At 33.9% G+C, this 365,166-nt stretch carries 325 protein-coding genes, 5 pseudogenes and 2 other annotated features; of the genes and pseudogenes, 72 read left to right on the top strand and 258 right to left on the bottom strand.

Translation table 11 applies throughout. The features are described from left to right. Window positions 1–342: 342 nt before the first annotated feature. The 3 genes from BN38_RS02155 to hcp all read right to left on the bottom strand — a co-directional run bounded on the left by BN38_RS02155 (window position 343) and on the right by hcp (window position 4,602). Window positions 343–1,554 carry a dicarboxylate/amino acid:cation symporter gene (locus BN38_RS02155; RefSeq protein ID WP_044565271.1) on the bottom strand — a complete coding sequence of 404 codons (1,212 nt, stop codon included), beginning with the start codon at window positions 1,552–1,554 and terminating at the stop codon, window positions 343–345. A 13-nt stretch (window positions 1,555–1,567) separates the two neighbouring features. Continuing rightward, entirely contained in the window at window positions 1,568–2,848 is a 1,281-nt protein-coding gene (locus BN38_RS02150) for an L-cysteine desulfidase family protein (RefSeq protein ID WP_195890872.1), read from the bottom strand. Between the two features lie 134 nt (window positions 2,849–2,982). Next, a complete protein-coding gene (gene hcp / locus BN38_RS02145; RefSeq protein ID WP_044565269.1) occupies window positions 2,983–4,602 on the bottom strand; it encodes a hydroxylamine reductase in 1,620 nt (539 codons plus the stop codon). Window positions 4,603–4,751: 149 nt separating this feature from the next. Here hcp and BN38_RS02140 point away from each other — a divergent pair, with 149 nt between their 5' ends. Genes BN38_RS02140 through BN38_RS02125 form a run of 4 tightly spaced genes read left to right on the top strand, consistent with a single transcriptional unit; the run spans window position 4,752 to window position 7,994 of the window. Continuing rightward, window positions 4,752–5,264 (top strand): PTS sugar transporter subunit IIA, encoded by a 513-nt coding sequence (locus BN38_RS02140; RefSeq protein ID WP_084593730.1) that lies wholly within the window; start codon window positions 4,752–4,754, stop codon window positions 5,262–5,264. A gap of 3 nt (window positions 5,265–5,267) precedes the next feature. Beyond that, window positions 5,268–6,059: a Cof-type HAD-IIB family hydrolase gene (locus BN38_RS02135; protein ID WP_044565268.1), complete on the top strand. Its 792-nt coding sequence runs from the start codon at window positions 5,268–5,270 to the stop codon at window positions 6,057–6,059. 25 nt (window positions 6,060–6,084) lie between these two features. Next, on the top strand, window positions 6,085–7,047 hold the full coding sequence (locus BN38_RS02130; protein ID WP_154649911.1) for an alpha/beta hydrolase: 963 nt from the start codon (window positions 6,085–6,087) through the stop codon (window positions 7,045–7,047). After that, a complete protein-coding gene (locus BN38_RS02125; RefSeq protein ID WP_049944420.1) occupies window positions 7,044–7,994 on the top strand; it encodes an alpha/beta hydrolase in 951 nt (316 codons plus the stop codon). Before BN38_RS02130 ends, BN38_RS02125 begins: the two co-directional genes overlap by 4 nt. 52 nt (window positions 7,995–8,046) lie before the next feature. Here the strand turns inward: BN38_RS02125 and BN38_RS02120 are convergent, their stop codons facing one another. The 22 genes from BN38_RS02120 to BN38_RS02015 form a co-directional block, all read right to left on the bottom strand. Beyond that, a complete protein-coding gene (locus tag BN38_RS02120) occupies window positions 8,047–9,084 on the bottom strand; it encodes a discoidin domain-containing protein (protein WP_044565267.1) in 1,038 nt (345 codons plus the stop codon). Between the two features lie 37 nt (window positions 9,085–9,121). Further along, window positions 9,122–9,574 carry an HTH domain-containing protein gene (locus BN38_RS02115; protein WP_044565266.1) on the bottom strand — a complete coding sequence of 151 codons (453 nt, stop codon included), beginning with the start codon at window positions 9,572–9,574 and terminating at the stop codon, window positions 9,122–9,124. A 185-nt stretch (window positions 9,575–9,759) separates the two neighbouring features. Then, window positions 9,760–11,094, bottom strand: a complete 1,335-nt coding sequence (locus BN38_RS02110) for an acetyl-CoA hydrolase/transferase family protein (RefSeq protein ID WP_044565265.1) — start codon at window positions 11,092–11,094, stop codon at window positions 9,760–9,762. A 14-nt stretch (window positions 11,095–11,108) separates the two neighbouring features. Beyond that, entirely contained in the window at window positions 11,109–12,308 is a 1,200-nt protein-coding gene (locus BN38_RS02105; RefSeq protein WP_044565264.1) for an MFS transporter, read from the bottom strand. Window positions 12,309–12,499: 191 nt separating this feature from the next. Further along, window positions 12,500–13,372, bottom strand: a complete 873-nt coding sequence (locus BN38_RS02100) for a LysR family transcriptional regulator (RefSeq protein WP_044565263.1) — start codon at window positions 13,370–13,372, stop codon at window positions 12,500–12,502. Next, entirely contained in the window at window positions 13,362–14,243 is an 882-nt protein-coding gene (locus BN38_RS02095; RefSeq protein WP_044565262.1) for an alpha/beta fold hydrolase, read from the bottom strand. The genes BN38_RS02100 and BN38_RS02095 overlap by 11 nt, the downstream gene beginning before the upstream one ends. A gap of 140 nt (window positions 14,244–14,383) precedes the next feature. Next, entirely contained in the window at window positions 14,384–15,556 is a 1,173-nt protein-coding gene (nagA, locus tag BN38_RS02090; protein WP_044565261.1) for an N-acetylglucosamine-6-phosphate deacetylase, read from the bottom strand. Continuing rightward, a complete protein-coding gene (locus BN38_RS02085; RefSeq protein WP_044565260.1) occupies window positions 15,525–17,006 on the bottom strand; it encodes a PTS transporter subunit EIIC in 1,482 nt (493 codons plus the stop codon). Before BN38_RS02085 ends, nagA (BN38_RS02090) begins: the two co-directional genes overlap by 32 nt. A gap of 120 nt (window positions 17,007–17,126) precedes the next feature. Continuing rightward, entirely contained in the window at window positions 17,127–20,618 is a 3,492-nt protein-coding gene (locus BN38_RS02080) for a glycoside hydrolase family 2 TIM barrel-domain containing protein (RefSeq protein WP_044565258.1), read from the bottom strand. Between the two features lie 46 nt (window positions 20,619–20,664). After that, window positions 20,665–22,785, bottom strand: a complete 2,121-nt coding sequence (locus BN38_RS02075) for a GH92 family glycosyl hydrolase (protein WP_044565257.1) — start codon at window positions 22,783–22,785, stop codon at window positions 20,665–20,667. Window positions 22,786–22,793: 8 nt separating this feature from the next. Further along, window positions 22,794–23,669: a metallophosphoesterase family protein gene (locus BN38_RS02070; protein ID WP_044565256.1), complete on the bottom strand. Its 876-nt coding sequence runs from the start codon at window positions 23,667–23,669 to the stop codon at window positions 22,794–22,796. A 1-nt stretch (window position 23,670) separates the two neighbouring features. Beyond that, entirely contained in the window at window positions 23,671–24,579 is a 909-nt protein-coding gene (locus BN38_RS02065; protein ID WP_084593729.1) for a carbohydrate ABC transporter permease, read from the bottom strand. 10 nt (window positions 24,580–24,589) lie between these two features. Continuing rightward, window positions 24,590–26,311, bottom strand: a complete 1,722-nt coding sequence (locus tag BN38_RS02060) for an extracellular solute-binding protein (protein WP_044565255.1) — start codon at window positions 26,309–26,311, stop codon at window positions 24,590–24,592. 22 nt (window positions 26,312–26,333) lie between these two features. Further along, window positions 26,334–27,386, bottom strand: coding sequence for an ABC transporter permease (locus BN38_RS02055; protein WP_230197709.1), 1,053 nt, complete (start codon window positions 27,384–27,386; stop codon window positions 26,334–26,336). A gap of 28 nt (window positions 27,387–27,414) precedes the next feature. Continuing rightward, window positions 27,415–28,548, bottom strand: a complete 1,134-nt coding sequence (locus BN38_RS02050; protein ID WP_044565254.1) for an ABC transporter ATP-binding protein — start codon at window positions 28,546–28,548, stop codon at window positions 27,415–27,417. Window positions 28,549–28,558: 10 nt separating this feature from the next. Further along, the gene (locus BN38_RS02045) at window positions 28,559–28,876 is read right to left on the bottom strand and encodes a PTS cellobiose transporter subunit IIB (protein ID WP_044565253.1); all 318 of its coding nucleotides are present in this window, start codon (window positions 28,874–28,876) and stop codon (window positions 28,559–28,561) included. Further along, the gene (locus tag BN38_RS02040) at window positions 28,873–29,205 is read right to left on the bottom strand and encodes a PTS lactose/cellobiose transporter subunit IIA (RefSeq protein WP_044565252.1); all 333 of its coding nucleotides are present in this window, start codon (window positions 29,203–29,205) and stop codon (window positions 28,873–28,875) included. Before BN38_RS02040 ends, BN38_RS02045 begins: the two co-directional genes overlap by 4 nt. Window positions 29,206–29,218: 13 nt before the next feature. Then, window positions 29,219–30,403, bottom strand: coding sequence for a PTS transporter subunit EIIC (locus BN38_RS02035; protein WP_044565251.1), 1,185 nt, complete (start codon window positions 30,401–30,403; stop codon window positions 29,219–29,221). Next, a complete protein-coding gene (locus BN38_RS02030; RefSeq protein WP_044565250.1) occupies window positions 30,403–31,713 on the bottom strand; it encodes a family 4 glycosyl hydrolase in 1,311 nt (436 codons plus the stop codon). The genes BN38_RS02035 and BN38_RS02030 overlap by 1 nt, the downstream gene beginning before the upstream one ends. A gap of 2 nt (window positions 31,714–31,715) precedes the next feature. Then, window positions 31,716–33,596: a BglG family transcription antiterminator gene (locus BN38_RS02025; RefSeq protein ID WP_044565249.1), complete on the bottom strand. Its 1,881-nt coding sequence runs from the start codon at window positions 33,594–33,596 to the stop codon at window positions 31,716–31,718. After that, window positions 33,593–35,284: a DUF4091 domain-containing protein gene (locus tag BN38_RS02020; protein ID WP_044565248.1), complete on the bottom strand. Its 1,692-nt coding sequence runs from the start codon at window positions 35,282–35,284 to the stop codon at window positions 33,593–33,595. Before BN38_RS02020 ends, BN38_RS02025 begins: the two co-directional genes overlap by 4 nt. A gap of 1 nt (window position 35,285) precedes the next feature. Further along, window positions 35,286–35,948, bottom strand: coding sequence for a hypothetical protein (locus BN38_RS02015; RefSeq protein WP_044565247.1), 663 nt, complete (start codon window positions 35,946–35,948; stop codon window positions 35,286–35,288). 256 nt (window positions 35,949–36,204) lie between these two features. Here BN38_RS02015 and BN38_RS02010 point away from each other — a divergent pair, with 256 nt between their 5' ends. Continuing rightward, complete coding sequence (locus BN38_RS02010; RefSeq protein WP_044565246.1) at window positions 36,205–37,026, top strand: Cof-type HAD-IIB family hydrolase; 822 nt, start codon at window positions 36,205–36,207, stop codon at window positions 37,024–37,026. After that, window positions 37,026–38,246, top strand: coding sequence for a diphosphate--fructose-6-phosphate 1-phosphotransferase (locus BN38_RS02005; RefSeq protein ID WP_044565244.1), 1,221 nt, complete (start codon window positions 37,026–37,028; stop codon window positions 38,244–38,246). Before BN38_RS02010 ends, BN38_RS02005 begins: the two co-directional genes overlap by 1 nt. Window positions 38,247–39,158: 912 nt before the next feature. On the opposite strand, the gene BN38_RS11295 is transcribed toward BN38_RS02005, so the two are convergent. The 8 genes from BN38_RS11295 to BN38_RS01975 form a co-directional block, all read right to left on the bottom strand. Next, entirely contained in the window at window positions 39,159–39,377 is a 219-nt protein-coding gene (locus tag BN38_RS11295; protein WP_456059067.1) for an EamA family transporter, read from the bottom strand. Window positions 39,378–39,575: 198 nt separating this feature from the next. Further along, complete coding sequence (locus BN38_RS11290) at window positions 39,576–39,788, bottom strand: hypothetical protein (RefSeq protein ID WP_230197713.1); 213 nt, start codon at window positions 39,786–39,788, stop codon at window positions 39,576–39,578. 55 nt (window positions 39,789–39,843) lie between these two features. After that, window positions 39,844–40,065: a hypothetical protein gene (locus BN38_RS11285; RefSeq protein ID WP_230197707.1), complete on the bottom strand. Its 222-nt coding sequence runs from the start codon at window positions 40,063–40,065 to the stop codon at window positions 39,844–39,846. A 12-nt stretch (window positions 40,066–40,077) separates the two neighbouring features. Next, window positions 40,078–40,635 (bottom strand): chromate transporter, encoded by a 558-nt coding sequence (locus BN38_RS01995; RefSeq protein WP_044565243.1) that lies wholly within the window; start codon window positions 40,633–40,635, stop codon window positions 40,078–40,080. Beyond that, window positions 40,625–41,185 carry a chromate transporter gene (locus tag BN38_RS01990; RefSeq protein ID WP_044565241.1) on the bottom strand — a complete coding sequence of 187 codons (561 nt, stop codon included), beginning with the start codon at window positions 41,183–41,185 and terminating at the stop codon, window positions 40,625–40,627. The genes BN38_RS01995 and BN38_RS01990 overlap by 11 nt, the downstream gene beginning before the upstream one ends. A 180-nt stretch (window positions 41,186–41,365) precedes the next feature. Continuing rightward, window positions 41,366–42,046 carry an RraA family protein gene (locus tag BN38_RS01985; RefSeq protein ID WP_044565240.1) on the bottom strand — a complete coding sequence of 227 codons (681 nt, stop codon included), beginning with the start codon at window positions 42,044–42,046 and terminating at the stop codon, window positions 41,366–41,368. A gap of 12 nt (window positions 42,047–42,058) precedes the next feature. Further along, window positions 42,059–42,994 (bottom strand): phosphoglycerate dehydrogenase, encoded by a 936-nt coding sequence (locus BN38_RS01980; RefSeq protein WP_044565239.1) that lies wholly within the window; start codon window positions 42,992–42,994, stop codon window positions 42,059–42,061. Window positions 42,995–43,003: 9 nt separating this feature from the next. Next, window positions 43,004–44,215 (bottom strand): sodium/glutamate symporter, encoded by a 1,212-nt coding sequence (locus BN38_RS01975; protein WP_044565238.1) that lies wholly within the window; start codon window positions 44,213–44,215, stop codon window positions 43,004–43,006. Between the two features lie 163 nt (window positions 44,216–44,378). On the opposite strand from BN38_RS01975, the gene BN38_RS01970 reads away from it, so the two are divergent. Beyond that, window positions 44,379–45,233: a LysR family transcriptional regulator gene (locus BN38_RS01970; protein ID WP_044565237.1), complete on the top strand. Its 855-nt coding sequence runs from the start codon at window positions 44,379–44,381 to the stop codon at window positions 45,231–45,233. 98 nt (window positions 45,234–45,331) lie between these two features. On the opposite strand, the gene tkt is transcribed toward BN38_RS01970, so the two are convergent. Further along, window positions 45,332–47,320: a transketolase gene (gene tkt, locus BN38_RS01965; RefSeq protein WP_044565236.1), complete on the bottom strand. Its 1,989-nt coding sequence runs from the start codon at window positions 47,318–47,320 to the stop codon at window positions 45,332–45,334. Between the two features lie 125 nt (window positions 47,321–47,445). On the opposite strand from tkt, the gene BN38_RS01960 reads away from it, so the two are divergent. Then, on the top strand, window positions 47,446–48,093 hold the full coding sequence (locus tag BN38_RS01960) for a YczE/YyaS/YitT family protein (protein ID WP_044565235.1): 648 nt from the start codon (window positions 47,446–47,448) through the stop codon (window positions 48,091–48,093). 31 nt (window positions 48,094–48,124) lie between these two features. On the opposite strand, the gene fsa (BN38_RS01955) is transcribed toward BN38_RS01960, so the two are convergent. The 12 genes from fsa (BN38_RS01955) to BN38_RS01900 all read right to left on the bottom strand — a co-directional run bounded on the left by fsa (BN38_RS01955) (window position 48,125) and on the right by BN38_RS01900 (window position 61,130). Beyond that, complete coding sequence (gene fsa, locus BN38_RS01955; RefSeq protein WP_044565234.1) at window positions 48,125–48,778, bottom strand: fructose-6-phosphate aldolase; 654 nt, start codon at window positions 48,776–48,778, stop codon at window positions 48,125–48,127. A 94-nt stretch (window positions 48,779–48,872) separates the two neighbouring features. After that, complete coding sequence (locus BN38_RS01950) at window positions 48,873–49,922, bottom strand: PTS fructose transporter subunit IIC (RefSeq protein ID WP_044565233.1); 1,050 nt, start codon at window positions 49,920–49,922, stop codon at window positions 48,873–48,875. Window positions 49,923–49,925: 3 nt separating this feature from the next. After that, window positions 49,926–50,237 carry a PTS fructose transporter subunit IIB gene (locus BN38_RS01945; protein WP_044565232.1) on the bottom strand — a complete coding sequence of 104 codons (312 nt, stop codon included), beginning with the start codon at window positions 50,235–50,237 and terminating at the stop codon, window positions 49,926–49,928. Continuing rightward, the gene (locus tag BN38_RS01940; RefSeq protein WP_044565230.1) at window positions 50,234–50,878 is read right to left on the bottom strand and encodes a bifunctional 4-hydroxy-2-oxoglutarate aldolase/2-dehydro-3-deoxy-phosphogluconate aldolase; all 645 of its coding nucleotides are present in this window, start codon (window positions 50,876–50,878) and stop codon (window positions 50,234–50,236) included. The genes BN38_RS01945 and BN38_RS01940 overlap by 4 nt, the downstream gene beginning before the upstream one ends. Before the next feature lie 17 nt (window positions 50,879–50,895). Further along, window positions 50,896–51,330 carry a PTS sugar transporter subunit IIA gene (locus BN38_RS01935; protein ID WP_044565229.1) on the bottom strand — a complete coding sequence of 145 codons (435 nt, stop codon included), beginning with the start codon at window positions 51,328–51,330 and terminating at the stop codon, window positions 50,896–50,898. Further along, window positions 51,323–53,251 carry a BglG family transcription antiterminator gene (locus BN38_RS01930; RefSeq protein ID WP_044565228.1) on the bottom strand — a complete coding sequence of 643 codons (1,929 nt, stop codon included), beginning with the start codon at window positions 53,249–53,251 and terminating at the stop codon, window positions 51,323–51,325. The genes BN38_RS01935 and BN38_RS01930 overlap by 8 nt, the downstream gene beginning before the upstream one ends. Window positions 53,252–54,013: 762 nt before the next feature. Next, the gene (locus tag BN38_RS01925; protein ID WP_044565226.1) at window positions 54,014–55,372 is read right to left on the bottom strand and encodes an FAD-dependent oxidoreductase; all 1,359 of its coding nucleotides are present in this window, start codon (window positions 55,370–55,372) and stop codon (window positions 54,014–54,016) included. Next, window positions 55,369–55,908: a hypothetical protein gene (locus BN38_RS01920; protein WP_044565225.1), complete on the bottom strand. Its 540-nt coding sequence runs from the start codon at window positions 55,906–55,908 to the stop codon at window positions 55,369–55,371. The genes BN38_RS01925 and BN38_RS01920 overlap by 4 nt, the downstream gene beginning before the upstream one ends. Before the next feature lies 1 nt (window position 55,909). Then, window positions 55,910–58,060 (bottom strand): hydantoinase/oxoprolinase family protein, encoded by a 2,151-nt coding sequence (locus BN38_RS01915; protein WP_044565224.1) that lies wholly within the window; start codon window positions 58,058–58,060, stop codon window positions 55,910–55,912. 13 nt (window positions 58,061–58,073) lie between these two features. After that, a complete protein-coding gene (locus tag BN38_RS01910) occupies window positions 58,074–59,378 on the bottom strand; it encodes a hypothetical protein (protein ID WP_044565223.1) in 1,305 nt (434 codons plus the stop codon). A gap of 10 nt (window positions 59,379–59,388) precedes the next feature. Then, complete coding sequence (locus BN38_RS01905) at window positions 59,389–60,081, bottom strand: hypothetical protein (RefSeq protein WP_044565222.1); 693 nt, start codon at window positions 60,079–60,081, stop codon at window positions 59,389–59,391. A gap of 2 nt (window positions 60,082–60,083) precedes the next feature. Then, complete coding sequence (locus BN38_RS01900; protein ID WP_044565221.1) at window positions 60,084–61,130, bottom strand: winged helix-turn-helix domain-containing protein; 1,047 nt, start codon at window positions 61,128–61,130, stop codon at window positions 60,084–60,086. Between the two features lie 258 nt (window positions 61,131–61,388). Between BN38_RS01900 and BN38_RS11645 the strand changes: the two are divergent. Then, window positions 61,389–61,742 (top strand): annotated as a pseudogene (locus BN38_RS11645) (transposase); the annotation flags it as partial. A gap of 460 nt (window positions 61,743–62,202) precedes the next feature. Here the strand turns inward: BN38_RS11645 and fsa (BN38_RS01895) are convergent. The 9 genes from fsa (BN38_RS01895) to BN38_RS01855 form a co-directional block, all read right to left on the bottom strand. Next, window positions 62,203–62,856 carry a fructose-6-phosphate aldolase gene (fsa, locus tag BN38_RS01895; RefSeq protein ID WP_044565220.1) on the bottom strand — a complete coding sequence of 218 codons (654 nt, stop codon included), beginning with the start codon at window positions 62,854–62,856 and terminating at the stop codon, window positions 62,203–62,205. Then, window positions 62,853–63,896 carry an aldose epimerase family protein gene (locus BN38_RS01890; RefSeq protein WP_049944419.1) on the bottom strand — a complete coding sequence of 348 codons (1,044 nt, stop codon included), beginning with the start codon at window positions 63,894–63,896 and terminating at the stop codon, window positions 62,853–62,855. The genes fsa (BN38_RS01895) and BN38_RS01890 overlap by 4 nt, the downstream gene beginning before the upstream one ends. Window position 63,897: 1 nt before the next feature. After that, complete coding sequence (gene xylB / locus BN38_RS01885; RefSeq protein ID WP_044565218.1) at window positions 63,898–65,391, bottom strand: xylulokinase; 1,494 nt, start codon at window positions 65,389–65,391, stop codon at window positions 63,898–63,900. Between the two features lie 164 nt (window positions 65,392–65,555). Next, entirely contained in the window at window positions 65,556–66,863 is a 1,308-nt protein-coding gene (gene xylA / locus BN38_RS01880) for a xylose isomerase (RefSeq protein WP_044565217.1), read from the bottom strand. Between the two features lie 18 nt (window positions 66,864–66,881). Then, window positions 66,882–68,018, bottom strand: coding sequence for a multiple monosaccharide ABC transporter permease (gene mmsB, locus BN38_RS01875; protein ID WP_044565216.1), 1,137 nt, complete (start codon window positions 68,016–68,018; stop codon window positions 66,882–66,884). Window positions 68,019–68,052: 34 nt separating this feature from the next. Further along, entirely contained in the window at window positions 68,053–69,606 is a 1,554-nt protein-coding gene (locus BN38_RS01870) for a sugar ABC transporter ATP-binding protein (protein WP_044565215.1), read from the bottom strand. Window positions 69,607–69,611: 5 nt separating this feature from the next. Next, entirely contained in the window at window positions 69,612–70,691 is a 1,080-nt protein-coding gene (gene chvE, locus BN38_RS01865; protein ID WP_044565400.1) for a multiple monosaccharide ABC transporter substrate-binding protein, read from the bottom strand. 94 nt (window positions 70,692–70,785) lie between these two features. After that, window positions 70,786–72,207 (bottom strand): Na+/H+ antiporter NhaC, encoded by a 1,422-nt coding sequence (nhaC, locus tag BN38_RS01860; protein WP_044565214.1) that lies wholly within the window; start codon window positions 72,205–72,207, stop codon window positions 70,786–70,788. Next, entirely contained in the window at window positions 72,197–73,363 is a 1,167-nt protein-coding gene (locus BN38_RS01855; protein WP_044565213.1) for a MalY/PatB family protein, read from the bottom strand. The genes nhaC and BN38_RS01855 overlap by 11 nt, the downstream gene beginning before the upstream one ends. Before the next feature lie 152 nt (window positions 73,364–73,515). Between BN38_RS01855 and BN38_RS01850 the strand changes: the two genes are divergently transcribed. Then, on the top strand, window positions 73,516–74,628 hold the full coding sequence (locus BN38_RS01850) for an ROK family protein (protein WP_044565212.1): 1,113 nt from the start codon (window positions 73,516–73,518) through the stop codon (window positions 74,626–74,628). Window positions 74,629–74,678: 50 nt separating this feature from the next. Here the strand turns inward: BN38_RS01850 and BN38_RS01845 are convergent, their stop codons facing one another. The 16 genes from BN38_RS01845 to BN38_RS01770 form a co-directional block, all read right to left on the bottom strand. Beyond that, window positions 74,679–75,665 carry a tagatose 1,6-diphosphate aldolase gene (locus BN38_RS01845; protein WP_044565211.1) on the bottom strand — a complete coding sequence of 329 codons (987 nt, stop codon included), beginning with the start codon at window positions 75,663–75,665 and terminating at the stop codon, window positions 74,679–74,681. Beyond that, the gene (locus tag BN38_RS01840; RefSeq protein ID WP_044565398.1) at window positions 75,662–76,591 is read right to left on the bottom strand and encodes a hexose kinase; all 930 of its coding nucleotides are present in this window, start codon (window positions 76,589–76,591) and stop codon (window positions 75,662–75,664) included. The genes BN38_RS01845 and BN38_RS01840 overlap by 4 nt, the downstream gene beginning before the upstream one ends. Further along, complete coding sequence (gene nagA / locus BN38_RS01835; protein ID WP_044565210.1) at window positions 76,588–77,715, bottom strand: N-acetylglucosamine-6-phosphate deacetylase; 1,128 nt, start codon at window positions 77,713–77,715, stop codon at window positions 76,588–76,590. Before nagA (BN38_RS01835) ends, BN38_RS01840 begins: the two co-directional genes overlap by 4 nt. A 20-nt stretch (window positions 77,716–77,735) precedes the next feature. Then, the gene (locus BN38_RS01830) at window positions 77,736–78,869 is read right to left on the bottom strand and encodes an SIS domain-containing protein (protein ID WP_044565209.1); all 1,134 of its coding nucleotides are present in this window, start codon (window positions 78,867–78,869) and stop codon (window positions 77,736–77,738) included. 86 nt (window positions 78,870–78,955) lie between these two features. Then, window positions 78,956–80,215: a Gfo/Idh/MocA family oxidoreductase gene (locus tag BN38_RS01825; protein WP_044565208.1), complete on the bottom strand. Its 1,260-nt coding sequence runs from the start codon at window positions 80,213–80,215 to the stop codon at window positions 78,956–78,958. Between the two features lie 31 nt (window positions 80,216–80,246). Further along, entirely contained in the window at window positions 80,247–80,996 is a 750-nt protein-coding gene (locus tag BN38_RS01820; RefSeq protein ID WP_044565207.1) for a DeoR/GlpR family DNA-binding transcription regulator, read from the bottom strand. Between the two features lie 52 nt (window positions 80,997–81,048). Then, the gene (gene lacG / locus BN38_RS01815) at window positions 81,049–82,452 is read right to left on the bottom strand and encodes a 6-phospho-beta-galactosidase (protein WP_044565206.1); all 1,404 of its coding nucleotides are present in this window, start codon (window positions 82,450–82,452) and stop codon (window positions 81,049–81,051) included. Beyond that, the gene (locus tag BN38_RS01810; protein ID WP_044565205.1) at window positions 82,452–84,194 is read right to left on the bottom strand and encodes a lactose-specific PTS transporter subunit EIIC; all 1,743 of its coding nucleotides are present in this window, start codon (window positions 84,192–84,194) and stop codon (window positions 82,452–82,454) included. Before BN38_RS01810 ends, lacG begins: the two co-directional genes overlap by 1 nt. A 1-nt stretch (window position 84,195) precedes the next feature. Continuing rightward, window positions 84,196–84,507: a PTS lactose/cellobiose transporter subunit IIA gene (locus BN38_RS01805; RefSeq protein WP_044565204.1), complete on the bottom strand. Its 312-nt coding sequence runs from the start codon at window positions 84,505–84,507 to the stop codon at window positions 84,196–84,198. A 27-nt stretch (window positions 84,508–84,534) separates the two neighbouring features. Beyond that, window positions 84,535–85,065: a galactose-6-phosphate isomerase subunit LacB gene (gene lacB, locus BN38_RS01800; RefSeq protein WP_044565203.1), complete on the bottom strand. Its 531-nt coding sequence runs from the start codon at window positions 85,063–85,065 to the stop codon at window positions 84,535–84,537. Between the two features lie 10 nt (window positions 85,066–85,075). Continuing rightward, complete coding sequence (gene lacA / locus BN38_RS01795) at window positions 85,076–85,528, bottom strand: galactose-6-phosphate isomerase subunit LacA (RefSeq protein WP_044565202.1); 453 nt, start codon at window positions 85,526–85,528, stop codon at window positions 85,076–85,078. Between the two features lie 146 nt (window positions 85,529–85,674). After that, window positions 85,675–86,595 carry an N-acetylglucosamine kinase gene (locus BN38_RS01790; protein WP_044565201.1) on the bottom strand — a complete coding sequence of 307 codons (921 nt, stop codon included), beginning with the start codon at window positions 86,593–86,595 and terminating at the stop codon, window positions 85,675–85,677. 16 nt (window positions 86,596–86,611) lie between these two features. After that, window positions 86,612–87,934 carry an alpha-L-fucosidase gene (locus BN38_RS01785; RefSeq protein WP_044565200.1) on the bottom strand — a complete coding sequence of 441 codons (1,323 nt, stop codon included), beginning with the start codon at window positions 87,932–87,934 and terminating at the stop codon, window positions 86,612–86,614. Between the two features lie 72 nt (window positions 87,935–88,006). Further along, window positions 88,007–89,038: an ABC transporter permease subunit gene (locus BN38_RS01780; protein WP_044565199.1), complete on the bottom strand. Its 1,032-nt coding sequence runs from the start codon at window positions 89,036–89,038 to the stop codon at window positions 88,007–88,009. An 8-nt stretch (window positions 89,039–89,046) separates the two neighbouring features. Beyond that, window positions 89,047–90,543: a sugar ABC transporter ATP-binding protein gene (locus BN38_RS01775; protein WP_044565198.1), complete on the bottom strand. Its 1,497-nt coding sequence runs from the start codon at window positions 90,541–90,543 to the stop codon at window positions 89,047–89,049. 63 nt (window positions 90,544–90,606) lie between these two features. After that, window positions 90,607–91,743: a galactose ABC transporter substrate-binding protein gene (locus tag BN38_RS01770; protein ID WP_044565196.1), complete on the bottom strand. Its 1,137-nt coding sequence runs from the start codon at window positions 91,741–91,743 to the stop codon at window positions 90,607–90,609. A 189-nt stretch (window positions 91,744–91,932) separates the two neighbouring features. Between BN38_RS01770 and BN38_RS01765 the strand changes: the two genes are divergently transcribed. The 3 genes from BN38_RS01765 to BN38_RS01755 are packed head-to-tail and all read left to right on the top strand — an operon-like array spanning window position 91,933 to window position 93,171. Continuing rightward, window positions 91,933–92,406, top strand: coding sequence for a dihydrofolate reductase (locus BN38_RS01765; RefSeq protein ID WP_044565195.1), 474 nt, complete (start codon window positions 91,933–91,935; stop codon window positions 92,404–92,406). Beyond that, window positions 92,406–92,891, top strand: a complete 486-nt coding sequence (locus BN38_RS01760) for a prolyl-tRNA synthetase associated domain-containing protein (RefSeq protein WP_044565194.1) — start codon at window positions 92,406–92,408, stop codon at window positions 92,889–92,891. Before BN38_RS01765 ends, BN38_RS01760 begins: the two co-directional genes overlap by 1 nt. Before the next feature lie 10 nt (window positions 92,892–92,901). Continuing rightward, the gene (locus BN38_RS01755; RefSeq protein WP_044565193.1) at window positions 92,902–93,171 is read left to right on the top strand and encodes a hypothetical protein; all 270 of its coding nucleotides are present in this window, start codon (window positions 92,902–92,904) and stop codon (window positions 93,169–93,171) included. A 314-nt stretch (window positions 93,172–93,485) separates the two neighbouring features. Here BN38_RS01755 and BN38_RS01750 read toward each other — a convergent pair whose 3' ends face one another. From BN38_RS01750 to BN38_RS01710, 9 genes are all read right to left on the bottom strand, one after another. After that, window positions 93,486–93,671 (bottom strand): hypothetical protein, encoded by a 186-nt coding sequence (locus tag BN38_RS01750; protein WP_044565192.1) that lies wholly within the window; start codon window positions 93,669–93,671, stop codon window positions 93,486–93,488. A 1-nt stretch (window position 93,672) separates the two neighbouring features. Then, complete coding sequence (sufU, locus tag BN38_RS01745) at window positions 93,673–94,092, bottom strand: Fe-S cluster assembly sulfur transfer protein SufU (protein ID WP_044565191.1); 420 nt, start codon at window positions 94,090–94,092, stop codon at window positions 93,673–93,675. A gap of 1 nt (window position 94,093) precedes the next feature. After that, window positions 94,094–95,314 (bottom strand): aminotransferase class V-fold PLP-dependent enzyme, encoded by a 1,221-nt coding sequence (locus tag BN38_RS01740; RefSeq protein WP_044565190.1) that lies wholly within the window; start codon window positions 95,312–95,314, stop codon window positions 94,094–94,096. A 1-nt stretch (window position 95,315) separates the two neighbouring features. After that, window positions 95,316–96,356, bottom strand: a complete 1,041-nt coding sequence (locus tag BN38_RS01735) for a SufD family Fe-S cluster assembly protein (RefSeq protein ID WP_044565189.1) — start codon at window positions 96,354–96,356, stop codon at window positions 95,316–95,318. Further along, window positions 96,356–97,768 (bottom strand): Fe-S cluster assembly protein SufB, encoded by a 1,413-nt coding sequence (gene sufB / locus BN38_RS01730; RefSeq protein WP_044565188.1) that lies wholly within the window; start codon window positions 97,766–97,768, stop codon window positions 96,356–96,358. The genes BN38_RS01735 and sufB overlap by 1 nt, the downstream gene beginning before the upstream one ends. A gap of 3 nt (window positions 97,769–97,771) precedes the next feature. Beyond that, complete coding sequence (sufC, locus tag BN38_RS01725) at window positions 97,772–98,503, bottom strand: Fe-S cluster assembly ATPase SufC (RefSeq protein WP_044565187.1); 732 nt, start codon at window positions 98,501–98,503, stop codon at window positions 97,772–97,774. Between the two features lie 133 nt (window positions 98,504–98,636). Then, a complete protein-coding gene (locus BN38_RS01720; protein ID WP_044565186.1) occupies window positions 98,637–98,906 on the bottom strand; it encodes an HPr family phosphocarrier protein in 270 nt (89 codons plus the stop codon). A gap of 121 nt (window positions 98,907–99,027) precedes the next feature. After that, window positions 99,028–100,440 (bottom strand): aminoacyl-histidine dipeptidase, encoded by a 1,413-nt coding sequence (locus BN38_RS01715; protein WP_044565185.1) that lies wholly within the window; start codon window positions 100,438–100,440, stop codon window positions 99,028–99,030. 33 nt (window positions 100,441–100,473) lie between these two features. Beyond that, a complete protein-coding gene (locus BN38_RS01710; RefSeq protein ID WP_049944418.1) occupies window positions 100,474–101,397 on the bottom strand; it encodes a glycosyltransferase family 2 protein in 924 nt (307 codons plus the stop codon). A gap of 174 nt (window positions 101,398–101,571) precedes the next feature. On the opposite strand from BN38_RS01710, the gene BN38_RS01705 reads away from it, so the two are divergent. Then, a complete protein-coding gene (locus tag BN38_RS01705; RefSeq protein ID WP_044565184.1) occupies window positions 101,572–102,432 on the top strand; it encodes a C39 family peptidase in 861 nt (286 codons plus the stop codon). A 20-nt stretch (window positions 102,433–102,452) separates the two neighbouring features. On the opposite strand, the gene hemZ is transcribed toward BN38_RS01705, so the two are convergent. Continuing rightward, window positions 102,453–103,739: a coproporphyrinogen dehydrogenase HemZ gene (gene hemZ / locus BN38_RS01700; RefSeq protein ID WP_044565182.1), complete on the bottom strand. Its 1,287-nt coding sequence runs from the start codon at window positions 103,737–103,739 to the stop codon at window positions 102,453–102,455. A gap of 98 nt (window positions 103,740–103,837) precedes the next feature. On the opposite strand from hemZ, the gene BN38_RS01695 reads away from it, so the two are divergent. Further along, the gene (locus BN38_RS01695) at window positions 103,838–104,278 is read left to right on the top strand and encodes a LytTR family DNA-binding domain-containing protein (RefSeq protein ID WP_044565181.1); all 441 of its coding nucleotides are present in this window, start codon (window positions 103,838–103,840) and stop codon (window positions 104,276–104,278) included. 8 nt (window positions 104,279–104,286) lie between these two features. Further along, window positions 104,287–104,787, top strand: a complete 501-nt coding sequence (locus BN38_RS01690) for a hypothetical protein (RefSeq protein ID WP_044565180.1) — start codon at window positions 104,287–104,289, stop codon at window positions 104,785–104,787. A gap of 27 nt (window positions 104,788–104,814) precedes the next feature. Here the strand turns inward: BN38_RS01690 and BN38_RS01685 are convergent, their stop codons facing one another. Genes BN38_RS01685 through BN38_RS01675 form a run of 3 tightly spaced genes read right to left on the bottom strand, consistent with a single transcriptional unit; the run spans window position 104,815 to window position 106,461 of the window. Then, window positions 104,815–105,444: a CpXC domain-containing protein gene (locus tag BN38_RS01685; RefSeq protein ID WP_044565179.1), complete on the bottom strand. Its 630-nt coding sequence runs from the start codon at window positions 105,442–105,444 to the stop codon at window positions 104,815–104,817. Between the two features lie 10 nt (window positions 105,445–105,454). Further along, entirely contained in the window at window positions 105,455–105,874 is a 420-nt protein-coding gene (locus tag BN38_RS01680) for a PPC domain-containing DNA-binding protein (RefSeq protein ID WP_044565178.1), read from the bottom strand. Between the two features lie 41 nt (window positions 105,875–105,915). After that, a complete protein-coding gene (locus BN38_RS01675) occupies window positions 105,916–106,461 on the bottom strand; it encodes an ECF transporter S component (RefSeq protein ID WP_044565177.1) in 546 nt (181 codons plus the stop codon). 67 nt (window positions 106,462–106,528) lie between these two features. Here BN38_RS01675 and BN38_RS01670 point away from each other — a divergent pair, with 67 nt between their 5' ends. Further along, window positions 106,529–107,200, top strand: coding sequence for a hypothetical protein (locus tag BN38_RS01670; RefSeq protein ID WP_044565176.1), 672 nt, complete (start codon window positions 106,529–106,531; stop codon window positions 107,198–107,200). A gap of 177 nt (window positions 107,201–107,377) precedes the next feature. On the opposite strand, the gene BN38_RS11090 is transcribed toward BN38_RS01670, so the two are convergent. The 7 genes from BN38_RS11090 to BN38_RS01645 form a co-directional block, all read right to left on the bottom strand. After that, on the bottom strand, window positions 107,378–107,548 hold the full coding sequence (locus BN38_RS11090; RefSeq protein WP_154649910.1) for a hypothetical protein: 171 nt from the start codon (window positions 107,546–107,548) through the stop codon (window positions 107,378–107,380). After that, complete coding sequence (locus BN38_RS11085; RefSeq protein ID WP_154649909.1) at window positions 107,533–107,670, bottom strand: hypothetical protein; 138 nt, start codon at window positions 107,668–107,670, stop codon at window positions 107,533–107,535. Before BN38_RS11085 ends, BN38_RS11090 begins: the two co-directional genes overlap by 16 nt. A 192-nt stretch (window positions 107,671–107,862) precedes the next feature. Beyond that, on the bottom strand, window positions 107,863–108,369 hold the full coding sequence (locus BN38_RS11080) for a CAP domain-containing protein (RefSeq protein WP_268257888.1): 507 nt from the start codon (window positions 108,367–108,369) through the stop codon (window positions 107,863–107,865). A 455-nt stretch (window positions 108,370–108,824) separates the two neighbouring features. Further along, the gene (locus tag BN38_RS01660) at window positions 108,825–109,478 is read right to left on the bottom strand and encodes a hypothetical protein (protein ID WP_044565174.1); all 654 of its coding nucleotides are present in this window, start codon (window positions 109,476–109,478) and stop codon (window positions 108,825–108,827) included. 202 nt (window positions 109,479–109,680) lie between these two features. After that, a complete protein-coding gene (locus BN38_RS01655; protein WP_044565173.1) occupies window positions 109,681–110,670 on the bottom strand; it encodes a hypothetical protein in 990 nt (329 codons plus the stop codon). 81 nt (window positions 110,671–110,751) lie between these two features. Then, window positions 110,752–112,410 carry a hypothetical protein gene (locus BN38_RS01650; RefSeq protein WP_044565172.1) on the bottom strand — a complete coding sequence of 553 codons (1,659 nt, stop codon included), beginning with the start codon at window positions 112,408–112,410 and terminating at the stop codon, window positions 110,752–110,754. After that, window positions 112,403–113,125: an ABC transporter ATP-binding protein gene (locus tag BN38_RS01645; RefSeq protein WP_044565171.1), complete on the bottom strand. Its 723-nt coding sequence runs from the start codon at window positions 113,123–113,125 to the stop codon at window positions 112,403–112,405. Before BN38_RS01645 ends, BN38_RS01650 begins: the two co-directional genes overlap by 8 nt. Before the next feature lie 133 nt (window positions 113,126–113,258). Between BN38_RS01645 and BN38_RS01640 the strand changes: the two genes are divergently transcribed. Then, window positions 113,259–114,785, top strand: a complete 1,527-nt coding sequence (locus BN38_RS01640; protein ID WP_044565170.1) for a ClC family H(+)/Cl(-) exchange transporter — start codon at window positions 113,259–113,261, stop codon at window positions 114,783–114,785. Window positions 114,786–114,838: 53 nt separating this feature from the next. Here the strand turns inward: BN38_RS01640 and BN38_RS01635 are convergent, their stop codons facing one another. The 13 genes and pseudogenes from BN38_RS01635 to pepF form a co-directional block, all read right to left on the bottom strand. After that, window positions 114,839–115,342: an FUSC family protein gene (locus BN38_RS01635; RefSeq protein ID WP_044565169.1), complete on the bottom strand. Its 504-nt coding sequence runs from the start codon at window positions 115,340–115,342 to the stop codon at window positions 114,839–114,841. Continuing rightward, on the bottom strand, window positions 115,339–116,169 hold the full coding sequence (locus tag BN38_RS01630) for a nucleoside hydrolase (RefSeq protein ID WP_044565168.1): 831 nt from the start codon (window positions 116,167–116,169) through the stop codon (window positions 115,339–115,341). Before BN38_RS01630 ends, BN38_RS01635 begins: the two co-directional genes overlap by 4 nt. 83 nt (window positions 116,170–116,252) lie before the next feature. After that, window positions 116,253–116,882 (bottom strand): ABC-2 transporter permease, encoded by a 630-nt coding sequence (locus BN38_RS01625; RefSeq protein ID WP_044565166.1) that lies wholly within the window; start codon window positions 116,880–116,882, stop codon window positions 116,253–116,255. Continuing rightward, window positions 116,863–117,729 (bottom strand): ABC transporter ATP-binding protein, encoded by an 867-nt coding sequence (locus BN38_RS01620; RefSeq protein WP_084593727.1) that lies wholly within the window; start codon window positions 117,727–117,729, stop codon window positions 116,863–116,865. The genes BN38_RS01625 and BN38_RS01620 overlap by 20 nt, the downstream gene beginning before the upstream one ends. Beyond that, entirely contained in the window at window positions 117,722–118,099 is a 378-nt protein-coding gene (locus BN38_RS01615; protein ID WP_044565164.1) for a GntR family transcriptional regulator, read from the bottom strand. Before BN38_RS01615 ends, BN38_RS01620 begins: the two co-directional genes overlap by 8 nt. A gap of 111 nt (window positions 118,100–118,210) precedes the next feature. Further along, entirely contained in the window at window positions 118,211–120,160 is a 1,950-nt protein-coding gene (locus tag BN38_RS01610) for an NAD(P)/FAD-dependent oxidoreductase (protein ID WP_044565163.1), read from the bottom strand. A 131-nt stretch (window positions 120,161–120,291) separates the two neighbouring features. Beyond that, window positions 120,292–121,364: pseudogene (locus BN38_RS11280) on the bottom strand (sigma-70 family RNA polymerase sigma factor). A 37-nt stretch (window positions 121,365–121,401) separates the two neighbouring features. Continuing rightward, a complete protein-coding gene (locus BN38_RS01600) occupies window positions 121,402–121,929 on the bottom strand; it encodes an NYN domain-containing protein (RefSeq protein ID WP_044565162.1) in 528 nt (175 codons plus the stop codon). Then, complete coding sequence (gene rlmB, locus BN38_RS01595; RefSeq protein ID WP_044565161.1) at window positions 121,916–122,620, bottom strand: 23S rRNA (guanosine(2251)-2'-O)-methyltransferase RlmB; 705 nt, start codon at window positions 122,618–122,620, stop codon at window positions 121,916–121,918. The genes BN38_RS01600 and rlmB overlap by 14 nt, the downstream gene beginning before the upstream one ends. Then, on the bottom strand, window positions 122,620–124,041 hold the full coding sequence (cysS, locus tag BN38_RS01590) for a cysteine--tRNA ligase (protein ID WP_044565160.1): 1,422 nt from the start codon (window positions 124,039–124,041) through the stop codon (window positions 122,620–122,622). Before cysS ends, rlmB begins: the two co-directional genes overlap by 1 nt. Window positions 124,042–124,043: 2 nt before the next feature. Further along, on the bottom strand, window positions 124,044–125,525 hold the full coding sequence (gltX, locus tag BN38_RS01585) for a glutamate--tRNA ligase (protein WP_044565159.1): 1,482 nt from the start codon (window positions 125,523–125,525) through the stop codon (window positions 124,044–124,046). Window positions 125,526–125,742: 217 nt separating this feature from the next. Further along, complete coding sequence (locus BN38_RS01580) at window positions 125,743–126,408, bottom strand: formate/nitrite transporter family protein (RefSeq protein ID WP_230197704.1); 666 nt, start codon at window positions 126,406–126,408, stop codon at window positions 125,743–125,745. A gap of 32 nt (window positions 126,409–126,440) precedes the next feature. Then, the gene (pepF, locus tag BN38_RS01575; RefSeq protein WP_044565158.1) at window positions 126,441–128,240 is read right to left on the bottom strand and encodes an oligoendopeptidase F; all 1,800 of its coding nucleotides are present in this window, start codon (window positions 128,238–128,240) and stop codon (window positions 126,441–126,443) included. A gap of 221 nt (window positions 128,241–128,461) precedes the next feature. On the opposite strand from pepF, the gene BN38_RS01570 reads away from it, so the two are divergent. The 3 genes from BN38_RS01570 to BN38_RS01560 are packed head-to-tail and all read left to right on the top strand — an operon-like array spanning window position 128,462 to window position 131,251. After that, complete coding sequence (locus BN38_RS01570) at window positions 128,462–129,385, top strand: 1-phosphofructokinase family hexose kinase (protein WP_044565157.1); 924 nt, start codon at window positions 128,462–128,464, stop codon at window positions 129,383–129,385. After that, on the top strand, window positions 129,373–130,821 hold the full coding sequence (locus tag BN38_RS01565; RefSeq protein WP_044565156.1) for a PTS fructose transporter subunit IIC: 1,449 nt from the start codon (window positions 129,373–129,375) through the stop codon (window positions 130,819–130,821). The genes BN38_RS01570 and BN38_RS01565 overlap by 13 nt, the downstream gene beginning before the upstream one ends. Next, window positions 130,805–131,251 (top strand): PTS sugar transporter subunit IIA, encoded by a 447-nt coding sequence (locus BN38_RS01560; protein WP_044565155.1) that lies wholly within the window; start codon window positions 130,805–130,807, stop codon window positions 131,249–131,251. Before BN38_RS01565 ends, BN38_RS01560 begins: the two co-directional genes overlap by 17 nt. Here BN38_RS01560 and BN38_RS01555 read toward each other — a convergent pair. The 4 genes from BN38_RS01555 to BN38_RS01540 all read right to left on the bottom strand — a co-directional run bounded on the left by BN38_RS01555 (window position 131,248) and on the right by BN38_RS01540 (window position 134,792). Beyond that, window positions 131,248–131,988, bottom strand: coding sequence for a MurR/RpiR family transcriptional regulator (locus tag BN38_RS01555; RefSeq protein ID WP_044565154.1), 741 nt, complete (start codon window positions 131,986–131,988; stop codon window positions 131,248–131,250). The genes BN38_RS01560 and BN38_RS01555 overlap by 4 nt on opposite strands. A gap of 101 nt (window positions 131,989–132,089) precedes the next feature. Then, window positions 132,090–132,722, bottom strand: a complete 633-nt coding sequence (locus BN38_RS01550) for an ATP-binding cassette domain-containing protein (protein WP_044565153.1) — start codon at window positions 132,720–132,722, stop codon at window positions 132,090–132,092. 1 nt (window position 132,723) lies between these two features. Then, window positions 132,724–133,368 carry a hypothetical protein gene (locus BN38_RS01545; RefSeq protein ID WP_044565152.1) on the bottom strand — a complete coding sequence of 215 codons (645 nt, stop codon included), beginning with the start codon at window positions 133,366–133,368 and terminating at the stop codon, window positions 132,724–132,726. 23 nt (window positions 133,369–133,391) lie between these two features. Continuing rightward, window positions 133,392–134,792, bottom strand: a complete 1,401-nt coding sequence (locus BN38_RS01540) for an FtsX-like permease family protein (RefSeq protein WP_044565151.1) — start codon at window positions 134,790–134,792, stop codon at window positions 133,392–133,394. A 204-nt stretch (window positions 134,793–134,996) separates the two neighbouring features. On the opposite strand from BN38_RS01540, the gene BN38_RS01535 reads away from it, so the two are divergent. The 8 genes from BN38_RS01535 to brnQ all read left to right on the top strand — a co-directional run bounded on the left by BN38_RS01535 (window position 134,997) and on the right by brnQ (window position 144,195). After that, window positions 134,997–136,229 carry an aminopeptidase gene (locus BN38_RS01535; protein ID WP_044565150.1) on the top strand — a complete coding sequence of 411 codons (1,233 nt, stop codon included), beginning with the start codon at window positions 134,997–134,999 and terminating at the stop codon, window positions 136,227–136,229. 217 nt (window positions 136,230–136,446) lie between these two features. Further along, window positions 136,447–138,465: a BglG family transcription antiterminator gene (locus tag BN38_RS01530; protein ID WP_326544520.1), complete on the top strand. Its 2,019-nt coding sequence runs from the start codon at window positions 136,447–136,449 to the stop codon at window positions 138,463–138,465. A gap of 14 nt (window positions 138,466–138,479) precedes the next feature. After that, window positions 138,480–139,097, top strand: coding sequence for a bifunctional 4-hydroxy-2-oxoglutarate aldolase/2-dehydro-3-deoxy-phosphogluconate aldolase (locus BN38_RS01525; RefSeq protein ID WP_044565148.1), 618 nt, complete (start codon window positions 138,480–138,482; stop codon window positions 139,095–139,097). Continuing rightward, entirely contained in the window at window positions 139,098–139,562 is a 465-nt protein-coding gene (locus BN38_RS01520) for a PTS sugar transporter subunit IIA (RefSeq protein ID WP_044565147.1), read from the top strand. 1 nt (window position 139,563) lies between these two features. After that, a complete protein-coding gene (locus BN38_RS01515; RefSeq protein ID WP_044565146.1) occupies window positions 139,564–139,845 on the top strand; it encodes a PTS sugar transporter subunit IIB in 282 nt (93 codons plus the stop codon). 11 nt (window positions 139,846–139,856) lie between these two features. Next, window positions 139,857–141,221, top strand: a complete 1,365-nt coding sequence (locus BN38_RS01510) for a PTS galactitol transporter subunit IIC (protein WP_044565145.1) — start codon at window positions 139,857–139,859, stop codon at window positions 141,219–141,221. 16 nt (window positions 141,222–141,237) lie between these two features. Next, a complete protein-coding gene (gene dgoD, locus BN38_RS01505; RefSeq protein WP_044565144.1) occupies window positions 141,238–142,386 on the top strand; it encodes a galactonate dehydratase in 1,149 nt (382 codons plus the stop codon). A 172-nt stretch (window positions 142,387–142,558) separates the two neighbouring features. Continuing rightward, window positions 142,559–142,786: a binding site (T-box leader), on the top strand. Window positions 142,787–142,851: 65 nt separating this feature from the next. Next, window positions 142,852–144,195, top strand: coding sequence for a branched-chain amino acid transport system II carrier protein (gene brnQ, locus BN38_RS01500; protein WP_044565143.1), 1,344 nt, complete (start codon window positions 142,852–142,854; stop codon window positions 144,193–144,195). Between the two features lie 66 nt (window positions 144,196–144,261). Here brnQ and BN38_RS01495 read toward each other — a convergent pair whose 3' ends face one another. The 22 genes from BN38_RS01495 to BN38_RS01390 all read right to left on the bottom strand — a co-directional run bounded on the left by BN38_RS01495 (window position 144,262) and on the right by BN38_RS01390 (window position 167,895). Continuing rightward, the gene (locus BN38_RS01495; RefSeq protein ID WP_044565141.1) at window positions 144,262–144,960 is read right to left on the bottom strand and encodes a DUF3169 family protein; all 699 of its coding nucleotides are present in this window, start codon (window positions 144,958–144,960) and stop codon (window positions 144,262–144,264) included. Beyond that, window positions 144,953–145,162, bottom strand: a complete 210-nt coding sequence (locus BN38_RS01490) for a helix-turn-helix transcriptional regulator (RefSeq protein ID WP_044565140.1) — start codon at window positions 145,160–145,162, stop codon at window positions 144,953–144,955. The genes BN38_RS01495 and BN38_RS01490 overlap by 8 nt, the downstream gene beginning before the upstream one ends. Before the next feature lie 113 nt (window positions 145,163–145,275). After that, a complete protein-coding gene (locus BN38_RS01485; protein WP_044565139.1) occupies window positions 145,276–145,998 on the bottom strand; it encodes a glucosamine-6-phosphate deaminase in 723 nt (240 codons plus the stop codon). A gap of 136 nt (window positions 145,999–146,134) precedes the next feature. Next, entirely contained in the window at window positions 146,135–146,728 is a 594-nt protein-coding gene (rbr, locus tag BN38_RS01480; protein WP_044565138.1) for a rubrerythrin, read from the bottom strand. 193 nt (window positions 146,729–146,921) lie between these two features. After that, on the bottom strand, window positions 146,922–148,337 hold the full coding sequence (locus tag BN38_RS01475; protein ID WP_044565137.1) for an APC family permease: 1,416 nt from the start codon (window positions 148,335–148,337) through the stop codon (window positions 146,922–146,924). A gap of 14 nt (window positions 148,338–148,351) precedes the next feature. After that, entirely contained in the window at window positions 148,352–149,596 is a 1,245-nt protein-coding gene (locus BN38_RS01470) for a MalY/PatB family protein (RefSeq protein ID WP_044565136.1), read from the bottom strand. Between the two features lie 147 nt (window positions 149,597–149,743). Next, the gene (locus tag BN38_RS01465; protein ID WP_044565135.1) at window positions 149,744–150,277 is read right to left on the bottom strand and encodes a MarR family winged helix-turn-helix transcriptional regulator; all 534 of its coding nucleotides are present in this window, start codon (window positions 150,275–150,277) and stop codon (window positions 149,744–149,746) included. A gap of 132 nt (window positions 150,278–150,409) precedes the next feature. Beyond that, window positions 150,410–150,835, bottom strand: a complete 426-nt coding sequence (locus BN38_RS01460; RefSeq protein ID WP_044565134.1) for a PTS sugar transporter subunit IIA — start codon at window positions 150,833–150,835, stop codon at window positions 150,410–150,412. Beyond that, complete coding sequence (locus BN38_RS01455; RefSeq protein ID WP_044565133.1) at window positions 150,835–151,842, bottom strand: PTS system mannose/fructose/sorbose family transporter subunit IID; 1,008 nt, start codon at window positions 151,840–151,842, stop codon at window positions 150,835–150,837. Before BN38_RS01455 ends, BN38_RS01460 begins: the two co-directional genes overlap by 1 nt. Next, entirely contained in the window at window positions 151,832–152,638 is an 807-nt protein-coding gene (locus tag BN38_RS01450; protein ID WP_044565132.1) for a PTS mannose/fructose/sorbose/N-acetylgalactosamine transporter subunit IIC, read from the bottom strand. The genes BN38_RS01455 and BN38_RS01450 overlap by 11 nt, the downstream gene beginning before the upstream one ends. Before the next feature lie 17 nt (window positions 152,639–152,655). Next, window positions 152,656–153,132 carry a PTS N-acetylgalactosamine transporter subunit IIB gene (gene agaV, locus BN38_RS01445; protein WP_044565131.1) on the bottom strand — a complete coding sequence of 159 codons (477 nt, stop codon included), beginning with the start codon at window positions 153,130–153,132 and terminating at the stop codon, window positions 152,656–152,658. Window positions 153,133–153,150: 18 nt separating this feature from the next. Then, window positions 153,151–153,426: a preprotein translocase subunit YajC gene (gene yajC / locus BN38_RS01440; protein ID WP_044565130.1), complete on the bottom strand. Its 276-nt coding sequence runs from the start codon at window positions 153,424–153,426 to the stop codon at window positions 153,151–153,153. 152 nt (window positions 153,427–153,578) lie between these two features. Then, window positions 153,579–157,589 (bottom strand): endo-alpha-N-acetylgalactosaminidase family protein, encoded by a 4,011-nt coding sequence (locus tag BN38_RS01435; RefSeq protein ID WP_049944417.1) that lies wholly within the window; start codon window positions 157,587–157,589, stop codon window positions 153,579–153,581. 162 nt (window positions 157,590–157,751) lie between these two features. Next, window positions 157,752–159,179, bottom strand: a complete 1,428-nt coding sequence (locus tag BN38_RS01430; protein ID WP_044565393.1) for an arylsulfatase — start codon at window positions 159,177–159,179, stop codon at window positions 157,752–157,754. 1 nt (window position 159,180) lies between these two features. Next, complete coding sequence (locus tag BN38_RS01425; protein WP_044565129.1) at window positions 159,181–160,101, bottom strand: nucleotidyltransferase family protein; 921 nt, start codon at window positions 160,099–160,101, stop codon at window positions 159,181–159,183. After that, window positions 160,098–161,126, bottom strand: a complete 1,029-nt coding sequence (galE, locus tag BN38_RS01420; protein WP_044565128.1) for a UDP-glucose 4-epimerase GalE — start codon at window positions 161,124–161,126, stop codon at window positions 160,098–160,100. The genes BN38_RS01425 and galE overlap by 4 nt, the downstream gene beginning before the upstream one ends. 10 nt (window positions 161,127–161,136) lie before the next feature. Continuing rightward, the gene (locus tag BN38_RS01415; protein ID WP_044565127.1) at window positions 161,137–162,246 is read right to left on the bottom strand and encodes an ABC transporter ATP-binding protein; all 1,110 of its coding nucleotides are present in this window, start codon (window positions 162,244–162,246) and stop codon (window positions 161,137–161,139) included. 9 nt (window positions 162,247–162,255) lie between these two features. Next, complete coding sequence (locus BN38_RS01410; protein WP_044565126.1) at window positions 162,256–162,435, bottom strand: DUF6903 family protein; 180 nt, start codon at window positions 162,433–162,435, stop codon at window positions 162,256–162,258. 2 nt (window positions 162,436–162,437) lie between these two features. Further along, window positions 162,438–164,597 carry a 1,3-beta-galactosyl-N-acetylhexosamine phosphorylase gene (gene gnpA, locus BN38_RS01405; RefSeq protein ID WP_044565125.1) on the bottom strand — a complete coding sequence of 720 codons (2,160 nt, stop codon included), beginning with the start codon at window positions 164,595–164,597 and terminating at the stop codon, window positions 162,438–162,440. Further along, on the bottom strand, window positions 164,594–165,466 hold the full coding sequence (locus BN38_RS01400; RefSeq protein WP_044565124.1) for a carbohydrate ABC transporter permease: 873 nt from the start codon (window positions 165,464–165,466) through the stop codon (window positions 164,594–164,596). Before BN38_RS01400 ends, gnpA begins: the two co-directional genes overlap by 4 nt. 9 nt (window positions 165,467–165,475) lie before the next feature. Next, a complete protein-coding gene (locus BN38_RS01395) occupies window positions 165,476–166,369 on the bottom strand; it encodes a carbohydrate ABC transporter permease (RefSeq protein ID WP_044565123.1) in 894 nt (297 codons plus the stop codon). 62 nt (window positions 166,370–166,431) lie between these two features. Further along, complete coding sequence (locus BN38_RS01390) at window positions 166,432–167,895, bottom strand: carbohydrate ABC transporter substrate-binding protein (protein ID WP_044565392.1); 1,464 nt, start codon at window positions 167,893–167,895, stop codon at window positions 166,432–166,434. 242 nt (window positions 167,896–168,137) lie between these two features. Here BN38_RS01390 and BN38_RS01385 point away from each other — a divergent pair, with 242 nt between their 5' ends. Beyond that, window positions 168,138–169,409, top strand: a complete 1,272-nt coding sequence (locus BN38_RS01385) for a glucose-6-phosphate isomerase (RefSeq protein WP_044565122.1) — start codon at window positions 168,138–168,140, stop codon at window positions 169,407–169,409. A gap of 89 nt (window positions 169,410–169,498) precedes the next feature. Beyond that, window positions 169,499–170,404 (top strand): lactate/malate family dehydrogenase, encoded by a 906-nt coding sequence (locus BN38_RS01380; RefSeq protein WP_044565121.1) that lies wholly within the window; start codon window positions 169,499–169,501, stop codon window positions 170,402–170,404. Between the two features lie 55 nt (window positions 170,405–170,459). On the opposite strand, the gene BN38_RS01375 is transcribed toward BN38_RS01380, so the two are convergent. Next, entirely contained in the window at window positions 170,460–171,689 is a 1,230-nt protein-coding gene (locus BN38_RS01375; protein WP_044565120.1) for a dicarboxylate/amino acid:cation symporter, read from the bottom strand. A 136-nt stretch (window positions 171,690–171,825) separates the two neighbouring features. Between BN38_RS01375 and uraA the strand changes: the two genes are divergently transcribed. Continuing rightward, window positions 171,826–173,091, top strand: coding sequence for a uracil permease (gene uraA, locus BN38_RS01370; RefSeq protein WP_044565119.1), 1,266 nt, complete (start codon window positions 171,826–171,828; stop codon window positions 173,089–173,091). 76 nt (window positions 173,092–173,167) lie between these two features. Here the strand turns inward: uraA and BN38_RS01365 are convergent, their stop codons facing one another. The 3 genes from BN38_RS01365 to BN38_RS01355 all read right to left on the bottom strand — a co-directional run bounded on the left by BN38_RS01365 (window position 173,168) and on the right by BN38_RS01355 (window position 176,171). Then, window positions 173,168–174,142 carry a CPBP family intramembrane glutamic endopeptidase gene (locus BN38_RS01365; protein ID WP_049944416.1) on the bottom strand — a complete coding sequence of 325 codons (975 nt, stop codon included), beginning with the start codon at window positions 174,140–174,142 and terminating at the stop codon, window positions 173,168–173,170. A 79-nt stretch (window positions 174,143–174,221) separates the two neighbouring features. Then, window positions 174,222–174,422 carry a hypothetical protein gene (locus BN38_RS01360; protein WP_044565118.1) on the bottom strand — a complete coding sequence of 67 codons (201 nt, stop codon included), beginning with the start codon at window positions 174,420–174,422 and terminating at the stop codon, window positions 174,222–174,224. Window positions 174,423–174,581: 159 nt separating this feature from the next. After that, window positions 174,582–176,171: an ATP-binding cassette domain-containing protein gene (locus BN38_RS01355; protein WP_044565117.1), complete on the bottom strand. Its 1,590-nt coding sequence runs from the start codon at window positions 176,169–176,171 to the stop codon at window positions 174,582–174,584. A 424-nt stretch (window positions 176,172–176,595) separates the two neighbouring features. On the opposite strand from BN38_RS01355, the gene BN38_RS01345 reads away from it, so the two are divergent. Continuing rightward, window positions 176,596–177,489, top strand: coding sequence for a helix-turn-helix domain-containing protein (locus BN38_RS01345; RefSeq protein ID WP_044565115.1), 894 nt, complete (start codon window positions 176,596–176,598; stop codon window positions 177,487–177,489). A 67-nt stretch (window positions 177,490–177,556) separates the two neighbouring features. Here the strand turns inward: BN38_RS01345 and BN38_RS01340 are convergent, their stop codons facing one another. Together BN38_RS01340 and BN38_RS01335 are read right to left on the bottom strand one after the other, a co-directional pair. Further along, window positions 177,557–178,441, bottom strand: coding sequence for a CPBP family intramembrane glutamic endopeptidase (locus tag BN38_RS01340; RefSeq protein ID WP_044565114.1), 885 nt, complete (start codon window positions 178,439–178,441; stop codon window positions 177,557–177,559). A 26-nt stretch (window positions 178,442–178,467) separates the two neighbouring features. Next, window positions 178,468–179,112 carry a hypothetical protein gene (locus BN38_RS01335; RefSeq protein ID WP_154649906.1) on the bottom strand — a complete coding sequence of 215 codons (645 nt, stop codon included), beginning with the start codon at window positions 179,110–179,112 and terminating at the stop codon, window positions 178,468–178,470. 70 nt (window positions 179,113–179,182) lie between these two features. Between BN38_RS01335 and BN38_RS01330 the strand changes: the two genes are divergently transcribed. The 5 genes from BN38_RS01330 to BN38_RS11495 all read left to right on the top strand — a co-directional run bounded on the left by BN38_RS01330 (window position 179,183) and on the right by BN38_RS11495 (window position 185,061). After that, a complete protein-coding gene (locus tag BN38_RS01330; RefSeq protein ID WP_044565112.1) occupies window positions 179,183–180,046 on the top strand; it encodes a hypothetical protein in 864 nt (287 codons plus the stop codon). Between the two features lie 98 nt (window positions 180,047–180,144). Beyond that, on the top strand, window positions 180,145–181,668 hold the full coding sequence (nagE, locus tag BN38_RS01325; RefSeq protein ID WP_044565111.1) for an N-acetylglucosamine-specific PTS transporter subunit IIBC: 1,524 nt from the start codon (window positions 180,145–180,147) through the stop codon (window positions 181,666–181,668). 61 nt (window positions 181,669–181,729) lie between these two features. Further along, the gene (locus tag BN38_RS01320; RefSeq protein WP_044565110.1) at window positions 181,730–182,659 is read left to right on the top strand and encodes a DUF7916 family protein; all 930 of its coding nucleotides are present in this window, start codon (window positions 181,730–181,732) and stop codon (window positions 182,657–182,659) included. 493 nt (window positions 182,660–183,152) lie between these two features. After that, the gene (locus tag BN38_RS11500; protein WP_195890871.1) at window positions 183,153–183,296 is read left to right on the top strand and encodes a GmrSD restriction endonuclease domain-containing protein; all 144 of its coding nucleotides are present in this window, start codon (window positions 183,153–183,155) and stop codon (window positions 183,294–183,296) included. A gap of 19 nt (window positions 183,297–183,315) precedes the next feature. Continuing rightward, the gene (locus tag BN38_RS11495; protein WP_049944415.1) at window positions 183,316–185,061 is read left to right on the top strand and encodes a DUF262 domain-containing protein; all 1,746 of its coding nucleotides are present in this window, start codon (window positions 183,316–183,318) and stop codon (window positions 185,059–185,061) included. Between the two features lie 17 nt (window positions 185,062–185,078). Here BN38_RS11495 and BN38_RS01310 read toward each other — a convergent pair whose 3' ends face one another. The 10 genes from BN38_RS01310 to BN38_RS01270 form a co-directional block, all read right to left on the bottom strand. Then, window positions 185,079–186,449, bottom strand: a complete 1,371-nt coding sequence (locus tag BN38_RS01310; protein ID WP_044565109.1) for an MATE family efflux transporter — start codon at window positions 186,447–186,449, stop codon at window positions 185,079–185,081. A 124-nt stretch (window positions 186,450–186,573) separates the two neighbouring features. Continuing rightward, window positions 186,574–188,496, bottom strand: coding sequence for a threonine--tRNA ligase (gene thrS, locus BN38_RS01305; protein WP_044565108.1), 1,923 nt, complete (start codon window positions 188,494–188,496; stop codon window positions 186,574–186,576). Between the two features lie 53 nt (window positions 188,497–188,549). Beyond that, window positions 188,550–188,736 (bottom strand) — a binding site (T-box leader). A 140-nt stretch (window positions 188,737–188,876) separates the two neighbouring features. Further along, window positions 188,877–191,489 (bottom strand): hypothetical protein, encoded by a 2,613-nt coding sequence (locus BN38_RS01300; RefSeq protein WP_044565107.1) that lies wholly within the window; start codon window positions 191,487–191,489, stop codon window positions 188,877–188,879. Then, entirely contained in the window at window positions 191,479–192,438 is a 960-nt protein-coding gene (locus tag BN38_RS01295; RefSeq protein ID WP_044565106.1) for an AraC family transcriptional regulator, read from the bottom strand. Before BN38_RS01295 ends, BN38_RS01300 begins: the two co-directional genes overlap by 11 nt. After that, a complete protein-coding gene (locus BN38_RS01290; protein WP_044565105.1) occupies window positions 192,428–193,834 on the bottom strand; it encodes an ATP-binding cassette domain-containing protein in 1,407 nt (468 codons plus the stop codon). Before BN38_RS01290 ends, BN38_RS01295 begins: the two co-directional genes overlap by 11 nt. Continuing rightward, a complete protein-coding gene (locus tag BN38_RS11260) occupies window positions 193,828–194,076 on the bottom strand; it encodes an energy-coupling factor transporter transmembrane protein EcfT (RefSeq protein WP_230197703.1) in 249 nt (82 codons plus the stop codon). The genes BN38_RS01290 and BN38_RS11260 overlap by 7 nt, the downstream gene beginning before the upstream one ends. A 14-nt stretch (window positions 194,077–194,090) precedes the next feature. After that, entirely contained in the window at window positions 194,091–194,522 is a 432-nt protein-coding gene (locus BN38_RS11255; RefSeq protein ID WP_230197702.1) for an energy-coupling factor transporter transmembrane component T, read from the bottom strand. Next, the gene (locus BN38_RS01280; RefSeq protein ID WP_044565104.1) at window positions 194,523–195,104 is read right to left on the bottom strand and encodes an MptD family putative ECF transporter S component; all 582 of its coding nucleotides are present in this window, start codon (window positions 195,102–195,104) and stop codon (window positions 194,523–194,525) included. A gap of 16 nt (window positions 195,105–195,120) precedes the next feature. Beyond that, a complete protein-coding gene (locus BN38_RS01275; RefSeq protein WP_044565103.1) occupies window positions 195,121–196,842 on the bottom strand; it encodes an ABC transporter ATP-binding protein in 1,722 nt (573 codons plus the stop codon). After that, window positions 196,842–198,590 (bottom strand): ABC transporter ATP-binding protein, encoded by a 1,749-nt coding sequence (locus BN38_RS01270; RefSeq protein WP_044565102.1) that lies wholly within the window; start codon window positions 198,588–198,590, stop codon window positions 196,842–196,844. Before BN38_RS01270 ends, BN38_RS01275 begins: the two co-directional genes overlap by 1 nt. 261 nt (window positions 198,591–198,851) lie before the next feature. On the opposite strand from BN38_RS01270, the gene BN38_RS01265 reads away from it, so the two are divergent. Both BN38_RS01265 and BN38_RS01260 read left to right on the top strand, forming a co-directional pair. Then, window positions 198,852–199,325, top strand: a complete 474-nt coding sequence (locus tag BN38_RS01265) for a PTS system mannose/fructose/N-acetylgalactosamine-transporter subunit IIB (RefSeq protein ID WP_044565101.1) — start codon at window positions 198,852–198,854, stop codon at window positions 199,323–199,325. 141 nt (window positions 199,326–199,466) lie between these two features. After that, window positions 199,467–201,125, top strand: coding sequence for an FAD-dependent oxidoreductase (locus BN38_RS01260; protein WP_044565100.1), 1,659 nt, complete (start codon window positions 199,467–199,469; stop codon window positions 201,123–201,125). 209 nt (window positions 201,126–201,334) lie between these two features. On the opposite strand, the gene BN38_RS01255 is transcribed toward BN38_RS01260, so the two are convergent. Continuing rightward, a complete protein-coding gene (locus tag BN38_RS01255) occupies window positions 201,335–201,613 on the bottom strand; it encodes a type II toxin-antitoxin system YafQ family toxin (protein WP_044565099.1) in 279 nt (92 codons plus the stop codon). Further along, window positions 201,585–201,803: a type II toxin-antitoxin system RelB/DinJ family antitoxin gene (locus BN38_RS01250; RefSeq protein WP_084593724.1), complete on the bottom strand. Its 219-nt coding sequence runs from the start codon at window positions 201,801–201,803 to the stop codon at window positions 201,585–201,587. The genes BN38_RS01255 and BN38_RS01250 overlap by 29 nt, the downstream gene beginning before the upstream one ends. 210 nt (window positions 201,804–202,013) lie before the next feature. On the opposite strand from BN38_RS01250, the gene BN38_RS01245 reads away from it, so the two are divergent. Next, window positions 202,014–203,333, top strand: coding sequence for a sialidase family protein (locus BN38_RS01245; RefSeq protein WP_044565098.1), 1,320 nt, complete (start codon window positions 202,014–202,016; stop codon window positions 203,331–203,333). Between the two features lie 58 nt (window positions 203,334–203,391). Here the strand turns inward: BN38_RS01245 and BN38_RS01240 are convergent, their stop codons facing one another. The 18 genes from BN38_RS01240 to BN38_RS01155 form a co-directional block, all read right to left on the bottom strand. Continuing rightward, complete coding sequence (locus tag BN38_RS01240) at window positions 203,392–204,714, bottom strand: hemolysin family protein (protein WP_044565097.1); 1,323 nt, start codon at window positions 204,712–204,714, stop codon at window positions 203,392–203,394. Window positions 204,715–204,730: 16 nt separating this feature from the next. Further along, complete coding sequence (locus BN38_RS01235; protein WP_084593723.1) at window positions 204,731–205,423, bottom strand: V-type ATP synthase subunit D; 693 nt, start codon at window positions 205,421–205,423, stop codon at window positions 204,731–204,733. Between the two features lie 9 nt (window positions 205,424–205,432). After that, a complete protein-coding gene (locus BN38_RS01230; RefSeq protein ID WP_044565096.1) occupies window positions 205,433–206,800 on the bottom strand; it encodes a V-type ATP synthase subunit B in 1,368 nt (455 codons plus the stop codon). Then, the gene (locus BN38_RS01225; protein ID WP_044565094.1) at window positions 206,800–208,557 is read right to left on the bottom strand and encodes a V-type ATP synthase subunit A; all 1,758 of its coding nucleotides are present in this window, start codon (window positions 208,555–208,557) and stop codon (window positions 206,800–206,802) included. The genes BN38_RS01230 and BN38_RS01225 overlap by 1 nt, the downstream gene beginning before the upstream one ends. 11 nt (window positions 208,558–208,568) lie before the next feature. Next, entirely contained in the window at window positions 208,569–208,880 is a 312-nt protein-coding gene (locus BN38_RS01220; RefSeq protein ID WP_044565092.1) for a V-type ATP synthase subunit F, read from the bottom strand. Then, window positions 208,873–209,937, bottom strand: coding sequence for a V-type ATP synthase subunit C (locus BN38_RS01215; RefSeq protein ID WP_044565091.1), 1,065 nt, complete (start codon window positions 209,935–209,937; stop codon window positions 208,873–208,875). Before BN38_RS01215 ends, BN38_RS01220 begins: the two co-directional genes overlap by 8 nt. 10 nt (window positions 209,938–209,947) lie before the next feature. Further along, on the bottom strand, window positions 209,948–210,499 hold the full coding sequence (locus tag BN38_RS01210; RefSeq protein ID WP_044565090.1) for a V-type ATP synthase subunit E: 552 nt from the start codon (window positions 210,497–210,499) through the stop codon (window positions 209,948–209,950). 15 nt (window positions 210,500–210,514) lie between these two features. Further along, window positions 210,515–210,985 carry a V-type ATP synthase subunit K gene (locus BN38_RS01205; RefSeq protein ID WP_044565089.1) on the bottom strand — a complete coding sequence of 157 codons (471 nt, stop codon included), beginning with the start codon at window positions 210,983–210,985 and terminating at the stop codon, window positions 210,515–210,517. After that, entirely contained in the window at window positions 210,985–212,919 is a 1,935-nt protein-coding gene (locus tag BN38_RS01200) for a V-type ATP synthase subunit I (protein WP_044565088.1), read from the bottom strand. Before BN38_RS01200 ends, BN38_RS01205 begins: the two co-directional genes overlap by 1 nt. After that, a complete protein-coding gene (locus BN38_RS01195; RefSeq protein ID WP_044565087.1) occupies window positions 212,906–213,229 on the bottom strand; it encodes a hypothetical protein in 324 nt (107 codons plus the stop codon). Before BN38_RS01195 ends, BN38_RS01200 begins: the two co-directional genes overlap by 14 nt. Before the next feature lie 195 nt (window positions 213,230–213,424). Then, on the bottom strand, window positions 213,425–215,731 hold the full coding sequence (locus BN38_RS01190) for a membrane protein (RefSeq protein ID WP_044565086.1): 2,307 nt from the start codon (window positions 215,729–215,731) through the stop codon (window positions 213,425–213,427). Between the two features lie 10 nt (window positions 215,732–215,741). Then, the gene (locus BN38_RS01185; RefSeq protein WP_044565084.1) at window positions 215,742–217,796 is read right to left on the bottom strand and encodes an efflux RND transporter permease subunit; all 2,055 of its coding nucleotides are present in this window, start codon (window positions 217,794–217,796) and stop codon (window positions 215,742–215,744) included. A 14-nt stretch (window positions 217,797–217,810) separates the two neighbouring features. Continuing rightward, a complete protein-coding gene (locus BN38_RS01180) occupies window positions 217,811–218,353 on the bottom strand; it encodes a TetR/AcrR family transcriptional regulator (protein ID WP_044565388.1) in 543 nt (180 codons plus the stop codon). Between the two features lie 277 nt (window positions 218,354–218,630). Then, on the bottom strand, window positions 218,631–219,689 hold the full coding sequence (locus tag BN38_RS01175; RefSeq protein WP_044565082.1) for a ribonucleotide-diphosphate reductase subunit beta: 1,059 nt from the start codon (window positions 219,687–219,689) through the stop codon (window positions 218,631–218,633). A 114-nt stretch (window positions 219,690–219,803) separates the two neighbouring features. Further along, the gene (locus tag BN38_RS01170) at window positions 219,804–227,684 is read right to left on the bottom strand and encodes an MG2 domain-containing protein (protein ID WP_044565081.1); all 7,881 of its coding nucleotides are present in this window, start codon (window positions 227,682–227,684) and stop codon (window positions 219,804–219,806) included. Window positions 227,685–227,748: 64 nt separating this feature from the next. Beyond that, window positions 227,749–229,122: a CAMP factor family pore-forming toxin gene (locus tag BN38_RS01165; protein WP_044565080.1), complete on the bottom strand. Its 1,374-nt coding sequence runs from the start codon at window positions 229,120–229,122 to the stop codon at window positions 227,749–227,751. Window positions 229,123–229,162: 40 nt separating this feature from the next. Next, window positions 229,163–230,542 carry a CAMP factor family pore-forming toxin gene (locus BN38_RS01160; RefSeq protein WP_044565079.1) on the bottom strand — a complete coding sequence of 460 codons (1,380 nt, stop codon included), beginning with the start codon at window positions 230,540–230,542 and terminating at the stop codon, window positions 229,163–229,165. Window positions 230,543–230,557: 15 nt separating this feature from the next. Continuing rightward, entirely contained in the window at window positions 230,558–233,557 is a 3,000-nt protein-coding gene (locus BN38_RS01155) for a C1 family peptidase (RefSeq protein ID WP_049944413.1), read from the bottom strand. 451 nt (window positions 233,558–234,008) lie between these two features. Here BN38_RS01155 and BN38_RS01150 point away from each other — a divergent pair. The 10 genes and pseudogenes from BN38_RS01150 to BN38_RS01120 all read left to right on the top strand — a co-directional run. After that, window positions 234,009–234,410, top strand: a pseudogene (locus BN38_RS01150) (TraM recognition domain-containing protein); the annotation flags it as partial. A 237-nt stretch (window positions 234,411–234,647) separates the two neighbouring features. Beyond that, window positions 234,648–235,346 (top strand): response regulator transcription factor, encoded by a 699-nt coding sequence (locus tag BN38_RS01145; RefSeq protein ID WP_230197701.1) that lies wholly within the window; start codon window positions 234,648–234,650, stop codon window positions 235,344–235,346. After that, on the top strand, window positions 235,339–236,079 hold the full coding sequence (locus BN38_RS01140; protein ID WP_230197700.1) for a sensor histidine kinase: 741 nt from the start codon (window positions 235,339–235,341) through the stop codon (window positions 236,077–236,079). The genes BN38_RS01145 and BN38_RS01140 overlap by 8 nt, the downstream gene beginning before the upstream one ends. Window positions 236,080–236,108: 29 nt before the next feature. Then, complete coding sequence (locus BN38_RS11250; protein WP_230197699.1) at window positions 236,109–236,420, top strand: ATP-binding protein; 312 nt, start codon at window positions 236,109–236,111, stop codon at window positions 236,418–236,420. 279 nt (window positions 236,421–236,699) lie between these two features. Beyond that, a complete protein-coding gene (locus tag BN38_RS11245; RefSeq protein ID WP_230197698.1) occupies window positions 236,700–236,885 on the top strand; it encodes a hypothetical protein in 186 nt (61 codons plus the stop codon). A 15-nt stretch (window positions 236,886–236,900) separates the two neighbouring features. Further along, window positions 236,901–237,167, top strand: coding sequence for a lactococcin 972 family bacteriocin (locus BN38_RS11240; protein WP_268257884.1), 267 nt, complete (start codon window positions 236,901–236,903; stop codon window positions 237,165–237,167). A 76-nt stretch (window positions 237,168–237,243) separates the two neighbouring features. Continuing rightward, window positions 237,244–238,767 (top strand): hypothetical protein, encoded by a 1,524-nt coding sequence (locus tag BN38_RS01130; RefSeq protein ID WP_049944412.1) that lies wholly within the window; start codon window positions 237,244–237,246, stop codon window positions 238,765–238,767. A 32-nt stretch (window positions 238,768–238,799) separates the two neighbouring features. Then, window positions 238,800–239,402 carry a hypothetical protein gene (locus tag BN38_RS10705; RefSeq protein ID WP_049944411.1) on the top strand — a complete coding sequence of 201 codons (603 nt, stop codon included), beginning with the start codon at window positions 238,800–238,802 and terminating at the stop codon, window positions 239,400–239,402. Then, window positions 239,403–240,071 (top strand): ATP-binding cassette domain-containing protein, encoded by a 669-nt coding sequence (locus BN38_RS01125; protein WP_044565078.1) that lies wholly within the window; start codon window positions 239,403–239,405, stop codon window positions 240,069–240,071. A 1-nt stretch (window position 240,072) separates the two neighbouring features. Beyond that, on the top strand, window positions 240,073–240,663 hold the full coding sequence (locus BN38_RS01120) for a hypothetical protein (RefSeq protein WP_044565077.1): 591 nt from the start codon (window positions 240,073–240,075) through the stop codon (window positions 240,661–240,663). Between the two features lie 253 nt (window positions 240,664–240,916). Here the strand turns inward: BN38_RS01120 and BN38_RS01115 are convergent, their stop codons facing one another. The 4 genes from BN38_RS01115 to BN38_RS01100 all read right to left on the bottom strand — a co-directional run bounded on the left by BN38_RS01115 (window position 240,917) and on the right by BN38_RS01100 (window position 245,032). Next, a complete protein-coding gene (locus BN38_RS01115; RefSeq protein WP_044565076.1) occupies window positions 240,917–241,813 on the bottom strand; it encodes a hypothetical protein in 897 nt (298 codons plus the stop codon). A 265-nt stretch (window positions 241,814–242,078) separates the two neighbouring features. Beyond that, entirely contained in the window at window positions 242,079–242,600 is a 522-nt protein-coding gene (locus BN38_RS01110; protein ID WP_044565075.1) for a cysteine hydrolase family protein, read from the bottom strand. Between the two features lie 208 nt (window positions 242,601–242,808). Further along, the gene (locus BN38_RS01105; RefSeq protein WP_044565074.1) at window positions 242,809–244,158 is read right to left on the bottom strand and encodes an MATE family efflux transporter; all 1,350 of its coding nucleotides are present in this window, start codon (window positions 244,156–244,158) and stop codon (window positions 242,809–242,811) included. Between the two features lie 505 nt (window positions 244,159–244,663). Continuing rightward, the gene (locus BN38_RS01100; protein ID WP_268257883.1) at window positions 244,664–245,032 is read right to left on the bottom strand and encodes an ATP-binding cassette domain-containing protein; all 369 of its coding nucleotides are present in this window, start codon (window positions 245,030–245,032) and stop codon (window positions 244,664–244,666) included. Between the two features lie 126 nt (window positions 245,033–245,158). Here BN38_RS01100 and BN38_RS01095 point away from each other — a divergent pair, with 126 nt between their 5' ends. Beyond that, window positions 245,159–246,373, top strand: coding sequence for an IS256 family transposase (locus BN38_RS01095; RefSeq protein ID WP_044565071.1), 1,215 nt, complete (start codon window positions 245,159–245,161; stop codon window positions 246,371–246,373). 208 nt (window positions 246,374–246,581) lie between these two features. On the opposite strand, the gene BN38_RS10700 is transcribed toward BN38_RS01095, so the two are convergent. Genes BN38_RS10700 through BN38_RS01065 form a run of 6 tightly spaced genes read right to left on the bottom strand, consistent with a single transcriptional unit; the run spans window position 246,582 to window position 251,768 of the window. Continuing rightward, window positions 246,582–247,142 (bottom strand): hypothetical protein, encoded by a 561-nt coding sequence (locus BN38_RS10700; RefSeq protein WP_049944410.1) that lies wholly within the window; start codon window positions 247,140–247,142, stop codon window positions 246,582–246,584. A 27-nt stretch (window positions 247,143–247,169) separates the two neighbouring features. Next, on the bottom strand, window positions 247,170–247,952 hold the full coding sequence (locus BN38_RS01085; RefSeq protein ID WP_044565070.1) for an ABC transporter ATP-binding protein: 783 nt from the start codon (window positions 247,950–247,952) through the stop codon (window positions 247,170–247,172). Next, window positions 247,949–248,944: a FecCD family ABC transporter permease gene (locus BN38_RS01080; protein ID WP_044565068.1), complete on the bottom strand. Its 996-nt coding sequence runs from the start codon at window positions 248,942–248,944 to the stop codon at window positions 247,949–247,951. The genes BN38_RS01085 and BN38_RS01080 overlap by 4 nt, the downstream gene beginning before the upstream one ends. Further along, on the bottom strand, window positions 248,937–250,016 hold the full coding sequence (locus BN38_RS01075) for an ABC transporter substrate-binding protein (protein WP_049944409.1): 1,080 nt from the start codon (window positions 250,014–250,016) through the stop codon (window positions 248,937–248,939). The genes BN38_RS01080 and BN38_RS01075 overlap by 8 nt, the downstream gene beginning before the upstream one ends. Next, complete coding sequence (locus BN38_RS01070) at window positions 250,006–251,256, bottom strand: coproporphyrinogen-III oxidase family protein (protein WP_044565067.1); 1,251 nt, start codon at window positions 251,254–251,256, stop codon at window positions 250,006–250,008. Before BN38_RS01070 ends, BN38_RS01075 begins: the two co-directional genes overlap by 11 nt. Further along, window positions 251,256–251,768 (bottom strand): flavodoxin family protein, encoded by a 513-nt coding sequence (locus BN38_RS01065; RefSeq protein WP_044565066.1) that lies wholly within the window; start codon window positions 251,766–251,768, stop codon window positions 251,256–251,258. The genes BN38_RS01070 and BN38_RS01065 overlap by 1 nt, the downstream gene beginning before the upstream one ends. A 274-nt stretch (window positions 251,769–252,042) precedes the next feature. Between BN38_RS01065 and BN38_RS01060 the strand changes: the two genes are divergently transcribed. After that, window positions 252,043–252,945 (top strand): IS110 family RNA-guided transposase, encoded by a 903-nt coding sequence (locus tag BN38_RS01060; RefSeq protein WP_044565065.1) that lies wholly within the window; start codon window positions 252,043–252,045, stop codon window positions 252,943–252,945. An 838-nt stretch (window positions 252,946–253,783) separates the two neighbouring features. On the opposite strand, the gene BN38_RS01055 is transcribed toward BN38_RS01060, so the two are convergent. The 11 genes from BN38_RS01055 to BN38_RS01005 all read right to left on the bottom strand — a co-directional run bounded on the left by BN38_RS01055 (window position 253,784) and on the right by BN38_RS01005 (window position 267,100). Continuing rightward, window positions 253,784–256,312, bottom strand: coding sequence for a ribonucleoside-diphosphate reductase subunit alpha (locus tag BN38_RS01055; RefSeq protein ID WP_044565064.1), 2,529 nt, complete (start codon window positions 256,310–256,312; stop codon window positions 253,784–253,786). A 147-nt stretch (window positions 256,313–256,459) separates the two neighbouring features. After that, window positions 256,460–256,960, bottom strand: a complete 501-nt coding sequence (gene tnpA, locus BN38_RS01050; protein WP_084593708.1) for an IS200/IS605 family transposase — start codon at window positions 256,958–256,960, stop codon at window positions 256,460–256,462. Window positions 256,961–257,235: 275 nt separating this feature from the next. Beyond that, window positions 257,236–257,706, bottom strand: a complete 471-nt coding sequence (locus tag BN38_RS01045) for an RDD family protein (RefSeq protein ID WP_044565063.1) — start codon at window positions 257,704–257,706, stop codon at window positions 257,236–257,238. Continuing rightward, window positions 257,699–258,664 carry a signal peptide peptidase SppA gene (sppA, locus tag BN38_RS01040; protein WP_044565062.1) on the bottom strand — a complete coding sequence of 322 codons (966 nt, stop codon included), beginning with the start codon at window positions 258,662–258,664 and terminating at the stop codon, window positions 257,699–257,701. Before sppA ends, BN38_RS01045 begins: the two co-directional genes overlap by 8 nt. Continuing rightward, the gene (locus BN38_RS01035; RefSeq protein WP_230197696.1) at window positions 258,657–259,637 is read right to left on the bottom strand and encodes an Ldh family oxidoreductase; all 981 of its coding nucleotides are present in this window, start codon (window positions 259,635–259,637) and stop codon (window positions 258,657–258,659) included. Before BN38_RS01035 ends, sppA begins: the two co-directional genes overlap by 8 nt. A gap of 250 nt (window positions 259,638–259,887) precedes the next feature. Continuing rightward, window positions 259,888–261,039 carry a glycerate kinase family protein gene (locus BN38_RS01030; RefSeq protein WP_044565060.1) on the bottom strand — a complete coding sequence of 384 codons (1,152 nt, stop codon included), beginning with the start codon at window positions 261,037–261,039 and terminating at the stop codon, window positions 259,888–259,890. Beyond that, window positions 261,039–261,944: a dihydrodipicolinate synthase family protein gene (locus tag BN38_RS01025; protein WP_044565059.1), complete on the bottom strand. Its 906-nt coding sequence runs from the start codon at window positions 261,942–261,944 to the stop codon at window positions 261,039–261,041. Before BN38_RS01025 ends, BN38_RS01030 begins: the two co-directional genes overlap by 1 nt. A gap of 9 nt (window positions 261,945–261,953) precedes the next feature. Continuing rightward, window positions 261,954–263,282, bottom strand: coding sequence for an enolase C-terminal domain-like protein (locus tag BN38_RS01020; RefSeq protein WP_044565058.1), 1,329 nt, complete (start codon window positions 263,280–263,282; stop codon window positions 261,954–261,956). Continuing rightward, window positions 263,260–264,168 carry a 2-hydroxy-3-oxopropionate reductase gene (gene garR / locus BN38_RS01015; RefSeq protein WP_044565057.1) on the bottom strand — a complete coding sequence of 303 codons (909 nt, stop codon included), beginning with the start codon at window positions 264,166–264,168 and terminating at the stop codon, window positions 263,260–263,262. The genes BN38_RS01020 and garR overlap by 23 nt, the downstream gene beginning before the upstream one ends. Window positions 264,169–264,198: 30 nt before the next feature. Then, window positions 264,199–265,710, bottom strand: coding sequence for a UxaA family hydrolase (locus tag BN38_RS01010; protein WP_044565056.1), 1,512 nt, complete (start codon window positions 265,708–265,710; stop codon window positions 264,199–264,201). A gap of 13 nt (window positions 265,711–265,723) precedes the next feature. After that, the gene (locus tag BN38_RS01005) at window positions 265,724–267,100 is read right to left on the bottom strand and encodes a GntP family permease (protein WP_044565055.1); all 1,377 of its coding nucleotides are present in this window, start codon (window positions 267,098–267,100) and stop codon (window positions 265,724–265,726) included. A 135-nt stretch (window positions 267,101–267,235) separates the two neighbouring features. Here BN38_RS01005 and BN38_RS01000 point away from each other — a divergent pair, with 135 nt between their 5' ends. Continuing rightward, window positions 267,236–268,318 carry a CdaR family transcriptional regulator gene (locus tag BN38_RS01000; RefSeq protein WP_044565053.1) on the top strand — a complete coding sequence of 361 codons (1,083 nt, stop codon included), beginning with the start codon at window positions 267,236–267,238 and terminating at the stop codon, window positions 268,316–268,318. A gap of 53 nt (window positions 268,319–268,371) precedes the next feature. On the opposite strand, the gene ftsH is transcribed toward BN38_RS01000, so the two are convergent. The 12 genes from ftsH to BN38_RS00940 form a co-directional block, all read right to left on the bottom strand. Continuing rightward, a complete protein-coding gene (gene ftsH, locus BN38_RS00995) occupies window positions 268,372–270,345 on the bottom strand; it encodes an ATP-dependent zinc metalloprotease FtsH (protein WP_044565052.1) in 1,974 nt (657 codons plus the stop codon). After that, window positions 270,346–270,816, bottom strand: coding sequence for a MarR family winged helix-turn-helix transcriptional regulator (locus tag BN38_RS00990; protein WP_044565051.1), 471 nt, complete (start codon window positions 270,814–270,816; stop codon window positions 270,346–270,348). A gap of 113 nt (window positions 270,817–270,929) precedes the next feature. Next, entirely contained in the window at window positions 270,930–271,814 is an 885-nt protein-coding gene (locus tag BN38_RS00985; protein WP_044565050.1) for an NAD(P)/FAD-dependent oxidoreductase, read from the bottom strand. Next, window positions 271,814–272,122 carry a thioredoxin gene (gene trxA / locus BN38_RS00980; RefSeq protein ID WP_044565049.1) on the bottom strand — a complete coding sequence of 103 codons (309 nt, stop codon included), beginning with the start codon at window positions 272,120–272,122 and terminating at the stop codon, window positions 271,814–271,816. Before trxA ends, BN38_RS00985 begins: the two co-directional genes overlap by 1 nt. Window positions 272,123–272,146: 24 nt before the next feature. After that, a complete protein-coding gene (locus BN38_RS00975; protein ID WP_044565048.1) occupies window positions 272,147–272,752 on the bottom strand; it encodes a P-II family nitrogen regulator in 606 nt (201 codons plus the stop codon). After that, window positions 272,752–274,095, bottom strand: a complete 1,344-nt coding sequence (locus BN38_RS00970; protein WP_230197695.1) for a DUF1538 domain-containing protein — start codon at window positions 274,093–274,095, stop codon at window positions 272,752–272,754. Before BN38_RS00970 ends, BN38_RS00975 begins: the two co-directional genes overlap by 1 nt. A gap of 107 nt (window positions 274,096–274,202) precedes the next feature. Next, window positions 274,203–275,201 carry a phosphate acetyltransferase gene (gene pta, locus BN38_RS00965; RefSeq protein WP_044565046.1) on the bottom strand — a complete coding sequence of 333 codons (999 nt, stop codon included), beginning with the start codon at window positions 275,199–275,201 and terminating at the stop codon, window positions 274,203–274,205. Between the two features lie 105 nt (window positions 275,202–275,306). After that, complete coding sequence (locus BN38_RS00960; RefSeq protein WP_044565045.1) at window positions 275,307–275,783, bottom strand: DUF4446 family protein; 477 nt, start codon at window positions 275,781–275,783, stop codon at window positions 275,307–275,309. Then, window positions 275,780–276,343, bottom strand: a complete 564-nt coding sequence (locus tag BN38_RS00955; RefSeq protein ID WP_044565044.1) for a cyclodeaminase/cyclohydrolase family protein — start codon at window positions 276,341–276,343, stop codon at window positions 275,780–275,782. Before BN38_RS00955 ends, BN38_RS00960 begins: the two co-directional genes overlap by 4 nt. Before the next feature lie 18 nt (window positions 276,344–276,361). After that, complete coding sequence (locus BN38_RS00950) at window positions 276,362–277,222, bottom strand: ParB/RepB/Spo0J family partition protein (RefSeq protein ID WP_230197694.1); 861 nt, start codon at window positions 277,220–277,222, stop codon at window positions 276,362–276,364. Beyond that, window positions 277,215–278,174 carry a ParA family protein gene (locus BN38_RS00945; protein ID WP_044565043.1) on the bottom strand — a complete coding sequence of 320 codons (960 nt, stop codon included), beginning with the start codon at window positions 278,172–278,174 and terminating at the stop codon, window positions 277,215–277,217. Before BN38_RS00945 ends, BN38_RS00950 begins: the two co-directional genes overlap by 8 nt. Continuing rightward, entirely contained in the window at window positions 278,152–279,366 is a 1,215-nt protein-coding gene (locus BN38_RS00940) for a CinA family nicotinamide mononucleotide deamidase-related protein (RefSeq protein WP_044565042.1), read from the bottom strand. Before BN38_RS00940 ends, BN38_RS00945 begins: the two co-directional genes overlap by 23 nt. 85 nt (window positions 279,367–279,451) lie before the next feature. Between BN38_RS00940 and BN38_RS00935 the strand changes: the two genes are divergently transcribed. Then, window positions 279,452–280,399 carry an NAD(P)H-dependent flavin oxidoreductase gene (locus BN38_RS00935; protein WP_044565041.1) on the top strand — a complete coding sequence of 316 codons (948 nt, stop codon included), beginning with the start codon at window positions 279,452–279,454 and terminating at the stop codon, window positions 280,397–280,399. 18 nt (window positions 280,400–280,417) lie between these two features. On the opposite strand, the gene BN38_RS00930 is transcribed toward BN38_RS00935, so the two are convergent. The 8 genes from BN38_RS00930 to lepB all read right to left on the bottom strand — a co-directional run bounded on the left by BN38_RS00930 (window position 280,418) and on the right by lepB (window position 289,592). Next, the gene (locus BN38_RS00930) at window positions 280,418–281,176 is read right to left on the bottom strand and encodes a CPBP family intramembrane glutamic endopeptidase (protein WP_049944408.1); all 759 of its coding nucleotides are present in this window, start codon (window positions 281,174–281,176) and stop codon (window positions 280,418–280,420) included. A 69-nt stretch (window positions 281,177–281,245) separates the two neighbouring features. Then, window positions 281,246–281,869, bottom strand: a complete 624-nt coding sequence (gene rsmG, locus BN38_RS00925; RefSeq protein WP_094777093.1) for a 16S rRNA (guanine(527)-N(7))-methyltransferase RsmG — start codon at window positions 281,867–281,869, stop codon at window positions 281,246–281,248. A 7-nt stretch (window positions 281,870–281,876) separates the two neighbouring features. Beyond that, the gene (gene mnmG / locus BN38_RS00920) at window positions 281,877–283,769 is read right to left on the bottom strand and encodes a tRNA uridine-5-carboxymethylaminomethyl(34) synthesis enzyme MnmG (protein WP_044565039.1); all 1,893 of its coding nucleotides are present in this window, start codon (window positions 283,767–283,769) and stop codon (window positions 281,877–281,879) included. Then, a complete protein-coding gene (gene mnmE / locus BN38_RS00915; protein ID WP_044565038.1) occupies window positions 283,759–285,123 on the bottom strand; it encodes a tRNA uridine-5-carboxymethylaminomethyl(34) synthesis GTPase MnmE in 1,365 nt (454 codons plus the stop codon). Before mnmE ends, mnmG begins: the two co-directional genes overlap by 11 nt. Window positions 285,124–285,441: 318 nt before the next feature. Continuing rightward, window positions 285,442–285,942 (bottom strand): IS200/IS605 family transposase, encoded by a 501-nt coding sequence (gene tnpA, locus BN38_RS00910; protein WP_084593721.1) that lies wholly within the window; start codon window positions 285,940–285,942, stop codon window positions 285,442–285,444. A 173-nt stretch (window positions 285,943–286,115) separates the two neighbouring features. Continuing rightward, window positions 286,116–287,069, bottom strand: a complete 954-nt coding sequence (locus BN38_RS00905) for a 3-hydroxyacyl-CoA dehydrogenase (RefSeq protein ID WP_044565036.1) — start codon at window positions 287,067–287,069, stop codon at window positions 286,116–286,118. 90 nt (window positions 287,070–287,159) lie between these two features. Continuing rightward, window positions 287,160–288,977, bottom strand: coding sequence for a translation elongation factor 4 (gene lepA, locus BN38_RS00900; RefSeq protein WP_044565035.1), 1,818 nt, complete (start codon window positions 288,975–288,977; stop codon window positions 287,160–287,162). Continuing rightward, window positions 288,978–289,592 (bottom strand): signal peptidase I, encoded by a 615-nt coding sequence (gene lepB / locus BN38_RS00895; RefSeq protein WP_084593720.1) that lies wholly within the window; start codon window positions 289,590–289,592, stop codon window positions 288,978–288,980. Between the two features lie 154 nt (window positions 289,593–289,746). Here lepB and rpsT point away from each other — a divergent pair, with 154 nt between their 5' ends. Beyond that, window positions 289,747–290,010 carry a 30S ribosomal protein S20 gene (gene rpsT, locus BN38_RS00890; protein ID WP_044565034.1) on the top strand — a complete coding sequence of 88 codons (264 nt, stop codon included), beginning with the start codon at window positions 289,747–289,749 and terminating at the stop codon, window positions 290,008–290,010. A gap of 60 nt (window positions 290,011–290,070) precedes the next feature. Here the strand turns inward: rpsT and holA are convergent, their stop codons facing one another. Further along, window positions 290,071–291,084, bottom strand: a complete 1,014-nt coding sequence (gene holA, locus BN38_RS00885) for a DNA polymerase III subunit delta (RefSeq protein WP_044565033.1) — start codon at window positions 291,082–291,084, stop codon at window positions 290,071–290,073. Further along, window positions 291,081–293,255, bottom strand: a complete 2,175-nt coding sequence (locus BN38_RS00880; RefSeq protein WP_044565032.1) for a DNA internalization-related competence protein ComEC/Rec2 — start codon at window positions 293,253–293,255, stop codon at window positions 291,081–291,083. Before BN38_RS00880 ends, holA begins: the two co-directional genes overlap by 4 nt. 66 nt (window positions 293,256–293,321) lie before the next feature. Between BN38_RS00880 and BN38_RS00875 the strand changes: the two genes are divergently transcribed. From BN38_RS00875 to BN38_RS00865, 3 genes are all read left to right on the top strand, one after another. After that, window positions 293,322–293,951, top strand: a complete 630-nt coding sequence (locus BN38_RS00875; protein ID WP_049944407.1) for an alanyl-tRNA editing protein — start codon at window positions 293,322–293,324, stop codon at window positions 293,949–293,951. 221 nt (window positions 293,952–294,172) lie between these two features. Next, the gene (locus BN38_RS00870; protein WP_044565031.1) at window positions 294,173–295,918 is read left to right on the top strand and encodes an ATP-binding cassette domain-containing protein; all 1,746 of its coding nucleotides are present in this window, start codon (window positions 294,173–294,175) and stop codon (window positions 295,916–295,918) included. Further along, window positions 295,911–297,671: an ABC transporter ATP-binding protein gene (locus BN38_RS00865; protein ID WP_044565030.1), complete on the top strand. Its 1,761-nt coding sequence runs from the start codon at window positions 295,911–295,913 to the stop codon at window positions 297,669–297,671. Before BN38_RS00870 ends, BN38_RS00865 begins: the two co-directional genes overlap by 8 nt. Window positions 297,672–297,704: 33 nt before the next feature. Here the strand turns inward: BN38_RS00865 and BN38_RS00860 are convergent, their stop codons facing one another. From BN38_RS00860 to hflX, 18 genes are all read right to left on the bottom strand, one after another. After that, window positions 297,705–298,295, bottom strand: a complete 591-nt coding sequence (locus BN38_RS00860; protein WP_044565029.1) for a TVP38/TMEM64 family protein — start codon at window positions 298,293–298,295, stop codon at window positions 297,705–297,707. A gap of 70 nt (window positions 298,296–298,365) precedes the next feature. Next, a complete protein-coding gene (locus tag BN38_RS00855) occupies window positions 298,366–298,959 on the bottom strand; it encodes a TVP38/TMEM64 family protein (protein ID WP_044565028.1) in 594 nt (197 codons plus the stop codon). 356 nt (window positions 298,960–299,315) lie between these two features. Continuing rightward, the gene (gene leuS, locus BN38_RS00850; RefSeq protein ID WP_044565027.1) at window positions 299,316–301,742 is read right to left on the bottom strand and encodes a leucine--tRNA ligase; all 2,427 of its coding nucleotides are present in this window, start codon (window positions 301,740–301,742) and stop codon (window positions 299,316–299,318) included. Between the two features lie 7 nt (window positions 301,743–301,749). Continuing rightward, complete coding sequence (gene asnS / locus BN38_RS00845) at window positions 301,750–303,138, bottom strand: asparagine--tRNA ligase (protein ID WP_044565026.1); 1,389 nt, start codon at window positions 303,136–303,138, stop codon at window positions 301,750–301,752. Beyond that, entirely contained in the window at window positions 303,128–304,447 is a 1,320-nt protein-coding gene (locus BN38_RS00840; protein WP_044565025.1) for a replication-associated recombination protein A, read from the bottom strand. Before BN38_RS00840 ends, asnS begins: the two co-directional genes overlap by 11 nt. Before the next feature lie 58 nt (window positions 304,448–304,505). Then, window positions 304,506–304,955 carry a transcriptional regulator NrdR gene (nrdR, locus tag BN38_RS00835; RefSeq protein WP_044565024.1) on the bottom strand — a complete coding sequence of 150 codons (450 nt, stop codon included), beginning with the start codon at window positions 304,953–304,955 and terminating at the stop codon, window positions 304,506–304,508. 1 nt (window position 304,956) lies between these two features. Further along, complete coding sequence (gene ftsZ, locus BN38_RS00830) at window positions 304,957–306,057, bottom strand: cell division protein FtsZ (RefSeq protein ID WP_044565023.1); 1,101 nt, start codon at window positions 306,055–306,057, stop codon at window positions 304,957–304,959. A 25-nt stretch (window positions 306,058–306,082) separates the two neighbouring features. Then, on the bottom strand, window positions 306,083–306,913 hold the full coding sequence (locus BN38_RS00825; protein WP_049944406.1) for a cell division protein FtsQ/DivIB: 831 nt from the start codon (window positions 306,911–306,913) through the stop codon (window positions 306,083–306,085). Further along, window positions 306,903–307,997 (bottom strand): undecaprenyldiphospho-muramoylpentapeptide beta-N-acetylglucosaminyltransferase, encoded by a 1,095-nt coding sequence (murG, locus tag BN38_RS00820; protein WP_044565022.1) that lies wholly within the window; start codon window positions 307,995–307,997, stop codon window positions 306,903–306,905. Before murG ends, BN38_RS00825 begins: the two co-directional genes overlap by 11 nt. Further along, window positions 307,994–309,319, bottom strand: a complete 1,326-nt coding sequence (murD, locus tag BN38_RS00815; RefSeq protein WP_044565021.1) for a UDP-N-acetylmuramoyl-L-alanine--D-glutamate ligase — start codon at window positions 309,317–309,319, stop codon at window positions 307,994–307,996. Before murD ends, murG begins: the two co-directional genes overlap by 4 nt. After that, on the bottom strand, window positions 309,316–310,266 hold the full coding sequence (gene mraY / locus BN38_RS00810) for a phospho-N-acetylmuramoyl-pentapeptide-transferase (protein WP_044565020.1): 951 nt from the start codon (window positions 310,264–310,266) through the stop codon (window positions 309,316–309,318). The genes murD and mraY overlap by 4 nt, the downstream gene beginning before the upstream one ends. Before the next feature lies 1 nt (window position 310,267). Then, window positions 310,268–310,669, bottom strand: coding sequence for a hypothetical protein (locus BN38_RS00805; protein ID WP_044565019.1), 402 nt, complete (start codon window positions 310,667–310,669; stop codon window positions 310,268–310,270). Between the two features lie 2 nt (window positions 310,670–310,671). Next, window positions 310,672–311,592 carry a 16S rRNA (cytosine(1402)-N(4))-methyltransferase RsmH gene (gene rsmH, locus BN38_RS00800; RefSeq protein WP_044565018.1) on the bottom strand — a complete coding sequence of 307 codons (921 nt, stop codon included), beginning with the start codon at window positions 311,590–311,592 and terminating at the stop codon, window positions 310,672–310,674. 2 nt (window positions 311,593–311,594) lie between these two features. Next, entirely contained in the window at window positions 311,595–312,008 is a 414-nt protein-coding gene (gene mraZ / locus BN38_RS00795; RefSeq protein ID WP_044565017.1) for a division/cell wall cluster transcriptional repressor MraZ, read from the bottom strand. A gap of 135 nt (window positions 312,009–312,143) precedes the next feature. After that, the gene (gene lgt / locus BN38_RS00790) at window positions 312,144–312,944 is read right to left on the bottom strand and encodes a prolipoprotein diacylglyceryl transferase (protein ID WP_049944405.1); all 801 of its coding nucleotides are present in this window, start codon (window positions 312,942–312,944) and stop codon (window positions 312,144–312,146) included. Beyond that, window positions 312,944–313,678 (bottom strand): YebC/PmpR family DNA-binding transcriptional regulator, encoded by a 735-nt coding sequence (locus BN38_RS00785; protein ID WP_044565016.1) that lies wholly within the window; start codon window positions 313,676–313,678, stop codon window positions 312,944–312,946. Before BN38_RS00785 ends, lgt begins: the two co-directional genes overlap by 1 nt. 8 nt (window positions 313,679–313,686) lie before the next feature. Next, window positions 313,687–314,325 (bottom strand): YigZ family protein, encoded by a 639-nt coding sequence (locus BN38_RS00780; protein ID WP_044565015.1) that lies wholly within the window; start codon window positions 314,323–314,325, stop codon window positions 313,687–313,689. Continuing rightward, window positions 314,303–315,538 carry a GTPase HflX gene (hflX, locus tag BN38_RS00775; protein ID WP_044565014.1) on the bottom strand — a complete coding sequence of 412 codons (1,236 nt, stop codon included), beginning with the start codon at window positions 315,536–315,538 and terminating at the stop codon, window positions 314,303–314,305. The genes BN38_RS00780 and hflX overlap by 23 nt, the downstream gene beginning before the upstream one ends. A gap of 139 nt (window positions 315,539–315,677) precedes the next feature. Between hflX and BN38_RS00770 the strand changes: the two genes are divergently transcribed. Continuing rightward, entirely contained in the window at window positions 315,678–318,605 is a 2,928-nt protein-coding gene (locus BN38_RS00770) for a transglycosylase domain-containing protein (RefSeq protein WP_044565013.1), read from the top strand. 106 nt (window positions 318,606–318,711) lie between these two features. Here the strand turns inward: BN38_RS00770 and BN38_RS00765 are convergent, their stop codons facing one another. Further along, window positions 318,712–319,005, bottom strand: a complete 294-nt coding sequence (locus tag BN38_RS00765) for a GlsB/YeaQ/YmgE family stress response membrane protein (protein ID WP_195890870.1) — start codon at window positions 319,003–319,005, stop codon at window positions 318,712–318,714. A gap of 201 nt (window positions 319,006–319,206) precedes the next feature. On the opposite strand from BN38_RS00765, the gene BN38_RS00760 reads away from it, so the two are divergent. Genes BN38_RS00760 through BN38_RS00750 form a run of 3 tightly spaced genes read left to right on the top strand, consistent with a single transcriptional unit; the run spans window position 319,207 to window position 322,613 of the window. Further along, window positions 319,207–319,920, top strand: a complete 714-nt coding sequence (locus tag BN38_RS00760) for a response regulator transcription factor (protein ID WP_044565012.1) — start codon at window positions 319,207–319,209, stop codon at window positions 319,918–319,920. Further along, window positions 319,901–321,223, top strand: a complete 1,323-nt coding sequence (locus BN38_RS00755; protein WP_044565011.1) for a sensor histidine kinase — start codon at window positions 319,901–319,903, stop codon at window positions 321,221–321,223. The genes BN38_RS00760 and BN38_RS00755 overlap by 20 nt, the downstream gene beginning before the upstream one ends. A 10-nt stretch (window positions 321,224–321,233) precedes the next feature. Beyond that, window positions 321,234–322,613, top strand: a complete 1,380-nt coding sequence (locus tag BN38_RS00750) for a S41 family peptidase (RefSeq protein ID WP_044565010.1) — start codon at window positions 321,234–321,236, stop codon at window positions 322,611–322,613. Window positions 322,614–322,641: 28 nt separating this feature from the next. Here BN38_RS00750 and thyX read toward each other — a convergent pair whose 3' ends face one another. The 6 genes from thyX to BN38_RS00720 form a co-directional block, all read right to left on the bottom strand. Further along, window positions 322,642–323,400: an FAD-dependent thymidylate synthase gene (gene thyX / locus BN38_RS00745; RefSeq protein ID WP_044565009.1), complete on the bottom strand. Its 759-nt coding sequence runs from the start codon at window positions 323,398–323,400 to the stop codon at window positions 322,642–322,644. A 69-nt stretch (window positions 323,401–323,469) separates the two neighbouring features. Then, window positions 323,470–324,663, bottom strand: coding sequence for a YrzE family protein (locus tag BN38_RS00740; protein ID WP_230197693.1), 1,194 nt, complete (start codon window positions 324,661–324,663; stop codon window positions 323,470–323,472). A gap of 108 nt (window positions 324,664–324,771) precedes the next feature. Further along, entirely contained in the window at window positions 324,772–325,695 is a 924-nt protein-coding gene (locus BN38_RS00735; RefSeq protein WP_044565008.1) for a hypothetical protein, read from the bottom strand. Next, window positions 325,679–326,182, bottom strand: coding sequence for a macro domain-containing protein (locus BN38_RS00730; RefSeq protein WP_044565007.1), 504 nt, complete (start codon window positions 326,180–326,182; stop codon window positions 325,679–325,681). Before BN38_RS00730 ends, BN38_RS00735 begins: the two co-directional genes overlap by 17 nt. Continuing rightward, the gene (locus tag BN38_RS00725; RefSeq protein ID WP_044565006.1) at window positions 326,183–326,605 is read right to left on the bottom strand and encodes a hypothetical protein; all 423 of its coding nucleotides are present in this window, start codon (window positions 326,603–326,605) and stop codon (window positions 326,183–326,185) included. After that, entirely contained in the window at window positions 326,602–327,618 is a 1,017-nt protein-coding gene (locus BN38_RS00720; protein WP_084593717.1) for a transglutaminase domain-containing protein, read from the bottom strand. Before BN38_RS00720 ends, BN38_RS00725 begins: the two co-directional genes overlap by 4 nt. A gap of 134 nt (window positions 327,619–327,752) precedes the next feature. Here BN38_RS00720 and BN38_RS00715 point away from each other — a divergent pair, with 134 nt between their 5' ends. Together BN38_RS00715 and BN38_RS00710 are read left to right on the top strand one after the other, a co-directional pair. Then, window positions 327,753–328,892 carry a glycerate kinase gene (locus tag BN38_RS00715; protein WP_044565004.1) on the top strand — a complete coding sequence of 380 codons (1,140 nt, stop codon included), beginning with the start codon at window positions 327,753–327,755 and terminating at the stop codon, window positions 328,890–328,892. Between the two features lie 9 nt (window positions 328,893–328,901). Next, complete coding sequence (locus BN38_RS00710; protein ID WP_044565003.1) at window positions 328,902–330,284, top strand: GntP family permease; 1,383 nt, start codon at window positions 328,902–328,904, stop codon at window positions 330,282–330,284. A gap of 74 nt (window positions 330,285–330,358) precedes the next feature. Here BN38_RS00710 and BN38_RS00705 read toward each other — a convergent pair whose 3' ends face one another. The 8 genes from BN38_RS00705 to BN38_RS00670 form a co-directional block, all read right to left on the bottom strand. Further along, window positions 330,359–331,357 carry a sensor histidine kinase gene (locus BN38_RS00705; RefSeq protein ID WP_044565002.1) on the bottom strand — a complete coding sequence of 333 codons (999 nt, stop codon included), beginning with the start codon at window positions 331,355–331,357 and terminating at the stop codon, window positions 330,359–330,361. Further along, window positions 331,354–332,031: a response regulator transcription factor gene (locus tag BN38_RS00700; RefSeq protein ID WP_044565001.1), complete on the bottom strand. Its 678-nt coding sequence runs from the start codon at window positions 332,029–332,031 to the stop codon at window positions 331,354–331,356. The genes BN38_RS00705 and BN38_RS00700 overlap by 4 nt, the downstream gene beginning before the upstream one ends. Next, complete coding sequence (locus BN38_RS00695) at window positions 332,024–333,895, bottom strand: FtsX-like permease family protein (protein WP_044565000.1); 1,872 nt, start codon at window positions 333,893–333,895, stop codon at window positions 332,024–332,026. The genes BN38_RS00700 and BN38_RS00695 overlap by 8 nt, the downstream gene beginning before the upstream one ends. Before the next feature lie 6 nt (window positions 333,896–333,901). Then, window positions 333,902–334,654, bottom strand: coding sequence for an ABC transporter ATP-binding protein (locus BN38_RS00690; RefSeq protein WP_044564999.1), 753 nt, complete (start codon window positions 334,652–334,654; stop codon window positions 333,902–333,904). 43 nt (window positions 334,655–334,697) lie between these two features. After that, window positions 334,698–335,414, bottom strand: coding sequence for a hypothetical protein (locus tag BN38_RS00685; protein WP_044564998.1), 717 nt, complete (start codon window positions 335,412–335,414; stop codon window positions 334,698–334,700). A gap of 74 nt (window positions 335,415–335,488) precedes the next feature. Beyond that, window positions 335,489–337,591, bottom strand: a complete 2,103-nt coding sequence (locus BN38_RS00680; protein ID WP_044564997.1) for a DEAD/DEAH box helicase — start codon at window positions 337,589–337,591, stop codon at window positions 335,489–335,491. After that, entirely contained in the window at window positions 337,588–338,913 is a 1,326-nt protein-coding gene (locus BN38_RS00675; RefSeq protein ID WP_044564996.1) for an ATP-binding protein, read from the bottom strand. The genes BN38_RS00680 and BN38_RS00675 overlap by 4 nt, the downstream gene beginning before the upstream one ends. Next, window positions 338,897–340,648: a tellurite resistance TerB C-terminal domain-containing protein gene (locus BN38_RS00670; protein WP_044564995.1), complete on the bottom strand. Its 1,752-nt coding sequence runs from the start codon at window positions 340,646–340,648 to the stop codon at window positions 338,897–338,899. Before BN38_RS00670 ends, BN38_RS00675 begins: the two co-directional genes overlap by 17 nt. Before the next feature lie 182 nt (window positions 340,649–340,830). Between BN38_RS00670 and BN38_RS00665 the strand changes: the two genes are divergently transcribed. Together BN38_RS00665 and BN38_RS00660 are read left to right on the top strand one after the other, a co-directional pair. Then, complete coding sequence (locus BN38_RS00665) at window positions 340,831–342,765, top strand: bifunctional metallophosphatase/5'-nucleotidase (protein ID WP_049944404.1); 1,935 nt, start codon at window positions 340,831–340,833, stop codon at window positions 342,763–342,765. 122 nt (window positions 342,766–342,887) lie between these two features. Then, window positions 342,888–343,160: a hypothetical protein gene (locus BN38_RS00660; protein WP_044564994.1), complete on the top strand. Its 273-nt coding sequence runs from the start codon at window positions 342,888–342,890 to the stop codon at window positions 343,158–343,160. Window positions 343,161–343,384: 224 nt separating this feature from the next. On the opposite strand, the pseudogene BN38_RS00655 reads toward BN38_RS00660, so the two are convergent. From BN38_RS00655 to BN38_RS00615, 8 genes and pseudogenes are all read right to left on the bottom strand, one after another. Next, window positions 343,385–344,553, bottom strand: a pseudogene (locus BN38_RS00655) (IS256 family transposase). Between the two features lie 362 nt (window positions 344,554–344,915). Continuing rightward, window positions 344,916–346,085, bottom strand: a complete 1,170-nt coding sequence (locus BN38_RS00645; protein ID WP_195890876.1) for an IS256 family transposase — start codon at window positions 346,083–346,085, stop codon at window positions 344,916–344,918. A 117-nt stretch (window positions 346,086–346,202) separates the two neighbouring features. Next, a complete protein-coding gene (gene ltrA, locus BN38_RS00640) occupies window positions 346,203–347,456 on the bottom strand; it encodes a group II intron reverse transcriptase/maturase (RefSeq protein WP_044564990.1) in 1,254 nt (417 codons plus the stop codon). A 554-nt stretch (window positions 347,457–348,010) separates the two neighbouring features. After that, window positions 348,011–349,159, bottom strand: coding sequence for a CapA family protein (locus BN38_RS00635; protein WP_049944403.1), 1,149 nt, complete (start codon window positions 349,157–349,159; stop codon window positions 348,011–348,013). A 118-nt stretch (window positions 349,160–349,277) separates the two neighbouring features. Continuing rightward, a complete protein-coding gene (locus BN38_RS00630; protein WP_044564989.1) occupies window positions 349,278–349,466 on the bottom strand; it encodes a hypothetical protein in 189 nt (62 codons plus the stop codon). Between the two features lie 96 nt (window positions 349,467–349,562). Further along, window positions 349,563–350,207 carry a pyroglutamyl-peptidase I gene (pcp, locus tag BN38_RS00625; protein WP_044564988.1) on the bottom strand — a complete coding sequence of 215 codons (645 nt, stop codon included), beginning with the start codon at window positions 350,205–350,207 and terminating at the stop codon, window positions 349,563–349,565. Window positions 350,208–350,216: 9 nt separating this feature from the next. Then, complete coding sequence (locus BN38_RS00620; protein WP_230197692.1) at window positions 350,217–351,161, bottom strand: 5-oxoproline transporter, DUF979 family subunit; 945 nt, start codon at window positions 351,159–351,161, stop codon at window positions 350,217–350,219. Then, window positions 351,161–351,826: a DUF969 domain-containing protein gene (locus BN38_RS00615; protein ID WP_044564987.1), complete on the bottom strand. Its 666-nt coding sequence runs from the start codon at window positions 351,824–351,826 to the stop codon at window positions 351,161–351,163. The genes BN38_RS00620 and BN38_RS00615 overlap by 1 nt, the downstream gene beginning before the upstream one ends. Window positions 351,827–352,062: 236 nt before the next feature. Here BN38_RS00615 and BN38_RS00610 point away from each other — a divergent pair, with 236 nt between their 5' ends. After that, window positions 352,063–352,362: a rhodanese-like domain-containing protein gene (locus BN38_RS00610; protein WP_044564986.1), complete on the top strand. Its 300-nt coding sequence runs from the start codon at window positions 352,063–352,065 to the stop codon at window positions 352,360–352,362. Window positions 352,363–352,390: 28 nt separating this feature from the next. Here BN38_RS00610 and BN38_RS00605 read toward each other — a convergent pair whose 3' ends face one another. Genes BN38_RS00605 through BN38_RS00590 form a run of 4 tightly spaced genes read right to left on the bottom strand, consistent with a single transcriptional unit; the run spans window position 352,391 to window position 356,982 of the window. Next, complete coding sequence (locus tag BN38_RS00605) at window positions 352,391–353,401, bottom strand: alpha/beta fold hydrolase (RefSeq protein WP_044564985.1); 1,011 nt, start codon at window positions 353,399–353,401, stop codon at window positions 352,391–352,393. Then, window positions 353,398–353,613, bottom strand: coding sequence for a cold-shock protein (locus BN38_RS00600; protein ID WP_044564984.1), 216 nt, complete (start codon window positions 353,611–353,613; stop codon window positions 353,398–353,400). The genes BN38_RS00605 and BN38_RS00600 overlap by 4 nt, the downstream gene beginning before the upstream one ends. 1 nt (window position 353,614) lies before the next feature. Beyond that, complete coding sequence (locus BN38_RS00595; protein WP_044564983.1) at window positions 353,615–354,343, bottom strand: class I SAM-dependent DNA methyltransferase; 729 nt, start codon at window positions 354,341–354,343, stop codon at window positions 353,615–353,617. Then, the gene (locus tag BN38_RS00590) at window positions 354,343–356,982 is read right to left on the bottom strand and encodes a valine--tRNA ligase (RefSeq protein ID WP_044564982.1); all 2,640 of its coding nucleotides are present in this window, start codon (window positions 356,980–356,982) and stop codon (window positions 354,343–354,345) included. The genes BN38_RS00595 and BN38_RS00590 overlap by 1 nt, the downstream gene beginning before the upstream one ends. Window positions 356,983–357,397: 415 nt before the next feature. Between BN38_RS00590 and BN38_RS00585 the strand changes: the two genes are divergently transcribed. Next, window positions 357,398–358,207 carry a pyruvate, water dikinase regulatory protein gene (locus tag BN38_RS00585; protein WP_044564981.1) on the top strand — a complete coding sequence of 270 codons (810 nt, stop codon included), beginning with the start codon at window positions 357,398–357,400 and terminating at the stop codon, window positions 358,205–358,207. Window positions 358,208–358,218: 11 nt separating this feature from the next. Then, entirely contained in the window at window positions 358,219–360,846 is a 2,628-nt protein-coding gene (ppdK, locus tag BN38_RS00580; protein WP_044564980.1) for a pyruvate, phosphate dikinase, read from the top strand. 64 nt (window positions 360,847–360,910) lie between these two features. On the opposite strand, the gene BN38_RS00575 is transcribed toward ppdK, so the two are convergent. The 3 genes from BN38_RS00575 to BN38_RS00565 are packed head-to-tail and all read right to left on the bottom strand — an operon-like array spanning window position 360,911 to window position 363,453. Then, window positions 360,911–361,252 (bottom strand): hypothetical protein, encoded by a 342-nt coding sequence (locus BN38_RS00575; protein WP_044564979.1) that lies wholly within the window; start codon window positions 361,250–361,252, stop codon window positions 360,911–360,913. Then, the gene (locus BN38_RS00570) at window positions 361,245–362,489 is read right to left on the bottom strand and encodes a DUF1576 domain-containing protein (RefSeq protein ID WP_044564978.1); all 1,245 of its coding nucleotides are present in this window, start codon (window positions 362,487–362,489) and stop codon (window positions 361,245–361,247) included. The genes BN38_RS00575 and BN38_RS00570 overlap by 8 nt, the downstream gene beginning before the upstream one ends. Continuing rightward, complete coding sequence (locus BN38_RS00565) at window positions 362,473–363,453, bottom strand: alpha/beta hydrolase (protein WP_044564977.1); 981 nt, start codon at window positions 363,451–363,453, stop codon at window positions 362,473–362,475. Before BN38_RS00565 ends, BN38_RS00570 begins: the two co-directional genes overlap by 17 nt. 149 nt (window positions 363,454–363,602) lie before the next feature. On the opposite strand from BN38_RS00565, the gene BN38_RS00560 reads away from it, so the two are divergent. Both BN38_RS00560 and BN38_RS00555 read left to right on the top strand, forming a co-directional pair. Next, window positions 363,603–364,061 (top strand): helix-turn-helix domain-containing protein, encoded by a 459-nt coding sequence (locus tag BN38_RS00560; protein ID WP_044564976.1) that lies wholly within the window; start codon window positions 363,603–363,605, stop codon window positions 364,059–364,061. Further along, a complete protein-coding gene (locus tag BN38_RS00555) occupies window positions 364,048–364,920 on the top strand; it encodes a DUF6544 family protein (protein ID WP_049944402.1) in 873 nt (290 codons plus the stop codon). The genes BN38_RS00560 and BN38_RS00555 overlap by 14 nt, the downstream gene beginning before the upstream one ends. Window positions 364,921–365,027: 107 nt before the next feature. Here BN38_RS00555 and BN38_RS11640 read toward each other — a convergent pair. Next, window positions 365,028–365,166: pseudogene (locus BN38_RS11640) on the bottom strand (IS200/IS605 family transposase); the annotation flags it as partial.

Genomic DNA, 365,166 nt, shown 5'->3' with positions numbered 1-365,166 from the left:
GCTACTACTTATTCGCTAGTGAGACCTCACGGGATAAGCCATCAATCTTTCCTTGTCTACCTGCCTAATCTACTTGCATGGTTTACGGTTGCCTTTTGGACTTCACGACTTTTGGTTCGCTTGTCCACCGTGCAAGCCTTAGTATTAGGTTTCTGTTCGTCAGGCTACAATTTTGCTATCCCTTCTTCTCGCCTGTACCTCACGGTACAAGCCTTGGGAATTGCTATGAGGTTCGCTGGCAACTACGCCCTTCGTGGACTTTCACCACAGATTGATGACATGCCCGTCATACCAAAAAGCTCGGACCTAACTTCCTAGGTCTGAGCTTTATTCATTTACTTGTTAAATCTCTTCTTCCTCATAAACATAGGCTGGGTTGTTGCCTCTGCCTGGAACTCTTTTTAACAAACCTGTAACCATAAGTGCTATTGCCCCATCTCCGGTAACATTGCAAGCTGTTCCAAATGAATCTTGTAGGGCAAATATTGAAAGCATAAGTGCTGTACCTGTATCATCAAAACCTAATACAGAAATAATTAGTCCAAGAGAAGCCATTACTGTACCACCTGGCACACCTGGTGCTCCTATAGCAAATATGCCCAAAAGGATAATAAATAAGATCATTGAGCTTAATTCTGGAAGTTTACCATAAAGAATTTGTGATACAACCATTACAAAGAATGTTTCTGTAAGTACTGATCCACATAAGTGGGTATTTGAACAAAGTGGTATAACAAAGTCTCTTATCTTAGGATCTAGGGTCTTAGCCTTTGCTGCTGATTTTAGGGCAACTGATAGGGTTGCAGCTGATGACATTGTTCCGAGTGCTGTCAAATATGCCGGTCCGTAGTTTCTGAGTACTTCCATTGGATTTGTCTTTGAAATAGCTCCACCTATTAGGTATAGCAAGGCAAGCCATATGTAATGCATGATTATAACTATAAATATAATCTTTATAAATACTGGTAATTGCTTATTGATCACTCCTGTGTATGAAAGTTCAGCAAAGGTTGTAAATATGTATAGAGGTAAGATTTTGATTATTATTCTATTTACTACTTCTAAAGTAATGTTGTTGGTTTCTTTTAATAATTTATTCCAAGTTTCTGACTTTGACCATACAACGCCAAGGCCTAGAATAACTGATGTTACTAGGGCTGTCATTACTGGCATTAGTGGATCAATGCTAAGTTCAAAAATTGACTCTGGGATTTGTTTTTGCTCTGCCAACTCTGATGCTATATGTAAGTTTGGTATCACAGATCTTCCAACAACTAGTGAGAATAAGGCTGCACCAACAGAAGATATGTAGCAAATAATTAGGGTTATAGTTAACACCTTGCCTGCCTCTTCACTCAGTGAGACTATGGCCGGTGTTATGAAGCCCAAAATTATGATTGGTACTGCATAAAAGATCAATTGACCCAAAACAGCTTTTATAGTATTTATTACGATTATAACTGACTCGTTACTTATATTTCCAACAATTATTCCTAGTATAATACCAAGAACTAGTTTAAAAATTAAACTATCAAATATTTTTTTCTTTTCCATAAATTTACCTCTTTTATTTATCTATTATATCTAGCATCACTTTATCAGTTTGGGCAAAACCTAGGTGAGATAGCTTACCTATATTGATTATGGTTTCTTCTATACTATCTCCTACTATGCCTACATTGGCATCAGTCACCACTCCATTTAGGGCAAGATAGGCTGCTATTACCGATTCTTCTGCACTGGTTGATAGTTTCATAGAACAAGACTCCTTTGCTCCATCACATACTATGCCAGTAAGGTTGGCAAAAACATTGGTACAAGCACCTTCTATCTCCTCTTCGCTACCATCAAGCATAAAGGCAATTCCTGCACTAGCACCGATTGCTGCTCCTATAGCACATCCACACAAGCCAGAAAGTTTACCAGAATATTCCTTAACATAGCGGTTAATAATATGTGCAAAAAATAATCCTCTTGCAAGACTTTCATCATCCAGATTTTCTCTTTTTGCTACGAGATATATAGGTAAAACTACACCGACTCCTTGGTTGCCACTGCCCCCAGATGTCATTATAGGAAGTGATCCTCCGCCCATTCTCATGTCAGCAGCAGCTGCAGTTAGAATCCTAGTATCTGTAACAAAATTATCTGGCAAGATTTTGGCATCTTTTAGCTCTTTTAGTTTCTTACCAAGTTCAAGACCATAGCCTTCTAATCCCTCATTGGCCGCATTGAGGTTAACCTCAACTCCTTCTAAAACAAAGGCAATATCATCATAGTCCATGTCCCTTACAATTTGTCCAAGCTCCTCAAAGGACATATCTTTGATAGAAGCCTTATCTCCTTTGCCATCATCAGCTGGATTATCGTATATAACTTCCTCATTTTTGATGATTTTTACAATATTTGAGTGGGAATGCGATAAAACCACCTTGACCTCATCTTCTGCCGAATATATTGTAAGTTCAACATATACATCAGGTACATTGTCAATGTAGTTTACTGTAACATTTCCATCTTTGACAAAGTCCTTGGCTTTCTTAATAGTAACATCTGTCAGCTTTGAAAAAACTAAAAGTGGACTAGTTGTTTTCTCAGTAAAAACACCTAGGCTTGCCGCTAAGTCCAAACCATGATCTCCAGTGTTTGGGATTTTGACAGCCTTGCCATTTTTAAATATGTTTTTACTGCAAAGCACTTCTATTTTTTCGATATTAGACTTATCAAGATATTCTGCTCCTACATTGGCAGCATAGGCAACTGCAACGGGTTCCGTACATCCCACTGCCTTAGTCGAGTCCTCTTTTACAATATCGATAAGTTCTTTGTTTATCAGATTTTTATCCATACTCATTGTCCTCCAAAGAAATTATAATATACTTTTTTTAATTTTACAAACGATTTCATAGTTATTATAAATATAGTTGGGAGGTCAATTTTTTATAAAAAAAATCAGCCTCCTTATTAAGGAGACCGATAGTTTTATGCTGTCATTGTTTTTAAATCTTCTTCTACTGTTGTGTTTGGAGCAATGTTGAAGTTTTCTACCAAGAAATCTACTACTGTTGGTGAAAGGAAAGCTGGTAATGTTGGTCCTAGGTGGATGTTTTTCACTCCAAGACTTAATAGAGCAAGTAGTACTATTACAGCCTTTTGTTCATACCAAGCAATGTTATATTCTATTGGCAAATCGTTGATGTCATCAAGGCCAAAGGCATCTTTTAGTGCTAGAGCGATTTGAACTAGTGAATATGAGTCGTTACATTGGCCAGCATCTAGAACTCTTGGGATTCCATTTATTTCTCCTAGACCAAGTTTGTTGTAACGATATTTTGCACAGCCTGCTGTAAGAATTACATAGTCTTCTGGAAGTCCTTGAGCAAATTCTGAATAGTAGTTTCTTTCTTTAAATCTACCATCACACCCACCCATTACTACGAATTTTTTGATGTTTCCAGCTTTAACTTCTTCCACAACCTTATCTGCTAATTGGATAACTTGATTGTGAGCAAATCCACCTACTACCTTTAAATCCTCAAGATTAGTTGGAGCTTCACATGTTTTTGCTAATTCAATGATTTCTGAGAAGTCTTTGTTGCCATTTTCATCTGCTTCAATATGTTTACATCCTGGATATCCTGCTTGTCCTGTTGTAAACATTTTATCTTGGTAAGTATTGTTCTTCTTCATTGGCACTATACAGTTAGTTGTCATAAGTATTGGACCATTAAAGGATTCGAATTCTTCATTTTGGTGCCACCAAGATGAACCATAGTTACCGTGGAAGTGGTCATATTGTTTAAATTCTGGATAGTAATTTGCAGGTAGCATTTCTGAGTGAGTATAAATTTCTACTCCGCTATCCTTTGTTTGTTCAAGTAGCATTTTCATATCGTGAAGGTCGTGGCCAGAGATTAAAATTCCTGGTTTATCTCCTGCAGAATAATCTACTTCTGTAATTTCTGGATGGCCATAGCTTTCTGTATTTGCCTTATCCAAAAGGGCCATTGCCTTTACTCCGTGTTCACCTGTAGCCATTACAAGGTCAATTAGGCTAGGAATTTCCTTGTCGTCTTTTGTGGTCTCTTCAAGAGCGTGAGCTATAAATCTGTCTACTTCCACATCTCTATATCCAAGTACATTTGCATGGTGGTTGTATGCAGCCATTCCTTTTAGGCCATATGTAGTAAGTTCTACTAGAGATCTTTCATCTTCATTAAGAATATTTAAAACACCAACTTCAATTGCTTTTTTAGATAATTCTTCATCATCCATTGATGTATAAAGAGCAAAATCAGATAATTCTTCTTTATTTTCAATTTTTTCTAAAAGTTCATCTTTCATTTTGATAGTTTCTTTAACAACTTTCATAATTGCATCTGTATCAAAGTTTGCATTTGTAATTGTTATAAATAAGTTGTTTGAAATCCTATCATAAACTTTATCATTGTCCTCGCCAATTTTATTAGCAACTTCAGCAAGTCCTTTTGTAACATATATTAGTAAATCTTGGCTATTTGCAGTATCTTCTTTCTTACCACATACGCCTTGAACTGTACATCCTTCATTTTTAGCTGTTTCTTGACATTGGTAACAAAACATATTAACCTTCCTTTGTGTTTTCTTATCTTTCTTACTATGTCTATATTATAAAAGCTAATTTTAAAAAATTCAGTAACATATGTTACTAATTCTTAAAAAAATCGACTTAAGGGTATAATTATAGCAAATTAAAAAAATTAGGAGGCAATATGTCATTATTTGGAAATCTATTTAAAAAAGATAAAGAAAATGAAAATACAAACACAAATGCTAGTAACAAAGTTTTAGTACCTATAACAGGTATAGTTTCAAGCGTCAAAGAATGCCAAGACCCTGTTTTCGCAGGAGAAATGGTTGGCAAGGGAAGCTTGATCTTACCAAGCGAAGGTAAGGTTTATAGCCCTGCTGATGGTGAAATCTCAATGGTAGCCGACTCAAAACACGCCCTAGGAATCACCTCAAATACAGGTCTTGAAATCCTAATCCACATTGGCCTAGACACAGTTGAACTAAATGGCGAACCATACACTTCTCACGTAAGCCAAGGACAAAAGGTAAAAGCTGGAGACTTGTTGATGGAATTTGATATTGAAAAAATCAAAGCAGGTGGCAAAGCAGTAGAATCACCAGTTATTATAACCAATGCCGACGATAAAGAGATCAATCTTCTAGCAAATGGTCAAACAAACCACGGCCAAGAATTAATGGAAGTAATCGGCTAATATATGAAACTCATTGGAGTTGACGTCGATGGAACGCTATTAAATAGCGAAAATAAAATCACTCCCAAGACACGTCAAGCCCTCATAAGGGCTGGCGAAATGGGACATAAGATTGTTATAGTTTCTGGCAGGCCAACAAGCGCAGTTAAAGATCTAGCAAAAGAGCTTAAATTTGACAAATTTGATGGCCTGCTATCAAACTATAATGGTGGAACAATCACAAATTACTCTAGTGGCAAAGTTTTAGTAAATCATAACTTAGATAGAAACTTGGCTCTAGAAATCCTAGACAAAACCAGGTTTCTAAATATCATAATCCCTTATAAAAATATGATATTATCTGACAAAGACCATAAATTTCTAGAGGCAGAAAAAAAGCTACTAGGACTTGAAGCAAAAATTGTAAGTGATATCAGAGATAAGCTAGATTTTGATCCAAACAAAATCCTCTTTGCAGCAGAGCCAGAAAATCTCGAAGAAAACATACCATTTCTAAAAGAAAACTTTGGTCATAAAACAAGCCAAGTAAGAAGCCATAGGAATTATTATGAGATTATGCCCAAGGGCCTTTCAAAGGGCAATAGTCTCCTAGAAATTGCAAAGATATACGGCATAGACCAAGCTGACATCATAGCCTTTGGCGATGAAATGAACGATGCCAGCATGATAGAAATAGCGGGGACGGGAGTTGCCATGGCCAACGCCGTAGAGCCAATCAAAAATATGGCAGATTACCTGACACTTTCTAACGATGAAGATGGCATAGGGGTTTATTTGGAGAAATTTGTCCTATGAAGACCCATTAAGTGAGGCGATATAATTGTATATTTTAAGAATAGCATCTCTTATAATCATACTTCTAGCAATTCTCGTCATGGCAAGCCACTTTGCCCATCTAATTACTTGGATAAATAAGATTTTGGGCAATATGGACTACAATCCTGATATCAAAGAAAATATCAGTGAACACGCTGGGGAAAATCTCTTTGCTGATAGAGATGAAGTTTTTGCAACAGTAAACCACTATGCAGAGATCATGAATGAAGTTACTATAAAATCTTTCGATGGGACTAGGCTATCCGGGTCCTATCTTTTTGGTACAAATAAGGATTTGTGGGTGATTCTAATCCATGGCTACACTGCAAGAAATCTCACAATGTTTACCATAGCCGATAGGTATTACAAAAAGGGCTATTCCGTACTTGCACCAGACTTGCGAGGCCACGGCAAAAGTTCCGGCATCTTTACTACATATGGTATAAAGGAAAGCAGGGATATAATCTGCTGGATAGATTGGATAAGAAAGAAAAATCCCAATGCAAAAATAGTCATCCAAGGAGAATCCATGGGAGCAGCTACAGCCATGTATGTGGCAGGCGAAAATCCTATAAATGTCATAGCTTTAATTGAAGACTGTGGCTACACAACATACTACGGTATGTACGAACACCAGGTCCACAAGAGATTAAGATTCCTATATAAGCCTGCTGCTCTAGTAGCAAACTTATTCATAAAACCTCTCATAGGAGCAGACCTCTTCAAATCAACAGAAGATGCTATGATAAAAACAAAAATTCCAACCCTCTTCATCAACGGAGGAAAAGATGACATAGTCCCAGTATCTATGTGTCAAAAACTCTACCAGGCTCATAGAGGGCCAAAGGAAATTTACATAGCAGAAGGCGCAGACCATGCTGAGTGCAAACTCTATGACGAGGAGATTTACTATAAAAAAATCTTTGACTTCATAGACTTCAATAAAGAACATAGAGATATAATATGATAGGGAAAATAATACTTATAATCTTATTTATAATTCTAATAACATTAATAATAGGGGCAAATCACCTAGTAAACAAAGCTTGCCTTAGAAAATTCTATATGACTGATGACCCCATCAAAATAAGCAAGGAAGAAAATAAACAGGCTAAGCAAGAAATAAACGCAAATAAGGCAAAACTTATAGAAATAGAAGATCACTACATGACAATAATGTCAGATTACACCATTAAAAGTTTTGACGGCCTAAAACTATATGGCAAGTACATAAAAAATGATACTTCCAACAATTGGGTCATATTGGTTCACGGCTACACAGCAAACGCCAAATCCATGCTAAGCCTAGCAGATAAATACTACAAAAAGGGATTTTCAATACTAGCTCCTGACCAAAGAGCCCACGGCCAAAGTGAAGGTACTTATACCACATTTGGCATCAAAGAAAAAGAAGATATGAAAGCACGGATTTCTTGGATTAAAGATATGGACAAAGATGCAAAAATCATAGTCCACGGCGAATCAATGGGAGCAGCGACAACTATGTTTCTAGCAGCTGACAACCCAGATAATCTATTAGCTTTCATAGAAGATTGTGGCTACACAAGTTTTTATGCCATGCAAATCGACCAACTAAAAGGCGATTTAGGATTCTTGGTATATCCTATTACTTTTATAGCAAATATAATAGGTAAAATCAGATTTTCAAGCGATTTTTATAAATCCAACATAGACTCCATGAAAAACACGAAAATTCCAGGCCTCTTCATCCACAGCAAATCCGACAGACTCGTCCCAGTAAAAATGTGCTATAACCTCTACAAGGCCCATAAAGGCAAAAAATCTCTATACACCCCAACTCCAGCCGACCACGCCGAATGCAAATTCTATGACCAAGACGAATACTTTAGGCAAATATTTGAGTTTTTGGGAGGTTTGGGAATAATAAAATAAAAACCCAAGACCATGATAATTAATGATCTTGGTTTTTTTAATTACGTATATTTTATCTTAAGGCAAACATAGCTTTCAATAATTTATTGTATGCCATGTCCACTTCTTCTTGACTAGCTTTCTTATCAACTATAACTTTTTCTGCATTAGCTAGACTTTCTTTAAAGCTTTCTACAGATTTCTTACTGTATTTTTCGAGTTCATATTTTTTTGCTTTAGCCACTAGAGATTTTATTTTGTTTTTGTTGGCTATAGTTTTGGCTTCTAGCTTGTTATAGGCATTTGTCAAATTTATTAAACTATTGTCAACTTCTTCTTGACTAACACTTTGATTATCATAAATTTCTTTGGCTTTTTCTAATGCTTGTGTTAAAACTTTTGATGATTGTTCAGAATATAGACCTAAGTTTAAGGAATTACTTTTATCTATCATGGATTTCAGACTAGTCTTATTGATTCTTTCTAAGTTAAATATTACCTTGACTAGTTCCTTTTCTGCCTGGTCTATATCTTCTTGACTTATATTTGGAGAATCCATCGCTTCTTGTGCTTTTATGATGGCTTCGTTAAGATCTTTTAATGATTTCTCTGTCAAATTATCAGTTTTAAGAGTTTTCGCAAATAATATCTTGCTATTTAACTTATTCTTATTTACATTATTAAATAAGTTTTTATAAGCTTTATTTAATTCATCAGCTAAGGTAAAATCTGATTCAGTTATTTCATTAGCATCTAAGATAGCTTTTGCCCTATCTTGTAGATTTTTGTATTCATCATATTTACCTTTATCTATTTTTGATACTTCCTTATCTGTAAGTTTTGTATCATAGTAGGTCTGTCTTAGTTTTGAAAGTTCATTGGCGCTTTTGACGACTTCTTCAAATTCACCATCAAAACCAAAAACTCTAAACTCGTATATACGAGCTACATTGCCATTTTGTTCAGCCTTATCCAAAACTAGTCTTACAAAACGAGCTTTTGCTATAGTTTGGTGTTTGGTTAAATCTTCTATATTATCCTTAACCTCAACTACTCTGTCGTAGTTTTCCCCATCAACACTTGTTTCAATATAAAAGTCTCTAGAATTCATAGATTTAGATTCACCACCTCTTTGAGCATGAGCTAGCTCAAAGGCTGTAATTGTATAGGCTTAGATTGTACTTGCTCAAAATGACCTTAATTTGCGCAATATCTTTTTGGGCTTGAGATAGACTAATGTAAAATGTATCTGCTATTTCTTGTTGTTTAATATATGAGTTGGAATACAAGAATAAGCGTGTGATACTTTCAATCCTTGCTTCCTTGTCTACACTATCTTGAACAAAGTAGGCGTGCTTGTACCGGTCGTCTTTCAAGAATTTTTTAAATTTTTCTTCATCATTGATTTCAAATCTATAACCACAACCTGTACATGATTCTATAAATGCTCCACTATCTTTTATGTGGGTGTTTAATATAGAAATCTCTTTTTGTATGGTCTTGCTGCTTAGTTGAAGCTTATCAGCAATTTCTTCAGATGTGTGGTAGTCATAATCTTTTGTCAAAAAATCAAATATTTGCTTTAGTCTAGTCTCAATCATTTCATCACCTATCTATATTATATAAGGAAAACGATAACACTTCTACATACTAAATTTCCTTAGCTAGTTTTATCTATGTGTGAGGAGTTTATAATACTAATTATAACGGCAAATTTAATCGAAATAAAAAACGAGGACATATAGCTTTATTTATAAAGCTAATCCTCGCTTAGTATATTTATTTTTTACCAAATTTGTAGTTCTTCTGCCTTTTTAGTCAATTCTTCCCTAAAGTCTGGATGGGCTATGGCAATTAGAGCTTTTGCTCTTTCTCCTATGGTTAGCCCTGTCAAATCAGCCACTCCATATTCTGTTACTACATAGTTGGTGTCGTTTCTAGATGTTGTAACTGCTTGGTTTATTGCTAGATGTGGTACTATCTTTGAGTAAGTCTTTTCATTTCCATTTTCATCCTTTTTTCTATATGTTGAATGCATAGCCAAGAAGGACTTGCCACCATTTGATCTTTGGGCTCCATTTACAGTCTCTGATTGACCACCTGTACCAGAAAATGGTAATCCGTTCACAGTCTCTGAGGCTGCTTGACCATATAGGTCTATTTCAAGAGCTGCGTTTATAGATACAAACTTGTTGTTTAGCCCAATTGTGTATGGGTCGTTGGTAAATGTAGATGATTTAAATAACACAGCTGGGTTGTTGTCTATATAATCGTAGAGTCTTTGGCTACCTAGGGTGAATGATGCTACAGAATATCCATTCAACAATCCCTTTTGTGAGTTGTCCACAGCCCCACATTCTATCAAATCTATCATAGTTTCTGTAAACATCTCCGTGTGTATACCCAAGTGTTTCTTGCTTTTTAGCTCATGGGCTACAGCATTTGGGATATTGCCCACACCTAGTTGGATTGTTGATCCATCTTCTATATATTCTGCAATGTATTTACCAATTTTTGCATCTATTTCTCCATAAGGAGCTATTTTCGCAATTGGAATCGGATGATTTGCTTCAACTATAGCATCAACTCTAGAAACGTGAACATGGTTATCTCCAAATGTCCTTGGGAAATTTGGATTTACTTCAACAAGGGTCAATGCACCTTCGTTAATCAGATCCATCTCGTAGACATTTGAGACAGATGTTGAGAAATATCCGTGTTCATCCATTGGAGATACAGTTAGAATAACTACTGGTCTTCTATTTTCTTTTTCTATTCTCTTTAGAGTCTTACCAAGTATAGTTGTAGATCTTTGTGGAACTGGACTTACTAGTTTCTCTTGGTAAGATTTTCTAAGACCAGCTGACATAAACCAAGCGTGGTGGTCAAGGATACCTTTCATCTCTTGGTCATGAAAACAATCATAATCTCTAAGTGGTAAGCAAGTTATCAAAACACAATCCTTAACCCCTGTCTCCTTTAAGTGTTGGAGATTGGACATAATTTCAACTGGTTCTGCTGTAGCTTGCGCTGAGAATATATAGTCGCCATCTTTAATTAAATCAAGAGCCTCTGCCGCTGTCTTTATCTTTTGATCATAAATCGTTTTGTTATCTGTCATTTCCATCTCCTTTATTATTTATCTTTGCCTGTTTCTGGTAGTAAAAATCCACCTATTACAAAAGTTAGTGAAAGTATTACCGCTATATATACTGAAAGTTCGTTGGAACCAGTTCTATCTTGTAAGATTCCAAAAATATAAAACACTATGGTTTCGATTATATATGATAGCGCCCAAAATATACCCATTATAGTAGTAAGTCTTGCCGGCGTCATATTTGGTAGTTCTTGTGGAATCATCATTAGTGATGTCATAGGCAAGAACATGAATATTCCTACAAGTAGGGCAGCTATAACTGCAAGTGTTGGACTTGTTGTCTTTACCATAAGAAATGCACTTAAAGTCATTATTAATCCACACACGATTATTACTGGTTTTCTTTTTCCATAAACTTTGGATAGCCATATTGCAAGCAAGGTTCCAATTATGCCACCTATACCTGAAAGAGCACTTAGTTTCGCTGAAGATATAGCTGCAGTTTCAGTTTGTGGAAATAGTTGCAAGAGTGATAGATATAAAATCAACACCCCTGAGTAAGAAAGTGGTAAAAGTAGAGTTATCTTATCCTTAAAAGCTTCAGAAAAAGAAACTTTCTTTTTTTCTCCTCCACTATTTTCGTTGATATCAAAATCATCTCCAAATATCAACCAAAGTACAAACAAAATTGCACTAATTGATAGAAAAAATGTCATTGATTTTTGCCATGTCCCAAATTTTTCTATTACTGGAGCAACTATTAATAAAGCAAGAACTGCCCCAAAGTTATAGGCAACGCTGTTTAAAGCATTGACAGTTGGTCTTTTTTCTGCTGAAAAATAATGTATAACCACAGGTGAAAAGTATATTACAAATACTGCTCCACCAAATCCCATTATGAATCTACCAAGTAAAAACATTTGATAGTTCTTTGCCAAAACAGCTAGTAAAGATCCTCCAAATATGAAGAAAGAACCTAAAGCTATTGATTTTTTAGGATAAAGTTTATTTAATATAGCTGCTGCTGAAAAATTACCTATGATTTTTGCGATTGTTACCGCGTTAGAAACAAAGGATGCACTTGCTCCACTATCGACACCAAAGTATTTTGCAATATCAGGAGTCAAAGTAGAACCTGCTATCCAATTGACTGCAAAGAATGCATATGTAAAAAATAAAATAGTTTCGATTACATAAGATCTCTTGGAATCTTTATTTACCTTAGAGATTTCACTCATAAAACCCTCCATAGTCCTGATAACGTTTTTCTAGATGATGGTTAGCTAACTTCTATCTACTTACATTATAAGCATGGAGGGCAAAATATACAATACACTTGGTATATCAATATTTCATAAGCTATGAATTGTATTCATAGTCTAATATTTTAATCTGTTATATTTTTTATAACTTATATTTAAAATCGTTTTTAATGCGAACAAATCCTTATGAATTTTTCCATCTCTTTAGTAATATAAGATCCTTTTGGATATATTAGAGTAAGAGCCCAAGGAAATGCTGGATTTTTAAGGCTTACAAGTTTTACTCTTGATGAGAAATATTTAATCACTAGGGGTTTTGGCATGATAGTAATGCCAATATTGGCCGCTACCATTTCCAATACCATATCCCAATCGTAATTATTAAAGATGACATTTGGTTCAAAATTAGCTTTCTTACAATAATCCTTGAAAACCCAATAGTATTGATAGTCTTCTGATATCTGAAGAAAGTTCTCATCTTTTAATAATGAAAAATCAATCTCTTCCATTTGACTAAATCTGTGGCTTTCGCTCACTACAAGGACAGCTTCTGACTCATAAACTATATTTTTGATGAATCTATCATCATCAAAAGGCTCTATAACAACTCCCAAGTCTAGACTATGGTCTAATAACATTTCTGGTAAATACTTGGACGTTTCATTTTTGATTTCTAAATCTATATCCGGATATTTGTTTTTGAATTCAGAAATTTTCTCAAAAAAATATATAGAACCAGCAGTAGGAGGAAGTCCTAATGACAGATTTCCTCCTAAGTTTTGGATTTTTACTAATAATTCTTCTTCTCTTATGTCGTAGTATTTAGTCACATCAAGGGCAAATTGGTAAAGTAATTCCCCTTCTTTTGTAAGGGTAAATTCTCCCTTATCCATTCTAATAAGTTTTACACTAAGTTCCTTTTCAAGATTTGACACAGCTTTGCTTACAGTGGATTGGCTTACATATAAATTCTCACTAGCTCTAGTATAGTTCTTGTGTTTAACCAGCTCTATAAAATATCTTAGGTGCTTATCTAGCATACTTTTCTACAATCTCGTCAATATGACCGTAAAATTCTTCTGGACAGTCATTAAAGACCATGTGGCCAGCCTGGTCTAGGGCTATGAAGTCTAGTTTGTTAAGGAAATATATTGCAGAGTTTTGGCCAATCACAAATGGGACAACTTGGTCTTTTTTGCCGTGGATCCATGTTGTTGGACAGGTGATTTTTTCTATAGATCCGTCTCCTTCTTCATTTGTTATATTAAATTGGCAAAGGGCTACGCTTATGTCTGTAAAGCATCTTTCCTTGAAAAATTCGTCCATGTATATTTGATACAAATCCTCGTTTGGTGCTTTTAGGTTATAAAGGCTTGCATCCCACATTTGTTTAGTTGCAACTTTGTCCTTGTTTTTGATGAGATTTTCTACAAATATCATTGACGGGTGTCCTGCTACTTCTTCATAGGTTCGTGCATATTTTCCTTCTATTGGGAGGAAATTCTCATCTACCATTGGCAAATAGAATCCTTTGACTCCAACAGATGCTATGAGGACAAGTTCTCCTACTTTATCTGGATAGTCTGTAGCAAGTTTCAGTCCAACCCCACCTCCTGCAGAATGGCCTACTACTATGGCATTTTCTAATTCTAATTCATCCATAAATTCCTTGACATCCTTGGCCCAATCCACCATTTTTTTGTGAGGATTATTGTATGTAGACTCTCCAAAACCAGCAAGGTCTACGGCATATACACTAGCCTTATCCTCATACCTTCCCATAAATTCATTATAAATTGTAGATGAACATTGGTTGCCGTGGATTAGCAAAATTACCTTATCTCCACTTCCACAATTCCTATATGCTATAGTTTCTCCTGATGGTATTGTTACTTTCTTTAAATCGTACAAATTTTCCTCCTTTTTTTACTATATTATCTTGATAAAATATTTAATCATCTTCTTATCTTGATACCCTTATAAGAGATTAATTAATGATAATTTTTATAGCAAAAAGGGTCTGCCACAAAATTTGTAACAAACCCATTTCCTTAAAATTTATATTTTTCGTAATCTTCTCTATTACTCTTACCTGCTATAATAGTGTCTAATATATCAAAATCTTTGTTTATGATATTAAAATCGGCATCAAAACCCACTTTAATCTTGCCTTTCTTTTGGTCAAGACCCAATCTTTTGGCTGGATTTACAGCGCTCATGGTCACTATATCTTCCATGCTTGCACCAGTAAATGCCATAATGTTTTTAATTGATCCTGGGAAAGTCATTGGTTTTCCAGGTAGTCTATTTTCTCCATGGTAATTGGTATAGGCAAAGCCATCTTCAAATCTAATCTTTTTGCCCATCCATTCGTACTCACCATTTGGAAGCCCCTTTAGGATTAGAGCATCTGTGGCCATGACCATTTTTTCCGGACCCTTCATAGAAAAGGCTAGTTTCCAAGCCTTTGGATTGATGGATAGGCCATCACAGCCAACCATTTCCGCATATATATAATCATTTGTAAGAGTTTCTCCTACAATTCCTATATCCCTATGGTGAAAACCCCTCATGGCATTGAATAGATGAGTCACTTGGCGTAGGCCATGATCATAGGCCTCGACCATGTCTGCTTCCTTGGCATCGGTATGGCCAGCAGCTGGAATGATATTTTTATCAAGCAGATATTCTATCAACTCCATGGCCCCATCAAGCTCTGGTGCTAGGGTCACAATAGAAATATTATCTGCAGATTTTTCTATAAATTCACCCATCAAATCAAGATCAGGGTCTATGGCGAGACTCTCATCCATAGCCCCTCCTTTTTCTTTGCTTACAAATGGCCCTTCTAGGTGGATGCCAAGAATTTTGGCACCCTTATCGTTTTGATTTTCTATATAGGATCTAAGCTTATCAATTCCAGCAAAGGTCTTTTCCTTGTTACTTAAGCCAAGGGTTGCAACGAGCGATGTTATGCCCTCGCTAGCCTGCAAGACTTGTAGTCTCTGGTATTTTTCCTTGTCATCTTCAAGGTAATCAATACCGTAGCCACCGTGGTTATGGATATCTATAAATCCCGGAATCATAATATCGTCGTTATCAACATCTTCTAGTGTTTTTATAGATTTGATTATTCCATTTTCTATAGATATTTCTTGGTTTTCGAGGATTTCTTCGCCAGTATAGAGTTTCTTAACCTTGTAGGTCTGACATTTGGCTAGCATCTGTTGTTCCTTTCGGTACTATTTTTTCTTCTTTTAGTAGTGGTGCAATTTCATTGGCCAATTGTTCAACCTCAAGACCAACTACAAGGTGAACGTTGTTGTTTGACATCTTCATAACTTCAATGATGCCGATTTCTTTTAGTTTTTCTACATTTACCTTTGATGGATCTTTTAATTTTAATCTAAGTCTTGTTATACAATTCTCAAATTCTACAATATTTTCTGCTCCGCCTATATATTCTAGGACGAGTCTTGCTTTTTCAGATAGTTTTATTTCAGTATTTACATTTTGTATGGTCTTATCTTCCCTACCAGGTGTCTTTATATTTCTTTTTTCTATGACATATTTGAAGGTGAAATAGTATAGGGCAAAGATAAGCAATCCAACTGGTATCACTAAAAGTGGTTTGGTCCCCTTGTTAAATTGCAAGATGTAGTCGATGATACCAGATCCTCCAACACCTACCATTTTTGAACCAATAATATTCATAATAACTGTTCCAAGTCCTGTGTATAGGGCGTGCATTACAAATAGTAGTGGGGATACAAACATAAATGAGAACTCAACTGGTTCTGTAATTCCTGTTAAAAATGCTGTAAAGCCTGCTCCTAAAAGTAGACCCTTAACTCTGTTTTTATTCTCTGGATAAGCTGTCTTATACATAGCCAAAGCTGCCCCTGGAAGACCAAACATCATCATAGGGAACATTCCGCTTACAAAAGTACCAGCACTTGGGTCTCCAGCGAAAAATCTTGGGATTTCGCCTGTAACACTTGCAAATTCTGCAAGGCTTGATGGCAATTGCATTTGGATGTAGATATTTATGATGTGGTGCAAACCTGTTGGTATCAAAAGTCTATTCAAAAATGCAAATAAGAATGGACCGGCTTTCATATTGCCCAAGGCTTGGCCTAAAGATAGGATAGCCTTATCTAAAGCTGGGAATATAAATGAGAAAATCAATGCTGTTATAATTGCAAAAAACGAACTCATTATAATAACAAGTCTACGACCTGAGAAGAATTCTAGTCCCTTTGGTAGGGTCTTGTCCTTAAATTTCTCATAAGAAATTCCAGCTATAAGACCTGCCACAATACCTACAAAAATATTGGATTCTATGGTAGGAATAGCCGCTCTGCCAAAGGAGTTAAGGTCTGTATCTCCCATTGGTCTTAATGTCCTAACCAAGATATTAAAAGCAATAACAGCACCAATACCGCTTGCTATGTGCTTATCTTTGGTGATTCCTCCTGCTACTGATACTGCAAATATTAGTGGCAATATAGCAAATATTGTCCATGCAGCTTCTTTCAAAAATGGAATATTTAACAAGTCACCATCAGCTAACCTATTGAGGATAGCAGCTGCTGGTAGAGCAGAAATACCCAGTAGCATCGATCTACCAAAAATCTGTAGCTTATCGCTAAATTTGTTCAATGATTTGTTCATAGTACTCTCCTTATTTAATTTGTGCTTTGATATTTTATCAAAGCCTACTTTTTGCAAAATTCCTTTACTAGGATTTATACCCTTTTTGCAAAGTATTTTAATAAAGTCCCTTAGTATAAATCATAAGGATTTTATAGTAAGGCTTCTTATATTTTTATTATCTTCAGAAACTAGTATCAAAGTCCCACTTTCCTTAATAAAATTATAGGAAATGTTGTCCTTTGCTACTAAATCTAATGATTTTATTTCGCCATCAAATTTTATATCATCCTCATATAAACAGGCCTTGCCGTTTATAATAATCTTATCTATCTCTAGGGAAGGGCTGATTACAGAGATATATTTTAGGGATAAAATTTTTATTTTCTCATCTTCTAAATTATCTCCAAGAATCTTAACATAGGTTGCCAGCAAGTGATCAAATTTGTAGACTATGGAATTATCTCTTTTTTCTATCTCATAGTCTCTTACTTCTTCCCACTTATCTTCGGTTCCATATTCGGATACATAAATGGCTCCCTCAAATCCTCCTATAAATTCAATCTCCCCAATAGTTTGCTGAGAATCGAAGGCATAGTATATGAAACCATCGCCTACTTCCTTTTCCATGGTGAAGTTTTCTATATAGGTATCTGGAAAATAATCTTCTTTCCTTATCCTAATATTGGACTTTCCTACAAGTGTTTTATCTTTCCATTTTAGATAATAATTCTTTGACAGATATCCTTCCCTTTCAATCTCATCTCCCCTAATATCTTCCCAAGTAACTTCTAAGCCGCAAGCGATGACTTTACCATCTTTGCTAATTAGTGGAACTTGCTTTGGTAGCTTTGGCAATTCATTTGGGAAAATTGCTGTATTGATATTTAAGATGTCAATTATGTCATCTATATAGTTTACATAAACTGTGATAGGATCATTATTTTCTAAAGTTCCATTTACTATAAGTCCATCAGAAGTGCTAATCTCATTATCCCAAGCTACCTTTATATTCTTAGCATCTTTATAGCTATAGATAGTATCTTTTAACTCTAGCTCATCCTTGCAACTTATATTGTAATATTTTTGATAGTTGTAAGTAGTCTTATATGATTTTTTTTGCAAATCAATTTCAGTCTCATCGCCGACAAGTCCTTCTGCTGATACTTTAACGGAAAGTTTATCTGGACTTGCTTTGCTTGCTTTTGTTATGGCAAGAAGCTTACCCCCATAGGCCTTTTTCTTATTTGTAAAAAAGCTTGTCATATCATAAGGACAGCCATTATCAAGTCGCAAGGTCGCTTCCGGATCTGAAAGCTCTACTGTAATCTCATTATCTGCATTAGTAATTAGATTGCCATCTTGGTCAAGAACGGAGATCATAAAGTAATTTAGGTATTGCTTTTCAATGGTTTTATTATCTAGATTTATTTTTAATTTATAAGGTTTTTTTGTGGTAGATAGGCAAGATCTGCCTATAGTATTTTCAATAATATTTCCATCTTCATCATAGGCTTTGGCAAAGACTGTGCCCTCTTCATATGGGATTAGCCATGTCATATAAAGTGACCTATGTCCACTTTCTCCAGCAACTTTCTGATATGTGTGACCTGCCTTGGTCGTGTGCTTTTCAAAAGTTTTACCACCCAATGATTTTATCTCTCCATTTTCGTTTTTGAAGAAAAGTTCTACAGTCTTAGTGTTGGAGTAAAGGTCAACCCTAACTTTTCCATCTATGATTTTTACTTGGTCTCTATTCCATGATGAGACTAGGTGGAGGACATTTTCTTTTGACCACTGGGACATATAGAAATAATATCTGTCTTTGGGAATACCAGCTGTATCAACGATGCCAAAGTATGAAGATTTTGGAGCTGGCCAGCCAAAGATATCTCCCCTTATCATCCCATTCCAAGGAGTTGGCTCGCCCAAGTAGTCAAAGCCTGTCCAAATAGCCTCACCTATGACAAAGTCACGAATAATAGTCCTGTACCAGGATTCACTTGACAAGGACCCCCAACCTACTTTTGACTCATCATAAGAAGTGAGCTCAAAACCCTTGGTCTCATTATTTTCAGTAATGTCATAGACTGACCTTGAGTTGATTGCTGATGATGACTCAGATACCCACAAGCACCAATCCTTGTGGTCCTCATGCATTTGTTCAAGCCTTTCATCTTCCCCATAATTGATGCCGACTAAGCCATTGTTTGCTGTGATATTATCTTCGATAGCAACAAAAATAGGATTGTCCCAATCTCTAAGGACATTATCGCCTATAGTAATTAGTCTTTTTTGATCTATTTCCCTTAGGGTTTTGATAAGCATATTTCCAATTTCCGGATAATTCTTTGCTCCAATCCATGATGTCCCTCCCAAGACTTCATTGGCCAGAGAATACATAATGACAGAAGGGTCATTGTAATCCCTGTGGATAGTCATCCTTAGGTCGTATTGAGCCCAAGTCATATTTTTATGGGACAAATACAAGGAATCACTTGATATTTCCTTGTCAAAATATAGGGAATAGTCATTGTAGTTATTGTTTTTTGGCAAAAGCCAACCATCAAATATTTCCTCAATGACCATAAGGCCCATTTTGTTGCAAAAATCTATTATTTTTCTAGAGCCTGGATTGTGGGTAATCCTTATTGCATTGGCCCCCATCTTCTTAAGTAGGCTTAGTTGCCTAAATATAGCCTCCTCATAATCACAAGCACCCAAGGCACCATGGTCGTGGTGAAGGCAAATTGCCTTTAGTTTAGTAGGATTGCCATTTAGAAAAAATCCTAGGTCAGGATCCTTATCAATATATGAAAATCCATAGTCGATAGTTTTTTCATATAGGCACTTATCAGAAGCAAGTATTTGTAGGTTAATCTCATACAAGTTTGGATCATCGACATCCCAAAGTTTGGGATAATCTATAGGAAAGCTCTCTTTGATATCCAGGCTTTTATCAATGACTATGTTTTTTTCATCAAGGGCAAGGATGTCCTTGCTTATCTTATCTTTGACGCTAACTATGGTCTTAAGCTTCATTTGCCTATTGGTCGTATTTCTAAGCTTAAAGCTATAAGATAGATTTACCTTATCTTGGCGCAGATTAGAGTTGTCCACTTTAAAAGTAAAAGGCTCTACAAAAACGTCATCATAATTTAATATATATACCGACCTATATATACCAGAACCAGAATACCAACGACTATTAGGTATGTGGTTTTCTACCCTGATAGCCAATAAGTTCTCCCTATCTTCGTAAAGGTATGTGCTAATGTCAATGATAAAAGGAGCATAGCCATAGTGATGTTCTCCGATAAACTCACCGTTTATATAGATATAGGCATCAGAATATATGCCGTCAAAATAAATGAAAGTATTTTTGATATCTTCTATCCTAAAAAACTTCCTATACCAGCCTATGCCGCCAAGCTTATAGGCTGACTGGGCTTCTCCTGCCTTGGAATAGGCCTGGTCAATAGAAAAATCATGGGGTAAGTCTATTTCTTGCCAAGAAGAATGATTAAAGTTTGGCTTTTCTGCTCCAATAATAGGGCCGATAGCAAACTTCCAATCATCATCAAATTTTATAAGTCCTTTATTATCAATATATTGTGTTCTTTCTTTGCGCATATTTATATCCTATACAAATAAAATCTCGGCAAAACCGAGATCTTATTTATTTTCCTATTATATTTAGCCTATAGACAATTTCTTTGGCATTTATAAAGTCATCGTGGGAGATTCTCCTCTCTTCTATGACTTTGCCATCTATTTTTATAGTGTCGACAAATTTCTTGTGGTGGTAGTTCTCATCTACAAGTATTTGTAATGTATTGCCATTGGCAAGCTTAATGCTGACCTTATCAAATAGCCCAATTCCTAGCATATATTCATTTGTACCAGGACAAACTGGATAGATGCCTAAGGCTGAAAGAATGTACCAAGCACTCATTGATCCATTGTCCTCATCACCTGGATAGCCCTTAAAGTCATATCTGAAATAATTTAGTAGGAGATTTTTCACCAGATATTGACTTAAATCAGGTCTATCTACAAAGTGGTAGAGGTATGGCAAGTGAAAACTTGGTTGGTTGGATATGCCGACTTGGCCAAAGTGTGCTGTCTCCACTTCTAACATTTCGTGAATAACGCAATCGTAATGGCCTATGTTAAAATTAGAATCAGCATTTACCAGTTCATCTAGTCTTTCCTTGAAAGCTTCTTTTGATCCAAACAATTCTATTAGTTTGTCAAAATCGTGGTACATATTATAAGAATTTTGATAAGCTCCACCCTCGGTGTAAGGTGAGCCCCAATCGTAGGGATCGAAATTTTCTTTGAAATGGCCATCATTATCTTTTTCTACTAAGAACTTAGTCTCTGGATCAAAAAGATTGGTCCAATTGTGGGAATAATTTAGATACTTTTCTGCCAAATCATCGTAGCCAAGTTTTTTTGCAGCTACTCCTATGGAAAAATCAGATAAGCAGTTGTCTAGGGTTTGGTTTACTGATTCGTGTTTGTCAGATGAAATATATCCCTTTTCTCTAAATTCATAAGCACCATATCTGCCATAATGAGGGTCATCAGATTCTTTTTCTGACGAATCTATCATAGCTTTTAGTAAATCATCGGCCAAGTCACTTCCAATGTCCTTTGTTATAGCATCAGCTATGACACTATCAACTAGGGTTCCTGGCATTAGCCCTCTCTCATCTGGAGATAGCCACTTAGGAAGAAATCCTGTTTCCTTATAGGAGTTATAAACTCCCTCCAAGATATCTTCGTAGTCTTTTGTGGCAACTAGACTTAAAAGTGGGAATAGGGTCTTTTGACCATCCCAGAAACCAATATTGGTGTATAGTTTCCCATTTCTTACTTCTTTTGCTAGAGTGTTGTAGTGGACTTCATTGCCATCTCTATCAACTTCATAAAATTTTGTAGGAAATAGGAAAGACCTGTAGACACAATGATAGAACATAGATACTTGATCTTTTCTATCATAGACCTCGTATTGGTCATATTGGCTTGGCTTTCTAGTAAGTTCTACATCAAATATATCAAGGTATTCTTGCCACTTACCAGCAGCAGAAGCTAGCATATCTGAGATTTCATCACAAGCTTTCTCATAGTTATAGGTCGCTTGGTCTTTTGATATGAAAGATGTTGCAAGTTTCAAATTTGCTTCTTTGGCTTTGGTTTTGATATAAAAATAACCCTCAATATTTTCTAGTTCAAAGTCACAGTCTAGACGAATTTCCACATACATGGTAAAGTCTTCATCTTCGCAACCGGAATAGTTGATAACTTGGCCTAGAATCTTTCCATCTTCTTTTCTAAAATCTATGCCAGGCCCTGTTATTTTAAAAGAAACTTCGCTATCTGCATTAAAGTTTATGATAGCTGCTTCTTCATCAGCTGTTATTATAGCTTCGTCCCCTGAATCATAGATTATCTTGTTAACTATTGGTCTAAAGATAGATTTATCAGTATCGTAATAGACCTTTTGATACTCAGTATCGAGTTCCTTTGAAAATGGCAAGATTGTCATATAAGAGAAGTCTTCCATCCAAGGGCTTGGTTGGTGAGTTAATCTGAATCCTTGGAATTCTTTTTCATTTGGATTGAAAAACCAAGAACTCCTGCCATCTGTTTGGACTGAAAAATAGTTTAGGCCATGAGGGGTGCCTAACAATGGAAGAGTGTTACCGTTAGAAAATTCTCTAAGACTATCAGTTCCAATTCTAGTATCTGTAAATTTCTTATTTGCTAAAATTTCATTAATTATTGAATTCATTAGTTCCCCTATATATCACTATAAGTAACATTTGTCTTTGTAATCTCATAAGGATCGAGATTTATCTCAATGATGCTTCCGCCCTTTGGCAGATCGCCATATGTTTGGTAGCCACTTGAGTTGGCATAGGATAGGTGGATGCCATATTTTACTGCATCAAAGTTGTTGTCATGGTCGTGGCCAACGACAATGCCCCATGTTTCTCCATTTAAGAGCATATTGGCAAATAGGCCTGTATTTATAAATGGTGCTGATATAGTTTTGTCTTCTTCAGCACAATACCCATCCAATAGATCATCAACAACATCCCTATATTCTGGAAGTGGTATGTGTTGGAAGATGATATTTCTTTTTATACCGTCATTTTTCTTATACTTATCTGAAACTTTCTTAAACCAGTCTACTTGTTCAGGCAATACCCAGTCGTATTTGCCATAGCCAAATCTGTCAAATTCGCCAGAGTCTATCATATATAGGACAGTGACAAGCTCTCCATCCTTCTCTAAGTTTATGGTGTAAGATTCTCTATCTCCAGTGAGAAAAACATCCGATTTTTTCGGTTTGTTTCGGATGTTTTTTTCATAAATATTTCTCAAATCCTCGCGACTTACTATCTCCTCTGTGTCATGGTTGCCAAAGGTTAGAGCAAAGGGGATATCAAATTGGTCTATAAATTTCATGACATTAGTGAAAACTATGTCGGCGTTTTTGACACCATCAGACCACATCACATCTCCTGTGTGGATGATAAGGTCAGGCTTGGTATCTACGATTATTTTTTCTAATAATTTATAGGTTCTGATATCATCATCTGCTTCTGGCAAGTTGCCAAAGTGAGTATCAGTAAGTTGAAGTATTCTAAATTTATTTTCTTTTATTTCCATATTATTCCTTTACAGATCCGATAGTTATACCCTTTACAAAATATTTTTGTATGAATGGATAGAAGATAACTATAGGGAGAATTACTACGATTATTGTAGCCATTTGTAAAGATTCTCCAGTGATTTTGACATTTTCTAGGGCACGGTAACCTGCAGCTCCAGAGTTTTTTTGGAGGATATTTGACAGACCTTGTTGACGGGTCAACATATCCTGTAAGATTGTTGCAAGTGGTTTTAACTTTGCATTTCTCACATAAAATGATCCTGAGAACCAGTCATTCCAATGGCCTACTGCGGTAAACAAGGTTACTGTAGCAAGGGTTGGTTTGCTCATTGGAAGCACCATGTCAGTAAATATCCTAAATTCACTCATCCCATCAATACGTGCTGCTTCAACCAAGCTCATAGGAACCTGCATAAAGGCTGACCTTAAGAGCAAAATGTTGGTAACACTGTATAAGGACGGGAAGATGTAGACCCAAATAGTATTAGTAAGGCCAAGCTCACTTAATACTAGGTAGTATGGTATAGTTCCTCCACCAAATAACATAGTGAAAAATATAAAAAATGTTATCTTAGACCTACCTGGTAGTCCTGGAATTGTAAGTGCCCAAGCAGCCATAGACATCAAAAACACGCCAAGAGCTGTTCCTAGAACTGTCCTAAATACAGATATAAAAAATGCATTTATTAGGTTGTCTTGCTTGAATACTTGAGCAATATTTTCAGTGGTGAATTCCCTAGGGAAGAATGTTATTCCTCCCTGAGCAGAATCCGTTCCGGCATTGAATGATAGTGCCAATATATGGAGAAATGGTAATATGATAGCTAGCGATAGGGCTATACAGACTATATAAAATATTACTTGGGCCCAAGTGCTAGATTGCATATATTTTTTTGCCTTATCCATCATTTACTCCTTAATAGAATATTGTGTCTCCCTCATCTTCTTTTTCTTTTAAGAATTTGCAGAAGTCCTCAATACCCGCATCTTTTAGTTTTCTTCTTGATTCTTCTATGATTGCATTAGCTTCTTCTTCGCTTGTTGCATAGTAAGCTTTTACTATATCTTCATCCCATTCTTGCATAGCTTGAGCAAGTCCGCCATCGTCGCCTTCAAATTCATATAGGTATGCAGCTGGGTTCAAGCCGTCTATTACTGTTTTTTCTTCGTATTTTTTGTCGAAGTCATACATTTCGATGTATTTTACAGCAGCGTTGTTTTCGTTATCGCTAGATTCGTCTCCCCAAGATGTTTCGCCAAAGTCTTCAAGGTTAGCCATATCTGTGTAAGCAAAGTGTTCGCCCCAGTAAGCGCCAACGCCTCTAAATCCTTCTTTTTTAGCTGCATCTGGATCTTTAGCCATCAACTCAATTAATTCTTTCTTAGGAACTGGTTTGCCATCTACTAGGTCGTAGTGTTTGCCTTCAAGACCGTAGAAGTATAGAAGTTTACCTTCTGGGCCTGCTAGCCAATCAGCAAATTTAACAATTTCTTCTGGATTTTCTGTTGTTGATGGTATAGCCCATCCTGAATAACCAGATTTATATGGAACCACCATGTTGCTTGTTCCATCAGCTCTGTCTAGGTCGCCAAGTGGGATATATGCCATATTTTGCATTTCTACCATTCTAGAGTGAGTATCTGCTATGATACCGTAAGCTTGATTTAGGATTCCTTCACGAGCTCTGTTTTCTTCTATTGTGTAATATTCTGGGTGCATTAGTCCATCTTTTAACCAACGACGTACAAGTTCAACACGTTTTTCTGCATAATCTGTCATACATTCGTGTTTGATATTGCCATCTTTGTCTTTTAGGATTTTTTGTGCGCCTTGACCTTCCCAGATTAGGTTTCTGTATGGCCATGGTCTATCTGAACCACCCCAGATTGTTGGACCAAGTGGAACTACAGGGTTGCCGTTTACATCTTTGAAGTCGCCTTCTTGGATTTTTCTTAGTACTTCTTCAAGTTGGTCTGCTGTGTGGATAGAATCCATCTCTACGCCAAGTTTATCAGCTATATCTTTTCTGATGTATAGACCACCTATATATTTAGGGTCTGGGTCAGCAGGATTTCTTGGAATAGACATGTGAACTAGGTATGTTGCTCCATCCCAATCATCTCTCATCATGATATTTCTTTTTGTATCGCTTGGTAGATATCCATCTTCAAAGTATTTGCCATAGATTTTACCCTCTTTTAGATATGGAGCTATATCATGGAACATACCTTCATTGGCAGCTTTCAATAGGATTGGGAATTCTGGTCTACCTGAGTTGTTTAGGTAATAAGCTATAGCATCTGGCAAGTCACCTGAAGCAAGACCTGCTGCTAGAGCTTCGTAAGAGTCTTCTGATGTAACTGATTGAATATTTAGTGTAATACCTGTTCTCTCTTTGATGTAGTCGGCGATTTCTGGACTCATTGTTCCCTCACCAACGTCTGAACCTGATTCGAAAACTAAAAGATTGATTTCTCTATCAGCTATCCATGTATCTGGCTTATCTGTTTGTTCACTAGTTTCTGTGCTTGTTTCAGCGCTTTCTTTTTTTGCTGAATTATCTTTGTTTCCACAAGATGAAAGCAGCATTGTAAGTGACAATGCTAGTATTGATAATTTTTTAAATGTGAAATTCATTTTTTCTCCTTGATTTCAATTTTTACCATAGGGCGTTATCGCCAATTTTATCTGCAACTTTGTTTACTACTGCTGTCAGTATTAGTCCTGCCAGACCTTGCACCAAGCCTACTGCTGTTGCAGGGCCATATCTTGCTTTCTCTAGACCAGTTTTTACTATGTAGGTATCAATTATTTCTGATACTTGATAGTTACCTGGATTTTGCATCAAATAAATTTGGTCAAATCCTGCTGCGAGTATGCCACCTAGGGATATTATAAATAATAAAACTATGGTTCTGGTTATACCCGGCAAGGTTACATACCTTGTTTGTTTCAGACGGTTAGCCCCATCTATGGCGGCCGCTTCATATAGTGACGGTGATATGCCCATGATGGCTGCATAATAAATTATTGAGTCCCAGCCAATATTCTTCCATGTGTGGCTCCACAAGACTGCCGGATAGAAGAATGACTGTTCCATCATGAAAAATCTCGATCCATCTGATATGCCCGTTTGCTTTAAGAATATGTTTATCAGCCCTGTGTTTGGAGCAAAGAGCTTGTTTAACATACCAACTACAACAACCCATGATATGAAATATGGCAAGTAAGATATACTTTGGAAAGCAGATCTTGTTCTCTTATTGCCGATTTCATTGAAAATCATGGCCATTATTATTGGGAATGGTAGGTATACAAACATCTTTAGAGCTGATATTATCAAAGTGTTTTTGATATACATTGGGGTTTCACGAGCAGTGAAGAATTCTCTAAAGTACTTTAGTCCTACCCAGCCCTTGCCATACATGCCTGAGTTAAAGGAAAATTCTCTAAAAGCTAGTAAGTTTCCTGTCATTGGCCAATAGGAGAATATCAAAAAGAAGAGTATAGCAGGTACTAGCATAAAGTAAAATGTTTTGTACCTATTAAATTCTTGTTTAAAACTTCTCTTATTAGGATGAAAGTTAGGATCATGATCTGGATTACTATTAGCATTAGCTTTGTTTTTGATCTCATCTCCAGCTTCACTCATGGCCAAAGCTCCCTCAGGATTGACAGTGCCTCCTAAATTATTAGTATTGCTACTATCCATCTTTACCTCCTTTCTTTACAAAATTTATCTATATTATCTTTCTGTAAGCTCCGTGGTTTGGTATATCAATTCTTTCTTCGCTGTCAATGTCAAAGAAATGTGCAAAATCAAAATCTATTGCAAGTTTGATATGTTGCCCTCTTTTAAAGTTTTCAAGGCTTATGATTTTTGCAATGATTGGCTTATCTTCTAGGTCAAAGTGTAGTAATGTTTCAGAACCAAGTAGCTCTGCAACTTTTACTTCTATATCTATTGGTGAGTATCTATCAGAAGTGTGGTCAATTTCCTTATCCAAGAATATGTTTTCTGGTCTGATACCTAGGGTGATGTTTTTACCAGCGTAGTCTGTACTCATGAGATAGTCTATGACTTCTCTTGGCGCCTTTATCAAGGTCTTACCGTGAACTAGGCCTTCATTTGTAACTTTTACATCAAAAAAGTTCATGGCAGGAGATCCCATAAAACCAGCTACGAATTTGTTTACTGGATATAAGTAAATCTCACGTGGAGAACTTACTTGTTGGATTACTCCATCTCTTAATAAGACAATCCTATCTGCCATAGTCATGGCCTCTACTTGGTCGTGGGTTACATAAATTGTTGTATTGTCCAATTGTTTGGATATATTTGATATCTCAGACCTTGTTTGAACCCTTAGTTTAGCATCAAGGTTACTTAGTGGCTCATCCATGAGGAAGACCTTTGGATTTCTAGAAATAGCACGGCCTAGGGCAACCCTTTGTCTTTGTCCACCAGATAGTTCTTTTGGAAGTCTATCAAGGTAATCTTCTAGTCCAATGACCTTGGAAGTTTTTTCTACCCTTTCGTCAATTTCCTTTTGTGGAACTTTTTGCATCTTTAGACCAAAACCCATATTTTCTGCTACTGTCATCTGTGGATATAGGGCATAGTTTTGAAATACCATGGCTATATCCCTATCCTTAGGATGGACATCATTCATAAGTTCGCCATCAAAATAAAGTTTACCAGCTGTGATATCCTCAAGTCCTGCTATCATACGAAGAAGAGTGGACTTGCCACAACCTGATGGTCCAACTAATACTATGAATTCTCCCTCATTGATAGTAAGGTTGAAGTCTTTAACAACATGAGTTCCTGGAATATAATCTTTGTAAATATGTTCTAATCGTATCTCTTTCATAGCATCCTTCCTATCCGATTGCCTCTTCTATCAAATCAGCTAGTTTTTCAATTCCTGTTTTAATAGGAGTATAGCAATCAGCTGGAATTTGTAAAATATCTCTATTGTTCTTTTCGGCTAAATCTTTTAGTTTATCGAAATGAAGTTTCATCTGTGGGCTGACTAGGTAGAGGTCATATGATCCATCCTCTATAGAATTATCAGCCTTCATCACTGTTGTGGCATCGACTTCTATATCCTTGTTATTGTCCTTAAAATAAGCACTAGTCTTATCAGCCATGAGTGATGAGCTCATTCCTGCATTGCAAATTATCAAAGCTTTTTTCAAATATTTTCACCTCCTTGGATTTTTTTATAGACTCTAATAAGTTTTTCAGCAAATTCAATGGCCATGCTTGCCATAGAAAAATGGTCTTGGGCATGGACTAAAAATATATTTATATCTGTGCCTTCTCCGCTAGCCTCCTTATTCATAAATGATGTTTGAATATTGTGGGCTTCTACGAGTTTTTCGCGAGCTTGTTTTAGTTTTTCTTCAGCAGACTTAAAATCATAGTCATCAGCTAGATTTGATGCTTCGCTTGCATAAGCTCTGGCATCTCCAGCCAAAATAATCATGCTAAAGATATCTTCATATTGTTTTTCATCTAAAGCCATAATGGCTACTCCTTTAATTATTATTTTCTTTGATTAGCTTAAGGGCAAAAGGACTGTATATCAAAGTAGCAAGACCTATAATTATTACTTGGGTAAGTATGGATTTTAGGGATAAATTCATCAAAAATCCTTGGACGAAAAATGGCAAACCTCCAACTGGCTGTATTATCGCCTTCCCTATGTATCCATATTTGAAGGCTAGACTTACGAGTATTGCCACAAGGGATGGACCTATTACAAAGGGTAGGAAAAAATCTTTGTTTTTTGTAAGTGGTATGCCAAAGACTATATTTTCGTTAATCCCTAGAAGAGCTGGTTTTATGCTCATTTGCCCAAGTTCATAGAAAGGATTCCCTTTTTTTAGTAAAAGTATAATTATAAGTCCAATAGTTAAGCCTGACCCTGATAGTAACAAGAAGTTACTTAGAAAGGTCTCTGTAAATATATGGTCAAGTTCAAGACCTCTGGACCAATTTATTATGTTTTCGTTGATATTTCTTATGGCTAGGGGAAGTATAAAAGGATCTACTATAGAATCTCCATGAACTCCCAAGTACCAATATAATTGTATAATAAAAACCAAAATCCCAAGTACTAGCGGTTGGTCAAAGATATTTAATACTGGATTTACTATGAAAAATATGGCAGATGCCAGGGACATAGCAAATATTTTTACCGATAAATATGCGAGCATTGTATGAATAAGGCCAATAATTATCAGGGCCAATACTTCTACGAGCTTTTCTTTTGCCCCAAAAGGGATTTTCTCTCCAAGAATTTGATCGAGAATATTTTCGAGTTTTCTTGCAAACTTTATATTGATAGGCACAAATATTAGGCTTAAAATTATTCCCATTGTCCCCAGCTTACTTAAGTCAAATTCACTTTTGCCAAATAGGAGGGCTATTATGGCAAGTAAATTTATTAGTAGGTATTTGTTTGCTTCAATTCCCAAAATTTTATTTATCTCGGCATTCAAATTTATGATAAAGACAATCCCTATTAGACCAACACTTATACCGGTTAAATCAACCAAGTAATTCTTAGCTACTAAGGCTAGGATGGATCCAACTACAGTAAGGGCAAGAAGGTTTTTTGCCACTCCTTTGATAGCCTGCAAGTAAGGATTCATCTCCACTTTGCCAGCAAGCTCTAGGAGTTTGCCTTCTGTCTTTGGGCTAATAATCTCCCTTTTCATTATTTTAGCTCTGGCCAGTAGCCTTCGTTTGCTATGATTAGCTCATCCAAAACTTTCTTGGCAGCATCAGCATTTGGAACTGATTGGTTTAGAGCAAAGGCTTGGAGGGCTTTGTAGTATGAATGTTCAAAGAATGCATCTACCAAGAGTTTTTCTGCTGCTACTTGGGCCTCCATAAGTCCCTTATGGAAATCTGGTATATCTTCTCTTAGGCTGATTGGCTCTGCTCCCCTAGCATTGACATAGCAAGGAACTTCTACAACTGCATCGTCTCTAAGATTTGGAATAGCCCCCTTGTTTGGAACTATTAGCATAAATCTATCATTTTTGTCATGGAGGATACTTGCAGCAATGTCTACTATATATTGGCCGTGGGAGGTCGCATCATAGTCAATCTCTTCTAGGTCTGGATTATTTCTTATAGCATTTGATACTTCTTTGATTTTTTTGTATCTACCATCCATTATTTGATTGGCACGAGTGTAGTTAATATCTGCAGCTTCCACAATCATATTTGGGAACAAGTAATATTCTAGGTAGTTATTTGGCAATCTATCAGGGAACATTTCTACAAGATGGCTGTAGGATATCCATGTCTTTGCCCAATCTGGGTCTTCTTCAGATACGTCGAATCCTTCACTAATAATCTTTTCGATTATCTCTGGCATCACATCTCTTTTAAGCTTTGTATCATAGATTTCCTTATACCAGCCAAAGTGATTGAGCCCATAATATGTTTGAATAAAGTTTTTCCTATCATAGCCAAAGGACTTGCAAATCATCTCTTCTATTCCTATTGTCATATCGCAAGCATTGATGATCTTTGCATGAGGGAATTTTCTTCTTACAGATTCTGATATGACAGATTCTGGATTAGTGTAATTTAGTATCCATGCGTCAGGAGCGTACTCTTGGATATATCCAACAAGCTCTAAGAATCCACCCATAGACCTTAAGGCATAGGCAAAACCACCTAGGCCACAAGTTTCTTGACCAACTAGACCGTATTTAAGTGGGATTTTTTCATCCTTTTCACGCATATCGATTTTACCAACTCTGATTTGGCTAAATACGAAGTCGATGCCAGTAAAGGCTTCTTTTGGATCTTCAGTTTTTATAATCTTTACATCATAGCCTCGTTTTTTGATTACAAAATCTATGATAAGGGCCATATCGTCGTTGCGAACTTGGTCGTTGTCATAAAGTCTGATTTCAGAAACGTCCAAATCATCGTGGTTTAGTATCGATAAGATTATGCCAGGTGTGTAACCACTACCTGCACCAGCTATAGCAATTTTAAGTTTGTCCATAATTATCCTTTCATAAATATTTCGCAAAATTCCAGCATATTTTTACTTTTTATAGCTTCTTCAACTAACTTTTCTTCTCCCAAAAACCTCCCCAATTTTTTATAGTATAATTTCAAGTCTTCTTCACTATTGCCAACTATCAAGGAATACATTATTTGAATTTTCTCCCCATTTTTCCACTTAATTGGCTTATCGCTTATAATAAGTACAGAAAAAGTATGGCTATCAGCTTGTTCCATCATATGGGGTATGGCAATTTTCCCTATGCCAGTCGAGTTGAGTTCTTCTCTTTTTATCAATTGATCTTTGATATAAGATGGACTGGCTCCTATCTTTTGGCTTATAGTTTTGGCCAAGAAATCCATGGCACTTTCAAAATCATCTATCTGATCTGTGCGGATGTGTATAGAGTTTTCAAAAATACTGTAAATTTCTGCTAATTCCTCCTGGTCAAAGGCCTTGTTGATGTTCATATAATCTCTTTGTTTTAAAAGTATATCAACATAGACAATTGGTATTTCTGTTTCGATATTAAGGTCAACTGAAGAAATTATGATGTCATAGCCTTCTATAGAATCATTCTTTAATCTTGTAATATCCAAGGTATCTAACTTGTTGTAGGCTCCCTTAAACTTATCTTCAATCTGAGCTCTAAGAAGTCTTGCACTGGCGTTGCCAGATCCACAAACTATCAAAATGTTCTTCTTTGGAGATGATTTATCTTCCATTGATGCTAAAAGATGGAGGGCAATATAGCCAATCTCATCTTCTTTGATTATGGTATTGTATTTGTTATTTATGACACTTATGCCAATAGTTGCCAGATGGTAGGCAAGGCCACGAGATTTGATATCATCAAGTATAGGGTTTTTCATCTCGAAACCATATTTCATACGCTCAAGCAAGGCCGCCAAGTGCTGGCTTAGGGATAGATATAGGTCAATATCTCCTCTAAAGTCATATTTGCTGACCCTATATATTTCTTCTAGCATCTCTTCGGTAAGCTCTGTTATCTCAAGGGAAATCTTTTCTATATCACCAATCCTATTTTTGCTTATAAGGTGCATGGCGATGTAGTGGATTTCATCTTGAGGAATCATTATATCTAGTCTTTGATTTAGCTCTTCTACAATCTTTTTGGCAAATTCAAATTCATCGTAGAGGATCACTTTGTTTTCTAGGGTAATGGGAAGATTTATAGTAATGCCCTGATTAATCCTAAGAATAGCAATGTATATGTGGATGATGAGGTTTTTGACCTCGACATAGGGCATATTAAATACTGGGTTGAAGTTTAGCTCTTCTACCACTTCTTCTATAGTATTTAAAATCTTCCTATCCTTGTCTATATCAAAGATATATGATTCTTCACCCATTTCATTTTTTATGGCAATTCTTATATCTTTCTCATCTCCGATGATCTTCATACCATAGTGGGGTTTGCTTGCTAGAGACAAGTTGTATTTTTCTAGTATCTTTTTTGTTTTCTTTATATCTTTGTTTACTTGAGATAGGCTTAGGTGAAATTTCTCTGCTATATCCTGTTGCCTGATGTAAGTATCCGAGAAGAGAAATAGCTTGATGATATTTTCTATCCTAAAATCTACCGAGCTATTGATTGAATGATAGTAGGCGTATCTTCGCCAATCATTTTTCAAAAACTCTGTGAATGATTTCTCATCTACAACTTTAAATTTGTAGCCCTTGCCCTTGGTCGACTTGATTTTTGCACCATTTTCTTTAATCAAACTGTTGAGATAGGCTATTTCTTTTTTGACTGTACTAGGAGAAATCTCTAGGGCCGATCCTATTTCTTCAGATGTATGATAGGAGTCATCAGCACTCAAGTAATCAAATATTTCTTTTTGTCTAGTTTCAATCATTGTTCTAATTTCTTGCTATATTCATAAATAGTATTGTAAATATTTATGACTTCATCATATAGGTCATCTCTGACCTTTTCGTCAGCTTCTTTTGTCCCCATAGAAGTAGTGATATAGGCCTTTGGGTTCATAGCTTTGACTTTTGAAATAAATTCATTTTTATAATCTTCATTCAAGTTTTCTACTAGGTAATTGATCTTGCCTACCATGGACCTTGCATATCTTAGATGTTCAAATCTTGGCGATGTGCGTGGCTGTTTCTTAGTCGAATTCTTATCTGCTGGATAGATCAAAGATGTATCTCCTGCTTCCCACCACCAATGGCTGGTATCTTCTAGAGGTTCTTTGACCCAAGCATCGAGGGCCCATCTCAAATATCCATTTGCATTTATAGAATTTGCATAAAGAATGATCCAATCACTTTCTATTGGCATAGATCTGGCAAATGAATTTGGATACATGCCTGTGCAAGTATAGATTGTCGTAAGTTTGTCCCCACGTTTGTCTATATAAGCCTTATTTTCATCGTTGATATCTACAAAACCAAAGGATATGTCATCCAGCCTATCGTATATATCTACGTATCCTTTCTTATATCCCAATTGACTGGCGATTTTTAGAGTCTTGCCGTCCTTATTTTTATGTTTGGATAAAACTTTTAGCACAGCTTCTAATATGTCTGGGCTTCTCTCGTCTACTGCTATATAGGCGATGTCAAAGTATCCCTTGGAATCCAAATGATTTATAAAAATATCCAAGAAAGAATCCCAATATTCTTCCCATTCTTTACTTCCTGGCTTAAGCCCTAAAACCAAGCCCTCGTCCTTTCTGTCATTTTCATACCAATCAGCCAAGGAAAAGGCCATAATCTGTTCATCTATTCCTTCACGAAGGGCCAAGTCTACGTAAGTATCAAAGTAGGAAAAGTCATAAGTAACTTCCCCGTCTTTGGTGATTTCTCTTACCATGGATGGATATTTGTCATAGGTCTGCTGGTACCAAGGGTCATCTACAATGGTCGTAGTAATGGAGTTGCCACCAATGGACTTATAAACTCTTAGGTGTTCTCTTAGTATATCTAGATGTTTATCTTTAAAAAGTTCCTCATCGGAAATGCCATAGTATCTAGCTACTGTAAAAGGATACTGCCAGAGATTGATGCTAAAGTCATTTTTATCCGCTTCTAGGTCTATTACTTCAACTTCTATTGGAAGACTTAGGTCCCTTCCTTTAATACTTATTTCGCCCTTATATATTCCTGGACTTGCATCTGATTTTATAAATATATAAAATCCACGCAAATTATTTTCTTCAAGGTCTGTTTTATTAGTGTAGTCCAAAATATCCGGGATATTTTCCTTTGGGAAATCTGGCAAAACTCCCCATTCATAGCCAACACCTACAGAACATAGGGTGTCCTTGGTAAATCTAATCTCTATATTTTCTTTTTTTATAATATTTGATCCACAAATCAAATCACTTACTTCAATTTCAATAGCAATAGACTTATCTGACTTGTTTAATACTACATATTGGCCCATGTAGTAGTCGTTTTTATAAAGGAATTTTTTCCTATCTTCAAAGTCAAATTCTTTATGTCTGTACTTGTAGAAGTCTCTTTTCAAATAATGCTTGCCAAAGTTTCCTTCAAAAAATAGTAAATTGTCATTTTCTATATAGTTAGTCATATTATTCTGACCTTCTTTCTACGTTAAAAATCATATTTGTAATAGATCTCTTAGCTAAAATGTTTTTGTAATAATAGTAGGTAAATTCCAAGACTATGCCCGGAAATAATATCAAAATAAGGATAAATGCAAATTTGTATAGGGCATATCCAATAATGCCTATGACTATAGTCATTAATAGGAAGTCTACAATATTTACAATAATTATTGAAACGGAATTTTTAATAAGTTCTTTTTTGGACAAATCATACTTGGTATCCAAAAATGAAGACAGTATTAGTGTGTGAATATAAATAAAATATAAAATAATACCGATGTAAAAAGCACCAGTATGAATAGGAGTGTCAATCATATAAAAATATATAAGATCGACAAAGCCAATAAAAATAAGGGCAGTCGTGCCTATAGAGCGGAGATAGGTCCTTTTAAAATTAACTTTGAAATTAGAAAGGTAAGTTTTGAAAATTCTTACTTTTTCCCTGTATGTAGCTTGGTACATCTTATCAATCACTTGGTAGGAAGTTTCCAAAGACCCTATATGGCTTAAGAAAAACAAACCAATAACAAGGCTTATAAGGTGCATGATTGATATTGCCATAAAATAATATAATCTTTCAATAAATACACTGACTTTAACTCGTCTTTTAAATCTTTGAGCAAGCACTATAAGACCACCTTTCAAAATACAGTATCTTTAGTTCTTAGTTTGCAAATTTTAGGTATTTTTCTAAATTTGATTATAATATATAAGAATAAAAAGTTCCACCTACTATTTTCTACTTGCTAAGTTTATAAGGCGGGTATAACGTTTCCACTTTATAATTTTTACCAAAATTTTACCAAAATTTTACAATTTTATAGATATTTGAAAATCTACTAATATTTTGTATATTATCTATTGAAAGATAAAAGGAGGGATTATGGCAAAAATTATTGCACTTGACATTGACGGAACGCTTCTAAATAGCCAAGGAGAGATTACAGATAGAACTAAAAAAGCTCTGGAAGATGCTCTAAAAGAAGGAAATATAGTAGTTATTGCTTCCGGCAGAGACCCAAAGGGTGTTTTTCAATATGCAAAAATGCTTAAATTAGATGAATACGACGGTTTGCTTTCAAACTACAATGGCGCTAGAATCACAAATTATGAAAGTATGGAAATTATCATAAATCATACTTTGGACCTAGATGATATGAAAGAGCTTTTAGAATTTTCTGAAGACCTTGATGATATGAATTACACCATATACTATGATGGGAAATGTTACACCAATTCTATGGATACCTACCGCTTGGAAGACACTCAAAGCAAGAACGATATGGAATTAATCTATGATCCAGACCTTAGCTATAATGTAGACTTTACGCCAAATAATGTTTTATTTGCCTGCCATCCTGACAAAATATCTGAGCCACTAAATAAAATCCATGATAAATTTTCTGACAAATTCACCCTGGTAAAGTCAACTCCATACTATTATGAAGTTATGCCAAAGGGTGTCAGTAAGGGCGAGAGTCTAAAGGAAATAGCCAAATACTACGACATTGCTATGGAAGATGTCATAGCCTTCGGTGATGAGGACAATGATTTGTCCATGATTGAAGCTGCAGGAACTGGAGTTGTCATGGCAAATGGTTCAAAATCTATGCTTGAAGCAGCTGATTATGTGACCTTATCCAATGATGAAGATGGAATAGCTGATTACTTAGAAAAATTTGTCTTAAAGAAAGAGGAAAATTAATGAATGCCATAATAGCCCAATCCGGTGGACCAACAAGCGTTATAAATTCGTCCCTTGCTGGAGCCATTTCTGCCTATATTGAAAACGGCTTTGACCACATCTACCTTTCCTTAAATGGTATAGAAGGTATTATATCTGGAAATTACAGGGAAGTTGATAAGGATAGTTTTATAAGAAATAAAATAAGCGAGAAACTCATGGCCCGCCCTTCATCAATCCTTGGGTCTTGTAGGTTCAAGCTTTCAGATGATATGGAAGATGAGAATTACAAACAAATATTTCAAACCCTAGAAGAACTTGAAATCACAAGCCTTGTTTACATAGGCGGCAACGACTCTATGGATACAGTTATGAAGCTAAATTCATACATGGACTGTAACAATATTTCTGGCATAAATGTGATTGGTTGCCCAAAGACTATAGACAACGACCTATGTCAGATGGACCATTCTCCTGGATTTGGATCTGCTGCAAAGTTCATTAACCAAAGTATCTTAACCTTAAGGACTGATGTGGATATTTACAATCTTAAGTCCGTAACCTTTGTGGAGATTATGGGAAGAAATGCTGGTTGGCTTGCAGCTTCATCTCTGCTTTCCAACCACCAAGCAGGAAAAGATGTTGTCAACCTATTGTATCTTCCTGAAGATAATAAGTCTTTAGATGAAATAATAGAAGAAATCAAAAAAGCTCTAAAAAGTGAAAATAACCTCATAGTTGCTCTTGCAGAAGGCTTCAGGGATAGGGAAAGACTTCTCGATAAGCCTATGTTTTCAAATACCGATGATGGTTTTAACCACAAAATAGTAGCAGGTGTTGGCCAAAGACTCGCCGATATCATAAGAAGTGACCTTCAAATCAAATCTCGTGCAGTAGAATTATCCATTCTTCAAAGGACAAATACCACAATAAGTAAAACCGATGCCAAAGAAGCCTACGAGCTTGGATACAAGGCAGCAAAGCTATCAAAAGACAAAACAAATCTCATTCCAATACTAATAAGGGAAGACGCTGACCAATACAAGGTCACATATACAGAAGTTAGGCCAGAAAAAATAGCAAATCTAGAAAAGAAGATTCCAGAAGAATGGATTAAGGATAAAAATACCCTTCAGGAAAAAATAGTGAACTACGCCTTGCCATTAATTGAAGGCGAAGTAAATCAAAAATACAAAAACGGATTGCCAGTTTTTGTAAGGCTCGATGATTTTATACTATAATAAAAAATGTTGCAGAACTTTCTAAGAAATGACCTCCTTTGGTTATTTTTTTGGTCTAACTTTTGGAGGTCACTTTAAATAATATTCTTCTTATTTTAAAATAATAAATGTCTTATATTTTATCTATAATTTAGGTCTGTACCGTTGTACTAAGGGGGAAAACCCAGGGGAGTTAATAAGCCCGTCCGGCTGGTTGAGGACTCTCCCCCAACCGGTTACGAAAACTCGCTTCTTCGAAGCTCTCTCGTGCTCCCGCACTATGTTTTCGGGGTAAAAGCCCAAAATTAATGGACTTTTACCTCCCCCTTAAATCCCCATTTCCGCTACCCCCTCGAAACGGCAACTGCGTGGTGCTGAAACTTGCAAGAATTTGCTATGCAAATTCTAGTGATTTGATTGAGTGAAACCATCTTATAAACTACAAAAATTGGTGTTTCCTAAATCTTGAATTTCTAAAATCGCAAACTCGCTACGCTCAAACAGTGCGATTTCTTAACGAAATTCTACGATTTGAAAACAAAGCAATTTCCCCACCGCTAAGCCTATGGATTTTATACTTGTAGGCTTAGTGGTGCAGTAAATATTATATTAACAGTCAAAACAAAAGAATTTGCGAAGCAAACTTCTACTAACCATTGCCCCACGCAGTGGCGGTGGGGTGTAAAAGATTTTGGGGGATCGGGGGAGTTAAACAACCGTTGATTTCGGTTGTTTAACCCGGAAACTAAGTGCGGATGCACGAATTAGCTTTTTAAAAGCGAGTTTCCGTAGGAAAAAGGGGTCTGTCCGAGATCGGCCGGACTGGCAATCGCTACCCCTAATTCCTATCCCTCGAGGTGCAACGGTACATCCTAATACTATAAAAGAATAAAAGATATTTATTCACTTCTAATACTAAAGAAACATCTTTTTTTAATTATTCCTATATTTTCTAATATCTACATTCAAAACCAAAAATCCTAAAATTACTAATACCAAGCCAAAAAATAAATTCTTTGTAAAAGATTCGCCAAGAATTATTACTGAAAGTACCGATCCAAATATTGGGATAAATAGCTTGTACATACCCATTTCATTAGCAGAGTGATATTTAAGGACTGTATTCCAAATCACATATGCCGTTGCCGAAATAAAGGCTCCGTATACTAATAAGAAAGCTGCTCTGGGGGGTAAAGTCCAAGCCTTGAGGATAGAGAATTTTACCTATGATAATTAGGGGTATTGATCCAATTATAAATTGAGATGCTGTAACCAAGAACTCATTTTGATTCTTACCATTTTTCCTGACATAAACCGAAGAAAGGGCATTGAAAAATGTCGATAAGAGGATTAGTCCCTCACCCATAGGATTAAATTTGTACTCATCCCTCTTATTCCACCATTTACAACTATTATCCCTAAAGTACCAAGAACTATGGCAAAAATAGTTTTGGGGTGAACTTTTTCACTGGGCAAAATCACCAAAGAAATCAAAACCACCATAAAGGCGTTAGTTGATTGGATTATTGCCGCCTTGACCCCAGCTGTGTTGGATAGGGCAATATAATATATGAGGTATTGTACAAAGGTCTGGGTTAAGGAAAGAGTTAAAATATACTTATAGCTTATCTATTTTTTCTTTATTAAAAGCCTTCAAATAAACAAAGCCCAATACTCCAGCCAGGAAAAATCTAATTCCTGCAATGAAGATTTGAGCTCCAGTATCTGCTCTACCAACTCCAAGTTCAAAGTAGGTTGTCTTTATTGTAGGAATAGCCGACCCCCACAAAAGCATGGCTATGAGAGTTGCTGTTATCGCGATTTTCTTATTTTTTAACATTTTCTTCCATTTCTAAAAAATTAATACCGATACCAAAAGATATAATCCACCACTAGCTAGCATTAGCTTGATGGGATCTATCTTTGTCTTTAGCATAAGGGCAAAAGCAAGGATGAAAATTCCCAGCATCAAGTAATCCATATTTGCAAATGCTACAAGCTCTTCACCAAAAAATGCCGTCTTAAGTATTTGCACACCTGCTATTAGAATCATAGAAACGATGGCAGGTCTCAAAAAGTATAGAATATTTGACATCACATCGATGTTTTTATATTTCTTGTAAAAATAGGATATAGTCCCTCCAATTATAGCAGAGGGCAATACACAACCAAAAGTCGCAGCCAAGGCTCCTGGAAATCCTGCAATTCTCGTTCCTACAAAGGTTGCAGAATTTATAGCAATAGGTCCTGGCGTCATCTGACTAATTGTGATCAAATCGTTGAATTCACCAAGGCTTAACCATTGGTTTAACTCAACCACTTCTTCTTGGATTACAGGCAAGGCTGCATATCCACCACCAAAAGAGAAGAGACCAATCTTTAAAAAGCTTATAAATAATTTAAGAAGCATGATTCCTCCTAGCTAGAGTATAAATTACCCCAATTACTATAAGGCTTCCTATGATATAAATGACATTTACATCAAAGAAATATCCCAAGATAAAACTAGTTAGCATAATTCCTATAACAAGGGGAGACTTCTCCTTTAGAAGGTCACGACCCATATCGATTACAACCTTGATAATCAAGGCTCCAACCCCTGCCTGCATGCCCTTAAGGAAAAGCGCTATATATTTATTAGTAATAAAAGCCTGGTAGGCCAGTGAAAACAAACTTATTATTATAAGGGGAGGAATAATAGTACCAAGGATTGCCACAATCATACCAGCAAGTCCCAAGGTCTCATATCCCACGACTACTGCCGCATTTACAGCAACAGCCCCAGGCGCAGATTGGGCAATAGCAGTCATATCTAACATCTCATCTTTGGAAATCCAACCCAGTTTTTCTACAAACGTCTCTTTCATAAGAGATAAAATAACATAACCTCCACCAAAAGTGAAAGCTGAAAGATAGAGGGTGGATTTAAATAATTCCCATAATTTATTTTTTTCTTTCATAACTCCTCATTTCTACTAAATCCTACACAAATATGATACCATAAAACTTAGTAGATATAATATTATAGTATGATCTAGATATGATTATCAAACATTTTTCTATTATTAATATCATCTTTTTTCTAACTTAAACGGAAAAAATAAGACCTCTGGTTCCTACCCCAGAGATCTTATTTCTTTCTATTTAATTATTTCTGCTCCAAGCTTATTTAAAGTTTCATCAACCCATGGTCTGATGTATGTTCCCTCTTTATTCATGGTCTCTATGATACTTGATTCTTTTTTATGAATTTCTTCAACTTTATTAGCTAATTCTTCTGCTTCTTCTGGCTTTATAACAACAATGCCGTCCTTATCACCAACAATTATATCTCCAGGTCTAACCACTTGACCACCAAATGATATTACAGTTCCTATTTCACCAGGACCATTTTTATATGGACCGTTAGGTACTACTCCATTGGCATAAACTGCCATATCATCGTATGTAGATATATCATCATAGTCTCTGATAGGTCCGTCAGTTATAATTCCTTTTATTCCTCTTAGTCTACAATATCCAGCCATTAATTCTCCAAATATAGCACGATCCTTGCTTCCCATAGAATCTATAACAATAACATCTCCTGGCTGAGCTAAATCCAATGCTTTATGAAAATATAAGTTATCGCCTTGTGCCACTTTTACAGTAAATGCTGTTCCTAAAAGCTTTACATCATTCATTGGTCTTATTTCTTGATTTACAGCTGACATTCTACCGAGTGCATCATCTATATTTGCTACTGGAAGATCTTTAAATAAATCAACTAATCGTTGTTCTGGTCTATCAAATTTTAAATTAATAACGTTACCTGTTTTCATTTATTACTCCTTTTAAATTACTATGTGGAGATTTTCTTCTCCATTTTTTGTTCTTATTATTTCGTCAATTGCTCCAGTACCCATTCTAATCAAAGAATCTACTGTATTCGCACCATTATGTGGGGTAGCTATAAAGTTGCTACATTCTAATAAAGGATTATTTTTATTAATTGGCTCTACTTCAAAAGCATCCATAGACGCTCCAAATATTGACTTTTCCTTTAGGGCATTATATAAGTCACTTTCATTGACAATCTTGCCTCTGGCAGTATTTATTAATATTGCGGTTTTCTTCATTAAATCAAACTCATTTTTGGAAATCATATTCTCTGTAGAATCAGTTAATGGTACTGATATATTTATAATATCAGATTCTTTTAGTAAATCTTCGAGTTTTTCTACCTTGGTTAATCCTAATTCATCGCATCGGCTCTCGCTTATATAAGGATCATAAACCAATACTTTCATTGCAAACCCATTTATAAATATTTTTGATGCTATACTCCCAATATTTCCAAGACCAATTGTCCCAAAAGTTTTGCCTGTCAACTCAAAACCAGTAAGTTCTGGTGGAGCAATCCTATCAACACCATTAATAACCGTTTTATGACTACCAACTATTTTTCTAGAAACAGCCATAGTTAATCCAACAATTAATTCTGCAACTGAGTTAGAATTAGCAGCTGGAGTATTAGTTACTCTTATGCCTTTGATTTTTGCATAATCTAAGTCAATACTATCTGTACCTACTCCATGTTTAGCAATTATTTTTAGATTAGGCATTTTGTCAATCATACCTTTATCAAGTTTAAAAACTCTAATTATACAAGAATCGCAATCTAATAAATCTTCGTCTTTTACATCATCCCATTTAATAACTTCATCCAAGTGTTTATAAGCATAATCTAATGCTTCATCTGATATTGGATCAAATATTATCGTCTTCAAATTTGCCTCCTAAGAAAGTACATGAATAGCCATGGTAATAAAAACTGGATTTACTACACTTAGAGCAATGGACACTACTGGTGGTAAAATCGCCATTGGAATTGGTGCAGGACCATTATCAACAATTACAGAATCCATGTTAGCTACAGCATTTGGTGTAGATCCTATTGCAACACCGCACATACCAGCAGACATTACTGATGCATCATAGTTCTTACCAAGAATTTTAAATACTACAGAATAAGCAATTAAAATTACAAATATAGTTTGAACTAGCAGTAGAGCTAATAGAGGCAATGCCAAATCTAATAATAACCATATTTCTGTAGACATCACTGTTAAAGTTAAGAATATGTTAAGTGCAGTATTACCGACATCTTCTATTATCTTGTTTTCTATTCTAGTTCCTTTAGCTTCTAAAACATTTGTAATAATAGCGGCTACAAATAACCCACCAACATAGTCTGGCCATTTAAAACCTGTAATATTATTTAAGAATTGAACCACAAAGCCACCTAATCCTATTGATATGAGTATGAATATTACTGAATCCAGTAAATTTTTAGCTAATAGTTTATTGTCTTTATGTATTGTTTTATCAGCATGAATATCAGTTTCTATATTAACCGTATTTTCAGCAGTTCCTTCATAATGCAAGTTATATTTTGTAATAAGCTTTCTTGCGACTGGCCCACCTATAATTGAGCCTATAACAAGTCCTGCTGTGGCTGCTGCAATAGCCGCTACTTCAGCACCCTTAATTCCCAATTCTTCAATTGTAGGTCCAAAAGCCGCTGCATTACCAGGACCTCCTGACATAGACATTGATCCTACTGTCAATCCAAGTAAAGAATCAACCCCTACAAGTGGTGCAACTGCCGCAGCAATTATATTTTGTATAAAAGCAATTCCTAAAATAATAGCTGCTAATTTTAAACCTATAACTCCAGATTTTTTCAAACTTTTAATTGAGAATGTAAATCCAGTTGCAGTAAAAAACATTTGTAATAATAATGGATTTAATGTTTTGTCAAAAACAATTTTGTATGATCCGCTTGTATGACCTATAGTTACAATAATTGCTGCAATCAATCCACCTATAACCGGAGCTGGAATAAAATATTTTTGGAACAACGTCACATGTCTCTTAATAAAACTACCCAGTAGCGAAATTGCCGCTGCTAAAGCTAGAGACTGAATCAAACTTAGTTCAATCGCCATATAAAATATCTCCCTTCTATTTTTAAATCATTTGTAAAACGATTTCTTAAATATATGTTAGCAGAGTATTAAGGTAAAGTAAAACTAAATAAATTGATATATATTATTTATTTTTTTGATAATATCTAAAAATTATATTAAACTATAGAGTAAGGAGATTAACATGCACGAATCACGGATAGAAACTTTTTTAGCTATAGCTGAAACTAGAAATCTAACAGACGCTTCCTCAAAACTCTATTTATCACAATCAACAGTTAGTACCAGGCTAAAACAACTAGAAGATTATTTAGGTTACAAACTTTTTTTCAGGAATAAAGGTTTAACAAAAATAGAACTTACCGAGCGAGGCGAAGCATTCTTACCTTTAGCAAACGAATTCATTAAATTAACAAATAAAATGAAAGAAAACGAATTTATTTCTAGTAAAATTAAGGTAAGCATTGCTGCTACCAATAGTATTATGCAATCTATTATATTTAAATATATAAATTATGTACAAAATCAATCTCACAATATTTTATTTGAAAGCAAGACAATGCACTCAGCTGAAATTTATGATAATGTGTATGAAAATAAAATAGACGTCGGATTATCATTAAAGCAATTTAAATATGCCGGTATTGAAACTTTAGAGATTGTAAATATACCATTTTATATTTATAGATTAAGTGGAGAGACAAATTCAAATTTAGATATAAAGAACTATATTTATATTCCACGGGGATTTGAAGTAGACAATTTTATACTAAAAAATTTTAATAGAAATGATGTATATAATAAATATGCTGACTCTGTTATAACCGCTTTCCTAACATTAAAAGAAAATGAGTGGTTGATAGCACCCAAATCGTTTGTTGATTGTATACCAACAGGTTTATCATTAGATTATATTAGAGATGATAAATTCCCAAATTATAAAATATATCTAGTTTACAAACTTTCTAACTATAACAATAATGACTTTTTCAAATTAGTTATTGATAGCATTGTAAAGTTTTTTGAAAATAATGATTAATAAAACACCTTCAGAGAATATGGTATCTCTGAAGGTGTTTTGCTTATCAGATTTCAATAATCATTACAAATCTTAGCGATTAAATCTATTTTTTAAAATTAATAAAATTTTTGATTGATTTTTTCGGCAACTTTTTCAGGGGTAAATCCAAATTCAGCTGTTACTTCTTCGCCTTTGCCTGATATACCAAAGCTATCTATGCCTATGTTTAGGCCGTCAGTGCCTGTCCATTCTGCCCAGCCGAAGGTTGATCCCATTTCTATGGATACTTTCTTAGCTTCTTTTGGTAGGACTTCTTCTTTGTAAGCATCATCTTGTTCTCTGAATAGTTCCATTGATGGCATTGATACTACTCTGATGTTTTTGCCATCGCTTTCAAGTTTTTCTTTTACTTTTAGGGCAAGGTCTACTTCTGATCCAGTTGCTATTAGTACTAGCTCTGGGGCTTCAGAAGAGTCGTTAATGATATAAGCTCCCTTTTCAATGCTTTCTATGTTTTCTGTTTCTTTTAGATTTGTAAGGTTTTGGCGGGTTAGAGCCATTACTACTGGTCTTTCTTTGGATTCAAGGGCTATCTTCCAAGCAAGTCTTGTTTCGTTTCCATCTGCTGGTCTTAGTGTGATGGTGTTTGGTATTGATCTAATCATCGCCAATTGTTCGATTGGTTGGTGGGTTGGACCATCTTCACCAACTGCTACAGAGTCGTGAGTCATGACATAGGTTAGTGGCAATTTTGATAATGCTGATAGTCTGATTGCTGGTTTCAAGTAGTCTGTAAATACGAAAAATGTTGAAACATGGTGCCATGTTCCACCGTGAGCAATGATACCATTTCCTATGGCTGCCATAGCAAATTCACGTACTCCGTACCAAATGTTGCGTCCTTCTGGACTTTGGTCTGTGAATGCTACTGTGTCTTTGATATTTGTCTTGTTTGATGAGAATAGGTCAGCTGAACCACCCCAGAAGTTTGGTGTGATTTTCGCCAAATCTTGGATGATTTCACCATTTGATGCACGGCTTGCAAGGGCTTTGTCGTCTGCTGTGTATTTTTTGACATCATCAATGAAGTTTTCTGGCAATTCTCTGTTGATACCAGCCATTAGATTCTTATAATCTTCTGGATATTTTTCTTGGTATTTCTTTAATAGCTCACCCCATTTTTGGTTTGCTTCTTGGCCAGTTTTTTCTATGCCATCTGCAAAAGTTTGGTAGATTTCCTCTGGTACTGTAAAGTCATCTTCTGCCCACTCGTAAATTTCTTTGGCCTTAATGAAATCTTCTTCGCCAATTGGAGCACCATGAACTTTGTTTGTGCCTTGATTTGCTGAGCCGTAGCCAATAACTGTTTTTATTTCAATAATTGTTGGTCCGTTAGTATTTGCTTTGGCACTAGCAATAGCCTTATAGATTTCTTCTAAATCTCTACCATTTTCTACACGTAGATAGTTCCAATTTAAGGCTTCGGCACGTTTTTTCATATCATCAGAGAAAGATGTGCTTGTTGCCCCGTCTAGGCAAACATCATTTGAATCATATAGAAGTATTAATTTTGATAGATTCAAGTGTCCTGCCAAACTCATTGCTTCGTAGGAGATACCTTCCATTAGATCCCCATCTCCACATAGTGCATAGGTGTAGTGATCTATGATTTGGGCATCTTCCTTATTATATAGGGCTGCCATGTGTTTTTCTGCAATAGCAAGGCCAACAGCTTGGGCTATACCTTGGCCAAGAGGACCTGTTGTAACTTCAACCCCCTCTATGTTACCACGTTCTGGGTGGCCAGCTGTTTTTGCATTAAGTTGCCTAAAATCCTTGAGATCATCTAGGCTTACATCGTATCCTGCAAGGTGAAGCATGGAATAAAGCATAGCTGATCCATGTCCAGCTGATAAGACAAATCTATCGCGATCAAACCATGTAGAATTCTTTGGGTTGGCTTTCAAAAATTTGTTCCATAAAACATAGGCCATTGGCGCTGCTCCCATAGGAAGACCAGGGTGACCACTGCTTGCTTTTTCAATTTGTGCAATGGAAAGTGCACGAATAGCACTTACCGCTCTATCATCATTTTTATTAAACATGTAAACTCCTTAAAAAACTAAAAGTGTAACTAATATAATCATACCATAAATATTTTGTTTTTGATAAGAGCAAATCTATAGCTTTTGTGATATACTAATAACATCTGACAAAAAAGGAGATTGTTATGCCACCTAAAACAAAAGATTTGCTCAAAAGAATCATAATATCTATTATTGGCACATTTATGATTGCCGTAACTATTGGGATTATGCGAATCCTTGCCCTTGGGGTTGACCCATTTACATCATTTATCCTTGGTATATGCAATATGACCAATACACCATTTAGAATAATCTATCCGATTATAAATGGCCTAATACTCATTTTTATATTTTTCTTAAATAGGTCTATGATTGGTTGGGGAACTCTCATCAATTTGATCCTAATAGGACCTGTAGCAGATTACTCTGCCAATGTTTTTGAAAATATGTACACCAATCCTACGTTCGCATCAAAAATTGTCATACTAATCCTTGCTACCATGGTAATGGCAATGAATGTTTCCCTCTATGCCAGCACAGATATAGGTGTATCAGCATATGATTCCCTATTTATTACCATCAATAAAAGAAAACCAAATATGAGCCTAGGCAAAGCAAGAATACTCACAGATACAATCAGTGTTATAGTTGGATTCATAGGCAAGGCTGCTCTTGGCATCGGAACCATACTAAATGTACTAATCATGGGACCTTTGGTAGAATTTTTCACAAAAACTACAACCAAATCAATCCTAAAAGCCTTTGGTGTAAAGGCTGCCAATATAGAATAAGGATGAGAGCAAGTCTCATCCTCTTTTGTTTCTATTTATTTCTAGCTTCAAATTTTTCCCAGTCTTTGACAAAGGCATCAATTCCTGCTGTGGTCAATGGATGAGTCCACAATTTCTCAAATAAAGAACCTGGAATAGTTGCTATGTGTGCACCTGCTAGGGCAGCTTCTTCTAGATGGTTGATGCGTCTGATGCTTGCTGCGATTATCTCTGATTCGTAACCATATATATCGATTACATCACGAAGTGACGCTACAAGCTCTGCTCCGTTTTCTCCCATATCATCGATTCTTCCCATAAATGGAGAAATATAAGTTGCTCCAGCCTTCATAGCCATAATTCCTTGGGAAAGGGAAAATATCAATGTACAATTTGTCTTAATACCTTCCTTTGATAGGGTGTGTATAGCCTTAAGACCGTCCTCTGTCATAGGAATCTTTACAACTATATTCTCAGACCATTTTGCCAAATCACGAGCTTGGTCAACCATCCCTTCATAGTCATAGCAAGTAACCTCAGCAGAAACAGGTCCATCGACAATTTGAGAAATCTCGCTAACAACTTCCTTAAAATCTCTACCCTCTTTGTTAATCAAAGAAGGATTAGTAGTAACCCCATCACAAAGCCCCAGATCGTTAACTCTTTTGATTTCATCTACATTTGCAGTATCCAAAAAAAACTTCATTTTGCCTCCTACAATTATGGTTATCTGTACTATTTAACAATAAAATCATATATAAGTAAAATATTTTATTATAAAATGCTAATATTTATAATTTTTAAACCTCTTCTACATAGTCTTTCTTAAGTATTTTTAAAAGTAATGCTGTTGTTAGTGACCCTACTATTATTGCTATTACAAATGCTAACTTATTACCAACAACAGGTAATACTATAAACCCACCGTGAGGAACTGGACAAGTAACACCTGTAAATGCAGCTATTAGTGCACCAACAATACACCCACCTATAGTTGAAGGGAATACCGCTTTTGGATCTTTTATAGCATATGGTATTGCTCCTTCTGTGATGCCAAGCATACCCATGATTCCAACAGCTTTAGCTCCATCTCTTTCTGATTCACTGAATTTTTCCTTTGCTATAATAGTAGCTAAAAATATTCCAATTGGTGGGACCGCTACAAGCACACGGAATATACCATTTGGCTCAAGTATACCTTCGTTTAATAGTGTAAGTGTAAACATAGAAACCGCTTTTGTTATTGGCCCTCCAAAGTCGATTTCAGAAAATACTCCCATTGCTACAGCAAAAATAGCCTTACTTCCACCTTGAAGATTTGTCATAAATTTTGTAAAAGAATTTACAACAAATGAAATAGGATATCCTATTATAAAGTAATAAATCAAACCTAGAGATAATACTGATATTATAGGTATTATTAATATTGGCGTAACTGATCGGAAAAGTTTGTGTTTTGCAACCCTCCAAGATTTCATCCACTGTACAAAATATCCTGCAGCAAGCCCCATAATTAAAGCGCCAATGAAACCACTCTTGATCTCTGTTCCATTGAATGTTATAGTGCTATTTGCTATAAAACCTAATATGAACCCTGGAGTAAGTGCTGGTTTTCCAGCTACAGAATATGCTATATACGCCGCAAATACTGGAATCATCATCGTCATACCAGCTTTACCTAGCTGATTTATAAACGTCATTAACTCCCCTTGAGGAACCATTCCTGTTGAGGTTTGTTCAGCTCCTAGTAATGATATGGCAAGTATAACACCACCAGCAACTACTATTGGCATCATAAAAGAAACACCACTAAGTAAATGTTTCTGAATATCTTTTAGTATTTTTTTCATAATCTATACCTCTGCGATTTCTACTGCTTCATCAACAAGATTTTTCACATCTTTAATTGCTCTATCAACATCTGCCCTTAATACCTTTTTGCCTTCAAATCTTTCCTCCCCTTCGATAACGATACTTACCGCAAGTATAATAACATCAGCATCATGTATATCCTCTTTTGTAAGTTCATTTTCAATACCAAGTCCACCTTGTGTTTCGACCTTGTAATCAAAGCCTCTTTTTTTTAACTCATTTTCTAGAGATTCTTGAGCCATGTAGGTATGTGCAATACCTGTTGGACAAGCTGTAATTCCTAATACTTTCATTTTATTTCCCTCAATTTTTGATAATAAGCTTCTAGTTTCTCTTCAAATCCTTGTAAATCTTCCGCTAATTTTTCAATATTTTGATCCAATATATTCTTTTTAGCAAAAATACCCCCTGCGCTTCCAACGTAATCATATCCACCTCTAAAAGCTTCTCCAACGTTATCTTTATTTATTCCACCAACTGCCATAAGATTTATTTCGTCCCCCAATGGCTCTTTTACTTTCTTAGCATAACTTAAAGATAATTCATTTGAAGGAAATACCTTTATGATATTCGCTCCCAAATCATGCATCTCTTTTATTTCGCTTGGGCTGTATGCCCCTGGTATGGATATAATGTTATTATCTTTACAATAATTTAGCATATCTGTAGACATTTTTATTGGAGATAGGGCAAATTTTGCTCCTGATTTGTGCGCCTTTCTCAACTGATCAAATGTTATTACGGTACCAGCCCCAATATTCAATTCATCTGAATATTTTTTGCTGATTTTGTCAATTACCGTATAAGGATCGTCTGAATTTAATGTGATTTCCAGATTTTTTATATACTTACCACTTAATAAAACTTCACAAATGTTTTTAATTTGTTTATAGTTATAGCCTCTTAAAATTAGTGTTACTTTACCAAATTCCATAAAACCTCCCTTATAGGTTATATTTGATTGAATAAATCATACGCAGCTTGTACACTATCTAAATTTTCAAGTTTTCTCCTAAAATCATCATTTATAATTTTCTTACTTAAATTAGCTATATATCTTAGATGTCTATCACTCCCCTCAGATGTTACCGCTATTAAAAATATTTTATCCGTAGAATCATTATCGTTTTCATTCCGTATTATTGGACGTTTGAGTTTTAAAAATGCTATGAAATCATTATTTATAGCATTACTTTTAGCATGAGGTATAGCTATATTAAAGTCAAAAGATGTTGGCATGACTTCTTCTCTATCATATAAACTTTTTAAAAAAAACTCTTTTGAATTAATATAATTTTTTTCCAAGACTTTATCTGCTACAAAATTAAAAATATCATCTTTTGTATCAAACGTTGAATCAATAAATATTAAGTCTTCCTCAATCATTATTTTTTCCTTTCAATTGTAAAATCAGATTAATAAAATCATCATAAGTTTTCACCTTCAGTAAGTGTTGAACAAGTCCCCTTGTATTAGAAATCCTTAGTATAATATTAAATAAATTTTTTAAATCATTCATATCATTTCTAGAAACGTTGACTAAAAATACAATTTGAACTTTGTTTTCAGTCCAAATAAAAGGAGTTTTATTTACAATAGTCAATACACAATTATCTTTAACATAGTTGGGATTACCATGTGGAATTGATATAAAATTATTAATCTCAGTACTACCTTTAGTTTCTCTTACCAAAACAGATTCTAAATAATCTTTAGTCACAATATTATTTTCTATTAGCATCTCATTAGAGAATTCTAATAGTTGTTCTTTATTTTTAAAATTTTTTTCTAAAAAGGTAGTTTCTTTTTTAAAATATTTTGTTACTACACTCTTCAAAACATCATCAGTTGTAATATCCATATAGCTTTTATTTTTAAAAATTGTATTAGTAAAAAGGTTTGCTATATTTTTTAAATCCGTATCTGAAACAACAGGCGAAATATTTACAGTTGGTATATTTTCAAATTGTTTGTCACCAGTATTTATTATAAAATCAAAATGTCCTTGATTGATGATTGAATAACCTACGTTTTCAAAAACTTCTATTTCGTCAGTAGTGAGAACATTACTTATCCTGTTCAATATAAAATCTGAACTCATCATTTTGTTAGAGTTTATCAACGCTATCCTTCTAGCAACTTTATTTCTGTCAAGCGCTGATTGTACATATATAGTTATTAGACCAATCTCGTTGTCGTTTATTGAATATTCAAATTTTTCTTGGTTGTACATAACAACCATCCAAACAGCATTAAACAGAGTCAGATACTCTTTTTTTATATCTACTATAAATGGGTTGTTGATTTGAATGTCATTTGACATTCGATACATTAGTGGCGGAAAATGATTTCGAAGTTGTTCAAGTAATATTGTGTCGTTGTTAAGATTAACATCTAAAATTTCAGATAATTGACTTATTAAAGTTAATATAATTGAGTCGTAATTTCCATCAATTGTTTGTACAAATTTATTCCCTTTTAACAAATCAGCTATAAATAATTTTTCTTTATCATCAAATTTAACATCATACTTTTTCTCCATTTTTTCTATTAGAGATAAAGCTTTAAACGAAATATTTTCTGAATAAATATAACTTATTTGATTTAGATTATTTCCCTTTAGTTTTATATATACTAGAACAATTAAGTTACTAACAATATTATCTAAGTAGTATCCAGCAATTGTTTGATAATTCCCCTTTATAAAGTTATAAATAATTTTTTTCATACTATATACAAGCTCTGCACCATACGTTTCATTTAGCACTTCGTAATAGATATTGTAAATAAGTTCTTGCTGAATAATAGATTGAGAGATAGTATTATAAATTATTTCGTTAAATTTAACATAGATCCTCTGCATATTTTTATAATCTGATAATATCAATAGGTTATTCTTAATTATTAACTTGCATTGCTCTCCGTTTAAATACACTTCATTGATAACTCCAATGTCATTAATTAATGTTGATGTGCTAATATAAAGCATATCGGCAAATGAGTCTATATTGTATGCTTCTTCACAAAATATTACATTTTTCAATATCTGTAATCTTCTGTCATTATTAAATATGACATTTGTATCAAAACTATTTGTAGGAGATTTATTAGACTTAATTATAGATAGACCCTTTCCATCGTTCCTAATTAACTCATATACAGTGCTTTTCAAAAATAGCTCAATAGTATTTAAATCAGAGAAAACCGTCCTTCTTGAAACATCAAACTTTTCTGATATATCTTTTGTGGAAATGTTTTCTGTGTTGTTCTTCAAATATTCAATTATCTTCTTTTGTCTATCATTCATTCTCTTTCACCTATCCTTATAGTAGCAAATACGAATAATTTAGTAAAATAAAGTATTTTCATATCATATATGAAAAAGTTTTCTTTTGTTCCTGGGTTTAATACATTTTTAATTCTAATAGAGATGGCAATACAAGATATTTAACATTAATCATTAATCAGAATGCCAATATAAAGTTTATATTTTTTCATGCATAGTTTTTAATGGTTTAAAACACTAGAAGTTGATTCAATTATTTTATTCAATCATATGTTTTTAATATTAATAACATATATACATATTGTTTATAAACATTTTATATTTGTTGATTTTTCCAATTAGATATTGTATCTGTGAAATAATATTGAATCACTAGAAGTAATAATGATTTTATGAAATAAATATTGTTATCTTTATCAAAATGCATTTTATATTTATATAGGTCAGATAAATATTATTTACGTCTATAAAATAAGTTAAATAGTATGGTAAATAAAATTCATAAATATAAGAAATCTTATAAAAACATAAATTAATACATTGAAATTTAATATATAATAGAAAAAAATCTGTAAAAGGAAAATTTTAAAGTTTTATAGAGTATGCCAAAAAACTAATTTTATATAGAATAATAAATACTTATGAGGTTTAATAAAACACCTATAAATGTATTATCAAACCCCATTTTTATTTAAAATATATAGTTTCTAATTTTTTTGATTCAACATTATTATTTGTGATATTTAACGTAAAAATTTGATAATTAGGAGACCGTTATTTAAATTACTCGTAATTTTTCAAAAACTGATTGCCTTTTTTTAGCCTCAATTGTAATTCTTCTATATTTACTTTTTTAACATCAATATCGTTTAGTGCCGCTATAGCTGCGGCTGTACCTCCACCTTGCGCTATTGCACTTACAATGGCTGTAACTCTAATAGCTGCTAAAGCTTTATGAGTTGCACTTACGCATCTACCCACAACAATTAAATTATCACTTTCATTAGTAATAAGTATCCTATATGGGATTGAATACCAGCTTCCTGGTTTTAAGAATTTATGCAAGGTTTCTTCCTTACCTTCTGGTGAGTGGATATCTATTGGGTACCCACCCATAGCTATCGCATCATCAAACATGACATTATTGACCAAATCTTCATCAGTTAAAGTATATAACCCAAAAATTTTATTGGATTCTCTTATTCCTATATTAGGGCCAGTGTAGGCTAAAATACATTTTTCAAATCCAGGGATATTTTCCCTTAAATAACTCAATACTTCTTGAACCTGTTTTCTACCTATAATTTCGGCTTCTGTTAAGTCAAACGGATCCGTCGCTTTTAATTTTGATACCCTAGACATATTTACAATGAACTCGCCTGGGTTATTTGTCTCAAAGGCTAATACAACTTCTCTATTAAAACTTAGTTTTTTATTCTTAATAGCAAATTTCAATGAATCTAATTCAGCATTAATACCAATTCTTGAGGATCCATCTATAACTTGGTGACTTTTAGCATAGGTTTTTTCTACATTTTCGTGTAGAAATTTCTTTAATCTTTCACGATCAACATTATATACCTTCGCATTCATTGTCATAGGTTGAGCAAGCTGATCCTCTTTTCTTCCATAAAGAACCGATACCCCTGTTCTTATTGCTAAATCAGCATCTGCAGTAGCATCAATAAATACCTTGGATTTAACGAAAAATTCACCACACTTAGAAAATAACTTTAATTTTTCAATATGCCCATTTTCATGAAATAAATCTATACATTGAGTATGGTACAGAATATCTGCACCCGAATCTATTACGATCTCCTCCATAGCTATTTTCATACCTTCAGCATCAAACGGCGTAGCACTTGATGTGTACCCAACAAAATCATCCATGTGCCCTGGAGAAAGATTTCTAGACTTTAACTTTTCTATTATTTCATCCGCTATTCCTGTAACTACTTGTGTATCACCTGCGTGGAATGTCATCATAGGTCCTGTACCAGCATTCGTTAGCATTCCTCCGAGGTACCCAAACCTCTCAACTAAAAGTGTTTTTGCACCATTTCGTGCTGATGCTGTTGCTGCACATACACCTGCTGGTCCACCCCCAATGACAACAACATCATAATTTAGCTCTTTCATACTACACCTCTTTCTATTAATGTATTCACAAATGAATATGCTCCGACCTCAGATAAGATATTAAACTTTAATTTTCCGAATTTATAGTTTCCAATTTTTAAGTATGGTATATTAGTCATTTCACTTAAAAATCCTATAGATGAGTATTCTATATAGTGAAAGTATTCATGAGCAAGTACTAAATTCTTCGATCTTTCATAATTCAAATCAAATTGGTCAGACCATTTTTTGATTGATAAAGAGTATAGCTTTATAATTTTGTTTTCAGGAAAAATATCAGCATAATAACGAATATTGCCAATTTTATTATCTATGTGATATTCATAAATCCTATAGTTTCGAGATATAAACTCTTCTTCAAAATTCGCAACTGTGTCATTCGATATTAATTGCTCAGCTTGATATTTACCACATTTCCAAGATTGATCAAAATATTTTAAAGCGCACTTTTGGGTAGTTTTTTTTGATAAATTACTATTTAAAACCTCATCTTTAGATAAATTATAATCAGGAAAAGGCAATCTTATTTCTGCCATGTTAGTCAGCTCTACTTGTAGAAATTATAATAAGAGTCTCATCTTCTGGAGTAGATGCCAATTCAATGTCTGCTAAAGCAATTACCTGAGATGATGTTTGTAATCCTGAAACATCTATTATTTTAAGATCATTAACTATATATATATTAGGTAATTGAGCACCACCATCATTATATTCTGTATATTCATCAAGAACATAATTTAACGTCTGCAAATAATTATCTTTAGTTGTTTGAAATACATTAGCATTATTCTTTTGGAGTCTTATCACGCCTTCATTATCGATTAGCCTTAAGTTATTACTTATTTTTTTAAAAATCCCAAACTTTCTGGATACATTTTTATATACAACAGCTATCATTTTTTTGTTTTGGGCCACGATACTTAGTTCAGAAATGCTAACACCTAGATTATCAGCTACTATAGCCAATAAATCCTTAGTTTCTAAGTTTGATTGTGATAAATCTTTAGTTCTTAATTCTGTAGTTCCTATTGCAGTACCCCTAATTAAGTTCCTTTGGTTATCTACTTCTACTGATATTTCTACAGTTGATGAGTTAGCTCCTGAATTAATTATTGCTCTTTCAACTTCTCTCCTAATCTCTAGAATTTCCTCCTCAGTTGGATTGGCAACAGTTCTTTCAACCACTTCTCTTACCATTGCTAAAGCAACACCAATAGTTGATATTACCGGAGCATTTTTAGCTACTTTATACTTATAATTCATATACTCACCTAAATGAGGAACTACTACACTTGCTCCGCCTCCTCCGCCTACAAAAATTGTGCTTCTTGGATTTAAATCATAGTCTCCAATTATCTTATTTACAACTTCTGAGTTCTTTTTAGCAGCAAAATCCATCACTGCTTTTGCAGCTTCTTCAATTGTTAAGCCACATTTGGTAGCTAATGGCTCCCAAGCTTTTCTTGCTGATTCTACATTCCCTCTTGCATAATCTCCTTCATTGATATATCCAAGAATATTTGCAGCTCCTGATAATGTTAGACAATATTTTTTATTATTTAAGCACTCAATATAACAATAATCTGGATCGCCATTTATTGGGCTAATAACTTTTAATACCGGATTAACTATTTCAGACGGATCCGCATAAACCTCATAATCGAGTCCTGCGATGTGAGCAGACCTAGGTCCAGTTCCAACTATTTTGTTGTTTTCGAATTGGACCATGGATCCTCCACCTATACCTACTGTTCTGACATCTAGGGAATTTATATATGTCTTGTGATCTCCTACCTCTGCGTATTTTATCATTACTTTTCCATCTTTAACACACGAAATATCTGTGGATGTGCCTCCAACCTCTAAAAATATACCATCAGTAAGTTTTTCATACATCAGTGCTCCAGCAACTCCAGCAGAAGGACCTGATAAAATAGTTAAAATAGGTCTTTTTCTCACCTCTTCAATGCTCATTACTCCACCATCACATCTCATAACCATTAACTGAGATTTAATATTTGATTCTTTAATACTTGATTCTGTCATATTAGCTGTTTCAAGCATTTTAGGCATTATACTGGCATTTATTATAGCTGTCTTAGTTCTAACCTTAAGACCATATAATTTTGATATTTCGTTTGTTGCTGTAGCAGCAAGTCCATTTTTTTCACTTACCTCTACTATGTAATTCTCATTGTTAGGATTATTAACACTAAAGGCTTCTGCAGCAACTAAGGATTCACACCCTTCATTTTTAAGATTTAAAATTGCATTTTCTGCAATTTCTTGATTAACTCCATCGTATTCCTTTAAATCTATATATTGATTTTCTGTACTTAAATATTTATTATTTGTAAGCTTTATATCTCCAAAAGATGTGTCTCTTTTAGATTTTAACCCTTCAACACCTTGTCCTACAGTAATAACTCCTACTTTAGAAACATCACCCTCCAGAAGAGCATTTGTGGCTTGTGTTGTACCATGTGCTATAAACACTACATCTGAAGGATCAATTCTGTATTTTTTTAATACATCGTTTAAAACTTGTATAATACCTTCAGCTACCCCTAGAGTAGAATTATGTGTAGTGGGAACTTTAGAAGATCCCACCAATTCATAAGTCTCATTATTTATTACTGCAGCATCAGTAAATGTACCACCTACATCTATACCAATTCTTACTTTCATAATCTCTCCCTATCTAAAAATATTTAAAGGCAGCTATTAGAACTCCAATAGTAGTTAGTGCCCATAAATATGGTAGCAATTTTTTCGTAATTGTATTTACTTCTACTCCAACAAAATTTGCACACCAAACGTTTTGTGTGTTTGTAGGGTCTCCAACAGCTTGGATTCGTTCAACAGATAGGAAAGCTCCCATAACAGCTAATGTAGGAAGAACGCCTAAACTAATCATTAAAGCTGCTATACCAGATCCCAAGCCAAACAAATTTAAAGGTCCCCTATATAATGCTAACGGAGCAAACACTACAAAAAATAGAATAAACATAATTCTAGTTTTTGGAGTAACTACTGACATTAAAGGATTTAATACATCCATTACTATAGGATTCGTTACAGATAGATATAACATCCCAATTCCGACCATTAGTATTACAGCTGGCGCTGCATCGGATATCCCATCATAGCATGATTTTGTTATAAGTCCCATCGTTTTATTCCAATTTTTAAATGTAGCTATTGCAATCCATATTATTCCCACCATAAAGGATGGAACTATCGGAAATTTTAAAAATACAACTAATATAATTGGAATTATAGGTGTAATCATAGCTAGGAAACCTCTTACTCCTTTAAGTTCGTTCTTGTTATTAAGTTCGTTATTCAATTGGTTTGAAAAAGATAACTTAATTCCATTGATTTTGAACTCTCTAATAATTAAAACTAAAGTAGCTATAGTAGTTGCTATCATTAGGTAAATCGAAAATGATTTTATTTGTTGCACTTCTACGCCAAAAATACTACTGTATGTTTGCCAATTGGCAATATTAAAACTAAGACCAGTTGCAAAAGCCATTAAAAAAATAGATACAGCAGAAAGTGCTGGTATACCAATAGATACCATTATTGGTAATACAATAGTACCTACCATAATAATTGAACCTAGTCCCGCTAAAGTCGTAAACAAAAGTGCAACAACTATAGAAAGAACTATAGTTATAACCAACGGCCTATCTCCTCCTAACTCCGCAGCTTTTTTTATCAAATTTTCAGTTACCCCAGATTTATTCATCATCTGGCCAAGCCAAGCTCCAAAAATAACTGCTATATAGGCACTTGCCATACGTGTACTACCAGCTTCAATTACCGAATGAAGCCATCCAATATTGTTACCATCTACATCCGTTGCAATAAAAGGAACACCTGAAATCACAGATATCCCTATTGCTAATAAAGGAAGAGCTATTAAAGTTGGCATTTTTTTTGAAATCATCAAACCTGCAATAATTAGAAATAAAACTAAAATTAATACACCTTTAATCATATATATTCTCCTATAAACTATCTATATTTTTTCTAAACTCGCTTATCACTCTTTTGTATGTATCTATATTTCTATCTTCAAAAACAACTGCTCCTAGCATGATAGCTTTGCAACCTATATCATGCAAAAGAACTATTTCTTCTGGTTTTATCTTTTTTTGGGTAGGGATCAAAACCGGTTTATTTGTATTTTTTACAACATTAGAATACTTAGCCAAATCATAAATAGTTAATTGTGTTCTGTACTTCTCTTGTGGAACAATTGAGCATTCCAATATATCTGTGTTTACTTCATTTAAATAGTCAGGCTTTATGTCTGTAGTAGAAGATAACGCTCCTAAAATATCAAACTTTTTATTTAATAACAATTCAGCTGGTGCGTACTCAACATAAGAGGATAAGAAATCTGCCCCTAATTGATTTAGCTTTTCAAGTTCATCAGTTGATGCATATTTATTTCCTTCACCAGGAACCAAGCCAAATATTTTATCATATTTTTTGACTTCCCTTGATAAGTCTTCTAAAAAGGTCCTTTCTTCTTCGAATGATCCATAAGTATTATTTGAAGCATAATGATGAACATTTAGATGTACCTTTACTCCATCAGCTCCAGATTCTAGTGCAGCAGTTGCGTATTCAATTTTATTAGCTGGTAAGCTAACTAATAAAGTAAACTTATTATTGTCAATAATATTTCTTAACATTTTTATTCTCCCAAGTATAACTCTCTGATTAGAGCTTCGTTTAAATTGCTTGATTTGTCTGATTTTGTTGTTTCAAACGAATCAATTAGTGCAAGATTTTTAGTATTCACCATTAATTTGGATACTTTTCTATCAATATTCGGTATTTTACTAGCATTCCCTATTAAAAAAATAGCATCTAAATTATAGAAAATCAATAAATTATCTAATGCAAAAGATAAACGATTGATAAAATTCTTTAAAGATACATCATATCTAGAAATATTTATATTATTTTCAATTAAACAATTAATTCTATTATAAGTATCAAGCCACATATCTAAGGTATTATTTAAACTAAATATTTCAGACAATTCTATAGTGGTTTTTAACTTATTAGTTTTATCAAAACTATTAAAGTTATACATTACTTGCGTACTTAATTTCTCATCAACAGATACAAAGGCATAAAGCTCTATAAATTCAGATTCCACCTTTGCTATTTCTTCAGTTAAAATATATTTAAGGCTACTCTCAATTGGAATTGGAATATCATTATACATATTTAGCGCAGCACTAAAAGAAATTCTGTCACTATTAACAGGAGTCTCGAATAAGTAGCTAATCTCGTTTTGATTAATATTTTCTTCAAGTAAAACCACTGCATTTGTAATATTCTTAGAATTATCTTTTACAATCTGAGTTATTATATGAACCATATAATTACCATCCAAATAGTCCATATTGAATACCTTTTCATCCACAATATTATGTTCCTTATATTTTTTAAAAGTAATGGATCGATGTCTTACTTCAAAAACTAAATTTACTGATGATAATTCTGTAACTCGTAATCCTACTTTAGGTCTGCCACCTGTAGATTTTTTAACTTCGGATTCATAAATAATATTTTCTTCAATCAATTCTTTCGTAAGTGATGTAATTGTTGCTGTTGAAAGCTTAGTCAATTTACTTAAATCTAATCTTGATAATCCCGGGTTTGATAAGATTGTATTAATTACTAGTTTTCGATTTGATGTCTTTACATCATTTATAGATAATTTTTTCATGGAGCCTCCTACTTATTTTATATACTAAAATAAGTTAGCTTATTTATATCATGAAAACTTTTTCTTGTCAAGGCTTCTATTTATTTAAAGGTATATTTATATATATTTGTGGTGAAAAATATAATGGATTATGCATAATTGTATATATAAGATTTATTTAAAACTTTAATTAGTACAATGTTTATACCAGAAAAACAAACTAAGATTAACAACTACCCAACTATATTTACAATAAAAACATAAATTATTCTAAACATTAAAAACGATGAAGACTTTAAAACTGATATCAAAGCTCTATTTAAAATCCAAGATATCAACTTGACAAGAAAAATTAAAGATGAAATCTTTTTAAAATACGAAAGCGAAAAGAAATTCCAAAACTCTTTAAACACCTTAGATAAATGATTTGACGATGCCTTTGCATACTTATCTAATGATGTGGCTTAGGTCAACAATTACTTAGAAAGACTAAATCAAGAAGTTAGAAGACGAGAAAAAGTAATTAGAATATTCCCTAATGAAGATTCAGCTATTAGACTAATAGGCACAATCCTCATTGATATCAATGAGGATTGGATAACCTCTTCTAAATTGTATATTAAGATGAAATAGCAAATATTGTATTAGCATATTTTACACAATATTATGGATTTGACTGAAGAACATTTTATATCATTTATTAAAAATTATTAATAATAAAAATATTTAGCTCATAAACTTTACGGATTCTACTAAATTATGAATAAATTCGTCATAATTTTTATACAGTCTCTTTATTGTTTAAAAAAACTTCACTTACATAAGGGAATTCGTATGAATACCATCTCAGTTAAAAGAGCCGAATCAGCTTGCTAACAATATGATTACTATTAACTAAAGCTTTAAACTACATAGACATTATTTATGTCAAGTCATGTGTATCATTTGTATTTTATATAATATACTTATTCCTTAATATATTATATAAATCATTGTAAATATATATTTGAGCATTAAAAAGTAGATGAGTGTGTTATTCTCACCTACTTTATCAACGCTCTATAAATGATAGCAGGTCTCACCCGCTTTTTAATTATTTATTTCTAGATTCAAATTTTTCCCAGTCTTTGACAAAGGCATCAATGCCTGCTGTAGTCAATGGATGAGTCCACAATTTCTCAAACAATGACCCTGGAATAGTTGCTATGTGTGCACCTGCTAGGGCAGCTTCTTCTAGATGGTTGATGTGTCTGATGCTTGCTGCGATTATTTCTGATTCGTATCCATATATATCAATCACATCACGAAGGGAAGCAACAAGTTCTGCTCCGTTTTCTCCCATATCATCGATTCTTCCCATAAATGGAGAAATATATGTTGCTCCAGCCTTCATAGCCATAATTCCTTGGGAAAGGGAAAATATAAGTGTACAATTAGTTTTTATCCCTTCCCTTGATAGGGTGTGTATGGCCTTAAGGCCATCCTCTGTCATAGGGATCTTTACAACTATATTATCAGACCACTTAGCCAAATCACGGGCTTGGTCAACCATCCCTTCATAGTCATAGCAAGTAACTTCAGCAGAAACAGGTCCATCAACTATCTTTGAGATCTCGCTAACAACTTCCTTAAAATCTCTACCCTCTTTGTTAATCAAAGAAGGATTAGTAGTAACCCCATCACAAAGCCCCAGATCGTTAACTCTTTTGATTTCATCTACATTTGCAGTGTCCAAGAAAAACTTCATTTTGCCTCCTTTGTATTTTCATTCCTTTTTGCCTTCACCTTATACACAGTTTTTGAATAGAACTCATTTCCCTTCTTAAGTATTATATTCCCAAAATCTTCGTGATTTATAGCATCTGGAAACAATTGTGTTTCTAGCGCAATTCCTTGGTGTTTACAAAGATCCATTGAGGAATCCTCATTTATTTTATTTAGAGTATAAACTATTAAACAAGTCCTATCTGTATTAATTTCTAGATTAATGTTTTTTGAAGGATTTTCTAAAATAACAGGATTGGTATTATCTAGTACATATATAGTATCCAAACCCTTATTTTTCAATACTTCAGGGTGATTGCTTTCAAATATTTTTTCCATCCTGACAGTTTTGTTAAAATATATATCTGTCCCTAGTGCTGATTGTCTTTTTCCATTTGGACTACTATCATCATTTGTTTCTAATATTTCTGTGGAGGGTATTGTTAGATAGTGATTCGCAACAGATGATTTTTCTCCATTTAGATTAAAATAAACATGGTTAGTTGGATTTACTATGGTATCTTTGTTAGAATGTGCCCTATACTCAACAGTCCATTCGTTATCATTATTAAAGCTATGAATTACTTTGATTTCTAAATCACCTGGATAATAATTGTCTTTCTCTTTGTCGAGCAAAGAGAATATCACCTTTATTGCCGAATCGCATTCTTTTATTTCATAAGACCAATTTCTTAAATCATAACCTGATTTGCCACCGTGCAAGTGATTGTTAGCTTCGTTTGCATCTAGGATATAATCAGTATCATTTAAAGTAAATTTAGAATTTGTAATCCTACCTGCCACTCGACCAATAGTTGCTCCAAAGTAATAGGACCTATTATTTATAAGTTGGTCAATGTTTTTATATGATAAAACAATATTACCAATAGATCTTATATTAAATTCATTTATACGAGCCCCAAGGCTCCAAAATACAATTGAATTTCCAAGGTCATTTATAAGTTCAATTTCAGTTACAGGCTCTCCATTAAAAGTTCCTATATTTTTTTCTGTATATTTCATATTAAATCTCTAGAAGTTCTTTGGATATAGCTTTTGTATTTTGGTAAATAGTCTTATATACCTGATAATATTTCTCGTAAACTTGGACATTCTGAGGATTTGGCTGATATTCTTCTTTGTAATTTACAAACTTATTGGCACATTCCCCAAAGTTTTCGTAATATCCCAAGCCTACTGCAGCAATCATAGCAGCGCCAGTTGATGGTCCATTTTCAATCTCTAGAGTGATAATTTTCTTATTTAAAATATCAGCTTGCAATTGCAACCAAATTTTATTTTTGGCGCCTCCACCTACTGATACCAATTGGCTTACATCTTCACCAGGTTCTTTATCAATTATTTCCAAGCTATCTTTAAGAGAAAATGTAATTCCTTCAAGGACTGCTCTTGTAAAGCATGGTAAATCATGAGAGATATCTATTCCCACAAAAGAAGCTCTTATACTGCTATCATTATACGGAGTTCTTTCACCTTGGATGTATGGGGTAAACATCAAACCTTCTGAACCAGGACTAACATTTTCAATCCCCTCTAGAAATTCATCAAATGTCATATTCGATCCAAAAGTCGATTTTAACCAATCAAGACTTTTACCGGCAGCAAGGGTAACTCCCATAGAATAATATGAGCCAGGGATGGCATGGTTGAAGGTATGTAATTTCCCATCTTCATTGCCTGTTAAATTTACCTTGTTGGCCAATACAACTCCTGATGTTCCTATACTTATCATTCCTTTATCATTTGTTGTGATACCTGACCCTACTGCACTAGCTGCATTATCAGCTGCACCAGCATAAACCTTTACTTTGTTTTTAAGACCTAGCTTATCCTGTATATCTGGCAAAATATCTCCTACATATTCTATGGACTCCACCAAAGGCGGGAGTATATTTTTGTCTATTTCAAATTGATCTGCTATTTCTTCTGACCACTCTTTTTTACCTATATCTAATAATAAAGTACCTGCCGCATCAGAATAGTCCATATTATATTTGCCAGTTAGCCAATATCTTAGATAATCCTTTGGCAAAAGCATATGTTTTACTTTATCCCAAATATCTGCTTCATTTTCTTTAACCCACAAGATTTTAGGGAGGGTGAAACCTTCTAAGGCTATGTTTTTGCTAATATTAACTAGGTCATTTCCATAATTTTCCATTATTTTCTTACATTGCCTAGTTGTCCTAACATCATTCCATAAAATAGCATTTCTTAGAACTTGATTATTTTGATCCAACAATACCAAACTATGCATTTGCCCAGAAAAACTTAAAGCTTCTAAGTCTTTATCAAAATCTTCTATCTTTTTTTCAAGGTCATATATTACATTTATAAAAGCATCTATCCAATCGTGAGGATTTTGTTCACTGAAGCCCTTCTGTGGAATTATTAAGTCATAGGCAGATGAACTTGTTTCTACCAGACTACCATCTACAGTATAGACAGATCCTTTAAGAGAACTAGTCCCCAAATCTACTCCTAATATATATTTCATAAGAATCCTTTCTAGAAAAAAGGGCTGTTGCAAAATATGAATCCTTTATAGTTAATATAAGCTTAATCTTTAAAAACCTATTAATCTATCAATACATAGATATAAGGTTAGAAAGCTCTTATACTAAAAACAATATTCACTATGCAACATCCCTTTAATTTAACTTATACTAAATAATCATTAATTCTTTGTTTTAGATATTCTACATGATATGACTTATTGACAATCTTATCATTCTTCAATGCATATTCTGTAAGTTTTTCAAAGTCTGTTGTTCCGTCTATAATAGATTTACCTAAATCAGACTCAAAACTTTCATATTTTTCATTTAAAATATTCTCAATAAATCCATCCTCTTTCATCTTTGCTGCAGCTAGTAGACCCCTAGCAAATGTATCCATACCAGCAATATGAGCAATCAAAAGGTCTTCTTGGTCAACTGAAGTTCTTCTTACTTTAGCATCAAAGTTAATTCCACCCTTATGAAGTCCTCCGTTTTCTAAGATCTCATACATAGCTAGTGTTGTGTGATACAAATCATATGGGAATTCATCAGTATCCCAACCCAATTGTTCTTCACCATGGTTAGCATCAATAGAACCTAGAGCTCCTTCTGTTCTTGCCACACGCAATTCATGTTCAAAAGTATGACCTGCCAAAGTAGCATGGTTGCCCTCAAGGTTTAACTTAAATCTATCTTTTAAGCCATATTTGTTGATAAAGAATAGTGCAGTTGCAGCATCATAGTCATATTGGTGTCTCATTGGTTCTCTTGGCTTAGGCTCTATTAAGAATTGAACCTTGTGGTCAATCTTATCTGCATAGTCGCAAGCCATATGGAAAAATTTCGCAAGATTTTCTTGTTCCAATTCATAATCTGTGTTAAAGAGCTCTTCATAGCCTTCTCTTCCACCCCAGAAAACATAGTTTTCACCACCAAGTTTTTTAGAAATATCTAGACCTTTTTTAACTTGAGCAGCTGCATATGCATAAACATCTACATTGTTAGTAGTAGCTGCACCATTTAAGTATCTAGGGTGACTAAACATATTAGCAGTATTCCAAAGTAACTTGATGCCAGTTTCATCCATTTTTTCCTTGATTAGATCAGTAATCTCATCAAGATTTGCATAAAACTCTTCTAAAGAATCTCCTTCTGGAGCAATATCAACATCATGGAAGCAGAAGTATTCAACTCCAAGAAGTTCTAGCAATTCAAAAAATGCTTCAACTCTATTTTTTGCAGTCTCCATTGGAGAAGCACCATGCCAATTTCTCTTAGCAGTACCAACTCCAAAAGGATCAGCTCCTTCTTGACCCATAGTATGCCAATAAGCAAGTGCAAATTTAAAATGCTCTTTCATAGGTTTTCCAAGCACTACTTTGTCAGCATCAAAGTAGTGATAAGCAAGAGGATTCTTAGAATCAACCCCTTCAAATTTAACTTTTTCTATTCCTTCAAAATATTTCATTTTTTCTCCTTAAATTATTTATCTATTAGCTTTTCTTCTACTGAGCATATCAAATGCTACTGCAAATAATAGTACAAAACCTTTGATTGCTTGCTGCCAATCTGTACCAACTCCCATTATAGACATACCATTATTTAGTATTCCCATAATTAATGCGCCTATGATAGCTCCTGATATTGTTCCAATACCACCACTAGCGGAAGCTCCACCTATATAGCAAGCTGCTATAGCATCAAGTTCTATACCTTGACCAGCTGTAGGAGTAGATGCTCCAAGCCTACCTGAAAAAGTTATACCTGAAACTGCAGCTAATAATCCCATATTTACATATGTTAGGAAAAGTATTTTCTTTGTATTAATACCAGAAAGCTTAGTTGCTTCTTCATTACTCCCTGTTGCATATATGCTCCTACCTAGGGTAGTATTTCTTAATATAAAGGAATAAATGAATACTAATAATCCTATAATTATTAATATAATTGGAATGCCTTGATATTTTTCTAATACAAAGACTACTACAAAGGCTACTATCATAGATAAAATAGGATACAATATATTTGCCTTTTTATCTGATTTTTTTGCGCTTTTAAATTTAGTGAAAATAGTAATTGCCGCAATAAACAAAATTACCCATCCAGAAATTGATATTCCTACAAATTTACTAGTTTGTGGTAAAAACCCTGAAGCTATATTAGTATAGGCAGTTGGAAAAGGTGCTAAGGTATTTCCATCTAGGATAGAAATTGTTAAACCTCTTAGAATTAAAAGTCCAGATAGTGTAGCAATAAAAGCTGGAACTTTAATTCTAGAAACCCAAAATCCGTGCCAAGCTCCAAGAACTAACCCTATAAGTAAACAAGCAATAATAGTAACTGGTATGTTTAAATTTTTCTCAATAATCATCTTTCCAGCTATAGCACTAACTAATGCTAAAGACGAACCTACAGATAAGTCGACATTTCCTGTTAAAATAACCGGCAGCATACCAATAGCTAGAATTATAATATAACTATTTTGTAATATTAGTTTAGTTATATTGGAAGGAGTCAATAGAACTCCTTTGGTTAAAATCTGGAATAATATTGTTATCACCACCAGCATTATAAACATCATGAATTTTCTTAATTTCTTAATCTCAAATTTCTCAGTCATCATAAACCATTCTCTGTTTAAACCTTTCTTACTTTCGTTAAGATTTATGGCTTTTTATTGTATTAGTAGAACCTTCTAGCATTGTTTTCATAATAATTTCTTGATTTGCTTCTTCCTTTGGAAGTTCTCCTACTATTCGTCCATCATTTATAACATAAATCCTATCACTAATACCTATTATTTCTGGCATATCTGATGAAATCACAAGCACAGATTTTCCTAAGGATGTAGCTTGATTTATTAATTCATATATCTCATACTTAGCACCAACGTCAACACCCTTTGTAGGTTCATCTAAAATTAACAAATCAGAATCCCTGTATAGTAATCGCGCCAATAGGACTTTCTGTTGGTTTCCTCCAGATAGGCATCTAGTATGTTGGTTGATACCACTGGATTTTACCTTAACCATGTCACTGTATTTTTTTGTGTCTAGATTTTCTTTATCCTTATTTATAACAGTGTTTTTGCTGACTTTATCTAAAGCTGCTATTGTTATATTATCTTTAATACTCCTATCTAAGTACAATCCTTTTGTTTTTCTATCTTCAGTTAAATATATGATTCCATTGTCTATAGCTTCTTTAACGCTATTGATTTTTATTTCTTTACCATTTTTATAAATACTTCCGCTTACCTTATCCCCTGGAGGGTAACCGTAGATACTTAGTGCCAGCTCAGTTCTTCCAGAACCCATAAGTCCAGAAATACCAACTACTTCACCTTTACGAATATTGATATTTATATCATCTAATAATAATTTATTTTCAATGATTGGATTCTTATATGTCCAATTTTTGATTTCATAGCTTATCTGACCAATATTATTTTCTTTTTCTGGAAACCTATTGGTCATCTTTCTACCAATCATCCCTTGAATAATTCTATTATCATCCACATCTCTTTGAGTATTATCAAGTGTTTCAATGGTATGCCCATCTCTAATTATTGTTATATAATCGGCCACTTCTGTAATCTCTTCAAGCTTATGGGAAATAATAATAGATGTGATACCTTCCTGGTTTAGGGATTCTATCAGTTGTAAAAGTTTTTCACTATCATTTACATTTAGGGAAGCAGTAGGTTCATCAAGAATAAGTAATTTTACATCTTTTGATATTGCCTTTGCTAGTTCAACTAATTGCATCTTGGCTACACTTAGACTTGATATTTCAGCTCTTGGATCATCGTCAAGACCAACAAGTGTCAAAAACTTTTCTGCTATTTTATATTGTTCTTTCCAGTTGATAATTCCGTTTTTATTTATTTCGTTTCCAAGAAATATATTGTCCATTATATTTAAATCCGGAATCAAAGATAATTCTTGATGAATAATTGATATGCCATCATTTTCACTATCTTTTATTCCTTTATAATTTACTTGCCTGCCATCATATATTAGCGTCCCAGAATAATCTCCGGCTGGATAAAGACCACTTAGAATATTCATCAAAGTAGACTTTCCAGCACCATTCTCACCACATATAGCGTGAATAGTGTTTCTTCTTACTTGTAAATTTACATTATCCAAGGCTTTTGTAGATCCAAAAACCTTGGTAATGTCTTTCATTTCTAATATAAAGTCAGTCATTTTTATTACTTATTGAATTCATCTTTATTATAGTAACCACTATCAAATAATGTTTCTTCTATATTATTTTTATCAACAGCAACAGGGTCTATCAAAAATGTTGGAACAACCTTTGATCCATTATCATATGTTTCATTATCATTGGTATTTACTTCTTCACCCTTGTTCATTGCTTCAATCATATTTACAACTTCTTTGGCTAGCGTTCTAGTATCTTTAAATACTGTCATCGTTTGTTTGCCATCTAAAATCGCTTGAACATTTGGTATATTTGCATCTTGACCTGTCAAAACAGGCATTGGTTTTTCATCTGTACCATATCCTGCTGCTGATAATGCAGATTGAGTTCCTAGAGAAACGGAGTCATTAGAGCATAGGACAGCATCTATTTTTTCATCTTGATAGAATGTTGTAATAATATTTTCCATCCTTGATTGAGCTTCTGCTTCATCCCAATTTGGAGTAGAAACTTGGCTCATTTCTGTTTGATTTGATTTGATAACTAAAGTTCCTTTATCTATATAAGGTTGTAACTTACTCATAGCACCTTCAAAGAAATATTTAGTATTGTTATCATCCATAGGCCCAGTAACTAGCTCTAAGTTAAATGGTCCTTCTTCATTTTCTAAATCAAGTGTATCAACTATATATTGACCTTGAATTTCACCAACAGTTGTCAAATCAAATGTTGCATAGTAATCAAGCGCTTCAGTATTCATAATCAATCTATCGTATGCAATAGTTTTTATATTGTTTTCGTGAGCTTGATCCATTACTCCTGATAAAGTATTTCCATCGATAGGGCCAACTACAAGGTAATTCACCTTTTTTGCTATCATATTTTCAATCATAGACACTTGAGTATCTGGTTGATTTTGAGCAAATTGTAAATCTACTTTATAACCCTTTTCTTCTAGTAAATTTTTAAGATTATTTCCATCTTGGTTCCATCTTTGTAATGATTGAGTTGGCATAACAATTCCAACATATTTTCCATCTTCTGAAATTTCAGATGAATTTGCACTTTCTGTATTAGACTCTGTATTGGAAGCTCTATCATTTGAGCATCCAATAAATACTAACATCAACGCCATTAAAAAACTCACAAAACTTATTTTTTAAAATTTTCTCATAAACTCCCCCTTACAAATTATTGTTTAAAGTGACAGATTATTTCTTTTAAATATCACTATTTGTTTTTATATGAGTTACACCTATTCCTGTGGCAGCCCATATTAAAGCAAATATTAATCCAGAATAGTTAAGAATTGCAAAAGGTAAGTATGTTAATGTAGGTACGCCTAATGTCGTAGCCATGTAAGCTCCTGCAGCTGTCCAAGGAATCAAACACTCAGTACATGTAACAGAATCCTCAAGTGTTCTTGATAGAACCTTTGGATGTAACCCTTTTTCAACATATACATCTTTTAAAGCTTCTCCTGGCATCAATATAGATACCTGGCCATTACTAGTTACTCCAGTTGTTATTAGACAAATTATCTCAGTAGAAAGAACAAGCTTAAATGTGCTATTTATCCTTGTAATCAATTTATCGATTAGTACTGATAAACTACCAGTAACAGTCATGGTTCCAGCAAAGGAAATTGCACAAATAGCAATAAGAAGCGTATTCATCATAGCCATCATGCCACCTCTAGTAAGCAACCTTACCAAATCTGCAGATACAGAAGATTCCTCAAAACCTAACATTCCTACATTAAATCCATTTATAGTGGCATTTATACAATCATTTAGGCTGGCTCCTTGAAATATTCCTCCATTAATTAGTGCTACGATAGATGCAACTAGCATGACTGGTATAGTCGGTAATTTTTTTATTGATCCTATTAAAACTATTGCTAAAGGCACTATCAATAAAATATTCCAATTAAATATTCTATCTAATGAACTTAACATTTCATTAACTGCTTGAGGGATTTCAGCTCCATTTGCTCCTGATACTCCTCCCAAAATAAAGTAGAAAACCACTGCCACTATTGCTGAAAAACCTGTAGTCCACATTTGATTTCTTATATGCTCATATAAATCCACACCACAAACTGCTGAAGATAGGTTTGTAGTATCTGAAAGTGGAGATAGCTTATCACCGAAATAGGCCCCAGAAACAACCGCACCAGCTATCAATGCTAAGTTAGCATTCATACCAATGGCAACTCCCATGAAAGCTACACCAATAGTTCCAGCAGATCCCCACGATGTTCCTGTCAAAACAGATATTATTGCTGTTAGCAAGAACGCTGTTACTGCTAAGTAATTAGGGTTAATTAATTTTAGTCCATAATAAATCATCATTGGAATAGTCCCACTTATCATTAGAGAGCCTATCATAAAACCAACAATTACTAGAATTAGAAGAGCACCCCATACACTTTTTATTTTTAATGATATTTCATCCATGATTTCGTCGTAACTATATCCAAGAAATGCCGCTTGTATACCAGAAATAAAAGTAGTTAGTACTATTAATGGTTCAGCTGGTAAATCAAATTTTCCAATACCTATTCCTAGTAAGATAAGCATAGTCAGTATAGGGAATAGCGCTTCTAATGTGCTTGGCTTTCTTTTTTCTTTACTTTTCATAAATACTCTCCCAATCAATATTATTTTTTATTCTATCTAGAGCAGTTACTATCAGCTCTTTAGGAGCAGCAGCATTTATTCTGAAAAATCCATAGCCTTCATCTCCAAATTCACTTCCTAAAGATACAGCTACCTCTGCATGATTAACAAATAAGTCCGATAACTCTTCTTCAGTTATATTTAAGTCTTTATAGCTAATCCATAGCAAAAATGTCCCTTCGATTTTACTACACGTAAAACCTTGTAAGCCTTCTTCAAAAAAATTTTTTATTAAAATCATATTTTCTTTAATATCTTGCTTTATTGCCAACATCCAGTTATAGCTATCACCATATGCTGCTTCAATTGCAGGTATAGAAAAATAATTTGGATTATGTATTCCATTTTGAATAAGAATTACCTTAAATCGATCTCTTATTTTAGAATTTTCAATAATTATATTGCTAATCTCCAACCCAGGTATGTTAAAGGTCTTAGATGGTGAATTAGCAACAATCATCTTATCATACTGACTAAAGAAACTGGCAAAACTAACAAAATTATCACTCCAAACAAAATCCGCATGAACTTCGTCAGAAAAAATTAATACATCATATTTCTTGCATAAGAATATTATTCTTTCAATTTCTTCTTTACTTAAAACTTTTCCTGTAGGATTATGAGGAGATACAATGACAAAGATTTTAACTCCAGACTTCAAAGCATTTTCCATTTGTCCAAAATCAATTCTATAAGAACCGTTTTCATAAATCAGTTTATTTTCTATTGTATTTCTCTTATTGACTTTGATAGCATTTTGAATTGGGCTATATAAGGGAGTCATAATCATAATATCATCATTTTCTTTTGTAAAATTTTGAATTACTAATGATAAAGCTTGAATTATCCTAGGACAAAAAACTATACAATCTTTGTCTACTTCATATTTATATTGGCTTTCCATCCATTTTTGTGATAAATCCAAATATCTTGGACTAGGATTTGTATAACCATAGATTCCCATTTCCGCAAATTTTACCAAAGACTTAATAATCTCTGGTGATGATTTAAAATCCATGTCCGCAACCGTTAAGGGAATAATATTAGGATTGTCATATTTATCAATAGTTTCATCCCACTTCGCACAATTCGTTCCTATTCTATTAACTATATTCAAGGAATCACCTCCAAAATTTAATAGATTTATACATATATAAGTTAGTAAATTTATTTACTAACTAAACTATATCATATATAATTGTATCTGTAAAGTGTTTTTTGATTTATTTTGAAAAATTTGTTTAATATAATTATAGGAATGGAGAAATTATGAGAAATGAATATCAAGTTCTTATATTAGAAGAACTTTTAAATAATCACAAAAAATCAAGAGTTGATTTGTCTAAAGATTTGAAAATAAATAAAACTTCTATTTCCTCAAGCGTTAGTAGTCTTATTAGTGAGGATTTAATTACTGAGGTTAGTGTTGGTGAAGCTTCTTCTAAAGGTGGTAGGAGGCCTATAGAGTTAACTTTAAATCATGAGTACGCCTATTTTATGGCTATCGATTTATCTAGAGATTATATATCATATTGTATTTGCAATATGAATTTCGAGATCAAAAGTTATGATATCAAGAAGATTAATATTAGTAGTAAAAATGTTACTGATGAAATTGGAAAAATTATTAATCAAACGCAAGAAAATTACACAATTAATGGAGAAAATAAGCTAAAAGGAATTTCTATAGCTATTCACGGGATAGTAAGAGATAATAAAGTAATATTTACTCCTAACTATGATATCGATCAAATAGATTTGGTTGCTGAATTAAAAGAGGACTTCCCTGATATTGATTTTAATTTAATTAATGAGTCTAATGCTGCAGCCCTTTGCGAATATTATATTACGCAAATTGATAATTTGACTACTATAAATGTTGGTAGTGGTGTTGGCTCTGGCATTATAATAGATGGAAAGCTTCACAAGGGCAATAGAGGTTATGGTGGTGAGATTGGTCATATGATTATCGTACCAGATGGCGAAAGTTGCCATTGTGGTAATAATGGGTGTTTTGAAAGATATTGTTCGACTTCTGCAGATATTGATTATTATAATACTTTGTCAGATGATACAATTTCAACATCTAGTGAACTTATAGATAGATATTTTGCTAATGATGAATTTGCCATAAAAACTGTTGAAAGAAATATAAAGTATATGAGTATAGGCATAAATAACATTGTTAAAACTATCGATCCTGCCTGTGTATATATTAATAGTGATTTAGCTTATAATATTCCTTTTTATTTAGAGAAGGTATCAGAGAATGTAATATCAACTTTTGGCCAACCTATATCTATCGAGGTATCAAAGTTTAATGATAAATCTACTCTAATAGGTTGTATTTATCATTCTATAATTAAATTTTTTGAAAAATAGTGTTAAAAAAAGCTGCAGATGTATTTACATCTACAGCTTTTTCTACCTTCCTATTCTTCCTCAATCTTATCAAATACTGATGTTGCGGTTTCTTTGATTACTTCATTTAGGGTTACTATGTTGCCTTTGCCTTCTGTGTTTAGCCATTCTTTTGCGTCTTCTGCTGATTTGCCGAATACGTCTACTGCGCCTCTCCATGTTGCTCTGCCGCATAGGACACCGTTAAATGTTGAGCCGGCTTCTTTTGCAAATTTTAGGGTTTCTTTGAATAAGTCTGCGCTTACTCCGCCGCTTAGGAATATGAATGGTATGCTTGTTGCGTCTGATTGGTCTTTGAAATATTTAAGGGCTTCGTCTCTTGAGTGGAGGATTTCGCCTTCTCCGTATCCTTCTACAAAGTTCATGTTTACTGGTGCTTCTACTTTTAGTACGTCTACCTTGTATCTTGGGTCATCAAAGACTTTCATTGATTCGATTACCTTTTTTGGACGTAATTTTGAGTATTCGATTCCTTTGGCATCGTCGATATTGGCATCGTAGTTTACGATTTCTAGGAAGTATGGAAGGCCAAGGGCTTCGCATTCATAGCCTACTCTTTCTACCCATGCTTTTTTGATGTCGTTGATTTCTTCACTTTCGTCTATGTCGTAGTATAGTAGGACTTTTACTGCGTTTGCGCCCATTTCTTTGATTCTTAGTCCTGATACGAAGTCGATTAGTCTTGGTAGTCTGCCTTCTTCGTATTCATCATAGCCTGTTTGCTCATAGGACATTATTAGGCCAGCGTTTTTGTCTCTTGCTTCTACTCCTTTCATGCCATAAATTGGGTCTAGAAGTATTGATGATGAGTATTTTGTTAGCTCACTTGATACTAATTCTTTGAATTTGCCTATGCCTTCGACATTGTTTAGGTCTGGGTTGGCTTTTCCCATCATCTTTTCCATTGATCCACGTTGGTCAATGGCAAGTGCCGCTATTGCTCCTTCTTCGTTTGCTAATTGTTTGAGATTTTCGTATTTCTCATGAGATACTTTCATATAATTTCCTCCACTTTTATTTGATTGTAATATTTGTCAAAGTCGTCTATATTGATGTGAGCTATTTCTTTGTTTAGTACATTTAAAAGGCCACAAGTCATGCTTGTTTTTATAATCTCTATGTCATCCTTGCCATTATTTATAGCAGATAAGGCTCCTGCAAGTGATGAATCTCCGCTTCCCACAGGGTTTACTGCACTAACTTCTGGCACGCTTGCCCCATAGATTTTGTTATTCGCCTTTACAATCGCTCCATCTTTGCCCATGGATGCTATAACATATTTTATGTCTTTAAAGGGTTCTTTTAATAGGATATCTCCAAGATTTTCCTTGTTTACTTCTATGCCTAGAACATCTCCTATTTCTGTTTCGTTTGGTTTGATCAGATCCGGCTTTATTTCAGCGTTTATTATTGATTCAAGAGTTTTGCCAGATGTGTCTACGGATACAAATTTGTTATGGTCGTTGGCATATTTTATGATTGTTTGATAGAAGTCAACTTCAAGTCCCTTTGGCAACGATCCAGAAATGTTGATGATTTCACAGCCCTCGCTTATCTTATCAAGATTTTCTATGAATTTATCTTTTTCTTCCTGGGAGATTGTTGGACCTTTTTCTAGGATTTCTGTTTGGTTTCCATCATGTAGGACTGCTATACAGTTTCTTGTGACTTCTTTGATGTCTACAAATCTTGATTCTTGTCCCTTTTCCTTGAGAGTTTCTTTTATATATTGGCCAAGAGCACCGCCAACAAAACCAGAGTGAACAACGTCTCCACCTAGTTCTTTTACGACATAGCCAACGTGGATTCCCTTACCACCAGCATCTTTTATAACTTGACTAGTTCTATTTACATCGTCAATTTTAAAGTCATCTAGTTCGTAGGAAATATCCACAGATGGGTTTGCAGTTATTGTTAAAATCATGCCCATGCCTTATTTCCGTTAATGTATGTTGCTTTAAGTTCTAAGTCTTCATCTAGGACTATGAAGTCAGCATCATAACCTATTTTTAGCTTGCCACAAACATCATCAATGCCTACAGATTTGGCAGGGATGAGGCTTGCCATTTGGATGGCTTCAAATACATCTGCTATATCCCAGTCCACAACATTTTTCACTGCATCTTTAAGTTTTAGGATAGATCCAGCTAGATTTCCATCTTCTTTTAGTCTTGCTGTACCATCTTTTACAATTACATCGTATTCTCCAAGTTTGTAGTCACCTTCAGCCATGCCACCAGCAGCCATACAATCCGTGATAAGAGCTATGTGGTCACGTCCTTTGACATTCATCAATATATTGGCACTAACTGGATTTACATGGTGGCCATCGCAGATAAGTTCGCTTATAGCCTCAGAATTCATAGCAGCTCCAACCATTCCAGGATTTCTGTGGTGTAGGCCGCTCATGCCATTATAGGTGTGGACAAAAATATTTGCTCCAGCATCAACAGCATCCATAGCCACATCATAAGAAGCATCAGAATGGCCAAGAGCAACGTATACGCCCATAGCATTTGCCTTTTTTATAAAGTCAGTCACTCCTTCTCTTTCTGGAGCAATGGCGATTTTATTAACTAGGCCATCTGACAAGTCTTTCCATTTTTTAAGTTTTTCTATATCTGGATCTGACATATATTTGTCATTTTGGGCTCCCTTGTATTTTTCTGTGAAAAATGGTCCTTCAAGAAAGACTCCCCTTATTTTTGCACCTTCAGCGTCCTTGTATTCTTCTCCAACTACCCTACAAGCTTCGTTAAGTCTTTCAGTAGAATCTGTAAGAGTTGTTGGCAAAAAGCTTGTAACTCCAGTTTCTAATAGACCCTTAGAAATAATATTTAAAGCCCCTGGCTTAGCATTCATAATATCTTCGCCATAGTAGCCGTGAATATGAGTATCTACAAGACCAGGAGCAATGATTTCTCCCAAGTCCTCAAATTCTTCTGGTTCACTTTTAGAAAATGACTTAATAACGCCATCCTCAACTTCCATAAAATAGTCTTTCAAGACTTCGTCTTCTAAAATAATATATTTAGCTTTATAAAACATAATTCCTCCAAAGCTTTTTCTTAAGCATTGTAAGGGTGGATTGTTACGCCCTTTACAACCCTATTAACTGTTCCTGATCTTGATGGGTTGTCTGGTGTGTTTCCTACTCTTAGACTTGTGATAAGGCTTATAAGTTGTGCAACTATTACGTATGGTAGAGCTAGGTAAACATCATTATCAACATTATTCTCATAAACTAACTTGTCAAAATCGCACTCAATATCTGTATTTGCTACAGCAATAACCTTTGGAGCAATCTTATCTGCTGCGATTTCATTTAAGATATCAAGGTCATAATCTCTTGTGTACTCATTTGATGAAATAAATGAAATTATTAGTGTTTTTTCATCTACAAATGATTTTGGACCATGTCTAAAACCCATTGAAGATTCGTATAAACTTGCTACTTCTCCTGCTGTAAGTTCAAGAACCTTTAGTCTCGCTTCATTTGAAAGTTTGTAAAGAGGACCAGAACCTAAATAGATTATTCTATCAAAATCAAAATCTACCAATTCTTCAATTTTGCCTGCATCAGCTAAGATTTTTTCTGAAGTACTTGAAAGTTCTTCTACAAGTTCTTTCTTGTCATTTCTTTCATCAAAGATTAAAAGAGCTGATAAAAGCATACATGTAAATGAACTTGTCATAGCAAATCCCTTGTCATTTGTACCTTCTGGTTCGATAAATACAAATGATTTTTCATCATCTGCTAATTTTAGGGCAAGTTTGCCATCAGGAGCACAAGTTAGGGCAAGATTATAGAAATCATCTACAATTTCTTCACCTAGTTCTACTGCAGCAAGGGATTCTGGAGAATTTCCACTTCTTGCAAAAGAAACTAAAAGAGTCTTTTGGTTTTTATTAAAATGTAGGTATGGAGCAGAAACTAGATCAGTTGTAGCAATACTTTCAAAGTGGTATTTGTCGTTATTTTTCAAGTATTCACTGGCAATATTGCCCACATACTCGCTGGTACCAGCACCTGTGAATATGACTCTTACATCATCACCAAGCTTTGCTAGAAATTCATCAATTTTCGCTTTTCTTTCTTCATATAATTCATAAACTTTGAGCCATTTTTCCCCTTGAGAAAAAATTTCGCTGTAAGTATTAATTGCATCATTATTCTTTATATATTCTGAATCTAAATACATTTTCCCTCCTCATAAATTATATTTATACCTCTATTTTAATCTTACCAATTTTAATAAATCCTTAAAGAAGTTTTTAATGTGAAAAGTTAATTTTTACCATTCAAGTCACTTATAAATTCTTCTATATTTATAAGTTTTTTCTTCTTTCTGCTTTCTTCGGCAGCAAAGCACATCAAATGGCTCATTACTGATTCGCTGGCACCTGTTTTTATCTTATCCTTATCTCCTCCTATTCCTTCCATGAAAGCTTTGATTATTGCGTAATCTCCGCCACCATGGCCACCGTTCATCTCTTGGACTTTGATAACTCTTTCTTCACTTGATCCGAATGTATTGATAATAATTTCTTTTTCGTGGTCATCGGCAATTATTTCGCCTTTGGTTCCCTGGATTTTTATATTTCTATGAACATTTTTAGCAAAGGCAGAAAGGTTAAATACAGCAGTCACATCATCTTCAAATTCTATCGTGGTTGCTTGGTGGTCACAAACTGTATTATCACAAGCCCATACACATCTACCATAAGAACCGTTTTCCAAGGCTTCTATTAGACCTTCTTCTGTAAGACTTGGATCTACAAGGTTTCTCCAGCCATAGCCTCTATAGCCTTGTCTATAAAAGTTTTTAGTTGAATAAATACATTCATCTTGGTATTTACAGGAAAGACATCTATCACTTGCTCCCTCTGGTTGGTTTTCATGAACAAAGTATGTCAAGCTTCCAACAGATGATATACTTTTTGGTTTAAGTCCCAAGAAGTAAAGCAATATATCCATGTCATGGCATGATTTTTGGAGAATAAGCGGTGAAGATTCTTCTTCATTTCTCCAATTGCCCCTTACAAAGGAGTGAGCAAAGTGGAAATATCCAATATTTTCATTGTGGTTGATGTTTATAACCTTGCCGATTGCTCCACTATCAAGGACTTCTTTTATCTTAGTGTAAAATGGTGCATATCTAAGAACATGGCAGATCATAAATACATTGTCTCTTGCTTCGGCTTTTTTGGCTATATTAAATACCTCATCAGCATTTGGGCTGATTGGTTTTTCTAGCAATATATCAACATCATAGTCCAAGGCCTTCATGGTAATGTCATAGTGTTCCCTATCATAGGTAGCTATAACCAAAGCATCTACAAATTTGCCTTCATCCATTTTCTTAAAGAAGTCATCTGCATTATCAAAAAGATACTCTGGATCAATAGCAAATTCTCCGCCTGTAAGTTTCAATTTCTCTTGATTCCACTCTACTGCAGCTAATATATCGACTTCTTCATATTTATTTAATTCTCTAGCGTAAGCGATTCTTCCTCGCTCTCCTGCTCCAATAATTCCTACTTTCATTATTATTTCCCCTTGCTAGCTTTTGCATTTATTATTTTATGACCCTTGTGTACTTGGAAAGCTCCTTGAGTTCTTGGCTACTTATCTTATCATCAGTTACAACGCTTACATCTTCTAGCTTATAAAATGAGTAGAAATCTTCGATACCGATTTTACTTGAGTCTGCTACTATGAATTTTTCTGATGAGTTATCCAAAATTATTTTTTGCAAGAAGCCCTCGTCTTCGTTGTAAGCAAAGGCGTTGTTTTGGCTTATGCCGTTGACTCCTATGAAGGTTTTTTGGAAGCGCAAATCTTTTATCATATCTATGGCAAGTGGTCCAACGAAAGCGCCTGTTATTTTTCGATACTTTCCGCCAATAAGCCTTACAGCCAAGGAGTCTATTTTTATAAGCTCATTGAATAAATATAGGGAGTTGGTGAAGATGGTAAGGTGCTTGCCATCAATATATTCTGATACATATTCCATAGTCGTTCCTGGACCCATGAAAATTATTTCATCATCTCTTAAAATCTCAGAAATTTTCTTAGAGATATATTTTTTTTGATTAATATTTTTTTGCTTTTTCTCCGTATTGGAATATTCAACATTAGATAAGTTTCTGACTTTTTTTGCCCCTCCGTGGATACGCTTTAGTAATCCCTTTTCCTCAAGCTCCTTAAGGTCTCTGCGTATGGTCATTTCTGTGACATTTAGGGCTGATGTTAGGTCAGAAACTTCTATTATATTTTCGCTATTTACTATTCCAACAATAAAATCTTGTCTTTCGTCTTTTAACATTTTTTATCCTAAAATTAAAGTAGCATTAGATTTAACTAATGCCACTTTAAAACTATCTTAATTCTTTAGTTTCTGATAATTCTTTAAACCAGTAGGCACTTTTCTTTGGATATCTTTCTTGTGTTTCAAAGTCTACAAAGAAGAAACCATATCTCTTGTTATAACCATTTGACCAGCTAAACATATCCATCAGACTCCATAAGTAATAACCTTTTACATTGGCACCATTTTCATTGGCTCTTAAGACTACATCCAGGTGGTCTCTCACATAATCAATCCTATCATCATCTTCTACTGTCTTGTTTTCGTTTAGCTCTTCTTTGATGCCCATTCCGTTTTCAGTAATGTATATTTTATTGCAATTTTCGTATTCTGATACTCTCATAATCATGTCATAGAGGCCTTGTGGGTAGATTATCCAATCCCAGTCTGTTCTTGGAAGACCTTCTGGTTTTACTTCTTGGCCCATACCTTTTAGCATTGATTTTGATGTTCCCTTGTCACCTGTACCATTGTGGTGGTGGTAGTTTTCTCCTTCGTAGGCCTTGTACCAGTTGGCATTGTAAGAGTTGATGCCCAAGAAATCCATTCTTCCTGCTGATTTTTTGATTTCTGCCATTTCATCTTTTGATGGATCGAAGTCTGCCATGTCATTGGCTCTGAGGATGTAGTTGACTCTTTCAACAGTTTCATCTGTGTATTCTCCAAGGAAAGTAGCTTCAATTGCTAGACCGTTTGAAATTGCATCGACTCTTTTGGCTGCTTCGACATTTGCTGAATCCTCATCTACTGGATATACTGTTTGTAGGGAGTGGATTACACCCATTTCTCCTTTAATATTGTTATCTTTGAAGTAGTTAACTACTACAGCGTGGCAGTAAAGCATGCCGTGGATACATTCTACAGTCTTGTCGAACCTATACTTTTCTCCTGGTGGGAAAGTTCCCATAACGAATTGGTTGACTGACCATGGCCAAATTTCGTTGAATGTCGCCCATTTTGTAACCTCAGTAAATTCATTGAGGCAGAATTTAGCGTAGTCTATAAAATATTCTTGTACTTTTTTGTTGGTAAAATCTCCCATCTTGTGGAGTTCATAAGGTGTGTCGAAATGATGAAGGGTTACTAGTGGCTCAACACCATTATCAATACAATATTTGAAAAGATCATGATAGTGGTCGACACCTTTTTGGTTAGGCTCTCCAAAGCCTTCTGGGAAAATTCTTGTCCAAGCTATGGATATACGGATACCGTTGATGCCAAATTTTACACAGTTATCAATATCTTCTTTGTATTTGTGGTAAAAATCACTAGCTGGATCTGGATTATATCCATCAGTTTCTTTGTAGTAAACATCCCAGCAAACTAGACCTTTTCCGTCTTCTTTGGTTGCTCCTTCACATTGGTATGCTGCTGTCGCTCCGCCAAAAATAAAATCTTCAGGAAATTTTCTCATTATTTAACACTCTCTTTCACAAAGTTCAATGACCCAATTCCATCTCTAACTAAGCTTATATATTGGGATCCCTCGGTTTTCACAAGTTTTATACCCAATGGATCTGTTTCTTTCTTGATATCTTCATAGTTACTTGCTACTTGTGGAGCTAAGACTACTAAGTCAAAGTCTTGCAAAATATCCCTATGTTCACCATAAGATCCTGCAACAGCAGTTATTGGTTCATTGTATTCTTCAGCAGCTTTGTTTAATGCATTTGATAAAAGTCCACTTGTACCACCACCTGCACAAAGGACTAATACATTTACAGGTTTTTCTAATGAATCTGATACGACACCTGTTTTTACTGAATCTTTATCTTTTGATTCATAAGTTATGGCATCATTTTTAGTTTTAATAACGTCGTTAGCTTTTCTTGTATCAAAGTTTTCTTTTACCTTTGCATCTAGTTCTTTGCTTGCTTCAATATTTCCTTTTTGCTCTTCTTCTAAGATTTGTTTATCATAAACTTTAAAGAAAGGATAGTAAACTAATGTATCTACAGCAATTAGTACTAACATCAATATTATTGCTTTAAATTGGAAATTAAGTCCTAAAAGTATACCTAAAGGTGCTGGAGTTGTCCAAGGTAGGTTAGCTGTAAAGCTGTTCATTCCTAGTGTATCTACAAAGAATTTGAATATCCATACATTAAATATTGGAGCTAATATAAATGGCCAGAAAAATACTGGGTTTAATACTAGTGGACCACCAAATAAAATCGGTTCATTTACACCAAAAAATGTTGGTACTACAGAAGCTCTTCCTACAGCTTTGTTCCTTTTTGATTTTGATAACCACATAAATATAAATGGAACTACTAGTGTCGCTCCTGTTCCACCCATTGTTACTATGAACATTTGTGTACCAGATGTGATTACTTTATCTGCGTGTTGGCCTGCTTGCATCAAAGATAGGTTTATTTCTGGGTTTGAATATAAAACAGCTGCTATGGCTGGTTCTACAATTGATGGCCCATGGATACCGATAAACCAGAAAAATGCATATGCTCCAAAGATTAGTGTTAAGCCTAGATATCCATCTGCAGCTTGGAATAATGGTGCAAGTCCTAAGGATATAGATTCTGCAACATTTGTTCCGCTTAAATTTCTAACTAAAATATCAATTACATATAAAACAACTACTGAAATTGAAAAAGGAATCAAGTCCTTAAATACCTTTGAAATATTTGGTGGTACTTCACTTGGTAGTTTTATTGTAATATCTCTTTTAAAACAGAACCTATAAATATTAACAGTTATAAATGCCGCAATAAATGATGTAATAAGACCTTTTGTTCCCATGAAACCGCTTAAAAATCCGCCTTCTTCAACTGAATCAGCAGATAATATCAAAAATCCAACCATTGCTGCTAGCATAGTTGACATGAAGTTCATCTGATTTGTTTTTGGCATTTCTCTATTACGCAAGTCTGTAAACGATTTTGCAGTAGTTCCTGCAACTAAGAAACCTAAAATGCCCATAGAATAGTTGTAAGGTTTCATTAGCATCGCTACAGTTTCTTCACTCCATTCATGACCAAAAGCATTTGGTACAAATGCAATAAGAATGAATAAACTTGAGAATAATACAACAGGCATACCTGCTATGAATCCATCTCTTATTGATCTTAAATATATATTTCTTGATAATTTTTCAAAAAATGGTTTATGTTTTTCTATTCTTGCAACTAGCTTTTCCATTTTATTTCTCCCTATATATATCTATTAAATTTTCAATGATATCTTTTAAAAGCATTGTAGTCATAAGGTGGTCTTGGCCGTGAAGCATTATAAAACCTAGTTCTATATCTTCGCCACCTGCTTCTTTGGCAAGCATTTCTGTTTGAGCCTTGTGCGCTTTTAAAATTGACTCGTTTGCTTTTTCTATTAAACTATCTGTATTTTCAAAATTTCCACTTTTTGCTTCTTTTAGCGCTTGTAATAGAGTTGATCTTGCTTCACCTGCATAGGCTACAATTTCAAAACCAATCATTGCTACTTCTTGTTTATCCATAAACTAATCCCTCTCTTTTTTTATTTTTTAGTCGTGGTATTCGCCTCGGTCCCATTTTTCTATGAATTCGTCAAAGAATTCGTTGTTACAAAATTGAGTTTCTTTATCTTCGCCTTGTTCTTCTTCTATAGCCATTATCTTGTCGATTAGCTTCTTGTTTGTTTCTGTTTGTTTGTATTGGGCTGCTATAAATCTATCTACTATTTCAAAGGCCAAATCTCTTCCTACTATCATGCCGCCTACGCCTATAACGTTAGCGTTTAACTCTTCTTTGGCATATACAGCTGTCGCACAGTCTCTTACTAGGGCACATCTTGTTCCAAATGCCTTGTTTACTGCTGTTGTGATTCCAACCCCTGTACCGCAAAGTACTACTCCAAGCTCACATTCGCCGCTTGCTACTAGCTCTCCAACTTTTTTGCCGAACATTGGATAGTGGGTTCTAGTATTGTCATATGTTCCTACATCTACTACTTCGTGACCATTTGCTTTTAGGTGGTCTGATATTTCCATTTTTAAGTGTGTTACTATGTGGTCACATCCTAAGGCTATTTTCATATTTTCCCTCCTATAGCATTTTGTTAAGCATGTCTATTCTAATTTGGTGGCGTCCACCATCATAGCCATGGCTTAAGAAATCTCTGACACATGATTTTGCAAGTTCCTCGCCTACAATGCCTGATCCTAGACAAAGAATTCTTGCTCCGTTGTGGCGTTTGGTCATAAGTGAGCTTCTCTCTTCGCTCACTTCTGCTGCAATCATTCCCTTGTGTTTGCTGGCAGCCATATATGAGCCTGCACCGTACTTGTCGATTAAGATTCCTACTGATGCATCGTCTGATCCACTTGTTAGCATGCCGTCTACTTCTAGTAGTTTTTGACATACAGCCTTAGCACTGTCAACAAAGTCAAAACCTTCTTCTGTCAAATCTTCGATTTCGTATCCAAGATTTTTTACTTCTTCGATTAAGCTTTCTTTTAGCATTAATCCATCTTTGTCTGAAGAAATATATACTTTCAAATCTTCCTCCTCTTTGTTTATAAATGTTTGTTTTCTTTCTTATTTGTTTACATTATATTAGGCTAAACACCTAAAGTCAATAAAAAACATTAAAAATCTTTACAAAAAATAGCTTAAAGAATTATATCCCTAAGCTATATTTATAACTAAAATTTCAAGTTCCCAGAGTAAATTTCCCTAGCTAAAATCACAGATCCATCTACTGGGCTTGTGTATGGTTTTACTATGTTCACATTGGATTTGATTTTTGTTTTTATCTCTTCGTAAAGCGCTTCCCCTATATTTGTCACTCCACCAGAAAATGATACATCAACTACTCCATCAAAGTTTAAGTTCTTTGTGATAGCATCTATGACCAAGGCAATCTCGTCTGTCACTTGGTCTAGGATATCAAGGGCGTATGGGTCATTCTCGTTTAGGGCTTGGTGGAGGATGCGGGATAGGGCTGCTATCTCATCGCGTCTCATATTGTCTGTAATGTCAAATATTTCAAAGTCATCTTCCATGGCAAGTTTTTCTTTTACCATGTCATAGATTTTGGTCTTCTCTATTCTACCATCGCTCATTTTTGTAAATAAGTTTAGTAATTTTAGGCCGATCCAATAGCCACTTGCTTCATCTCCCAAGAATGGTCCCCAGCCAGAACATCTCATAGAATTGCCCGCTTGGTCGCGACCATAGCCTATGGCACCTGTTCCAATTACTATATTTATGCCAGGCTTAGCATTGAGCGATCCTGCCCAACCATTGACGCAGTCATTTTCTACTGTAAACTTGTCATTGCCAAGGACTCTTCTGATTCCCTCGTGGATATACTCTTCTGTGTCTGGGTATTGGCCATATCCTGGAGCTGCCACAAAAGTATAGTCAATCTCTGATGGATTGATACCCGCTTGCTTACAAACATCACCTATACCAAGTTCTATTATGTCAAAATACTCTTGCTTGCTTACTTGTTTTGGATGGATTGTGATCTGCTTATCTTCGTATCTTTGTCCATTTACATCTAGTAAAAAGGCAGTTTTTGTTCCGCCACCATCTATACCTAAAAATTTTCCTTCTGTCATAATTTTCCTTTCTATATCATTTTTTATTTTTTAATACTATCTTAATTACCGTATCTGTGTCATCAGGCAATTGGCATGTGCTGGAGCCTGGATATATTTGGGCAAAGGTCAGCTTGTCATATGCTTTTATTACCCAAGAGTTTGAAACAGTCACTTCAGATCCATCGTGGAGGTAGGTCATATAATCTATTTCATCCTTATCTAGGCCAATTAGTGGCAAAGGTCCTATTGGAGCTTCAAATATGTGGGCGTAGATTATATTGTCTTTTTGGGTGTAATATCCCCAGTCTGGTTTTGGCAAATCTTTTGCCCTGCCACAGCCGTAGATAGACTCAGAGTTCTTGTCAAACCACCTGCCAAAGTCTTCTAAAATTTCCAAGCTTTGTCTAGGCATATATCCTCTTGCAGTTGGTCCAACATTTACAAGCATATTGCCATTTTTGCTGACGCATTCTACAAGTTTTCTGATTAATAATTTGGAGGATTTAAATTCTTTGTCATTGGCATTGTAGCCCCAATTATTGTTCATAGTTAGGCAAAGTTCCCAAGGAACATCTTCGCCATTGTCGTTTTTGATTCCCTCATATGGAAGTATTTGCTCAGGGCTTACAAAGTCACCAGAATATGGACTAGGATTTTCTGTTACTATTGAACCAAAGCCTTCACCAGAAGTTTCTAGCCTGTTGTCCATTATCACGTCTGGCTGATATTTTCTAACCATTTCCACAATTTCCTTGGCTCCCCATTTGTCTCCGTACATATCTTCGTAGGAGAAGTCAAACCAGAATATATCTAACTCGCCATAGTTTGTGACTATCTCTTCGATTTGATTGTGGAGAAATTTCTTATAATTGTCCCAATCAATTTTCTCATCCTTAAATCTTTCGTCCCTATAGTGGGGGCTGTGGATGTCATTATATTTGGGAAAGTCCTTGTGGCTCCAGTCAATCAAGGAAAAGTATAAGCCAACTCCAAGACCTTCAGCCCTTACTGCCTCTACATATTCTTTGACCAGATCTCTTCCAGCTTTTGTGTTCGTAGCCTTGTATTCTGTATACTTGCTGTCAAAGAGACAAAATCCATCGTGATGTTTGGCTGTAAGAACCATGTATTTCATACCAGCCTTTTTGGCTGCCTTGGCCCAAGCCTTCGGATCATAGTCTATCGGATCAAATTGGTCCATATATTTTAAGTAGTCATCTAATTCTATTTTGTCAAAACTTCTAACCCATTCTCCCCTGGCCGGGATGGCATAGATTCCCCAATGGATAAACATACCAAAACGGGCATCTCTAAACCACTGAGTTCTCTTGTTTATTTGTTCAAGTGAGTTTGTCATATCTCCTCCTTGTTAAGAATTTACCCTTATTGCCAAGAAAAAAGGCAGCCTAGATACTGCCATTTTCTACTTTTATTTTTTCTTGATTCTCTTTCTTGTATCAAGTGCTACTGTTAGTATAATCAAAAGTCCTTTTATGATGATTTGTACATAGGAGTTTAGGCCGATGTATAGCAAACCGTAGTTTATAACCTGAAGGATTATAGAACCTAGGACTATACCAGGTATTGTTCCTATACCTCCGGAGAATGATACTCCACCTATTAGGCAGGCTTCTATGGCGTCTAGGTCATAGCCCTCTCCTGTAGTTGTTGTAACAGATCCTAGTCTAGGACCTTCCAAAAATCCTGACAAACCATACATAATACCAGATATTATGAAGACTATCATTATTGTTTTTGTAACGTTGATACCAGAAACTTCTGCAGCTTCTGGGTTGCCACCTACGGCAAACATATTTTTGCCCAAAACAGTTTTATTCCAAATAAACCACATGATGACAGACGCTATTGCTGCATATATTATCAAATATGGGAAAATAAGGTCAGTTCCAGGAATTTTAAATCCACCTCTTACAAGGTTGGCGTATTTTTCGTCAAAACCACCAATTGGTTGTGGTCCATAAGGGTTAGCTGCTATAAATAATTGCAAAATACCAAAGATTGCAAGTTGGACACCAAGGGATGCTATAAAGGCGTGTAGTTTTAGATAAGCTACACCAAAGCCGTTTAGGGCCCCGCAAATAGCGCCAATAACTATAGCTGCAAGCAATCCAAAGATTATATTAGCTCCTTGGATATTTGGGAAAAACTTTTGTGGGAAGTCAGATGATTGTAGCAAGGCTCCTGCAATAGCTGCTGTGAAACCTACTATCCTACCAGCTGAAAGGTCAGTTCCCGCAAGGATTAATAGACCACCAGTACCAAGAGCTATAAACAATCTTGTAGCTGTTTGTGATAATATATTGATAATATTTCTTGGATTTGTTATAAAGGTTGGGTCTACTATGATTATCCCAACAATCAAAGCCAGGATTATGATAATCAAGGCATTGTTTAAAATAAATTCTTTAAAATCAAATTTTTTCTTTTCTGTAGTTTCCATTTTACCACCTATACATACATGGCTTGTAGGGCCATGATCTTTTCTTGATTCAAGTCTTTGTTGTTTTCTTCAATTCCTGCAACACGTCCATTGCTCATTACCATGATTCTATTACAAATCATTTGCAATTCTGCCATTTCAGATGATATGAATATTACAGATTTACCAGTTGTTGCAAGATCTTGGATTAGCTTATAAATCTCATACTTTGCGCCGACATCTATACCACGGGTTGGCTCATCTAGTAAAAGTATGTCAGGATCTGTCAAAAGCCAGCGGCCAATGATTACTTTTTGTTGGTTACCACCAGATAAGTTCATGATTTTGGTATGTTGACTTGGAGTTTTTACACTCATTGAGTCTATAACTTTTGTAGTACTGTCCTTTAAAGCTTTTTCATTTACAAAGCCTTTTTTGGCATATTCGCGCAAGTTTGCAATAGTTGAATTAAATCTTATGCTGGCATATGGGAAGATTCCTGTAGCCCTACGCTCTTCTGTAACTAGGGCAAAACCATTTTTGATGGCTTCTTCAGGATTTCTATTTTCTACCTTCTTGCCAGAAACATAGATTTCTCCAGATTCTTTTTGTCTAAGACCGAAAATAGTCTCAACAAGTTCTGTACGCCTAGATCCAACAAGGCCAGCTATACCCAAGACTTCTCCTTTTTTTAGGTCAAAAGACACATCAGTTACAGTTGGTTTGTATTTACCAGTAAGGTTTTTAACTTCTAGTAGGACTTCATCTCTCTCGTATGATTCTGGGTTTAGGTCCTTGGCATCAAGCTTTCTTCCTACCATTAACCTTATTATCTCATCTTTGGTCAAATCACTGGCCTTATTTTCAGCTATGAATTGGCCATCACGCATGACTGTAACATAGTCTGAAATCGCAAGGATTTCTTCCATCTTGTGGGATATGTAAATAATACCTACTCCCTCTGATCTCAATCTGTTAATAATTTCAAATAATTTTTCAACTTCAGATTCTGTCAGAGAACTTGTAGGCTCATCCAATACTAAAATCTTGGCATCGTAGGAAACAGCTTTGGCTATTTCTATTAATTGTCTTTCTGCAACTGAGTATTTGCCTATGATTTTCTTAGGATCAAAATCTAGGCCAAGTTTATCAAATAGTGCCTTGGTCTCATCGTTCATCTTTTTGCTATCAATAATACCACGCTTGTTTGGGAATCTTCCTAGCATAATATTTTCTGCTACAGAACGCATAGGTACTTGGTTTAGCTCCTGGTGAACCATAGCAACACCAGAGTCTAGAGCATCTTTTGGGTCCTTGTAGGAAACTTTTTTGCCATCAATATATATCTCCCCACTATCTGGAGTATAGATTCCAAACAAACACTTCATAAGGGTAGATTTGCCAGCACCATTTTCGCCCATAAGGGCATGAACTGTGCCTTTTTGTAAGGTTAGTTGTGCATTATCTAAGGCCTTTACCCCGGGAAATGATTTGTTTATTGATTTCATTTCTAATAAATTGGTCATAAACACCTCTATACAATATAAGGGGCTGGCGCTAATAAGCCACCGCCCCTTAATACCAGTTAACTATTTAGTATATTTTTGATATTTAATTCTGAAAGATTTGCCATCTTCACCTAGATCGTATCCTTCAGTATCTTTGAAGTTTCCACCATTTAATTTGTTTTTAATAGTATCTACTAGAGCTTTTGCCATACCTTCAGCGTCTTGTTTAACAGTACCAGACATTGTTCCCTTGTCGATTTCAGCTATTGCAGGGTCTGTAGCATCAACACCTACTACTACGATGTTATCGTCAGCAGAACCTGTGTTCATACCAACAGCTTGTAGAGCTGATATAGCACCTATAGCCATTTCGTCGTTATTAGCTATAACTGCATCTATGTCGTCTTTATCTGTTTGTAGCCATGTATCCATAGCTGTTTTTGCTTGGTTTGTATTCCATTGAGCATCTTGGAAAGCAACTTCGTTTACTTCGATGCCATTTTCTTCAAGAGTTTTTACAGAATATTCTGTACGAGCTTGAGCTTCTGGGTTATCAAGACCACCATTTAGCATAACGTAATCAAGTTTGCCATTGCCATTTCTATCCATGTCGCCAGCATTCCACAATTCTGTAAGGATTTCACCTTGCATAACGCCTGCTTCTGGAGCATTTGTTCCTACAAAGAAGAAATTGTCTAGGTCTTCTTCTGTTAGAGATTCAGTCATATCTCTGTTAAAGAATATGGTTGGAATTCCAGCAGCCTTAATAGTTTCCATAGCTGTTGATGCGGCAGAAATATCTACTATGTTTAGCATAATACCATCAACACCTTGAGCTACTACGTTGTTGATTTGGTCAGTTTGTGTACCTTGGTTTTTTTGACCATCTTGGAAAACAAATTCGATAGAATCGTCAGCTTCATCAAGCTTTTCTAATTGTTGGCGAACTGATGCGATATATGTATCAGAACCATTGTAAAGTAAAACTGCGATTTTTTTAGTTTCGCCATTTGTAGCTTCTTCTTTATTTTCTTCTTCTGCTGGTGCTTCAGCTTCTGTTGAATCTTCTTTAGATTCTTCTGTGTTTTCTTCAGCTGGAGCTTCTGTAGCTGCCTTGTTATCATCTGCTGGTGCTTCGTTTGAATTACCACCACAAGCAGTTAGACCTAATGATAAAGCCATAACTAAGGCAAAGTTTGCAAATTTTTTAATATTCATAAAACCCTCCTGTTGAATATTAATATAAGCACTAAAGTATAGGAAAGTGCTTTATTTGAAGCATAAATAATGAAAACATTTGCTTCTTTAGTACATATGATATAACTTAATTAATTTATTGTCAATATAAAGATGGTAACCTTTACCTAAAATGGTTTAATGTATGTATGTAATCTATGGGAGGTGAGCATGAAAATAATACTAGCTGTTGACCAAAATTGGGGCATCGGCAAAGATAATGAAATGCTTTTTCATATAAAAAAAGACCTAAAACATTTTAAGGACTTCACAATTGGAAATATTGTAATCATGGGTAGGAGTACCTATGAGTCTATAGGAAAAGCTTTGGCAAATAGAGATAATGTAGTCTTAACTAGAAATAAAGATTATAAGCTAGATGATGCCTTGGTTTTCCATAGTGTTGATGATATATTAGCTTATGTAGGGGACAATGAAGCTTATGTAATAGGTGGCAGCCAGATAGTAGATTTGTTTTTGCCCTATTGCAATGAGGCAATCATAACAAAAATTTTTGACCAAAAAGATGCCGACACTTACCTTCACAATTTTGATCTTGACGATGATTTTGAAATTACAAACGAATCCGAAATTCTTGAAGAAAATAAAATCAAATTTAAATATGTAAATTATAGGAGGAAATGATGGACTTATATCAAAAAGTAGCAGACAAACTAAACGAACTTGGAATCAAGTACGAACTTGTAGAACATCCACCTGCACTTACAACTGAACAAGCAGATGAATTTATCGAGGGAATCGAGGGTGTTCGTACCAAGACCATGTTTTTGACCGACAGGAAGAAAAGAGAATTTTACTTGGTTATAATGGATGATACAAAACGCATGGATATGGACTTATTCAAAGAAATAGTAGGCAAGAAGGTAAAAATGGCATCAGAAAACTCTTTGATGGAAAAGATGGGGCTTCCAGCAGGAGTTGTATCTCCATTTGGACTTCTAAACAACGAAGACCACGACATAACAGTTTACTTTGATAAGGAAATTATGGATGAAGAAAAAATGAGCTTTCACCCAAATACAAACGAAAAGACAATATTTATAAGCACTCAAGACTTATTAAGATACCTAGATGATATAGGGTATGAATACCATATAGAAGAATTATAAAGGAGAATCCATGGAAAAAGTAAAAACAACAGAAATATTTGTAAGCGATAAATGCCCATTTTGCACACCACTAATCGAAGACTATGAAAAGAATCCACAAAAATACGAGGGCCAAGAGCTAATAAACATCAATGAATCTATGGCAAATCTAAAAAGATTTTTAAAATACCGCGACGATTTGAAAGGCTACGATGAGGCAAAAGCAGAAGGCAGAGCAGGAGTTCCATCCAAAGTTCTTGATGGAGTAGAGGTTGTATTTATCAAACAAGAAGATATATAAGTAGGAAGAGGGCCGAGGCCCTCTTTTTTGTTGCAATTTCCCCTTGAGATCCTTCGTCCTACGGCCTCAAGGATGACAAGGGACTTAGTTCTTTGCAAGTACAACAAAGTCCTTCTTCCATTGTGGAGAAGCGATAATGCCGCCCTAGGCCACGCTGTCATTCTGAGCTTTAGCGAAGAATCTCTTGAGGAGTATACCTATGGGAGATCCTTCTTTCGTTTGCGCTCAATCAGGATGACAGTAGGAAATTGCGGATTATTCGAGCATTTCGTCAATTATATTTTTACACAAAAAAACTGAAACCACTTCTGGGCTCATTTTTTTTCTTTTATATTCTTGTATTTTACATAAGCATTTGCCGTCATTAGTATTGATACTATGAGTATGAACCACCAGTATGATCTACCTTTGCTGTATTGGAGGTAGGTTAGCAAATACAACAAAAAAGCTGTAAATGCACTTGTTAGAAACTCCAAATTTTCTAGGTTTTTCTTGTTCATCTTATATTACTTGGTCCAAGGTCTTCCAGCTTAGAAGGGCACATTTTACTCTTTGTGGCATATTTTGGATGTTGATAAAGGCAGCTGCATCGCCTAGTTTGTCTAGCTCTTCGTCAGTGATTTCTTCTCTTTTTATCATGCGAATGTAGATATCAGCTAGTTCTTTGGCTTCCTCTTTGCTTTTTCCAACGATTGTATCACACATAACGCTTGTGGCAGCTTGGCTGATGGCACATCCATCGCCTGTAAAGGCCGCATCTACGATTTTATCTCCATCGTATTTTAGCTCCAAGACAATCTCGTCTCCACAGGATGGATTGTGGCCTGGTTCTTTGACATCGGCATCTTCTAGTTCGTGTTTGTTTGCTTGGTTTCTCGAATGATCTAGGATTATTTGAGAATAAATTTCTTCCATATTCATTTTATAAGCCCATCACCTTTCTTACATTTAAGAGTTCTTTGGCAAATATTTCTGCTTCCTCTTTTGTATTATAAAACGCAAAGCTTGCCCTTGCTGTTGAACTTACATTTAGGTACTTGTGTAGTTGCATAGCACAGTGGTGGCCACTTCTTACAGCAACGCCTTTGCTATCGAGGATTGACGCAATATCGTGTGGGTGGATGTCATCATAAGTAAAGGATAGGACAGCCCCTGTTTTTGCATTTTCCGGATAGAAAGTCTTGATATGTGGGTAGTCTTTGATTAGATCGTAGGCATAACGAGTAAGTTCTGATTCGTATTTATAAATCTCATCTATGCCTATTTTTTCCATATATTTGATGGCTGCTGCAAGTCCTACTACTCCACCTACATCTTGGGTGCCAGCTTCAAACTTGTATGGCAATTCTGCAAAGGTCACTTCTTGCTCATAGACATATTCTATCATATCTCCACCAGTTAAGAATGGATCCATTTCTTCTAGCAAGTCTTTTTTGCCATAAAGGACGCCTATTCCCATTGGCGCAAGGAGTTTGTGGCCGGAAAATACTAGGAAGTCACAGTCTAAGTCAGCCACATCGACCTTTAGATGAGGTATGAGTTGAGCACCGTCAACTATGGCAATAGCACCAGCATCGTGGGCCCAATCTACGATTTTTTTGACATCTATTATTTCCCCTGTGACATTTGATGCCCCAGTGAAAGATACAATTTTTGTCTTTTCATTAATCTTATTTTTTAGATCATCGTAGTCTAGACTATAATCATCATTGAGGTAAGCGTAAACGAGTTTTGCTCCAGTTTTCCTTGCTACTATTTGCCATGGTACAAGGTTGGCATGGTGTTCTAGGATAGTGATTAGTATCTCATCATCCTTTTTTAGATTTGCCATAGCGTAAGAATAAGCTACTAAGTTTAGAGCTTCAGTAGCATTTCTAGTAAATATTACTTCTTCCCTGCTTTTTGCCCCTATGTATTTTTGTATATAGTCCCTAGATTCTTCATAGGCAGTCGTAGCCACATATGATAGGTAGTGGGCTCCCCTGTGTGGGTTTGCATTTTGATATTTATAATAATTGTCGACAGCATCTATTACCTCTTTTGGTTTTTGGCTAGTTGCTGCCGTGTCAAGGTAGATGACCTCCTTACCTACATTTTTGCTATCTAGGTAAGGAAAGTCAGCTCTAATTTTTTCTATATCCATCTTAATTCCTTGTGTTCATTTGACGAACTTCTTTTTTGAGTTCTTCTCTTAAGCTTTCGTCTTCTATTTTATCAAGGGTTTTTGCAAAAGTCGCTTCTAGCATCATTGATTCTGCTTGTTTCTTATCAAAACCACGACTCATAATGTAAAATAACATATCTTTGTTAAGTCTACCTACGCTTGCAGCGTGGTTTCCTTCTACTTCTTTTTCAGCACAAAGTAGGATTGGTGCAGTTTTGTTTTTTACATTATCTGAAAACATCATTGAGTAATCGCCAATCTTACCATTGGCACTCACACAACCTGGTCTTAGGTCAACTACACCTTTCCAGTTCTTGTGGGCTTCATCTTTCAAAGCACCGTTGAACATGGCATCAGAATCTGTTTCATTGCCCAAGTGTTCGTTTGTTGCAAGGATGTCTAGGAATTCATCTCCTTCTTTGAAGTAAACTCCATCCTCTATGACCATTGCCCTGTCACCTTCTAGGATGTTTTTGATGTTTACTAGTGAATGGCTTGCCCCTATTTCAATGTATGAAATGTCAAGCATAGCTTCTTCATCTAAGAGTGTTGCGACTGATTGTATGTTGGTAGATTCCTTTGGCAAGTTGGTTACTATAACTAATTTTACCTTGGCTCTTTTTTCTAGATTTACTCTAATTAGTGAGTTTAGGTAAAGCTTGTCGCCATCGCCATTTACATTTACCAAAAATGATGAAACAGAATCTTCTGCCGCATTGATATCTATATTTGAAACTAGGATATTATTTTCCGCATCCAATTTCAAATCTATAGCTTCAAAGTCAGCTTTTTCCTTGATATCTCTGTATATGCTAAAGTTTCTAAAATTCTTATTTTCATTTAAAATTTCTTCTGAAACTCCATAATTTTTGCCAGCAAAGGCTTGGTTCAAAGATGTGATTTCATCCTTGTCACTTTCTTTGAAATATGGCCTCTTATCTGGTGTTTCTAGGCCATTTTCTATGAAGTTTAGGCCTGTTGAGTTCCAGGTATACATTCTCATTTCATTTAATTTGCTCATCAGCCATTTGCTCCTTCTAGTTCCATATCAATTAAACGGTTCATTTCAACTGCATACTCTAGTGGAAGCTCTCTACTTACTGGCTCTGCAAATCCACGAACTATCATTGATTTAGCCTCATCCTCTGGGATTCCTCGGCTCATTAGATAAAAGATTTGTGATTGGTCAAGGGAACCAATTTTGGCCTCGTGACCACAGTCCACATCGTCATTTCTAATATCAAGAACTGGGATAGTATCTGATTGAGCATTTTCACTTAGCATCAAGTTTTCACAGTCTACTGTAGAACGGCTTCCAGCTGTATTTCTCTTCATTTGAACTAGAGATCTAGTCATTGATTTGCCGCTTCCTGCTGTGATTGATTTTGTAAGGGCTGTTGAATATGTGTTTGGAGCAAGGTGAATCATAGAGCAACCATTGTCTATATATTGGCCATCAGCTGCAAATGTGATTCCTGTATACTCTGCACTTGCGTATTCTCCTGCAAGAACAGATGTTGGATAAAGCATAGAAACTTTTGATCCAAATGATCCAGATACCCAAATTACCTTGCCACCTTCGTCAACTATGGCACGTTTGGTGTTTAGGTTGTACATATTTCTTGACCAGTTTTCTATAGTTGAAAATCTTACTTCGGCATTTTTGCCAACAAAGATTTCTACAGAACCTGCGTGAAGGTTAACAACGTTATATCTTGGTGCAGAGCAGCCTTCAATAAAGTGTACCTTTGCATTATCTTCTGCAATTATCATTGTATGTTCAAATTGGCCAGCTCCTGGAGCATTTAGCCTATAGTATGATTGGAGAGGGATATCTACCTTTACTCCTTCTGGAACATAAATTAGACTTCCACCACTCCATACAGCACCGTGTAGGGCCGCATATTTGTGAAGTGTCGGTGGGATGGCTCTTTGGAAATACTCTTTTACTAAATCTTCGTGTTCTTTAAGGGCTGTTGCAAAGTCCATAAAGATAACCCCTTGGTCTTCAAGGTGTTTTTGAATAGAAAAATACACTTCCTCAGAGTCGTATTGGGCTCCAACACCTGCTAGAGACTCTTGTTCAGCCTTTGGAATACCAAGTCTATCAAAGGTTGCCTTGATTTCTTCTGGCAAAGCATCCCAACTTGATTTTTTGTCAGTTTTTGGCTTAACATAGGCAGTAATATCAGCCACATTAAGTTCTGATAAATCCGGTCCCCAAGTTGGATTTTCCATTTGTTCAAATAATTCTAGGGATTTTAGTCGTCTAATCCTCATCCAATCAGGTTCACCTTTTTCACGAGATATCTCGTTTACTATATCCGCATTGATGCCCTTTTCGGTTATTTTCTCATAAGTAAACTCGTCGATAAAATCGTAAAAACCACGATCGAGAGTTTTTAATTTTTCTTCTATATTGTTACTTGGCATAGTCTACACCCATTCGTATCCACGTTTTTCAATCTCATCCATTAGTGATGCATCACCTTCGTGGGCAATCTTACCATCTTTGATGACATGAACGTAGTCAGCATCTATACTTTCTAAAAGTTCTCTGTGGTGGGTGATGATGATAACTGCATTGTCTTCGCTTAGGAAGTCTTTTATACCTGCTGATACAATTCTTACAGCATCCACATCAAGACCAGAGTCTGTTTCATCAAGCATAGCTAGTTTTGGATTTAACATTTTTAGTTGGAGGATCTCGCTTTTCTTGCGTTCACCACCAGAAAAACCAACATTTACATATCTACTTGCATAATCTTCAGAAAGATTTAAGTTTTCCATTTCTTTGGCAAGTTTTTTGCTAAATGATAGCATTTGTGGTTTTGTACCTGTGATTTGTTCTTCAGATATTCTCAAGAAATCATTTAGTTTTACCCCAGGAATCTCATCTGGGTGTTGGAAGGACATAAAGATACCGCGGCGAGCACGTTTGTCGACAGATTCTTCTGTGATATCTTCGCCCTCAAAATAAATTTTTCCTTCTGTTACTTGGTAAACAGGATTTGCCATAATTGTATTCATAAGTGTTGACTTACCAGAGCCATTTTGGCCCATTACAACATGAACTTCTCCTGCATTTACTCTTAAATCTATACCTTTTAAAATCTCTGTATCTTCAACTGATACATGTAGATTTTCTACTTTTAATAATTCAGACATATTTACCTCTTTTATTTCTAAAATAAATTCGTATAAAGTATACTACTTTACTAGGAATTATCAATCATTGTTCTTTACTCATTTTACCTCTTTTTTTCCAATAAAAAAACGAGCTTATGCCCGTTAATTAATTTTAATTATCTTGATTTATTTTATTTTCTATAACATCAACTAAAGTTTTTACGGCATCTTCTTCATCATCACCACAAGCTTTAATGGTGAGCTCATCTCCGTTAGAAGCACTCATGCTAAGAACTGACATGATAGACTTTGCATTATAACTTCTACCATTCTTTTCTACAGTAATATCGCATGGAAATTTTACAGCAGCCCTGATGAAGATAGATGCAGGTCTAGCATGCAAGCCAATCTCATTAGTTAGTGTGACTTTTTGCTCGTACATAGCAGCTCCTTTCCTGATCTTCTTATAGAACTATAGTACAATATTTTTTTATAAAATGCAAACATTTTCCACGTTATCACTATAAAGAAAAAACTCACCATATTTCAGGTGAGTCTATAAGTTATATTCTCTTTAGTAATTCTACTAAGAATTTGTAGTTGTTTTCAACTGATTTGATGTGGACTTTTTCTGCTGGAGAGTGAGCTCCGTGAATTTCTGGCCCAAATGAAATCATTTCTACATCTGGGAGTGTTCCCTTTAGCAGACCACATTCTAATCCACCGTGGGTTGTGGCAATTATCATCTCATCACCGTGTAGGTCCTTCCAAATGTCATTTGAAAGTTCTATTAGCGGAGTATCTTCTCTTTGCCAGCCTGGATATTCGCTCTTAATTTCAGCAGATCCACCATAGTTTTCTACTATCTTCATAACTTTCTCTGCAATAGAATGTTTGGCAGAATCAAATTGAGATCTTACCATGCAAGAAAGTCTGATTTCTTTGTCATCTTCTTCTAGGATTCCAATGTTTGATGAAGTTATAGTTTCACCCTCATGTCTTTTTACTAAACCATTTGGTAGGGTAAATAGGCAGTCGATAAACCTTTTTGATAAGTCTTTGCTGAGAACATCCCCATCAAAACTTGCCTCTTCTACTGTGATTGTTCCCTTTGGATCTGTGTCTTTGGATTCGTTTAGGATTTCATCTTTTCTTTGGTTTATAATATCAATCGCTTCTGCCCTATCAGCAACAGAAACAATTGCATAGGCATTTGAAGCTATAGCATTTCTCTTTACTCCACCGGAAAGCTCGGCAATTTGAAGTCCATCTATGTCAAGAAGTAGACGAGATAGGGCTTTGATTGCATTGAGGCGAGCCTTGTGGATTTCCATACCTGAGTGGCCACCCTCAAATCCTCCTAGACTTACTTTTATGAAGTCACCACTAGCTTTTTCGTATTCTTTGGCAAAAGATATTGGTAGATCAAGACCACCAGCACAACCAATTGTGATATATCCCTCTTCTTCGGAGTCGATATTTAGAAGATATTTGGCCTTTATATCTGATGTATCAAGAGCTTGGGCACCAAGCATAGAAGTTTCTTCTTCTGTTGTGATTATCGCTTCAAGAGCTGGGTGATCAAGGCTTTCATCATCTAGGATAGCTAGGATATAAGCAACTCCCATACCATCGTCAGCTCCTAGGGTTGTTCTATCAGCTGTCACCCAATCACCATCAATTAATAATTTGATAGGGTCTGTGTCAAAATTGTGGTCAGAATCATCTTCTTTTACACAAACCATATCCATATGAGCTTGAAGGGCAACAATTGGCTTATCTTCAAAGCCTTTTGATGCAGCTTTTCTTATCACTACATTCTTTGCCTCATCTTGGCGCACTTGTAAGTTTCTTTCTTTGGCAAAATTTACTAAATAATTTGAAACAGCCTCTTCATCACCTGAACATCTTGGGATTTGGCTAATTTCGCTGAAAAATTTCCACACTTCTTTAGGGTTTAATTCTTTAATTTCCATTTACTTCTCCTTTTTATACTAAGTCCTAGATTACTAATACCCAATTTTATTTCTAAGTTTTTTAATTGTTAAGATAAGTTTGATTGACCTTAGGCCAAAGGCATTTGTTTTCTTTGTAATAATTGACTTATTAGCTTCATAAATCTCCCTGATCTCTTTCTTATCATAGCCAAGGTCAAGGCCTGTCATAAGCTTATTTACAATATTTGCCACAAGTTTGTGATTTACGGCAGCTTTTTCTCTTGGGCTTAGATTTAGCTTTTGATCATTTATTAGCCTATTAGAAAAATCTATGTCAGCTTTGATCTTATCTAAAGAAAAGGTCGACAAGGTCGGTCTATCGCTATCAATCCTATAGTAGGTCAAATATTCTGGGACTATTTCTATTTTCCTTGAATATTTTATGACACGAGTCATAAATTCTATATCTTCACCATAGGAAGAAGATTCATCAAAACGAATATTATTATCAAAAATCACTTCTCTTTTTATTAAAAAACTGCTGATATGAAGTTTATTTTTGCTGATTAGATAATCTACTAGAAAATCCTTCTTGCTAAAGGCACTTTTCATAGGCACAATCTTTTTATCATATAACTTGTAATAGCCACATGTGCAAGCATCTGCATTTGTAGCTTCAATTTGCCCATACATTTTTGGCAAAAAATCTTTATGATAAAGGTCATCCGCATCCAAAAAACATATATAGGGGCTGGCAGATCTTTCTATGGCAAAATTTCTAGCGGCAGACACTCCACCATTTTCTTTTTTATAATATGAAATATTACCATATTTTTCTCTCAAATTAAAGATTAGCGATTCTGTCCCGTCAATAGAACCATCATCAACAAGGATAATATTAATATCGGCAAAATTATTGTCTTCTATTGATTTTATAGTTTGACCTATAAAATTCTCCCCATTGTAAACCGGGATTATAATATCTATCTTGGCCATAGCCTTACCTCTTATGTATTTTATATTTATTATTTTATATTTATGATAAGTTTTGTCAATTTAAGATTAATTGATTTTATTTCCAAATTATCTTTAAATAAATAAAAAACTTTTTACAATTATTAAAAGTATGATATAATATGTTTTAACATAAGTGATACAGAGGATTAATTTATGAGAAGAAAGAAAAGAAAATTTGGTTTTTTTAGGACTATAATATTTTTAGCCTTTATAGTTGTAGTCTATAATTTTTTAAGAACTAGATACAATGAAACTAAATATTATGTCGATTCTCCCTTGGATTCCATAAGTGAAATTTTTAGCCATACTTTTAAAAATGCTGATTACAAGACTGATAACAAAAGAGCCTTAAAAATGAATTTACAAAAAGAAGCTGACAGTGGAAACGACAAGGCAAGATGGATTGTGGATAATTTTGATTATTTAGATGATAACTTGATATATCTAGCAGGAAATGATTCTGATGCCATTGACTTTGCTTATAATTATTCAAATAATATTACAGATTTTGAGCATTACCAAGGAGTATCTGTAGACTATGGCAGGAGAACACCTTATTTTCTCCAGTGGGACAATAGATGGGCATACGACTACTTGGGCGGATCTGTAATAGGCCTTGCCGGCTGTGGGCCAACATCTATGGCCATGGTTTTAGCAAGATTAGAGAACGATACTTCCATAGATCCGGGAAAGATTGGAATTGATGCCCAAAATTATATGACTGATGATGGTATAGCCTGGAAGTTTTTCAGTGATGAAGCAAATAGATATGGGTATACTGCCTACGATATTTCTAATGATGAGAGTTCAATGATTGATGCCTTAGAAAATGGTCCACTTATAGTTTCGGTAAACAAGGGGATATTTACTCTCTTTGGCCATATTCTTGTGATCGATTCCTACCAGGACGGCAAATTTGTCATAAACGATCCCAATAGTATGAAAAAAAGCGAAAAATCTTGGTCCTATGATGAAATCAAAGATCAAATAGCCCATATTTGGCTAATAAATTAAAAACAAGCTAGGATTTTTTCTTAGCTTGTTTTTAAAATCGAATTCTTTTCTTCAATCACTTTTGTAATATTATACAAATAATCTCTCAAGTTTCTAGGATTCCTGTATTTCACCCCATTTGTAAGCTTGGAGTTTGCATTCATACCTAGGCCAACTATATTTTCTAGCTCTTCATTTATGGCAATATTATAGTGTTGAGCTTTATTATTTTTTTGATAGCCCACATTTTCAAGATTGGATATGATATTTTTTTGGCGGTAGAGGTAGTAGGGCTTGTAGGAGTTTTTATCTGTGAAGTTTTTTATGGCTTCACTTATGATTAGGGCATCTTTTACAGATCCCATCTTATTGTTTTCCCTATACTTGGAGCCTACCTTGCTGGCTAGAGCGTGGAAGGTTATATTGTCTGGTCCAAGTTTTTCTAGGATTTGGAAATTTTTGGCAAAAGATTCTGCATCCTCACCCACAAGACCAACTATAAAGTCCATATTTATGACAAAGCCTAGGTCCAAGGCTTTTTCATACATTTTTAGAAAGTGGTCAAAATCATAAGACCTACCGACAGCTCTTACCACCCTTTCATTGAAAGTTTGTGGATTTAGAGAAATTCCTGTCACTCCATAATCCTTGAGCAATTCAAGTTTTTCCTCATCTAGGGTATCTTCTCTGCCCGCTTCAAAAATATATTCAAAAGATGAGAACCTCTCATTTACCTTAGCCAAGAGTCTTTCTAGGTCCTTGTGGGAAAGGTATGATGGGGTTCCACCTCCTATATATATGGAAGCCAAATGCCTTGGCAAAGCTATCATATCAAGCTCTTGGCAGAGAGCATCGATGTAGGAAGCCCTATCGTGGTGAGCTCCAACCAAAGTTGGATAGGAACAGTAAGAACACCTCGTCGGACAAAAGGGGATATTGATATAAAGATTATAGTTATTTTTATCAAAGGATAATTTATCCTGCTCATTTTTCACATCTATAAGCAAGCCTAACTTATCATCTGAGATAAAATATTTTTCTTTTAATTCGTCGAGACTGTATTTTTGCAAGAGCTTGGATGGCTTAGATCCTGTAAGCATCCCCCAGGGCGATTCATATCCAGTTTCATTTACTAATATGCTATACAAAGTAGCCTTAAGGTCATAGTTATTATTATAAGTATAGGATGAGTCTTTAAAAATAATCTTATCTTCAAGGATTTTTATATCCCCATCTTCTCCAAATTCTATTTCACTAGCTTCATAGAAAATATTTAAAATATCGTATACAATTTTTCTCTTGTTTTCATCAAATAAGTTAATTTTCATGGGAATATTGTACCACTTATCGGCAAAAACCTACCAGTTATCGGCAAATCATTGACTGATTTTTTATCTCTTATAAAATATTAGTAAGGAGTAAGCAAATGAAAGTCGAGATAGTAGTTGATAAAAACTTAAAAGAAAAAGAAATTATAATCAAAACTCCAGAAATAGACCAGGAAAGCCTTGATATAAAAGAAAAAATCTTGGCAAATGAAATGGAAGTCCTGTCGGGCATCTATGACGATAAGCTTGAGATCATAAGTCCAGATGACATCATAAGGATTTATGCCAAGGACAAGAAAGTATACACAGTCACAGACGAAAAGACTTATCTTATGAAGCTTCCACTTTACAAGATTGAAGATTACTTGGGTTACAAAAATTTTGTGAGGATTTCTAATTCGGAGATTATAAATTTGGATAAGACCAAGAATTTTGATTTTAAGTACCTAGGGACCATAAGCTGCACGATGGTAAATGGTGATATTTGCTTTGTATCCCGCAGGGCAATGAAAAAAGTAAGAGAAATACTTGGAGTCTAGGAGGATATATGTACGATTACGAAAAAGCATCAGAAGATAAAAAGTTTAAAATAAAAGACTACATACTTTTCCCATTTGCAGGACTCGGGCTAATATTTTTCCTATCAATTATATTTCTAGATAAAGAAAGCCTTGAATACTCATTTGTAGCACCAGCCTTTATGGCAGGGAAAACTATTAAAGAAGCATATTTATTTCAATCACTCATAATACTAGGAACTTTTTTAATAGTTGGACTCTTGTATTCACAAGTCATAATAAGGCTAGAAAAAAACGAAAAAATCCCTCTAGCCCTAGTAGATCTGATATTTCTTATATTATGTGTCCTTCCTATTTTTATAATAGTTTACACCTTAGGAATAGGACAAGCACTAAGTTCTGACACCAAAAGAAAAGCTATTACAATAATACTAACAACGGTAGTTTTAAGAATCAGAGAAATATATAGACAAATTAAGATAAACAAAAAAATTAACCAAAGACTTAAAAAAACTGGCAATAAGTCCTAAACAGGGCTTAAAGCCAGTTTTTCTTATTTATTTTTTCAAAAATTCAAAGGCCCAGGCCTTGTCGACTTTTTCAACCTTGGACTCATCAAATAGACCCTTGTATTGGTCAACTATTCTGTCATATACAGGTCTTACAAAGCCTAGGGTGTACTCCTGGCCACTTGTAGTTCTTAGCAAAAATGTATCTTGATCTATTAGCCTAAATGACTCTAGGTCATCGTGGTTAAATTCTAATTCATCACTTTCTAATAGCATATATTTTAGAATTTCTACTGCCTTATCAGACAAGTAATTTTCAAAAATTACAATCTTTTCACGAACTTCTTCTATATCCGTGGTCATTCTTGTAAGATATTTCTCTTGTTCATCCTTGTGGAACTTATCAAGCATAGCAAGACTTGAAACAAAGGCAAGCCTATTTTTTACATCGGTAAATTTAGGATCATTTACTATCATAAACTTAGTTTCTTCGTCTGTGTAGACAAATCGGTAGTTTAATATAAATTCGTGCTTGCAATTAGGGCAAGTCACTTTACCAAATTCATTTGTGAGTATGGCCTTCCTATCATCTGTAAATGCTGCTGTATTTAGGTCTTTTTCAAAAGAATGCCCACATGATGGACAGGTTATTCCAAAAGTTTTTTCTCTAGTCTGCATAATATCCACCTTAAAACTCTATGGTGTTAATCTTTAGTTCAGGGTCGGCTTTTTTGACAAGTTCTCCATCTAGGATGTCTACAAATAGCTCAACTGCCAAAGAACAAATGCCTTCTCCTAGGTGGCCGCCTATTATAGAAAAGTCTTCTCTACCACAAGTGATGTGAGCATGAACCATTGGCTCTCCCTCAAATCTTGTGACATTTCCAACAAGACTTGTAATTTCCATATCTTCACTGAAGGTTTCCCAAGCATATTCGCTATCTCCTGGGTGAAGCAGGCCGAGTTTTATCTCATTTGCAGCTCCTATTCCTGCAAAATGGCAAGCCTTGATATCTTCTTCTCTTACCATTTTTTCAATTGATTCAATAATTTTGTCGCCTTTTTTTAGTCTAAGTACAATTTTATTTCCAAATTTTTTATAGTCCATAATACACCTCTTAACTTGTTTTTACCCAAATAGCAAGATGATTATTCAAATTTGATGGCTTTTAACAATGGTATTGTAAGAATTGAGGCAAATATTACAGAAATCACACCATTGGTAAAGGAAACTCCAGCTTTTTGTACAATTTCAACCATGCTAGCTTGGCGTGTTAATCCTAGGATGTAAACATTCTTTATATAAGATTTGCCAAGATATAGAATAATGTATGTAAGTTGACCAAGTATAGATGCCAATACTATGCGAGATTTTTTAGTATCAACTTCCTTATCTTTTTTATAGAAAAACCAACCTGCTACGGCAGCCAATAAAAATTTATTTAAAAATGTTGTTGGTGCTGATGTAAAATAAATAGGATCAAATAGGTCAAAAAGTGCTGACCCAAGACCTGCAGCAAGTCCCCCAAATCCTGGACCTAGAATAAGGCCTGATAAAAGGCAAAATACATTGCCCAAGTGAAAACGAGTGTTGCCAAAAGGTGTTACAAATGGAATTTGCAAGTAATTTGATACAAAAACCAAAGCTGTAAAAAGTCCTATGTAGGCAAGTTTTTTTGTAGTTAAATTTTTCATACTAATCCCTCCCTGACTTATAGTATACCACATAGAATATAGTAAAATAATATATTGAGGTGATTAAATGAGTGAAAATTTAGGTCCAATACATTATATGATGTATGACAAAATTAAATTTCAAGATGAAATAACAGCTTACTTGCTAGATAATGACACAAGTGAAGTTGATAAAATAGCCAATGCCGTTTCAAAAAACCCACTGGAAGAATTAATCGACCAGGACAATATCCACGGCTGGTTGGATTCAAAAATAGATGTAGTAGAAAAAAGATTAAATTATGCCCTAAAACATAGTAATAATCCAAAGGAAAAGATTTTTGAGTTTGGAAAGAAGATTGGTCAGGATAAAAATTTTGATGATTTTAACCAGATTTTTACTGACCTAAATATGTATCTACTTGATGGAATGCCTTGTGACAATGGCTTATCTGCCCAAGTTGATGAAATCGGGGACTTGTATTTGATTACAAATACCAACCTTCATACTAAGTATGAAAACGAAGATATAAATCCAGAAGATTCCCTGGATAATGTCTGCGAGGGTGGCCATGACCACGACCACCATGAGAACTTTGAAGTAAGTGAAAGAAATCAAATCAATTTAGAAAATAAATCAAAAAATGAAAAATCCACCTACTACGACTTTAGGTATGAATTTTTGAAAGGATATTTTTCAAATAGTCCATATGATGTCGAAATGGTAAATGGAGTTAACTTTAGGATTTTTAATAGATAAGGGGCTGTTGCAAATTGATAGATATCTATCGTTCCATAATTGGAGTGCACTCCCAGAAAGTTTGAGGTTTAGCCCGCCGGCTTAGGGAGGCGTTTAGCCCGTCGGCTGGTTGAGACCTTTCTGGGAGGGTGCTCGAATTATATAGGAACGATTTATCTATTTTGCAACAGTCCCTATCTATCCATAAATAATTTCTAATAAATCTTCGGCTAGTTCTATATTTAATTTTTGGACCCCAATCATATATATAAGTTTATCTCTCACTTTTTCAACTGTTTTTGGAGTATATGTCAACAAATATTCTACAACTTCTATTTGGCGTTTAGCCTCTTCTACAGATTCTTCCAATTATCTTTTAAATTCCATATCACGAGAAGCCGGGCTGTATTTTCTGTAGCTACATACGAGCTTGCTGTTGGTGTTAGAAGGCTGATTGATAGGGCAGTAAGTAATATTTTTTTGATATTCATATTTTTCTCCTTTTATAGCTGCAATAAATAGATTTTCTAATAAATATTCTCAAATTCACCAATTAGGGCATAGGATTTTCTAATTAGATAATAGGAATCATCCATGAGATCATAAAGCTTATCAACAACATTGGCTACTGTTTTAGGATAATTTTCTAGAATGTTTTCTAGGGCCTGGAGTTGGATTTCTGATTATTTTATGGATGATCTTAATTGAGCCTTTGTATCTTTTGATAGATCAGCTGCATTTGGATCACCGACATAATACTTGTAATTTCCAACATAACCTGTAACTTTTTGAGAACCTGCAAGGTCATGACCATCTACCATTACCCCATAAGTTTTTCCATTTTTTGAATTTTTAACTTTTGCAAAGCCAACTTGAGTTACTAATGGGTGGAGGATATTGTGAAGGTTTTTGTTATCCTCAGATAAGTCTCCTTTTAATTCTAATAATAAGTCATACTCTGATTTACGGTCTAGCACTTCATACTTATCTATAGACCACATGTATATGGCTCTTTGACCAGTCAAATCTCCCCTTAACCATACACTATATTCTCTGGAATCATCTCCAAATAGGTTAATCACCATTTCTTCAGGATCTTCCCCATCTGTCCTATAAAATGAGTCATCAGTTAAGTAGATCTCATAGGCTCTTTGAATAGCGTACTTTTCTAGCTCACTATTCCATTTAATAGCATTTATATATTCGCTTTTTGTATTGTAGCCAAATCTTTTGGCTATTTCTATAATCCTTGTTTTTTCTACATCTTCTGGGCTTGAGGCATAATAAACATTCTCATCCCAGATATCAGATCTGATTTCTTTGATAGTATCTAGAATTTCTCTTTTAAGATTTTCATCTTGTTTAAGATAGATTGTATCTTCCCTGTAGGCAGAATCACTTGAATGTAGCTATATGAGCTGCTAAAGACACTTGAACTTTCATAGGACACATTGTTCAAATTTTTAAATATGCTTAGTCCAAGACATATAAGAGTTAGACTTAGAAGCATGCCAATTTTTTTATTTTTTTCATATTAAACTCTTGTGTATATGTATTCACTATTTATATAACTGCTTTAAATAAAAAGTATGATTTATAAAGAAATTTTTACATTTAAAAACCAGCTATCATAGCTGGTCTGTCTTTATAAAGTTTCAAGCAATTCTTCTGCTGTCTTAATATATTCCTTGGTTTCTGCTAAAAGTCCGATGAGTTTATCCTTAACTTTTTCAATAGTTTTTGGATAGTTTTCTATGATATCTTCACAAGCATCGATTTGGATTTTGGCATTTTTTATAGATTCTTCTAGATTAGCCTTTATCTTTGCCCTATCTTCTAAGTTTTCTGTTTCATCTTCTGTAACTTCTCCAGATCCTTGAGTCTCTTCTGGAGTACTGTCTTCTTCAGGAATAATTTTCTCTACTTCCTCTCTAGGGCCACTTGAAGATCCATTGTTATTGCCCTTGAAATAATTTTCTCCAACTTGACCATTTTTGTTTCTATCAAGCATGAATGGATATAGCCAATCTCTACCTCTAACAATTGGTAGGCTGTATCTATTGGTCGCCAAAAGCTCATCAATTTTTAGCGGTGCCTTGTTATCAGCATTCATACTATCAAGCTCTGCTCTCTGATTATCTGTTAGTGCTAAATATGCATCTCTAGTCTTTGATGACCTATAAAAGGCAGAGTTCTTATTAATACCTGCCGCATATGACCTATCAATATTAGCCATTAGTCCAAGAAAGGCAAAGCTTAGAGCAAGGCCTGTCGCTGCGATTTTTTTATTAATTTTCATTTTTCCCCCTCAATCAATAAGGATTTTTTATCATTCACCATTTAAGAATTCTAATTATTGATGATTTACCCTTATTAAAACACTTTCTTTACAGATATTTTATAATAAACAATATTTTTTATCAATAAATATAGGGTGTTCTTTGTAAAATTAACAATAAAAAAGAGCTGCTAGATAACTAACAGCTCCCTTATGGTAAATATTATTGTTCCATCAAGGCTCTAAGTTCTTTTATAAGATCTTTACTTTCCTCGATTAGTCCTACTAATTTTCCCTTAACATTTTTAATTGTTTGTGGATAATTATTAATCAAATCTTCCGCAGCTTTTATTTGTATTTCAGCTTCTTGGATTGATTTTTCAATATTTTCTCTTACTTCATCTGAAATTCCTTCTTTGTTTGCTCCAGTGCTTAGGGTGTATTCGCCAACTATATTTGCTTGCTTTTCACTATTATTTGCTATATCTTTGGCAAATTCTGCTGTTGCAAAGGTCACTTTTTGATCAGGATCTTTCACCTCTGCAAATCCTACATACTTATATGCTGGATTTAATAGGTCGTGGAGACTGGCATTCCAATCTGTTTTTACACCATTTTCCTTTAATAAAATGTCATATTCGGACATATTATTTGCTTTTTCTATTTTTCCATATGACCATAAGCCAATTGGGTCTGTAATATTAGGATCTATTGTATCTGCTGAAAGGATTTCTTTATCTGAACTTATTCCATTTATTGTTGCTGTTTGAAAACTTGTCCCATCCACTCTTTGGCTACCTAGGCCTGTGTATGTTTGTTCAAAAGATCTTTGAATGGCAATCTTTTCCAAATCATTTGACCATTTTATACCGTCGATATATGCTTCTTTTGTCTCATAGCCATATTCTTTGGCAATATCTCGGATAGTGGCGCCTTTTTCGTTATCCGCTCCCATGGTATATGGTACATTGGATTCCCAGGACTTGTCACGGACTTCTCTTAGGTTCATTAGGAATTGTTGGTAGCGAAGATCGTTTGGATTTACTTGAACTTTCTTTTCTTTGTATGCCCCCTTTCCTTTGTCAACTCCTAGGTCAATTTTACTTTCATCTGCCTTGCTTTCGGCAAAACTTAAAGAAGGATTTGTCGCGCTATTAAAAGCTAGAAATGACAAGGCAAGTAGTGCTGCTGTCAATTTTTTGATGTTTTTCATAATTGTCTCCTTAAAGCTCATTAGCTTTGATAATTATTCTCAAAATCCTTTCCTTAGTAAATTACCCACTTATTTTACTTTTTAATCGTTTATATCATAGAAGCCTTTCTTGTATGAAGATAGGGCAAGCCTTATAGTTATAACGCTTATGACTACTAGTAAGATGCTTATTATTATCCAGCCAATATAAGGAGTATTAGCAAAAGCTTTACTCAATAATACATTTAATAGGGCTATTAAGCCTATAAATATCATTGATAAAAAGTAGTAAAGAAGCTCCTTGACCCCTCCCTTGGTGATTTCTTCAGGTTTGGTCCAGTTTGTCTTTATATTTTTGCTCCCAGTGTATAGAGCAAAACTATTTGCTAGTATTGAACCCAGACCCATCCCAACAAAGAGAAGAATTCCATTTATTATCCCAAATTTGACAGTGATGATAAATAGTATTGTAAGAATTAGGTTAAAGGCAAGACTTATCAAGCTAGCTGCAAGTAACCTGGCCCTAAAATGTTTTTTGTAATCTATAGGCAGACTTTGGAACAAATAGAAGCTCTTGTGCTCACGGGATAGGGCAGTATTGGCAAAGCCAGAGTTTGACCAAATCATTAGAGCTAACAAAAATCCTATGAGGAAAATCCAAAATCTTATTTCCGGGTCAGCAAAAGAAAAGTTGCTAACATCTTTTCTTATTTGTGAACCAGTTTTTGCACCCAGAGTTCCAAAAATAATAAACATAGGTATGGTTGATGCTAGGAAAACCACATTAGAAAATAGGGTTTTTACATCTCTTTTAAATATTGCTGAAACTTGGGACCCAGCTTTAAGATTAACCCTAGAAAGATTTTCTTCTCCCTTATTTTTATGGTTTTTAGAAGACTCTTTGCCAAGGCCATCATAGTAGTTTTTGTCTGCAAATTTATAAAGTCCATAGCCTATCAAGGCTGATGAGGCTAGAAATACCAAAGTATAGATTATATTATTAAGAAGATCTCCACCTACGGCCTTGCCAAAAAGTTTGGATGTGAAAAACACATTTGAAATGCCCTCTATTTGTTCAATAGCCATAGATATAGCTTGTCCGGTTTCTCTTGCAGAAGATCCATTGTCATTTAGCATAGGATAGGCATAAAATACTCCCAATATAGCAAAAAGTATTACATAACCAATAGTCTTTACAAGTTTCCTGTGACTGCCAACATTGGTAAATCTCATGAGGATTAAAATCAAAAATGTCAACAGGGCATAGGTCGTAAAAATCAGGCTAAAGAAATTTACCAAGGCAAATACCAATATCTTTATGGAAAAGCCTCTATTGATAAAGTAAATAATAAAAGTTATCAGCAAAAATAACAAATAATCTACAAATGAAAGTACATCTCCCAAAACCTTGCCAATAAAAAGCTCGCCTGGCTTTAAGGGTAGGGTCTTGTAAATACTTATTTTTTTGTCAGAAAATATATTGGATATGATTTGTGGCAGGTGAAAAACCAAAATAGTTAGGCTGACCATTATGCCAAAATAAGTAAAATACATGGTATCCCCATCAGGATTAGGAAGAAATATCTTGCCTACAACAAACATAATAAGATAGGAAAAATATGCCATGAATATATAACCGATTAATAGGGTTACTATCCTTAAAAAATGGTTTTTGGGCAAATTTGCAATTTTTTTGTTTTTAAAAAAAGGAAAGAATGATTCCCAGAAGGCATATCTTGCTATAGTTTTTATATTATTCATCAGTAAGCTCCAAGAATACTGCTTCTAGGTTTTCCTTGTGGTTGGATTGATTTTTGATCTCGTCAAAAGTTCCCAAGGCTATGATTTTGCCCTTATTAATGATGGCAATCCTGTCACAAAGTTCTTGGGCTACACTCATCACGTGGGTTGAAAAGAAAATAGATTTGCCATCTTTGGCCCTTTGCCTTAGGATATTTTTCAAATTGTAGGCGCTTTTGGCATCAAGGCCAACCATAGGTTCATCAAGAATTAATAAATCAGGATCATTGATAAGAGCCCCTATAAGAGCTAGTCTTTGGGCCATACCGTGAGAATATGTTTCTATTTGATCTCCCATAGCCATCCTTATATCAAAAAATTCCAAATAATAATCAAGTCGCTCCTTTCGCGTTTGCTCGTCTATTCCGTATATATCAGCCAAAAAATTTATGTACTCATAGCCAGAATAGTTTTCAAATAGTTCTGGGTTGTCAGGTACGTATGAGAATTGCTTCTTATAGGATATTGGGTCCTCATCCATAGTGAGCCCGCCCATGGTGATACTTCCACTAGTTATGGAATTGATACCAACAATAGATTTTATAGTAGTTGATTTACCTGCTCCATTTGGTCCTAGAAAACCAAATATTTCACCATTTCTTACATCAAAAGATATGTCATCAACAGCAATTTTGCCGTTGGAATAAGCTTTTGTAAAATTTTTTACTTCAATCATCTTCGCCTCCTTTAGCTAAATTGTATCATAGAGATAAATATATTTAAAATATGAATTATATAGTTTTAAAAATACAAGATTTAATTTCTTTCCAGTATAATAAATTTATCTAGTAAATTTAAGGACGGTGAAAATGAAAAATCATTTTGATGACAAAAGAAAACTAATATTTAGAATATTAGTTGATTCAATAATAGTCGGCATAGTCGCAGGTTTATTTTCAGTCCTCTATAGGTTTATTATTTCAAAGATGGATATCTATAGGGGCTATTTGTATGCTGATTCTAACATAAAATCTATATTAATATTATTAGCGATTGCAATTATATCTTCTTATGTGATCTATAAGCTATTAAAATGGGCACCTCTTTCTGGTGGAAGTGGTATTCCCCAAATCCGAGCAGAAATACTCGGCAAATTTCAAATGGAAGAAGTTCCTACTATCACCTCAAAAATCATAGGTGGAGGCCTGGGCAATCTCATGGGATTTTCACTCGGTCGTGAAGGTCCATCTATCCAGATAGGTGGAGCAAGTGCCAAGCTTGTTGGCAAGTTTCTTAAAAGAGAACCTGACGAAATAAAATATTTAATCACTGCAGGAGCTGCCGCAGGCCTTGCTGCAGCTTTCAACGCTCCTCTAGCGGGTTGCATATTCGCCATTGAGGAGCTGCACAAGTCTTATTCCAAATATGTTCTTTTGCCAGCCCTAATCGCATCAATTACAGCAAATTTCATATCCTTTGTCTTGATGGGACCAGAGACTGCTTTTTCCTTTGCAGTAGCTGAGTCTTTGCCAATGAAATTAATTTGGGTAGCAATACTTATAGGAATCCTAACAGGTATTATTGGAGTTTTTTATAATACTTTGATTGTAAAATTCCAAGATATGTTCAAAAAAATAAGCTCACCAATAGTAAAATACGGTCTATTGATGGCTGTTACAATCCTTATTGGCTTTACATTTTTTAAGGCTACTGGTGGTGGTCACGGACTTTTGGAAGAAATGTCCTTGAACAAATTTTCTGTTGTTTATATACTGATGATCCTATTAGCTAAGCTTTTTTATACAACTTTTTGCTACGGATCTGGGGTCCAAGGGGGTATTTTCTTGCCAGTCCTTGTCATAGGCGGCTGTTGTGGATCTTTGATATTTTCTATGCTAAGAAATGCTGTCCCTATAGATCAGTTTTATATAAATTTCCTCATATTAGGAATGAGTGGTATACTTGCATCTGTTGTAAGAAGCCCTATACTTTCAATAATCCTAGTATCAGAAATGACAAAGACCTTTGAACACCTCATAGCCCTTTCAATTGTTGTGATAGTCTCATACTACATAGCAGAAGCCTTCAAGGTGGCTCCAATCTATGACACACTTCTAGAAAGACAATTAAAGGACAAGAATTTACTAAGTCCAGTCGAAAGAGAACTTGGTAATTATTCTATTTTTGAATACACTATGACAGAAAATCTTGAAGTTGTTGGCAAAAGACTAAGAGAAATCGACTTTCCAAAACACGTCATCGTCCTATCTATAGAAAGAGATGGGCAGGAATTTATTCCAAATGCCGATGATTATATACAATCAGCTGACAAATTGACAGTCCTCGAAGATGCCACAGATGCCCTAGATATAGACAAATTTTTAAAATATGAATAAAAAAGCTCCTTACTCTTGGCTTTATCAAAACCAAAGTAAGGAGTTTTATTTTATTAATGATTCTTATTATAATTTTCCCTTATTTCAAAATCCGACCAGTTTACTACAATGGCCATAATTACTCCAACCATAGTGTCAAAGGTCCTATTAAAGGCGAATAGAAATGGCAAGTTGCCTTCGTTGCCGTGGTTTATAGTAATAGACAAAAATACTATGGCCATGATGGAAATAGCCTTAGGTTTGCCAGCCATAGCCATTACCCAAATAATGATTGATGCTAGTAAACTAATCAAAATAAGTTCCACTGCCCTTGGCAGATAATTTGCAGGCACTATCAAAAGATATAGCAAACCACACAAACCACCAAGCATGGTGCCAATCACCCTATTTATGCCAATCTCACGGGATCCTTCCACGTCAGACTTTAGGCAAATTATGGCAGCAATGGCACTATAAAAAGGCAAGCCCTCTCCTGGTCTAAAAGATGAAATCAGCATAGCAAGGGTTACAGCTATGAAGGTCTTAACTATTCTAAGGCCAGGTTTTTTAAATTTCACTTTAGGCTCCCCATGAGAAAGTCGTAGAAAGTATCCTCATTTACCCTAGTGACCCTATAGTTTTTCTTCCTTGTATCAGTCCTATAAAGACTTCCCTGCTCACCGTCAGAATCGTCAACATGAATTCCAAATCCAGATTCCTCAAAGATAAAGGCCTCTGGTATAAGCATCAAATACATCAAAAGATTGGCTTTAAGGAGTCTATAATTATCTTTCTTAAACTCATCTAAGATTATATCCAGATTCTTATCTTGACCTGACAATTTTTCTATCATATCATCAGAAAGACTAAACTGATTAGCTATTTCTATGGGTAATAAAAATAAGTCAATACTAGAATTTAAAATCTTATCAACAGATGCTGGGTCTTCTATAAAAGTTTCTGAAACTTCGCCATCACATTCCCCACCAAGGATAAAAATATGGGATATATAATCCTCTATCTCAGGGGCTTCCTCTATGGCCTTGGCAATATTTGTAAGACCTGCTGTAGCAATGATATCAAGTTTGCCACAATCACTGGCCTTATCAATTATATTTTCATAGGCAGGCAATTTTTCTATATAATCTTTAGTCGTAGTAAAAATTTCCTTATCCAAATTATGGTAGGTTAACAAGTCCTCTCCTGCTGCCACTGATAAGTATAGGCCATCATCAGTCATAAGGCCGACAATATTTTCAGCCGCAAGCTTTGTATTCATCATTCCAGATCCAGTAGACAAAGCCACAAGCTCAAAGTCATAGGACTTTGTAGCCATATAAGTCATCAAGGCCTCATCTGGAGCAAAATTTGTATCTATATATAAAAATGGTTTTTCGTAATCCATAATACCTCACTTTTTTCTACTATACTAAGATAAGGCATTTTTACCATAAAAACCATGCTTTATCAACCAAACTATTACTAGAACTATAGTTCCTTGTTTTCATAAATTTTGATAGAAGCAATTAAAGATATGACATTTAAAGCAAGAGCTACAAGTAAAATTACTAATCCCACATGATTTTTACCAATTACTAAATTCTCTTGCAAAAAGTTAATTACTAAATCTTCATTCTCCCACATATAATTCACAAATATAAAAATAAATATATATATAAACATGAAAACTATTCTAGCTGTTTGGTTTCCAAATTTATACATCAAAGGAATTTGTATTAATGGTATCAAGCTTGACGATAAAATTATAATTGGTATTAGTAGATTTATTGAAAATAAGTTAGGATTGTTTACCTTTAATCTTCCTAAAAGTCCTATTAATACTGCTATTCCAACAAATATCCATATAATAAGGTATCTGGACAATACAATTTTCCTTTTATCTATCCCCATCCCTACTATATACTTATCTGCATTTGATTTTATATCTACATCAAATAAACCATTTATAAGAGCTATTGGTATTAATATGAATAAACCCGTTGATAACATTAGAAGACCTTCTCTATATTCATAGCCTGCTATTAATACAATCAACATAGCTATAAGCACAAAGTATCTTTTTAGAGAAATCAAATCTTTATATATCAAGGCTTTCATTGTAGGCCTCCTTTATCATATATACCATAATGTCTTCGATACTAGGATTTTCCAGCTCAAGTCCATCTGGCATTTTTTCTCTTACCACCAAACATTCATGGCCAAATTTGTGTTTCCTGACTGCAACAATTGCATCTTTATCTAAGCTTTCATATTCTTCATCATTTAATGAAACAAGACCATAAATTTCTATTAGTCTATCTTTTTCCTCATTAAATAATAAATCTCCCTTATGAATAAAGGCTATGTAATCAGCTATTTTTTCTAAATCAGACAAAATATGAGAAGATATTAAAACTGTGTGATTCTCATCTTGGATAAAATCAAGTAGAATATCCAAAAAATCATCTCTTGCAACTGGATCAAGGCCACTAGTTGCCTCATCTAATATTAATAGTTCAGCCTTGTGAGATAAGGCCAAAGCAAAGGATAATTTCATTTTCATGCCACGAGAGAAAGATTTTATCGCTTGCTTTTCAGGCAAATTGAATCTATCCACTAAATCATAAAATATATCTTCTTGCCAAAAGTCCCTATAAAGCTTTTCATGAAATGTTTCTATTTCACCAATATCCATAGTATCGGGCAAATATAAATCATCGTAGACAAATCCAATTTTATATTTTTCTTCTTCACTAAGATCATTTATATCTTTGCCAAATACTTCAATTGTTCCTCTATCTTTCTTTAGGGCATTCAAGAGTAATTTTAATGTTGTTGATTTTCCTGCTCCATTTTCTCCAATAAGACCTGTTACAGTTCCCTTTTTGATATTTAGGTCTAACGGTCCTAACTTAAACCCAACAAATTCTTTTTCAACATTTTTTAGCTTGATTATATCATCCATCATCATCCTCCAATATATCAAATAAGGATACTATTTCCTCTTTTGAGATATCAGCAATCTTAGCTAAATCATTAATTTCTTTTACATATTCTTCTATCTTAATCATAATTTTTTCCCTAACAATCTTGGGATCTTGACTTTTGATAAAAGAACCCTTGCCTGGAACAGTGTTAATTAGTCCATCTTTTTCAAGCTCGTCATAGGCTCTTTTTGTAGTAATAACACTAACCTTAAGCTCTTTTGCCAAAAATCTTATAGAAGGCAGGGGTTCATTAATATCCAGCTCGTCATTTAAAATAGCATCTCTTATTTGGTTTTTGATTTGTAAATATATCGGATCTTTACTCGAGTACTTTATTTTTATATCCATATATCCTCCATCTGTATATAGTGTATATTAACATTTATAATCTGTCAATGCTTATTTTAAAACAATGCACAAAAAAAGATGCGATTTCTCGCATCTTAAACTTTTTCAATTCTAGAATACAAAAGCCTTATCATATGCTTCTCTAGTTCCTAAAACAATATTTCTAGGTTTCCTTGCATCTCCTATTACAATTGAATTTTCAAAAGCTTCTAAAAATTGATTATTGTATTCTGGATTATTTTTAACTCCAACTGCTGATATAATGTAATCAAAATCAGCTTCAACTTGCTCATCTTTTTGTGTGTTTACTAGTATTGCTTTATTATCCGCTTTTACCTTTTTGAATTTAGTATTGGTTAAAACTGGAATTTCCTTTTCGCCGAATCTCTTTAGCATAATGGCTTTGGTTGATTTATCAAGCTCTAGTCCAACATCACTTAACATTTCTACAACAGTGACCTTATTGTCTTTATCTCTTATAAACTCAGCTGTTTCAAGTCCTGTTTCTCCACCACCAATTACTAGTACATTCTTACCGGTAAAGTCAACTTCTTCTGATAATATATCTCTATAATCGAGGATTTTATCTTTATCTATTCCTTCTATATTTAATTTTGCAGCTTGACCACCTACAGCTACTACAACTCCATAAGGATCTAGTTCTTTTACTTTTTCTACTGTGGCTTCTTCGTTGAACCTTAGATCTATACCCATTTCTTCCATGGTTTTTTCTAGCATGGAGATGTATTCATTGAAGTAAAACTTGTATGGAGGTTTTGCACCAAGGCGTATTGATCCGCCGCAACCTTCGTTTTTCTCAAATACAGTAACTTTATATCCCCTATTTGCTAGAACTATTGCAGCTTCACTTCCAGCTGGTCCTGCGCCTATAACTACAACTTTCTTTCCGTCACCAGTTTTGGCAACTAATTTGTTAAGATCTGTATAAAGATGTTCTTTTCCTAATTCTGGGTTTACTGTACAAGTTACTGGTCTATCGTATTTCATAAGTTGGCTAAAGCAATTCATGCATCCGACACAAGTTCTTATATACTCATCTCTGCCAGCCTTTGCTTTGTTTGCCCATTGGGGATCTGCAAGTGTTGCACGGCCAAGACCTATATAATCACATATTCCCTCTTCCAATAAAGCCTCCGCTGTTTCCGGATGTTTAATATTGTTTACTGCAATAACTGGTATGTTTAGGCTTTGCTTAAAGGCTTTTGCATAGTCCTTTTTCCAAGCTTCTGGTATGCTAGAAGGTTCTATGACTGTGTATCCTGACTCATAAGTACCACCACTTATGTTTATGCAATCTATAGCTAATTCTTCTAATTTTTTTGCAATTTGAAGACTTTCTTCGATTTCCAAACCTCCAGGGATATGGTCTTTTGAATTTAATCTGACACTTATAGCAAATGAAGGTCCACAATACATTCTGATTCCTTGAATTATATTGATAAGAATTCTCATTCTGTTTTCTAAGCTTCCACCGTATTCATCTTCTCTTTTGTTGGTATGTGGGCTTAAAAATGATGATATCAAGTATCCGTGTGCAGCATGGATCTCTGCTCCGTCAAATTCTGCATTTTTAAGTCTAACGGCTGCTGCTATAAATTGTTTTTCTAAAACTTTTATCTCTTCGATACTTAGAGCATGAGGCTCTTCTCCAATTACAGCAGAAGCAATAGCTGATGGGCCTTCAGGTTTATATCCTGTTATCCTTGATGATGTTTGTATACCTGCGTGGTGAAGTTGACCAAATATTTTTGTATCGTATGTATGTACTGCATCAGCCAATTCTCTAAGTGTTCTTATGCATCCATCATGTGATGCAGAAAGTTGGTTACCACAAGCCCTTCCAGCTTTGCCATCGACATTTGTTATTCCTGTTATTATAAGTCCTATGCCACCTTTTGCACGTGCCTTATAATATTCTATTTCTTGTGATGTTGATTCTCCTGTTGAGCTTGAGTAATTAACTCCCATGGCAGTCATAACTGTTCTATTCTTTAAATCAAGACTTCCGATTTTACCTTTTTGAAATAATTTTTCGTACATATTGACCTCCCTATATAATATCTATATGTGTAAAAATATATAATATATATCTAAATCACTATATCGTCAAATATAAACTTAGTCAAATTTTTATCATACTTAAATAAAAAAGATGCGATTTCTCGCACCTTCTAGTTTTCACTGTCAGAAAACTCTTTTAGTTTTCCTAAGGCTTGGTTTTCTATTTGTCTGATTCTCTCTCTTGATAGGTCGTAGATTGTGCCTATTTCTTCTAGAGTTTTTGGTTTTTCGTTGTCTAGGCCATAGCGGTAGATTATGATTTGTTTTTCTCTTTCCGTTAGTTGGTCTAGGGCTTTCATTAGGAAATTTTCCATGTCACGTTCTAGGATTAGGACGTCAACTGGAGTTGATTCGTCTCCTACCATGTCCATTAGCTCATCACCTGTGGAGTCCTCGCTGTCTAGGTTGATGTTTAGGGATGTTGAGTTTACTTGGTTTCTATTTATTAGGAATAGGTCGTCTGCTTGTTTTTTGTCTATGCCTTCTTTTTCCAAGATCTTATATATCTCGTCATCGCTTGCTTCTGGATTTGCCTTTAGGATTTGTTTTAGTTTGTTTAGTTTCAAGTATTTGCCAGCAGGTATCCTTATTGTGTGGCCCTCTTTGTTGATGGCCTTTCTGATTGCCTTATCTATCCATTTGTAGGCATAGGTTGTAAATTTGTAGCCTAGGCTTAGGTCAAATTTCTCTGCTGCTCTTATCATACCAAGCATGCCTGATTGGACTAAGTCTTCTAAGTCCAAATCATTGCCGTGAGATCTGTAGAAGTATGATGCACGGCTTCTTACAAGTCCTTGGTTTTTTCTACTAGGGCTGCTAAGGCATTTTGGTTGCCTGCCTGGAATTGTTCCACTATCTCTTCATTGGTCATGTCGGATAGTTTCATCATATCTTTTCTAGAAAGTGGGGTTATAGCTGTGGATTCTGCTCTTTTTATAGGGGCGTCGTCCTCTTCATCATCGACTTCATCGATTATTTCATCTTCAATTTCGCTATCTTCGTCGATTTCCTCTTCTTCTATGATGATTTCTTCTTCTAGTAGATATTCTTCTAGTTCTTCTTTTTCTTCTTCTGATAATTCTTCTAGGACACTTGAGATTTCCTCTTCACTCATATCTTCGGAGTTGAAGAATGAACGAATTTTCTCAAGTGTCGCTTCTTCTTTTAAATTTATTTTATCCATATCTTACCTTTTAGTGAATTTATTTTACCTTGTATCGCTAATTAGATTCCAAATCCTTTTTCATTTGGTCGATTTTTTCTATCAATTCATTTGATAGGGGAAATGACTTGAAATTGCGGTTGAAATCTGCTTTTCTTTTTCGTTTTATCTTTGAATGATTGTTAAAAATATCAGCTTTTAGCTCAGTTGAAGTCATCCTGCTTGCGCCCTTACTTGTGGCGAGTATTTGTATCTGCCCATCATCTGTGACTACCTTTAGATTGTGCCTACGACCTATATTTAAAATTTGCTTTTCTATGTAGGTGTCGGCCGTTTGAAATCTTTTTGTGTAGACAATTTCCATACCATATTTTTCTTCGATTGTCTCTTTGGGTCTATCCAGATTGTAGGCATCAAAGACTATTATGACTTCTTCCCCACTCATAGACATATATTCTGCCAACTCTTCTATAAGGGCAAGCCTTGCATCTGCCAAGTTTTGCTTGGCTAGTTCTTTTAGTTCTGGCCAAGCATTTATTACATTATAGCCATCTATAATAGTGATGTTTTTCTTAGTTAAAGCCATTTTGCCTTACTAGCTCATACATGGAGATTGCACTTGCTACTGATGCATTTAGGCTATTGACCATGCCTTGCATAGGGATTTTGACTAACATATCACAGTGCTCTCTTACCATCCTGCTTAGGCCATCTCCCTCGTTACCAACAACAAGGGCAACTTTTCCTTTTAGGTCAGTCTGGTTAATAGAGCTTTCTGCCTCTCCTGCTAAACCATAGATCCAAAATCCTTGGTCTTTCAATTCTTCCATGGCACGGTTGAGGTTTTTTACCATAACAATCTTGATATTATTTATAGCTCCAGCACTTGTCTTATATACTGTAGGGCTGACCTTGGCTGAGCGGCGTTCTGGTATGATTACTCCATCAAAGCCAAAGCTTTCGGCAGATCTGATGATGGCTCCAAGGTTGTGTGGGTCTTCTATTTTGTCAAGCAATATAAGTCTTTCTGAGTCTTTTAAGTCATCCAAGGATCCATATTTGAATGAGTCAACTTCAATCATCACACCTTGGTGGTTGCCTTCGATATCTTTAAAAAAGTTTTTGTCTACAAATTTGATCTCAACCTTTGCCCTAGTAAGCTTATCTATGATTTTTCCTACTATAGGTGTTTTTTGATCTATGATATAGGCCTTATTGATTGCAACACCTGCATCAATAGTTTCAAGAACTGGCTTTCTGCCATAAATCTTATCCATTACTTGAGCTCCCATTTGACGCCTTCGCGTGTATCTTTTATGGCAACTCCCATTTGGTCAAGTTCATCACGGATAGCATCAGCCCTTGCGTAGTCCTTGTTTTTCTTGGCAGCAGTTCTTTCTTCGATTAGGACTAGAATCTTATCTTCATCAATGCCTTCGTGGGATTTTTTGATATTTTTGATACCCAAGACTTTCTCAAGTTCTAAGAATTTGTCAAGTACTGTCTTGATTAATGCCTTGGTATTGCTTTCATTTATTTTTGTATTAGCAAATTTTACCAAATCAAAAATCACTGTAATGCCATCAGCTGTGTTTAGGTCATTGTCCATGACTTCGATAAATTTATTTTCAAAGCCATTAAGTTCATCTAATAAAGCTTTTTCATCATCTAAAATCTCATCTCCACTTGCCTTTGCTAGCAAATCCTCAAGTCTAAATACGGCATTGTTTATCCTATCTAGAGACTTTGATGCACCTTCTATAATCTCGCGTGTGAAGTTGATTGGCTGACGGTAATTGGTGGTTAAAAGCCAAAAGCGGATTACCATGAGGTCATATTCTTTTTTGATATCGTGGAGGGTGAAGAAATTACCCAAAGACTTACTCATCTTTGTTCCATCTACTTGGATCATGCCATTGTGCATCCAATAGTTGGCAAAGGTCTTTTCGTTTAATGTTTCTGATTGAGCAATCTCATTTTCGTGGTGAGGGAATTCCAAATCTTCCCCTCCAGCATGTATGTCTATGGTTTCTCCAAGGATTTTCTTGCTCATGGTTGAGCATTCTATGTGCCAACCTGGACGGCCCTTACCCCAAGGAGAGTCCCAGGCAACCTCGCCTTCTTTCTTTGTCTTCTTCCAAAGGGCAAAGTCTAGTGGGCTTTCTTTTTTGCTTGTGTCAGTATCTTCTAGCCTATTGCTTGCTCCGTGAAGCAAATCTTCTACATTTTTGCCAGAAAGTTTGCCGTAGTCCTTAGCCTTTGCCACTCTAAAATATACATCTCCATCGGATTCGTAGGCTGCACCCTTTTCTACTAGGTCAGCTACAAATTCTATGATGTCATCCATCACCTCTGTTGCTCTTGGGTGGATGGTGTCTTCTTCGTCAATGTTTAGGTCGTGGGCATCTTCCATGTAGGCCTTAATGTATCTATCAGTTACTTCTTTTGTTGTGATTCCTTCTTCGATAGATTTGTTGATAATCTTATCGTCGACATCTGTGAAGTTTACTACATAGGTCACGTCGTAACCCCTGTATTTTAGGTATCTTCTAAAGGTATCAAATACTACCAAAGGCCTTGCATTTCCAATGTGCATATAGTCATAAACAGTAGGCCCACAGACATACATTCTTACTTTATTTTCTTCTATTGGTATAAATTCTTCTGTCTTTCTCGTGAGCGTGTTATGAATTTTCATTTCTATAAGTTTTCCTTTACATAATTTAATCTATTAGCAATTTTTTCCTTGCCCATTATTAGCATCACACTTGTAAGATCTGGGCCGTGAACTGATCCTGTGATAGCTGCCCTAATTGGGAACCACAAGTTCTTGCCCTTGATGCCTGTTTCTTTTTGTAGGGTTTTCATAATTGTTGATGCAAATTCTTGATCTATTTTGTCAACTTCAGCAAGTTTTGCCAAAAATGCATCTACTAGTTTTCTTGAATCTTCTTCTTTTAGAACGTCTCTTGCTTCGTCGTCAAAGTTAACTTCGCTATCTTCTATATAATAATTTTTTGATAAGCTTGGAGCATCTGAGAATTTATCAATTGCTGATTGCCAGGTACTTGCAAGTAGGTTCATCTTATCATCAGGATAATCTTCACTGATTAGACCAGCTTTTACCATGAATGGTTTAATTTCTTTTGCCAAGTCCTCTACGCTCATTTCACGAACATAGTGGCCATTTACCCAGTCTAGTTTTCTCTTATCAAATACAGCTCCAGTTTTGTTTACTCTGTCAAAGTCGAATTGTTTAGCTAGTTCTTCCATAGAGAATATTTCTTCTTCGCTATCTGGTGACCATCCTAGAAGTGCTAGGAAGTTGATCAAACCTTCTGCTGTGTATCCTTCTTCTATGAAGTCTTCAACCATTCCATCGCCGTTACGTTTTGAATATTTTTTGTGGTTTTCATTTAGTACGGTTGGTAGGTGGATATATTCTGGTGCATCCCAGCCAAAAGCTTCGTATAGGTAAACATGTTTTGGTGTTGATGATATCCACTCATCTCCACGAACTACGTGAGTTATCTTCATCAAATGGTCGTCTACAACTACTGCAAAGTGATAGGTTGGGTAGCCATCTCGTTTGATAAGAACTTGGTCGTCCATATCATTTGTATTGAAAGTAATCTTTCCTTTAATCCTATCTTCAAATGAAATCTCACGGTCATGTGGAAGTTTTAGTCTAACTGTATATTCTTCACCATTTGCTACTCTTTGTTTAGCTTCTTCTTTTGGTATAGAACGGCACAAACCGTCATATTTTGGTGTAAGACCATCGGCTTTTTGTTGGTCACGAACTGCATCAACTCTCTCTTGTGAGCAGAAGCAATAGTAAGCCTTGTCTTCGTCAATTAATTTTTCTATATATTTATCATAGATACCAGCTTTTACCCTGCCAGATTGGATGTATGGGCCATATTCACCTTTTTCTGTCACTTTGCCATTTTCATCAAGGACAACCCCTTCATCAATCTCAACACCAGACCAAGCCAAAGCTTTCAATAAGTTTTCCAAAGCTCCTTCTACAAATCTAGTCCTGTCGGTATCTTCTATTCTTAAAATCATTGTTCCATCAGTATGTCTTGCATATAGATAGTTAAATAATGCTGTCCTAAGTCCACCGATGTGTAGGTAACCGGTTGGAGATGGGGCAAATCTTACTCTAACGTCACTCATCATTACTCCTTTGTTACTAACTTCAATTATTATTATTTTATTATCATTGTTCTTTATTAATTATAATATATTTTGCCGTTTTTGATAATAAATATTTGATACTTTAAAGATAATGAAAGGGAGTGCATAACACTCCCTCCACATCTTAGCTTATTTAAGTATAACATTGTATACTCCAAAAATCAACTTTGTCAATAAGTTTTTTATATTTAATTTTTTAACCTGGCAATCGGAAGTCCTCATCATAGAAAAGTGCCACTGTCGGTATGATTAGTCCACCAATAATATTGCTCACTAGTACTATAACAAAGAACATCAAAGCTTCTTTACTATATATGCCTGATAAGAATAGAAAGAAACTATCCGCAATACTATGCTCAAAGCCTGATAGGGCAAAAGTCATAATAGATATGAATATGGCCAAATACTTGCCTACTTGATAGGGATTGTATTTAAACTGGTGAGTGGCATTTGTAACAAACATATTGCAAAAAATACCTAGCAAAAATACTGATAGATATCCATCATCTAGCTTAGTAGCACAAATTGCTTGAGCCTTTGGAATAAGAATTGGCCCAAGCCTTGTTAGGCGCATAAGATTGGCCATAACAAATGTCCCTATAAGGTTACCCAGCAAAACTATAATCAATTGTTTGCTAAATGAAGATTTTTCCTTGTAGAAAAAATATCCAACCATGCCAGTAAATAAATTATATTTTAAACTTAAAATGATAAATAAGGCACCTGCAAATAGGAAAGCGCCTAAGTACTGATTGTCAACTACAATCATAACCGTTGCTCCAAAGCCAACAATTATGCCAGCCATTATCCCCAAAACGAGATTTTTTATCATTTGGGAACTTTGCCCATCAAACTTATCCATAAGCCTCACCTATTTCCTTAAGGTTAAAATTATTATTTATACATGCCTAGTTTTTCGCAAAGTTCATCTATTTGATCTATGATTGATCCAATAAAGGCAACAGTTTCTGAGATTGGCTTGGTACTTGTCATATCAACTCCTGCTTTTGCTGCAAGTTCGATTGGTCCCATAGAACCGCCAGTTTTAAGTACCTCTAACCATCTATCTCTGTCTTCTTCTGTGCCATTTACTATTTTATCAGATATAACTGTTCCTACAGAAAGTCCTGCAGAATATGTGTAAGGATATAAGCCCATATAATAGTGAGGTTGTCTCATCCATGTTAGCTCAGCGCCTTCAGTTAATACAACTGCATCGCCCCAGAATTCTTCCAATTTTTCCTTAAAGATTTGGTCCAAATCTGCTGCTGTAAGACTTTCGCCTGCTTCAACTTTTCTATAAACTTCCCTTTGGAAGGCAGCCTCAATAAAGTGAGTTACAAAGTTGTGGTAGTAGGTTTTAGAAATCATTGTAGATAGAACCCAAAGTTTTTCCTTGTCATCTTCTGCCTTGTTTAACAAAAATCTTTCCATGGTAATTTCGTTAGCAGTAGATGGTGATTCCACAAAGTACATGGACATATCAGAGTTTATGGCATTTTGATTGTTGTTTGTAAAGTAGAATTGTCCAGCATGGCCCAATTCGTGAGCAAGAGTCATAACTTGGCTCATCTTGTTGTTGTAAGTTGTCATGATAAATGGATGTGATCCATAAGGGCCAGATGCAAATGCACCTGTTCTCTTTCCAATGTTTTGTGCATAGTCGATCCATCTTTCGTCAAAGGCACGGTTTAAAATACTGCTGTATTCTTCACCAAGATTTGAAAGCCCTTCTACAATGTAATCACGAGCTTGGTCAATTGTTACTTCTGGTTCAAAATCTGGGTTAATATCAAGTTTCAAATCAGCATAGGTCATTTGGTCAAGACCATAAACTTTTTTGATAATTCCTGCATACTTTCTCATATGAGGAGCAAGTTCTGTCATAATAGTGTCGATATGATTTTCATAAATATCAAAATCCACATCTTGCATGCTCAAAAGATAATGGAATACTGTTTCATAGCCACGGATATCAGAAAGTCTCTTTTCATTTTCCACATGAGTCATATAAACAGAAGCATCTGCATTTTCATATTTTCTCAAAACATCGTGGTATCTCTTGAAAGCATCTCGGCGTAAATCATCACGTGGATCAGATTCCAAAAATTCCTCAAAAGTATTGTGATTTAGAACAATTTTTTCTCCATCGTATTCAAAATCTTCAAAGTCCATATCCCCATAACGCATATCATTGTAATTTTTGTAAGGAGCATCAAAGGTTGGCATAAGATTTGCCAAAACTTTTTCTGTCTCATCGCTTAATAAATACTTAGAGTTTTTGATAATTTGATCCAAGTAATATGTGTATTCTGGATATTTTTCCTTAGTTTCTTCTAGTAAGTTATTATCAGTTTTAGCAAGCATTGACTCAAAAAAGCTCAAAGAAGCATCAACCTTACTCATTTCATTGGCAAAATTCGCATATCTTTTTGCCATAGATTGATCAGTAGTATCAGTTTCCATGCTAATTCCTGCAAAAGTTCCAAGCCTATCAGCAAGGGCATGGATATTAGAATATTCATTCAAAGCATCATAAATATCATCAGCATTTTCAAAAGACTTGTGATTTTTAGCAAAATCATTTGCCATATTTTTGAGCTCTTCGATACTAGCTAGAAAAACCTCATCACTTTCAAAAAGGTCTTCAATAGCCCAAGTTTCCTTAACATCAACTTCATTTCTTTTTTTCATACATTCCTCCAATCCTATATAATAATATTTTACTATTAATTATTATTACAAAAAGTCTATATTTTTTAATTACAAAAATAAAAAACTAATACTCTGAAAATTTTTTCAAAATATTTTGTAGGAAAACTGGAAAAACAAACGAATGTATTGATTCTTATAAAAATAATGAAAACATTTTTACGCTTATTTATAATATAATTTTATTATGAAAGGGGGCTAGTTTGTTTTACACTTTAACACTCAATCCAGCAATAGATGCAAATTCTTATGCAAATAATATAAAGATAAACGAGGTTAACAGAACCAAAAATTCACACTATTCTTCTAATGGTAAAGGAATTAATGTTTCTAAAGTTTTAAAAGCTTTTAATATTGAATCTAAAGTATTAGGGTTGTTCGGAGGATTTACTGGTAAGTATATAATTAAAGATTTAAACGAAAATGGAATAGATACTATCCCAGTTATTATTGATAAAGATACTAGAATTAATTATTTTGTAAGTTTTGACGAAAATGAAATTAAGTTTGTAGATGAGGGTCCTAGTATTGATAGAAAATATTTGAATGAAATTATATCAATAATAGAAAAACTAGAAGACGGTGATTACTTATCAATCAATGGTAGCCTACCAAAAAATGTTAGCAAAGAATTTTATGATGAAATTTTTCAATCTGTTTTAAATAAAAATATAAATGTTATTTTAGATATTTCTTCATCACATTTAAAGAGCCTATTAAAATATAATCCAATATTAATCAAGCCTAATTTTGAAGAACTCTCTGATATATTTAACTTTACACTTCAAAGTGAAAATGATGTAATAGAATCACTTAAAACTGTTAACAGCATGGGAGCAAAAAATATACTACTTACAGATGGCGAAAATGGGATGTATTTTATGAATGGTAATGAAATTTATAAGTGTAACTCTCCAAAAATTAATTTTTTAAGCAGCGCTTGCTGTGGAGATGCATCTTTAGCGGCTTTCTTAGCAAATTTTTTAAATAATGAATCGATAGAAAACTCTTTAAAATATTCTGCAGCTACTGGTGCAAATGTAGCCGAACACGCTGGTATAGGTCCTCTAGATAAAGTTGAAGAATATATCAAGAAAGTAAAGGTGAAAAAGATATGGCAAAAATAAAAATTATAGCAGCAACTGGATGTCCAACAGGTATTGCACATACTTATATGGCTCAAGAAGCACTAGAACAGGCTGCACAAAAACATGATGTTGACATAAAAGTTGAAACCCACGGTCAAATTGGAATAGAAAATGAGCTTACAGAAGATGAAATCAGAAATGCTGATTGTGTTATAATCGCAGCTGATAAAGATGTTGAAGCGGAAAGATTCGTAAATAAGAGGATAATTGAAACTTCAGTAGGCAATGGCATTAAAAATGCAGACCAACTTATAGAAGATGCAATAAATGGTAGAGGAAAAGTATTATACCCTGATGATAGCATCGACTCTAAAAAAGAAATTAATGAATCAATATCAAAAGAAAAAGTTTCAAATACAGATATAAAAGAAAATAAAAGCTCAAGCAGGAAAGTGTACAACCATTTAATGAATGGTGTAAGTCACATGCTCCCATTTGTAGTTAGTGGTGGTGTACTTATTGCTATATCATTTTTGTTTGGGATTTATTCTTCAGATCCAACAAGTGATCAATATAACCAGTTTGCTCACTTATTAAACACTATAGGTGGAACAGCAATGGGTCTCATGGTTCCTATTCTGGCGACTTTTATAGCTTCAAGCATAGGTAAGCAACCTGCTCTAGTGCCTGGATTTGTAACAGGCATGCTATGCGTACAGGGTGGTAGTGGTTTCTTGGGAGGAATTGCCGCTGGATTCATATCAGGTTATATTGTTTTAATATTACAAAAATCATTAAAAAATATGCCTAAATCCTTAGACGGATTAAAAGCGATTTTTATACTTCCATTACTAAGTGTATTTGTATCGGGAACTTTAGTATTTTTCCTAAATGTTCCAATGAATAGCATTAATACATCAATGATGGACTTTCTAAAAAGTTTTGAAGATTCAAACCCTATATTATTAGGAATTATCGTCGGATGTATGTCTGCTTTTGATATGGGCGGACCGGTTAATAAAGCAGCTTACGTAACTGGAACAGCATTGCTAGCTCAAGGAAACTATAAATTTATGGCTGGCGTTTCAGCAGCTTGTATAGTGCCTCCTCTAGCAACAGGGTTTGCCGTTCTAATTTTTAAAAATTATTATGATAAAGACGAATATAATGCTGGGTTAGTAAACTTTATACTAGGATCCACTCATATAACTGAAGGAGCCATTCCCTTTGCTGCCAAAGATCCTATAAAAATGATTCCAAGTTTAATGGTTGGATCTTCTGTTGCAGCCGCATTAATTTACATTATGCAGGTTGAAGTTCCAGCTCCTCATGGTGGTTTCTTAGTACTACCAGTGGTTAACGGAGGACTTAAATGGGTATTTGCCATTCTTATTGGTTCTTTGGTTTCAGCTTTAATGATGGGAAGTTTTAGAAAACATAGTATTGAGAGAGGAAAAAATGACACTACTAAATAAAGATACAATCTTTTTAAATCAGAATTTTAGTACACAAGAAGAAATATTTAGCTTCATTGCTAAAGTAGCTATTGACTTGAATATAGCTGATAGTAGAGAAGATGTTTATAAAGATTTAATAAACAGAGAGAATCAAGGTACAACTGGTATGATGGATGGATTTGCCATCCCACATGCAAGTAATAATAGTATAATAAATCCGTCAATTATAATCATAAAAAATAATATTGGTATAGAGTGGAATGCCATGGATGGACAAGCTATTGATTTTATAATTTGCTTATTAATACCAAGTGACCAAAAATCTACAACTCATCTTAAGATCTTAAAAGATATTTCAAAGATGCTAATGCACAAAGATATTAGGGTTAATCTTCATAATTCTCAAAACAAAGAAGATATATTAGATATTTTAAATATAAGATATTAGTACCCACTTTTTAAAACTAAATAATCAATTATGGTTCTGGCAACAATGAATAGGGGCAATCGTGAAGATACATCAAAATCTTTTATTGAACGATTGTCCTGTTTGTATCCATAAATATTTATATCCGAGTAATATTTTATCCTATTATTTTCATTACAAGATATTAAAATAACTTTAGAGCCTATATATTTTGCTTTTCTTGCGCTTACAGATAAATTTTCTAGAGTATCAAATAAAGTAATAACAATCAGCACATCATCCTTATCTATTAGTTTATCAATATTGCAAATAATATTTTCATCATTAAGATTAAAAGTATTATAACCTAGTATATTCAACTTCAAGTCAAATTCATCCGCTACCTTTGACGATAATCCATTAGAAATTATAAAAATTTTATTTGAATTAATTATCATATCTATAGCTCGATTTATATCGTCAACACTTAAATTATCTATTGTTCTTACTGTTTCTTGCAAAGATTTATTCATGATTTCATTTATATTTTGAATTTGATAATCATCTTTGTTAAGTAATGAGCATCTATATCTTAATTCTGAAAAACCTTCCATACCCGCTTTTTTTACAGCCCTTGACACGGTAGAAATTGAAGAAAAAGTTTTATCTGCCAATTCAGTAATCGACATATTTGGTATTTCACATGAGTTTTTTTCAATATAGAAAATAATATCTTTTTCTAAATCAGTTAGATTATTAAGATTTTCTTTAAATATCATATTTCCTCCATTGTCAATCTATAATAAGCTATATTTTATCATAACTATTTACAAAATAATAATAAAATATAATAAGATTCTAAATATTATTTTCCTTTTCTCTATAGTTCAATAACTCTATCAAAATCTTTTACAAATCTAGTATCATGACTAACCATGACTATACTTTTTCCTTTTAAATAAAGTTCTTCTAGTATATTCATAACTACCTTAGCATTTTCATAATCTAGATTTCCAGTTGGTTCATCAGCTAGGATTATTTCTGATGGTTTTATTAATAGGCGAGATAAGGATACTCTTTGTTGTTCACCTCCCGATAATGAGTAAACCATTCTATCTCTGTAGCCTTTTAAACCTACTTTTTCCAGTGCATCATCTATTATCTTTTCCTTATTTTTATCCTTAGAAAATTTCAAAGCTAATTCTAAATTCTTTTCAACTGTTTCATTATCAATTAGGGCGTAATTTTGAAATAAATAGGATATCTTTTCTCTTAATAAAATTATAGACTCTTTGCTTTGTGGCCTTATATTTTTATATGAAAAATGCACTGTTTGCCCCTTATCTACTTTTTCTAAGGTTCCTAAAATATTTAGTAAAGTCGATTTGCCCGCCCCACTAGGCCCCATAATTAATACTTTTTCGTTTTTAGAAATTTCAAAAGAAAAATCAGTAAATATATTTTTTGAGCCATACGATTTGCTTATTTTATCTAACTTTATTAGACTTTCCATTTTATTCCTCCATTGATGATTTCAATACAAAGATCAGATTGTTTTTATATTTCACTAAGTTACATATATAAGCAACGAGGTCTAAGACAACTAATCCAAAAAGCAGCTTCAAATATATACCTGATTTAAATTTTAAAAAATAGGATGCTGATGAAAGGCTTATTAATGTTAAAAATACATTGCATAAGAATATTTTTATACTAGATTTTTGTATAGGATTGCCTAGTAACATCTTCACTGCTAGTGTTTTTGACACGTCTGCAAAGGACATATTAAATATGTAAATATTTATAATTATATAAATTAGAAATATTAGTGTTACTTTTTTCATTGAATCAATAAATTTTGATTGTGCCTCTTTTTCAAAGTTTCCATAAAAATCTGATTCTTTTTCAAATTTTAATAAGTTGCTTGAAATATAATCATCAAAGGCAGGAAATATCTCTTCTTGCAAAGTATTTATATTATTTTCTTTAAATAATAAATTAGCTGGATTTAGAAAATCCTTGTCACAAGCGGTTATGACAAAGTCATCGATCGGCTTACTTCCGTGAATATATTCATTAATTTGTGGATACATCAATATGTTATCAATTACTATTATCTCTGGATTTTCTGTTTCTAAACCACGAGATTTGTATAACATTTTCGAATTTTTGATGCTTTCTTTTAATTTTTTTCGCTATTTTTTGTAACTATATAGGTCTTATATTTATTATCTTTATTTATTTCAATTTTTTCATTATCGATAGAGTTTAAATTTAATGAATTTATATAGTTCATATTAGCTGATATTATCTTAGGATTAGAGTCATAGTTTATTTCATAATATAAGACTCCATCCATATTTAAAATATCATCTATGGCTTTTTCCTTTGCCTCATATACTTGCCTCTCAGCTGAAAAATGACTGCTATTTAGAATATAATAATCTTTATGTATAGGACTATAGACTTTTCTGACATCAGTATACAAATCATATTCTTTTTTTGCTTCTACTGTTTCTAATAAATTGAGTCCTAAAATACATATTGCTAATATTTTCAAAATTAAAAATCCAATACTCAATTTATTATTTTCTTTTTTCCTATAAAGCGTATCTACTATATTAACTTTGTTTAATGAATGACATGATATTAAAGTCACCAGAAAAATTAAGATTGTTATTATTAAGCTGATAAAAAAGTAATCTGGTAAAAATTTAAATGAATTTATATTAAAAACTTTCTGGTAGATGAAAATAATAGGCACAATAGCTATAGCGGATGATAATATAAATATAAAAATGTTTTCTTTTAAAAACAAAGAAAATATATTAAAATTGGTATATCCATTAAGCTTATAAATTACCGTCTTTCTTTGCTGTGATTTAATGTCCATTGCAATTATTATTAGTAATAAAACCAATAGTGCTTCAAGTTCTAGATTTTTAATAAATTCTTGCGTAGCAAAAACTATCTTATCTATACTAGAAAATTCGAATGTAAACATATCGTGATTAAAATCAACAAAGTTTAACTTGCTTATGTCTAGTTTTTCTATTTCATTTTCAAAATTATTTATGTTATCATCTTCTCCAAATATTAAAAGTTGCCCCAAAAATCTCTTTGACTTATAGTTTTTAAAGCTACTTATGGATTCAATGAATTTTTTGCTTGAAATTATATCTAAAGATTTGATTTTTTTATTGTTGGTCATTTCATATGTAGAATTATTAAATTCATCAATTGTCATTTTATTAGTAAATGGCAATTTATCCAAGAAGTTTTGATCACTTATGTAATAATATGTTGATTCATCATATGGATTAGTAACTTCATAGTCTTTAAAGTAAATATTTACATTGTATTCTTCTGCTAAGTCTAGCATATTATTTTTAAGAGAATCTCCATCATCAAAATCTGATACCAATATTTCCTTATAGGACATGGAATCGTCATATTCCCAAGGAGACAATCTCTTTGTAGTCATAAATAAAATATCTTCGACCATAGGATATGAAAATACCATTATTAGAATTGAAATAAGTCCTAAAAATATTTTTTTGAATTTGAAAACCTTGATAAACATAATCAATATACCTCTTTACAATGATTATATACCTTGTTAAATTAAACGACAATATTTTTTTATAAGTTTACAACAATATAATCGGTAAGCTTATGGGCTTTCATATATATTTACGAGTATACTGATACTATAAGTTTATGCTATAAGACAAATTTCAAGAAATTTTATGGTTAAAGCACAATAATTATTAATATGGAGGATGCGATGGACAAAAGAATTGAAAATTTTGCCAAGCTTGCTGTTGAGTTTGGTGTTAATGTTAAAGATGGTGAAGATGTTTTAATTACTTCTCCTGTTGAAAACCCAGAGCTTGCTAGGCTTATTACAAAAGCTGCTTATGAAAAAGGTGCAAGAAATGTTTCTATTGATTGGAGAGATGATGCTATTACAAGGCTCACTTACGAAAACCAAGACCAAGAAACACTAAATGAAGTGCCTGATTGGAAGATTGAAAAGTTAAAATATCAAATAGCTGACAAAAAATCAAACAGAATTTCAATCTATGCCGAAGACCCAGATCTATTGAAGGGTCTTGATGAGGCAAAAATTTCTGAAGCAGTTCGCGAAAATTCCAAGGCTACTAAAGAATTTGTAAAATATACCATGAACGATATTGTAAGCTGGCTTGTAATATCAGTTCCAACCAAAAAATGGGCAAAAAAAGTATTCCCAGACCTTAGCGAAGATGAAGCTTACGAAAAGCTTTGGGACACAATCCTTGATGTATCAAGAGTTACGGATTCTTGGGAAGATACAAAAGCAAATTGGTCAAAACACATCGAAACACTCGAAGAAAAGGCAACATACCTAAACGACCACCAATTTGACAAAGTTCACTACGAATCATCAAATGGAACAGACCTTTGGGTCAAACTTCCAAAAGATCATATTTGGATGTCCGCTGGCTCAAAAAATGCCAAAGGCGACCTATTTATACCAAATATGCCAACAGAAGAAGTTTTCACAGCTCCACAATATGATGGGGTAGATGGCAGACTAGTTGCATCAAAACCACTTGTTTACAATGGTGTAGTAATCAATGACTTTGAATTTACTTTCCAAGGTGGAAAGGTAGTAGACTTTGACGCCAAGGAAGGCAAGGATACATTAGCAAAAATGTTAGATTCTGATGAAGGCAGCAAAAACCTAGGCGAAATCGCCCTAGTTCCATACGATAGCCCAATCTCAAACTCAAACATCTTATTCTACAACACACTATTTGACGAAAACGCATCCTGCCACTTCGCCCTAGGCAAGGCATATCCAACCTGTGTAGTAGGTGGAGCAGAGCTTGAAGATAGCGAACTAAAGACAAGAGGAATCAACGACTCTCTGATCCACGAAGACTTCATGGTGGGAACAAGTGACCTTAAAATCACAGCCTACAAAAACGAGGAAGAATACCCAATATTTGTAGATGGTAACTGGGCAATTTAATCGATAGAAAACTTAATTACAAACGTGCTAATTTACAATTAAAATTTAGCACGTTTTTTTATTCGTCTAATAATTATTTTATTGTTGATTCTCAAAAAATAATTTATCCAAGAATTTTCTACAACTTGTTATATTTCTTTTCCTGGTAAGGATATCATTTACACTGGTTCAGCTTATGATTTTGTATTATTATTAACATGAAAGGCGGGGTGATTATATTAACAAGAGACAATTAAATATCATATATGAATTATGTTCTAACAATACTGGAATGAGCAATGAGGAGTTATCAGATATTTTTAATGTATCCAATAGGACTATTAGCTCAGATATAAAGTCCATTGATAACTTCTTTAAGTCTATAGATGTTCCCCTAATTTCAAAAAATGCAAATGATAGATGGTGTGTAAACAACGATTTGTCATATAACAGTATTTTATCGAATTTAGATTTATATGAGTATTCTCTAAGTCAAAATGAGAGAATTAAAATTGAGGCGATTGTATTAATACTATCTCCAGATAATATAACTTATGCTGATTTATCAGAGATTATCTTTTCATCTAGATCTACGGTTATATCTGATCAGCCTAAATTATCCAAACTATTAGAAAAGTATAATTTAGAATTTGTTGGTGAATCAGGCGTCGGATTAAATATTTCAGGTCAAGAGGTAGACATTAGAGATTTTATTATTGATATTCTTAAGGACAACATATATCTACGGTTGATTTTTATTAATACAAAAACTGTTAGAAATACTCTTCATTCTTCTAATATCAATGAATTGATAGATATTATAAGTAATTGTTTGGGAGATATAGAGTACAGAAATGAGCTAATACTCAGTGAATCATCATTTAAGATATTAACAAATTACTTGATTTTTATCTATCTGAGATTGTCAGGCGGAAACGAAATTACAAATACCAGCATAAAAACTCACCAAACTTCATATAAGATTCAGAATGTTAGCCTTGATATTCAAAAATCAATGAAAGAAATTTTTGATATTTCAATAAATGATATAGAACTTAATTATTTAACAAATGCAATTGGAAAATTAAATTATAAAAACAACACTTATCAAAATAACGATTCAATAGGGATACAATTTTTGACTAGAAAATTAATAGAATTAATATCTAATGATTTATCCATACCCTTATATCTTGATTATAACTTATTTGAAAGTTTATCTTTGCATTTAGAAAGAATGGAAGGAAACAAATATAACGACATAATTGAATTTCCTGAAGTTAATTCTATCGTCCAAAGCAACGAAAGAATCTTTCTATCTGTATCTTCTTACGCTTATTTGCTAAAGGAATATTTTAATCGAGAAATCAACAAAATAGAAATATCTTATATCGTTGTCTATATTGTAGCTTCCATTGATAGGATTATAAATATTGAGTCTAAGAACATTAGAGTTTTATTAGTGTGTAACGCTGGCATAGGTACAAGTCAGCTATTAGGTAATAACTTGGATAAAATCTTCAATTTGATTATTAAAGATTCAATAACAAGTCACCAAATATCGAACTATAATTTAGAAGAAATTGATTTGATTATATCAACTGTAAACTTAGCTAATATTAAGAAAGACTTTATTAAAGTATCTCCTCTTATTAGTGAAAAAGACTATAGAATAATCTCAGAAAAAATCAAAGAAATTAGTGAGAGAAAAATTTATGAATTAAAAGAACTAAGCAGTTCTAAGGCTATCAATTCAAATAAAAAGTTTATTAATACCCCTGAAGGGGAAGGCATAGAATATTTTCTTACAAATCAAACAATCGATTTAGACGTTAAGGCTAAAGATTGGAGAGATTCTATAAAAAAAGCCAGCCAAGTTTTAATAGATAAAGCTTATATTTCAGAAAAATATGTAGATGACATGATTAAAAATATAGAAGATTATGGACCATATGTTGTAATTAGCGAGGGTTTCGCTCTCCCTCATGCCCAAATATCAGAGCACGTTTATAAAACATCATTTTCCCTAATAAGGCTAGAGAATCCAATAAATTATGGTTCCTATGAGTTTGATCCAATTAGATATGTTTGTGTTCTTGCTGTAGATAAGAACGAAGATCACTTAGCTGCTCTTTTTGAATTAATTAATCTATTAAGCATAAAAGAATTTAAGAAAAATCTAGACTATGCTATATCTAGCATCCAAGTTGAGAATATCATATCCGAATTCAAAGAGAAATATATAACTAAAAATTAACAAAGGAGGTAAATATGGAAATAAAAGCTCTTTCAACTGTCACAATTATCCTGAGAGGATTCGAATTAGATAAAGTAGAAGCCGTAGTTCAAGCTATGGAAAACACTGAGATTAAAAATATCGAAGTCACTACTAACTCACCTAACTATTTAAATACCATTAGTGAAATCAAAAACAAATATCCTCATATAAATATTGGCGCGGGAACTGTAACAACTTATGACCAAGCCGCCAAAAGCATAGATGCAGGCGCATCATTTATACTATCACCAATCATGTTAAGTAAAGATATTATAAAATTATGCAATGATAATAATGTGATATGTGTACCTGCTGCAATGACACCATCAGAAATTAACCAAATGTTTGATTTTGGGGCAGACATAGTTAAAGTTTTCCCTGCAACTACTGTTGGTCCAAAATTTTTTAAGGATGTTCAAGCACCACTTGGCAAATTAAATCTAATGGCTGTAGGGGATGTTAATATAAACAATGCCAAACAATTTTTAGATAGTGGTTGTAAGTATCTAGGAATTGGAACTGGAATGTTTAATAAAAAAGATATAGAAACAAAAGACATAGAAAAGATGAGAGAATCTATAAAGGATTTTTCTAAGTTAACGGAGGAATAAATGCCAAATTACTTTGATGAAAGCCTAGTATTTAGCAATCTAGTCGTAAATGATAAGAATGAAGCAATAAAGTATATGAGTGAAAAACTTCTATCATCTGGAAGAGTAAAAGAAACTTATCCTGATAGGGTTATGGAAAGAGAAAAAACTTATCCTACAGGCCTTGAGACGGGAGAAATCAATGTTGCTATACCACACTGTGATTACCAACACGTTAATCAAAAATCAGTTTGCATAGCTACTCTTAAGAATCCTGTTAAGTTTAATAAGATGGACGATCCATCTGAAGAAGTAGAAGTTTCAATAATTATGATGCTTGCAATAGACCAACCTGACGATCATATAGAATTTTTAAGTCAAGTTTTTGGATTGGTTCAAAATCAAGATTTATTGAAAAAAATTAAAGATAGTAACAACGAATCAGAAATAATTGAATTAGTAAAAACAAATTTTAAAGGAGAATAAAATGAAAAATATATTAGTAGCCTGTGGAAATGGTGCGGCAACATCTACAATGGTTGCAATTAAAATTAGAGAAGCATTAGAGAAAAAAAATATTAAAGCAAATGTAAATCAATGTAAGCTTACTGAAATACCAGCAAAGGCTGATGACTATGATTTGGTTGTTACTACTGGTAGATATACCCAAAAAATAAATACCCCTTTAATCAGTGGAATGCCATTGTTAACAGGTATTGGTGAAGAAGAAAAGCTACAAGAAATAATAGATTCTATAAAAGAAGATTAGGAGATAAGTAAATGGATTTTTTATATAAAGCATTTAATGGACTAATAAGTGCCGGCCCTTATGTTATGCTACCTGTCATAATCACAGTGATTGGACTAGTTTTTGGAATGAAATTATCAAAAGCTTTTAAATCAGGATTAACAGTAGCGATTGGTTTTGTAGGTATCAAATTAGTTGTAGATATGTTGGCAACTAACATAGGGCCTGCATCAAAAGCAATGGTAGTAAGATTTGGATTACAGCTAGATATAGTTGACGTTGGATGGGGCGCAATAGCTTCTGTAACTTGGGCATCTCCAATTATCCCACTAATAGTTGCCGCTATATTCTTTACAAATATTGTAATGTTACTTTTTAATGCAACAGATACTCTAGATGTTGACATTTGGAACTACCACCATATGGCTATTGTAGGTTGTCTATTATATTTTATCACCAATAATTTAGTACTATCTGTATTATCTGCTGTAGTTATGGCATTTATAACATTTAAATTAGCAGATTGGACAAGTCCAATAGTTGAAGAATATTTTGAGATCCCTAATGTTTCTTTGCCAACTATGAGTTTCTTATCATCTGCCGTTATAGCTTATCCTCTTAACTGGCTCATAGATAAAATACCTGGACTTAGAGATATCAATTTTGATATTGATAATGCCGAAAAATACTTAGGCGTATTTGGACAACCAACAATGCTAGGGTTTATATTAGGTGTTCTCGTAGGTGCTCTTGCAGGATATAATGTTGGTCAAATTATAGATTTAGGTGTACACATGGCTGCGGTAATGGTTTTGATTCCTAAGATGACTTCTCTTTTTGTAGAAGGGTTAATGCCTATATCAGAAGCAGCAACAAAATTCACAAAGAAAAAGTTTAAAAACAGAAAGTTCCTCATAGGTCTAGATGCTGCAGTAGTAGTTGGAGATCATACAGTAATTACAACAGCCCTAATATTAATCCCTATTACAATTTTATTATCAGCTTTCTTGCCAGGCAATAGAGTAATGCCTTTTGCAGATTTAGCAGTTATTACCTTTAGAGTAGCTTTAGTAGTTGCATTGACAAAAGGAAACTTATTTAGATCTCTTGTTATAGGTTTGGTATGTACTATAGCAATTCTTTATGCAGGAACATTCACTTCCCCAGACTTAACAGCATTTGCGGTATCAACTGGACTAGACTTTGGTGGTGGATTGATAACATCATTTGCATCTGTGTCCCTAACAGTAAGTTATATAGTTTACCAAGCATTTTTGAGAAATCCTCAAATTGGTGTTCCTGTACTAATAGTAATTGTAGGCCTTATATTTTATTTCGCTGAAAAGAAGTATAGGAAATACAAAGCTGATAAAAACATGAATGTAACTATAGATTAAGAAAAGGTGGTTAATAATGTTAATTAAAGATATAGAAATTTATGAAGTAAAGCCAAGATGGATATTCGTAAAACTAATCACAGATGAAGGCATAAATGGCTGGGGAGAGATGATTTCTGGTACCAAAACCGAGACAGTAATAGCAGGTGCCTACGAAATCGGAAGAAGGATTCTAATCGATAGAGACCCATTTGAAATTGAAAGATTATGGCAAGAGATGCATAGATCATTCTTTAGAGGAGGTCCAATCCAAGCTACAATAGTTTCAGGTTTTGAGATGGCTCTATGGGACATTAAAGGGAAAGCTTTGGGAGTGCCTATTTGGCAGTTATTAGGTGGCAAAGCTCGTGACAATATAAAAGTGTATTCTTGGATTGGCGGAGATAGACCTGATGATGTAGTCTCACAAGCTCAAGATAGGGTAGATAAGGCGTTTGACTCTGTCAAAATGAACGCTACTGAAGAGCTCCATTATATTGATTCATTCAAAAAAATCGACGAAGTATCAAATAGAGTTGCTGCACTAAGGGATAAATTTGGCATGGATCTTAATATTGGTATTGATTTTCACGGAAGAGTTCATAAGCCAATGGCAAAAGTTTTAGCTACCGAACTTGAACAATTTAAATTAATGTTTTATGAAGAAGTAGTTTTGCCAGAAAACGAAGAATGTTTTAAAGAAATATCAAATATTTGTTCAACACCACTATCAACTGGTGAAAGACTATATACAAGATGGGAATTTAAAAATATCTTTAGAGAAGGTGTAATAGACATAATCCAACCTGATGTAGCTATGGTTGGGGGCATTCTAGAAACAAGAAAAATAGCAGCTTATGCAGAAGCTTGTGATATGGCGGTTGCACCTCACGCACCTTACGGTCCAATTGCACTTGCAGCAACTTTACAAGTAGATACATGTACACCAAATGTATTCATACAAGAACAATCATTAGGAATACATTATAATAAGGGATTTGACTTACTTGATTTTGTTGATAACAAAGAAATATTCCAATATAAAGATGGCTTTGTAAATATACCTGAAGAACCAGGCTTAGGTCTTAAATTAAATGAAGATATGATAAAGGAAGTCTCAAAAGAAGGCTTACATTGGACTAACCCTAGTTGGAAGAATTACGACGGTACAATAGCTGAATGGTAAAATACCATACCCAAATATATTCCTAGACTTATAATTAAACAATCTAATTTAATCTATAGGACTCTCAAAGTATTTATTTTGAGAGTTCTTTTTATTGCTATCAATTTAAATTAAAAAGTTTTTTTGACAAATAAATTTTAAAGCCTTATAATGTATCCAACAATAATTATTTATAAAAATTACGAAAAAAAGAGTAGGCTTATCTATAAGCACAGAGAGTTGGAGTTTGGTGAGATCCAATCTTAGAAGTAAGTTCGAAAATCATTTTTCTTTTGCATTTCTGAAATCAGTAAGAAGTGTCGCCATGGTTGGCGTTATCAAAACCCGGCATTGTTAGATGCTTGAGCGCTTATTTTTGTATAAGAATTAAGGTGGTAACGCGGATTTTTTCGTCCTTTGTCTATGTAGACATAGGGCGTTTTTTTATTGGATAAATATTGTATTAAAAAATTTTTGGAGGATATTATGAAAAAATTATCGAGAAGTCAGTTTTTACAAGTAAGCATAATGCTGTTTGGATTGTTTTTTGGAGCTGGAAACTTAATTTTCCCACCTCTTTTAGGAAATCAAGCAGGTTCTGCTACTTATATTTCACTATTAGCTTTTTGCGTTACTGCTGTTATTTTCCCTGTCTTAGGGTCCATAGTTGTAGGCAAAACTAATGGTTTGAACAATTTAGCCGCTAGGGTAAGTCCGGCATTCTCAGTTGTATTTACTACTGCTATATACTTATCTATAGGTCCTGGTTTAGGTATACCTAGAGCTGGATCTGTGCCATTTGAAATGGCCATAGCTCCATACATTCCAGATACTATGAGCCTAAGCTTTGCAAGATTTTTATATACCCTAGTATTTTTTGCCGTAGCTTTAGCAATATGCCTAAAGCCAAATAAACTTGTTAGAAGAGTTGGCAAGTTCCTTACACCAACCCTCCTAATACTGATAACTATAATGTTTGTAAAAGTCATTACTATGAGCAAAAATATAGCCACTCCTACTGGTGATTACTTAAAAGCTCCTATTACCAAAGGCTTTTTGGCAGGTTATGATACTATGGACGCTGTAGCTGCCTTAAACTTTGGCTTTGTAATAGCTATGGCTATCAGACGATTTGGAGTAACAGATGAAAAAGAAATAAGCAAATATGAGATAAAGGCTGGACTTCTTGCGGGCCTAGTATTGTTTGTAGTATATGCCATGCTTGCAAGTATAGGTATGATAGGATCGGCCAGGTTCCCAGGGCTTGCAAATGGGGCCCAAGTCCTAAGCGAATCAGTAAAACTTGTCCTTGGTAACTTCGGACTAGTCTTACTAGCATCAATATTTTCCCTAGCCTGCCTTACAACTTGTGTAGGCCTCATAACTAGTGGCGGCGAATATTTTGAAGAATTATTTAACCACAAACTATCCTACAGGGGATGGGTCTTCGTCTGGACTCTATTCTCATTTATAATGGCAAACTTTGGTCTAAATAAACTATTGGAATTCTCAGTGCCAGTCCTACAAATAATATATCCAGTTGCATTAGTTCTAATAGTAATGGGCATAAGCCACGATTATGTAAACTATCCTAGAGAAGCTTATCTAACAAGCGCCCTAGTATCAGTAGTTCTACCACTTATAGAAGTTTTAAACAAAACATTTAAAGTAAATATATTAGTTCTCACAGACCTAGTAAAATCCCTACCTCTATACGAAGAAGGCCTATCATGGCTTCTACCAACTATGGTTGTTCTAGTACTTACGACTCTAGTTCTAAAGGTAGTTTCCACCATAAGAGAACCACGCAAAGTAGGACAAGAATACTAAAAAATACCCCCCCTTATTATTCCATTATCACATGGTTAATAAGGGGCTTTAAAATCTAAGGAATAATTATTTGCTTGCAATTATTCCTATTATAGAAGAAATAGCTATGAGAAGTGGAGCTAGGATTCCTACATCTGTATAAAAAGATATTCCAGCTAAGACTACTAGCATTACGAAATTTGCAAGTATTATAGCTTGGTATCCCTTGTAGCCTTTTTGGTAATACTCGCTTTTTTTCATCTCGTCAGATTCTTCTATAAATTTCTTATTAAATTTAAAATCAAGGGTATCTGTTTTTCTATTTGGCTCTATCTTTTGGATAAGCTCATAATTTTTTTGAAAAATCACTGATATTAGGATTATATAAACTATGAGAGAAGCTATGAGAATCACTGTTTCTCTTAGATTAATCCAAGATTCTGGAGAATAGACACCCATTGACATGCCCCACATAGACCCTAGACCAAAGATTATAAATATACTTATATCTCTTACCATCAAGCTTATATTAGTATACTTAGTAGGTATTGGATCTTCGCCCTCAAGTCCTTTTTCTATAACTATCTTAGATTTCCTATAAAATACATATGAAATTAATATGCTAACTATCATAACTGAAATAACTACAGTAAACACATTTTTGATTAGGAAAATTTTAATACCTTCTCCCAATTCTGTTAGGCCTATATTTTCAAATAACATTCCAGAAAATGCACCCACTAAAAGGCCGGCTACTATCAATAAAGTAAATTTTTTCTTATTCATCTTCTTCCTCCAAAGTAAAAATATCCTCAACACTCACAGCAAAAACTTTAGCAAGACTCAGAGCAACCATTACAGAAGGATTGTAATCCCCTCTTTCTATAAGACTTATGGTCTGCCTTGATACTCCCACCATCCTTCCTAAATCTGTTTGATTAATTCCTTTTTCCTTTCTCAATTTGGAAAGATTATTAACTAATTTCAATCAATCCTCCTTATCTTTGACAAGTATCTTTGTCATTATTATATATTTGACAAATTTATTTGTCAATTAAAAAAAATCGACATGAAAAATATCATGCCGAAATTTTCTATATTTTAGCCTTGGTAAGCATCTTCATCAACAAACAAATATACATTTGGGTGTAGGTGTAGGAAGCTTGCTGGGAATTCTGGATAAATTGTATCTTCTTCTATGATTCTCTTTACTACTTCGTGTTTATTTTTACCACTTGCAAGAACAACTAACATTTTTGCATTAAATACGTCTGCCATACCCATTGATATAGCATATTTTGGAACATCTTCTTCACTTTCAAAGAATCTTGAATTTGCTTTGATTGTTTCATCTGATAGCTTGATGATAGATGTTCTTTGGTTTAGTTTTTCTGCTGGTTCGTTAAATGCTAGGTGACCGTTTGGTCCAAGGCCTAGGATTTGTACATCTCTTTGGCCGAATTCGTCTAGGAGTTTGTCATATTCCTTGGCATATTTCTCATCTGCTTCTGGTGCATATGGCAAGTGAGTTGTACCTTCTTTGAAACTTACTTTGTTAAATAAGTTCTCGTTCATAAAGTATTGATAAGATTGGTCATTTTCCTTGTCAATGCCAATATATTCGTCTAGGTTTACACTTTTTGAATATTTGAAGGAAATCTCGCCCTCTTTTTCAGCCTTAGCTAGGTTTTCATATAGACCTATTGGTGTAGATCCAGTAGCAAAACCAAATTTTGCCTGAGGTTTGTCAATCAACATATTGACGATAAGATCAGCAGCTTTTTTGCTCATTTCGTCATAATCTTTTGATACTATTACTTTCATTTCTTATCCTTTCATCACTTTTTGCTTATATTATACTTCTTTGAGTAATCAATTAATATGAAAGTACTTTTACTTTCAATCTTTTTATAAATAGGCAAAAAAATAGAGCAAGGATTTTATCCCTGCTCTTTTAATATTAATAGTTAAATCTAGCTACTTCGAAGTATTCTTGGCCGTGAGCACATGCTGGGCAAATCTTTGGAGCTTCGTAAGCTTCGATTAGATAACCACAGTTACCGCACATCCAAACAACTTTTTCGTCTTTCTTGAATACTTTACCTTCGTCTATATTGTCTTTTAATTTTTGATATCTATTTCTGTGAGCTTCTTCAGCTTTTGCAATGTGTCTATATGCTCTAGCTATTTCTGGGAAGCCTTCTTCTTCAGCAACGTCTGCAAATGATGGATACATATGTTCTGCTTCGTCATTTTCTCCATCGATAGCACCTTGTAGGTTTGTTGCTGTATCATGCCAAATTACTGGCCAGCTTGTATATTCTTCGTTAAGTTCGATATTTTCAAGTTTGTATTCTTCTTTTAGGAATTTGTAGAATCTTGCAGCGTGTTCTCTTTCATTCATTGCTGTTTCTTCGAAAATACGAGAAATTTGAACATAACCTTCTTTTTTAGCAGTTTTTGCTGCATATGTATATCTCATGTTAGCTTGGCATTCACCAACAAAAGAAGTAATAAGGTTTTGAGCTGTTTTTGTTCCCTTTAATTCTGTCATATGTAAACTCCTTTTAAAATTATTTCGTTTCTATGTCTACTACAATTATAGGATTTATAATTCAAATTGTCAAATATTAAACCAAATTCTTTAACATCATATATAATGATTATCAAAATCAATTGCCTGACTATTATAACTTTTTATAAATGAAAAGTAGTAGGATAATAAGAATATCCTACCACTCATAATTTTACAAATACTCTTCATTTGCATATGCTTCTTCAAGTATTTTTTTCTTTCTTAAATCAAGCTGTTCTTTACTAACTCTCCCTGTCTTGATATTAAATATTGAAAGTGATGATATTACTAGTAGTATGACTAGCATTACAATCATTTCATTTGTTTTTAGGTTTCTAAATAGTTGGAAGCCTACAAAAGCAGCACATAGTGATGCAAGTATGCATAAAAATTTCATAAATCCTGTATTAGTTCTCATTGATGATTTTTCCCATTGCTCGGGATTTTCATCAATTATTCTTATACACGCAAAGTTCATATAAGTGTTTAGTATCATTGCTGGTATCATTACCATAGATACTATAGCTCCAAGATCTACATTAAAGAAAATTGGCAATAAGCTGATTACAAAATATAGCATATATATTACATATGGATACTCTTCGTCATTAGTTTTGGTAAATACTGAAGGGAGCCAACCATCTCTGGCTATATTTAACATAGGGTATCTTTGACATGTTATCAGAGACATCATTGATGTTAATATTGCAAAAACTGCTCCTCCAATAATGAATATTACAAATACAGGTCTACTAAAGATTTCATTAGCCACTATAGAAAGGTTTTGTCCACCTACTTCAGATATAGGCAAAACCCCAGATGCAACAATTGACATTAATCCATAAACAACCGCTATAGCTAAAGCAACTAGCCCAATAGCTTTTGGAACTGTTTTTTTAGAATCTTTTGTAACAGCTTGTACAGCCACAGGTCCCATAGTTGTGCCTTGACAAGCCCATCCCATAAGAACCATAGCTTGAATCAAACCAGATTTCCCGTTTAAATAAAAATTAGGATCTGAAAAATATCCAGATTGAACCTTTGGAAGTCCTTTTACGATAAAAATCAATATAGACAAAAGCAAAACAAATGTCATTACACTATTGATATTAGATGCAAATTTTGAACCTTTGTAACTAAATGCAAATAGAATTACAACTATTAATACAGATGCAAGCTTACTATATTCTCCCAAGACTGGAAATACAATCGATGCATAATCAACTGCAGCTAGCGAATACATTGATACAGCCAATCCACTTATTACTGTAATATAAGCGCTTAGACCTGTGAAAAATGGATTCATAGCTATAGCCTTTTGTGCATAGTCTCCTCCTGGTAGCATAAACATAGATGCAAGAAGAATATTGAAAAAATAAGCCAAAGTCATCACAACTATTCCTAGTAAAACTGATATTATAATTGATTTACCAGTAGCCCCTATAGCAAGACCAAGCAAGACAAATATTCCTGATCCTATTGCACCACCAAATCCTAAATTAAATACATTTAATAAACCTAGGTTCCTTTCTTCTTTTTTTACAACTTCTTTGTCATTTGAAGATTCATAAGTAACTTTTTCTTTCATATTTTCCTCATTAATTATAGCTTAGTATTAGATGTTAGACCCAAAAATGGTTCGTCATGTTTATTTTTTATTGAATCGACCATTCTTTCAAGACCCTCTTTTAAATAGTCTCTTGGACAAGCTATATTTATTCTTACCATTCTATTAGCGTTATCTACAAATGCTTTATCTGCTTCTATTAGAACTCCCGATTTTGTAGCAAAGAATAGTTCTACTTTTTCATTTTCTTCAAAATAGTTTGAGAAGTCTACCCATGCTAGATATGTAGTTTCTGATGGTGTTATTATTATTTCAGGCAATTCTTCTTTTAAATAGGTATTAACTAATTCAAAGTTTCCATCTAAATATTCATTACATTCTTTAAGCCAATCAGCTCCCTTTGTGTAAGCTGCTATAGTTCCTTCATGACTTAGTGGGTTTACTAGACCATCGCTATAAATTAGCCATTGTTTTCTCAACTTTTCATTTCTGATTATGATTGATGATTCAGATAAACCTGCTATGTTAAATGATTTGCTTGCTGCCATACATGTAATTAATTTATCATAATCTGGCATTACTTTTCCTAGAGGAATATGCTTTGGAGCATCTGCTCTTCTTAAATCACAGTGAATTTCATCTGATATAACCCACATATCATGTTTTTTAATCAACTCTGCCATTTTTTCTAATTCTTCCTCACTCCATGATCTACCTGTTGGGTTATGAGGATTGCAAAGTATGAACAAAGGTACGTCAGCTTGGGCCATCTTTTTATCCATATCTTCAAAATCTATAGTATATTTCCCATCTTCATCTTTTATCAAATCACTTGTTATATACTCTTTTTGGTTTATTCGGCATGCATTTGCAAATTGACCGTAAGCTGGTGTGTTGAATAGTACCTTATCGTTATCTTTTACAATGTAACTAATCAGTCTAACTATTGCTGGCACTACACCCGCAGATAATACTAATTCCTCTCTTTTAAATTCAAAGTCGTATCTCTCTTTGCACCAGGTGTTCAATGCATCATATAATCTTGAATCTGAATTTACTGTGTAACCCAATATTTGTCTATCAAGCCTAGCTCTGATAGCATCCAGTATTTCTGGTGCACAAGCAAATTCCATGTCTGCTACCCATAAATGTATAAATTCATCATCTTTAAATGGTAATTCCATGGTATCGTCAGCATGGAAAATATAACTCTTGTAACCTATCAATTTTGCGGCATTTGTTCCTGTTCTGTCAACTTTTTTATCAAAATCGTATTTCATAATTCCTCCTTCTAATAAACTTGTTAATATATTAAATAGTTAAGCATCTTAACTATCTTGTTCATATTATATCTCTAAACAAAAAAAATAGCAATAAGAATATGAATTTCTTCCTATTCTCCAGCTATTTTTAAGTGTATATTTATTCTATTTTGTATGATTCCAGAGAATGTCTGTATAGGCCTTGCACACATTATCAAAGGCAAGCAACTCTTCTACTGAAAATTCGTTTAAAAGTTTCTTTCTTGTTTTTAATATATCTATATTGTCATATTTCTTATGACTTAGGGCTAATTCATTTCCAAATTCACTTGTATAAAGATTAAAAATCTTACCATTTTCTTTAGAATTTTCCCTATAAACTAAATCTTGTTTCATCAACTTTCTAACCGTTTGTGATATAGCCGAAGTGGATCTATGCCATATTTCTGCAAGCTCTGTCACTGTGATACCTGGATTGTCAGCTATCTGTGTTAGAATGTGAACTTCAATCATGGTAAGATCTGGACCTATGCCATAATTTCTTCTTGTATTATAATAGTTTGAAAATGCTAGAACAAAATCATACATTGGATCCAAAAGCATGCTAAGCTTTTCATATTTCCTATCTGTTTCCTCTTTAGAATCATCAAAACTAGCCCAATTGTCTAATATTTCTTCCTCATATATATCTCTTTTCATATTGCACCTCAAAGTTATCATACACCTAAATATTTATTATTAAAAGTTTAATTGTTAAGGCGGTTAACAGTAAAAGGGTAAATAAAAACCTAGTTAAGATTAATTTATCCTAACTAGGTTTGCCTTTTTATTCTAGATTCCTTCTAAATCATCATCTTCTTCTGATGTATTGTCTTGCAAGTCAAATTTTGTAATCGACTCTCTGCTTGTATCTAGGATTTCTTGTATATATTCGTCTAGATTTTTAGTTTCTGAGCTTAGTGCTTGGTAAACCATGGCAAAGTTTGCTCCTGCCAAAAATTCGATGTGTTCTTTATTTGATAAGCTCATTACCGACCTATTAAATGGTGTTCCACCCGCTAAATCTGTTAATACTACTGTATTCTCATAATCTAGACTATCATATGCTTCTACTAATTGTTGGTCTAAGTCTTCTAATTTATCGCCTTCATGAAATTCTACTATCCTAATGTTTTCAAATTCTCCAGCTATCATTTTTATTGTCGAATATAGTCCTGATGCAAAATTTCCATGACTTGTTAATATAACGCCGTTCATTAGAATAAACCTATATATGCGCCTACAACTCCTAATATCAATAGGAATAGTATACAATTGATTGGTTTCCATCCTTTTTTGGATAGGAAGAAATATAGAAGTAGGGTTAATGCAAGTGGAACCAGGCTTGGAATTATACCATCAAGTACTTTCTGAATATTTACAGTTACTGGTACCTCTTCATATGTGTTAAATTTAAGTTGGCTTTCTCCATTTCCTAAATCTAATATTTGAGCACCATCTTGCAATTGATCAGTGTAATTTCCACCATCATCTTTTGCATAAAGGAACTCTTCGTAATCTTTTATAGATTCGTTTTTAACTACCGTTTGAACTTCTCTTACTTCGTTAGTAGTTCCATTAGGAACTTCTAGGGCAAGTGTTGTTCCACCGTATACAGAAATTAGGGCTCCTACTACTATTACACCTAGGATTGATGCAGCTCTTGTAAATTCTTTGGCATTAGCTGTAAAGATATCAATCGCTTCAGAACCCATTTTGTATGACCAGTTCATTAGCCAGAAACGGATAATAAATTGGAATACGTTAAATATTACTAAAAATAGTATAGGTCCTGCTATAGATCCTTGAAGAGCTAAGTTTGACGCTATCCCAGCTGATATTGGTACAAGTGTAAACCAGAATAAGGCATCTCCTATACCTCCCAATGGTCCCATTGCGGCAACTCTAACCGCTCTTATTGTTGGAATTTCGACCTTGTTTTGTTCAAGGGATAGGATAATTCCCATTACAAATGTCACCAAGAATGGGTGAGTATTGAAAAACTCTAGATTGTGAGTCATTGACCTAGATAAATCTTCGTCGTTTGTATGGATTTTTTCTAGGCCTGGTAGGATTGAATACAACCAACCTGCAGCTTGCATCCTTTCGTAGTTGAAGGAAGCTTGTAGGAATAGTGATCTCCAAACCATCTTGTTTAATGTTTTTTTATCAAGAGCAGGTGCTGGATTTTTATCTTGATATTCATATAATTGATTAGATTCCATCTTCATAATCTCCTTCACTTACGCCAGTAGCTTGAACTTGTTTAAGTTTTGTATGGATTTGATAATCCCAAAATGCAATTGCAAAACCAATTAATGAAATTAATAGTAGTGCAGCTCCACTTAGATCAGGGTTAGCCATGATAATTACTGCAAAGGCAAAGCCTGCAAGGAAGAATCCCCATAGGTCGCGGCTTATCATTAGTCTTAGCAGTACTGCAAAGCCTACATATTTCATCATTCCACCTGCTACAGATAATCCGTGCATAAATGTATCAGGTATTTTGTTGACAAGTTGGGTTCCAAAGGCGGATCCAGCTAGGAAAAATAGCACAACTATGATACCAAAGATTGCTCCAAGAGCGGCCATAGCTCCGTAGTTGATTTTTTCTATGCCACGTGGGTTTGCATCAGCAGCGTATTGGTCAGCTTTTGCCATGACAGGAGCCATAGCTGTAAAAAGTAAAGTTACACCATATTGACCTAAAAGTGCAAATGGAATAGCTGCAGCAACAGCCGCATTCGGTTCAAGTCCTGAAGTAATTGCAAAAATAACTGACATTATGCCACCTATAACAGCATTTGGTGGTTGAGCTCCACCTACTGGCATATTACCAATCGTCATAAGTTGGTAAGTTGCTCCTACGATTAGACCCGTGTGTAAATCTCCTAGAATTGCTCCTATAATAGGGCCCATAACTATAGGTTGGTATAGGGATTCTAAAAAAGAGAATTGGTCGATAGCAGCAATAAACGTTACCAAAAATATCAAAATAATTTGTAAAGCATTAAAGTGCATATAAATCTCCTAAAAAGCTATGAAAATAATTTTTCTATATTATCTTTTGATTCAGTAGGAACTTTTCTAATCTCAAGTTCTACACCATGATTCCTCAAAGCCCTGAAAGCATCAACATCTTTATCGTCAACTGCGACAGTTCCAGCCACTTGACGTTTGCCAGCTGCCATGTGCATATTTCCGATATTTACCTTATCAATAGGAACTCCACCTTCTACAAGCTTTAAGACATCCTCTGGGCTTTCACAAATTATAAATATGTGTTGTCTATCGGCAGCCTTGTGGATAGTATCTATAGTTTTTTGGATTGTCCAATACCTAGTAGCAACACCTGTAGGAGCCGCCATATCCATAAGACCTTGTCTCATTTTGTTAGAAGCCACTTCATCATTAGCCACCAAAATTAGATTGGCTCCAATTGCCTTAGTCCATTGAGTTGCTACTTGACCATGCAAGAGACGGTTATCAATTCTGGTTAGTACAATATTTGGCATAAAAACCTCCTTATAAAGTTATTTAATAACGGATTGAATAGAAGAACGATCTACCTTAATCTCAACATTTTCGGCAATCTTTACAATAGCCGTATCTTTGTTAAGCTTAACAAGAGTTCCATAAATACCTCCCAAAAGCATAATCCTTACCCCCGGCTTTAAACTTTCTTGTAAAATTCTCATATTCTCTCTAGATTTTTTCATATTTCTTGAACTTACAATTTGCATAATTACAAAAAAAATAGCTAAAAAAGCTAAAAGAACAAGAGAAACTTGCGCTATATTATCAAGCATACATCCTCCTATAACCATTAATATCAACTTTTATTATAGATATATTTGATAACGTTGTCAAACATATACGGTATGAAACCTTGATTTTTAAATATTTAGTAAATAAATTAAGTCCCAAGATAAGTTTGCCTTGGGACTTAATTTAAAAATATTTAAACTAAATTTTCATTAGTATTATAGCCTAGAGCTATATCGCTTAGCTTATCTCTTACAGGAAATACCGTATTTGGAAATTTTTCTAACAAATATTTTGCAGCTTCCATCTCTAATCGATATTTTTCAATATTAAGATTTATTCCTATTTGTTTTATCAATATATTATCTAATATAAAATCAGAATATCCTTTAAATGTTGCCTTTGCATCTTTATCATCTTTTGTATCTGCAGGCTTATCTGTTGAAAGTATACCTATCCATAAGTCTTCAGCTTCGTTTCCTTCTAGAGTGAATTTAGCAATTTTTGCTCTAGATGAACCTTCCCATGAATTTTCTAATGGATAAATTTTTGCATTTTTGCGATTTTCTTCATTTGACCAATCACCACTTCCAATTATAAATGCATATGTTCCATCGGATCCAGCCTCATAGTTGAAATAAATATCATAAATTTTACCGTGTTCAAATCTGTAGTTTTGCGGTATTGTTTGATATAGCAAATCACCACGTTTTACAAGCCCATTTGTCTTTAATGACCATTTACCACCTATAACATCGCTTATTACCTTGCCATTCCACCCCCTTTGTGTGTATGGTGTGTGCTTTTCTGATAAGTGAGTTCTATTGTCAGTTACTCCTTCTACACTGCCAATTACAAAAGGAAATATTCCTTGAACTTGATTTTCAAAGTCATTGTAGAAGAATTTATCATAGTTTGTTTCACTATTTCCAGCAAAAAGTTTGCTATCATTTTCTACTATTCTTAGCCCATCAAAATATGTCGCCTCATCCCCAGCATCTCTTTCTATACTTAGGGTAACATCATCTACATTTTCCCCTGTTGTAAAGAAAACATACATATTTTGGAAGTAGCTTGTATTATCTACAGTTGCGTTTTTCTCTTTTGTGTTGTGCTCGTAGGCTTGAACATAGTTTCTAGCTATGGATTTTCTTGTATAATTTGATACTGTATTATAGCCGGTATTTACTGAAATACTTGCCTTAGCATCTGACCTGTTGTCTACTCCAAGATATAGTGCATATGATGTATTCGCCTTTAGTCCTTTTATTTTTTGGCTAAGATTTACTTTCGTCTCATTGCCATTTATCATAAGCATTGGGTTATCTGCTTGACTTCTCTCGATTTTTATTTTATCATTGTCACCTTTGATATTCCAATGATCAAGATTGCCACTATTAAAGCCTGTGTCATAAATACTCATGCCATCTGACCAAGTAATATTTTTTGTTTGTTCATCAGATTGTTCTTTTCTAATTCTGTAAACTACATATGGAGTATTTTCATTACTATTTAGACTTAATTTGCCATCTTTAATCTCATATTCTTTCTCTTCTACACGGCCTAGGTCTGTTAATCTATAAACATAAACATTTCCCGACCAATCTTCTGGCATTTCAAATGTTATTATTCCACCAACTGGATTGTAGAAATACATCTTTTCTTCTTCCTTAGCAAGTTTATTACCATTCATATCGTTGTACCAAGGGATAAGATATGAACCATCTCCATTATAAATTTTTCTGCCGTTTAAGTACATCTCTCTTTGTTGGTATAGAGGACTTTCTATATCATTTGATAGCCTTTTAATCTCAAGATTTCCAGCATCTCCAACCAGTCTTATATACATTTCAGGTGTCCATGTGTAATCTCCATCTTCAGATGTCATCTTTACAGCTTTTCCATTCTCCCAATTATATACTTCAAAATGTTGAATGAATTTTGAAGGTAGATTTGTTTTATAGATTGTCTGGATAAAGTCATTGTAGTTGCTTCGTCCTTGCCAGCCTTCAAAATCTTTCATATCGTAACCACCAAGTAATGGATTTACAGCCGCTCCTCCATAATCCGGGAAATTTCCTACCCATGAATCTTTTTGATGATTTCTGATAAAACGTGTGATTTCGGAGTTAATGCCCTTATTTTTGTACCCACCATACGTTAAATCGGCAGCCCAATGTTGGAAGGTAGAATCATATTCTCCTGCATATCCCCATTCAAATCCTGGTCTCCAACCATTATCCATCACTTCACGAGAAATAACATGAGTTTCCCAAGCTCTATCATCTTCATATTGTCCCCAAACATCTATATATACAAAATCAAGGGCATCTGTATCTAATACCTTATGCAAATCATTGAACCTATTATATCTTTTGTCGGATAAATCATATTTAGAATCTATAAGTATAGCTTGATCAATCCAGTTCCATCCGTACTTAAACTCACCATCACCATCTTTTCTAAGTCTTTCAGGATTAAAATACTTACTTTCTGGATAGGTCTCAGAAGCATTTACATGAATACCCATTCTAGCTCCATAGTCTAGCCCATGTTCTAGGAGATATTTCATATCCTTTGGGCCTCCCATTCTCTTACCTATATCAGCATAGTTTAAGTGCCCTGAGTCGTGTCCTTCAGATCCATATCCTTTTAGCAAGATCATCTGGCCTAGTCCATCTGTATGTAGGTAAACTTTTTTAAGATTATCTAAAGTCATTAAAAATGGGTTTTGAGCCTGAGAACCGAAGTTCATCGAAATCCTCTGAGCTACTAAATCTTTTACATAATCAGATCCCATAGGATTATTCATTATCTCCCTGTAAGCTATAGCCCCATCTTGCCAGTCGATTTTTTCATCGTCATTTCTATCGGTGGTTAAAATTACTTTTGCACGAGGCAATTCATACCATGTTCTTTTGTCATATACCTTATACTTGCCAATAGCTTTGCCCTTATCATCCTTCATCTCATAAGCTCTTTGATAATAAAAAGCATTTGGCGCGATTCCAATATAGGTATTATCTGCAATTTCTTGCTTGTTTGCCTTTAATCTTGTATATGAGCCTTTGCCACGAGCTTTTTTATCATATTGAGAATTAGACCAAACACCAGCTGCTAGCTTTTCATCAGATACAAAACCATACATATATCCTGTATTTTCTCTATCCCAATTATCTACTTCTTTTGTTAAATCTATATGAGTATCACCTTTTAATCTAACGTTGTTATTCATTTGTGCGCCGTCAAACTTAGGCTCTTTTGCTTTGGAAGATATAGAGACCAAGTTATTTCCTCTAAAATCTATTGTTTGAAGCAATAGTCTAGGATCATCTATTATCTCTCCACCCTTAATATTGTTATTATTTTGAACACGTATCACAGAAAAATCTAAAATTTTATTTATAATACTTAGTCTAACATCAATTTCAGCATCGATTAGATTCTCTTCATCTTTTGCTTTCATTTGATACATAATAGAATTTGGAGCCTCTTTGGTTGATTTTACATCTGGCCTGACTTCAATATTATTAATAAATAATTTATCAATAAAATTTTCTTCACCAGGCAGAGTCTTATCTCCAATCTTATATTCTTTTACACGAGGAAATTTACTATCAATTTTCACTTTCATTTCATCAGATTTGATTACAGTATAGGAGGCTTCTTCATCTTCAATATTCTCTCTATATGCTGGGATGGTCTTTTCATAAGCTTCTAAATCTGCCAGTTCTTGATTGCGATCTTTGGCATTTTTTATTTCAGCTTTTGCCTTTGCAAAGTTTTCTTCTTTAATATATCCTCTTATCAGCTCAATGTAAGATTTCTTCTCCTCAGCTGATAAGAAAGTTAGACTATCAAAAATTTTATTAATTTGCTCATCTGTTATTTTTTCAATATCTACTTCTTCATCTTCTTTGTTTTCAGCAAGCACTTTTGGACTCTGTTTTATTTGACTAGTTTCGGTGACTATGGTATCGTATTCTTCGTTTTTATCAATTAATTCTTCATCCATTTCTTCTAATTTATTATCGGAAATTTCATAAGCTAAGCTTTCCTCATTTATTTCATCTTCTGTTGCAATTAACTCAAGTTTTTCTTCAGATAAGTCTTCTGCAAAAGATTTTTCCAAAGGAATAGAAGTCAAAACACCCAAACCAATTACAGCTGATAGAAGTTTAACTGGCATTTTCTTCGATTTTTTCATAATATTCTTACTCCCCTTAAAAATATATTTTAAGAACAAAATTTGAACTTATATCCATGGTAAACCTTTTCCAAATGCGTGTCAAATTATTTTTTATACATTTTTTATTTTCTTAAATTTTTCTAATGTTTTTACTAAAAAAGACGCTCTCGCGCCTTCTTACTACAAAGTATTTTTAATCTCACATCCGACTATAAGCTTACCATCCTTCACGTAACCTTCTGGTCTGTTTTTTAGCTCTTTGATTAGCTTATTTCTGTAATCTTTTATTAATCCATCTTTTGTAGAATCTTCCATAAGATCATTGAGCTCTTTTGGATCATTTTTCATATCAAAAAGTTGTTCTCTGCCACTTTGGCTGTACCAAATGTACTTGTAATTCTTATCAAGGATGTAGTGGTTTGATAGGTCTCCATAAGCGTGTTCGCCGTGAAGGTAGTCTCTCTGACTTTCTTTTGTGCCTTTGATTAAATCTTTTACTGATTTTCCTTCTACACTTTCTGGTATTTCTAGGTCGCAGAAGTCTAGTAAGCTTGGCATTATATCTCTTAGCTCTACTATTTCATCAAGATTGCTAACCTCATTTTCTCCCAAGTTTTTACCTGGGTCATATACTATTAGTGGTATGTGGATTGATCCTTGGTATGGAACAGATTTTCTTAGGAAATTGTGGTCTCCTATCATATCTCCGTGGTCTGATCCAAAGACTATGATAGTGTCTTCTAATAGATTGTATTCTCCAAGTTTCATTAAAAATCTTCCTACTTGATGATCAATTTGTTCTACTAAGCCGCTATAGGCTCTTTTCGCATTTTTGATTTTCTCTTCGCCTATATCTCCATAAATAGCATTGATGTTGTAATTTTTGTCATTAAATAAATCCCAATCGCTGTGGATTATAGGCAAAACTTCCTTGTCTTTGTATTTATCAAAATAATAGCTTGGTGGAGTAAGTGGTGAGTGGGGAGCTACATAGGATATGTTTAAGAAAAATGGTTTCTCCGGGTCACGCCTTCTTAAAAAATCTATAGCCTGGCTGGTTACCCAATTGGTTGGATGGGCATATTCTGGTAAGCTAAAGGCACGGGCATCCCAAGAATTGCAGGATATACCCGAATCTATTAGGTCAGCTTCCATACCAAATTCATTTTTTAGCCAATATAGATAATCGTCAGTTTGCTCAAAATTTTCCCCATAAATTCCACTGGTCTTGCGGCTATGGTGCAAATATCCATCGTGCAAAATAATATTGTTAAATCCACAGAGACTTCTTGTTGGATATACGTGCATCTTGCCTACACATTGGGTGTGATAGCCGTTTTTAGAAAAAACTTCTGCCAACATATTTTCATAGTCCCATTTCACACCATCTTCATAGCCTACTCTCTTGTGACTTTCTTGGGAAAGTCCGGTGTGAATGGCAGCTCTTGCAGATATACATGAGGATACCGCTGTGTAGGCATTGGTAAAGTTATATCCCTCACTTGCCATCATATTTAAATTTGGCGTGCCTATATATTCATTGCCGTTGATGTTGATGAAATCATATCTCAATTGATCAGCTATGATATATACAATGTTCTTTTTCATATTATTTTGACCAAATATCTGTTGGGTATTCCCCATTTGCAAACATTTCTTTGAAGGCTTCTTGGGCTGGCTCTAAGTCTTCTTTGTAGGTTATACCTATCCACTTGTCATTGGTTGGAAGGATTGTGATCTCTGCCTTGTGTTCTTTTATGAATTCACCTATCATTTCTGGCAAGACATATTCTGCTTTATCTAGATTGTCTTTATTTCTTTCTAGATATTTCTCAAAGTATTCTTCACATAGGTCGATAAATTCTGGGTAACTTGCCCACATATTCATTGAAACTAGACTTTCTAGGTTAAGTAAGTCAGAATCGAGATTTTCCTTGCTTGAAAGAGAACCATCTTCTTCTAGTTTTATTTCATGGGTTTCTAGGATTTTTACTAGTTTATTGTTCTCATCTCCTACAGAAACTCCACGGGTTACTGTTCCATTGTCTGATAGAGTGTTTTTTAGCTTGTAGCCTGCCATGGCTATTTGCAATTTATCTTTGTCAGCATTTGCTGGATCTACTAGGAAGTCATGCAAGTCTTTGAAAACTTTCTTGCCATAATAATCGTCAGCATTGATTACTAAAAATGGTTCATTGACAAATTCTCTGGTAGGAATTAAGGCTTGAACTGTACCCCATGGCTTGGTTCTACCTTCTGGATTTTTGAATCCACCTGGAAGTTCTGGCCTTTGATAAGCATATTCAACTTCCATAATATCAGAAATCCTATCTCCAATTATTTCCTTAAAGTCTTTTTCTATTTCATCTCTTATGATAAATACAACCTTGTCAAAGCCAGCTTCTTTGGCATCAAATATAGAATAATCAATGATTGTATAGCCATTATTATCCATTTTTGCCAGTTGCTTGATGCCTGCGCCATATCTGCTGCCAATTCCTGCTGCTAATACTACTAATGTTGTCTTCATTTCTCCTCCGCTTCGTATCCATTTGGATTCATTTTTTGCCACTTCCATGCATCTTGGCACATTTGATCTATACCATTTGCTGCAACCCATCCTAGTACTTCCTTGGCCTTGGTCGCATCTGCATAAGACTTATCTATATCGCCCTCTCTTCTGGCCTCAATTTGGTATGGAATTTCTTTGCCACATGCTTTTTCAAAAGCGTGGAGAACATCTAAAACTGAGTAACCATTACCTGTAGCAAGATTGAAAATACTTACTCCGCCAAGCTCATCTATCTTGTCGACTGCCAGTACATGGCCCTTGGCCAAATCTACTACGTGGATATAGTCCCTGACTCCAGTCCCATCGTGGGTGTCATAGTCATCACCGTAAACATGTAAGTGTGGTAGTTTGCCAACTGCAACTTGTGATATATATGGCAAAAGGTTGTTTGGAATTCCTTGTGGGTCTTCTCCAATAAGCCCAGATTTGTGAGCCCCTATAGGGTTAAAGTATCTTAGCAAAACTACTTTAAAGTCTGGATCTGCCGTATTTAGGTCAGTCATAATTTGTTCCATAAAGGACTTGGACCAGCCGTATGGATTTGTACAAGTGCCTTTTGGAAAGTCTTCAGTAATTGGTGTGGTCTCTGGATCGCCATAAACTGTAGCTGATGATGAGAAGATAATGTTCTTGACTCCAACTTCTTCCATAGCTTCAAGTAGGCTTAGGGTGCCTGTTAGGTTGTTGTGATAATATTTGAGTGGTTTTTTGACTGATTCGCCAACAGCTTTAAGCGCTGCAAAGTGGATAACTACATCAATTTTTTCTTTACCCAAAACTTCTTTTAGAAATTCTGTATCTAGAATATCAGCCTCATAAAAAGTAAGTTTTTTACCAGTAATCTCTTCAACCCTATCAAGAGCAATCTTCGATGAGTTTACAAGATTATCATAGACTACAACATCATATCCACTTTCTAAAAGTTCTACAGCCGTGTGGCTACCAATGTAGCCTGCCCCACCTGTCAATAATACTCGTGTCATATAAGTCCTTTCAGTTTAAGTCAAAAAGTATATTTTCTTGGCTTTTAATATCAAAGAAATTCATCTTATCTTTATCTAGGTAAAGCTCGATTTTATCTCCCTTATGAACTTGGGTGTCCATATTTAAGGTGGCAAGCATTTGGTCAGCTCCAACGTTCATATATACAAATTGAGATGAACCTAGCAGCTCAAGGAAAGTAACTTCAGCTTGGATTATAGAATCTGTTTTTCTATAAGAATCGTAGATATGCTCTGGTCTAATACCAAGCATTAGTTCTTTGCCTATCCAATCTTTTTCTTTTAGTGCCTTACCCTTATCATATGAGATTTTAAACTTGTAAGCTTCTGTATTTGCATAAAATCCATCAGTCTCTTCAGAAATTGTAGCTGATATTAGATTCATTTGTGGAGAACCTATAAAGCTTGCTACAAATAGATTTTTTGGGTGTTGATATACATTTTCTGGTGTATCAACTTGTTGTATTTTACCATCATTCATAATTACGATCCTGTCAGCCATGGTCATAGCTTCTGTTTGGTCGTGGGTAACGTAGATGAAGGTAGTATCAAGCTGTTCGTGAAGTCTTGTTATTTCCGCCCTTGTTTGTACACGAAGCTTAGCATCAAGGTTTGATAATGGCTCATCCATGAGGAAGACTTGTGGGTCACGGACTATAGCACGTCCAAGAGCAACTCTTTGTCTTTGACCGCCTGATAGGGCTGCTGGTTTACGGTCTAGGTATTCTTCAAGTCCCAAAACAGCTGCTACTTGATTCACCTTTTGGTCTATGTGGTCTTTTGGAACTTTGGCTATCTTTAGGGCATAGGACATATTTTCCCTAACAGTCATTTGTGGATACAGGGCATAGTTTTGGAAAACCATAGCAATATCCCTATCTTTTGGTTCGATATTATTTACTAGTTTATCGCCAATATATAGCTCACCTTTTGATATATCCTCAAGGCCTGCTACCATTCTAAGGGTTGTAGATTTACCACAACCAGATGGGCCTACAAATACTATAAATTCTTCGTCCTTGATTTCCAGATTGAAATCTTCGACAGCTGTGACATTGCCGTCATATATTTTGTAAATATGTTTAAAAGTTAATCCTGCCATTGCGACTCCTTACTGATGACTTTTGTTGTAGATGAAAAGTACTAAAAGTAGCATAAAAAGGGAAATGAATTGTAGGCCAAGAGCAGGATATCCCACCCTAGAATGTCCGACAAATTGCAAGATAATTCCAACTACAAATATAACAAAAAGTATACAGTTATTAATCTTTTCTTTTTTATAATAATCCATTGCTAATCCTCAATCCAAATAAGTTGTCCTGCTTTAATACTTATTTCTCTTTCATTTCCATCTTTATCGTAAACTTTTGACCTCACATCTTCAAGTGAATTGTTGATTAGGCAATATTTTCCTATGTCTTCAAATGCTGCAACTTCAAGTCGATCATCCTCCGCGTAATATTTCTTTAGAGAATCTTCTTTGTGAGCTACATAGTGAATTGCCCTTTTTAAAATTCTAGTATTTTGGAATGAATATGGCAAGCCTACTACATAAAAACTTCTTCCTTTGCCGTATTCATTAGCTGCCATGTAAACTTCGTGGTTATTAAAGGCTAGAATGTCTGTATCTTCACTGATGGCATAAACATTTGCCTTGATTTCACCAAGTTCTAGGTTAGATTTTACATCTTCAGTTATAAAGTGACTTTCTGTAAGATCTGTGAAATATTTTTTGTGACCTTGAGAGAAACCTTTTTCAACATCTACACCTAGTATGTCTGCAAGTTGGAAGAATCTCCCATTTGCCTGGTAGGCGCTTGGTTCACCAACACCTATAAATCCTCCACCATTGTAGACAAACTCTCTAATATTTGCCACTACTTGTGGGTCTAGGAAGTTTTCTCCACCAGAAAATGCAGTGTAAGCGTCACCAGCATTTATTATTACATCAATATCTGAATCTATGCCCTCTTTTACGTCTTCAAATGAGATAAATTTGACATCCATATCCATCCCAGACAGAGATTCCAAAATACCCATGTATGAATATGATAGTTTTGACCATAGACCGTGAGCTACTATATATGCCCCCCAAGTCCTGAGCGATCCCCAAGAGTTTAGGATAGCAACTTTTGCAGATGCGTATGGTTTGCTTTGACTTACTATATCATAAAGGCCGCGGTATTCATTTACCAATTCTTCCATGTAGTCGATAAAGTCCGGGAATTTATAAGCTAGCGATAAGTATCCACCATATCCTATCCTATCAAGTGGTTTTCTAATCAAAGCACGTCTTGCCTTAGTCCAGTTATCAACAGCTTCAATAGTTGGGTCATTTCCTTCATAGAAGGTATCTGGGAAGAAGTATGGCAAGAATCTTCCTTCTGTCATTGGAGTATCAATATTTGATATAAGTCTAAGCGTTAGTCCATCTCCTACTGATCCAACAACTCCATCTAGGCCAATATATTTGAAGTATTTTCCATAAGGCTCTGTTCCAATCCAGTTATCACCTAAAAACATTATTGCTTTTTTGCCATGGGAGTGAACTAAATCAACAATTTCTTTTGCTCTTTGACTTACGAATTTTTGTTGGAATTCCATATAATCTAGGAACTCTTTTGATGGTATTCTAAAAGTTGAATTATAGTATCCTTCATCAACAAAAACTTCTGGGCGTAGTCTGTATCCATATTCTTTTTCAAATTCTTCTATAGCTTTTGGACTTACTGTATTTGAATATCCAAACCAGTCTACGTATTTTTCCTTAGCCTTATCATTAAAAACTAGGGTAAAGTGGTAGAAAAATGTTGTAAATCTTACTACATCTGTTTTTGGATTATCTTCCAGCCATTTTTCTAGACTATCTTTCATGTATTTAAAAGTATCATCATATCTAGCATCAACTGGAATGTGGTGGGCAACCGAATCTCCCCAATCATTTGTTATGTGGTTATACATTTGAGTTGGATCCCAAATACCAAGTGCTAAAAATGATACTGAGTAGACATTAAATGGATCTGTTATTATTCTTACTGACTTACTATCACTATCATATTCCCACTTATCAGTCTCTACTACTTGACCTGTTGTTCTATTTACAACTTCCCACCATTTTTTTGGATCGTGTGTTGAGTCAACATCAATTTGTTCCTTATAATAGCCATCTAATAGGTCAATTGTAGATTTATTTTCTGTTGCAGTTATAAATTTACTTGTTAGATAAAATCTGGTTACTTCATCTAAGTTGGCATTTGCAAAGTCATTTAGGTCACGGGCTACAAAATATGTTGTGTAAATTTCCGCATCTAAGTCTTTGATTTCATCTGGCAATTTGGTACCATCAGAATCTCTTAATGCATCTGCCCCAAGCCTTTGTAGAAGTTCATTAGTTTCATCAAAGAAGTTTTCTTCACTAGGTAGTGTAAGTCTTCCTCTTTTTTTATCTGTCATCCTTTGTCTCCTCCTACCATCATTCCTTCGGTAAGTTGTTTTTGAACTAATATATATATAATTAGTGTTGGTATCATTACAATAACAAGACCTGCATAAAGTCTACCATAATTAGCTGCTCCACGAGCTGCTTGTTGGAGGTTTATTAGTCCAACTGGCAAGGTCCTTTTGTTAGGGTCTGTCATCAAGGTTAGAGCGAGTATATACTCATTCCAAAAACTTAAAAAATTAAACAAAATAACTGTTATAACTGCAGGCTTTGCCATTGGAATCATAATGTCCACCATAGTTCTGTGATAAGTTGCTCCATCAATATAGGCTGCTTCTTCATATGATTTGCTAATGGAGCTGAAGAAGTTTGATAGTAGGTAAACTGTAAATGGTATGGCATTTGCTGCATAAATCAAAGCAAGAATAAATCTGTTGTTTAGGAAAAATCCACTTGGTATAAATGTCCCAGATAGTCCTGTGTTCCAATTTCTGAGCATTAAAAATATTGGTATTACTATATAAGATAGGTTTACAAAAAGTCCCGCTTTCATAAGTGTAGTTAGAAATTTTTTACCCTTAAAATCCATCCTGGCCAAAATATAGGCACAAGGTGTTGCTATAAGAAGCAACAATATTAGAGCAAGACTTGTAACTATAACAGAATTTAGGAAGTAATCACCCATATTAGCTGCTTGCCAAGCTTCAACAAAGTTTTCTAAATATACTCCTTTTGGCAAGGCCCAAGGGTTCCCATAAAACTCTGGGTTTGATTTAATAGATGCCATGAAAACCCAGACCACCGGGATAATTATTGATAGAGCTAGGAGTATTAGGCAAAGATATATAAATACCTTAAATAATTTTGATTGTTCGCGCATTATATCCTCCTAGTACTGCATAATATCTCTTTTTGTAATACGGCTAATAATAGCTGTAAGCAAAAATGAAAACAAGAATACAACTACACCAATTGCAAGACCATAACCATAGGCTGAGTTAGTGTAAGCTTGTTCAAATTGATAGTTTAATAGTGTAAGGCTTGCGCCGTTTGGTCCACCGCCTGTCAAAGCTTTTATAATTTGAAAGGCAATGTTAATATTGCTAATAACATAAAAGGTAAGAGTGGTTCTAACTGTCTGCCAACTAAGTGGAAGAGTTATATCAAAAAACTGTTTGATCCTACCTGCTCCATCTATCTTGGCAGCTTCGTATAAGTGCTCTGGGATTTGGCTCATAGTTGACATATACATTACCATATAATATCCAATAGCCTGCCAAATTATAGCGCCTGCTATAGAGTAGACCACATATAACCTATCCCCCAAAAATGGAGTATTAGTATGGTTGCCAGATTTTACCAACTGCATAAAACCATTGATAAGTCCTTGATCCATTCCGTAAATCGCAGCAAAGATTGATGCTACAACGGCGATAGATAGGATATTTGGAATATAAAATATAACTCTAAAGAAATTTTGTCCCTTGAATTTCTCTCTAGATAGTATAGAAGCGAAAACAATTGCCATAAACATAGTCACTATTGTAACTACTACTATGAGGAAAATCGTATTCTGAAAAGATCTTATAAAGTTTGGATCTTTAATTAAAATTTTGAAATTGCTCAATCCAACAAATTCTTTTTTACCGGAGAGGCCACCAGTTTTATATAAACTTTCCTTAAAAACATTTAGAGTTGGATAAACTATAAAGACTATATATAGGAAGAAAGCTGGTATTAGTCCTAAAAGTATAAACTTTCTCTTTTGTTTGCTGTTTTTCATAATAACTCCTAAGGCATAAAAAGGGTAGCTAACGCCACCCTCTATTTTTTCTTATTAAAAAATTATTTGCTAGCTTCAATAGCATCTGATATTCTTTGGACAGCATCTACAACGCTGTTTTGCCATTCTTCAATAGTCATATCTCCATTTGCCACTGAGTCAACAGAGTTTAGGAAGATTGCCTTTAGATCTACACCTTCAACTGCTGGAGCAGCTGCCCATCCTCCTACTGCTGGTTTTGCACCATTAGCATAGATTGAATAGAATAATTTTTGATTTTCATCTGTAATCAAGCTTTCAACATCTTTGATAGGTTGTACTGCGCCACCGTTTTCGATAAATGCTTTTGTTGCTTCATCAGAATATAGGTAAGCTAAGAATTCTTTAGCAAGTTCTGGTTCTTTTGCATCTTTTGATACAAAGATTTGTTCAATCCAAGAGAATGCATATCTGTCAGATCCATCTATAGATGGTAGTGGCATGAATCCCCATTCAAATCCGTCTGCTACACCTTCTGCATCTTCCATCTCTTCAACTACCCATGTACCATTTGGCATAAATAATGATTCATTTTTCATTACTGAAAGTTGGTTTTGAGTAAATCCTTCTTTGTTAGCTTGAGCTACTGTGTTTGGGTTTAGATTATCTTTGTCTACGATCTTGCCAACTGTCTCAAATAATGGTGTTGCCTCGTTTTTCCAAGCTTCAACATCATAATTTGTTAATTTGTCAAATAATTCTTGACCTCCGATTTCATACATTAAGGCAAAGGTAAATGTGTCAAGATAGCCTGAAATTGGGTAAGTAAAAAGGCTTGTTCCATCTTCTTTTGCTTTTTCTCCTAAAGCTAAGAAATCTTCCATTGTTTCTGGAAGCTCATATTCTCCGCCACTTTCTGTAAATAGAGCTTTGTTATACCAAAGTCCTGTTGGAGCATAGAATATTGGAGCAAGATACATTTTGTCATCACCATTTGGATTTGTAATAGAGTTGTTTACAAAACCTTCACCAATTTTATCTTTAACAGCAAGGTCTTCCCCAGGAACAGTCTTATCCAATAAATCTGTAATTTCCATTACCATGTCTTCTTTAAGCATAGTTTCTGTTAAAGCTGTTTGTTGGCCAAGTGAGTTATAAATTACGTCAGGAGCGTTACCTGCTTGGATTTCTGGTCTGATTGTATCGTAGATGTTTTTCTCAAATCTATATTCTACTTTTGCACCAGTCATCTCTTCAAAGTTAGCTATAACTTTTTCCCAACCAGCTGTACCATAACCTCCGTCAAGACCAGCAAGTGTCAAGGTTTTGCCTGCAAAATCTTTATCTCCTGTAGCCTTTTCGCTTGTATCTTCAGATTTTTCTTCATCTGTAGCTTCTTGATCTTCGTTAGCATCATCAGTAGTTTCTGTAGCTGCTTGATCTTCAGTTTTTGTACCTTCTGGCTTTGTATCTGTGGAATTATTTCCACAAGCCGCAAATGTAAATGCTGCTATTACAGCAAGCAGTGTCATCTTAATATTTTTCATACCTTCCTCCTTAATATAGTATGTCGTAAGCTTATTATAGAAAACAACCAGTCTTTTGTCAATTAATAAGTGAAACCTTTTCACATTCTGAAAGTGGTTTTCTTTTGCTGATTTCAAAGATTCTATGTCCATTAAGGGTCATTTGTTAAATTAAAAGATAACATTTTCTCCAAAACTTTCCCCTATAACTAGCTATTTACCAAAGTTTGGGTATAAAATAAGTAGTTATGAAGGAGGCTATGATGAGATTAGATTTTACAAATGTTGACTCAAAAAATATCAACAATTATGAAGAAAAAGCCATGGATGCCTTTAAGACTCTTATGGATGGATCAGGTGAAGGCAATGACTTTTTGGGATGGATTGATAGACCAATCAATTATGACAAAGAAGAATTTGAGAGAATCAAAAAAGCAGCAGCAAAAATCCAAGATGACAGCCAAGTTTTGGTTTCTGTTGGTATTGGTGGTTCCTACCTAGGTATCAAGGCTACTGAATTTGCCTTGGATAGGTATTTTAACTCTGATAGAAAGTTTAAAATCATCTACGCTGGCAACAATATTTCTGGCGAATACATGGCTGATTTGCTTGATTACCTAAAAGATAAGGACTTTTCTGTAAATGTTATTTCAAAATCAGGTACAACAACAGAACCTGCTATTGCTTTTAGGTTCTTAAAAGAAGCTCTTGAGGAAAAATATGGCAAAGAAGAGGCTAAGGGCAGAATTTATGCTACAACAGATAAGGAAAAGGGAGCATTGAAAGACTTAGCAAGTTCTGAAGGCTACCAAACTTTTGTAGTGCCAGATGATATAGGCGGTCGTTTTTCTGTAATCTCAGCAGTAGGATTATTACCACTTGCAGCTTGTGGCATAGATATAGACGAATTTATGGCAGGCTTTGCAGAAGGACGCGAAGTTTATACAAAAGAAGATTTTGAAAATGAAGCTATCAAGTATGCAGCTGTTAGAAATATGTTATATGAAGATGGCAAAGATATAGAAGTCTTTGTAAACTACGAACCAAAATTACAGTATATTGCAGAATGGTGGAAACAATTATTCGGAGAATCTGAAGGTAAAGATGGCAAGGGAATCTTCCCAGTATCTGTAAATAACTCCACAGACCTCCACTCACTTGGACAAATGATCCAAGATGGTAAGAGAAACCTATTTGAAACTGTAATTGAAATTGAAAACGCCAAAAAAGATATAAAAATCAAAGAAACAGCAGACAACCTAGATGGACTAAACTTCTTAGCTGGCAAAACAATGAATTATGTCAACAAACAAGCCATGGAAGGTACTACAATTGCCCATGTAGGCGGAAATGTACCAAATATTCGTATAATCCTAGATGAAGTTAGCGCCAAATCCATAGGCAAGCTATATTATTTCTTTGAAATAGCAGTTGGTGTTTCAGGCTATATGCTTGGAGTTAATCCATTTAACCAACCAGGAGTAGAAGAATATAAGGCACAAATGTTTAAATTACTTGGCAAACCAGGATATTAAAATATAATTAGTAAGAGTGCACTAAAAAGAGCCTGGCGTTACGGCTCTTTTTTTCACTTAGTATTGAATAAATTAATAAGAGGTGGATAATGAAAAAAATTTCTCTAATTGGCTTAGGAAATGTTGGGGCGACAGTTGCCTATACTTTGATAGAAAGACAACTTTGCGATAGCCTTGCCCTATTTGACAAAAAAGAAGGACTCGCTCAAGCAGAAGTAAACGACTTATCTGATGGCATGGTCAAACGCGATGGAAATGTAAATTTAATAGCAGGAAAACCAAGCGACCTAGATGATAGTGATATTATAATTTTTGCACCTGGTGATATTAGCATCTTGCAAAAACATTCTGACCGCTTAGAAGAATTCAAATATACCAAAACTTGCGTAGAAGAGTGGGCGCCTGTAATTAAAAAATCAAAATTTGATGGAATTATAGTATCTATCACAAATCCTTGTGATGTAATAGCAGAATATATGCAAAAACTAACCGAGATCCCTCGCGAGAGAGTCATAGGAACAGGAACAATCCTTGATACAGCAAGGATGAAAAATGCTGTAGCAAAATTTGTAGACCTAGACCCAAATTCCATAGACGGTTATGTCATAGGCGAACATGGCAACAGCCAATTTGTAGCTTGGTCAAATGTTTATATAGCAAATGAACCAATAACAAATCTTTTGGACCAAAAGACTATTGAAGATATAGAAGAATCAACCAGAATGAAAGCTTTTGAGACAATCAAGGCTAAGGGATACACATCTTACGGTATAGCAAATGCTACAGCAATAGTAGTAGAGACAATATTTAAAGATGCCAAAACAATACTTGCAGTTTCTTCATATTCACCAGTTGATGGTTGCTACATAGGACACCCTGCCGTAGTTGGAAGAAATGGAGTAATCCGCGATTTCCACCTAAAACTAGATGAAAAAGAAAAAGCTAAATGGGAACATTCAGTAAAAACAATAAAGGAAACTGCTCCAATAAAATAAGGGCCCTTGCACTTGCAAAAGCCCCGATAATAGAATCCCATTGTGGATTCTTTTTTTATGCAATTTTACCCTTTTTTCTTAGTCTATTTGAGTTGATGATAGCTGCTGATGCATCTCCTGTGATGTTTAGTACTGTTCTACCCATATCAAATATTCTATCAACTCCTGCTACTAGGGCAATTCCTTCTACTGGAAGGCCAACTGATTGTAAAACCATGGCAAGCATAATCATTCCTGATCCTGGAACTCCTGCTGTACCTATTGATGCGAGTGTTGAAGTGATTACAATTGTAATCATCTGGCCAAGTGTTAAATCTATGCCATAGCAAGCTGCTATAAATACTGCACAAACACCTTGATATATGGCTGTTCCGTCCATATTTATTGTTGCACCAAGTGGAAGTACAAAGGCTGTCACATCATGGTCTGCTCCAAGTTCTTCGCAGCATTTCATATTTATTGGCAAAGTTCCCATTGATGATGCTGATGAAAAAGCAAATATCATGGCTGAAGACATGCCCTTGAAAAATTCAATTGGACTTAGGCCACCCAAGGTTTTGATGGTAAATGAATATACTATCAAAGCGTGAAGTACATAAGCAAGGTAGGCTACTAGAAGTACTGATGCAAGAGATCCTATAATTACTGGACCATTTTCTGCTATAACTGGTGCTAGCAAGCAAAATACACCAATTGGTGAAAGTCTTAGGATTAGTCCCATAGCCTTCATAAAGATATCGTTAAGGATTTCTATAGTCTCAATAGCTTTTTCTTGTTTGGTTTTTTCCAACATAAGTATTGAAAATCCAATAATCAAACTCATCACTATGATTTGTAACATATTGTTTTCAACCATAGGTGCTATGAAGTTACTTGGGAAAATATTTACTATTGTGTCCATGATTGAAACTTCATTTGTCATTTCAAAAGTTAAATCACTAGTTGAAATAACCGGGAAAAATTTCTTAAAAATATTTGCCAAGCTTAGACCGATAACAATGGCACAAGCTGTGGTTAAGAAATAGTAAATAACTGTAAATCCACCAACTTCACCAACCTTCTTGATGTCTTTCATGGAAATTATTCCGCCGATAATAGAAAACAAAACAATAGGAGTAACAATAAATTTGAGTAGCTTAAGAAAAATATCTCCAAATGGCTTAATATATGTAGATAAAAATTCAGCCTGACTTTGCATTAGCAAGCCCACGATAATGGATAATACCAGTGCAATAAAGATGTTTCTTGCAAGAGAATTTTTCTTGCCTTGTTTTTTTTCTGTCATAGTTCATCTTTCCTTTCCTATTAAATTATTAGTATTTTATCGCAAATTTTTACTTTGTAAAGTTTTTAAAAAAATTTGACAAATTTTCCCTGCTGTTATAAAATATCGAAGATTTGAGATAAAATATGGAGGTCATATGCAAAAGAAAAAAATTTATAAGGTAAATGAGGATGTACCAGCAAAATTACTAGTCCCTCTTGCTCTCCAACATACCTTTGCTATGTTTGGAGCATCAGTTTTGGTTCCAATATTATTTGGGATTAATCCTGGGATTGTACTTTTGATGAATGGAATCGGAACGCTATTATTTATATTGATTACTAAGGGAAAAGCTCCTGCCTACCTAGGGTCTTCTTTCGCTTTTCTTGCACCAGGAATTGCCATTATCAATTCCCAGGGTTTTGAATACGCTCAGGGCGCCTTTGTAGCTGTAGGACTTCTCGGCTGTTTGCTTTCCTATATAATCTACAAAAAGGGGACTGATTGGATTGATATAGTTTTGCCACCAGCTGCCATGGGTGCTGTCGTTGCACTAATTGGTTTTGAACTTGCCGGAAATACAATTTCTGGTGGATCAATTGGAGCAAATATTATGACTGATACAGTAGCAGCGACCGATTGGCTTGTGTTTTTGGTAACTCTTCTTACTGCTATACTTGGATCTATTATGTTTAAGGGATTCTTGTCAACTATACCAATATTGATTGCAATTATTGTCGGCTACATAGTAGCCTATTTCAATGGCCAAGTTGACCTTACACCAGTTAGAGAAGCACAAATTTTTACTATCCCAACTTTCCAGCTAGCAAAATTCTCTCCTGAGGCCATATTTGCCATGCTGCCAGTCTTATTGGTTATTGCAGCAGAGCATATCAGCCACCAAGTTGTAACAAGCAACATCATTGGCCAAGATTTGATTAAGGATCCTGGTCTTCATAGGTCAATATTTGCAGATAACTTTTCAACTACCATCTCTGGGCTAATAGGTGGAGTTCCTACAACAACTTATGGGGAAAACATAGGAGTTATGGCAATCACCGGAGTTTATTCAGTGAAAGTCATTGGAGGAGCTGCGATTATATCAATACTTATGGCCTTCATAGGACCTCTTTCTGCACTAATATCAACCATTCCTGGCAATGTCATAGGTGGAGTAACTTTCTTGCTTTATGGAATGATTGGTACAAGTGGCATTAGATTATTGGTAGACCAAAAAGTCGACTATTCTAAATCTGACAATCTAATCTTAACCAGCGTGATATTTATAGCAGGCCTTTCTGGCTTAACCATCCAATTTGGATCAATAGAGCTATCAGGCATGGTTTTATCATCAGTAATAGCTGTAATACTTTCACTAATGATTCACTTAATCAAAAAATCTGGTCTATCAAACTTGGAATAAAAAAATAAGGAGTTCTTGTAAAAAACAAGACTCCTTTTTGTTTTTGATATATTCGATTTTTTATAAATTATTTTGTCTATTTTATTATTTCTGAAGAATTTTCTTCTTGATTCTGCTTGTAATATCTGCTGTAGACTAATGACTTCTCTTTGGATTTTTTGATTAGATAGATAGTTACTATAGTCAAAACTATCGTAGTTGCCAAGCCTCCTTCAATGCCAAATGCTCCACCAGTTAAACTTGGATTTCCTAATAACTTAGAGATGAAAATAGTATTTTTGCTATTGGTCATGCCACTTACTGAAATACCAAAAATATTGCCTTGGGCAAAATTCCAAAAACTATGGGCAGAAGCAGAAAGCATTATGTCATCTGACACATAGAATAATAGGGAAAATAGGACACCAACTATAAAAATATTAATAGCAGGCAAGATGCTAAATGAATCATTAGCCAAGTGTAGCAAAGAAAATATCAAAGAATTTGCTATAATACCAACTAAAGGTCTATATTTTGCTGCAAAATAATTCATCAAGATAGATCTTGTGACAAGTTCTTCTTCAAAACCTTGGAAAATCCAGCCGATTATTATAAGTATATAAAACACGGGTGAAACATTGGCTATATTCGAATTGATTTCAACTAGTCCCATTATTTTTAATATAAGAACAACGACTCCAATCATCCCTAGGCCTATCAATAGTCCCTTAAGATAATTCTTGAATTTATTTGCATTAGTCAACCCTAGGGACTCTTTGTTTCTTTTTTGGTATTTCTTTGCAAAAATATAAACAGAAATACTGACCAAGATAGTAGCAAAGAGCATACCCAGCAATCTATAATCACCATCTATAGTATCTAAATAAGTCATTATAGCTTGTGGATTTTCTGACATGGTCGGGTTAGAGCCAACAATTATTAGGCCTGCAATAATGCCCACAATTAACATAGGCAATTGCATAAAAACAAAAAGCAAGAGAACAGTAACTATGGGGTTGCGATCTTTCATCACTCGTTTGGTTTCTCTTATAGAGTAGTTATCATGAAGCATAAATCCCTCCTTCTTTTTCTAATAATCAATTACCCATTATTGCATTAATAATTTCAAAAAAATAAGGTGGATAAACCACCTATGAATCTCTTCTCTTTATAATTATAAATAAGATAACAATCACTACTATTTCAACAAGAGTCACAAAAATCGATCCTTCAAAGCCAAAGACCCTCGATTCTATTACCGCTACTTTTTCGTCTGCATCTTCCATGGCTTTAGGATTTAGGTCTTTTGTATGAAAAATATATAAAAATCCCTTAAGATCACAAAAATTCATAGAGAATAAATCTACAATATTATCTTAAGTTATCTGTAAATAGGGCATATAATAGAGAATAATATTAGCTACATATTAAGATAAAACAAATCTTAAAATGGATGTTGCAGAATAAAAAAAATATAATTTTATAATTGCAACAACCCATATTTTTTATGCTTACTTATAATCTTCAATATTTACAACCTTATCAAAAGTCTCAAGATAATCTTCATCATGATTATGGGTAATTACTATTCGAGTTATCTGATCTAGCTGTCTAATAAGTTTTTCTATAGTACTGGCGCTTCTAGGGTCAAGTCCACTTGTAGGTTCATCAAATATTATCACTTGAGCCTTACTATAAAGAGCTCTGGCCAGCTCTAATTTCTTCTTTTCTCCACCTGATAAGCTATCATTTTCTAGTATGGTGTCTTTTTTGCTTTGGTATACATAGCTAAGGTCAACTTTTTTTATAATTTCTTCAATTTTTTCTAAATCAAAATCCCTATCTCCCATAGCAATATTTTTTACCAAACTGTCCATAAATACAATTGAATTTTGTGGTATATAATAAATTAATGAATATATTTCACTTTCTCTAAAAGATTTAAAGTCTCCATTTTTAAAACTAATTTCTCCCAAATAATCATCATTTATTTTCATTAAAATTTTGCCTAGTGTTGACTTTCCTGACCCAGATTTTCCTATTATAGCATAGGATTTATTTTCTTCAATATTTAAATCTAAATTCTTAAATATCTTATTATCTCCATAAGAGAAAGACAAATCTCTAATTTCTATATCAAGCATAGGAAATTTTTCTATTTTTATGGGCTTAGTTTCACTTTGTATATTTTCCATTACCATATCCTTAATTTTCCTAGTAGATAAAATTTGAGCTAAATTCCTAAAGGCCTCTGCCATGGCATTGGTTGAAATTGATACCAAAGTTAAAGATGCTAGTAAATCTGAAAGTTCTATAAAATTATTCTTAACCAAAATGCTACCGATGTATATTATTAATAAATAAGATAGGAGGTTTAGAACAAACAATATCTCATACAACATTGAATTTGTAATATTAAGTTTATTTCTTGCTCCAAGTAAGTCCAAATTATTCTTGTCAAATTTATGTAAAAAATATTCCTTATTATTTGATTGCTTTATAAGAAGATATCCATCCAATAGTTCATTTAGCGTATCTATGTATTTAGAATATTTATTTGACCTTGATACTTGAAGTTTTGATATGTATTTAGAAAACTTAGAACTTACTATTCCTGGCAAAATAACAAAAAGCAAAGTAGATAATAATATGTACGGATGTATCCTATATAATCCAACTATATAAACAATACTTCTTCCTATTCCAGTAAGTGCATTAGGAAGAGTTGACAAATAATCTAGCCTTAACTGATCTACATTTTGGTCAACATCCGCTAAAAAATCACCCTTATTTTTCCTATAAAATGATGAAGTCTTAGATAAAAAGAGTCCATCGATATAGTCATGTCTTAAATCTATGCATATATTTTTTGTAAAAGCATTAGAGTTTTTTTCAGATATATAAAAACAAAAACAAGCTGTAATAACATAAACTAAAGCTCTTATTACAATACCCTTAGGACTAGTAATCTCTTTTCCAACAAATATATTCACTAGCTTAGCACTATTTATTGTGAACAAATATATAAAATATACTTCAAAAATTCCAAATATTACTGATAAAATTAAATTCTTCTTATTTTTTAATATGTACTCTTTCATTAATAAATCTCACCACTTTTTATTAAATCCACAATAATATGTTCTTTTTGCTTTCTTCTTATCTTACATTTTTTTAATAGATTATCTTTATTATAAATTAGTAAAGAAGCTGGGCATTCGCTACAAATATCTTTTATCCAACAATTAGAACACTCTTTTATATGACAATCTTTCAAATAATTGAAAAAGTCTGATAAATTATCATAGTTTCTATTAAATATTATCTCCTTGTTTAAATCATCAATTACATATTCATTATATCCCATATCTAGTAAACTAAAATATTATGTTTTCTCAACCACTATAAAATATCCATATTTTATTAAGTATATGTTATCAAATCCTTTAAGGATTTACCATATCAAAATTTAATATACACTATTATCAATAAATATGATATAATTATAAGTTAGGAGTTGGAATTATGAATGATAAAAAATTATTATTTGCTAAAACTTTAAAAGATATTAGATTAAAAAAAGGATTTAGTCAGGAACACATATCTGAAACAAGCTATATTAACATTAATACCATATCTAGAATGGAGAATGGAAGAGATTCCTATGATTTTGATAAGCTTGATATTTTATCAGACATATATAAAGTTGACCTTATCGAGTGTTATTTTGATATTTTCTATGGAGATTCTAACGAAATTGATAACATTATAGATTCTATAAATAAAAAAGATAGAATTAATGGATCTGCAGTGACTGAAGAAATTGATAAGTTGACTGAAATCTTAGAAAAGTCTAAAAGAAAAGTTATCAAAACTAAGGCTAATAAGCTAATCCTATTCTTAAAAAGTATAGAAGAAAAAGATAATTATATTAGGAAAAAATTAATTCTTGAAGCTTTAAATATTGGTGGGAAATTTGATTTTGATAATCTTAATAATAATTATTATGATTATATTGATTATAGAGTTTTGATGAACTATGCTCAAATTTTAGAAAGACCAGAAGATAGGATCAATATATATAAATTTATAGAAGAATCCAATTCTACTGACAATAACATAAATTATCTAGTTTTCCATAATATGGCTATTGATTACTATATACTGGGTGTAAAAGATAAGGCTTTGGAATATATAAATAAATCATTTAGTTCTAATCCTAAATCCTATACTTCTCCAGTAATGCTTTATACGAAAGCTTTGATACTGGAAGACTTAGATCTTTCATATGAAAAATATATAAAAAAATCTCTAGAAATTGCTAAAAATCAAGGAGAATATGTCTACAACACTATACTAGAACATTGGGAAAATAGGTTTAACAAGAATAAACAACGAAAAATACATATTAGTAAATAATAAACTAAAAGTAGTCCACTTATTTTAGTTTACCCTCCATATGTAATACTCTGTATTGTCCAATTTTTCATTTATTTTCTTTTTCTTTTTTATACAAATTTTTATATTTTATTTCTTTGATAAGTAGCAAAATCACTATTATCTCAACAATAGTCACAAAAATAGACCCTTCAAAGCCAAAGGCTCCGCCGCTTATAAGGTCATTTCCCATTAGTTTTGTTTTTAAAAGAGTGTTGTTAATTTCATCCATGCCGCTTACTTCGATGCCAAAGATATTTCCCTGGGCAAAGTTCCAAAAGCTGTGGGCTGCTGCTGGCAAAAATATGTCATCTGATATGTAAAATAGCAATGAAAATACTATTCCTATTAGCAATATATTTACAAAAGGCAAGATGCCAAAGGCTGGATTACCCAAGTGTAAGATGGCAAAAATCAGACTATTTATTATGATTCCGCCAATCACTCCATTGTTTACAGCGAAATAATTCATCAAAATTGACCTTGTGATTAACTCTTCTTCAAAACCTTGGATGGCCCAGCCTAGGATAAAGAGCACAAAAATCGGCCAGGATACTTGGGAGATATTTATGGTAAAAGTAGCGAATCCTGATATCTTTAATAGCAAAACTACTGTAAGTATCATAAAAAGGCCTAATAATAATCCTTTGATATAACTCTTGGAATTATTTACAAGGCCCAGGCTCTCCTTGTTTCTCTTTTGGTATTTTTTTGCAAATAGATATCCTAGTATAGCTACAAATATGGTCAAAAACAAGTTAAAGAGCAGAAAATAATCTGAATTATCATTCCCTAAAAAAACATAGGAAAACAGGGGTGCGAATATGACCCCTGGTATTTGCATTAGCAAAAATAAAATTACTACGGTTAAAACTGGATTGGTCTTTTTTAGTGTCTTTCTAGTTTGTTCTATAGAAAAGTTGTCTTTTAGCATGGGACTTCCTTTCTTTTAAGGAAAAACTAATTTCCCTTGCTAGTATCATCCTTATCTGTCGCATCTTCTACTTTTGGTATATCATCAGCGTATTCAAGGGCTCCACCGAGGATTGCGTTTATAAATTCTCTAGTTTCGTAGACCCTATAGCCTTTGATAGTTCTTTCCAAAAATATATTGGCTTCCATGACAGTCCTGTCCTTACTTGGGGTAAGGAGTTTTTTGACATAATTGTTGTGGACTACGGTTTGATCCTCATCTCCCTCAACACTATCATATATATCTATGTAGTTGACATTTTTGACATTGAGCCTTACCTCTTTGCCCTTTGACTTGTTGGTCACCTCTATTACTTCAAGGTCTAGATTTGAGAAGTTGCCATCATAAAATTCTTCTTGTTTGACCGAATCATCAGAGTATGACTTTCTTAGGACATCCAAGATAATTGGCAAACGATCTGTATTATTCTCCAGATATGTGACATCATAGGTCTTGATAGCCTTTTCCAATTTTTCAACATTCTTATTTACATTAAAATTTATAAAATAATAAATTGCAGAAAAAATAACTAGTATTAATATTGCCAATAGCATATATGGTAATACAGACATTCTTCTCCTTCTTGGTGGAGTGTGACTTCTTCTGCGATTTGCACTATAATTTCTTGCCATAAATCCCTCGCTAATTTTAATTATACCATAAGAAATAGCCTAATTTTTAAAATCGTGATATCATTATCATATGAATACATATAAAATCAAGCTTGCAGATGGCCTTGCCCTATTGCTTTTGCTAGTATCATATCTTGCGCCATTTTTTGCAAATCAAATAAAAGTGAATATAAATGTGCTTACAATGCTCATCAATTGCTATATCATTGCCTATCTGGCCTATAATATTTCCTTTGCTGATAGCAAAAAAGTATTATTGATGGCCCTACCTCTCATAGTATATGGAACTTTCATTATATTTTACACCAAGGGCTTTAAACTTACAGTCGATAAGTATCTATTGACAGACATCCAGTATCTGATTGTAAATTTCTTTGATGTGATTTTTGTAGTTTTTGTATTTTTTATCATAGAACTTGTCCTATCTAGGGTCTTTGGGACCAATATTACAAGTATTATAGCAGCTTTGGGCCTCTTACTCTACCTTGCTATGCACAATACTACCTACATTCCCTTTGACTTTTACTACAAGGACCTCTTGGTCTACTTTGCTTTCTATGTTTTGGCAACTAGGATCAATCCAGCCAAATCAATAAACAAATTCCTCTATCCTTTGGCAATTATCCTATTTGTTGGGGAGGTATACTTAGTTTACACCAAGAATTTCTACCTGGGCATATATTTCTCTCTCTTCATCCTAACATATATCATCTTAAAGGGTGATTCTCCAGTGGGTACAAGGAGTTTTGGCAAGTATTTGACCTTTGCCTATATCTACCCATACAAACTAAACTATATCTTATTGGCAAGCATAGTTGATGCAAGTCCTCTCATAGTAACAGTTATGGCAATCTTAGTAACTTTTTTGCTAGGTGAGATTTTATTTAAACTAAAAGTGAAATTTTTGGATTATATTTTCCTGGGCGTACACTAATTTGTCAAATAAATTATTTAAAAAATGTCCAAAGTATGATAATATAGAGAAGTAATGGTAATTATTTAACATTATTAATATTTTATGAGGAGGTAGTTATGAAAGAAAAACTACAAAGATTAGGTCAAGCCCTAATGCAACCAGTTGCGGTTATGCCTCTAGCAGCCCTTCTTTTGGGTATTGGTTATTTTATTGACCCTGTTGATTGGGGTGCAGGTTCGCCAATAGCAGCATTTTTCATATCTGCTGGTGGAGCAGTTTTAGATAATCTAGGCATACTATTTGCAGTAGGTATAGCGTTTGGTATTGCCAAAGAAAATCATGGCGCAAGTGCTCTTGCAGGTCTTGTAGCATTTTTAACCTTATCAAAGATGCTATCAACAGCAACAGTTGCCCAACTTAAGTCTATTGACGTCGAAGCATGGACAGCAAGCGATCCATTTAGAGTTGCAGCATTTGATGCCATCAACAACAAAAACGTACTTATAGGTATTATATCCGGGGTCTTGGGCGGCAAAGCCTACGATAGGTTCCACTCAACAAAACTTCCAGACTTCTTGGCATTCTTCTCAGGAAGAAGACTTGTGCCAATTATGGCATCCCTATATGCTCTAATTGCATCAATAATTCTAATTTTCCTATGGCCATTCATTTATGCTGGTCTAGTAAAATTTGGTACAACACTAACTGGAATGGGAGCTCTTGGTGCTGGATTATATGGATTCTTTAACAGACTATTGATTCCAACAGGACTTCACCATGCCCTAAACCAAGTATTCTGGTTTGGACTTGCTGATATCAACGATATACCAAATTTCTTAAATAACGTACAAGAATCAATCACAGCAACCTATCATCCAGGTATGTACCAAGCAGGATTCTTCCCAATAATGATGTTTGGTTTGCCAGGTGCTGCCCTAGCTATAGCTCAAAGAGCTGATGAGAGTAACAAAAAAACTACTAAAGCTCTTATGATTGCAGGTGCATTAGCATCATTCTTAACAGGTGTAACAGAACCACTAGAATTTGCCTTTATGTTTGTAGCACCACAACTTTACCTAGTACACGCACTACTAACAGGTATTTCAGTGTTCTTGGCAGCACAACTAAAAGCATACGCAGGATTTGGTTTCTCAGCAGGACTTATAGACTTACTGCTATCAGCAAAAAACCCAATGGCACAAAAAATTTGGATATTACTTGTAATGGGGCTAGTATTCTTTGCAATCTATTACTTATTATTTAGAGCTCTAATAGATAAATGGGATGTAGCTACTCCAGGTAGAAGCTCAAAATCTCAAAATAGTGGCCAGGTTTCTTCAGATGATAAGACAGCTGATCAAGAAGCAAAAGAACAACAAGCTACAGTAAAAGGATCATATACTGATACAGCAAAAACAATTTTACAAGGTCTAGGCGGAGCAGAAAATATTGATACAACAAGCTATTGTACAACAAGACTACGTCTAACAGTAAATGATCCAGCAAAAGTAAATGACGATAAAATCAAAGAAGCTGGCGTTGCAGGAATTATGAAACCAGGTCCAAAAGCAGTCCAAGTAATCATAGGACCACAAGTTCAAGCAGTGTATGATGAATTTGTAAAACTTTTGGGTAAATAAGAACTAAAAAATCAGTAGGCAATAGCTTACTGATTTTTTTATAAATCAAAAGGAGAAGAAAATGAAAAGATTATTAAACTACCAGGGAGGAGATTACCTCAAAGCTAGCCCTATGGAACTAAAACAAGCCATACTAGCATCAGAAGGCAGGGTAATAGTATCAGAATCAGTCGTATCAGCCCAACCCTATATCGGAGGACTTACAAATGCCGAAATAGAAAGAGCCTTTGGAGCAGACATACTACTACTAAATGCCTTAGACCTAGAAAATCCAACAATAAACGGCGTACCAGAAGAAGCATCAAATCACTTGGCATGGCTAAAACGCGCAACATCCAGACCCCTAGGAGTCAACCTAGAGCCAGTAGATACTAATGCAGAAATGACCCAAAGTAGAGAAGAACTACCAAAAGGTAGAATTGCATCCATAGAAAACTACAAATTAGCAAATGACCTTGGCCTAGATCTCATATGCCTAACAGGCAACCCAGGAACAGGAGTAACCAATAGTCAAATACTAGAAGCCATAAAAGAAGCCAAAGAGAACTTCAAAGGCCTTGTCATAGCAGGCAAAATGCACGCAGCAGGTACAGACGGACCTGTAATGAACCTAGAAATAGCCAAAGACTTCATAAAAGCAGGCATAGACATACTCCTAGTCCCAGCCCCATACACAGTCCCACACTTTAACGAAGATGATCTAAAAGAAATAGCAGACTATGTATATGACTACAACACAGGCAAAAATATAGAAGAAAATGTCCTCATCATGTCAGCCATAGGAACAAGCCAAGAAACAAGCGATGAAGACACCATAAGACAAATCGCCCTAGCAGCAAAAGCAAACGGCGCCCACCTCCAACACATAGGAGACGCCATGAACGGCATATCCTTACCAGAAAACATATACACCATGGGGGTAGCCATCAGAGGAGTAAGATGGCAAATGTACCAAATGAGCTCAAGCAACTATAGGAATGTGGAGAAATAGAGGTTTAGATATCTGTTTTTAACAATATATGCTATAATAAAATGCCACTTAATGAAGTGGTGATAGGGGGTGATATGAAATGTCATCGTCAGTAATGGAAAATTTTATTTTTCCTTTGCTAGTTGGGATAATACTTTTGGTTATCTCAAGGTATATAGATCCCAAAAACTAGCATAAAAAAAGACAGTAGTTCAGACCTACTGTCTTTTTTATTGAGTAATATTACTCTATCATCATCAGTATCCTTGTTGTCAAGGGCTTTATAGAGGTGGCTTCTCTTAATATTATTATAAGTCAATTTCTAAAAATTTCAATGCTTGTTCAAGGTGAAATATGAACGAACAACATTTACTTTTTTATCTAAGTGGTCAAAAAATCAGCATCCTAATCCGGGTGCTATTTTTTTGCCAATATTACTTTAATATATTAATAAAATTTGATCATTCTGCATTTTTATGATCTAATAAATATAGAATATATTAGGAGGCTTGTTTTGCAATTAAATCCAGAATCAAAAAAGATTTCAGAAATTTTTCCAGTAGGCAATGATATTACATATAACATACCTATTTATCAAAGAAATTATTCTTGGAGGTCTGACAATGTAGAAACACTATTCCAGGATATAGTTAGATAGAGGCTACTATATAGGTAACTTGCTTGTAACTCCAACCGTTGATAAGAACTCTTCTGTTGGCATCAAATATAACTCTTTGGATGTAGTGGATGGTCAACAAAGGCTTACAACCGTATCCTTATATTTACTGGGAATTTTTTATCATTTTATGATTGCAAGAGATCATAAAAATGTCCAATTTAATGATGTTGAAATTAGAAAAAATTTTAGAAACGCCCTATCCGATATTCCTAGAAGATTAATAAATGAGGAAACAGGTGAAACAAGGCTTAGCTTAAATCCTAACGACCAAGAAGTTTATGATGGACTTATGCAGATTGTAAGAAAAGAAACTGATGATTATATCGAATCCCGCAACAGAAAAATGGGCAAGAGGTTCTACGAAATACTAGAGCTGATAAAAACTCAGTTTTTGACCCCAGAGGGTAAAGATGAACCTATATATAATGAAAGTAACTTAAATGATTTAATAAAATTCTATAACGACTTAAATCATATGGAGATTCTAAGAATCAATGTGAGCAATCTTACAGATGCTTTTACTATTTTTACATCTTTCAATGCTAAAGGTCTTCCTCTAACATTAATTGATTTGCTAAAATCATATTATCTAGAGCAAGCAGTTAATAACTTGGATGATGAAGAGGCTTTAAATAAATGGGACATCCTGTTATCATATTTTAATGATACTAATAATGAGCCTAAATCTAATCTAGTTACACAATTTTTGCAAAATAACTTTGATACTTATGAAGTCAAAAAAGAAAACTCCACATCTTCTATAACAAAAACTCAAGCTTTATCTGAATATAAAACGTTATTTGATGAAAATGGAGAATCCTATATTGATACTTTAACATCAAGAGCTTTAATATTTGGATCATTTACCAATAATATAGGCGAATACAATGATTTATTAAATTATTCTGAGAGTATGATAAGTTCTTTACAAAAACTCTCTAAGATGGAAGCAACGTCCGTTTATCCAATTTTGCTCTATACTCTAAATGAGTTCAAACAAGGCAATATTGAACTAATTGAAATGGAAGAGATTTTGGATTATATAATTAAATACTTTGTCAGAAGAAATATAACTCTAAGGCCAAAGGCATCAAATCTCAGGGCAAAATCACTATCTGCTGTAAGGCAAATGCAAGTAGGAATCGAAAATACACATTTAAATATAATAAAGAATAATATCAAATCTCTTGCAGCTGATGATGATGTATTTATATCTGCTCTTAAAAACAATATTTATGATATTAACAAAGACACCACTAGAATAATATTAGTGGACTTAGAAAGAGAATTTGGACGCTATTTTAATAAACAAAGACCAGATAACCTCAATGATAAAATAGAAAACAAAAATCAATACAGATGGACTTTAGAGCATATTATGCCACAAAAACTAAAAACAAATTCATCTTGGGCAAAGAACTTAGAGGAAAAATATGGTGACATGAAAGACCAAGTACACCTAGACAACGTTCATAAACTCGGAAATCTTACACTAACTGGATACAATTCAGAATTGTCAAACAATGAGTTTGTAGATAAAAGAGACTATACAGACCCTACCACAGGTACCTTTGAAGGTCTTAGGACGCCATTGTTTTTAAATGAAACCATACCAAATAGATTGGCTAACGAAACTATAGGTGATAAGATCTACTGGACAATAGAAGATATAGATAGACGAAATGATGAGCTAATTGACTATGTTATGCACATTTACGACCTAGACAAAAAAGATGAGAATTAAATCTCATCTTTTTTAGTTTACAATACATCAATCTTATTTCTAATATCTTTTTTTAGCCACCATATACATAAAATAGAATCTAGGAATTCTGCTATGAAAAATGACCACCAGGCTATGTTTAGGTTGCCTGTTAGGGATAGGGCGTAGAATATTGGTACTAGTATTATGAATTGTCTTAGAAAGGATTGGAGTATTGCTACTTGCCAATTTCCTAAAGATTGGAAGACTCCTCCTACTGCTACTACCGATGGTATTGCCACAAAGTAGGATAGGCTTACTATGCGCATCATTGGTACTCCTATTTCTATCATAGTGTCTGTTGCGTTAAAGAGGCCTAGGAGTTGTTCTGGCCATATCCACATTACTAGGATTGATATTGATACTAGGACAAAGGAGCTTTTCATTGCAAGTCCTATGGCTTCTTTGATCCTTTCCTTTTTTCTTGCTCCGTAGTTATAGGCCACTATGGTTGTGAGGGCATTTGATATGCCTATGACTGGCAAGAAGGCAAATGATTGGAACTTGAACATTACCCCGTAGGCTGCTATGGCTGATGAGCCGAATTTGTTTAGGATTTGGTTTAGGACAAATACTACTATTGATCCAATTGTTGACATTACTATGGATGGAATGCCTATCCAAAATATTTGTTTTATAATGTCCCCGTGCAGTTTGAACTTTTCTGATGTAAATTTGATTTCTTTGTTTTTTGTCTTGTTGAAGTAAAGACCTATCAGTGATCCTCCGACTTGGCCTAAGACTGTTGCTATTGCAGCTCCCTTTACTTCAAGTCTTGGCATACCAAATAGGCCAAATATTAGAATTGGGTCAAGGATTAGGTTTAGTACAGCTCCAGATATTTGGGTTATCATAGTATAATTGGTTAATGATGTGGCTTGGAGAAGTTTTTCTGCAAGTATTTGAAAGAATATGCCGGCAGAAAATATTGTCACTATGTATAGGTATTCCTTTGTATAATTTGTGACAATTTCGTTTTGCTTTTGGGCTATGGCGTATGAATTTGTGAAAAGCACTCCAAGCACGGCAAATACTACTGACAGGATCGTGGCTAGGATTACTCCGTGTCTGGCAACAGATCCTACTCTTTCTCTGTTATTTTCTCCCAAAAACCTACTCAAGAGGGCTGATGAACCGACTCCTATACCTACTCCAAAGGCTATTAGGATATTTTGTACTGGAAAGGCAAGGGATACTGCTGTGAGGGCTTCTTCGGAGATTTGTGCTACGAAAATGGAATCAACTACATTGTAGATTGACTGCACTAGCATAGAGATTACCATAGGTATGGACATCTCCAAGAGAAGTTTGCCAACAGGCATGGTTCCCATTTTATTTTCTTTTATTTGTATATCTTGTATGTCTGTCATATTTTCTCCACTAATTATTATAAGCCTATATAATAAACCATTTACTAATATTTTTTCAAGATTTTTTATGCTTTAAAGCAAAAATCCCAGGAATTTTTCCTAGGATTTTAAATCAGCTAATTAGTTAGAATACTGATTTTACTGATTTTGTTTTGCTTTCTTCTTCTATTTTTTCTATAAATGTTTCTAGGCTTACTTCTGGTGTTTCTTCGCCATCTCTATTTCTTACTGTTAGTAGTTTTGAGCTTTCTTCCTTTTCTCCTACTACTAGCATGTAGTTTGCACGCATTAATTGTGCTTGTCTAATCTTGTAGCCTACTCCCTCGCTTCTTTCATCTACCTTTACTCTAAAGCCAGCATCACTGATTTTTCCTTGTAATTCGTGAGCTGTGTCTAGGAATTTGTCGCTTACTGGGATGATTACCACTTGTTCTGGGTTTAGCCATAGTGGGAATCTTCCAGCAAAGTGTTCTGTTAGTACACCTATAAATCTTTCTACAGATCCAAGGAGTGCTCTGTGAAGCATAACTGGTCTTTTCTTTTCGCCGTTTTCATCGACATATGTTAGGTCAAAGTTTTGTGGTAATTGGAAGTCTAGTTGGATTGTTCCACATTGCCATGTTCTCTTTGCTGCATCTTCTAGATGGAAGTCGATTTTTGGTCCGTAGAATGCCCCATCTCCTGGGTTTAGTTCGTATTCCATGCCACGTTCTTCAAGGGCTGCCTTTAGTTGTTCTTCGGCAAAGTCCCAATCTTCAATCTCTCCCATAAAGTCATCTGGTCTTGTTGATAGTTCTAGTGTGTATTTGAAACCAAATGTTGAGTATAGAAGGTCTGCAAGGTCAATCATTCTGTAAACTTCTTCTTTGATTTGGCTTGGTAGGCAGTATACGTGGGCATCATCTTGAGTAAATGTTCTTACTCTAAATAGTCCATGTAGAGTTCCTGATAGCTCGTGTCTGTGAACTTGGCCAAATTCTGCAAGTCTGATTGGTAGGTCTCTGTATGAGTGTTGGTTTGATGCGTATGTCAAAACAGAGCCTGGGCAGTTCATTGGTTTTATAGCATAGTCTTCTTCGTCAATTTTTGTGAAGTACATATTTTCTTTGTAGTGATCCCAGTGACCTGATCTGTGCCACAATTCTTCATTCATTATAAGTGGAGTTTTGATTTCTCCATATCCACGTTCTTCAAGAACACCTCTCCACCAGTCTAGTAGTTCGTTCATTAGAATCATTCCATTTGGATGGAAGAATGGGAATCCTGGTCCTTCTTCGTGGAAGGCAAATAGGTCCATTTCTTTTCCTATCTTTCTGTGGTCACGGCGTTCGATTTCTTTTTGTAATTCTTCCCATTCACTTAGTTGGCTAGCTTTTTCGAAGGAAATACCGTAGATTCTTTGTAGCATTTGGCGGTCGGAATCACCTCTCCAATATGCACCAGCTATTGTTTTTAGCTTAACTGCCTTGATTTTCTTTGTTGATTCAAGGTGTGGGCCAGCACAAAGGTCTGTAAATACATCGCCCATCTTATAAAGGGTAATCATTTCATCTGCTGGAAGGTCATTTATAAGTTCTACTTTATAGTCTTGGCCTTCTTCTTCAAACATCTTCAGAGCTTCATCTCTTGAAATTTCTACTCTTTCAAGTTTTTGGTCAGATTTTGCTATAGCAAGCATTTCTTTTTCGATTTTTTCGAAATCTTCTGGAACAAATCTGTGGTCTACGTCCATGTCGTAGTAGAAGCCATCTCCTATAGCAGGACCTATGGCAAATTTAGTATCTGGCCAAAGTTTCTTGATAGCAGCAGCCATAACATGGCTTGTTGTATGCCAGAATATTTCCTTGCCTTCCTTATCTTCAAATTTTACAACTCTAAAGTCACTATCTTCTGTGATTGGCTCAGCATAACCCATAACTTTGCCATTAACAACAGCTCCAAGGGCAGCTCTGTATAGGCCCTCAGAAATATCTTTTGTAGCTTCTCCAACTTTTACGCCACTTTCATATTCTCTTATCGAATCATCTGGTAATTTAATTTTAATCATAATCTCTCCTTACTTTTTTTCACAAATAAAAAACCGTCCCTTATCGTTTCCGATAAAAGGACGGGTCATATCCGTGGTTCCACCTAATTTTGTTCTCATTAAAGGTCTTAACGCGACCAGACGTTTTAATTTCTTAAAAAACTCCAGGGTGGTCTTCGACAATTTTCCTTTTAAGACTTCTCAGCAATCGTCTCTCTCTGTAAAAATTCCAATCTCTACTGTCCCTATCAAAGTTAATAATATATAGATTAGTTTACCTTCAAAATAAACTTTTGCAAATTATAATATATAAGCAATACCTTTAGCCATAAGTTTTATACACAAAATATCTCTGTGAAAATATATCTCGACTTAAATTAATATCTCTATTTATTCAACTTTTATCCTAGAATTTTTTCATATTCTTTTATAAATTCTTCAGCCTCTTTTTCTAAAGCTCTGCTCTCTTCAATTAGTTTTTCTAATTTACCTTTTACATTTATCACAGTTTCTGGTGTATAATCTAGTAAATACTGAGCTGCCAATGCTTTAATTTTTAGGGCATTTAATGATTTTTTAACCATTAAAAGATTATCTTGTAAAATAGATCTCTTATAGTAACCTTCATTAATATTTTTATAACCCTTGCTCACATAAATTATATCGTAAGAATCTTTTTTATTTAAATCATCTTTTTCTAAGTCATGTGACTTATCAGGTTTTTGTGGATTCACTGGTTTAGATGGTTTATTTTTTGCATTTGCAATTGCTTCTATTAATTTATTATTTAGTTCAATCAAGTCTTCTACTGACAAATCTTCATTTTCTAGTGCTTGGTCTATTCCTGCAATTACTTTCTTTAAGTCTTCATCATCTATTTTTTTGCTGATCTCTATTAGCTCTTTAAGAGCTTTTTTACTTCTTTGTATTTTTTCTTTGGTTTTTTCATCAGCTAAATTTTTCTCTTTTTCTGATAATGTATCTTTAGCATCAGAAGCTTTTTTTTGTGCCTCTTCTAAGTCTTTTTGAGCTTCTTCTTTTGCCTTATTGGCCTCATCCAATTTTTTCTTACATTGAGCTTCTTTTTCTTTTGCTTCTTTTACCTTTTCTCTATTTTGTCTAAGCTCTTCTTTTGCTTTCTCGTATCTTTCCTTGGCTTCTTTTATTTTTTGATTAATGTTCGCATCACTCGGATTTTTTTCTAATTCTGATATTTTTTCTTCAAGTTCTTTTACTTTTTGATCAGCCTCTTTTTTTGAAGCATTAACTTTTTCTAAAGTTTTTTTAGATTCTTCTAATTCTTTTTTAGCTATTTGCTCTGTTTTTTCATTAGCTTCTAACTCTTTTTGTTTTTCTAGAGTTTTTGCTTCGGCTGTCTTTATTTCTTCTTGGATTTTTTCTTTTTCTTTGTTTGCTTGATCTAGAGCTTTTTTAAGCTCTTCAATTCTTTCTTTATTATTTTCTATACTTTGTATTAATTCTTTGGATTCTTTTAGACTATCTATATAGGCTTCATCTTGTTCGTATTTAGCTAGAGCTTCTTTATAGATTTCTTCTTTTTCTGTTAGGTTTTTTGATAATTTTTCCATATTCGCTAGTTGACTAGTAAATTCTTTATCAAATCTCTCGACAGTTCCACCTATAGAGCTAGCTTGAGAAGCAAAGTTCCAATCATATAATTGAGCTCTACTATCTCTAAATGCATCGGTTGCTTTTACTACTGCTCTCCAACATTCCCAATACTCATCTTTAGCTTTCTCATAATCATATAAAGGCCCTTTTACATTGTGAAAATAATTATCTTTATTGCTTTCTTCAAGTTCTTTTATCTTGTCATCTAGATTTTCAGATGTAATATTGCCATTTTTTATATCTTCTATTAGTTTATTTTTTGCTATAGCCTTACTTTGTTCAATTGTTTTATCATGTTCGCTTCTAATTGCGCCATTATAATTCCTTACTGAATCTAAATCTGCATTGGCCTGATCATTAAGTTCATGGCATTTTTTTCTTAGCTCGTCTCGTAGTTTGTTACATGCTTCTGCTTGCTTTTCTAGCTTATCTATTTCTTCTTGCTTTTTATTGTATTGGTCGCTGTCTTTTTCTAGAGATTTTATTTCTTCCTTTGCCTTATCTAAGCTTTTATTAATTTCTACTAAATTTGTATTTTCACTTTCAAATTTTATTATTTCTTTATAAAGATTTTCTAGATTATTCTTATTTTCCTCTACCTTTTCCAGAGATTTTTTAGTATTGGTTTTCAAACCCTCAACTTCATTTCCTATTTTATCCAAATCTTCTTTTTTATCTTCTAGGGCATTTTGGGATTTATTTTTCGCATCTTCTAAATCTTTATTAGCTTTTTCGTAATTTTCTTCTACTTCTTTTGTTTTTGGATTATCTATGAGCTTATTTAGGTCTTCCTGTGCTTGCTTTTCTTCTGCTTTTGCTTTTTCTAGAGCATTCTTAGCTTTGTTTACTTTTGCTTCTTGAGCTTCTTTAGAACTTATGGCTTCTTTTACTTCCTTATCTGCTTTGTCTTGATCATCTTTTGCAATTTCCAAATCTTTTTTTGCTTTTTCTAATTCTTTTTCTGCTAATTCGTTTTTATCTTTTAACTCACTAAGTTTTATAAATTCATCGCTAGCATTAGTTTGCTCTTCTACAGCCGCTTCTAGATTTTGGTAAGCTTTTTCTTTTTCATCACTAGCCTTAGCATAATTGATAGTTGCTTTTTCTACTTCTTCGTCTCTTTGTTTTTTCTTATCTTCCTTATCTCTTAAATTTTCTTCTGCCTTAGATAAATCTTTTTGGGCTTCTTCTACTTCTTTTTGTAGTTTTTCGACTTCCTCACTTACTTTTGTTAATTCTTCATTTTTAGTATTAATTTCTTCATTATTTTCTAATGGCTTTGCTTCATTACTTGCCGCAAATGAGCTTATTGCTGGGCTTAGGGCATTTAAACCCAAAGCTAGTAAAAGTGCAGTTGCTAATTTTTTATTTTTATTTTTCATATACGTTCTCCTTTTTATTAATACATTTTTTGTAAACTCTTCTATATTTGCTAGGACATAAGCCTGAATAAATTTTAAAATTCCTAGCGAAATTTGATTGTTCTGCAAATCCTAGTTCTTCTGCTATTTGACCTATTTCTTTATCTGTGCTTATAAGCAAATCCTGAGCTTTCATCATCCTAATTATATTTAGATACCTCATAGGAGTATATTGAAATTCACTAATAAATTTATTATTTAAGCTAGATTTTGATATTTGAAACTTATCTACTAAAAAATCCAAACTAATATCATTAGCCAAATTTTTTCTAAGATAACTTTCAATCTCAAATATTTGATCTTCACATTGTTTTTTATAGTATCTACTTCTATTATCACTAATCTTCCTGTCTGATATTAAACAGATTAATTCTAAAGTTTTTATAGCAATTAAACTTTTATTTTCTTCTTTAAGGTATAAAATAAGCTGGTTTGCAGCTTCTAATAAATCTTTATCTGATGAGGTGTAGCCTACATCACTTATGTTTTTAAATTTATTAACAAATGTTTGTAAAATTTTATAATAATCCTTACTAATATCAAGATTGTTAGGATTAATAACTATGTTAAAGGCAGTTGTTTTTTCTCTGTTCGTATAAGATTTTTTAGATTTAGGTATATACTTACCTACAAAAAGTTGTCTATTAATTAATACCTTGCTATTATTGATATAAGTAAAATAATTGCCTTCATAAGAGTAGGCAATCCTATAACCATAGTTGCTGCTTTCAATTGAATTTTCCGAACTATATTTTTCTTTAAAGTCTATATATACTACATAAACTCCTGGAAAGATTAAGTAAGATCTCATTTTATTTTTTGGGGACTTTATGGATTCATAATCAAAAATTTCTTTATCTTTTGTAGGGCAAAGTTTAAATCCCCAACTTTCAATACCTTTAACTGCCATTTACAAACTCCACCACATTCTCATCAACCATTTTTATAAATTCATAGTCATGGGTTACAATTATTACAATCTTGCCCATATTTTTCATCTCCCTAATAATTTCAATTGTCTTTTTCATATTTTTCATACAAAGACCAGATGTAGGTTCATCTAAGATAACAATCTTCTTTGGACTTGCGTAAGCTAAAGCTAGGGCAAGTCTTTGTTTTTGTCCACCAGATAAGCTTTGAGGGTGCATATTTTTCTTATCTATTAAGCCAAGTTTTGTTAAACTTTCTTCTTTTATTCTCTCATCATCTGTAACTATTGAAATTTCTTTATAAACGCTTTCTGTGAAAAGTTGATAGTTTACATCTTGCATCACAATAGATATAAAATCCCCACTCGACTTGATTTTCTTACCTTTATAGTAAACCAAGGACTTTTGCCCTTTATTTAACTTGCACAAATTTCTAATAAAGGATGTTTTCCCTATGCCATTTTCTCCTATTATAAAATAGATTCCTGGATCAAAAGAAATATTAAAGTCGAACAAAACTTCCTTACTATTTTTATATTTGCAATAAAAATCAATGCATCTTAATTCATTATTATTATCATATAACTTATCATACAAAAGCTTTTTAGACCATTTTTCATTTTTTATTTCATCAATCCCTATTTCATCTAATCTTCTTAGATTATAAGTCTTTATCAAATCATTGTTTACTTTATTTTTACCATATTCTATGAGCTTATTATCTTTAATTATACAAAGCTTATCTATTATATTTTTCAAATAATAAAGTCTATGCTCAGCGATAATTATAATCTTGCCCATATCTTTTAAACTTTTAATAATCCTTGCTAGCTTTTCAATTGCTTTTTTATCAAGAGAGGCTGATGGTTCATCAAATACATATATATCGTTATCTAAAACAGCTACAGAAGTAATTGCCACTAATTGCTTCTCGCCACCTGATAATTTTAATAAGTCCTTTTCAAGAAGTTTTTCTGTTGCTAATAACTTGCTATACTTATCAATAATATGAAATATTTCATCTCTTTTTATATTTCTGTTTTCCAAAGCAAAGGCTATCTCATCAAGAGAATTTACCGCATAAAATTGATTTTTAGGATTTTGAAATACCGTCGATATAAACTTACTTCTATCTGCTATAGTCATATCCACTAGATTTTTACCATCTAATTCAATTTTCCCACTCAATTTTGCCTTATCAATCTCAGGAATTATTCCATTGATAGCTTTAATAATCGATGACTTACCAGAGCCGGATTCCCCAGTTATTACACTTACAGATCCTTTTTCAAAACTAATATTGACATTTTCTAATATCTTATATCTTTTTTTATCAAAATCTTCGTAGTCCAATCCAAAACCTTTAAATTCTAGCATATCTTTCCCCTTATAAATAAAATTATTAAAACCAAGGAAAAAACTAAAAATACATAATCAAAAAATTTAAGTTTTGCATTTGATATACTAGAACGTTCACATCCTACTTTCATCCCTCTTGTCATTGCTGATATTGATACATTATCAGCTGTTTGTGAGGTTATCATTAGCAAGGGAACAAATTTATATTCCAAAATCCTAGCTGGATCTTTAAAGAAATTTTTAGCCGTCAATCCGTGCATGTAGATAGCCTCATTTATTTTTTATAGTCCTCTTTTATGGAATAAAAAAATCTAAACATAACTGAAATTGGTATTATTATATAATCAGGAAACTTTATTTTTTTTAGAGCATAAACTAGATCACTCATAGTAGTAGTGCTAATTGTATAATAACCCATCATAAAGCCTGGTAATATACTCATAGTAATTCCACAATACAAGTTTAATATCATAGTCCATATATTTTGAGGAAGTATTAATAAGTATTTATTTCCTACAATGGCGAAAGTATTTACTACTACTCCCTTTATAAGCATTGACCATCTTTTATCTACCAAGGCAAAAATATAAGGTAAGAAACACAAGAACATTCCTAAATAATAATAGTTATGAACTAGGCTTCCTTCAATTACAACAACTCCTACTACTATAGTTAAAAGTAGTTTTGTTCTAAAATCAAGCTTCATCTATGCCATTCCTGCTTTTATAAAGTGTTTTTTAAGTATTTTTATTCCTAGAGTACAACCTAGATAAGCACCCAATACACCAAGAGCCACGATTGGAACAAATGACCAAGTAGGCATTACTGACATTAACTTTTCCACAAAATCTGCTTTATAACCTTGGCTTATCAAATTCTCTTTATATGAATCTCTAGCTATATATAAAGGTAATAGGTTAGTAGCAGAAAATAATGAAAAAAACATATAAGTTAACCTTGCATATTTTATGCTTTTGTAATTACCTTTTTTCATTATAAATTCTGAAACTAAAGCAATGAGAACAATGAGCGGTAAAGTAATCGCTCCATGGCCACTTAAAGAAAATACCAAGCCAAAAATAATGCCCATTATCAAAATCATGCCAAATTTATTTATTTTAGTTGAATATAGCATAAAAACAGGCCCTGATACCAAGCAACATGCAAAAGGGACAAGAGGCATGAGGACAGGTATAAAACCTATCATGCCAGCAAGCCATACTGCCATAACGACTAAAAGAGAAAAAACTCCTGCATTTACTAAATCTCGTACATTAAATTTATTCACTTATAAAAAACCTCCCTTAATATACAAATTTTTCAGAAAGTCTTGAGCTTTCTATCATTTTTGCGTAAGTTTTACTATTGTCCAAAAGATATTCATGAGTTCCTAAAGCTTCGATTTTCCCCTCATTCATAACTATAATTTGATCTACATTTTGAATTGACTTCATTCTGTGAGATATGAGCACTACTGTCTTATTTTTTGTTAGTTCATTTAAAGAATCTTGGATATACTTTTCGTTTTCTACATCTAAAGAAGCTGCTATTTCGTCTAACAAAATTATTTCTGCATTTTTTAAAAATGCCCTAGCTATTGAAATTCTCTGTCTCTCTCCTCCAGATAAGTTTGAGCCATTTTCTCCAATGAGAGTTTTATATCCCATTGGAAGTTTGTTTACAAACTCGTCGCAATTGGCAAGTCTTGCAGCTTTCAAAACTTCATCATCACTTGCGGATAAATCTCCAAGCCTTATATTATCCATAACGCTTCCATTAAATAATATTACATCTTGAAATACCATGGATATGTGGCTAAATAAATCCTTAGTATCTATGGCATTAATTTCTTTGCCATCTATAGATATCTTTCCTTTATCATAATCATAAAGTCTTGATAAGAGTCGAAGTACAGTTGTTTTTCCGCAACCAGATGGCCCTACCAAGGCGCTTACTTTATCTTGGTAACTATTAAAGGAAATACCATCTATTACTTTCTTGCCATCTTTATAGGAAAACTCTAAATTTTCACAAGAAATATCAAAAGATTTTATATCACTTCTTTGACCTTCTTGCATATTCGCCAATTCGATGGATTTAATTTTTTCAACTGGTGAATCTATATACATAAATTCTCCATAGTATATTACAAATTGATCTACTCCGTCTATTAGCCTTGCCGCAGCAAATAAGTAGCCGGAAAAGTATAGAATATTTATATTACCTTCAATAAGTTCCTTTAAGCCAAAATATATGGCAAAACCCAAAGCAAATCTTGCCACTATTTGTGAAAGTGTTACCGGTATAACTTGAGATATTTCAGTAGCAACGTGTTTTTTTTCAAGCTTATTTACAAAATTAATCGCTTCTTTTTCTTTGCTTTCGCTTAAATTATAAGCTTTGATTTCTGTAGATGAGTCTATAAGCTCTTGAAAAATCCTAGCAGATTCTCTTTGATCTTTGTAATATTCTCCTGTCGCTTTCTTTTGCCTATTTTTAGATAAAAATGTCAACAATATACTTGCTAAAATCGGAATAATTATAGCCAAGGCTAGTCTAACATTTCCTATTAATAACAAAATTGAAACGATGCAAAAACTAATTATAAAACCATAAAAACCTGGGATGGAATGACTTAGACAGTGTTCTATAGTTTCTACATCCTTCATTATAGTTTGGGATAAATCTGTAAGATCGTGGCTAGCATAAAAGGAGAGGGGCAAATCTTTTAATTTCTCAGCAAGACTAATCCTTAAATTTGCACTTTCATTATATGTCTCATTATAGGTTGTCTTATAATCCTTATCAAGTACCAAGGCCATTATAATAGCTACAATTATATAGGATATTATAGTAGCTTTAAGAGAAAAGTCCCCAAGACCCAACAGCCCCTGGATTGTATACATTAGTAAAAATATAGGTAACATAAAAGATAGGTTTTTAAGGGTTGAATAGAGAATAGCTATTGATGTTCCCTTTGCACCCTCAGCTGTTAGAGCAAATCTATTTTTTAAATAATCTTTCATTAGCTTATCCTCCATTGGTTGGCTTCATCATACAAATCTACAAATTGTTTGTACCTGGCTCCATTTTCCATCAAATAATCATGACTTCCTCGCTCAATGATATTTCCGTCTTCAACTACTAAAATCTCATCAACTCCACGAATAGAAGATAATCTGTGAGCTATCATAATGACTGTTTTGCCTTCCATTAGACTTTTGAAGGCTTGTTGAAGTTCATATTCATTTTCTGGATCTGCTGCAGCCGATGCTTCATCTAAAATAACGATCTTAGGATCTTTTAGAAATATCCTTGCTATAGATACTCTTTGTATCTCTCCACCTGATAAATTGACCCCGCTTGCTCCAATTATAGAATCATATCCATCTTCAAATTTATCTATGAATTGATCACACTTAGAAAGTCTTAAAGCCTCATAAACTTCCTTGTCACTTGCATCCTTTTTTGCAAGTTTTACATTTTCAAAAATTGAAATTCCTTGAAATAGTTTTGGATTTTGGTAAACCATGCCAATATTATCCATCAAAGTCTCTTTTTTATAAGAGTAAATGTTTTTATCACCTAGAAGTATTTCCCCAGAATCTATAGGATATAAAGCGGAAATAAGTTTTGCAATAGTTGATTTACCGCCTCCAGATGGACCTACTAGGGCATAAACTTTATTTTCGTCTAATTTAAAAGATAAATTATCTATTATCTTGGTCTTTTTTTCATAAGAAAAACTTACATCTCTAAATTCTATAGAATAATTATCTATAAAATCATCATTTCCATAAGTAATTTTATTGTCATTCATCTCATCAAATAGATTTTCGAGATTGTCTACTGCTGTAGTTGCCTCTACGTTGTACATGCCGACATACATAATCTTCATCAAATCTGAGAAAAATAAACCCATAAACAAGGTAAAAAATAGAAGCTTAGCAGACCAAAGATAAGGATCAGCGCCATTTCTCACTACCATGTAAATAGCAATAAATATAGGCGTAATTATAAAAATATTTAATACCCATTGAAAACTTACAAAGGGCAACCTACAAGACATAGAATAAGCGTAAACCATATCTCTATAGTCGTTAATAGTTCTATATAACTTTTTAAAACCTATGAGTGGAGCATTAAAAATCTTTACAACCGGCAATCCTCTGACATATTCAACAGCCTGGCCATTAAGTTCATCAGATTTTTTCATATAAGCTATGGTAAATTCTTTTTCACCAGACATTTTATAAAGTAAAAACATAGATATTAAAACAATTATTACGAAAAATATGCCCAGATAAAGATCTATATTAAAAACCAAGATCAGCAATAGTATCGGTGTAATAATTGCTGCTGTATGGTCAGGTATTAAGTGAGCGACACTCATATGAGTTTGCTCAACATTGTTATCTATAATTTTTCTAACTTCTCCTGACTGATGAGTATCAAAAAATGTGTTTGAAGCATTTATTAAATTCTTAATTCCTTTTTCCCTAAGCCTCGTTTCCAAGCTAAAAGCCGCTAAATGGCTCATCCAAGTCCCTACTATGTATAATATAGCTTGTACTATAAATAAATTTAATACATAAGATGCACTAAATTTTACACCTAAATAATCTCCTTTTGTAAAAACACTTTCAATTATTTGCCAAATCAAATAATAGGCATAAAATTGGACAAAACATCCTAAGGCCGTAAAAACAACTGATAATATACCATTAATTTTTTTATCTGGAATATAAGAAAATAATTTATTATATATTTTCAAAAGTATACCTCCTTATAATCGATGTATATTGATAATCAATATCATTATATAGTATATCAAAAATTATCTATTATACTTGCCAAAAATCGTATTTTATTCAAAAATCTTCAAATTTTTATAAAATTTTATAATTTTTATAAATAATTAATGAATTTTACTAAGTAGGAAAAAATAATATGACAATACATATGTCTTAAGGTAAAATGATTGAATATAAAATATAAGAAAATATGAGAGAGTAAGTAAATAGGAGGAAAATTTATGGCAAAAGCAGTTTTATTAAGAATTGACGATAGACTATTGCACGGCCAAGTAGCCAGAAATTGGATGAAACAAGTTGGCGCTGATGTAATAGTTGTAGCAAACGACCTTGTAAGTGAAGACGAAAAACAACAACATCTTATGGACCTAGTAACACCAATGGGTTCAAAATCATATTTCTTTGGCATAAGTGAAGCTAGTTCTAAAATCAAAGACCTTGAAGAAGAAGATGCCCTAGTTTTGGTAGAAAGTCCAGCAGATGCCCTAAAATTGATTGAAGATGGAATTGAAATCGACTCAGTTAACGTAGGAAATATCCACCAAACAAGTGGCAAAGAAAAGGTAAATGAAAGTATCTTCGTAGATCAAAATGATATTGATACATTTAAGAAAATCGAAACTAGTGGTAAGAAACTAGACTTTAGAACCCTACCAAATGATCAAGCTATAGATTTTGACCAACTTTTCAAATAAATAATAGATCCAACGCTTACAAAGCTTAGGTAAAATAATTGGATCCAAAATGAGGATTTTGGATGCATTTAAGGAGCGCAAAGCTCCTTTTTTTATTTTGGGGTAAATACTTACTAAGAACCGGACAAGGGAGGAGAAAAAATGAAAGTTATAATAGTAGGAGCTGTAGCAGCTGGGGCGACCCTTGCCACTTCACTGCGTCGTCTTGATGAAAATATAGAAATAGTAATGTACGAAAAAGATAGGGATATGAGTTTTGGCAACTGCGAATTGCCCTACTACCTATCCTACCAAATAAAAAACAGCCAAGATTTGGTCCACAGGGACAGCAAGAGTTTTGCCAAAAGATACAATATAAAGGCAAAAAACTACCACCAAGTCCTTGCAATCGACAGGGAAAACAAATCCATCAAAGTTTTGGACAAAAAATCCGGCCAAAAATTTGAAGAAGATTACGACTACCTAGTTCTTGCCACAGGTGCCCACGCCAATGTCCCAAAAACCATAAAGGGAACGGACAAGGACCATGTTTTTACCATCAGAAATGTAGTAGATGTAGAAAATATAAGAACCTACTACGAAAAAAATAAACCTAAGGAAATCTTTGTTGCAGGCGGTGGATTTATCGCCATAGAAGCAGCCCACGCTCTGAACGAACTAAAAGATACTCAGATAAATATGTTCGTCCGTGGCAAAATCCTTGGAGTCATAGACGATGAACTCAAAGCATTTATAGAAGAAAACATTATAGAAAACGGTGTAAATATCATCCATGAAAAAGAACTAGTAGAAATCACTGACAAGGAAGCTATCTTTGCATCAGGCAAAAGAGTTCCTGCAGATATGGTAATACTAGGCCTTGGAATGGCTGCAAATAACAAGCTTGCAAAAGACGCCGGCCTCAAACTAACAGAAAAGGGTTCCATAGTAACAGATGATGATTACAAAACGTCAGATCCAAACATATTTGCCATAGGCGATGTGATTGATATCAGAAATTTCTTTACAGGAGAAAAAGAGAACCTAAAACTAGCTTGGCCAGCCCATAGGCAGGCAAAATATGTAGCCAATCTCCTAGGAGGAGAAAAAAGCGAAAAACAATCATTTATAGGAACTTTTCTATTAAAATCCTTTGACTTAAATATAGGAGTAACTGGTCTTGGAGAAGCAAAATTAAAGGAATTGGCCTATGATTATGACACAACGCTCATCTCCCACACAGATATAGTAGGAATAATGCCTGAAGCTCAAATGGTCTATATGAAACTATTATTCGACAAAAATACCGGCAAAATCTACGGAGCCCAAGCCTTAGGCAGAGGTGTAGTAGACAAGAGAATCGATGTCATAGGAAGTCTTATAAAAATGAGTGGGACAATATATGACCTCTACGACCTAGAGCTTGGCTACCAGCCATACTACTCAACAACCGAAGATATTAACAATGTCATAGGGTCTCAAGCCATAAATATAAAAGAGGAGAGACTCCCTCATGTTAGAATATCAGAACTAAAAGATTATATCTTAGACTATAAAATATATGACATAAGAAACGAATCCGCCTACAAAGAATGCCATATCAAAGGGGCAGAACTTTTTACAGGAAATCTAGAAGATTTTGCAATTCCAAAAGACAAAAAAATCCTAATCTACGACCAAACAGGAGCAAAAGCATCTAACACCATAAAAAGGCTAAAAAATATGGGAATAGAAAATGTCTACATGCTAGACGGAGGCATGGTATACCTACGCGAATACGCCAAATACTTTGACTTGGACTTGATTTGTGAGGATGAATAATTATATGTTAATCAATCATAAATAGGGCTGTTGCAAATTGATAGATATCTATCGTTCCATCATTGGAGTGCACTCCCGGAAAGTTTGAGGTTTAGCCCGCCGGCTCGTGGAGGCGTTTAGCCCTTCGGCTGGAAGAGACCTTTCTGGGAGGGTGCTCGAATGATATAGGAACGATTTATCTATTTTGCAACAGCCCCTTATTTTATTATCTAATAATTCCTAAACAACTCTTGGTGGCTTCCTGTTCTAAGCATTACTAGAATCAAATTATTGTCAATTATCTCATATATTACTAACCAGTCAGCTTTGATATAGAATTCATAGGCTCCATTCCATTCACCTTTTAGCTGGTGATTTTTATATTTTTCTGGCAATTCTTTATCGTTTTCTAAGTAGGATATGGCTTCTCTTAGCAAGGATAAATCTTTGCCTTGCTTTCTCATGCGTTTGAGGTCTTTTTTAAATTGACTTGATATCTTGATTTTCATTTGCTAATTCTCTATCAATTTCATCTATTATCTCGTCAAAATTATTATAGGTTTTTAAATTATCTAAATTTTCTCTGACTTCTCTAAGAGCTTCTAAACTTGTTTGATTTGGAGAGTTCAATTCTAATTCAAAGGGTATCCCTTGGTATCTTTCCACAGCCTTTAGGAACATATTGACTCCTGTTGTCATATTAAATCCTAGGTCTTGGAAAATTTTTTCAGTATTTTTTTAGTTTGTGCATCTACATTTACAGTTATGCTAGATTTTTCCATAATATCACCTCAATTTCATTTTACAAGGATATATCTTGTAATACAAGTTATTATAATTATAATACCTTATATATGCCATGTGTTTTATGGGTAATAATATAAATATATAGGATGTATAGGAGGAAATATGTATAAATCATCACCGATTGGGCTTTTTTATCCAGGACTTAATGATTCGCCCTTTTATAGGATTCCAGCTCTATTAAAGCTCAATGATGGAACTATAGTTGCAGGAGCTGATCAAAGGCTTGATACTAGGTCAGACTGGGGAAAGATTAATCCAGTTTTGCTTTTTAAAAAGCCTGGTCAAGATTTTACTGATTTTACCAAAGTCATTGACATGGATGCTAAAGATACCACCGATGCTCCCTTTAATATAGACATGTGCCTAGTTGAAATTGGAGATAAGCTCTATATGCTTATTGATACTTTCAAGTCTGGTGGCAACTTTTGGGCTGCCAAAAACCAAGAATCCTACAAGGATGTTGGCGGGGAAAAATATTTAAAAATTTTTGATAGAGATGGCAATGAATTTTATGTAAAAGAAGATGGAAATGTCTATGATAATAGGGGTAAGAAGACAAATTTAAGTGTTCAGATGACTGATACCATGCCATTTACTAATCTTTATAATATTTATGAAGATGATAAAGTTATTGGCAATATTTATAAGGACTCTTCACCTTACCAAATCCACCAAACTTCCCATCTTTGGCTGATACATTCAACTGATAAGGGTAGAACTTGGCAATGCCCAGTAGATATTACTAGGCAAATTGCAGATCCTAAAATGAAATTTCTTGGGGCTTGCCCTGGAGTAGGCCTTGCACTTACTAGTGGTCGCTTGCTTTTTCCTATATACTATTCTATAGGAGATGATTACAACAAGGAAAATGTAGCACTTATCTACACTGACGATAAAGGCAAGACTTTTCACAGGTCGAGATCTATCAATTTTGGCAAAGACGAACTTATTGGAGACTTGGAATTCAATACATCTGAAAGCCAGCTTGTTGAGCTTAACAACGGCCATGTTATGATATTTGTGAGAAATACTTCTGGCAAGGTTCTCTATGCCTTATCAGAGGATATGGGAGAGACTTTCTCAGATCTTAGACAAGTTTACTTTGATTCCACATCAACTTGCATGGTATCAGTATTAAAAATCGAAAGAAATAAGAGAGAATATATACTCCTATCAAATCCAGACGGCCCTGATAGGAGCCATGGATCTATCAAAATCCTAGAAGTAAAACCCGATGACAGCTTAGAATTTGTCGGAAGAAAAATGATAAATGACAAGCACTATGGATATTCTTGCCTGGCCCACAGCCCAAAAAAGGATACCTACGCTCTTCTTTACGAGCAAGAGGAAGACATTGACGGCCAGGGCAAAGATGTAATTTATTACACAGAATTTGACCAAGAATGGCTATTTGATTTGTAAAAGAAAAAATGGATGGTTACTTGTCCCCTTTCAACAGGGACTCTAACCATCCATTTTATTATTCTTCCAAAGTTATTTCTTGCTTATCTTCTTTTAGTTTTCTTATCCTACAGGCTTTTATCCTATTGTCTTCTATGTATAGGATTTTTATTTCGTAGCCGTTGTAGTCAAAGGCGACGTTTTCGCCGGCATCCGGTATATAGCCTAGGCGATCTATAATGAAGCCTCCTAGGGAGTCGTAGTTTTCGTTTTCTTCGTCTATTTCTATTGGAATCTTTTCGTTTAGGTCTTTGATAGACATGGAAGCTTTTACTACATAAACTCCCTGCCTATTTTCCCTAAATTCGTGAATATACGTTTCACCTTCGTCTAGGTCACCTACTATCTCTTCTAGTAGGTCATCTATGGTTACAACCCCAGCAAAACCTCCGTATTCGTCGATGAGAACGGCCATATGGATGCGTTTGATTTGCATATCTGAGAAAAGCTTGTCTGTTTCAATCTTATCTGGTGCAAAATAAGCTGGTTTTATAAGACTTCTTAGGTGGACATTTTTGATACCAACACGACTTGCTTCTAATAGATAGTCTTTGGTAAAGATTATGCCCAAAATATTGTCTACTTCGTCTTCATATACCGGTATCCTAGAGTGTTTAATCTTACAAAACTCATCTAACCAAGTTTTTTCCGTATCATTGACATCTATCATAAAGACGTCAGTTCTTGCAGTCATGATCTCTTCTGCTATGAGATCATCAAAGCCCATGATGGAATTGATCATCCTAGATTCCATGGGACGGATGATGCCTTGGTTTTCTCCTACTTGGACAATGGACCTAATCTGCTCGCTGGTCACTTCCTTTTCTACAGCCTTGGCTTCTATGCCAAATATGTTCATAAAAAAGTTTGTAACAGCATTAGTAAATTTTACAAAAGGTGCAGTTATTCCAAGTATTAGTCGGCTTAGAAAGTTTGTTGCCATTGCAAGTTCCATAGGGTTTCTGACTCCTATGCGCTTTGGAATTTTGTCTATAAATATTATTTTAATTATAGCAAAAATTATGATGGATAAGACAATATATGTGCTCATCCTTCCTTCTAAAATATGGTCAAAGGGTAAGCGGCTGATAAAATAAGTTATTATCACAAAGGATATGATCATGTCGATCAAATCAAAAGATTGGTTTAGCCTATCTTGGTCGCTGATTATTTTTAGAAGGGATTTAGTCTTGCTATCTCCTTCTTCTTCGTAGATTTCTTTCAGTCTATTTGAATTTAGGGATATAAGACTAGCGTGAATTGCAGTTATAATCGCATTTAATATTATTAGCAAAAGGATTATAGCTGCGTTTTTTAAAGTAAAATAGGGCCCAGCCTCCATTTATCATCTCTCCTTGTTAAATGTAAGTTCTATTATCTTCTACAAATTGCTTTTCGTTTAAAGTATCTGTAACATCTGGGTCAGAAATAATATCTTTTACTTTCATTAGTCTAGCAATAGTAGCTCTTTCATTTTCTTCTAGTTTTGCTCTGATGTATTTGATTGTCTCTTCCAAGTCTGGAATTGTACGGTATTCTAGAGCATTTACACGACGACGTGTTGATTCTATCTCATCTGCCATTAGCTGGGTGGTCTTTTCCATTTCAGCTAATTTGAGTAGTTTTTCCATTACTTCGTTAAGGCCAATGATTGCTTGATCGAGTCCTGCTGACGTTTCGGCATAGCCATAGGAAAACATACTTGCATTTTCGTCTTGGTCGACCTTAAATTCCATTTGTGGAATTCTAACGCTCATGATATTTTTTACATCTATATCGACACCAACTTTTTGAGTTGGAAAGCTTACTGCGGCTTCCATAGCCTCTGGAGACATAAAGGCACTTGCTATAAGAAAGTCAGAGAAGGAGTCAGAAAGCTCTTTTTCTACTTCTTCTCTTAGGGTCTTGTTCTCGCGGATTAGTATCATAAATTGACGCATGAGTTCATCTTGCTTGTCTTTTAATAATTTGTATCCACGTTTGCTTGTGCCTAGTCTTTTCTTGAGGGTATTTAGGTTCATCCTAGTTGGCGTTACTTTTAGTCTTGCCATTTTTATCACCTAATCCATGTATTTTTCAATTAGGACGTCGTCAATTCTCTTAAGTTCTGATTTTGGAATAATCTTTAATAATTCCCAACCAAGATTTAGAGTTTCTTCTATTGACCTATTGGTGTAATATCCTTGGTTGATGTATTTTTCTTCAAATTCTTTGGCAAATTCTGCAAAAGCTAGGTCAGCATCAGAAAGCGCTGAGTCACCCAAGATTTTTTGAAGTTCTCTGGCATCAACACCTGATGCATATGCTGCATAAATTTGGTTCATAGTATCAGCATGGTCCTCACGAGTTTTGCCATTTCCTATACCCTTATCTTTAAGACGGGATAGGGATGGAAGGATAGAAACTGGTGGTTCCACACCTTGGTTATAAAGCTCACGGTTAAGGATGATTTGTCCTTCTGTGATATAGCCTGTTAGGTCAGGGATTGGGTGGGTGATATCATCTTCTGGCATTGATAAAATAGGAATTTGAGTAATAGTTCCTGGTTTGCCACGAAGTTTACCAGCTCTTTCATAGATTGTAGAAAGGTCTGTATAAAGATATCCTGGATATCCACGACGGCCTGGCACTTCCTTACGGGCAGCTGATACTTCACGCAAAGCTTCTGCGTAGTTGGTCATGTCTGTCATGATAACAAGTACTTGCATATCTTTTTCGTAGGCTAGGTATTCTGCACAAGTTAGAGCCATTTTTGGTGTTGATAGACGTTCAATTGCTGGGTCATCAGCAAGGTTCATAAATAGTACTGAACGGTCCAAGGCTCCAGTTTTTCTAAAGTCATCTAGGAAAAATTGTGCTTCTTCAAAGGTAATACCTATAGCTGCAAATACTACAGCAAAGCCTTCGTCATCGTTAAGTACTCTAGCTTGACGGGCAATTTGTGCTGCAACTTGGTTGTGTGGAAGTCCGTTTCCTGAGAATATAGGAAGCTTTTGTCCACGCACTAGGGTATTTAGTCCATCTATGGTAGAAATACCTGTTTGTATAAATTCTGATGGGTAGTCACGGCTTACTGGGTTTATAGCAGTTCCGTTTACATCTCTTTTTTCCTCTGGGATTATAGCAGGACCATCATCTATTGGTTCGCCAAGTCCATTAAATGCACGGCCAACCATGTCTTCTGATACACCAAGTTCAAGAGGTCTGCCTAGAAATCTAACACTTGTTGCAGCAAGGTTGATACCTGTTGATCCTTCGAAAAGTTGGACCATGGCACGACCTTCTTCGATTTCTATAACACGACCACGGCGACGTTCGCCTGTTTGCATTTCAATATCTACAAGTTCATCAAAGTTGACACCTTCTACACCTTCAACAAGCATAAGAGGGCCAACGACTTCTGTAACTGTTTTATATTCTTTTAACATTATGCCTCCTTTTGCAAGTTTCCAATTTCTTGGTCAATTTGATCTTTGATGTCTGCTAATTTTTCTATTTCTTCTTCGCTTACAAACTTAGCACGAGTGATTCTTTCGTGAACTGGAAGTTTTTCTATCTCAGATATATCTATACCACTAGAAAGAGCTTCTATAGATCTGTCGTAATTGTACAAAATCAAGTCAAGCATGATGTTTTGTTTCTTTAGTGAACAATAGGTATCAACATCGTGGAAGGCGTTTTGTTGCAAATAGTCTTCTCTGATTGATTTTGTGACGTTAAGTTTAAGTTTATCATCATCTGATAGGGCATCACGACCTACAAGTCTTACAACTTCTTGTAAGCTTTGTTCTTGGGCAAGCAAGCTCATAGCACGTTTTCTCATAGTTGAGAAGTCTTCGTTGACATTTGAGTCAATATAGCTATCCATCTTATCTTGGTATAGGGAGTATGAATTTAGCCAGTTGATAGCTGGGAAGTGACGTTGGTAGGATAGGTCGTAATCTAGTCCCCAGAATACTTTTACTATACGAAGTGTTGCTTGGGTAACTGGTTCTGAAAGGTCTCCACCTGGAGGGCTTACAGCGCCGATTACTGTTAGTGATCCTTTTTCGTCACGGTTTCCTAAAACTTCAACCTTACCAGATCTTTCGTAGAAGTCTGCTATACGGCTGGCAAGATATGCTGGGAAACCTTCATCTCCTGGCATCTCTTCTAGACGTCCAGACATCTCACGAAGGGCTTCTGCCCAACGGCTAGTAGAATCAGCCATCATAGCTACGTTATAGCCCATATCACGGAAGTATTCTCCAAGGGTGATACCTGTGTAGATACTTGCCTCACGGGCAGCTACTGGCATATTGGATGTGTTGGCGATAAGGATTGTTCTCTCCATTATTGATTCGCCTGTTTTTGGATCTATTAGTTCTGGGAATTCGTTAAGTACGTCAGTCATTTCGTTGCCACGTTCACCGCAACCAACATAAACTACCATGTCAGCATCGGCAAATTTTGCAACCTGGTGTTGAACTACTGTTTTACCAGATCCGAATGGTCCTGGGATTGCAGCAGTACCTCCCTTAGCAACTGGGAAGAATGTATCTATAACCCTTTGGCCTGTGATAAGTGGTTCGTTTGGATCAAGCTTTCTTCTTGATGGACGAGCCTTTCTTACTGGCCATTTTTGAATCATATTGATTTCTTTATCGCCATCTTCTGTTTCGATAACAGCTACTGTTTGGTCAACTGTATATTCGCCAGATTTTATGTCTTTAATTTTTCCGCTTACTCCAAAAGGTACCATGATTTTGTGAGTAAGTACGTGTGTTTCTTCAACAGTACCTAGGACATCTCCTGCCACTACTTCATCGCCTATCTTAGCAGTAGGATTAAATTCCCATAGTGTTTCACGAGATAAAGCTGGTGATGTAACTCCTCTTTTTAGGAAATTACCAGCCAAATCTTCAAGTTTTTTAAGTGGTCTTTGGATACCATCGTACATGTGGCGAAGCATTCCTGGTCCAAGCTCAACTGATAGAGGGTGGCCTGTTGATACTACAACATCTCCAGGGCCTATACCTGTTGTTTCTTCATAAACCTGAATACTTGCAACATCTCCTCTCATCTCTATTATTTCACCGATGAGCTTATCTTTTGATACCTCAACCACGTCATAGATGTTAGCATCAGATAGGCCGCTAGCTTCTATCAATGGTCCTGATACTTTAGTAATTTTACCTTCTTTCAAATTAAGCTCCTTTAATTTAAAATGTTGGCTCCAACAGCCTTTTCTACTGACTTGTTGATATCAGCAAGGCCTATGCCCATAGAACCTGTGTTTCCTGGGATTAGTATGATTGCTGGAGTCATCTGATCTCTATATTTGTCAATTGTAGATGGAATTTGTTGGGCAAATTTTTCTGTGATAAATATCACGCCAACTTCTTCTTTGGCAAGATCTTTGATCTTTTCACTTGCTTCATTGCCATCTATAACTGTATATACTTCTACACCGAGTGCCTTAAAGGCTAGAACTGAGTCCTTATCTCCGATTACCGCTACTCTATACATATGTTTCACGCAACCTTTCTAGGGTAAAGTCTTTTGGAAGATTGTTTAACTTTGATACGAGGATAATCCTCAAGTTTTTGATCTCCGCTTCCTTTGAAATTATATAATTCATCAAAACTTCTGGGCCATAGGTCATTTGTTTGGCCAGCCTTGAGTAATCCATTTGATGATCATCAATTGATTTTTCAAGGTCAAGTAGGTTTTGATCCATAGTTTTATCCCCATCTAGGGCATTGACTACATACTTATTGATATTTTCATTAGAAAGACTCACAACGATTTGATCAATTTCTTGTAGGAAAATCTCATCAAATCTTTCTTTTTCTATATAACCCCCATTGATTAGGGCGCTATTAAGTTCCTCAATGTCAGAATCTTTGCTTTTTACTCTAAGCATTGTCTTAAGATTGATAAGGTCAATACGCTCTTTGGTATAGCGAGTTAACTCTTCTAGATCTATAGCCTTGGCATCTTCCAAAAGTTTCTTGTAATAAGCCTTATCTAGGCTAATTTCTAAGTCCTTTGGATTTTTGCTCTCATCAAAAATCCCTAGTGCTTCTTTGGCATATTCTAGGTAAGGATCGCTTGGATTATCTGATTTGTTGAAAGGCTCATAGCCTTCTATATCTAGTGTTTCCAAGAAATCTTTTTCTATAGCATCTTCGTTTAAAAGTTCCTTCTTGATGTAGGCAAGGTCTATATTTCCTAGGTCGTTATAAAGATTTGCATAGTTTTCCTTTTGAATGATTTCCTTTAATAAGACCTTTAGGTTGTGAAAGTTGTATCTTTCCCTAAAATAATCCAAAATATTGCTATCATTAGCAGTATTTTCGATTAATTTGTAGGATTTCTTAAGCTCATCATCTAGGATTTTCTCGTATTCCTCATCTCTATTGAGATTTTGGATGCTTTCTCTATAAGAAGAATCGCTTAGGGCGTTTAAGACTTCGCTCAGAGAGTCATAGTCAACTAGTCTTTCCAAGTCATTTTTACTAAGGAGGTTGTTTTCATATATTCTTGTTGAGATAGATCCACCTATATAGTTATCTCTGTTCATTTAGACCTCCTTATTTAAAAATTTCACTTGAAATTTGTTTTCTTATATCGTCAATATTGTATTTTATTATTGAAGAAAATCTGTTGTCGTATTCAATCTTTCCAGATTTGATCACAAAACCATCTTCTACGCTTTCATCTGATACTTTAAAGCCGTGGAAATCTTCGTTTTTAAGGGCTTCTTTGTAGTTTTTTGCCAAAAGCAAGTCACCAGTTTTGATATCAGAGTTTTTTATAGTATTTAAAACAAAGTTTTTGTAAGAAGATTCGTCGATATTTTTTAGATTTTCTAAAAGTTTATCTACTATTTGGTCTATAACCTTGTTTTTTGCAGAAATTTCTATATCTCTAGATTCTCTTTTTGCTGAGACATTTTCATTTGTTAGTATAGTTTCTGCTTCTCTATTTGCCTTATCGATAATCTCACGTGCTTTAATCTCTGCTTCGTTTTTTGATTGGTATATGATTTCGTCAGCCTTTTCTTGGGCTTCTCTTAGGATTTGATCTCTTTTAGTATTTCCTTCGTTAATAATTGACTCTAATATTACTTCAAGATTATTCATAATCTTTTCCTAATATTAAGCTCTAACTAATAGTAGAGAAATTACAAAACCTAAAATAGCATAAAGCTCAACCATTACTGAATAAACAACACCTTTAACGAATTGATCTTCGTTTTTAGCAAGGATATTTACACCTGCGATAGCAACACGTGCTTGTTTTTGTGCTGAAGTGTAGCCTACAATTGCTACTGGAAGAGCTGCCATTAGTAGGTATAGACCTCTTTCAAATGTGATAGAATCTCCACCTGTGATTTGTTGGTAGATAAAGAATCCAATTACGAATCCATAAAGACCTTGGGTACCTGGTAAAAGTTGTAATATAAGGGCTTTACCAAACTTTTCTGGTTGGTCTACTGTCAAAGCTGCTGTAGCTTCACCTGCCATACCTACACCTTTTGCTGATCCAATTCCACCAAATAATGTTGCAATCGCTGCTGCCAATACTGCAAATACTATTCCACCGTTTTCAATAAAAAATTCACTCATTATTTTTCTCCTTTTCTAATGATATTAATAAAGTTTGTGTCTTCGACCATCTCGCGGAATTTGATTCCGCCACCTTCGTAAAATTTGTTAAACATTTCTACATAAATTAACCTTAGTGAGTGTACATAAGCTGATAAATATGATAAGAACATATTAAATATTTGGAAAATTACAAAAATTATAATTCCCGCGATTAGACCACCTATGCCACCACCAACCAACATTTCTACAATCAAGTTTACAGAATAAGCTACAAATCCACCAGATAATACTAGGGCCATAAGTCTTAAGAAGGATACAAAGTCTCCAATCCAAGATGTTATCCCGTAAAGTTCATAGGCACCGGAAGCTATTCTTCCACCCCATGATTTCATAGCACGTCCTGCAAATAGAACTATTATTACCATGCCCGCTATCATGACGTATTTTGCTATTGGGCTTTTTGTAAGGGCTAAAGCTATTGCTCCACCTACTGCCATATACCAGCTTATTACATCAAAAAATAGGCCGTCTGGGTGTCCATCGCGTATTGCCATAAATCCTTTGACACCAAGGGCAAAGAATAAAGAAATACCTCCTATGATTAAGGACATAGTTATAAGTGTATCTATATCATTTTGTGTATCAATCCAGCCGAATGGAACATCTATTATTCCGCCAAATACTGATCCAAAGATAAAACCAAATACACATGCTGATATTGATATTCTTAAAAATAACTTTACTGTTTTTTCTTTATCTTTAGGCAAAAAATTTAATTTTAGAGCAAGCAAGGTTGCTATAACTCCCAAAAGTCCATAACCTAAGTCACCTATCATAAATCCAGTAAATATTGTATAGAAAATCGCTACGATAGATGTAGGATCTAATTCGCTATACTTTGGCAAAGAATAGGTTTCAACCACGCCTTCATAAGGCTCTATGAGCTTGTTGTTCTTTAAGATGATTGGAACATTTGGATCTTCTTTTTCGGCTTCTTTTACATCTAATATGTATTTTTCGCCCAAAGTTTTGTCCAAATCAGCCTTAAAGGCACTTGTCATATCACTTGGCACATAGCCTTCTATGATATTCATCTGGCGAGTTTTTAGGAAATTTTCGCTAGATTCTTCCTTTTTTCTTTGGTTTCTTACATAAGATTGGTAGACGTATAGGTCAGGCAAATATTTTGCCATTCCTCTGATTTGCTCGTCTATTTTTTCAATCTCAGTGTTTTTTTCATCTTTTTGCTCGTTTAGGCTAGTTAGGTAGGTTCCTATATTATCGTCTGCACCTATTTTAACTTTGCTAAAGCCATATTCTCTTAATGTATCTTCAAATTCTTCCTTACAAGCTAGAGTTGAGACTGCTACTACATAGTAGTTGCCATCGCGTTCGCTAATCTTATAAACAAGGCTTCCATCAAGACCACGCTCTACCAAGGCTTCTTGCAAGCTTTGGTAAAATCTAGATGAAATTGTTCCTGTTTCTAGGAAAAACCTATCGGAATTATAAAGCTTGTTGATATTTATATCTATATCTTTCCAAGGGGATAGGTCGTTTACTCTAGAAGATAAGTTCTCTTTGGCATTAACTAGTTTTTCACGACTGGTTACTAGGTCTCTTAATTTCTCATAAATTAAATCGAAACCGAAGTTTGAGCCTTTTTTGTTGACTTCCTCTATAGACATCTCACTTGTTTCAGTGTGTAATTCTTCTGGCAAGTTTTTGTTATAGTCTTCTATTAGTTTTATAACATAATCTACATTATTAATAGATTCGTCTATTTGAGCAAGTTCTTTTGTTGCCCTAATTTCGGTCAAATAGTCTTCATCATTTTCTAGGACCAAATCGTTAAAATGAACGTAGTTAAAGTCTTGTAGGATATTTAAAAGATTTTCTCTATCAGAGTCAAAGGCTAGCAAGTTAAACTTATCCATTTTAACTATTGCCATCTCTAATTATCCTTTCTGTAAGCTCATTTATTAATTGATCTATATCACTAGTTTGATTGTCAATAATACTTTTTGAACTAGCTTTGGCCTTTTCTAGTATAGGCTCTTTGTCTAGTTGAGCTTTTTTATTTGCATCTTCAATCAATTTGGCTTTTTTTGCATTGGCTTCAGAGATTATTCTCTTGTATTCAGCATTTGCCTGATCTTTGGCATCTTTTACCATTTGCGTTGCTTGATCTTTGGCATCGCTGACACTTAAGCTTGCATTTTCTTCAGCTTCTTTGATCTTAAGTAATATATCGTCTGCCATTTTTCACCCCCTAAATAACATTAATTAAATTATACCATAAATATATAGTCTAAAATAGGCTTTGATTAAGATTTATCAATAATCTAACCTTGTTTTTTGTAAAAATATAAAATGTTTTCCCTTTTTTATTTTTCTTAACTTATATATTGAAAAAAATAAGTGAATCCAAATCAATCTGGATTCACTTGTGTTTTTCTACTTAATCTTTTCTATAATTCTAGATCTTGTTTCAAAGTCTTCTGTTGAGCCAGAGATTGCATTGTTTTCTTTGGCTAGTTTTGACATCTCATCTAGGATATCTGAGATTTTTTGGACATCTCCTGTTTTGTTTGAAAGTTCATCTATGCCCTTAGTCTTGTAGTCCTTTAGACCTTGGTTAAATTCTTGATAATTTGCTTGGTAGGTGTCTGAACCTTCCTTGATTTGTAGGGCTGCATTTCTTAGCTCTTGGATACCATTGTTTAAGTCTCCAATGCCCTTGCCCATTGGATCAATAGCTTTTTCTTTGATATCTCCAAGGCTGGATAGAGCTTTTGATCTTTCTTCAAATTGTGCTAGGCCGTCAGATAGTTGTTGTGATCCATCTTTTAGGTCGGATGATTTTCCGTTTAGTTGGTCCATAGCGCCAGCAAGTTTTGCTACACCTTCTTTGTTTTGGCTAGTTCCTGCTTTTAACTTTTCTGAACCTTGTTTTAATTCTTTAGTTGCATCGTCCATTTGACCTATAGCTTGGCCTAGTTTTACCAAGTCAGAGTTTGATAGGCCTTTGTCTAGCTTACCCACTCCTGCTGCAAGTTTGCCTGATGCTTCTTCTAGCTGTCCACTAGCTGCATTTAATTTTTGACTTAGCTCAGAACTTCCCTTATGAGCTTGGCTGATTCCTGCATTTAATTCTTTGGATCCTTGGTTTAGACCTGCCAAGCCTTGGCTAATAGCTCCGTTTACTTGGGCACTTGCTTTAAGGTTTTCAGCTTGGGCGTATAGGCCACTTTCTAATTGTCTTAGGGTATAGATTTCATCAGCATATGATCCATCAACATCTTTGCTTTCAAGACTTGCTGCAATACCTTCTATGGCAGTTGCCTTAGCTATAATGTCTTCTACTGAAGCTGATACACTTGGTGCATTTTGAGCTGTTTGATTTAGTTTTTCTATTCCTTGGCTTAGGGAAGCTGATGATTCTTCTAGTTTGCCTAGACCTGCGTCAAGTTCTGTTACGCTGTTTGCTAGTGGTTTGACGTTTTTGCCAAAGTCATTTAGGCCAGTTTGGAGATCTCCTAATGACTTGCCTAGACCTGCTATGCCTTCACTGCCAGATATAGCAGAAGTTTTTTCTCTTAGTGTCCCTGCAGCTTCTGATAATTCTCCAAGGCCTGCGTCAAGTTTACCAGCACCTGCATCTAGGTCGTTTGCTCCCTTATTTAGCTTGTCCATATTAGCATTGATTTGGCTAACAGCTTCGGTGTATTGGCCTATGCCAGCATTTAGTGATGAACCACCTTGGTTTAGCTTTGTTACAGCTCCTGAGATTTCTTGAGTTTTTGCTGGCAAATCTGCAAAAGCATTGGCAAATTTTTCGTAAGAATTTACTAGTTTTGTTGAACCATCACTAAGCTTTTCGCTACCATCAGCGAATTGGCCAAGACCATCGTTTAATTTTTGGCCACCTTCGTTTAGTTTATCTCCAGCATCCACCAACTTATCCATATTACTTTCTAGTTCTCCTATGCCATCATTTAGGTCATCTAGGGAAGCTAGATTGTTATCTTCTTGGAAAAATTCGTTAGTAATTACCGCATAGATTTCACTTACCTTATAGTCTGTGACATCCATTTCTATTTCTAGGCTTTCTTTGAATCTATCAAGTTTGTCAGCTTCTAGGACATCTGTTAAGTTTTCTCTTAGGCCAGGTGTCAATAGTCCTGTTACTATGTCATTTTTGCCATCTTTTACAACTTTACCATCAGCAGCTTCTATATTTGTAACTTTGTCAGAATCAAAGCTCATAACTGTTACAACTGCATATGGAGAGTATACTTTTTTCTCCTTGCCGTCTATGATAGCTTGGCTACTTATGTTGTTTGTAGAGCTTGCTACTATTTTTAGATGGCCACTTTTGCTTTCTAGGTCCTTTGATGATATTTCTTTGCCATCAAGGTAGTAGGTCACTTTGACATCTACTGGAAGTTTTTGATCAGATTTGCCTTGGTAGTAGATATCCTCGTCTTCTTCATTCCAGTTGATGTAGCCATCATTTGTCTTGATTTCTTGGTCTGTTTCAAGGTTTTTGATATCTTTTAGATTTGATTTATCCTTTGCCTTGATATTTTTATCTGAGTTTAGCCAAACAGATGCTGTTTGATCTGTAATCTTGCCATCTTCTACTGTGACATATATTGTTTCACTTTTCTTTAAGTTATCACTTGCAGCATAGGATACATTTGTTCCCAAGACTGAAGATACTGTTAGAACTGCAAGTGCTTTGACGAATTTGTTTTTCATTAATTTCCTCCTAGTTTAAGCCTTTAGTAGTCTTTTTGATAAATGGGAATGTAATACTAATGATTGCTGGTAGGAAGATTATAATTACTAGCATTGAAATTATAGCTCCTCTTGCCAAAAATATACATATAGTTGATACTATTTCCATTTTTGAATATATACCTACGCCGATAGTTGCCGCAAAAAATGATAGGGCAGATGTAACTATTGATTTTGCTGTCTCTTTTGTTGCAACAGCTAGGGCCTCGTTCTTATCTTTTCTTTTTTTGTATTCAAACAAGAATCTGTCTGTCATTAGTATTGAATAGTCAATTGTAGAACCAAGTTGTACTACACCAATTATTATTGATGTTATAAATGGTATTGTCTTTCCTGTGTAGAAAGGAATTCCCATATTTATAAATATAGCAAGTTCTATGGCTGCAATTAGTATAACTGGTATAGCAAATGACTTAAACACCACTGCAATTATCAAAAATACCACAATAATTGATGCAATGTTTACCATCTTAAAGTCTCGGTCAGATATTTCTGTAAGGTCATCTGTTAGAACAGCTTCTCCCGTCAAGTATCCATCAGGATCGTGAGCTTTTACAATCTTTTTAATCTCACTTATTTGCTTATTTACCTCTGGTGAGGCTGTTTGGTATTTGGAGTTTAGCATAATCATCTGGTAGCCATTTTTCACAAAGTTGTCTTGTAACTTATCTGGCAAGACACTTGATGGTAGGGTTAGGCCTGTAGCAGAGTTTACGCTAAGGACGTTGTTTACTCCGTCTACATCTTCTAGTTCTTCAACCATGTTGTTGATAGATTGCTTGCTTAGGTCTTCTTTTACTACTATAAAGTGAGTTGAAGCCATATCGTAGTCTTTTTTCATCTTGTTTAAGGCTACTATGGAGTCCAAATCTTGTGGCAAGGACCTGTCTAAGTTGTAGTAAAGATCTGTATGAGTTGAGCCATATACTGCCGGTATAAATAGGGCCAAAAATACAATAAATAAAGTTTTTCTGTACTTTAAGGTAAAGTTTGAGGTCTTATCAAATTCTGGCAATAAAACCTTGTGGTTAAATCTGTTGACCCATTTTTCTGATAGCAATAGCATTGGTGGAAGTACTACTACTGTTGATATTAGTCCCAAAAGCACACCCTTACTCATTACGAGACCAATGTCACGACCAAGAGTAAGTCTCATCAAAAGCAAGACTAAGAACCCTGCAAAGGTAGTAAGAGAAGATGCAAATATTGATGCAACAGTTGATTGTATTGCCTTTGCCATGGCATCTTCATTATTTTCTGTTTTCTTTTTCTTTTCAACATATCTGTGGTAAAGGAATATTGAATAGTCAGTAGTTACAGCAAGTTGTAAAACTGCTGCTATTGCCTTTGTAATGTATGAAATCTCTCCCAAAAATATGTTTGTACCAAAGTTATACAAAATAGCATAGCCGATATTTAACATAAATAGGAAAGGTATGATAGTTGATTCATTTGCCAAACTTAAAACTACAAGGGCAAGAGCAACTGCCAACCCTACATATATAGGAGTCTCATGGTCGATCAATTCCTTAGTATCTTTTACTAATGAAGACATACCAGATAGGTATTTTTCTTTGGACTCTAGGGCCTTGATTTGGTCAATGGCCTCCATAGTCTTAAATGACGATGATGATTCTTCGAATTTGATCATCAAAAGAGTCGAATCTTCCGCATAAAAAGCATCTCTTATATTGTCAGGCAAAAATTCATTTGGTACTGTATCCCCCACAATAGAGGATTTTGAAATGACATCCTCAACACCATCAATTTCTAGAATTTCTTTCTTAAGCTTATCTGCATCGTGGTCGGACCCTTTAAGGATCAGCATCCCAGTAGCAGCATTTTTAAAATCTTTATCTAGAATTTCTTGGCCTTGGGTAGACTCAAGGTCGCTTGGCAAGTAGGAGAGAATGTCGTAGTTCACACCAGTATTTTTGTAGCCTATCCATGATGGGATAAGCAACAATGTCATTACCAAGAGGACTAACTTTGCATGATGTGAAATATAATTTGCAATTCTTTTCATTATTAATCTCCCGTTTACTTAAATATTTTTCTAATAACAGCAAACAAAACTGGCTTCATCTCATCTATTGAAAGAACGGATTCTTCCATCAAGGCACTTTTACAAGTAGAAATGATGTTTTCTATAGTAAGAGAAAGTATGTATAGCTGTTGAGGCTCTGTAAATGAGCGCGAAAATAAATTCTCATATTTATTCAGGATAAATTTCAGAGTCGAATCAGCTTTACTTAACCTTTGATCATTTTCAATCTCGGTATAAAGTGCCCAAGTAATATTCTTGCTAAGAAGGTCTAGTTCGAATGGATTGGCAATCAGATAATCAATGATATAATCGACAAAAGATATATATCTTTCTATTGGATCCTCGCCCATGCAAGAATTCTCAGCATTGATAATAATAGAGCTAGCCAAATCTAAAACTAATTTCTCCTTAAGGTCGTTTTTGTCCTTGTAATAAAGATAAAAAGTTCCAAGTCCAAAGCCAGCTTCCTTCATAATATCTCTAACAGAAGTCTTCTCCAGACCCTTTCTTTGAAAAACTCTAATAGCCGCATCCATAATCAACGCTTTCTTATCATTCGATTTGTAAATTACCAATATTATCCCTCCTTTTTATAAAAATGAACAACGTTCATTTGTTGTTACAAAAGTATGATACCGGCATAATGAACACTGTTCAACTTTTTTAATAAGTTTTTTTATTTTTTGATAAGTCTTGTATTTAACTATAATAGATGCATATTTTTTGACTAAAAGAATAGAGTTCAATAATTTTGGACACAATAAAAGACTGGATTTTTATTTCCAGTCTTTTATAATGATTAACTTAGATATTTTATAGGTCATCTTCTATTACTGATGATTTAGAGTAAGCAGATACCTTTGCTTCAAAGAAATCTGTTTTTACTTGGTTTGGATCTGAGTATTCGTCTACCCATTTCATTGAGCTTGGTATTTCTTTATATCCTTCATAGATTGGACCAAAACCTAAGCCCTTTGCCCTTAGATTTCCTAGATATTTGATATAATCTTCAATCATCTTGCCATTGAGGCCAGCAATATTATCGCCAATAGCGTATTTGCCCCAAGCAATCTCTTCTTCTACACCTTCTTTTAGCATCTCTGTGTAATATTTGATATGCTCTTCTGTAAATAAGTCAGGTCTTTCCTTTTTAAGGTCGTTGATTAATGACCTAAACAACCACAAGTGAGTATTTTCATCACGATTGATGTATCTTATCTCTTGAACAGTTCCTGGCATTTTACCATTACGTCCTAGGTTATAGAAAAATGAGAATCCTGAATAGAAGTATATACCTTCAAGGATGTAATTTGCAATGATGGCTTTCATAAAGTTAAACTCATCATCTCTTTCTAGGAAATGATTGTATTGGTCGCCTATATATTCGTTTCTGTGAAGCAAGTGCTCGTCATCTTTCCACATATATAAAATCTTGCTACGCTCTTCTGGAGAACAGATTGTATCTAATATATATGAATATGATTGAGAGTGGATAGACTCTTGGTAGGTTTGAATTGATAGGCATAGGTTTATCTCATTTGCAGTAATGTATGTTTGGAGATTTGGTAAATTTGCTGTTTGGATAGAATCTAGGTAGGTCAAAAATGAAATTATCCTATCGAAGGCAAATTTCTCGTGCTCATCAAGATTTCTATAATCTTTGATATCTTGGTTTAAATTTATCTCCTCTGGAATCCAGAAATTGTTCATAGCTTGCCTATACCAATCGCTAGTCCAGGTGTATTTTAGATTGTTAAAATCGTTTAGATTTGTGGTATTACCTTGGATAATCTTTCTCTTAGAAAGATCAATATCCCCATCCTCATTAAAAATCCCACGCTTACCAACTTCTCTGTTTTTACTTTCTTCCATTTAATGCTCCTTATCTTATACTTTTTCTCCTACCTTCACTGTACCTTTATTAAGAAAAAGAGTAAAAATTTTCAAAGTAAAACTCCCTAGCTTGGCTAAGGAGTTTTAAGCTCTCTAATCTAAAACTACATCATAAATATCTGGAATTTGGTTTGATTTGATGTCTTTTGAATACTTAGTTCGCACACATCTATCTAAGACGTATTTTAGATCGTTGTTGTCTTGATAATTTTTTATAAAGATAACTTTAGAGTCTTTGTCTACTGCTATGATTGTGTTGTTGACTCTGTTGTTTAGGTAGGCTAGGGCTGATCCATTTGTATAAATTTCTCCTAAATCTAGACTGTGAGCTGCAATAGAGTCATTTAATATTTTTGGACTTGCTGCATAGTTTAATAGCTTTATTGAGAAATCATCGCTGACATATTGGTAGGCATTAGTCCACATTTCAAAGGAACTTTCTTCTTTGTAGTTTCCTAAGAGATATATTGTCAAATCTTTATCTCCAATGTCAGATATTCTCTGATAAGAGCTATCATTTCTTAAAAGATTTATATTTTTTATATCTCTACCATAGAATCTTTGGTTTTGCCTTAGCTCTTCATCTGAAAGATTTTCGTAATCTCCCCTATACTCTCTTTGGGCGAAAGTTAAGGGGAAATTACTTGCTAATTCTTCAATGTTTGCAGGCGCTATATAACCTGGCTCGTGGTCTTTGTTATCGCTTGATATGGAGTCACTTGCTATTGGTGGGAAGTTATCTGGCCCATCGTTAGCTGAATACTTTGTCTTTAGCGCTCTATTTACCAAGCTTTCTACATCTTCATTTGTAGCATATCTTTTTACAAATAATAATTTACCATCTTCGTCAGTGACAACTATATATGGTGATGAAACTTCTTTGTCAAAGTCAAATTTTGCTCCACCATAGTAGAAATCATTACTTACATCGTTCATATCGTAAGATGCAAACATATATTTTAGGTCGTCAATGCCCTTGTAGTTTGAAATCTTAACTAGCTTTATGTTTTCTGTATTTATATAAGCTGAGTTCTTCCACATTATTCTGGATTTATTATCTTGAGGGGATCCTACAAGCATAACATTTACTTTTTTGTCCAAGAAATCTTTGATGTAGATATTTTGGTTTGCCATGTCACCCATCATATAAAGATTCATATCTTTGCCATAGTATTTTTTGTTGATATCTTTTTCGTTTGGCTCAAAGATACTATAATCTCCTCTTTCCTTACGTTGGTCAAAGGACATTGGATAAATCTTATTTGGGTCATCTTCTTTGTCAGGTATTTCATTTAATACGTCGTAGTCGCCAATTTCTTTGTAAGAATCTGTTATAGTTTTGCTAGTTGCACTTGTATTTAAAGTCCTATCTATAACATATTTTATATCTTCATTAGACTTGTATTCTTTGCTAAAGATAAATCTTTGATTCTTATCAAGAGCTACAATTGCTGGTTTTTGTAGGTTAAACAAGCTATTATAAGCGCCTGATATATAGATATCTTTTTTGACATCATATAGGCTCTTAAATCTTTCTTTTTCGGCATTTATAAGGTTTTGACTACCCAAATAGGAGATATTTAATAAATCATAATCGCCATCAGCAATGTATTGGGCATTCTCCCACATTTTTATGGTCTCATCTTTTCTATAATCTCCTATAAGGAGAATTTTTATATCTTTTTTGGAAATATTTCCTAGATTAACTCTGCTATTATCAGATTTTATGAGAATGGCCTTGGAGAAGTCATTGGCGTATCTGCCATTAAATCTCATTTCCTCATCGGTCATAGCCTCATAATCACCTCTTTGTTTTCTTTGGTCAAAAGAGATTGGATAATTAGCTTGGAAATTGTCTAAGCTTAGAGGCTTATAGTTGTCGTTATCAGCATAGTAGCCATTTGACATATTAAATCTTCTTAGCAATTCGTAATTAGATTTGTATGGGAATACATTAATTACCGCCCCATTTTTATCTAAAACTACTACCTGGTTTTTGTTTGACCTAAATTGTCCGTTTAATGAATTTCCTCTATAGAAAGAGTCCTGGTAAAGCTTGCCCTTGCCTATAGTTTCAAGGTCTTTTGCATTTCCATTTGTAACTACATTTACAAAATTGAAGGCCTTGTTGTCAATATTTGATGAGTTTTCAAACATTTTCTTAGAATTTTCATCTATCCTATCGCCCATTAGGAAAATACTTGGACGTTTATTGTCGATGATGTCGCCTATTTTTCGAGCTTTATTGTCCTTATCATATAAAACTAAATTGTTGTAAGATTTTGCATACCTAGTTTTTAGATTTATCATAGTTAAATCATCTGTAGTTTCAAAAAATCCTAGGGCATAAGCTCCTTCAAATGATAGTGGGAAGTTTTGCTCTTTTTCTTCTACATCTATAGGATTTACTGGTTTGTATGGTTCTGGTTCTGGATTAGGGTCTGGTTCTGGTTCTGGATTTACTGGATCATTTCCAAGTTGAACTTCCAAGTCTTTTTTGTATTCCTTAAATCCTTCACGATTGATTCTTAGCTTTATCTTGTATTTGCCAAGACTATTTTCATCTGATGTTGGGAAGGATATCTTTATATTGCCCTTATCATCTGATTGGACAGACTTGTTGTATACTTCATTTTGATTTGGATCTTCCAAAATAGCAGATACCTTTACCTTGTCAAGCAAGGAATTATTCAAATCTTTTGCAACTATAGTTAAATTTATAGTATCTCCTAAATCGTATTTGTTTTTGTCAGTAGCAATGTCAGCTTTCATTTGCAAAAGATCTGGAGTATTGGCATCTATCACCTCATATTCTAATAATTTGAAAGTATTTTTGTAATCAGCATCCAATAATTCTACTTTTATCTTGTAATTGCCGAGAGACGTTTTGTCATTGGTTCCTATTCTTAGTATGTGTCTGCCTTTTTTGTCAGTTTGTCTGTTGTAGGATACACTTCTACCAAAAGGATCAACTAGGGTGTATTTAATATTTCTATTTTCAAGAGCCTTGCCTGTATACCTGTCTTTGATTTCAACATTTATCTCCAAAATATCCTTGCGTTTAATGCGAGTATTTGGAGAACTTATGGCAATATCTGCTTTGCCATTGTTGTTTATTTCTATATTTGGATCGACATTAGTATCCACGATTTTAATATTTTGCTTAGCTAAGATTTCTTTGATATTGTCAAAATCTTTTCTATCTATGAGGTTTACTATTCTGCCGTCTTTGTCTAAAACGAGAATTTTACTTTCCTCTCCAAGCCTTAATTTACCATCGCGTAGATTATTTTCCCTATCAACGGCACTATAGGATATAAGTCGTTTCAGATTATTTTCTTTTAGATAATCTATATCTTTCTTTGGACTTATTCTCATAAAGTTATAGGTATCATGAGATAATTTGGCAAATTTCTCTAGACTTGGGTCCTTTTCTCCCGCAAATAATATCAAACTTGCCTTATCTAGGTCAAAATCATCGCCTAGCATTTGATCTTTGCCAGCAAAGTTTATAACATTTTCTCCTAGAATATTTTTGCCATATAGGTTTTTGATTATCCTTTGATTTTCCGGACTATCTTTTAGATGGTCAAAGTATAGATTTTTCTTTGCGCTTTCATAATCCGTGAAGTTGTCCACAACTTCCTTACTTGCTATATTAAATATTGCAGCAGAATCTGCATCTTTATAGCCATCTTTGCTTGCCTTTGCAATGATTTTATATTTACCTGGATAGGTATTATCCGCAAGTTTTATTATGAGGTCTGCTTCTCCCAAATTATTTGTTTTTATCTGGCCAGTATCCAAGACTGTATTTGCAAGGTCCATAACTTTGTAAACTACATTTGCATTTGCAATATAGTTGTTATTTGTATCTTGAGTTTTTAAGGTAAATTTCAATTCATTTTTAGGATTATAGGTATCTTTATCTCTTCTTATAAGCAAATCTAGGTTCTTATTATAGGTCTCCTTATCTATATCGGATATTTTGATATATTCTTCCATACCTTCTTCTATGAGGAGAACTGATTTGAATCCTTTTTCACTTAATTTCTCCAAAACAGCATCGTTGTTTGCCTTCTTGCAAACTACTAACAAGTGAGAATCTTTGCTAATGTTGTCTAAGAAAACATCAAAATCACTGTCATTATAATCAAGGTTAAATGATGTCTCTATATGGGCCCTATCGAAGTCTGATCTTGGTCTTATATCTAAGATAAATGGCTTGTTTTTCTCTATATAAGAGTCAACTTCATTTGCTTTAATTGTTCCAATATATTCTTTGCTAGTTGTTGCTACCTGCTCATTAATTACAAAAATCACATCACGAATCTTTGTGCCTTCATAATTATCTTTGCTGACTTCAAAATTTAAAGTGTATTTTCCTTGAGTTTTTAAGTCTATGTCAAAAGATATATGTCCATCTTTATCTGTTTTTAGATTCTTATAATCTTTGCCATCTTTATTTTCAATACTTACTTTGACATCTGCATCTTCTATCTTCTTGGCTTTTTCATCTACTAGGTCTAAGCTTACTTTTGCTTTATCTAAGCCTTGGTAGACTTTTTTGTCAGTTGTGGTTTTTGCCACTAATTTAGCTAGTTTTGGTCTTTCTTCTACAAGGAAACTTGATCTTACAGAATTTGCCTTGTAGTTAGACTTTTCTGCCTTAAAGCTTATTTCGTATTTGCCTGGGATTAATTTTAAATTGTAAGCCCAGTTAGCTTTCCCTTTATCATCAGTTTTGGTCCTATCTACAATTATTTTGCCATCTGGTGTTTTTATAGTGATATTTACATCACAGTTAGCTACAGTATTGGCAAATTCATCTAGGCTTACTAGGGAGATTTGTGGTTTTTCATCTACATAGTATTGGTCCTTTTTGTTTTTTGCCTCTACTTTTAGCTCTTTGTAGTCTGGGTTTTCTTCACCAAATCTTATCTTATAGTTAGACCTTGCTGATGGGTAGTTGTATGCACTTGCATATGCGCTTATAGAATATTCTCCAGCTGATGTATAAGCCTTTGGTGTCATATAAATAAATACATAGCCGTTATAGTCGCTAACTTTTCTAATTTTTGTTTCTTTTTGGTTTGGATCAATTATACTTAGTTCCACAGATGCATTTCTTTTTGGATTGTTGTTTTCATCTTTTACTTGAACCTTAATATAAGCTGATTCGTTTAGTTTGTAGTCTTTTTTTGCTGACTCAAATGAAATGTTTAGGTACTTACCTTCTTTCTTTACGAAGAAAGTGTCAGATTTTTCTATGTCATAATATCCATCTTTAAAGGCAGATGCATCAATCTTATACATACCACTTGCATTTTTGTCTGTTATGTCCATTGAAAATACTGCTTTGCCTTCTTGGTCAGTTTTTAAATCAAGTTCGTATGATTTTTGATTTGGATCTGTTATGCTAACTCTGACATTGGCATCTGCTATTGGTTTTGCCTCATGACTTACTATAAAGGCCATGTTTACACTTTCTTTGCCTGCCATGAACTCGTCTTTTGCCATGTCTATATCAAGGTCAAGTTTTTCCATCTCTGCTGTATTTCTATCTACTAGGACCTCTAGATTTTCACTAAATGGATCGTAACCACTTAGGCTTGCGTCTACTTTTAGATTGTAGCTTCCTTCTTTGGCAAAAATTTCATTTGATAAATCAAAGATTGCCTCTCCTTCTTTGTTTGTATAAAGGCTTTTTTTGCTTTCTTTATTTGATGGACTGGTAATTGTTAACTCTACTTTTGCATATCTTTTTATTTCTCCATATTTATCGCAAACCTTTGAAACAAGTTTTATCTTATCATTTGGTCTAATCTTGTCTTTATCCAAGGTATTTGTAACAAATAGTGGGTTTTCTATAGTAGGTGCGAAATCTTTACTTTCTACATTGAAGGTGTTTATGCCTATTAATTTATCCTTATAGTAAATATTTACTCTGTACTTACCTATGGCAGCAGCATTATCAAGTCTTACATTGAAATTAGCTTGGCCAGTTAGGTTTGTTTTCAAATCGTATTTGAATTTTTGATTATGGCTAGTTACTATTTCGCAAACTATGTCTTTATTTACTATTTGGTTGTCATCTTGGTCTTTTAGGCCAATATTTAGTCCAACTTGTTCGCCTTGCAAGTAGTTTTGCTTATCAGAATGGATATTTGCCTTAAATTCTGCATTTGCTTCATCTACTTTTATTCTCATAGTGTCAAAAACTTTGGAAGAGTTTTTTGCTCTTGCGGTAATCACACATTCACCATATCCGATGGCTTTAACTTTTCCGGCATTATCAAGCTGGCAAACTGTCCTGTCAGAGCTTTCCCACCTTAGATCTTTTGCTTTTATATCACTAGGTTTTATATCTATAGCAAGAGTGGTTTCGTCTCCGATTTTCATTAGTTTTTCTTTTTCCTTAAAGCTTATAGACTCAATCTTTTGACTTTGGTTATCTTCTTGGTCAAAGTGGTCAGCATCAAAAGTGAAAGCCTTGAGTGATACATTGGCATTTGGAATTTGATCTGTAAGGTCAGTCCATTTTTCACCTTCTTTGCTGACAAAAGATTGGCCTGGCTCAGCTGTAACTTTTGATGAAAATCCTTTAATAGGCCTTTCTATTGGAATAGGATATTTGTAGCCAGGAGTTTTCATTCTTACAATTACTGCAAATTTGGATCCCTTTGGTATGAAGGTATCTTCTACCTTTACTTTTTCATATCCTGCAAATTCCATTTTGCCTTCTCTTATACTGGTCTTATCGCTTAAGCCAGCATTATTATCGATATTGGTATTGACATAAATTTCGTATTCGGCATTATTGGCAGATGTCCACAAGCCTACATTTGTAAGATAGGTATCCTCTGCTACTGGTCCAAAGACATTAGCATAGTATGATTCTTCGCCAAGGCCAACTTGGCTAGTCATACCTAGCTTGTCGTATTGCCAAATTTTTTCATTTGGATTTAGGTCTTTTAAAATATATTGGGAGTTTTGGGTGCCTATATTTTTATCGTAGTAGGAAACGTAATAATATCCCCCTTGAGTTCCCCAATTGCTACCCCAGGAGTTCTTACAAATCCAGGCCCCATCTCCTTGGGGTTGAGTCTTAAAATTTTTCCTGCTGTAATCATCATCCCAACCAACAATGGTTATGGCGTGGTTTGGTGCTTGGCCCCCATTATAATAATGAGCCATAGTTTTTTTGTTTAAATACTCATCACCGCCCATTACAGCTGAATAAATACCACCATTTTCCATAATCATCCTCTTTAGAAGATCATTATCTCCTGCACTTCTCTTATCTGGGAAGAAATAGGCACGGGTAAGTTCTTTAGCTATTGGTAAATTCTCTGGTGAATTGCCGTTAAATATATCGTATGGATCATCTTTTTCTAAAACTGGACCAGACCTGCGTGCTAAGTAAGCAGAAGAAACAGTTCTTGTTCCACCTTCACTTGGACCCCAATCAAAGCCGTGGGTATTTCTCATATGTTTTTCAGAAAAATCCATTCTCTCATCAGGCAACAAAACTGATTCAGCGGAGCCATAGGTTGCAAAGGCCCAACAAGATCCATTTGGTCCCTGGTCTTTGACACTTGTTACTTTTCCCTCATCTCTTAGGTCGTACTTATTGCTAGCTACAAAAAATGTATTGAATCTGCTGTATCTTCTTGGCAGATTTTTCTTTGTTACTTTCTGATCTATAGCGCTATAATTTGTGTATATTTCGTATGGGTCTTTTTTTATCGGATTGTCTTTTTGGTAGTCGCTATTAAATTCTTCGTTTAATATAGCTTTTTCGTACAAATCTATATCTTCATCATCGGAATATTTGTTTTCATTAACCTGGTTAAATTCAACTAAGTCTGAGCTTTCTTTACTATCTTCAGATGCAGCAAATGACGGGTAAGCTAGCTGGCTTAGCATTGATAAAGATAAGATTAGCGAAAAAATTTTAGCTTTGTTTTTCATTTTTCTCCCCTAATACAATAGAGGGCCAAAGCCCTCTATCTGCAAACACATCGCTCTTAATACATTAATTAAAGTCGAAGATTAGGTAGCCTTCACTTAGTGTTTGGTTGTTTTCTTCACCTTCATCACCAAAGTCAGGAGCTACTACTTCTTCAGATGCTCTTAGTCTATCTCTATTTATTGTATAAGTTTCGTAAGAACCGTATTGTATTTCCTCGTTTCCATAACCTACTATAATTTCTTCATTGTCACTTGGCATAAATCCATCAGGCAAGAAGTCAAATGATGGGCTGTTTAGCCAAATGATTTTTGCTATCCTTGCTGGATCAGGGATTTCTGATTGAACATTAAATTCTCTCCAAGAAATTGCTTCACCTTCTCTTAGTGCAAGTACTGCTTCGAATTCTTGTGGGTGTTTTGCTCTTAATTCATTTATATAATCTCTTAAGATGTATACACCTTCTGCTGCTCTAGAATAAGAAACATCTTTTGCTCGTCTAACGTCGTTTGCTTTTCTTAGTTCTTTTTCAAAAGCATTTCTTTCGTCTGTTGTTAGATACTTACTTGTTTTGTTTTTGATATTTCTAGCATCTCTTATTTCTTTATCTATTGTTCCACTTAACCATTTTGGGGAAGCGTAAACATCTCTTTCAAGAAGTGCTGCTTGGCAAGCTGATTTGAGTCTAGCATCAAGTTCTATCAAATCCTTTACTTGGATTTGGCTGTTACCTTTTTTGTAAACGTCGTTAATTTCTTTTGTAAGTGAATTTCTTATAAATTCTCTTTTACCCTTAACGCCAACTTCAGATAAGTCATCTATATAATATTTATTTAATAGTTTTTTTGCTTCTCTAACGTCTTTGTTGAATACCCTTTTTAGGTAGATTGTTGCAAAGTCATCTGCTGTCAAGTCTGGCATTTGTACTAATTCATCCATTACGCTTGAGATTCTTTCGCAAGCTTGTTCTATTTCGTCAATTGAAGCAAATGGGTTAAAGGCAGTTACTAAAGCAATTGCAACTTCTCCAGCTGCTTTACTGTGAGCAGCTTGTACTTTATAAATCAACTCTGTTGAACATCTGTGAATAAAGATACCTGTTAGTCCTAGAAGTTTAATTCTAGGTGCAATAGAATCTAGGTCATAGATTGTGTCTGGATTGTATCTTTGAGCTACTGGTGGTAGGTCAAATCCTCTATCTTCTGCCAAAGTTATCAAATCTTCTTGATAAGCTTGCATTAATGGAACATTTTTAACCTTGTTCTCTTCTAAGACTGTAGCACCTTCTAACATTTCTGATTCTGAAAGTTGTGGCAAAGTGTTTTGATATTCTTCCATTAGTGAAGTTTCGCTTTCACTACTTGCACTTGCAATAGTTGGTGCGCCTACATTTACTAGCATGAGCATTGCTAATACAGATGCAAAAATTTTGTTTTTCATATTATCCTCCCTAATATTTTAACTTATGAAATCAACTTTTCTAATTATTTGGATCAGTAAAATCTGGATATATCATCTCTGTATTTGTCCCATCCATATTAGTAGTTATGGTTTCATCACGCAACGAACTTCTATTTGTAACATAGCTATTATAATCGCCATACTGGGCTTGTTGTGCTCCAAAACCGATTATAATATTAGAGCTTTGTGCTTGCATGCCTTGAGGAATCTTGTCAAATGTTGGAGATACGATCCATTTAATATCTGCAACTTGGTAAGGTTCGATGTAGGAAGATGGTATATAGAGATTGAAGTCTCCAAAGGCATCTTTATTGAAGGTTTCCGGGTATTTTTCTATAAGCTTTAAGTCAAAATCCCATAAATCGTAACAAGCTTCAGCTATGTTCTCATATTTTGGATTTTTCTCAATTTTTCTATCAGTAAGTTTTTTTACAAATCCTTGCCATGAATCATAGTCTTCTTTGCTTATCTGATTTCTATATTGGGCTTTTAATCTATTTTGTGAATTTATTTGTGAGTTTATATTTTCGTTAATCCACTTAGGATTGGCAACTACTTCGCCAGATAAAAGTGCAGATGATGAAGCAGATTTAAGTCTTGCGTCAAGTTCCACTAGTTGGCCAAAGGTAATTTTTTGCCCTACTTGTCTATTTATATCGTTTACTTCATTTCTATAAATATTTTGTATATATTCTTCCTTGCCGCGAAGTCCATAGCTTCCATCTACAAAATATTTATTTTGCGCCTTCCTCGCTTCACCTATGTTCTTATACATTAATCTTTTCACATAAATTGTCGCTTGGTCTCCAGATGTTAGGTCTCTGTAGTCTTTTACCTTTTCAACATTGTTATCAAATTTTTCTATAGCCTTTAAAACATCCTTTCTGCCATTAAATGGATTTATTGCAACCATGACAGCTTCAAAAGATATTTGGGCAGCAACATTGTGAGCTTCTTGAATTTTGTAAATGTATTCAGTTGTCATTTGGTTTATAAATTTACTAACTTTTCTTAGTAGCTGGATACGAACTCCAACTGAACCTATATAGAAAAACTGTTGAGGGTTTTCTGGATTTAATCCTTGAGGTAGGTTTAAATTCCTATCTTCGCACAATTCTATAAGTTCATTTTGTGCCTGGCTCATCAAAGGTATCTGATAGGCTTTGTTTCCTTCAATCCTTGCACCCTGGAGGACAGAACTTTCTTGTCTGATTTCCTCATCACTTAATCTTAGGTCATAGTCCTCATTTATTTGGTAAATATCTTCCACATCTAATGATTCGTTTGCGGATTGTTCAAAACTTTGGGCATATGACTTAGTGCATGAATAAAACGGGACTGAAGTGAATAAAAATGTTGCCAAAGTTACTGTCCCAAAAACTTTAAATTTTTTGCTCATATCTAGCTCCTTTTACTATTTTACAGTAAATTCTATTTCTTCTTCCTTATCCTCATATGATGTCTTCTGGGCCTTTACTTTTAGCTTATAATCCCCTTCTTTTAGGCTAGGTCCATCGTAAGTAATCTTTCCAGTGTAAGAAGTTTTAAAGGTTTTTTCGCTAATCTTTCTATCAGATGTATCAAAAAGGCCAATACTTATTTTGGCATCCTTTAGATTGTAATTTTTCTCATCTTTTAGAAAAACTATGGCTTTAAGCTTTTCATATTTCTTATATGTCTCTTTAACTCCTGTAATATCCATATTGATTGGCTTCTTATTTGGATCTATGAAATCTACTTGGTAACTAGCACTTATCTTATCATTACTTCCATGGGCAGGAGCGACTTCTACTTTGTAAGTTCCAGGACCTGTAGTCTTATTTGCTTTGATAAATACACTAGCATTGCCGCTATAATCAGTAGTTTTTTCTAAGCTACGATCAAAGCCATTTGGTCCTTTGACTCTAATGTTAAACTTATAGTTTTTTAGAACTTTACCTTCTTGATCTTTAAATTCTAATTTCAAATTTGCTCTATCACCTAGATAATACAAATTCTTATCCTGGCTAATATTTACTTTTATGCCGCTTTCTTTTTCTAAAAACTCAAAACTTGTTTCTGCTTTGAAGTCTGGATGAGAAGATGAGTGACCGATTACTTCTACTTTGTATAGCCCAATAGTAGGATCTTTGTCTGGAATATAATTATAAGTTGTGATCCCTAGCTCATTGGTTTTTGCAAAGTCTTTATAAACTTCACCATTTGGATCTGTGATTTTGATATCTAAATCTGTATAGGCGAGGGCTTTTTTGCCAATCTTAGTTGATATTTTTAGCTCTACTTTTTCATTTATTGAGTATTTGCTCTTTGAAGGATTCACAATTATGAGTGGATTATCTGGATTTTCAGAATCTCCAATATTGATGTCGAAAGATTTTAAGTAGTTCTTCAGTATATCACCAGAAATTTTTATGTCAAGTTTATAACTACCATTTTCTTTGATATGATTTGTGGGAATATATAAATTTACATTGCCATTGGAGTCTGTGTAAGTTGATACTTTTTTACCTCCAGCAAAAACTGCTTCTACCAAGGCATCTTTAATATTTTCCTTACTTTTATTTTTTACATTTATGTGAACTTTCAAGTACTCATTTAGCCTTATGCTCTCTGGTATATTGACATCTACTACAAATTCGTCATCTTCTTTGACGTCAACTTTTCTTACTGTGACATTTACATTTTTTGACACTTTAGATCCATCAGTCGCGGAAACTTGGATAGTAGCTGTGCCCTCTCTGATGGCTCTCACTTGACCATTTGTATCCACACTTGCTACATATGGATTTGATGATTTGTACGTAAGTTTCTTATTTGTCGCTTCAATTGGCAAAACTTCTGCTACAATTTTATCTTTTTCTCCAACCTTTAATTCTAAATTTTCCTTATCTAAGTTAATCTCGCTTACTTTTATATCTATAGGATCTGGCCTATCAGGTGGATTGTCATATGATCCTGCTCGTTTTGTAAATGCTTTGAGACAAACATTTGTATTGGTCATTTGGTTTGTAATATCTGACCAATTATAACCATCGTAGGAAATAAATGATTCGTTCCTTCCAGCCCTTGCCCTAGACGAATATCCCCAAATCGGTTTTTCTACAGGTATTGGATAGTTGTAGCCTGTAGTCGTAAACTTAATAATCGGTGCAAAATATGCTCCCTGAGGAATTATTTGTGGGGCAAAAGTAATAGTCGTGTAACCTGCATACTTGATATTGCCACTAGCTACTTTTACTCTATTATTAAAACCACTATTGCCACCAATATTTGTGTTTACATAAACTTCATAATCTACATTGTTTGTTGGAACAAATACTCCCACCTCTGAAATTTGAAGATTTTCTCTAGCTGGTCCAAATATATTGGAAAACCATCCAATCCTACCATTTCCTATATTGCTGGTCATGCCAAGTGGATCATAATACCAAATAGACTTATCTCTTTCTTTATCCTTTAGTTGGAAAATACAATTGCTAGTTCCTATAACTGTGTCGTAGTAAGAAATATAATAATATCCACCCATAGACCCCCAATTGGAACCCCAAGAGTTTTTGGCAAGCCAAGCTCCATCACCAGGTGCACCCCATTTAAAATTTGATGCACTATAATTATCATCCCAACCGATTAGAGTTATGGCGTGGTTGCCCCAGCCATTACCGTAATTATAGTGGCCCATGGTGTAGAAATTTGTAAAAGATTCATCACCATATACAGTAGTGTAAGCTGCACCATATTCCATGATAGCGCGTTTTAAGGTCGCAAGATCATTGGCATTTCTTACATCTGGTATGTACATAGCACTTTGAAGTTCTTTAACAGGTGTAAAATTAATTGGCGAATTAAAATCATAGGGGCTATAAGGTTCGTCTCTTTCAGAAATAGGACCTGACCATCTAGCAAGGTAAGCTGCAGATATTTGACAAGATCCACCATCTTTTGGACCCCAATCGTAGCCATGAGTGTTTCTTAAATTTTTCTCAGAAAAATCGTGATTTTCTCTTGGCAATAAAACCGATTCTGCAGAGCCATATGTTGCAAAAGCCCAGCAGGATCCATTAGGTCCTTGGTTTCTAACTGGTGTAACTCTTCCTTCGTTTCTTAAATCAAAGCTTGCCGGCAGAAAATTTGCCATTTGCCTATCTGGATAAGGATTATCTATTGCATCATAATCTGTATATATTTTTAATGGGTCAGCATTAACACCATCAAGACCACTTTCTTCTGATGCTCTTTGTTTGTTAAAATCCGGGTTAATAGGCGCTTCATTGATGATTAAATCTTCTTCATATGAAGAAAAGTCACCGTCTATTTCATTTACATTTTCTTCTTCCACCGCCATTGAAGTCTTCATGGGAAAAACTAGTAAAATACTTAGCGATAAGAATAGAAGAATTCTCTTTAAATTTTTCATTATATTTCTCCAAGATTTTTATATCCTACTAAATTTATATAAAATATTTTTAGCTTTGTCAAGATAAAGTTTTCACGATTTTCTTAAGCTTGTGAATATTACTATCCTATAATTCATTATTTTTACATATTATCCAAATATTTAATAAAAAATATCAATATATTGTATCTATCGAAATTAAACTTGGAATTATATATTATAAAATATTATATTGGCAATTATTGCTTTAATTTATATATATTAACTGATAAACCTTTATAAATAAATATTTTATAAATTAAGTCTTTGACTAACTTAAACGATATGTTTATCAAAAATTTTAAAAGAATATTTATTCATGTGAAAAAATTAGTATTTTTTTAAAATAGCCAATCGAATAGGGGCTAAAATCTAGCTCCATTCACACCACCGTAGGTGTCTTTAGGCATACAGAGGTTCAATTTAATGTACACCAAAATTTGAAAAATTGATTTCTACAATTCGTTCAAAAAATATCAGAAAGTATAATACTGCAAGCACAATCTCAATTAAAAGCAATCTATAAATACCATGCAGATACAATAGTTGGTAACTGTGACTCTACACTTTTTCTAAGAGTAGAAGAATTGTCGGAAACCTTAGGGAAAAAAACCATGGCCATATATAACACATCAGAAACAAAATCAAATCAGAAATCTTTTGGTCTAAATTACCAAAAAGCTGATAAGGAGCTTATGAGTCAAGATGAAATAACTGTAATTGATGGCGGTAAGTGTATATACCATAAGGGGTAAGACCCTTCTTATCTGATAAGTTTGTCATTACAAAGCATAAGTATTACAAGTTATTGGAAGATTATTTTAAGAAAGGTATAAAATAAAGGTAAAAAGGAATAGTAAAAATATAAAGTTACTGATTTTGATAAATAGTGGTTTTTATATAGTATAATTGTTTCAAAAATAAAATTATGACTACATTCATTTTATTGATATCTTAATATATTTTTGAAAAATTTGATTAAAGATTCAAGAGTTTTTTAAGTTAAAGGCTGAATTATTAATTATAAAATTTGCGAAACACAATTAATGCATTTTAAATGAGGAATATAGTTATGGACAATATGAAAATTATGATCATAGAAGATGATGTTGATTTATCAGAGTTAATAAAGATGTATTTAATGCCTGAAGGATGGGAGATTGAAGTATTTAACACAGGTAAAGATAGCATAAAAGCATTTAAAGAAAATCAATATAATTTAATTATTTTAGATTTAATGCTTCCAGATATTAATGGTTTTGAAATATGCAAAGTAGTTAGAAAAAAATCCACAATACCTATTATTATGTTGACTGCTTTGGAAGATTCAATTTATAGGGTTCAGGGGTTAAATATGGGTGCTGACGACTATGTGATAAAACCATTTGAACCATCTGAATTAGTTGCTAGAGTAAAAGCACAATTAAGAAGGAATTACGAGTTTTTATCTACAGAATCAAAAATAAATATATTTGAAAGAAGTGTAGGTAATTTGAAACTAGATAAGAAAAAGCATAAAGGATACTATAATGATACCGTTATTGATTTAACTCCTAAGGAGTTTGATATTTTATGGCTATTAATGGAAGAGCCTGATAAAGTCTATAATATGGATGAGATTCATTATAAAATATGGGGCGATGATATTTTAGATTCTGAAGTAAATCCTGTTATGGTTCATATAAGGAGAATTCGTAGTAAATTTGAAAAGATAGGGGTAAAGTCAATTATTACAACAGTTTGGGGAGTGGGGTATAAAATCAATGAATAAAAAAAGCTCATATTTTTCACATATAGTACTTTTGGAATCATTGTGGGCTTCTTTAAGTATTGTAATTGTTGTTGTGTTACATAAAATAATTGATATGGTTATTATGTCAAAAATAGATGATGAAAAATCTCTAGATTATATTTATGAGTTATATTTTTCATTTAAATACTATGTTTTTATAATTTTACTGATAATATTGTTAATAGTAGGTAGTTTTTATATTCAAAAAAGAGGATTTGATAAATATAGAGAATATTTTGTATCAGGCTTAGACTACTTGAGTGGCGAAAATTCTGAAATTATTCCTTTTCATGAGTCATTGTCAGATGAACGAATCTCATTTATAAATATTCGTAAGCATTATGATGAAATGGAGAAAGAATATGAATTAGCATTTAGAGAAAAAACGGATTTGTTGACATACCTAGCTCATGACATTAAAACACCTTTATCAAATCTTTTAGGTTATGCATCATTACTAAATGATGAAGAAGAATTAACAAAAGAACAGCAAAAGAAATTTAAAAAGGTTATATATGAAAATGCTAAGTTTTTAAACAGTTTAACAGAAGATTTCTTTTCTTATTTGAAGTTTAATTTAAATGAAATTCCGTTAAATATATCAGAAGTAAATTTAGAGCTTTTCTTTAAACAGTGGGAGGAAGAACGTAAATTAACATTAGATGAGAATTCAATAAGTATTGATTTTATTGGCACTAGTAGAAAAAAATAAAGACAGATCCTGAATTATTATTAAGAGTTATGGACAACTTGCTATCTAATGCAAGGAAATATTCAAAAAGTGGAACATTAATAAACGTTACAGTAAAAAATACAGAAGACACATTAATAATTAAAATGATTAATGAAGTTGAAAAAGGTTTAAATATTGATTTTAAAACAATGCAAATGAAGTTTCGTAGAGGAGATTTATCTAGAAATCGTGTAGTAAATAGTGGATCAGGGTTAGGATTAACAATAGTAAATGATATTGTGAAACATTTAAATGGAAACTTTAATATTTACGAATATGAAAGTAAGGTGTGTGCTGAAGTTATTTTTAAAATTCAATAAAACAAAAAAGCAAGAAAAATGAAAGATTTATTCAAGCTTATTGTTAAGTATTATTTTAGAAGCTATCTTATAATTAATATAAAGATAGCTTTTATTTATTCCTAAATAAATAAATGAATTGTAAATGAAGTTTATATTAAAAATATAAAAGGTAGGCGTTTTATGAAATATGAGAATCCTCAAAGGTATAAAAATGGAGATTGAAAATACTGTAAGATTTACAAGAACATCAATATTTTTGTGATAATAATAGTTATAATATGTAAAGGAGAACTAAATATGAAAAAAGCATTGTCGATTTTGTTAATAACAGGAATGTTTTTTACTGCAACAACGGAGGCTGTATTTGCATCGGGATCTAATTCTAAGTTAGAAACTAGCTTTCCATATGTTGAAGAATTAGGTTATGAAGTAAATTTAGATGTTAAAGAGCAAGAAGAAGAAACAGAATTATCATATATATAAAACTTAGGTTATGAGATTTACTTAAAAGAACATAAAAACACTGTAGTTTTATATGGCTATGATAGTGGATGGAAAGATTTTTTAGGTGGACGATGGAGACATGGTGTGAATAATACAAAGGTATGGTCTAAATTTGATCATGATAGAAAGGTGCATAAGACAGCTGTTAAAGGCGCAGGTGGAAAATTTTCTTATTCGGGTTGGACAGATCCTGGTTTAAGAGCGTCAGCATCTTGGGAAAAAGCTAGTAGTGGAAATGAAGCTTGGGCAAATGTGAAATAATACTTTAATTTAGAGGGTGCTAGCTAATAGATATTTGTGCTAGCACTCTCTAATATTATTGAAGAGGATATGATTTATGAAAAAAATAATAGGTTTTTTAATAACCGTTTTAATTTTTGTTATTAGCTTAGGCATTTTTATAAATAGTGAATCTTCATTTATGAAAATTTTTTATAAGGAGTTCGATACAACAGTTAATATAGTTGCTAATCCTGAAAATATAGAAAAAAATATAATAGATATACAAGAAATTGCTAATAAAAATAATATAAGCCTGATTAAAGAAACATATAAACCGAAAAAAACAAGATATGGAAAACAAAAACTATCACTTTATATTTTCTTGAATGATGGAGACTGGTTTGAAGAAAAATTTAAAGATATAAACATAGTAAAAAATACTGATAGCATAAATAAGTTTAAACAGTTAGAAAACATTAGCATATTGACAACCAAGGAAGTGGATTTGCTTCCCTTTTCCAAAATTGATAAAAGTTATTTTAATGGAGATTATCATATTAAAGGAAGTCAAGAAAATATTCGAAATTTTTTGGAAGACTTGGATACATTTAAATTAGAAGCAAAAGTTGATGAATCTTTTTCTATAGCTAGTGAATACACGCAAAAACAATTCTTTTTATATATAGTCTCCACTTTAATATTAATTACTTCGATAATATTTTGTCTTGTGATTTATAACGGATCACTATCAAAAGAAATAGCTATAATAGATCTTCTCGGATATGACAAAAGAAATTATTGTTTTAATAAAACAATTAGGATGCTACGCTTTCCTATCTTAACTTCATTTATTTTAATAACAGTAATATTATATATCCTTACCGATCCACATAACATAAATGGGTACATGTTTTCATTAAGAAAAATATATGGTTTTATGATTATTACTTTTTTAGTTTTATTTATACTAGAATTTATAATGCTTCTTTTTAAAGCAAATAATGTAAATATTGTATTGTGGTTAAAAGGATATAGAAAAAATTACAATAGAAGCTCTATATTTGTGAAGACTATCTCAGTTTCATTAGTTTTATATCTTATGGTAGTCAGTTTTTTGGGTTTAGTAGACTATTTACATTTAAAGCCATACATTGCAACACGGGAAAGAACAAAAAACTATGCTAATATTGCCTGTTCTTGGCCTTGGTCATATGTAAAAGATGACGAAAAGTTTCAAGAAGCCGTTGTACCGGAATTAAACAATTTGTGGAATGAATTAGAGGATAATGGTGCAATACTATTTGATGCACCAAATGCAGAACAAGAAGGAATACTTTATGATGAAGATTACGTTGATAAACAAGTTTTTCATGGCAAATTTGCCTATATTAATAATAATTTCTTAAAATTAGCTCAGATAATAGATATAAATGGAGAAGCTATTAAGGATTACAAAGCTTGTGATGGCGAATGGATAATTTTTGTTCCAGAAAATATAAATGTATCTGTTAGAGATAAAAAAATTATAAAAGAAGATCACACTAAGAAACTTATAGATAAAAAAAATATCGCTAAAGAAAAATATGTACAAGTAAAAAAAGATCAAAATATCTTTAGTTTTGATAGTCAAAAAAATTAGATGATCCAAATACAAAAAACTATGTGTTGATTATGGTAAATGGAAAAGAATTAGAACCTACAGGATCTATAAAATTACCATCACTTGTAAATGGTAAATTTCATCCTTATATTTCAAATGAATACAATAGATATGATAACTTACAAAGTATTATAGAAAAAACGGAATCTCAGCCATATGTTTTGTATATTACTAGTGTATATGATGAAGCCGTTTCTAAAATTGAGTTATTTAGAATTGAATCCTTTATCTATATGATTGGTTTGTTTTTAGCATTGTTAATACTTGGCGTTTTATTAGAAATTGACAAAGAGTCATATTTATATAATCATGGACAGCGTATTGATGTTTCTAGACTACTAGGATATGAATTTATTATAATTCATAAAAAGAAAATATTACAAAACTTAACAAGTTACGTAGGAAGTATTATTTTATTAATATTAATAGTACTTCTAACAACAAATTTTAGTCAATATGGATTTTTTACACCTCGAGATGGATGGGGGAAAAGTGAGTTATTCATTAGTTTATTAATATCCTTCATTTGTATAATTATGTGTTTTTTAGTAGAGATTAATAAATTAAAAAATATAGATAAAAGTATTGGAACCAGATTGAAGGAAGGGTGTTAAATGGAAAAAAGAAAACTTCAGATTTCATTAAAAAATGTATCAAAAAAATATGGTAGCCACATAATTCTAGAAAATATTAATTTAGATATATATGAAGGGGATTTTATTTGTATATTCGGGAAAAGTGGAGGGGGTAAAACTACATTACTAAATATAATGGGAACCCTTGATAATTATGATACAGGAAAACTAATTTGTTTTTCCAAAGAAGATCCAATTAAGAACCAAAAAACAAGTGAATTGTTAAGAAGGTTAAAAATAGCTTACTTGTTTCAAAATTTTGCATTAGTTGAAAAAATGACTGTTGAAGAGAATATGATGCTTGCAGTTAAATATAATAAGGAGAGAGATAAAAAAAAACTTATAGAAAATTCATTAAGTAGAATGGGGATATTAGATAAATTGAACTCGAAAGTATATGAATTATCTGGGGGAGAACAACAAAGAGTTGCTCTTGCTAGAAATATGGTAAAACCATTTGATATTATGTTAGCAGATGAGCCGACAGGCTCATTAGATAATGAAAATAAAAAAATAGTAATCAATACATTAATTGAAATTAATAATAAAGGTAAAACTATAGTTGTTGTAAGTCATGACAAAGATTTTGAGAAAATTGCACATCAATCTTATATTATTGATAAGGGGAAATTAAGGGAGAGCAACTAATATGAAGAAAAAAGCTTTATTTATATGGATTATTGTACTAGCAGTTGTTGGAATTATTATATATTGTATAAAAAATAATAATGAAGAGACTTCACTTACATTAAAAAATGAAACATCTGAAGAATTTGAATCTGTAGGTATTTTACAAGTAGATAAAACTATTTTAAATAAAACAAATGAAGCAATATATCATTTTCCTAATTCTATAACTGGAAATTTAGATAGAATTTGCGTAATTGCAATAAGAAAAGATGGCGAAATATTAAAATCAAATGTAATATCCATTAAAGATGATGAAAATCTATCAATAAAAAGTATAGAAAAAGACCGATTAAAATTAAATTTTGAAGGAAAAGATGAAGAAATAAATGATATCAGTGTACCAAGTCTAAAAAATTGGAAAGTAAAAGTTGATGGGGATAATATAATAGGAACATTTAAAGCAGATAGCAATGTTAATTATAAAATATATGTTCTTGGCAAGGGAGAAAAATTAGGTGTTTCCGATGTTGATAGCAAGAATAACGAAGTTGTTGCAAGTTGGGAAAAACCTAAATATTCCCTAGATAGTTGGATAGAATTAACAAAATAAATTGTAAAATAAAAACAAGTCCATTATATTGTGTAAATTCACCTAATACAATAATTACTGTTACATTAGATCCTAATATATAGTTTTGATGATTTAGACCATCGACAAAGTAGATAAGAAAGTAACAATCTTATCTACTTTTTTTTGTCTTTAAATGGCTAAATATCAATGTATTAAGGCATAATACTAAACACTCATTAAATCTATACACATAACCAATCCCTAGCTATTATCTATAGTTTCGTATTAATTATTAGAATTTTTTTGATAGGTACCTTACTAAGACCATCGCACATCCAATAATAGCAATAGTATATAGACAATATCCTAAGCTTAGAGAAATAGTTGTCCATACGCTAGTAGACATGTCGTGTTCCAAAACTTGACCTTTTCTGAAAAATAAAATCTTTATTATAATTTCTATAATAACACCTATTTTAACCTTGTCGTATTTATTATTTAGCAAGGAATTTAATATGTATATTCCAAAAATAAGTGTTAAATATGCGCCTAGCGCACTAACCCCGAAAGCAGGAACTTTAACATTGGTACCCATTAGTTTATTTTCTTTAAATACCATAAAAACGGAAATTATAAGAACAAAAGAAAATATATAAAGAGCTTTTTTACTCTTAGAAGAATTTTTACAGTCATCTATAATATTTTTTACTTTTATTTTCAAATCACCTTTGCTAATTAGGTTATCACTATTAAAATCAAGTTTAAATACATACTTTAATATTGCATATAAAATTATTCCTATAAGTAAAATAATATTAGACTTTTGTAGATATTTTGCTCCAATACCTAGATGCTCAAGATGAGAAAATAGCATCCACCTAGTACCTGTGTACGCTTTAAAACATTTTTTTGTAAAGGTTAGATTAATTGCCGAAAAAATTAAAAGAAATATATCATTACCAGATAATAGAGAATAGACAATGGCAAAAGAAGATAAAAGTATAATCACCGACCAATTTCCTTGAACTGTGTAGGAATTAGCTATAGCTTTTATAGATGTAAGTATTCCTTCTCTTACATAAAATGGCAGGGCCAAGGCTATATTTTCTAAAATAATAGCTAAAATAATCAAAATTTGAGCAATGGATAATGCTTTGTTTTTAGAAACATATTTACTAATTGTATTCATATCATAAACTCCTAAACTATATATTCTTCAATCATTATAATGTGAAAAATAATTTAAGCAATATATAATATAAAAACTTATAAAATTTTTGGATAATATCAGTAAATCATAAAAAGATCATTTGATCTTAAACTGGTGCAATGTTTTAATAACAAACAAAACCAGGATAAATCAAATGACCCAATTTTTCTTTTAAATAAATCAAAATAACACTCTAAAGCTATTTTTGATAGGCTCATAGTTCTTAATTATTTTTTTATTTAACTTAGTAATTTTTAGAATCCACTATATTAACCTGACAAGATTTCATAGCATCAAGGGCTATCTTATGGTTTCTTTCGCTTGTTGCCTTGCATAGATCTTCTATTACTGTAACTTCTGTATTTAAAAGTGCATTTTTTATCATGATAGCATTGGATAAAACACAAATATCTGTGCAGATTCCTACCATATAAATATTTTCAACTTTTTCTTTTTCATTTAATTTTTTTAGATACTCTACCAGTTCATAGGATCCAAATGAAGGTTTATTAATGATTTTTTTATCCTTTGTATCAATCCTAATTTCCCACCCATTTGTATTTTTTATGCAATGTGTTAGCGGTAGGTGTCTTCCTTCAAGGCTTTGCAAATAATTATCATCATGAGTATCTCTAGTAAAAATTACTTCTCCTTCAAATTCTTCTACTAATTTTTCTATAGGCTTTACTATTTCATCATTACCAGCATTGCCAAGAGTCCCATCTATAAAATCATTTTGCAAATCTATCACTAATAATACATCCATACCCTCCCCCTCTTTCATTACACGGATATTATCTAAAAACATATTATATAATTATTATAAGTTGAAAAATATTTTAATCAATAAGTAATGTAAGACCCTTAAGATCTTGCATAGTATAAAATATTATACTATATGAATTTACACAATAATATGAAACCCAATAGTATTAATAAAAATATTATAGCATTTAAAATCAATCAGGATCATTCTATATAACTACATTCTTTAAATTTAATTGCTTATGAACACTAATAGCAAAAGGAATCGTAATTATTGTTGTCAATGCATCCGATATTGCTTGAGCATATATCACACCATCTAATCCCATCATTTTGGGTAATAGTAAAATAACTGGTATAAATACAATGCCTTGTCTTAGGGAATTTAAAAAAGCTCCAGCCAATGCTTTACCTATTGCTAAATATAATGTTGCGTAGGTAAATTGAAATCCAAATGTTATAAACATTATTACCCCAGCTTTTAAAGCTGAAATTGCTATCCTCAGTACATCCTTATCTTTCCCAAATATTGATAATATACTTGGTGCAAATAAATATATAATAACTGTCCAAACTATACAAAATAGAGTCGTCCATTTTATGCTCGATTTTATAGCTTCTTGTACTCTTTCATAATTTTTAGCTCCGTAATTAAAACCTGCTATAGGTTGTAATCCTTTCATATATCCTACTACTACATTTGTACCAAGAGTTACTATTCTAAGAACTATTCCCATTGCTGCTATTGCTTCCTCTCCATAAAAAGAAGCAGCATAAGATATTTTACTTATTGCTATGGTTTGCAAAATCTGAAGTATTAATAGAGATATTCCTATTTTTAGTATTTCTTTATAAATTGCAACTGTAGGTTTGAAGTTCTGTATTTTAATTTTAATTAAATTTTTATCTCCAATAAAGTAAATAAAATACATTAAACTAGTTATAACTCTAGCTATTAGTGTTGCAATTGCAGCACCTTTCACTCCCAAATTTAATTTAAAGATGAATATTGGATCTAAAATTATATTTGATAAAGATCCTACAATCATTGCTTTCAAGGAGATTTTAGCTGCTCCCTGTGAAACTGCTAAATTCCCTAGAGTAACATTCACAGCTCCTAAAACTCCACCTATTATAAACAGACTAGTATATGTTTTAGCAAGTTCCATAATAACTGGAGTCGCTCCCATAAACTTCATCACACTATCTAAAGAGTAAAATAACACAATTGCTAGTATTATCGCCATAATAGCGCTAGAAAATAAAGAAACTGTAGCTACAATATTTGCTTCTTTGTTATTTTTCGCTCCTAATAATCGTGAAATATAAGAGCCTGCTCCTGCTCCAAATGTTAATCCTATTCCTAAAAAGATAAGTTGAATTGGAAATGCAACTGAAACGGCAGCTACAGCTTCTTTCCCAAGTCCAGAAACAAAATAAGTATCTACAACATTGTATAACGCAGCTACCAATAAGCTGATAACCATAGGAATCCCAAGCTTAAAGAGTGCTTTATCAATATTTTCTTCTTTCAATATTTTTATTCTATTTTCATTCATTTTATTATTCTCCATTTCTCAATATATAACTTCCGCAGTTTATGCAAAAAAAAGGCATAAATACAATCCAATATCTGCCCTTTGCTTTAAAATATAACAAAAGGCTACAGACAAAACATTGCCAGTAGCCTTTTACATTTTAATTATATATCGAGAAATGCACACCAAAATAAAGCCATATAAATGACCTAATTTTTGTATTTCCCAATGAAATCTTAAATGCAATCTATTTGCTATACTCTGTACAATGTTTCATCAGTTTTATCTGTTTTGTTTGTACAGAGTTAAGCTTGTTCTTAGGATGATTTATTAATAAAATCTTCATAAATATACCTCTTACAACTTATTATATTCGCTTTAGATAAACATTTCAAAGTATAAAATATTATACTATATGAATTTACACAATAATATGAACTTGAATAATTAGTAACTTTCATTATATTTTTTAAGCATTTATAATTGATATAGCTAGTCATAAAAGTAATATCATTTGACCTAATTGCTATTTAAACTCTTTGCTATCTAATATTTTATCAAATTTGTTTATCATTATTTCATCTGTATTATGACTAACATATATTACGCCTACATCTTTAAAATTGAGTATTATTTCTTCTATTGCTCTTCTGTTTACTTTATCAAGTTGAGATGTAGACTCATCAATCAGGATAAAATCAACATTTTTAACTAAAGAACGAGCTAATGCAATTCTTTGTTTTTCACCTCCAGAAATATTATGGCCATTTGAAGTTAACATTGTATCTAATCCTTTCGGTTGCCTTTTAATAAATTCTGTGAGCTGAGACTTATTAATAATATCCAACAGTTTCTCTCCTTGAATATCTTCTCCTAATAAAATATTTTCTTTAATCGTACCATTTAATAAATAAGTAGATTGACATAGTATAAAATATTATGTGTAAAATAGAAAAAAAGAACTCAAACTTGTAAAGTTTTGTTAAAAAAAGAAAAACATAAACCAACAAGGAGTTCTCTTATGAATAATTTTAACACAGAATTAATACAAATACTAGCCCAAGGATTAGATATTAATGAATTTTTTAGGCACCAGTTAGAAATAGCTATTAATGATCTATTAAAATCAGAACTAACAGTATTTTTAAACTATGAAAAATGGGAATATAAAGGCTATGGCTCTGGTAATTCAAGAAACGGATATTATCACAGAAACTTAAAGACTAGATTTGGAGAACTTGAGCTTCAAATACCAAGAGATAGAGCGGGTGAATTTAAACAAGAAACTGTAAAAGCATATGCTAGAAACACAGATAATCTTGAGAATATGGTCATCACTCTATACAAGAAAGGTATAACTACAAGAGAAATAGCAGACCTATTAGAAAAAATGTATGGAAATAATTATTCTCCAACTACCATATCAAATATATCAAAAGTAATGAAAAATGAAATAGAATCCTACCACAATCGCAAAATCAAAAAAGACTTTGTAGTTTTGTATTGTGACGCTACATACTTACCAGTAAGAAGGGATTCAGTAGCAAAAGAAGCCCTACATGTAATAATCGGTATAGATCCAAACGGAAACAAAGAAGTATTAGACTATTCATTATTTCCTGAAGAATCAGCAAATAACTACAAAGAAATGTTAGTAGAATTAAAGAGCAGAGGATTAGAAAATGTATTACTCTTTGTAAGTGATGGACTAGTAGGTTTAAAAGAGGCGGTAACAGATATATTTCCAAAATCAAAACACCAAACCTGCTGGACACACCTAATGAGAAACATAGAAAATAAAGTAAGAGCAAAAGATAAACTAGAAGTATCAAAAGATGCAAAACAAATCTATAGCGCAGAGGACATAGAAACAGCAGAAAAAAGATTAGAAGAATTCTTAACAAAATGGTCAGGTAGGTATCCAAAACTAAAAAAACTGCTAGAAGGAAAAGATAACCTATTCACATTCATGCTCTTTCCCAAGGAAATAAGGAGAAGCTTATACACCAACAACATATGTGAAAATTTCAACAAAGATACAAAAAGAAAATTAAAACAAAAAGTACAATTTCCAAATGAAGAAAGCCTAGACAAAGGAGTCTATAGAATAGTATCAGAATATAGTAACAAGTTTTCAGAAAGAACACACCTAGGCTTTGGATTAGTAAAATATGAATTGGAAAAGATGATAGAGAAAGTGAGCGATTCCACAGATACAACCAAATCTAAGATTTGATTGTATCTGTGGAATGAGTAATAAAATCTAAAAAACTTATAAGTTTGGGTTTACACAAAAAATTTGACAATACCCTCTATCAGGGTTTTAGAAATGAAGTATTTAAAACTCTTAATGATGTAGTAAAAAGTATCACTCATAGGGATTGGCCATGTGTGTAGATTTAATGAGTGTTTAGTATTGCTTATATATACACACTATATTCAAATTATTTATCCAATGCTCCTTGCATAGTCATGTTATATCTAGCTTCAAAATATGATTTTAGATCTTTTATCTCACTTTTTGTTTTTTCTGCCGCCTTATCATATCTTCCCGCTTCTTTTACTGATTCTGTAACGTCATCGTGGTCCTTATTCTCGATTTTTTCTAATTCGCAAGTGTCTAAATCTCCTGTATAGTAAAATCCTTCTCCCATTGCCGAAACATATTTGTATTTTTCATAAGTATTATTTTCTATGTCAAACTTATAATAATCAGATCCAACTTCACCATTCTCATCAGCCGGATATATTTCTACTGTTTTTGAATCTTTATCTAAGATAGTCTTTAAGGCTGGGGCATCTAATTTGTCTGCTTCTTTGTCTAAGCTAACTAATTTTCCATCTTCTTGCTCAAATAAGTCGTCATCTTTTTCATTTTTTGTTTGAGCTTCAGACTGATTAGTTTCAATTGAAGCTTCTGATTCTTTATTTTGATCTTCGCTTTGTCCACAGCTAGTTAGAGTTATTGCTACAAGAAATGCTAAAGTTAAATATATTTTTTTCATTTTTTCCTCTTTTCTTTATTTCTTTCTTTATTTAAATCCAATTGGATAGAATACAGCTTGACTAAGTCTACTATCATTAATTGCTATTGAATTGACTCCAAAGGCATCGTCTAATATTTTTGAATTTATTATTTCATCTGGATGCCCTTGATTTAAAATTTTTTTGTTCTTCAACACAACTACTTCGTCAGAATATTTTAGTGCCTGATTTAAATCATGCAAGACCATTACTATTGTAATGTTTTCTTCTTTATTTAATCTTTTGATTAGTTCTAGGATTTTTATTTGATGTGCTATATCCAAATAAGTAGTTGGTTCGTCTAACATCAAAATTTGTGGTCTTTGTGTTAAAGCCATAGCTATCCACACCCTTTGTTTTTCTCCACCAGATAGTTCATTTAGTTTTCTGTCTTTATACTTAGTTAATCCTGTTTTATTTAGAGCCCATTCTATTATTTTTTCATCTTCTTTAGTAATACCTTCAAATAACTTTTTATAGGGATTTCTTCCGTAAGAAATTAGTTTTGAAACTTTAAAATCTATATTCTGATTGTTTGTCTGATTTAATATAGCTATTTGAGTTGAGATCTCTCTCTCATTTAAATTGTTAATATTTTCCCCATTAAGCATTATCTGTCCTTTAGAAGCTTTCAAATCACCATGTAATAGTTTTAGTAAAGTTGTCTTACCAGAACCATTTGCTCCGACTAGAGAATATATCTTACCTTTCTCAAATTCTATATTAATATTAACTAATACATCTTTTTCACTATATGCCTTATATAAACTTTTAGCTTCAAGAATTTTCATAATGTTTTCCTCAATAAAAAGATAAAAAATGGAGCGCCTAGAGCAGCCATGATAATACCCACTGGTATTTCAAACGGACTCATTACAGTTCTGGCAAATATATCCGAAAAAGATACTAATGCACCCCCTAAAAATATAGAAGTTGGTATCATATATCTATAATCATTGCCAATTATCATTCTTACAGTGTGGGGCACTATTAAACCTACAAATCCCAATAATCCAACAACGCTAACTGAACTGGCAGCTAATAAAGCCGCTAAAGCTGTAAAAATTAACCTATATCTTTCAACTTTAAGCCCTATCCCACGAGCTACTTCATCCCCTAAAGTAAGTATGTTTAATTTTTCAGAAAGTATAATAGAAACAATTATGCCAAATATAGAGTATGGCAAAATCATTTTTAATTCTGGCCAGGAAACTTTGCTAAATGATCCATTCATAAATGAAAGTGTCCCCTGAACCCTATCTGAAAAAAATATCATAAGAGCAGATATTCCAGCTCCAAAAAGTGAAGACACCGCAACGCCAGCTAGAATTATACGCTTGGGATCTATTCCCCCATTCCACGCTAGGGAGTATATTATTATAGCTGCAAGCATCGCACCAATAAAAGCTCCTAAGGGTACATATGGCTGTAAAGCTGGAAATAAAATTAACATTCCTATACCAAAAAATCCAGCACCACTAGAAATACCGATTATACTAGGATCAGCAAGTGGATTATTCATTATAGCCTGTAAAATTGCTCCAGATAAAGATAAATTTGCTCCTACTAAAAAACATAGAATCATTCTTGGAAGTCTAATATTAAATATAATCTGTCTTTCAGGAATATTATTATGAAAAGACTGAATTATTTTAGAAAATGGTACTTTGATTGTGCCTACAGCGTTTCCTAGAAAAAATGCAAAAATGCAAAGAATTGCCAATACTATAATAAAAGTAACTTTAAAGCCTGTTCCATCTCTAATTTTTACATTATTATTCATCAAAGTCTTCCAACTTTCCATAAATTTCAGGATATACTGCACGAGCTAAATATTCGATTGCCTTATCATAGTATGGGCCTGCATTATATAAAAAATATTGTTGTGGAAGATAAACCACATTTCCTTCTTCTATTGCTTTTACACCTTTCCAAACTGGATTAGTTTTAAACTCATTTTCTGCAATTTTTTTAGCTTCGTCATTATCAGAGACCATACTAGTTACCAAAATCATATCTGGTTGATTTTCGTGAATGTACTCAACATCTAAATAAGCATTTTCTGATCCTATATTATCGGCTTTAGAATTTTCTAATATATTTTTTATTCCCAGGCTAGTAGCTATATCTCCGGCAATTGATTTATTCAATTTTACTCCTATACTATTTGAAGTAACATATAGGATTACTACAGATTTAGCCTTATCAGGAGCCTTAGCTATAAGTTCTTCTCTGCGCCTCTTAAGCCTTTCTATTTCTTGATCAGCCTTCTGCTTATTGTTTAATAAGGTTCCAAAAGCTTCATAAGTATTAATTACATCATCAAAAGTTTTTATTTTAGTAGTTATAACAGAAAATCCCATATCCCTCAATTTTTCAGCTAAATCACCTTGCATTTCTGCCTGGGCTATAACTAAATCTGGTTTTTTTTCTACGACAGCTTCCATATTTAATGAATAAACGGGCCCAGCATCTGGAATCTTTTTTATTTCTTCCTCATATTGTGGTTCTAATTTTACATTATCCGAAATCTTAGCAGTTATAACTGGTCGACCACCTAAATTGTACCAAATACTAAGAGGTGTTCCTGACAAAACTGCTGACGATTTAAAATATTTAGGTATTTTTGTTTCAAAACCTTGATAGTCATTTATTACAAAATTATCTTTATCTTCACAAACTGTAAGTTTATATAGATTGTCTTTCGATTGTTTTTTTTCTTCATTAGAAGATTCTGTAGTACTTGATTTGTCGCTAGTTGAATCAGCTTTATTTTGTGTTTCATCTTTTTTGCCACAAGCAGTAAATAAAAATGATAAAGCTAGAATTAAAATCATTGATTTTTTATATCTCAATTTTTTCTCCTTTATAATAATCAATTAACAAATCAAAAAATTCATGATAAATATTGTTACCAAAAAAAATCCCATCAGTGGTTAGTATATAATCTTTTCCATTATCAACAATAAGTTTATAAGAAACAAGACGATCAATAAAATCATCTATAGCTGGATATTTATTTAGATATTTCTTAGATAATTTACCTAACTGAATTCTACCTGCGTCTTTTTCAATTTTAGAAAGGCTCTTAGAATAACAATTCAACTCAACATTATAAAAGTCATCTAGAAAATCAGAATAACTCTCCAAGTCTATTGGATTCATAAGCTTTGTATTATTCAAATTCCCTCCTGCTCCTGGACCAATTGGAAACATAGTCTTATTTTCGTAACTATTTATAATATATTGATATTTATCTCTATTATCTTTTACCATCTTAGTAAGTTCGAAAAATTCATATCCTAGAGATTTTGCAAAAGAGCTTAACTCATAGAAATACCTATATTCTTCTTCTAATGAAAATTGTTCCTTACAAGGCTTTCCCATCATTGGTGTAATTAAGGAATATAGGGAAAATCCTCCAATATTTAATTCATTTAAAATACTAATGTCCTCAAGTGAATTTTCTATAGTACTATCAGGATAACAGTAAATCAAATCTGTATTAATATTTTTTAATCCAGTTGACTTAAATTCTTTAAGTTTTTCTATTGCAAAATCCCCATTTTCTATGCGTTTAAAGTATTTGCGACCTTTATCATTAAAAGTCTGAATACCTACACTAATACGATTTACTCCCATTTTTATTAGAAAATCTAACTTCTCTTTAGATAAATTAGAAAGAGAAGTTTCTATAGAGATTTCAGCACCATCACTAATTTTAAAATTTTTATAAATTGCTTCAAAAATCCTGTTAAACTGAGATTCATTTAAAGTAGTTGGAGTTCCACCGCCAAAATAAATTGAATTTATTTCTTGAGAGTTTACTAGTTCAGAATCCTTGTATAATTCAATATTTTTTACTAATAAATCTACAAATTTTTCGTCTGGTCTTCCTAAACCTCTAGACATATTGCAAAATGAACAAATCTTAGAACAGAATGGAATATGAACATATATAGTATTTAAATTTGTGCTACAAGGTTGATCTAAAACTTCTCTTAATTTTTTACAATTTTCTGAAAAGTAAGATATATCATGGCGCCCATGATGACTTTTACTTCTAGTATTATATATCTTAAATACGTCCTCCATTATCTATCACCAAAATCTTTAAAAACTTCTCGTGCCATCTTTAGATCATTTTCGTCTGGGTGTGATTTTGCATCTAGATGTCGTTTCCTGCGCTCTTCATTCATAGCATGTGGATGATCTGCAGGAAGATTCTCAAACATTAACGTTAACTCTGGATCTATCTTCCCTTGGCATTTAAAAGTTTTTAAAACCTCATTATTATTTTTGTTAAATAATATAATGCTTTTTTCTTCAGCTTTTTTTGCATGATCACTGTCCGAATACGCACCAAGCGTAAAAAATATACCAACTTTTTTATTATGTATTTTCTCAATAATATCCATAGCATTCTTATCAGGCATACCCTTATCTATCCAGTATCCCATTATAATATGTGATGATTCATTAATTATTTTTTCATTTACTAGATTAGTAGGTAAAATTGTAGCATATGGATTTACCTCTTTAATAGCTTCTGCAACTTTTTTAGTATTTCCAGTTTTAGAAGAATATATAATTAAAACTTCATTCATAAAAAACCTCCTCGTATATTATAGTTGTAGTAATAAATACTACATTTTGTTCTCAATCCCACTTTCTTATGGGATAATAATTGTATAGATAGAGGTCGTAGCTTTTCTCCTTGAAGCTAGTCTTCCTAAATAAGGGTTACGCCTCTTCTTTACGTCTATATCAGTATGAGCTGGATAGCACATTTCGTTGCTGTATATCTAACGAGGTTTGATTGTCGTAAAGTTCTTGAGGGTTCTTTCTCTATCTAAATTTATATTAAAGCTAGGTGATTTTATGTTTTATATTGGTGTTGATATTGCAAAGAGCAACCACGAAGCTTCAATTATTGATTCTAATGGGAAACTTGTTTCTGAGTCTTTTTCTTTTTCTAATTCTATTAAGGGTTTAGAGAAGTTTCAGAAATTTATTTCCTCTTTTTCGGTTGATTCTAACAATTGTATTATTGGTATGGAAGCTACTGGCCATTATTGGCTTTCTCTTTATTCTTTCCTTATTGATTTAGACTTTTCTTGTGTTGTTATTAATCCTATTCAATCTGATGCTTTTAGAAAGATGTATATTAGACAGACTAAGAATGATTCTGTTGATTCTTTTGTTATTGCTCAAATTCTTAGGTTTGGTGAGTTTTCTGTTTCTCATTTTTCTGATGAGGATACTTTTGCTTTAAGAAATCTTTCTAGGTTTAGGTTTGCTCTTGTTGATGAAGCTTCTGATTGGAAGAGAAAGCTTGTCGCTATTTTAGATCAGGTTTTCCCTGAGTATTCTTCACTCTTTTCTAATATTTATGGTGTTGCTTCTAAAGAACTTTTGAGTAAGTATCCTTTGCCTGAGGATATGATTTCTATTCCTGCTGATGAGCTTGCTATGCTTTTGTCTAAGTGTAGTAAGGGACGCTTTGGTATTGATAAGGCTAAAGAAATCCAAGAGAAGGCTTCTAATTCTTTTGGTGTTAAATTTGCTTTGAAGTCTTTTTCTTTTCAAATTAAACAGATTATTGCTCAAATTTCTTTTCTTGAAGATCAGATTATAGAGCTTGAAGATGAGATTTCTTCTATGATTAATTCTTTATGCCCTGTTATTACTTCTATCACCGGTATTGGTGATGTTGCTAGAAAACTTACTAACATAATTTTTGCTGTTTTGAGGGATAACAAAGCTTACATACCGAATATTTAGTTCTTATTCAATTGTTATTTTATTTTTTTAAGCCTATATTCTAGGCTTGTTTGACGTGCATTAAATTTCAAGATGAATTGTTTTTTATTTTCTCTTGACATTTGATAGCTGGTCTAAATAAATAATCTCTACACGAAGATGGTAAAGAAACTTTTTAAAGTATTCCTCGCGAGTATAAAATTAATAATATCCTGAATTAAAGATCAAATAATCATCTAGCATTTCCTTAACAAGTAAATGCAAACGAATTTATCCATTACAGGCATCAAGCAACATAAAAATTATTCCGTGTTGCAAGCGATAATCATTATCGTTTTTATTATATCATAATCCTTTATATGCGCAAATATAGTTAATTTATTTTTTATAATTATTTAACATATAGTTTTAAAAATATTGATAAAATACGGTTCCTGATTTGTTGATGCTAGGTCTTTTTATAGTTGTAAATGTCAACCGAAAAAGAGTACACAGTTATAGTCCAAAAGTGGTTCACTTATGTCACAGAAATAATCCATATCCCACCCTATATCCCTGAAATGTGGATAGGATACAATAAGGACAAAATAAACGGAATGTTCCCTATTGATTACAGGTTACATTCCGTTTAAAATATTATTAAGTTATTGCGTATTTATGGATTCAGCTCATTATTAGCTTATTCATTCCTATATATATTAGATCCTAATACTAAGCTTAATATAGGCATACATATATATTCCAATATTTCATTTTCCCAAATATAGATAGTAAAAATCCTACAAAAAAGATAAAGGTAATTATTAGTAATATAGTTAGAATACAGTTTGATTTGTTAGATAAATCATTTCTATCATAATTAGCTTGCACAAGAATCGCAATCTTCTACTTCTAGGCTCTTGCCTCTTACATAGTAGATTGATTTTACTCCTGATTCCCATGCTTTGATGTAGACATTTAGGATTTGTCTCATGGTGTATTCTGTTGTTATATAAATATTGATTGATTGGGCTTGGTCTATGTGTCTCTGCCTTACTCCTGCCATTTCCATTGAGATGTTTTGGTCAATGTCGTGGGCATTTTCATAGAGCCAGAAAGTTTTGGTTGTAAGTCCTGGTGCTACTCTTGGCACTATGGCCCCCTTCTTTTCTTCTAGGAAGTAGCGGCTCATGATTGGGTCAACTCCTGCTGAGGTTCCTGATATGATTGATGTTGATCCTGTTGGAGCTATGGCCATTAGGTAGCCATTTCTGAGGCCGTTTTTGCCAACTTCTGCTTTTAGTTCTTCCCATCTTTCGCTCTTGTAGTCTCTAAGGCTAAAATAGTCACCATTTTGCCAATCAGATCCTTCAAATTCTTTGTAGGATCCTTTTTCTTTGGCTATTTCCATGGACTCTTTGATTGCATAGTAGTTGATATCCTCATAGACCCTATCGACAAAGGCTCCGTGGGCTTCTTTGTTTGACCATTTGATGTCATTTTTTACTAGCATGTGGTGGTAGCCACTTGTTCCAAGGCCAATGGCACGGTATTTCTTGTTGGTTACTTCTGCATAAGGTGTTGGATAGTAGTTTAAGTCTATTACATTATCCAAGGCACGGACTACTGTTCTTACCGTTTCTTCTAGGTCTGCTTGATCGTTTACGTCAAGAGTTCCAAGGGTTAGACTTGCTAGGTTACATTCAACAAAGTCTCCAGGCTTGGTCTTGTTTACTATGATTGTATCGCCATTTTCATCTACTATTTCTGTTGAAACTGTCTCTGATGGGCTCATATTTTGGGCGATTTCTGTACATAGGTTTGATGAATAAATCATGCCCTTGTGTTTGTTAGGGTTCATCTTATTTACTGCATCTCTATTAAAGACAAATGGTGTACCTGTTTCTGTCCATGATTTGATTAGTAATCTCACCATTTCCTTTACAGGCATGATACGGCGAGAAATATTTTTGTCTTCAACAAGTTCTAGGTAGAATTCTTTCCACTCATCTCCATAGGTATCTTCTAGGGCCTTGCCATATTTTTTGTCCACTTCGTGTGGGTCAAACATATGCCAAGTTGCGTTTATATCATCCTTACAAAGTTCCCAGAAATAGTCTGGTACACATACGCCTGGGAAGATGTCATGGGCTTTCATACGGTCATCTCCGTTGTTGGTCTTTAGGGCCAAGAATTCTGGTATATCCTTATGCCAGATATCTAGATAGCAGGCAACAGCACCTTGGCGTACTCCTAGTTGGTCTACGGCAACGGCTGTATCATTGGCAAGTCTTATCCAACGGATAACTCCACCTGCAACTCCCTCAAAACCTCGGATATCAGACCCATTGGCACGAACCTTACCAAAGTAAAGTCCCATACCTCCACCGTGCTTGGAAACTTCGGCAAAGTTTGTTATAGAACGGTAGATTCCCTTTAGAGTATCTGGAACTGTGTCTATAAAGCAGCTTGAAAGCTGGTTAAATGGCTTTCTAGCATTGGTCATAGTTGGGGTTGCCATAGTTGCTTTTAAGCTTGAAAGGATATCATAAAGTCTTTTGGCAAAGGCCACTCTGTCTTTTTCTGGGATAGCTAGGTGCATGGCAATGCCCATAAACATTTCTTGGACACTTTCTATGATGTCTCCTGTAAAGGTCTTTATAAGATATCTTTTCTTTACTAAGTCTAGACCTGAAAATGTAAATAACTTGTCGCGATCCTTGTTAAGGTAGCTTTCTAGCTCATCAAGGTCGTCAGAACTGTAGTTTTCTAAGATATATTCTCCATAAAGACCTGCTTGAGTGAGGTATTCAATTTTGGATTTGAAGTCATAGATATCAAATCTTTCTTCGTTTCTTTCGATCTCTAGGTCGATCTCGTGCATCAAAAACCTAGCTGCAATGATTTCCCAATCTGGACCTTCCTTGCTTGTAAGCTCACTTGCAGCACGGATTAGGGCTTTTAAGTGGTCCATTTCTGTCATATTTGGCTTAGTGAAAGATTCAAATTTCAAATATAAAGATTCGATAGGATATCTTTGGTTGTCAAATTCTTCTTGGATTTCTTCAAGTATTCTTAGTACTTCTTTATCAGTAATAAAGTTTTCAAAATCAGTAATAACCCTACGATCCATATTGTGTTTGGCCCTATATAGGATGTAAGATTTTACTTCTCTGTAATAATTTTCATCTATGAGAGTTAGCTCAACTAAATCTTGTACTTCTTCTACTGTAACTGTGTGGTCTTTGGGATATTTTTCCTTGATAGTTGCTACGATTTTGTCTGACATATACCTTAGCTTTTCGTCAGAAACCATAGAATCTACAGAAGCAAAAGATTTTTTTATGGCTAGCTCAATTTTTTCTTGTTCGAATGGAACATAAGTCCCATCTCTTTTAATTATTTCCATTATTACTCCTCAATTTTACAATCAGAACTACCAGCTTAGCTGGTAGTTTGCATAGCGCCTAGAAGGCGCGAATACTGGCACGCCCCTATTGGGGCTGTCGAGTATTATCTCCACATGCACCACTTTCGCAGCTTCTGCTTAAGCAGTTTATTTATTGCTCCTTTTTACTGACTCTCCCGTAAACGGGTCATAGTATTCCTTGATACTTATTTGATCCGCATAATAGTCTTCTTTTAGTTGATTTTGTATATATTCTTTTATCATTTTCTCATTTCGCCCTACTGTATCCACGTAATAACCTCTACACCAGAAATGTCTGTTTCCATATTTATATTTTAAGTTTGCGTGTCGATCAAATATTATTAGTGAACTTTTTCCTTTTAGATATCCCATTATTTCTGAGATACTATATTTTGGTGGTACTTCTATAAGCATATGGACATGATCTGGGCACAGCTCCGCTTCTATTATGTTTATTCCTTTTCTTTGACATAGTTCTCGTAGTATTTGACCTATGTCTTTTTTTAGTTTCCCATATATTTCTTGTCTTCTAAATTTAGGGGCAAATACTATATGATATTTACATCTCCATTTTGTATGTGATAAACTATTGTTGTCCAATTTATTCTCCTTGTTTTTATTGTGCATGTGGTTATCACAATTATATTACAAGTGAGAATTTTTTGGTCTTGAAGCTAAAGCTTAATCCCTCCACCTGCATAGCAGGTGGTTTTTTGTTTCGCTCACATTCGTTCGCTCAACTCACTTAAGTGAACAAAAAGAAAAATAAACACTAGATATAGTGTTTATTTCTAGATTTCTTATTAAATTATACCACATATAGTATGCTTTTGAAAATTTAGGATAAGGCCTTGTTTTCAATCTTTGCCAATTTTTAAGGTGTTTGTCAGTTTAATTTTATATTAATTTGTGACTATTTCTAAATCTTCGTTAGCAAAGTATAAACTAACATTTTCCCTTACTACAACAGTGTCTGAAAGTATATCCATTAGTGATTGTTTCATAGGAGCAAAGCCAACTATCAAATACAAAAACATAAACTTGTTTTGAACATATCTTCCAAATGTTTCACGTGAAACAATTTGTAGGAAATCTAAATCACTTCCGTCTATGGAAACAACGCGTATATTGGTAATCATCTTGCCTAATGTTTGGCCTTTATTAAAATATGTGGTGAGGGTGAAATACGCCAGGGTGAGTATCCAATATATTAAAACATCTACATGTAAATTAAAGGCAATTGCAGTGTTTGGGTCAACAAAACTTGTGACAATTCTTTTCAAAGCATAAACAACAACCATATCAATAGTAAAGGCTACTAGTCTTATGAAAAAACCAGCATAGGCAAAGGATGGTAATTTATTTTCATTCATAAGAACCTCCGTAAAGATACATTGGCTTTAGCCCTTCAGCCTTCATCATTTCTTCCAATACTTCTAGGTCTGATTTATTTGATTTGAATCCTGGTAGGTATTTGCTAAAGTTTGAAAATACATCAACTTTTTCTACTGCAAGTGGATCTGACAAATTGTATTCTTTTGCCATATCTTTATAGGCCGCTTCCAAATCTCCTATGGAGTCAACTAAACCATTTTCTACAGCTTGGCTTCCATCATAGATTCTACCGTCAGCAAGTTTCCTAACATCAGCTTCTGACATATCTCTACCATCAGCAACAACCTTTACAAAGCGAGCAAAGGCTGAGTCAACAAGATTTTGTAAGTATTCTCTTTCTTCCTTATCCAAAGCTTTGCCAGGAGAGCCTGCATCTTTCATCTTGCCGGTTTTGATATTTTGTTCCTTGATGCCATATTTTTCAAATAATCCCTCAAGAGAATATGACTGCATGATAACTCCAATTGAGCCTGTAAAGGTCTCATTTGATGCGAAAATCTTATCGCATGGAGCAGATATATAGTAACCACCACTTGCTGCTATCTCTTGCATTACTGCATAGACAGGTTTGTTTGTTTCTTTAAGTTTATTAATTTCCTTATAAATCTTCTCGCTTGCATAAACAGATCCTCCTGGGGAATTTATGTGCATAATAACACCAACTACACTTGGATCCTTGCGAGCATCTTCTAGCTGCTCAACAATTGTATCATTGTTGACGTCATTGGCTATAACTCCGTCAACATTGATTACAGATATCTTTTCCATAGGATTTGAACCATAAAGTTCTTCCTCATCCATTTGATAGAATTTATCCAAGGCATCTTTTCTGATTTTGTTTTCATCAATCTTTGTTTGCTTGCCCTCAGTAAATAGGGAAACTAGTAAAACTAATAAAGCTAAGCCTGCTGCTAACCATCTTTTTTTATTATCCATTTATATAATCCTTTAACTTTTTCACATATTCTTCGTCAACTTCTATGCCCTGATCTAAGGACTCTTTTCTCTTTCTTATCATTCTTTCTCCCGGATAAGTAGTCTTGCTTGACCCATCCTTGATGTAGGCAATAGTATCACTCATTTTCCCCTTAAAATCTTCAGTAAAATTCTTCGGGTCTATGGCGATAAATACTTGGCTAATCCCTATACACATACCCTTATCCATCTTGTCCACATCATAGGTGGTGTTCCCATCAGCTAGGATTGCTGCCAGTATATCTAGGGCTATGGCAAGTCCAGATCCTTTCCAATATCCCATTGGATAGGCAAGGCCTCCATTAATAATATCCTCTGGCTTTTTACTTTCATTACCATCCTTATCTAGGCCACCAATATAGGCTAATTCTTCTCCTTTTGATGCAGTTACTTGGAGTTTGCCAAAAGAATACTGGCTCATAGCCATATCCAAAACAAAATCACCATAAGGTATAGCAATAGAAAGAGGATTATTTCCAATATTAATCTTATCTGATCCCCAAGCTGGCATATTGGAGTCGGTATTTGACCAGGCTATGCCTATGAGATTATCTTCACAGATATTCATAGTGTAGGTAGCAGCTCTTTGCCAGTGGGTGGTGTTTCTTAGGCTAACTAGACCAAGGCCATGTTCCTGTGCCAAGGCTTTTGCCCTATTTGATGCAAAGATTGCATTCTTTACTCCCATGCCAAAGTTTCCATCGTATTGTTCGACCATGGCCATAGACTTTAGCAAAGTAGGCCTTGCATGTATATCTATGGATCCATCTTCTACAAGCTCTATAAATTTGGGCACTCGGTTTAGTCCGTGAGAATAAACACCATCTCTAGATGATTCGGTGTGAACCTTAGCCAAAAGCTCTGCATCCTCTTCGGACAAGCCCGCCTTTAGGAGAGCATCTTTAATTAGCTTTTTTAACTCATCAAATTTCATCATAAACTCCTCTGTAAAAGTATATTAGATTTAAATGTTTTTATCAATATAAAATTATCGTTGCCACAAATTTTTTGATAAGTATAATATTAGTGCATGACAATTATCGTTAACACTAAGAAATAATTGAAATGTATAGGTCCCTAGTGGCCTATTTACATATTTACATAATATAAAAACTCTTGCGAAATGAATATTTGTTAAATCTTTAAAGGATCTAATGCTCATCAATCAGCAAGAGTTTTTATCATTATTCTATTATAGAATCAAATAGTTTTAATACCATATATGATGTTGTCGGTAAAGTTACTGGTGTAGAGGCTATACATTCATCCAGTGTAATAGGTTGATTCACTAAATCTATTACCAAATCAATTCCATGATCTAACACATTCTCGTATCCTTCTCCCTTGGATCCTACTATAGCAACTACTGGCTTGTTATATTTCTTAGCAATTTTTGCAATACCTACTGGTGCCTTCCCGTTTATTGATTGACCATCTATCCTTCCTTCTCCCGTAAAAACTATATCAGCTTTCTCAATAAACTTCTCAATATTGAGTAGGTCTATAATAGCTTCAATGCCTCTCTCAATCTTAGCATTGGTCAGCGCTATGAGGGTTGCCCCAATTCCTCCTGCAGCTCCAGCAGAAGTAGTATTAATTATGTCTTTACCAGTATCTTTACTCAATAATTTACCATAATTCTCCATGTATCTATCAATATCTTCAAGCTCTGATGTAGGCACTCCTTTTTGTGGTCCATATACAAAGGTTGCACCGTTAATTCCAATTAATGGGTTTGTAACATCTGATAATAATATAAAATTTGTATTTTTTATCCTACTATCTAATAAAGAAGTATCGATGTTTGCTACACATTTTAACCCATCTATTCCGTAAGGGACATCATTGTTATTGATGTCTGTAAGACTTGCCCCTAAAGCTTGGGCTAAACCTATGCCTCCATCATTTACTGCAGATCCACCTAGACCTATGTATATATTTTCAAAACCCATATCCAAAGCGTGAACTATCATTTCACCTATACCTCGACTGGTTGCTTTGTACGGGTCTAATTGATCATCCTTAAGCCTATTAAGACCACATGGTGAAGCAGTCTCAAGAACACAAGTTTTGTCATCTAGCTTTCCCAGCTCTCCTATAGTCTTTTCTCCAAACAGTCCAGTTACCTCAAATTCTATAATTTCACCATTTTCTTTAGCTAAAGCCTCGACTGTTCCTTCTCCACCATCTGCTATTGAAAAACTTTTAATATTCAAGTCTTTGCTTAATCTATTGAATCCTTCTGTCATTAGCTCCGCCACTTCAAAACTAGATAGGGAACCCTTATAAGAATCAGAGGCGATAACTATACTTAAATGTTCTTTTTGCTGACTCATTATAGTAAACCTGCTTTATCCATTTCTAATCTCATCTTTTCAAGTACATCTCCGCTCGTAGCTAAGTTAGGTTTAATAGGTAATCCAACGTCTAAGTTTCTAAGATTAGCCATATCTTTTGTAGCAACTGGAAAAGATGCTTGATCCATACTTAGTCTTACTGGATTTAGTTTATATTGATCTTCTAACGCGCCTTGTAAATTACCATTTACATACTTATCATAAATACTTACTACCAATTCTGGAAATATGTTTGCTGTGGTACAAACCGCTCCACAGCCACCCATAGCTAGTGTAGGATAAATCAAGGTGTCTTTACCGCCCATTACAGAAAATTGCTCATCTTTTGTAACCCTAATAAACTCAGATAATTGGGTAATATCTCCACTAGAATCTTTCATTCCTACTATATTTTCACAATCCTTTGCAAGTCTTCCTACAAGATTTGAACTAAGCGTATATCCAACTCTTCCTGGATTATTATATAAAAGCATTGAAAGATTTGGTACAGAATCAGCTATAGATTTAAAATGATTGTATAACTCTTCTTCTGTCGGTCTTAGAAACATTGGTTGTATTACAGAAATACCATCGGCTCCAAGCTGTTCTGCAACTTTAGCTAACTCTATACATCTACTTGTTCTTATAGAGCCTATTCCAAAGAATACAGGAACTCGTCCATTAACTTCATCTACTATAATTCTAAATGCTTCTTCCATTTCTTCAGGGTCGAGCATATAGAATTCTCCATTAGATCCAAACGCTAGTATTCCATTAACACCACCGTCTATTACATAGTTGACTTGATTTCTTAACTTTGATTCTTCAACTTTTTCTTGTTCATTTACAGGTGTTATTATCGGAACAACTATTCCGTGTAAATTTAAGTTGCATACGAAACCCATATTCTACTCCTATCTAACTAGACTTGGCTTTTTATTATCAAATTTCCAATCTTTAATTAGATACTGCATAGCAATTGAGTCGTCACGAGCACCAAGTCCTTTTTCAACGTAAAGCTTATTCGCTTTTTCTAATTTTTCTCTATCTATCTTGATACCTAATCCTTTCATCGACTTAGGTATTTCTATCTCCCCACCTCTAATAGTCATTGGGTTTTTACATAGTTCTTGACCATCTTGCCAAATCCAGTGTGTGTCACATGCATTATAATCACCAGGTGCTGCTGCTGCTGTATGAGCAACCATAGCCAGAGATATATCAAAATGGTTATTTGAGTGAACGCCCCATGTCATGCCAAAATCATGACATAATTGAGATACCCTCACTGAACCTGTCATTGTCCAGAAGTGTGGATCCGCTAGTGGTATATCAACAGAATGTAAATATGCAGAGTGTCTCATTTGTCTCCAGTCAGTTGCAATCATATTTGTCGCAGTTGGTAGACCTGTTCTTGATCTAAATTCACTCATCACTTCACGGCCTGAAAATCCATCTTCTGCACCACACGGATCCTCAACATATGTTAAGATTCCATGCATATCTTTGCATACCTCTACTGCTTCGTCTAAACTCCAAGCTCCATTTGGATCCAAAGTAATTCTAGCATCAGGAAACTCATCTTTCAATGCTTTGATTGCTTCAATTTCTTCATGTGGATCTAGCACTCCACCTTTAAGTTTGAAATCTTTAAATCCATATCTTTCATAGGCAGCTTTTCCAAGTTCTCTAACTGCTTCAGGAGTTAAAGCTTCTTTTCGTCTAAGTCTTCCCCAATTATCTGAATCGTCATCATTGTCAAGATAATCAAGGTCTGTCTTATCTTTATCTCCAACATAGAATAAATATCCTAAGAATTTTACACTTTCTCTTTGTTGACCATCGCCTAAAATAGATGCAACTGGTACTTCTAAATGTTGAGCTACTAGGTCAAGCAACGGTGTCTCTACTGCAGTTAATACGTGAATGATAGTTCTAAGGTCAAATGTTTGCAAACCACGTCCGCCATCATCAAAGTTTTCGTATTTTTTAGCGATATCTAAGACAATATTTTTATATTCACCTATATTTCTACCAACGACTAGTTCTTCACATTCTTTAATTGTGTTTGTTATTTTCTCCCCGCCAGGAACTTCACCCAGTCCCTCATTTCCATTCTCATCAGTTAGTATAACTATATTTCTTGTAAAATAAGGGCCGTGAGCTCCTGATAAGTTCATCAGCATGCTATCGTATCCAGCTACTGGATACACTTCCATTTTAGTTATTTTCGGTGTTGTCAATTTCATCTCCTATTTCAATGTTATTAATCTTTTCATAGTATTTCACAATTGCTGAGTGGTCTAATTGTCCTGCTCCATCATTGCGGATGGCTTGTAAGATTTCCATTATATTTGAGGTTAATGGTAAAGACGCATTTACAGTATGGCTTGTATCTAATGCATTTTGAAGATCCTTTATGTGTAAATCAATCCTAAATCCTGGGTCATATCTTCTCTCAAGCATCATAGTTCCTTTAGCATCCATAACTGTTGATCCTGCAAGGCCACCTCTAATAGCGTTATAAACTACTTTTGGATCAACCCCAGCTTTTTCTGCAAGTGTAAAGGCTTCACTTACTGCCGCAATATTTAGTGCTACAACTATCTGATTGGCAAGTTTAGTAGTGTTACCTGCTCCTACATCTCCTGTATATACCACACTGCTAGCCATTTTCTCAATTATTGGTAGAACTTCGTCAAACTTTTCTTTGTTACCACCAGCCATAACAGCAAGTGTACCATCTATTGCTTTTGGTTCCCCACCTGATACAGGAGCATCAATGTATGCCACACCTATTTTTTCAAGCTCTTGAGCAAACCTTTGAGATTCCACCGGATTTATTGAACTCATATCTACAATAATTTGACCTTCTGTTAGACCTTCTTTAAGACCATTTTCTCCAAATATAACCTGGTCACAGTTTGGAGAGTTAGGAAGCATTAGAATTATAATATCTGAATTTCTTGCTACATCTACAGCAGTAGAATATCCTTTTGCTCCTTCTGCTTCAAACTGTTTTATTACTTCTGCCTCTAGTGTATTTACATTTAAATCATAACCTGCTTTAATTAAGTTTAAAGCCATTGGTTTTCCCATAATTCCTAATCCTATAAATCCTATTTTCATTTTAAAATTCCTTTCTTTTTCTAATATAAATCACGTTATTGGTGCTGGATTAAAGACTACTAATTGATTAAACAGTCCTAAATCATCAGCCTTTGTCTTGATAGTTCCACTGGCAACTTCAACTATATAATCAATGAGTTCCTCACCTAAGTCACTTATTGATGTTTCACCATACACTAATTTTCCAGTTTTAAAATCTATTAAATCATCCCATTTATTTTCTAGTGCTATATTTGTGGATAACTTTATAACTGGAACTTGCTCTAAGTTATACGTTGTCCCTCTGCCAGTAGAGAAAAGCATCAAATTTATTCCACTAGCAACTTGACACGTACCACAAACAAAATCACTTGCCGGAGTCGCTGCAAAGGTAAGCCCAGGTTTCTTAATTAATTCTCCAGGTGAAAGTACATCTACAATATCTGTTGTTCCCGACTTTGCTACTGAGCCCATAGCTTTATCAATTATTGTAGCTAGTCCACCCTTTTTATTACCTGGGGATGGATTTGCTGATCTATCCGCATGAGACTTATCTAAGTAATTATCATACCAAAGCATTTCATCTATTAGCTTGCGCCTCAAGTCATAATCTTTGGTTCTTTCCAACAGGATATGAGCGGCATCCCTAACCTCAGTAACCTCTGAAAAAATAACACTAGCACCATATTCAACCAATCTATCAGCTACATATCCAATAGTTGGATTTGCCGTAACTCCACTTAGAGCATCTGATCCACCACATTGTAGACCTACCTTTAATTTTGATAGAGGCTGTTTGGTTCTAACTCTTTTATTTAGCCTGTCTAATTTTTCTTCAGCCATTACTATAGCTTTCTCGAAGGTTGCCTTAAAGTTTGAGTCTTGCTGACTAATAATTTCTTCATCTCTTACAGTATCGATCATATCAGGTGTAAATTTTTCACATCCTATACATACCAACATTACCTCTCCACCAAAATTAGGATTTGTGAGAATATTAGATATTATCCTTTGCGGAATTTCGGAGTTGTCAGCATTAATTGCAACACCACATCCGTATACATGGCTAATAGGAACTATTCCATCTACATTTGGATACTTAGGTAAGATGTTTTTTTTAAGATAGTCTATTAAAACATTTACGAAGCCCTCACTACATTGAACATTTGTAGATATAGCTAGTAAATTACGAGTACCCACAGAACCATCTTTATTCTCATACCCATAAAAATATCTATCTCTATTATTGACTTGTTTTTTTATATATCTTGATTTAAAAGGTGTGTTTATATCTAAAACATCAACTGTTTTAATATATATCTTATTTTGATCTATTAACTCTCCTTTCTTTATGTCTTTATTAGCATATCCAATAGTTTCTCCATATCTTATTATTGGTTCATCTTTTTCTATATCTACAATAGATAACTTATTGGCTTGTGGTATATCTTCAAGTATCTCTAAATCTATATCACTTAATCTATCACCTCTTTTCATTCCATCAGGATTAATTATAGTTACGTTATTATCATTATCATTAATTTTTACATATTCTTTTTTCATTTATATATACTACCTAGAGAAAAAAGCTCATAATAAATACCGTTAGAAGCGCTACACCCGAACCTATAAATGATATCATAGTCTTAGCCCAAAATTGATCTTTGATATCTTTTAATCCATAAAGACCATTAAATACCCAGAAACCCGAATCATTAAAGTAACTAAAAGAAACACCACCAGCGCAAGTTGCCATAGCTCCCAATAACGGATTCATACCAAGGGTTACTACAAGCGGTGCTGTTAAAGTAGCAGCAGTCGTTAAAGCAACTGTAGCAGATCCTAATGCAATCCTCATCAACGCAGCTATTACAAAAGGTATTAATAAAGCTGGTATATGTGTATTAAGAACCGCTTGACCTAGAGCATCACCCACTCCTGAGTCTCTTACTACTGCTCCTAATGAACCTCCGGCTCCTGTTATAAGCATAATCATACCTACAGCCTTAGTAGAATCTTCCATATGATTTAAAACTTCTTTTCTATCCATACCTTTCCCCAAGCCATATATTGATAATAGAGTTCCAATTATCAACGCTACAATAGGGCTACCAATTAAATTAATAAATGGTATAGCAGCGCCTTCCCATTCCAAGAAATTAGCTAAAGAATTTAGGAATATTAATATTATAGGTACTATAATTGGTGCAAAAGATAGAAAACTGGATGGCAGTTCAGATTCATTATATATAGTACTAACATCATCTATACTTTTAATTAGGTCAGATCTGTACTCTCCTTTTTCAATTGTTAATCCATCTTCACTTTCTGTAAAATATAATTTTTTATTTAACCATTTACAATAGAGCATAGATACTATGAAAGGCGGAATAGTTGTTATAACTCCAGTCAAAATCATAGCGCCTACATCTATATCAAAAATCCCAGCTACAGTAAGTGGGCCCGGTGTAGGTGGTACAAAAACGTGAGTAAGTTGTAATCCTGTAGCCAGAGCAAGACCTAACGCTGCTACCGATTTACCAGTAAGTTTTGATAACGCTTTCGCAATTGGTGTTAATATGACAAGACCCGAATCTGAAAATACCGGTATAGATACTAAGTATCCAGTTAAACCCAGTGCCCATTCTTCCTTATTTTTACCAAATAATTTAATGAAAGTCATGGCTATTCTTTGAGCAGCTCCAGATTTTTCCAAAACTATACCCATCATAACACCTAGACCTATAATAATACCACTATTACTTAAAGTCTTACCAAAGCCAGTTGTAATTGACTCCAGAGTCGTCGTTACACTCGCTCCTCCAACTAAACCCGTGATTAAAGCAGCGATTATAAGAGCTATAAAAGTATGTATTTTTGTTTTCATAGATAAGAAAATCAAAACCGCAATACCTAGAAAAAGCCCTAAAATCATTTGTGTACTTTGATCCATATTTTCCTCCTTATTTGTTGTTGATAATATGATATCAATAAATCTTTTGTTATTCTATATTATTTGTAATAATATATTTACGTTTTCCTTGAAAGATTATAGTTATGTGTAATAATAGTGTAAAGGAGGTAATAAATGATTATTGAAAAAAAATTAGGGGATGAGATTGTTAATACTTTAAAAGAAGTAATAAATCAAGATATAAACTTAATAGACGAAGATGGAATTATTATATCTTCTACTAACCCTGACAGGATAAATACTTTTCACGAAGCGGGTAAAGAGTGTGTTAAAAAGAAAACTTCAATAGTGATTGAGTATGATGACCAATATAAAGGTAGTAAAAAAGGGATAAATGTACCTGTGAAACTAGAAAATAAAGTTGTTGGTGTTATTGGTATTTCTGGAGAAGTAAGTGAAGTCGAAAAATATGGTAATATCATAAAAAAAATGACGGAAATTTTACTTAGAGATCAGTGGTTGAAAGAAATACAAGATCTAGAGAAAGAGAGAACAAGAAACTTAATAGAAGCAATTATATATAACAGAATGGAATACCATTCATTTATACCATCTAATATCTTCTCTAAAAATAAATATTTGGCTACCGCCAAAGTAAAAAACGTATATGATATAGACAAAAATAATTTATTAAACCACTTGATTATAAATGGAGATATTAACAACTCTTATATATCTATTGTTAATGATGAGATAATTATACTTTTATTAACTAACTCAAAACAGGAAGTGACTGAATATCTAGGTAGAATAACAAAAATATTAAAAAATAAATTTAACTTCGATCCTATTTTTGGTATAAGTGAAAATTTTAAATCTTTAAATTCTTCAGATCAGTATTATAATCAATGCCATAATTCATTAAAATGGGAAAAATTTACCAAACCAAAAGGGAATCTTTTATTTTATGATGATATTGATATAGGATTCTTAGTAACAGATATTGAGGAAAAAAAATTATATGAGTACTCATATAGAGTTCTAAAAAATTTAGATGGCAAGGAACTTAAATTTTTTAAGAATTTAATAACTTATTATGGTATATATAACGGAAGCATAAAGAAACTATCTGAGCATTTTTTTATGCACAAAAATTCTATTCAATATCAACTAAATAAACTTTATAAACTAACTGGTTATAATCCACGAGAGCTTAATGGTTATGTTGTATTGTGGCTTGCTTTTCTTGGAGTATAAAGATAGCTTTGTAGATTTATATACAAAGCTATCTTGGTACTATTGTACAATAATTAATCATCTATATCGGATAAATTTCCATCATTTATTGGTGGAAGATCGTCTCTTTCAACTTCATCATCCAAATCATTTAAATCCACACTTGTATTTTCTGAAAGTTCTTCATTATCAACTTGCTCATCTTTTTTGCGATTTAGGATTTCCATAAATTGTTCACCAGTGATTGTTTCTTCTTTTAGTAAGAAGTCTGCAATCTCGTGAAGCTTATCCATATTATCTTTTAGGATTTCTATGGCTCTCATGTGGGCAGCGGAAATAATTTTTTGAACTTTTTCGTCAATTTTATTTCCAGTACCACTCGATACTATTAGTCCTCTCTCGCCTCCTAGGTATCTACCTTGGATTTGTTCTAATTGCATAAAGTCGAAGTCTTCATCCATACCATATATGGTTACCATTGATCTTGCCATAGCTGTAGCACGTTCTATATCATTGCTTGCACCAGTAGTCTTGGTGTTAAATATAAGCTCTTCTGCAGAACGTCCACCTGCCAAGGTACAAATCTCATCAAAGATTTCTTCTTTGGTCATGATGTATTTTTCGTCTTTGTCTACTGTCATAGTGTAGCCCAAAGCTCCACCTGTTCTTGGAACAATTGTTATTTTTGTAACAGGTGTCTTGTGAGTTTGAATTGCTGCTACTAGGGCGTGTCCTACTTCATGGTATGCAATGATTTTCTTTTGATCATCAGAAATAACTGCATTTTTCTTTTGTTGTCCTGCTATCACTACTTCTATAGATTCTTCCAAGTCTTCTTGGCTTAGCTTTTTGCGGCCTTCACGAACTGCACGTAAGGCACCTTCATTTACTATATTGGCAAGGTCAGCACCACTTGTACCAGCAGTTCTTGCTGCTATCTCTTCATAGTCTATATCATCTTCACGTTTTACAACTTTTGCGTGTACTTTTAATATGTCCTCACGGCCTTTTTTGTCAGGAAGTTCCACTTGAACTTGTCTGTCAAAACGTCCTGGACGGGTTAGGGCTGGGTCTAGGATTTCTGGTCTGTTTGTTGCAGCTAGAAGAACTACTCCCTCTGTGGCATCGAATCCATCCATTTCGTTTAACAATTGGTTTAGGGTTTGCTCACGTTCGTCGTTACCTGAATATCCAGATACATCACGTTTTTTACCTATAGCATCGATTTCGTCTATAAATACTATACATGGTGCCTTTTCTTTGGCTTGTTTGAATAGGTCACGAACCTTGCTTGCACCAAGTCCTACAAACATCTCAACGAATTCTGATCCGGAGATGATGAAAAATGGCACGTTGGCTTCACCCGCTACCGCTTTTGCTAGTAGGGTCTTACCTGTTCCTGGAGGTCCTACTAATAGTACTCCCTTTGGAACCTTGGCACCAATCTCTTTGTACTTACCAGGGTTGTGAAGAAAGTCTACTATTTCAAATAGAGAATCTTTGGCTTCTTCTTGGCCCGCTACATCCTTAAAGGTCTTGCCGGTCTTGTTTTCTACATATATCTTGGCATTTGACTTACCAAAGTTCATAAAGTCGGCGCCGCCTCGGCCACCCATTGTCTTTGTAAGTGACCTTGATGCAAAGTAAAATATTCCCCAGATTAAAAATAGTGGCAATATTGAGGTTATAAATAGGGTTAGCCATGGATTCATGGATGTTTCTATTTTTTTGCCAAAGGTCAATTTATCGTTTCTTTTTTTGGCGTCAAGTAGCCTATCTGTTAGGTCTGTATCTGCCCATAGACCAGTTTCGTAAGTTTTTTCTTCACCATAAACCTTGGCTTTGAAGGTATACTTGGTGTCGTCCTTATATACTTCTGTTACTTGGTCTTTTTCAATCATTGACACAAATTGGCTGTAAGATACTTCTTTGGCGCCATCTTTTGCGGCAATTGGGTTTAGGGCATAGCGTATTATAACAAATAATACTACCGCTACAATCCAATAATATAAAAAGGGTTTATTGGATTTATTTTTCTTATCGTTCATCTATAATCCGCTCCTTGAGATATAGTTATCAAGTAGTTCATCCAGAGCATCTAGTTCATCAACAATAGTTTGCAAGTTTACATTTATATTATCTTTTGGTATGTCTGATCTGATTTGATCAAAGTATACACCAACTTTTTCTGCTGCTGACTTTCCATTATCAGTCAAAATAACATTTACAACTCTCTCATCGTCGACAGATCTTATTCTTTCAACGAACCCTTGTTTTTCTAGTTTTTTGCATATATTTGATATATTTCCACCAGTCACTCCAATGGCCTTGCCCAAGTTTCCTATAGATACTTCTTTGCCTGCTGAATATAGGGTTATGAGCATCTTTAGTTGTAGGGTTGTTATTCCTAGCTCTGTTGCAGTATCTTGTAATAATATATCTATTTTGTGAGATATTTCTCTTATCATCGAGAATATAGAATTGTTAAATTCAAAAAAATCAATATGTTCTGTAGCCATACTTCCTCCTAGATAAAAATATTCATCTAGCTATATTTTACATAATTTTTCATTATTTTCAAATATAAAATATTATTTATAAAACGACTTCTTTTTTAAAAAGTTTTTTATGCTTACCAAGTAGATTTATCGAAGCTGTCCTTCTTGAGCAAACTAATATATTTTGCTGCATCAAGGGCCGCAACTTGACCTTGGCCAACTGACTTATTTATTTGATAAGGTCTGCCAGCAACATCTCCTGCTGCATATAGGCCACGGATATTTGTCCTGCAATTGTCATGGACTATGATGTGTTCATCATCTGTTTCTATAGATGGAACTAAACGGGATGGTTTTGATGAATCTCTTATTATGAAAAATCCATCAGCTGCAATCTCTTTTCCTGACTTAAATTTTAAAACACTTGCCCTATCTTCTCCAATAAATTCTACAGGAACTTCACCATTTATGACCTTTATAGAGTCATTTAGCTTGATATCATCCTTGTACATATTTACAAAAATAAGCTCATCTACTATCTCTGAGGTAAAGTTTGTTTCCTCGAGACTTTCTTCATTGTAGCCAATGACTAGAACTTTCTTCCCCTTGTATAAGGCTGCATCGCAGGTCGCACAATAGGAAACTCCCTTGGCAAAAAACTTATCTTCGTTGATCAAATCTTTCTTAAGCTCTATACCTGTTGCAACTATGACTGATGTGGCCTCTACCATGTCATTATTTTTTAGCATAAGGCCAAAATAATCGCCCATGGCATATACTTGCTGAACTTTTTGATCTGATTTGTCGTAATCATAGCCTTCTAATGATTTTTTGAAGGCATCATTTAATTCTTTACCAGAAACATCTCCAAATCCAAGATAGTTTTTGATTGATTCGCTATTTTCCAGGCTAGGTGAATCTGCGCCAAAGATTATTACGGATTTATTTCTTATTTTTGCATTCAATAAGGCGCTAAGTCCTGCTGGACCAGCGCCTATAATTGCTAAGTCATATCTCATTATAAGTATTTTCCCATTGCCTTTTCTAGGACATCTTTGGCTTGGAAACCTACTAGAGTTTCTTTTAGGACTCCATCTTTGAAAATCATTAGTGATGGTACTGCATTTACATTGTATTTTGATGCTATATCGCTTGAATTATCTACATCTATACCATAGATATCATATGATACTTCTTCAGATAGTTCTTCAAGAATTGGTGCTTGCATCTTGCATGGTCCACACCATGTTGCATTAAAATCAACTAAAGCAAGTCCAGATCCATTTTCTACTAAGTTAACAAATTCCATTGAGTCTAATTCACGCATTTTTTTCTCCTTATATATAGGCAATCAATTATTTTGCTCTATTAATCCTCTCACTTCCATTACTGGTAGTGAATATATTATACCCTTATTTTCATCTTCTAAATTCATTTCTTCATATATGGCATTTTTTATTGGGCCCATTAGTTCTTTTTTTACTAACATTATTACAATATCTTTTTCTGGTTCTATGTTCATATTTAGCAGTATAGACTTCTGCTGCCTACCTGCTCCTCGTCCGTGGACTAGGGTTGCTCCCTTTGCTCCATTATCTTGGGCGATTTTTACTGCTTTTTGTCCTTCTTGCCTATCTACTATTACATACATGGCTACATATTCTATATTCAATTCGTCTTCTCCTTTGTAATCAAGTGGCGATGTGAATGCTATGGCTGTATTTGTCTGCCTCAATTTTTCCTTTATATCATCCAAGATTTTCTTACTTTTTTCTTCATCCATGATGGCCATAACTATTTCTTTTCTTATTCTATCTGTATGGAGGGCGTTTAATATAGCACTGGTGGCTGATCCATAACCATAGAAACAAGTGATTCCCATGGCTCCATCATCCTTTAATATTTTCATAAATTCACTGCCTTTTCCACGTGGCATTATCACTCTTAATAGCTGCATTAATGTCCTCCTTTGTATAGGTAACCCATTATCATAATTGTAAGTACTGGCATCATTGCTACAAATGATATAACCCCAAAACCATCTGCAACATTTCCAGCAACTCCCTGGCAAAAGGCTAAGATAAAGGTTGCTGTCATTGGTCCAGATGCTACTCCACCTGAGTCAAAGGCAATTCCTGCAAATATTTGTGGGACTTTCCTTGATAGGATCAAACTTAGTAAGAATCCTGGCACTATGACCATCCATAGGGCAAATCCATCAGATTTTATCCTAATTATAGCAAGCATTACCGCAAAAGCAACGCCAAGGGATAGGGCACGTAAAATATTCTTTCTAGGTATGGAACCTGCTGTAACATCTTCTACTTGCTCGGCCAATACTGCCACTGCCGGCTCTGCAAGGACTACTACAAGACCCATAACAAAAGCTACTACTGGCAAAAATTTAGAATCACTTAGCCCTTGGCCAAGTTCTCTAGCCAAGTCCATGAAGCCTCCTTCTACCGAGGTCAAAAATATTATTAGACCAATGTAGGTGTATAAAAGTCCCAATGTTATTTCTACTAGCTCATTTTTTGATAGTTTAAAATAAAATGCATTCATGGCAAAAAACACTATAGCAATCGGAAGTATTGCAAAAGTAGAGTTTTTAAGTCCAGATACTAGGGCGGATGCATGAGCGATATCAGCTATCTCCATTGGCTTATCTCCTATAGATAAACTCATCACAAGTCCTGCAAGAATTGGTCCAGTTGAAGCTATGCCAACTAAGCCGAATGAGTTATCTTCGTTCATATCTCCCTTTAGGTTGGCAAGGCCAAGGCCTAGGGCAATGATAAATGGTGTAGTCATAGCGCCTGTTGTTGCACCAGAGGCATCATAGGCTATAGCATGGCCAGTATCGCTAGTAAAAATCATTAGTATAAATACAATGGCATATATTATCCACATAAGTTTTGATATTGAGATCTCCTTAAAAATCCTATATAAGCCTATTGAAATCATAAGTCCTACACCTAGGGAAATGATAATTACTATAAGAAATGGTGATATTCCTATTGCTTGGCTTACTTGATTGGCAAGTATTAATAGATCTGGCTCTGCAATAGAAATTATAAAACCAATAAAGATTCCAAATATTATAACTTTTATAATTTTATCAAATCTTCCCAAAAAATCACCCATAATGGTTCCTATCTTTGAAACCGATAGATCAACTCCAGATAGGAATATAGATAGGCCTATAATTACTCCAAGCGCTCCAAGGGTAAATTTTATTAGAAGATTTGTCGAAACACCGACAAAAAAATTTAATATGTATACCAAAATAACTATAGGCAAAACTGCCTTGGTATTTTCCTTTATGTTTTCAAAAAATATAAATTTCTCCTTAAGTTTTTTAAAAAAAGAGGCAACCTTTCGATTGTCTCCTTTATAGTATCCTCTGTCTAAGAAATTTGGCTATTTACTGCTTGGCTTGCTGTGATTATTGCAATTTCGTAAACATCTTGAGCGGAACATCCACGTGAAAGGTCGTTTACTGGTGCATTTAATCCTTGAAGTATTGGTCCTAGAGCCTTGTAGCCACCAAGTCTTTGGGCAATCTTGTAACCAATATTACCTGCTTGTAGGTCTGGGAATACAAATACATTTGCTGTACCAGCTACATCAGATTTTGGTGCTTTATTTTTTGCAGTAGTTGGATCTATTGCAGCATCAAATTGTAATTCTCCATCAAGTGGAAGGTCTGGTGCAAGCTCTTTAGCTTTTTTAGTTGCTTTTACTACCTTATCTACTAGGTCGTGTTTTGCTGATCCCTTTGTAGAGAATGATAGTAGAGCAACTCTTGGATCCATGCCAAATCCTCTAGCAGTTTCTGCAGATTCTACTGCAACTTCTGCCATTTCTTGAGATTCAAGGGTAATATTTACAGCTGTATCGGCAAATATTAATTGTTCTCCATTTGGTCCTATCATAACCATGATTCCAGATACTCTTGATACTCCTGGTTTTGTCTTGATAAGTTGTAGGGCTGGTCTAATAGTATCACCTGTTGTACCTATAGCACCTGATACCATACCATCTGCAAGACCTGCTTTAACCAACATAACTCCATAGTAGTTGTTGTCTTTTTTAAGCATATATTCAGCATCCATTGTTGTAGCTTTTCCTTTTCTTGCTTCAACAAATTTTTCTACTAGGAAGTTAAAGTTTTCGTCATATTGTGGATCCACAATCTCTAGGTCTCCTAAGTGAAGGCCGTTTTCATCTGCAACTTTTTGTATTTGACCCTTATCACCTAATACAATTGGATGTATTAGTCCCTCTTCCTTGTGTTTAATAGCTGCTTCCAGGATTCTCTTATCTGTACCTTCTGGAAAAACGATTTTTAGATTCTTTCCATCAATAGCCTTTGTGGCCATCTCTAATATTGATGAATTTGACATAATTCCTCCTATTTATAAAGTCTTATTATATTTTATACCCAATTGCTAGTAATTAACAAGCCTTGATTCATAAATAAAAGAGAAAACAAATAATCGTTAATCTTTTCACATTCCCTTAGCTCTTTTTAAAGCCTCATCTTCTTGCTTTGATAGGTCAACCTTAGTTTGTCCGTTTGTTATTTCTTTTAAATATATATTTGATCCATCATTGCTGTATAGATTTGTAAGCATAATCCCATTGTGGAAATTGTCTAACAAACATAGGGAAAAAGATAGCTCAGATGTTTGACCCTCAAAAGCATTATAGTGGACAACGGCCATATTGGATATAGCACCCATAGTTGTATCCTTGGCTTCAATTGATCTTTGATCAACTGAACGCAATTGTTTGTTGGATGATTCAATTTGATCGTTCAAAGTCAAAAGTAATTCTTCCAAATTTACATCTTCACTTGTACCCCTAAGTAGGTGATCATATCTTTGTTTTTGTCGTCTAAGTTTATTATTCATAGACTGAATCATAGCAAATTCTACAACTACTAGAACTGCCAGGATTCCTAAAATAACATATACTGCTGTCATTTATTCCTTCTTTCAATTATTAACTTATTCTTATGATAAAGATTTTCAATTTTTTCTCTAATAGAGTCTTCTTCTTCAAATTGACCAAGATTTAACTTTATTGTTGGAAGGGCAGCAAGGCTTGTCGTTCTTAACAAGTCATTTGCTATCTGCCCATCAGTAAGGGTAGATTTTTTGCCATATGATAAATAAAAACCTAATACATCAATAGACTCTAAATTAATATCAATCATATCTAGCAAAGGCCTAGATGCATCCATATAATTTCGATCATTTAAAGATCCATCCTTGTATGCTTTCATAAGCAAGTCAAATTTGTCTACATCCTCTTGCATTAAGATAGAAAGTTTATCAGAAGATTTTAGAATTGTTTCATGTGAAACATCTGCTAATTCTTTATATTCTCCCCAATCATTTTTGTCCATCATAAGCATTAAATTTATGGCAAGATTTGAAATTAATATTAAGATTGCTCCCCCGCCAGGATTAGCTTCTTTAGCTCTAGTTTGTTTGATGAGAGTCGCAATATCCATGTCAATTAGCTTTTGTGAGCTTGTCATATATCTTTTCTACATCCTCTATAGAATAACAATCGATAGTAACCTTGTAAGCCTTGCCAAATTTCTTGACATTGACCTTTGAACCAAGTTTTTCCATAAATTTTTCTTCCAAATCTTCAAACAATATATCATCAATGTTTGGACCTGATTCTTTTTTTCTGTTTTTGTCGAAACCTTTCTTTCAACTTTTCTTATATTGGTGCTGCCATTGATAAAATCATTCAATGTTAAACTTCTTTGATTAGGGTCTTCAATTGATAAAAGAGTTCTAGCTTGGCTTGGAGATATTTTCCCATCATTTAAGGCTCTTTTTTCTATATCATATAGATTTAATAGTCTTAGGGTATTTGCAATATATGATCTAGATTTACCAACAGTTTTTGCTATCTGCTCTTGAGTCATTTTATGGTCCTTGGATAGCTTTTGGTATGCTTGGGCTTCCTCAAGTGCTTTAAGGTCTTCTCTTTGAATGTTTTCGACTAATGACAATACATCAACATTTTTTTGACCAAATTCTTTTACAATAGCATCTATTTCATCTAAACCAGCAAGTTTGCTAGCTCTGTACCTACGTTCACCAGCAAGGATTTCGTAGTAGTCAGCTTTTTTAGTTACAACTATAGGATTTAGTAGTCCATATTCTTTTATAGAAGAAGCTAAATCACTAAGACTTTCATCATCAAATGACTTTCTTGGCTGATTGTCACGTGCCTTAATTTTTTCTAGCGGAAGTCTAGTAATTTCTTTGGATAAGTCTTCTTTAGTCGATTCTTTCTTTTCATCTGATTTTTTATTGTAATTAAATACTGGTTTTAATTCCTTGTTGTTTTCTGGAATCAATGAATTAAGACCTCTACCTAAGGCTCTTCTATTACTCATTTACACTCTCACTTTCATTTATTTCATTAGCTAGGATTTGGTAGGCATAAGCACCAGGTGATTTTATGTCGTATTCTATAGTTGAAAGTCCATGGCTAGGCGCTTCAGCTAGTCTTGGGTTTCTAGGTATCATTACCTTAAATACCTTATCTTTAAAATATGATTTAACTTCTTCAACAACTTCATAGGATAGATATGTTCTCTTATCAAACATCGTTAGTAGGACACCTTCTATTTCTAAGTCTGTATTAAGTTGTTTTTTTACAAGATTAAAGGTATTCATCAATTCAGAAATTCCTTCAAGAGCATAATATTCAGCCTGTACAGGAATTACAATCGAATCACTAGCAACTAGAGCATTGATTGACAGAAGACCTAGAGAAGGTGGGCAGTCAATTAGTACATAGTCATAACCATCTATATCTGCAATCAATCCTTTTAATTGTTGGGTTCGCTCTATTGGATCAAGGGCTACCAATTCAACCTCTAGACCAGAAAGAGCTGCTTCAGATGGGATAATATCTACACCTGATTTTGTTTGACTTATGTATTCATTAATGTCAATGGATTCCGGTTCTTCTATCTCTTCCAAATGATCAGATTTTTCCTCATTAGAATCATCTTCTTCTACTTCATAGGTTTCTTTGTTTACTTCTTCTATATTTACTTGGTCATTTACTTCTTCACTTTCATCATTAGCAATAACACCAACTTCTTCTACAGTTTCACTATCTTCTGACATTTCAACTTCTTCATTGGCATAAAATAAGTCATACAAAGAAGTATCTATATTGTACTTATCTAGACCCAATCCGGAAGTTGTATTAGCTTGAGGATCTATATCTACTACCAAGACTTTTTTAGATAAGTTTGCAAGGGCTACTGCTAGGTTTACAACTGTGGTTGTCTTTCCAACTCCCCCCTTCTGATTAAATACCGATATTACTTTCATATACACCTCTCATAATTAAAATCGCCATATCTATAGCATGATTTTTTGTTCTTAGTCTTACTCTGTTTCTATCACCATTAAGTTGCAAGTGTTTTATGTATTTCTTTCCTTTATATAAGACCCCTAAAAAAACCTCTCCTGTGTGGGCATAGCCTGTAGTTGCAATGCTAAGTTCACTTTGACTTATTTGGTACAGGCCATCTAACATTTGAACTAAAACTTCTTCACTCACTACATCATGCTTCTTAATTGTTTCACATGAAACATTTAATAGTTTTTCTTTTGCTTGGTTGGAATATACTATATAAGATTCTTTTAGCACTTCACTTGCACCAGGAATATCGATAATTGACGAAGCAATAAGACCACCTGTTATAGACTCTGCTGTTGATATGCATTCTTCTCTTTCTTTGAGCAAATTAATTAGCACTTCTTCTTTTTTTATATCTTCACAGGTAATCAAATAGGGAGAAAGATTTTCTTCTACTATTGCTATTCCCTTTTTAATCTGCCTATCAACTTCAGCTTCACTCTTATCTTTGGCAGTAATTCTTAATACTGGTCCCTCGCTTGTTATGTATGGGCTAATAGTAGGTTTTTCTCTATCAAGATCTATTTTTTGAGCCATTTCCCATTCACCCAAGAGTGCAATTTGAGCAAATACTGACTTCATATAAGCATCATGAGGTAGGAATTTCATTACTTCATTTGTAAACATGAGCTCCATCTCATTTGGTGGACCTGGCATAATTATATATTTTGTACCTGTCTTTGAAGTAAAAATTCCTCCGGGAGCTGTGCCAGCAGGATTTTTCAAAACTATTGCTTCTTTTGGAAACATTGCCTGTTTGATATTCTCATCTGCCTTTTTCTTACTTCCATTAAAATAATCTACCAAGGCATCATATGATTCTTGGTGAAGTACAGAATCTTGTTCCAAAGCTGTGATAAGAGCTTCCTTAGTTAAATCATCTGGCGTTGGTCCAAGTCCCCCACTTGTGATTACAAAATCCACCTTGCCATCGCAAGCTTTAAAGGCTTCTACAAGTCTATTAAAATTATCACCAACGGTTTCCATCTTGTATAAATTGATTCCTAATTCTCTTAATTTTTCTGCTATGAATTTTGAATTAGTATCTACTATATTTCCCAGTAATATTTCTGTTCCTATAGAAAAAATTTGTGCATCCATAATTACTCCATTTCTAATATAGTATACCACAAAGATATGATATGAAAAAATATAATAGGGTATAAACTTAGCAAAGGAGAAATATATGAATATAGCAGAATTATTAAATATCAAATATCCTATCATTCAAGGTGGGATGGCGCGCATATCGCGTGGTAAATTAGCAGCAGCAGTTTCAAATGCAGGTGGTCTAGGCTTAGTAGGAACAGGCGGACTTTTTACCGATGAATTTATAAAAGAATATGAAATTGCAAAAGGATTGATAGATGATGACAAATACTTTGGAGTTAACCTAGTTTTAATTGAGCCAGACAGAGAAGAGAAATTAGAATTTATCAAAAACTCAGATGTAAAATTCGTAACTATTTCTGGTGGAAATCCTGCCAAATATGTTCCTATATTAAAAGAAGCGGGTAAAACAGTATATTGTTTGATTGGTAATTCAAAAATGGCCAAAAAATGTGAAGACCTTGGAGCAGATGGTGTAATACTAGAAGGTCTTGAAGCAGGAGGTCACTTATCTAAAGCAACATCTATGGCTTCCCTCATACCAACTATCAAGGCTACCAAACTTCCAGTAGTAGCTGCAGGAGGGTACGCTGATGGCGCTCAAGTACTTGCAGCCCAAGTTATGGGAGCAGCTGGAGTGCAAATGGGAACAAGATTTTTAGTAGCTGATGAATGTGAAGTTCACGATGGTTACAAGGAGGCAATTATAGATGCCAAAGAGTACGAAACAGATATCACAGGAACTTTGGCCGGAGATCCAGTAAGACAAATAGCAAATGATATGACTAAACAAAGTTTGGAATATGAAAAACGCGGAGCAAGTGAAGAAGAATTTATAGAACTTTACACAGGCACTTTAAAACGTGCCGTATTTGAAGGCGATAGAAAAACAGGATCAATGATGGCTGGTACATCTATAGGTCTAATAGATAAAAAACAAAGTGTTGCAGAAATATTTGAAGAAATAAAGGAAGAATACAATAAAGCCTTAGAAAATATTGAAAAAGCAAAGAAGTTTTTCTAAGATAAAAAATCAGCCTTCTTAGGCTGATTTTTCTCTGCAAATTTTTACCAAAAAGTATAGACCAAGTATTATAGAAATAATAGTTATGCCCGTTATGAATGTAAATGCTTGCGGGAAAAATGCTGGCAAAACAGCCACTGCATTATTAGTCATATGAACTAAAATATTATCCTTTATATTTGCCCTATGATAGTAAATTAATGATAGAACAATTGCTAAGAAAAATGTATTTATCCCTTGCAATAAGTTCATATGAAAGAGGCCAAAAAGCAAACCATTTAGAATAAGTGATGCTGTTAAAGAAAACATCTTCTTACATTCTGTAAATACATATCCTCTGAAAAGATACTCTTCTACAATAGGTGCTACGATAACCAATACTAATATTTGAATCACAGTTTCAAATGTATTGGTTGTGCCAAAAGCTGTGTTTAGCAAATCATATGAATTTTTTATCAAAGCATTATCTTCACCAAGGGCCATTACTACCTGGCTTAAAAGTATATTTCCAAAACCAGCTGTTCCAAGACCAATAATTATCATCTTCCAAGAGTCTTTTAGAATACCCCTGTCTTTGATATCTATATCTTTTTTCTTAATAATTAAATAAGTACAAATCCCAAAAATAAGTTGTGAGAGTAGTACGGCGATAATCCCTGCACCGGGAGTATTAGGATTAAATCCTGCCCAACCTAGAAAAACTCCAACAAGTGCTGTTAAAATAATAAGCAGGACTAGACTTCCAATAATTTTTAAAAATTCCTTTGTTTTGCTCATAATAATCCTTTCATGTTTTTTACATATATACCCAAATGTTTCATGTGAAACAAAAAAATCCTTTGAATTTTACAAAGGATTCTTTTTAGGGAGATTCTTTCCCCTTGGATATTGTTTTTTTGTAGGATGAACTTTATCGACGATAACATTTACTCTCTCGTTGCCATCTAGGTCAAAGCGGTCAATTTTTTTAACCTTGCCTCCCAAGATCTTTATTGCGTTTTTAGCTTGTTCTAATTCCTCATTAGCCTTAGGACCTTTTAATGCTACAAATATGCCGCCAGTTTTTAAGAAAGGTAGGCAGTATTCTGATAGGGTGGACATATTTGCTACAGCACGACTTACAACTACATCGTAAGTTTCACGTTTTTCCTTAGCAAAATCTTCTGCCCTTGTATGAATAGCAATGGCCTTATCAAGACCAAGCTTTTCTATTACTTCATTCATAAAGTTAACTTTTTTGTTTACACTATCTATAAGTGTTAGGTCTATGTCTTTTTCTATACGTAAGGGTATGCCGGGAAATCCTGCCCCGGCTCCTATATCCAAAACCTTAGAACCTTCCTTTATATAAGGCAAAACAGAAAGTGAGTCTTGGTAGTGTTTTATTTCAATTTCCTTAGGATCCGTAATACTTGTTAAATTGGTATGAGAATTTACTTCCAATAAGTAGTTGGTATAAATTTCATACATTTTTTCCTTATCCACTAACTTCTCCTGTCTTTAATCTTATGAGCAAAACATTTATATCTGCAGGACTTACTCCGGAAATCCTGCTTGCTTGTCCAACTGAAGATGGTTTGATTTCATTTAGCTTGCTAGCTGCTTCTTTTTTAAGACCAGCAATCTTTTCATAGTCTATATCTTCTGGCAATTTCTTTGCTTCAAGTTTTTTAAATTTCTCTATATCAGCCATTTGTTTGGCAATATAGCCCTCGTATTTGATTTCAGTTTGAACTTGGATTTGTTGGAACTTTGGAAGCTCTGGTCTATCAGGGTCAAATACTTCTAGAACTTTATAATCTAGTTCTGGTCTTTTTATTAAATCGTATAAAGAAACTCCAGTTACAAGTGGGTTTGATCCAAATTCTTCTAACTTTTGATTGGTTTCTTTTGTTGGCGTCATCATTATTTTTTTAAGTCTTGCTTTTTCATTCTCAATAGCTTGGTATTTGCTAAGCATTTTTTGATAGCGTTCTTCATCAACCAAACCAATCTTGTAGCCTTTTTCTGTTAGCCTATGATCGGCGTTATCTTGGCGTAAGGTCAAGCGGTATTCACACCTACTTGTCATCATTCTATAAGGCTCATTAGTTCCCTCAGTTACCAAGTCATCTATAAGAACACCAATGTAAGCATCTGAACGGTCAAGGATAAATGGATCTTGGCCCTTGATTTTTAAGGCTGCATTTATTCCTGCCATAAGACCTTGGCTGGCAGCTTCTTCATAGCCACTAGATCCATTGATTTGGCCAGCAAAATATAAGCCAGAATAAGCCTTTGATTCCAAAGTAAGGTTAAGCTCACGTGTGTCGATCATATCGTATTCGATGGCATAGGCCGGTCTCATTATCTTGGCGTTTTCTAGACCGTTGATAGTTTTGTAAAATTCCATCTGAACTTCTTGAGGCATAGATGAAGATGCACCTTGAACGTAGATTTCATCAGTTGACAAAGACTCTGGTTCTAAGAAAATCTGGTGGGTATCCCTATCTGCAAATCTAATCATCTTGTCTTCAAGGGATGGACAATAACGAGGTCCGATTCCTTTTACCTTACCACCATAAATAGGGGAGCGATCGATATTATCCATGATGATTTTCTTTGTCTCAGGTGTTGTATAGGTTAGATAGCAATTTTCTTGTTTAGCTCCAGAAAAATCTAAATCTTCGTTAGCAAAAGAAAATGGAACAATCTCTCCATCACCTGCTTGAACTTCTGTTTTAGAAAAGTCTATAGTCTTGCGATCCACCCTTGCTGGAGTTCCTGTCTTAAAACGTCTTAAGAAAAAGCCCATATCTTCTAGGCAATCAGAAAGGTAAGTTGCTGCAGAAAGTCCGTGTGGACCAGAAACTTTTTCAAATTCTCCTATAAGAATCTTTCCATTGAGATAAGTTCCTGTACAAACTATGACAGCCTTGCATGGAAAGATCGCTCCTTGGATTGTTTCACATGAAACAATTTTGCCATCTTCATAATTTATCTTATCAACTTCTTGCTCGAAGATGTCGATGTTTTCTTCATCTTCTAGGACTTTTTTCATTACTTCGTGATACTTTCTCTTGTCAGCTTGAACTCTAAGTGAGTGAACAGCTGGACCCTTACTGGTATTTAGCATCCTAGATTGTATGAAAGTCGCATCAATTACCTTAGCCATTTGTCCGCCCAAGGCGTCAACTTCACGTACTAAGTGACCCTTGCCTGTTCCACCTATGTTTGGGTTACAAGGCATATCGGCGATTGACTCTAGACTTGTTGTAAGGATTAGGGTAGACATGCCCAAGCGAGCAGAAGCTAGGGCTGCTTCACAACCTGCATGGCCTGCGCCAATTACAACTACATCATAGGATTTTTGTACATATTTATTTTCCAACACAAAACTCCTTAAATACTTTATCCATTATCTCATCTGAAACTGATTGACCAATTATCAAACCCAAGTCGTCATATGACCCTCTTAGGTCAACTTCAACTGCATCAAGAGGTATGCCTATCCTTATATCATTAAGGGAAGAAGCTAATTTTTCTCTCGCAGAGTTTAATAATCTTTCGTGGCGAGTGTTTGTAATCAAAATAGACTCGCGGTTGATCTCACTTGTATCAAAGATATCTGTTATGGTTTCTTCCAGCTTATCTATGCCAATATTTTCTGTCATGGAAGCTTCGATAATAGGTAGGTCCATAGCAAATTTTGATTTATCAAATTTAGTAGATAAATCTTGCTTATTTAAGATTATGATAGTGTTTTTATCCTTGATAAGGTCTAGGATTTTTTCGTCTTCATGGTCAAACTCTCTTGATGCATCAAAAATAGCTATGATAAGATCACTAGATTGGGAAAGTTCAATTGACTTATCTACACCAATTTTTTCTACTATATCTTCTGTATCACGGATACCAGCTGTATCGTTTATTTTTAGGGTAAAAGATCCAAGGTTGATATATTCACTGATCAAATCACGAGTAGTCCCAGGAATATCTGTAACTATGGCACGATTTTCTTTTAAGAGGGCATTTAATAGGGAAGACTTGCCCACATTTGGCTTGCCGATAATAGTTGTATTTATACCATCTTTTATAATTTTCCCCTTATTGGAAGTGTTTAATAATTTGTCAATTAGGTATTTGGCCTGGTCCATATAGGCTATTATCTCATCTGGTTCTAGATCTTCGCCATCTTCTGTGAAGTTTATAGAGTACTCCAGACGTGATAGGGCCTCAAGCAAGGATTGTCTTATTTTTTCAATCTCGTCTTTTAATGACCCACGTAGTTGATTAATTCCTTGGGCTTGACTCATGTCGTTGGTGGAATTAATAATATCCAAAACTGCCTCAGCTTGGGATAGGTCTATCCTACCATTTAAAAAGGCACGTTTGGTAAATTCACCAGGCTCAGCTAAAACTGCCCCAGAATCCAAAACTAAGTTTAATATCTTTTTGACAGAAATAAAGGAACCGTGGCAATTGATCTCTACGATATCTTCGCGTGTGTAGGTGGCAGGCCCTGCCATAAAGGAAACCATAACCTCATCTATGACTTCATCTCCGTCCACAATATTTCCATATCTCATCCTGCGGTTGTCCTTTTTTCTATCTATTGGACCACCAGCAAGAGGAGAGAATATTTTATCAATTATTTCTTTGCTCTTATCTCCACTCATCCTAACAATGGATATACCACCGGTACCAGTTGGAGTGGAAATTGCTGCTATAGTAGCTTCACTCATATATTCTCCTTTTCGTATATCCACGTCTTTGACCCGTGGTTTGTAACATAAAGATTATAAGCGAAAATATTAAAATGTCAATGTTTTCTAGGCTTTTGATAAATGCAAATGACAATAAAGTCAAGGAAGAATTCTAAGATTACTATGAAAAATATCGTGAACTTTTCATGTCTTGTAAGGATAAAAAAGACAATCAGAACTACCAGCTTAGCTGGTAGTTTCCACAGCGCCTAGAAGGCGCGAATACCGGCACGCCCCTATTGGGGCTCCGAGTATTATCTCCACATGCACCACTTTCTCAGCTTCTGCTTAAGCAGTTTATTTATTGCTTCTTTTTACTGACTCTCCCGTAAACGGGTCATAGTATTCCTTGATACTTATTTGATCCGCATAATAGTCTTCTTTTAGTTGATTTTGTATATATTCTTTTATCATTTTCTCATTTCGCCCTACTGTATCCACGTAATAACCTCTACACCAGAAATGTCTGTTTCCATATTTATATTTTAAGTTTGCGTGTCGATCAAATATTATTAGTGAACTTTTTCCTTTTAGATATCCCATTATTTCTGAGATACTATATTTTGGTGGTACTTCTATAAGCATATGGACATGATCTGGGCACTGCTCCGCTTCTATTATGTTTATTCCTTTTCTTTGACATAGTTCTCGTAGTATTTGACCTATGTCTTTTTTTAGTTTCCCATATATTTCTTGTCTTCTAAATTTAGGGGCAAATACTATATGATATTTACATCTCCATTTTGTATGTGATAAACTATTGTTGTCCAATTTATTCTCCTTGTTTTTATTGTGCATGTGGTTATCACAATTATATTACAAGTGAGAATTTTTTGGTCTTGAAGCTAAAGCTTAATTCCTCCACCTGCATAGCAGGTGGTTTTTTGTTTCGCTCACATTCGTTCGCTCAACTCACTTAAGTGAAGCAATATAAAAAAGTGGCTCTTGGGCCACTTTTAATATGCAATAATTTATTTATATTTGTAGAAACCTTCGCCTGTTTCTATTCCCTTAAGTCCCTTATCAGCTCTTTCTTTTAGTTTTGCAACAGCTTTTCCAAGGGCAGAATTTTGATCCTTGGCTTCTGGGTTTGCGCTTGTGATGTTAATTACTGTTGTAATTCCTACTATGTCAATGATTTCAAATGGTCCACGTGGAGAGCCTGTTCCTATCTTCCAGTCCATATCTATATCTTCTGGACTTGCTATGTCATCTCCATATAGTTTCAGTCCTGCATTTATTAGTGGAACAAGGATTGAGTTTAGAATATAACCTGGTTGTTCTTTATTGATAATAGCAGGATACATGCCAATGTCTTTGGCAAATTGTACTACTGCTTCAAAAGATTCATCACTAGTCCTATCATGTCTCATGACCTCAGCAAGGTTTTGTCTGTGGATATTGTTTGCAAAGTGTAGACTTAGGAATTTGTCTTCCCTACCTGTATATTCTCTAAAGGTAGATGGCAATAGGGTTGATGAATTTGTAACTATAATAGCATCATCTTTTAAGAATGGAGCCATTTTTTCATAGAAAGCTTTCTTTTCTTCAACAATCTCAGCAATAGCTTCTATTACTAGATCAGAATCTTTTACAGATTCTTCTAGGTCTGTGGAATACTTCATATTGGCATAGACTTCTTCATTTTTAGCCTTTAATTCTTCTATTCTTGCTTCTGTTATCTCAGACTTGTCAGCAAAAAATGACCTTGGGTAATTAGGGTTTTCACTTCCAATATAAGTTGGAGCTATGGCCAATTCTTTAGTATACATATTGTAAATACTATCAATTCTTGGCTTTACTCTTTCTATAGAACCTTCACTTCTACCCCAAATGGTCACATTAAATCCATGAAAGGCTGCTGCATATGCAATTTGTGCACCTAATACTCCACCGCCAGCAATTGTTACATTTTTTATTTCCATATTTATATCCTCCTATCTTTCTATCTTTGTTATTATTATAACATAATCTAAAATAAAGATAAATATTAAAAAACGGCTATTAAAAGTTTTTTATTTTTCGTCGTCGTCATATTTAAGTACTGCAAGGAAGGCATCTTGTGGGACTGCTACGCTGCCCAGTTGACGCATACGTTTTTTACCTTCTTTTTGTTTTTCAAGAAGCTTTTTCTTTCTGGAGATATCTCCCCCATAACACTTGGCAATAACGTCTTTTCTTAGAGCCTTTACAGTTTCCCTTGCAATAATCTTACCACCTATAGCAGCTTGGATTGGTATAGCAAATTGTTGGCGTGGTATCTCATCTTTGAGCTTTTCAACTATGCCACGGCCCCTAGTATAGGCGCTATCTCTGTGAACTATGATTGAAAGGGCATCTACCACTTCATCGTTGATTAGAATTTCTAGTTTTACTAGATCTGATTCCTTGTATCCTATTAGCTCATAATCCAGGGAAGCATAGCCACGAGTCCTAGATTTTAAACTATCAAAGAAGTTATATATTACTTCGTTTAGTGGAATTTTGTATTTGATGGAAACCCTAGTCTCGTCAATATAGGTCATATCTATAAGTTCCCCACGCCTATTTTGGGCAAGATTCATAACCTGGCCTATATAGTCAGATGGAGTTATAATTTCAGCCCTTGTGACTGGCTCTTTGATATAGTCAATTATAGCAGGATCTGGGAAGTCATTCGGGTTTTGTATTTCTATCTCTTCATCATTGCCCTTGGTTTTGATCCTATATATAACTGATGGTGCCGTTGCTATGATATTTAGGTCATATTCACGCTCTAACCTTTGAGTTATGATGTCCATGTGGAGCAGTCCCAAAAATCCTGAACGCAAACCTACACCAAGAGCTTGGGAGTTTTCTTGCTCAAATACTAGGGCCGCATCATTTACTTGAAGCTTTTCTAGGGCATCGCGAAGTTTATCAAAACTTTCACCCTCAGCCGGATATATACCAGAATAAACCATAGGAAGTACTTCCTTATAGCCAGATAAAGCTTTTTCAGTAGGATCATCTGCTAGGGTTATGGTATCACCAACTCTAGCATCTTTTACTTCCTTGATAGAAGCTTCTATAAAACCTACATCACCAGACCTTAGTTCCTTAGTTTCTATACGATTTTTCATGGTATATCCTACTGTATTTACTTCGTAGGTCTTACCAGTATTCATCATCTTTATCTCATCACCAGGTTTTACCACTCCTTCAAAAACTCTGACATAGCATATTACTCCACGGTAGGAATCGTAATAAGAATCAAAGATTAGAGCCTTTAGTGGCTTATCATCGTGGTCTTCTGGAGCTGGGACATTTGTCACTATGTCTTCCAAAACATCTTCTATATTTAAGCCTGTCTTTGCAGAAACTAGGGGTATGCCCTCAGTATCTAGACCAATCTGGCTTTCAATTTCTGCTTTTATTTCATCAGCTCTAGCAGAAGGTAGATCAATTTTGTTTAGTACCGGCAATATTTCCAAATCTTGTTCTAAGGCAAGGTAGGTATTGGCTAGGGTTTGTGCCTCTACCCCTTGGCTAGCATCTACTACAAGAATCGCACCTTCACAAGCCTTAAGTGATCTTGAAACTTCGTAATTAAAGTCCACATGGCCTGGGGTGTCTATTAAGTTTAAATCATAAATATTACCATCATTAGCCTTATAGTGAATCTTAATTGACTTAAGCTTAATTGTTATACCACGCTCACGTTCTAAATCCATGTCATCTAGCATTTGGTTGGTCATATCCCTTTGTGATATGTGTTCTGATTTTTCAATCAGCCTATCAGCAAGGGTGGATTTACCATGGTCTATGTGAGCTATGATGGAGAAATTCCTTATATTTTCTTTTCTCTTTGTCATCTACTTAGTCTCATTTCCATATGGGTTATTATCTATTTTACCAAAGTCATCAAAAGGATAAAATCTCAAAAATGCATGGCCTACTATATCCTTTTTCATAACAGGTCCAAAGTTTCTAGAATCATTGCTAGCTCCTTCTTCCCTATTATCTCCCATTACAAAATACTCATCTTCGCCGAGTGTCCAAAAAGTTCCATCAGCCTCTGGCAAAGTGTAGTCAACAGAAGTATATGTTTCGTCAAGTTCATTTCCATTTAGATAAACTTTCTCGTCCTTAAGTTCTATAGTATCCCCAGGCACACCAATAACTCTTTTAACATAAAGTTTATTAAGATCATCAGGAGCCTTTAGGATTACAATATTTCCCCTATGGTAATCGTTAAAACGAGGTCCAATCTTATCTACCAAGAGCATATCATCATGGTAGAGGGTATTTTGCATAGAAAAGCCGGACACCTTAGTAGCATCAACCAAGAACATCTTTATAACAGTTGCTATCAAGAGGGCTACAGCTATGGTCTTCACCCAATCTAATATTATGTCTGTTAAATTTTCTTTTTTGTCATTATTATTGTTCCCACCATCATTTGGGACATAGATTTTTTCTTCAGTCATTATATATTCCTCTCATTTCTTATTATATTATAAACTATATTTGCAAAACTACAAAAATCTAGACAAAAAAATCCAGATAACTTGTAAGTTTCGTTTGTTTATGGTAGAATAAACCAGTCAAGCAAAAATAGTAGAAAAGAAAGAGGGTGAAATAATGGCTAATATTAAATCAGCTCAAAAGAGAATTGAAACAACAAAAAGAGATACTCTTAAAAACAAAGCTCGCAAATCTGAAGTTAAAACTTACATCAGAAAATTTGATGAAGCAATTGAAGCTGGAGATGTAGACAAAGCTCGCGAAATTTTCATGCACGTTGACAAAAGAATGAAACAAGCAGAAGCTAAAAATATATTCCACAAAAATAAAGTGGCTAGAACAACATCTAGACTTCAAAGAGCACTAAATAACGCTCAATAATAATATGAGTAATTATCAGTAATGGATCCTCACATATGACTACTGATAATTACTCATTTTTTATTTGCAAATCTTCTGTATAAGAAGTAATAATTCTATTTTCATATCAAAATCTGTAGATTTTTGACGAACTTCCATATCAAAAAGCCTAGAGTGGATGTCAAAAAGCTCTTCATAGGTGAAATTATTTATAAATCCCTTAACCTTCCTAAGTTCATATGGACTTATGCCTATATTTTTCATAATATAAGCGTCATTTTTGTTATTAGAAAGCAAAGTCTTTATTCCAATAATATTTCTAAACTGCCTAATAATCATATGAAAGATCATAAACAAATCTTCATCCCTTTTTACCATATTTAGATAAGTGGTAGAAGCTAGTTTCAAATCTTTTTTTGATATAGCATCAGTTAAGTTAAATATATTAATATTTAAAATCTGATCTAATTGGTCGTAGACATCTTTTTCTTTTACAATCTCATCTTCAGAACTTGCTATGATTTTATCGACTGTATTTACTATATCAAATAAATCAAGGTCACTGTCCCTATCTAGGTAGGAAAATCTTTGGACAATCTCTGCAAGCATTGATTTCTTAATTTTCTTACCAGCTTTGACAAATCTCTTTCCTATAAAAGTTTCAAGCTCACTTTTATTTAACCTATCAATATTTACAATATTGCCATGCTTTTTGACTTCCTTGTAAAATTTCCCCTTAAAGGGACTAGAATCAGAAAAGATAAGAAATGTCGTGTATTCTGGGAAGTTTTTTATATCACCCGTCAAATTTGTAAGCAAGTCTTCGTATTCTTTGAGGGAATTTTTGGATAAATCTATATCTTTCCATATGATATATTTCCTATCTTCCATAACTGGATATGTCTCATAGGCATTTTTCATTGCCTCAACATCAACATTTCCCTTTAGTTCTACTAGGTTAAAGTCAGCAAAGGAGACTTTTTCCTTTGCAAGATCGATTATGGTTGTATTTAGATAATCTTCCTTAGAATCAAATAAGTAGATTCCTTTTGCCTTATCTTCTATCAAATTTTCCATAAATTCTTTGTAATTCATCTAAAATAACCACCTTTTACATAGCTTTCTACACTAACTTGTTTTTTGAAATTTATCTTTACCATACCATTATTTTGACTATTATATATCTTAACACCATCCAAATTTTCTATAACTTCCCTTGTCGGGTGACCATATTTGTTGTTTCTACCTGCGGATATAAGGGCAATTTGTGGATCTACTTTTTCTACAAAATCCCTTGAAGTAGAAGTTCTTGACCCGTGGTGGGAAACTTTTAATACATCTGCCGTTATATCAAGACTATCTTCATATTCACTTGGTAAATCTCCTAAAGTGAGGATTTTAATACCCTTAATATCTATAATATAGCCAACAGATTCAGCGTTTTCTTCGCCTTCTACTCCATCAAAGACACAAGTAATAGACCCATGAGGAATATTTATTCTGTCATCTTTTTTTATAATTTTAGGATTGTAAGTTACTAGAGAATTCGTATTTAATTTGGAAGTAAGGATATTTTCCACATTGAAATTATTTACTATTCCATCTATGTTTCCCGCATGGTCACCATCTTCGTGGGAGATAAATACAGCCTTAATATTTCTTATTCCCAAGGAATTTAGGTAAGGAATAAGTATCCTCTCTCCTGAATCATAATTATCATACTTTGGCCCACCTACATCAAATAAATAGTATTCTCCCCTATCACTTAGCAAAAATGCATCTCCTTGACCTATGTCAATCATAGTAAAACTAACTTCTGGATTTAAATAATCATAAGAAAGGCTTGCTAAAACCACAAGGAGATTTAAGCCATAAAAAATCCTGACCAATTTTTTATTAGTTCTTTTCAAATAAAATATGACCAATATTAAGGTAAATAAATATATGGCTACAAAAATACTTGGATGAGCAAATTTGATATTAAAGAGCCTAAAGCTATTTAAAAACTTAACAATATTTATGATAGTAACTAATAAAAAGTCCAAGACCTTAAAAAACGGACTTAATATAAAGCTAAATACTGGGTAGAAAACTACTAGTCCAAAGGCTAGATACATAGCTATGGTAAATATTGGCACTACCAAAAAGTTTGCAAGTATAGATAATAGATTTATCTTCCCATAGTAAAATATAGTAAATGGCAAAAGTCCTAATTGAATTGATCCTGTAAAGGCGAAATTTTCTGTTATTGAATTCTTTGTAAATCTTCTTTTTATTTTTGGGTAGATTAAATAAACTGCACTTGTCGCCACAAATGACAAAACAAAGCCTGAATTTAGTAGAGCAAATGGATTTGCTAATAGGATTAGCATAGCTGCTATTAGTAATGATTTTATCTTATCTTCTGGCATAGCAAATAGAAATGCTAGAAAACCAATTAAATTTATTATCAAAACCCTAATTACAGAAAAAGGAAATCCTATCAAATAACCATAAAAAAGACATAGACCTAGGGCTATGCCATAGCCGTACTTGTAATTAAATTTCCCAAAAATAAACAAGATAAATCCCAAAAGTAAATCTATGTGAAGACCCGAAACAGCAAGTATATGTACAAGACCCAAATCTTTAATGTCGTTATTTTCTATTAGATTCTCCCCTAGGATAACGGAAATTATAAAGTCTGATGCAGTTTTTGATAAGTTCCCCTCAAAAATTGAGTGTATATATTTATAAAACTTATTCCTTGCCTTTAGGAAAAGGCTCTTGCTATTAGAAGACTGATAAACTTTCTTTATCTCTAGCTGACTTCCTATACTTTTTGAAATCAGATAATGCCTATAAGAAAAAAGATTGGGATTGGTGTTTTTATCTGGTATAGAAATATCGGCATCAACTAGGAGAACCTCTCCAATATCCAAGTCTTCTTCAGAAAATAAGACTGACTTTTCATCTATACCACTAGCCTTGGCCCTTACAAAATACCTAAAATTATCAGCCGTCTTTCTCTTTTCTAAGATGGTAATTTGTGCCTCTATTTCTTTATAATCTTTTAGCTTGTAAGTCTTAAAATTAAAAAAGCTAAGGGAAAATCCTAGCAAAATTCCCAAGGGAATTATAATATATTTCTTGTCAAATAGGCATAAAATCCCAGCAAAAATCCCACAAATAATCATTACTTTTATAAAAGCCAAGCTCTCAAAATTTATGAATAATCCTATGCCTGCCATCACCCACAGCAAGCAATAAAAAATTTTCTTTCTCATAGGCTAACCTCGGGTATATTATATCATAAGTACAATCTATAGTTTTAGACTAAAGGAAGGTAAGTAATGCAAAAATTATACCTAAATTATCCAGAAATAACCGATATAAAGGCAAATATAGTATCTAGAAGATCTAACGGTGACAATACACAAGTGATACTCGACCGCACTATTTTTATGCCTTCAAGTGACCATTTCATAAAAGATAGGGGAAATATATCCGGGCTTGAAATCTTATCTATCGAAGAAAAAAGAGACAATATAATTCACACTGTCAAAGGCAAGTTCCAAAAATCTGCCGTAATCCTACATTTGGATAAGGCAAATAGGATGAGAAATCTTACATATAATACAGCTTTTATCATATTTAAACTAGTTTTCCAATCTTTTTATTTGGCAAAAGATATAAAGCTTCTACTTCTAGACGATAAGTTTATTGTAAGGATAAATGATTTTTATGATGTGCTTGATGAAAATCTTATGGAAGATCAAATTAATTTCCTTATTTCAAAAGCAGTGCAAATTGAAAATAATAGCGGAATCACAAGTATTTATCCTTTTGGAGAAATAATTAATAACGATATATGCTATGATAACACTAGTAAAGTTAGAGGATTTAAGATTATCACTTGCCAAAATATAGGAAATGACTTAGACATAGAATTTATTGCAGGGGATGATTTGATCCATGATTGATGGCAAGAGCCATCTTTTTTTTGTCGTATTTTATATATATATATTTACATTAACGCTTTAATTTGTTATAATTAAATAAATTTAAAGAAAGGAGAAGAATAATGAACATTAATCTAAATAAGAAAATCGGAGTTTCTAAAAATTAGTCAAAGTAAGTACATATATAACTCCTTGCTTTGACTATAATAAAAAATCAAGGAGGAAGCGGATTTACCGCACTTATGAAAGAATTAAAATTTATTTTCAAAGAAATGTGGTCCAAGGACCCATTTATGTATGTGATTATTGTAATAAATGCAATAATTAATGGACTATTGCCCTTTATCTGGATCCTAGCACCAGCTTATGTAATTGATAATAGAGATAAGGGGATAGAATTTTTCATTCCATTTTTTATATTTCTATTTGTAGCTACTTCACTTATGAAGTTTTTAAATTCATTTTTGACTGGTAATTATAGGATGAGAATGAACAATCTTCGCTACCAGCTTAATAGAAATATCATAGAATACAGCCTCAATTTATCCTATGCCGACCAGCAGGACAAAAAGCAAAAAGAACTTATAGCAGATGCCATAAGAGCAGTCGAATATCCCTTTGATGGTTTTGGCAATATCGTCCTAAATATGCCAACAGGCTTTGGTCTAATCATATCTTTAATAGCTTATCTATGGATATTTACAGCCATGCCTTGGTATTTAGTTTCATATCTTATCGTTTTAACTATTATTATTGGCAGAATTATGTATAAAATTACTTTTATTTACGAAGACTTTTGGGAGAAAATTGATCATACCTGGGAAGAAGTTCACCAGCTAAATTATGAACTGCAAAATCCTATATCAAAACTAGATATATTGATGTACGATATGAAAAAAGTATTCAAGAAATATTATTTTTCTTTGACTGATATACGATTTAGCGAGATGTATGCTGCAGATAAAAAGACATATAAAATTTTTATCAAATCAAGAATTATTTCTCTGATACGTGACTTACCTATCTTTTACTGGATGATTTTAAGTCTATCTAATGGCGAAATTAATATTTCACGTTTTTTTGTCTTGTTTACATCTGTATTTGCCTTTATGATAATGATAGATCAGTTTTGCAACCAAGCTGCATTTTTAGTAAGAGATCTTAAGTTTTTCAAGTATTACTTCAAGATACTAGATTTCCCAACAAAATCTTATAAAAAAATGGATTTCGATAGTGTAAATATTGAAATTAAGAATCTATCATTTAAATATCCATCATCTGACAAATACGTCCTTAAAAATATCAATCTAGATTTATCTAACAATAAGTCTATTGCCCTAGTAGGCGAAAATGGTGCAGGTAAAACTACTCTTGCACTAATACTTGCAGGACTACTAGAACCAACAAGTGGTGAAATTTTATTAAATGGCAAGGATATTAATTCCTATGGCATAGACAAAAAAGACCTAGTATCGGCAATTTTCCAAGACACTCTACTCTTGCCCTATTCTATTAAGGAAAATGTGGCAATGAATTCTAATGATTGTGATTTAACTGATGTCTATGAAAAAACAGGTCTAGATGACATTATCGCTAAATATGATAAAAAAGATGAACAGATACTCTTAAGAACCTTAGATGATAAGGGAATCGACCTATCTGGCGGTCAAAAACAAAGATTATTTTTGGCTCGTGCCATCAACAAAAAATCTGCCAAAATTTTAATCTTAGATGAGCCAACAGCTCAACTAGACGCCATAGCAGAAAGAGATCTATATGAGCTTTACAATGAAATGACAAGGGATAAATCTAGTATATTTATCTCCCACAGGCTAGCTTCCACCAAGTTTTGTGATAAGGTGGTTTTCCTAAAAAACGGTGAAATCATCGAAGAAGGGACTCACGAAGAATTGCTAAAAGCTAATGGAGAGTACAAGGAATTATTTGAAATCCAAGCCAAAAATTACAAGGAGGAAGCCCATGCGTAATTACATCAGACTTTTTAAGATTATTGAAAGTAAGCATAAGGGCTTCGTAAAAAAAGTAATTTTTATAAGCGTGCTTTTGGGCCTGCTTCCCATATTTAATATAATTGCACCAAAACTTATAATAGATGAATACAATGGTTTGAGACGTTTTGAAATCATGTTTGGATTTGTGCTTTTAGCTTTGATTTTAAACTTAGCTAATGAATTGATAAGTGCTTATTCAAGAAGCTTCTACCAGAGGACCTTGCAAGTATTTAATGATGAATTAGCTTTTGCAGTAAATGAAAAAGTCTTATCCCTACCAATAGAGCTTACTGATTCAAAATCAACCCAGGAAAAAGTAGAACAAGCTTTGTATGGTGTTGGTATGACCTATGCCCTCTTGGAGTTTCTATATTTTGCCACAGGAGCTGTAGCTACAGGTATTGTTTCAATCTTCATACTTTTAAGCTTAAACCCTCTCATACCAATATTTATAATAGCCCTTAATTTTTTAAACAAACCTTTTACAAAAATAATTAAGGAAAATGAAAAGAAATATCAGGAAAACTCAGCTAAAGATAACAGAGTTTACAAGTACTATTATGATTTTTCTAGGGATTATAAATACTCCAAAGACATAAAAATATTTAATGCTGAAGATATGATTCTTGAAAAGGCAAAATACCACATGAATCAGATGTTTTTGACAAATCACAAGTACTACAGCAAAAACGGCGCCATGAATGGGGCTATGAATGTCATAAACAATTTGGGAGTTGTGGGATCATTTATTTATATAGTTATAAAAGTAATAGAAAGAACAATTACTATTGCAAATTTTACCCTATACTTTAACTGCCTCAATAGACTCATCGAAGCCTTGAGAGTCTTCCAGGAATACTACGCTGACCTAGCCGGACTTAATGTTGCTTTAAATTCTTTATATGAGTTTTTAGATTTAGACGATAGTTGGAATAAGGATGGAAAAATCGATAAGGTCGACTTAAATAAAGTAGCTATTGAATTTAAGCATGTATACTTCAAATACCCAACAAGTGAAGATTACATTTTAGAAAACTGTTCCTTTGTAATAAATCCTGGTGAGACTGTGGCCCTTGTAGGCAGAAACGGTGCTGGCAAGTCTACTATTGTTAAACTCCTTTGCAAGTTCTATAAGCCTACTAGTGGGGAGATTTTATTAAATGGAATAAATATTGCCGATATAGATACCAAGTACTACTACCAAATCCTATCGCCTACCTTCCAAGACTTTAGACTCTTTCCTTTTAGGATTGATGAAAATGTCGCTAGTCTAAAGGCAGATGATATTGACGATGCTTCATATACGGATATGGGAAAATCTTTTAAATTACTAAATATAGAAAAATGGATAGATTCATTGCCAAAGGGAAAGGCGAATTATATTACGACCTTGTTTGATAAAGAGGGAGTTCAACCTTCTGGAGGTCTTGGACAAAAGCTTGCCCTAGCCCGTTCTATGCACCATAAGGGCAAATTTATTATAATGGATGAGCCAACCAGTGCCCTAGACCCTCGTAGTGAGCAAGAAATATTTGAAAATATGCTTGCCATAACCAAGGACCAAACTTCCCTATTCATATCTCACAGGCTATCTTCTACCAAATATGCTGATAGAATACTCGTTTGTAACCACGGCAGGATCGATGAAGAAGGAACTCATGAAGACCTTCTAAAAGAAAATAAATTATATAAAGAGATGTTCACCACCCAAGCTGAACTCTATGCATAAAAAAAGAAGCGGTTAGATTTAATCTAATCGCTTTTAAAATTTGTTTACTAACCATTCTAGTCCCATGGCCCAACCCATGGAATATAAGAATATTGAAGGTGGCTTGCACAAAAGAATTATTGTGGCGTATTTCTTAAAACTCATGTCGGATAGGCCAGTTAGATAGCAGAGAAAATCATCTGGTGCCACTGGCAATAGTATAGCCCAGGCAAAAAATTTTTCATAAGTCTTATCCTTAATCTTGTGCTTATACTTATCAAAAGTTTCCTCTCCAAAGAAATTTAGAATGACAGACTTGCCAAAGGTCCTTGATATGAAGAAGACTAACAAAGATCCAGCACAAATAGATATGTAATTATAAATAAATCCCCAAAAAGCTCCAAATATTACTACACCAAAAACTGTAGTAAGGCCTCCAGGTATAATCGGCACGACAATTTGGATGACTTGAACTAGCATAAATATGATATTTGCCCATACTCCAAAAGATAGGATAAAGTCTCTAAAAGTATCTACTGAGTTGAATAAACCTTTTTTGTAGCCAATATAGCCTAGAATTGTAAGAATAACCAAAACTAGGACCGCTATTATATTGTAGATGTTTTTCTTGATAAATTCTTTCATAAAACCTTCTTAATCTGTATTATTAGTATAATACAATAATACACTCTTTTATAAGATCAGTCAAATAATTTTATCCAAGTTTGGTCATTATAAAATCCAAACCATAGTACCAAGCCATGGAATATAAAAATATAGATGGCCCCTTGCAAAGAAATATAATCTTTGCGTATTTTTTAAAGGTCATGTTGCTTAGTCCAGTTATATAGCATAGAAAATCATCAGGAGCTACAGGTAAAAGTATAGCCCAAGCAAAAAACTTTTCGTAGGAGTCTTCCTTTATTTTATCTTTATATTTATCAAACTGCTCTTCACCAAATATTTTTACAATCAAATCTTGGCCAAAGGATTTTGATATAAGAAAATTTATTATAGAACCTATACATATGGATATGTAGTTGTAGATAAATCCTTTAAGGGGTCCAAAAGTAACAACACCAAAGGCTAAGATAATGCCCCCTGGGACTCCTGGCACCACAACTTGCATGATATTTGCAAGAAAAAATATCAAAAATGCCCAAGGTCCATATGATAGGACATAATCTCTAAAACTTTCCAAGGAATCAAAGGTCCCATTTTTGTATCCTAAATAAGCTAATACGCAGAGTAGTGTAAAAATCCCTGCTGATATTATTGAAAACTTATTCTTTTTTATAAAATCAATCATAATGCCTTCTTAAAATATAAAAATAATATAAAGTGTACTATATATTATGATACACCTTTCTATAACAATTACAATATGTCTTATGTAAAAAACTAGATATTAACTTAGTGAATAATTTAAGTAAAGTATTAAATTTATAAAGTTAAAATCATTAATATTAATAAGTAGGTAACACTTGTAAATATTTTTAATTTTAAATATTAAAAAATAACAAGTCTTGAAGGACCAAGCGCTTGTTATTGAAGTTTTATTTACATCTCATAAAAAATAATATTTTTCTTATTCTCTCTACTATTTATACCCTTATTATCATTACCTTAAAATGAAAAAACTAGGACATTACATCCTAGTCTTCTCTATCCCACGACAATATTTAAAATCTTGCCTGGTACATATATTATTTTTCTAATTTCCTTATCTGCTATGTGATTTGCTATATTGCTATCGTTTTTGGCAGCTTCTATGGCGTCATCTTTGTCAGCATCTATTGGCATTATCACTTTGCCACGTACTTTGCCGTTTATTTGAACAGGCATTTCAAATTCATCTTTGACTAGTTTCTTCTCATCGTAAGTTGGCCAAGATGTTTGGTTTAGCTTTCCTTCAAATCCTGCCATTTCCCACAATTCTTCTGTTAGGTGTGGGGCAACTGGGTTTAGTAAAGTAATATAGGTTTTAAAATCAGCCTTTGTGATTTTGCCTGCTGCTCTCATATCGTTTGATAGGGACATTAGGCTAGCAATTGCTGTATTAAACTTAAGATTTTCATAATCTTCTGTGACCTTTTTGATAGTTTGGTGGATTGATACTTCCAGGTCTTTTGAATATTCTTCTCCATCTTCTACTAAGTCAATCATATTATAGACACGTTCAAGATATTTTCTACAACCACGAACTCCCTCATCAGACCATATTGCTGTTGATGAGAAGTCTCCTATGAACATCTCATAGGTTCTAAGTGTATCTGCTCCATAATCACGGATAATATCATCAGGATTTACTACATTGCCACGAGATTTACTCATTTTTTGGTGGTCTTCACCAAGAATCATACCGTGGCTGGTTCTCTTCATATATGGTTCTTTTGTTGGGACTATACCTAGATCATATAGGAATTTGTGCCAGAATCTTGAATACAATAAGTGAAGAGTTGTATGTTCCATTCCCCCATTGTACCAATCAACTGGGCTATAGTAATCCAAAGCTTCTTTGCTTGCAAGAGCATCAGTATTATGTGGATCCATATATCTTAAGTAATACCATGAAGATCCTGCCCATTGTGGCATAGTGTCTGTTTCTCTTTTTGCAGCTTTTCCACAAATTGGGCAAGTTGTATTAACAAATTCCTCTATCTCTGATAGTGGAGATTCTCCAGTAGCTGTTGGTTCGTAGGATTCTACTTCTGGAAGTTTTACTGGAAGGTCAGCTTCATCAACTGGTACCCAACCGTGTTCTTCGCAATATACCATAGGAATTGGCTCTCCCCAATATCTTTGACGGGAGAATACCCAGTCACGTAGCTTAAAGTTTGTAGTAGCTTTTCCCAAGCTCTTTTCTTCTATATATTTTATTGCTCTTTGCTTGGCATCTGTAGCATTAAGACCATTTAAGAATTCTGAGTTAATTGAAACATCTTGGTTGATGTCTGTTAGTGGTAATTCAGTCTCAGCCTCAGTTTCATACACCGGCACTATTGGCATATCAAAGGTCTTTGCAAACTCATAGTCTCTGCTATCGTGAGCAGGAACAGCCATGATAGCACCTGTACCATAGGTCATAAGTACATAGTCAGATACCCAGATAGGAATTTCCTTGCCAGATAGAGGATTTATAGCTGATATTCCATCAAGCATTACCCCAGTCTTGTCTTTGTTAAGCTCAGCTCTTTCGAAATCTGATTTTTTGCGTGCCTCTTCTTGGTAAGCAGAAACTTCATCAAAGTTATTAATCTTATCCTTGTACTGGTCGAGTATTGGGTGTTCTGGTGAAATTACCATGTAGGTTACACCAAAGATTGTGTCAGGTCGGGTTGTATACACTGTAAGCTTATGGTCTGTGTCTTTTATGTTAAAGTCTACATTTGCACCCCTAGATCTACCAATCCAGTTGATTTGTTGAGCCTTGATCCTATCTTCGTAGTCAACTTCGTCTAGGTCATCAATCAACCTATCGGCGTATTCTGTAATTTTTAGCATCCATTGATTTTTCATCTTGTGGACAACTTCAGTTCCACATCTTTCGCACTTGCCATCAACTACTTCTTCGTTGGCAAGGCCTACTTGGCAAGATGGGCACCAGTTTACGCTCATTTCCTTTTTATAAGCTAAACCGTGCTTATATAGTTGAATGAAAATCCATTGAGTCCACTTGTAATAGTCTGGATCTGTTGTATTTACTTCTCTATCCCAGTCAAATGAAAATCCAATTGATTTTAATTGGTTTTTGAAGTTTTTGATATTATCTTCAGTAACCTTTGCTGGGTGGATTTTGTTTTTTATAGCATAGTTTTCTGTTGGTAGGCCAAAAGCATCGAAACCCATTGGATATAGGACATTGTAGTCTTCAAGTCTTCTTTTTCTAGCTACCACGTCAAGGGCAGTGTATGGCCTTGGGTGGCCAACGTGTAGACCTTGGCCAGATGGATAAGGAAATTCTACCAAGGCGTAGTATTTTTTCTTATCATTATCTATTTCACTATGGAAAGTATTATCTTCATCCCAAATTTTTTGCCACTTTTTTTCTATGGCATTGGGATTATATTCAACAAATTTGTTTTCTGTCATTTTTCACCTAGTTTCTATCTGCAAAAGCATTTACATATCTTGGGTAAGGGATTACGTCACGGATATTTTTCATACCTGTTACATACATTACAGCACGTTCAAATCCTAGACCAAATCCTGAGTGAACTACTGTACCAAATCTTCTAAGGTCAAGGTAGTTTTGATAGTCTTCTTCTTTTAGACCATTATCTTCAAATGATTTTAATAGTTCGTCCATATTTTCTTCCCTTTGAGAACCACCTATTAGTTCTCCAACTCCAGGAACAAGCATATCAAAAGCTGCTACTGTCTTGCCATCAGCATTTCTCTTCATGTAAAATGCCTTGATATCTTTTGGATAGTCTGTTACAAATACTGGTCCATCTACTATAACTTCTGATAGGTATCTTTCGTGTTCAGTTTGTAAATCCATACCCCATTCAACTGGGAATTCGAATTTTTGTCCGCTAGCCTTTAGCTTTTCTATGGCATCTGTATATGTTATTCTTGCAAATTCTGCATTTCTAACTTTTTCTAATCTTTCAAATAGACCCTCATCTATGAATCTGTTGAAAAATTCCATTTCATCTTTGTTGTTTTCAAGAACATAGTCTATTATATATTTGATCATATCTTCAGCTACATCCATTGCCACATTGTAATCAGCAAAGGCCAATTCTGGTTCTAGCATCCAGAATTCTGCAGCGTGTCTTGGTGTGTTTGATTCTTCAGCCCTAAAGGTTGGACCAAAGGTGTAGACATCACCAAAAGCTAGAGCATAGTCTTCTGCCTCTAGTTGGCCAGATACAGTTAGATAAGATTTTTTACCAAAGAAGTCTTTGCCATAATCAACGCTTCCATCTTCTTTTAGTGGGACTTCTTTTGGGTTGATTGTTGTGATGTTGAACATTTCTCCAGCACCCTCTGCATCAGAACCTGTTACAATTGGTGGGTTCACATACAAAAATCCTCTTTCTTGGAAGAATTTATGTAGGGCATAAGCGAGCGAACTTCTTACCTTAAATACAGCTCTAAAGGTATTTGTTCTTGGTCTAAGGTGAGGAATAGTTCTCATAAATTCAAGTGTTTGTCTCTGTTTTTGGATTGGAAACTTGTCTGAAGATTCGCCCAAAACTTCGATATTATCAGCTTGGATTTCATAAGGAGTCTTATTATTGCCTGTAGCAACAAGCTTTCCTTCTACCTTTATACTTGTAGATAAAAATTGGTGGGAAAGTTGGTCATAATTTTCCTTATCAGTTCCTACTACTATTTGTAAGTTCTTGAAAGTAGAACCATCATTTAGTTCTATAAAACCAACATTTTTACCAAATCTTGAGTTTCTAATCCAACCTGAGACAACTACATCAGTATCGACATATTTATCTATATCATTTATAATTTCTCTAATCTTCATTGTTTCCTTCTTTCCTTTTATTTAATCTTTCTATCATATTCTTTTCATATCCAACAAAAATCGGATTGTAAAATATCTCCCCGACAAATTCATCTGGCAAGTAATCCTGGTCTACATATCCACCAAAATCGTGGGGATAGAGATAGGAATCATGGATCAAATTCTTGCTTCCTGGATAGTGGGAATCCTTTAGCTTATTTGGAACCTCCCTGTCAGAGTTATTTTTCACAAAATCTATAGCTTTTGCTATGGCCTTATAAGTCGAGTTGCTCTTAGGGGCTGCTGCAAGGTAGGTTACCGTTTGGGCAAGAATTATTCTTGCTTCTGGCATACCAACTGTGTTTATAGCATCAAAAGTTGATGTGGCGAGGATAAGGGCATTTGGATCTGCATTTGAAATATCTTCTGCTGCAAATATAATCATTCTCCTTGCTATAAATTTGATATCCTCACCAGATTCAAGCATCTTTGCCAGGTAAAATAGACTTGCATCTATATCTGATCCCCTCATAGACTTGATAAAGGCAGATATTGTATCGTAGTGTCTATCTCCCTTTTTATCATAAATCGCAATCTTTTTTTGGATAGAGTGTTCGATAGTATCTTTGTCTATAATAATTTTACCATCTTTCTCATTTTCTGAAAATATTGCAATCTCAAGTCCATTTAATAAGGCTCTACTATCTCCATTTGAATATTTTATAAGAGTTTTTCTAGCTTCTTCATTTATTTCAATGTTCTTATTGGCGAAAATTGTATCTGTACTTATAGCCTGATCTATTAACTTATTCAAATTATCATCTGTAAGACTCTTTAATTCAAAAACATACATTCTTGATATGAGGGCCTTATTTACCTCAAAATATGGATTTTCAGTAGTTGCTCCAATAAGTATTATGGTGGAATTTTCTACAAAGGGCAAGAGATAATCTTGCTGGGACTTGTTAAACCTGTGAATCTCGTCTATAAATAAAATGGTCTTCTTGTTCTCATAGCTTAGATTGTCCTTAGCTATTTGAATCTTGTTTTTTACATCAGAAATCCCACTAGATACAGCGGAAAGTTCTTCAAAGGCCATATTTGTAGATTGGGAAATAATTTTGGCAAGCGTAGTCTTGCCAACACCTGGTGGTCCATAAAAAATCATAGAATAAATCCTATCTGCCTTTATCATACGATTTATTATCATTCCCTCGCCTACCAAATGTTCTTGGCCAATATATTCATCCAAAGTCTTTGGTCTAAGCCTATCGGCCAGAGGAGCAGATTTTTCTAATTCATATTGCCTATTTAATTCAAATAAATCCATAAAAGCCTTCCTATAAAAAAAGAAGCTAGCTTATAGCCTAAGCTTTTCACTAGCATCTTTAATCTTTAAAATTAAGTATTTCATCATAAAATGAATCGACATCTTTAAATTCTCTGTAAACTGAGGCAAAGCGTACATATGCAACTGGATCAAGATCTTTTAGTTCATCCATGACAAGTTCACCAATATAGGTTGAAGTAACTTCTTTTTTGCCTGTATGGTTAATCTTTACTTCAACATTTTTGGCAACTTCTTCTATCTGATCCATGGAAACAGGTCTTTTTTGGCAGCTTTTCACTACCCCTGATATAATCTTAGATGGGTTAAAAGACTCTCTTGTTTCATCTTTTTTAATAACCATAACGGTATTATCTTCATACCTCTCATAGGTTGAAAATCTTTTGTCGCAATCTTCGCAAAGCCTTCTACGTCTGATAGCTGTGTCATCTTCGGTGGCTCTTGAATCAAGAACTCTTGTATTATTTGAATGACAATAAGGGCATTTCATATTACTTTAAGAAGTCTGGTAAATCTATATCGTCAAATGGATTTTTCTTAGCCTTTGTTTCTTGGTTTGATCTTTGATTTCTTGGAGCTGATTCATAATCGCTTCTTTGACTTCTGTGTGGGTTAAGGTCATCACGACGTTTAGCTTGGTTGTCAAAACCTGTAGCAATAACAGTAATCTTGATGTCTTCACCAAGTGATTCATCACTACCTACACCAAAGATGATATTTGCATCAGAATCAATATTATCGCGAATTAATTCTGCAGCTTCGTTTGCTTCCATCAAACCAACTTCAGCAGCTGTAACATTTAGTAGAACTGCCTTTGCACCTTCGATAGATGTTTCAAGAAGTGGAGAATTGATAGCAGCTTTTGCAGCATCAACTGCTCTATTTTCGCCATTTGCACGACCAATACCCATATGAGCTATACCTTGATCGCTCATGATAGATTCAACGTCAGCAAAGTCTAAGTTGATTACGTTTGGAACTGCAATTAGTTCTGAAATACCTGAAACTGCATCCATCAAAACTTGGTCAGCAAGTTTAAATGCATCTACCATTGATGTTCTTTTTTCTACTATTTGAAGAAGTCTATCATTTGGAATTGTAATAAGTGTATCAACATTTTCTTTAAGTCTTTCTACACCTGCTTCTGCTTGGGATTGTCTTTTTCTACCTTCAAATGTGAATGGTTTTGTAACAACACCTACAGTTAATATTCCCAAATCTTTTGCAACATTTGCAACAATTGGAGCAGCACCTGTACCAGTACCGCCGCCCATTCCAGCAGTGATAAATACCATATCGGCTCCCTTTAGGGATTCTGTGATATCATTTTTGCTTTCTTCGGCAGCTTTTTCTCCAACTTCTGGATTAGCACCAGCGCCAAGTCCACGAGTTAGTTTTTCACCAATTTGTAGGCGAATGTCTGCATTTGATTCTTGTAGAGTTTGTAAGTCTGTATTTACTGCAACAAATTCTACACCTGATAGTCCATTGTCTCTCATTCGGCTGATAGCGTTGTTTCCACCGCCACCTACACCGATGACCTTTATCTTAGCTAATGCGCTATTGTCCATTTCCATATTAATGTTTGCCATAGTTTCCCCCGTCATCTCTAATTTTTTAATAATTTAGATCTTCACTAAATGATTGATCGTCCACTTTTACTCTAGGATTCTTGCCATTATCTAGGTCTATTTGAACAGCAAGCACGCCCTTTTGGTCGATATCATTTAGGATTTTATCTAGTAATTTTAACTTATCACTAATATTGTTCAAATCACCGAATTTTACATCTATATCATTTAACATTATACCAATTTCGGCCTTATTTTCCAAATCTATTTCTTTTACCTTGTCAATGTAGGAAAATTCCTGTATTGCCTTAATAAAATTAAGTGAAGCTTCTGAGCTAGTAAAGTTTTCACCTGTGATGTTTCTAAGCTTTGCCCCTCTGATTTTGATAAGTCCTTCATTGTTTTCTGGGCTATTTTCTGTAATCTTAGCTTTGTTATCTATATAGTAAGTCTTATCTTTTTCTTCTTGATAAAAGAGTGGATAACTTTCATCTACTTCTATGGATAAAAGATTTGGAAAAACTTTCTTGATTTCTACGCCATCGACAGAGTCAATAGCATTAATCCTTTCTTTGCTGTCTGCTACATTATAAATCAATATGTTTTCTCCGATAGGATTTGACATTTGACTTATAATTTGTTCATCACTTATATTTTTGTTGCCGCTTATGTATATATCAGATATTTGCATAAAAGGGTGGATATATAAGCTGTAGAGAACAGTTAATAGAAATAATAATATAAGAACAAATACAAAGGGCTTAGAAAATAACTTTTTCTCTTTTTCAAAGTTACGGTTATTTTTCTTGGCCACGTAAGTTTTCTTTATGGTTTTTCCATCTTTTTTTAAATATCTATCATCGTTATTATTTTGCATCTTTACCAACTAATTCCAATACTAAGTCTAGAATCTTATCACTAGCATCCTCATCTGCAAGTAAGCCTGCAGCCTTGCCCATAGCTTCTAGCTTTTCTTTATCGTTTATTATAGAAAGAATATCATCATATAAAAGTTTGCCATCAAGATTTTTTTCTAGGATCATAAGGGCTGCTCCATTATCAACATAAGTTTGTGCATTATATTGTTGGTGATTTTCTGTAGTGTAAGCTTTAGGTATCAAAATAGAAGGTTTTTTTACTGCTGATATTTCAGCAAGACTCATTGCCCCACTTGATGCTATTACCAAGTCGCTTACAGCATAGAATAAATCTATATTGTCAATATAGGAAAATGCCTTGATATAAGGATTCTCAGTGACTTCTTCCATAAATTTATCATAGTTACGTCTACCTGTTTGATGAAGTAGGTAAAATTCATCCTTTAAAATCTTTGAAAGTTCTATTACTGCCTTATTTAGGGCGTATGAACCGTTTGATCCACCAAAGGAAAATACTACTGGCCTATCTTTCTTGATGCCAAGTTTTGCCAAGTCCTCATCAGTAAAAGTTTCTTTGAAGTTTGTCCTTACAGGATTACCTGTAACGACAATATTATCCTTGTATTTTAAGTGTCTCTTGGCTTGTGGATAAGATATACATAGGTAGTCTACTCTTTTTGATAGGAATTTAGATGTGACTCCTGGATACGAGTTTGATTCGTGAATTATAGTAGGAACCTTAGCCTTAGCAGCCTTATATATGATAGGTCCACAAACATAGCCACCAGTACCAATTGCTATATCTGGTTTATATTCCTTTACAATATGTCTTGCCGCCTTAAAACCCTTCATATTTTTGGATAGGGATTTGAAAAATCTTTTGTTAATCTTTCTAGGTAGACCCATGCCATCAATTGGCCTAAATTCATAGCCATATTTTTTTGCTATTGCTTCTTCTGGACCACCTTTGATCCCAACATAAAGAATCTCACAGTTTTCAATATTAGCTTGTAATTTTTGGGCGATGGCTATGGCTGGATATATGTGTCCACCAGTTCCACCACCTGAAATTATTACTCTCATTTAATATTTCCTTTGTACTTATCAATCTTTTCTTTAAAGTCTCGACCCCTAGTTTGGTAGGAATCGTACATATCCCAGCTTGCACTAGCTGGAGATAGCAAGATGATATCAGGACTTTGAGCTATGCTTACAGCATATCTTACAGCCTGGTCCATATCATCAACTACTTTGTATTTAACAAAATATTTTTGGCACAAATCTTTTAGCATTTCCTTAGTTTCGCCAAGAATAATCATTTCTTTGCCATTTTTTGTAAAGGCTTTTACATAGTCACTATAGTCAATCTTCTTGTCATAGCCCCCTCCTATAATAATTATAGGATCTGTGAAGCTATTGATTGCCTTTATAGAGCTATCGACATTTGTACCCTTAGAATCATTATATATCTTTACACCGCGAACTTCATCTACAAATTCTAGGCGGTGTTCAATAGATACAAAAGTCTTGCTTGCCCTTGCTATTTGTTCAAGGTCTAGGCCAAATAGGTAAGTTTCAAGAATAGCTGCCATCAAATTTTCATAATTGTGATTACCTATTATCTTTAAATCTTTGACTTCTAGGACTTCTATTTTTTTATCGTCTTCAGAAAAAATTATCTTATCATTTTCTAGATATAGGCCCTTGGCTACCTCTCTCTTGCTTGAAAACTCATAAATATTTGCCTTAAATTTATCCTTGTTTTTAGATAAAATCTCATCCTCATGGTTTATGATTAGGTAATCATTGTTATCTTGGTTTTTGGCAATATTAAACTTAGAATCTATATAATCCTCATAAAATCCATGCCAGTCTATATGATCTGGGCTGATATTTAATATAGCTCCTATATGAGGGTGGTAGGAAGATGTGTCTTTTAGTTGAAAAGATGAAAGCTCTTCAACAAAAACAGCATCATTATTTTTCATCTGCCACAAGATACCCTCGCCAATATTACCTACAGATATGGCCCTAATTCCATTTTCATTTAAGATATGGCTAATCATAGAAGTTGTAGAAGTCTTCCCGTTGGTTCCAGTAATAGATAAAAACTTCTTATCAGGAAAAAGCCTATAGGATAATTCTATATCTGATATAATTTCAAATTTTTCCGCTAATCTTACCAATAAATCGTCGCTAGGTTTGATCCCTGGAGACTTTACTACAAAATCATAGTCAATATCCATGATTTTTGAATCAGAAATAGGGCTATAATTATAGCCCTTCAATTGTTCAATTTCTATTTTATTTTTATCATAAGTATAAACTTGATAGTCCATCTCAGCTAGGCTTTTAACTGTGGATATACCACTGACACCAAGTCCGTACACTAAAACTTTTCTCATAAAATTGCCACCAAAGTTATTAAACATAATAAAACACTAACTATTGTAAAGCCACTTACAATTTTTGGCTCCTTGTATCCTTTTAACTCAAAGTGATGGTGGATTGGAGTCATCAAAAATACTCTTTTCTTGTTTCTATGCCTATATGAGAATACTTGAATCATTACTGATAAAGTTTCCATCACATAAACTCCACCAAATATCACTAAATAGATTGGAATTCTTTCAATGATAGCAAGGGCAACAACAGCCCCACCTATTGCCATAGATCCTGTATCACCCATGAATACTGAAGCTGGATTTGAGTTAAATAACAAAAATCCTAATAACACTCCAAACATTATAATAGAAAATATTCTTGATGAGTCTTTTGTACTTATCAAAAATAAGGTGATAAAGACTGGAAGTGATACGCTTGTAGCAAGTCCATCTAGTCCGTCAGTCAGGTTAACTGCATTTGTTGTTCCTACTATGATAAATATCAAGATTGGAAAACCTAGGATGCTTACAGATAGCGGATAGTTTGAAAATGGTATTGTCATTTTCATTACACTATCTTTGTCGTTAATAAAAGCTAATATTGTAATAAGTATAGCTAGGCCAAATTGTAGTATTATTTTTTGTTTTGGGTTTAATCCTTCAGATTGCTTTAAAACTAGTTTTCTATAGTCGTCTATAAAACCAATAGCTCCGTAGCCAAGAAATGCAATTATTATAATTGCAGAGCTTAGATTAAATGGAACATAGATTAAAGTAATCAAAAGTGCTGCTATCAAAAATATTATTCCACCCATGGTAGGTGTACCTGCTTTTTGATAGTGGCTCTTTGGACCTTCTTTTCTAATGTTTTGTCCCACTTTCATATTTCTTAGTATGGGAAGTATAGCATAGCCTAAAACTATAGAAGATAAAATACTAATTATAGCAATCTTAAACATATCTGTCATATTAATTACCTTCTATGTTATTTATTGGAGTCTCATTTTTTGCATAGACCATACCAAGTTCTTCCATAGCATAGCGTTGGATCCTGTTTAAATCAACAGAATTTTCTAGTTTTGCTTCTAAACGATCTCTCTTTAATTCTTTTGTTATAACTTGATTCATAAGAGTATTATACTCAATTCTCTTAGCTTTCAATTCTTTTCTTTTATTTATATTAAAATATGACAAACTTACAATCACAGCCAATGCCAAAATAATCAAAGTACTTTTTAGCCTTCTATCCCTTTTTCTAAGCATCTTGTTCTTATGCTTTTGACTATATCTAGGACCTTCAGCAACTTTTAGTCTTTTTCTATTGTGATTGGTATTAATTGAAGTTTGATTTATAGTATTGCTATAATTCATAATTAAACCCTCTGACATACTCTAAGCTTAGCGCTTTTTGATCTAGAATTCTCACTTAATTCTTTCTTACCTGCAACAATTGGTTTGTTGGTGATAATCTTTACTTTCCTAACAGTATCACAAACACATACTGGAAGTCCTGGCGGACAAGTACAGTCCTTTTCCAGGTCCTTGAACTTGTTTTTTACTATCCTATCTTCTAGTGAGTGAAATGTTATGATACAAAGTCTACCACCAACATTTAGATGATCAACCACGTCTTCTATAGTATTTTCCAATACTTCTAGTTCCCTATTAACTTCAATACGTAGGGCTTGAAAAACCCTTTTTTCTGGATGAGCTTCCTTGCTTCTTACTGATTTGTTAACTATATCTCTTAATTTGAAAGTCGTATCTATTCGCTGTTTATTTCTATAATCGACAATATTTCTAGCTATAGTTTTAGAAAATCTTTCCTCGCCATATTTGGAGAAAATCTCAGTAAGTTCTTCTTTGGAATACTCATTTACAATTGTCTCTGCTGTTAACTCATTTTCGACATCCATTCTCATATCAAGTGGGCCATCGTGCATATAAGAAAATCCACGGCTAGCATTGTCAATTTGATATGAGCTGACACCAATATCCATCAAAGCACCATCTATTTTTGAAATATTCAAATCTTTCAAAGTTGATTCAAAATTTTCAAAATTGGTATTGACGTAAATTACGTTTGAAAAATCCTTAAGATTTTCCTTAGCAGCCATTATAGCTTCCCTATCTTGGTCAAAGGCTATTAGCCTACCCTTATCAGATAATTTTTCCAAGATTTTCTTGCTATGGCCACCCTTGCCAAGGGTAAGGTCAGCATAAATTCCATCGGGCTTTATATTCAAATTTTCTATTGTTTCTTCTGCCAAAACAGAAATATGTTCAAATTCCATAATTATTCATCCATAATATCGGATAAATTCACCTCGACTTCATTTATATAAGCTTGCCATGTGTCCACATCCCACAGTTCAATAGTTGTGTTGTTGCCGATAATCATAGCCTCGCTTTCGATATTTGCATAATCTCTTAAATTCTTATTTAGCAAAACCCTGCCTTGTTTGTCTAAGCTGGTCTTGATTGTGGATGAGAAAAATAGTCTCTTTATGGCCCTATTTTTTTTGTTTTCATTTATGAGATTATCAAGCCTTACGCTTTGCTTATCAAATTCATCCTTGGTATAAATCACCAAAGAATTCTCTGGTCCCTTTGTGATAAAAAATTCTTCAGTCAAATCATCACGAAATTCACTAGGAATCATTATTCTATTTTTTGAGTCTAGCTTGTGAGTAAATTCACCTAAAAACATTTCTTACCACCATAAACCACTTTAATCCACTTTGTATTTATTTTATACCATATTACATAATAAAGCAAACAAAAAAATTCGACCAAAATGATCGATTTCTTAATATTTTATATTTATTTGCCTATTTTCATAAAATTATTTGAAATTTATGATGTTTTGCTTCTTTTCCACTTGTTTTTTGGTCTTAAAATAAGGTGGGAGATTTTTCTTATTTGATATGAAAAATAAAACTCCTCCCAACAATATAAATACTAGGGAAATGATTTGAGCTGTTCTTAGCGGTCCCCAGTATAGGGAGTCTGTCCTTAGTCCTTCAACAAAAAATCTCAATATACCATAGCCTATCAAATATGAGGCTGAAATTTTACCCTTGTCTGGATTGTTTTTGCGCCAATTTATTAATATCAAAAATATTATTATATCTCCAAGAGATTCGTAGAGGAAAGTGGGATGAACTTTTACTCCATCAATTATTATTCCCCAAGGCAAATCTGTTGGTCCACCGTGAGCTTCTTGGTTTACAAAGTTTCCCCATCTACCTATTCCTTGAGCTAGGGCAAGGGATGGTGTCATAACATCAGTCATATCTAGGAAAGGTACTTCTTTGTGTTTGGAATATAGGTAAAGGGCAAGGGTGCCAAATATTATTCCCCCGTGAATAGCAAGTCCCCCACCTCTGATGTTTAGGATTTGTCCAGGATTTTGGGAATAGTAATCCCACATGAAGATTACATACCAAAGTCTCGCACCAATTATCCCACTTGGCAAAACAACAAAAAGGATATCGTAGATAAAGTCTTCTTCAAAATCTCTTCTTACAAATTCTTTTTTGGCAAATTGTGTACCAAGTATGACCCCAAATACTATGATTAAAGCATACCAATATATTTTTATACCAAAAATCGAAAAAGCTACGGGGTCTATATTAAAAGTCATTATTCTTCCTCGTCTGGTTCTTGCCAGTTGGTGTATACTTCTTGGACGTCATCGTTATCTTCTAGGCTATCAATTAATTTTTCTAGAGCCTTGTGGTGGCTTTCGTCAACTTCAATATAGTTTTGAGCAAGATATGTTATCTCAGCTCTTTTGCTCTCATAGCCAGATCCTTCTAGACTTTCTTTAGCATCATTAAAAGCTTCGACACTTGTGATAGCTTCAAAAAATTCGCCTTCTTCGCTTACATCATCTGCTCCAGCTTCTAGGGCATCCATCATAAAGTTATCGAAGTCCTTGTCTTTGCCATCAACAAGTATTATTCCCTTTTGATCAAACATAAACATAACTGATCCATCTGTTCCCAAATTACCACCATTTTTGTCAAAGGCATGGCGAACATCTGGGGCAGTTCTTTGAACATTATCTGTAAGACAATCTACTATGATAGCTACTCCTCCTGGACCATAACCTTCATAGATTATCCTTTGGTAATTATCTCCTGCTCCCTCACCTGTAGCTTTTTTGATGGCACGGTCGATGTTATCATTTGGCATATTATCTGCCTTTGCCTTATCAATTGCTGCCTTTAAAGCTGGGTTATAATCTGGATTATCTCCTCCTTGACGAGCTGCTACAGTGATATTCCTAGCGTGTTTGGTAAAAATCTTGCCTCTCTTGGCATCTTCACTTCCTTTTTTGTTTTTAATCTTGCTCCACTTATTATGTCCTGACATATATCCTCCTACTTAGTAAAAAGCATTTTTACTTCTTCTTTTTTAATATTTATTTGTCCACTGGTCAAATTGGTCAAATCCTTTTCGATTTTTTCAAAAGTATCTAGACTTATATAAGCTCTTTGACTTACCTTGTCAGTAAAATCTTTGCCTATAATCTTTATCTTATTTTCATTTAGATAATTTTCAATTTGCCCAAGAACATTATACGAATGAATTAATTCTACTACATAAAAAGGTCTTTTGTAAACAATATTTCCATCGATTACATCACTTACTCCCCTAGAATAAGCTCTAACAAGACCTCCCTTGCCCAAAAGCTTGCCACCAAAATACCTTGTAACGACAACAGCCACATTTGTAAGTTGGTTCTTTTCTAGGACACTTAACATGGGTAGACCAGCTGTACCGGTTGGCTCTCCGTTGTCATCATATCTTTTTATAAGAGGTATCTCATTTATTATATATGCCGTACAATTGTGAGTGGCATCTTTGTATTTTTGTGAGATGTTCTCTATAAAATCTTTGGCCTCATCTTCACTTTCTACATAGGAAATATTTGTAATAAAAACTGATTTTTCTTCTTCAAATTGGCTCTGATTTTGGCCTTTTACGGTCTTATATTCATTTGATGAGATATCGGTCATATTTATTCAAATCCTCTTTTGATATATCAAATTCTATATTAGTGCCATCTGGATCGTATTCGGTGTTTTCTATATCGTAATTTGTCATCATATAGTCCAAAACTTCCCCATGGGCAAAGGGGATGTGCATATTTACTCTTTGATAATCGCTTTTTATTATTGATACGATTTTTTCCTTAAGTCTTATTATATCATCGTCATCCCTTGCTGATATATAAATCCTATCCCTATCCCTTTTGAAAAGCTCAACCTTAAGCTTATCTTCAACCTTGTCCATTTTATTAAAGACATAAAGTATTTCCTTATCTCCTACTTCTATGTCTTCTAGGGCTTTTTCAATAGCGTGGATTTGATGTTCTATGTTGTGGCTTGCATCTATTACAATCAAGAGCATATCTGCAAATTTTATTTCATCTAAGGTTGTCAAGAATGAATCGTTAAGTTCTTCTGACAAATTGTCTATAAAACCAACTGTATCTGTAAGGGTAACCTTGGTATTGGCAAAGTCTAGCCTCCTAGTTGATGTATCAAGAGTTGCAAATAGCAAGTCATCAGAATACACATACTTATCCTTGCCAAATAATTTCATCATTTGATTTAAGATAGTTGACTTACCTGCATTGGTGTAGCCCAAAAGAGAAATATTGTGGATATTTGTCCTGGCTTTCCTATTTATTTTCTTAGTCTTTTCTACATACTTAAGCTGGCTTTCTAAGGATTTGATATCTCTAACAACTGCACGCCTATCGGTCTCAAGCATGGTTTCACCAGGACCTCTGGTACCTATACCACCAGCCTGCCTAGACAGATATGAAAACCACTTGTTAAGTCTTGGCAGCTGATATTTAAGCTGGGCTAGTTTGATTTTTAGCCTACTTTCCTTGGTATTAGCACGCAAGGCAAAGATATCTAGTATCAAACTTGTCCAATCTACTACGTGAAGTTTTAGTTCTTCTTCTAGGTTATATAGTTGGCTAGCTGATAGTTCCACATCAAATATTACTGTGTCTATCGATAGCTTTTCTGCCAAATCTTTAATCTCACTAACCTTGCCTTTACCAATATAGTATCTAGGATTAACCTTATCTACTACTTGGCTGACATAGGCCTGGGACTTACCCCCAGCCGTGTTAATTAATGATTCCAATTCGTATATTTTATTGTCTAAATCATCATCTCTATTTAAAACATTAACTTGAATTACTTCCTGCATAAAGATCCTTTCCATTTGATTATACGATTTGAAGAAAATTTATAAAGAAAATGGCTTATAGATTATTTTCTAAAAAAATGATAAAATAAGAATAATATTGAAATAAATAAATGAAAAAATAAAAAATTTAGGAGGCTTAATGTTTAAGAAAATTGCCTCTATAGTGTTAAAACTCATATTAATAGTCCTACTATTTGTTGGATCTATAGGAATTGTCTTAGCCGGCCTTGCTGGTGGTGCAATTCTTGAGGTTATGAAAACTGCTCCAGAGATAGATCCTAACATTATCAAATATGAGATGAGTCAAAACTCCACTATAGTTGATGAAGATGGTAATGAAGTAGATTCAATAGCTACTAGCGAATACAGAGAAATAGTTGACAATAAACAAATCCCTGATGATTTGAAGCATGCTTTTATAGCTGTTGAAGACGAGAGATTTGAAAGTCACCCAGGATTAGATTTTAAGTCCATATTAGGATCAGCCATAGATAACTTCAAGGCTGGCGGTATCGTCCGTGGTGGTTCAACTATAACCCAACAATTGGCACGTAATACTTACCTTACAAATGACCAAACTTATGAAAGAAAAATCAAAGAAATTTTCCTAGCCCTAGAGATTGAAGATGCCTTGGATAAGGACGAAATACTAAGCGCTTACCTAAACCGTGTATTTATGGGCCAAAACTCATACGGTGTCCAAGCAGCTGCAAGAACCTACTTTAATAAGGATGTTTCCGAGCTAAACCTTGCTCAATGTGCCGCTCTTGCAGGTATTGTCCAATCTCCATCAGAAAATTCACTTTATAAGGCTATCAAAACTAGCGAAGTGACTGACCAAAAAGTTTTGGGCGAGTTTACTATTGAAGGTGAAAAATATTCTGCAATTTATAACCCGGAACCATACAAGAGACAAAAATATGCCCTAGAGAAAATGCTTGAACTTGGCTATATTTCAAACAAAGAGTACAAAGAAGCTGTTGACTTTGATGTGGCCGCATCAATTGTTCCAGCCGAAAGATCTAATACAGAAATCGCAAACTACTTTAACTCTCTTCTTGAAAGACAAGTTGTCAAAAAACTTCAAGAACTTTACGACATGAGCGAAAACCAAGCTTGGGATAGGCTATATTACGGCGGACTTAGGATAACAACAACTATTGATGAAGATATGCAAAAAGAACTTGAAGCAATCTATGCTGACTTTTCATCATATATTATGGGCGACACATCAGGCTACCAACAAGCCCCACTCTTGGATTTAAATTATGACCAATATGGCAATATTTTAAATAAAGAAGGTAATTTACTTTATTATGCTCAATCAAATATATTAAATGACGATAATGATCTAAGATTAAGACCTGACGAAGCTTGGTTTGATGATCATGGCAACCTAGTTCTAAAGACCTACAAGGCATATCTTGACCAAACCAACTTGATATTTAGGAATTTCTACACACTTGATGAGAATAATAAGAATCTTAGAACCCACAGAACGGGCCACATTGCCTTTGGATCAAATGAAGAAATCAGCCTAGATGAAGAACAAAATATAATTATTTCTAAAGATTATCTAGATAAAAACGAAAATTTGTTGACAGCCTATGATGATGGATCTTTCTCACTATCAAAAGACTATTATGATATTGACCTAGAAGGGGTAATCCAACCTCAATCATCAACTGTAGTAATAGACCAACAAAATGGTCACATAAAAGCCATAATGGGTGGCCGTGACCAAACCGGTATTAGATTACTCGATAGGGCATCTGTAATTCCTAGACAACCAGGTTCCTCTATCAAACCAATTGCAACTTATACTCCTGCCTTGGACAATGGATATAACCTTGCTACAGGTATGGACGATGTACCTGTTATAAAAACAGAAGATGACAAACCTTGGCCAAAGAATGTTTACGAATATTATATGGGAGTTGTTCCTATCAGAAAGGCCATAGAATATTCTAGCAATACAATTGCTGTAAGAACCTTAAAAGAAATAGGTATTCCTACCAGCTTAGAGTATCTTAAAAACTTCGGAATCATCAAAGAAGATGGTGATGATAACTTTGTTACAAAAGAAGACAATGCTCAGACTAATGACGAAAACCTTGCTGCCATGGGTCTTGGGGCAATGACTAGAGGTCTTACAACTCTAGATATGACTGCAGCCTATGCAGCCCTTGCAAATAAGGGAACCTATAATGAACCATTGACCTTCTCAAAAATAGAAGATTCTACTGGCAAGGTATTATTTGATGATAAAAATGTGACTACTCATGAAGTTACAACAGAAGATACTGCGTATCAAATAACATCTGCCCTTCAATCAACAGGTAAATATTACAACAATATTTATATAGACGATATGGATTTTGCAACCAAGACAGGTACAACTGACAACCAAGTTGACTTCTGGTGCATGGGCTATACCCCATATTACACAGTTGGCATATGGATGGGAGCAGATGACCAAAACTTACACCTAAACGGTACATCAATCCAAAGAGCTGCCTTGATGTGGAATGTAATAAACAACCACATACTAGAAGGTTACGAAATTAAACAATTCGAAAGACCTGATAGCATTGTAGAAATGCAAGTAGACACTATGAGTGGTAAACTACCTTCTGAGATTTCTGCTTGGGACCCACGTGGTACTGTGATTACAGAAATATTTGGTCCAAAGAATACTCCAACAGAAGAAGATGATATTCACGTAATGGTTACAGTAGACTCAAGAAATAATCTCCTAGCCTCTGATGTAACACCAAGCTGGGCTGTAGAAAATAGAGCCTTTATCAAACCAAAGAGCAACTACGATCCTAATGAATTTGGTGGAATCTTACCAAGAGACTGGAATTACAGACCACCAACAGAATATTCAACCCTTATCTATGTCCCACCTGAAGAAGACGAAGATGATGAGGACGATGAAGATAAGGATGAAAAGGACAAAGATAAAGACGAAAACGGTGATAATCCAGATGCTGGCACAGGTACAAATAACAACCAACAAAATCCTGGATCCGGTACAGGAACTGACGGCAACCGTAGATTTTAGAAGAAAAGCTTAAGCAAGTTTATACTTGTTTGAGCTTTTTTCTTTGCAATAAATCTGCACAAAAAAATCAGAGCCAATAAGCCCTGATTTTTCAAATCTCTAAATATTAGAATCTTTTCTTAGTATTGGTTTTTTTATTCTTATTAGTAATTAGATTAATGATCCATAGTAAGATTACAGCACCAATTACAGCCCATAGTACTTGGGTAAATGTGCTTGGAGCAGATCCCTTTAGGAAGAATGCATCATAAATCCATCCACCTATAACAGAACCGATAATACCAACTATGATGTTAGCAACGCCTCCCATTTGAGCATCTTTGCCCATAATCATACTAGCAATCCATCCAGCTAATGCGCCTAGGACTAGGGTCATAATAATTCCTGTTTGATTAAACATATTTACTCCTTTCAAATTTGTATAAAATTACCTAATAAATTAAGTATTATCACATTATATTTATATCCCAAAAACACATTTTGAAACAAATATTTTTAGCTTATTCAATTTTTATAAATCTCACAAATATTACAATAATATATAAAGACTATGAAAACTTTATCTTATCCTTATGGTATAATAATTTGTGAGGTATATACTATGAATGAAATAACAATTTTAATAATAGAAGATGAGAAAAAAATCTCTACAATAATGAAATCATATTTTGAAAAAGAAGGATACAAAGTTCTCCAAGCCTTTGATGGCATGGAAGGTCTAAAAGTTTTTGAAGAAAATAACATAGATCTAGTAATCCTAGATTTGATGTTGCCAAAACTTCCTGGAGAAGAAGTAATCAAGGAGATTAGGAACAAATCTGAAATCCCAGTTATCATGGTATCTGCAAAGGTTGAAGAAAACAACCGTGTTGACGGACTAAGACTTGGTGCAGATGACTATGTGACAAAACCATTCTCACCAAAGGAATTGGTAGAAAGAGTAAAGGCTGTCCTAAGAAGGATAGAAAAATATAACATCCCAAGAGCCGACATTATCAAAACCAATGACGGTAGACTTGAAATGGACCTTGAATACAACCGTATTTTTAAAGATGGCAAGGAAATTTTACTTACAAAAAATGAGTTTCAAATCCTAAAAACCCTATTTTCAAATCCAAACAAGATCTATTCTAGGGATGAAATCATTGAGCTAACTTTTGGCTATGACTACGAGGCTTACGACAGGGCCATCGATACACATATCAAAAATATTAGGGCAAAGATAGAAGATAATCCAAAAAAACCAAACTATATAAAGACTATTTATGGTATGGGTTATAAATCGGGCGGAGTTGATGACTACATTAAAGAGTAAAATCATCAGGAACTTTATAGCAGGTATCCTAGCCTGCGTCCTTGTGTTTTCCATACTAGTTACCTTATTTGTCACTTTTAACTACAGAGAATTATTAAGTGACATCCCAGATTATAGGCCCAATGAAGTTAGTTTTTACTTTAAGAACTATATCAAAGATCCCAATATTACTATAGACCAAATGTGGGAAAACCTGGATGACCTTGCCAAAGATTTGGAAGTTGATATCAAGTATGAGGATAGCAACGGGAATACTTCCTATGAAGTTAATGGAAGAGATAAAAACAACACCTATCCCCTCTTGCACAAAAATATAAACTTAGTCAATTTGGATAGAAAGCAAAGGTCGGGAACTCTTACCGTAACCTACAATGCTAACCCCGAGCCCATACACCAACTTCAAAAGAACTTCTCTTCGGCTATTGTATACTCCCTACTAATATCACTTGTGATTGGCATTATAATAAGTCTCATATTATCGGATAATATATCTGAACCAATAATGACAATAAGCGATGATGCAGTAAAGATTAAAAATGGCGATTATAATATAATTAATCAAAATACAGATATAGTAGAACTAGAAAACTTGCAAGATAATATAACTTACCTATCAAAAAACTTAAAGAACCAAGAAGAAATCAGAAAACAATATGCCCAGGACATTTCCCACGAGCTTAGAACCCCTCTTACCAACTTGCAGCTTTATATAGAAGCAATCAGAGATGGAGTTGTCGAGGCTGATGAAACAACCATGGACATATTACTTGAAGATGTAACAAGGCTTGAAGGTCTAGTTATAGGGCTTAAGAAGACTTTTGATGAAAATGTAAAGTATTTTGAGGTTAAAGATGAAGAGTTTGACTTATCCCTACTTATTAACCGCATCATTTATACATTTATGCCAAATGCAAATAATAACCGAATCAATATTAATTCTCATATTGAAGATCAAATCGTAATTACATCTGATAAGGATAAGTTTACCCAAGTTATACAAAACCTTATATCAAATGCCATAAAGGCTATCGGCCAAGATGGTAATATTGATGTTTTCCTATCTGGCGACCCTAGTTTATTTGAAATCAAGGTAATTGATGATGGTGTAGGTATTGCAGAAGATAAGATTGATAGGATTTTTGAGAGGTTTTATCGTATAGAAGATGCTAGAAACACAAATGAAAATGGCCACGGCTTAGGTCTATCTATAACTAAAAATTTTGTGGAAGCTTTAGGGGGAAAAATCGAAGTTGAATCTGTTCTAAATCAAGGAACGACCTTTATTTTAACTTTTAAAAATTAAGCAGGAAATTATGTCAAGAGATACAAAGAGAAAATCAAGGCAAAATAAAGACCTTGATAAGAAAATATCCAAAAAAAATACAGAAAATATGAGTCCAGCAAGGAGAAAAAGAGTCGAAAAAAAGAGAAAACAAAGGCGAAGAAAATTCCTCATACGTAGGATCTTCTTATTATTAATACTTGTTACAATCCTATTTTTTGCAACAAAGACAATAGTAAATAGTCTCTACTCCTACAAAAAAATGGGCTATCCAGCATTTCGTGATGAGGTTTTGGATAGTATAGGAAGCGAAGTTTTTGTAAGTCCATCCGAAAATAGGTCTCTGTCAGCTGCAGAAAAGATTACAGATTTTGACGACTTATATGATGTGATTTCAAAAAATTATGCCGTTGATAAACTAAATACCAAAGATTTTCTAGAGTTTTCTAACCAATACCAGAATTTCAGAAAAAAAATAGCTGCTTCTAAGACTGACCAAGACTATTACTCTATACTAAAACAGTACTTGGATGTCTTGGATGACACTAGGACCTTTGTAATTGATAAACAAACTTATGATAGTTTATTTGATTATTACAGGAACAAAGGCAAGTCTCCACAAAAAACAGTCTTAGAAAATCCACAAGCTGTAGATAGGTACAAGAGACTCTTGGAAAACGCAAATATTGATAAGCCTTCTATGCAAATAACCAAAGCTGAGAATAATGTTGCTACCATTACCTTAAAAGACTTTAGAGCAAATGAAGTTGATGGAGATATTAAAAAAATAACTGACTTCTTTAGAGATAATGGACCTATTGGAACTATTATCTTGGATTTGTCAGACAACAATTCTATTGATGATACCTACTGGATAGAATTATCAAAGATCCTTATGGCAAATGACCACCATGAGGATAATATGGTATTTTATAGGTCTAAACTTTTCCAGGATAGTCTTGCAAATTTCAAGGAAGATGAAAATAGCCCCTACAAAACAGCCTATGTAAAAAACGATTCATCAAAATATCCAGATGAAATTGACCTTATAGATCCTAACCAATACCTATATTATGATCAGCTAAGCCTTGATATTAAAAGAAATATAGAATATGCGGTGAGGAAAATATATGTTTTGACCAATGAAAATACTGCTAATGAAGCTATCAAATTTGCTAGAGTATTGCAAACAAATGGTGCTTATATTGTAAAAAACGCCCTAGAATCTGCTAGAACTCATAAGGATGTCATCTACAATGCCCCTAGCAATTTGTATATATTGGAACACTCAGGTCTTATTGTTTCAATAAACTCATCCTTTAGCAAGAACGAAGAAAATTTATATTTAGAATATGATCAAAAAATCAATTCCAAAGAGCCAATTAATTCAATGCTCAATATACTAAGATAAGCTCCCCATTTTTTTAGGAGCTTATTTTTTATAGATTATTGTAGATTTCTCTAACCTCTTTTATCTTACCACAAGTCATTTTACCTTCTGGACAAGGACCATTTACGCAGGATGGACCAGCATTTTTAAATAAAGTAGGATATATTTCTTTACATATTTTTACCATCTCTAAGGCCATCTCTCTTATCTCCCATTGAGCCCTGTTGCAACATCTCAGAGAAAAGAAATGAAGCAAGTTTCTAGCATTCATAGTAAAAACTATTTTTGTTTCACAAGCATTTGGAAATACATATCTAGCATCTTCTATTGATTTTTTCTCTGCCTTTGACTTAGCTTCCTTTTCATTAAGCCCATCTGATATATTCTCCTCATAATATTTATCAAATAGTGATTCTGATATCTTTAGGTAAGCTTCTTTGGAATTTTCCATGGCCTTTTCATATATTTCTAGGGCCTTACTGTCCTCTTTTATAGCGGGTGGAATTATGTATTCAAAATTTTCTAGCTTTACATATCTCTGTGATTGTTGGGAGTATGATGCAAGCCTATGCCTAACTAATTGGTGGGTAAGTGTTCTTGAAACTCCTTCAACAGCAAATGTAAAGCTAACGTGCTCAATTGGTGACATGTGTCCCATATCCATTAGCATTGTTATGTATTTTTCTATAGCTTTATCATCTAATTTTTCTTTTATTTCATCTACTCCAACTTTGGAATAGCAAAGTTTTCCAGCTTGGGCTATGGTTTCTTCTGCATTTTTGGTGTAATTTATCAATTCAACTCTCATTCTATCCTCCTTCAATTATATTAACACAAAAAAAAGAGAAAGGCTAAGCCTTTCCCCTTAAAAAAATTATTATCTAATTGTTTCTTTTCTTACAAGCTCTTTTGCTTTTTGTTCACCCATTTGGCCACCCCATGCTGATAGTGCAAGAGCTGCAATTAGGCCAAGGAATGTGATTACTGAACCAGCTGATGCTTTCTTAGATGCTTCATCTGCACCTTCTTTTGCATTTTCAACTGTTTCGTCTACTTTGTTTTCAGCTTCTGTTGCATAGTTGTCAATTTGTGTTGACGCATCGTTTAGGGCTGTTTGAGCTTGCTTGTTAGCTTCAACTAAGCCATTGTAAATATTATCAGTTACTTCTTCTGCTTCTTCTTGTGTTAGATCAGAGTTTTGTGCCACTGCATTTGCAATTGCATCTCTATCAGCAGAATCAGCTATTGTATTAGCCTTATCTTGAAGTGATTTTGTTAAATCAGAAATGATATTTTTTGCATTTTCTGGGTTTAGTGCAATATCTTTAACTGCTTGACCAATCTCATCTTTTGATTCTTCAAGTTGATTGTTTAGATATTCTGGTTGTAATTCTTCAATATCTGTATCGCTTAGATATTTTTCAACATTTTCTTGTAGTTCTTTTGTGTCTACTTCACCAATTGCATCTCCAGCTTTTTCTACACCAGCACTTACTGCATCGCCTGTAGCTGAAATTGTTGATCCTGCTACATTTCCAGCAACGTTAGCTGCTGTGTTTGCTGCAGTACCTGCTACATTTGCTGCTGCTCCGAGTACTTGACCAATAGCATTTATAACAAATGTTAGTAATAGTAGTAGTGTAACTGCCCAAGTAATAGCACCGTGCAATTTACCTGTTGATCTTGCTGAATAACCTGCAACAAATCCACCTGCTAAAAATGATAGGATTAGAGTGATAGCAGTCCAAATACCTGTTCCAACTCCAACACCTGATAGTGGATCACTAGTTGTTGGTGAGAATAGGCCAAATCCTAAGGCAGCTGTAAGTAAGCTTAGTGTTGCAAAGCAAGCAGCTGCTGTTACTGCTCCAGCTAGTATTGATGCCCAAGAAAGGTTGTTGCCAGCTGGTATAGCACTTGTTGCTTGTTCATATACAGGAACACCTGGTCTTTGCTTTCTTTCTCTCTCACTTCTGCGTGGAGCTCTATTAGTATTCCTGCTAGATCTTTCAACATTTTTCTCTGTTTCAAAAATTTCTTTTTTTGAATCATTATTATTTTTTTCAGTCATGATTCCTCCTTTTATAATAACAATAAAATATAATTTTGTTACTAATTATATTCTACCCATTCACTAGGTTTTTAAACTTTTTTTGAGGAAATAATAATATTATTAAAATTATTGGCTGATATTAGCATTGATATCTTGGGCTCTTTCAATCTCGCTTACCATATCTCTACCTTTAATCATTTTCTTTATATTTTTGACATCTAGGATGATAACATCATGCTTTAAAAGCTCATCCTTGCTCTTATCATCAAGGTAAGATGAATGGATTATTAAAACAGGAGTTATTCCTTCTATGAGTCCTTCGTATTGCTTGACCAAATCATCAATAAATTCCTTATCCACAGTTTTTTCGTATTCATAATTTTTGATATCTATGGCATATTTCTTTTTATTTTTCCTGGCAAACAATTCAAAATCGTGGCTTCTTTGGTATTTATCTTGATAGTCTTCTATATGGTAGCCACAATTCTTAAAGGCTGTTTTTATAAGTTTTTGAGAGTTATAGTCAAATTGAATTTTCTTTAGTGCCCTTAGTAGGTCAGTTGGATTAATCTTAAAGAATCCACGATACTCTGTCTCCTTGTCATTTCTTTGTATGTCAAAGCCTAGCAAAGTATCGTCAATAATATTGAAATTCCCATGAGCAATAGCATTTCTTATATGTCTTAACAAGGCCATAGTCTTGGTCTCACCAGAAGATATGGTCATAATAATTTTATATTCTTTGGGGCATACTTCCTTTAGAAAGGGCTTTATGAATTTTTCTTCAATTGTTTCTGTAAATAAAACATCTTCATCTTCTAAATTCATAGCCTTCATTATCTCTAAGAAAATATAATTGTCGTATTGGGGATTTAATAAAAGTTCGTTCTTTTTTGATTGCTCTGACTTAATATTTGGCACATACCAAAGCAAATAGTATATTGCTTCTGTTAAATCCGGGCTTATTTCAATAGGGATTTCTCCATGGTCTATAGTATATGGGGTTTTCTTCTTGCAAGAATCAAATTCAAATTTATCTGTAAGTTCCATTATTTATCCTATCTATTATTTCCTTATCAACTATAGTAAGGTAAACGTCCATATCATTTTCTTTTAGAAAATTTTCAATTGTCTCTTTTGCTATTTCAAAAGCTTTGATTTTGGGAAAGCCATAAATTCCTGCAGAAATCAAGGGAAAGGCAAGCGATGATACATCATTTTCCCTAGCAAGTATTAAGGAATTTTTGTAAGATTTTTCCAATAGTCTTATAGATTCTTCGTCATTATTTGGATTATAAACTGGGCCAGCCGTGTGGATTATATACTTTGCTTTTAAATCAAATCCATCTGTGATAACAGCTTCTCCTGTTTTTATTGGCGCTAGCACATCACAAGCTTTAGTAAGCTTATCAGCTCCTGCAGCTAAAAAGATGGCTCTACAAACTCCAGCTCCCATTTTTAGTCCAGTATTTGCCGCGTTTACTATAGCCTCTACATCCATCCTTGTTATATCTTCATTAACTATCTTAAAACTCATCTATACCTCTAATAAAACTTTGTTATCCCACTTTATCTCTAGGTCTCCCGTAAAGTGTATATCTAAAAAACAATCATATGCTTTATTATCTTGATATTTTGTAGCTATGCCAAAAAAGTGAAGAAGTCCAAAGCCATAGGCTTCTTCAAGGATATCAAAGGCATATTCATTGAAGTCAGAAATATTAATATCAAAAATGTTTTTATCACCATAAACTCTTATTCTTATTGGGTAATCGCTGTTAGCTTCGATATTGATAAGGTCATTGATTATGATTAGAGGCTCATCCAACATATAAGTATCCGTTTGGCCTAACAAATACGCATTGTTAAGTTTTATATAGGCCGTATTATCCTCTATTTTTATATTTTCTATTCTCATATCATGCAAAGAAATCAGCTCTTGATATGGGTTTACAATCATCTTATATACTCCTCAATATCCTTGTAGAATTTGCTTACATAATAGTCAACAAATTCATACTTTGACCTATCAAAATAATAGTAATAGTAATCGCTGCCATTGGCAACCATGCCTGTTATATCGACATAGGACCATGTATCATCAAGCATTATTACATTCCACTGGTGTTCTCCAGAGTAGTCATCAGGTCTATTAGGAGCTTCTGTATTTCCTGTAACTGAATAGCAAGGAATTCCAACCTCTTGGCAGAGTCTTGTAAAGCTTTGGGCAAAACCAGAACATTGGCTTAATCCCTTCACCAAAGCTCCGTACATATTGTTTTCTATGATATTATCCTTATCTCCGTGGTATTGGTAGTCGTTGTTTTCGGCTAACCAGAGCGCAAAATAATATGCCTTATCATAGTCATTGTCGTAATTTTCGTTTGCATAGTCGACTAGAACCTTGATTTGACTTTCTACTGCCTTTTCTTCATCTGGATTTAGATAGGTTTTGGTGTTCTCCTCAATGACATATCTAGGTTTTAAAGAGAAAGTCCTTTCATCAAACCAATAATTATAGTAAATATAGGGTTCAATTTTACCCTTTGAATAAAATGGGCTTAGCAAAAATAGGTCTGTAGCAAAGTCCATCTTGTCATCAAAATCATTTTCAATCTTTACATTTGGATCCTTCAAAGCCTCTGTTAGGATTCTACTTACATGAAAAGTCTGATTTACATCATCATAATATTCAACCATCATTACGGCGTACTTGTCCTGAGTTCTTAGGTCCCTAAACCTATCTTCCAGCAAAAAACCCGGCTTTATTATTTCATAATCTAATGACTTTGCCTTAAATGGTGGTTCTTTAAGAATAGGACTTTTGGGCTTTTTATCATCCAAAGATACCTTGCTTTCATCAATCATCCTATCTTCGCTCAATGTATCAATAGGAGGAATCCCACCCTCCTTAGATTTACTGGTACATGAAGATAGTATTAAACAAATTAAAATATAAATAATTTTTTTCATATTATCCCTCGAAATCTCTGTATTAGTATTTTACCACATTTAAGAAAAATTCTTATAGCACAATAAAATATGTTAATATATTATAATTTACAAAAACGTTTTTCTAGTTTAAAATTATATAAAGGAGGTGACCCATGAAAATCCTAATAATGATTGATTCCTTCAAAGGATCTTTATCATCATCAGATGCTGGAAACATTATCAAAGATGAGATAGAAAAGCTTAATCCAAATGAAGATATTATTGTACTTCCAGTAGCTGATGGAGGTGAAGGCACTGTAGAATCTATGAGCGAACTTGATGGGGCTAGTCTTATAGAAGTCCAAGTTGAAAATCCGCTTTTTGAAAAAATTATTGGCAATTATGTAATAATAAAAGATAAAAATCTGGCTATAATGGAAATGAGTCAGGCTGCGGGTTTGGTCTTGATCAAAGATAGACTCTCTCCTCTAAAGGCAAGCACTTATGGTGTTGGGACTATGATCAAAGATGCACTTGATAAGGGAATTAGAAATTTCATTATTGGTATCGGTGGCTCAGCAACAAATGATGGTGGGATAGGTATGTTATCTGCTCTTGGCTTTAAATTTTATGATAAAAATAACAATAACATCCATCCATCAAACGAGGGTTTAGGAAGCTTATCAGCAATTGACCTATCGCAAGCTGATCCTAGACTTAAAGAAGCTACATTCAAAATAGCATGTGATGTTGATAACCCACTTACTGGCAAAAGGGGATCTGCTAGCGTCTACGGCCCACAAAAAGGAGCAAATCCTAGAGAGGTCGAAATTATAGATAATAACTTAGCCTTGTTTCACAAAAAAACCAAGGAAGTTATAAAAAATGCAGATGATATTTATCCAGGGGTTGGTGCAGCTGGAGGCTTAGGCTATGCTTTTAAAAACTATCTAGGAGCCGAACTTTCACCAGGTATTGAACTAATCCTACAAATGCTAAATGTAAATGATTATCTTTGTAGTGCAGACTTAGTAATAACCGGTGAAGGTAAAATAGACTTTCAGTCATCAATGGGCAAGGCTCCTACAGGAGTTGCAAAACTTGCCAAAAAATACGGTGCTAATGTTATTGCCTTTGCAGGAGTAGTTGATAATGATGCCATAGAAGTGAACAAGCATGGCATTGATGCCTTCTTCCCTATCCTCGATCAAATAAGGTCTGTCGAAGAAGCAATGGATGCCAAAAAAGCAGAAGAAAATTTACGCAGATGTGTTAATCAAGTATTTAGATTAATATATTTATACAAAAATTAGGAGAAAAAAATGACAGGTATACCATTAATAATTGTATTCATACTTACAATAGTCTTAATGATATTTATGATTAGTAAACTAAATATCCATCCATTCTTATCCATATTATCAGTTTCATTAGTATTTGGACTAATAGCTGGTATCCCACTTGTGGATCAAACTGCAGAAGATGGTACGGTTGTTGCTGGCATAGCAAATGTAATAGGCGAAGGTTTCTCAGGTGCATTTACATCTATTGGTATTGTAATCATCCTTGGAACAATAATAGGAGCGCTTTTGGAAGAAACTGGAGCAGCTCTTAAGCTTGCAGACATGGTTGTAAATCTAGTTGGAGAAAAAAGACCAGAACTAGCCATGCTAATAATGGGTTGGGTCGTATCCATCCCAGTATTTTGTGACTCAGGTTTTGTAATCCTTAACCCAATTAGAAAAGCCTTAACCAAAAGAACATCAGCTTCATCAGTAGCAATGACCATGTGTTTATCTGCAGGTCTATATGCATCACACGTATTTATACCTCCTACACCAGGTCCAATAGCAGCAGCAAATACTATAGGTGTAGGTAGCGACTTATTGCTTGTAATGGGTCTTGGTTTATTAGTATCTATCCCAGCCCTAGCTGGTGCATATTTTTATTCCAAAAGACAAAGTGTAAATATAGAAGAATTAGTAGAAGATGATAATTTGAAAACCTACGAAGAGATAAAAGCCGAATACGGCACTCTTCCAGGTGGTTTTTTATCTCTAGCACCAATTATAATCCCAGTGATACTTATGGCTTTAAGTAATATATTCAAAATTATGAAGGCCGAAGGATTTATAAATGATTTGTTCTTATTCCTAGGAACTCCAATCATAGCTCTAGCAGTAGGACTTATCTTTGGAATCATCCTTTTAAATAATAGAGGAAAGATTGATCACCTTTATGAAATTGTAAATGAATCCTTAAAAGTTGCAGGACCAATTCTTTTTGTAACTGCTGCTGGCGGAGTTTTGGGCAAAGTTATAGCTAACTCTGGCATAGTTGGATTTATCACAGACAATGCAACAGTATTCCAAAGTATAGGAATATTCTTCCCATTTATCATAGCTGCAATACTAAAAACAGCCCAAGGTTCATCAACAGTTGCAATTACAACTACAGCTGGAATCATAGCACCACTACTTCCAGTCCTTGGCCTTGACTCAACAGTAAGCTCAGCTTTAGTAGTAATGGCTATAGGAGCAGGAGCAATGACAGTATCCCACGCCAACGACTCATATTTCTGGGTAGTAACCAAATTTGGTGGCCTACGCGCAGAAGACGGCTACAAAACACAAACAATGGTTACTTTAGTAGAAGGTATTTGTGGCATGCTAGGGGTATTTATCCTATCTTTATTCTTACATTAAGATTTTTAAGAACAAATGTAAAACTAGGCAGATCCAAGGAAATCTGCCTAGTGTTTTATAATATAGTTTTCAATCTAAAATTCATTTATATCTTTAAAAATAAGTTCAATTAAAAATTTATCATCACTTGTTATCATGGCATGAACACCAATTCCCAAATCATTAGCAAATGATTTTACTAGATATAAGCCAAGTCCAGTAGAGGATGATACTTTACTATTCTTACCTGTATAAGATTTTTCAAATATAAATGGCATATCTTTAGTAGAGGGCATTGGCCCGTCATTTGACACCCTTAGTCTCATTCCATGGTTATTAATTGTTGCAAAAATTATCTCACTATCAGCATATTTGATGCTATTGGAAATTAACTGTGATATTATAAAGACCAGAGTATTATAATCACTAATTACATCTACATCAAAGGTATTGTTTACAATTTTTAATTCCTCCTCCATAATAGTGGGATAGAAGTCAATAAGTGTATTTTCTAAAACTTCTTTTATATTTACTTTTTTCATTGTATAATCTTTTTTACTAGAATTAGACCTAGCGTAAAATAATACTGTATCTAGTCTATTTTTAATTTGCTGGTTTGATATATTTAGCTTTTGATATAAATCAGAATCCATATCGGATTTGTTGTTTTCAATTAGTAAAGAAGATGCTGCAAGTGGAGTCTTTATATCATGGGCCCATTTTTCAATTATTTCCCTATAATTTATCAACTCAGACCTATTATATTGGAATTTTGATAATAGTTTATTTTGATTATAAAATACACTGTCAACTAAGGGCTTATAATCTATGCCTAGTTCATCAATTAATTTATCTCTTCTCGAAAAATCCATATTATCATAAAATTCATAAACTAACTTTCTGATTCTTTTTTGTCTATTAATTTCACTAACTAACAATATAAATACACAAATTATGTGGCATAAAATTAAGAAGAGAAGAATATTATCAAAATATTCTACTTTGAGAACTTTCATAACTAAGCAAAATATCAAAATAGTGCTTAGTAATATTATTATTGGCTTTGCTGTATTTTTCAAAAAACTATATTTCATAATTTATCCGTGTCCAATCTATAACCAATTCCCCTTACAGTTATGATAAAATCATCTATGCCTATTGTTATAAGTTTCTTTCGCAATCTATTAATATTTACTTGTAGGATATTTTCATCGATATAAATGGTATTCCAGCCAGATTCTAAAAGCTCATCCTTAGTCAAAGTTTTTGGATAAGCTTTGATTAGAGCTTTTAATAAGTCACTTTCTGTTTGGCTAAGTATTATAAAAGTATTTTTATAGGTCAACTTATTTGTACTAGTTTCAAGAATTAAATCTTTGATCTTTTCCTCATCAGAAAATTTTTGATAGATATTAAGTAGTTTTTTGGCCCTTGCAATGAGTCTATTAGACATAACTGGCTTTGTCAAAAATTCATCTGCTCCCAAATCAAAACTCACAAGTTCATCATCTAGCTTATCTCTACTGGTTAAAACTAAAACTGGTATAGTTAAGTTTTCTTTAATATGTGATAGAATTTCGTAACCACTAACACCTGGTAAATTTATATCTAAAATAATCAAATCTGCCTTTGGAATTTCCATCAACTCTGGATCATCTTTAAAATCATCCAATGCTATAGCTTCAAAACCATTAGATGTAAATATTTTTATTAACTCTTCTACAATTATCCTATCATCTTCTATAATATATACTTTTTTCTTATTCATAATTAATATCCTTAAATGAAACAAGTTTCTCACTAATAAGCATTAATAACATAAAAAAGACCGGAATCAAAATATAAAAAGCTAGCATATAAAAATTTGATCTATAATATACATATTCTGTGCTTATCGATTTTATATACCTAAAGTAACAAAAATAATTTATCAATGACAGAGATATAATGAGACTATAAATCTTAACAATATGTGACTTTTGAATTTCCAACAAACTTTCTGCTGTATCTCCAAGAAGAGATAAAACTTTAAAGTCATTAGACTTTCTATTAAAAAATGCCATTATGTTAATTGACAAAAATAGTCCAGATATAAGTATTAGTATTATGAAAAGATATATCATAACAAATTGTCTAGACAAAATATTACTATAAGAGTGCTTAATCATCCACACTAATGATTCAAATCTAATATTTCTTTTAAAGAAATCATTCCTGATCTTCTCCAGAGCTGTATTTTTACCATGCTTTTCTATGTAATCATCTGATACTACAAAATTATAGACTATTGGCTTTTTCTCTCCTACAAATCTGTCATATATATCATCATTAATAACATAAATATTACTATCCCAATACATATCATTAGCAAAAATTATGTCAGATCTAGCTACAGCATTAACCTTAAATTTTAAAGCCCCTATATTTATAAATGATTCATTATCCGCCAAGTATGCATTTATAATTGCAAAACTAGTTCTATCTATTTGCTTAGAGTACAAATAAATTGAATCTTCTTTTGAACTAAGATTAATGGCCTTATCACCAAATACTTTTTTATATGATGAATAGGCCATAATCTTTGGAGAAGATACCGGATAACCATTTGTTAAATCTACTAGATTCTCTATTTCATTTTTAAAGTCACTATCATCAATGTCAGAAAATCCACTAATATTAATAGGATAAATATCAGAAAAAATATTACTATAATCTTCACTTATATCATTTATGACATCAATATCTTCAAAAACACTAAAATGAGGCCTCAATTTCGAATCTGTCAAATAATAGCCAATTTCAAATACAGATTTGTTTAGGTTAGATAAAGCTACTGTAAGCGCAATTAAAATAAATATCAGAGTTATTTTTGCTTCATTGGTATGAAATAAAAACAAAGATTTTTCATAGCTATAAACTTTGGATGCGTTTATTAATTTTCTTATAAAAAATATTATAAGAATATCAATAGCTATTAAAAATAAAGTAAGTTTAAAATTCATTATGGCATTATCATGGGCGTAGTAGACAAATCCAAGGATTAAAAGAACTTTTATTATTAATACTGGAATTTTATGACTATTTATTTTATCCTGATACTTTTTGCCTAGTGATAATACAATTATGGCTAATGAAAGCATGACAAATAATAATAGCAGAGCAAGGGTAAGTCCCATTGCTTTTGCATCAAAGTTTATCCTATGGGTTCCAATATTTAAATCCAGTAATAAAATTGATAGCAAGTCAATAATTTCAGCCAGTAAAATTCCCAAGGGAAGTCCAAGAATAAAACCCAAAAATGTTTCAAGACCAATAGAGCTTAGCAAGATCATGTATAGCTTACATCTTTTCAATCCCATATTAATTAAAAGTTTTATTTCATCATGGTTATTATAAATCTCATTTTTTAGCCCATAGTAACTAAGAACTGCAAATAAAGCAATTGCTAGAATATAAGTATTTAAGATATTAGTAATTACATAGTTCCTGCCATCTTCATATAAATATTTAAAAATCTCATTATTTTGAATACTCAATAGTAAGTATGAAAACACAGTAAAAATAATTAATATTTTTAAAATTAAATTATTAGATTTATTTGCTTTCAAATTTATTTTAAAGTTTCTATTCATAATATCTCACACAATGATTTGCTTGTTTGCCTTGTTAATCCTATTATAATAGTCCTTTTGACTCTCAGTATCCCCCATCATAAGTTCATTAATTATTTTCCCATCTTTTATAAACATAATCCTATCTGCAAAGCTAGCTGCATAGGAATCATGGGTCACCATTATTATCGTAGTATTCTCTACTTTGTTAATATCTTTTAATATCTTAAGTAAATCAATAGAACTTTTTGAGTCAAGCGCTCCCGTAGGTTCATCAGCTAAAATTATTTTAGGTTCAATAGCTATAGCTCTAAGGGCAGCAACTTTCTGTTTTTGTCCTCCAGATAAGTCTTTGGGATATTTATTTAGGAGTTCAAAAATATCCATTCGCCTTGCTAGTCTATGAATTTTATTCATATCCCATTTTTTGCTATGGATTTTAAAAGGTATCAATACATTTTCTAGGGAAGAAATATTATCAATTAATTTAAAGTCTTGAAATATATAGGTCACAAGATTTCCCCTATAATTTTCTAATTCCTTTCTGCTAAAACTATTAATATCCTTACCATCAAATATGATTTCCCCATTAGTCACTTTAGATACTCCTGCAAGCATATTTAATAGTGTAGTTTTACCAGAACCACTTGTTCCCATTATAGCAAAAAATTCACCATCTAATACATCAAAGCTCATTTCATCTATGGCAGTAAATGAAGATTTCCCTCTTCCATAAGTTTTTTCAAGATATTTAATTTGTAAAATTCTTTTATAATCCATAGCGTGCCTCAAAAATATTATAACATTATAAAAAGAAAACTGCTTAGTTAGCAGCTTCCTTTATATCAGCTATATTATCTGTATAGGTCATCTCACTTGTCAAGGACATATATCTTTCATAAACATCTAGCACATCTTCATCTGTTTCTAGAAGTTTACTTGTAACCTTACCTTGGCTATTGTCAAGATATGTCTGAAATAAATCTCCATTTTCATCATATAAAGAATATCCGTAGTTAAGGTCATCAGAAATAGTAACCTTATAGCCAAAATCTGTTTTTTCCACCTTATTATAATTATCTAAAGCTCGAAGTACACTCTCTTCACCAAAGCTTAGTTCATTTGTTGTACTTATTGTTGGAATGTCATAATCAGATCTATTATCACTATGATAAAGATTAGTTTGTGTATCTATCCAAGTTCTATCATCGCCTTTTGATATAAAGACATTTAGGTAATTATTTTTTAATCTTCCGTCGATATCTATATCATTTTCTTGATCACAGCCACTGATACTAATGTAATCTATTGACCCATCTTCTGATTTTGTCTCCCAATACTCAATCCCATTGGACCTCTCTTTTGATTCTAGCTTTTCGATAAATTCCCTTGTGACATCATCTGCATTATCTTTTATTGATATTAATTCAGCTCTTCTTTCATCATTTTCTTCTTGGTAGTAGTTATTGTCAAATCCAGAAAATATACCAAGCCCTAATATAACTGCCATTGATGCAAACAAAATATTTCTTTTTTTCATAACATCCTCCTTTGTTTGTGATTATAGGATATCATGCTTTATTCATTAATTTAATTACAAGTTTTGTAAGAATTCTAAAATTCAGCTTTTATGCCAAGATATTCATAAGTCCCCTTCATGTCTAAGCTATTTTTTATAATATAATCAATTTTCAAATCTATAGGAACTAGGACCATGTATTTATTTGCTCCTAGGAAAGATTCCATGTAAGTTTGGTATTTTTCTAAGAATTTAGTTATCTGCTCTTCTCCAATTGGATTTAGCCTTATTTGATCGAAGTATCTGATTATTTCTGGTCCTATGACTGTGGAGTCTGTTTCGTTGTTTGAGTAATCCTTGCTATTTGATGCTATATTTAACATTAGGGCAAGGCTTCTGTTGATTTTAGAGTTTTTGAAAGTCCTTAGAGATATCGTATCTTTGTCTGCTACAAATAGGTAGTCATCATCTGTGTATTCTTCTCTAAGTTCACCAACTATTTCGTTTATCGGTTCATCAAAACTATATTTTTCGGGATATTTTAGGATTTCTTTCATACGATCTCTTATGATATCTGAGATATCCATATCCCCTATACTGGTAAATTTTGGAGCCTTGCCAGCTCCTGCTCTTTGGACTATTATTTTTTTATTTTTACTAAGAATTTGCTCAATTCTCCAGATTGATCCAGCCAGATAAATATTTGTATCGACTTGGATTTCAGGTCTAATTTCTACTTCGCCTATTTTTGCTTTATCATTATAAACAGTGTATGTACCGCCTGTAATAAATTGATTGTAGAAATTACCACGACTCATAAGCTTTTCTATGGCACTTCCTGCTATTACTTCATTTTCCAAGATTTCTATATATCCTTCTTTTGCCAAATGCTCGCTAATTTTGGCAAATTCTTCATCACTTATATCAGAAAATGTCGAAAGTGTTTTATTGAGGTACTTATATTCTTCAAGACTTAGGCCAAAGTTTTCTAGAAGTGTAGAAAGTACTTGGTGGGCAAAAACATCATAGGCTTTGTGAGTCTCTTCCGTTTTGTCCAATATTCCATCTTCATACAGACTTATTGTGGCCAAGGCTTCTAGCAAGTCCCAGGGATTTGCAGATATTTGGTGGAGGATAGAAGTTTTTGTCTTTCTACCGCTTCTGCCAAGCCTTTGGGCTAGGGATAGGACGGAATGACTTGGTCCATATTGGCAAACACTTGTTACAGCACCAATATCTATACCAAGCTCTAGGGTTGATGTTGCACATATTACAAATTTCTCCATCCTGGCTTCCTTGGCAAAATCTTCAATCTCTTTACGCCTATTTTTGCTGACAGATGAATGGTGGGCAAAAACTCTAACATCTTTGCCAGTCGCCTTAAATTCTTCAGTAAGTTTAACAGCAAAAGTTTCAACCTTATCCCTAGAATTTGGAAAAACTAACATTGCTCCATCGGCAGCATAGGCACTTATCTTTTTAATCGCATCTGAAGAAATAGTTTCTGATGGAAAGTAATCAATTGTCACTTCTAAATCATTTCTAGATTTATCGACTATGATATTTGTATCTCTTCCATTTGCAAAAAAGTTTTTGGCTAAGGAATAATTATCTTCACCAATTGTTGCAGAAAGTCCAATCATCCTTGGGCTTTCATAGGTATAACGTAAGATGCGGCTAAGCAAGGACTTTAATTGAAGTCCTCTATTGCCTGATAAAAAGCTATGAATTTCATCTACTATGATGACTTCAACATCTTTGAGTAGATTTTTTGCCAGATCTGCTTTTCCAGAAAGGAGTGCTTCTATAGATTCTGGAGTGATTAGTACAATACCTCTGGGGTTTTCAATTAAGGCATCTTTTTTACTCTTGCTAGCTTCACCGTGCCAAGCAGTTATAGCTATATCCATATCTAAGCACATATCATTAATTCGCTTAAATTGGTCATTAATTAGAGCTATGAGTGGCGAAATATATAATATCTTTAGGCCGTGATCAAAATCATCAATCGAACTTATTGCTGGCAAAAAGGCAGCTTCAGTTTTACCTTGGGCTGTTGCAGCGGACAAGATTAGGTTGTTGTCATTGGCAAAATAAGTTTTAATAGCTGCATTTTGTATCCTTGTAAGTTTTGGCCAGCCTTTTTCGTGGATATAAAATCTCAAGTCTCTATTTAGTAATGAGTAAGCATCTGTCATATTATCTCAATCTCATCGTCTTTGTCATCAGGATCTTTGCTTATTTCTACTATATTTTTAAATTTCATGGAAAGTATCTCGGTGATTTCTACATATGGATTTTGTCTTTTTAAATCTAGAATTTCTATAAAATCTTTTATGACTGCACGAGGAGTTAGGAATTCATCCGCTCCTGGCCTATTTAGTTGGCCTTCCATATAAGTTATAATCTGATCTTGGCTTATGGAAATGGCCTCTTTATAATTTACATTATAAATATTTACCAAATTTTCCAAGAGGGTGTAGATTTCTTCATTGGAAAGTGGTTTTAGACCTAGGACAGTTCTATTGGTATTTATAAGCTTACTATCCATGCTCTCTTCGCTACCAAGGCGGCCCTTCAATGCTCCATAAGAAGACATGCCCCTATTTTCATCAAAGACTGTTTTTCTAGTAGCACCAAAGTTTACAAATAGGCCCCTAGCTTCATTGGACTTAGTCTCGTTATAAATATTTAAAATTCTTTCGTAGTTTCTCTCACGAGTTACAGCATAAGGGAGTTTATAAAGATTCACTGCTTCATCAAAATTAACCACAAAGCCCGCAAATCCAATTTCTAAAAAAAGCTCACTCATATTTTTGAGGGCATCAAACCAATTGTCATCAGTTATTATCTGATTTATTTCAAGTATTTTTTTAGCTTCTGTTTTTGTAGTAATATCCCCCCTAAGCCATCTGATGGCGTTTGTTTTAAGGAGTCTATTATCAGTTATAAAGCCTTGGTAATATTTTGTAAGAGCCTGACCAAATTCATAGGATAGACCAACTGCCTTAAATCTTGCCAGGGTATTTAATATCTCATTTATAACTTGATCTTCTTTTGCTCCCTTTAAAACTTCAATAACATCTATTGAATTATCGCTTGCAATCTTACTTGCCAATTGGTTAATCCATTCCTCTATGATGATCTCAAGGACATTTCCACTTCTTTGAGTTTTAGTTTTTATATTGTCTATAATTTCAGTGTATAGGGCAACAGCCTTTCTATCTGTGGCATAAAATCTCCTCGATGGAGTCAGATCTAGACTTGATACTACAAAGTTCTTCCCTAATGAAATTTGTTCTATAGTTGCTAGCATAAAGCTCTTACCAGAACCAAAATCTCCAACCCAAAATCTTATATCCGAACCTCCATCAGCGATTGTGTCCAAGATTTTTATTACTTCATCAACTTCCCTATTTCTTCCTACTAGCAGATGTTGGACTCCCATATTTGGGACAACTCCACCTTCTAAAGACTTAATAATTGTATTTGCTTCTTTGGGATTAATTCGTGTGGCCATCTAAGTACTCCTTTACCATTTCAACATAAAAAGGGTCAATAATCACATTATCATCTTCTATCAGTAAGGCTTGATCGCCTATAAATTCAAAAAGTTCATCATTTATCTTTCCAAGAAATGTGTTTGTAGTTAGCTGATCTGCTAGGGTAAATTTGTCAAATTCATCTTTGCTCATAGATCCATTTTCTAAAATTTTATTTAAAATCACATGGTATTTCCCACCATTATCTAGGATTTCTTCTTTTGGATCTTCTGGTAAGTCTTCTCCTGGATTATCTTCATCCAAAAATTCGTTGACCTTATTGACAGTTTTTCTAAGATTTTCCCTAGACTTATCAATCCTATTTATATCAACTTCGATTCTTTTTAACTTATTCTTATTTAATGATTTTATATCTTCATAAGTGGCTAAATCCATATCTCTTAAATTTACCAAGGATAAAAAATCGTCAAAGTTATCTGCTTTTATGATTTCAAATAATATTTTTTCGTGTGATTTTTTATTATAATCAAGTTTGTATATATAATATAAGGCAATTATTTTATCTTCTGTATTATCTGATTTTAAAAATCCATCTAGAATCCTGGGGAAATTATCCATTGTAGATATTTCTTCCACAAAAGAAATTTTTCCACTTAAGTCAAGCCTTTCCATATAATTTATATAATCTTTTATTTTGCCAGAATTTTCTTTTAAATGATCTTCATAAATCTTGTTGATAAGGAAAGGGTCTATGGTTTTTATATAGGCTTTTTGGATTTGTTCTATAAATTCTAGGAGATGCCCACCGTCAAATTCCACCAAGTTTTCTTCTGCCTTAGCTTGATTGCTCTTGTTAAAGAAAGTAAAAACTTCCCTCATGTTTTTCTCACTTATGATCAGTATACTTTCTAGGGCAAGTTTTGATTGCTTGTAAGGCTTCATAATTCTAATGAGACTTTTGCTATCAATGTCATCATTGTCAAAGATTCTCCTTAAAGTAAATAAGTACATATCTAGGAGAATATCCACAACAAGAGGATTTTTCCAAAGAACATTGTTGCGCTTAGATATTTGGTTGATGGCTATTTCTTCATCTTTTGATATTTTATATTTTTCCCTTAGAAGCCCATCTTTATCCCACCAAGTTGAAACTTTATTATTAGCAGTAAGATTAAAATATTCTCTAGTTTTCTTATCAGGGGCCTTGAGATTCTTTGATAGCTCCAATGCTCTGGCTTCAAGCAAATACCTAGCCTTTTTTGATATGGAATTTTCTATAATTTGATATGATTTATCTGCTGATTTGTTATAAAGGGGGTTATAGAAACTTAAAACAGTATTTTCTGCAATAAGATAGATTGTATAGTATATATCATAGGAGAATTGCTCACGCCTTAACCTTGATACCATTCTAGCAATGCTTGTGCCACTTTTGTTTAAGTGATATTCCAAACTATCACATAGGTCAGCATAGGTCTTCAAGGATGCAATATTAATTTGCTTTACTCTCATGGCAGGATTTTTGTAATATCGGTCAAGCTTTAATATCCAATACTTATAATCTTTGATGAGGGGCTTGTCATTGAAATTTTCTTTTGGGATTTTTTCTTCCTTATCTAGACTTATATCAATCACGCCTTTTAGATTTGATGAGTCTATTGTTCTTTTTATAGTATTATTTTCGCCTTTTGATAATTTGCTCAAGTCATTGAGCATTCCATTAATCATCTTCTTTATATCATCAAATTCCATAAGTCCCCTCCTTTTTACCCTTATTTATCATTATACTTTGACTTATAGTAAACTGCCCTATTATTTAGGATCTACGAAAATTTATATGATAAGAAAATATCAACTTTTTTTACAAGTATTACTTGCAAAATATTTACTTACTTTATATGATAGAAGTGTAAATAAATATATTAGGAGGAAATATGCAAAACAAAAATTCAAAATTATTATTTACACTTGCTTTTACTACAGCATTTACCTTTACAAGCTTGTTTGCTGGACTTAATCCTGCTTATGCAGCAAGTTTGACTGAGGCAGAAAAAGTAGAATTTGAAAATTCATACTTCAACAACAGTGTTGTTAATAAAGCAAGCAAAATGTTACTAAAAGATGCACCTGCTACAACAGCAAATATCAAAGATTCTCTCAATCAAAAAATTGCTGAATCAGATGCCCTTCTTGCAGAAAGTAAAGATGTGATTGAAAGCATCAGACCAGAAAGAGCTAACGAATCCAAAACTATTAAAGATTTGGATCAATCAGTTTTTGATAACCAAGTTTATCAAGAAGCTATATTTATGCTCTTTGACCTTACTCCAAAAACAGTTGAGTCTATCAAAGGTTCATTAACAGAACTATTAAATTCATCTATCCCAGAAAATAGTGAAGCTACTAATCTTCTTTATTCTATGCGTGGCTTAAAACAAATAAGTCTAATCCACTACAATGATACACACGGCAGAGTTGAAGAAAACGCAAAAAATGGTGAGATCGGCTATGCTAAAATCAAAACTTTCTATGATTACAAAAATGTAAATGATAATGCCCTCCTCCTAGATGCTGGAGATACATTACACGGAACAATCTTTGCAAATATTGCCCAAGGACAGAGTGTTGTAGAAGCAGTAAATAAAATGGGCCTTACAGCTATGACAGCTGGTAACCACGACTATAACTACGGCTACAAGAAACTTTTAGAATTGAAAGACCTTGCCAATTATCCAATCCTTGGCTCTAATGTAGTTGATGAAAATGGAAATCAAATCCTTGACGGCAGTCAAATTGTTGAAATAAATGGTGTTAAAGTTGGTATATTCGGACTTTCCACTCCAGAAACTAAGACAAAGTCTTCTCCAGTAAATACCGAAGGATTAACATTTGAAGATCCAGTAGAAGTAGCAAAAAAAGAAGTTGAAAACTTAAAGGCTAATGGTGCTGACATAGTTGTTTGTCTATCTCATCTTGGTATAGACGAAGAAAGTGAAGATACATCTACAAAAGTTGCTGACAATGTTGATGGAATCGATGTAATCATAGATGGTCACTCTCACAGCCAACTTGACGAAGGAAAAATCGAAAAAACAACCCTTATTGCACAAACAGGAGCACACGGCTATAACCTTGGCGAAGTGACACTTCTTGTGGACAAGGATAATAAGGTTAATGCTAAATTTGCTAAACTTCACCCATACAAAAAAATGCAACACATCAATGCTAACCAAGAAATTCTTGATGTAATTAATAAATACAACGATGCAAATAAAGATGTATTAAGCCAAAAAGTTGGTATGACAGATGTTGACCTTGACGGTGTTCGTGGCAATGTTAGAACAAAAGAAACTAACCTAGGTGACTTCATCGCTGATGCTATGAAAGATTCAATCGGCGCAGATGTCACAATCACTAATGGTGGTGGAATCAGAGAATCTATAGTTAAAGGTGACATTACAAAAGGCGATGTACTTACAGTATTCCCATTCACCAACTTCCTAGTAAAAATCGAAGTTACAGGTGCTGATATCCTAGCTGCTCTAGAACACGGACTAACAGATACACCAAACGAAGCTGGTAAATTCCCACAAATAGCTGGTATGACAGTAAAATATGATTCAGGCAAAGAAGCCGGCAGTAAAGTAACAGAAGTATTAGTTAATGGCGAAGCTCTTGACCCAAACAAAACTTACTCACTAGCAACTAATGACTTTATGGCTATTGGTGGAGATGGATACGAAATGTTTAAAGGAAAAACTAGAAGCGAAGAAAGAGGACTTATCTCTGATATATTCGAAGAAGCTATCAAAGCAAATGGAACTATAAATCCAAGCACAGATGGAAGAATGACAGATATAAGCAAATAGTTACTAAAAGCTCTTATGAAAATAGGAGCTTTTTTTATATTTATTTATGATTTATATATAACTTTGACATTTGGCTTATGAAGAAATATAATTATCATCACAAAGGAAGAAAGGAGAAAATAATGAATAAAAAATTATTAGCATTAGCTTTAGCCGGTACATTCGCATTTGCAGGTTGTGGTAACAAAACTGAAGAAAAACCAGCAGAAACAACAACAGAACCAGCAGTAGAAGAACCAGCAAAAGACGAAGCTGATAAAGCAGCTGACGATGCAGCTGAAAAAGCTGATGACGCAGCAAAAGAAGCTGACGATGCAGCTGAAAAAGCTGATGATGCAGCAAAAGATGCAACAGACGCTGACGATGCAGCTGATGACGCAAAAGGAAATAACTAATTTAAATAATAAAGATCGAGTAGGAGCTAACATGTAGGATATGTAAATAATTTTGTGTATCAACCTAAATCCTGAGTAAGGGTAAGGGTTGATACATTTTTTATGTATCAATATATGTCCATTCCTATAGGAATGGAGCTTGTCTTAATTTTACACAACTTTAATAAACTGTCAAATTTTCATGAAAATTTACAGCAGATTTTATACTCGATTTTTTTACTTATTTAAAACCTCCCTTCAAAAAATATTGATAATTGTGATAAGATTTGATCCCAGCCACGTATTCTGCTTGTCCATTTACTTGAGGCATCTACCATTGCTAAATACAAACTTTTTTGTAGAGCATAGTCATTTGGAAATATGGTCTTGTTTTTAGTAACTTTTCTTAGTTGTCTATTGAAGTTTTCCATGGCATTTGTTGTGTATATTAGTTTTCTTATTCCTTCTGGATATTTGAAATACGTGGATAGTTCTGTCCAGTTGTTTTTCCAAGAGCTTACGCACATAGGATATTTCTTAGCCCATTTTTCTTCAAAGATGCCTAGATTAGTTAGGGCTAAGTCTTCTGTTGGTGCTTTGTATACTGCTTTTAAGTCTTTCATTAATTCTTTTATGTCTTTGTAGGATACATATTTTGTTGAGTTTCTTATTTGATGGATTATGCATTTTTGTATTTCTGCTTTTGGATATACTGCTTCTATGGCTTGGCTAAAGCCAGGTAGGTTGTCTGTCGATATTATTAGTATATCATCAAGGCCTCTTTCTTTTAGCTGATTTAATACTAAAAGCCAATATTTGCTTGATTCATTCTCTCCTACCCACATTCCTAGTATTTCTTTGAAACCTTCAAGATTGTATCCTAATGCAATGTATACTGCTTTCTTGACTACTATGTTGTTTTCTCTTACATGGTAGTGTATAGCGTCTAGGAATACCATAGGGTAGACTTTTTCTAATGGTCTATTTTGCCATTCTTCTATGGTTGGTAGTATTTTGTTGGTTATTTTGCTTACCATTGTTTCAGATATGCCAAATCCATAAATATCTTTGATATGACTTGATATATCTCTTGTGGTCATCCCTTTTGCGTACATCGATATTATCTGGTTTTCTATATTAGATATATCTTTTTCGTACTTTTTTAATGCTTGTGGTTCAAAGGATCCTTCTCTATCTCTTGGAATATTTAAATCTATATTTCCATAGGATGATTTAACAGTTTTTTACTTGAACCGTTTCTTGTATTGAGTGATAATGGTTTTTCCCCATATTCATAGTCTAAATGTTCATCAAGTTCTGCCTTTAAAAGTTCTTCCATAGTGTCTCCTAGAAGTTCTTTTAACACTTCTTGAATGTCTTGAGCGCTTTGAGGCTTGTATTCTTCGATTAACATTTTTGCTATCTTACTTCCTCTTGATTCGGGCCTTTTTCTTGGCATAAAAAATCCTCCTGATTAGTTGATTTTACCCTAATCAGGAGGTTTCTATACACAAAATTTTACACAGTCTCAACATGTAGCCCCTCTCACACCACTGTACGTGCCGTTCGGCATACAGCGGTTTAATTCGGATATGTAAATAATTTTGTGTATCAACCTAAATCCTGAGTAAGGGTAAGGGTTGATACATTTTTTATGTATCAATATATGTCCATTCCTATAGGAATGGAGCTTGTCTTAATTTTACACAACTTTAATAAACTGTCAAATTTTCATGAAAATTTACAGCAGATTTTATACTCGATTTTTTTACTTATTTAAAACCTCCCTTCAAAAAATATTGATAATTGTGATAAGATTTGATCCCAGCCACGTATTCTGCTTGTCCATTTACTTGAGGCATCTACCATTGCTAAATACAAACTTTTTTGTAGAGCATAGTCATTTGGAAATATGGTCTTGTTTTTAGTAACTTTTCTTAGTTGTCTATTGAAGTTTTCCATGGCATTTGTTGTGTATATTAGTTTTCTTATTCCTTCTGGATATTTGAAATACGTGGATAGTTCTGTCCAGTTGTTTTTCCAAGAGCTTACGCACATAGGATATTTCTTAGCCCATTTTTCTTCAAAGATGCCTAGATTAGTTAGGGCTAAGTCTTCTGTTGGTGCTTTGTATACTGCTTTTAAGTCTTTCATTAATTCTTTTATGTCTTTGTAGGATACATATTTTGTTGAGTTTCTTATTTGATGGATTATGCATTTTTGTATTTCTGCTTTTGGATATACTGCTTCTATGGCTTGGCTAAAGCCAGGTAGGTTGTCTGTCGATATTATTAGTATATCATCAAGGCCTCTTTCTTTTAGCTGATTTAATACTAAAAGCCAATATTTGCTTGATTCATTCTCTCCTACCCACATTCCTAGTATTTCTTTGAAACCTTCAAGATTGTATCCTAATGCAATGTATACTGCTTTCTTGACTACTATGTTGTTTTCTCTTACATGGTAGTGTATAGCGTCTAGGAATACCATAGGGTAGACTTTTTCTAATGGTCTATTTTGCCATTCTTCTATGGTTGGTAGTATTTTGTTGGTTATTTTGCTTACCATTGTTTCAGATATGCCAAATCCATAAATATCTTTGATATGACTTGATATATCTCTTGTGGTCATCCCTTTTGCGTACATCGATATTATCTGGTTTTCTATATTAGATATATCTTTTTCGTACTTTTTTAATGCTTGTGGTTCAAAAGATCCTTCTCTATCTCTTGGAATATTTAAATCTATATTTCCATAGGATGATTTAACAGTTTTTTTACTTGAACCGTTTCTTGTATTGAGTGATAATGGTTTTTCCCCATATTCATAGTCTAAATGTTCATCAAGTTCTGCCTTTAAAAGTTCTTCCATAGTGTCTCCTAGAAGTTCTTTTAACACTTCTTGAATGTCTTGAGCGCTTTGAGGCTTGTATTCTTCGATTAACATTTTTGCTATCTTACTTCCTCTTGATTCGGGCCTTTTTCTTGGCATAAAAAATCCTCCTGATTAGTTGATTTTACCCTAATCAGGAGGTTTCTATACACAAAATTTTACACAGTCTCTTTAATTCAAATAATAATCCAAACAACTTTGAAGTCCTCGCTTTGCGAGGATTTCTTTGTTTATATGATGTAGTCCTGTGGTTTTGGCAACCGCTTGATAGTGGTCTCCAAATCCTACTGACTGTTTTGCCATCCACATCGGAACTCCTAACTTTCGAAGTCCCCATAGGCGTTTTTCACTAGTCTTCCACTGCTTCCATATGACTATTCTCATTCTTGTTCTAAGTCGTTCATCTATCTTTCTAAGGACCGTCTTCATATCTCCTAGTCTAAAATAGCTTATCCACCCTCTAATTACTTGATTCAGTCTGTTGATTCGATAAGTCATTGCTACCGACCAGCTTCTCTTTGTTAACTGTTTCAACTTTCTTTGGAATCTTTGGATTGATTCTTTGTGTGGTCTTGCTTTCCATTCTTCTTTGTCTTTCCAAAAACCATATCCTAAATATTTTAGCTTTCTTGGTTTTGTAACTTTAGATTTTGTTGCATTTACTTTTAGTCCTAGTTTCTTTTCTATCCACTTTGTTACTGATGCCATTACTCTGTTAGCTGCTGCATTACTTCCTACAGTTATTACGCAGTCGTCTGCATATCTCACAAAGTGTAGCCCTCTTGCTTCTAATTCTTTGTCTAATTCGTTTAGCATTATGTTACTTAGAAGGGGCGATAGATTACCTCCTTGTGGTGTTCCCTTGGGTGTTTCTTCATATTTTCCTTTTATCATTACTCCTGCATTAAGATATTTCCTAATTAGAGATTCTGTGTCTGGGTCATGTATGAGGTTATGAACCAAGGTCATGAGTTTGTCTTGTGGGACGTTGTCAAAGAATTTCTCTAGATCTATGTCTACAATATAGGTGTATCCGTCATTAAAGTATTCAAGCAATTTCACTATCGCTTGTTGTGCTCTGCGATTTGGTCTAAAACCGTAACTATTATCACTAAAGTGTGGTTCTGCTATTGGTGTTAGAACTTGTGCAATTGCTTGTTCTATGACTCTGTCTACTATTGTTGGTATTCCTAGATTGCGTACACCTCCATTTGGTTTTGGTATTTCTACTCTTCTGACCGGTTTTGGTTTATACTTTCTTCTTCGAATTTTGTCTCTAATTTCTACCCAGTTGTTCTTAAGATATTGGTCTATTTCTTCGGTGGATATTCCATCTATTCCTTCTGCTCCTTTGTTTGCTTTCACTTTGTTTAGTGCTGCAAACATGTTTTCTCTACTGAGTATTTGTTCTAGCAGTCCTGACATTTGGATTGTCTCCTTTCTTTGTTATGCTCTGTATCCTCTTACTCCTAGCTCCTGTGAAATTTTTCCGCCGTTACGTCTTTGGTACGATTTTCTCGTCGGATATGGATACAGACTTTTGCAAGTCCATTTGACTTTGAATTATTCAGCCCTTCGCTCCACCTCTATTACAAAGGCTTCAATACTACTATGGCTTTTGCTGACTTCTCACTATTCGTTGCTACTACTTATTCGCTAGTGAGACCTCACGGGATAAGCCATCAATCTTTCCTTGTCTACCTGCCTAATCTACTTGCATGGTTTACGGTTGCCTTTTGGACTTCACGACTTTTGGTTCGCTTGTCCACCGTGCAAGCCTTAGTATTAGGTTTCTGTTCGTCAGGCTACAATTTTGCTATCCCTTCTTCTCGCCTGTACCTCACGGTACAAGCCTTGGGAATTGCTATGAGGTTCGCTGGCAACTACGCCCTTCGTGGACTTTCACCACAGATTGATGACATGCCCGTCATACCAAAAACAAAGAGCTAGCAATTTTTGCTAGCTCCTTTATTTTGTCCTTATCTTACAATAGTATGCATAGTATCATAGTTCATAGATTCTGCTATTCCCATCAGATACCTATCATCTTCTGTAACATCATCTTTTTGTCCATATAAGTATTCATCTATCACATAAGCCCTATTAAGCAGGCCATAATCATCAAAAATCGTACCCACCCAGGTAGTATGATAGGTCGTATTTAAGATCTTTGCCTTTGTATCATTAGCTCCCTTATAGATTATTGTATCAACCAAAAGACCATGCTCTACCCTATAGTCTCCATCAAAATTATTGTGATTTTGATTGGAAACGAGATTTCCTAATGAATAATAAATTATCCCCTTGCGACCATCCTTAGCCTCATATTCTTCCCTTGGTTGAATTACGTGAGGATGGTTACCAATGACCATGTCTGCGCCCCAATCAATCATATCGTGGGCAAGTTCAATTTGATATTCTTCAGGGTATGATTGGTATTCAACTCCCCAATGAGGATAAATTATGATGAATTCTGCTCCATCCTTGAGAGCATTAGAAATATCTCTTCTTATAAGGACATCGTCAATCATATTTACTTTTGCCAGCTTCTCAGCAGAATCTAGCAAGTATTCAAAGCCATTTAATTGTTCAGCATAGGCGAGTATTCCTACCTTGATCCCATTTATATCCTTGATTAAGTAGTTTTTGTCTGTACTATTTTTTTGTGTGCCAACATTTTCTATACCAGCTTTGTTTATGGCATCAATTGTATAGTCTAGGCCATCTAGGCCAGTATCCATACAGTGATTATTGGCAGTAGTTATAACATCAACCCCAATATCACTTAAAGCTCTAAATATATCTCCATTTGAGTTAAAAGTTGGATATCCTGAAGGTTCTAGGTCTGGATGAGTTGTAAATTCACAATTGACCATAAAATAATCGCTCTTTGATACATAATCTTTTAATTTTTCAAAGGGTCTATCATAATTATAGTCACCTGCTCCATAATTTCTAGCATAGTTATTAAAGTTAATATGTGGCAAAACATCGCCAGCAAAAAACAAACGAGCCATTTTGACATCTGTACTTTGTTTTTCGGAGCTTTCCGCATTGGCTATGTTTAAATTAGCGAATGAAAATATACTCAGAAAACTGATAATAATCAATTTTTTAATTTTTTTCATAAGTAACCTTCCTAATAAAGTTTTATTCATTATATCACGATTATATGAAAATAAAAAACTGACCACAATATCTTTCGATATTATAATCAGTTTAATCATAATTATTTAAATATTTATCTTATCTATCTGGGCTTTCGTAACCATTTTCTACTATAGTTTCACCATCACATGTGTTGATTCTTTTACCTTCGAACTCAACGATTCCACAGTTTTCTCCATTGCTCATTGGAACATCTTCGTTTGATTTTTTGTTTACTTCTTGATTATCACCAGCTTCGAAAACTTTTTTTTCATTTTCTTGTACCATAATATCCTCCTATGAATATTTAATGATTATCTTATACCTATTTTACCCATTTTTATTAAAATCTCACACAAAAAAAGACCCAACTGGGCCCTTTTTCTAGTGGGTTGCTCCACCCGTTACATCCAAATCTTTTTTGCCATCGTATTTTACAATGGCCCTTATAGCCGCATTTAAGCCTTTTACTATATCCTCTAGGCTCATTGACGCTGTGTTAGGCTTATCTACAACTTGTTCCGTCAAAAATGGCACATGGATAAATCCTGCTTTTATATTTCCATATTTTTCTGCCAGGTATAAGTCTTGGTACATGATGTGGTTGCATACAAAAGTACCCGCTGAGTTTGATACACTTGCTGGAATATTTTCCTTTTTAATTTCTTCTACCATAGCCTTGATTGGTAGGCTTGCAAAATATGCTGGAGCGCCATCTTCTCTGATTTTTACATCTATTGGTTGGTTGCCTTCATTATCTTCTATACGAGCATCATCTTCGTTGATTGCAACACGTTCTACTGTTATACCATATCTTCCACCGGCTTGGCCAATTGAAAGGATCACATCTGGTTGAACTTCTTTGATTTTTGCTTCAACTACATCAGCAGCCTTGTGAAATACTGTTGGTATTTCTAGCTTTATTATCTCTGCTCCTTCGATCTTTTCGTCTATTCTTTTTACAGATTCGATAGCTGGATTTGTTGGTTCTCCTCCAAAAGGATCAAATCCTGTTACTAATATTTTCATTATTACCTCCTAAAAGGCCCAAAATCTCATCAATAGTATGTGAACTACTATCATAAGTATAGAGAATAGTGCCTGTTCTTTTATTACCCCATTTTTATCTTCCATCTCTAGTAAACCTACTGGTAGTACGTTGAAGTTTCCTGCCATAGGTGTTAGAAGGGTACCACAATATCCTGCTGTCATTGCTAGAGCTGCCGCTATAGCTGGATCTGCCCCTTGAGCTATAACAAATGGAACTCCAATTCCTGCTGTAATAACAGTAAAGGCCGCAAAGGCATTGCCCATTATAGCTGTAAATATTACCATGCCTAGGACATAAGCAATAGATCCTGTCCATGGGGAAATAGTTGGAATCATGCCACCGATTATTGATGCTATTACATCACCTACACCTGCTGCTGCAAAGATTGCACCAAGAGCTGCAAGTAATTGTGGAAGTATTGCAACTGCACCAACTTGTTGAACCATCCTATCTGATTGTTTCATCATTCCTGCAAAACTTGTTTTTGTCATAATCATTATAATTACAAGAGCTACTATTGCGGTAAAGCCAAGGATTGATGAGCTTGATTCTGGTATAAGTTTTGCTAATATTATTGCAAGGACTGCCATAACAATTACTGGTATGAAAATCTTGTTACCAAGTCTGTTTGATCCTTCAATTTCTGTAGCTTCATCATTAGTTATTGCACCTTTGACTACAATACCATTGATTAATGAAATAATTCCTATTACTACTACAAGTGCACCTGCCACCATTGGTGGGATTAGTTTACCAAAGGCAAATAATACACCAAGTATTATCCAAAAGGCCATTGTTGTCACTTTCTTATCATTATCCTCAGCCTTAAAAACTCTATAAGCAGTATAGAAAAATTGTAGGCCAATTAGGACATAAATAAATTCCAAAAATTTCGCAAAGAATTCTTCAGCTGGCATTCCAAACATTGTCATTATTTGCCCCCTTTCATTCTCTTATCATCAATGATGTTTTTGATGACACCGAGTACTAAACAAATTATAGCAATTGGTAGTGATTTGCCTGCAATATCAGCATTTGTCACAGGATATCCAAGAGACTCCATTTGACCAACTATTAGCAAAACCCCGCCTGCACCTATAAAGGTATTTTGAGCAAAGAAGTTACCAAAGTTTTCCATAGCAGCTGCTCTTGATTTTAATTTCTCGCTATCTTTTTTCTCTAATTTACCACTTTGTTTCTCATATGATGCTTCTGCCATTGGGAAGATAATAGGCCTTACAAATTGTACAAGACCATAGATTCTCATTGAGAAAAATCCTGCTAGTTCCCTAAATAGTAGATATACACTATACAATGCTCCAGGTGAAAGGTTGTCGCGTTTTTTAACAATTTTTTCTGCAGATTGTTTTAATCCGAATTGTTCCGATAGTCCTATTACCGGCAAGGTAATTATAAATAAGGTTACTATTCTCTGGTTGACAAAGTTTTCGCCAAGTATACTAAGGAATTCTCCTATTGAAATTCCAGATACTAAAGCTGTGATAAATCCTGATAAAATAACTGTGAATACAATATTTAATTTGAAAATAAAGCCAAGTACAATTATCAGAATACCAATTAGTTTTAAATATTCCATATAAATCCTCCTTTAAAATATTTATATAATCTTAAAATGAAAACTAGAAAATGTCAATAATTATAATTTTATTTTAATTGTTTTTCATCATTAACCTTATAGAATCTTCTAGGTTCTTTGTTAAGATTTTAACCTCTTGTAGCATATTTTAAAAATAAACACTACAGTATAATTATAATAAATATTACCTATAAATACAATTATAAAATGAAGTATATTATTTTTAGGAGGAGAATATGAACTTTAAAGAAATTAGCGGAAGCGACTTGGAAAATAACTTGGATTCTTATGTTATTTATGATGTTAGAAGCAAGGAAGAGTACAAACTTGGTCATATCAAGGGAGCTATCAACATTCCCTACGATGAAGTCTCAGAGCATATTGATGAATTTAGAAATTTAGATAAGCCAATAGTACTACATTGTAGGACCAATAATCGCAGTTCCTATGCCGCGTCCATCTTACAAGGAGCAGGTATTGATGATATAACTATCGCACCAGGAGTAGCTTATTACGATTATAAATTGACAAAATAAAAGCTCCTCAATCGGAGCTTTCTTCAATCTACATATTAAAAAATTCTAGTATATCTAGATAAACTATAGACCTATCTTCTTCATTAAGTATTTCGTGGCGCATATGATCATAAACAACATTGTCAATATTTGTATAGCCTGCTTTTTTAAGAGTATTAATGCTATCTTCAAGGCCCTTATCAGATCCTGTTACTATGTCATCTGCGCCTGTTGCAGATAAAATCTCTAATTCCGGGTTTTTCACCATGTATCTTCTGACTTTCGACATCTTATTATTCATATCTATAATTGTAACCACACCACGCTCTAAGAAGGTTTGGACTCTTTGCTTATCATTTCTCTTGTTAATAACATTGTCCATATTATAGGAAATCCAAGTGTCATCACCCTTAAATCCTGGCAAAAGTGGGCTTAAGATAGCCGGCTGATATTTGTTGAAATAGAAAGTGATAATATTACCTAGAAAAAGTCCAAATCCAGCAACCTTGCTATGTTCAACAGTTCCAGTAAGTACTAGCTTATCTATAGTATCGTCATACTTTTGTAGGTAAAGTCTTGAAATCATAGAACCCATAGAGTGTCCTATCATATAAACTTTTAGGCCCGGATGAGTTTCTCTAGCAAATGAATTTACAGCATAGACGTCATTAATGACTTCTTCTGTAAGTCTCATATAGCCAGTTGGATACTTTTCAGAAATACTCTTACCATGGCCCCTATGATCGTGGGCAACGACTGTAAACCCATTGGCATTTAGATACTTTATAAAATCTATATAATTATAAGAATGCTCTGCCATACCATGGATTATATGTACTATTGCCTTGGGTTCGGCCACTTCGTAGAGCCTTAGAAAAATATCGTGGCCATCGTAATTTGTAAGATAAATCTCTTGGTGATCATCAAAAATTCTCTTATTCCTAATAAAATACTTTCTAGTATTCCTAACCCCTTCAAAATCTCTAGTAATTTTAAAGTAATAAAATTGAGGAAAGAGAATTAATATGGCTATTATAATCCAAATTGTTTTTGCACTCATAAATCATCCTCCATTTTTCTCACATTGATAGCAGAAGGCCCCCTTGGCCCATCTTCTCCATCAAAAGAAACCCTATCACCTTGGTCAAGTTTTTTGTAGTCATCATCAGATATAATACTAGTAAAGTGAACAAAATAGTCAATTCCATCAGATGACTGAATAAAACCATATCCTTTTTTATTATCAAAAAATTTAACTATTCCTGTTTCCATGTCATTTCCTTACTGCTTGAAATAGGATGCGCATTGTTTGATCATCCACCCTATCCATAGTATCTTCGTCAAACATTTTGACATCTTTAAATCCTTTTTGATGTAAAATATTATTTATATATTCCCTCTCATATACCCTTTCTTGTTGGTATTCATAGATTCTTTTGTAGGATCCGTCTTCATTTTCTACAAAGAAGTTTAGGTGCATATCTACTAGATCATCTTCCATGAAATTATCCCAGGTGTAGAATATATCTTCGTATTCGTAGACATAGCAGTTTGATCCAAAGATTTCACGCATCTTATACTCGGAATTGATATCTAAAATCAAGAGTCCATGCTCTTTGAGGTTTTTGTAACAATTTGCTATTAATTTCTCCAAGTCTTTGGGATTTGTGACATAGTTTATGGAATCTAGGAGTATTACTATCAGGTCGTAGGCTCCAGGATTTTCATATTCTACCATATCATAGTAAATCAAATTTACATTGTCATTGTCATATTTTTCTGCAAATACATTTAGCATATCTGTTGATATGTCAAGGGCATCTATCTCTTTAAATTCATCAAAGAAAAAATTTGTAAGCATGCCAGAACCTGCTGCAAGCTCTAGCATCTTATCTTTTTTTATATTATTTTTTTCTACTAGACTTAAGATATTTTGAGCGTATTTCTCATATTCTATATCAAAGCTTAGTTTGTCATATATATAGGAAAAATCTTCATACATTACTTATCTCTTATTTCTTCTAGTGAAGCCTTGGTTTTTTCTAATAAGTCTTCATAGTTGGCAAGTTTCTCACGTTCCTCATTAACAACAGCTTCTGGAGCCTTGTTTACGAAGTTTTGATTGTTTAGTTTGCCACTTGCCCTTTTTATTTCACTTTCTAGTCTCTTGATTTCATCATTTAGACGAGCTCTTTCTTTATCATAATCCATCAAATCATCAAGACTCATTAGTACAGTAAATTCATTAAATACAAGGTTTACAAGGCCTTCTTTGTCTTCATTAAATTCTTCTTTTAATAAAACTTTTACATCTCCGGCATTTGCAAGATTTACAAATTGATCTTTAAGCTCATCTAGTAAGTTCTTGTATGATTCATTTTCTGCAAGGATTATCAAATTTTGTTTGGTTTTTGCACCTACATTTAGAGTTGCTCTTTGGTTTCTAATTGCTGTGATAGCTTCGATAGCTGAATTTACTGTGGCTTCTTCGTTGATAAATTCAAATTTTTCTTCAAATCTTGGCCATTCTTCAACAATTAGCATGTCTTTTTTGTCTGGTAGGGCTGAATAAATTTCTTCTGTAATAAATGGCATAAATGGATGAAGTAGGGCAATCATTTTGTTTAGAACATATAGTAAAACTTTCTTTACATCCGCCTTAGCTTCTTCGTCTTCTCCATATAATCTTAACTTAGCAAATTCTATATACCAGTCGCAGTATTCTTCCCAGATGAAGTTTTCTATCCTAGATGCAGCTAAACCTATCTCGTAATTTTCGAGGTTCTTTGTAACTTCTTCGATTACATTGTTTAGGCGTTTTAATATCCACTTGTCTTCAAGTTCTAGGTTTTTGATTGTTGAGAAGTCTAAATCGTCGCCTTCTTCTATATTCATAAGAACAAAACGACTTGCATTCCAAAGTTTGTTGGCAAAGTTTCTGCTTGCTACAATTCTCTTTTCATCATAGCGCATATCATTGCCTGGACTATTTCCTGTGATTAGGGTAAATCTTAAGGCATCAGCACCATATTGGTCTACAACTTCTATTGGATCTACGCCATTGCCCAAGGACTTGCTCATCTTGCGTCCTTGTGGATCGCGGATAAGGCCTGTAAATAATACGTGGTCAAAAGGCACTTTGCCTGTTGTGTAAAGGGATGAGAATACCATTCTGATTACCCAGAAAAATATTATGTCATAACCTGTTATGAGGATATCTGTTGGGAAGAAGTAGTCCAGCTTCTCATTTTCTTCTGGCCAACCAAGTGTTGCAAATGGCCAAAGGGCTGATGAGAACCAAGTATCTAGTGTATCTTCTTCTTGGGTCACATGAACACCATCAAGCATTCCATTTTCATCTGGCTCATCTTCTGAAACTATTATTTCTCCATCATCGGTATAGAATACTGGTAATCTATGTCCCCACCATAGTTGACGAGATATAGTCCAATCGCGAATGTTGTTTAGCCAGTTCATGTAAGTTTTACCTAGTGATTCTGGTATTAGTTTAAGTTCACCATCTTCGTAAGCATCAATAGCCATTTTAGCAAGGCCATCCATTTTTACAAACCATTGTTTTGATATAAGTGGTTCGATTACAACATTTGTCCTCTCGCTATAACCTACAGCATGTGTTAGACTTTCGATTTTTTCTAAATATCCCTCTTCCTCAAGTTCAGCTACTAAGGCCTTACGTGCCTCATACCTTTCTAGTCCAGAATATTTTCCATAGCCATCTTTTATGTGTCCTTTTGTGTCAATTACTACGCATTGGCCGAGGTCATGACGAGCTCCAACTTCGAAGTCATTTGGGTCATGGGATGGGGTTATTTTTACACAACCTGTACCATATTCCATATCAACATAGGAATCTTCTATTATTGGTAATTTTCTACCGACAATTGGAAGTATTACATTTTTGCCTATTTTGTCCTTAAATCTAGGATCTTCTGGGTTTACAGCAACTGCTAGGTCGCCAAACATAGTTTCTGGACGAGTAGTTGCTATTGTGATGTAATCCTCGCTATCTTCAAAGAAGTATTTGATATACCAAAGATTACCTTCTTTTTCTTCGTGGTAAACTTCTGCATCAGATATAGCTGTCTCTGCTTCTACATCCCAGTTTACAATCCTGTTGCCTTGATAAATTAGACCATCATCGTACATTTTTTTGAAAACTTTTTTAACAGCACGAGTTAGGTTCTCATCCATGGTAAAGCTATCGTAGTCCCAATCACAAGAAACTCCTATGGTTCTTAGTTGTTTTTTGATTGTACCACCATATTTTTCTGTCCAAGCCCAAGCTTCTTCTAAAAACTTCTCGCGGCCTAGGTCTTTCTTAGTGTGACCTTCACCACGAATCTTCCCAACAACCTTTGCTTCTGTAGATATAGAAGCGTGGTCTGTGCCAGGTATCCATAGGGCCTCAAAGCCAGCCATTCTTTTATAGCGAATGATAATATCTTGGATAGTATTGTTTAGAGCATGGCCTAGGTGAAGTTGTCCTGTTACATTTGGTGGTGGCATTACTATAGTAAATGGCTTCTTGTCCTTGTTTACATCAGCCTTAAAGTATCCACCATCTTCCCATTTGTGGTAAATTTCTTTTTCAAATCCTAGAGGATTATATTTTGTGTCCATAAATTTCTCCTTAAAAAAAGTGGCAAGGCAATAGCTCTAGGACGAGTTATCGCGTTACCACCTAAATTTCTTTTGATAAAAAAGACTCTCTCTTGCACTTATGCGTGCCACATGAAATATGAATAAAAGCAACCTTCAAAGGGTCAATTTAAAGATTTGCACCAACCATCTTCTCTCTAAAAAATCTTACCTTCTACTCCTCTTTTAATATTTCCTATTAACTAAAAATATTATATTTCATTTATCTTTTTTGTCAAAAAGTTTTAATTCTTTGAAAATATTTGCAAGCTTATTATATATACTATTGGTCTAGAATCTTGTTTTTTCTAAGATATGTTAAATTATTTACTAGCAATTGTTTTCATATTTTAATTTTGTGTTATAATATCAATAGGGTTAGAGAAAGGTGAAATTTATGGAATTATTTGTTTACATTATTTCCGATACAGATGGAGTAGGTATTACTCAACTATCCAGAAATGCTATGGAAAAATTTAATGTTGGTTATAAAGAAAACTTATATGTAAATATCCATGATGAAAAAAGTCTTAGAAATATACTCGAAGAAGTTGACAAAGATCGAGGTCTAAAGATTATTTTTAATTCTCTAAACAACCCAGGCCATAACAAAGCCCTAAAAGAATTTTGCAAGGACTATTCTATCTTATCAATTGACTTCACATCCTACTCGCTAAATAAAATTAGCAATTATCTAGGAATCAACCCTACTAACAAGGATTATTTAGAAGATGATAAGATTTACCATAGTTCAAAGAGAATTGATGCTATTGATTTTGCTATCAAATATGACGATGGCAAGGATTTTAGGGGGCTAGAATATTGTGATATTTGTATAGTTGGTGTTTCTAGATCATCTAAAACCCCACTTTCAGTATATCTTGCTAGTATAGGCTACAAAGTTTCAAACATTCCACTTGTCCTAAATTCTAAGGTTCCAAAAGAACTTTTTGAGATTGATTCTAGAAAAATCTTTGGCTTAACCATGGATTATGATAGATTGGCTCAACTTAGAAAAGCAAGGCTAAATGTCATGCATTTAGCCAAAAGCTCAACTTATAGTGATGTAGAATATATCAAAAAAGAACTTGCCTATGCCGAAGAAATAATGAAAGATTTGGATTGTAAAATCATAGATGTCACTAATCAATCAATAGAAGAAACATCCGATTATATCATCAGTAATATTGAAAAAGTTATTAATTGAAAGGAGATAATATGGCTGATAAATTTGTTTATAATTTTAACGAAGGTAACAAGGAAATGAGAGCCTTACTTGGTGGTAAGGGTGCTAACTTGGCTGAAATGACCAATTTAGGAATACCTGTTCCATATGGATTTACCATCACAACAGAAGCTTGTACAAGATTTTACAAAGAAGATAAAGCTTTATGGGAAAGCTTAAACGAAGAAGTAACAAACCACATCAAAGACTTAGAAGCAGCTAACGAAAAAACATTTGGTTCAACTGAAGATCCACTATTAGTTTCAGTAAGATCTGGTGCACCAATTTCCATGCCAGGTATGATGGATACTATCCTTAACTTGGGTCTAAATGACCAAGCTGTTATCGGTCTTGCTAAAAAAACCGACAATGAAAGATTTGCATACGACTCATACAGACGTTTTATCCAAATGTTTGCCGACGTTGCAATGGAACTTGACAAAAATAACTTCGAAAAACTTCTAACAGCTAAGAAAAAAGCTAAAGGTGTAGAACTTGATACAGAGCTTGATAGCAACGACCTTAAAGAATTAGTTGAAGAATACAAGGCAAAATATAAAGAATTAAAAGGCGAAGATTTCCCACAAGAACCAAGAGAACAACTAGACCTTGCTATATCAGCTGTATTTAGATCTTGGGGTAACGAACGTGCTATCCTTTATAGAAAATTAAATGACATCGATGATGCAATGGGTACAGCAGTTAACGTTCAAACCATGGTTTACGGTAACATGGGCGATACATCTGGAACAGGTGTAGCATTCTCAAGAAACCCAGCTACAGGTGAAAACCAACTATTTGGTGAATACCTAATCAATGCTCAAGGTGAAGACGTTGTTGCTGGTGTAAGAACTCCTCAAGAAATCCACACCCTAGAAAGTGCAATGCCAGAAGTTTATGAACAATTTGCTGCAACAGCTAAAAAACTTGAAGACCACTACCAAGATATGCAAGATATGGAATTTACCATCCAAGAAGGTAAACTATTCTTACTTCAAACCAGAAATGGTAAGAGAACAGCTCAAGCTGCAGTTCAAGTAGCCGTTGACCTAGTAAACGAAGGCCATTTAGACAAAAAGGAAGCAGTATTAAGAGTAAACCCAAAAGACTTAGATGGACTACTCCACCCTACATTTACAAATAAAGCTAAAGATACAAACGAAGCAGCAGCAACAGGACTTGCAGCATCTCCAGGAGCTGCAGTTGGTAAAATTTCTTTCACAGCAAAAGACGCTGCAAAAAGAGCTTCTGAAGGTGAATCAGTAATACTTGTTCGTGAAGAAACATCACCAGAAGACCTTGAAGGTATGGTATCTGCACAAGGTATCCTAACAGCTCGTGGTGGTATGACAAGTCACGCTGCAGTAGTAGCTCGTGGTATGGGTAAATGCTGTGTATCTGGAGCAAGCGAAATCCACGTTGACGAAGACGAAGGAACCATGAGAATTGGTGAAAATATCTATACTAAAGAAGATACAATCTCAATTGATGGTTCTACAGGTAAGGTTTATATTGGAAATCTTGAAACTCAATCTCCACAATTAGAAGGTAACTTCGAAACATTTATGGGATGGGTTGATGAATATAGAGACATGAAAATTAGAACAAATGCCGATACACCAAGAGATGTAAAACAAGCTCTAGAATTTGGTGCAGAAGGTATTGGTCTATGCCGTACAGAGCACATGTTCTTTAAAGAAGACAGAATCTTCCAAGTAAGAAAAATGATTCTTGCAGCTGACCTTGAAACTAGAGAAGCAGCACTTGATAAAATCCTACCAATGCAAGAAGATGACTTCTATCAAATCTATTCACTAATGGGTGAAAGACCAGTTACAGTAAGACTTCTAGATCCACCACTACACGAATTCTTACCAAGAGGAGAAGCTGAAATCAAAGATCTAGCTCATGACTTAGGTATTGAGCCAAACCGTGTACGTGAGAGAATAGCTGAACTACAAGAAGTTAACCCAATGCTAGGCTTCAGAGGACTAAGACTTGGGGTAAGATATCCAGAAATATCTAGAATGCAAGCTCGTGCTATAATCCAAGCTGCTATTCACTGCCATGAAGATGGAATCAAAGTTGTACCAGAAATAATGATTCCACTTTCAAATGATGTTCATGAATTAAAATATGTTATAGACGAAGTTAACGATGAAATCGAAAAAGTATTTGAAGAAAAAGGAACAAAAATTGACTACTTAGTAGGTACAATGATTGAAATCCCAAGAGCTGCAATAACAGCTGATGAAATTGCTCAAATCACTGACTTCTTCAGCTTCGGTACAAACGACTTGACACAAATGACCTTTGGTCTATCAAGAGATGACGCTGGTAAGTTCTTGCCACTATATCTAGAAAAAGATATCTATGAAAAAGATCCATTCCAAGTACTAGATCAAAAAGGCGTTGGTTTCTTAGTAGAAACTGCTGTTGAAAAAGGGCTAAGCACAAACAAAGACCTTCACTTAGGTATTTGTGGTGAGCACGGTGGTGAACCTAACACTGTAAAATACCTATACAATGTAGGACTTGACTACGCTTCATGCTCTCCATTTAGAGTTCCAATAGCAAAACTAGCTGCTGCACAAGCTGCTATAGAAAAAGAAAACAAATAAAAAAATAGCCAGTTAATTTTGAAGTGAGCCTTTCAATTTAGGTTCACTTCATTTTTTATGGCTATTATTTTAAGTGTCTTCTATAAAGTTTTACTAATAGAATACCTCCATCTAAATTAATATAAGCATCATCCATCAAGTATCCTATAGTCTTAAATTCCTCCATATCTGCAGTATTCATCAAACCTTCGTAATAATGGTCGTACTCACTTACTCTGGGGTTCATAAATACGCTTTCTAGCGCCCTTGTATCGACATCCCTAGGATTAATTTGGCCTTCTACTACTATCTTTGTCCTTTCTTGATCTATTGAAATATCAACATTTATATGAGAGTATTCGTGGTAAGTATAGTATTGCATTATAAGATCTACTATTCTACGTGCATTTTCTCTTTCTTTATTCATCCTTATACCTCTCAATTAAATTTCTAAATAATGGTACCAAAACTGCAGCAACAAATCCTCCTGCAAGTCCATTATTATATAAGTTTATGCCACCGTGAATAAAACCAACATTTGTAGCAACAGCCTTATGAGTGAATCCTGCAAAAATACCAGCTAATACTCCAAATTCTCCAGCAATAGGTGCTATGGTAGTTGAAAATAAAGCTGTTAATATAGCCGGTGTTCCAGAAGGATCATACTTATTATAGATACTAGCTACTAGAACTCCCAGCATTATAGGAAGTACATTTTTAGGATGTTTACCAAATACACTAAAGCCCATGACAGTGAGTATACCTCCTAATATTGGCCCATTTATAACTCCCCCACAGATTTTGACGTATAAGATAGAAATAATTCCAGTTATGCCAACATTAAAAATTACCAAGTATTTATTAAATAAAATAGTGAAGTCGCTTACTAGTCTACCACTTTGTTTGAGCAATTTACCGTAACCCTTTAGACCTTTGTTTTTTATCAGACCGTAGCATACAAATATAGTACATATGATTGATAAAAAAACTAAAGGATACAAATCACTGCCTGTATATATTATATTAACTTCTGGAATAATCCTATCAAACATCCTCAAATTTCCAGCAATAATTATTCCTATAATGCCAAGGCTAAAGCCAACATTGTATAGTGAATACCCATCATGAAAGGCAATCATGTTTGCCGAAATAGGAATTATTATAAAACCTACCAAGATACCGACAAGAGCGCCTAATATAAAGCCTGTTATTATGCTAAAATTTAAGCCAAAGTAAAACAAAGATACCACTGGGCTAATGCCTGTTACAAAGCACATAACATGCATATAATTTGATACTTCTAGCTTTTTGTACATACAATATAAGTAGACTCCCACCATTAATGGAATTGTATTTAAAACATTCTTACCAAAAAATGAAAATCCAAGCACAGTAAATAAGCCAGATATGAGCGCACCTGTAAGCCTTGCCCCACTTTTATCAGCAACAAAAACAGAAAATAGAAGCATTAGGCCAGCATTTACAAAAGCTGCTCCCATTCCTCCTATCTCCATATAATCAGACACTAGGACAGATGGAGAAGTCAGAATATTTAACATCCCTTGGTAAATATTTGTTATAGAATCTAAAGATAGACCAAATAAAACAAATATCAAGCTTGCCAAGTAAAAATCCCTATATCTAAAATCACTGAGAGTTCTCATCTACATCCTCACTTTGACTTTCATATTTTTTTAAAAAATCTTCTACTATTTTCATATATTCATCATTGGCATTTTTCGGAAAAGACGCATGTTTGTATCCATCCACCAGGTGAAGTTCCTTATTATCGTGGCTTATGGACTTATATATATCTTCTGCCATATAAGGTGGAGTCAGTGTATCGTCATTTGAATTTGTAATAAGAACTGGCTTTCTTACGTTTTTAATCCATTTTAAGCCATCAAAATCACTAAATTTAATCCCAAGAGCAAATCTGGAATACCAGTCCCCGGCTGCCATAAGATATGACATAGGTATGTCTTGACCTTTTGTAGCTTCTTCCATCACTTTTTCAAGTAGAATTCTGCCATCAGACAAGCTAGAATCCAAAATCAAATAATCTATATAATAATCTTCGCGACCTGCCGCAATAATGCTTGTAAGTCCCCCATATGATTCTCCCCACAAGATTGACTTGGCATCTTGGTATTTTTCCTTGTACTTAGGAACTATATAGGACAAAACTGCAAGTGTATCATCAGATTCCAGTACTCCAAAAGTATTATAATCTGCCATATTTTCACCAGAATTCCTTTGATCATAAGCAAGAACATCATAACCAATATCCAAAAACCCTTCCACCAAAAAAGCCATAGATTCTTTGGTCCCACCCATGCCATGAACAAGGACTGCTATATTTTGGTTGCCTTCTTTTTGTACCAAAATAGCCGGTACTTTAATATCAGAACTATCTTTTGATATTTTAAGTTTTGAGACCTTATATTTGTCAACAATCTTAGCATAAGAATCCTTATATTCTTTTATTGACTTAATAGTTTCTTCTCTGGATGTTGCGTTAGTATATCCTTTAAAAACTTGTCTACCAATAAATGCAGTAAATCCTAAAAATACAAGAATCAATAATGCTAATAGCCCTAGTAAAATATTTTTTATAATTTTCTTCATAAATTACTCCAATATATACAAACCATTTAATTTGACTGTTGCAACAAGTTATTCTATTAGCTATATTATATAAAATTTAATATGTATTGACAATATAATAAAATTTATATACTATAGTAGTAACTAGTTACTACTATAGGAGAGCTAATATGGAAAACATAAAAAATAAACAATTCATATTTGCAAATGTATTTATTATTGCAAATAGGCTTCAAACGGCATGCGAAAAAATCCAAACAGATATTACAATGAAACAATGGCTAATGCTTGCAATCGCATCATCAACAGATGGGATCCAAAACCTAAGTGAAATAGGCAGGCTTATGGGTTGTTCTAGGCAAAACGTGAGAAAACTTGCAAATCCCCTAATAAAAAAAGACTTCATAAGGCTTGTGAAAGGCGATAACAATTCTATAAACATTATTCCTACTGAAAAATTTGAAAGTTATTCAAAAAAAATGGAAGATAAAAATCTTATGACCTTGAATTTACTTTTTGAAAATTTCACCCAATCAGAATTAGTAGAAGCATGTAAATTTATAGGTAAATTTTATGAGGGCCTGGAAAAGGTTGAAAAATATGGAGTAGATTTAAATGAAGGGAAGTAAAAATATAATTATGGTAGTTTTGGGAATTTTAATTATAGTGATTGGAATTTTTCTAGTTTATTTTAACATATCCTATTCCCCACTTAAAAATAATTTTAATAGTGATTTTAAGGCTTTGAATAATGAAACAAATAAGAAAAATGAATATTTTAGCAGGGAAGATTTCTCAGATTTTCCTGATGCTATAGTAAAATATATGGAAAATAATGGTTTTATAGGTAAAGAAAAAATGGACTATGCATATATGGAATATAAGAATGTTGACTTTGCTCAAAGTCCTGAACGCAAATTAAAGATAGATTACAGCCAGTACAATTTTGCCCATAGACCAAACCGTATAGCTCTTGTGGAAAGTAGTATCTTCGGTATTCCATTTGAAGGTTATGACTACTACATAGATGGTAGAGGCGGCATGCATGGTATGCTTGGAAAAATGTTAACTTTATTTCACCAAAAAGGTGACAAAATGGATCAGGGGGCACTTTGTACATATCTTTCTGAATCTTTGTTTGTACCTTCTAGTATTTTATATAACAAAAATATCAGTTTTGAAGAAATAGATCCATTTAATGTTAAAGCCAGCATAAGCGATGGGGGTATTAGTGTAAGTGGTATTTTTACCTTTAATGAAAATTATGAAATGACCAGATTTTATACTGAAGATAGGCCAGCTGTTAAAGATGATGGAAGTATCGATAATATTGCCTGGAGTGCTAATATACTTTCATATAAGAAATATGACCAGGGAATCAATTTCATCGACCATGTTCAAATTATTTGGCACTATCCTGAGGGTGATTTTGTGTATTTTGATGGTAGAATAGACAAGTTAATATTTAAATCAGAACTACCAGCTTAGCTGGTAGTTTCCACAGCGCCTAGAAGGCGCGAATACCGGCACGCCCCTATTGGGGCTCCGAGTATTATCTCCACATGCACCACTTTCTCAGCTTCTGCTTAAGCAGTTTATTTATTGCTTCTTTTTACTGACTCTCCCGTAAACGGGTCATAGTATTCCTTGATACTTATTTGATCCGCATAATAGTCTTCTTTTAGTTGATTTTGTATATATTCTTTTATCATTTTCTCATTTCGCCCTACTGTA

Source organism: Anaerococcus provencensis, from assembly GCF_000312365.2.
GTDB classification, from domain to species: domain Bacteria; phylum Bacillota; class Clostridia; order Tissierellales; family Peptoniphilaceae; genus Anaerococcus; species Anaerococcus provencensis.
Note: the sequence above shows the minus strand (reverse complement) of the source record. Positions and strands in the feature narration are given on the sequence as shown.

Bases quoted from the DNA above. Each gene is read 5' to 3' on its own strand.
- BN38_RS02155 (WP_044565271.1), bottom strand. From the start codon at position 1,554: ATGGAAAAGAAAAAAATATTTGATAGTTTAATTTTTAAACTAGTTCTT.
- BN38_RS02150 (WP_195890872.1), bottom strand. From the start codon at position 2,848: ATGGATAAAAATCTGATAAACAAAGAACTTATCGATATTGTAAAAGAG.
- hcp (WP_044565269.1), bottom strand. From the start codon at position 4,602: ATGTTTTGTTACCAATGTCAAGAAACAGCTAAAAATGAAGGATGTACA.
- BN38_RS02140 (WP_084593730.1), top strand. From the start codon at position 4,752: ATGTCATTATTTGGAAATCTATTTAAAAAAGATAAAGAAAATGAAAAT.
- BN38_RS02135 (WP_044565268.1), top strand. From the start codon at position 5,268: ATGAAACTCATTGGAGTTGACGTCGATGGAACGCTATTAAATAGCGAA.
- BN38_RS02125 (WP_049944420.1), top strand. From the start codon at position 7,044: ATGATAGGGAAAATAATACTTATAATCTTATTTATAATTCTAATAACA.
- BN38_RS02120 (WP_044565267.1), bottom strand. From the start codon at position 9,084: ATGAATTCTAGAGACTTTTATATTGAAACAAGTGTTGATGGGGAAAAC.
- BN38_RS02115 (WP_044565266.1), bottom strand. From the start codon at position 9,574: ATGATTGAGACTAGACTAAAGCAAATATTTGATTTTTTGACAAAAGAT.
- BN38_RS02110 (WP_044565265.1), bottom strand. From the start codon at position 11,094: ATGACAGATAACAAAACGATTTATGATCAAAAGATAAAGACAGCGGCA.
- BN38_RS02105 (WP_044565264.1), bottom strand. From the start codon at position 12,308: ATGAGTGAAATCTCTAAGGTAAATAAAGATTCCAAGAGATCTTATGTA.
- BN38_RS02100 (WP_044565263.1), bottom strand. From the start codon at position 13,372: ATGCTAGATAAGCACCTAAGATATTTTATAGAGCTGGTTAAACACAAG.
- nagA (WP_044565261.1), bottom strand. From the start codon at position 15,556: ATGCTAGCCAAATGTCAGACCTACAAGGTTAAGAAACTCTATACTGGC.
- BN38_RS02085 (WP_044565260.1), bottom strand. From the start codon at position 17,006: ATGAACAAATCATTGAACAAATTTAGCGATAAGCTACAGATTTTTGGT.
- BN38_RS02080 (WP_044565258.1), bottom strand. From the start codon at position 20,618: ATGCGCAAAGAAAGAACACAATATATTGATAATAAAGGACTTATAAAA.
- BN38_RS02075 (WP_044565257.1), bottom strand. From the start codon at position 22,785: ATGAATTCAATAATTAATGAAATTTTAGCAAATAAGAAATTTACAGAT.
- BN38_RS02070 (WP_044565256.1), bottom strand. From the start codon at position 23,669: ATGGAAATAAAAGAAAATAAATTTAGAATACTTCAACTTACTGATACT.
- BN38_RS02065 (WP_084593729.1), bottom strand. From the start codon at position 24,579: ATGGATAAGGCAAAAAAATATATGCAATCTAGCACTTGGGCCCAAGTA.
- BN38_RS02060 (WP_044565255.1), bottom strand. From the start codon at position 26,311: ATGAATTTCACATTTAAAAAATTATCAATACTAGCATTGTCACTTACA.
- BN38_RS02055 (WP_230197709.1), bottom strand. From the start codon at position 27,386: ATGGATAGTAGCAATACTAATAATTTAGGAGGCACTGTCAATCCTGAG.
- BN38_RS02050 (WP_044565254.1), bottom strand. From the start codon at position 28,548: ATGAAAGAGATACGATTAGAACATATTTACAAAGATTATATTCCAGGA.
- BN38_RS02040 (WP_044565252.1), bottom strand. From the start codon at position 29,205: ATGGCTTTAGATGAAAAACAATATGAAGATATCTTTAGCATGATTATT.
- BN38_RS02035 (WP_044565251.1), bottom strand. From the start codon at position 30,403: ATGAAAAGGGAGATTATTAGCCCAAAGACAGAAGGCAAACTCCTAGAG.
- BN38_RS02030 (WP_044565250.1), bottom strand. From the start codon at position 31,713: ATGGACAAACTTAAAATTGCTATAGCTGGTGCAGGTAGTGGTTACACA.
- BN38_RS02025 (WP_044565249.1), bottom strand. From the start codon at position 33,596: ATGATTGAAACTAGACAAAAAGAAATATTTGATTACTTGAGTGCTGAT.
- BN38_RS02020 (WP_044565248.1), bottom strand. From the start codon at position 35,284: ATGACTAACTATATAGAAAATGACAATTTACTATTTTTTGAAGGAAAC.
- BN38_RS02010 (WP_044565246.1), top strand. From the start codon at position 36,205: ATGGCAAAAATTATTGCACTTGACATTGACGGAACGCTTCTAAATAGC.
- BN38_RS02005 (WP_044565244.1), top strand. From the start codon at position 37,026: ATGAATGCCATAATAGCCCAATCCGGTGGACCAACAAGCGTTATAAAT.
- BN38_RS11285 (WP_230197707.1), bottom strand. From the start codon at position 40,065: ATGTTAAAAAATAAGAAAATCGCGATAACAGCAACTCTCATAGCCATG.
- BN38_RS01995 (WP_044565243.1), bottom strand. From the start codon at position 40,635: ATGCTTCTTAAATTATTTATAAGCTTTTTAAAGATTGGTCTCTTCTCT.
- BN38_RS01990 (WP_044565241.1), bottom strand. From the start codon at position 41,185: ATGAAAGAAAAAAATAAATTATGGGAATTATTTAAATCCACCCTCTAT.
- BN38_RS01985 (WP_044565240.1), bottom strand. From the start codon at position 42,046: ATGAAAACAGGTAACGTTATTAATTTAAAATTTGATAGACCAGAACAA.
- BN38_RS01975 (WP_044565238.1), bottom strand. From the start codon at position 44,215: ATGGCGATTGAACTAAGTTTGATTCAGTCTCTAGCTTTAGCAGCGGCA.
- BN38_RS01970 (WP_044565237.1), top strand. From the start codon at position 44,379: ATGCACGAATCACGGATAGAAACTTTTTTAGCTATAGCTGAAACTAGA.
- tkt (WP_044565236.1), bottom strand. From the start codon at position 47,320: ATGTTTAATAAAAATGATGATAGAGCGGTAAGTGCTATTCGTGCACTT.
- BN38_RS01960 (WP_044565235.1), top strand. From the start codon at position 47,446: ATGCCACCTAAAACAAAAGATTTGCTCAAAAGAATCATAATATCTATT.
- fsa (WP_044565234.1), bottom strand. From the start codon at position 48,778: ATGAAGTTTTTTTTGGATACTGCAAATGTAGATGAAATCAAAAGAGTT.
- BN38_RS01950 (WP_044565233.1), bottom strand. From the start codon at position 49,922: ATGAAAAAAATACTAAAAGATATTCAGAAACATTTACTTAGTGGTGTT.
- BN38_RS01945 (WP_044565232.1), bottom strand. From the start codon at position 50,237: ATGAAAGTATTAGGAATTACAGCTTGTCCAACAGGTATTGCACATACC.
- BN38_RS01940 (WP_044565230.1), bottom strand. From the start codon at position 50,878: ATGGAATTTGGTAAAGTAACACTAATTTTAAGAGGCTATAACTATAAA.
- BN38_RS01935 (WP_044565229.1), bottom strand. From the start codon at position 51,330: ATGATTGAGGAAGACTTAATATTTATTGATTCAACGTTTGATACAAAA.
- BN38_RS01930 (WP_044565228.1), bottom strand. From the start codon at position 53,251: ATGAATGATAGACAAAAGAAGATAATTGAATATTTGAAGAACAACACA.
- BN38_RS01925 (WP_044565226.1), bottom strand. From the start codon at position 55,372: ATGAAAGAGCTAAATTATGATGTTGTTGTCATTGGGGGTGGACCAGCA.
- BN38_RS01920 (WP_044565225.1), bottom strand. From the start codon at position 55,908: ATGGCAGAAATAAGATTGCCTTTTCCTGATTATAATTTATCTAAAGAT.
- BN38_RS01915 (WP_044565224.1), bottom strand. From the start codon at position 58,060: ATGAAAGTAAGAATTGGTATAGATGTAGGTGGTACATTTACTGATGCT.
- BN38_RS01910 (WP_044565223.1), bottom strand. From the start codon at position 59,378: ATGATTAAAGGTGTATTAATTTTAGTTTTATTTCTAATTATTGCAGGT.
- BN38_RS01905 (WP_044565222.1), bottom strand. From the start codon at position 60,081: ATGTTAAGAAATATTATTGACAATAATAAGTTTACTTTATTAGTTAGC.
- BN38_RS01900 (WP_044565221.1), bottom strand. From the start codon at position 61,130: ATGAAAAAATTATCTATAAATGATGTAAAGACATCAAATCGAAAACTA.
- fsa (WP_044565220.1), bottom strand. From the start codon at position 62,856: ATGAAGTTTTTCTTGGACACTGCAAATGTAGATGAAATCAAAAGAGTT.
- BN38_RS01890 (WP_049944419.1), bottom strand. From the start codon at position 63,896: ATGAAATATACAGAAAAAAATATAGGAACTTTTAATGGAGAGCCTGTA.
- xylB (WP_044565218.1), bottom strand. From the start codon at position 65,391: ATGAAATATATATTAGGAGTAGATTTGGGGACTAGTTCTCTTAAAGGA.
- xylA (WP_044565217.1), bottom strand. From the start codon at position 66,863: ATGAAATATTTTGAAGGAATAGAAAAAGTTAAATTTGAAGGGGTTGAT.
- mmsB (WP_044565216.1), bottom strand. From the start codon at position 68,018: ATGATGACTGAGAAATTTGAGATTAAGAAATTAAGAAAATTCATGATG.
- BN38_RS01870 (WP_044565215.1), bottom strand. From the start codon at position 69,606: ATGACTGACTTTATATTAGAAATGAAAGACATTACCAAGGTTTTTGGA.
- chvE (WP_044565400.1), bottom strand. From the start codon at position 70,691: ATGTTAGTATTTATTGGATGCTCAAATGATAGAGCTTCCAATACAGAG.
- nhaC (WP_044565214.1), bottom strand. From the start codon at position 72,207: ATGAAAAGTAAAGAAAAAAGAAAGCCAAGCACATTAGAAGCGCTATTC.
- BN38_RS01850 (WP_044565212.1), top strand. From the start codon at position 73,516: ATGAGAAATGAATATCAAGTTCTTATATTAGAAGAACTTTTAAATAAT.
- BN38_RS01845 (WP_044565211.1), bottom strand. From the start codon at position 75,665: ATGAAAGTATCTCATGAGAAATACGAAAATCTCAAACAATTAGCAAAC.
- BN38_RS01840 (WP_044565398.1), bottom strand. From the start codon at position 76,591: ATGATTTTAACAATAACTGCAAACCCATCTGTGGATATTTCCTACGAA.
- nagA (WP_044565210.1), bottom strand. From the start codon at position 77,715: ATGTTTTATAAAGCTAAATATATTATTTTAGAAGACGAAGTCTTGAAA.
- BN38_RS01830 (WP_044565209.1), bottom strand. From the start codon at position 78,869: ATGTATTTAGATTCAGAATATATAAAGAATAATGATGCAATTAATACT.
- BN38_RS01825 (WP_044565208.1), bottom strand. From the start codon at position 80,215: ATGAAAGTAGGAATTATTGGAGCAGGAGAGCGAGGAAGAATCGCTTAC.
- BN38_RS01820 (WP_044565207.1), bottom strand. From the start codon at position 80,996: ATGTTAAAAGACGAAAGACAAGATTTTATTGTTGGAATAGTAAATAGC.
- lacG (WP_044565206.1), bottom strand. From the start codon at position 82,452: ATGAGAAAATTTCCTGAAGATTTTATTTTTGGCGGAGCGACAGCAGCA.
- BN38_RS01810 (WP_044565205.1), bottom strand. From the start codon at position 84,194: ATGGAAAAGCTAGTTGCAAGAATAGAAAAACATAAACCATTTTTTGAA.
- BN38_RS01805 (WP_044565204.1), bottom strand. From the start codon at position 84,507: ATGGATAAACAAGAAGTAGCAATGATTGGTTTTGAAATTGTAGCCTAT.
- lacB (WP_044565203.1), bottom strand. From the start codon at position 85,065: ATGAAAATAGCCTTAGGATGTGACCACATAGTAACACACTTAAAAATG.
- BN38_RS01790 (WP_044565201.1), bottom strand. From the start codon at position 86,595: ATGACAGAAGGAAAATTTTTAGGTATAGATGGTGGCGGAACAAAAACT.
- BN38_RS01785 (WP_044565200.1), bottom strand. From the start codon at position 87,934: ATGACAAACTCACTTGAACAAATAAACAAGAGAACTCAGTGGTTTAGA.
- BN38_RS01780 (WP_044565199.1), bottom strand. From the start codon at position 89,038: ATGGAAACTACAGAAAAGAAAAAATTTGATTTTAAAGAATTTATTTTA.
- BN38_RS01775 (WP_044565198.1), bottom strand. From the start codon at position 90,543: ATGACCAATTTATTAGAAATGAAATCAATAAACAAATCATTTCCCGGG.
- BN38_RS01770 (WP_044565196.1), bottom strand. From the start codon at position 91,743: ATGAATATTAAAAAATTTGCAAACTTTGCCTTAGTTATGGCTTTATCA.
- BN38_RS01765 (WP_044565195.1), top strand. From the start codon at position 91,933: ATGAAAATAATACTAGCTGTTGACCAAAATTGGGGCATCGGCAAAGAT.
- BN38_RS01760 (WP_044565194.1), top strand. From the start codon at position 92,406: ATGGACTTATATCAAAAAGTAGCAGACAAACTAAACGAACTTGGAATC.
- BN38_RS01755 (WP_044565193.1), top strand. From the start codon at position 92,902: ATGGAAAAAGTAAAAACAACAGAAATATTTGTAAGCGATAAATGCCCA.
- BN38_RS01750 (WP_044565192.1), bottom strand. From the start codon at position 93,671: ATGAACAAGAAAAACCTAGAAAATTTGGAGTTTCTAACAAGTGCATTT.
- sufU (WP_044565191.1), bottom strand. From the start codon at position 94,092: ATGAATATGGAAGAAATTTATTCTCAAATAATCCTAGATCATTCGAGA.
- BN38_RS01740 (WP_044565190.1), bottom strand. From the start codon at position 95,314: ATGGATATAGAAAAAATTAGAGCTGACTTTCCTTACCTAGATAGCAAA.
- BN38_RS01735 (WP_044565189.1), bottom strand. From the start codon at position 96,356: ATGAGCAAATTAAATGAAATGAGAATGTATACCTGGAACTCAACAGGC.
- sufB (WP_044565188.1), bottom strand. From the start codon at position 97,768: ATGCCAAGTAACAATATAGAAGAAAAATTAAAAACTCTCGATCGTGGT.
- sufC (WP_044565187.1), bottom strand. From the start codon at position 98,503: ATGTCTGAATTATTAAAAGTAGAAAATCTACATGTATCAGTTGAAGAT.
- BN38_RS01720 (WP_044565186.1), bottom strand. From the start codon at position 98,906: ATGTACGAGCAAAAAGTCACACTAACTAATGAGATTGGCTTGCATGCT.
- BN38_RS01715 (WP_044565185.1), bottom strand. From the start codon at position 100,440: ATGGAAATTAAAGAATTAAACCCTAAAGAAGTGTGGAAATTTTTCAGC.
- BN38_RS01710 (WP_049944418.1), bottom strand. From the start codon at position 101,397: ATGGCCAAGATAGATATTATAATCCCGGTTTACAATGGGGAGAATTTT.
- BN38_RS01705 (WP_044565184.1), top strand. From the start codon at position 101,572: ATGAGAAGAAAGAAAAGAAAATTTGGTTTTTTTAGGACTATAATATTT.
- hemZ (WP_044565182.1), bottom strand. From the start codon at position 103,739: ATGAAAATTAACTTATTTGATGAAAACAAGAGAAAAATTGTATACGAT.
- BN38_RS01695 (WP_044565181.1), top strand. From the start codon at position 103,838: ATGAAAGTCGAGATAGTAGTTGATAAAAACTTAAAAGAAAAAGAAATT.
- BN38_RS01690 (WP_044565180.1), top strand. From the start codon at position 104,287: ATGTACGATTACGAAAAAGCATCAGAAGATAAAAAGTTTAAAATAAAA.
- BN38_RS01685 (WP_044565179.1), bottom strand. From the start codon at position 105,444: ATGCAGACTAGAGAAAAAACTTTTGGAATAACCTGTCCATCATGTGGG.
- BN38_RS01680 (WP_044565178.1), bottom strand. From the start codon at position 105,874: ATGGACTATAAAAAATTTGGAAATAAAATTGTACTTAGACTAAAAAAA.
- BN38_RS01675 (WP_044565177.1), bottom strand. From the start codon at position 106,461: ATGAAAAATTTAACTACAAAAAAACTTGCCTACATAGGACTTTTTACA.
- BN38_RS01670 (WP_044565176.1), top strand. From the start codon at position 106,529: ATGAGTGAAAATTTAGGTCCAATACATTATATGATGTATGACAAAATT.
- BN38_RS11085 (WP_154649909.1), bottom strand. From the start codon at position 107,670: ATGAATATCAAAAAAATATTACTTACTGCCCTATCAATCAGCCTTCTA.
- BN38_RS01660 (WP_044565174.1), bottom strand. From the start codon at position 109,478: ATGAAAATTAATAAAAAAATCGCAGCGACAGGCCTTGCTCTAAGCTTT.
- BN38_RS01655 (WP_044565173.1), bottom strand. From the start codon at position 110,670: ATGAAAAACATCAAAAAATTGACAGCAGCACTACTTGCCTTGTCATTT.
- BN38_RS01650 (WP_044565172.1), bottom strand. From the start codon at position 112,410: ATGAATAATATAAAAACTATAGCAAGATATGCCTTCTGGGAATCATTC.
- BN38_RS01645 (WP_044565171.1), bottom strand. From the start codon at position 113,125: ATGATTGAAGTAAAAAATTTTACAAAAGCTTATTCCAACGGCAAAATT.
- BN38_RS01640 (WP_044565170.1), top strand. From the start codon at position 113,259: ATGAAAAATCATTTTGATGACAAAAGAAAACTAATATTTAGAATATTA.
- BN38_RS01630 (WP_044565168.1), bottom strand. From the start codon at position 116,169: ATGGATTACGAAAAACCATTTTTATATATAGATACAAATTTTGCTCCA.
- BN38_RS01625 (WP_044565166.1), bottom strand. From the start codon at position 116,882: ATGAAAGCCTTGATATATAAAGATTTGATTTCTCTAAAAAGATACTTT.
- BN38_RS01620 (WP_084593727.1), bottom strand. From the start codon at position 117,729: ATGGATGATATAATCAAGCTAAAAAATGTTGAAAAAGAATTTGTTGGG.
- BN38_RS01615 (WP_044565164.1), bottom strand. From the start codon at position 118,099: ATGGATATAAAAATAAAGTACTCGAGTAAAGATCCGATATATTTACAA.
- BN38_RS01610 (WP_044565163.1), bottom strand. From the start codon at position 120,160: ATGTACGAAAAATTATTTCAAAAAGGTAAAATCGGAAGTCTTGATTTA.
- BN38_RS01600 (WP_044565162.1), bottom strand. From the start codon at position 121,929: ATGGCTTTAACTAAGAAAAACATCACTATTATAGATGGCTATAATGTA.
- rlmB (WP_044565161.1), bottom strand. From the start codon at position 122,620: ATGGATAAGATTTATGGCAGAAAGCCAGTTCTTGAAACTATTGATGCA.
- cysS (WP_044565160.1), bottom strand. From the start codon at position 124,041: ATGAAAATTCATAACACGCTCACGAGAAAGACAGAAGAATTTATACCA.
- gltX (WP_044565159.1), bottom strand. From the start codon at position 125,525: ATGAGTGACGTTAGAGTAAGATTTGCCCCATCTCCAACCGGTTACCTA.
- BN38_RS01580 (WP_230197704.1), bottom strand. From the start codon at position 126,408: ATGGATAAGTTTGATGGGCAAAGTTCCCAAATGATAAAAAATCTCGTT.
- pepF (WP_044565158.1), bottom strand. From the start codon at position 128,240: ATGAAAAAAAGAAATGAAGTTGATGTTAAGGAAACTTGGGCTATTGAA.
- BN38_RS01565 (WP_044565156.1), top strand. From the start codon at position 129,373: ATGGCAAAAATAAAAATTATAGCAGCAACTGGATGTCCAACAGGTATT.
- BN38_RS01560 (WP_044565155.1), top strand. From the start codon at position 130,805: ATGACACTACTAAATAAAGATACAATCTTTTTAAATCAGAATTTTAGT.
- BN38_RS01555 (WP_044565154.1), bottom strand. From the start codon at position 131,988: ATGATATTTAAAGAAAATCTTAATAATCTAACTGATTTAGAAAAAGAT.
- BN38_RS01550 (WP_044565153.1), bottom strand. From the start codon at position 132,722: ATGGAAAGTCTAATAAAGTTAGATAAAATAAGCAAATCGTATGGCTCA.
- BN38_RS01545 (WP_044565152.1), bottom strand. From the start codon at position 133,368: ATGTTATACAAATCTCGTGGTTTAGAAACAGAAAATCCAGAGATAATA.
- BN38_RS01540 (WP_044565151.1), bottom strand. From the start codon at position 134,792: ATGTTTATCAAGGTTTTCAAATTCAAAAAAATATTTTTAGGACTTATT.
- BN38_RS01535 (WP_044565150.1), top strand. From the start codon at position 134,997: ATGGACAAAAGAATTGAAAATTTTGCCAAGCTTGCTGTTGAGTTTGGT.
- BN38_RS01525 (WP_044565148.1), top strand. From the start codon at position 138,480: ATGGAAATAAAAGCTCTTTCAACTGTCACAATTATCCTGAGAGGATTC.
- BN38_RS01520 (WP_044565147.1), top strand. From the start codon at position 139,098: ATGCCAAATTACTTTGATGAAAGCCTAGTATTTAGCAATCTAGTCGTA.
- BN38_RS01515 (WP_044565146.1), top strand. From the start codon at position 139,564: ATGAAAAATATATTAGTAGCCTGTGGAAATGGTGCGGCAACATCTACA.
- BN38_RS01510 (WP_044565145.1), top strand. From the start codon at position 139,857: ATGGATTTTTTATATAAAGCATTTAATGGACTAATAAGTGCCGGCCCT.
- dgoD (WP_044565144.1), top strand. From the start codon at position 141,238: ATGTTAATTAAAGATATAGAAATTTATGAAGTAAAGCCAAGATGGATA.
- brnQ (WP_044565143.1), top strand. From the start codon at position 142,852: ATGAAAAAATTATCGAGAAGTCAGTTTTTACAAGTAAGCATAATGCTG.
- BN38_RS01495 (WP_044565141.1), bottom strand. From the start codon at position 144,960: ATGAATAAGAAAAAATTTACTTTATTGATAGTAGCCGGCCTTTTAGTG.
- BN38_RS01485 (WP_044565139.1), bottom strand. From the start codon at position 145,998: ATGAAAGTAATAGTATCAAAAGATTATGACGAAATGAGCAAAAAAGCT.
- rbr (WP_044565138.1), bottom strand. From the start codon at position 146,728: ATGACAGAATTAAAGGGAACAAAAACAGCTCAAAACCTTATTACTTCT.
- BN38_RS01475 (WP_044565137.1), bottom strand. From the start codon at position 148,337: ATGAAAGAAAAAGTTACTTATGAATCTTCAAATGACAAAGAAGTTGTA.
- BN38_RS01470 (WP_044565136.1), bottom strand. From the start codon at position 149,596: ATGAAATACGATTTTGATAAAAAAGTTGACAGAACAGGAACAAATGCC.
- BN38_RS01465 (WP_044565135.1), bottom strand. From the start codon at position 150,277: ATGAAAAGAGATATATATGAGGAAGAAATATTAGACAATTGGGCTAGT.
- BN38_RS01460 (WP_044565134.1), bottom strand. From the start codon at position 150,835: ATGAACGGCGTTATATTAACAAGTCATGGAAATTTTGCATCAGGACTA.
- BN38_RS01455 (WP_044565133.1), bottom strand. From the start codon at position 151,842: ATGGAATCTAATCAATTATATGAATATCAAGATAAAAATCCAGCACCT.
- BN38_RS01450 (WP_044565132.1), bottom strand. From the start codon at position 152,638: ATGCACTTTAATGCTTTACAAATTATTTTGATATTTTTGGTAACGTTT.
- agaV (WP_044565131.1), bottom strand. From the start codon at position 153,132: ATGCCAAATATTGTACTAACCAGAATTGATAACCGTCTCTTGCATGGT.
- yajC (WP_044565130.1), bottom strand. From the start codon at position 153,426: ATGCTTGATAATATAGCGCAAGTTTCTCTTGTTCTTTTAGCTTTTTTA.
- BN38_RS01435 (WP_049944417.1), bottom strand. From the start codon at position 157,589: ATGAAAAAATCGAAGAAAATGCCAGTTAAACTTCTATCAGCTGTAATT.
- BN38_RS01430 (WP_044565393.1), bottom strand. From the start codon at position 159,179: ATGAAAAAGAACATTGTATATATCATAGCTGATCAATTGAGATATGAT.
- BN38_RS01425 (WP_044565129.1), bottom strand. From the start codon at position 160,101: ATGAAGACAACATTAGTAGTATTAGCAGCAGGAATTGGCAGCAGATAT.
- galE (WP_044565128.1), bottom strand. From the start codon at position 161,126: ATGACACGAGTATTATTGACAGGTGGGGCAGGCTACATTGGTAGCCAC.
- BN38_RS01415 (WP_044565127.1), bottom strand. From the start codon at position 162,246: ATGGCAGGATTAACTTTTAAACATATTTACAAAATATATGACGGCAAT.
- BN38_RS01410 (WP_044565126.1), bottom strand. From the start codon at position 162,435: ATGGATTATTATAAAAAAGAAAAGATTAATAACTGTATACTTTTTGTT.
- gnpA (WP_044565125.1), bottom strand. From the start codon at position 164,597: ATGACAGATAAAAAAAGAGGAAGACTTACACTACCTAGTGAAGAAAAC.
- BN38_RS01400 (WP_044565124.1), bottom strand. From the start codon at position 165,466: ATGCGCGAACAATCAAAATTATTTAAGGTATTTATATATCTTTGCCTA.
- BN38_RS01395 (WP_044565123.1), bottom strand. From the start codon at position 166,369: ATGAAAAACAGCAAACAAAAGAGAAAGTTTATACTTTTAGGACTAATA.
- BN38_RS01390 (WP_044565392.1), bottom strand. From the start codon at position 167,895: ATGAAAAATATTAAGATGACACTGCTTGCTGTAATAGCAGCATTTACA.
- BN38_RS01385 (WP_044565122.1), top strand. From the start codon at position 168,138: ATGAGATTAGATTTTACAAATGTTGACTCAAAAAATATCAACAATTAT.
- BN38_RS01380 (WP_044565121.1), top strand. From the start codon at position 169,499: ATGAAAAAAATTTCTCTAATTGGCTTAGGAAATGTTGGGGCGACAGTT.
- BN38_RS01375 (WP_044565120.1), bottom strand. From the start codon at position 171,689: ATGACAGAAAAAAAACAAGGCAAGAAAAATTCTCTTGCAAGAAACATC.
- uraA (WP_044565119.1), top strand. From the start codon at position 171,826: ATGCAAAAGAAAAAAATTTATAAGGTAAATGAGGATGTACCAGCAAAA.
- BN38_RS01365 (WP_049944416.1), bottom strand. From the start codon at position 174,142: ATGCTTCATGATAACTACTCTATAAGAGAAACCAAACGAGTGATGAAA.
- BN38_RS01360 (WP_044565118.1), bottom strand. From the start codon at position 174,422: ATGAATTTTTGTGATCTTAAGGGATTTTTATATATTTTTCATACAAAA.
- BN38_RS01355 (WP_044565117.1), bottom strand. From the start codon at position 176,171: ATGAAAGAGTACATATTAAAAAATAAGAAGAATTTAATTTTATCAGTA.
- BN38_RS01345 (WP_044565115.1), top strand. From the start codon at position 176,596: ATGAATGATAAAAAATTATTATTTGCTAAAACTTTAAAAGATATTAGA.
- BN38_RS01340 (WP_044565114.1), bottom strand. From the start codon at position 178,441: ATGCTAAAAGACAACTTTTCTATAGAACAAACTAGAAAGACACTAAAA.
- BN38_RS01335 (WP_154649906.1), bottom strand. From the start codon at position 179,112: ATGGCAAGAAATTATAGTGCAAATCGCAGAAGAAGTCACACTCCACCA.
- BN38_RS01330 (WP_044565112.1), top strand. From the start codon at position 179,183: ATGAATACATATAAAATCAAGCTTGCAGATGGCCTTGCCCTATTGCTT.
- nagE (WP_044565111.1), top strand. From the start codon at position 180,145: ATGAAAGAAAAACTACAAAGATTAGGTCAAGCCCTAATGCAACCAGTT.
- BN38_RS01320 (WP_044565110.1), top strand. From the start codon at position 181,730: ATGAAAAGATTATTAAACTACCAGGGAGGAGATTACCTCAAAGCTAGC.
- BN38_RS01310 (WP_044565109.1), bottom strand. From the start codon at position 186,449: ATGACAGACATACAAGATATACAAATAAAAGAAAATAAAATGGGAACC.
- thrS (WP_044565108.1), bottom strand. From the start codon at position 188,496: ATGATTAAAATTAAATTACCAGATGATTCGATAAGAGAATATGAAAGT.
- BN38_RS01300 (WP_044565107.1), bottom strand. From the start codon at position 191,489: ATGAAAAATAAAAATAAAAAATTAGCAACTGCACTTTTACTAGCTTTG.
- BN38_RS01295 (WP_044565106.1), bottom strand. From the start codon at position 192,438: ATGGCAGTTAAAGGTATTGAAAGTTGGGGATTTAAACTTTGCCCTACA.
- BN38_RS01290 (WP_044565105.1), bottom strand. From the start codon at position 193,834: ATGCTAGAATTTAAAGGTTTTGGATTGGACTACGAAGATTTTGATAAA.
- BN38_RS11260 (WP_230197703.1), bottom strand. From the start codon at position 194,076: ATGCACGGATTGACGGCTAAAAATTTCTTTAAAGATCCAGCTAGGATT.
- BN38_RS11255 (WP_230197702.1), bottom strand. From the start codon at position 194,522: ATGAAGCTTGATTTTAGAACAAAACTACTTTTAACTATAGTAGTAGGA.
- BN38_RS01275 (WP_044565103.1), bottom strand. From the start codon at position 196,842: ATGAAAGATTATTTAAAAAATAGATTTGCTCTAACAGCTGAGGGTGCA.
- BN38_RS01265 (WP_044565101.1), top strand. From the start codon at position 198,852: ATGGCAAAAGCAGTTTTATTAAGAATTGACGATAGACTATTGCACGGC.
- BN38_RS01260 (WP_044565100.1), top strand. From the start codon at position 199,467: ATGAAAGTTATAATAGTAGGAGCTGTAGCAGCTGGGGCGACCCTTGCC.
- BN38_RS01255 (WP_044565099.1), bottom strand. From the start codon at position 201,613: ATGAAAATCAAGATATCAAGTCAATTTAAAAAAGACCTCAAACGCATG.
- BN38_RS01250 (WP_084593724.1), bottom strand. From the start codon at position 201,803: ATGACAACAGGAGTCAATATGTTCCTAAAGGCTGTGGAAAGATACCAA.
- BN38_RS01245 (WP_044565098.1), top strand. From the start codon at position 202,014: ATGTATAAATCATCACCGATTGGGCTTTTTTATCCAGGACTTAATGAT.
- BN38_RS01240 (WP_044565097.1), bottom strand. From the start codon at position 204,714: ATGGAGGCTGGGCCCTATTTTACTTTAAAAAACGCAGCTATAATCCTT.
- BN38_RS01235 (WP_084593723.1), bottom strand. From the start codon at position 205,423: ATGGCAAGACTAAAAGTAACGCCAACTAGGATGAACCTAAATACCCTC.
- BN38_RS01230 (WP_044565096.1), bottom strand. From the start codon at position 206,800: ATGTTAAAAGAATATAAAACAGTTACAGAAGTCGTTGGCCCTCTTATG.
- BN38_RS01220 (WP_044565092.1), bottom strand. From the start codon at position 208,880: ATGTATAGAGTAGCGGTAATCGGAGATAAGGACTCAGTTCTAGCCTTT.
- BN38_RS01215 (WP_044565091.1), bottom strand. From the start codon at position 209,937: ATGAACAGAGATAACTATATAGGTGGATCTATCTCAACAAGAATATAT.
- BN38_RS01210 (WP_044565090.1), bottom strand. From the start codon at position 210,499: ATGAATAATCTTGAAGTAATATTAGAGTCAATTATTAACGAAGGAAAT.
- BN38_RS01205 (WP_044565089.1), bottom strand. From the start codon at position 210,985: ATGAGTGAATTTTTTATTGAAAACGGTGGAATAGTATTTGCAGTATTG.
- BN38_RS01200 (WP_044565088.1), bottom strand. From the start codon at position 212,919: ATGGCAATAGTTAAAATGGATAAGTTTAACTTGCTAGCCTTTGACTCT.
- BN38_RS01195 (WP_044565087.1), bottom strand. From the start codon at position 213,229: ATGGCAGACGATATATTACTTAAGATCAAAGAAGCTGAAGAAAATGCA.
- BN38_RS01190 (WP_044565086.1), bottom strand. From the start codon at position 215,731: ATGAAAAACAAATTCGTCAAAGCACTTGCAGTTCTAACAGTATCTTCA.
- BN38_RS01185 (WP_044565084.1), bottom strand. From the start codon at position 217,796: ATGAAAAGAATTGCAAATTATATTTCACATCATGCAAAGTTAGTCCTC.
- BN38_RS01180 (WP_044565388.1), bottom strand. From the start codon at position 218,353: ATGGATGCGGCTATTAGAGTTTTTCAAAGAAAGGGTCTGGAGAAGACT.
- BN38_RS01175 (WP_044565082.1), bottom strand. From the start codon at position 219,689: ATGGAAGAAAGTAAAAACAGAGAAGTTGGTAAGCGTGGGATTTTTAAT.
- BN38_RS01170 (WP_044565081.1), bottom strand. From the start codon at position 227,684: ATGAAAAACAAAGCTAAAATTTTTTCGCTAATCTTATCTTTATCAATG.
- BN38_RS01165 (WP_044565080.1), bottom strand. From the start codon at position 229,122: ATGAAAAACAAAATTTTTGCATCTGTATTAGCAATGCTCATGCTAGTA.
- BN38_RS01160 (WP_044565079.1), bottom strand. From the start codon at position 230,542: ATGAGCAAAAAATTTAAAGTTTTTGGGACAGTAACTTTGGCAACATTT.
- BN38_RS01155 (WP_049944413.1), bottom strand. From the start codon at position 233,557: ATGAAAAATTTAAAGAGAATTCTTCTATTCTTATCGCTAAGTATTTTA.
- BN38_RS01145 (WP_230197701.1), top strand. From the start codon at position 234,648: ATGGACAATATGAAAATTATGATCATAGAAGATGATGTTGATTTATCA.
- BN38_RS01140 (WP_230197700.1), top strand. From the start codon at position 235,339: ATGAATAAAAAAAGCTCATATTTTTCACATATAGTACTTTTGGAATCA.
- BN38_RS11250 (WP_230197699.1), top strand. From the start codon at position 236,109: ATGGACAACTTGCTATCTAATGCAAGGAAATATTCAAAAAGTGGAACA.
- BN38_RS11245 (WP_230197698.1), top strand. From the start codon at position 236,700: ATGAAAAAAGCATTGTCGATTTTGTTAATAACAGGAATGTTTTTTACT.
- BN38_RS01130 (WP_049944412.1), top strand. From the start codon at position 237,244: ATGAAAAAAATAATAGGTTTTTTAATAACCGTTTTAATTTTTGTTATT.
- BN38_RS10705 (WP_049944411.1), top strand. From the start codon at position 238,800: ATGGTAAATGGAAAAGAATTAGAACCTACAGGATCTATAAAATTACCA.
- BN38_RS01125 (WP_044565078.1), top strand. From the start codon at position 239,403: ATGGAAAAAAGAAAACTTCAGATTTCATTAAAAAATGTATCAAAAAAA.
- BN38_RS01120 (WP_044565077.1), top strand. From the start codon at position 240,073: ATGAAGAAAAAAGCTTTATTTATATGGATTATTGTACTAGCAGTTGTT.
- BN38_RS01115 (WP_044565076.1), bottom strand. From the start codon at position 241,813: ATGAATACAATTAGTAAATATGTTTCTAAAAACAAAGCATTATCCATT.
- BN38_RS01110 (WP_044565075.1), bottom strand. From the start codon at position 242,600: ATGGATGTATTATTAGTGATAGATTTGCAAAATGATTTTATAGATGGG.
- BN38_RS01105 (WP_044565074.1), bottom strand. From the start codon at position 244,158: ATGAATGAAAATAGAATAAAAATATTGAAAGAAGAAAATATTGATAAA.
- BN38_RS01095 (WP_044565071.1), top strand. From the start codon at position 245,159: ATGAATAATTTTAACACAGAATTAATACAAATACTAGCCCAAGGATTA.
- BN38_RS10700 (WP_049944410.1), bottom strand. From the start codon at position 247,142: ATGAAAAAAATATATTTAACTTTAGCATTTCTTGTAGCAATAACTCTA.
- BN38_RS01085 (WP_044565070.1), bottom strand. From the start codon at position 247,952: ATGAAAATTCTTGAAGCTAAAAGTTTATATAAGGCATATAGTGAAAAA.
- BN38_RS01080 (WP_044565068.1), bottom strand. From the start codon at position 248,944: ATGAATAATAATGTAAAAATTAGAGATGGAACAGGCTTTAAAGTTACT.
- BN38_RS01070 (WP_044565067.1), bottom strand. From the start codon at position 251,256: ATGGAGGACGTATTTAAGATATATAATACTAGAAGTAAAAGTCATCAT.
- BN38_RS01065 (WP_044565066.1), bottom strand. From the start codon at position 251,768: ATGAATGAAGTTTTAATTATATATTCTTCTAAAACTGGAAATACTAAA.
- BN38_RS01060 (WP_044565065.1), top strand. From the start codon at position 252,043: ATGTTTTATATTGGTGTTGATATTGCAAAGAGCAACCACGAAGCTTCA.
- BN38_RS01055 (WP_044565064.1), bottom strand. From the start codon at position 256,312: ATGGAAATAATTAAAAGAGATGGGACTTATGTTCCATTCGAACAAGAA.
- tnpA (WP_084593708.1), bottom strand. From the start codon at position 256,960: ATGCACAATAAAAACAAGGAGAATAAATTGGACAACAATAGTTTATCA.
- BN38_RS01045 (WP_044565063.1), bottom strand. From the start codon at position 257,706: ATGAATGAAAATAAATTACCATCCTTTGCCTATGCTGGTTTTTTCATA.
- sppA (WP_044565062.1), bottom strand. From the start codon at position 258,664: ATGGATAATAAAAAAAGATGGTTAGCAGCAGGCTTAGCTTTATTAGTT.
- BN38_RS01035 (WP_230197696.1), bottom strand. From the start codon at position 259,637: ATGAAATTTGATGAGTTAAAAAAGCTAATTAAAGATGCTCTCCTAAAG.
- BN38_RS01030 (WP_044565060.1), bottom strand. From the start codon at position 261,039: ATGAGTCAGCAAAAAGAACATTTAAGTATAGTTATCGCCTCTGATTCT.
- BN38_RS01025 (WP_044565059.1), bottom strand. From the start codon at position 261,944: ATGGGTTTCGTATGCAACTTAAATTTACACGGAATAGTTGTTCCGATA.
- garR (WP_044565057.1), bottom strand. From the start codon at position 264,168: ATGAAAATAGGATTTATAGGATTAGGAATTATGGGAAAACCAATGGCT.
- BN38_RS01010 (WP_044565056.1), bottom strand. From the start codon at position 265,710: ATGAAAAAAGAATATGTAAAAATTAATGATAATGATAATAACGTAACT.
- BN38_RS01005 (WP_044565055.1), bottom strand. From the start codon at position 267,100: ATGGATCAAAGTACACAAATGATTTTAGGGCTTTTTCTAGGTATTGCG.
- BN38_RS01000 (WP_044565053.1), top strand. From the start codon at position 267,236: ATGATTATTGAAAAAAAATTAGGGGATGAGATTGTTAATACTTTAAAA.
- ftsH (WP_044565052.1), bottom strand. From the start codon at position 270,345: ATGAACGATAAGAAAAATAAATCCAATAAACCCTTTTTATATTATTGG.
- BN38_RS00990 (WP_044565051.1), bottom strand. From the start codon at position 270,816: ATGGCTACAGAACATATTGATTTTTTTGAATTTAACAATTCTATATTC.
- BN38_RS00985 (WP_044565050.1), bottom strand. From the start codon at position 271,814: ATGAGATATGACTTAGCAATTATAGGCGCTGGTCCAGCAGGACTTAGC.
- trxA (WP_044565049.1), bottom strand. From the start codon at position 272,122: ATGCGTGAATTAGACTCAATGGAATTTGTTAACTTAGTAGAAAATGGA.
- BN38_RS00975 (WP_044565048.1), bottom strand. From the start codon at position 272,752: ATGCAGCTATTAAGAGTGATAATGCCACGTGGAAAAGGCAGTGAATTT.
- pta (WP_044565046.1), bottom strand. From the start codon at position 275,201: ATGTCAAATTCATCAATATTAGAGATGGCCACAAAGGCTATTGATGGA.
- BN38_RS00960 (WP_044565045.1), bottom strand. From the start codon at position 275,783: ATGACAGCAGTATATGTTATTTTAGGAATCCTGGCAGTTCTAGTAGTT.
- BN38_RS00955 (WP_044565044.1), bottom strand. From the start codon at position 276,343: ATGACAAGCTCACAAAAGCTAATTGACATGGATATTGCGACTCTCATC.
- BN38_RS00950 (WP_230197694.1), bottom strand. From the start codon at position 277,222: ATGAGTAATAGAAGAGCCTTAGGTAGAGGTCTTAATTCATTGATTCCA.
- BN38_RS00945 (WP_044565043.1), bottom strand. From the start codon at position 278,174: ATGAAAGTAATATCGGTATTTAATCAGAAGGGGGGAGTTGGAAAGACA.
- BN38_RS00940 (WP_044565042.1), bottom strand. From the start codon at position 279,366: ATGGATGCACAAATTTTTTCTATAGGAACAGAAATATTACTGGGAAAT.
- BN38_RS00935 (WP_044565041.1), top strand. From the start codon at position 279,452: ATGAATATAGCAGAATTATTAAATATCAAATATCCTATCATTCAAGGT.
- BN38_RS00930 (WP_049944408.1), bottom strand. From the start codon at position 281,176: ATGAGCAAAACAAAGGAATTTTTAAAAATTATTGGAAGTCTAGTCCTG.
- rsmG (WP_094777093.1), bottom strand. From the start codon at position 281,869: ATGTATGAAATTTATACCAACTACTTATTGGAAGTAAATTCTCATACC.
- mnmE (WP_044565038.1), bottom strand. From the start codon at position 285,123: ATGAGTGAAGCTACTATAGCAGCAATTTCCACTCCAACTGGTACCGGT.
- tnpA (WP_084593721.1), bottom strand. From the start codon at position 285,942: ATGCACAATAAAAACAAGGAGAATAAATTGGACAACAATAGTTTATCA.
- BN38_RS00905 (WP_044565036.1), bottom strand. From the start codon at position 287,069: ATGGAAATAAAAAATGTAACAATTGCTGGCGGTGGAGTATTAGGTGCA.
- lepA (WP_044565035.1), bottom strand. From the start codon at position 288,977: ATGACAAAGAGAAAAGAAAATATAAGGAATTTCTCCATCATAGCTCAC.
- lepB (WP_084593720.1), bottom strand. From the start codon at position 289,592: ATGACTGAAGAAAAAATCTATGTCCCAAATGATGGTGGGAACAATAAT.
- rpsT (WP_044565034.1), top strand. From the start codon at position 289,747: ATGGCTAATATTAAATCAGCTCAAAAGAGAATTGAAACAACAAAAAGA.
- holA (WP_044565033.1), bottom strand. From the start codon at position 291,084: ATGAATTACAAAGAATTTATGGAAAATTTGATAGAAGATAAGGCAAAA.
- BN38_RS00880 (WP_044565032.1), bottom strand. From the start codon at position 293,255: ATGAGAAAGAAAATTTTTTATTGCTTGCTGTGGGTGATGGCAGGCATA.
- BN38_RS00875 (WP_049944407.1), top strand. From the start codon at position 293,322: ATGCAAAAATTATACCTAAATTATCCAGAAATAACCGATATAAAGGCA.
- BN38_RS00870 (WP_044565031.1), top strand. From the start codon at position 294,173: ATGAAAGAATTAAAATTTATTTTCAAAGAAATGTGGTCCAAGGACCCA.
- BN38_RS00865 (WP_044565030.1), top strand. From the start codon at position 295,911: ATGCGTAATTACATCAGACTTTTTAAGATTATTGAAAGTAAGCATAAG.
- BN38_RS00860 (WP_044565029.1), bottom strand. From the start codon at position 298,295: ATGAAAGAATTTATCAAGAAAAACATCTACAATATAATAGCGGTCCTA.
- BN38_RS00855 (WP_044565028.1), bottom strand. From the start codon at position 298,959: ATGATTGATTTTATAAAAAAGAATAAGTTTTCAATAATATCAGCAGGG.
- leuS (WP_044565027.1), bottom strand. From the start codon at position 301,742: ATGACAGAAAACAAATTTGTTGAATATAATCCCAATGCCATAGAAAAA.
- asnS (WP_044565026.1), bottom strand. From the start codon at position 303,138: ATGAAGATTAGAGAAATTATAAATGATATAGATAAATATGTCGATACT.
- BN38_RS00840 (WP_044565025.1), bottom strand. From the start codon at position 304,447: ATGGATTTATTTGAATTAAATAGGCAATATGAATTAGAAAAATCTGCT.
- nrdR (WP_044565024.1), bottom strand. From the start codon at position 304,955: ATGAAATGCCCTTATTGTCATTCAAATAATACAAGAGTTCTTGATTCA.
- ftsZ (WP_044565023.1), bottom strand. From the start codon at position 306,057: ATGGCAAACATTAATATGGAAATGGACAATAGCGCATTAGCTAAGATA.
- BN38_RS00825 (WP_049944406.1), bottom strand. From the start codon at position 306,913: ATGCAAAATAATAACGATGATAGATATTTAAAAAAAGATGGAAAAACC.
- murG (WP_044565022.1), bottom strand. From the start codon at position 307,997: ATGAGAGTAATAATTTCAGGTGGTGGAACTGGTGGACACATATATCCA.
- murD (WP_044565021.1), bottom strand. From the start codon at position 309,319: ATGAGAAAAGTTTTAGTGTACGGACTTGGTGTCAGTGGTATATCCACA.
- mraY (WP_044565020.1), bottom strand. From the start codon at position 310,266: ATGACAGATATGTTTAAGATTGCTATAATTAGTATTTTATCTTCTATA.
- BN38_RS00805 (WP_044565019.1), bottom strand. From the start codon at position 310,669: ATGAATTATAGCAATACTATAAATCAAACTTCAATTAATACCAATCAC.
- rsmH (WP_044565018.1), bottom strand. From the start codon at position 311,592: ATGGAATTTGAACATATTTCTGTTTTGGCAGAAGAAACAATAGAAAAT.
- mraZ (WP_044565017.1), bottom strand. From the start codon at position 312,008: ATGTTTTTAGGTGAATTTACTCACAAGCTAGACTCAAAAAATAGAATA.
- lgt (WP_049944405.1), bottom strand. From the start codon at position 312,944: ATGACTTTTAATATAGACCCCGTAGCTTTTTCGATTTTTGGTATAAAA.
- BN38_RS00785 (WP_044565016.1), bottom strand. From the start codon at position 313,678: ATGTCAGGACATAATAAGTGGAGCAAGATTAAAAACAAAAAAGGAAGT.
- BN38_RS00780 (WP_044565015.1), bottom strand. From the start codon at position 314,325: ATGACCGATATCTCATCAAATGAATATAAGACCGTAAAAGGCCAAAAT.
- hflX (WP_044565014.1), bottom strand. From the start codon at position 315,538: ATGCAGGAAGTAATTCAAGTTAATGTTTTAAATAGAGATGATGATTTA.
- BN38_RS00770 (WP_044565013.1), top strand. From the start codon at position 315,678: ATGTTTAAGAAAATTGCCTCTATAGTGTTAAAACTCATATTAATAGTC.
- BN38_RS00765 (WP_195890870.1), bottom strand. From the start codon at position 319,005: ATGTTTAATCAAACAGGAATTATTATGACCCTAGTCCTAGGCGCATTA.
- BN38_RS00760 (WP_044565012.1), top strand. From the start codon at position 319,207: ATGAATGAAATAACAATTTTAATAATAGAAGATGAGAAAAAAATCTCT.
- BN38_RS00755 (WP_044565011.1), top strand. From the start codon at position 319,901: ATGACTACATTAAAGAGTAAAATCATCAGGAACTTTATAGCAGGTATC.
- BN38_RS00750 (WP_044565010.1), top strand. From the start codon at position 321,234: ATGTCAAGAGATACAAAGAGAAAATCAAGGCAAAATAAAGACCTTGAT.
- thyX (WP_044565009.1), bottom strand. From the start codon at position 323,400: ATGAGAGTTGAATTGATAAATTACACCAAAAATGCAGAAGAAACCATA.
- BN38_RS00740 (WP_230197693.1), bottom strand. From the start codon at position 324,663: ATGACTGAAAAAAATAATAATGATTCAAAAAAAGAAATTTTTGAAACA.
- BN38_RS00735 (WP_044565008.1), bottom strand. From the start codon at position 325,695: ATGGAACTTACAGATAAATTTGAATTTGATTCTTGCAAGAAGAAAACC.
- BN38_RS00730 (WP_044565007.1), bottom strand. From the start codon at position 326,182: ATGAGTTTTAAGATAGTTAATGAAGATATAACAAGGATGGATGTAGAG.
- BN38_RS00725 (WP_044565006.1), bottom strand. From the start codon at position 326,605: ATGATTGTAAACCCATATCAAGAGCTGATTTCTTTGCATGATATGAGA.
- BN38_RS00720 (WP_084593717.1), bottom strand. From the start codon at position 327,618: ATGAAAAAAATTATTTATATTTTAATTTGTTTAATACTATCTTCATGT.
- BN38_RS00715 (WP_044565004.1), top strand. From the start codon at position 327,753: ATGAAAATCCTAATAATGATTGATTCCTTCAAAGGATCTTTATCATCA.
- BN38_RS00710 (WP_044565003.1), top strand. From the start codon at position 328,902: ATGACAGGTATACCATTAATAATTGTATTCATACTTACAATAGTCTTA.
- BN38_RS00705 (WP_044565002.1), bottom strand. From the start codon at position 331,357: ATGAAATATAGTTTTTTGAAAAATACAGCAAAGCCAATAATAATATTA.
- BN38_RS00700 (WP_044565001.1), bottom strand. From the start codon at position 332,031: ATGAATAAGAAAAAAGTATATATTATAGAAGATGATAGGATAATTGTA.
- BN38_RS00695 (WP_044565000.1), bottom strand. From the start codon at position 333,895: ATGAATAGAAACTTTAAAATAAATTTGAAAGCAAATAAATCTAATAAT.
- BN38_RS00690 (WP_044564999.1), bottom strand. From the start codon at position 334,654: ATGGATTATAAAAGAATTTTACAAATTAAATATCTTGAAAAAACTTAT.
- BN38_RS00685 (WP_044564998.1), bottom strand. From the start codon at position 335,414: ATGAAAAAAAGAAATATTTTGTTTGCATCAATGGCAGTTATATTAGGG.
- BN38_RS00680 (WP_044564997.1), bottom strand. From the start codon at position 337,591: ATGACAGATGCTTACTCATTACTAAATAGAGACTTGAGATTTTATATC.
- BN38_RS00675 (WP_044564996.1), bottom strand. From the start codon at position 338,913: ATGGCCACACGAATTAATCCCAAAGAAGCAAATACAATTATTAAGTCT.
- BN38_RS00670 (WP_044564995.1), bottom strand. From the start codon at position 340,648: ATGGAATTTGATGATATAAAGAAGATGATTAATGGAATGCTCAATGAC.
- BN38_RS00665 (WP_049944404.1), top strand. From the start codon at position 340,831: ATGCAAAACAAAAATTCAAAATTATTATTTACACTTGCTTTTACTACA.
- BN38_RS00660 (WP_044564994.1), top strand. From the start codon at position 342,888: ATGAATAAAAAATTATTAGCATTAGCTTTAGCCGGTACATTCGCATTT.
- BN38_RS00645 (WP_195890876.1), bottom strand. From the start codon at position 346,085: ATGTTAATCGAAGAATACAAGCCTCAAAGCGCTCAAGACATTCAAGAA.
- ltrA (WP_044564990.1), bottom strand. From the start codon at position 347,456: ATGTCAGGACTGCTAGAACAAATACTCAGTAGAGAAAACATGTTTGCA.
- BN38_RS00635 (WP_049944403.1), bottom strand. From the start codon at position 349,159: ATGAAAAAAATTAAAAAATTGATTATTATCAGTTTTCTGAGTATATTT.
- BN38_RS00630 (WP_044564989.1), bottom strand. From the start codon at position 349,466: ATGGTACAAGAAAATGAAAAAAAAGTTTTCGAAGCTGGTGATAATCAA.
- pcp (WP_044564988.1), bottom strand. From the start codon at position 350,207: ATGAAAATATTAGTAACAGGATTTGATCCTTTTGGAGGAGAACCAACA.
- BN38_RS00620 (WP_230197692.1), bottom strand. From the start codon at position 351,161: ATGACAATGTTTGGAATGCCAGCTGAAGAATTCTTTGCGAAATTTTTG.
- BN38_RS00615 (WP_044564987.1), bottom strand. From the start codon at position 351,826: ATGGAATATTTAAAACTAATTGGTATTCTGATAATTGTACTTGGCTTT.
- BN38_RS00610 (WP_044564986.1), top strand. From the start codon at position 352,063: ATGAACTTTAAAGAAATTAGCGGAAGCGACTTGGAAAATAACTTGGAT.
- BN38_RS00605 (WP_044564985.1), bottom strand. From the start codon at position 353,401: ATGAGTGCAAAAACAATTTGGATTATAATAGCCATATTAATTCTCTTT.
- BN38_RS00600 (WP_044564984.1), bottom strand. From the start codon at position 353,613: ATGGAAACAGGAATAGTTAAATTTTTTGATAATAAAAAAGGATATGGT.
- BN38_RS00595 (WP_044564983.1), bottom strand. From the start codon at position 354,343: ATGTATGAAGATTTTTCCTATATATATGACAAACTAAGCTTTGATATA.
- BN38_RS00590 (WP_044564982.1), bottom strand. From the start codon at position 356,982: ATGGACACAAAATATAATCCTCTAGGATTTGAAAAAGAAATTTACCAC.
- BN38_RS00585 (WP_044564981.1), top strand. From the start codon at position 357,398: ATGGAATTATTTGTTTACATTATTTCCGATACAGATGGAGTAGGTATT.
- ppdK (WP_044564980.1), top strand. From the start codon at position 358,219: ATGGCTGATAAATTTGTTTATAATTTTAACGAAGGTAACAAGGAAATG.
- BN38_RS00575 (WP_044564979.1), bottom strand. From the start codon at position 361,252: ATGAATAAAGAAAGAGAAAATGCACGTAGAATAGTAGATCTTATAATG.
- BN38_RS00570 (WP_044564978.1), bottom strand. From the start codon at position 362,489: ATGAGAACTCTCAGTGATTTTAGATATAGGGATTTTTACTTGGCAAGC.
- BN38_RS00565 (WP_044564977.1), bottom strand. From the start codon at position 363,453: ATGAAGAAAATTATAAAAAATATTTTACTAGGGCTATTAGCATTATTG.
- BN38_RS00560 (WP_044564976.1), top strand. From the start codon at position 363,603: ATGGAAAACATAAAAAATAAACAATTCATATTTGCAAATGTATTTATT.
- BN38_RS00555 (WP_049944402.1), top strand. From the start codon at position 364,048: ATGAAGGGAAGTAAAAATATAATTATGGTAGTTTTGGGAATTTTAATT.